Below are 359,273 nucleotides of genomic sequence, written 5' to 3'. Positions count from 1 at the left end.
GGCATGAGCGAACGCAGTGAGCGAATCATGTGCCAGCGCGCTTCGCGCATGCCGGGGCCGAGCGCCAGCGAGGTGCAGGCATGAGCGACGAGCCCGCAGACGGTAGCCTGCGTGACGATGGTGGACGCCGGAAGCGCCGCACATCGAACGGAGCTGAAAGCAGTGCCGGGACAGGGAGAAGGGTCGACCAAGTGAGTTTCACCCAGGGCGGTAACGGGAACGACGCGCACAGCGGGCGCACGGTCACCTCCATTCCGCTGACCGATGCCAACCCGATCGGTTCCGCCAGTTTCGGCACCCTGGTCCGCGACGCGGCCGAACAGATGTCGACCCTGGTGCGCGCCGAGGTCGAGCTGGCCAAGGCCGAGGTCACCGGCGAGATCAAGAAGGGCCTGCAGGGCAGCGTCTACTTCATCCTCGCGCTGACCGTCCTGCTGTTCAGCACGTTCTTCTTTTTCTTCTTCCTCGGCGAGCTGCTCGACGTGTGGCTGGCCAGGTGGGCCGCCTTCCTGATCGTGTTCCTGCTGATGGTCGCCGCGACCGCGGCACTGGCGTTCCTCGGCTATCGCCGGGTGAAGAAGCTGCGCGCCCCCGAGAAGACCATCGATTCGCTGAAGCAGGCCCGCTCTGTGCTGCCGAGCGGGTTCGGCGGCTCGCACGACGAGCACCTGGCGCTGGAGAAGCGCGTCAACTGACCGTGCGGGTCGTGGTCGCGGCGACGCACGCCGACTACTAGGCTCGGTCGGCGTGTCGTCGAACTTCCTTCCGGATCCGTCCAGCGTCCGTTACGACGGTCCGTGGACGCACCGGGACGTTCATGCCAACGGCATTCGATTCCACATCGTCGAGGCCGCGCCCGAGCGCACCGAGGCGCCGCTGGTGGTGCTGCTGCACGGATTCGCGGACTTCTGGTGGTCGTGGCGGCATCAGCTGACCGGGCTCACCGAGCTGGGTTTCCGCGCGGTCGCGGTGGATCTGCGCGGCTACGGCGACAGCGACAAGCCCCCGCGCGGCTACGACGGCTGGACTTTGGCGGGCGATATCGCCGGACTCATTCGCGCGCTCGGCCACACCGAGGCCGTCCTGGTCGGTCACGCGGAGGGCGGACTGGTCTGCTGGGCCACCGCGGTGCTGCACCCGCGGCTGGTGCGCGCCATCGCGCTGGTGGGCTCGCCGCACCCGGGCGCGCTGAAGCGCGCTGTGCTGCGCGACTCGCGCCAGCGCCGCGCCTGGCTGCCGAACTTCCTGCGTTATCAGCTGCCCCGCTATCCGGAACACCGGCTGACCACCGGCGACGGGTACGAGGTCGAGCGGCTGCTGCGGCAGCGGGTCACCGAGTCCTGGTCGGGCAGCTCCGAATTCGTCGACACAGCGCGGCGCATGCGCTCGGCCATCCAGATCCCTGGCGCCGCGCACTGTGCGCTGGAGTATCAGCGCTGGGCCTTCCGCAGCCAGTGGCGACCGGACGGCCGCCGATTCATGGCCACCGTCCGAGTGCCCATCGGCATCCCCGTGCTCGCGCTGCGCGGCGAGTTCGACGACTACCTGCTGCCGAGCACCATCCGCGGCGGCGAGCAGTGGTCGCCGCACCGCAGACTCGTCACCGTCCCGAACGCGGGACACTTCGCGCACCAGGAGAACCCGGACGTGGTGACGGCGGAACTGGCGAAGTTCCTCGACTGACGTCGGGCGGCGCCGGCACTGTGCGGTCACGGCCCGGCCGAGTGATACAGCTCGAACGCTGTCGAACGTCTCGCTGACCACCCGGCGAAAGCGCGGATCGGTCCTGCTCGATGCTCCCAGCGCAACGGCCGCCGACCGGCGAGCGGTCGACGGCCGTTGCGCGAGAGTCTCGCCCGCACTCAGCTGAGCACGCAGGCTCCCGTGTCGACCGGGAGGTGCGCACCAATCGCCTTGTCGAGGTCGGAGCGGACCTCGTCGAGGGTGAGCACGTACCCGGTGTCGTCGTCGGTCACCGCGGCGCCGAACACGACGCCGAGCACCTGGCCTTCGGTGTCCACCAGCGGGCCGCCCGAGTTGCCCGCGCGCACCAGGCCGCGGACGGTGTAGACCTCACGCTCGACCGTGCCGTTGCGGTAGATCGTCGGGCCGGTGAGGTCGAGCGTCTCGCGGACGCGGGCCGCGCTCGCCGTGTACGGTCCGCCGCCCGGGTAGCCGAGCACGATCGCGCTGTCGCCGGAGCGAGCGGGCGCGGGCGCCTGCGGCACCACCGGCGAGGTCAGGCCCGGCACCGAGAGCACCGCGATGTCCTTGGACGGATCGAACAGCACGACGGTGGCGTCCAGCGGGCCGCGCGCGGTGTCCACCGCGACGCTGGTGGTGCCCGCGACCACGTGGGCGTTGGTCATGACCCGCTCCGGCGCGATGACGAAGCCCGAACCCTCCAGCGCGCGCTGGCAACTCGGCGCCACGCCGCGAATGCGCAGCACGCTCTGCTGAAGCGACGCCGCGACGGGGCTGGCGAGGACGCTCGGATCCGGCGGCTCGACCGCGGCGATGGGCGCGCGACCGAACGGGCCGATCACGTCCGGCAGCCCGGAAGTGTTGAGCAGCTTCGAGAATTCGTTGGGGACCTTGCGCAGCCAATTCGGCGCGACGTCGTTGACGTCGGCCAGCACCCGCGACCCGTTGATCGCGGTGGCGATCGCGGGCTGGGACGAGGTCGCCAGCGGCAGCGCGAGCAGCCAGGCGGTGACCAGCACCGCCACCGCCTGCAACACCGCGCCCACCACGCTGTCCACGCTGCGGGTGAACGGATGCCGCATCCCGCTGCGCGCGGCGCGGCCGAGCACCATGCCCGCGACCTCGCCGACGATCACCAGTAGCACGATCAGCAGCACGCCGGTGAGCACCCGGGTCCGCCCCTCGTCCACGTGCACCAGGATGTGCGGCGCGATGAGAATGCCTGCCACCGCGCCGAGCACGACGCCGAGGAAGGCCAGCGCCGAGGCCACGGCGCCCTGCCGCCACCCGGACGCGGCAGCGGCCAGGGCGAGCAGCACCACGATGATGTCGAGCCAGGCCGAGGAACTCATAAAGTCATCCCCACTGCGGCGAGCGCGGTTTCCAGGTCGCGCACATCGTCGCGATCCCATTCCAGTTCCCAGCCCGCGGACTGGAAGATGCCCGCGAGTATCCCGCCGGTGAGCCCCCAGACCAGCATGCCGTCGACCTGGAAGGCCGGGCTCTGATAACCGAGGCTGCCACGGACGAGGAAACGATTGGCCGGATCGAGCATCTCGGAGAGCGGTACCCGCACCACCCGCTCGGTCTCGCTCTGGTTCACCACCCGCACCTCACCCGGCGTACGCCAGTAGGCCACCACCGGGGTCACGTCGAAGCGCGACGGCGGCACGAACAGCTTCGGCAGCACCGCGAGCGGTTCGACGTGATCGCGCAGCACGCCGGTCTCCTCGCACGCCTCGCGCAGCGCGGTGTCGATCGGGCCCTCGTCCTCGGGATCGACCGCGCCGCCGGGGAAGGCGACCTGGCCCCGATGCTGGCGCAGGGTCGAGGCACGCTGGGTGAGCAGCACGTCGGCGTCGGCGGGCAGCCCGCCCGGAGCCGTCGGATCGTCCTCCGTCGATCCGCTGAACAGCACGAGCACCGCGGCTTGGCGCGGCTCGCCGGTGACGGTCATGGCTCGGCGCAGGGCGCGCGCGATCGTCAACGTGTCGGTCGCCTCGGCGTGGCCGGGCTCGACGGCTCGGCGCAGCCAGTGCGGAATATCGGTGGGGAGCGGAATCGTCATGCCGCTCCCCCGGTGAACCTGCGCACCACCACCTCCACAACCGTTCTGTCCGCCCGCAACAGACGCTGCGAGATGTTTTGTGGTGTAGACCTTCTCACGACGCCTCCGCGGGCCGCGCACATGACCGCCGCTCCGTCACGTTCGTACGCCCAGCGCCGCGGCCACCGTATCGGCAATATCGTCGACCCCGGTAAACGTACGCACGACAACCTGCGCCAGCGAACCATCCGGGCGAATCAGTACCGAAATCGGCAGCACGGCGGGTGCGCCGACCGCGCTGCGCACCGCGGTCTCGGCGTCGAGCACGCCGGGCAGGTGCACATCCAGACCCGTCAGGCGCAGCAGCGCCTTGGCCTCGTCGGGGTCGCTGTGCACGGTCAGCACCGTGACGTCGTCACCCGCCCGCTCCGCGAACTGCCGCAGGTACGGCAACTCCTCGGCGCACGGTCCGCACCAGTAGGCCCAGAGGTTGAGCAGCACGGGTTTGCCCGCAAGCGCGGCGGCGAGGTCGACCGGCGCGCCGTCGGCCAGGCAGGTCAGCGTGATGCCGGCCAGCGGACCCGCACCCGTCGCGCCCGGCGCGGGTCGCGGGCAGGGCGCGAGCCCGGCCTCCGCACGCAGCTGCGCGGGAACCTGACGCGCGCCGGACGGGGCGCCCGCATCGGACGCGGTGTCCTCGCCACCGCGCGGCCACAGCGCGATCACCGCGGCGACCGCCACGATCAGGCCGACCAGCGCCCAGCGCACCGCGGAATGAGATCTCGCCGTGCCGGGTCGTTCTTCCCGCGACGCCTCGTCCGCGGCCCGCAATCTCACAGGCCGACCAGCCCGAGCAAGTGTTCGCGCTCCGGACCCTTCACCAACTTGGCCGCGAGCTCCGGCTCGGTCGGCCCCGCGCCGAACGAGGGGCAGTCGTCGGCGAGCACGCACGCGCCGCACGCCGGCTTCCTGGCATGGCAGACCCGCCGCCCGTGAAAGATCACGCGATGGGACAGCATCGTCCATTCCTTGCGCTCGACGAGCTCGCCGACGGCGTGTTCGACCTTGACCGGGTCTTCCTCGGCGGTCCACTTCCACCGGCGCACGAGCCTGCCGAAGTGCGTGTCGACAGTGATTCCTGGCACGTCGAAGGCGTTGCCGAGGATGACGTTGGCAGTCTTGCGCCCGATGCCGGGCAACTTCACCAGTTCCTCGAGAGTGTGAGGTAATTCACCATCGTGCTCGGTCACCAGCGCCTGCCCGAGCCCGATCAGCGAGTTCGTCTTGTTCCGGTAGAACCCCGTCGGCCGGATGTATTCCTCCAGCTCCGCGCGGTTCGCCTCGGCGTAATCGCGCGCGCTGCGGTACTTCGCGAAGACGGCAGGCGTGGTGAGATTCACCCGCTCGTCGGTGCACTGCGCGGAAAGGATTGTCGCGACGGCCAATTCGAGCGGAGTGGTGAAATCCAGCTCACAGTGCGCGTCGGGAAAAGCCTCGGCGAGGGTGCGGTTCATGCGGCGCGCCCTTCGCACCAACCCCAGCTTCGTTTCCGCCTGTCGCGTGCGGGTTTTCCGTTTCGGAACGGTCACGGCGGTGGGTAGCGGATCGGTCGCCCCGTCGACAGCGGAAGAGCCGTTCGAATCGGTCACAGACGGGGAGGCACGCACGCGTCCACCATACGGAACCGCTCCGACAAGTTGCCCGCTCAGATCCACTGCCGTGTTCCATCTGAGACCTTCACCGTGTTTACTCCTCGATATGCAAGGACTCGCTGTGGTGCTCTTCCCAGTGGTGTTGATGCTGTTCGCACTGCTGATGGAGCGGGTCGAGAATCGGCTCCGCAAACTTCTCGAACCCGATCCGGAGGTTCAGCAGTACCTGGACAGGGCAAGCAACGCCGAGGTCAAGGAGTTGACGAAAGCCGGACTGCCCGCTGCGGTGGCCCGTATGCGCAGGCGCCGTTCCCGCAACGACGACCTGAACGTCGCTCGAGCGAGCTGAATCCACTCCCCGGACGCCGCGCAATCCACTCGTTACGTGGTGTCTGTCACTACGCCGCCAGGATGCCGCGTAGACTGCGCTGTTGGCCGATTCGCTTCGGTCCAGCCCAGAGCCATTTCCCATAAGGAGCACATTCGTGGACGAGGCCCTCGCCAGAGCAGGCATCTTCCAAGGCGTAGAGCCCACCGCGGTGGCGGCACTCGCCAAACAACTGCAGCCCGTCGATTTCCCGCGCGGCCATGTCATTTTCAACGAGGGTGAACCCGGCGATCGGCTGTACATCATCACCTCGGGCAAGGTGAAGATCGGGCGGCGGTCCCCGGACGGCCGGGAGAATCTGCTGACCATCATGGGCCCGTCGGACATGTTCGGCGAGCTGTCGATCTTCGACCCGGGCCCGCGCACCTCGACCGCTACCACGGTCACCGAGGTCCGCGCCGTCACGATGGATCGCGACGCCCTGAAGTCCTGGATCGACCAGCGGCCCGAGATCGCCGAGCAGCTGCTCCGCGTGCTCGCCCGTCGTCTGCGGCGTACCAACAACAACCTCGCCGACCTGATCTTCACCGACGTCCCCGGCCGCGTTGCCAAGGCGCTGCTGCAGCTCGCGCAGCGGTTCGGCACCCAGGAAGCGGGCGCCCTCCGGGTCACCCACGACCTGACCCAGGAGGAGATCGCCCAGCTCGTCGGCGCGTCCCGCGAGACCGTCAACAAGGCGCTCGCCGACTTCGCGCACCGCGGCTGGCTGCGGCTGGAGGGCAAGAGCGTGCTCATCTCCGACTCCGAGCGGCTGGCGCGGCGCGCCCGCTGACCCGCTCCCGAATACGGCACGGCCCGCCGGATCCAGCGCTCCACTGGATCCGGCTGTCGTGTTTCCGTGACCTAACGCTCGGCGCGCAGGTACTCCAACTGGGCCTGCACCGAGCTGCGCGCGGCGGGCCAGAGCCGCTTGTCCACATCGGCGTACACCTTGCGCACCACCGCCATGGCGCCCGCGCCCGGCCCCAGCTCGTGCAGGGCGGCGCGCACCTGGTCGAGCCGCTCCTGCCGGTGCTTGATGTAGTACCGGGCGACCGGTTCCAGGTCCGGGTGGTCCGGGCCGTGCGCGGGTAGCAGCGCCTTGCCCGCGCCGACCTCGACCAGCCGGTCCAGCGAGTCGAGGTAGTCGGCGAGGGTGCCGTCGCTGGAGTCCAGCACGGTGGTCCCGCTGCCCAGGATGGTGTCGCCGGTGAGCACCGCGTCGTCGAGCACGAAGCTCACCGAATCACCGGTGTGCCCCGGCGTCGCCAGCACGCCGATCCGCAGCCCGGCCGCCTCGATCAGCTCGCCGTCGGCCAGCGGCGCGTCCGTGCCACGCAGGAACTCGGCGTCCACGGCACGCACCGGCGTGCCGGTCAGCTTCACCAGCCGATCGATGCCGCCGGTGTGGTCGTGGTGCCGGTGCGTGATCAGGGTCAGCGCGATCCTGCCCGCGGTGACCCTGGCGATCGCCTCGCTGTGCTTCTTGTCTTTCGGCCCCGGGTCGACCACGACATAGTCCGAGGCGTCCGGCGCGCGCAGGATCCAGGTGTTGGTGCCGTCCAGGGTCATCTGGCCGGGATTGTCCGCGAGCAGCACTGCCGCCGTCGGCGTCACCTGGCGCAATTGCCCGTACGCGGGATGAGTCAGCGTCATCGCATTACCTCGGTCGTTCGGAGTCGTTGTCCGACAACCTGTCTAACGCACCTCGGCGATGAGTTCGACCTCGACCGGGGTGTTCTTGGGCAATTCGGAGACGCCGACGGCCGAACGCGCGTGCACGCCCGCGTCACCGAAGACCTCACCGAGGAACTCCGAGGCGCCGTTGATCACCAGCGGCTGATCGGTGAATCCGGGCGCGGACGCGACGAAACCGACCACCTTGACGATCCGCACCACCTCGTCGAGCCCGACCAGATCGTGTACCGCGGCCAGCGCGTTGAGCGCGCACAGCCGCGCCGCCTCGGCGGCCGCCTCGAGCGACACCTCGGCGCCGACCTTGCCGGTTGCCGACAGCTCGCCCTTCACGAAAGGCAGCTGCCCCGAGGTGTAGACGAGCGAACCGGTGCGCACCGCGGGAATGTAGGCCGCGACGGGCGCGGCCACCGCGGGCACGGTCAGTCCGAGCCTCTCCAGGTTCTTCCGCCACGGAGTGGCCGCGTCGACCGCCATGGCCTACTGCCTCGGACGCTTCAGGTAGGCGACGTGCTGCTCGCCGGTCGGGCCGGGCAGCACATTCACGAGCTCCCACCCGTCGGCGCCCCACTGGTCGAGAATCTGCTTGGTCGCGTGCGTCAGCAGCGGAACGGTCGCGTACTCCCACAGGGTCAGTTCACTCATGCTGTGAGTTTATGGGCGAGCTCGCAACGCTGTGCGTTCCGGGCGTGCTTGTCGCGGACCGCGCGCAGCGAGCGGGGATGATAGCGACCGGCGAGACTGTCTGGTACAGAAGGTCCGAAAAACGGCAGTGTGACCGTATCCCTAGAGCGTGATCGCATAACGGGTTATAGGCTCGCGAGCGTGGGAGTACCAACAGCAGTGCCTATTTCGGCGGAGCCGGGGCTGGAAACGGGTTGGCCGAAGCGCGCGGAAAAGGCCCGCTTGCACTACGTCTCCGGCAAAGGGGGAACGGGCAAGTCGACGGTCGCCGGCGCGCTCGCGCTGGCACTGGCCGCGGGCGGGCGCCGGGTGCTGCTGGTCGAGGTGGAGAGCAGACAGTCCATCGCGCAGCTGTTCGATCTGCCGCCGCTGCCGCCGACCGAGACCAGGATCGCCACCGCTGACGGCGGTGGCGAGGTGGTCGCGCTGGCGCTCGACATCGAGCACGCCTTCCTCGAATACCTCGACATGTTCTACAACCTGGGCTTCGCGGGGCGCGCGATGCGCAGGATGGGCGCCATCGAGTTCGTCACCACGATCGCGCCGGGTCTGCGCGACGTCATCCTGACCGGCAAGATCAAGGAATGCGCGGTCCGCGTGGACCAGACGGGCAAGCGGGTCTACGACGAGATCGTGGTCGACGCGCCCCCGACCGGCCGGATCGCCAGCTTCCTCGACGTCACCACCGCCATGGTCGAGATCGCCAAGGGCGGGCCGATCGCCTCGCAGGCCGAAGGAGTTTCCCGGCTGCTGCATTCGGATCAGACGATGATCCACCTGGTCACCCTGCTCGAGGCGCTGCCCGTGCAGGAGACCGCGGACGCCGTCGCCGAGCTCACCGCCAACGACCTGCGCATCGGCACCGTGATCGTGAACCGCGCTGGCGAGGGCTTCCTGCCCACCGACGTGCGCAATCGCGCCGCCGCGGGCGACATCGACCGCGACGCGATCCGCGCCGGGCTCGAGCGCACCGGAATCGCCTTGTCCGAAGACAGTTTCGAGGGGTTGATCACCGAGACCTTCGAACATTCGGCCCGGCTGCAGGCCCAGGACGAGAGTTCGGCCGAGCTGAACAAGGTCGACGTATCGCAGCTGTACCTGCCGACACTGGCCGACGGCATGGACCTCGGCGGGCTGTACGAGCTAGCCGAACATCTGACCGCGCAGGGAGTGCGATGACCACGCTCGACATTTCGCAGATCATCGCCGATCCCACCGCGCGGGTCGTGGTGTGCTGCGGCTCCGGCGGCGTCGGCAAGACCACCACGGCGGCCGCGATCGCGCTGCGCGCAGCCGAACTCGGGCGCAAGGTCGTGGTACTCACGATCGACCCGGCGCGCCGACTGGCCCAGTCACTCGGCATCGCGGATCTGGACAACTACCCGCAGCGGGTGGCGCTCGGCCCGGAGGCCAAGGGCGAGCTGTACGCGATGATGCTGAACATGCGTCGCACGTTCGACGACATGGTGCTCGAGCACACCACCGCGGAGAAGGCCGAGCAGATCTTCGCCAACCCGATCTATCAGACCGTGGCGTCCTCCTTCGGTGGCACGCAGGAGTACATGGCGATGGAGAAGCTCGGTCAGCTCGCGCACAAGCGGGAGTGGGACCTGATCATCGTCGACACCCCGCCGTCGCGCAACGCGCTCGACTTCCTCGACGCGCCGAAGCGCCTCGGAAACTTCCTGAACGGCAAGATGATCCGGCTCATCATGGCGCCCGGCCGCGGCGTCGGCCGGTTCGTCACCGGCGCGATGAGCCTGGCCATGCGCGGCGTGTCCACCGTCATCGGCGGGCAGATGCTCAAGGATGCGTCCGTCTTCCTGCAGTCGCTGGAATCGCTGTTCGGTGGTTTCCAGGACCGCGCCGACCGCACCTACGCGCTGCTGTCCAAGCCAGGCACGCATTTCCTGGTGGTGGCCGCGGCGGAACCGGACGCCCTGCGCGAGGCCTCGTTCTTCGTCGACCGGCTCTCCACCGAGCAGATGCCGCTGTCGGGCCTCGTGCTCAACCGGACGCATCCGGCGCTGAGCGATCTGCCCGCCGACCACGCCCTCACCGCCGCCGACCAGCTGGTCGAATCCGACCCGCTGACCAGCGCGGTACTGCGCATTCACGCCGAACGGGTCGCGACGGCCAAGCGCGAGCAGCACCTGCTGCACCGATTCACCGGGGCGCACCCGCGGGTGGCGATGGTCTCGGTGACCGCGCTGCCGTTCGAGGTCTCCGACCTCGAGGCGCTGCGCGCAGTGGGCGATCAGCTGACCGGAACGGTTCTCTCCGCGTAGGCGCTCCTCCGGCCGCGCCCACCAGACCATAACGTTCGGTATTGAGTCGGAATAGCTATAGGCTCAAACGAAACCGAGCCCGCAATCGCGGGCTCGGTTTCTCGTTCGTTCGACTACATCGCCACCTGATGCTGGCGCTGGGCCTGGAAGAAATCGGCCCAGGAGGTCACCTCTGGATGCTGTTTCAGCAGCGCCCTCCGCTGCCGTTCGGTCATCCCTCCCCATACGCCGAATTCCACTCGATTGTCGAGGGCATCGGCTCCACACTGCATGAGCACCGGACAGTGCCTGCAGATCGTCGCCGCTTTGCGCTGCGCCGCGCCGCGGACGAACAACTGATCGGGATCTACTTCCTTGCATCGGGCCTGGGATACCCAGGCGATTCGCGCTTCGGCCTGCTCTACGTCCAATCGAGCGATGGGGGTTGTCATATGCATTTGGTGTGCCCCTTTGCAGTCCGAACACCGGGTCAACGGCGCTCCAGAATCGCGTGCCAGATCGCAGCAACCCGAACCCCGCTGCGAACTGAACCACATTCCACTTTGAGTGTTAGCTCCATCACACTGGGTTCTCAATCTAGGTAAAGGTATGGCCCGAGCGCAAGACCGTCTCGAGATTTTTTGGTACGCCCGTCCATGCAAACGTGATAGAGAACCGGGCAGTCGGGCCGATTCGCGACACGCCCGTGTGCGACACGCCAGACACGCCTCAACGACACGCCCAACAAGCCGGGAAGAGCGCCGGATCTCGCGCTCCGACAAACACACCCGAGAGGGCGAGAACGGCACCCCGTACCCTTGGGAACGTGTCGAATGTGCCGATCACACATACGCTCGCGAAGCTGGCGGGCAGCTGCGCGCTGGCCGCAGTTCTCGTCGCCGGGCTGCTCTTCCCGCTCGCCGGTGGATTCGGATTCGTCTCCAACCGTGCGGCCGACGCGGTGGACAACGTCTCCGCGGAACTCGTCGAGGGCACCGTTCCCGCGGTCTCGACGATGGTGGACAAGAACGGTTCGCCCATCGCCTGGCTCTATGAGCAGCGCAGATTCGAGGTGCCGAGCGAGCGGATATCCAACAACATGAAGTTGGCGATCATCTCCATCGAGGACCGCCGCTTCGCCGAGCACGACGGCGTCGACTGGCAGGGCACGGTGCGCGCGTTCCTCACCAACACCTCCAGCGGTGAGGTGCAGCAGGGCGCGTCCACCCTCGACCAGCAGTACGTGAAGAACTTCCAGCTGCTCGTGGTCGCCAAGACCGACGCCGAACGCCGCGCGGCGATCGAGACCACCCCGGCGCGCAAGATTCGCGAGATCCGCATGGCGCTGACCCTGGACAAGGAACTCACCAAGGACGAGATCCTCACCAGGTACCTGAACCTCGTGCCCTTCGGCAATTCGTCCTATGGCATCCAGGACGCGGCGCAGACCTACTTCGGCGTCGACGCCGCCGACCTGAACGTCCCGCAGGCGGCGATGCTCGCGGGCATGGTGCAGTCCAGCTCCAAGCTGAACCCCTACACCAACGTCCAGGGCGTGCTGGCCCGCCGGAACACCGTGCTGGACACGATGATCCAGAACATCCCGGCCCGCGCCGAGGAGTTCCGCAAGTTCAAGTCGGAGCCGCTGGGCGTGCTGCCCGAGCCCAAGGGCCTGCCGCGCGGCTGCATCGCCGCTCAGGATCGCGGCTTCTTCTGCGACTACGCGCTGCAGTACCTGGCCGAATCGGGCATCAGCCGCGAGCAGATCGACAAGGGCGGCTACCTGATCAAGACCACCCTCGATCCGGCCGTGCAGGACTCCGTCAAGCGCGCGGTCAGCGAGGCGGCCAATCCGAACCTCGACGACATCGCCGAGGTGATGTCGGTGGTCGCGCCGGGCCAGGACTCGCACGACGTGGTCGCCATGGCCAGCAGCCGCACCTACGGCCTCAACCGCGACGTCAACGAGACGGTGCAACCGCAGCCGTTCTCGATGGTCGGTGACGGCGCGGGCTCGGTCTTCAAGGTCTTCACCACCGCCGCAGCCATGGAGAAAGGCATGGGCATCAACTCCCAGCTCGACGTGCCTGGCCGCTTCGACGCGAAGGGCATGGGTAACGGCGGCGCGCGGGGCTGCCCGCCCGCCACCTACTGCGTCGAGAACGCGGGCCGCTACAAGTCGCCGATGTCGGTGACCGAGGCGCTGGCCACCTCGCCGAACACCGCGTTCGTCAAGCTGATCCAGGCCGTCGGCGTCACCCCGACCGTCGACATGGCGGTGCGGCTCGGCATGCGCTCGTTCACCAACCCGGGCAGCTCCGGGCACGGCAACCAGAGCCTGGCCGACATGATCAAGGACCAGAACCTCGGCTCGTTCACCCTCGGCCCGGTCGCGATCAACCCGCTCGAGCTCTCCAACGTCGCCGCGACGCTGTCCTCCGGCGGACGCTGGTGCCCGCCCTCCCCGATCAGGGAGGTCGTCGACCGCAGCGGCAAGCAGGTTCCGCTCACCCAGCAGGCCTGCGAGCAGGTCGTCGAGCCCGGCCTGGCCAACACGCTGGCCAACGCGATGAGCAAGGACGACACGGCGGGCACCGCGGCGGGCGCTGCCCAGGCGAGCGGCTGGAACCTGCCGATGGCCGGCAAGACGGGGACCACCGAAAGCCACCGCTCCTCGGCCTTCCTCGGCTTCACCAACTCGCTGGCCGCCGCGGTCTACGTCTACGGCGACAGCCCGACCCCCGGTGAGATCTGCTCGTTCCCGCTGCGCAACTGCGGCGACGGAAACCTGTTCGGCGGTAACGAACCCGCACGCACCTGGTTCAGCGCGATCAAGCCGGTGGTCGGCAACTTCCCGCCGCCCGGCCTGCCGCCGCTGGACGACAAGTACGTCCGCGGCGCGAACAACGCGCAGGTGCCCGACGTGGTCGGCATGTCGCAGGCTGAGGCGACCACCGCGCTGGTCGCCGCGGGCTTCCAGGTCTCGGCCGTCAACGGATCCGGCCCGCCGCCCAAGGGCAGCGTCATGAACACCGCGCCGAACGGGTCGGCGATCCCCGGCTCGGTGATCACGATCTACATCAGCGACGGCACCCAGCGCCAGGCCCCGGCGCCGTCCGCACCCGGGCCGCTGCCGCCGCCCCCGGCGCTGCCGCCCGGGTTCCCGCTGCCGCCCTGGTGGCCGCGGTAAGCGGAACCTCCGCCTTCGCTCCGGCCATGCGCGGGCTGTCGGCGGACTCCGTCCGGCAGCGCCTATCGGGCGAATAACGAAGAACCGCCGACCGGCGCTACGGCGCTCGGTCGGCGGTTCTGGTTTCGGGCAGAGTTCAGAGCCGGGCTTTCACAGCCGCGGAGATGCGCGAGCCGTCGGCCTTGCCCTCGGCGAGGGCGGTGGCGATCTTCATGACCTGGCCCATCTGGCGCATGCCGGGGCGCTCGCCCAGCTCCTCGGCGACCTGCGCGATGGCGGTGTCCGCGAGGTCGGCGATCTCGGCCTCGGTCAGCTGGGTCGGCAGGTACTCGTCGATGATCCTGGCCTCGGCGTGTTCGTTGGCGGCGAGCTCGCCGCGACCGGCCTGGGTGTAGACCTCGGCCGACTCGTTGCGCTTCTTCGCCTCCTTCTGCAGCACCGCGATCACGTCGGCGTCGGAGAGTTCACGCGCCTCCGCGCCTGCGACCTCGGCGTTCTGGATCGCGGCCAGCAGCATGCGCAACGTGGCGAGGCGCAGCGTGTCCTTGGCTTTCATCGCGGCGGTCATGTCCGTCCGCAGCCGATCTTTGAGTTCCGACATGAGGCACACGGTAGCCGGTCGCCGTCGCGGGGCCCACCACATTTCGCCGCGGCGTCGCCGCGGCGTCGCCGCGGCGAACAGGAGAAGACCGCAGCTCGCGGACCTGCTCGGACGATTCCGCGCCGCTCGGCGCGACCGCGGCGATGGCTTGTGCGGAAACACACTCGGCGTTCTGAGGCAGCCTCACCTATGCTGGGCAAATGCCCGTAATCTCGACCGCCGCCGTCCGCCGAACCGCGCTGGGAGCCACCGGGGCCGCGGTAGCCGGAATCGGCTATGCCTCGCTGATCGAGCGCAACGCGTTCGTCCTGCGCGAGGCGACCATGCCGGTGCTGCCGCCCGGTGCGTCGAGCCTACGTGTGCTGCACATCAGCGATCTGCACATGATGCCCGGTCAGAAGCTCAAGCAGCAGTGGCTGCGCGAGCTGGATCGGCTGGAGCCCGATCTGGTGGTCAACACCGGCGACAACCTCTCGCACCAGCGGTCGGTGCCCGCGGTGGTTCAGGCCCTCGGCGGATTGCTGTCCCGCCCGGGCCTTTTCGTTTTCGGCAGCAACGACTACTTCGCGCCGGTGCCGAAGAACCCGATGAAGTACTTCAAGAAGGACCACCGCCGCGTCTACGGCGCGCCGCTGCCGTGGAAGGACCTGCGAGCGGCGTTCACCGAACGCGGCTGGCTCGATCTCACCCACGTGCGCCGCGATCTCGAGGTGGCGGGCGTGCGGATCGCCACCGCCGGCGTCGACGACCCGCACCTGCAGCGCGACCGGTACGACACGGTGGCGGGCCCCCCGAACCCGCTGGCCGACCTGCGCATCGGCCTGACCCACTCGCCCGAACCCCGGGTGCTCGACCGCTTCGCCGACGATGGCTACGACCTGGTGCTCGCCGGCCATACCCACGGCGGCCAGCTGGTGCTGCCCGGCTACGGTGCGCTGGTCACCAACTGCGGCATCGACAAGTCGCGCGTGAAGGGCCCGTCGAAGTGGGGCGAGCACACCCAGCTGCATGTCTCCGCAGGCATCGGCACCTCGCCGTGGGCTCCGTACCGGTTCTGCTGCCGCCCCGAAGCCACCCTGCTGACTCTCGTCGCCGCGCCCCCGAAGCGTCCGGCCGCCGAGAACAACCACGGGCTTTCGACCTCGGAGACCGTCGCTCGCTGAGCGCCGTGATCGCGGCCTCGGCACTCCCCTAGCTCGACACGCCAACCGGCGCAAGGCTTGTCCGCCCTGACCGGGCGCGGACGGTGCATCGCCGACCCGGTAGGGTCGCGTGCCGAAACTTGAATCGGTCGACTAGGGGACGACTTTGAGCAGAGGATTCGACGAACCGCGCGCCGAACCTGCCGCCAACGGCATGTCCGGCGCATCGGTGCGTGCCGCCGCCGCTCCGGAGTTCGGCGGCACGGCCGCACCGAATCTTGCAGCCGCCGCGCAGCTTTCGCCCGACCAGCCCATGACCGGATCGGCGTATCCGGTTCAGCACGCCGCCATTGCGGGGCAGCAAAGTCCTTACGCCCGAGGTGAAGTCGCTGCGGTTCCGCAGTTCGCTACGGGCACGACGCAGGCCGCAACACAGATCGCTACGGGCACGACACAGTCCGCCACAGGCACGACACAACTCGGCTACGGAGCTGGCTCACACGCCCCGCTCGACCTGACCGGGCGCGGCACCCAGCATTTCGGTGAGGCCGCCGCGGCCGATCAGAGCGACGGCGCGCCCAACAGGTGGCCGGAGCCGATGCGGGCGGCCGGTAGCTCACCCGGGGACTTCTGGACCGAACCGCGACTGATGGACCCGCCCCGCGCGGCAGGCGGGCGGGCGTGGATCGGCATCGGAGTCGCGGCGACGGTATTGGTCGCGGGCGCGGTGGCCGTGGTGGTCGCGGGTGGCACGGACGAGGCCAGTGCGGAAGGGACGCCCTCGATGGTGAGCGCGTTGACCACCTCGGCCGGGACCAGAGCTCCCGCGCGGCGGCCTGCGGCGCAGGCGGGGCCGCCCGTGGTGCCGGGGTACCAGGTGGTCGTCGTGCCCGACAGCGGCGCGGCGTACGACGTGCCCGCCGACTGGCACATCGGCGATCCCGGAGCCTCCGGCGGCTTCGGCAAGCCGCCCAACGCCGTCGGCGGCAAGGGGTACGCCACCGAGGGCAAGGACTACTGCCCCGGATCGACGCGCACCGTGGCGTTCGTCACCGGCTCGGACAACACCGATACCGCGAGCGCCGCAACCGAACTCGGCACCAAGACCGCGAAGATCGCCTACTCCAACGCGCCCGGCGGCGGCGTTCCCGGCGCCCCACAGCCGCTGGAATCCCTCGACGGCGCCCAGCACGGCACGTTCGTGGAGACCAGGGGCGCCATCACCGACGCCAAGCCGGGCTGCGCCACCGAGTACTCGGTGTACACCTTCGCCACCTCCGCCGACATCGGCAGCTTCGTCATGGTGATCGCCGCCGACACCGGCGTCCCGAATGCGGTCGACCCGGAGGCCGCGAAGCGGATCTTCCGCAGCGTCCGCTCTCATGAAAGCTGATTGACCTGCGGGTTTAACGTCTGGACCTTCCCTGTTGTAAGCTACTCCAGGTTCGCTTCACGGGGTGTGGCGCAGCTTGGTAGCGCGCTTCGTTCGGGACGAAGAGGTCGCAGGTTCAAATCCTGTCACCCCGACTCGTGTGGTTGAGACACGACAGGGCCCCTGACCGGTCTTCCGGTCAGGGGCCCTTTCTTTTATCCGGTCGAATACACGGCCGAGTCAGTCCACTGCGGCGCGGTTCCGCTTCTCCAATGCGGCGAGCACCTCGCGCGCGGCCCGCTCTCCGGATTCCACCGCTCCATCGATGTATCCCGCCCAGCGGGTGGCGGTCTCGGTGCCCGCCCAGTGCAGCGGTCCGATGGGCGCGCGCAGCGCCGGGCCGAAACGGGTGAGGGTGGACGGCGTCGCGAAAGCGCCGTAACAGCCGCGGCTGTACTCCTCCTCGGCCCAGTCGCGTTCGAGGTAGGCGATCGGCTCGGCCGCCGCGGGGCCGAAATAGCCGACGAGATCGGACAGCACCTGGGCCCGCCGCGCCGCCGGAGTCAGCCGGGACATGGCGTCGGCGTGCTTGCCTTCGAAGAAGCCGACCAGCACGCCGGGCGCGCCGTCGGGCGGGGTGTTGTCGAAGACCGTGCCGAGCGGTCGCCGATCGCTGTTGGCCTGTCCGCTGAAGCCCTGCGCGCGCCAAAACGGTTCCGAATAGGCGACATTGATCTTGATGACGCGACCCATCGGCATCCGCTGGACGAGCTGATCGCGCCCGCCGGGGAGACCGGGCCGGTAGCGAATCCTGGACGCCAGTGGCGGCGGGATCGCGATCACCGCCCGTCGCGCCGACACCTCCGTGCGCCCGGCCGACACGTGAAGCTCGCCGTCGCTCCAGGTCAGATCCGTCACCGGAGCGTCGAGCAGAACGCGCTCGCCGAGCTGCTCGGCGAGCGCCAAGGCGATCCGCTGGGTGCCGCCGACCACGCGGTCTTGCTGCGCGCCGCCCTCGGTGTTGATCAGCGCGTCCAGTCCGCCCGCCGCGCCGACGTAGAACGCTGCCCACAGCGCGGACATGTCCTCCGGCTCGGTGGCGAACACCGCCTCGGTGACCATCCGCAGGAAGGCGCGGCCGGTGGGCGTGTAGGCATGCCGCTGCATCCAGGTGGCGAAGGTCTGCCCGTCCAGCTTGTCCGCGTGCCGCGCGAGCCACGGGTCGCGTTCGGCGACGGCGCGCGCCACCCGATCCAGCCGCAACTGCGCCTGCCCGATATCGGCGAGCGCGAGCGGGTTCAGCTTGGGGATCCGGCCGGTGTAGACCGAACGGGTCTCGCCGAATTCGCCGATGTTCTGCCCGGCGACGTGGGTCGGGAACGTGGCGAGTCCCAGTTCGGCGATCAAAGCGAGCACTCTGTCCTGTCCTGGACCGACCCACTGCCCGCCCATCTCGATCGGCACGCCTTCGAGCAGGTCTTCGCTGAGCAGCCGTCCCCCCACTCGGTCGCGCGCCTCCAGTACCAGCACCTCCTTCCCGGCGCGGACCAGCTCGCGAGCGGCCACCAACCCCGCCACACCCGCGCCGACGACAACGACGTCTGTCGATTCACTCATCTCGACCTGCTTTCATACACCGTGTATCTGAGATTCACTATGTATGTGATATCCCTGTTGCATGGAGACTGTCAAGACAGTGCGGGAAAAATACGCCGAGAACACCCGCCAGACGCTGCTCGAGACCGGGCGACGCCTGTTCGTCGAGCGCGACTACGCCAAGCTGTCGGCGGAGGAGCTGGTCCGGACCGCCGGCCTCACCCGCGGCGCGCTGTACCACCACTTCGACGGCAAGCGTGGTCTGTTCGAGGCGGTCTTCGACGAATTGGAAAGCAAAGCGGCGCAACGGATTCGCGAGGCGACGACGGCCGGCTCGGACCCGCTGGAGCAGGCCGAGCGCGGTATCGAGGAGTTTCTCGACGTGTGCGCCGACCCCGACTACCGCAAGATCGTGCTGATGGACGGCCCCATCGCGCTCGGCTGGCAGCGCTGGCGCGAGCTGGACCGGCAGCATCTCGGCGGCCTGGTCCTCGATGCCGTCCGGACGCTCCTGGCGGACGACCTGATCAAGCCCTACTCGGCCGAACTGCTCGCCAGTGCGCTGTACGGGGCTCTCACCGAACTATCACTGACACTCACCGAGGTGGACGACGGTCGCCCGCAAGCCGTGGATCTGATGCGCGATCTGCTCGAGGGGCTCACCGGGCGGTGACACGGATTTCGCCGGAATCGCTTTCGAGACAGGGGCGGCGGCCAGGCGGTATAGTTCGTGGCGTCACTTCGGTGATGTCGAGAGGGTGGAGCGCCGCTGCTGACGACGCCCCACCCGATGGGTCAGCTAGCCCGTACTCGACGGACCAGCATGAGCGCCCCGGCGGTCACGGCAGCTACCAACAGCAGTGTGCCGTAATCGACCGGGGCCTTGCTCTTCTTCCGGCGATGCTTCGCCATTCCCCACCACCTCCCGTCTGGGCGCGGTGTCTGGACCTGAGTCCACCGCCCCTCGACGCGAGGTGTGCACACACTATGCGACGCGATCGGTCAAACGTCCTGTCACACAGCGTGTCCCGACGAATGTCCGGATCGATCGGCGCGTCGCTTCGGCGAGTCTGGGCTCGGCCGAAAGCATGGGAGAGACCAGCGCACCGGCGCGGGCTGGGCCGCCATCCGCGCTGCGCTCGCGGCGGTGCGAGCGCGGGGTGAGCGGCACGTCATCGCGCTAGGCGATCCGACGTATCACCCGCGCTTCGGCTTCGTCCGAGCCTCGCGATACGACATCGGCATCGAGGTGCCCGACGAGGCGCTGACGGCGCGCGCGCTCGAACCGGCCCACCCGCTGCCGAGCGGGACCGTCCGTTACCCCGCGGCGTTCGACATCGGTTAGCGGCAGCTCACCGTCCGGCGGCTGATTCGGCACCGGCCACCAGACGGTCGCGGCGATCACCGCGAGCAGGCCGCACACCAGCGCCAGCAATGCGAAGAACACGGAGGCATCCATAGCTTCCTCCCAGCGGCAGAGGGTCTACGCCCCGGCACCGGGACCGCCGACTGAAGGCGCACACGGCCGGCATGCCGATGAGGGACAGCATCGTCCCGGTACCGAAGCTTTCCCCAGCATCTCCGCCCGATATGACGACCAACGACACCCCCGTGTAGCCCGCTGTTGCAGTCTCCTCCCACCCCACCCCCACCGGCGGTGAAGAGTGCAGGACTGCGGGCGGAGCTGGTGCGGGGCTGAGCGGAGGTAGTGTGGGGGTCGGGCGCGGTGAGGAGACGCTTACCACTTGATTACTTGCGGACACATGGTGGAAACGCGAGGTCCATAGCGTATACACGCATGTCGACACGGGTGGCCACGCTGGCCGATGCAGCGGGACGGCCGTTGCGGGACGTGGTGTATACGACGTTGCGCGATGAGCTGATGAATGGGGACATCAAGTTCGGGGAGCGGCTGACCGAGCCGAAACTGTCCGCGCGCTTCGGTATTTCGCGCACGCCGATCCGCGAGGCGCTGACTGTGCTGTGTTCGGACGGGCTGTTGCGCCGCGAAGAGTACGGCTTCAGCCCGGTGCGGCCGAGCATCCCCCTGATTCGCGACCTGTACGAGTTGCGAATCACCCTGGAACTGGGCGGGATTCAGCGCGCCATCGGCAATCCCGAAGTGCGCCACGATCACGCGCTGCTGGAGGCCGAACGCGCGAGCTGGCTCGAGTTGCAGGCCGATCCGCCGGCGCAGGAGCCGGGTTTCGTGGTGCGCGACGAGGAATTCCACGTCACGCTGCTCACCGCGGCGGGCAATGCCGAACTGGTGCGCGCACTGAAATCGGTGAACTCCCGGATCCGGCACGTGCGCATGTACGACTTCATGGTCAACAACCGGATCGAGACCACGATCACCGAGCACCTCGCGATCCTCGAGGCGGTGCTCGCCGAGGACCTGTCGCTGGCTTATCGCCTGCTGCACACCCACATCGGGGAATCTCTGGACGTCGTCTTGGAGCGGGTCACCCGCGCCATCACCGCGATGTCGCTGGCAACTGAATAGGGGACCGCACCGTGGATTTCGATACTGTCCTCGTCGCCAATCGCGGCGAGATCGCGGGCCGGGTGCTGCGAACCGCGAAGTCGCTCGGCCTGAAGACCGTCGCCGTCTACTCCGACGCGGACGCCGCGGCGCCGCACGTCGAATTCGCCGACGCCGCGGTACGGCTCGGCCCTGCGCAGGCCGCCGAGTCGTATCTGCGCGCCGACCTGGTGATCGAAGCGGCGCTGGCGACCGGAGCGGGTGCTATCCACCCCGGCTACGGATTCCTCTCGGAGAACGCCGATTTCGCGACGGCGGTGGCCGAAGCGGGCATCGCGTTCGTCGGCCCGACACCGGCGCAGCTGCGCATCTTCGGCGACAAGCACACCGCACGCGAGGCCGCGAAACGAGTCGGCGTGCCGCTGATTCCCGGGAGCGGCCTGCTGGATTCGGCCGAGCACGCGGTGGCCGAGGCGGAGCGGATCGGTTTTCCGGTGATGCTCAAGGCCGTCGGCGGCGGTGGCGGCATCGGCATGCAGAGCTGTTTCACCGCGGACGAACTCCGCGCGGCCTACCTCCGGGTGCAGCGCCTCGCCGCGACGAACTTCTCCTCGACGGGTGTCTTCCTGGAGCGTTTCGTGGCGCGCGCCAGGCACGTCGAGGTGCAGCTGTTCGGCGATGGGCACGGCCGGGTGGTCAGCCTCGGCACCAGGGACTGCTCGTTGCAGCGGCGCAACCAGAAGGTGATCGAGGAAGCGCCTGCGCCGGGGCTCGGCGAGGAGCTGACGGAACACTTGCTCACCGCGTCCAGAGAGTTGGCCGAATCGGTCGGCTACCGCTCCGCGGGCACGGTGGAATTCGTCTACGACTCCGAGCGCGGCGCGGCCTCGTTCCTCGAGATGAACACCCGGCTCCAGGTGGAACACCCGGTGACCGAGGCGATCACCGGCGTCGACCTGGTCGAATGGATGCTGCGCCTGGCGGGTGGGGACGCCACCATGCTGGACGACATGCCCGCGACCGGCCCGGCCCAGTCCGGGTGGGCCGTCGAGGCCCGGGTCTACGCCGAGGACCCCGGCCAGGACTACCGCCCGAGCGCCGGACTCGTCACCGCCGCCGAATTCGCCTTCGGCGTGCGCGTCGACACCTGGGTCGGCACCGGCACCGAGGTGAGCCCGTACTACGACCCGCTGCTGGCCAAGGTGATCGCCGCGGCCCCCACCCGCGACGCCGCGCTGGACAGCCTGGCCGACGCCCTCGCCGAGACCCGGATTCACGGCGTGCAGACGAACATCGCCCAATTGCACACCGCGGCAACGGATCCGCGGGTGCGCGATGCGGCACACGGCACCGGAACGCTGGCCGACATCCATCCTTCGGCGGCGCGCATCGACGTGCTGCGCGGCGGAACCATGACCACCATCCAGGACCTTCCTGGCCGAATCGGCTTGTGGGAGGTGGGCATTCCGCCGTCGGGCCCGATGGACGACCTCTCGTTCACCGGAGCCAATATCGCCGTCGGCAATCCGCCGGGCCTGCCCGCGCTGGAGTGCACGCTCCAGGGCCCGCGCCTGCGCTTCGCCACCACCACGGTGGTCTGCGTGACCGGCGCGGACGCGCCGATCACCGTCGATGACACGCCAGCGCCGATGTGGGAACCGATCACGATCCCCGCGGGCGCGGTGCTCGACATCGGCGCGCCGACCGACACCGGCCTGCGCACCTATCTCGCCGTGCGCGGCGGCCTCGACGCCCCGCTCTACCACGGCAGCGCGTCCACCTTCACCCTCGGCGGATTCGGCGGGACCACAGGCAAAGCCGTTGCGGCGGGCGATGTCCTGCACATCGTCACCGACGGTGCGGCGATCGGTGAACCCGCGGCGGAGCCGGGCCGATCCACGGCAACGCCGGTGCGACCCGAGTTCACCCACGAGTGGCAGCTGGCCGTCGGCATCGGCCCGCAGACCGCGCCCGCCTATTTCACCGACGCGGACATGGCACAGTTCGCGGCGCATCCGTGGCGGGTGGGCAGCCACGCCAACCGCACCGGCATCCGGCTGGAGGGCCCCAAGCCGGCCTGGTCACGGGCCGACGGCGGCGATGCCGGACTGCACCCGTCGAACCTGCACGACAACCCCTACAGCGTCGGCGCGCTCAACGTCTCCGGCGACACCCCGATCCTGCTCGGCCCGGACGGACCGAGCCTCGGCGGTTTCGCCTGCCCGCTCACCGTGATCTCGGCGCACCGGTGGAAACTCGGGCAGCTGCGCCCCGGCGACACCGTCCGGTTCGTGCCCGTCGACGACGACGAGGCCACCGAGCTGCGCCGCTCCGACGATCGGCGCGCGAAGGCGACGGTATCCCCCGCCCGCGACGCACTCGGCGATCGCGGCGTGCTCGGCACCGCGCCCGGCGATGCCGACCGGCCGCGGGTGACGTACCTGCGCGGCGGCGACGACAACATCCTCGTCGAATACGGCGAGATGGTGCTGGATCTCGGCCTGCGCATGCGGGTGCACGCGCTCGCCGAGGCGCTGGCGGCGGCGGGCCTGCCCGGCATCGTCGACGTCACCCCGGGCGTGCGCTCGCTGCACATCCACTTCGATCCGGACGTGCTCGCCCAGCACCGGCTGCTCGGCACGCTGGCCGAGTTGGAAGCGGAGCTGCCCGCGACCCACGACCTGGTGGTGCCGAGCCGGACCATCCGGCTGCCGCTCTCGTTCGACGATCCTTCCATCGCCGAGGCGATCGACCGCTACCGCAGCGGCGTGCGCGACACCGCGCCGTGGCTGCCCTCGAACACCGAATTCATCAGGCGCATCAACGGACTCGACAGCGTCGAGCAGGTGCGCGACACGGTGTTCGACGCGGAATACCTGGTGCTCGGGCTCGGTGACGTGTATCTCGGTGCGCCGCTGGCCGTTCCGCTCGATCCGCGACACCGCTTGGTGACCACGAAGTACAACCCGGCGCGCACCTGGACCCCCTCGGACGCGGTCGGCATCGGCGGCAAGTACCTCTGCGTGTACGGGATGGCCTCGCCCGGCGGTTACCAGCTGATCGGCCGCACCGTGCCGATCTGGTCCAGCTACCGGCAGTCCGCGCCCTTCGAGCCGGGCACCCCGTGGCTGTTCCGGTTCTTCGACCGCATCGTCTGGGAGCCGGTGAGCCCCGAGGAACTGCTCGAGCACCGCGCGGCGGCTGCCGCGGGCCGGTTCGACGCCGAGGTCGGCGATGGCACCTTCGCGCTGGCCGACCACCTGCGCCTGCTCGCCGAGAACGCCGCCTCCATCGCGGAATTCGAGGAGCGGCAGACGGCCGCGTTCGAGGCGGAGAAGCGCGCGTGGCACGCGGCGGGCGAGTTCGAGCGCACCACGACCGCACCGGCTCCGCAAGAACCCGTCGCCGATCCGTTGGCCGGGCTGCCCGCCGACGCCACCGTGGTGACGGCGCCGATGATCGGCAATGTGTGGCGCGTCGAGGTCGAGGAGGGGCAGCGGCTCGACGCCGGTGCGCCGGTCGCCATCCTGGAGGCCATGAAGCTGGAGCTGCCCGTGCACAGCCCGGGTGCGGGCACGGTGCTCAGGGTGCTGACCGCGCCGGGCGCCAAGGTGGCGCCGGGTACCCCGCTAGCAGTGATCGGAGTGGACTGAATGACCGCTGGCGTTCCATGCACCACCGCCCATCGGGACTCGCCCACCGCGCGGGTCGCGGCCGCCTATCGGCGCATCGCCGAGGTGGATCGCCCCGAGGTGTGGATCACGCTGCGACCCGAGCACGAGACCGTCGCCGACGCGGCCGAGGTGGAGCGACGGCTGGCCGCGGGCGAGACGCTGCCGCTGGCCGGACAGCTGGTCGCGGTCAAGGACAACATCGACGTGGCGGGCTTGCCCACCACCGCGGCCTGCCCCGAATTCGCCTATCCGGCAACGGTTACCGCGGCAGCCGTCGCACGGCTGCAAGCGGCAGGGGCGATCGTGCTCGGCAAGACGAACCTGGACCAGTTCGCCACCGGCCTGGTCGGTACCCGGAGCCCGTACGGCGCGGTCCGGCATGCCCATCGTCCCGAACTGATCTCCGGCGGCTCGTCCTCGGGTTCGGCCGTCGCGGTCGCGCTCGGACTGGTGGACATCGGCGTCGGCACCGACACCGCCGGGTCCGGGCGGGTGCCCGCGGCGCTGCACGGCATCGTCGGCCTCAAAGCCACGCTGGGGATCATTCCCGCGCACGGCCTCGTCCCGGCCTGCGCGGACTATGACGCCGTCACGGTGTTCGCGAAGGATCTCGACGGGGCGGTCGCCGCCGCGGCCGTGATGGCCGGGCCCGATGCGGGAGACCCGCGCAGCCGCGCCTGGCCCGCCGACATGCGGTTCGCCGCGCCGCGAACTCCGCGCCTCGCGGTGCCGCGCGCCGCCGACCTCGCCGTCCTGACCGACGACTACCGCGACGCCTTCACCAGAACCGTTGCCGCCGTGGCCGATTCCGGCATCGAGACGGTCGAGCTGGACATCTCGCCGCTGCTGGACGCCGCCCGCTTGCTGTACGACGGCGCGATCGTCGCGGAACGCTATGCCGCGGTGGGGGAATTCCTGGCGACCCGTCCGGCGGGCGCGGATCCCACGGTGGCGGCCATCATCGGCGCGGCCGCGTCCACCACCGGCCCAGCCTTCGCCGCCGACCTCGACGCGTTGACCCGTGCCCGTGCCGACGCGGCGCTGCTGCTGCGGGACTGCGACGCGCTGCTGCTCCCGACCACCACCGAGCACCCGAGTATCGCCGCGGTGCAGGCGGATCCGGTCGACATCAACCGGCGCATGGGCACCTACACCAACTTCTGCAACCTGCTGGACATGGCCGCCGTCGCCGTTCCCGGCGCGGCAACCGCGGCGGGCGCTCCCTTCGGCGTGATGGTGGTGACGCCCGCCTTCGGCGATCAGGTCGCGATCGATATCGCCGCCCGCGTGAGCGGCCTGGAGCAGGCGCCCCTCCTGGTCCGGGACGGCGTGCAACTGGCCGTGTTCGGCGCGCATCTGCGCGGCCAGCCGCTGCACTGGCAGCTCGAGGGGATCGGCGCCCGGTTCGCCGGGGAAATCCGCACCAGCGATGCCTATCGGCTGACCGCCCTCGACACCGTGCCCGCCAAGCCGGGGCTGGTCCGGCACGGCGCGGGACTCGGCGCGCCGATTCTCGGCGAGCTGTTCACGGTCTCGCGCGCCGGGCTCGGCGGCTTCCTCGCGGAGCTGCCCGCGCCCATGGCGCTGACCAGCATCGAACTCGACGACGGCCGGTCGGTCATCGGTTTCGCCTGCACCTACGACGCCGCGCTGGCCGCCACCGACATCACCGAATTCGGCGGTTGGAAGGCATACCTGAACGCCGCCAACTGATTCCGCGCCCGATGGCCCGGCAGCTGCCCGCTGCCGGGCCATCGTCGTCCGAACGCCCTGGTCGGCGCCGTTTCAGACATTTGTACTAGACAAACGTTCAACCCGTCTGTTAGACATTTGTCTTAGACATTCGATCTAACGAGGAACAGACCATGAGCATCTCCCACAGCCCGAACTCCCCGCGCGTGCTGATCAGCGGCGGCGGCATCGGCGGCAATGCCGTCGCGCTGCAACTGCTTCGCGCAGGCATCCAGACCACCGTCGTCGAGCGCGCCGCCGCGCCGCGTCCCGGCGGGCAGGCGGTCGATCTGCGCGGAACCAGCCGCGACGTCGCCGAGCGTATGGGCCTGATGCCCGGCATCAAGGCCAGGCAGCTGGACGAGCGCGGCATGCTCTACGTCGACGCCGCGGGCCGGGAGACGCTGCGCATGCCCGCCGAACTGTTCGAGGGCAAGGGCGGCGTCGCCGAAATCGAGATCACCAGGGGCGATCTGAACGAGGTACTGCTCGACGCGCTGGCGAAGGAGGGCGGGGTCGACTACCGCTACGGCGAGTGGATCACCGAGGTCCGGCAGGACACCGCGGGCATCGAGGTCACCTTCGCCTCAGGCGCCGTCGAGCGCTTCGACATTCTCATCGGCGCCGACGGACTGCACTCCGCCACACGGCGATTGGTGTTCGGACCGGAGCAGGACTTCGCGACCTACCTGGGCGGCTACATGTCCTTCTTCACCATGCCGACCCCGAAAGACACCGAGCCGCACTGGTTCTCGATGCACTCGCTGGTCGGCGCGACGGGCATCGGCCTGCGCCCGGACGCCGATCCGGCGACCTCCAAGGCGATCATCATGCTGCGCGCCGCCGCCGATCCCGCGCTGCGCCGCGATGTCGAAGCGCAGCAGCAGTTCATCAGGGAGCGCCTCGCGGGCGGCGGCTGGCATTCGGGCGTCATCACCGCCGCGATGACCGAAGCCGAGGACTTCTACTTCGACGAACTCGCCCGCATCGACATGCCGAGCTGGATCAGCGGCCGGGTCGCCCTGCTCGGCGACGCCGGATACTGCGGTTCGGCGCTGACCGGACAGGGCACCGCGATGGCACTGGTGGGCGCCTACGTGCTGGCCGGTGAAATCGCGACGCACGCAACGGATCCGGAGCGCGCGTTGTCTCGCTACGAGGAAGTGTTGCGCCCCTTCGTCGCCAAGGCGCAGGAGCTGCCGCCCGGCGGTCTGCGGTCGATGACCCCGAAGACCAGGTTCGGCATCCGCGTGGGCCACGCGGTGTCCCGATTGATGACGACCAAGGTGATGAAGCCGCTGATCATGCGGATGCTCACCGCGACCGAGTCCTACGAGCTGCCCGACTACTCGGCGCAGTCGGTCGGCTGAGCTCTGCGGTCATCGCCCACCGACACACCGAGTTCCGCGAGCAGGTCCTCGACCCGCCGCCCGACGTCGTCGCGGATGGGCCGCACCTGCTCGACCTCCAATCCGGCCGGGTCCTCGATGATCCACTCCAGGTAGCGCGGACCCGGCACCAGCGGGCAAGTGTCTCCACAGCCCATCGTGACGATGACGTCGGCGGCCCGAATGATCTCGTCGGTCCACGGTTTCGGGTATTCGCCCGAGATGTCGATCCCGACCTCGGCCATCGCTTCGACCGCCGCGGGATTGAGCTGCGCGCTCGGCTCCGAGCCGCCCGACCAGGCCACCGCCCGCCCGCGTGCGAAATGCGAGAAGAAGCCGAGCGCGATCTGGGAGCGGCCCGCGTTGTGCGTGCACAAAAACAAGACGATCGGACGCGGTTGCGCCACTTTGCCTTCCACCTTCGCCCTGGCTTCCAGCTGCTGGCGAGCAAATCGTTCCGCGAGCACCGGCAGGTACAGCGTCACCGTAGCGCGCGCGACGAACGCCTCGTACGACGAAAAGAGGTAACCGACAACGATTTCCGGCGCGAACATGGTGGCGAACTCGTCGAGCAACCGCTTTTCGGCAAGGCGCAACTGCGTCTCGTGATCGAGGGCCAGCAGGCGATAGGCAGGCCCGGTCGGTGTGACCGATCGTTCCATCCATCCAGCGTGACAGCCGGACGTTCGCAGCCGCAAACGAACTTACCGTGAACGCCGCTCACCGAGGTGACAACGATGGGGCGGGCCGGTTACCCCTCGTGAACCGGCCCGCCCATACCTTCGGGCGGAACTCCTGGCCTGCGACCGGACGGTTACCTTCGGCAGGGGGCGATCCTCCTTCGCCCGCCAGCTCCAGGAAGAGCCGTCGATGGCGCCGCCGGAGGGATCCGGCCGGGTCGGTCACCCCTCGTTGGACCGACCCGGCCGGGTTATCCCCGGGGCCCGAGCTGTCACCCCTCGTGGACAGCTCGCGCCCGGTTCCCACCCCCGGTGGTGGCTTGTCCCCCCTTCCCCTTGGTTACTGGCAGTACTCGAAGGTGCCGAGTACGGTGCGGCCGTCCTTGATCAGGTAGCCGGTGGCGGCGAGATCGGTACTGGCGACCGGGTTCTCCCCGTCCGGCGCCAGCCACTCGACCTGCTGCACGACCTGGTAGGCGTTCGGGTCGTTGCGCAGCACCTTGACCTCGGTGTCGTCCATCTCGGCGGGCTTGGTGTCGGTGGCCTTGCCCTTCTCCCACTCCCCCGCGCTGGCCAGCGTGTGCTGGGCGGCGTCGTAGACGACGGTGCGGTACCGGATCTGCTGGTGCTCGCCGGGGCGGTAGCCGGGCTGGGCGTAGACGACCGGGGCGGCGATCTCGATCTCGATCCGGTCGTCCTTGTGGGTGCAGGTGGCCTGGCCGGTGAGCGCGACACCGGGGACGCCGGTATCCGCCGCGGCGGCGCCCGCGCCGAACACCAGGGCGGCGGTGGTCGTCGAGAGAGCGAGGGCGGTGGTCAGCTTGCCGATCATCGTCTGTGCGTCCTTCGTGAGGTCCGTGGTTCCGGTCGATCCGGTGTTGTCACAAACAATGCGGCCTGCGTCTTGGCGCGGGCTTAAGAACACCTTGCATGGACGAATCCCCAGGTAGATCGGGATTCGCTAACACTTCCGCGCCGCGCGAGCGATGATGGAATCGGTGTGATCGATGATTGGAGCGACGATGGAAACCGTGGTGGTCTGGATCCTTGCCACAATCCTGTACTGGTGGGGTCTGCTGTAGTGAAAGTGCAACCTGGCCGCACGTTCGGCCAGGTCTCCCTCGAGTTCGATCCGCCGTATTTCGGCGAACCGAAGAGTCGCTTGGGGCTCGTTCCGCCGACCTTCCGATGACCAAAACGACCGCGCACCCGGCCTTTTCGGCCGGGGGCGTTCGTGGTTCGCTCAGCGAGCAGATTCGGCGGCCAGCGCCTCGACGGCCTCGTCCGGTTCCGCGTCCGGTGCGTCCAGCCCGCGTTCGCGCAGCAGAACCAGCGAGAGCGCGGCGGCGAGCACCGAGCAGGCGGCCACGACGAAGGTGGTCGACATCCCGGAGGTGAAGGCCGCCCGTGCGGCCTCGGCAAGGCCGCCGTCACCGGTGGCGGCGCTGATGACCAGCGCGTCGGAGATGGACTGGCGACCGGTTTCCGGAGCGCCCGCGGGCATCGCGTCGGAGCAGGTGCTCGACAGCACCGCGCCGAGCACAGCGACGCCGAGGGCGGCGCCCGCCTGCTGGATGGTGTCGTTGAGCGCCGAGCCGACGCCCGCGTACTCACCGGGCACCGCGCCCATCAGCGCGCCGATCGTGGCGGGCATCGCAAGACCGAAGCCGCCGCCCATCACGGCCATGGCGAGCGCGGGCAGCCAGAAGCCCGAATTCGGCTCCAGCAAGGTGAGCATCCCGAAGCCCGCGGCGGTGATCGTCAGGCCGACGGCGGTGATGCTGCGGTTGCCGACCTTGCTCGCCAGCGCGGCCCCGACCCCGTTGCAGGGGTCAGCGCTGCGCGACGCCGACGCGATGACGGGTGACGAGTTCGGCCAGGTCCAGCGATTCGTCGGACCACGCGACGAGGTCGAGAACCGCGCCGTGACCGATCAGCTCGCGGGCCGCGCGGATGTCCGACGGCCTGGCGATGGCGACCGCGCCGACCAGGCGACGACGGCGCAGGGCGAGGACGGTGAAGTTCGGCTCGGCGAGCGTGCCGCGCAGCACGAAGTCGTCGTCGTGCCGCATCCGGCCCGCGAACTGGAGATTGATCCCGTACTGGGTGGACCAGCCCCACGAGACATCCTGGCGGGCAACCGGTTTGCCGAGCATCGACTTCGCGGCGGCCACGCCCTGCGCCAGCGCGCTGTTCCAGTGCTCTGTGCGTTCGTGCGCGCCGAGGTCGGGATCGAACCGGTTGGCGGCGTCGCCCGCCGCGTAGACCCCTGGCGCGGAGGTGCGATAGTGCTCGTCGACGAGGACGCCGTTGTCGACGGCCAGGCCGGCCGTCTCGGCGAGCTCGGTGTCGGGAACCGAGCCGATGGCGATCAGCGCCACGCCCGCCCCCCATATCCGGCCGTCGCGCGCGGTCGCCGTGACACCGTCCTCGTGACCCTCGAGACGGGTCAGCGTCACCTCGTCCAGAATCTCGACGCCGTTGTCGGCGTGCAGCTTTCGGTAGAACGAGCCCACCGAGGGCGGGGCGACGCGGTCGAGCGGGGCCGATCCGGCATGCACGACGGTGACTTCGGCCCCGAGCGACCGGGCGGTCGCCGCGACCTCGCATCCGACCAGGCCGCCGCCGACGATCAACAGTGATTTGCCCGCGTCGATCGCCGCGCGCAGCGGCCCGATGTCGGCGGCGCCGCGCAGCGTGTGCACATGGCGCTGCGGGGCGGGCAGGCTGCGGGCGCGCGCGCCGGTCGCCAGCAGCAGGCGGTCGTAGCCGAGCTTCTCGCCGCCTGCCAGTCGCACTTGCCGCCGCTCGGTGTCGATGTCCTCCACCGTGACGCCGGTGCGCAGCTCGATGTCCTTGTCACGCCAGGACTCCGCGGTGTCGAGCAGCGTCCTTCGCTCGACCGCGGCGCCCGCCAGCATCTCCTTCGAGACCATGGGACGCCGGTACGGCAGGCCGTCTTCGGCCCCGACCAGCACGATGCGTCCCGAATACCCTTCGGCGCGAAGGGTCTTGGCCGCGGTGGCGCCCGCGACCCCCGCGCCGACGATCACGATCCGTTCGGTCATGCGCGACTGACCTCGACCATCTCGAAATCCGCTTTGGCCGCGCCGCAATCGGGGCAGGACCAGTCGTCGGGGATGTCGTCCCAGCGGGTGCCGGGCTCGATGCCGTCCTCGGGCCAGCCGAGCGCTTCGTCGTACTCGAAGCCGCACTGCACGCATTGGAAGAGTTTGTAATCGGTTTTCATAGTTCGTGTCCTGCTGTAGTGATGGAAGGGTTTTCGAAGTCGAGCTTTTCCCGGACGCCGCAGTCGGGGCAGCACCAGTCGTCGGGCACCGCGGACCACGGCGTGCCCGGCGGGAAGCCCTCGCGGGGCGCGCCCGCGACCTCGTCGTAGGTGTAATCGCAACCGGGACAGCGGTAGACGGCCATCACCGCACCTCGTACTTCGCCAGCACGCGCTCCCGCTTGCTCGGCTGGATGTTCACCCGGGTGATGTCACCGTCGTAGTGCGCGAGCACACGGTGATCCATCACCTTGCGCCACAGCGGGGGCAGATAGGCCAGCCCGATCATGCTGGCATAGCCGCTCGGTAGGTTCGGCGCGCCATCCATGCTGCGCAGGGTCTGATACCGCCGGGTCGGGTTGGCGTGATGGTCGCTGTGCCGCTGCAGGTGGTACAGGAAGATATTGGTGACGATGTGGTCGGAGTTCCAGCTGTGCTCCGGCGTGCACCGCTCGTAACGGCCCGACGCGGCCCGCTGCCGCAGCAGGCCGTAGTGCTCCAGGTAGTTCACCGTCTCCAGCAGCGAGAAACCGTAGACCGCCTGAATGATCAGGTACGGCAGCACGACCGGGCCGAACACCGCGACCAGCGCGCCCCACAGCACCACCGACATCAGCCAGGCGTTGAGCACGTCGTTGTGAATCGTCCACGGGCTCTTGCCCATTCGCTGCAGGCGGGTCTTCTCCAGCTCCCAGGACGAACGCAGGCTGCCCGACACGCTCCGCGGCAGGAAGGCCCAGAACGTCTCGGCGAAACGCGCGCTGGCCGGGTCCTCGGGTGTCGCGACACGCACGTGGTGGCCGCGGTTGTGCTCGATGTAGAAGTGGCCGTAGAACGTCTGGGCGAGGGTGATCTTGGACAGCCAGCGCTCCAGCTCGTCCTTCTTGTGGCCCAGTTCGTGCGCGGTGTTGATGCCGACGCCGCCCATCGTGCCGATGCTCAGCGCGAGGCCGATCTTCGAGATCAGCCCGAGGCCGCCGTCGATGCCGAGCCAGGACAGGTCCGTCGCCGTCCACAGATAGCAGGCGAACACCAGGCTCATCAGTTGCAGCGGAATGTAGGCGTAGGTGCAGTACCGGTAGTACTTGTCGTTCTCCAGCTGCTCCATCACCTCTTCCGGCGGGTTCTGCCCGTCGGGACCGAAGAAGCGGTCCAGGATCGGCAGCAGCACGTAGACCAGCAGCGGGCCGATCCACCACCAGACCGGCGACACCTCCTGCAGCCCGAGCTCGTTGAACACCCAGACCAGCCAGGTCGCGAGCAGCACGGTGGTGGGCGCCACCAGGCCGAACAGCCACAGATAGCGCTTGCGGTCGCGCCATTGCAGCGCCTGTGCGGGCGCATCGGTTGGGGATGTCGTCATTCTCGATCTCCTCGGGGACTTGCGCGCGGTCCGGGCAGAAGCCGGCGCCCGGACCGGGTAGGCACTCGCGCCACTGCGGTGTGGTGTCGAGCACTTTACAAACGTGCTCTCTTGTCCAATTGGAATACACCCAGTGCATAAGTGTCAATAGCTCAGACAAATCGTGCTGATGTGTACGATGGATGACGTGCCTGAAGCGTCGAGTTTTCACACCCGGATGCGCTTACTGCTCCGCGAGCGCGTTATCGAGACCGCGCGCGAACTCGTGTGCACCGAGGGCTGGGGTGCGGTGAACATGTCGCGCGTGGCCAAGGAGGTCGGCGTCAGCCGCCCGGTCCTCTACAAGGAGATCGGCACCAAACAGGACCTCGCCGACCTGGTCATCCGGCACGAGTTGGAGACCTTCCTGGTCGGCATCGACGACAGCCTGGCCGCGCATTCCGACGACGTGATCGCGGGCCTGACCGCCGCGGTCGGCTACACGCTGCGCACCGGCTCCGACAACGAACTGCTCGGGGCCGTGTTGTCCGGGCGCTCGCCCGCCAACGCCGCCTTGCTGCCGACCCTGATGACCGAGCCCGAGCCTGTCCTCGGCCGGGCGCTGGGCGCGGTCACCGGCGCGGTGCGCGCGCGGTACGCGCTCGCCGAACTGTCGGACGACGAGCTCGCGACGCGCATCGAGACCGTCATCCGGCTGACCCTCAGCCATCTCTTCCAGCCGCTCGGCCCGGTCGAACGTGCCGTCGGGCAGATCGGCTCGGCGCTCGGGGCATTGTTCACGCCGGTGCGAGCGACGGTTTCCTGACGGGCCGCAGGGCCGAGCGCGGTGGATGCGCCGGTGCGCGGACGCATCGCGCCGATCCGCTCAATTCACCGGCAGCGTCACCCGCGGCGGCACCGTCAACGGCGGCGTCATGCGCGGCGGTGTGACACCCGGCCGGGGGAAATCCGTCGGCCATGGCCGCAGCGTCGGCGGCAGATAGCGCCCCGTCGGCAGATACGGCGGGGCGATGGGCGTCGGAAGATGGCGCGTCGGCAACGGGCGCGGTGGAGCCGGCTCGGACGGCGTGCCCGCCGCGGCGAGAACCAGACGGAGCACCAGAAAGACCCCGAACGCCAACGCGGTCCAGAGCCGCCAGTTCGACCGCGGCGCCTCCGGCAGGTACCGCGCTTCCGGCGGCTGCGGCATGTACGGGGACGAAAGCTCGGGCCCGGCCGGCGATTCGGCCTGTTCCTCCACCGCGGCCAGGGTCGCGCGCACGAAGTCCGCGCGGCTCGGATCCCACTGCGCGACAAGGCGCAAGCCGCGCTCGCCCGCTTCGCGATCACCGCGGTCCAGGTCGAGCAGCGCGAGTTCCTGCGTGGCATCGACGTGCTCGGGTTGCAGCCGAAGCGCCTCGCGCAGAGCCGCTTCCGCGCCCGGCACGGAAATCCCGCCGCGGCGCAGGATCGAACCGCGGACCCGGTGCAGATCGGCGTGGTCGGGGTCGATCTCGATGGCCCGGTCGATGGTCGCCAGCGCCACGGCCGGATCCGTCGCCGACTGGACACCCGCGAGCAGGCGCAGGTTCTCGACGTACTCCGGGTCCAGTTCCGCGCTGCGGGTGGCCGCGGCCAGCGCGCGGTCGTAGTGCCGTTGCCGCTCCGCGGCATCGTCCTCGGCCAGGTGCGCCAGTTCCTGTTCGGCCAGCGCGAGCACCCGCAGCGCGGACTGGTAGTCGGGGAAGACGGCCAGCGCGGCAGCGCTGTAGCCGACGGACCTCTCGTACTCACCGGTGCGAAACCAGGCGTAGCCCATCAGCATCAGCGCGTCGGCGTTGTCGGGATCGGCGGCGAGCACCGCGCCCAGCTTCGCCCGCGCCGCGTCGATCCGGCCGAGGTCGATGAGGACCTTGGCACGGGCGACCTCGTCGTGCGCGAAAGTAGTCATGCGACCGGGCTTTTCAGCGCATCTTCATTCGCTTCATGTACAGGGCGAGCTCGTCGTAGCTGCCGTCGCCGTTGGCGAATTCGACCACGTTGCGGGCGGATTCGAACCACGCGCCCGCACTCGGCTTGATCGCGGCCATCGCGGCCTCCAGATCAGCCATACCGATGGGCCGGACAGTGCCGGTGCGGATCGATTCCGCCATGGCCAGCTGGGTGGCCGAGGTGCAGACATGGGCCAGGTCGGCGCCCGAGAACCCCTCGGTGCGCGCGGCGATCGCGCCGAGGTCGATCCCGGCCACCGGACGCTCGCGCAGGTGGTAGTGCAGGATCGCCTTGCGCGCGGCGGGATCAGGCAGCGCGACCAGGATCATCCGGTCGAAGCGCCCCGGCCTGCGCAGCGCGACGTCGATGTCCCACGGGTGGTTGGTCGCGCCGAGGATGTAGACGCCCTCGTTGTCGACGGTGGCCGAATCCATCTCGTTCAACAGCTGATTCACCACGGTGCGCATGGTCGCCGAGCTGGACATCTGGCTGCGCTTGTGGCCGAGCGCGTCCACCTCGTCAAGGAACAGCACGCACGGCGCGTTGCGACGGGCCACCTCGAACACGCTGTGCAGGTTGCGCTCGCTGGCGCCGGTGTAGATGTCGAGGATGTCGGCGATCTCGATCGGATAGAAATTCGCGCCGAGCTCGCCCGCCACCGCCGAGGCGATGAAGGTCTTGCCGCAGCCGGGCGGGCCGTACAGCAGCAGGCCGCCGCGCGCCGAGGTGCCGAATGCCTTGGCCAGCTCGGGGTTTCGCAGCGGGCCGAGCAGAGTGAGGTCGAGCTGTCGCTTGACTTCCTCCATGCCGCCGACATCGGCCAGCGTCACCTTGGCGCGGGAGAACAGGCCCGTATCAGTGGCGGCGGCGTATTCCGTTGGGCCCGAGTCGACGAAGGCCGGTGCGACGATGTCGGACACCTGGTCCTCGGCGGCCGCCCAGTCGTAGTCAGCGGCAGCCGTTTCGGGCTCCGCCTGGGGAGCGGGTTCGACGTCCGGCGCGGAGCCGTCGGGAGTCGTTGCGGCGGGCGAACTTTCGGCCTGCGGCGCGGTCGCGGCCGATGCGGCGCCGCCCGCGAGCGCGGCGGTGCACTGCTGGAGCAGTTCCACGGCCCGCGCGTTGCCCGGCTCCTGGCTCAGCGCCGCGCCGCACTGGGCGAGCGCCTCGGCGTGGCGGCCGCGCTCGGCGAGCAGTTCGATCACCCGCAACCGCAGAGCGAGCACGTCAGGGCTCCGGTCCAGCGCGGCAAGCATTTCGACCAGCACCGGATCATCGGTCACGGCAGTCCCCCGTTCGAGCACACGAATACCCCGACGATCCTAAACCGTTACCCTCCAGAAACATCGCGTCGCGCGCTCACCCGATGCCGCGCGCCGTACGTGATGCACGCCACAATCGAGCGTCGGAATAGTTCCATCCGGGAGCCCGTTGAAGGTCACTGTCGGCGTCCGGAACAGCCCCGGGCCGCACCCTTCGTCGCTTCGAGCGACCACTCGCCGAGAGGCGCTTGTGGGACGTCGACACCCGAGTCGTGACGCTGGCGTGGCGTCCGGTGACTCAGCGGCGCCGCCAGGTTACCCCCCGACCTGGCGGCGTTTCGCCTATCGAGCGCCGTTAACCTGAACGGTCCAAGATGCTGCCATGACCTCGTACGACTCGGCACTGCACCGCAGGCTCGGACTCACCGACTCGGTGCTGATCGGTCTCGGCTCGATGATCGGTGCCGGGATCTTCGCCGCGCTCGCACCGGCGGCCGAGGCCGCAGGCTCGTGGCTGCTCCTCGCGCTCGCCGTCGCCGCGTTGCTCGCGTACTGCAACGCGATGTCCTCGGCCCGGTTGGCGGCGCGCTATCCGGTCTCGGGCGGGACGTACGTGTACGGCAGGGAACGGCTCGGCCCGTTCTGGGGATATCTGGCCGGGTGGGCGTTCGTGGTGGGCAAGACGGCCTCGTGCGCCGCGATGGCGCTGACCGTCGGCCACTACGCCTGGCCCGAGCAGTCCCGCGCGGTCGCGGTCGCCGCGGTGCTGGCGATCACCGCGATCAACTACACCGGCGTGCAGAAATCCGCGCTGGCCACCCGGATCATCGTCGCGGTCGTGCTCGCGGTGCTCGCGATGGTGGCGGCGATCGGCCTGTCCGGCACGCACACCGCCGCGACAGCGCTGCCGGACCGGATCGGCCCGCGCGACGTGCTGGAAGCGGCCGGGCTGCTGTTCTTCGCCTTCGCCGGGTACGCGCGGATCGCCACCCTCGGCGAGGAAGTGCGCGAGCCGCGACGCACCATTCCGCGCGCCATCATGCTCGCGCTGGCCATCGCGCTGGTGGTCTACGTCGTGGTGGCCGCCGCCGCTCTCGCGGTGCTCGGCTCGGCCGGGCTCGCGGCGGCGACCGATCCGCTGGCCAGGGTCGTCTCGGAGGCGGGCGCTCCGGCGCTGGAGCCGGTGGTGCGGATCGGCGCGGTGGTCGCGGCGGCGGGCTCACTGCTCGCGCTCGTGCTCGGCGTGTCACGCACGACGCTGGCGATGGCCCGCGACCGGTACCTGCCGCACGCACTCGCCGCTGTACATCCTCGCTTCGGCGTGCCCCACCGGGCGGAGCTGGTCGTCGGCGCGGTGGTGGCCGTGGTCGCGGCGAGCTTCGACCTGCGTGCGGCCATTGGCTTCTCGTCGTTCACCGTGCTGGTCTACTACCTCGTCGCCAATGTCTCGGCGGGCACGCTCACCGCGGCGGAGGATCGGCCCGCCCGCTGGATTCCGGTGGTCGGAGCGCTCGGCTGCGTGATCGTCGCGGCCGCGCTGCCGCTCGCGTCGGTTCTCGTCGGAGCCGGGGTCCTCGCGCTCGGCGTCGCGCTCTACGCGGTGACCCGCCGGGCACGCTGAGCCGCCACGATTTTCGTGACGCGCGCCTCTGCCTGTTGGCCGGTCCGCGCGGGTCCGGCGCGCTAGCCTCATCCTCATGGGGCGTTTCTGTGGTTTCCTCGCTGGAATCGCTGCGGTGTCGCTTGTCGCGGGAAGTCTCGTGGGCGCGCCCGCACACGCGGCCCCTGCCGCCACCGTGAAACAGGCGCGCTGCGAGGTCAGCTCCGGCCGGGAAGCGCAGCGCGCGGCTCCGGAACAAGCCGGATTCGACGCCGAACTGCTCACCGCCGCACTGGAGTTCGCCAGTCACCGAAACCGATTCAACGTTCAGGTCTTTCGGCACAACTGCCTGGTCGGCGAGGGACCGAACAACGCGAAGACCGACAACGTCGCCTGGAATGTCTGGAGCGTGACCAAGAGTGTGGTCTCGCTGCTCGCGGGCATCGCGTGGGACCGCGGCCTGCTCGATCTGGACGCCCCGATCGACAAGTACCTGCCCCCGGGCCTCGGTGACGCGGCGCACCGCGCCATCCGGATCGAGGACCTGCTCACCGAGACCTCCGGGATGACGGTGGGCGTGCTCACCGAGGGCATCACCGGAGTCGTCCCCATCGATCCACACAGCGCGGTGCAGGCGCTCGCTGTGCCGCTGGACAATCCGCCGGGCACCGTCTTCAGCTACAGCCAGCGCAACGTCGACCTGCTGACGTTCGTCATCGAACTGGCCATCGGCGAGCCATTTCAGCAGTTCGCGCAGCGGGAGTTGTTCGACCCGCTCGGCATTCTGCGCAGCGACTACTACTGGGCCAAGGATCGCGCCGGAAATACCTACGGCTACGCGCATCTGATGATCCCGCCGAACGATCTCGCCAAGCTCGGCCTACTGGTGAGCAACGAAGGCCGCTGGGGCGCAGACCAACTCGTGTCCGAAGAGTATCTCCGAATGGCGCTGACGCCGTCCCGGCCGAACCCGTGCTACGGCTACCTCTTCTGGCTCGGCCCCGACTGCGCGGAATCGCCCTCGTTCATGCCGCCCGACATGTACATGATGGCCGGGCTCGGTTTGCAGAACGTTTTCGTGCTGCCCTCGCTCGACCTGATGGTGGTGTGGACCGGCGTCTTCGGCAACGTCAGCAGCTACGGCGTCTCCGGCATCGTGCAGAACACCGATGAACTGCCGTACGAGTTCTTCCGCATGCTCTTCGCCGCCATGCCCGAGAGTCCCGTCCCCGATCCAGGACCGTACGTCGAGCCGACGATTCGGTTGGACCCGCGCCGGCTCGTCGACGCGAACCTGCTGCTCGCGGTCTTCGGCATCGGCCCGGCCGCCTACCCGGGCTGCAATGTCTTCTCCTGCTTGAACTACCAGCTCGCGCCCCCGTTCGCGGATATCGCACCGGGCTGCTTCATCGTCGTCTGCCTCGGCCACGACCCCCGCACCCCCGGCATCCACTGACCTCTCGGGCACGAACGATCCGTCTTTCCGTACCGCGTGCGCACGTGCGGTGGCCCGGTCACCACATATCGACGAGCAGTCCCCAACGGCGGGTGTCGGCTTCGTGGACCACCTCGCCCCAGTCGCGCAGCAGGCGTTCGAAGATGGCGGGGGTGGTGATGCGGTGGCGGTTGGCGGTTTCGCGGTCGAGGTGGGGATGCAGGTCGGAGATGCGTGAGGCGATGCGGCCCCACAGGTTGGCGAGGGTGGCCAGGTGCGCCGGTGAGTGGGCGAGCCAGGTGGTGGGCCGGATGGTGTCGCTGTGCCCGCTCCACGGCTGGTGAGCGGCGGGCTCGACGGGCAGGTCGGCGCCGTAGAGGCCGCGAAGGAACAGGTCGGTGTCGGTGATCAGCTCGGCCGTCTCGGGCGGTGCGTCCCACGGCACGAAGAGGCGGGCATCGCGCCACACCGCTTCGAATTCGGAGTGCAGCGCGGCGGAACTGTAGGCGTGGAAACGGTACTCGGCGATCCATTGCTCGGTCCGGTCCAGCCAGCGCAGGCCGATCGGGTACTGCTGGCGGTGATCCTCGTCGGGCCACTCCAAGTCCGCGAACCGCCGCGGCGCCCGCTCGGACACCGTCCGCGCCAGCCGCGGCCAGTCCGCGATGTGCACGGCGACATACGAACCCACCGGCCACACCTCTCCACGCCGACCTCGCTTACCGAAGCGATTGTGCCAGCCCCCGATACGACCACCGGGCCGACCCGATCCGGTGGCGGATCGGATCGGCCCGGTGCGACGAACCGGCTCAGCGGTCGCTGAGCAGCACCTCGGCGATCTGAATGGTGTTGAGCGCCGCGCCCTTGCGCAGGTTGTCGCCGGAGACGAACAGCGCGAGACCGCGACCGTCGGGCGCGCCGGGATCCTGGCGGATGCGGCCGACGAGCGACTCGTCGGCGCCCGCGGCCTGCAACGGCGTCGGCACGTCGACCAGCTTCACGCCGGGCGCGCCGGCGAGCAGTTCCTTGGCCCGCGCCACCGACAGCGGGTTGGCGAACTCGGCGTTGATGGACAGCGAGTGGCCGGTGAAGACCGGAACCCGCACGCAGGTGCCGCTCACCAGGAGCTCGGGGATGCCGAGGATCTTGCGGCTCTCGTTGCGCAGCTTCTGGTCCTCGTCGGTCTCGCCGGACTCGTCGTCGACCAGCGAACCGGCCAGCGGGATCACGTCGAAGGCGATCGGCGCGACGTACTTGTTCGGCGCGGGGAAGGTCACGGCGCTGCCGTCGTGCACCAGCTTCTCGGCGTCGTCGATCACCGCGCGCACCTGCGAGGCCAGCTCGTCGACACCGGCCAGGCCGGAACCGGAGACCGCCTGGTAGCTGGAGACGACCAGCCTGGTCAGGCCCGCCTCGTCGTGCAGCGGCTTGAGCACCGGCATCGCGGCCATGGTGGTGCAGTTGGGGTTGGCGATGATGCCCTTGACCAGGTTGCGGGTCTGCTCCGGGTTGACCTCGCTGACCACCAGCGGGACCTCGGGGTCCTTGCGCCAGGCCGACGAGTTGTCGATGACGGTGACGCCCGCGGCGGCGAACCGCGGCGCCTGCACCCGGGACATGGTGGCGCCCGCCGAGAACAGCGCGATGTCGAGGCCGGAGGGGTCCGCCGTCTCGGCGTCCTCCACCACGATCTCGCCGCCGCGCCACGGCAGCGTCTTACCCGCCGAGCGCGCGGACGCGAAGAACCGCACCTCGTCGGCCGGGAAGTCGCGCTCCTCCAGCAGCTTCCGCATGACGGCGCCGACCTGTCCGGTCGCGCCGACGACTCCTACTCGAATACCCATGGTTTATCGCCCCGTTCCTGCATGCACCACGGCCACCTCGTCGCCGCCCAGATCGAAGGCGCGGTGCAGCACCTGCACGGCGTCGTCCAGCTCGGTGTCCTTGACCAGGACCGAGATCCGGATCTCGGAGGTGGAGATCAGGTCGATGTTGATGCCCGCGTCGGCCAGCGCCTCACAGAACGTCGCCGTGACGCCCGGGTGGCTCTTCATGCCCGCGCCGACCAGCGACACCTTGCCGATGTGGTCGTCGTAGAGCACCTGAGAGAAGCCGATCTCACCCTGGCGCTTGGTGAGCATCTCGACGGCGCGCGCGCCCTCGGTCTTGGGCAGTGTGAAAGTGATGTCGGTCTTGCCGGTCTCCACCTTGGAGATGTTCTGCAGGACCATGTCGATGTTGATCTCGGCGTCGGCGATGGCACGGAACACCTTGGCGGCGAATCCCGGCTCGTCCGACAGCCCGACCACGGTCACCTTGGCCTCGCTGCGGTCGTGCGCGACGCCAGTGAGGATTGCTTTCTCCAAGGGGATGTCCTCCATCGATCCGTAAACGTAGGTGCCCTGCTTGTCGGTGTAGGACGAGCGAACATGCACGGGCACGTTGTAGCGACGCGCGTACTCGACGCAGCGCAGCATCAGCACTTTGGAGCCGCAGGCCGCCATCTCCAGCATCTCCTCGTAGGAGACCTGCTCGAGCCGCTGCGCGTCGGAGACGATCCGCGGGTCGGCGGTGAAGACGCCGTCCACGTCGGTGTAGATCTCGCAGACGTCGGCCTCCAGCGCCGCGGCCAGCGCGACGGCGGTGGTGTCGGAGCCGCCGCGACCGAGCGTGGTGACGTCCTTGCTGTCCTGGCTCACGCCCTGGAACCCGGCGACCAGCACGATGGTGCCCTCGTCGAGCGCCTCGCGCAGGCGGCTCGGGGTGACGTCGATGATCTTCGCGTTGCCGTGCGCGCCGGTGGTGATCACACCCGCCTGCGAGCCGGTGAACGAGCGGGCCTCCGCGCCGAGCGAATGGATCGCCATGGCGACCAGCGCGTTGGAGATGCGCTCGCCGGAGGTGAGCAGCATGTCCATCTCGCGGGCGGGCGGCGCGGGCGCCACCTGCTGGGCGAGATCGAGGAGTTCGTCGGTCGTGTCGCCCATCGCCGAGCAGACGACCACCACGTCGTGGCCTTGCTTCTTGGTCTCGACGATCCGTTCAGCGACGCGCCGGATACGCTCGGCGGTAGCGACCGAGGATCCTCCGTACTTCTGAACAACGAGAGCCACGACTGGGTCCTCCAAGATCGACAATCGGCTGGTAACAGCCCCCAAGACTACCGGCCGCCGTCCATCCGATTTGTCGCTACCTCCCCGAGCTGTGCAAAAGCACACACACGCAAGCAGTCTCGAATGATCGACGACCCCGCCCCGCGAACGGGTCATGATGGGGTCATGAAGAGCTCACTGATCGCGGTCACGACGGGGCGGCGCGAGGTGGTGCACGACCTCACGCCGCAGTGCGCGGAGTTCGCCGCGGCGGCGGGCGGAGACGGGCTGCTGCACGTCTTCGTCCCGCACGCGACGGCCGGTATCGCCATCATCGAACTGGGCGCGGGCAGCGACGACGATCTGCTCGCCGCGCTCGGCGACCTGCTGCCCGCCGACGACCGGTGGCGGCACGCGCACGGCTCTCCTGGGCACGGCCGCTCGCACGTGATGCCCGCGATGATCCCGCCCTACGCCACGGTGCCGGTCATCGGCGGGAAGCTGATGCTCGGCACCTGGCAGTCGATCGCCATGGTCGACCTGAATGTGGACAACCCCGAACGACAGGTCCGGCTGTCGTTCCTCACCGACGCCGGCTGACTTTCACGCCCTGGTCAACCAGGTGACCTGGGTGCCGTTGCCGAACTCCTGGCGCCGGGTCGGGGTGAACAGCGTCGGCCGGAACGGCCCGTCGAGCGCACGGACGCCCGCACCGGCCGTGACCGGATAGCTCTTGATGACGAGTTCATCGATCTCATCGATGAGCGCGCCCGCGAGCTTGCCGCCACCGGCCAGCCAGATGTCCATGCCGTCCTCCTGCTTCAACCGGCGGACCAGATCCACCGGATCGCCGTCGACCAACTCGACGGTGGGGTCGTCGATCCGGCCGAGAGTGCCGGATACGACGTACTGCCGCATATGCGGGTAGGGGCTGGTGATGCCGATGGCCAGGGCGGGGTCGTAGGTGCCGCGGCCCATCACCAGGGTGTCGAAGTTCTTGCACGGCGCATCGGCCGCGAGACCGAAATGCGGACGCGCGTGTGTCGGAAGGGTCTCCGGATACTCGGCGGCGAGCCATTCGGAGAAGTCCGGCGCCACGGGAAAGAACTCGATGCCGCCATCCGGACCGGCGATGTAGCCGTCGAGGGACATGCCGACGAAGTAGACGAGCTTTCGCATGAAGATCCTGCTTTCTGGGGAAGTAGTACTCGGTGCGGGCGGTCGCCTCAGGCGCGGCGGTACCACGTCAGCTGGGCGTTGTTGCTGAATTCCATGCGCCTGCTCGGGGTGAACAGTGTCGGCGTGAAGGCACCGGCGAAGGCGGGGATGCCGCCGCCCGCGAGGACCGGGTAGCTCTTGATCATCAGTTCGTCGATCTCGTCGGCGAGCTGAGCCGCGAGGTTGCCGCCACCGCACAGCCAGATGTCGAGACCATCCGCTTGCTTCAGCTCCCGCACCAGGGCAACCGGGTCGCCCGCCACGACTTCGACGGCTGGATCGCCGCTCGGACCGAGGGTGCTGGAGATGACGTACTGCTTCAGGTGCGCAAAGGGGCTGGTCGCCCCGGCGGAGAGGCCGGGTTCGTAGGTGCCGCGCCCCATCAGCACTGTGTCCCAGTTCTTGTTCGGTGTATCCACCGGCATCCCCGTCTGCGCTCGGAGGTAGGTCGGCATCGGCTCCGGGTAGTGCTCATCGATCCACGCGGACATGTCGTCCGCGAGCGGATAGAAGTCGAACTCCCCGCCGGGGCCCGCGATGTATCCGTCCAGCGAGACGGCGACGTAGTAAACAAGTTTTCGCATTGGACCACCTGAGTTGTTGTACTCTGTCTGTAGTGATTTGAAATGTAGTACTACGGATGGAGTGGTGTCAAGATGCGGACGAACCCGGAGCGGCGACAGGCGCTCATCGACGCGGCGATCGAGGTTCTCGCCGACGAGGGCGCGCGTGGGCTCACCTTTCGCGCGGTGGACAAACGGGCCACCGTGCCCGCGGGAACGGCCTCGAACTACTTCTCCAGCCGCGACGACCTGCTCACCCAAGTGGGCAGCAGGTTCTACGAGCGGCTGCAACCGAGCGCCGAGACCATGGCCAAGGTGACCGACGGGCCGCGCACCCGCGCCAACATCACCGAGCTGATGAAGGAGGTCGTCGCGCGCATCGAGGCGTTCCGCACCGGCTATCTCGCGATGCTCGAACTACGCCTGGAGTCGACCCGCAGGCCGGAACTGCGCGCGGTGCTCACCGAGCGGGTGCGCGAGGACCTCGACTTCAACGTGCGCAATCATCTGGAATCCGGTCAACCCGGCGACGCCGACACCGTCCGCCTGCTCTACCTGGCGCTGAACTGGCTGATCGTCGACCGGCTGACGCTGCCGGACATCTTCCCCGAGGAACAGAGCGCACATCTGATCGAGACGGCGGTGGAAAGACTCGTCCAGAACTCTTGACTTTTCGCGAATTCGCCGGAACCTTGTGACGCCCGTCACGCCCATTCGATAATGGACCGATGGAGGCGAACGTTGGAGACCGACTGCTCGTACACGGACACGTAGTGGGGGAACATGATCGCCAGGGCGAGATCGTCGAGGTCCGCGGACCCGAAGGCTCGCCGCCCTACGTCGTCCGCTTCACCGACGGGCACGAATCCCTCGTGTATCCCGGCCCTGACGCGGTGATCGAGCACATCAAGTGATCATCCGGCGCCTCGTCTCGTCGAGGCGCCGATGCCGCGCCGCCCGCCAGAGGCGACGGGTCAGCCCGCCGAACCCGGCGGGCCGCTGAGCCGACCACCGCGCAGCCCGACGGTCGCCGATCATCCAGCCGATGCGAACGTCGTTCCCGCCCCCGCAAATGCCTACTCACCAGTAGCTTTCACACCGTAGACCTCTTTGTTGACGGATCGGAAGAGCGCTGTGCAGAATCGGCGAGTCGATCCACCGGGGGGCGGAGGTATTGCATGCGCACGAAAACCGATATCCGCTTCACCGTCGAGGCAAGTCCGACCCATGTTCTCGACGCTCTGGCGGCCATCGAATTGCTCCCGGAATGGTCGATGTACCAGGATGCGCGCGTGGCGACCCGCGACGAATCCGGCCGGCCGCACCGCGTTTACGTCACCGCCGACGTGCTCGGCAGTTCCGATTTGCAGGTGCTGGAATACGAATGGACGAAGAAACGGTCGTCCTGGACGGTGGTGGACAGCTCCCGCGGCATCGGTGGCGGCGGCTGGTTCGAGGTCAGCGAGGACACGAACGGCACCAACGTCTGGTACCACTCGGAGTTGTCTTCTCGACTCCCGCTCCCCGGCCTGCTGATGAAGCGCACCGTGCAACGCTGGAATGAAACGGTGGTGCAGAACTTCATCGAATTCGCGGAAAGCTACGGGGAATCCGAGAATTTCAATTCCATATAGCGATAGCGCATGAATTCATATAGCGATATCGCATAATTCACGGCGCCCGATGACGCTCTGAGCGAAACCCCTCGGTCGCCGCCGCTTTCCGGACCGCGCTGGACTCGCCGGGGTGCGACGATGTGAATCATGATCGGTACGAAACGGGTTCGGTTCCGACCGGTTGCCGAAGGCGCCACGGTAACTCAGCTCGAACTGTTCTTCGACCTCGTCTTGGTTTTCGCGTTCACGATGGTGACCGCCCTGGCGGCAGGCGACACCAGCGCCAAGAACATGCTGCGCGCACTGCTGGTGCTCGCGGTCATGTGGTGGGTGTGGATCGCCTACGCGTGGCTGGGCAATGTGGTCCGCGCCGACGAGGGCTTCACCAGGGTGGCGATGTTCGTCGCGATGGGCGGCGCGTTCCTCGCGGCATTGACCATTCCGGAAGCCTTCCGCGATATGGACGGCGGCTGGTTCGGCCCGCTGGTCTTCGCGATCGCCTACCTGCTGGTGCGGCTGGTGCACCTGGCGGTGTTCTACATGGCCAGCACCGAGGACGCCCAGCTGCGCGGGCAGCTCGTGAAATGGGGGCTCGGCTCCATCACCATCGGCACCACCCTGCTGGTGATCGCCGCGACGACCACCGGCGCGGTCCAGATCGGACTGTGGATCGCGGCGATCGTCGGCGACATGCTGTGGACGATGCTCGCCGGCGAGGACTGGCGCGTCAATTCGGCCGCTCACTTCGCCGAACGGCACGGGCTGATCATCATCGTCGCGCTGGGCGAATCGATCGTCTCCATCGGCATCGGCGTTGCCGGGCTGCCGATCTCCTGGCCGATCGCGCTCGCCTCGATGCTCGGGCTCGCGGTCTCCGGCCTGCTGTGGTGGGCCTACTTCGACGTCGCGGCGATCTCGGTGGAACACGAACTGAAGCGCGCCCAGGGCGAACGCCAGATCAAGATCGCCCGCACTTGCTATACGTACTGGCACTTTCCGATGGTCGTCGGCATCATCGCCCTCTCGCTCGGCATGAAGAAGGTGCTCTACTACGTCGGCGACTCCTCCCACCACACCCTGCAGGACGCGCTGTACGGCATCCCGCTCTACGCGCTCTACGGCGGCGTGGTGCTCTATCTGCTCGCTCTGGTGGGCTTCAAGCACTACGCGACTCGCACGGTCACCGTGTCGCGGGTGGTCGCGGCGGTGCTGCTGCTCGCGCTCACGCCGTTGGCGTGCGCGCTGCCCGCGCTCGCCTCACTCGCCCTGCTCTGCGCGGTGCTCGTCGGGCTGATCCTCTGGGAGACCGTCCGCTACGCGCAGCCGCGCGACGAGATCCGGCACGGCGCGCACGCCGGCTGACGCGCGCGGCCGCTCACGGCAGCGGTTTGTCGTTGGCCAGCAGATAACGCAGCGTGCGTTCGTGGGGCGTCGGGCCGTAGGCGGCAGGCTCGACGCGCACCCCGTCGCGCACGGCCTGGCGAATCTGATCCACGTTCTCCCTGATCATGTCCGACACCAGCTCGTCGGTGCGCGGGTCGGCGAGCACCTGGAAGACGATGCGGAAGCTGGTGTCGGCGATCAGCCGGATGATGTCGTCGTGGAACGGGATGTAGCGGACCTTTCCCGCCTGCGGATCCTTCTTGATCAGCTCGAGGATCATCTCGTCCATCTCCGCGCGGTTCTCCTCGAGCGCGGCGGCGATATTGCGGGTGTAATGCCCGGTGCGCAGCACATGGGCCACCTCGTCGAGCACCGCGATGGTCATCGGCCGCTTGATCACGTCGACGATGGTCATGACGAACCGGTTCACCACCGCCGCCGTGACCCGGTCGCCGAAAACGCGGTCGGCGACGCGTGCCAGCCGCACGGCGATCACCACGAGGCGCAGCAGCCGGAACCCACGGAACAGCGGGCTGGCCACCGGGATCATGCCGACGACCTCGTACCAGTAGATGAGCGGGAACGTCCACGACCAACCCGCCCGGCGCCAGCGCCACAGGAACTCCACGGCGAACACCGCGCAGATCGTGTAGTCGACCAGCACGACGACCCGATAGGTCTCGTCGGACACCGAGAAGAAGGTGATCCACACGACCAGCGCCACCGAGATGACCGCCAGCGCGAGCATCACGAAATCGATCCACAGCGCGGGCGGTTTACGCGGATAGTTCCCCGCGTCCGGCGCCTGCTCGAAGCTGGTGATGGGGGCTGTCACGGAATGCGTCCCTTCGACACCGATGGTCCCGCCGAGCGTAATCGGCTTGCTGCCCGAAAACCGCCGACCGGACGCCGTTCTCGGCAAATCCTCGCCCTCAGCGACCGGAACGGATGATCTCCTCGACGTTGCGTTCGGCCAGTGCGGTGATGGTCAGCGAGGGGTTGACCGCGCCCGCGCTGCCCGGCATGGCCGCGCCGTCCATCACGTACAGACCCGGGTAGCCGTGCACCCGGCCGTAGCCGTCGGTCGCCGTGCCGAGCACCGCGCCGCCCAAGGGGTGCGCGGTGAACAACGCGTTCGCGTCGTAGCCGAGAGCGCCGTATTCGACGAGCGCGTCGGCGCGTTCGGCGATGCGGCGATCGACGGCGCGCGCGGCGGAGACCACCTCGTCGCGATTGCGCGTCGACCAGGACAGCCCGACCGAGTTGCTGCCCCGGTCGTAGCCGAAACGGCTGCGCGCCGGATCGAGCACCATGCCGAGCGAGGCGAGCGCGCCCGTCTCGAACGGGATGCCGGGGATGTACCAGTTCTCCAGGGTGACCGGCACGGTCGATTCGTCCATGATGCGGCTGGCGCTCGGCACGCCCTGGCCGTGTCCGGCCACCGAGCTGGCGCCGCGCGCGAGCACCACGTCGCCGTTGGTGCCCCAGCCCTCGCCGACGTGTTCGTTGAGATCCGGCAGCGTTCCCGTGGCCCGTGCCCGGACCAGCAATTCGGAGGTGCCGATCGAGCCCGCGCCGAGGAAGAGCCGGTCGCAGGTGAGCGTGCGCTTGCCGAGCACCTCGCCGGTCGGCGCGAGCTTGCTGACGACGACCGTGTAGCGGCCGCCGTCCTTGCCGATGGAGTCGACCCGGTGCCCAGGGAACACCGCCGACCTTCCGGTGTCCTGCGCGTATCGCAGGTAGTTCTGGTTGAGGTCGAACTTCGCGCCGTTCGAGTTGCCCAGGTTGCTGCGCGCGACGGTGGCCGACTGCCGCATGGCGCCCGCCAGCTCGGCGCGCAGGATGTCCCAGGTGAAGATCGAATCATTGGGCTGGGGCTGGTATCCGGCCTTGCGCACCTGGTCGTCCCAGGCGCGGGAGTGCGCGAACGGCGCGGAGGCGTAGATGTCGGACGGAATCGGGTCCAGCCGCAACATCTGCCGCACCCGCGGGTAGTAGACCCGGTCGAGTTCGTCGTAGGCGACCGAGCCGCGGAAGACCTCGTCGAAGAAGCGCCGCTCCGGCGCGATCATCGCACCGGAGAAGATCACCGAGCCGCCGCCGACCGCCGCGGCTCGCCAGACGTCGATGCCGGGGTACTCGGTGCAGTCGAGCACGCCGCCGAACTTGGCGAAATGCATCGGCACCTTGGTGACGCCCGTGAAATCGGTGCGGTGCCAGAAGCCGCGGCCGTCGGGCAGGTCGTCCCCGGTGAAGATCTCTCGCCACGGGTCGTTCGGCCAGCGCGATCCGCGCTCCAGCACGGTGTTGACGACGCCCGCCTCGGCCAGCCGCAGCGCGGTGACCGCCGCGCCGAAGCCGGAGCCGATCACGATCGCGGGCGAATGCTCGGGTGGATCGGGAAGGGGCGCAAAGATTTCCGGTACCCAATCGCGGAACATCGTGTGCCAGACCGGGTCCGCGGCCGCCGGCCGCGCGTCGAGCGTCGATCCCACAGCGCCGAAAAGCGCTGCCAAACCCGCCGCCTTGAACAAGGCGCGTCTGCGCACCAGGCCACCTCCCTCATCACGCATGGCCGAGCGCAGAATAGCGCGCCTGACCGGGAGTAGGCCATCGACTGTGAAACGTCACTGTCCCCGCGAGCGACGGCGTGGGTCAGGACGCGAACGGCTGCCGATCGGCGGTGCAGGTGGCGCCCGGTGCGGGCAGTTGCAGATCGACGAGATACCGCTCGCGCAGATGCCGCACGCAGTAGCCGCCCGGATTGTGACCGTAACCGTCGGCCACCACGACCAGCCTGGCGTTGACCAACTCCTGCTGCGCGTCCTTGGCGAAGGTCGCCGGCGTCACCGGGTCGAAGCGGTTGTTGAGCAACAGCGCGGGTTTGTCCGAGCCGAGCGTCCACGGACCGGTGTGGCGCTGCGGATAGCCGTCCTCGGGGGCGGGCCACACCGTGCACGGCTGGTGCAGGGCCAGCCAGAACGGGCCGAAAAGCGGTGCGGCGGCGGCGACGTCGTGCGACAGGGCCTGCCAGTCGGCGGGCCGCCAGCCCGCGCTCTGGTCGGCGCAGGTGATCGCGGTGAAGGAGTCGAGGAAGTCGTAGTCGGGCGCGCCCGCCGCCAGGACCTGGCGCACCTTCGCCGGATCGCCCGCCGGGCCGCGCTCCAGTTCGATGAGCAGATCGGCGAGGGCGGGCCAGCCGCGCTCCGGGTCGTAGAGCATCGTCGCGTGCGTCTGCACGACCTGGCTGTAGCGCACCGACAACGCTTGTTCGCCCGCACCGACCGTGATCGGGCCCTGCCGCAGGCGCTCGAGCAGGGCGTCGTCCCTGGCGCGCAACCGATCCGCCGCGGCATCGGCGGGCTGGGTGGTGGTGGTCTGGTCGACCGGCCCGGCGCTACCCGCCTTCTCGGGCCGTTCCGGCGGCGCGGCGGGCCCGGTCAGGTCGGACCGCTCCGAGCCACCGGCGAAGGCGCACTTGGCCTTTCCTGCCACCGCGCACAACCGCAGGAATTCCGCGCGCACCTCGGCGGTGCCCGCCGCCGTGCCGACGACCTCGGCGCGGGCATCGCCGGTGTAGGTCTTCGGGTCGATCAACGAGGTCAGCTGGAGCGCGCGCACCCGCTCACCGAACAGCGCGCCGTACACCTGCCCCAGGTAGCTGGCGTAGGACCCACCCGTGTAGGTCAGCTGCTCCTCGCCGACCGCGCGGCGCAGCAGATCCAAGTCCCTCGCCGCGTCGACCGTGGTGAGGTGCCCGAGCAGCTCGCCGCTGTGCTGCGCGCAGCCCTGCGCGAGGGCCCGCGCGGCCTGCTCGGCGGCGCGTTCCTCGTCGGCGTTCGCGGGCGGGACGAGCGCGGCGTCCCAGAAACGTCGCTGCTGCTCGTCGTCGGCGAAACAGCGCACCGGAGCGCTGCCGCCGATGCCGCGCTGATCGAAGGTCACCACGTCGAAGCGCTCGCTGAGCTCGCCGGACAGCAGCTCGCCTTGGCGCGCCCAGTCGAGACCGGATCCGCCCGGTCCGCCGACCGCGGTGAACAGGGTGCCGATCCGCTGCTCGGCATCGGTGGCGGGCTGCCTGACCACCGCGAGCTCGATGGTCTTGCCCGCGGGTTCGGCGTAGTTCAGCGGCACCGCGGCGCTCGCGCAGTCGAAACCGCGCAGATCGGCGTCCGCGCACGGCTGCCACTCGAGGCGCGGCGTCGGGGCCGCGTCGGCCTGCTGGACCAGTTCGAAGACCTCCGGCGCCCGCTGGGTCCCGGTGCATCCGGTCAGCACCGGCGCCGCCAAGGCGAGCACGATCAGCACGAACTTCCACCTACGCACGCCAACCATCCTGTGCCTCCAGCCCCGCGTGCGTCGTCATCCTCAGTGAGGAATTCCCCCCTGAGATCCCCGGCCTCGCCGCCCGTCCGTGCCCGGTCATCCGGCTGTCCGCCGCGGCCTGGCCACCAGTTCACCCGAACAGTTCGGGCACACGCCGTCCATGGCGTGCCCGCACGCCACGCAGAACGTGCACTCGTAGCTACAGATCACCGCCGGGCCGTCCGCGACGAGCGCCGCGCCGCAGCGCTCGCACGCCGTCCGCATCTCCAGCGCCATGGTTCTCCTGTCGTCGGCGCCGCGTCGGCGCGGGTGTACACGGTTCAGGACGTCAGCAGGCGCACCACCGCGATGCTGCCGACCACCACGATGACGGCGCGCAGCACGTTCGGCGGCATCCGCCTGCCGACGCGCGCGCCCAGCTGCCCGCCGATGATGGAGCCGACCGCGATCATCGCCACGGCCTGCCAGTCCACCTCGGCGACCACGATGAAGATCACCGCGGAGACCGCGTTGACGATGAGCGCGAGCACGTTCTTCACGCCGTTGAGCCGCTGGATGTCATCGTGCACGAAGATGCCGAGCAAACCGATCAGCAGCACGCCCTGCGCGGCGCCGAAGTAGCCGCCGTAGATGCCCGTGGCGTACACCGCCGCGAGCAGGATCGGCCCGCCGTGCTCGGGCACGGCCGCGTCGCCGTTCTCACGTCGCCGCTTCACCCACGCCGCCAGCCGCGGCTGCACCACCACCAGGATCAGCGCGATGATGATCAACACCGGCACGATCGCCTTGAACGCGTCGGCGGGCAGGACGAGCAGCAGCACCGCGCCGGTGATGCCGCCGAGCAGCGAGGCCGTGCCGAGCTGGAGCAACCGGGCGCGCTGGCCCGACAGTTCGCGCCGATAGCCGATCACGCCGCTGATCGAACCCGGCACCAGGCCGATGGTGTTCGAGACGTTCGCGGTCACCGGAGGCAACCCGAAGGCCAGCAGGACCGGGAAAGTGATCAAGGTGCCTGAGCCGACGATGGTGTTGATCCCACCCGCGGCGATGCCCGCCCCGAAGACGGCAAGTAGTTCGAGCCAACTCATCCGATTACGTTCCTTCGACGTCCCGTCGGACCGGCTGGTCCGTACAAGCGTTCAGTTCGTCAGGCACGCTATCGGCAGCCCCGCATACCACGCGCAATCGGACCAGGCTTCCAGCGCCGCGCCGCGACACGGTAAACTCGTCGCCATCATGCAGCGGGCACTTCTTCTCGGCCGCCGCGACGGGGTCTGATCGGACCGGCTCCCGTCGCGGGGTTTCGCCTGCCGGTCGCCCCATAACTGGGAACCCCCAAACCCTGGAGAAATCGCATGTCCCCTGCTGACGCCTTCGTATCCGGCTCACGCACGATCACCGCTCCGAGCAAGGCCACGCCTGCCGACCAGCCCGCCTGGAACGCGCAGAAGAACTCCTCCATGCCGACCTTCCGGTACCGTCCGTTCGCCGAGGAGGTCGAGCCGATCACGCTGCCCGACCGTACCTGGCCGGACAAGATCATCGACCGGGCGCCCGGCTGGTGCGCCGTCGATTTGCGCGACGGCAACCAGGCACTGATCGACCCGATGAGCCCGGCACGCAAGCGCCGCATGTTCGACCTGCTGGTGCGGATGGGCTACAAGGAGATCGAGGTCGGCTTCCCGTCGGCCAGCCAGACCGACTTCGACTTCGTCCGCGAGATCATCGAGGACGGCGCGATCCCGGACGACGTCAGCATCCAGGTGCTGACCCAGTGTCGCCCCGAGCTGATCGAGCGCACCTTCGAGGCCTGCGCGGGCGCGGCCAACGTCATCGTGCACTTCTACAACTCGACCTCCATCCTGCAGCGAAGAGTGGTGTTCCGCGCCGAGCGCGACGCGGTGAAGAAGATCGCCACCGACGCGGCGAAGTTGTGCCTGGAGATCGAGCCGCGCTACCCCGACACCAACTGGCGCTACGAGTACAGCCCGGAGTCCTACACCGGCACCGAGCTGGAGTACGCGCTGGAGGTCTGCGACGCGGTCTCCGAGATCATCGCGCCGACCCCCGAGAAGCCGCTGATCATCAACCTGCCCGCCACCGTCGAGATGGCGACGCCGAACGTCTACGCCGACTCGATCGAGTGGATGAGCCGCAACCTGGCCCGTCGCGAGTCGATCGTGCTGTCGCTGCACCCGCACAACGACCGCGGCACCGCCGTGGCCGCCGCCGAGCTGGGCTACCAGGCGGGCGCCGACCGCATCGAGGGCTGCCTGTTCGGCAACGGTGAGCGGACCGGCAACGTCTGCCTGGTCACGCTGGGCATGAACATGTTCTCCCGAGGCATCGACCCGCAGATCAACTTCTCCGACATCGACGAGATCCGCCGCACCGTCGAGTACTGCAACCAGCTGCCCGTGCACGAGCGCCACCCGTACGGCGGCGACCTGGTCTACACCGCGTTCTCCGGCAGCCACCAGGACGCCATCAACAAGGGCCTGGACGCGATGAAGGCCGTGGCCGACGCACAGAACGCCGACGTCTCCGACATCGTGTGGGAGGTGCCCTACCTGCCGATCGACCCGAAGGACGTCGGGCGCACGTACGAGGCGGTCATCCGGGTCAACTCGCAGTCCGGCAAGGGCGGCGTCGCCTACATCATGAAGACCGATCACGGCCTGGCGCTGCCGCGCCGCCTGCAGATCGAGTTCTCCCAGGCGATCCAGCGGATCACCGACGGCGAGGGCGGCGAGGTCACGCCGAAGGAGATGTGGGGCGTCTTCCACGAGGAGTACCTGGCCCCGATCCGGCCGCTGGAGCGGATGCGCCAGCGGGTCACCGCGTCGGAGACCGACGGCGGCGTCGACTCCATCACCGCGACGGTGAAGGTGGACGGCGTCGAACACGAGGTCACCGGCAACGGCAACGGACCGCTCGCCGCGTTCGTGGACGCCATCTCCACCGTCGGCTACGACGTACGGGTGCTGGACTACTCCGAGCACGCCATGTCGGCGGGCGACGACGCGCAGGCCGCCGCCTACGTGGAATGCGCGGTCGGCGACAAGGTGGTCTGGGGCGTCGGCATCGCCACCTCCATCACCACCGCCTCGCTGCGCGCGGTCGTGTCCGCGGTCAACCGCGCCGCCGCGAACTGACGCGTCCGATGTGGCCGGGGTGTACGGACCCCGGCCACATCACCAGCGCCACTGGATGTGGTCTTCGAGGAAGTCCAGGGAATCAGCACCTCGGCCTGCTCGCACGACCACCGGTCCAGCGCGGCAGCTCGATTCGCTCTGTCGAGCTCGTCCGGATCGTCCGCGTGCAGCCGCGCCGTTGCCCACGGCCTCTCGTAGCCGTACCGGACGATCGTGGCGAAAGGCTCGCCGTCACAGCGCAGTAGCATCGGCGCCTCGAAGGTCATTGCGCCAGGGTAGGGCCGCCGCGGGAGCTGGGCACAGCCTGCGCGGAGGTTTGCTCACCTGCTAGCGTTGGTTTGCATTCAAGCGCCGAGCTCTCTGCTCGATCCCGAGCAGATGGGGGAACTGTGACACACAACGACCACAATCCGACCTCTCCGCCCTGGCTGCAGAGTCATTCGGTGGATACGGCCGCAGTCACTGCCGAACCCTCCGGATCGCATGTGGCGCAGGACGAAACCAACGAGCAACCCACCGAGGCTCCCGAAAAGGACACTGCGGCAGCGCAGGAAGTCCCCTCGGGCAAGGAGCCCGAAGAGCAGGCCGACACCGCGCAGGAACCGGGGCAGCCCACCGGCTTTCCAGCTGCGGCGGGGCCGAGCGACCCCACCGGCGTGTACCCGCAGCCCGTCGCCCCGCCCGGCTACGGTCCCGTCGAGGGCTTCGCGCCGCCCGCGCCGCCCGCACCGCCGGAGTCGTACGGTCCGTTCAGCACCGGCCAGTTCACGCCGCAGGGCCCCGCTCCCTACCAGGGTGGGCCGTATCAGCCCGGCCCCGAACACCTTCCGCCGCCGCCCGGCCCCGACCGGCAGGGCGCGCCGTACGGCGAGTACCGCCAGGAGATCGGCCCGGACGGCCTGGTCAGGCGCGTTCCGCAGGGCGGAGCGCCGGAAGCCGGTGCGGCACAGGATCAACCGAACGGCCCGATCTACAGCTGGGCGCCGCCGCCCATGCCGGTCCAGCCGCCGCAGCCGATGTACCAGGAGCCGCCCGCGCCCATGGGTCAGCCGCCGCTCGGCCCGACGCCGCCCGGGGTCACCGGCCCCGGACAGATTCCGCCGGGAGTCACCGGCCCTGGACAGATTCCGCCCGGGCTGACCGGTCCCGGACAGATTCCGCCCGGGCTGACCGGCCCCGGCCAGCAGTGGCAGGGCGGTCCGCCCCCGCAGCAGGCGCAGCATCAGCCGTTCCAGCCGCAGCACGTGCCGCAGCCGGGCCAGCCCGGTCACTCGGTCAACGACCTCAACCTGCTGAAGCGGGCCCGCCGGGCGCCGCGCAGCGGGTGGCGTCGCGCCGTCCACAAGGCCTCCGGCGGCATGATCAATCCGGGCGAATCCGCGGCGGACGTCGTCTTCCGCGATCTCGTCGACCGGGTGAATCAGCCGGTGCGCGGCGACTATCGGATCGCGATCCTCTCGCTCAAGGGCGGCGTCGGCAAGACCACCACCACGGTCGGTCTCGGCTCCACCTTCTCCTCGCTGCGCGGTGACCGGGTGATCGCGATCGACGCCAACCCCGACCTCGGCACGCTGGCGCATCGAGTGCCGCGGCAGACCCGCTCCACCGTCCGCAACCTGCTCGAAGACCAGCAGATCTCCAGGTACTCCGACGTCAGGGCGCACACCTCACAGGCCCCGAGCCGTCTGGAAGTGCTTGCGTCCGAACAGGACCCTGCCGTGTCCGAGGCGTTCAGCGAAGCCGATTACCGCAAGGCGATCGGCATCCTTCAGTCGTTCTACAACATCATCCTCACCGACTGCGGCACCGGTCTGATGCACTCGGCCATGGCGGGCGTGCTCGACATGGCCAGCTCGCTGGTGCTGGTGACCTCCCCCGCCATCGACGGCGCGCGCAGCGCCTCGGCCACGCTGGACTGGCTCGACCACCACGGCTACGGCAAGCTCGTCGAGCGCACCGTGGTGGTGGTCAACGCCTCGCGCCGCGGCGCCTCCACCGTCGACCTGGATCAGCTGCGCAAGCTGTTCCTCGACCGCACCCGCGCGGTACAGGTGGTGCCCTTCGACGATCACCTCGCCGAAGGCGCCGAGATCGACCTGGAGCTGGTCAGCAAGCCGACCCGGCGGGCCCTGCTCGAGCTGGCCGCGATGGTGGCCGACGATTTCGGATACATCGGCGCCCAGCAGTACCAGCACCCGGGACCGATGGGGTTTCGCTGAGCGAAAGTCGCGGCCCGGCAGTCGAACTCGCCGGGCCATGGTCGTTTCTCGGCGCGGCCTGAAGCGAACCGCACGGACGGTGACACGGTCCCGCAGACCCGCTCCCGGAGACCCGCTCGCACAGGCCCGCTCGCGCGGGCTGGCTTGCGCGGGACGGCCTGCGCGGGACGGCCTGCGCGGGACGGCCTGCGCTGCCGCGGCCACACTCCCGGCTGCTACTCCGCGGTGATTTGCTCCGCCGCGGCGCGAAAAGCCGCTAGCACGGTGGCGATCGCGGGCCGTCGCTCGGCGTGCGGACGGGTGACCAGGTCGTAGTTGCGAGCGGCCCGCACACCGGCGAGCCGCAGCACCGCGAGATCCGGGTGCGCGACCGCGAAGCGTGGCATCAGCGCGACGCCGTAGCCGGACGCCACCAGCGTCTCGATGACGCGAAAGTCGTTGAGCCGCTGCGCTATGCGCGGCTGCACCCCGGTCACGGTGGCGATCGATTCGAGCACGTCGTCCACCGGGAAGCCGCCGCGCACGCTCAGCCAGGTCTCCTCGGCGAGCTCGGCCGGGGTCACCGAGGACTGCCCGGCCAGCCGGTGCGTCGGCGCGACCACCACGTCGATGGGCTCGCGCATGAGGAAGCGTGTGGCGATGCGCGGCCCGGCGACCGATCCGGAACGCTCGTCGCGGTGGGTCAGCACGATGTCGTAGTCGGCGAGCAGGCGCGGCACGCCGCTCGGCGGCACGTCCTCGTCGCGGGCGACGACATCGACATCGCTGCCCGCCAGCGCCGGAAGCACCAGTGGCAGCAGCAAAGCGGCGCCGGACGGGAACAGCGCGACGCGCACCCGCCCGCGCGGGGAGCCGCGGTAGTGCGCCATCTCCGCCACCGCCCGGTCCACGGCGGCGAGGACCTCGTCGGCGCGAACCACCAGTGCCTGCCCGGCATCGGTGAGCCGGATGCGGCGGCCGTCCGGTTCCAGCAGCGCGACACCGGCCTCCTTGGCCAGCGTCTTCAGTTGCTGGGAGACCGCCGACGGCGTCATGGAGAGCGCCTCCGCCACGGCCGAAATGGTGCCGCGGTCGGCGAATTCGCGCAGCACCCGCAGCCGGTCCACGGACATCGGCGGACCTTGCGGCTCGATAGGCACCGGCGCACCCCTTCCCAAACATGAAGTATTTCTACATTATCAGTGCAGTTTTATTCGATTGTGCTGATGCTTTTCGGGCTCGACCATGGTGTGCGTGACCAACCGCGACCGCCTGTTCGGCCTCACCGTCGTCCTGCTCTGGGGCCTGAACTTCATCGCCATCCGGGTCGGCCTCGACCACTTCCCGCCACTGTTCTTCGCGGCCCTGCGCTTCGCGGTGCTCGCGGTGCCGGTACTGATGTTCGTGCCGCGCCCGAACGTGCCGCCGCGCTGGTTGCTGTTGTACGGGACGGGTTTCGGCGTGCTGCAGTTCGCGTTCCTGTTCACCGCCATGCGCGCGGGCATGCCGACCGGGCTCGCTTCGCTGGTGCTGCAATCCTCCGCACCGTTCACGGTGGTGCTCGGCGCGCTGCTGCTCGGCGAGCGGTTGCGTCCGATCCAGCTGAGCGGCTTGTTCGTCGCGGTGGCCGGGATCGTGGTGATCGGCGCCGACCGCATGCACGTCGCTCCGCTGCTGCCGCTGCTGCTGACCCTGGCGGGCGGACTGGGCTGGGCCTTCGGCAATATCGGCTCCCGGTTGGCCGCGGCCGAGGGCGGCGTCAACCCACTGCACCTGACGCTGTGGATGACGGTGGTGCCGCCGCTGCCGCTGTTCGCCCTGTCCGCGCTCACCGAGGGACCCGCGACAGGGTGGCGGGCGCTGGCCGACATCGCGTCGCCGACCGGGTGGCCCGCCCTGATCGGCTTGGCGTACATCGTCGCGCTGGGCACTGTCGCGGGTTCGGGGCTGTGGACATTCCTGATGAGCCGCTACCCCGCGGGTGCAGTCGCGCCGTTGTCGCTGCTGGTCCCGGTCGTCGGAATCGCCGCGGCCTGGGCATTACTGGACGAGACGCCCACCGCCTGGCAGTTGATCGGCGGTGCGATCGTGATCGCGGGCGCGTTCGTCGCCACCACCGGCGGCGGCGCGCCGAAGGCCGGGAAGGCGGTCGCGCCGGATCGGGTCGCCGAACCGGCGTTGCGCTGAGGGGCCGCCCGAGTGGGGTTCGCCCGAGTGCGAGTCTGCGAATTGCGAGTTTCGGGAAGTAGCTCGCACCGCGCGCGGGCGGCGGTACTCTCGGGGCGCTGTACTCCACGCGGCGAGATTCGATACCGGCCGCGACCGGCGGCGGCAGGGGCGGGTGGGATGGTCCCGAGCAGGCGCTTTACAGTGAGTCCGGCGGTGAAGGTAGGGTCCGAAAGCTAGGCAGCAGAGTCGCGCATGGCAGAAAAGCGATGGGCCGTCTCGCGAAGAACGATGCTTCGCGGCACGGTGGCAATGGGGGTTTCGACGGCGGGAGCGCTGTCGGCCGGTGGGCTGAGACCCGCGCCCGCCTCGGGCGCTCCGAACGGCAGGCGCGTGGCGGTGCTCGGCGGCGGGGTCGCGGGCCTCACCGCGGCACATGAGCTGGCCGAACGCGGATTCCAGGTCACCGTCTACGAGAGACGCGCGCTCGGCGGCAAGGCGCGCAGCATCCCGGTGCCAGCCACCGGATCCGGCGGACGTCCCGATCTACCCGGCGAACACGGCTTCCGCTTCTTTCCCGGCTTCTACCAACACATTCCGGACACCATGCGCCGGATTCCAGTCGCGGGCAACGCCGATGGCGTGTGGAACAACCTGATCGGAATGCCCGAGGCGCGCATGTCCCGCCGCGGCGGTGACGACTTCCGTGTTCCGCTCGGCTTCCGCGCCAAACCTGTCAGTCCCAGTCCGGAGGACTTCCGCGAGACCGTCGGCGCGGCCATCGCGACCGCGCTGAAAATGACCCCCGCCGAAGGACTTTTCTTCGCCAACCGGCTGCTGGTGTTCAACACCAGTTGCGACGCACGCCGTTTCGGCCAGTGGGAGCGGATGGCCTGGCGCGATTTCGTCGGCGCCCACGACCGTTCCCACGAATTCCGCGCGCTGATCTCGCGCACGCTGACCAGCATCATGGTCGCCGCCAAGGACAACCTCGCCAGTGTGCGCACCATCGGCAACATGGGCGAGCAGTTCCTCGGCAATCCGTTCGAGATCGGCAACGACGGCGCGCTGGACCGGGTGCTGAACGGACCGACCAATTCAGCGTGGATCGAGCCGTGGACGGCGTTGCTGCGCGAGCTCGGCGTCGAGTTCGCGGTGGGTGCGGAGGTACGCGGGCTGGAAGTACGCGATCGGCGCATCTCTGGCGCTCGCATCGTCGACGCCGGCGGCAGCCGCACCGTCGAGGCCGATTACTTCGTGGTGGCGCTGGCCGCCGAGCAGGCCCGCGCGCTGTGGTCGCCGGACGTGCTCGCGGTGCGCCCCGAGCTGGCCGCGATGGACGGGCTGTTCGTGGACTGGATGACCGGCATGCAGTTCTACCTGCGCAGACCGGCCGAGATATCCAAGGGCCACACCGCCTACATCGACGCGCCGTGGTCGCTCACCTCGATCAGCCAGAACCAGCTGTGGACGCGCAAGCTCGCCGAATTCGGCGACGGCACCGTGCAGGACTGCCTCTCGGTCGACATCTCCGACTGGAACACCCCCGGCATCCTGTACGGCAAACCCGCCAAAGAGTGCACGCACGAGGAGATCGCGCGCGAGGTGTGGGCGCAGTTGCAGGCCCATCTCAACGACCGCGGCGAAGAGCTGCGCGACGCCGATCTGCACTCCTGGTTCCTCGACCCCGCGATCGTCTGGCAGTCCGACCAGCGCCGCAACACCAACGCCGACCCGCTGCTGATCAACACCGCCGGATCGTGGGACTACCGCCCCGAACCGCACGGCGACCTGGAAAACCTGTTCCTCGCAGGCGATTACGTGCGCACCAACGTCGACCTGGCCACCATGGAGGGCGCCAACGAATCGGCGCGCGCCGCGGTGAACGCGCTACTCGACGTGGCGGGCTCGGACGCGCCGCGGTGCCGGATGTACACGCTGTACCGGGCCACGGACCTGGAACCGTTGCGGCGCATGGACGCCGACCGGTACGCGGCCGGCCAGCCGAACCTGTTCGACGTGCAGTTCTGACGGCATCCCGCGCGAGCCTGCCGGTGGGCTTCGGCGGCTGTGACGGATCTCCCTGCCGTGGTTCGATATTCCGTCGCCCACGCCCCGGCGGCGGTGCTTCAATCGAAAGATGGGCGAGACCACGGAGATCACCGACCCCGCCGACCTGCGCGCACTGCTCGGCGCGGTGATGCCGCGCGCGGCGACCAAGGAGCGCGTCGCGCTGCACCCCCGCGACCGCGAGTGGATCGCCAACTCCCCTTTCCTGGTGATGAGCACCGGCGACGCCGACGGCAACTGCGACGCCTCGCCCAAGGGCGACCCGGCGGGTTTCGTGAAGGTGCTCGACGACCACACCATCGCCATCCCGGAGCGCCCCGGCAACCGCAGAGCCGACGGCTACCTCAACATCCTGTCCAACCCGCACGTCGGCCTGCTGTTCCTGATCCCGGGCCGCCGCGAAACCCTGCGCATCAACGGCCGCGCCCGGCTGGTTCGCGACGCCGCGTACTTCGACGACATGGTGGTCAAGGGCCACCGCCCGATCCTCGCCGTCGAGGTCGCCGTCGACCAGATCTTCTTCCACTGCGCCAAGGCGTTCATCCGCAGCCACCTGTGGGAGCCGAAGGAGTGGGCCGCCGACACGTTGCCCAGCGCCGCGTGCCTGGTCAAAGAGGTGCAGGCGGATGTCACGGAGACGGTCGAGGAGTTGGAGCGGTACTACTCGCCGGAGAATTACGCGACCAAGTTGTACCGGGACTGATCCGGGCCAGCGGGCTCCCCCACGCGGTCTACCTCGCCCCACCAACACCACCACCCCCAACAGCCCCACCCCCTGACTTTTCGCACATACGCCGTGGACGCTTCACACAGGCACCGACTATGTGGGGCGCTCGAAAAGTGTGTGACATCGAAAATGGCGGTGCACTACGCGCACGCACCGCCCCACCGACCGCGCGCGAACACCGCCCGACGTGACAGCGCGCACCCCCGCCGACGCTGTCGAAGCACCGCCCGCACCTCGCACATAGACTCTCGGCGTGGCGAAGATATCGATGCGTGGGCGGATCGCCCTGCGGGCCGCGGCGGCAGCGTCGTGGGCCTCGCAGAAGGCGGGACGCGGCAAGGGTTCGATGATCGGCGGCCTGATCGCGTTGAAGATCGATCCGACGATCATGGATCAGCTCGGACGCGGCAGGCGCACGGTGCTGGTGACCGGCACCAACGGCAAGTCGACGACGACGCGGATGACCACCGCCGCGCTGAGCACCCTCGGCCAGGTCGCCACACAGGCCGACGGCGCCAACATGGACGCGGGGATCGTCGCCGCGCTGAGCACGCACCAGGGTGTGCCGCTGGCCGCCATCGAGGTGGACGAACTGCATCTGCCGCACGTCAGCGATTCGCTGAACCCGGCCGCCGTGGTGTTGCTGAACCTCAGCCGCGACCAGCTGGACCGGGTCGGCGAGATCAACATGATCGAGCGCAAGCTGCGCGCCGGGCTCGCCCGCCACCCCGACACCGTGGTGATCGCGAACTGCGACGACGTGCTGGTCACCTCGATCGCCTACGACCACCCGAACGTGGTGTGGGTCGCCGCGGGCAGCGGCTGGGCGATGGACGCGACGAGCTGTCCGCGCTCCGGTGAGCCGATCGTGTGGGAGGGCACGCACTGGCGCAGCACGGGCACGGATTTCGAACGACCGCAACCGGATTGGTGGCTCGACGGGAACGATCTCGTCGGCCCCGACGGCGAACGCCACGTGCTCGAGCTGGCGCTGCCCGGCCGGGCCAACCGGGGCAACGCCGCGCAGGCGGTGGCCGCCGCGGTCGCGCTCGGCTCGGAAGCGGCCAAGGCCGTCGCGGCCGCCGGGACGGTGCGCGAGATCGCCGGGCGCTACCGCACCGTGCAGGTCGGCGAGCACGCCGCGCGACTGCTGCTCGCCAAGAACCCCGCGGGCTGGCAGGAAGCGCTGTCGATGATCGAGCCGACCGCGGCCGGGCTGGTGATCGCGGTGAACGGGCAGGTGCCCGACGGCGAGGACCTGTCCTGGCTGTGGGACGTGCGTTTCGAGCACTTCGAGGGCGTGCAGGTGGTCGCCTCGGGCGAGCGCGCCACCGACCTCGCCGTGCGGCTCACCTATGCGGGCGTCGAGCACACCACCGTGCCGGATCCGGTGCGCGCCATCGCTTCCTGTCCGCCAGGACGAGTCGAGGTGCTCGCCAACTACACCGCGTTCCGCGACCTCAACCGCGACTTGGAGAATCATGGGTGACTCGACGGTACGGATCGGCCTGGTGCTGCCCGATGTGATGGGCACCTACGGCGACGGCGGCAACGCGCTCGTGCTGCGCCAGCGGCTGCGCATGCGCGGTTACGACGCCGAGATCGTGGAAATCAAGCTGCCCGAACCGGTTCCGAACTCGCTGGACATCTACACCCTGGGCGGCGCGGAGGATTCGGCGCAGCGGCTGGCCACCCGTCATTTGCAGCGCTACCCGGGCTTGCAGGAGGCGGCCGCGAAAGGCGCTCCGGTACTGGCCATCTGCGCCGCCATCCAGGTGCTCGGCAACTGGTACGAGACCTCGTCGGGCGAGCGCGTCGACGGCGTCGGCCTCATCGACGTGACCACCTCACCGCAAGCCAAGCGCGCCATCGGCGAGGTGACGACCAGCCCCATGCTCACGGGTCTGAAAGCGCCGCTCACCGGCTTCGAAAATCATCGCGGCGGAACGAAACTCGGCCCCGCGGCGACCGGATTGGCGCGCGTCACCCGCGGCGTCGGCAACGGAGTCGGCGACGGTCTCGAGGGCGTGGTCCAGGGCTCGGTGATCGGCACCTACATGCACGGCCCCGCCCTCGCCCGCAACCCCGAACTGGCCGACCTCCTGCTCACCCGAGCCCTCGGCGTCGACGCGCTCGAGCCGCTGAACCTCCCCGAGGTCGACCAGCTCCGCCGCGAACGCCTCCGCGCCTGAGCTACACCGCCAGAATCGGCACGTCGTACTTCTGGCAGTAAGGATCCGCGGTGACGAGCGTCAGGTTCTCGCATCGAGCCTGAGCGACCAACATCCTGTCGAACGGGTCGCGGTGAATGAGTGGCAGACGCCCAGCGGCCATGGCGTGGTCGTGGCCTATGGGCAGTTCGACGAATCCGCTGGCGCGGATGCGTTCCGGGAGTTCGTCGGGTCCGGCGAGTTCGCCGAGGGCCTGCTTGATGGCGACCTCCCAGACCGTCACCGCACTCAGGTAGACGTCCGGGTCGTGATCGAGCCGGTCCTTCAGGTCACTGGCAAGCTGCGGATCGTCGTTCAGCCACCACAGTACGACGTGCGTGTCCAGCAGCAGACTCATGGCGCAAGCCCGAAGTCGTCGCCGATCGCCGCGCTGGTCTCCTCGGAGTCCCAGTCAGCGCTCAAGACCAGCTGGCCACGCAAGGAACCACGCCCGGTGCGGTCCACCCGGCGAATGAGGGGAACCACCTTGGCGATCGGGTGGCCCGCCCGGCTGATCACGATCTCCTCGCCGTGCTCGACACGTTCGAGGATGCGCGAAAGATGCGTCTTTGCCTCATGGATGTTGAACTGCTCTGCGGCATTACCCGACATGACTCCTCCTTAGCCAAGGGGTTAGTCCACGATGGCGCTTCGTGCCATCGAAACAGATAGGCGGCGTGCATGGTGGCCGCAATACTGGCAAGCGGAGTCGCGCAGCGCGTTCACACCTCGACGGGAGCGACGTCCACCGACACGGTGATCGTGCTTTCCTTGGCCTCGGTGTAGATGATGCCGCGCAACGGCGGCACATCCGCGTAGTCGCGACCCCACGCGGCGACGACGTAGCGCTCGTCGGCGAGCTGATCGTTGGTGGGGTCGAAGCCGATCCAGCGACCCGCGCGGTCGGCCTGGCCATCCCCCGGTATCCACACCGCCGCCCAGGCGTGCGTGGCATCCGCGCCGACCATGCGCGCCTTTCCGGGCGGCGGGTCGGTGGCCAGATAGCCGGACACGTACCGCGCGGCCAGTCCGTGCGACCGCAGGCAGGCCGCACCGATCCTGGCGAAATCCTGGCAGACGCCGGTGCGCGCGGCGAACACGTCGATGACCCTGGTGGAGACGTTCGTCGAGCCGGAGCGGTAGGTGAAGTCGCGGTGGATGCGGGTGGTCAGCTCGGTCACCGCGGCGAGCAGCGGACGGCCGGGTGTGAGCGATTGCGCGGCGTACGCGGTGACCTCGTCGGTGATCTCCGGCGGATGCAGGTCCAGGGTGAATTCCACGGCCAGCGGACCGTTCCCGTGGCCGGGGCGGGCGGACTCCCAGGGCAGCAGCGCCGGGCCGTCCACAGGCTCGGCGGGCGGGTCGACCTCGACAATGGACTCGGCGCCGACGACCAGCTCCCGGTGTTCGGCCGTGACGTGGAAGTAGCAGGTGGTGTTGCCGTACACGTCGGTGCCGATGGACCGGTCCGACGGCACCGGATCGATGTGCACGTCGTGCGCGAGCAGCCGCTGCCCGGGGAACTCGCGCGGCGTGAGATAGGCCCGCCCATAGGAGCTGGTGACTTGCTCGGAGTAGGAGTACGTGGTGCGATGCGCCACCCGATACCGCCGGGCCGCACCGTCGCCGCCGATCATCCGACCACCCGGGTGGTGCCCCACAGCGGCTGAATACCCACCGGCAGCGAGAGTTTCGTCGTCTCGAAGGATTCCGCGATCTTGCGCAGCCGCAGGTGCACGCCTTCGAGCAGGTCGGCCAATTCGGTGCGCCTCCCGTTCTCGTCGGTGAACTCCAGCTCGTCCGGGTCCAGGCGACGCAGCATGCGCTGGGCGTCGGCGAGCAACCGCTGCGGCCGTGAGGATCCCGAGGCGCCGGGCAGGGCGGCGAAATCCACCTCGAGCCGTTCCAGCTGATAGGCCAGCGACCGCGGGTTGCCCCTGTCGAACAGCAGCAGTCCGGCGACCGCCGAGACCCGGACCGAATCCCGGTGCCGCCGACGGTAACTCACCGAGGACTCGGCGGCCTGCAACACCGCCTCGGTGACCACCCGCTGCGCCTCCGCGGGGTAGGTCTCGGTCAAGGCCGCGGACAGCAGCGCCGTCACGGCGAGTCCGCGCTCGACGCGTTTGCCGATATCCGTGACATACCAGCCGATGTCGCGCACCACGGACTCGGACCAGATGCCGGAGAGTGAGAGCACCGCGGCGAGGGTCTGCGAATGCACCGCGGAGAGCGCCGTCTCCTGATCGCCGCCGCTGCCCCGGTATTCGGCGAGCGCCCGGTCCACCGAGCTCAGAATCATCCAGGTGTCGTGCGAGAGCTGGTCGCGCACGGCGCGCGCCGACGAGCCGTACCGATCGATCGCGAACGCCAGCGATCCGGGCAGTTCACGGTCGATGGTCAACGATTCGAGATAGTCGTGCCCCTCGCGGGACGCACCCGCCACCGCGGCCACCCAGCCGTTGCCGTGCTCGGCACCTTCCGCCGGGGGCCCCTCGACGGGGAAACCCGTTGCCGCACCGGGTGACTCGGCGTCGGCGGCATGCGGCGGACGCACGTCGTGGACGACAGCGTCGGGTGCAGTCGTGCCGGTGGTCACGGCCAGCGCCGACATCAGCACGGTCACCGCCTCCGCGCCCTCCATCCATGGCCGGTAGCGGAAGTCCTGGTAGCGGTCGTGGGTGGCCATGAGCAGGCGCACCGCCGCCTCGGCGCGCTCGCCGTAGCGGCCCATCCAGAACAGATCGTTGAGCACGCGGGGCGAGCTGATCGCCTCGACGACGGGCGCGGTTCGCCGCTCGCGCGCCTCGTGCGGGGGTTCGGCGCTGACGGCCGTCGTCGCGGCGGGCGCGGCGCGGACCCAGACGTCCTTGGCCGCGATCTTGATCACCACCCGGTCCGGCTGGGTGCGCTGGCGCAGCTGACCGAGGCCGCCCGCCATCGCGGTGTACCCGCCGCGACGAGCCATCGAGAAGAGCCGCATGCCCACCGGCGACGCCGCCAGACCGCCGTAACCCTGCACGGCCGGGGCCACCGAGAACTGGGCCGGTTCCTGGCCGACCCAGCGCCAGCCGTCCGCCTCGATGCGCCGACGCAACTCCTCGCGCATGGTGGCTGTGAGATCCGGCCCGAACAGCGTGGCGCCGTCCACCGTCGACCGGATGATCAGCTTCTCCAGATTGGCGAGCAGATGCGAACGCTCGCTCGGGTCGCCGCCCCAATACGTGGGCGCGCTGTCCAGCAGCAGGTCCTCGCCGAGCAGCGCGCGGGAGATCCGCGGCAGAAACGCCGCCAGCGCAGGGTTTTCCAGCAATCCGCTGCCCAGCGTGTTCACCACGGTCACCGCGCCGCGGCGCAGCACCTCGACCAGCCCGACCACCCCGAGATGCGAATCCGGGCGCAGGTCCAGCGGATCGGAGAATTCCGCGTCCACCCGCCGCAGCACCACGTCCACCCGCCGCAACGTGCCGAGCGAGCGCATCCACAGCGCGCCGTCGCGCACCACCAGGTCGGCGCTCTCGACCAGCGGGAAACCCAGCGTCGACGCGAGATACGCCTGATCGAAGGCGGTTTCGGACTGCACGCCCGGGCTCAGCACCACCACCACCGGATCGTCGTCGGCCACCGGCGCGGCCTCGATCAGCAGCAGCCGCATCGCCCTGGCGAACGGCGTGAGCGGGCGCGGGCTCGAATGCTCGAACGCCTCCGGGATCGCGGTCGAGACCACGCGCCGGTCGGCCAGCGCGTAACCGGCCCCCGACGGCGCCTGCGCCCAGTCGGCGATGGCGCGGAACTCGCCGTCGCTCCACCGGCTGATGTCGCAGGCGTGCAGGAACAGCTGATGCCGTCCGGGAATCGTGATGCCGTGCGCGGCGCGCACATAGCCCGTGTTGCCGAACACGACCTCCGGTGGCAGCAGCCCCGAGGTGATGGTGCGGCGCGAACCGTAGACATCGGTGAGCACTTCGTCCAATACCCGGGAGCGCTGCACCAGACCGGCCTCCAGGCGGGTCCAGTCGTCGGCGGAGACCAGCAGCGGAATCGGGTCGAGCCGCCACGGCGTCGGAATCGCGGCCTCGCCCGCCCGCACTACCTCGGTGTAGGTGATGCCGTCGTCCTCGATCAGCCTGCGCACCCTGGTGTCCAGCCTGCCGAGCCCCGCGATGCCGATCTCCACGAAGTCGGCCGAGAGCTCCGACCACATCGGCCGCACCGTGCCTTCGGCGTCGACCAGTTCGTCGTAGTAACCGCCGGTGGGCCTGCCGCATTCGTCGTAAGCGCCGCTGTGCCCACCCTCGGCCCGATACCGCGCGAACTGCTCGGCGATCTGTTCCCGCACGTCGGCGGCCGTCGCCGCCGGGGGCACCGCATCGGCGACCATGCCGACCTCACCTCCGCTGTCAGACGTCGCGCGTCCGGCCGTGACGCACGCGCGTCCGATCCGCACCGCACCGGTCGCCGACCGGTCCCCAGACGGTGCGGGCGCGACGTGAATTGCCTGCCTGGCACGTCGAAGTCGGTCGACTGTGCTGCCATCTTCGCACGTGAATCCGCGCGATCGACCCGAGTCGCGGCGTGTCCACCCCCCTCGACACGACGATTGCGACGCGATTGCGCGGCCTTTTGGGACTCTCGCGCTTGGCGCGCAACGCCTTCAGCACACGATCTTGCGCCGTGCAGTCCGCCGACACGCCCGTCCCGCCTCCCACCATCGGCCCGAGGCGAGTGCTAAGACCGAATAACCAATTGATCTCGTCAGGAGGTCCCATGCGCGTGACATGCCCATCCTGCGAATCCGCGGTAGACCACTGCCACGGCACCCTGATCGTCCACGCGGGCCGCGGCCCCGAATGCACCGACGCCGGCTGCCTCTCCTACTGCCATACTCGCCATACCTTCGTCGTCGGCTGCGGCGACATCGCAGGCGGCTGCGCCTGCGCGACCGAAACCCCGACCCGCCGCCGCGCCTGACCCGGTGCCCGAAGAAGGCACGGTAGCTCCCCGTACGCTGGCCGGGTGAACTACGACCACGTGTTGTTGCCGTCCGGTGTTGCTGCGAACCCGACCGAGGTGGAGGCGTATCTGGTCGGGCAGCAGGGGGTGGCCGAGGCCGCGGTGGTCGCGGAGATGGCGGCGGAGATCAACGAGCGGAATCTGGAGCTGCCGGAGGAGGACAGCTTCCTCAGCGAGGAGTCGGTGGGCGGGGCGGCGAACGGCGCCGTGCTGCACGTGGCGTGCCCGTACGACGCGATCGGCTACGTGCGCGAGCTGCTCTTCGACATCGCGACGCCGCGGGGCTACGCGATCTACGACCCGCAGCTCGCCTGGGTGATCGACCCGGCGGAGCACGTGCCGGTCTCCGTCACCCACGGCGGCGCGGGCACGTTCCCTTATCTCACCGAAACGCTTGTGCGGCAGTGGGTTCCGGAGCTCGCGGCGCCCAACCCGTATCTGATCGTCGAGCGGTCCGACCACGACTACATCCAGACCTATCGCGGCAAGCCCGGCGAATACACGGTCGAATACCGCGACGGCGGACCCGATCGGCACTACGGCGCCACCGTCGAGGACCCCGCCACGGTCGCGGACCTGATCTGGGCGTGGACCACCGGCGAGCGGGACGCATTCGCGCGCGTCCAGTGGACCCGCGTGGAGTTCTGACCGCTACTGGTTCTGCACGGCCAGCCGCCCCGCGAGCGCGACGAACGACGCACCGAACACCCGCCGCATCCACGTCACCACCATCGGCCGCGCGATGACATACCTGCGCACCGCCGCCGCGCACGCGCCGTAGGCCACGAACACCACGAAGGTGGCCAGCATGAAGATGCCGCTCAGCTCGAGCATGCGGGCCAGCGCGTTCGGCGCGCCCGCGGGCACGAACTGCGGCAGGAACGCGAAGAAGAAGATCGTCAGCTTCGGATTCAGGATGTTGAGCAGCACCGCCGAGGTGATCACCTGGCGTGCGCGCGGCGCGGCGCGGCCGGTCCCGGTATCGGGGATGGCGAGCGCGCCCTTGTCCCGCACCGTGTTCCACGCCATGTACAGCAGGTAGGCGACACCGAGGTACTTCAGCGTCTGGAAGGCGACGGCACTGGCGTTCAACAGCGCCGCGAGACCGGTCACCGCCGCGATCATGTGCGGGATGATGCCGAGGGTGCAGCCGAAGGCCGCGACGACGCTGGCGCGCACACCGCGGGACAGTCCAGCCGCGAGAGTGAAGAGGACGCCGGTGCCCGGGGTGGCGACGATGACGAGCGTCGTCAGCAAGAACTCGATGCTCATCCCCCGCACTGTAATCCGCGCAGCCGGACGAAGTCCCGGGAACTTACAACGCGCGCCTGCCGGAAAGGGCTCGGCCCAGGGTCAATTCGTCGGCGAATTCCAGATCGCCGCCCATGGGCAGACCGGAGGCGAGCCGGGTCACCGCGAGACCGGGGAAATCGCGCAGCATCCGCACCAGGTAGGTGGCCGTCGCCTCGCCCTCGGTGTTCGGGTCGGTCGCGATGATCACCTCGCTGACGTCCACGCCGTCCTGTTGATTGCCGATGCGCCCCAACAGCTCCCGAATGCGCAGCTGGTCGGGCCCGACACCGCTGAGCGGGTCGAGCGCTCCGCCGAGCACGTGGTAGCGGCCACGGAATTCACGGGTGCGCTCGATCGCCTGCACATCCTTGGGCTCTTCGACCACGCAGATCATGGTGCGGTCGCGGCGAGGGTCGGCGCAGATGCGGCACAGTTCGCCGTCGGAGACGGTGCCGCACACCACGCAGAACTGCACGCCGTCGCGCACCTTCTGGAGCGCGGCCTGCAACCGGTCGATCTCCGGCGGCTCCACCTGGAGCAGGTGAAACGCGATGCGCTGCGCGCTCTTCGGACCGACGCCGGGCAGCTTGCCCAGCTCGTCGATCAGATCCTGTACCGGACCCTCGTACAACCGTCCCGTCCTCGATCAGAAATCCGGCAAACCGGGCAGCGAACCGCCGCCGGAGAGCGGTCCGAGGCGCTCGGCCGCCAGCCGCTGCGCGTTGCTCATCGCGTCGTTGACCGCGCCGATCACCAGATCCTGCAGGCCCTCGACGTCATCGGGGTCGACCACCTTCGGGTCGATGGTCAGCGACACCACCTCGCCCGTCGCCTTGATCCGCACCTGGACCAGACCCCCGCCGGCCTGTCCCTCCACCTCGGAAGCCGCGATCTCGGCCTGAGCCTGCATCACCGCCTGCTGCATCTGCTGCGCTTGGGCGAGTAGTTGCTGCATGTCGAACTGACCCTCAGGCTGCACGGCTCGTCCTCTCTGGGGGAGATTGTCACGGTTCAGACTAGTCCTCCCCCGTATGCCGAGACAGCCAGCCCCGACCCGCCTAGCCTGGAGGTGGGTCGGATACCGGTTCGTGAATTCTGGAGACAGCAATGAGCACAAACCGCGTACTTCTCGTGGGCGCCATCGCGGTTTCGGCCCTCTTTCCGACCTTGTTCCCAGCTCCGGCCGCGTCGGCAGATCCCGAGGTGACCCCCGCGGCCTCCGACTACGGCGGCGGCTGCGTGCTGTATCCCGAGGACAAGGCGGCCACCCTGGATTCGCTGCGCCTCCGTTGCTCGGCCGAGCAGCAGGACGCGATCTTCCACGACTCGCCGGCCGGTGCGGTGCCGATCGGCGTCAAGGACGGCTGGGTGGTCAGGCCCGCCTACGTTCAAGGCATCACGCCGAGCCTGTGGATCGGGAAGACCTTCTACACCGGCCCCGACGGCGGCTATCTGCTGAACCGGCTGACCGGCGCGGGCACGGAAGGCTGGCGGGCCGACGTGTATCGCGCACCCGCGATCCTGGACGGCGGCCCGGCGTGGGCGCTGGACTACGACCCGTCGCCGACCCCGCCGCTCTATGACGAGATCCGCGAGGTGACCCCCGGCGTGTGGCTCGGCTACTCGTGGTGGCGCGGCGCGCTCCAGACCACCCTGCTGCTGACTTTCGCGCTTGCCTGAACGGGTCGCTTGACTCTCCCCTCACTGGAGGGTGTTCGCTGAGCGCATGACCGCGACCGTCTCGATCGGTGAGTTCGCCAGGCTGACCTACCTGAGCGTGAAGACGCTGCGCCACTACCACGACATCGAGCTACTCGAACCGGTGTCGGTCGACCCGGGCTCCGGTTACCGGCGCTACTCCACCGAGCAGGTGGCGCAGGCCCATCTGATCCGGCGGCTGCGCCGCTTGGACATGCCGCTGCCCGAGATCAAGGCCGTACTCGCCGCGCCGGACATCACCGCCCGCGACAGCGCGCTGCGTGCGCATCTGGAGCGCATGGAGGCGGAACTCCAGCGGACGCGCGCGGTGGTGACCTCGCTGCGTTCGCTGCTGACCGAGCCCGCGCCGATCTCGGTGAGCTACCGCTCGATTCCGGCGTTTCCGGCGCTGGCCGTCACCGACTTCGTCGAGCGCGACGGGATCGATTCCTGGTGCAGTCGCTCGTTCACGCTGCTCTACGAGACCTTGGCGGCCGCGGGCGTGGCCCCCGCAGGGGTCGGCGGCGCGACCTACGCGATGGACTTCTTCGAAGACGACGCCGGCGAGGTGGTCGCGTTCGTGCCGATCACGACGCGCGAGGCCATCGAACCGCCCGAGGGACTGTCGGTGCTCGAACTTCCCGCGCGCCGCTTCGCCGTCGCCGTGCACAGCGGCGCCTTCGAGGACTTCGACCGCACCTACGGCGCGCTGGGCAGCCATGTCGCCGAACACGACACCGCGCTGCCCGAACCGGTGCGCGAGCTCTACCTGGTGGCCCCGAACGACACCGACGACCCCACCGAATACCTCACCGAAGTCTGCTGGCCCATCGGCGGACGCTGAGACAGGAGAGAACGACCATGACGCTGTCCATCGCCAACGTCACCTTCGATTGCGAGAATGCCGCTGCGCTCGCCGGATTCTGGGCGGAGCTGCTCGAACAGCGCGTCGACGAGGAGGCCAGTGAGTTCTTCGCGACCGTCGGACGGGCATCGGGACATTCGCCGTTGCTGATGTTCATCAAGGTGCCGGACAAGACGCCGGGCAAGAACGTCGTGCACCTGGACCTGCAAGCGCCGGATTGGCGCGATCACGTCGAGCGCGCGGTCGCCCTCGGCGCGAAGCACGTCGCCGATTTCGACGAGTACGGGCAGCAATGGGCCACGCTGGCCGACCCGGAGGGCAACCTGTTCGATATCGGCGCCGCTTGACGATCGCCGAACGCAGCGGCCGGGCCCTGTTCCAGGACCCGGCCGCTGCTTCGCTCGATTCGGATTCGAGCTCAAGCCAATTCGCGCCGCAGGTTCTCCAGTACCTCGGCCTGGATCTTCTTCAGCCCCAGCGGCGCGAAGATGCCCTCGAAGATGCCCGAGATGCCGCCCGCGCCCTTCCAGGTCGTGCGCAGTGTGACCTGCGCGCCGTCGCCCTCCGGCGTCACGGTCCAGGTGTTCACCATGGTGGAGTTCGAGTCGCGCTCGGTGACAATGGAATCCGACACCGAAACGACGGCGTGCACATTGCGCGAGCGCTTTTCGGTGGCCTGCAAAGTCCATTCGGCCACGGTGCCCGCGCCCTTGCCGCCCTCGACGACCTTGTAGTCGCGGTAGTGCGGAGAGAGGATGCGCGGACGCACCGTCACGTAGTCCGCGATGGCGTCGAGCGCGCGCTTCGGATCCGCGGCGACGGTGATCGAACTGCTGGCGCTGACCTGTCCCACAATGAGCTCCTTGTCCGGATGCGGTGTCTCGACCGCCCCCTATCCTGCCCTGCGCCCTTGCCGCTTCGCTCGCCAGCCCGATCTTGTTCCGATTCGTGTCCGATGACGTGACTGCCACCTCGAACACCGGGTATTCCCGATGCAACATTCCCGTGACATTTATCCCGGCTCGATCAATTCTCAGTGGCTGTAGGTCACGGTGCGTACTAGCGTCGAGGGGTGGCAGTGAGTCTGTTGGGGAAGGCCGGTCACAGTCCGGCCGCACGCGAATCAGGGTTTGCCGCGCATCGAGCGGGTGTGGATCGCCTCCTGGCGAGTTATCGCGCCATACCCGCGAACGCCAACGTGCGGCTGGCGAAGAAGACCTCGAACCTGTTCCGGGCGAGGGCCAAGAACACCGCACCCGGCCTGGACGTCTCGGGACTCACCTCGGTGATCGCGGTGGACAGCGCCGCGCGAACCGCCGACGTCGCAGGCATGACCACCTACGAGGACCTGGTGGCCGCGACCCTGCCGTACGGGCTGGCGCCGCTGGTGGTTCCGCAGCTCAAGACCATCACGCTCGGCGGCGCGGTCACCGGACTCGGCATCGAGTCCACCTCGTTCCGCAACGGCCTCCCGCACGAGTCCGTGCTGGAGATGGACGTGCTGACCGGAGCGGGCGAGTTGATCACCGCGCGGCCGGACGGCGAGCACGCGGATCTGTTCCGCGGCTTCCCCAATTCCTACGGCACGCTCGGCTACACCGTCCGGCTGAAGATCGAGCTCGAGCGGGTCGAGCCCTATGTGGCGCTGCGCCACGTGCGATTCCGCGACCTGCGGGAACTGGAGGCCGCGATCGCGCGGATCGTGGACGAGAAGTCCTACGACGGCGAGCGGGTCGACTACCTGGACGGCGTCGTCTTCACCGCCGACGAGAGCTACCTGACCCTCGGCAGGCAGACCGACGAGCCGGGCCCGGTCAGCGACTACACCGGGATGGACATCTACTACCGCTCGATCCAGCACGGATCCGCCGAACCCACGCGCGATCGCCTCACCATCCACGACTACCTGTGGCGCTGGGACACCGACTGGTTCTGGTGCTCGCGGGCATTCGGCACGCAGAACCCGAGGATCCGGCGGTTCTGGCCGAAGCGCTACCGGCGCAGCAGCTTCTACTGGAAACTGGTCGCCCTCGACCACAAGTACGACATCGGCGACAAGCTGGAGGCCCGCAAGGGCAACCCGCCGCGCGAACGGGTGGTGCAGGACATCGAGGTCCCGGTGGAGCGCACCGCGGATTTCGTCGAGTGGTTCCTGCGCGAGATCCCGATCGAGCCGATCTGGCTGTGCCCGCTGCGCTTGCGGGACACGGGCGCGCCCGCCGCGACGAGCGGACGCGCCTGGCCGCTCTACCCGATCGAGCCGAACCGGACCTACGTCAACGTGGGATTCTGGTCGGCCGTGCCCACCGTTCCCGGACAGCAGGAGGGCGCGGCCAACCGCGCCATCGAACGCACGGTGACCGAATTCGACGGGCACAAATCGCTGTACTCGGACGCTTTCTACGACGAGGACGAGTTCGCGGCGCTCTACGGCGGCGAGATTTACACCGAAGTGAAGAAACGCTACGACCCGGACCAGCGCTTGCTGGATTTGTATTCGAAGGCGGTGCAGAGGAAATGACGACTTTCAAGGACCGTTCCGACGTGTTCGCGGATCTGGGAACCAAGCTGAGCATTGCCGAGATCTTCGAGAGCCTCGTCGACGGCGAGGTCCCGATTCGCCTGACCGCCTACGACGGCAGCGCGACCGGGCCGGAGGATTCGGACTACACCCTCGACATCAAGACGCCGCGCGGCATCAACTACCTGGCCACCGCGCCCGGTGATCTCGGCATGGCGCGCGCCTACATCGCGGGCGACATGACCGCCTCCGGCGTCCACCCCGGCGACCCGTACGACCTCCTGAAGGCGATGCAGGACTTGAATTTCCGGCGTCCCTCGGCGCTCGCGCTGGTCACCATCGCACGCTCGCTCGGGTGGGAGCGGCTCAAGCCGGTCGCGCCGCCGCCGCAGGAGACGCTGCCGCGCTGGCGCCGGATCGCATTCGAGGGCCTGCGCCACTCCAAGACCCGCGACGCGGAGGCCATCCACCACCACTACGACGTCTCGAACGCCTTCTACGAGCACGTCCTCGGCTCCTCGATGACCTACACCTGCGCGGTCTACGGCGACGAGAACTGGACGCTGGAGCAGGCCCAGGAGAACAAGTACCGCTTGGTCTTCGACAAGTTGCGGCTGAAGGAAGGCGACCGGCTGCTCGACATCGGCTGCGGCTGGGGCGGCATGGTGCGCTACGCGGCGCGGCGCGGCGTGAAGGTCATCGGCGCGACGCTCTCCGCGGAACAGGCCGAATGGGCGCAGCGCAAGATCGCCGAAGAAGGGCTCGCCGATCTGGCCGAGGTGCGCCACTCGGACTACCGCGACGTGCCCGAGGGCGAGTTCGACGCGGTGTCCTCCATCGGCCTCACCGAGCACATCGGCGTGCACAACTACCCGTTCTACTTCGAATTCATCAAGAGCAAGCTGCGCGACGGCGGCCTGTTCCTGAACCACTGCATCACCCGGCCGGACAACACCCGCACCACCAAGGCGGGCGATTTCATCGACCGGTACGTGTTTCCGGACGGCGAACTGATCGGCTCCGGCCGCATCATCTCCGAGATCCAGAACATCGGGCTCGAGGTGCTGCACGAGGAGAACCTGCGCGAGCACTACGCGCTGACCCTGCACGAATGGTGCAAGAACCTGGTCGCCAACTGGGACGCCTGCGTCGAGGAAGTCGGCGAGGGCACCGCCAAGGTATGGGGTCTGTACATGGCGGGATGCCGGCTCGGCTTCCAGCGCAACGTGGTTCAGCTGCACCAGGTGCTCGGGGTCAAGCTGCCCGCCGACAGAACGTGGACGGTCCCGCTGCGCCCCTGGTGGGAGGCGTGACCCGCTGACGCTGGTTCGCGACCGGCATCGCTCGGCTCAGCCGGTCGACGTGTACCCGCCGATGCACGCGGATTCGTAGCGCTGCCCGCTTGTCAGTCCAGGAGTTCTTCCAGGAACACGGCGGGTAGCGTCACGTCCTCGAGCTGATCGGGCGCGGCGTGCATCTCGGTGAGCAGCACGCGCAGGATGGCGACCACGCCCGGTCCGGCGTCGAGCAGCGGGCGGGTCCAACCCAGTTCCGCGCAGGTGGCGGCGGCGGGAAGCAGCAGGCCCGCGGCCTCACCGACCCAGCCGGAGGCGGCGAGGCATTCGGCGAGCAGCAGGGCGGTGTCCAATTCCGCTCGGGGACGGTCCTGTTCGAGCATCCGGCCGTGCAAGGCGCGGGCGCGGCGCACGGCGGTGTCGTCCGAGTGCAGGGCCTTGCGCGCGAGCAGGCCGCGGATACCGGCGAGCTCCTCGGCTTCGGCCGTGAGCGCGGCGGAGCCGACCAAGCGGTGATGCACGACGCCGAGCGCCTCCGCCTGCCCGTCGCCGTGCGCCACGGCCTCGACCGGCAGGCCGAGCCGCAACCGTTCGGCGCGGATGTGCGCGGCCAGCCGGACCAAGCGCTGCTCGGCGGCCACGCGGGCGCCGTCGTCCAGCCGGGCCGCCGCGGTGGCGAGATCGCCGCGCACCGCCTTCACCCTGGCGCCGGTGACGAATGTCGAGATCAGGAAGTCGACCGGACCGACCCGGGTGACCAGCTGGTGGCTCTCGTCCAGCAGCCGGTCGGCGGTGTCGAGATCGCCTCGGCGATAGTTCAATTCGCCGAGCAGCGCCGAGGCCACCCGCACCGCGTCGGTACGCGGACCCGAGCGGAGCCTGGCCGTCTCCCACGCCTGCTGGAAACACTGGGTCGCGGTGGCGATATCGAGCTGCTCGTAGGCCGCCGCGCCCTGCCCGCACAGACCGAACACCGAACCGAGCGGATCCTTCGAGACGGCGTGGTATCGGGTCGCCCACTCCTGGATCGAGCGAGCGCCGTCGAAATCGAACTCGCACAGCCGCACGAACGAGATGAGGTTCGCCGCGGTGGACACGGTCCAGGCGGGCAGCTCGTCCGCATGCTCCAGGCATCCCTCGATCCGATCGAGCACGCCCTCGGTGTGGTCCCGCGCGATCTGGTCGGCGGCGGCGAGTACCGTGGCCTCCCACCGCTGCTGGACCACGTCGGCGTCGCCCGACGAGCCGCGGGCCAGCATGTTCGACAGTCTGCCGAGCGCGCTGCGCGCCGCGGTGGACTGCTGCAGATTCACGTTCGCCCGTGCCACCGCCATCAGCAGCTTGGATCGCGAAGCGACCTGCTGCACGGGCAGTTTCGACACCGTGCCGAGCAGGGTGGCCAGCCGGGAGGCGTCGATCAGATCCATGCCGCCGCCCTCGAGCAGGTCGAGCGCCATCTTCAGATCCGCCGCGGCCAGCGCGTGGTCCACCGACTTGCGTAGCAACTGATGTTCGGCGTACCAGCGGGAGGCCTTGCGATGCTGCGACTTCAGTTTGCCGGGTTGCGTCCGCTCCAACCGGGCCCGCAGATGCTCGGCGAACAGCGGCTGCATCCGGTACCACTCCGGATCGTGCTCGATGCGGCGCAGGAACAGCTCACGCTGCTCGGCTTGGGCGAGCAGCAGCTCGGCCTCGCTGTCGTCGGACAGCGCGGCGGCCAGCGGAGCCGAGACGCGCTCGGTCACCGAGATCGCGGTGAGGAAATCCAGCATTCGCGGTTCGAGCGCGTCGAGCACGTTCTCGGCGAGGTATTCGCGGATGCCGTGACTGCCCTCCGACAGCGTCGCGATCAACTGGTCGGCGTCGACGTTGCCGCGCAGCGAGAGGCTGATCAGCTGAATGGCGGCGGGCCAGCCGTCGGTCGTCTCGTGGATCTGCTCCAGCTGGGCCTCGGTGAGCGCGAAACCGTTGCGCTCCACCAGGATCTGCTTCGTCTCGGCCATGGTCAGCCGCAGCGCCGCCGAACCGATCTCGACCAGTTCGTCGTGTACTCGCATCCGGCTGGTCGGCAGCCCGGACTGTTCCCTGCTGGTCACCACGAAGCGCAGGTGGTGGCAGCCGTTGTCGAGCAGCGACTCCATCACGCGGTGCGTGCCGGGATCGCTGACGCGATGCCAGTCGTCGACCACCACCACGATGGTCTCCTCGCCCGCGTGAATCTCGTTGATGAGGGTCGTCATGACGTAGCCGACCGCATCGCCCGCGCGTTCCTCGAGCGCTCGGTCGAGACCGGCGCCGATATCGGGCCGCACCCGGTGGATGGCCTGGATGAGGTGGGCGAGGAACCAGATCTCGTTGTCGTCGTCCTGGTCGATGCCGATCCACGCGACCGGCACGCCGCCGCCCGCCAGCTCCGCGCGCCACTGCGCGGCCACCATGCTCTTGCCGAAACCGGCGGGGGCGTGGATCATCGCGAGCCTGCGACGGCCGCCGCCGCGCAGGATGTCCATCAGGCGTGGTCGCGGCACCGGTTCGAGGACCGGAGTGGGCGGGTGGAACTTCGTCGCCGCGGTGGGCGGCATGGTGGCCGAACCGCCGGGATGCCGCGACACGGCGGGGCGCAGCGTCAACGGCCAGCTGCGCCGGGTGACCGCGCGCCCGGTGCGCGTGGACGGTTGCGCTTCGACCGGGTGCTCGCCATCGGGTTCTTCGAGCGACACGGCGGTGTCCAGCAGCGCCATCTCGTCGGGCAACTGCTCGTGCTCCCGCTGCACCGAGCGCAGCAACATGCCGAATTCGAACGCCGACTCCGGTCGATCGGCCGGGTCGGGCGCCATGGCCTGCTCGATCGCGTCGGCCACATCGGGCGGGATGTCCTGTTCGCGCAGATCCGGCACCGGCTGGGTGGTGATCCGCAGGAACTGCGCCACCACCTTCTCCCCCGCCTGCCTCTCGAAGGCCGCGTGGCCGGTGAGCAGCGCGAACAGCGTCGCGCCGAGACCGTAGATGTCGGAGCGGACGGTCGGCTCCTCGCCCTTGAGCACTTCCGGCGCGGTGAACGCGGGCGAGCCGGTGATCATGCTGCTCGAGGTGCGGAAGCCGCCGGGGATCCGCGCGATGCCGAAATCGGTGAGCTGCGGTTCGCCGTAGCCGCTGAGCAGCACGTTGGCGGGCTTGACGTCGCGATGCAGGATCTGCGCCCGGTGCGCGCTCTCGATCGCACCCGCCAGCTTCACCCCGGCGCGCAGCGAATCGGCCCACGTGAGCGGGCCCCGTTCGCGGATGAGCTGTTCCAGCGAGCCGTGCGTGCAGTACGGCATCACGATGATCGGCATTCCGCTGGCGGTGACGTCCACCTGCAGGATGTCGACGATGTTGGGGTGGCCGGAGAGCCTGCCCATGGCCTGCTCCTCGCGGAGGAAGCGCTCGCGGCTCTCGACGTCGATCTCGGAGGAGAGCACCTTCACCGCGACGACCCGTTCCAGCGCGGTCTGCAGGCAGCGGTACACCACGCCGAATCCACCCCTGCCGATCTCGACCGCGCCGGAGAGACCCATCACCTCGAGCTCGTCGGCGATGCCGATCGGCTCGTTGCGCTGGGTGTCCGCGCCGCGCCGAGTTTCCCCGACGCGTTGCGTTTCCGCGGCACGCTGCGGGTCGTCCACCCCGGGCTGGGCATTCGAATCGGCCTGGGACGCTTCGGGACTCACCTTGCCCGAGCCCGCCTGTGGATTCACGTGACCACCTCGAACTCACATCGAATCGGCGTCACCGGCGATCGTGGAACATGCCGACGTCGGGCACCGGGGGTCCGGTGTCCGAATCGCCTGCGCATACTCCAACGTAGCGCGGTGTACGGCCGGTTGGGTGGAGATTGCCGCAGTGTCGTCCCCACCTGCGACGGCCGCGTGATCAGCGCTCGGCGGCCGGCCTCGTGTCGGGCGCGAAGAGGAACGAGATCCGCTCCATGACGTTGCCGCGCTTGGTGTTGTGGAAGGCCGCGATCAGCCAGCGTCCGTCCTGCTCGACCAGGGTGTAGGTCTGGGTCTTGGTCAGCTCGTCGGCGCTCTTGCGGTCGCCCTTGTAGGTGTCGCCGCGGCTGGTGACCACCGCCGTGTCGGGACCGTAGAACCGGATGCCGAGGTAGGAGTCGGCGAGCTTGGTGCCCTTCAGGAAACCGTCGAACAGCGCGCGGTGGGCTTCGACGAGATCGGTCTTGCCCTCGTAGTAGGTGCCGACGTAGGTGGTGTACGTGGCGTCCTCGGTGAAGACGCTGCCGAAGGCGTCCGCGTCGCCCGCGGCCCACGCGTCGGTGAGCCGGTCGAGAACGGCGCAGATCTCCGCGACGGCCTCCGGCGTCGCGGCCGCCCCGGACGGGACGACGGTCGCGCAGTCCGAGGTCCCCAGATTGCGGACCTCGGAGGTCTTGTCCAGCCAGAGGTATCCGCCGCCCGCGGCGAGTCCGAGAACGAGAGCCGACGCGGCGAGGATGCGGACGGCCTTGCGGCGACGCGGGTGCGCGGTGCTGGTTGTGGGCGAATCGATGGTGGTCATGACGTCCTCCGTGATAGGTTTCTGCTTAGAAGAACTTTCTTCGCCGAAGATTTCTCTTTGTTGAAGAAGAGATTAGGAGACGGAGGCAATCGTGTCAACAGGGCGATCGGATGGAACGCGACCGGACGCGCCGCAATCGGCTCCGGGGCGATCGGACGCAGCACAAACGGACACAGCACAAACGGCCCCGGCGCAATCCGGCCCAGCGCAATCGGGCCCAGCGCAATCAGGGGCAATGGCGCGCTCGGAGGCGAGTGCGATCTATAGCCGCTATCTCAGCGCGATCATGTTGCACGGACAGGCCGGAGCGCGGGCGGTCGACCTGGGCGCCACCGACCTCTACGCGCTGAATGTCCTGGAACTCAGCGGCCCCATGACGCCGGGAGAACTCGGCGCTCGCACGGGTCTCACCACCGGCCCGACCACCCGGCTGGTCGATCGGTTGGAAGAGGCCGGGTACGTGCGGCGGGTTCCTGTCCCTGGCGACCGGCGCAAGATCACCGTCGAACTGATCGAAACGCCCGCCGACCTGAATCGCGTGCTGGCCCCCGCCCGGCGCCGCGTCGGCGAGATCATCGCCGGATACGAGCCCGAGCAGCGCGAGCTACTGTTCGACTACTTCCGCCGCGCCGCCGACGCGTATTTCCAAGCGACGGAAGAACTTCGCGCCGACTGAGCTCAGTTTTCGAAAGCTCAGCGCACCGCGAGCGCGACCAGCTGGGTGATCTGACCGGCGGCGAAGTTGTCGTCGCTGACGAGCACGAGCGTCCGCTCACCCGAGGGCAGCCGTGGCCCCCAGGTCATGCTCTCGATGTTGTCGATATCCGTGAGCCCGGCCTCGGCCAGGTCGACGAGCAGCCGTTTGGCTACCGGGCGGGCGTCGCCGAGCGGGGCGTCGAGCACGTTGGTCGCGCCCGCGGTGTCGGCCTCGTAGATCCGGATCTTGTCGCCCGCGCCCTCGACGTACGCGCGCTCCAGCACCAGGAATTTCGTGGGATCGAGCGGATCGGCGGCCAGGATCGAGGCGACGCCGTTGCCGCCGCGCCCCGGCTCCGGCCGCGACTCGGCGAACACCGGCTCCATCGGATACGCGTACTGCGCGAGCAAGGGCCCGAAGCGCGCCTGGACGGTGATGCGCGAGATCGCGCCCGAGGTCACCGTCGCCTCGGGACCGTCCTGGAGCAGCGGGCCCTCGACGGCCGTCACGAACAGCGCGCCGCCCGTGGCGAAGGTCGCCGCTTCCAGTGCCGCGTTGCGGCGCGGCCCCGCGTCCGGCCGCATCCGCTCGTTGTCGGGGATCGGCAGTTCGGCGACGAACGTCCCGTCCGGCCGCGCGACGCGCACGGACGGGTCGGCGAGCACGTCGTCCGCGCGCTCGCCTTCCTGGGTCCAGGAGTAGTCGCCCGTCCACGGATCGACGCGAATCTCTTCGGGGTCCACCGATTTCGGCGCGTAGACGGTGCCCGCGGGGGTGCGCAGCAGGTATGTGCCGGTGAAAGTCACCGGGCCGACGCCGTTCGCGTCGACCGTGAAGCGGGCGGTGTAGCCGCGGGCCGGTGCGCGCTCCGAGCGGTCGTCGCTGATCAGCACGTACTCACCCGTGCTCGGCCGATAGTCGATGCCGGACAGTCCGCCGACCGTGGTGCCGTGAAAGTCCATCGCGTGCGGCAGGATCTGCTGACCCAGCAGCCGCACGGCCGGTTCGGCGTGCGCTGTGGGCGCCGCGGTCAGCGCGGCGACGCCGACCGCGAGGGCGAGCGGGAGTCCGGTTCTTCTGCGCACAAGCCACACCGTAGCGGCACCCGCGAACCGCACGGTGAACACCGTCGGAACTCCGGAACGGCGAAAGCCCGCCACCGCGAAAAGCGGTGGCGGGCTTCGCCGTTGCGCGATGACCTACGCGGCGCGATTACTTGCGCAGCGAGGCGGGAACCTCGAAGCGGTCGCCGTACTTGGCCTTCAGCTCGTCGGCGCGAGCCACGAAGCCCTCCTGGCCGCCCGGGTAGCCGACGATGAACTGGTGCACACCACCGGTCCAGGCCGGGTAACCGATGCCGAAGATCGAGCCGATGTTGGCGTCGGCGGTGGTCTCGAGCACACCCTCGTCGAAGCACTTCTGGGTCTCGATCGCCTCGATGAACAGCATCCGGTCGATCAGATCCTGGAGCGGCACGTTGAAGCCGGTGACCGACTTGAAGTGCTCACGCAGGCCGCCCCACAGGCCGGTCCGCTTGCCGTTCTCGTCGTACTCGTAGAAGCCCGCCTTCTCCAGACGACCCGGACGACCCTCGTTCACCATGTACTCGATGACGTCGATGGCCGGGTGCTTCTGCTTGCCCATGGTGGCGTCACCGCGGGCGATGGCCTCCTGGGTCTCCTTGGCGATCTTCAGCATGAGCTTCATGTTCAGCTCGTCCGACAGCTGCAGCGGCGCGGCCGGGTAGCCCGCCTGCGAGCCGGCCTGCTCGATGGTCGAAGGATCGATGCCCTCGCCCAGCATGGCGATCGCCTCGTTGACGAAGGTGCCGATCACGCGCGAGGTGAAGAAGCCGCGGCTGTCGTTGACGACGATCGGGGTCTTCTTGATCGCGAGGGTGTAGTCGAACACCCGGGCCAGCGCCTCGTCCGAGGTCTTCTCACCCTTGATGATCTCCACCAGCGGCATCTTGTCGACCGGCGAGAAGAAGTGGATGCCGATGAAGTCCTCCTGGCGCTTCACGCCGGCCGCGAGACCGGTGATCGGCAGGGTGGAGGTGTTCGATCCGAGCAGCGCGTCCGCGTCGACGATGTCCTCGATCTCCTGGAACACCTTGTGCTTGAGCTCGGTGTTCTCGAAGACGGCCTCGATCACGAAGTCGACGCCGGCGAAGTCCTTGGCGTCGGCGGACGGCGTGATCCGGTCGAGCAGCGCCTTGGACTTCTCCTCGGTGGTCTTGCCACGGGAGAGGGCCTTGGCCTCGATCTTCTCGGAGTAGTTCTTGCCGCGCTCGGCCGCCTCGATGGTGACGTCCTTCAGCACGACCTCGTAGCCCGCCTTGGCGGAGACGTACGCGATGCCCGCGCCCATCATGCCCGCGCCGAGCACGCCGATCTTCTTGATGTCCTTCTTCGGCACGTCCTTCGGACGCGAGCCGCCGTTGTTGATCGACTGCAGGTCGAAGAAGAACGCCTGAATCATGTTCTTCGCGACCGGGCCGGTCAGCAGGTGGACGAAGTAGCGCGACTCGATGAGCGAGGCGTTGTCGATGTCGACCTGCGCGCCCTCGACCGCGGCGGCCATGATGGCGCGCGGCGCGGGCATGTTGGTGCCCTTGAGCTGCTTACGCAGGTTGGCCGGGAACGCGGGCAGGTTCGCCGCGAAGGCCGGGGTGGACGGGGTGCCACCGGGGATCTTGTAGCCCTTCTTGTCCCAGGGCTGCACGCCACCCTCGGGGTTGGCCTTGATCCACGCCTTGGCGGCCGGGACCAGCTCCTCGATCGAGCCGACGACCTCGTTGATCAGGCCGATTTCCTTGGCCTTGCCCGGGCGGTACTTCTGGCCCTGCAGCAGCACCTGCATGAGCGCGCCCTGGAGGCCGAGCATGCGCACGGTGCGGGTGACACCGCCACCGGCGGGCAGCAGGCCCAGGCTGACCTCGGGCAGGCCCAGCTGCACACCCGGCACGTCGGCCGCGATGCGGTAGTGGGTCGCGAGGGTGATCTCGAGGCCGCCGCCGAGCGCGGCGCCGTTGATCGCGGAAACGACCGGCTTGCCGAGCTGCTCGAGGCGACGCAGCGCACCCTTGATGGTGCCCAGCTCGTCCATGAGGGCCTGGCCGTCTTCCGGGCCGACCTTCATCATGTTCTTCAGGTCGCCGCCCGCGAAGAAGGTCTTCTTCGCCGAGGTCAGCACCACGCCGGTGATGCTGTCCTTCTCGGCCTCGAGCCGGTCGACGGTCGCGGTCATCGACGTCTTGTACAGCTCGTTCATCGTGTTGGCGCCCTGGTTCGGGTCGTCCATCGTCAGTACGACGATGCCGTCCGAATCCTGCTCCCAACCGATCATGTTGGTTTCGCTCACAGCTCTGTGTCTCCTTGAATTCTGTGCTGTCGGTTGGGGTTAGACGCGCTCGATGATCGTCGCCACGCCCATGCCGCCACCGATGCACAGCGTGATCAGCGCGTAGCGGCCGTTGCGGCGCTCCAGCTCGTCGACCATGGTGCCGGTGATCATCGCGCCGGTGGCGCCCAGCGGGTGGCCCATCGCGATGGCGCCGCCGTTGACGTTCAGCTTCTCGTCCGGGATGTTCAGGTCCTTCTGGAACTTCAGCACCACGGAGGCGAACGCCTCGTTGATCTCGACCAGGTCGATGTCGTCGAGGGTCAGGCCCGCCTTGGCCAGCGCCTTCTTGGCGGCCGGGGTGGGACCGGTCAGCATGATGGTGGAGTCGGCGCCGCTGGTGGCGGTCGCGACGACGCGCGCACGCGGGGTCAGGCCGGAGGCCTTGCCCGCCTCTTCGGAACCGATCAGCACCAGCGCGGCGCCGTCGACGATGCCGGAGCTGTTGCCGCCGTGGTGCACGTGGTTGATCTTCTCCACGAAGTGGAACTTCTGCAGCGCCACGGCGTCGAAGCCACCCATTTCACCGATCACGGCGAAGGACGGGTTCAGCTTGGCCAGGTCCTCGGCCTTGGTGCCGGGACGCATGTGCTCGTCGTTGTCGAGGACGACGAGGCCGTTCTGGTCCTTGACCGGAACGATCGACTTGGCGAAGTAGCCGCCGGTGGTGGCCTTGGCGGCCAGGTCCTGCGAGCGCACGGCGTAGGCGTCCACGTCATCGCGGGAGAAGCCCTCGATGGTGGCGATCAGGTCGGCGGAAACACCCTGCGGCACGAAGTAGGTGTCGTAGTTGGTGGTCGGGTCCATCGCCCAGGCGCCGCCGTCGGAGCCCATCGCAACGCGGGACATGGACTCGACGCCACCGGCGATGACCAGGTCGTCGAAGCCCGAGCGCACCTTCTGCGCGGCCAGGTTCACGGCCTCGAGGCCGGAGGCGCAGAAGCGGTTGAGCTGGAAGCCGCCGACGGTGTCGGGCAGGCCGGCCACGGTCACGGCGGTGCGGGCGATGTCGGCACCCTGGTCACCCACCGGTGCGACGACACCGAGGATCAGGTCGGAGATCCGGTCCTCGTCGAGGTTCGGGAAACGGCCGCGCAGCTCCTGGATCAGACCAACAGTCAGGTCGATCGGCTTGACCGAGTGCAGCGAACCGTTCTTCTTGCCGCGTCCGCGCGGGGTGCGGATGGCCTCGTAAATGTAGGCCTCTGTGGTCATATCGGAGTGTTTCCTTCCTTGGGGTGCGCCTGCACCGCGTTGTGCGGCACGGCCGCGGGTCACCTCGCCGACCGGCCATGAGACCGACCGTCCGTATTCAGTTTGCCGTGCTCACGAGGCCCAGCGCGGTGACGCGAGGTTCCGTCTCCAGGCCCGTCGCTCGCACCGCATAACGCTGTACAAAAGTCGGCGAGCACCAGCGGACGTACGTTCCGGACACGCCCGTACGCCTGGGCATACCATAGAACGCCGCCACACCGGAGCTCACGGCCACCCGTTCATACTACCGTCGTGTGCGAACTCCGGTTAACTTAACGTCCTCGAGGCGGTGGTTGTCAACCATCCAGCCGTGTGGCACCGAGCTCACTGCGGAGCAATTCCAGGGCGACCTCGTCGGGGTCGTGACGGGCCTCGGGCGCCACCGGCTTGGCGGCCTCGGCCAGCATCTCCTGCTCCTCTTCCGGCGTCGAGGGCCCCGGCACGCCGCCAGGGGCCGATCCGGCCGAGCTGGAGAGCGATTCGTAACCGCCTGGATCGGGCGGCGGGTAGTCGCCGGGGCCGGGGTCGTCGGGTAGGTCCGGATAATCAGGCGGCGGGATGTCGTCGTCGCCGGACCGCGTGGGCGGAGCGGGCCGCTGCCCGCGAGCAGGAGCGTCGCCCGCGGCGTTCGCCCTGGCCTGGCTGGGTCGCGAGAATCGAGGCGGGCCCGTTTCGCCGCGGCCGCCTTGGCTTCCCACGCCGCGCCCGGCCGCACCCTGTCCCGTGCCCCGCGCGCCCTTCGACGGCTGGGCCGCGGGACGCGGGGTCGCGCCACCGGCCTCCCAGCGAATCTCGTGGTCGCTCCCGAGCACGGCCCGCACCGCCGCGCGCACGGCCTCGACATTGCGTGCCTCGGACAACCGCTGCGCCAGCGGCGCGTGCTGGTGCGCGAACACGATGGCCGTGCCCTCGACCCGCGCCACCGAGGCACCCGACAGCAACGCCTGCACGGTCGGTCCGAACTCCCTGACCTTGGCCCGGATCTCCGCCCACGCGCCCTCGACGGCTCGCAGCAGATCCGCGCCCTGCGCACCCACAGGCTCGTCGGGCAACGCCGCAGCCATCGATTCCGCGGACTCGACGGGCCGTTCCGCCGCCGTCGCGCCGCCGCGGCGATCGGCGGACGATTCCTCGGTCACTTGCCCGGAACGGGGGCTCGTATCGGAAACCGACTGTGCCGCTTGATATCCCGCGCGTTCGGCCGGTTCCCGGCGAGCGTCGCCCTCGGCCGGACCGGCGGTGGCGCTCCCCGAAAACGCGGCGCGTTCGGTCGGGCGACCCGTACCGGCCGCGACAGTCGACGGGGGCTCCCCAGCCCCGCTTTCCCCGTCGACGGACCCCGCGGGTCGCTCCCCCACTCGATCCGACGCGGCTTCGGCGTACGGCGCGGCGGGCCGATCGGCGCGCGGCGGAGCGGCCGATTCCTCCGAGGCGCTGGGCCGCCCCTCGGTCCGATGACCCGGCGCGTCGGCGGCCTGCGGCTCGGCTTCGCCCCGGCGGACGGGCTCGGCAGTCGATTCGACTCGATCCTCGGCGTTCCGCGCTGCTGTCCCGCCCACGTGGCCCTCGGCCACCGCGGACACGGGAGCGGCCGCGCCCGGGGCTTCGCCTCGCGGGGCTTCGTCTCGCGCTCCGGCTACGGCCGCGTCGCCGCGCTGGGCCGAGTCAGCGCTCGGCGCGACAGCACCGCGCTCGGCAGCGGCCGAGTCGCCGCTCGATTCGGTGGCGTCGCCGCGCCCTGCAGCGGCCGCCGCGATCGCGTCCTCACGCTGGTCGTCCTGTCGCGCGATGGGCGCAGCCGGGGCGGCGGCGGAAGGCTGCGGACCACCGTCGGATGCTTCCGCCTGCGCACCGGCGGGCGATTGAGCGCGGTCCGTGCGCTCGACGGAAGTGCTTCCTCCCGCGTCGCTTTCGATGCCACCCTGGGCCGAACCTCCGCCCCGAGACTTGTTCTCACGCAACGCGGCGAGCGCCTCCGCGCCCCGGCGACGCGGAGGCTCACCCGGTGCGCGGGCCGGGGCGGGTGCGGCGGTCCGGCTCGCCTCGGCGGCGGGGGCGGAGGCCGGGGCCGGGGCGATCGCACCGCCCGCGAAGCCGCGTTCGAGGCGTTCCAGGCGCTGAAGCGCGGCGGACTCCGTGCCGGAGACCGAGGGCAAGAGCATGCGGGCGCACACGACCTCGAGCAGCAGCCGGGGCGCGGTGGCGCCGCGCATCTCGCCCAGACCCTCGTGCAGCAGTTCGGCGTAGCGGGTCAGGGTGGCGGGGCCGAGGCGCTGCGCTTGGTCGCGCATGCGGTCCAGCACGTCGCCCGGCCCGGACACCAGGCCGCGGTCGGCGGCGTCGGGCACCGCGCGCAACAGGATCAGATCGCGGAAACGCTCCAGCAGGTCGACCGCGAAACGGCGCGGATCGTGCCCCGCCTCCATGACGCTGTCCACGGTGCCGAACAGCGCCGCGCCGTCGTCGGCGGCCAGCGCCTCCACCGCGTCGTCGATGAGCGCGACGTCGGTGACGCCGAGCAGCGCGACGGCACGGTTGTAGGTGACGCCGTCCGGGCCCGCGCCTGCGAGCAGCTGGTCGAGCACGCTGAGGCTGTCGCGCGGGGAACCGCCGCCCGCGCGAATCACCAACGGATACACCGCTTCCTCGACCGGAACGTTCTCCTGTTCGCAGATCTTGCCGAGCAGCCCGCGCATCGTCGCGGGCGGCAGCAGCCGGAACGGGTAGTGGTGGGTGCGCGAGCGGATGGTCGGCAGCACCTTGTCGGGCTCGGTGGTGGCGAAGATGAAGATCAGGTGGGCGGGCGGTTCCTCGACGATCTTGAGCAGCGCGTTGAAGCCCGCGGTGGTGACCATGTGGGCCTCGTCGACGATGAAGACGCGATACCGGGATTCGGCGGGCGCGTAGAAGGCGCGGTCGCGCAGCTCGCGGGTGTCGTCGACGCCGCCGTGGCTCGCGGCGTCGAGTTCGATCACGTCGAGATTGCCCGGTCCGCCCGGCCCGAGCGCCACGCAGGACGGGCAGACTCCGCACGGCCGCGACGTCGGGCCCTGCACGCAGTTCAGCGAACGCGCAAGGATGCGCGCCGACGAGGTCTTACCGCAGCCCCGCGGACCGGAGAACAGATAGGCATGACTGATCCGTCCGGTGTCGAGCGCGATGCTCAGCGGGTCGGTGACGTGCTCCTGACCCACCACCTCAGCGAACGTTGCCGGTCGGTACTTCCGGTACAGAGCCACGGCCAGAGGTTACCGGCGACCACCGACAAAGCGGTCGGCGACCGGGGTCTCACGCGGGCGAGCCGTCGCGCCGCTCACGGCGTACCGCGAGATTCCCTTCGAATGTGATGCAGATCACATGATTCCAGGAGACTCCTTCCGCCGCTTCGTTCCTCTCACAAACCGGCAACATGACAGCAATCGTGTATCTGTCGGTTATCAAAAACCGGACGAAGCAGTTCGTCCGCCTTTCTCGCCAGCGGTAATGCATACTCACGCCCCGGTTATGCCCCTTTTTGTCGATGTAACGAATAAGTCAACCCGGGTGACAGCTAGCGCGCCGCTGGCTACCGTGGCTGTTGGCAACTTCGGTAGCCAAACCTTCATCAGGTTGGTGACCCCGGCCGGTCCCTCATCCCGACCGGGGCACAACCTGAACACCTCCCGGCCCCAGTGCGACATCGCCGAACTCCCACCGCGTATATCGGAGGACCGTTCCACGTGCCGTCGTGTGACGACATCGCCGCCGCCTGGCTCTCCAATACCGACTTCGCCGGCGATCGAGCCGCCGTCGGACTGCTCAGCCGCGCCATCAGCCCCCAGGAATTCGCGATCAAACGCGATTCGCTGCCGGTGACCGCCGCCGCAGATCCCGCCACCGCCTCGGCCATTCTCGAGTTGCTCGAACGCGGTCAGGTGCCGACCATGGCCGCGATCCGAACCCTCACCGCGCAGAACGAGATGCGCCGCGAGGCAGAACGCATCGAACGGCTCGGCCGCCGCGCCCAGCGCAGCATCGACGACTTCGGCCGCGTGCTCGCCCGTCTCGCGCACGAGCACTGGATGACCCACGGCGTCGGCCCCACCCGCCGCGACATCCTCTCCTCCGAACCGGTGACGGCGCTGATCAAGGAACGCATCGGCGTCATCGCGCCCAACGCGGTCAAACACCTGTGGCTGGTCGAGCGCGCCCAGCGGGCGGGCTGGATCGCGTCCAACGCGAATCCGCAGTCGCTCTGCGCGGCAAGGCGTTTCCACGCCGCCAAATACGGGAATCGGGTCTCGCTGCGGCCGGTCAACACGATCGGGACGCTCGTCGCCGGGCATCTCTCCGCTCACCTGGACGAACACGGCCGTCCGCCGCGCTGGTCGAACCTCGCGCGCGACCTGCGCGACGACCGTGGACGCCGTGTCTTCCACGACACCGCCGACGCGCGGGCCCAGGAGCTGTGGCTCACCACCGCCGAGTGGGTCGTCGTCGAGGACGATCTGCCGATCCCCGGCCGCCGCGGCCGGCGCGCGCTGACCCGGAAGAACCGCGGCTGAGCGATGTCCCGGCCACTGCTTTCGGCCACTCGACACCCATGAGTTAACAGCGTTACGCTAACCGCGTTAACTCACGGAGGGGAGCCGCGATGCTCTATCGGATCGCACGAACGGCCACGCGGTACCCGCGCGTCATCTTGATCACCGCGCTGGCCTTGGTGATCGGGTGCGGACTCTTCGGCGCCACCGCGGCCACGCACCTGAAATCCGGCGGATTCGTCTCGGACGACGCCGAATCCTCGCAGGTCAACCGGATTATCGCGGACAACTTCGGCGGCGCTTCGCCCAACTACGTCCTGCTGGTGAGCACCGAGAGCGGCGTCGACAGCCCCGCCGCGCGCGCCGCGGGCATGCGACTCGTCGACGCGCTGCGCGCACGCCCCGACGTGACCGCCGTGCAGTCCTACTGGACCACTCCGCTGCCGTTCTCGACCGCGTTACGCAGCAACGACGGCGGGTCGAGCGCGCTGATCGCCGCCTTCATCGAAGGCGACGACACCGAGGTGCAGAAAATCGCGGGCGAACTCACCGAACAGCTCACCGGCGCCGCCGACGGCGTGACGGTACGTCAAGGCGGCATGGCCGCGATCTATCACGACGTCAACGAGCAGACCACCCTCGACCTGGCCCTCGCCGAGAGCATCGCGGTGCCGTTGTCGATGATCGTGCTCATCCTGGTGTTCGGCAGCTTGGTCGCGGCGGCCCTGCCGCTGGCCGTCGGCCTCTTCGCGATCGCGGCGACGCTGGCCATCCTGCGGTTGTTCACACTCGTCACCGACGTGTCCATCTACGCGCTGAACATGACGACCGCGCTCGGCCTGGCCCTCGCGATCGACTACAGCCTGTTCATCGTCAGCCGATACCGCGAGGAACTGGGCAACGGCCTCGACCCGACGGCGGCCACCATCCGCGCCGTGCAGACCGCGGGGCGCACGGTGCTGTTCTCCGCGCTCACCGTCGCGCTGTCGCTGGCCGCGCTCAGCGTGTTCAACCTGTACTTCCTGAGGTCCTTCGCCTACGCGGGCGTCGCGGTGGTCGCGGCAGCGGCCGCGGCGGCGATCGTGATCCTGCCCGCCGCGCTGGTGCTGCTCGGGTACCGCGTCAACTCGCTCGACCTGCGCGTTCCGCTGCGGCGGATGTTCCGGCGCCCGCCGCCCGCAGGCCCGGTGCCGCCGGCGGAGTCCGGCTGGTACCGGCTGGTCACGCGGGTGATGCGGCACGCGGTGCCGGTGACCGTGGTGATCATCGCGCTGCTGCTCGTCCTCGGCGCGCCGTTCCTGTCGGTGAGGTTCGGCTACCCCGACGACCGGGTGCTGCCCACCTCCTCGACCAGCAGGCAGGTCGGCGATGAGCTGCGGGCGCACTTCCCGCAGGCCGATCCCGGCGCGAGCACCACGATCGTGCTGGACGGCTACACCGGTGACACCGCAGGCGTCGGCACGTACGCCACGCGGCTTTCCGAACTGCCGAACGTGCCCGCCGTGCTGTCCAGCGCGGGCACCTTCGTGAACGGTGCGCGGGTCGGGGCGGCGCCGCCCGGCATGGCCAACGACACGGGGACCTACCTCACCGTCGTCAGTTACGTCGACCCCTTCTCCCCCGAGGGCGAACGTCAGCTGCGCGCGATCGAGGCGGTGCCCGCGCCCGGGCCCGCGCTGTACGGCGGCGCGGCCGCGGTCAACGCGGATTCGCTTGCCGCGCTGAGCGATCGACTGCCGTTGGCCGCCACGCTGATCGTGCTGGCCACGTTGGTGGTGCTGTTCCTGTTCACCGGAAGCGTCGTGCTGCCGATCAAGGCACTGGCGCTCAACACCCTCTCGCTCGCGGCCGCCTTCGGCGCGATGGTGTGGGTGTTCCAGGAGGGACACCTGTCGAACCTGCTCGGCTTCACCGCGGTCGGCTACATGGTGCCGACCATGCCGATCCTGATGTTCTGCCTGGCCTTCGGCTTGTCCATGGACTACGAGGTGTTCCTGCTCTCGCGGATCCGCGAGGAGTGGTTGCGCACCCACGACAACAACCGCGCGGTGGCCATCGGCGTCGCCCGCACCGGCCGGATCTTCACCGCCGCCGCGGTGCTGATGGCTATCGTGTTGGGCGCGCTGATCACCTCGAAGGTCTCGTTCATGCAGCTGATGGGTCTCGGCCTCACCTTGACCGTGCTCGTCGACGCGACGATCATCCGGGCCCTGCTCGCGCCTGCGCTGATGCGCCTGCTCGGCACGGCCAACTGGTGGGCACCGAAAACCCTTGTCCGGCTGCATGATCGGATCGGCCTCGCGGAGGACGTCGACCAGGACGCCATCGCACGGGAACCCGAGCACGTGGGACGTCCATGACCCTGCACCGTCGACCTCGATCACCGCGCGGTTCCGGCGCGCAATTGCGTACCGAGATACTCACGGCCACAGCGGAATTGCTCGCGCGCACCGGCCGGGCCGACGCGGTGTCGATCCGCGAGGTGAGCAAGCTCGTCGGGGTGAGCGCACCGTCCATCTACCGGCATTTCGCCGACAAGGACGAGCTGATCGAGGCAGCGGTGGCCAAGGCGTTCGAGGATCTGGCCGACGCCATGCGCGCGGCCACCGACCCCACGGTGTCGCCGATGACCCGGCTGCGCGATCAGGGCCTGGCCTACGTGCGCTACGCGCTGGAGCACCCGGCGCAGTACCGGGTGGCGGCCGGGCCCACCGAGAGCGGCGGCGCGGTGGACGAGGTGCTCACCAGCGGCGCGTTCCAGCATTTCGCGGCGTCGGTGCGCGAGTGCATGGCGGAGGGCACGATCGCGCCGGGCGATCCGCTGCCGGTCGTGCTCGACCTGTGGGCCGTCGTGCACGGCCTCGCTTCCCTGCTGATCGCCAAACCGCATCTGCCGTGGGGCGATCACGAGGAGATGGCGAATCGCATCATGTGCGCGGCCTGCCTCGGGCACACCGTGCTGAACATGGTCGGCGGCACGCCGAGCCCCGACGAGCTGGACGTCTGGCTCGACGAAAACCTCCCGCAGTGGCGGAAGACCTCGTGAGCGTTCGGTAACTTCTTCGCGACGCATGCCCGCAGAAGGAGTTACCCGCCATGCCACCGACCATCGATCCCGCGGCCACCGCCTGGCTGCTCGGCAGCACCGCTCTTGTGCTGCTGATGACGCCCGGCCTGGCCATCTTCTACGGCGGCATGGTGCGTTCGACCGGCGTGCTCAACATGCTGATGATGAGCTTCATCGCCATCCCGCTCGTCACGGTGACCTGGCTGTTGTTCGGCTACAGCCTGGCCTTCGGCCCCGACGCGGGAGGCGGACTGATCGGCACGCTCGAGCACGTCGGCTTGGTGGGCATCGACCCGACGACGGTGCGCGGCACGGTGCCGGAACTGCTCTACGCGACCTTCCAGCTCACCTTCGCCATTCTGACCGCGGCGCTGGTCAGCGGCGCCATCGCCGACCGGGCCAAGTTCTCCGGCTGGATGGTCTTCGTGCCGCTGTGGACGCTGGCCGTGTACGTGCCGATCGCGCACTGGGTGTGGGGACCGGACGGCTGGCTGGCGAAGTTCGGCGCGCTGGACTACGCGGGCGGCCTGGTGGTGGAGATCGCCTCCGGCGCCTCCGCGCTGGCGCTCGCGCTGGTGCTCGGCCCGCGCATCGGCTTCAAGGTGGACGCGATGCGACCGCACAACCTGCCGTTCGTGCTGCTCGGCGCGGGTCTGCTGTGGTTCGGCTGGTTCGGCTTCAACGCGGGCTCGTCGCTGAACGCCAGCGGTCTGGCCGCGGCGGTGTTCCTGAACACACTGATCGCGGGCTGCCTCGGCATGCTCGGCTGGCTCGCGGTGGAGCGCGTGCGCGACGGCCACCCGACCACCTTCGGTGCCGCGTCCGGCGTCGTCGCGGGCCTGGTGGCGATCACTCCGTCCTGCGGATACGTCGACACTCTCGGCGCGGTCGTCGTCGGGCTCGCGGCGGGCACGGTGTGTTCGTTCGCGGTCGGCTGGAAGTTCAAGGCCAACTACGACGACTCCCTCGACGTGGTCGGCGTGCACTTCGTCGGCGGCGTGGTCGGCACGGTGCTCATCGGTCTGCTCGCCAGCCAGGTGATGACCGGCGGCGTGGAAGGTCTGCTGTACGGCGGTGGGCTCACCCAGCTCGGCAAGCAGCTGCTCGGCGCGGTGGCGGTCGCGGCTTACGCCTTCGGCGTCTCGTTCGCCCTCGGCAAGGGCATCGACAGGTTCCTCGGCTTCCGGATCAGCAAGGAGGACGAAACCTCTGGCATCGACTTCGCGCTGCACGCGGAGACCGCGTACGCCGAAGGGGTGCACGGGCATTCGCCGCGCGGGCATTTCGGCATCGGCGGCGGGCACACGCCGCACGATCGGGACGAGGACTGAGCGACCGGCTAGCCGGCCCTGCAGTGCCGGGCCGGGGCCGGACCTGATCGGCCGAAGAGCTCAGGACACCGCATCGGCCGAGGCAACCCAGGAATTGCATTTCTGGACCCGGTTGTTCCGATAGCCGTACTCGTACCAGAGACCGTAGTTCTGCTTCGATCCGTGGTCGCGCGCGTCACCGGGGTTGTCGCCACGGGTGTAGTTGTCCCGCACCGTGTTCTCGCCCTGCGCCCCGGAGACCGAACCGACATAGGCCGACGAGCCGATGAACATCCCGCCGAAGCACTGCGCGCCCAGCTCCATGCGGCGCGACAACTCGAGGCCCCGCGCGCTGCGCGGCCCCGCGTTGTAGCGCTCCTCGTGCGTGCGCTTCGAAATACCACTGATCGCCTGCACGTGGTGGCCGTACTCGTGCGCGAACACCGTCAGGTAGATGACCCAGTTGTCGCCGTACAAATTGGTCTGGATCTTGTCCAGCGGCATATAGATGGTGTTGTTCATCGAGCAGTAGAACGCCGCGTAGTTGCCGCCCGCGCTGGTGCACGGCGAGACCGCGTCGACGCCGCGGGCGGGGACGCTGATGTTCGGCGGCGAGAACGGCAGGTTCTCGTAATCGAGCAGCGCTTTCCACATCTGCCCGAGGCACGTGGAGGCCGACTGGAAGAACGCTTGGGCCGCGGCCACATTCGGGGCCCAGCGCGAGAACGTGCACTGGATGTTGTTCAATCCCGTGTCCACGTGCGTGAACAGGGGATGATCGCCGAGCTTCGCCACCGGCTGCGGCCCGGCGGGTCTGGTCGGCGTGGCTGAGGTGGTGCGGACCGGACTGCTCGCCGCGGTGGTCGGACGTGCCGCCGACGTGGTCGTCGCCGCGGACGACGAAGGAATCGTCGGCGTATAGGTGTAGCTCGGCGTGTACGCCGTTGTCCTGCGGTCGTTCTCGCTCTCGCTGCTCGCCACCGCGACCGCCGCGGCGACCAGCGCGCCGACCATCAGGAAGATTCCCAGCACCCCGAACACCGCGCCCACTCCGCCGCCACCGCGCCGAGGCGGCGGATAGGGGCGCCCGTAACCAGGCGGCCCGTAAGGCGGAACGCCATAGCCCGGCGGCGGCCCGTAGGGAGCCGGCGCGTGTCCGGGGTACGGGTAACCCGGCGGCGGATATCCGGGCGGCGGCGCGTACCCGGGCGGCGGGCCGTACGGCGGCGGATAGTGTGGCTGGTGTCCGTAACCGTAAGGCGGCGTCGTCATCTCAACTCACCCTGCCTGCCGGAGCGGTGAAGGTGTTGCACTGGTTGGTGCGGTTCTTGTCCACGCCCTCTTCGAACCAGTCGCCGCTGTTCTCCGATGACCCGTGGTCGCGCGCGTCGGTCGGTCCGTCGCCTCGGCCGTGCGCGTCCCGCCGCGCCACGCCGATCTGCGTGGAGGAGAGCGAACCGCCGTCCTCGGAGGACCCGAGGTACATGCCGTTGAAGCACTGCGCCTGCAACTCGATTCGCCGCGAGAGCTCCAGTCCGCGCTGGCTGCGCGCACCGGCGTCCACCCGCTCGCTGTTGGCCTTGCGCAGGATGCCCGACATGGCCTGCACGTGGTGGCCGTACTCGTGCGCGAACACCGAGAGGTAGACCACCCAATTGTCCTTGAACAGGTCGGTCTGCAACTGGCTGATCGGCATGTAGATGGTCTTGTTCGCCGGGCAGTAGAACGCGGCGAAGTTGGTGGTGGTGCCCGTGCACGGCGTGGAGATGCCCGCGGTGGAGGCGCTGACGTTCAGCGTCGGCGGTGTGAACGGCAAATTCGCCTTCTGCAGCACCGGTTTCCACACCGACTCCAGGCAGCCCGCCGCGGTCTCGAAGAACTTGCGCGCGGTCTCGACCTGGGTGCTCCAGGGGGTGTAATCGCAGTCGGCCGGGATCAGCGTCGCGTTCGGATCGGTGAGCAGCGGGTTGTTGCCCGTCTCCGCGGCGCCCTGCGACCCGTCGGGGGTGTAGGTGAAGCTCGGCGACGGCCCCGAGGCGCGGTCGTTGCGGTCGCTGCGAATCGCGGTGCGCACCAACGCGCCCGCCACCAGGAACACCACGATGAGCAGCAGCGAGACGATCTTTCCTCCGCCCCCGCTCTTGCGCGGCGGGTACGGCGGACGGCCGGGCGGGCCGTAGGGCATAGGGGGCGGCATCGGCGGGCGGTACCCGGGCGGCTGACCGTAGCCGGGCGGCGCCGAATAGCCGGGCGGCGGAGCGTATCCCGGATGCTGCGCATAGCCCGGCGGCGGACCGTAGCCGGGCTGCGGCGGGTATCCGGGCGGGGGCCCGTAACCGGGACGGGGTCCGTAGCCAGGCGGCGGAACGGGGTGTCCACCAGGTGGAACCGGTCCATATCCGTACGGTGGTTGGGTCACTCCCCCGTACCCCCTCGCATCAGATGATCGTCGACAGCCGCTGACGAAGAATAGCAACCTGTCTAGAGTAGGCACTCATGCTGACATTTCGGGGGGCCGCCGCCGGCGTGCTGATGCTCGCCGCCGCGGGATTGGTGGCCACCGCGCCGGGTGCCAAGAGCGAACCGACGCCCGAGGGCGTGACCATCGTCGCCGATCTGAAACTCAGCCGCGAAGGCGTGCTCGAAGTCGACGAGACGGTGACCGTGCCATCCGGCGAATCGTTCAAGATGTCACTGCCGCTGCGCCTTCAGTTGCGCGACGACGTGGAACGGCGCTTCCAGGTCACCGATATCGACGCCAAGGGCGCGGGCACCGCGACGGTCGCCAACGATCAGTTCACCATCGACGCCAAACCCGGTGAGTCCAGCTACAAGTACTCGATCCACAACACCGTCAGCGACGCGCCCGGCACCCAGGTTTTCCACTGGCTAGGTGTGATGAACACCGACATCGCCTCCATCAGCGCCTCGCTGATCAGCCCGAGCTACGAAATGGCCATCGTGGACTGCAAACTCGGGCCGCCAGGCAACACGAGGCCGTGCGCCGACGTCCGGATCGAATCCGACGGCGTGCTCTGGCTGGAGCAGACCGACCTGCGCAAGGGCGACGCCATCGACCTGACCTTGCAACTGCCGCCGGGTACCGTCCCCGCGAACGCCGACATCGAGGACGCGAACGCACCCGGTCCGTTCTCGGTGACCGGTCCGGTGCTGGCCGCCTTCGGCGTGCTGCTGCTCGCGCTGGCGGGCTTGGCCGTCTTCGTGCTGCGCGCGCGTCGCGAGAACGCCGCGGCGGGAACCGGTTCCGACACCGTCGACCCGCTGCTGCGCGACGGCAACCAGGTGCAGTTCACCTCGCCCGAGGGCATTCTGCCCGGTGAGGCGGGCGTGCTGCTCGACGAGCACGCGGACGCCATCGATATCGCCGCCACCGTGGTGGATCTCGCGGTGCGCCGCTACATCTGGGTGACGCCGATCAGCGACAGCGACTGGCGCATCAATCGGGTGAACGGCGTCGACGACCAGCTACGCGACTACGAGAAGGCGGTGTACACGACGCTGCTGCCGGAAGGCGCCGACTCGGTCACCGTCGCCGAATTGCGCGCGCCGGGACGGGTGCAGGCCGAGCCGATCCGCCGGGCGATGGTCGACGACGCGGTGCGGCGTGGCGCCTTCGCCGACCGGTCCCGTATCGGCCTGCCGGTCTGGGTCGGCGGCGCGCTGATCGTCGCGGGCATTGCCGCCACGGTGGGTCTGGCCGTCACCGCGGGCTCCGCGCTGGTCGGCGTCGCGATCCTGCTCGCGGGCGTGGCGACCGTGCTGCTGCCCAAGTACCTTCCGGTGCGCACCCAGGCGGGCCGCAAGCTGACCTCGCAGGTGCGCGCCCTGCAACGCGGCCTGGATGCCACTCGGCGCGAACAGATTCCGCCGACCGATCAGGAGACGGTGTTCTCCCGCGCGTTGCCGTTCACCGTCATCGGCGGCCGCGCCGACAACTGGATCCGCGCGTTCCGCGACCTGAATCCGGCCGCCGACGCCCAGCCGGGTCTCTACTGGTTCGGCAGCTTCGAACGCGACCAGAACCTGCACCGCTTCGCCGCCCACTTCCCGTTCTTCATCACGGCGCTCGAAGGATTGTTCACCGGATCGTCGGCCCGCTGAGCGGGCACATACCGAAAGGCCGGGTTCTCCGAGGAGGACCCGGCCTTTCGGCGTTTCGGTATCAGTCGGCGAACGCGGTGCGTCGCATGGCGGCGAGCGGGTCCGCGTAGAGCGCGCTGAGCGAGGTCACCACGGCGGCGAATTCCTGGACCTTGCCGCCGAATCCGCTGATGCGAATGTCGGTCGGCGGAAGGGTGGAACTCTGCCGGAAGGCCTCGGCGACGTGCGCGATGCCCGGCCGGTAGCCGGTGAAGGCCTGCCCGCCGAGGATGACGCGATCCGGGTTGAGCATGTCGCGCACCAGCGCGACGGTGCTGCCCAGCATGGCCGCCCGCTCCGCGAGCAGTTCGCGCGCCGGGACCGAACCGGCCGTGGCCGCCCGGTACAGATCCGCGATGGTGGAACCCGCGGTCCCGTTGTGCGCCGGGATGATTCCGCGACCGACCGCCCGCGCGTGCAGCGCACGGTCACCCACGGTGACCTCCAAGCAACCCCGCCTGCCGCAGGTGCATTCGACGTCGGAGCCGGTGGGCAGATGCGCGATCGAACCGGGGCCGTTGCTCGGGGTGTGCACGCGGCCGTCGAGAGTGACCGCGATGCCCGCGGTTTCACGCACATAGAAGTACAGGCTGCTGCCGCGCTGCTGCCCCTCGGGCGGTTCCGGGGTCGGCAGCAGCAGTTCGGAGCCCGCCATCGCCTCGACGTGCGGCGCCACCGAGACCGGCAGCTCGAGCACTTCGCCGAGCACGGCGCCGATCTGGGCGCCCTTCCATTCCAATTTGGGGTGATCGACCACGCCGGTCAGCGGGTCGACGCGACCACCGATCGCGACGCCTGCCCACAGCGGTTTTCGCCGATGCCAGCGCTGCAGAAAGGCTTTCGCGCTGCGCGCCACGGTCGTGGTCGCGAACTCCTGGCCGGTTTGCGGGGTGGCGATGGCAAGCCCACCGAGAATTCGGCCGCGCAGGTCGGCTACCACGATCTTGGTCGCGGCGGCGCCGATGTGAATGCCGAGGGTCAGGTAGGTGTCGTAGTCGACCTCGAACGGCACCCGGGGGCGGCCCACCGCGCCTGACGTGGTCAGGTCCGGCCGTTCCCGCAGGAGGCCGGCGGTGAGCAGGGACGACACCTGGCGGTTGACCGTCGCGATGCTCAAACCCGTTGTGCGCGCGGCATTGTCGCGAGAGACCGGCCCGCCGGTCGCGGCGCGTAGCACGGCGGCCGCCGGATTGTCGGAGATGCGGAGTTCCGGCGCCACGACGGGACGCTGGACGCGGACACGACCGGTAGCGACCCGCGAAGCGGATCGTTCCAGGGTAGGGATCGACATATGAAGAGTCCTTGCTGAAATCCCGTCGAACGGGACGTGCCTACACGAGCGGCGACGAGGCAGCGCGCGCCGAAAGGGCGGCTCAGCTGCAACGACGGGAGCAACACAGCTCCCGCGTCAGCGGCAGCCGCAGGCCGAGCGCGGCGGTCACGTAGGTGACCCGCAAGGCGGAGAGGCTGCTGATGGACATGAAGAAAAAGGTAACACCGAATTCACCGGCGCACCAAGCTTCCGCAAATCCCGGTGCTCGAGGACACACCGTTTCGCCTGGTCGGAGCCGGACACGACGAAGCCCCGCCCATGCGAAAGGCATCGGGCGGGGCCGTTTTTCACGGCAGTGACGACCGAGGAAGCGAGAACGGGCTACTTCGCCGGAGCGGGCGCGTTGAACGGCGCGTTGACCGTCGTGAAGTACTGAATGAGCGCCCCGATGGCGACCGGCGCCGTCACGAAGATCTGGCCCGCGATGGTGCCGAGCGCGCCGACCGCGGCCGCACCGGCGACGCAGCCGACAGCCGCGGCGGGCAGGAAGGGTCCGAACAGTCCGACGATGGTGCCGCCGACCGCGGCGCCGCCGAGGATGCCGCCGACCACGCAGCCGACCGCGGCGCCGCCGAGGCCGCCGACCAGCGTGCCGATCGTGGCGCCCATGCTGATGGTGCTGGTCAACCGGGTCCAGGCGGCGACCTCACGGTCGTACTCGGTCTTCCACGGCGCCTTGTCCTCGAACGGCAGCGCGACCGGCTTGTAGGCCGCGTGGTCGAGATCGAGCTGCGGCGTCAGCGTCGCGGTGCGATCCGAGATCTGCGCCGCGATCGGGAACTCGAACTCGTCGAGCCGGAACTTCAGCGGCGTGCCCGCGACCACGGTGCCGTCCGCGGCCTTGATCTTCAGGGCGCCGTCCTCGGCGACGAGCGAGCCCGCGTCGGTGCTGATGATCGCCGCAGTCTCGGTCTGGGTGGCGGTGTAGTTGATGACGTCCCCGGCGGGGGTCTCCGGACCGGCCACCGCGGTTCCCGCGGTGACGCCGGTCGCCATGGTCACGAGTGCCGCGACCACGGCGAGCTTCCTGATTTTCATGTACTGCTATCCCTCATCCGATGGAGCGTGTTCGAGGGAAAAGCATCGAGCACCGGCCCGTCTTGTACGAGAGAAAAAAGCAGCGAGATTCGAATGGGCAATCGGGGAGCGAATGCTATTTCGCCGTGGCGGCCTTCGCCTCGGCCTTCACCCTCTTCTTGAACGCACGCACCTCTAGCAGGGACTGAGCGTCGGTGATGTCGGCGGCCGAGCGTCGCGAGTCCTTCTCCGAATAGGCGCCCGCCGCCTTTTCCCAGCCTTTCGGGCGCACCCCGAGTTGCTTGCCGAGCAGGGCCAGGAAAATACGCGCCTTCTGGTCGCCGTAGCCCGGTAATGCCTTCAGCCTGCGCAGCACTTCCTTGCCGTCCGGATCGCCGCTCGTCCATATCGCCGCGGTGTCGCCGTCGTAGTGTTCGACGACGTAACGCGCCAATTCCTGGGTGCGCCGCGCCATGGACCGCCCGTAGCGGTGGATGGCGGGCGGCGTCGCGGCGAGCTCCTCGAACGCCTCGGGATCGGCTTCGGCGATCTTGCCGATGTCGAACCCGTCCATCCGGTCGGCGATCTTCTTCGGACCGCGGAAAGCGTGTTCGAGTGGGAACTGCTGATCCAGGAGCATGCCCGTCAACAGAGCGAACGGGTCCTCCGACAGGAGCTTGTCGGCCTCCGGTTCCTGCGCGAGACACAGTGTGACGGTCACCGTCGTTCCTTTCGGCTTGTCGGCGCGTTCGTCAGTCGATCATCTCACCCGCGTCCAGCTGTGCGGCACGCCACAGCCGCGCGTAGGCTCTGGCCATGCCTCAGACGACGGCAATACCTAGGGACGGACACGCGCCCATGGACACTTACTCATTGCGCCCGGATCGCTTCGACACGGCGGGCCAGGATCAATTGGTCGATGTGCGCGACCTGCAAGCCGCCCTACCCGGCATCCGGCGACTGCGCACCTGGGCGCACGAGGCGCTCGCACTGCAACCTGGCGAACACGCCGTCGACGTCGGATCGGGCACCGGTACGGAGGTCATCGCCTTCGCCGACGCGGTCGGCCCGACCGGCGAGGCGGTCGGCGTGGAACCCGACCCGCACCTGCTCGCCTCCGCGGAGCGCCGCGCGTCGCAGCTGGGCTCGCGCGCGAAGTTCCATTCCGGCGACGCCTACGGCATCCCGTTCGGCGCCGGTACCTTCGACGCGGCGCTCTGCGAGCGCGTCTTCCAGCATCTGACGGCGCCGGGCCGCGCGGCGAACGAGATCGCCAGGGTGCTGCGCCCCGGCGGCCGCGTCGTGGTGGTCGACGTCGACTGGGACACCGCGATCGTGCACCCCGGCGACCGGCAGGTGGTCCGCCAGGTGCTGGACACGCTGGTCTCGGCCACCACCAACCCGCTCTCCGGGCGCAGGCTGCCCGGCCTGCTCACCCAGGCAGGCCTGGTGATCGACGAGGTCGGCTCGCACGCGCTCGTGCAGGACCGCAGCGTGGGTCCCGGCTCGCTGGTCACCCGCATCTCGGCCATGGCGGTGGCGCGCGGCTCGATCACCGAGGCCCAGCGCGACCGGTTGCTCGCCGATCTCGAGCGCGGCGCCGACAGCGGCGACATTCATCTGTCGGTGACGATGTTCGCGGTGCTGGCGCACAAGCCGCACTGAGCCGAGCCCTTCGGGACTGAAAAGACGACGGCCCTCCGCACCGGTGTGCGGAGGGCCGTCGTTCTCTCTGCCGGTTACTTGCCGAGCAGCTTCTCGGTGGCCGCCAGCAGGACGCAGGTGGCCAGGCCGTCCATCGCCTTCTCCAGCTCCGGCAGCTTCGGGAAGCTGGGGGCGATGCGAATGTTCTTGTCCTCCGGATCGTTCCGGTACGGGAAGGCCGAACCCGCCGCGGTCAGCGCGATGCCCGCGTCCTTGGCCAGCGCGATCACCCGGGCCGCGGTGCCCTCGAGCACGTCGAGGCTGATGAAATAACCGCCCTTCGGCTCGGTCCACGAGGCGACCTTGGACGCGCCGAGCCGGTCCTCGAGAATCTTCAGCACCAGGGCGAACTTCGGCTCCAGGATCTCGCGGTGCTTCTGCATGTGTGCGCGCACACCCTCGGCGTCCCCGAAGAAACGCAGGTGGCGCAGCTGGTTGATCTTGTCGGGGCCGATGCTCTTCTTGGACGCGTGCGAGAGGTACCAGTCCAGGTTCGCGGTGGACGCGCCGAGGAAGCTGACGCCCGCGCCCGCGAAGGTGATCTTCGAGGTGGAGGCGAAGACGATGGGCCGGTTCGGGTTTCCGGCGGCCGCGGCCAGGCCGAGCACGTCGAACACCGGCGCGGCGATGTCGGTCAGCGGGTGCACAGCATAGGCGTTGTCCCAGAACAACCGGAAGTCCGGCGCCGCGGCGGGCATCGAAACCAGTTCCCGCACAACCTCTTCGGAGAAGACGACGCCGGTCGGGTTGGAGTAGTTCGGCACCGCCCACAGACCCTTGATCTGCGGGTCGGCGGCGAGCAGCTCGGCGATACGATGCGTGTCGGGACCGTCGTGGCGCATCGGGATCGGGATCATCTCGAAGCCGAGGGCCTCGGTGATCGCGAAGTGCCGGTCGTAACCCGGTGCGGGACAGAGGAATTTCAGCGTGGGCTCGGCGGCCCAGCGACGCTCGGAATCGTTGGTGCCGTACAGCATCGCGTAGGTGATGACGTCGTGCATCAGCTCGAGGCTCGCGTTGTTGCCCGCGAGCAGGTTCTCGACCGGGATGCCGAGCAGCTCACCGAAGATGGCGCGCAGCTCCGGGAGACCGTGCAGCCCACCGTAGTTACGGCAGTCGGTGCCGGTGCCGTCCCGGTAGTCGCCGTCGCCGGGCAGGGAGAGCAGTTCCGCCGACAGGTCTAGTTGTTCCGGCGAAGGTTTTCCCCTCGTCAGGTCCAGCGTGAGCTTCTCGGTCCGGAGCGTCGCGTAGTTCGCGGTCTGGGTCTCGTGTTCGGACACGAGCTCCTCATGGCTCATCAAACCGATCTGCGTTTGCCGGGGCATCCTGAGCAGCCTTTCGAAGCAGCGAAGGGGCGTGTGACGTCCGTACCGACGACCGTCGGTGGACCGTTGACCACGTTACCCGTGTGTTGCCCGGAATTGGAGGCGTACCTTTGCCTTCGCTCCGGCCCTTCGCGGTCCGATGACGGACTTCTCCGGCCGCGCCATTCCGCGACTTCGCTTGGGACCAACGGGGAGCGCCCGAACTTCGGCAGGGCCGGAAATATAGGGGACCCCGCGCACCCGGCAGAGCCCGTTGACCCTTGCTGCCTTCCGGCCCTGGGGGAGTTCACAGGATGCGCGCCGCGCGGGATCCGTCGGCCAGTGTAGCGGGTCATCCCCGCTCCGTCCGAATGGGCCCGTTCCCGCCCCTGCGCTACGACCTCCGAACCCCGTCCGACCAGGACAAACCACCTATTCACCGGGGCAATTTGGCGTCCGACCGGGGGCAACCGGTATGCTGCTCCACGGAGGATTCGCCTAGTGGCCTATGGCGCTCGCCTGGAACGCGGGTTGGGTTAACGCCCTCAGGGGTTCAAATCCCCTATCCTCCGCCACAACGGCCCAGGTCGAAGACGGTTCTCCGTTTCTCGACCTGGGCCGTTCGTCGTTCGCCAGTCGGCATCCCGACCCCACGATGCTTCGTCGGCGAGGCCACGGGTGACGTCACCAGGCGCACTGCGCATCCGACCGGAAAATGCCTCGTTCGGATAGTGCACGGCACCACCCGCAGCCTCTTCACTTTCCTGCGGATTCATCCCCGCACCGCCCCGAAAAATCCGGGCATGCAGCGGTTTTGACTGGGCGAGCGATGTTCCGGCCGGTAGCGTCCGTGCCGTTATGTCGATATATTCCAAGCTCACCGCAGTTATCGCAGCGGGTGTGGTCGCCTGTGTGCCCGTAGCGCTGCCCACGGCGGCGCAGGCGGATGACGCCGCGCAGTACGCGCCCACCATGCTGATCCTGGACGCCTCCGGTTCGATGCAACGGCCCGACCCAGCGGGCACCATGATGGACGCGGCCAAGCACGCCGTCCGCACATTCGTGGAGTCCGCGCCCGCCGCCGCGAAGGTGGGGCTGACCACCTACGGCACCGGCACCGGGAACACCGAAGCGGAGAAGGCGGCCGGTTGCCGCGATGTCCGGGTCCTTCGCCCGCCGGACACCATCGATAGATCGGCGCTGATCAGCGCGGTCGACGGCATCGAGCCGCGCGGGTGGACCCCGATGGGCGCCGCGCTGCGGGAGGCCGCACAGGCGCTGCCGAAGTCCGGACCGCGTTCGATCGTGCTGGTCTCCGATGGCGACGACACCTGTTCGCCGCCCGATCCGTGCGACGTCGCGCGAGAGCTGAAGCAGCAGGGCCTCGATCTCGTCGTGCACACCATCGGATTCGCGGTGGACGACAAGGCCCGCGCACAACTGCGGTGCATGGCCGAATCGACCGGGGGCACCTACAACGACGCCGTCGACGGAACCGCCCTGAAAGACATCCTGCCGCGCGTGAGCACCGCCGCGCTGCGCAACTATCGCGCGAGCGGAACACCGATCACAGGCGCGGGGAACTACGCGAGCGCGCCCGTGGCCGGAGCGGGCCACTACCTGGACACCATCGGGCAGGAAGAGACTCGCTACTACGCGGTCGACGTCCCCGCCGGCGCCACCGCGTACTTCACCGGCATCGTCTCCTTCCCGAGGGTGTCGGGCGTATCGGTGACCGACGACTTCAACACTCTCCAGTCGCGGGTCTACGGCCGCGACGGCGAGGACTGCCTGTCCTTCGAAACCGACCAGGCGACGAGGTCCAGCGACGGCGTCGCCCTCACCGTCACCCAGACCTGGGACGGCGCGACCAAGCAACGCACCGGCGGCGGCAGCGACAAGTGCAAGGGTGACGGCCGGTACTACTTCACGCTGACCTGGGACCGGGTTTCGGACGGCGTGCCGCCGCGGCTGCCGCTCGAGCTGATCATCGGCGTCGAACCGGGCGTCACCGATCCCGGCCCCGCGGGCGTCACGACCAAGACGACGCTCGTCGAATCGTCGGGTCCGGGCACTCCGGTGACCGGCGCCGGATCGTTCACCGAGGCGGTGACACTCGACGGCAGCGGCCGCTACGCCGATACGCTGCGGCCGGGCGAGTACGTCTTCTACCGGGTGCGGCTGGGTTGGGGCCAGGGCCTGGCCTACCGGGTGCACTTCGAGGACAACGGGGGACGGGGCGTGGACGTCATCTCGAACATCGCGACCACCCTGTACTCGCCACTCGCCGAGGAAATCGACTCCGACACAACGGCTTACACCGGACGAGCAGGCGTGCTGCCCACCAGTGGCCCGGCGATCGCCACCGCGCCGATCCGCTACGCCAATCGCGACGCCAACGATTCCGAGGTCCGTAAGCAGTCGGTCGCGGGCTGGTACTACATCGCGGTGAAACTGGGCTCGACCTTCACCGAAGGCGCCGCCACCCCGGTCCCCATGCGACTCGACCTCACCGTCGCAGGGAACCCCGAACCAGGCCCCGCCTACTCGGCCGGGACGACCGGAGGCATCTTCGGCGAGGACGCGGGCCCGAGCGGCAAACCGATCGTGCACTCCGCCGACAGCGCCGGCGAGGATTCGTCAGCGACGAAGTGGATTGCGCTCGCCGCGGTCGGCGTCGTCGGCGGCGCTGTCCTCGCCGCGATCATCGGCTTCGCACTCGCACGCCGCCGGAGCCGGTCCTCGCGCTGAATCTGGAACTGGACTCCGCTCGACACCGGGCCGGACTCCGAGCCGACACCGGAGCCTGAACACAACCGCGCGGGCGGGTCGGTACGAAATCTCGTACCGACCCGCCCGCGCGGAAGCTTTTCAGCGGTCGGCTTCATCCGAACTCACGGGAGGGGTCCGTCGACGGACCCCTCCCGCGCGGGCATCAGCCGTTCAGCCCCATGCCCTGGGCGAGTAGCGGCCAGGAGTCGTGCAGCGCCTCTTCCCAGTACGGCCAGTAGTGCGTGCCGACCGGGTTGAACTGGTAGGTCGCCGGGATGTTCAGCGAGTCCAGCTTGTTCTTCAGGTTGGCGGTGCAGCCGTTGACGGCCGCTTCGATGATCACACCGAGGCTGAGGTTGACCGCGCCCATCGGTCCGGGTGCGGTGCTCAGGTAGTACTGGACATCCTCCATCACCGGAATGCCGCTGCCGCTGGAGACGTAGAGCAGCGTGCCGCGCAGCTTCTCCGCGTTGAGGACCGGGTCGTTCGCGGCCCACAGCGGGCTGTCGGCCGGACCGTACATGTTCACGGTGTTGCCGCCCGCCCAGGTCTCGGTGGCCAGCTTGACGAACTGCTGCCCCATCGGGTCGGCGATCTGCGCGCACCCGCTGTAGGCGGCGACCGTCTTCCACAGGCCGGGCTTGGCCTCGGCCAGCTGCAACACCGACGTGCCTGACGTCGACAGACCGGCCAACGCGTTGAGGCCCGTCGAGTTCAGCGTCTGGTCCAGCAGCGGAGGCAGCTCCTCGGTGAAGAAGGTCGTCCACTTGTTCAGCCCGAGCACCGGGTCCCGCTGCTGCCAGTCGGTGTAGTAGCTGCCGCGACCGCCGATCGGCTGAATGACGTTGACCTGCTTGTCGGCCAGCCAATCCAGCGCGTGCGTGGCGGCCCGCCAGCTGGCGGTTCCTTCACCGGCGTCCAGGCCGTTGAGCATGTAGAGGTTCGGCGCGGGCGTCGACTCGTCGGCCGGACGCTGCACGTCGACCTTGATTTCGGTGTCCATCGCCGCGGAGTACACCTTCAGGTGCCAGGTGCGCCCCTCCTTGACGACGGACGTCACGGCCGAGGGCTTCTGCGGCTCCGCCGAAGCGGCGCCCCCGACCACTGCCACCGACAATGCGGCGGTCAGCGTGAGGGCCGCGGTCCGCAGAGCGGCCACGCTGCGTAGTGCGGAAAGCTTCATCGAACAGTCGGCTCCATTCCACGGGCCATCGTCGGCCACATTGTCGTCGAAGTAGTTTCCCCCAGCGACCGATCGTCCGCGACACGTGGTCGCGCCGTGATCCCGGCCCGCGACCGGGCCGATTCACACGGTATTCGACAGGGCATCGATCACTCTCTTACTGTATTCGGACAGGCGCGTGGGCCCATCTCCCCCGAACTAAGTCTTCCGCGGAGCCAAAACCGTTACTCGACAGCGTCATTCGGCGGCTTTTTCGGGCCGCAAGAGTCGCACGAAGCGCCCCGAGTGCGCGCTCATGCCCGGTCGCTGCCGAAATACTCTGTCCCGTGGCGGTATTCCGAGGTGCCTGGCGTCGCCTGGTGCTCGCTTGTATCGCGGCGATGCGCGCGGGCGCGTGTGGCGCGCCGACGTCGGATTCACCGGCGACGACACCGTGCTCCGCTGGTGAATCGGCCGCGGCGGTGTTCTCCACCGAACGGCGTCCGGGCTGGCCCACCATCCAGGTTCCGAAGCCGCCGAGCTGGGAACAGACGAAGCCGGACGGCCCGTCTCCGGCGGGCCGGTGTACCCGATCCGGGTGAGTGGCACTGCCCGCACGACGAGTGGAACTCCCGGAAATTCGGGTGCCCGCACACTGGTGGCAACCGATAGGGCGCGCCTAGGATCGAGGAAGTCGGGGAATGTCAACCAACCGACCGACCGATCGGCGAGTTGTCCAGGCCGCATGCCGGGCTCGCCGGAAGAGGCAGAGATGAACACCAACAAGATCCGTGAGGTGGGCAGGGCGCGCCTTCTCCTGGGGTTAGCGGTAGTGGGGGCCGCGATGACAGTTCCGATGGTGGCGGCGGCCCCCGCGACGGCCGCGCCCGCATCGTCGCCCGGCATCGTGCAGACCGATTTCCCGCCGTGCGAACGCGGTTTCATGTGCAATAGCGATCGCGACTACGACCGTTGCGAACGTGGTTACGACAACTGGTGGGGCGGCGGCTACGGCGGCTACGGCGGTGGTGGTGGTTACGGCGGCTACGGCGGTGGTGGCTACGGCGGCTACGGCGGCGGTGGCTACGGCTGGAGCGATCGCGGCTACGACCGGTGCGAGCGCGGCTGGGACCAGGGTTGGGGTGGCGGATTGAACAATATGTTCCCGTTCGGATTGTTCGGTAGCAGCTGACCGAGCCTGTCCCACGAAATGCCGTAGCAATCATCGAGCGATGTGAGCGCCCGCTCGAGTGATTCGGCGTGGGCGGATGTACCGAGCCCGCGCGGAGCCATCGAACGGCGACGTGCGGGCCCGGAGTTTTGTCGCAAGGTGTCAGCGCACCGGCTTCAGCGCGCGTTGCCCACCGGAGCGGGACTCCGGAAGCGGTTCGCGTGTTCGGCGGCCCACTCCGCGAAGGTCCTCGCCGGGCGGCCGAGCACACGGGGAACGGTGTCGTCGACGATTGCCGATTCCTCGGGCGGTTCCGCGTACCAGCCGATGACGTACTCGGCGTCGGCCTGGGAGACGCCGGTCGCCACGAGCCGTTCCACGGCCTGCGCATGGGAGATCCGGTCGAAGGCGATGTCGCGACCGACCGCTTCGGACAGGATCGCGAGCCGTTGGTGCAGCGTCAGCGGCTGCGGGCCGGTGAGGTTGTACGCGCGGCCCGCGTGGCCGTCTTCGATCAGGGCGGCGGCGGCCACCGCGCCGATGTCGGCCTCGTGCACCACGGCGCTCGGGTGGTCGTAGGGTTCACGCACCACGCCCTCGGCGCGGATCGAGTCGATCCAGGTCAGCGTGTTGGACATGAATTCCTGCGGCTCGAGCCGCGTCCACTCCACGCCGGAGTCGGCCACGGCCTGTTCGACCGGGCCGACACCGCCGCCCCAGACGACCGTGATGCGCCGGACGCCCGTGTCGACGGCCCGGCGGACCAGTTCTGGACCGACCTCGGCCAGTCCGGCCGTCACGGTGATGTGCAGGCGGGTGACGCCGTCGAGCGCCTCGGCCAAGGTCTCGGGTGCGGTGTGCGTGCCCGCCGCAAGTTCCACTCCGGGCGGGAGTTTCGCGGCGGCGGGATTCCGGGTGAGTGCCCGCACGCGCTCGCCTCGACGCATCAGTTCTGCCACGACGTGGCGACCGGTGTTGCCGGTCGCGCCTGTTACCAGTGTTGTCACGCTGTTTCCTTCCACCGCGCCGACGCTAAGAGCTCGAGTCGACTCGAGGTCAAGGCCCCGAATTCTGGTGGCCCACCCTCCGGGCCCCGGAACAGCGACGATGCCGACTTATGTGCGATGACTATGACAGAATCGGTCTCGGGCGGTGTTCGGACTGGAGGGAGCGATGACACCCGAATCGTCAGCCGGGCCGACAATCGACGCGACTGCCGCGCAGCCACCGCAGGCTGCGCCGCACGGAAGGCGTCGCCGTCGCGGAGTCGGTCAGCTGGAAGTGGCCGAACGCAGCGGGCGGTACACATTGATCGCCGCACTGTGCGCCGCGCTGGTCTCGAGTTTCGTCTCGGCGGGCGCGGCCGTGTACGTGAGCATCAACGAGGCGAACCGCGATCAAGGGCTCACCTTCTCGCAGGCACTGCGCACCGACCGGCACAAGGTCTACACCGAGTTCCTGACCGCCCTGACGAACTACGAGATGTCGTTGAGCATCCTCAGCGCGGCGATGTCGGGCAACGCTCCGAGAGACCTGGTCGGCGCCAAGATGGCCGACATTGCCACGCCGGGGAAGGAGTTCCTCAACGCGCTGAACGCGGTCTGGCTCGCAGGGAGCGGCGAGGTGTACTCGGTCGCAAGCCGATTCCTGGACCTGGCGAATGCCTACTTCCGAGATACCTGGGAGCCCTTCAACGCTCGATACGCCAACTTCGAGAACCTTCCCACCATCGACGCCGAGCAGTGGAGGCAGGATTCGCACAAGTTGAGCGACGGGCTCGTCCAGTTCATCAATCGAGCCGAGGAGCTCAAGGGAGAGTTCCTGGAGAAGGCCCGCGGCGACCTCGGGTGAACCAGCGGGCTTTCCGACATCCGCGCGCAATGTCGGCGAGGCCGACGGCGGGAACGCGACGCGGCTGCGATGATTCCGGGGTGACTCAGTGGCTCCCCCTCTTCAGTTCCCTGGTCGTCGCCTTCGTCGTACTGGTCGGCGTCCTCATCACCAACCGCACGAATCGCAGGGCGATCGACGCGGCCGACGAGCGCGGCAGCATCGCGCTGGAGGCCGCGCAGCGGAACGTGGAGGCGGTCAACGCGGCGGCCGACGAGCGGAGCAGGTCCGCACTGGAAGCCGCGCAACGCAATACCGAAGCCGCCGAACAGCGCGAGCACGAGAAGTGGCGGCGCGAATCGGTGCTGGCGGCCGTCACCACCCTGCTGGAGACCTCGGCCACCGTCCGGCAGCAGCTGTCCAGCCAGGATTTCACCTACCTCGGCGAGATCGACCGCTTCGGTCTCGATCTGCACGAAAGCATTGGGCAGTGCACAGGATCGGTCACCCGGCTGCGCATCCTGTCGAGCCCGCGCATCCCCAACCGCTGTGAAGATCTGCTGCGTACGCTCACGGCGGCCGCGAACATCACCGTCCAGAAGCTGACCCTCACCCTGGACGGGGACGCGACCGTGGACGACCTCGACGACATCAGGACGTTGTGGCACAAGGCCATTGCCAGCACCGTCGAACAGGAGCTCTCGGTCATCAAGGCCGCGCGAGCCGAACTCGGCTTGGAGCCCCTTACCGCACCGGAGCGCGTCCCCGCACCGTCCGTGGCATAGCCCGAGCGCGAAAAGGACTGGCGCAGAACCGCTATTGTCCGGCTGCTCCGACCAGATCGGGCTCGACGGGCTTGCGGCGGAACGAGATGTGCCGGTGGCCGAAGAAACTGGCGACAGCGACCAGCGCCATCACCCCGATCGCCGCGGGAATGCTCGGCAGATGCAGCAGCGAGACGGCCGCTTGGAGCAGCACCATGTTCATCAACAGGCCGCCGGAGTTCACCGCGACGAAGGCGAAGAAATCGCGCATGACACGCCCGCGCACCCGGAAGACCAGGGTGCGGTGCAGTACGAATGCGATGACGATGCTGATGCTGTACGCCGCGGGGGGCGCGAGCGCGGCCGAGACGCGGCCGTCGAAGATCGCCAGCCACATCACCGTCAGGGCGATGCCCAGTCCGGTGTTCACCATGCCGACCATGGCGAACGCGATCTCCTGCCGCCGCACGATGCGCAGCAGCGGCCCGGGATCCAGTTCGGCCTGGTCGACGGTGTTCATCGGACGGCCAGCTCGGCCTCGGCGGCGGCGTCCGCGGGCGCGAGCTCGGCGGGCTCGTCGTCCCTGCGGCCGCGGCGGTACAGCCAGTGCAAGACGCCGACGCCGAGCAGTCCGACCAGGGCGCTCGCGCCGCCGATCTTCCAGCCGGGCGGTTGCCAGGCGAGCTCCAGTTCGGCGTTCCTGGTGCCGGCCGGGATATCGACGGCGACAAAGGTTTTCGCGACGGCTTCGACCGGTATCTCGCGGCCGTCGAGGGTGACGCGATAGCCGGGCCAGTTCAGCCGCGCGAAGACCACGCGACCGCCCGTCTCCGAGCTGACCCGGACCCGGCTGGTGGTGTCCGATTCGGTGATGGACGCGGCGGTCACCCCGACGGCGGCGGCGACGCGGCCGTCGACGGTGGAGAGCAAGCCGTTCTCTCGCTCGAGCACGGCGACGTACTTCTCGTGGCCGGGGTAGTCGACCCACTTCCAGCCCTGCGGGGCGGGCTGGTTGCGCGCGTCCGGGTACAGGGCGGTGTGCAGCACGACCCGGTCCACCTTCATCAGGTCGACGATGGTCTTGCCGGTGGTCGGCTCGACGGCGAAAGCCCTGCGGAAGGCGTCGGGGCAGACGCTGGTGTCCCAGCGCATGCAGAGCATCTCGCCGAACTGGAGGTGGCCGTTCGGGGTGTATCCGCTGACGTAGGTCAGCTCGAGGTCCTTGGCGTAGTTGCCGAAGACGAGCGATCCGTACGCGCCGTCGAGGGTGCGTTCGCCGGGCGGGATGAGTGCGCGGTCGCCCAGTTGCAGCGTGGTGCCGGGGAACTCCGGGAAGGCGGCCTTCATCTCCGAGCGCTGCTCCGGCAGGTTCCAGCCGAGCGGCGTCGGCTGGGCCGCCCACACCTGGAGATAGGCGATCGGGGCGATCGATACCAACACCAGCGCGCACGCCGCAGCGATGCCGCGGCCTCGCGCCAGCCACACCGCCGCCGCGCCGAGCGCAGCCACCGCGAGGGCCGAGACCACGTGCCACACGGATTCCTGCGGGGCCGCCGACACCGAACGCAGCAACAGCAGGCCGATCAATCCCGCCGCGATCACTCCGCGCCGCCGCCAGTCGGCGAAGGTCGCGAAACGGCCGAGCAGCACGCCGAACAGCACCAGCAGGCCGAGCGCCACCATCGGCAGCACGCGGGCGGGCCAGCGCAGCGGGCCGATGGCGCCGGGGCCCGCGGTCCACATCAGCACGATCGCCGTGAACAGCGCGGGCGCGGTCAGTTCGCGCGCCGAATCCAGCGCCTTGCGCCAGTCGACGAACGCCAGCGCCGGGATCACGAACCAGGCGACGTACACCACCGGCATCGGCTGCACGTAGCCCCACCACGTGGTGAACGCGGGCAAGGTACTGGGCAGACTGGCGTTCAACGACTCCGACCACGGCACCGTCAGCAGCTGCTCGTTGTTGATCTGCGCGGTGCCGCGCCAGGTGACCTTGGCCGAGAGCATGCTCGGCAGGTACGTCGCGAGCCCCGCCAGCGCCGCGCAGCCCGAGACGACGAGCAACCGCAGCGACGGTTGCCACTTGCGCTGGTAGACGAGTTCGCCGACGGCCACCGCGGCGATCATGATCCCCGCCTCGACGGCAGGGAAGATGTACTGCACCGAGATGGCCAGGTACAGGAAGACGAAGGTCGGGATCGGCCCGGAGCGCCCGCGCGCGTAGCGAACACCCGACGCCCACGCGTGCGCCAGCCAGGCGGTGCCGGTGAACGCGGTCATCCAGCTGGCCTCGTCGAAGAACAGCAGCCAGCCGCTGAACGGGATGGCGACGCCCGCCACCGCCGCCCACGGCGCCCGCGATCCGTACGCGAGGCAGATCCGGTAGACGCCGAGCCCGAGCACGATCGCGAAGATCAGCTTGACCACGGTGGCGTACAGCGCGAGGTTGTCCACCGAGGGCGCGATCAGGTCGATCAGCAGCTGCGGCGGATTCAGCAGCCCCGCCTCTTCGATGGTGTAGTTACCTGCCATCCAGTGCTCGGGCACCAGGGTCGGAAGGTCACCGTCACGCAGCCGCCTGCCCATCATCACCCACAGCGGGGCGTACTGGGACTCGGTGTCGTCGGTGTAGAAATGCCGAACGTTGGCCAGTAGAACCGCGACATACCCCGCGACCACGCCGAGCGCGGTGATGATGCCCCACTTGTACACCTCGCGCGGAGCGAGAGTTCCACTGTCCACCACGAGTCCCAGACCCTACAGGCAACCGCCCGCGACCGAACGGAAGACGATGGGTGGCGGCGCCCGAGTGGGCCGATCACGCGGCCGGTTTCACCGTCATCTCGACGTGCATGCCCGCCGCGGTCACCATGTTGACGAGCGAGTCCAGACTGAACAAGTGCACCTTGCCGCGCATGAGATCGGAGACCCGGGGTTGGGTCACGCCCAGCCGCTCGGCCGCCGCCATCTGCGTCCAGCCCTTGGCGGTGATCCGTTCGGTCAGTTCGATCATCAGCCGCGACCGCAGCCGCATGTTCTCCGCCTCCTGTGGGGTGTCCTCGATCGCATCCCACACGCTGTCGAACGTCTCGTCCGCCATCAGCGCTGTCCCTTCTCGAACTCCGCCACGACGTGCCTGAGCCGCTTGGCCGCCAGATTCAGATCCGCTGCCGGGATTCGGCCTCACACAGGCAATATACAAATTTTTGTATGTCGGCGTAGCCCGTTCGATGGATTCGAGAAACCGCCACGCAGAACCCGCTGCCCTGCGCAGAGAGGAAATGGGGTGGGGTGAGTGGGGCGGGCCTAGACTCGAGCTCTGCACGTCTTCGGTGGTGAGCGAGGCGAGATGCGTACTCGGTTCGAGTTCGACCTGCATACCGTCGCGACTCCGGAGCAGGTGGTCGAGTTGTTCACCGATTTCTCCGCGGAGCGGCCGCGGCGGTGGCCCGCGCTGTCGGCGCGGCGGTATCGGGTGCTCGAGGTGGGTGAGCACACCGCGGACGTGGTGGAGGGGCAGGACTTTCCGAGGATCTCGGCGCGCTGGCGCTACGACTGGTCGACGCCGGGGACGGTGCGAATGCGCGTGGTCGACAGCGAGTACCTGGCGCCGGGCGGCTTCCACGAGCTGACGATCCGGCAGGCCGAGGACGGTGGCAGCGATGTGCACGGGGTGTGGGACAACACCGCGGTGCATCCGTCGACCCAGGCCACATTGGCGATGATGCGGCTGGCTGGGCGGCGGTTCTTCATCGGCTATTACACGCGGGTCTTCGATCGGCTCGCCGAGGAGAACGACTGATCAGCGGCTGCGCGGGGCCACCTGTCTCGGATTCGCGAAGCAGGCGGGTTTGTTCGAGCCGACGACATCGCGGTTCAGTGGTCGCCGCCCTCGCCGAGCGCCGCGCTCACCTCACGCAACGCAGCGCGGAGCAGATTCGCGTACTCGTCGACGTCGGGGACGACCGCGGCGTCGGCGTGGACGGACACCGTGACGGTGTCGCCGAGCCCGTGCACGCCGTGGGTGAGGTGCATGACCGCGCCGAGGGCGGGGAAGCCCCCGGTGCAGCGGACAGGTCCGCCACCGAAGGACAGATCGGCGGGGCCGCGGTCCACGCTGGAGACGACCGTGTGGCCCGCGATGGAATCGGGCACCGTGTCGATGGGATAGCGGTCGACGTCGCGGCGCAGGATCGGCGCGGGGGTGACGGCGGTGACGCGGTCCTGGGCGGACAACAGCGGATGCTGGGCGCGCAGGCGGCGGTCGGCGAGCGCGGCGGCGATCCGGTCGGCCCGCACTCGCAGATCCGGTTCGTCGACGAAGAGATCTATGCCGAGGCTCCGATAGTTGTTGTGCGACAACGTCTTATCGCTCTCCGGTAGCGCCATCGGCACTTGAGCACCGAGCTGATCCGCCGGTTCACCGTGCGCCGCAAGATATTCGGCGAGTGCCACGGAGACGGCGGTGAGCACAACGACGGTGATCGTCCGACCAGGAACGCGAAGCTCGTCCGCGGTGCATACGATCATCCGCGCACGATGGTCGATAACCCCCTCGGCCCCACCTTTGTTCACCATGCTCGGCGCGAACCCGGGACCCGGCGGCGGCACCTGTCCGACCTCCGTCAGCCGAGCCAGTTCCGTCTGCGCGCGATACGCGCCATACCCGCGCACCGCGGTGTTCACCATCCCGGCCGGTATCCGAACGGCGCCACGCACCGCGTCGAGAAAAGCCGAATCCCACAGCCGCGTGATCAGCTCGGCGCCCGCACCGAAGGCCGCAGGTATTCCGATCCATCGCACGCCGCTTCCGGCTCGGCCGATCGGCTCGTCCACCCTTCGGCAGCCCCCGAGTTCCGATTCCAGCCGATCGGCCTCGTGACCCACCCCGTCCGCCTGACCGCCCTTGCGTGCGGCCGCCTCGTCCGCCTGACCGGCCCTGCGTGCGGCCGCCTCGTCCGCCTGACCGCCCTTGCCTGCGGCCGCCTCGTCCGCCTGACCACCCCCGCGTGCGGCCGCCTCGTCCGCCTGACCGGCCCCGCCGGCAACCGCCACGTCCGCGCCCCGTCCCGCTGTTCCTCCATCGACGGCAGATGAACGACCCGCGCCCGCACCGAACAACTCCCGAGCGATAACCGCCGCCCGCTTCCCGTCGGCCAGCGCATGCGACATCTGCAACACCACCACGATGGCGAGCTCCTCGTCCGACCCCCGCATGGGCGCCCCCGCGACGCCGCGAAAGACGTGCAACCGCCACGGATGGACCCTGGCATCGACGCCGGTGGCGAGCAGGTCGCCAAGCGCCGTCTCCACCGCGGCCCAGTCCGGGCCGGGCAGCCGGTGTTCGACGAACTGATCGGCACTGAATTCGCCCGGCACCCAGGACGGGTAGGCGAGGTCGGCGGGCGCCTCGCGGAGCCGGACCCGCAAGTCGGGAATCCGGGCGCTGCGTGCCGCCACGGCGGCGCGTAGGGCGTCGGTCGGCACGCCCGCGTCGGCGAAACTGTAGACAAGGAACAGATCGTTGCGGGTGCGGGCCGACAGCCAGAACATGGTCGCGTCCTGCGGTGCCATCGAACTCACGCACCGACCCTATCGGGCGCTGCCGGACGAAGTCCGTCGATAACCGCGCATGGCCGGAGCGAATGCGGTACGCCTATAGGCGCCGCCGGGCGAAGTTCGTCGTTGGCCGCGTATGGCCGCAGCGAAGACGGGGGTACGCATATGGGCAGGAATCCACCGGCCTAGCAGCCAGTGGCGGGGGGCATTGATGATCTTGAATCACAAGGGCTTTCGAAAACTATCGATTCCGCGCCGAGATATTGCTACCGTCTGTAGTAGACCCATTCCACACACGCAGGGGCGGAGTGTCGGCCATGGCGATTGAGCTCGCGCGAACAATTAGCGAACAAGCTGATGCGGCGGATCAGCGATATCGCGCCGCGGCGTTCATGAAGCGGTCGATCAACAAGGTCTTCCCGACCCATTGGTCGTTCCTGCTCGGTGAGATCGCGCTCTACAGCTTCATCATCCTGTTGCTGTCGGGTGTGTATCTGACGCTGTTCTTCGACCCGTCGATGGCCGAGGTCGTCTACAACGGCTCCTACCAGCCATTGCGCGGCGTCACGATGTCCCGGGCGTACGAGACCGCGCTGAACATCTCCTTCGAGGTGCGCGGCGGTCTGTTCGTCCGTCAGGTCCACCACTGGGCGGCGCTGTTGTTCGCGGCGTCGATCATCGTGCACCTGTTCCGTATCTTCTTCACCGGCGCGTTCCGCAAGCCGCGTGAGGCGAACTGGATACTCGGATCACTGCTGCTGATCCTGGCGATGTTCGAGGGCTTCTTCGGCTACTCGCTGCCCGACGACCTGCTCTCCGGCACCGGCCTGCGGGCCGCGTTCTCAGGCATCACCATCTCGATCCCGGTGATCGGCACCTGGATGCACTGGCTGATGTTCGGCGGCGACTTCCCCGGCGACATCATCATCCCGCGCCTCTACGTCACCCACGTGCTGCTCTTCCCCGGCATCATGCTCGCCCTCATCGCCGCGCACATCGCGCTGGTCTGGTACCAGAAGCACACCCAGTTCCCCGGCCCCGGCCGCACCGAGGACAACGTGGTCGGCGCGCGCATCGTCCCGGTGTTCGCCGCGGATCAGGGCGCGTTCTTCGCCTTCACCCTCGGCATCGTCGGCATCATGGGCGGCCTGTTCCAGATCAACCCGATCTGGAACCTCGGCCCCTACAACCCGTCCCAGGTCTCGGCGGGCTCGCAGCCGGACTTCTACATGATGTGGACCGACGGTATGGCGCGCCTGATGCCGCCGTGGGAGCTGTACCTGGGCCGCTACACGGTCCCGGCCGTGTTCTGGGTCGCGGTGATCATGAGCTTGGTGTTCGCCATGCTGCTCGCCTATCCCTGGATCGAGAAGCGCCTCACCAAGGACTACGAGGCGTACCACAATCTGCTCCAGCGTCCGCGCGATGTGCCGGTGCGCACCGCGATCGGCGCCATGGCCATCACGTTCTACGTGGTTCTCACGCTCTCCTGCGTCAACGACATCATCGCCTACAAGTTCGACATCTCGTTGAACGCGACGACCTGGATCGGCCGCATCGGCCTCCTGCTCGGGCCGCCGATCGCGTACTTCCTCGCCTACCGCCTGTGCCTCGGCCTGCAACGCAGCGACCGCGCGGTACTCGACCACGGCCTCGAGACCGGCGTGGTCAGACGTCTGCCGCACGGTGAGTACATCGAGGTGCACCAGCCGCTCGGCCCGGTCGACGACCACGGCCACCCGATCCCGCTCGAGTACCAGGGCGCGGCGGTGCCCAAGAAGATGAACAGGTTGGGTTCGGCGGGCAAGCCGGGCACGGGCGCCTTCCTGCGCGCCGATCCGGTGGCCGAGTCCAACCGCAACCTCGCCATCGAGCACGAGGAAGAGCACCGGCAGCTGGCGGTGTTGCGGCGCTATCAGGACCGCAACTCAGGAAACGGACACGGCCGCAACGAAACCGAATAGCCAGCGATCGAATTCGAATGCGCGAAGGCCCCGAGCCTGTTTCGACCCGGGGCCCGTGATAGCTCGTCGGACCCGAAATTCAGGCCCTGTCGAACTCCCCCGCCGATACTCCGCTCAGGAATGCGCCCCACTCACCAGGGGTGAATGCCAGAACCGGGCCGCTGCCCTTGTCCTTGGTATCACGGACCGCCACATTGCCGCCGCCGAGAAATGCCACTTCCACGCAGTTCCCATCGGCGCCACTGTATGAGCTCTTACGCCACACAGCCCCCGTCAAATCAACTTCCACGGCACTAGCTCCTTTGCTGCGTCGAGAACGAGAATATTTCCAACTGAGATCGTTCTAACTAGCTCCGGCATCCGACGGGAACGCCGAATGCCCGTGATGCGCCTGGTAGTAGCGCGCAATTTACTCGGTGCGCGGTATCGCACTGATAGTTCCGGGGAATGCATCCCCGGGGTTGCTCCTGCGGGCTAAACCCTAGCAGGTTCCATGAAGGATTTGCCGGTCTCTTGCCGGTTCAACCAACCCATTTGCCAAGCTTGCGAAGTCGATAAGTTGCGGAGACATTGCCAGCCTCCGGCTTTCCCGCGAATAGTGGCGGAGGGCAGACATATGTGCCGACGTGATTGGTCCGTGATCCGTCAATGAAAGCCGCCTGACGCAGACCTCCCGCGCCCGGTCTGGACACGGCGTGCATCATGGAGCTTATGGTCGAACGCCCACGCGACGAGGCAGGTCGCGCCCGCAATCCCCGCCCACGAGACCCCCTCGGCCGCCCGCTACCGATGGGTAGCGCGGGGGTGCCGAGAATTCCGGACGATCTGAATCTCCCACCCCAGCAAACACTTACCCTCGCCCAGCAACTCCTGGACGACGGTCTAGCATTCAACGCGCATGAGGTTTTGGAGGCCGCGTGGAAGAACGGACCGTTCGCCGAAAGGATGCTGTGGCAAGGGCTCGCGCAATACGCGGTCGGTCTGACACACATACAGCGCGGTAATCCGAAGGGAGCGCGCACCCTGCTCACTCGGGCGGTGGGCCGCCTGCGGGCCTACGAACCAGGCGATAGCCGCAATTCGGACGGCGATAGTCGCGACGACGGTACGGACAACTCGACGGAACTCCGGAACCGCGCATTGCCCTACGACATCGACGGCGCGGGTCTGATCGCGCGAGCCGAAACACTGCTCGCCGCGCTGAACACCGGCGCCGCGATCACCGAGGACGATCTCAAGCCGCGACTGCGCGGCTGACGGCGACGACAGCGCCGCCGCCTACCATGGCAGTCGTGCCGCCCGCCCATCCCGACCTTCTCACCCGAGGTGCGGGCCGCTATGCGCCGAGCCCGTCGGGCGACCTGCATCTGGGCAACCTGCGCACCGCCCTGCTGGCCTGGCTGTTCGCGCGATCGACCGGGCGGCGGTTCCTGCTGCGGATCGACGACCTCGATCGGGTGCGTCCCGGCGCGGCGGAGCGCCAGCTCGCCGACCTGAACGCCATCGGCTTGGACTGGGACGGCCCGGTGGTCCGCCAGTCCGAGCGGCTGCCGCACTACGACGCCGCCATCGAGCGGCTCGTCGCCGCCGGCCTGACCTACGAGTGCTATTGCACCCGAAGGGAAATCCAGCAGGCCGCGACCGCACCACACGGACCGATGGGCGCCTATCCCGGCATCTGCCGCACCCTGAGCGCCGAGGCCCGCGCACGGCGCCGCGCCGAGGGCAGGCCCGCCGCGCTGCGTCTGGTCGCCGCGGCCGCCGACTTCGAGATCATCGACCAGCTGCACGGCCGCTACCGCGGACCGGTCGACGACGTGGTGCTGCGCCGCGGCGACGGCACGCCCGCCTACAACCTCACGGTGGTGGTCGACGACGCCGAACAGGGCATCGACCAAGTGGTGCGCGGCGACGACCTGCTGCCTTCCACCCCACGCCAGGCCTACCTGGCGAGCCTGCTCGGAGTGCCCAGCCCCCACTACGCCCACGTGCCGCTGGTGCTCAACGAGAACGGCATGCGGTTGGCCAAACGCGACGGCGCGGTGACCCTCGCCGACCGGCTCGCCCTCGGCAACACGCCCGAGCAAGTGGTGGCCGTGCTCGCCGATTCGCTCGGCTACGCCGCGAGCACGCCGTCGCAGCTCCTCGAACATTTCGATCCGGCCCGACTACCCAAGGAACCTTGGATCATGGCCGCCGACGGGTTGTTGCAACCCAGCGGGTGTCCGTAACGTACGGGATCGACCACTGATCAACCGATCACCACGAGGACAGAGCATGACGAGCGGTGGGTACGACCCCAACCAGAATCCCCAGGGCGGGTACGGCCAGCCGTACCCGCAAGGCCAGCCGCAGTACGGCCAGCAGCCCCAGTACGGGCAGCAGCCGCAATACGGCCAGGACCCCTACGGGCAGCAGCAGCCGCAGTACGGGCAGCAGCCGCAGTACGGGCAGGATCCCTACGGACAGCAGCAGCCGCAGTACGGCCAGCAGCCGCAGTACAACCAGGACCCGTACGGTCAGCCGCAGTACGCGCAGCAGCAACAGGGCTACGGTGCGGGCGGTTACGGTACCGGCGCTCAGCCCGGTGAGCTGCTGCCGCGCTTCGGTGCGCGCCTGATCGACAGCGTCATCGCGGGTATTCCGGCGGGCATCGTGTACTGGGTGCTGTCGTTCATCCTGCCCGCCGGCCTGATCTCGTCGATCCTCGCGCTCGCCGTCTACTTCGCCTTGGTCACCGCCTACTTCGTCGGCATGGAGACCACGCAGGGCACCACCCTCGGCAAGAAGATCCTCGGCATGCGTGTGGTCGGCCCCGGCGGCGCGGCCAACATCGACCCGGTGACCTCGCTCAAGCGCAACCTCTTCCTCGCGGTGAACGTGGTCTATTGCCTCGGCAATCTGGCTTCGTTCGGTCTGGGGATCTACATCGCGGTGAGCATCGAGCAGGACCCGAACAAGCAGGGCTGGCACGACAAGTTCGCGGGCGGCACCCAGGTCGTCAAGGGCTGATCCACCCCGGCAAGCGTTCAGGGGCGCTCCCGCATTGCGGGGGCGCCCCTGATTCGTTTCGCGTGAGGTCGTTTCGACTCATACCCCGGCGACGATGCCGATGATGTTCAGCACCCAGTACAGGATGCCGAGCACGATGCCGCCCACACCGACCCACACGCCGGCCTGGGCCATGCCCTTGCCTTCGTAGTTACCGGACTGCTTCATCTGATTCAGCGCGACAACGCCCAGCACCAAGCCGATGATGCTCGGCAGCAGGAAGCAGCAGGACGCGACACCGGCGATGGAGACGATCATCGCGGCGATGGCCAGACCGTTGGAACCCCCGCCCTGCGGCGCGCCGTACGGCTGATAACCCTGTGGGTAACCGTAATTCGGCTGCTGCGGATAAGGCGCCGGACCCGACTGGTACGGCGACCCGGCCGCGGGCTGCTGGTAGTTCGGGTACTGCGGCTGCTGCGGTTGCGACGGCGGCGGCTGCTGCGGGTACTGCGGGGCGGAGGGGTACCCGGTCGGTTCGGAGTTCGGATACTGCGGCACCGAGCCTTGGGCGCCCGAGTCCGGCGACACGCCTTGGCCGCCGTACTGCTTCCACCACTCGTCGGAATCGCCGGGATTCGTCATGGGTACAGCGTAATGGGCGCAGGCGGACGCGGTCCGCCCAAAGCCGCGCACGACCGCGGCGAAAGCGGGGGTACGCGTATGCGCCCGGAGATGTCGACAGGCCCACGCGGCCGGGTCCGAGCTGGGAAGATGATGCCCGTGAGTGATGTGCACAAAACCGAAGAACACGAAGAGTCTGGACACCCCGCGCCGGACCACGCGGCATTCGCCCAGGTCGCGCGGGGGTACTACCCGCTGATCGTCGCGCTGTTCACCGCGACGCTGATCATCTCGAATATCTGCGCGACCAAGGGCGTCGAATTCTTCGGCGACGAATCGGTGACGGTGGGGCCGTTCCAGGTCCTACCGATCGTCACCGACGGCGCGTTCTTCCTCTTTCCTCTGGCCTACGTCCTCGGCGACGTGCTGAGCGAGGTGTACGGCTTCCGCGCCACCCGGCACGCCATCTACTACGGCTTCGGCGCCCTGCTGCTGACCGTGCTGTGCTTCGCCGTCGCGCTCCGCCTGCCCTCGGCGAGCTTCTACGAGAACCAGGAGGCGCTGCGCACCATCGTCGGCCCGGTGCCGCGGCTCGTGATCGCCGGTCTCGCCGGATATTTCGTCGGCCAGCTGCTGAATTCCGCGACGCTGGTGCTGATCAAGGAGCGCACCAAGGAGAAGCACCTGTGGGCCAGGCTGATCGGCTCCACCGTGGTCGGCGAATTCGCCGACACCCTGATCTTCTGTTCCATCGCCGCGGGGGCCATCGGCATCGAAACCTGGCAGCAGTTCGTGAATTACGTGATCGTCGGCTTCCTGTGGAAGACGCTGGTCGAGGTGCTCGTCATGCCGATCACCTACCGGGTGATCGCGCTGCTCAAGAAGCACGAACCGAGCTACGCACCGCGCTCGACCGACCCGCTGCACGCTTAGCACGTCGCCTGTCCCTCGCCACACACGCTGCCTACGCGTCACAGCGTCGGCCGAGCTGTGACACGTAGGCAGCGTGTGTGGCGAGCAGGTCAGGTGTGGCTAGGGCGTACGGATGCGACCCTGCCAGCGGCCCAGGGTCTCGGCCTTGAACTCGTCGAACCAGCCGTCGTCGATGCTGGCGCGGATGCGGTCGACCAGGCGAACGGTGAAGCGCTCGTTGTGAATCGTGCACAGCGTGGCGGCCAGCATCTCCTTGGCCTTGAAGAGATGGTGGAGGTAGGCGCGGGTGTAGTGCGCGCAGGTGTAGCAGTCACAGGTCTCGTCGATCGGGGTGAAGTCGCGACGGAACCGGCTGGTGTTGATGTTGAAACGGCCCTCGGCCACGTAGATGGCGGCATTGCGGGCCACGCGGGACGGATTCACGCAGTCGAAGGTGTCCGCGCCGTTCTCGACCGCGACGAAGACGTCCTCCGGCTCGCTGATGCCGAGCATGTGCCTCGGCTTGTCCTGCGGCAGTTCATCGCAGCACCAGCCGACGATGGCGCCGAGGTTGTGCTTCTCCAGCGCGCCGCCGATGCCGTAACCGTCGAAATCCGTTCCGCCCGCGCCACGGACCGCTTCCAGCTCGCGGCATGCCTTGCGGCGCAGGTCTTCGTACTGCGCGCCCTGGATGACGGCGAACAGCGCCTGGTACGGACGGTGCGTGCGCGCCGCCGTCAGCCGCTCGTGTTCGTCGATGCAGCGCTGCGCCCACTCGTGCGTGCGTTGCAGCGACTTCTCTTGGTAGGCACGGGTGTTCAGCAACGTGGTGAGCTCGTCGAAGGCGAACATGATGTCCGCGCCGAGCTGGTGCTGGATGCCCATCGAGACTTCCGGGGTGAACCGGTGCTTGGAGCCGTCCAGGTGCGAGCGGAATGTGACGCCGTCGTCGTCGACGGTGGCCAGGCGCTCCTTGCCCGCGGCGATCACGTCGTCGCTGCGCACGTCGACGGACTCCATGGCCAGCACTTTCTTGAACCCGACGCCGAGCGACATCACCTGGAAGCCGCCGCTGTCGGTGAAGGTGGGCCCCGGCCAGTTCATGAACGCGCCGAGCCCGCCCGCCTCGTCCACGATGTCGGCGCCCGGTTGCAGGTAGAGGTGGTAGGCGTTGGCCAGCAGCGCCTGCGCGCCCAGCTCGCTCATCGTCTCCGGGAGCACCGCCTTGACCGTCGCCTTCGTGCCGACGGGGATGAACGCGGGCGTCGCGATCGCGCCGTGCGGCGTCTGGATGACGCCCGTGCGACCGTGCCGTCCCTCCAGCCGGGCGCCGACGGTGAACGAGAACGATTCCGGAGCTGACACGCCTCTCATCCTCGCAGGCGGCCCTGTGCGTTCCGCGTCCGACCAACTCACTGGACTTAAACTCCAGTCATGAGCGCCGTCAAAGGGACGAACAAGCGGGCCCTCAAAGCCCAGGAGACGCGGCGGCGGATCCTCACCGCCGCGGGCGAGCTGTTCGTCGAACAGGGCTACGGCGCGAGCAACCTGCAGGAGATCGCCGCGCGGGCGGGCGTGGCCGTGCAGACCATCTACTTCGGGTTCGGCAACAAGCGCACCCTGCTGAAGGAACTGGTCGACGTCACGATCGCCGGCGACGACGAACCGGTGGCGACCATGGAACGGGACTGGTTCCGCGCCGCGCTGGCCACCGAGACCGCGCCGGAGCACCTGCGCGCGCACATCACCGGCACCCGGCCGGTGCTCGAACGCATCGCACCGATCCACAAGGTGATCGAGACGGCCGCGGCGACCGACCCGGAGGTCGCGGCGATGTGGCCCGCCGACCCGGCCGATCAGCGCTACACCGTGCAACTGCGCACCGCCACCGCGCTGATGAGCAAACCCGGTGCGCGCCAGGATGTCTCGGCCGACGAGGCGGCCGACCTGCTCTACGGCCTGCTCAGCACCGAACTGTTCCTGCTGCTGGTCCGCACCAGGGGCTGGTCGGCGCAGCGCTGGGAGGAGTGGGTCTACCGGACGCTGCTCCCCCAGCTCTGCGCCTGAATCAGGCCTCGGCGGCCGCGGCCGCGAACTGGGCGCTGTACAACCGGTAGTACGCCCCGCGCTCCTCGAGCAGCTGCTCGTGCGTGCCGTGCTCGACGATCCGGCCCGCCTCCATCACGACGATCAGATCGGCGTCGCGGATGGTCGAAAGCCGGTGCGCGATGACGAAACTCGTCCGGTCCTTGCGCAGCGCCGCGGTGGCGTGCTGCACCAGCAATTCGGTGCGGGTGTCCACCGAGCTGGTCGCCTCGTCCAGCACCAGGATCGACGGCTTGGCCAGGAACGCGCGGGCGATGGTGATCAGCTGCTTCTCACCGGCGCTGACGCCCGAGCCCTCCTCGTCGAGGATCGTGTCGTAGCCCTCGGGCAGCGCGTGCACGAAGCGGTCGACGTAGGCGGCGCGAGCCGCGGCGAGGATCTCCGCTTCGCTCGCGTTCGGATTGCCGTAGGCGATGTTCTCGCGGATGGTGCCGCGGAACAGCCAGGTGTCCTGCAACACCATGCCGATTCGCGAGCGCAGGTGGTCGCGGGTGATCTCGGTGATGTCGACGTCGTCGATGGTGATGGTGCCCGCGTCCAGCTCGTAGAAACGCATGAGCAGGTTCACCAGCGTGGTCTTGCCCGCGCCGGTGGGGCCGACGATCGCCACCACGTGTCCTGGCTCGGCGACCAGCGAGAGTCGCTCGATGACCGGCTTCTCCGGTTCGTACCGGAACGAGACGGCCTCGAACTCGACCCGCCCGCGATCCACCGGTCGCACGTTCTCCATGACCGGGTCCGGGCTCTGCTCCTCGGCGTCGAGGATCTCGAAGATCCGCTCGGCCGAGGCCACGCCGGACTGCAGCAGGTTCGCCATCGCGCCGATCTGGGTCAGCGGCTGACTGAACTGCCTGGAGTACTGGATGAACGCCTGCACCTCGCCGAGCGAGATGTGGCCCGTCGCCACCCGCAGGCCGCCGACCAGCGCGACCAGCACGAAGTTCACGTTCCCGAGGAACATGATCGAGGGCATGATCAGACCCGAGATGAACTGCGCCTTGAAGCTGGATTCGTAGAGCGCCTGGTTACGCTCGTCGAACTCCCGGCTCACCTCGCGGCCGCGGCCGAACGCGGTGACCACCTCGTGGCCGGTGTAGGCCTCCTCGACCTGGGCGTTGACCAGACCGGTGTACTTCCACTGGTCGACGAAGTGCGGCTTGGATCGTTTGGCGATCTGCGCGGTGACGACGATCGCGCCGGGCACGGTGAGCAGCGCGATGAGCGCCAGCAGCGGCGAGATCCAGAACATCATGATCAGGATGCCGATCACCGAGAACACCGAGACGATCAGCTGGCTCATGGTCTGCTGCAGGCTCTGCGAGACGTTGTCGACGTCGTTGGTGACCCGGCTCAGCACGTCGCCGCGCGGCTGAGAGTCGAAGTAGCGCAACGGCAGCCGGTGGATCTTGTCCTCGACCTCGCTGCGCAGCCGCTTCACCGTCCGGTTGATGACGATGTTGAGCAGGTAGCCCTGGAGCCAGCCGAACACCGAGGCGCCGGCGTAGAGCGCGAGCACGACCAGCAGCACCCGGCCCACCGCGCCGAAATCCACGCCGACGCCGGGGACGACGTTCATGGCGTTGAGCATGTCGGCCAGGGTGTCGTTGCCGCTCTCCCGCAGCCGCTCGACGGCCTGCTCCTTGGACAGACCGCGCATCGCCTCCAGATTCCTGCCGACGACGCCGTCGAAGACCAGGTTGGTCGCTTTGCCGAGCAGGTAAGGGCCGAGGGTGTTGAGCACCACCGAGACGATCGCGAGGCCGACGATGCACCAGACGTAGAACCGTTCGGGAGCCAGCCTGCGCAGCAACCGCTTCAGCGACGGCCCGAACGATTTCGCCTTGGCGTCCGGTGATCCGGGAGTGGGAGCTCCTGGCCTCATCGCGCCTCCTCCGCACTCAGCTGGGACGCCACGATCTCCTGATACTCGGGACAGTCGCGCAGTAATTGTTCATGGGTGCCGATGCCCGCCATCACGCCGTCCTCGAGTACCACGATCTGGTCGGCGTCGCGGATGGTGGCGATGCGCTGCGCGACGATGATCACCGAGGCGTTCCTGGTTTCCGGCTTCAGCGCCTCGCGCAGCCTGGCGTCGGTGGCGACGTCGAGCGCGGAGAACGAATCGTCGAACAGGTAGACGCGCGGCTTGCGCCCCAGCGCACGCGCGATGGCCAGGCGCTGGCGCTGGCCGCCGGAGACCGTGGTGCCGCCCTGGGCGACCGGCGTCTCCAGACCCTGCGGCATGTCCCGCACGAAGTCGGCGGCCTGCGCGATCTCCAGGCAGCGCCAGAGTTCTTCGTCGGTGGCGTCCGGGTTGCCGTAGCGCAGGTTGCTCGCGACCGTGCCGGAGAACAGGTACGCCTTCTGCGGCACCAGGCCGATCTGTTCGCGCAGTACTTCCAGATCGAGGTGGCGGACGTCGGTGCCGCCCAGGTACACCGCGCCGTCGGTGACGTCGATCAGCCGCGGGATCAGGTTGAGCAGCGTGGTCTTGCCGGAGCCGGTGGAGCCGACGATGGCCGTCATGGTGCCCGGCTCCACCTGGAATCGGATGGCGCGCAGCACCGGCTTCTCCGCTCCAGGGAACGCGAACTCGCAGAACTGGAAGTCGACCGTCGCCGGATCGCCCTTGAACGGCTGCGGCAGACGCGGCGGCAGCACCGAGGACTCGGTGGCGAGCACCTCGCCGATCCGGTCGGCCGACACCGCGGCGCGCGGGGCCATCATGGCGAGGAACGATGCCATCATGACCGCCATCAGGATCTGCATGATGTAGGACAACATCGCGGTGAGCGAGCCGATCTGCATCTCGCCGGAGTCGATCAGGTGCCCGCCGAACCAGATCACCCCCACCGCTGTGACATTGCTGATCAGCATGACCAGCGGGAACATCAGCGCCATCAGCTTGCCGACGCGCAACGAGGCCTCGGTGAGATCGGTGTTGGCCAGGCCGAACCGCCAGGTCTCCTGCCGCTCCCTGACGAACGCCCGCACCACTCGGATGCCGGTGATCTGCTCGCGCAGCACCCGGTTGACCCCGTCGATGCGCTCCTGCATGTCACGGAAGCCCGGGACCATCCTGGCCACGATGAACCCCATCGACAGCGCCAGCGCGGGCACCGCGATCAGCAGCAGCCAGGACAGGCTCAGGTCTTCGCGCAGCGCCATGACGATGCCGCCGACGCACATGATCGGCGCCATCACCAGGATGGTCGCCGACATCACGATGAGCAGCTGCACCTGCTGAATGTCGTTGGTGTTGCGGGTGATCAGCGAGGGCGCGCCGAACATGCCGACCTCGCGGGCGGAGAACGTGCCGACCCGGTGCACCAGAGCGCCGCGCAGATCGCGGCCCGCGCCCATGGCGGCCTGCGCGCCGAGATAGACCGAGACCGAGGACGCGACGATCTGCACGCCGGTGACCGCGAGCATCCACAGCCCGGTGGTCCAGATGTAGCCGATATCGCCCTTGGTGACGCCGCCGTCGATCAGATCGGCGTTCAAGCTCGGCAGGTAGAGCATCGCGATGACCGAAACCAGCTGGAGCGCAACGACCCCCGCCAGTTGTGCGCGGTAGGGGTACAGATGGGTCCTGAGCAGTCTGATCAACATGATGCTTGGCAGGCTACCGGCAATCGCCGACAGCTGTCGTGAAGTTTTCTCCCGGCGGAAATCCCAGCTCAGCGCCGTGCCCAGGCGCCGGGGTCACCGGTGAGCGCCTCCACGAACTCGGGCAAACCGTCGGCGACGATGTCGGCGATCGTCACGTTCTCCAGCACCGAGCGGATGTTCACGCGCAGCGCGATCCACACCCGCTGCAGCGGTTCGGCGGTACCCGGATACTTCACGTCCTCCGGCCGATGCCCGCGCACCGAGGCGAGCGGGCCCTCGACCGCGCGAATCACGTCGGCAATGGAGATCTCGGACGCGGGCCTGGCCAGCGAGTAGCCGCCGTCGGGGCCGCGCCTGCTGACGACCAGCTCGGCGCGGCGCAGCTCCCCCAGCACGGTCTCGAGCACCTTCGGCGGAATCCGCTGCGCGGTCGCGATGGCGTCCGCCTTGATCTTGGCCTCCGGTGTGGCCGAGGCGATCTCCAGCAGGGTCCGCACCGCGTAATCGACCTTCGCGGTGATGTGCACGGCTACTCCCAGGCGTGTTCGACGACGCGCTCGAATCTACGCGGTGCCGCAGGCGGTCAACACGCAGGTGGCCGAGTCGAGCAGCGTGGATTCCAGCAGCGAGTCGTCGGCGCCCGGCACCAGCTCCTTCGAGATCAGCGCCACCCCGAGCACTTCGAGCGCGGCGCAGGCTCGCACCCGCGCCTCGTCGTTCGGATTCGGGCCCGCCAGCCAATCGCGCAGCACCTGGTTGGAATCCCTCAGGTCCGGATATCGGTCGGCCATCGCGTTGACGATCGCCACCGCGTCGCGCACGCACAGCGCGCCCGCGTCGCGGTGCCGGATGAGCCCGCGCAGGTAACCGCGCAGCACCGCGCGCACGCCCTCGGCGTTGTGCGGGACCGCGTCGATGTCCTCGACGACCGAGCGCAGATGATCGATGATCGGGTCGATGATCGCCAGGAGCAGATCGAGCTTCGAGGGGTAGTGATAGTACAGCGACGCCTTTGTGATTCCGACCGCATCCGCGACCTCACGAAGGCTCGTCTGCTCGAATCCTTTGGCGCCGAATAGCTTCACAGCCGCGTCGCGAATCGCGATTTTAGTGCCACTACCTGCGATAACGCTCTCGGGTGCGTCGGGTCCGGCCATTGGATGATCCTCTCATCAATCCTGCGCAGGGCTAAGGTTGCCACCAAAATTGAGGTTGTACCTCCACTTACCCGCTCGGTAGTCTACCTACCGCACGGTAGGCAGAAGCGTATATGGAGGCGGGGACAGCAGGGAGCCCCGCGAGAGTGTTGTCTGCACGCCACGATCCAGCACGCCCCAGTCATCGCTAGGAGTACCCCTCGTGTCCGTTTACCTCTATAGATTCGGAAAGTTCGCTTTCCGCCGGAAATGGATAGTGCTTCCGGTCTGGCTTGTCCTGTTCGTGCTCCTGGGTGGCCTGGGCTCGCAGCTCAGCAAGCCGATGAGCAACGACTTCAGCATGCCCGAGCTGCCCTCGGCCCGAGCCAACGACATTCTCGACAAGCACTTCCCCGGTGCGTCCGAGGCGTTCAAGTTCGACGCCGTCACCGGAACCTACGTCATCGGCGCCCCCGAGGGGCAGAAGCTGACCGATCCCGCGAACCGTGCGGCGGTCGAGGCGTTCATCGCCAAGCTCGGCGAGCTCGGCATCGTCGACCACGAGAAGCCGATCTCGAACCCGATCGACGCCGCCGACAAGATGGGCTGCCTGGCCAATCCCGATCCCTCGCAGTGCAGCGGCGCACCGCTGAACGTGCTGAGCAAGGACGACCCGAACTCCGTCGCCGTCATCAGTGTGCCGTTCAGCATCGCGAAGTTCTCCGACGTCACCGAGGAGAACCGCAAGGCGGCCTACGACGTGGGGGCCGACGCCAGGAACTCCGGTCTCGTCGTCGAGGTGAGCGGTTCCATCGCCCAGACTCAGGAGCAGCCGAGCGGTACCGCCGAGCTGATCGGCATGGGCGTCGCGCTGGTCGTGATGATCGTGGCCTTCGGCGCCATCGTGGCGGCCTTCGTGCCGATCGTCACCGCGATAATCGGCCTCGGCGCGGCCACCTCGGTCATCATGCTCGGCACCTCGGTCATCGAGGTCCCCAGCTTCACCACGTTCCTCGCCTCGATGATCGGTATCGCGCTCTCCATCGACTACGCGCTGTTCATCGTGTCCAGGTACAAACACGAACTCGCCGTACAGGATTCGCCGGAAGAGGCGGCGGGCACCGCGCTCGGCACCGCCGGTTCCGCGGTGGTGTTCGCCGGCCTGACCGTGATCATCGCCCTGGCCGGGCTCAGCATCGTCGGCGTCGAGTTCCTGACCTTCATGGGCCTGGGCGGCGCGATCGCGGCAGGCTTCGCGGTCATCACCGCGACCACGCTGATGCCCGCGCTGCTCGGCGCGTTCGGCCGGTTCCTGTTCAAGCCCAAGCTGCCGCTGGTCGCCAAGCACGACCCGGAGAACGACGCCATCGTCACCAACGGCATGCGCTTCGGCCGCCTGATCGGCAAGGCGCCGTGGGTCGCGCTGATCCTGTCCGTCGTGGCGCTCGGCGCGCTCGCCGCCCCCGCGGCCGGACTGAACCTCGGCCTGCCCGGCGAGGACAGCATGCCCAAGACCTCCACCGTGCGTAAGGCCTACGAACTGCGCACCGAAGGCTTCGGCGAAGGCAGCAACGGCGTGCTCAACGTCGCGGTCGACCTGAGCAACGTCGCACCGGAGAAGCGCGACGAGGCGGTCAACGCCCTGCGCGATCGGCTCGCGTCCTACGACAACATGGACTACGTCACCGAACCGCAGTTCAGCGGCGAGGACAAGGCGGGCGCGCTGCTCGACGGCGTGCCGAAGTCGGGCCCGAACAACCAGGACACCAAGGACCTGGTGCGCGACGCCCGCGATGCCGAGGCGGAGCTGAAGGCGCAGTACGGGATCGAGTACGGCATCACCGGCACCACCGCCATCTACGCCGACGTCGACCACGTGCTGCTCAGCAAGATCGCGCCGTACCTGGCCATCGTGGCGGGCGCCGCGTTCATCCTGCTGATCCTGGTGTTCCGCTCGATTCTGGTTCCGCTGACCGCGGCGCTCGGCTTCCTGCTCTCCATGGCCGCGACCTTCGGCGCGACCGTGCTGATCTTCCAGGAGGGCAGGCTCGGCCTGATCGACGATCCGCAGCCGATCGTCAGCTTCCTGCCGATCATGCTCATCGGCCTCGTCTTCGGTCTCGCCATGGACTACCAGGTGTTCCTGGTGACCCGCATGCGCGAGGAATACGTGCACGGCAAGTCGCCCAAGGAAGCGGTGGTCGCCGGCTACCACCACGGCGCGCGCGTGGTGACCTCCGCTGCGATCATCATGATCTCGGTGTTCGCCTCCTTCATCCTGGAGACGGACGTGACCGCGAAGACCTTCGGTTTCGCGCTGGCGGCAGGTGTCCTGTTCGACGCCTTCATCGTCCGCATGGTCCTGATCCCGGCGCTGCTGGTGATCATGGGCAAGTGGTCCTGGTGGATGCCGAAGTGGCTGGACCGGATCGTGCCCGATATCGATGTCGAGGGCACCAAGCTGCGTGAACTGCAGCGGAAGTCCGTCGAGCTGAAGAAGGAACCGGTCGCCGTGAGCTGATCGGATTCCGCCGACCGTCGGCCCCGCACCCTGGTCTGGGTGCGGGGCCGACGTGTTTCCGGGGGTTCTTGATCTCGCGCTCGGTCCGCAGCAGACTCGGGGTGTTCGACTCTTTGCTCGGTTGACCGCCTGCGCATCGGCGCGGCGGCGGTAGTTCGTGAATGCGCGGCGGGTGAGCCCGCGCGCTTGTGCCCGAACCGGCTCGACCCGATCACCGCGAGGAGAACCCGTTGTCCGTGTATCTGTACCGGTGGGGAAAATTCGCTTTCCGCCGCAAGTGGATCGTGCTGCCGGTATGGCTCGTCCTCTTCCTGCTCCTCGCCGCGCTCGGCACGCAGTTGAAGGAACCGATGACCGACGACTTCAGCCTGCCGAATCTGCCGTCCGAGCGGGCGACGGAAATCCTCGACGAACACTTCCCCGGCATGTCCGCGGCGTTCGAGTTCGACGCCGTCACCGGGACGTATGTGATCGGCGCGCCCGAGGGGCAGAAGCTCACCGACCCGGTGAATCACGAGGCGGTCGTCGCGCTGATCGGCAGCTTGCAGCGCCTCGGCATCGTCGACCACGCCAAGCCGCTGGTCGACCCGGTCGCCGCGGCCAAGCAGATGGGCTGCCTCGTGCCGGAGCCGAACGTCTCCACCTGTAGCGGAGCGCCGCTGAACGTGCTCAACAAGACCGAGCCCGACACCGTCGCGGTCGTGAGCGTGCCGTTCACCATCAAGGAGTTCGCCGACATCACCGCCGAGGATCGGGCGGCCGCCTACGACGCCGCCGACGCCGCGCGCAACGCCGGGCTGACCGTCGAGCTCAGCGGAACCATCGCGATGGAGCAACAGGTCCCGAGCGGCAAGTCGGAGATGATCGGCATGGGCGTCGCGCTGATCGTGATGATCGTGGCCTTCGGCGCCCTCGTGGCGGCCTTCGTGCCGATCGTCACCGCGATCGTCGGCCTCGGGGCGGCGACATCGCTGATCCTGCTCGGCACCTCGGTGCTGTCCATCCCCAGCTTCACCACGTTCCTCGCCTCGATGATCGGCATCGCGCTCTCCATCGACTACGCGCTGTTCATCGTGTCCAGGTACAAACACGAACTCGCCGTACAGGATTCGGCCGAGGAAGCCGCAGGCACCGCGTTGGGCACTGCCGGGTCCGCGGTGGTGTTCGCGGGGCTGACCGTGATCATCGCGCTCGTCGGGCTCAGCGTCGTCGGCGTCAGGTTCCTGACGTTCATGGGTCTCGGCGGCGCGATCGCGGCGGCCTTCGCGGTGCTGGTCGCGCTGACGCTGATGCCCGCGCTGCTCGGCGCGCTCGGGAGGTTCCTCTTCAAGCCCGAGCTGCCGTTCATCGCCACGCACGACCCGGAGGACGACTCGATCATCACCAACGGCATGCGCGTCGCCCGGCTGATCGGCCGCGTTCCGGCCGTCACGCTGGTGCTCAGCGTCGTGGTGCTCGGCCTGCTCGCCGCGCCCGCGGCCGGACTGAACCTCGGCCTGCCCGGCGAGGACAGCATGCCCAAGACCTCCACCGTGCGTAAGGCCTACGAGCTGCGCACCGCAGGCTTCGGCGAAGGCAGCAACGGGGTGCTCAACGTCGCTGTCGACCTCACCGACGTGCCCGTGGATCGCCGGGCGGAAGCGCTGAACGCACTGCGCGACAAGCTGATCTCCTACGCCGACATGGACTACGTGACCGAGCCGACGCTGAGCCGGGACGGCAACGGAGCGCTGCTCGACGGCGTGCCGAAGTCGGGCCCGAACAACCAGTCCACCAAGGATCTGGTGCGCGACGCCCGCGAAGCCGAAGCAGGCTTGAAGGCCGAGTACGGCATCCAATACGGCATCACCGGCACCACCGCCATCTACGCCGACATCGACCACGTGCTGCTCAGCAAGATCGTGCCCTACATGGCGATCGTCGCCGGGGCGGCCTTCGTCCTGCTGATCCTGGTGTTCCGTTCGATTCTGGTGCCGCTGACCGGCGCGCTCGGGTTCCTGCTCTCCATGGCCGCGACGTTCGGCGCGACCGTGCTGATCTTCCAGGACGGCGAGCTCGGGCTGATCGACGATCCGCATCCGATCGTCAGCTTTCTGCCCATCATGCTGATCGGTCTGGTGTTCGGCCTGGCGATGGACTACCAGGTGTTCCTGGTGACCCGCATGCGCGAGGAGTACGTGCACGGCGCCTCGCCCAAGGAGGCCATGGTCAACGGCTACCACCACGGCGCGCGCGTGGTCACCGCGGCGGCGATCATCATGATCTCCGTGTTCGGTTCGTTCCTGCTGGAATCCGACCCGACCGCCAAGTCCATGGGTTTCGCGCTGGCGGCGGGCGTGCTGCTCGACGCCTTCCTGGTCAGGATGGTGCTGATCCCCTCGCTGCTGGTGCTGATGGGCGAGTGGGCGTGGTGGATGCCGAAGTGGCTGGACAAGATCGTGCCGGATATCGACGTGGAGGGCGCGCGGCTACGCGAGCTGCGAGCCCGGACGGGCGCCGCGCGGGAGTCCGTCGCGGTCAGCGACTGACCCCCGCGCGGTCGAATCGGCTCCGCACCTGTTCGGTGTGGGTCCGTTCTCGTCCCGGACGCAGCCGCCCACGGCCCAGCGATGGCCGGATCGAAGGCGAAGCTACGCCCGGCAACCGGTAGCTGACCGCCCGGCGCTACCGGGTTGCTACCGAGTCACTCACTCGGCCGCGGCACGGCACAGTTCGACACCTTGGGGTTGAGTCCCATGTAATTCAGCGGGCCGGAGACCGCGGTCAGCGCGATCGTGCCGAATCCGGCGCAGTTGATCGGCCCGCTGGTGAAGTACTGCCGCTGGCCTGCGGCGATCATGCCGATGGCCAACCACACCAGGAGCAGCAGACTGAACCACCGCATCCCGGATTCGCGCGCAGCCCGCCCGTGAGTCACTCGCTCGCGCATAGTCATCGCTTCCTTCCACACTCGCGCCGACTGGCGTAAGGGGGGAGATACCCTCATGCCCCGCGGTTACTCCCAGTGCGCTCGGCCACAGTTCGGGCGACATTTCGCAACGAAGGAAGGCGGGTGCGGCAACCGGGCAGTCAAAATTCTTTTACTTTGCACACCTAGCTTTTTGGCTCGTGGTCGTCACTTCGGTCGAACAGATACCGCTGCGCACACTCCCCCCTCTCACCACTCGAACGCCCATCGATCGGGTGCCCGCGCCACTGCTGGTGCTCGGCGCGATGGTCTCCATCCAGGTCGGCGCGGCCGTGGCCAAACAGCTGTTCCCGCTCGCGGGCGGCGCGGACGTGGTCGCCTGCCTGCGCATCGCCGTCGCCGGCGTGCTCGCCCTGCTGCTCTGGCGGCCCGCGCTGCGGGTGCCTCGCCACGCGCTGCCCGGTATCGCCGGGCTCGGAATAGCCATCGCCGCAATGAATCTCTGCTCCTACGCGGCTATCGAACGGATTCCGCTCGGCGTCGCGGTCACCATCGAATTCCTCGGCCCGCTCACCGTCGCCCTACTCGGATCACGCAAGCCGCGCGACGCGTTCTGGGTGCTCCTCGCGGGAGCGGGCGTACTGCTGCTCATGGATTCCGGCGGACCGATGTCGTGGACCGGCGTGCTGTTCGCCCTGCTCGGCGGCGCCGGGTGGGGCGCGTACATCGCCTGTAGCTCGGTGGTCGGGCGGCACACCGCGGGCCACGACGGGCTCGCGCTGGCCATGGCGTTCAGCGGCGTCATCGTGCTGCCTTTCCTTGTGGCGCAAGGCAGTTCGGCATTGCTGAACCCGCTGCTGCTGGCCGGGGTCGCCGTGATCGCGGTGTGCTCGTCGCTGGTGCCGCACGCCATCGAGCTGACCGCGCTGCGGCGGATCAACGCGTCGGTGTTCGGGGTGTGGATGAGTTTGGAACCGGCGGCCGCCGCGCTGGCCGGGTGGATGTTGCTGGGCCAGGGTCTACACGCGGCGCAGTGGGGCGGCGTCGCGATCGTGGTCGTGGCCGCCGCGGGCTCGGCCTATTTCGCGGCCGATCGAAGGCCCGTAGCAGCGCCGCACGAGGCTGGGCACACGGTGGCCGACAGCGCATCACCTGCCCCGCGACCGCGGGATCTGGCCGCGGCTGCCCGCTGAACGAATCGGCCCCGGCGGTCGAGAAGACCGGCGGGGCCATGGTTCCGTCGCCCGGCGCGCTACCCGCGCCGACTACGGACTCGGCTGCGGCACATTGCAATCCGAGACCTTCGGATTCACGCCCATGTAGTTGAGCGGACCCGCGATCACCGTGACCGCGATCGTGCCTGCACCGGCGCAATTGACCGGGCCGCTGTCGAAGTAGTCGCGCTGGACGCAGGCGGCCACTCCGATCAACAACCAGATCAAGACGATCAGACTTCCGATTCTCATGTAACTCTCGCGCATCGTTCCCACGCGGACGGCTCGGCGGCGCATTAGGCGTCACATCCCTTCCCGCTTCCATCTGTTCCGCGTATACCCGGAATTCGAGGTTCTACCGCGCGAATCGGACACCAGCCGACATCCGCCCACTCGCCCCCGCCCGCGCTGCCGGGCGGGGGCCTTTTGTCGTCCGTGGCGCCGACTACGGGACCGCTCGAGCGCCCGCCGGTACGTGCGGCACCGCGGCGCGCGGGTCGAAGCCTTTGAACGCGAGGGCGATAACGAAGCCCGCCGCTTCTTCCAGTTGCCTGGCACGGTCGAGCCCGCCGAGCACGGCGGCTTCCGCACCGGCATCGCGAACCAGGGTCTCGGTGACGCGCAAAGCATTTGGATGATCCCCGCAGATCGCGACGGTCACGGGGTGGCCGGGCAGCTCACCCCACTGCTCGGCGGGGAAGAGGTGGAACGCCTTGACCACGTTGGCACCCGGCGCGAGTTCGGCCACGCGTTGCGCACCCGACCCGCCGGGCGGCGTGGACAGCACACCGACCCCGTGATCGACGGCGTTGGTCGGGTCGATCAGCGTCGTGCCCGCGAGTGTCCCCGTGGCGGATTCGGCGCTGCGCAGGATGTCGGCCACGCCGTCCCAGGCCACCGCGAGCAGCACCGCATCGGCCCCGGCGACGGCCTCGCGTACCGTGGTCGCTCGGGCGCCGCCACCCAGACGAGCAGCCAGCGTCCGGGCTTTGTCCTGCGATCGCCCCGCGACGGTGACGTGGTGTCCCGCCCGCGTCCAGCAGCCGCCCAGCGCGGCGGCCAGCGTGCCCGTGCCGAGAATCCCGATCCGCATCATGTCTCCCTTGTCGCATCCATTCGGTCGACGGCTACGGTAGGGAAACCGATACGCACCGATCGGTGCGTGACAAGGGGCGATCATCGGGGACATGAGCGGTTACCAGGACCGACGCCGAGAGCTGGTCGCGGACTGCCGGGTGCGAGCGGCGACCGACCTGTTCGCCCACACCTGGGACCCGGTCGTGCTGGTCGCCCTGCACACCGGCCCCCGCCGCCGCAGCGACCTGCGCGCCGACATCGGCGGAGTCAGCGACAAAGCCCTCACCGAGGCGCTGCACCGCCTGCTCGGCCACGGCCTGATCGAGCGCCACCGATTCCCCGAGGCGCCACCCCGCGTCGAATACGGCCTGACCAGGTTGGGAGCGAGCCTGGTCGACGGCCCGATGAAAGCCATGGGCGAATGGATCCTCCAGAACGGCGACGACCTACTCGCCGCCCAGGACGACGCGGAGAACGAGCGCACACCGGCGTGCGATGCGCCCCCAATGCCTACTCCGGCGGACACCCTTCGGTGCCGGTTCCCGAGTTGATCCAGGAGTGCGACAGGAAAGGCAGTCGGCAGTCGCTCGATGTCACTGCGGCGGCCATGCCGCCGAGCGAGTCGATCCGCCGCCGGCTCTGTGGAGACAAGCTGGTGGTGCGTGTCACACCGCACCGATGTCAGTTTCCGGATCCCCGGATTCACCAACTCCCGGCGGCAACCATGGCCGATCCCCCGGTGGAAGTTCGCCACTTCTGACGCCGAGGTCCGCACGCGCGCATTCATAGAACTCATTCCTTCGGCGCCCCATCTCCGAGTACCGTCGGACGTACTCCGCAGGCTCGATGACATGCCCCCGAGCGGCCCAGCCGAGTTCCCAAGCCGCCCGGTTCCACGCGCGCGCCGCCGCCACAGCCTCAGGGGAGCCGAGTAGCAAGACCCCTTCCCACTTGATGGTCTTCTCCGCCTCCGCTTCGGCCAACGCCAGTAATCCGACTTCGATGTCGATGGGTAGGGCCACGGCGGGATAGCCTCGTGCTGCCGCCAGCCGATACGAGATCTGCACGTACTGCTTCAGCGCGTTTGCGTACTCGCTGTACGCTGTCAACCGTTTGTCATCCCACCGCGTATCCTGACTTCGTCGCCATTTCGCCCGCTCCGTCAAGGTAGTCGCGGCAAATGTCGATCCAGCACCCAAAACCACTGCGCTCAGCGTAAGTAGCTGCTGTACAACCGAATTCACCGTTCGATTCTGAGGCAATCCGAGTTCGGCGGCTACACCATCCGCAAAAGCCCGGGCCCCTGCCAGCGGTAACAGACGATCCTCCGATGGCAGGCGAGGTCGGTCGCACCTTGCGCGTCGCGATGAGAAAGCCCCACCCGAGTGGGTCGGGTGGGGGGTGGGCGACGCGGATGCCGCTCCTACACCATGTGCAGCCGTACCGCCGGGTCGAGAGCCTTCAAGTCGTCGGGGTCGGAGGTGAGCACCAGGGTTGCCCGCAGCGCTCGCGCCAGGACTGTCACGTGAGCGTCCACCACGTCGGCCGTACCGGTGTCGGCGAGCAATTTCCCGACCGCGTAGGCATGCGCCTCGGTGAGGTCCACCACGCGGAGGGCACGAGTCTTCAACAGCCGAGACACTGCGTGCTGCCGGGGGCTGTTGCGCCAACATTGCGCGAGAACCGTTGCGGGCACAACGATGTCGTAGTTGTTGCGCTGGGCGTACTCGAGGGCGGCCACCGCTGCGGCGCTGTGCTTCTCCAGCCCGATCAGTGCACCGGAGTCGAGAACGACGATCACGCGGCACCGCCGAGAGCGTCAGCAGCGGCGGCGTTCTCGGCGGCGGTGAATGCGGCGGCGGCCTCGGCCCGGTCGGCGTCGGTGACACCGGCCTCGGCGGCAAGTTCAGCAATGATCTCGGCGGCGGCGGCCCAATCCGGCTCGCGCTGCGCGAGCTGGGTGAAGTAGGCCGACACCGAACCCGCCAGTCCGGCGGCTACCGCGTGATTCGCCTTCTCGGCGATGTCGTCGGGAATGCTGATGGTGATCTTGGCCATGAGGCCATTCTACCCACAGGTATGACCGAGTCATACCTGTGATCAGGCCGCTGCCCGAGCAAAGGAAAAGCCCCTCACCCGAGTGAACGGGTGAGGGGCTTTGGCGGTGGCGGAGGGATTTGAACCCTCGGAGGGGGGTTACCCCTCACACGCTTTCGAGGCGTGCTCCTTAGGCCGCTCGGACACGCCACCGCCGACTAGGTTACCTGACCCGGTCCGGATCGCTAAATCGGCTGGGGGCGGTCCCGCTGCCGCGGGGGCGGTCCCGCTGCCGCGGCCCCGATAGATGGGGGCGGTCCCGCTGCCGCGGCCCCGGTAAATGGGGGCGGTCCCGCTGCCGCGGCCCCGATAGATGAGGGCGGTCCCGCTGCCGTGGCCCCGGTAAATGAGGGCGGTCCCGCTGCCACGGGCCCGGTAAGCCCCGGTAAACGGGGGCGGGCTCAGCGCTGGGTGCGGAAGAAGTTGTCGAGGAGGGCGGCGCACTCCGGTTCCAGGACGCCGGCGCGGACCTGCGGGCGGTGATTGAGCCGACGGTCGCGCACCACGTCCCACAGCGAGCCGACGGCGCCCGTCTTCGGCTCCCACGCGCCGAACACCAGCCGCCCGACCCGCGCGAGGACGAGCGCGCCCGCGCACATCGTGCACGGCTCGAGCGTGACCGCCAGGGTCGCGCCCTCCAGCCGCCAGCCGTCCCCGTGCACCGCGGCGGCGCGGCGCAGCGCGAGCACCTCGGCGTGCGCGGTCGGGTCGCCGAGCGCCTCCCTGGCGTTGGCGGCGCGGGCCAGCTCGCGACCGGACGCGTCGAAGACCACCGCACCGACGGGCACATCGCGCGGATCGGCGGCCGCGGCCGCGTCGAGCGCGGCGCGCATCATCGCGACGTCCGAGACGAGCGGGTTCTCGGGCAGCACAGTCATGCGCGCACCGCGATCACCGCGGCAGCTTGTCCAGTATCGCCGAGAGTTCGGTGGCGAAGCCGAGGCGCTGGGCGATCATGCCCAGCTGCTCGTCCGGGTACAGGTCGGTCTCGGCGAGAATCACGCTGAGCACCGGCTCGGGCAGGCCCAAGTCGGCCAGTACCGCGAGATCGCCCTCTTCCCACGGTTCGATGTCGTCGATTTCGTCGGGATCGATATCGGGGATTTCGATGTTCAGTGCCTCGAGCACATCGGCGGCGATGTCGTAATCGATCGCGGCCGTGGCGTCCGAGACCAGCAACCTGGTGCCGCTCGGCGCGGGCCGCAACACGATGAAGAACTCGTCGTCGATGTCCAGCAGACCGAAGACCGCCCCCGAGCTGCGCAATGCCTTCAGCTCGTTTTCCGCAACGGACAAATCGGTGAGCGCAGCCTGGGTCAACGGACTACACCGCCATTTGCCTTCTTCGCGGACAACCGCCACTGCGAACCCTTCCACGTCGTCGTAATCTTCCGACGCCGCCCTGTTCGTGCCCGAGCGCTGTGCTGCCATGGCCGCAACGGTAGTCGGCTCGAGCTCAAATGTTGAAGTCGTATGCGAATCTGTTCCGGTGACTCGCGACCAGAAAGCACCGGTGTGTGTCCTCGGGACGGGCCTGATCGGCGGTTCCCTGCTACGCGCCGCCGTGTCGGCGGGCTATACGGCATTCGGTTACAACAGATCGCAACCCGGGGCGGCCGCCGCACGTGCCGACGGTTTCGACGTGGACGACGACCTGCCCGGCGTGCTCGGCCGGGCCGCGCAAGCCGACGCGTTGATCGTGATCGCGGTGCCGATGCCCGCCGTCGATCACATCCTCGCCTCGGTGGCCACCTTCGCGCCGGAATGCATGCTGACCGACGTGGTGAGCGTGAAAGCCCCGGTCGCCGCCGCGGTGCGCAAGCACGGACTGGCCGGGCGCTTCGTCGGCGGGCATCCGATGGCCGGTACTTCCGAATCCGGTTGGGCGGCCACGGATCCCGAGTTGTTCCGCGACGCGGTCTGGGCGGTGGGCGTCGATGCGGGAACGCACGCGGATCCGTGGCGTCGCGTGGCGTCGCTGGCGCTGGACTGCGGATCGGTGGTGGTTCCGGTGGTCGCCGAGGAACACGATCGTGCCGTCGCGCGGATCTCGCACCTGCCGCACGTGCTCGCCGAGGCGCTGGCCGTCGCGGGCGCGGGCGGCGGGCCGCTCGCGCTCGGCTTGGCCGCGGGATCCTTCCGCGACGGCACCCGGGTCGCGGCGACCGCTCCCGAGCTGGTGCGCGCGATCTGCGAACCGAACGCCGACGCGCTGCTCGCCGTGCTGGAGGAAACGCTGACGGTGCTGAGCGCGGCCCGCGACACCCTGCGCGCGGAGGGCTCGCTCGCCGACCTGACCCAGGCGGGCCACGACGCGAGGAACGACTACGAGACCGCGCGGCGCTGGGAGATCACCGACGTGCGGCCCGGCGACCACGACTGGCTGGAGCGGCTGCGCGAGGCCGGGCGGCGCGGCGGCGTGATCACCGGGGTCTGAACTCGGATGGCCCGAACTCAGATGCGTTCGGCCAGCCCCGGGTAGTCCAGCAGGAAGCCGTCCTCGTCGACGGTGACCGTCGCGCTGGAGACCGGCGACAGCACGCTGATGCCGTCGGTGCCGCTGCTGTAGACCAGGCTGGCCTCTTGAACGAGCAGATCGGGCAGGCGCACGTACACCACAGGCACCTGCACGTCGTCCACCGCGTGCTGGAGCCCGTAGCGCCGGATCGGCAGGGTGTTGAAGAACGGGCTGAGCACCACATCCACGTCGAGCGCACCCGCGAAGGTGGAGCGGACGTGGCTGCCGCCCGCGTCGACCAGCCAGTAGTTCTCCTCGTCCCTGGCGATCGAGGCGTGCCGCTCCCCCGCCGCGGTGGTCGCGCGCAGCGACAGCCGCTTGGTCGCACCGTTCTCGTCGGTGACCAGGTCGTAGGACGCGCTGAAGGCGGGGTGGTCCTCGCACGCCCCGCCGATCATGCGACCGGCGGCGCGAATGCGATTGCCGTTCAGTGTCACGCGCACCGATTCCATCCGCGTGGCGTTGTGCGCGCGCCATGTCAGAATTGCCGGCCACCGAGGTGCCGCCGGTTTGCTGTCGGGGGCGGGGGCTGGATTGGTCACGTATCTACCGTAAGCGAAAAAACCCGGCACGCTGTATTTTTGCGTCGCTCGCGGGTCCCCGTGTGGTCACGCTGCGCTACCTCCTCCTGGCCCGTCGCGAACGCCGCGGGCATCACACCAGTGACTCGCGCCACGCGGCGTGCAGTCCGGCGAAGCGGCCGGTGCCCTCGATCAGCTCGGCGGGGGCGCCGTCCTCGACGATCCGGCCGTGTTCGAGCACCAGCACGCGGTCGGCGATCGCCACGGTGGACAGCCGGTGCGCGATGATCACGGCGGTGCGGTCCCGTAACACTGTCTCCAGCGCCCGCTGAACCAACCGTTCACCAGGGATGTCCAGGCTCGAGGTGGCCTCGTCGAGCACGATGACCGCCGGATCGGCGAGGAAGACCCTGGCGAACGCGACCAGCTGCCGCTGCCCCGCCGAGAGCCTGCCACCGCGCTTGCGCACGTCGGTGTCGAAACCCTCCGGCAGCTTCACGACGAAGTCGTGCAGCCCGACCGCGCGGGCGGCCGCGTGCACCTCGGCATCGGTGGCGTCCGGCCTGCCGAGGCGGATGTTGTCGGCGACCGACCCGGAGAACAGGTAGGACTCCTGGGTCACCATGACGACAGTGCGCCGCAGGTCGGCATCGGAGATCCGGCGCAGATCGATCCCGTCCAGCGTGACCGTGCCGCCGGACGGGTCGTAGAACCTGGTCAGCAGCTTGGCCAGGGTCGACTTGCCCGCACCGGTCGCACCGACGAGGGCGATGACCTGCCCGGCCGGGATCTCCAGCGAGAACTCGGGCAGCACCGGCCCGCGCCCCGCCGCGTCGGTCGCCTCCGGTCCGGGCTCGGCGTCGTAACCGAACCACACCTCGTCCATCCGCACCGCGCCCGCGGCCTTGCCCAGCGGCACCGGATCCTTCGGTTCCGGCACCGAGGGCTCCTCCTCCAGCACGCCGGAGATCTTCTCCAGCGCCGCGGCGGCGGACTGGTAGGAGTTGAACACCTGGGCGAGCTCGTCGAGCGGGCCGTAGAACTCGTTGAGGTACAGCAGGTACGCGGCCAGCACGCCGACGGCGAGGTTGCCCTCGATCACCTGCCACGCGCCGACCACGATGACGATCACCGTGGTGAGGTTGCCGAGCAGCCGGGTGAGTCCGGCGTAATCGCCCATGCCGCGCATGGCGGCGGTGGTCGCGGTCCGGTACTCGGCGTCCTCGACGGCGAGCACGGCCTCGTTGCGCTGCTCGCGGCGGAACGCCTGCACCGCGCGCATGCCGCCCATGGACTCGACGAACTGCACGACGACCTTGGCGATGGCGCCGCGGGTGCGCCGGTAGCCCGCCCGCTGCCTGCGCTGCGCCCACCTGGTCACCAGCGCCAGCGGCACGAAACCGACGAGCACGATGGCCGCGAGGGTCTGGTCCAGGTAGACCAGCAGCACCGCGATGGTGACCACCGAGAGGATCGCGCTCAGCGCCTGGTTCAGCGCGCTCTCCAGCAGTTCCTGGAGCGTTTCGATATCGCCGGTGAGCCGGGCGACCGCCTTGCCCGAGGTGTACTTCTCGTGGAAGCTCACGCTCAGCCGCTGCATGTGCCCGAACAGCCGCACGCGCAGGTCGAACAGCACGCTCTGGCTGAGCCTGCCCGAGACCCGCAGGAAGCTGAAGGTGGTGCACACGCTGATGCCGACCACGGCGAGGTAGCCTGCGACGGTCAGCGTCAGCGGCGTCCAATTGCCCTTGGCGCCTTCGGAAATGCCGGTATCGAGCCCGTAGGCGACGAACAGCGGCGCCGAGACGGTGGCCGCGTTGTCGACCACGATCAGCACCAGCGCCAGCACCGCGAGCCTGCGGTACGGGCGAACCAGGTCGAGCAGCAGCCGCCGGGATCGCCCGGCCAGCACCAGGTTTCCGGTCTCGGTGACCTCTTTGTCCTCGCTGGCGATGCCACGCCAGTCGGCGACCTCGTCGACCGAATCCGGCTCGCTCACCGCGTCTTTCGACACGGTCTCGGTCACGCTTCGCCTCCCATCAATTCGCGGTAGCGGGCACTGCTGCGCAGCAGTTGGTCGTGGCTGCCCTCGGCGACGATGCAGCCCTCGGCCAGCAACGCCACCCGATCGGCCAGCGCCGCGGTGGACGGCCGGTGCGCGACGAGCAGCGTGGTCGCGCCGGCCAGCACGGTGCGCAGCCGTTCCTGCACCCGCTCCTCGGTCTCCACGTCCAGCGCCGACAGCGGATCGTCGAGCACCATGATCCGGGGGCGGTCACCGGCGCTCGCGCGGCCGAGCACCGCGCGGGCCAGGGCCAGCCGTTGCCGCTGGCCGCCGGACAGGCTCAGGCCCTGCTCGCCGATCCTGGTGTCGAGGCCCCACGGCAGCTTGTCCACGAAATCCGTGGCCTGGGCGATGTCCAGCGCGCGGCGCACGTCCTCGTCGGTGGCCTCCGGGTCGCCGAGCGCGACGTTCTCGCGCACGCTGGCCGAGAACAACACCGGGTCCTCGAACGCGACCGCCACCACCGAACGTAGGTCCGACACCCGCATCGAGGCGATGTCGATGCCGTCGATGGTGATCACGCCGCCGGTCACGTCGTAGAGCCGCGGAATCAGGTTGAGCAGTGCGGTCTTTCCGCTGCCCGTCGCGCCGACCAGCGCCACCGTCTCGCCTGGCCGCACCTTCAGCGAGACGTCGCGCAACACTTCGCGTTCCGTGTCCGGCATCGGGTCCTTGCCTTCGTCCTCGCCGCGCGGGAACGCGAAACGCACACCGTCCAAGGTCAATTCGCCCGCGATACGCTCCGGCAGCCGCACCGGATCGGCGGGGTCGGTGATGTCGACCGGGGTGTCGATGATCTCCCAGTAGCGATCGGCGGCGGTGCGCGCGTCGTTCAGCTCGGCGAGCAGGAAGCCGGTCCAGATGATCGGCCACTGGAGGAAGGTCGCCAGCGTGATGGACGCGACCAGGGTGCCGAGCGTCATCGTGCCGTGCGCCACCGCGTACCCGCCGTAGCCGAGCGCGAAAGCGATGGCCAGCTGCGGAAGGCCCATCATGGCCGACCAGAGCCTGGCGTCGAGTCGCACCTTGAGCAGTTCGGTCTGCTGCAACTCGCGCGACTGGGCGGTGAATCGCGAACCGAAGAACAGACCGCGGCCGAACGCCTTCAGGACGCGCACGCCCTGCACGGATTCCTCCGCGGTGGTGGCCAGGTCGCCGGACTGATCCTGCGAGCGCCGCGAAGCCACCGCGTAGCGCCGCTCGAACCTGGTCGCGATGAACACCAGCGGAATCGAGATCAGGCCGAAGATCAGGCCGACCCGCCAGTTCAGCAGGCACAGCACGAGCAGGCCGATCGGGATCACCACGATGTGGATCACCAGGAACGGTCCGGCGAACGCGACGAATCGCCGCAGGACGGCCAGATCGTCGACGGCGCGCGAGAGCAGCTGGCCCGACTCCCAGGCGTCGTGGCGCCCGATCGCCAGCGTCTGCAACTTGCGGAAGATCTTGGCGCGCAACGTGATCTCGAACGACGTGGCCGGTTTGGAGACCAGCCAGCGCCTGCCCCAGATGCCGAACGCCTCCAGCAGGCCCAGCAGCAGTACCAGCAGGACGGGCACCACCATCCCCCCGTAGTCGCGGTGCGCGATGGGTCCGTCGATGATGCGCGCGATCAGCAGTGGTATGACGACGGCGGTCAGCGTCGCCAGCACCGCCAAGGTGGTCGCCCCGAGCAGGGCGGCCCGGTGCGGGCGCAGGTACGGCCCGAAGCGCCGCAGGGAATGCAGGCGGCCCGGCGGCGTGCCGGCGGGCCGCTCGGGTCTGTCCGCGTCCGATTCGGCCGACGGCAACTCGAGCGTGACTGACAATGCTCCCCCTCGTGGTGTGTGGATCGCGGTGTCGAGTGATCCGGCGCCCGGCGATGTTCGCAGCGGGGTCCGACATCCCAGGGTCGCACCACGTCGCGTTCCGGCCAACCGATTTTTCGCCACACCACGAGCGGGTAGCCGGTCTAAGCTGCGGTAATGCTGATCGTCGCCGGATACCTACGGGTCATCGACCGGGACGACTACCTGGCGCGGTGCCGGGAGGTCGTCGAACAGGCGCGAGTGGCCGAGGGCTGCCTCGATTTCTGTCTCGGCGCGGATCTGCTCGAACCCGATCGCGTCAATGTGTACGAGCGGTGGTCGTCCCGCGCCGACGCGGAACGCTTCCGTGGGGAAGGCCCCTCGGGCGGATTGGAGACCCGGATCGTGGGCGCGGACGTGCGCGAGTTCGACTACACCGTCGAAACCCCCCTGTAAAAAGCATCGGCGGGCGCCCGTTCGAGAACGAGCGCCCGCCGTCGAACTACTCAGTGCATGCCCGCGCCTTCCGGTTCGCACTCCAGCCCGTCCGGGAAGGACTGCTGCCGGCACCCGCCGCGCAGCGTGCCCTCCAGATACGCGGTGCGGCAGGCCCGTCGGGCAATCTTGCCGCTGGAGGTGCGCGGGATCGAGCCCGCGGGCACCAGCAGCAGATCACGAACCGTCACGCCGTGGCGGCGCGCGATGGCGGCGCGCACCGCCTCGGCGATCGGGCCCGGATCCGCCTTGGCCGCGCCGGTACCGCGCTCGGCCACGACGACCAACTGTTCGGAGGTGTCCTCGGCGTCGAATCGCGTTGCCGCGCCGCCCTGTTCGAGTGCCTCCGCGGGCAACTGATTGGCGGGCACCGAGAACGCCGCGACGAAGCCGGGGCGCAGCGCCGTGCTGGCTTCCTGCGCCGAGAACTCCAGATCCTGTGGATAGTGGTTGCGCCCGTCCACGATCACCAAGTCCTTCACCCGGCCGGTGATGTACAGCTCGCCCTCGAAATACGCGCCGAAATCGCCGGTGCGCATCCATTTCGCGTCCTCGGCGGCGCCTTCCGCGCGACTGCCTTCCGGCAGCCTGCGCAACCGGTTGTGGAAGGTCGCCACGGATTCCTCCGGCTGACCCCAGTAGCCGATGCCCATGTTGTCGCCGTGCAGCCAGATCTCGCCGACCTCGCCGTCCTGCCGCTCCACGCTGGTCTCGGGATCGACGATCGCGGCCCACTGCGACAGCGCCACATAACCGCACGACACCTGCGCGATGGCGTTGTCGGTGCCTGGCTCGACCTGAACCATCCGGCCCGCGTTGAGCTCGCCCCTGTCCACGTAGACCACCTTGGCCTCGTCCTCGGCCTTGGTCGCCGAGACGAACAGGGTCGCCTCGGCCATGCCGTAGCAGGGCTTGATCGCGGTCGTGGGCAGACCGTAGGGGGTGAACGCGTCGTTGAACTTCTTCATCGAAGCCACCGAGACCGGCTCGCTGCCGTTGATCAACCCGATGACGTTCGACAGGTCCAATTTCTCGCCCGCCTTCGGCAGCCCGCGCTCCGCGGCGTGCTCGAAGGCGAAATTCGGTGCGGCGGCGAAGGTTCCGGCTCCGTCGGAGACCGCGGCCAGCTCCTTGATCCAGCGGTAGGGCCTGCGCACGAACGCGCTCGGCGACATGATCGTGATGAATCCGCCGCCGATGGTCGGCAGGATCACGCACAGCAGGCCCATGTCGTGGAACAGCGGCAGCCAGGTGACGCCGCGCGAATTCTCGGTGACGCCGATGGCGTCGATCATCTGCAACAGATTGGTGCCGACGGCGCGGTGGGTGATCTCCACGCCCGCGGGAATCCTGGTGGAGCCCGAGGTGTATTGCAGGTAGGCGATGCTGTCGATGTCGATGTCCGGGCGCACCCAGCTCGCGCCGACCCCGTCCGGGATCGCGTCCACGGCGACGATGCGCGGGCGCTGCGTCGCGGGCAGATGACGGAAGAGGTTCCGCACGCCCGATGCCGCGGTCGAGACCGTGAGGATCACCGCGGGAGCGCAGTCGGCGAGCACCGCGTGCAGCCGGTCGGTGTGCCCCTGCTCGCCGGGATCGAACAGCGGCACCGCGATGGTGCCCGCGTAGACGGCGGCGAAGATCGAGATCACGTAGTCCAGGCCCTGCGGGGCGAGGATCGCGACTCGGTCGCGCGGCTGCGCGACCTGCTGCAACCGGGCCGCCACCGCACGCAGCCGCACGCTGAACTGGCTCCAGGTCAGGTCTCGGTACTCGCCCTCGTGTTCGCGCGAATAGTCGATGTAGCGGTACGCGAGACCGTCCGGACTCGCCGTGGTGTGCTGGTCGACGAAGTCGATCAGTGTCTTGTCACCCGGGATCGTGATGTTGCCCTGTTCGTCCAGATAGTCGTCCACGGTCTCGCGGATCATGGCTCAGTACCTCCCGAAGGCGATCGATACGTTGTGCCCGCCGAAACCGAAGGAGTTGTTGACCGCGTACTCGATGCGGCCCTGCCGCGCCCCGCCCTTGACGATGTCGAGGTCGACGTCGGGGTCCTGGTTCTCCAGGTTCAGCGTCGGCGGCACGATGCCGTCGCGCACGCTCAGCACGGTGAGCACCGACTCCAGCGCGCCGACGGCGCCGATCGAATGGCCGAGCGCCGATTTCGGGGCGTAGACCGACGCGTGCGAGCCCACCGCCTTGCCGATCGCCCGCGCCTCGGCGGTGTCGCCGATCGGAGTCGCGGTGGCATGCGCATTGATGTGCGTGACATCGCTTTTCGCCAGCCCGGCGGTCTCGATGGCCCTCGTGATCGCCCGCGCGGCGCCGGTGCCCTCCGGATCGGGGGCGACCAGGTGGAATCCGTCGGAGGTGATGCCTGCGCCGAGCACCCTGGCGTGGATGGTCGCGCCGCGGGCCTTGGCGTGCTCCTCGGTCTCGATCACCATCATCGCGCCCGCCTCACCGAAGACGAATCCGTCACGGTCCACGTCGAACGGCCGCGAAGCGCCCTTCGGATCGCCGTTGCGGGTGCTCATCGCGCGCATCATCGTGAACGCGGCGATCGGCACCGCCTGGATGGAACCCTCGACACCGCCGGTCACGACCATGTCGGCGTCGCCCATCACGATCATCTTCCAGGCGTTGGCGATCGCCTCCGAGCCGGACGAACACGCCGAGACCGGGGTACAGACGCCCGCGCGCGCACCGACTTCCATGCCGACGCACGCGGCCGGACCGTTCGGCATGATCCACTGCACCGCCAGCGGGGAAACCTTGCGGTAGCCACCGTTCTGCAGCTTGTCGCGCTGATCGATCACGGCTTCCGCGCCGCCGAGGCCGGTGCCGATGGAAACGGCCAGCCGGTCCTGGTCGACCGAGGGGCTGCCCGCATTGCGCCAGACCTCCCGGCCGAGCACGGTGGCCATCTGCTCGACGTAGGCCAGCCTGCGGACCTCTTCGGCGCTGAGGCAGGAATCAGGGGTGACCTTCAGGTGCCCGCCGATGCGCACCGGCAGCTCGAACTGGTCGATGAACGGATCGTCGAGCACACCGATGCCACTCTCGCCGTTCAGTAGGCCCTTCCAGGTGGAGTCGACATCCCCCGCGATCGACGTGGTCGCCGCGAGGCTGGTCACCACGACATCGGGGAAGTTGCCACGCTTGGTGGACGGGAGCTGCATCAGGACTCACTTTCCTGGCGATCGCATGAGTGTTCCGGGAACTGCGCGTCGACGCCGCGGCGTCGAAAGGCCAAGCGGGAGAAGCAACCGTGGTCGTGATCCGGCCGATTCGCATTATCGAGGAGCCCGAGCTAATCCGCAGCAAGACACGCGAATCCGTACCGCGCCCGCGCCGGTGCGCCGGGGGAGCCCGATACGTCGCCGGTGGTCCTCCCGGTGGTCCGCTCCTGAGGGCTCGAGTAACGTGCTGTGCGGGGCACGGAGCGCGGACGTGTTCGCGCCCGTCGTGGAATCACGAGAAGGGATGACTGTGACGGGCGGGCGGATGGTCGGGCTGTTCGCCGGGATCGGCGGACTCGAGCTCGGCCTCGCCGAGCACGGCTGGCATTCCGAGCTGCTCTGCGAGATCGACGTAGGGGCGCAGGCGGTGCTCGCGGCCCACTTCACCGACGTTCCGCTGCATTCCGACATCACCAGACTGCGCGGCATCCCGGCGGGCACCGAACTCGTCGCGGCCGGATTCCCCTGCCAGGACCTCTCGCAGGCGGGGCGCACCGCGGGCATCACCGGCCAGCGCTCGGGACTCGTCGACGAGGTGTTCCGTCTGGTGCGCCGCAAGCGCGGTCCGCGCTGGCTGCTGATCGAGAACGTCCCTTTCATGCTGCAACTGGGCCGCGGCGCGGCCATGCGGCACATCACCGAGGCGTTGGACGAGCTCGGCTACACCTGGGCATACCGCGTCGTCGACGCGCGGGCGTTCGGCCTGCCGCAGCGCCGCCAGCGCGTGCTCATGCTGGCCTCGCGCACCGAGGACCCGCGCCGCGTGCTCTTCGGCGAGGACGCGGGCCCGCTCGAGCTCGGCGACGCCGACAGCGACCCCTGCGGGTTCTACTGGACCGAGGGCGTGCGCGGGCTCGGGTGGGCGGTGAACGCGGTACCGACCCTGAAAGGCGGGTCGGCGCTGGGCATCGCGAGCCCGCCCGCCGTGCGGCTGCCGTCCGGCGAGATCGTGACGCCGGGCTTGGTCGACGGAGAACGGCTGCAAGGCTTCGCCCCCGACTGGACCGCGCCTGCCACCACGGTGCGCGGCATCCGGCAGGGACACCGCTGGAAGCTGATCGGCAACGCGGTGAGCGTGCGGATGGCGGCCTGGGTAGGCGGCAGGCTGGCCGCGCCGCTGGATCCGATACCGCACGATCAGGTCCTGCTGCCCGGTCAGCCGTGGCCGATGGCGGCGTGGGGCCGCGCCGGGACCGCCTATCGGGTGCCGGTGTCCAGCTGGCCGGTGCACGAACCCTACGAGGACCTGAAGGACTTCCTCATCGACTCGCGATTGCTCTCCGCGCGGGCCACCGCCGGATTCCTGCGCCGGGCCGGGATGGGCACGCTGCGCTTCCCCGACGGGTTCCTCACCGACATGGAGAACCACCTGGACCGCATGGGCGGCTGGGCGGCCTGAGCCGATGATCGAGCGCCCACGCACCGACGCCGCGACCAGTGCCAGGCTGGCCAAGCAGCGGCGCAGCGGAACCGCGCCGGAATTGGCACTGCGCCGCGAACTACACCGGCGCGGCCTGCGCTATTTCGTGGACCGCGCGCCACTGCGGGGTCAGCGCCGCCGCGCCGACGTGATCTTTCCGCGGCGCAAGGTCGCGGTGTACGTCGACGGGTGCTTCTGGCACAGCTGCCCCGAGCACGCCACCTCGCCGAAGAACAACGCCGAATGGTGGGCCGCCAAGCTCGCGGGCAATGTGGCGCGCGACCGCGCCACCGACGCGACGCTGCACGACGCGGGCTGGCAGGTGGTGCGGATCTGGGAACACGAGGACCCGGCCGCCGCGGCCGATCGGGTGCAGGCAGCGCTGGGCCGGGACCCCGGCTGACTCGGGCGCGCCGCTAGCGGTTGCGCCTCCGGACCAGGGTGCGCGGTGCGTGCGCGGCGAGATAACCCGACACCACCATGGTGGCCATCATCGCCAAACCGGCGACGGCTGTCGCATATCCGATCATGGAAACCTCCTCACTCGCTTCCACTCCAGACTTGCCGGACAAGCTGACAGTAGCCTGTGCACCAGGTGGTAATGCCGTACGAACCGCTGGCAACACGCTTGTTCTTCCTCGGACTCCACACCCAGCGGTTCGGGACAATGGGCAGAGTGACCGACGACGGGAACAAGATCGCCGAACGACGCGCACCGATCGCGTCCTGGTTGATCGCCGCGGCGATCGCGGTCGCCGCGCTCTGCTATTCGTCCTGGGTGCTGGAGTTCGTGCTGCCCATCGACTCCAATCCCGTGAACGAGTTCCTCAGCGAGCTCGACGCGGAAGGCAAGCCGTACCGCGAGGTATTCGGGACGGGCGACAAGATCGTCGGGGCGCTGCTCGTCCCGGCCGCGCTCGGCGGGCTGCTGATCTTCCCCCGGCGCAGGCTCACGACCGTCGGCTGGGTGGCGCTGGCCTGCTTCGGCGCGTCGACCATCGCCGACGCGCTACTCCCGCTGCGCGACTGCACCCCGGGCGAGCCGGGCTGCGGCGGGCCGAGCGAGCTGTTTCCGCAGCTGCACCAGCCGCACGCGCTGACGAGCACGCTCGCGGTCACCTCGATCGCGATCGCGGTCTTCGCGTTCAGCCTCGCGGCGTTCCGCTACCACCGCTGGCGGATTCTGCGCGAGTTCGGGGTTGTCGTGCTGGTGCTCGGGTCGGCGGCGACGGTGTGGCTGCTGGTGGCCGACAACCTGCCCGGCGAGTACGCGCTCGGCATCGCCCAGCGCATCCAGGTCGGGTCCATGTCGCTGTGGCTGCTGACGCTGGCCGTGGCGGTGGTCGTCGAGGGCAGGGAATGGACCGAACCGATCAGCCGACCTTGACGTGCACCCGGTGGGTTTCGGTGGCGGCGGGCAGCTTCGCGGTGTCGACGACGAGGATCTCGCCGGTGTCCTGGCGCCCGTCGGGCAGCGTCTTGGGCTTCAGCCGGAACGGCGGCTGCTCGCCCTCGCTCGCCGCCAGGCCGAAGTCGCTGTCGTTGGCGATGTAGATCGTCTTGCCGCCGTCGGTGCTCGCGATGCCCTCGACCTTGTCGTGGCCGAAGAAACGGCCCTGCGCGTCGAGACCCGCCACCAGTGCGGTCAGATCCAGGTTGCGCTGCTTGGCGACCGGCGTGATGCCCGCCTTGCCAAGCGCCACCACCGCGTCGTCGGTCGAGACCGGGCCGACCAGCGTCTCCAGCGGTTTGCCGTCCACGAGCAGGCCGCCGCGCTCCGGGTCGTACTGCGCGCCGGGCACCTTCGACTCGGGGCCGACGTCGGTCGCGCCGGAGGTGTCGATGGTCCAGATCTTCTTGTCCGACTTCGGGGCCAGGTTGCCGTCGCGCTCGTCCACCAGGAAGGTGGTGGCGCTCAGCGCGGTGATCTCGGAGACCGCGACCTTGGTCTGCTTCGGATTCGCCAGCGGGTAGACGAATTCGCGCTGCGCCTTGGTCTTCAGGTCGACGGTGACGATGCGGGTCATCGGCACGTCCTTGGCCGACCCGTCCAGAGCGGGTGTCTTCAAACCGCTTTGGACGACGCCGACCAGGGTGTTGCCGTCCGGAGTGACGGTCAGTCCCTCCATGCCCTGGTTCGGGGTGCGCAGCGCGAGTTCCTTCGGCAGACCCGCGCCGGGGGCGAGGCGCTCGATCTCCTTGCCGGTGGCATCGAAGTGCACCAGGAACGGGCCGTATTCGTCGGAGACCCAGAAGGTTCCGTCGGGCAGTGCGACCAAGCCCTCCGGGTCGAGGCCGTGATCGGTGGCGGGCAGCACCGCGCCGTCGAGGTCCTTGATGGTCTCGCCGGTGTTCGCGGCCACGTCGACCTGGCCGTTGAACGGGGTGCCGTCGGCGCGGCGCAGCTCGATGGTGGACTGGAGCACCGCGCGGGCGCCGTCCAGCTCGAACCGGCCGATCTTGGGAACGAATCGGGGTGTCGGCGCCAGCTTTTCGTTCTTGCCGGGACCGTCCACGTTCGGGCCGCGGTCGGTGAGGCCGTAGAACTCGTCGGCGCGCCCGGGCACCGGGGTCCACGCGGAACCGAAACCGCTGCCCTGCACGGTGATTCCGCCGAACTCGCCGAGCGGCGGAATGTCGGTGGCGTACAGGCGGACCGCGTCGCTCGTGGTGACGGTGAAACCGTCCGTTCCGCGGTACCCGGCGGCCGGGGTGTATTCGAACGCGCCGTCGGCGCGGCGGACGACCGTGCCGTGCTCCGGCTCCGCCGTCACCGCGATCGGGGTGCGTCCGCCGGTCGCGGCCTGCAACTGGTCGAGCGTGATCACCACCGAACGGTCTTGTGCGGTACCGAAATCGGCGCCGTCGCCCTCGGCGGCGCACCCCGCGGCCGTGGTGGCCACGCAGACGATCGCGGAGCAGGTGAGCAGGAGACCGGGTCTGGCAATCACCCGGCATGCCTATCGCGCCGACCCATCGCGGAGTCGACGCCGGGGTCAATTGTTGGTCACGGCGGACACCGGCGGCCATGCTGTCGCCATGACCAAGCGTGTGAACATCTCCTCCGAATCCGAGTTCGAAGACGTCGTCGGCTACTCGCGAGCCGTGCGCGTCGGCGACTTCGTCGCGGTCAGCGGGACCACGGCCGCGGCGCCGGGCGGTACCGCCGTCGGCGGGGACGACATCAGCGAGCAGACCAGGGAAGCCCTGCGCCGCATCGCGGCCGCGCTCGACGAAGCCGGTGCGCGCATGGCCGACGTCGTCCGCACCCGGATCTTCGTCACCGACATCGGCCGGTGGCCCGAGGTCGCCGCCGCGCACGCCGAGGTGTTCGGGTCGATCCGGCCCGCCGCGTCGATGTACGAGGTGAAAGCGCTCATCACGCCCGCATTGCTGGTGGAGATCGAGGCCGACGCGGTCGTCGCCGATGAGCGCTTGGATCAGCTCGTCGCTGGGTAGGCGTCCACGCCGGCCGCGCGCGCGCGTTTTCGACGGCTGCGTCCGGCTGCGCCCATTAGGGTCGACACCGTGACCAGCGACGCGCAGGATCCCACACCGCACGATCTGCTCGACCAGGTCGCCGACGCGACCGCCCGGTTGCTCGAGACCGTGAGCGGTCTGCGCGACGGTGACGTCATCGAACCCTCGCTGCTGCCAGGCTGGACCCGCGGGCACGTGCTCGCCCACCTCGCCCGCAACGCCGACAGCCTGGTCAACCTGCTGATCTGGGCGCGGACCGGCATCGAGACCCCGCAGTACGCCAGCTCCTTCGTGCGCGAATTCGACATCGACGCGGGCTCGCCGCGACCGGTCGCCGAACAACTCCGCGACATCGAGGCCGCCGCCAACCGCTGGTCCGCGCTCGCGAGCACCGCGTCGCGGGAGAACTGGAGCGCTACGGTCCGCACCCGCGCGGGCCGCGCCATCCCCGCGGCCGAGATCGCCTGGATGCGCCTGCTCGAAGTCGAAATCCACCACGTCGACCTCGCCGCCTCCTACACCCCCGCCGACTGGCCTGCCTCCTTCGTCGCCCGCGCGCTCCCCCGCGTCACCGCCGACCTCGCCAAAGTTCTCGACCCCGACACCCCGCCCTTCGACGTCCGAGCCGCCGACCTCGACTTCGCCGCCTCGCTCGCCCCCGGCGACCCGGCGCACACCGTCCTCGGCCCGGCTCCCTCTCTCCTCGCCTGGCTCATCGGCCGCTCCCCCGGCCGAGATCTGTCCGGTCCGTTGCCCGACCTTCCCGCGTGGCGCTGAGCCGCCGTCAGCGATCCGGTTGGGCGAAGAATTCGACGCCATCGGTGATGGTCTTGACCAGCGTGCCGCCCGCGACCAGATTGTCGACCAAGGCGATGGCCTGATCCGATCTGGCGGCCGTCTTGGCGAGTACCTGTGGCAGGTCGAGCCTGCCCGATCCGATCGTTTCGACGATGTCTTGTTTGCGCAGCCTGTCCAGCGCGGCCGCCACATTCAGCCGTCGCACCACGCGCCCGTCCGCGAGCTGCTTCTGTTCGGCGGTCTCCAGCAGCAGGGCTCGGACGTGGGCGGCGTCGAGCGTGCGATCGGTGGCCCAGACGATGAGCGCCGCGATGGCCGCTTCGTACGCCGCCGACGTGCCGGGCAGCGTCCGGGCGGCGACGACATCGATAGGCCCGGCACGGTCCTCGATGGTGCCCGCGATCAATACGCGCCCACGCGCCGCGCCCGGGACTTCCCCGAGCCCCGAGTCCGCGGTACAGACGACGAGATGGTCCGAGCCGTCGAGCATCGCGGCGTCCGGGACATCGTCCGCCACGACGATGTCGGCGCCCGCCTGCTGGACGAGCCGATCTCGATCCGCCACACCCTCGAGGGAGATCACTTCGGCGAACACGGCGGCGCTGTCGCCGGTTCCGAAGGGCACCGCCCGTCCGGCTACGCCGTGTTCTCCGGCGAACTGGGTGATCGTGCGCGCGAGCTCACCGGCGTCCGACATCGGCCCTGCGAGGGCGAGCCGCAGCGGGCGCTCCCTCCTGCCCAGGTCCGTCGCGGCGGTGAACAGATCCTGAGCGTTCACCGGTGCGGCGACTTCCTCGATGTCCTGGCGCGCGAGGTTCGCGAGCGATTCCGCCGTCGGGGGTGTCGGACAGGCCCGCACTCGGTCGGCGAGCTGGTCCCACTGTTCGAGGTGCGGCAGATCGGCGTACAGGCGCGAAAGGGCGGTCGGTCCGAACCGGATGAGGACCGGCTGATTACGGCGGATCCACTGCCACACCTCGGGCCAGGCCAGCAGGTCCAACCGTATTTCCCTGGTCCGCGACGGCATGTCGGCGCGGTCGGTCAACCCGGCGACGCCGTTGGTCGAGGTGATCGCGACCCGTGCGGGCAGGCGCCGATCCAGCATTTCCGCCAGCGCGCGCAGCGTAGCGGCACCTCTCGTGTCGTCGGCGAGCAGCTCCGCCTCGTCGACAGCGAGTACGAAGCGCGTGTGCTCGAGTTTGCCGAGCAGGTTCCGCCAGAGATCGGTCGGGTCCTTCGCCAGGCGGTCGCGCGGCACCCGCAGGCCGCTTTCGGCCATCGCGGCGGCTACGGCGTCATGCAGTATCCCGACCGGATTCTGATCCTGACGTTTGCGTTCCGCCTCTTCGAGCAACCAGCGCGCGCCGACGAACACCCGGACGACGTCGTCGTCGAGATCATCGAGCACGCGGTCCATGAACGCCGACTTGCCGCTGCCCGCAACTCCTTTGACGTGCAGCAGCCGAGCCTGCGCGGTTCCCGCCAGTACGTCGATGGCCTGCCGCAGCTCGATCAGTCGCGAGATGAACCTGCGGTCGCCCTGCACGATGCCGAACGGGCGGTAGACGCGCGGCGGCAGGTCGATCGGCTTGCCCGCGCTGCGCTTGTCGATCAGCGCGCCTGGCTCGTTGGCGCCGACGTGCAGCGTCGGCACCACCCAGTTCAGCTTGGTTCCACCGGCGGACTCGTCGGCCGCGATCTCCTGCCTGGCCATGCGCAGCGCCGTCACGACGGAGTGCCCTGCGGTGATCGCTTCGTAGAACGAGCTGGTGAAGATCTTCTCGGTGTCGAACGGCAGCACCGTCTGCATGCCGATGACCATCGGGCACACGGCGCGCACGAAGTGGTCGGCGGTGGACATCTGACCGCGCCAGTCGTCGCCTGCGACAGCGGCGGGGGCCCGCGCGGTCTCGCACCCCGCGAAGACCGCCAGCCGCAAGTCGGGTAGTTCGGAGAGAATGTCACAGAGTTCCCGGTTGTGGACGAAACGGCCACGGCCGCCCGCGTCTTCGAGCTTGAAGCCGTTCGGCGCGGCATGCCCGAGATAATGGAATATCTGGAATCCATCGGACTGGCAGCGAATGGTCCGACGGATTCGTTCGGTCGACGGCCGGTCCTCTACGACGACGTTGAGCTTGCCCTGCCGCACGAGGGGGCGCAGCCCGTCGAGCAGCGATCGCTTCGCCTCGTACAGGTCGAACAGCGCCTCCTGGTTCTGCTCGCCGACCTTCGGCATCGGGCTGGACATGACGATCAGGACGTTCAAGGGCGCCTTGATCGGGTCTTGGGCCTGCTGAACCGGATAGGTGCGGAAGCGCCCGAGCCGCAGAATGTGGGTGTCACGAGCGCAGGCGAGGAGGTCGACCCCTCTGGCGATGCCACTCTCCGGGTCGAGCAAGAGCTCCCACGGCCAGGCGTTGACGTGCTGGGGCGCCGATTGGACGCGTACGAGCACCTGCGCCCCGATGTGGCGGGCGGCGCCGCGTGTTCGCGCGAACAGATTGCGGATCTCGGGTACGTCGAACACCAGTCGCGTCAAGATACGTCCGACCTCGACGGCGGCCGGTTCGGCGCCGGAACAGGCGTTGCGCACGACCGCGTTGAGCCACTCGGACGGCGTTTCGAAGCCGTGGGACAGAGCCCAGGTGGGCGGCGTCCGCGGCACGGCGTACACCGCTCCCTGGGGCGAGGATGCCGAGACCCACACGCGCCCACCGGCATCCAGCACACTGATGTCGAATCGGTGGAAGGCTTGCGTGGGCTCCGGCGGCATCGTTATCCCGGCCCTTCCGCGCTGCGGGCTAGCTCATCGAGATCTATTACGCTCACCAGATCGGTCACCGGGTGGACGGTGTCGGCGGCCACGGTCACCCGGTAGTCACCGGGGAGCAGGTTCGCCAGGGTCACCTGCCGCCAACCGTCGGACGCCTCGGTCAGCGGATGCACGCTGGACACGCCGCGGCCGAGATCCTCCACCGTCGCGACCAAGGCCGCCTCGCGGGCGGCGGTCTTCGCGCGGACGACCATCGGTTCGGCGGTGGTGACGTCCTCCACCTCGAGCGCGACCGGGTCCTGCACTGCGGGAAAGACATCGACGCCACCGAACTCGGCGGTACGCAGCACGCCGCCGACGTGGTCGAGCACCGGATCGTCGTTCTGCAGCGAGCCGTGCTTCTGGCTCACGAACGAGGCGTTACGCCAGCCGTCCATCAACTCGTGCGGGATGGCGGACACCTTCGGGACCGTGCCGTCGCCGCCGTCCTCGCCCGCGGCCTTGCGCGCCCACAGCACCTCGATCCGGTCGTCGGCGAATCGCGCGGCCCACCTTGTCGGCTGGAAGTCGCCGATGACCGGCCGGATCTCGTAACCGGGTCCGGTTTCGGCGATCCGGTCGTCGACCTGCTTGCGCAGGCCGCGATGCAGCTCGACGGCGGCCCGCAGACGGTCGGCGTCCACGCCGGTCCTGCTCCAGTCCAGGCTGGGGTCGTCGAGATTCAGCCACGTACCGTCGGGCCCTGCCACACAGCGGTACGACGGCAACAGCTGATACGCCGAGGTGAACGAGCGCAGCAGGTCGGAGAGGTCGACGTCGAACGGCCCCCAGTTCTTGCGGAAACCGTTCGCGAGGAATTCGAGCGCGTTGATCGACCCGGAATAGGGCGTCCCGAAGGTGATCAACGTGCGGGTGTCCTTCCATCCGTCGAACTGCTCCAGGTAGAGCCGCGAGACGATACCGCCCATCGAGTGCCCGATCAGGACCAGTTTCGCGTCGGCGTTGCCGGACTTCTCCCGCCAGTTCCGCAACCAGTCGTGCGCCGACCTGGCGAGCTTCACCGCGGCGACCCGGTTGTCGCGCCGCCAGTCGTAGGGAAACTCGAAATAGTTCTCGCCCGCGACCGCCCCGAACCGCTCGACCAGTTGTTTGCGGCACCGGGTGTAGCCGTCGATCTTCCAATCCAGACCGGGCACTATGTGCAGATCCGGCACCACCCGCGTCGCGACGACGCCGTCCACGTCGTCGACGGCGGGATCGTCGCCGTCCAGCCGCAGCCGCTTGATGCTGCGGCCGAGAGACAACACACCGCGCAGGACCGCGCCCGGCGTGGGAGCCCACAGCTCCTTGCCATCGCGTGCCAGCACGGAGCCGCCGATCCCCGGGATCAACACGACCACGTCACGCATGTCCGGCCTCCGTCCGTTCGTGTGTGATCTCCACGCTCTCGCGTTCTGTGGCCGGAATCACGAGTACTCGGGTACTCGAAAGACCTGGTCAGGCCTGCGCGCGGCGAGGCCGCGATGATCGAGACCGGAGGCCGTCACCAGGCGATTCGTCGGGCGAACCGCCCGACTTGCCGAGCGCCGGCGAGAAATGCGTGTACGCAACGACTTCCGGACCCGGCCGGCACGATCGGTCCGCCTCCGCCCCGAGATTCCCCCATCCCCGCCCGCACCGCATGCGTACCCCGCTACCCACGTTCCCCAATGGTCACTACGCATACCGGCCGGTCGGCCTCCCCGACCATTCGCACTCGCATGACAAAGGCCCCTCCCGAGTGCGGGAGGGGCCTTTCGACAAAGTGCGCCCGAAGGGATTCGAACCCCTAACCTTCTGATCCGTAGTCAGATGCTCTATCCGTTGAGCTACGGGCGCATTACCTTTTCAGTTGTCACCCGGCGAACCGGGTGTGGCGGAGGCGAGAGGATTTGAACCTCCGGTCCCCGTGAAGGGACAACTCATTAGCAGTGAGTCCCATTCGGCCGCTCTGGCACGCCTCCTGGAGCCTTCTCTTCGAGGGCACCGGTCCTTTCGAACCGCCGAGCATGAAGGTTACATGACCCAACGTCCGGATAACAAAACGCCTGGTTATCAGCGTAAGTTGCTGTCGAACCAGTCGAAGATCCGGGTTTGGGAGTCGATGGCGGAGTTGCCGTCCTCGTCCTCGGCGTCCGGGGTGTCCGCGCGGTGGTGCAGACCGGGGTAGGTGACCACGAGGCTGGCGACGCTGGCCTGGGCGGCGGCGTCGCGCAGACGGTCGACGTCACCGGGCGGGGTGGCCGGATCGTCGGAGCCGAACAGGCCGAGCCAGGGGGCCTGGAGGTCGGGGGCGACGCGCACGAGCGCCTCGGCCTCGTCGGTGAGCGGTTCGGTGATGCCGGAGGCGGCGATGCTGACCGCGGCGCCGATGGGCCGGTTGGTGGCGACGAGGAAGGCGGCGGTGCCCGCGTGGTCGAAGCCGAGCACGCCGATGCAGTCGGGGAAGACGCCGCGCCGGGTCAGCCAGTCGAAGCAGGCGTCGAAGTCGTCGAAGAGCTCCTCGCCGAAGACCTCGTGCGCGGGATCGCCGTTCGCCCGATGGAACAGGTTGGGCGCGACGACGGTCCATCCCTCGGTGGCGAGCGCGCGCATGAACTCGAGCAGTGCGCCGGTGAAGTCCCGTGATTCGTGCAACACCACGATTCCGCCGCGCGAATTACCCTCCGGTTCGATCACGGTGATGGGCACCCGGCGGCCTTCGATGGGGCGCTGCTCGAGGTCTTCGCCACCACGTAGCGGGGCGATATCGTCATAAATGCCCGACATGGAACCAGCCTAGGGCGAGCCGCTGTTCTTCGCGAGAAATTGCACGTGAGCGGCCATTACCCGCAACATTTCCGGAATGGAAGCCGCGATTCCGGCGCCTTCGGACGACGCCCGTCGCCGGCCCGCGGGTGGCCGCGGCCGAGGCGGAGGTACGCCGGGGCGCGGCTCGCCCCGGGCCATTTAGGGTGGAGGGGTGACAGCGCGCATCCGGCCCGACCTCTCCGCCATCCCGGCCTACACGCCCGGGCGCAGCCATCCGGGCGCGGTCAAACTGGCCAGCAACGAGACCACCCTGCCCCCGCTGCCCGCCGCGGCGAAGGCGATCGCGGAGGCGGCCGAGCTCGCCCACCGGTACCCGGACAACCAGGCGAACGAGCTGCGCGCCGCGCTGGCCGAGTTCCTCGGGGTCACCACCGAGCACGTCGCGGTCGGCTGCGGCAGCGTCGCGCTGTGCCAGGAGCTGGTCCAGATCACCTGCGCCGCACCGGCCGACGAGGTGCTGTTCGCCTGGCGCTCGTTCGAGGCGTACCCGATCGTCACCCAGGTGGGCAACGCGACGGCCGTGCAGGTCCCGCTGACGCCGGAGCTGACGCACGACCTGGACGCGATGGCCGCCGCGGTGACCGACAACACCCGGCTGATCTTCGTCTGCAACCCGAACAACCCGACCGGCACCGCGCTGGGCCGCGAGGCGCTGATCCGTTTCCTGGACGCCGTCCCCTCGCACGTGCTCGTCGTGCTGGACGAGGCGTACTACGAGTACCTGCGGCTCACTCCGCAGGATCGGCCGGACGGCGTCGAGCTGGCCCGCACCCGGCCGAATGTGATTGTGCTGCGCACTTTCTCGAAGGCCTACGGGCTCGCGGGCCTGCGCGTCGGCTACGCGGTCGGCGATCCGGAGGTGATCGCGGCGCTGATGAAGGTGCACATCCCGTTCAGCGTGAACCGGGTGGCCCAGGCCGCGGCGATCGCCTCGCTGGAGGCGCGCCACGAGCTGCTGGAGCGCACCGACGCGGTGATCGTGGAGCGCGATCGGATGCGCGCGGCGCTGCGCGCGGCCGGTTACGCGGTGCCGTCGAGCGAGACCAATTTCGTCTGGCTGCCGCTGGGCGCGCGCAGCGCGGAGTTCGGCGAGGCGAGCGCGGAAGCCGGTGTGCTGGTGCGGCCGTACGGGACGGATGGCGTCCGCGTGACGGTCGGCGATCCGCACGAGAACGACCGGTTCCTCGACTTCGCCACCGATCCCGGCGTGCTGGCGCGCTTCGCCTGAGATCGGGCGCGACCCCGGTCGGCGTCCGAGCGAGGTCGCCGGGTACGACCACGCCCCGCGGCGTCAGCGGATCGCGGGGTACACCGTCGGCCACGAGGCGGCGAGTTCGTCACCCCAGTACGGCCACGAATGCGTGCCCGTGGCACGGAAATTCGCGGTGACCGGAATGCGGAGCGAGGTGAAGCGGTCGACCAGCCTGCGGGTGCACGCGTTCGTCGCGGCCTCCAGCGGTCCGCCGAATCCGATGGTGCTGACCACGTCCGTCTTGCCGGGCACGTCGTACTTCCCGGGGATACCGCTGCCGACGGACAGATAGATCGCCTTGCCGCGCAGCGCGTCCGCGTGCAGCACCACGTCGTGGGCGAGCCAGTCCGGATGCCCCTCGGAGCCGAACATGTTGTCCGGCTCCCCCTGATAGGTGGCCACCACGGCACGGGCCTGCGCCTGGCCCATATCGGTTCCCGTGGAGAAGCATCCGCTGTGCGCGGCCACCGCACGGTAGAGCTCCGGCCTGCGGAAGGCGAGCATCATCGCCGCCTCCGCACCCATCGAGACGCCCATGATCGCGTTGCGGCCGTTGCCCTGGAATTCCGCGTCGATGAGCGGCGGAAGTTCCTTGGTCAGGAAGGTTTCCCAGCGGTTGGTGCCGAGCACGGGATCGGGGCGCTGCCAGTCGGTGTAGAAGCTGGCCGGACCTCCGACGGTGAACACCACGTTCACGTCTTTGTCTTCGTAGAAGCGGTCGGCGTGACCGAGTTCGATCCAGTTGTTGCTGTCGGCTTCGGCGCTGCGCCCGTCCAGCATGTAGACGGTGGGCCTGCTGTGGTTCTGGTCGCGCGGCAGCAGCACCTGCACCTGCACGGTGCGGCTCATCGCGGGCGATTTCACGAACACGCGGACTCTGCGATCGGTGATCGGTTCGACGCGCTCGATCGAGGGCGTGTCGGCAGGCGCGGTGGTCGGCTCGGCGGCGCCGGGGCCGTCGGAAGACCCGGTGCTCGGCTTGTCGGGCGCGGCCACCGTGGGAGGTGCTCCGACCCCAGCCGCACCCGTGAGCAGTGCGGCGCTCATGGCGACGACCGCGAGCCGTCGCCGCATCCAACGCCGAGACAGCATGCCTGCCATGGTGCCAGATGGCGTGCGGCCCACTCGACCCGCGATACGGGATTCGAATGATTTGTGACGAGCGCCACTTTCGCGGTGCGGCGCCCGGCGAGGCGAAGTGCGAATACTCCGAATTCGGGCACACCGCCAGCACACTCGCCTTACGCTGCGTCTCGGGCGCTTCTTGGCACGTCGATGGGGACCGCCATGACCGGACACAGCCACGACCCTGACAGAGGTCGGCATTCGGCACGCCCGCGTCCGCACCGTCCGACCGGTTTTTCGGCAACGCGAGGGCTAATCCGCCCGGTTCTGCTAACACACACCCGAGCACCACCGAACAGATCGGTGTGCCGGCCGCGCCGCGCGCGCGACTTCTCTGCTCGATCGATGTCTGTTTGCCGCAGTACCTGATGCCCGACCGGAGAAAAGACCGTGAACCACGTGTTGCCCGTTCCACCGTTCGAAACCGCCACCGACACCCAGCCTTTCGACCCCGGGCTGGCCCGCCGCCTGCGCGAGTGCGACGACTTCTTCCGACAACCGGAACTCGCCCACCTGAACGCCCATCGCCGCCGCAACGCGCTGGACCAGCTGCGCCAGACCGGCGCTTATGTGCAGACCGCCGAGGAGATCCTGATCGGCGCTCGCTTGGCCTGGCGCAACCATGCCCGCTGCGTCGGCCGAAAGCATTGGCGCTCACTGAAACTGCTCGACGCGCGGCGCGTCCGCTCGGCGCGCGACCTGGCCGAGGTGTGCTGGCAGCATCTGCACATGGCGACCAATGGCGGCGCGGTGCAGTCCATGATCACCGTCGGTCCGCCGCGCCAGGGTGACGGGCGCGAGTACCGCATCGTCAGCCCGCAGTTGCTGCGCTACGCGGGGTATCGCAACGGCGACGGGACAGTCACCGGCGACGCGGCCAATGTCGCGCTCACCGAGTTCGCCAGGAAGCTCGGCTGGCGCGGCGCGGGCACGCCGTTCGATCTCCTTCCGGTGCTGATCAGCACGCCCGACGAGCCGATAAGGTGGTTCGAGGTGCCGCGCGAGCTGGCCAGGGAGGTGGAGATCGAGCATCCCGATTTCGACTGGTTCGCCAAGCTCGGCCTGAAATGGCATGCGGTGCCCGCGGTTTCCAATATGAATCTGGAGATCGGCGGCGTCACCTATCCGTTCGCGCCGTTCAACGGCTGGTACGTGGGCACCGAGATCGGCGCGCGCAATCTCAGCGACACGAACCGCTACAACATGCTGCCGCTGATCGCCGACATGATGGGCCTCGACACCTCGCATCCCCGCACCCTCTGGCGCGACCAGGCGTCGATCGAACTGAATCGCGCTGTCCTGCACAGCTATCGCAAGGCAGGCGTGCACATCGTCGACCACCACACCGTGGCGAAACAGTTCTGCGAGCACGCCGAGAAGGAGAAGGCCGCAGGCCGCGCCTGTCCCACCGATTGGAGCTGGATCAACCCGCCGATCTCCTCGGGCCTGACCCCGACCTTCCACCGCTACTTCGACCCGCCGGACGACGATATCCGCCCCAACTTCGTCCGGCGCTGAGTCCGTTCGCTTCGCCTGCCCCGCGGGTCCCTCCCTTCGGACCCGTGTCGGCCCTTGCTGTCTCTCGGGTCACACACGGGCTTGCCGACGAGCCGATGCTGTTACGGTAAACGGAGAATGCACCTCCGGTTAAACATTTCGGCGGATCTGTTCAATGGCGAAGGAGGCCACGGGCGATGGTGGCTGTCGGATTTCCCGGTCCGCATCTGGAATTCGGCCTCCCGGCCACCGGAGCGCTCGACCGTGTGCGGTCGGCGGTGCACGGCCGCGGCGGCGAGGCGGTTCGACAGCTGGCTCTGATCACCGTGCTGTATCTCGGGTACCGCGCCGGTCGGCTGATCACCGCCGACGACACCGAGCGCGCCCTGGGCAACGCGCACGCGCTGCTCGATGTCGAAGACCGGCTGGGATTCCTCGCGGAGACCACCGTGCAGAGGCCGTTCCTGCACTGGGATTTTCTCGCCGTCCCGGCGAATTTCTATTACGCGACGGCGCATTTCACTGTCGCCGTCGCGGTGATCGTATGGCTCTGGGTCTTCCGCCCACGGCACTACCGCATGACCCGCAACCTCATGGTCGGCCTGACCGGCGCCGGGTTGCTGCTGCACGTGCTGTTGCCGCTCGCGCCGCCACGCATGCTGCCGGAACGCGGTTTCGTCGACGTGGCCGCGCTGCACGGCCAGTCCGTCTACGGCCCTTCGGAATCCGGCGGTCTGTCGAACCAGTTCGCGGCGATGCCGTCGCTCCACGTCGGCTGGGCGCTGCTGCTCGCTGTCGCCGTGGTGGCCGCGACACGCACCAGCTGGCGCTGGCTCGCCCTCGCCCACCCCACGCTCACCACGGTCATCGTGATCGGAACCGGCAACCACTACTGGCTGGACGCCATCGTCGCCGTCCTCCTGCTGGCCGGAGCAGCGGTGCTGCACCGGCTGCTCGTCCCCGCCGCCGCCACGCTGTGGGACACGAACGAAGCTGCCGCACAGCCCCTATGGTCAGCCCGACCATAGACCCGAGTCCCATGGTCGGCCCAACCATGGATGGGTTGGGGGTCCGGGGGCAAAGCCCGCCGGGCGGGGTGTGGGGGTTGCACCCGCACAAACATTGCGAAACGAGCCCGGCTCATGCCCTCCATGAGCATGAGCCAACGACGAGTGGGGCGGAGACGGAGGGATTTGAACCCCCGGTCGCTCTCGCGACGCTCGCTTTCAAGGCGAGTGCATTCGGCCGCTCTGCCACGTCTCCAGGCCCACGATCCTAACGGACGGTTCAGTCGGCTCGCTCGCCGATTATCTTGTCGACGCGGTCGAACACTTCGCCGATCACGGCGAGCTGTTCGGGGACGAGCAGATCGATGAAGTCGTTGCGGACGGCTTCGACGTGGCCGGGGGCGGCGGCTTCGAGTCGGCGCATGCCCTCGTCGGTGAGTTCGGCGACGACGCCGCGGCCGTCCTCTTCGCAGGTGTTGCGGCGCACCATGTCCTGCGCCTCCATGCGCCGGATCTGATGGGTGAGCCTGCTGCGGGAGGAGAGCACACCGTCCGCGAGTTCGCTCATGCGCAGCGAGCGGCCCGGCGCCTCGGACAGCAGCACCAGGATTCGGTACTCGGCGAGGCTGAGGTCGCTGTCGCGCTGCAACTGCCGGTTCAGCGCCGTCATCAGCCGCTGATGACCGTCCATGTAGGCGCGCCACGCGCGCTGCTGCGTCGGGCTCAGCCAGCGAGGTTCGGGCGTGCGACCGCTTGGTTCGGGATCCACCGCCCTATTCTAAACAGCCCTGAACTGGGCAAACCCCGATTCGTTCACCGAGCGGCGGCGATCATGCCGCGGTTCAGATCGGCCACCTTCGCGCATCCGGAGAGCCCGAGCACCGAGTCCAGATCGGCGAGCAGCAGCCGCAGCGCGTGCCGCGCGCCGTCGCGGCCCGCGATGCCGAGACCGTAGGCGTACGGCCGCCCGTACAGCACGGCCTTGGCGCCGAGCGCCAGCGCGATCAGCACGTCGGAGCCGCTGCGCACGCCGGAGTCGAACAGCACGTCGGCACGGTCACCGACGGACGCGACGACCGCGGGCAGCGCGTCGAGCGCCGCGATGGACCCGTCCACCTGGCGGCCGCCGTGGTTGCTGACCACCACCGCGTCGGCGCCCGCGTCCACCATGAGGCGAGCGTCGTCCGGGTGCAGCACGCCCTTCACCGCGATCGGCAGATCGGTCCATTCGCGCAGGTGAGCGAGGTCGGCGGGGCGTAGGTTGTGGTTGCCGAAGAGCCCGACCCAGGTGAGGATCGCCACCCGCATGGCGTCCTCGCTCTCCTCGGGCGGCGTCGGCAGCTTCGCCAGGAACACCGGGTCGGACAGGTAGTTGGCGATGCCCTTGCCGTGCAGGAACGGCAGGTGCGCGAGCTGGAGATCCTGCGGCCGCCAGCCGAGGGTGGGGGTGTCGACCGTGACCACGATCGCCTTGGCGCCCGCGCGCTCGGCCCGCTGCACGAACGAGCGCGCCAGCTCCGGATCGTTGGGCCAGTAGAGCTGATACCACCATTCACCCGCGGCCGCGCCGACCTCCTCGATGGTGGACGACGCCGCGGTGGACAGCACCGACCCGATCCCGAGTTCCTTGGTGACCTCGCCGACGATCACCTCGCCGCCCTCGTGCATCAGTTCGAGCACCCCGATCGGCGCGGTCAGCACCGGCGCCGCCAGCCGGGTGCCGAGCACCTCCACCGAGAGATCGCGCGCGCCGGGCCCGGTGGTGCCGCGCAGCATGCGCGGAACGATCCGGTATCTGTCGAAGGCGGCGCGGTTGGCCGCCGCGGTGCGCTCGGCCGACGCGCTGCCCGCGACGTAGGCGTATTCGGCAGGCCCTAGGACTTCCTTGGCACGCTGTTCCAACCCGGCGGCCGTCATGGGCAGCTCGGGCACGATGCCGCCCAATCCGCCCAGGTAGATCTCGTTTTGGAAGTCAATGAAGCTGCTCACGCGGGGAACGCTAGTCCGTTGTGTCCGTTCCCGCAGGACGCTGAGCGAATCCACGGCTTTCACCGACCGGGCAAGTCCACGGCGCTCGCCGACCGGGCAAGTCCACGGCGCTCGCCGACCGGGCAAGTCCACGGCGCTCGCCGACCGAGCAAGTCCACGGCGCTCGCCGACCGGGCGAACCCACGGCGAGCGGGTCGCACGGATGCCGCGGTGAGCGGCGGGGCACTATGGGCTGATGCGTGCGATCGAGCTGAAAGAATACGGCGGACCCGAGGTGCTCACGTGGGGCGAGGCCGCCGATCCGGCGCCGGGCCACGGCGAGGTGTCGATCGATGTGGTCGCCGCGGGCGTGAACCGCGCGGACCTGCTCCAGCGCCGAGGTTTCTACGCACCGCCCGCGGGCGCCAGCGAGATCATCGGTCTGGAGTGCTCGGGCGTCATCGCCGAGGTCGGCGAGGGCGTGCGGGACTGGCGGGTCGGCGACCGGGTGTGCGCGCTGCTGTCCGGCGGCGGGTACGCCGAGCGGGTGGTCGTCCCCGCGGGCCAGGTGCTCCCGGTGCCGGAAGGCCTGGATCTCGCTGCGGCGGCGGCGCTCCCGGAGGTGGCGGCCACGGTGTGGTCGAACCTGGTGATGACCGCCGGTCTGCGCGCGGGCCAGCTGGTGCTGATCCACGGCGGCGGCAGCGGCATCGGCACGCACGCCATCCAGCTCGCGGTGCACAAAGGCGCGCGGGTGGCGGTCACCGCGGGCTCGGCCGAGAAGCTGGCGCGCTGTGCCGAACTCGGCGCGAGCGTGCTGATCAACTATCGCGAGGACGATTTCGTCGCCGCGGTCCGCGCCGAGCAGTCCGGCGCGAACGGCCCCGGCGCCGACATCATCCTCGACAACATGGGTGCCGCCTACTTGTCCCGCAATGTCGAGGCATTGGCCGAGCACGGTCACCTGGTGGTGATCGGCATGCAGGGCGGGGTGAAGGCCGAGCTCGACCTCGGTGCGCTGCTGTCGAAGTGGGGTTCGGTGCACGCGACCAACGTGCGCAACCGCCCGGCCACCGGCACGGGAAGCAAGGCCGAGATCATCGCCGAGGTGCGCAGGCACGTCTGGCCGCTGATCGCCGACGGCACCATCGTCCCGGTGATCCACGCCGAGCTGCCGATCGCCGAGGCCGCCGAGGCGCACCGGATGCTGGATGCCGCGGACACCTTCGGCAAGGTCGTGCTGCGCGTGCGCGAGGACGGGAACTGACCTTCGCGGGCTGATACGTCTCGAGAGCCGGACGCGGCCTCGAGACCCCGGCTCATTCCAGCGCGGCGAGCGCGCGGCCGAGCTGGTCGATCTCGAATCTGGTTGTGTAGGGCGCGAGTCCGACGGTCACGGCGCCGCCCTCGTCGTTGACGCCGAGCGCGTCGAGCAGCCTGCTCCCGCCGTGCACGCCGCTGAGCGTGCCGATGCGGGCGTCGGCCAGCTTGGCGGCGATCTTCTCCGCCTGCATGCCCGCCATGGTGAAACTGACGGTCGGGATCCGCGTCGAGGCACGGCCGATCACGGTCAGGCCGGGGATCTTGTCCAGCACGTCCATCAGGTGCTCGAAGAGCTGGTCGTGGTAGTCCTGCAGCGAGGTGATGGAGATTTCCAGCCGCTCGCGGCGGGTGCCGGTGGCCCGCTCGTCCAAGCCCGCGAGGAAGTCGATGGAGGTGGTGAGCCCGGCCAGCAACGCGTACTGGTGCCCGCCGACCTCGAGCCGTTCGGCGCCCTTCGCGTACGGGTTCAACGACATCGAGGGGATCCGGTCCAGGAACGCGGGATCGCGGAAGACCAGCGCGCCGATCTGCGGCCCGCCCCACGCGGGTGCGCTCAGCGCGACCACGTCGGCATTGAGCTCGTCGATATCGATGAGCGCGTAGGGCGCCGCGCCGAACGCGTCGGCGACAAGCAGACCGCCCACCTCGTGCACCCGGTCGGCGGCGACCCGCACGTTGGGCGCGGAGCCGACGATGGGTGAGGCCGCGGTCAATGCCACCAGTCGGGCCGTCGGCCCGATCAGCTCCTCGAACTGCCAGGACGGCATCTCGCAGGTCTCGATCTCGACCTCGGCCCAGCGCACGTGCGCGCCGTAGCGGTTGGCGATGCGCAGCCACGGCGCGACGTTGGCCTCGTCGTCCAGGCGGGACAGCACGATCCCGGTGCCGAGACCGAGCCGGGAACTCAGCGATTCCGCGAGCCAGGCCAGCAGCACCGCCCGATCCGGGCCGAGCACGACGCCCGCCGGATCACCGCCGACCAGATCGGCGACGGCCTCGCGGGCGGCGTCCAGGATGGCCGCGCTGCGCACCGCTGCGCCGTTGCGGCCGATGTGCGAGAACGACGACGTGCGGAAACCCGTTGACACGGCACGAGATACCGAATCCGGGACAAGCATGCCCGCCTGTGGATCGAGATGGATCCAGCCGTCGCCCAGGGACGGTATCAGGCCCCGAACCCTCGCGACGTCGTAAGTCATGCTGGCCACTCTAAGGGCAGCGGGCAAGCCTGCGTAACCGCCTTCCCCTCCTGGCCTGCTCGCGAAGGAGGCGGAACGGCACGCCGCGCGGACCGGACGACGGACGGCCGCTGCGGGCTCGACACCGACCTCGACCTGGGATTTCGCCCCGGGCTCCGCCGGTATGGGCGCGGCCGCGCGAGGCAGGGCCGAGAGAGAGGGGACCGCTCCGTGCACAGTCGCTCGGAACCGGACCGTTCAGGACTGGGCGCCGATGCGCGGCGACGCAGCGACCCGGGAATCAGCATGGCAACCGACTTTCAGCAAATCCGAACCACACGGACCCGAACAGAATAGTCGGCGTCGTCCAGCCGCGGCACCGGCCCGGCCACCTTCCACCCGGACGTGCCCGTTTAGCGCGTCCGCCGACAACGCGACATGATAGGGAACATGACGCACTCGGATGAGTCACCCGATTCCATCGTCGTGGTCGGACCCGACGGGCGGCCGCTGGTCATCCCGGCCGACGCGGGCACCCCGCTGACCGGACAGGTGGTCACCGACGGCGACGAGAAGGCCGACGACGAGAGCGACCACGACGACGCCGGCGAATCGCTCGCCGACATGGTCGAGCAGCCCGCCAAGGTCATGCGCATCGGCACCATGATCAAGCAGCTGCTCGAGGAGGTGCGGGCGGCTCCGCTCGACGACGCGAGCCGCAGCCGGCTCAAGGAGATCCACAAGTCCTCGGTACGTGAGCTCGAGCAGGGCCTCGCCCCGGAGCTTCGCGACGAACTCGAGCGGCTGACCTTGCCGTTCACCGACGACGCCATTCCCTCCGACGCCGAGCTGCGCATCGCGCAAGCCCAGCTGGTCGGCTGGCTGGAGGGCCTGTTCCACGGCATCCAGACCGCACTGTTCGCCCAGCAGATGGCCGCTCGCGCGCAGCTCGAGCAGATGCGCCAAGGCGCGCTGCCGCCCGGTATCCACACGGTGGACCCGCGCGGCGGGCGCGGCGACCAGGTGACGGGCGGTTCCGGACAGTACCTGTAACCCAGCTTGGTGGGTGACGAGTTTCCCCGGTCCAGCGTGTGCCAGCGGACCCGGTGCGAGGATGCAGGGGTAGGGTCGAGCACCGTGCCCGCCGCTGCCGCTCGCCCCGACTCCGATGAGAGTACGGCGCGTCCTGAAGAGAGCCCAGTGCGTTCAGATGACAGCTTGCGTTCCGACAGTCCCTCGACCGCCGAAGAGCATCCGGTGAGTGCCGAGAGCACCGCGCCGGAGCAGCCGAGCGAGACCGAGGCGATGACGCCGCTGGTCTCCGACTCGCAGACCTTCCGGCGCGCGATCAAGGACATGCGCGACGGCTTCGGCCAGCGCGAACTATGGCTGTCGCTCGGCTGGCAGGACATCAAACAGCGCTACCGGCGCTCGGTGCTCGGCCCGTTCTGGATCACCATCGCGACCGGCGTGCAGGCCGCGGCGATGGGAATCCTCTACGCGACGCTGCTCGGTCAGCCGCTGCGCGAATACCTGCCCTACGTGACCGTCGGGTTGATCGTCTGGAATGTGATCCAGGCGAGCATTCTCGAGGGCTCGGAGGTGTTCATCGCCAACGAGGGCCTGATCAAACAGCTTCCGTCCGCGCTGAGCGTGCACGTGTACCGGCTGGTGTGGCGGCAACTGTTGTTCTTCGCCCACAACATGGTCATCTACCTGGTGCTGCTGGCGGCGTTCGGGATATGGGAGAACCTGCGCTGGTCGAGCCTGCTGGCGATACCGGCGATCGTTTTGATCTTCCTCAATTCCATGTGGGTGTCGATCGTGTTCGGCATCTTCAGCACCCGGTACCGCGATATCGCGCCGATTCTCAGCAGCACCACGCTGATGCTGTTCGTGCTGACGCCGGTGATGTGGACGACCAAGACCTTGGAAAGCCAGATCGGCGCGGCGAGCGAACGAGCCAGGCTGGTGGAGATCATCCCGACCTTCCACTATCTGGAAATCGTGCGCGCTCCCCTGCTCGGTGAACCGCAGGAACTGCGGCACTGGGTGATCGTCGGCGCGATCACGGTGGTGGGCTGGATCGTCGCGGCCTTGGCCATGAAGAAGTACCGTTCGCGCGTACCGTACTGGGTATAGGAGCCGCAGCGATGAGCCGTGTGAGTATCGAAACCCGTCAGGCGTGGGTCGAGTTCCCGATCTTCGACGCCAAATCGCGGTCTCTGAAAAAGGCGTTCCTCGGCAAGGCGGGCGGCGCGATCGGTCGCAACCAATCCGACGTCGTGGTGGTCGAAGCGCTGCGCGACATCACGCTGTCGCTGAAGGAAGGCGACCGGGTCGGCCTGGTCGGCCACAACGGCGCGGGGAAATCCACGCTGCTGCGGCTGCTTTCGGGCATCTACGAACCGTCCCGAGGCAGTGCGCGCATTCGCGGGCGGGTGGCGCCGGTGTTCGACCTCGGCGTCGGCATGGACCCGGAGATCTCCGGCTACGAGAACATCATCATTCGCGGGCTCTTCCTCGGCCAGACCCGCAAGCAGATGCTCGCCAAGATCGATGAGATCGCCGAGTTCACCGAGCTCGGCGAATACTTGCAGATGCCGTTGCGCACCTATTCGACCGGTATGCGGGTGCGGCTGGCGATGGGTGTCGTCACCTCCATCGACCCGGAAATCCTGCTGCTGGACGAGGGTATCGGCGCGGTCGACGCGGAATTCATGAAGAAGGCCCGGCTGCGTTTACAGGAACTCGTCGCGCGTTCTGGCATTCTGGTATTCGCCAGCCATTCCAACGAATTCCTCGCTCAGCTCTGCGATTCCGCGCTGTGGATCGATCACGGACAGATCCGGTTGCGCGGCGGCATCGAAGAGGTGGTGCGCGCGTACGAGGGTCCGGACGCCGGAAACCACGTCGCGACCGTGCTGAAGGAAATGGCAGCGGAGCGGGCGGCGACCGAAGAGTCCGAGGACAGCGCACGAGAACTGGAGCGAAACAACGCATGAACGAGCCGACCGGGCAAGACGCCCCGATCACCGCTGGGGCGCAGGCCCCGGTCGACTCGACCGCACCGGAGCGGGTGTACACGCCGACCGACACCGGTCCCGGCGCCCGCATCATCGCCGTCGTGGTCACCCACAAGCGTCGTGACCTGCTCGCCGAATCGCTGAAGGTCGTCACCTCTCAGTCCCGGCCGGTCGATCACCTCATCGTGGTGGACAACGGCAACGAGCCCGAGGTCGCCGAACTGGTCGAGCAGCAGCCGATCGAGTCCACCTACCTGGGCTCGGCGCACAACCTCGGCGGCGCGGGCGGCTTCGCGCTCGGCATCCTGCACGCGCTGACCCAGGGCGCGGACTGGGTGTGGCTGGCCGACGACGACGGACGACCGGAGGGCGCCGAGGTGCTGGCGACCCTGCTCGACTGCGCGAACCGGCACGGGCTCGCCGAGGTCTCCCCGGTGGTCTGTGATATCGACGACCCGGACCGGCTGGCCTTCCCGCTGCGCCGCGGCGTGGTGTGGCGGCGGCTGCGTTCCGAGCTCGGCGACGAGGACTTCCTGCCCGGCATCGCGTCGCTGTTCAATGGCGCGCTCGTCTCCGCGAAGGCGGTCGACCTGATCGGCGTGCCCGACCTACGCCTGTTCGTGCGCGGCGACGAGGTCGAGGTGCACCGCAGGCTGGTCCGCTCGGGCCTACCCTTCGGCACCTGCCTACAGACGGCCTACCTGCATCCCAACGGCGCCGCCGAATTCAAGCCGATCCTGGGCGGCCGGATGCACACCCAGTACCCCGACGATCCGGTGAAGCGCTACTTCACCTACCGCAACCGCGGCTATCTGATGGCCCAGCCCGGTATGCGCAAACTGTTGCCGCAGGAGTGGATTCGCTTCTCCTGGTTCTTCCTCGTCACCCGCCGCGACCCCGCAGGCCTGCGCGAATGGTTCCACCTGCGCTCGCTCGGACGCAACGAACAGTTCGGCAAGCCGGACAAGTAAGCGGTCCATCGCCGGGGGTCGATAAATCGCTTGCGGGGGCTATCGGGGTCTGGCAAGGTTCGGGGAGTTCCCGGTTCGAGCCGGGTGAGATCAGAAGGGAGGAGGTGGAGATCGTGACGACGAACGTTCGGGTTGTCGTGCCCGTGCGCGCCGCGCTGCCGCGTGCCGCCGCACCGCACTCCACCTCTATTACCCCTCGCTGAACCTCGGTCGGGTTCGGCGCCCGACGAATGGATTCTTCCCATCATGGTCGACTACGACCTGCTCGTCCCTTACGGCTGGACGGAAGCCGTAGCCAACGAATACGCCGCGCTCATCGATGACGGTTGCGTGCCCGCCAGGGTGATCCGGATGGATCGCAGCGAATGCGAGGTCGCGACGCCGGACGGCTCGACGCGGGCCCGCTGCCCGCGCGCGGATGCCGAGCCGAACGGATTGTGCACCGGCGACTGGGTGACCATCGACGCGCAGCGCAATGTGCGCGCGTTGCTGCCGCGCCGCTCGGCGATCGTGCGTTCCACGGCCTCACGCCGGTCCGAGGGCCAAGTGCTGGCCACCAATGTCGACACCGTGCTGATCTGCGCCCCCGCCGACGGCGACGTGGACCTCGGCCGGATCGAACGGCTGCTCACCCTGGCCTGGGAGAGCAACGCGCAACCGGTCGTCGTGCTCACCAAAGCCGATGCGGCGGAGGATGTTCCGATCGAGGGGGTGCAGGCCGTCGCGCCGGGCGCCACGGTGCTCGCGGTCAGCGCGGCCAGCGGGTACGGCATCGACGTGCTCACCGCCGTGCTGGACGGGACGGTCGCGCTGCTCGGCCCCTCCGGCGCGGGCAAGTCGACGCTGGCCAACGCGCTGCTCGGCGCGGAAGTGTTCGCCACCAACGCCGTTCGCTCGGTGGACAAGAAGGGCAGGCACACCACCGTGCACCGGGAGTTGCGCCCGTTGCCCAACGGCGGGACGCTGATCGACACCCCCGGGCTGCGCGGCATCGGCCTGTGGGACGCCAGCGAAGGGCTCGAGAAGACCTTCAGCGACATCGAATCGCTCGCCGCCGCATGCCGTTTCGACGACTGCTCGCACGAGAGCGAACCCGGCTGCGCGGTGCGCGATGCCCTCGAAACGGGGGCGCTCTCCCAGCGCCGCTTCGACAGTTATCGCAAGCTCGCCAAGGAGAACGCCTGGATGGCGGCCAGGGTCGACAAGCGGTTGCAAGCCGAGCGCGATCGCGCCTGGCGCGGCATCAGAAAACAGCAGCGCCAGATATATCGGGAGCGGGGGTCGCGACGCTGAGCGTCGTGCTTCGCCGCATGCCCGGGAACGAGTGATTCGACGGCCACCCCTCAGCCCCCTATGCAACTGGTTGCATAGGGGGCTGAGTTACGCTTAGCGTGCAAGGCGTGGCGTCGCGGGCGCACCTCGTCCGCGGCACGAACGACAGGAGCAGGCCATGACGGAACCGGGTTCGAAGCCGCTGGCGGGCAAGACGATGATCATGTCGGGCGGCAGCCGCGGCATCGGTCTGGAGATCGCCAAGCGCGCCGCGGCCGACGGCGCCAACATCACGTTGATCGCCAAGACCGATCAGCCGCATCCCAAGCTCCCCGGCACGATCCACACCGCGGCCGCGGAACTCGAGGAGGCGGGCGGGCAGGTGCTGCCGTTCGTCGGCGACGTGCGCATCGACGACTCGGTAGCCGAGGCGGTGCGCCGGACCGTGGAACGCTTCGGCGGCATCGACATCGTCGTGAACAACGCTTCGGCGATCGATCTGTCGAACACCGACGCGCTGTCGATGAAGAAGTACGACCTCATGCAGGACATCAACTGCCGGGGCAGCTTCCTGCTGGCCAAGCTGAGCCTGCCGCACCTACGCGAATCGGCGAAGGCCGGGCGCAATCCGCACATCCTCACCCTCTCTCCGCCGCTGAACCTGGACCCGAAGTGGGCGGGCGGCTCGCTCGGCTACACCATCGCCAAGTACGGCATGTCGCTGACGACGCTCGGTCTCGCCGAAGAGCTGAAGGGCGACGGCATCGGGGTGAACTCGCTCTGGCCGCGCACCACCATCGCCACCGCCGCGGTGCGCAACCTGCTCGGCGGCGAGCAGATGGTCGCCACCTCGCGCACCCCCGACATCTACGCCGACTCCGCCTACCTGGTGCTCACCTCGCCCGCCGAGAAGACCACCGGCAATTTCTTCATCGATGACGAGGTGCTCGCCGCGCACGGCATCACCGAACTGGACAAATACCGCGTGGTCCCCGGCGACGCCGAACTCACCACCGACCTTTTCCTCTGATCCTGGGTCGGCACACAACTTTCGTGCGCGTCACAGGGCCGCCGCGCCGGTGAGGCGCACGAAACGTCTGTGCGGCGGGGCGGTCCTATTGCCTCGGAGAGGCGGGGGGAGAAGTGTGATAGGCACCGGTGGCGCCACCGGGGCGCTGCCCCGAGCACAGAGGAGGTGGACCGTGTTCGCACGTTCTACCACTATTCACGCGCGATCCTCCTCGATAGACGCCGGGATTGCGCACGTGCGCGACGAAACCATGCCCGCGTTGGAGGGCATACCAGGCTGTATCGGGCTGTCGTTGCTCGTCGACCGGCAGTCCGGGAAATGCATCGCGACGACGGCGTGGGAAACCGAGCAGGCGATGCACGACAGCGCGGTCCGGGTCCGTCCGATCCGCGAGCGCGTAGCCGAAATGTTCGGCGGCAACGCGGAAGTCGAGGAGTGGGAGATCGCCGTTCTGCACCGCGACCACCGCTCGCGAGAAGGTGCCTGCGTGCGCGCGATCTGGGTGGAAGGCGACCCGAATCGCGTGGATACCGCGATCGACACCTACAAGTCCCGCGCGCTGCCCGGGATGGAAACCCTGGAGGGCTTCTGCAGCGCGAGCCTGATGGTCGACCGGGCCTCCGGGCGCGGCGTCTCCAGCGTCACCTTCGACAGCTCGGAGGCGATGGCCCGCAACCGCGAGCAGGCCGCAGCGATGCGCGAGACCAACACCAAGCACGCGGGCATCCGAGTGACCGAAGTCCGCGAATTCGAGCTGGCGCTCGCACACCTGCGCGTACCCGAATTGGTGTGACCGCCGGGGCGGCGCCGTCGGGACGACGACGCCGCGGCCCAGCTCAGTCGCTGATGCCGTAGAGGCGCTCCCAGTTCGCGCGGCTGGTGAGTTCGGGCATGGCGGCGCGGTACTGCTCTTGCAGGGTGGGCAGTTCCTTGCGCAGGCGGCGCAAGACGTGGAACGTGCGCCGCAGCAGCGCGCGGGCGCGGGCCTTGTCGCGCTGCCTGACCCGGACGCCGGACTGCGAGGCGTCGGTGACCACGACGTGATCGAACAGCGAGACGTGCCACCAGTACGCGTCCTCGCGGGTGACCCCGATCAGGCCGTGCTGGGTGCGGCCGAACCACTGGTTGATCGCGCGCTTGACCAGCACCAGCACCTCCCGGCTCGGCTCGCCGTGCGCCCGGCGCAACTGGATGTCGGCCGCGCGCACCGGCGGCGTCGCGGCCGGGTGCTTGATCGTCTCGCCGTAGTCGGCGCGGCTGGTACGGGCCGCGGCCAGCGCGGCGATACCGCCGTCGCGCAGCACCTTCGGGCCCTCGAGGAAGTCCTCGATGCCCTGCAAGGTCGTGTGCACCAGCCCGTACTGCATGGCGACCAGGTGCTCGGCGATATTGCGGAACAGCTGCTTGGTGATCTTCTTGCCGTCCAGCTCGGCGTGCATGGCTCCGACGATGAGCGAGTTGCGCGTGCTGAAGTAGCGCGCCCAGTCGTCGTAGTCCTTCCAGTAGAAGTCCGCGTGCCAGACCGCCGCGTTGGGCAGCGTGACGGTGACGAACCCGTGCTCCCGCGCGCGCACGCCGTACTCCACGTCGTCCCACTGGAAGAAGATCGGAATCGGCAGGCCGATCCGCGCGACGACCTCGGCCGGGATCAGGCAGGTCCACCAGGCGTTGTAGCCCGCGTCGACGCGGCGCTCCTGGTTCTTCTTCAGCATGCTGGTGTTGCGCAGCGCCTTGGGCACCTTCTGGCCGTGCCGCAGGTCGTGCAGGTGCACTTCCTCGGCGCCGACGTTGAGGTAGTCGGGGTTGAGCAGGAACAGCATCTGCGCGCCGACCAGCGTCGGTTCCACCGTCATGTTGGCGAAGGCGTTGAGCCGCAGCACCGTTTCCGGTTCGCAGAGGATGTCGTCGTCCATCAGGATGACGTCGGCGTGCTCGTTGACCGCGGAGACCTCGTAGAGCCCGCGCGTGAAGCCGCCCGCGCCGCCCAGGTTCGGCTGACGGATGTAGCGCAGCTTGTCACCGAAGACGGGCTGCACCTCCTGGTACCTCGGCCGGTCCTGCACCAGGTCGGTGCCCTGGTCCACCACGTAGATCGCGTCGATGGCGGCGAGCACGGTGGCGTCGGAGGCCAGCGCGGCCACCGTCTCGGCGCAGTCCGCGGCGCGGTTGAAGGTGCAGATCGCGATGGCCACCGGGCGAATGCGCTCGGGAGCGACGGAGGACCAGGTGAGTTCGGAGATGCCGAGCTCACCGCCGTCGGCGTCGAACTCCAGCCACATCGCGCCGCCGTCGACGTACTGGTCCAGCGGCGCGGTCATGGTGAGCGGACCGCTCGCGTCGACCGTCGCGGTGTCGATGATCCTGCGGTGGCCCGCGATGTCCGAGGCGACCAGCCTGATCCTGGCCTTCTTCGTGACGTCGAGCACCATCGTGGCGCGGACCTCGGTGACGATGGTCCAGCGCTGCCAGTAGCTGGCCGCGAACCGGCCGAAGTAGGTGTTGGTGTGGGCGGTGGCGCCCTTCTCCAGGTGCAACGCGAGTCGTTCGCGCGTCGAGCGCCCCTTGACCACCGCGTAGAGTTCGTCGCTCACCTTGGCCGAGGGACCGGTGAAGATGCCACGCTGCAGGACCAACCTGTCCGGGGCCCGGTGATCGGCACGCAGCGAAGCGGGCGCGGCAGCGGGCGTGGCGTGATCGTTCGATTCGGTAACGGCCTGGGTAGCCGACTGCTCCATGAAGTCCTCGAAATCCTCATTTATTGCCGACGGGACAGACACGTCCCTGGATACCGTGCGCGGCGGGAGCGAGGATATCAACCGACGTCGGACGCCGCCCGTCCAGCAACCAGGGGTACCTCACCCGCTATTGTTGCTGATCGTTTGCTGATTCGCCGGTAAAGACGAACTTGTCATAGGCCCAATACCGGAAGACCACCGCGACGATCTGGCCGACGAGCGTTCCCGAGATGTTGTCCGACAGCGGGCTCGACAGGTCGAGCACGTAGCGGGAGAAGCCGAGGCAGCCCAGTTGCAGGCCGATGGCGACCACGTTGAACACCGCGTAGAGCAGATACTCCCGCGCCGGATTTCCGGTCTGCTGATGACCGAAGGTCCACCACTTGTTTCCGAAGTAGGTCACCACCGTCGCGACCGCGATCGCGATGATCTTGGCCGGCAGCGGCGCGTGGTACAGCACGCCTTCGCCGCCCCAGAACACCAGCGCGTTGTAGGTGCCCGCGTCGACGAGGAACCCGATCGCGCCGACCACCAGGAAGGCCGCGCCCTTGCGCAGCGCCCCGACCACCTTCGCGGTCAGCGGCTCGCCCGCGGCGGCGGTGACGGCGGACTCGGGCGCGGACTGCGCGGGTTCGTCCTGCGCGGATCGAGTGGAGCGCTCGGGAGCGGACACGGGCTGCTCGGGGGAAGACACCGGGCGACGGTACCCCAGCACCCGAATGCCTCGGGTGCGCGCCGGAGGCCGCAAGCCATGTACCCTCCCGGTGTTCCCCATTACGCCGACATCGAGGAATGACCCCGGGTGGACTCCACCGAGCTTCGTATTGCCGCCGTGGTCCCGTGCCACAACGAAGAGGCCTCGGTGGCCAAGGTTGTCGCCGACCTCCAGGCCGCCGTGCCGGGAATCGTCGTCTACGTTTACGACAACCTGAGCACCGACCGGACCTCCGAACTCGCCCGCGAGGCAGGCGCGATCGTCCGCCAGGAACACACCAAGGGCAAGGGCAACGTGGTGCGGCGGGCCTTCGCCGACATCGAGGCCGACGTCTACCTGATGATCGACGGCGATGACACCTACGAGGCGGGCGACGCCCCGCGGATGATCAAGACGCTGCTCGACGGCCCCTACGATCACGTGCTCGGCGTGCGCAAGCAGGACGCCACCGGCACCGCGTACCGCGCGGGCCACGAGACCGGCAACCGGGTGCTCAACGGCGTGGTCGGCAAGGTGTTCGGCGAGAACGTCGAAGACATGCTCAGCGGTTTCCGGGTGTTCTCGCGCCGCTTCGTCAAGAGCTTCCCCGCGGTCTCCCGCGAGTTCGAGATCGAGACCGAACTGACCGTGCACTCGCTGCACCTGCGGGTGCCGCAGACCGCCGTGCCGGTCGGCTTCCGCGATCGCCCGGCGGGCAGCGAATCCAAGCTGCGCACCTATCACGACGGTTTCAAGATCCTCGCGCTGATCGTCGGCCTGGCCAGGCACGAGCGACCCGTCGCGTTCTACGGGCTGTTCGGCACGCTGAGCTGGCTGATCTCCATCGTGCTCACGATCCCGATCGTCATCGAATTCACCAGGACGCACGAGGTCCCCCGCTTCCCCACCCTGTTCCTCGGCTTCACCCTGCTGCTGCTCGGCAGCCTGGCCTGGACCGCGGGACTGATCCTCGACGGCATTCGCCGTTCCCGGCACGAGGCCGCGCGCCTGGTCTACCTGCGGTACTCGGCTGTCGCCGCGGACGACGACCCGTTCCGAAACGGCGGTGACGCGCAGACCCGTGGGAACGCGCGGTGACCACGTCCGCCGATCGCGGCACCACCGAGAAGACCGAAGCAGGCACGGCGGCGCCCAACGGGGCGGGCCCCGAGGACGGCGCGGCGAGCCCGGCCGACCGGACTGAAGCGACGCCCGCACCCGAGGGCGAAGCCGTTGCGCGCGAACAGGATTCGGCCGCCGCTCCGAAGTCGGCCGGCGCGGTCCGAAAGGCCGGGCGCGCCATCGTGACTCGCTTCGGCGCGGCGACTGTCGCTTTCGCCGTGCTCATCACGCTCTTCGGCACGTTGTTCGCTGTGCTCACCCCGCCGTTCTGGGGCCACGACGAGATCACCCAGTTCGGCCGCGCCTATCAGGTCGCCTACGGCGGGTTCCTGCCGCAGCGGATCCAGGACGATCGCGGCCTGGCCTACGGCGGCGACGTGCCCGCGAGCATCGACGAACTGATGGGCTACTCGTTCCGCGACTACCAGGACAACCCGGAAGAGCCGGGCGCGATGGTGTCCGATCCTGGCGTGTACGACCGGCTGAAGAGCGCCCAGGTCGATTCGCCGATGGAGCCGGTCTGGTTCACCAACACCGCCGCCTACTCCCCCGTGCCGTATGTGCCCGCCGCCGTCGGCATCCGGGCCGCCGCGCTGTTCGACCTCGACGTGGGCGCGATGGTGACCCTGACCAGGCTCGCGGGTCTGCTCGGCTATCTGGTCGTGGTCGGTTTCGGCCTGTACGCGCTGCGCGCCCACCGGGTGCAGTGGCTCGCGTTCACCGTCGCCGTGCTGCCGATCGCGGTATTCCAGGCGGGCACGGTCACCGCCGACACCCTCACCAACGCCTTGGCGATCATGGTGTCCGCGCTGCTGATCAAGGCGCTGTTCCTCGGCAACGGACTGACCCGCACCGAGACGGTCGCCCTGCTCGGCGCGACGGTGCTGCTTCCGGTCAGCAAGCCGACCTACGTGCTGCTCGCCATGCTGGTGGTGCTGGTTCCGGTGGACCGGTTCGCGTTCTTCGGCGCCGCGGCGGGTTCCGGCTTCACCTGGCGACGACTCGTGCCGTGGGCGTTCGCCGGCGCGGGCGGGCTCGCCTTCGCGGTCTGGATGAAGATCGCCGCGCCGACCGGCGACGGCATGAGCCTGATGCGCCCGCGTCACCAGTGGTACACCGTCAAGCCCGGTGAACAACTCGGCGAGATCCTCGGCGATCCGCTGCACTTCCTGAACGTCTTCGGCGACAGCATCTTCTACCGCGATCAGCGCTGGTTCACCCAGTTCTTCGGCGAACTCGGCTTCGCCTACATCGACGTACCCGCCATCGCGGTGCTGGCCTGCCTGCTCGCCTTCGCGTTGAGCATCGGCATCGCGGACCGGATGAACCCGCGCACCGCCACGTTCGTGCGCACGCTGATCGTCGCGCTCACCGTGGCGGCCAGCGTCGCGATGATCTACGTGACGCTGTACATGTCGTTCACGCCGGTCGGCTACTACATCATCGACGGCGTGCAGGGCCGCTACTTCGTGCCGCTGGCGCTGATCGCCTTCGCGGCGCTGCTGCGCTGGATGCCGTTGCGGCTCACCGACGCCCGGGGAAAGACCCCGGCGTGGGGCGCGGCCGTCACGATCGTCGCCGCGAGCTCGGTCGCGCTGATCGCCTCGGTCGCGAAGTACAGCACGATCGTCTGGGGCTGATCCCCGCCCGCTCGCGCCCCGCACCGTTGCGCTGAATTTCTGCGCGGCAGCGCTCGACTGTTTCCGCACCGCGGCGCTGAATTCCCGCCTACGCGGCGGCGTACTGCGCGGCCGGTCGGTTCACACCGAGCCCAGGGTCCGCTCGCCCGCCGCCGCGTAGGCGTGTTCGGTCGCGGCTTTGTCCGGGCGCCACCAGGATTCGTTGTCGCGGTACCACTGGATGGTGGCCGCCAGACCCGCGCGGAAGTCGGCGTAGCGCGGCTCCCAGCCGAGTTCGGTGCGCAGCAGCGTGGCGTCGATCGCGTAGCGCTGGTCGTGGCCGGGACGGTCGGTGACGTGGTCGAAATCGTCGGGATCGCGATCGAACGCCTCGAGCAACATTCGCACCACGGTCTTGTTGTCGAGTTCGCCGTTCGCGCCGATCAGGTAGGTCTGGCCGACGCGGCCGCGGTCGAGGATGTCCCAGACCGCCCGGTTGTGGTCGTCGACGTGGATCCAGTCGCGGATCTGATGACCCGCGCCGTAGAGCCGGGGACGCACGCCGTCGATCAGATTGGTGATCTGGCGCGGGATGAACTTCTCCACGTGCTGGTACGGCCCGTAGTTGTTGCTGCAGTTGGACAGCGTCGCGCGTACGCCGAAGGAGCGGGCCCAGGCCCGGACCAGCAGATCGCTGGACGCCTTCGTCGCGGAGTACGGGCTGGACGGGTTGTACGGGGTGCGCTCGGTGAAGGCGGGCTCGTCGGGGGTGAGGTCGCCGTACACCTCGTCGGTGGAGACGTGGTGGTAGCGCACGTCGTGGCGGCGCACGGCCTGCAGAAGGGCGTAGGTGCCGACGATATTGGTCTGCACGAACGGCCACGGCTCGGTCAGCGAGTTGTCGTTGTGCGATTCGGCGGCGAAATGGACCACCGCGTCGACCCCGCTGACCAGTTCGTCGACCAGGTCGAGATCGGCGATATCGCCGTGCACGAAATCGATTCGGTCGGCGACCGGTTCGAGCGACGCCTTGTTACCCGCGTAGGTCAGGGCGTCCAACACGGTTACGGTCGCGTCGGGTCGCTCGGCCACGGTCTGGTGGACGAAATTCGCACCGATGAAGCCGGCACCGCCGGTTACGAGCAATCGCACCCCACGACTTTACGTGGATCGGGTCGCGAGCTCTATGACGGTGGGCTATGAAAGGTATGAGCGATCTTGACAGCACGCCTGTGACCTTCGTCTCACTACTTTTCGGTAGAAAGTGACGACCGGTTTGGTTCGCCGCCGAAAACCCTGTTCCGCGTGTACGTTTCCGGAAACGCACAGTGCTGTGAGTCGCGATGGTGAACAAAATTTGAATTAACGGTCACAACCGGTTCACCACGCGTTAGCTGGTCTAGATTTCGATCGTCTAGTCCCCTCCGAACGCTTCACATCGAGGTTCCAAACAAAATGCTGATGAGGAAATTCGCCGCCACGTCGGCGCTGCTGATCGCCGCGCTCGGCGTCACCGCGGGCACCGTCAACGCGGCCCCCGAGGCCCCGGCCGCGCCCGGCGCCATCAACTTCACCGCCAAGTCCACCGACACCCAGTCGATCATCACCCTCGACTCGGGCTCGCTCGTCGTCGAAGACGCCGCGCTGAAGGTCAAGGCTGCCGATGGCACAGTTGTCGCCGGAACCCCGCTGACGTTCCGCGTCGACGAGTTCGAGTTCCCGATCGCCGCGGAGATCTCCGACCGCACCGCGACCTTGACCCCGCAGCTCGATGTCGACAAGGCCGTGTACAAGCCGGTCGCCCTGCCCTACGAGGACAAGGCGCCGTGGAAGAACGAGTACGACCGTGAGCTCGCCGCGTTCAACCGCATGAAGGACACCATCGGCATGGGCGCCACCATCGGCACCCTGGTCGGCGGCCTCGGCGGCGGCGCCGTCGGCTGTGTCCTCGGCGGCATCGCTGGCGCGACCGTCGCGTCGGCCACCATCGTCGGCCTGTTCGGTCCGTTCATCCCGGCCGCTGCCCTCGGCTGCATCGGCGGCATCCTGGCCGTGGGCGCCCTGGGTGCTCTCGCGGGTCAGATCTTCGTCACCGCCCCGGTGGCCATCGGTGCTGCGATCCAGTACTTCACCACCATCAACCAGCCGTTCGTGGCTCCGGCGCCGGCCAAGTAATTCCGAACGGCTTGCCGCACAACTGAACACGCGCGACTGAGTCGCGAAACAGAAAGCCCCGCCCGGTTCGACCGGGCGGGGCTTTCGCGTGCCTGGCGGCGTTACCCGCACGCAGACATGCCACGACGCACACTTCCCGCAACCCGCTCGACGCCAGACACGCTCCGAGCCACCGCGCGCTTGACCTGAACAAAAGTTCAGGTTCTAACGTCGACGTGGAGCCGGAGACCAAACGGCCTCGAACAGGGAATTGCTCGAGCGGACCAGTGACCGAGTGAACACAATCTTAACATTACCGATTCGCAAGGTTACCAATTGTTTTCGACTTCCCCGCGAAATTCCCGGCACACTGCGAATAAGGGATACGGACAAATGCTGATGAGGAAATTCGCCGCAACCGCCTGGCTGCTGGTCGCCGTCGTGGCGAGCACCGCGGGCACCGCCGCCGCGACCGATCACCCCGGGGCAGGGCAGGTGGGTTTCACGGCGAGCGCCACTCCCGACGCCGCCGTAATCGACCTCGACGCAGGGGCATTCGCGATCGCCGGCGACGTCCTCCAGATCAGGGCCGACGACGGCGCGGTCCTCGCGGGCACGCCGCTGAAGTTCCGCGTCGACGATTTCGAGTTCCCCATCGCCGCCGAGATCGCCGGCCGCACCGCGACTCTGACCCCGCAGCTGTCCATGGACAAGGCCGTCTACGAGCCGGTCGCCCTGCCCTTCGAGGACAAGGCCCCGTGGAAGTCCGAGTACGAGCGCGAGCAGGCCGCCTGGTCGCGGATGACGAGCACGATCGGCCTGGGGGTGAGCATGGGCGCGCTGCTCGGTGGCCTGGGCGGCGCGGCGGTCGGCTGCGTGCTCGGCGGCATCGTCGGCGCGACCGTGGCCGCGGCCACCCTCGCGGGACTGTTCGGGCCGTTCCTGCCCGCGGCCGTGGTCGGCTGCCTCGGCGGCGTCGCCACGGTCGGCCCGCTCGGCGCGGTCGCCGGTCAGCTGTTCGTGACCGCGCCCGTCGCGATCGCGGCGGTCGCCCAGTACTTCACCACGATCAACGCGCCGTTCCCCGCGAGGTGAGCGCGCGCCGGTCACGCAGGAACCGGCGCGCGCCGATCGTCGCGTAGCCGCCGGTGAGACCGACGAACGCGGCGACGACGCCGCGAGGGATGTCGCCGCGGACCAGGTGCGCCGACCCGCTCGTCGTATCGAGCACGTCGACCATCAGGGCGAGGCGCTGCCAGCGCGGCCGGTCGCCGGGCGCGGCGGTCAGGTATCCGAGGCCGAGCGCGATGGCTCGGGCGCCGAAGATCCGGGTCATGTAACGGAGTTCGGGAGTCGGCCGGGTGAGCGCGAGGCGCGCCGCCGTGTCCGGAGCGGCGAGCGCGGTAGCGCCCAGCGCGATGCGGCCGTAGGCGAGCGCCGAAAGCGCTCGGTCGAGTGTCGTGCGGCGCGGGGTCGTCTCGAAAGCCACCATGGCCTCAGCCTGCCGAAACACCGCGCCGGAGTCGATTATCCGAGGGGTAATGCGCCGAGTATCCCGCCCCGGGCGCGACCCGGGGCGGGATGCGACTCGTCCGGCCGACCGTGATCAGGCCGTCCGAGCCTGCTCCAACTGCTCGAACCTGGTGCGCACGAAGCGCGCGACCCGGCCGAGCGCCGCCCGGGATTCGGGCAGGTTCGGGGCGATGCTCATGAACGCGTGCACCTGGCCGCGCCACAGCTCCACCGCGTGCGGCACGCCCGCCGCGGTGAGCCGCCGCGCCATCAGCTCGCAGTCGTAGCGCAGCACCTCGTCCTCGGCGGCGATCATCAGCACCGGGGGCAGTCCGGTGAGCGCGCCGTTGACCGGCGAGAGCAGCGGATCGAGCGCGCCGTCGATCTCCGCGCCGAGTTTCACGACCGCCTCCAGCGCCGACAGCGGGATGTACGGGTCGCGCGCGACGTTGACGTAGTCGCGTTTGGCCGCGTAGTCCAGGTCGAGCAGCGGGCTCAGTCCGATCAGTCCGGCGGGCGCGGGCAGTCCGGCCGATATCGCGCGCAGCGCGGTCGCGAAGCTCAGGTAGCCGCCCGCGGAATCCCCGGCGAAGACGATCCGCGCTGGATCGGCGCCGTGCCGAAGCAGCCATCGGTAGGCGGTGAGGCAGTCCTCGATCGATTGGCCGATGCTGCCCGCGGGCAGCTGGCGATAGTCGACATTGACCACCGGCAGACCGATGCGCCTGGCCAAGCTGGCCGCGACCGGCCGGTGCGTCTCCAGCCCGCACACCGCGAAGCCGCCGCCGTGCATGTACAGCACCGCGCCGTGCCGCAGGGCCCGCGCCGCGCCGGACGGGCGCACGATCTCCATCCGGAAACCGCCGAGACGGACCTGCTCGCGGTCGATGCCGTGCGGGGCGGGACGCAACCGGGCCAGCCCGTCGATGGCGAACGCGCCGACCGGGATGGTGGCCCGGGTGATCGGGGCGACCCGCAGCATCGGCCGCACCACGCCGCGGCAGGTCGCCAGCAGCAGCCGCGCCGCGGCGCTGGGGCCGTCCGGATTCATCACGACGGCGGAGCCGTCGACCGTGGTCGCCGTCATCGCGCACCTACCTCACCCTGGCGCGCCGAACCCGACCTGGCGGAACCGAGCCTGATCAGCGGGGGCCGCGGGCGAGAGTCAGCGCTGACATCTCACGCTGCGCGCATTCGCGACGCTCCCGGGACTCTGCGTGGTCACGCAGGCTACCGCCTCCGAGCCCGTCGCTCACGTCGCAGCGTGTTTCAGAAGACCACGAAAAGTGTGATCCCTGCAACATCAATCGCCCGGCGCGCCGGGCGGCGAAACGTTCGTGATCAATTCGTGCGCTAGTCGGAACCTCCCCGAATCCCGGAGCGGCCGAACTGGCAGACTCCAGGGCATGCGCGGAATCATCTTGGCGGGCGGCACCGGTTCCCGGCTTCACCCGATCACGCGCGGAGTGAGCAAGCAGCTGGTGCCGGTCTACGACAAACCGATGGTCTATTACCCGCTGTCCACGCTGATGCTCGCCGGCATCAAGGACATCCTGGTGATCACCACACCGGAGGACGCCGAGGCGTTCGCCCGGCTGCTCGGCGACGGCTCCCAGTTCGGCATCTCGATCAGCTACGTGGTGCAACCCGAGCCGGACGGTCTCGCGCGCGCCTTCGTGCTCGGCGCGGATCACATCGGCACCGAGTGCGCGGCGCTCGTGCTCGGCGACAACATCTTCCACGGGCCCGGCCTCGGCACCAGCCTGAACCGGTTCGCCGGGATCGACGGCGGCGCGGTCTTCGCCTACTGGGTGTCGGACCCGAGCGCCTACGGCGTCGTCGAGTTCACCGGCGGACGCGCGGTGTCGATCGAGGAGAAGCCCAAGGTCCCGCGCTCGAACTACGCCATCCCCGGGCTGTATTTCTACGACAACGACGTGGTGGAGATCGCCCGCGGGCTGCGGCCTTCGGCGCGCGGCGAGTACGAGATCACCGACATCAACCGCGCCTACCTGGAACAGGACCGGCTGCGCGTCGACGTGCTCGCCCGCGGCACCGCCTGGCTGGACACCGGCACCTTCGACTCGCTGCTGGACGCCGCCAACTACGTGCGCACCATCGAGGAGCGGCAGGGTCTGAAGATCGGCGTGCCCGAGGAGGTCGCCTGGCGGATGGGGTACATCGACGACGAGCAGTTGCGCACCCGCGCCGAGCCGCTCGTCCGGTCCGGCTACGGCGGCTACCTGCTCGATCTGCTGGAACGCGGACGGGATTGGTGAGATGGAGATTCGGGAGCTCGCGGTGCCAGGCGCCTGGGTCGTCACCCCGCGCCGGTTCCAGGACGAGCGCGGCACGTTCGTCGAGTCGTTCAAGGCCTCCGAGTTCGAGAAGGCGACCGGACGGCCGTTCGAGCTGCACCAGGTGAACTGCTCGGTCTCGGCCGCGGGCGTGCTGCGCGGGATCCACTACACCGAGGACCCGCCCGGCCAGGCGAAATACGTGACCTGCGTGCGCGGCGCCTTCATGGACGTGGTCGTCGATCTGCGCCCCGGTTCGCCGACCTACGGCCGCTGGGACAGCGTGCTGCTCGACGACGTGGACCGGCGTTCGGTGTTCCTGTCCGAGGGGCTCGGCCACGCCATCCTCTCGCTGGAGGACGAGTCGACGGTCACCTACCTGTGCTCCATCGAGTACACCCCCGAATTCGACAGGGACCTGGACGCTTTCGATCCCCGGCTGGGCATCGAATGGCCGAAGGTCGGCCGCGACGGCGCACCGCTGACCTATCTGCGCTCCCCCAAAGACGCCGCAGCGCCGCCGTTCCCCTGAGTTCTCCGACATGCCGGAAGCCACGTCCGGCGGCGCGTGCCGCCGGACGTGGCTTCCGATTGTCGTCGACCGCTGCGGATCAGCCGACGAGTTCGAGCTCCGGTTCGGCGACCTGCTCCCGCTTGCCGCGCTTCGGCACGAAGGCGAGCAGGGCGACCAGCGCGCCGACGATGGCGACGCCTGCGGCGAATTCCAAACCGGGACGGTAGGTGTCGAGCATGTCCGCGGGCGAAGCGCTGTGGCCGCCCGAGGAGATGATCGCGGTGGTCACCGCGAGCACGATGGCCGCGCCGACCTGCATGGACGTCTGCAGCACGCCTGCGGCCAACCCCTGCTCCTCGTCATCGATGCCGTTGGTGGCCTGGATGTTGATAGCGGGGAAGCCGATCCAGCCGATGCCGATCAGCAGGACCGCGGGCAGGATCACCGTCAGGTAGGACGGGTCGGTGTTCAGCCGCAGGAACAGCAGGTAGCCGACGGCCATCACGACCATGGTGACGGCGATGATCGGGCCGGTGCCGAAGCGATCGACCAGCTTGTCGGAGAACACCGCGGAGAGCGAGACGAGCAGGCCCACCGGCAGCAGCGCGAGCGCCAGCTTCAGCGGCGACCAGTCGAGCGTGTCCTGCATGTACAGGGTCACGATGAACTGCCAGCTGAAGTACGAACCCGCGACCGCGACGATGGCGAGGCTGGCGCGGATCAGCGACGACTTGCGCAGGATGCCGAGGCGGACCAGCGGGTGCGCGACCCGCCGCTCGACGGCGAGGAAGGCGGCGAACAGCGCGATCACCGCGACGAACGAACCGATGGTGCGCGCCGAGACCCAACCCGCCTCGGGTGCGGTGACCACCGTGTAGACCAGCAGCAGCATGGCGGCGGTGGAGAACACGGCGCCGAGGATGTCGTGGCCGCCCTCTTCGGCCGGCTTGTCCTTGGGCACCAGCACCCACGCGGCGGCGAGCGCGGCGATCGCGATCGGCACCGGGAGCAGGAAGGTCCAGCGCCAGCCGACGCCGGTCATCAGGCCGCCGAACAGCAGGCCGGACGAGTAACCGCCCGCGCCGAACACGGTGTAGATGGACAGCGCCTTGTTACGGGCGGGGCCCTCGGCGAAGTTGGTGGTGATGATCGACAGACCGGTCGGCGCGGTGAACGCGGCGGCCAGGCCCTTGACGAAACGGGTCAGGATCAGCAGCGGGCCGGAGCTGACCAGCGCGCCCGCGAGGGAGGCGAGGGCGAAGACCGCCAGCGCGATCAGGAAGACCTTGCGCCGCCCGAGCAGGTCGGCGGTGCGGCCGCCCAGCAGCAGCAGGCCGCCGTAACCGAGCACGTAACCGCTCACCAGCCACTGGAGGGTCGAGGTGGACAGATCAAGTTCGGCGCCGATGGACGGCAGCGCGACACCGATCATCGAGACGTCGAGACCGTCGAGGAACAACACGATGCAGAGAGTGATCAGCATGCCCCAGAGCCGGGCGGACCATCTGGTCGGATCGATCGCCGTGGCGGCGGCCGAAAGCGTTGCTGGTGAAGTCATGTGGAGGACATTACATGCGCACGCATTAAATGCCAACACATTAAATGTGGTTGCATGCATCGACCCGCACCACTAAGATGGGGCCATGTCGAAGCCGACCACTGAGACCGCTCGGCGCACCATCGCGCCCACCGAGCTGGTTGGCGAATGGCGCGAGCTCCTCGACCGGCACGCCACCGTCAGCTGCGCGCTGGAGAAAGAGCTGCAGGGCAGGCACAAGATGGGGCTCAGCGAGTTCGAGACGCTGGACCGGCTGGTCGATGCCGATTGCGGCAATTACCGAATGAGCGATCTGGCCAACGACATCTACCTGAGCCAGAGTGCGCTGTCCCGCGCCGTGGCGCGGCTGGAGCGCGACGGACTCGTCGAGCGCAGCATGTGCTCCGACGACCGGCGCGCGGTCTTCGTCTGCCTGACAGAGAAGGGCAGGCGGGTCTACAACCAAGCGCTACCGACGCACCGCGAAGTGCTGGGCCGCACCTGGCAGTAGCCGGGCCGCACCTCGCAGTAGGCAGCCCGCGGCCCGCGAAACACTCCGGCCGCGCGGAACTCGTCCGATCAGGCGAGCGCGGCCCGCGCCTCGTCGAGGACTTGGCGCGCGTCCACCGCGACCGACTTGATGTCGGCGAAAGCCTTCCGGTACCGGTCGATTTCGCTGTCCTTGTCCAGGTAGACCGGTCCGGTGAAGGCCTCGACGTAGATCACCGGGGGCTCGGGCTCCTCACCCATGCGCCCCTCGGGGAATTCGAGCATCACGAACCGGCCCGACTCCATCCCGGCGTGGTACCCGGATTCCGGCGGCACCGTCTTGATCCGCACGTTCGGCAATTCGCTCATGCGCCGCAGGTGCTCGAGCTGGTCCGCCGTCACATCCGCGCCACCGACGCGCCGCCACAGCACCGCCTCGCTGATCACCACGTCCAGCTGCACCGGCGATTCGCCACGCGTGACCAATGCCTGCCTGGCCAGCCGCAACTGGACCCTTCGCTCGATCTCGGTGGGCGAGGCGTCCGGTCGCGCCGCGCTCAGCAGCGCCCTCGCGTAGGCCTCGGTCTGCAAAAGCCCTGGCACCAGCTCGTTCTCGTAGGTCGACAGCTGACGCGCCGCCTCCTCCAGACCGATGTAGATCTCGAAACCCTCGCCGAGCACATCGCTGTAGGCGGTCCACCAGCCCCTGGCCTTGGTCTCCTTGGCCAGCGCGGTGAGCGGGCCGACGAGATCGCCGGGGGCGCCGTAGATCTTGCACATCGCCTCGACGTCCAGGCTGCGCAGGGAGGTCTGCCCGGTTTCGATCCGCCAGATCTTCGCCTCCGACCACTCCAGCTGCTGGGCAGCCATTCTGGTGGTCATCCTGGCGCGGTTGCGGAGGTCGCGGAGGTGTCGGCCGAGTTGCCGACGCGGCATGGTCGATCCGGTTGTTCCCTGCGGTAAAGCCATGCTTTCCCCCTCGCGCCATGCGTCGAGGTGACACGACGAAGACCCCTCGTGCCGCCGATACCGACGCTCCCTACCGAGCATCCGGAACCTTCCCCAACGCTCGAACAGCATTGTTTCACAGCAAAACTGACATAGCGCAGGATTGCTGGCTCAGGCAGGCCAATGGCTCGAGAGAGACAATCAGGTTCGACGTGGTCATCCCATGGCAACCCTGTCGGATTGCCTACTTGCGCGAACCCCGCCTGCCGAAGCGCCAGAACTGCACCGCGCGCACGTCCTCGGAGAGCTGGTTCACCGGCTCGGCGACATCCGAAAGCGCTTGGAACAGATCGTCGGCCAGCTCGCTGATGTGCTCCACCCGCGTGGCCAGCCGCGAGGCATTGACCAGGAATTCCAGCACCAGGCGCACGGCGGCGGCGATCGAGAGACCCAGCGGCACCGCGACCAGGCCCGCCAGCACGCCGAGCACCGCCGAAACCTGCCACATCCACACCGTCACGCTGATCGGGACCGCGAAGGCGAAGATCAGGCCGAGCATGTAGGCCAGCGGCAGCAGCGTGGTGGTCGCGGTCCGGTGGAACTGCACGTCGATCAGGGCGCGGGCGGTCTCCGCGCTCCACTGCCGGAAGGCGCGCGGGCTGCGGAACGGCTCGGCGGGCTCCTCGTCGCGCTCGGCCGCTTTGGCGAAGCGCCTGGTGGCCGACGCTTTCCAAGCGATCCAACGAGATTCGGTCTCGTACTCCTCCGGATCGGGCAGCGCGATCCCGCTCGACTCATCGGTCATGCGCCGAATCCTCCCCGCATTTCGCGTCCCGAACCAGCCCCCAGGAACCTCACAGCGGCGACACAGCGCCCCGACAGCCACGTGCTCGAAAGTTGGCCCTGTCAGCGACCCGAACGACCCCGACCGGACCCCTGCCGGATGAGACGTAGTCCACAGTTCAAGAAACTTTCGCGAATCGCGTAACGCCGGGGCCACCGCCCCTCGATACGACCCATGAACGCAGGACCCAGATCTACCGGGGAATGGAGAAAAACAGTGCGCACCTCGTTTCCGACTTCCGTCTCCGCGGCCGACATCGATGCCGCGGCGCAGGACTACATCCAGCGTGGATGGACGGTTGCCGAAACGGCCAACGGGATCTGCTTGATCACCGATGACGAGATTTCCGGCATCGAGGTCAGCGGCGAGCTGGCCGGTGCGGTCCGCCGCTTCCTGCGCGCCAACAACCTGTCCGGCCCGGTGATCGAGTTCCCCGGCGCCGACCGTCGCGAGATCCACCTCGTCACCGGTCTGCGCAAGGCCGCCATGGCGCTGGAGGCGCTGCGCGAGGCGGGCGCCACCGTCTACACCGACGGCGCGGGCATCCCGCTGCCGCCGAGCAAGCTCTCGGCCGGGTCGGCCTGCTGGGGCGTCGCCCCGCACGAGGCCCGCTGGGTGCCGCCGGTGGTCGCGATCAGCGCCGCCGTGCGCTCGGCCGCTACGGCCACCACCCGGCGCCGCACGCAGCTGACCAGCGTCGCCTGCTGAAACGACTCCCCGGAGGAGGGGACGGCCCGCACTACCGGCCCTGAACGACCGGCATCCGTTGGACGGATGCCGGTCGTCCTCGTCTCTCCGGCACCGCTCGCGACTATGGGACATCTTCCAAAAATGTCGCAAATTTGCCTTCCCTCCGGCCGACCGCCGGGTCAAGATGGGATATGGCTCCGATCACAGACCTCTCTCGCAACCTGTTGCGCACCTGTCCGCTGTGCGAAGCGGTGTGCGGGTTGGAGATCACCCTCGACCGCGACGACCACGTCACCTCGATCCGCGGCGACAAGCAAGACCCCTTCAGCAAGGGCTTCCTCTGCCCCAAAGGCGCCAGCCTCGGCCACCTCGACGAGGACCCGGACCGGGTCACCGAACCGCTGATCCGCGATCGAGCGACCGACACGTGGCGCACGGCGGGCTGGGACGAGGCCTTCGATTACATCGCCGAACGTTTCCCGCCGATCCTCGCCGAGCACGGGAACCAGGCGGCCGCACTCTATCTGGGCAATCCGAACGCGCACACCGTGGCGGGCGCGCTGTACCTGCCCGTGCTGATGCGCGCGCTCGGCACCAAGAATCTGTTCTCCGCGAGCACCGCCGACCAGATGCCCAAGCAGGTGGCCAGCGGGCTGATGTTCGGCGATCCGCTCACCGTGCCGGTGCCGGATCTGGATCGCACCGACTACCTGCTGATGCTCGGAGCCAATCCGCTGGAGTCCAACGGATCGCTGTGCACCGCGCCGGATTTCCCCGGTCGGTTGAAGGCGCTGCGCCGCCGCGGCGGCCGGTTCGTCGTGGTGGATCCGCGCCTGACGCGCACCGCCAAACTGGCCGACGAGCACCTGTTCGTCCGGCCGGGCACCGACGCCTACCTGCTGTTCGGCATCGTGCACACGCTCTTCGCCGAAGGACTGACCGAGGTGCGGGTCGAGGTGGCGGGGCTGGACGAGTTGCGCGCGGCCGCCGCCGATTTCACACCGGAGGTCGTCGCGGCCCGCACCGGAGTGGCCGCCGAGACCGTCGTCCGCATCGCTCGCGAGCTGGCCGCGGCCCCGACGGCGGCCGTGTACGCCAGGATCGGCACCTGCACCGCCGAATTCGGCACCCTGACCCAGTGGCTCGTCGACGTGCTCAACGTGCTCACCGGCAATCTGGACTCGCCGGGCGGCGCCATGTTCGCCACCGCCGCCGCGGGCGGCATCTCGCGCACCAAACCGTTCCGCACCGGCCGCTGGACCAGCCGGGTGCGCGGGCTGCCCGAGTCGATGGGCGAGCTGCCCGTCGCCACGCTCGCCGACGAGATCCGCACGCCGGGCCAGGGGCAGGTACGCGCGATGGTGACGGTCGCGGGCAACCCGGTGCTTTCCGCGCCGAGCGGCGCGCGGCTGGACGCGGCGTTGGCCGGGCTGGAGTTCATGGTGAGCGTGGACCGCTACGTCAACGAGACGACGCGGCACGCCGACGTCATCCTGCCGCCGCCGCGCCCGTTGCAGTCCCCGCACTACGATTTCGCGCTGCTCCAGTTCGCGGTGCGCAACTACACCCGCTATTCGCGCCCGCTGGTGCCGCTCGGCGACCGCCCGTCGGAGGCGGGTGTGCTGGCCCGGCTCGGCGCGGCGCTCACCGGCAGGCCGCACAACGGCACCGGCGACCAGGACCCGCTGACCATGGTGGACGAGCTGGTCATCGCGGGCATGCTGCACAAGGCGGGCATTCCCGAGCGCAGGCCGGAACTGCACGGTGAGACCAGCACCGAGCAGCGCATCGACCTGATGCTGCGGCTCGGGCCCTACGGCGAGTGGAACGGTGGCACCCTGAATCTGCAAGAGCTGCTGGACAACCCGCACGGCATCGATCTCGGCCCGTTGCGACCCCGGCTGCCGGAGGCGCTGCGCACCGCGTCGAAAAGGGTGGAGCTCGCGCCCGCACCGCTGCTCGCCGACGTGGCGCGGCTGCGCGCCAAACTGGCCGAGGACGCGCCCGATTTCGTGTTGATCGGGCGGCGGCACCTGCGCTCCAACAACAGCTGGATGCACAATGTCGCGACCCTGGTGAGCGGTACCAACCGGTGCACGTTGCAGATCCACCCCGACGACGTGAACCGGCTCGGCCTCGGCGACCAGGCCGTGGTGAAATCGGCCGCCGGCATGTTGACCGTGCCGCTCGAGCCGACCGAGGCGATCATGCCGGGCGTGGTGAGCCTGCCGCACGGATGGGGCCACGACGGCAGCTCGCAGACGGTGGCCAAGGCCAATGCCGGGGTGAATGCCAATGCGCTGACCGATGATTCGGTGGTCGACGTGCCCTCGGGGAACGCGGTGTTCAACGGCGTGCCGGTGACGCTGACGCCCGCGTGAGACGACACCCTGCCGACCGGCCGGAAATCATTCCGGCCGGTCGGAATTCAGCAAACTCACGGAAACCCTTGCGCTAACGCCACATTCGGTGCATCCTCAATGGCGGTTTCGTAGATCTGCCATGCCCGAACCCATTAAAATGGACAGGATTTCGGTCAAGTCGCGGTTCAACGTGGAGTCGCGCGGTACCCCGGATTCCGGCGACCAGAGGGGGCGCGATGCCCGGTACACGTTGTGGCAGTGATGGCGAGCGCGAACTACAGGAAAGGTACGGCACAGAGGGCAGGGCCGATCGTTTTTACGCAGATCAGATGCGAGATCGGCTGAACTCGACCATGATCGAGTTCATCGGCAGGATGGACATGGCGTTCGTCGCCACCGCCGACAAACACGGCGAATGCGACAACAGCTTCCGTGCCGGTCCCCCCGGATTTCTGCACGTGATCGACGAGCGAACGGTCGCCTATCCCGAATACCGCGGCAACGGCGTGATGGCGAGTCTCGGCAACATTCTGGAGAATCCCCACGTAGGCATCCTGCTAATCGATTTCGTGCGCGACCTCATCGGCCTGCACATCAACGGGTCCGCCCGCATCGTGGAGGACGCGACGCTGCGGCGCAGCGTTCCCGAGCTACCCGAGAACGTCAAGGGAAGGGCCGCGGAACTCTGGGTCGTGGTCGACGTCGAGGAGGCCTACATCCACTGCCGCAAACACATTCCGCACCTCGTCCCCGCGGAACGTGAGCAGCGGGACTGGGGCACGGACAATACGCGGGCGAAGGGCGGCGACTACTTCGGCGTGAAGGCGGAGGCCCGCGCCGAACTCGCGGACGTGCCCGGCTCGGCCCCCGCGCTGGCCAGATGAGCGGCGTGCGGCGCCTCAGTGGATCTTGAAGATCACCAGGCGCTGCACGACGAAGTTGATGACGGTCGCGGTGCCCTGCGCGACGACGAACGCCAGCGGCACCCGCCACCACTGCTCGCCGATCGCGTAGTACAGCACCTGGTTGATGCCGACCTGCACCGCGAAGGTCGTGGCGTACAGCGCGACGACGGCGGCGAAGCGGGCGCGGCTCGGCGGCGCCTTGAAGGTCCACCTGCGGTTGATCAGGTAGGCCGTGGTGGTGCCCGCGATGAACCCGATGGACTTGGCGACCGAGACGGGCAGGCCGAGCACGTTCAGCAGCAGGACGTACAACCCGAAGTCCACGATCGCCGACAGGCCGCCGGTCAGTGTGAACCGGATGATCTGCGTCTTGAGGTCGACTTCGGTGCTGTCGTCGACTCGGCGCTCTCGGGGCCCTTCGTGGTTACGCAGGCTGCCTCCTTCGGGCCCGTCGTTCGCGCCGACGGGCTCGTCGACGAGCGGCAATTCGGCCGGGAGCGGCAGGTGGGGTTCGGCTTGCACGCGCACGAGCGTAACGGGCGCGACCCGACCCCGCCCCTCCTCGGCCCGCGCAGGGTCGGCGCGCAGGGGAGGTGCCTCAACTCGCGCACCCGGACGCATCGCGCACGACCCGGAGTGAAGGCGGAGACCGGCGCGGCCGGGTGAGGGGCGCGGGTCCGCGGGGCGGTAGTGACCGTCTCCATACTGGTGAGTACGGAGACAACAACCCCTCCGGCCGTCATGCCTGTAGCCTCTATGCCGATGTCAACGAAAGCTTCGACCGCCACCGTCGCGAACGGTGACAGCGGGACCGCAGGTAGCACCGACAACGGCGCTGCGAGCGCCAACGGCTTCGCGTTGCCGACCGAGACCCGGGCACTGACCGGGTGGGGTCGCACCGCACCGACCTCCGCCGAAGTGCTCTCGACCAGCGATCCGGAAGTGATCGCCAAGGCCGTGGCCATGGTCGCCGAGGACAACGACGGCAAGCCGGCCCACCTACGTCGCGGCGTGATCGCCCGCGGCCTCGGCCGTTCCTACGGGGACAACGCCCAGAACGCGGGTGGCCTCGTCGTCGACATGACCGCGCTGAACAAGATCCACCGCATCGACCGCGACACTCGCCTGGTCGACGTGGACGCGGGCGTGAACCTGGACCAGCTGATGAAGGCCGCGCTGCCGTTCGGCCTGTGGGTCCCGGTGCTGCCCGGCACGCGACAGGTCACCATCGGCGGTGCGATCGGCTCCGATATCCACGGCAAGAACCACCACAGCGCGGGCAGCTTCGGCAACCACGTGCGTTCGATGGAACTGCTCACCGCCGACGGCACCGTGCAGCACATCACGCCGAAGAAGAACGCCAAGCTGTTCTGGGCCACCATCGGCGGCTGCGGCCTGACGGGCATCATCCTGCGCGCCACCATCGAGATGACGCCGACGGAGACCGCGTACTTCATCGCCGACGGTGACGTGACGCCGACCCTGGACGACACCATCGCCTTCCACAGCGACGGCTCGGAGGACCGCTACGAGTACAGCTCGGCGTGGTTCGACGCGATCAGCCCGGAACCCAAGCTGGGCCGCGCCGCCATCTCCCGCGGCAACCTGGCCAAGCTGGATCAGCTGCCCAAGAAGCTGCAGAAGGATCCGCTACGGTTCAACGGCAAGACGTTCTTCACGTTGCCGGACGTGTTCCCGAACGGGTTGGCCAACAAGTACACCTTCACCCCGATCGGCGAGCTCTGGTACCGCAAGTCGGGCACCTACCGCGGTAAGGTGCAGAACCTGACGCAGTTCTATCACCCGCTCGACATGCTGGGCGAGTGGAACCGCGGCTACGGCTCCAACGGCTTCCTGCAGTACCAGTTCGTGGTGCCGCCGGAGTCGGTGGAGGAGTTCAAGCGGATCATCATCGACATCCAGCGGTCCGGGTTCTACTCGTTCCTCAATGTTTTCAAGCTCTTCGGACCGGGTAACCAAGCGCCGCTGAGCTTCCCGATGCCCGGGTGGAACATCTGCGTCGACTTCCCGATCTCGGCGGGCCTCAACGAGTTCGTCACCGATCTGGACCGCCGGGTGCTCGAATTCGGCGGGCGGCTCTACACCGGAAAGGACTCGCGCACCACGGCCGAGACCTTCCACAAGATGTACCCGCGGATCGACGAGTGGATCAAGGTCCGCCGGAGTGTCGATCCCACAGGCGTTTTCATGTCCGACATGGCGAGAAGGCTGGAGCTTCAGTGATCAATGCCGTAGGCAACCCGCAGACCATCCTGCTGCTGGGCGGTACCTCGGAGATCGGACTGGCGATCTGCGCCGAGTACCTGAAGAAGGGGCCGGCGCGGATCGTTCTGGCCACCCTCCCCAACGATCCGCTGCGCGAGGGCGCGGTGGCCCAGATGGAGGCCGCGGGCGCGAACAAGGTGGAGGTCGTCGACTTCGACGCGCTCGACACCGACTCGCACCCGAAGGTGATCGACGCGGCGTGGTCCGGCGGTGACGTCGACGTCGCCATCGTGGCCTTCGGTGTGCTCGGCGACGCCGAGCAGCTGTGGCAGGACCAGCGCAAGGCCGTGCAGGTCGCCGGGATCAACTACACCGCGGCGGTTTCCGTCGGCGTGCTGGTCGGCGAGAAGATGAAGGCGCAGGGCTACGGGCGCATCATCGCCATGTCCTCGGTGGCGGGCGAGCGGGTGCGCCGCTCCAACTTCGTCTACGGCTCCACCAAGGCCGGCCTGGACGGCTTCTACCTCGGCCTCGGCGAGGCGCTGCGCCCGTTCGGCCCGCGCGTCCTCGTCATCCGCCCCGGCCAGGTGCGCACCACGACCACCCTGGACCACTGGAAGGCCACCGGCGCCAAGGAAGCCCCGTTCACCGTCGACAAGGAAGACGTGGCGGCGCTCGCGGTCTCGGCCTCCGAAAAGGGCAAGGACCTCATCTGGGCCCCCGGCCCCGTGCGCTTCCTCATGTCCATCCTGCGCCACATCCCCCGCCCGATCTTCCGCAAGCTCCCCCTCTGAGCATTGCCTCGAACCCAGAACTGCCGCGCCATCCCCGATGCCGCGGCAGTTCTCGTTATATCCCGATCACCAGGGGTGAATGTACAATTTCAGCGAGCAGGCGCGGACTTTATGTACAGGAGGCGCACATGTCCCTCACCCATATCGAGATCGATGACGAAGCTCTGGAACAAGCCAAGAGACTCGGCGGGCACCGGACAAAGACGGCGGCCGTCGCCGCCGCGCTAACCGAATACAACAAGCGGATGTCCCGCGCCGCGGCGTACGACCACTACTTCGAGCTGGCTCGCGGCTGGGATATCGAAGGGGCCGAGGCCGCCCACCGAGCGGAGAAGGAGCCACCTGCCAGGTGATCGGATACCTGCTCGATTCCTCGGCGCTGTGGCGCATCCTGCGAGACGAGGCTGTCCACGAACTCTGGCGGACACCGACGACGGACGGGGAGTTGCGGTCCTGCTACCCGCAGCGGGCCGAATTCCTCCGGTCGGCGCGCAATCTGAAGGAGTACTCCGCGTTCCGCGGCATGTATGACGCTTTGTACAGCGATGCCGCGGTGCCGAAATCGGCCGGAACGTGGATCGCCGGTTTGCAGGATCGCGCGGCCGAACGCGGGAACCACGGCTGTCTGTCCAGTGTCGACCTGCAGATCTGCGCTACCGCCGCATACCACGGTCTGGTGGTCGTTCATGACGACGCCGACTTCGTCACCGCCGCGCGACTGGCGACCGAACTTCGGCAGGTGAACGTGCACGAAGGACCGAATCCAGAGTCGGTCTGACGGTGACCTACGGCGACGATGCGGATTCTCGGCCGTGGAAACTGCGACTTCGCGCGGACGATCTGCCCGCAGCGCCAGGGGCCGTTGCCAACAACGTAGATCTCTTCGCGCCGGAGTCGGGTGAGCACTGCGGCCGCCGTCTGTCATTTGCCGGAAAATCGACGCTCCGCCGGATTTCGCGTCCACCTCGCAAGATGTTCTCCGGCGCGAGCTCGGCGGTCACGAGTGATCGCGTGCGATACCGGGCTGCACGCGATCCCGGCGAGGCCCGCTCGCGCGGCGGCGGTGAGACCCAGTCTCCTGCCTGTGTGCGGGGAGTTTGTTAGCGTGCGGTGCGAATCAGGGGCGGCGGTCGGTGGGTGCCGAGCGCAGAGCCGACGACTGGAACCGGAGGCGCTATGAGCACCACTGTCACGGAACAGAGCACCGCGACCCCACCGGGGCGGATGTCGCTGTTCCTGCGGCAGGTGGGAGCCGGACTCGGTGAGGGTCTGCTCGCCGCGCTGGTGGCCGCGGTCGTCGCCGCGGTTGGGCTGGTGGCCTTTTCGCTGGTGTCCTGGCCTGCGTTCAACTCCTCCAATGTGACTCGGGCGTTGACGACGGCGGGGCAGGTCGCGGCGGCCGCGATGCTGATCGCCGCGGTCTGGCTGTTACGGGCGCACAAGTGGCCTCGGGTGGCGAAAGTGCTGTCCTGGGCCGGGATTTCGGCGTTCGTGACGGTGACGCTCGGGATGCCGCTTGCGGCGACGAAGCTGTACCTGTTCGGCGTGTCGGTCGATCAGGAGTTCCGCACCGAGTACTTGACGCGGCTCACCGACAGCGCGTCGCTGCGCGATATGACGTACATGGATCTGCCGCCGTTCTATCCGGCCGGGTGGTTCTGGGTCGGCGGACGCGTGGCGAATGTGCTGGGGATAGACGGCTGGGAGGCGTTCAAGCCGTACGCGATCGGTTCGCTCGCGGTGGCGGCGGTGCTCGCGCTCGTGCTGTGGACCCAGCTGATCCGGGCCGACTGGGCCGTGGCGGTCACGGCGGCGACGACCGCGGTGGCGCTGACCTACGCCTCGCCCGAGCCGTACAGCTGCGTGATCGTGCTCCTGCTTCCGCCCGCGCTGGTGCTGGCTTGGGGCGCGTTGTATCGACCGCTGGAGGACGGGGCATCGCCCGGCCCGCAGGCGGGAGGGATCAGGACGGCCGGGGGCTGGGGCGCGGTGATCGGCACCGGCCTGTTCCTCGGCATCGCCGCGACCTTCTACACCTTGCACTTCCTCGTCGCCGCCTTCGCGATCGCGCTGATGGGTCTGCTGGCCGCCGGGCTCGAGATCCGGCAGCGGCGGACGTGGCGGGCCGCGGTGCCGCCGCTGGTGCGCCTGCTGGCGATCGCCGCGATCTCCGGGCTGATCGCATTGGTGTGCTGGGGTCCGTACCTGGTGAAGTCGCTCACCACCAAGACACCGGGCTCCGGCACGGCACTGCACTACCTGCCGAAGTCGGGCGCGGAGCTTCCGCTGCCGATGGCCGAGTTCACGCTGCTCGGCGGACTGTGCCTGATCGGAACCGTGTGGCTGGTGGTGCGCGCGGGTTCGTCGCGGCGCGCGCAGGCGCTCGGCATCGGTGTGGTGGCGATCTACCTGTGGACGCTGCTGTCCATGCTGGCGACGGCGGCGGGTACCACCCTGCTGTCGTTCCGGCTGGAGGCGCCGCTGCTCGTGCTGCTCTCCGCCGCGGGCGCGTTCAGTCTCGTCGAGGGCACCCGCGCCGTGTACCAGGCGTTCGGCGAGCCCCCACGATTCCGGCCCGCCGTGGTCGCGATCGCGATCGTCGGCGCACTGGCCTTCGTCCAGGACATCCCGCACGTGCTGACCCCGGAGATCACCACCGCCTACACCGACACCGACGGCGACGGCAACCGCGCCGACAAGCGCCCGGCCTCGGCGGTCTCGTACTACCGCGAGATCGACGCCGCGCTACTCGCCCAGACCGGCCGCCCGCGCGACGAGACGGTCGTCCTCACCGCCGACACCAGCTTCCTCTCCTTCTACCCGTACTGGGGTTTCCAGGCGCTCACCTCGCACTACGCGAACCAGCTCGCCGATTTCCCCGGCCGGGCGGCCACCATCAAGGACTGGAGCGCGCTGGATTCGCCCGCGCAGCTGCTGGACGCGATGGCGCACAGCCCGTGGCGCGCGCCCGACGCCTTCCTGTTCCGCCGCGGCGACGACGCGTACAGCCTGCGCCTGGCCGAGGACGTCTACCCGAACGACCCGAACGTGCGGCGCTATACGGTGAGCTTCCCGAAGCAGCTGTTCGACGACCCCGCCTTCACAAAAACCGACATCGGACCCTTCACCCTCGTCACCGTCCGTCGCTGACACCGGCAAAACCCCAGGTCACCGACCCGGCCGCGAAACAGATGTGTCGGCGGGGCCGTTTCTGGATAACCGACGCACTGGGCGTACCTCCGGCCGCGCGCGCACTGTGGACGGACTCCGTTCGGCAGCGCCGTCCGGCGCACAGGCTCGGTGGGCGCCCGCTCTCAGCCGCCATCGCTATATCGTGGGCGGCTGATTTCCGGCAGGGCAGAGGGAGAGTTCGCGCGTGCAGTTGGACAGCGCCGATCGGGAGACGACACAGCGATCGGCGGGAGGTATCACGGCCACCCGGCCGGGACTGCTCCAGCGCCCCGCGATCGCACGGTTGCGCGTCCACCGGGCGGACCTGCTCGTCGGCTGTGCCTACCTGGCGCTGGCCACCGCCGTGCTCTCCAGGCAATGGCGCGACACCGGCAGTGGCTACCTGATCAAGAGTGGTCAGGACCAGACCATGTGGGAGTGGTTCTTCGCGGTGACCGCGCATTCGGTCGCGCACCTGGAGAACCCGCTCGGGACGAACCTGCAGAACTTCCCCGCCGGGGTGAACATGATGGCCAATACGGCCATGTTCGGCGTCGGCGTCCCGTTCACCCCGATCACCCTGCTCTTCGGGCCGACGGTCACCTTCGTGCTCGCTCTCACCCTCGGCCTGGCCGCGACCGCCTACGCCTGGTACCGGCTGTTCGCGCGCGAGCTGGTGACGTCGCGGGCGGCCGCGGCGATCGGCGGACTGTTCTGCGGCTTCGCCCCCGCGATGATCTCGCACGCCAACGCGCACCCGAACTTCGTCGCGCTGGCGCTGCTCCCGATCATCGCCGGACTGCTGATCCGGATGGCGCGCGCGGCCCTCGACGCGCAGGCCGCGCCGCGCAACCGGCTGCGGGACGCGATCGTGCTCGCCGTGCTCGTCGCGTCGCAGATCGCGCTCGGCGAGGAGCCGCTGCTGATCTTCGCGCTCGCCTTCGGGTTGTTCGCGGTGGTCTACCACCTGCACCAGCCGCGGCAGGGCGTGCGTGCGCTGCGCGCGCTGGCCCCCACGATCGCCGCGGCCGCGGGCCTCACGTTGCTGCTCACCGCGGTCCCGCTGTGGTGGCAGTTCTTCGGGCCGCAGAGCTATCACTCCATCGACCACGGTCCGATGGGCAACGACCTGAAGACCCTCGTGCAGTTCCCGTCCGAATCCCTGGGCGGCGCGTGGGCCCCCGGCCAATACGTGGCCATCAACGACACCGAACAGAACGCCTACTTCGGCTGGCCGCTGTTGCTGGTGCTCACCGCCACCGTGGCGCTGCTCTGGCGCGACCGGGTGGTGCGCGCCGCGGCGGCGGTGATCGCGGTGTTCGGCGTGCTCTCGCTCGGTGCGGTGGCCACGGTCGGCAAGCGACCCACCGGCATCGAACTGCCGTGGGCGCTGGCCGAGAAGATTCCCTTGCTGAATTCGGTGCTGGAGACCCGGCTGACGATGGCCGCCGTCCCGGCCATCGCCGCGGTGCTCGCGCTGGCCTCCAATCGCGCCGCGGCCTCGTGGAAGCAGTCGGCGACGGACTGGAAGCCGCTGGCCTGGTTCGCGGCGCTGACCTTCGCGCTGCTGCCGTTGGCGCCGACGGTCCTGCCCGTGACCGAGCGCGCGCCCACGCCGCGATTCTTCGCCGACGGGACGGTGCGAGAGTACGTGCGCGACGGTTCGGTGGTCATGATTCCGCCGCCCCGGCCTCCGGATGCCCGAGCGCTGCGCTGGCAGGCCGACGCGGACTTCTCCTTCCCGCTGGCGGGCGGATATTTCGTCGGGCCGACGGGCGTCGAGAAGAAGGGCAGCTACGGTCCGGAGGCGCGGCAGACCGCGGCGCTGCTGGTGAAGGCGCAGGACACCGGAACGGTGCCGGCGATCGGTGACGACGAACGCGCCGCGGCGCTGGCGGATCTGCGGTTCTGGCGGGCGGACGTCCTGGTACTCCCGTTCACGAAGCACTCCGACGTGCTGACCAGCACCGTTACCCAATTGCTCGGCTTCGCCCCGACGCGCGTCGACGACGTGTGGGTCTGGGACGTGCGCGCCGTGCGCTGAACCCGCCGGGCTCCGCCGCCACGGCGCGCGGGCCACCGCACCCTCGGTGCCGAGAGTCACGATCGCGGGGTGGATAGCATGAACGACCGTGCGACCGGACCGATCTTCTCGAGCGTTCACCAGATACCGCCTGATCGCCCTCGTCTCCGGACTTCTCGGATTCGTGCTGGCGCTGCTCACACCGCTGCTGCCGGTGCGGCAGGACCAGGCGACGCTGGACTGGCCCCAGCCGAGCGCCGCCGAGGTCGAGGCGCCGCTGGTGTCGTACGTCCCGCTGCGGCTGGACGCCACGCTGCCGTGCTCGACCCTGCAATCCGGCGCGAGCACGCTGCTGTCCACCATCCCGGTCGCCTCCGGCCAGGCCAGCCCCAAGGGCCTGGTGGTCTCGGTCGCCGGCGGCACGCTCTCGGTGCTGCAACGCGACATTCCGCTGCTGTCCGCGCCGGTGGTCGAGATCGGATCCTGCGGAGGCATCGAGATCTCCTCGACCGCGGCCGCGACCACCGTCGAATTCACCGGAGTCCGACGCGAAGACGGCACCGCCTTCCGCAACACGATCGACCGCGACATCCGCCCGCAGTTGGTCGGCGTGTTCACCGACCTGTCCGCCGAGCAGCTGGGCGGCGCCTGGCTGCACGCCGACATCGACTCGCGGTTCTCCTCCACGCCGAGCGCGCTGAAGCTGGCCGCGATGATCGCGGCCGCGGTCTGCACGATCATCGCGCTCGTCGCACTGCACCTGCTCGACACCGGTGACGGCAGGCGGGCCCGCCGCTTCCTGCCCGCGCACTGGTGGCGGTTCACCCCCGCCGACGGCGTCGTCCTCGGCACCCTGGTGGTCTGGCACGTCATCGGCGCGAACACCTCCGACGACGGATACATCCTCAATATGGCCAGGGCCTCGGAGCATTCGGGCTACATGGCCAACTACTACCGCTGGTTCGCGGTGCCGGAGGCGCCGTTCGGCTGGTCCTACGAGGTGCTGGCCTGGATGACCAAGATCTCCGACGCCAGCCCGTGGATGCGCCTGCCCACGCTGCTCGCCGGAATCGTCTGCTGGCTGGTGATCAGCCGAGAGGTGCTGCCGCGCCTCGGCGCTCGGGTACGCCGCGACCAGGTCGCGCTGTGGACCGCGGGACTGGTCTTCCTCGCCTTCTGGCTCCCCTACGACAACGGACTGCGCCCGGAACCGCTGATCGCCGCGGGCGCGCTGCTCACCTGGTGCTCCATCGAGCGCGCGATCGCCACCGGCAGGCTGCTGCCCGCCGCCGTCGCGGTGCTCATCGCGGCCTTCTCGCTGGCCGCCGGTCCGACCGGCCTGATCTGCGTCGCCGCGCTGATCGCCGGATCGCGGCCGGTGCTGGAGATCATCGTCAAGCGGGCGCGCGGCACGGACACGGACACCGTGCGCGCCAAGGTGTTCCGCTGGTCGGCGTTGCTGTTTCCCGGTCTCGCGGCCGGAACCCTGGTGCTGATCGCGGTTTTCGCCGATCAGACCCTGGCGACCGTGATGGAAGCGACCCGGGTGCGCACCATCGTCGGCCCGAACGTGGCCTGGTTCGACGAGCGCACCCGCTGGGATTCGCTGCTGATGCTCGCGCCGGACGGTTCGCTGTCCCGGCGCTTCGGCGTGCTGATCATGCTGTTGTGCCTGCTGGTCTGTGTGCTCCAAGTGCTGCGCAAGGGCCGCATCCCCGGCACCTCGCGCGGTCCTTCGGTGCGCATCCTCGGCATCGTGTTCGCGTCGCTGTTCCTGATGATGTTCACGCCGACCAAGTGGACCCACCACTTCGGCGTGTACGCGGGTCTGGCCGGATCGCTGGCGGCGCTGGCCGCTGTCGCGGTGGGCACCGCGGCGATTCGCTCCGCGCGCAACCGCGCGCTGTTCGCCGCCGCCGTGCTGTTCCTGCTCGCGATCACCTTCACCGGCTCCAACGGGTGGTGGTACGTGTCCAGCTACGGCGTGCCGTGGTGGGACAAGGCGCCGCTGGTGGCGGGCAAGGGCATCTCGACGCTGTTCCTCGGCCTGACCGGCGTCGCGCTGCTGCTCGCGCTCTGGTTCCACTACCGCGAGCCCTATCGGCGCGAAAGGACGACGCCCGTCAATGGTTTCGACCGGCTGGCCTCCGCGCCGCTGACCGTCGCCGCCGCGCTGCTCGTGCTGTTCGAGTTCGCCTCGCTCGGCAAGGCCGCGGCCACCCAGTACCCGGCGTACTCGATCGCCAAGTCGAATGTCGAGTCGCTGCGCGGCAATCCGTGCGCGCTGGCCGACGAGGTGCTCGTCGAGACCGACACCGCCGATTCGCTGCTGCTGCCCTACGAGGGCGCGCCCGCCGACGGCTTGAACGCCGAGTCGAAGGGCTTCTCCCCCAACGGCGTCGCGAGCGATCTCACCGCCGACGCGGAGGAGACCACGACGGGCGGCGCGAACACGGTGGACAAGGACTCGAAGAACAAGACGACCAACACCACCGGCGCGGGCACCGGCGGCGGCTCCACACAGCAGGCGGGCATCAACGGCAGCTCCGTGGCGCTGCCGTTCGGACTCGACCCCGCGCGCACCCCCGTCATGGGCTCCTACCGGGAGGGCGAGCAGCAGCAGTCCTCGCTGACCTCGCAGTGGTACCGCCTCGACCTCACCGACAGCATGCGAAACGACCCCGCCTACCGGGTGCTGGCCATCACCGCGGCGGGCCGGATCAGGACGGTGGACGCCGACGGCGTGGTGACCTACGGCCAGGACCTGAAGCTGGAGTACGGCACCCGCGGCCCCGAGGGGGCGGTGACCACGCTCGGCTCGGTGCAACCGCTCGACATCGGCCCGGCCCCCTCCTGGCGCAACCTCCGTGTGCCGCTGGATCAGCTGCCCGTCGAAGCGAACGCGGTGCGCTTGGTCGCCGTCGACAACGACATCACCTCCAAGCAGTGGCTCGCTGTCACCCCGCCCCGCCTGCCCCGGTTGTCGACCCTCAACTCGGTTGTCGGACAGACAGATCCGGTACTGCTGGACTGGCACGTCGGGCTGGCGTTCCCGTGCCAGCGGCCGTTCGACCACCACGACGGCGTCGCCGAGACGCCCAAGTGGCGCATCCTGCCCGACCGGGTCGGCTCCGACGCCTCCAACGCCTGGCAGGACGACATCGGCGGCGGCCCACTCGGCTGGACCGGACTGCTGACGAAGGCCGAGACAGTGCCCAGCTATCTGGACCACGACTGGGCCCGTGATTGGGGTTCGCTGGAACAGTTCACGCCCTACGCCCCGGACGCCGTGCCCGCCCAGATCGGCGTCACCGAGGTGACGCGCGGCGGGCTCGCGCAGGACGACCCGATCCGGGTGCGCTGAACCCGGCCGGGAATCCGCCGCGATAACGGCGAGCCGGACGCCGAACGGGTCGCGGGTCGCCTACCGAAGGGGGAGGCTGGACGGTCGGTTTCGAACCGCCGTCCTGCCGCGACCCCTCGTCTCGGGGCGCCCGCGAAACCCGCTGACGCACTGTCGGTTTCGGCGAGGTGACACCTCCGTAACCGATGATTCGAATACGAGACGCGGGCGCGTTCGGACCGTAATCTTGTGAGCATGACAGCAGCCTTCGATGACATGGATCTGCGCGATCTCGTCGATCTGCTCACCGACGAGGAAAAGCGCGAAATACGCCCTGCGGTGCAGCGGGTGCTCGGCCGCCTCCCTTCCCAGGAGGTCCTGCGCCGCGAACTCGGGCGCCGCATGCTCGAGGTCTGAGCCGAACCCACCTACCCCCACGGCAACGCGGCTGACGCCGAAAAGCCGTGTTCAGCAGACTGCCCGGAAAACCTTCGCTACCGAGACTCCTGGAACACTCCCCCCCATACATCACAGGGCCGTGATGTCGGTTGTTCACCGACGCCACGGCCCTGCTTACTGTTCGGGTCCGGTCAGAACACTCGCATGTCTCCCGGCGACCACATGCCGGACCGGTTCGCGGTGCCCGTCTCGAGGCGGGCGGGCTTCGCGTTCGGGTCGTACTGGTCGTAGCGCTCCAGCGAACCCCAGTCGCGCGCCCAGTCGTCCTTCATGTAGGTCGGCATGGTGGTCGACTTGGCCAGCATTTGCGCGAAGCCGAGCGGACCGCCGAATTCCTCGGCCTGCCAGGTGTTGGTGGAGCTGATGGCCAGCGGACGGTCCGGCAGGATGCGGAACTTCGGCACCTCGGCCACGCCGTTCTCGTGGTAGAACGGCCGCTGGCACGGGAACTGCAGGCCGACGGCCCAGTCCAGCAGGATCGGCTGCTGCGAACCGAGGAAGTCGTTGAGCGACTTCAGCTTCGGCATCCGCGGCGGGGTGAACGCCAGCCACTGGTCACCGATCAGAATCCGGTCCTCGGCGACGATGCGCACGGTATCGGCCTCCGGCGCGATCTCGTCCAGCGGCACCCGCAGGTTGCGCCAGGACGGGAACGGGCCGATATCGCGCGGCAGGTACGTGCCGAGCTTCTCCACCGAGCCGTCGGGCAGGCGGCGACCGTAGTCCACGGTCAGCGACTGGCCGTACTTCATCGCGCCGGTGTCGTCGAAGGACATGATGCGTCCGGCGGCCGAGATCACCACCAGCGGGCGGTCGGCCGATCGCGCGGGCAGTTCGTACCAGCTCGAGGTCAGTGCGGCCGGTTGCTGCATGCCTTCCTGGTAGCTGCCCATGATCGGGGTCGTCGAGGGGTCGAGGCCGAACGGCAGCGCGACGGTGCTGCCGTTCACGCCACGCACACCCTGGCCGCCGCCGGTGCCCGCGCTCTCGCCCTCGGCGAAGGCCGCGCCGACCGACTGGGTGGAGGTGTTGCCGGTGCCCGGCTTCACCTCGACGCTGTCGGCGGACAGGTCGTCCGGCACGCCGTTGGGATCGAAGCCCACCGGCTTGCCGCCGCCAAGCGCGTCGTCGTTGGCGGGCGGGTTGGCCGGATCGATGATCGGCGTCAGCCTGCCCCCGTTCGGGTCGGTCTCCACCAGCACGTCGTTGGCCAGGCCGCACATATTGCCGCCCAGGGCGTCGAAGTTGGAGCGGGCCAGCGAGTACGCCGGGTACTGCGAGTAGGCGCCCTTGGCCAGCGACGCCACCTCCAGCAACACCATCAGCGCGGCGACGACGGTCAGCGGGACCGCGGCGAACTTGCGGATTCGCCTGCCGCGCACGGTTCTCGCCGACGGCTGCGGCTTGGTGTAGTCCTCACGCAGCGCGAACCAGGCGACCAGTGCGAGCGCGAGACCGAAAAGAACAAGCATCAGCGTGTTCGACGAGTAGCCGCTCAGCGAGATCTGCTTGTCGAACCACGGCACGCCGAAGCTGGAGACGTACCAGTAGCCGTTGATGCCGGAGAACGCGATCGCCAGCACGAACAGCAGACCCGCGAGGAAGATGGCCCGGTTCTTACGGGCCCGCAACGCGCTGGCCGAGACCGCGACCGCGGTGACCGCGGCCAGCGAACCGGCGATGCCCGCGTACGCGCCGAAGTGGTGGGTCCACTTCGTCGGGTTGAACATCATGAAGAAGATCGTGCCGAGGACGATGCCCATCAGCCGCCACGTCGGGCCGCTCGCGATGCCGGGCACCCGCCTGCGCCGCAGCAGTACCAGCATGGTGGTGAACAGGCACAGCAGCATGACGAGGAAGGCGAAGCGGCGGGAGAGCGAGCCGTCCACCGTCTCCACGAACAGGTAGTAGTAGCGCAGGTAGTCCTCGTACCAGGCCAGGTTCGGGCCGGTGGCCTGACGGACCCGGTTCGCTTCCTGGATGCCCGCGAAGGTCTGATCGCTGTAGACCGCCGTCAACACCAGCAGGCCCGCCGCCGCGATCGGCGCGAGCAACGGCAGCGCGCCGTGTTCGCGGTGACGGCGCACCACGACCCGCACCAGCGGCCGGATACCGGCGAGCAGCGCGGCGATACACATCAGACCGGTCGGCGCCGCCGCCAGCGTGAAGGCGGCGATCAGCACCGCCGCCGCGGCGGGCAGCAGGCGGCTGGTCGCGATGGCGCGCTCGATCGAAACCCAGGTCAGCAGGGCGCCGAGCGCGACGATCGGCTCCGAGCGCAAACCGTTGTCGAACGGCAGCCAGAAGGCGAGGAACACCAGGCCGCCGGTCCACAGCGCCACCTTGTTGGTGCGCACGCCGCGCCCGAGGCGGGGCACCACCTCGCGGCTGATCACCATCCAGCAGAGGATGGCGCAGCACAGCGCGGGCAGGCGCACCCACGGGCTGGCCGTGGAGATCTCCGCGAACACCTGGATCACGTAGTAGTACCAGCCGAACGGCGCCTCGGGGACGCCGTACCAGCGGAAGTAGTTGGCCATGTAGCCCGCGTCCGGGGCCACCCGCACCATGCTCAGGATGTAGCCGTCGTCGGAGGTGTTGGCCCCGACGAAGTGCCACAGCAGCAGGGTGCCGATCACGGCGCCGTCGGCCCAGGTCGGCTTCAGCCAGTGCGCGGGCAGGAAACGGCGGTGGCCGCGGCCATCGCTGCCGTCGAGGCGGGCCAGCGCGGCGAGGGCGACGAGCGTACAGAGCACCGCGGCAATCATCGCGATCAGCTTGACGAGCGTCGGGCTGGTGCTGAACCGGGTGTCGACGGTCATGTCGAAGGACAGACCGGCGGGCACCGCGCCCTTCAGATCCGAGAAGACGCCGACCACCTGCGGCCGGAAATCACCGGGCATCTGGCCCTCGGCGGGCACCTGCACCGTCTCGGTCTGCCCGGGCGCGCCGCCCTCGACGGGACGGTCGACCTTCAGCATCATGCCCTGGAACGCGGCGAAGGTGCGGTGGTGATCCGACGTGATGACGATCGAGGAGCACTCGCCCATCCGTGCCCGCTCGGCCGAGGCCACCACCGCGTTGCGGTTCACCACGTCGACGGACGTATCGGAGACCCGGACGAAGATCGCCTCCAGCGCCGCGCGGTCGCCCTGCGGCGGCGCGGTCGCCAGCAGCATGCCGCCCTGCTCGGGCAGTGCCGCCACCGACGAACACGGGATGCTCGCCCGCAGGTCGGTCGGCACCTGCGACATCAGCGGCGCCTGCACGTTGCCGAGCGTGCCGCCCTGCGGCCATTTCAGCACCGCCGTGGTCTGCTCGACGGGCAGGAACGGCGTGGCCAGCGCCAGCAGCGCCCCGAGCACACCGGCCACCAGCGCGACTATTCGCGCCGCCCGAAAATCCTTCGGTCGGACTTCGGGTGCGGCGGGAGGCTTCGTCAAGACAGCAGTAGCGACGTCGGGCACGGTTCGCAATGCTAGCGGGTAACGGGACGACGACGGGTCCCGGAAGCGCGCGACGAGTTCATCGAATTTCGGGCCGAGGGTACTTTTCGCCCCGAAAGTGGACCCGACTTGGTGACCCAATACCCGGTGAATGGAAAGGTGTGGGTATGACCAAGGTGAATCTCGAGACGAATTTCGGAGCGATCGTCCTGGAGTTGGACGCGGAGAAGGCGCCCAAGACGGTGCAGAACTTCGTGGACTACGTGAACGCCGGCCACTACGACGGCACGATTTTCCACCGCGTGATCCCGAACTTCATGATCCAGGGCGGCGGTTTCCAGCCCGACATGCGCCAGAAGGGCACCAACGCCCCCATCCAGAACGAGGCGAACAACGGCCTCAAGAACAACAAGTACACGGTCGCGATGGCCCGCACCAACGACCCGCACTCGGCCACCGCTCAGTTCTTCATCAACGTCGCGAACAACGACTTCCTGAACCACTCGGCTCCCACCCCGTCCGGCTGGGGCTACACGGTGTTCGGCTCCGTCGTCGAGGGCACCGAGGTGGTCGACAAGATCGCCGGCGTGGCCACCGGCTCGGCGGGTATGCACCAGGACGTGCCGCTCGACTCGGTTGTCATCACGTCCGCGAAGATCGGCTGACGACCGTAGGAAACGCGAATCGGGCCGTCTCCCCAGGGAGTACGGCCCGATTCCAGTTCACCACGAATTACAGCGGCAGCAGATGGTGCTTGCGCGGGTTGCGCGCGAGCTGCTTGTCCCGCAGCAGATGCAACGCCCTGCGTAGCTCCAGCCGGGTGCTGGACGGCTCGATGACGGCATCGATGTATCCGCGCTCGGCGGCCACCCACGGCGTCGCCACGGTCGCGTTGTAGAAGTCGATCATCTGCTTGCGCACCGCGGCGCGCTGCGCCTCCGGCGCGGCCTCGATCTGTTTCGCCCCGATCAGGCTCACGGCGCTCTCCGCGCCCATCACCGCGATGCGGGCCGTCGGCCAGGCCAGGTTCACGTCGGCGCCGAGCTGCTTGGAGCCCATCACCGCGTAGCCGCCGCCATAGGACTTGCGAATCACCACCGTGACCTTGGGCACGGTCGCCTCCACGAAGGAGAACAGGAAGCGTCCGCCGCGCTTGATGACGCCGATCTTCTCCTGCTCCACGCCGGGCAGGAACCCGGGCGTGTCGACCACGAAGACGAGCGGGAGCTCGAAGGCGTCGCAGAGCCGGACGAAGTGCGCCGCCTTGTCCGAGGCGCGGGCGTCGAGCGCACCGGCGTACACCATCGGCTGATTGGCGACGACGCCGACGCTGCGGCCGTCCACCCGGGCGAAGCCGGTGATGATATTGCGCCCCGCGCTCGCGCCGACCTCGTGAAAATCGCCGTCGTCGAAGATGCGCAGCAGGATCTCGTGCATGTCGTAGCCCGCGTTGTCGGAGTCCGGCACGAGCGAGTCCAGCTCGCGATCGGTGTCGGTGGGCTCCGGCTCCAGGCCGGGATTCACGATCGGGGCCAGCTCCTGGCAGCTCGTCGGCAGGAAGCCGAGGTACTCGCGCACCCACTGGAACGCGGCCGTCTCGTCCTTGGCGACGTGATGGATGTTGCCGTACTCGGCCTGGCTCTGCGCGCCGCCCAGCTCCTCGAGGCTCACGTCCTCGCCGGTGACCTCGCGGATCACCTTCGGTCCGGTGACGAACATGTACGCCTCTTCGGTCGCCACCACCACATCGGTGTTGATCGGGGCGTACACCGCGCCGCCCGCGCACTTGCCGAGGATCATCGAGATCTGCGGCACCAGGCCGGACAGCGGCTCCTGGCGCCGACCGAGTTCCGCGTACCAGGCCAGCGAGGTGACGGCCTCCTGGACGCGCGCGCCGCCGGAGTCGTTGATGCCGACGACCGGGCAGCCGACCTTGGCGGCGTACTCCAGGATGTAGGCGACCTTGCGGCCGAACATCTCGCCGACCGACCCGCCGTACACGGTCTGGTCGTGGGAGAACACCGCCACCGGTCTACCGTCCACCAGGCCGTGTCCGGTGACGACGCCGTCGCCGTACAGCGCGGCGGGATCACCCGGCTTGCGCACCAGCGCGCCGAGTTCCACGAAGGTTCCCGGATCGATCAGCATGTTGATCCGGTCGCGGGCGCTGGGAATACCTTTCTTGGCCCGCTTCGCGACTCCCGCTTCCCCCGCCGGTTCCTGCGCCAGTTCGAGACGTTTACGCAGGTCGGCGAGTTTTTCGGCAGTAGTGCTCACTATGCGCCTTTCGCCTCGATTTCCCCGAGCTTCGCGGTCAGGTCGGTACCGATCCTGCCGATCCGCGGCTCGTCGACGATCTGCAAATGATCACCGGGAATGTGCACGATCTCGAGGCTCTCGATGTACTCGTCCCAGCCGCCGTTCGGGCGCCGGTCCGCGTAGCGGGGCTCCAGCTCGATGGCGCCGTCGTGGTAGCGATCGGCGAGGTAGAGCACGACGTCGCCGTCGTAGCGACTCGGCTGGATCTGTTGCAGCGCCCGCTGTTCGATCCAGGAGGTGCGCTGGTGTTCGAGTACGCCGCCCGGAATCTTCGCACCGCTCATCTTGATGAGGTCGGTGATCATCTTGTACTGCTCTTCGTCACTGGCGGCGGCCAGTTCTTCGATCTGCCCGCGATCCAGCTCGCCGGGGACGTTGTAGGTCTTCCTGGCGAAGACCTGGAAACGCTCGATCCGGCGCACCCGCTCGGCGGGGCTGTTGTCCTCGTTCTGGACCGGGATCGCCAGGTCGATCAGGCCGACCAGCCGCACGTCCGCGCCCTCGGCCCGCAGCAGCTGCGCGACCTGCAGCGCCAGGACCGCGCCAAGCGACCAGCCGTACAGCACGTACGGTCCGTTGCCCTGCAACTTGCGCAGCTCGGGCAGGTACTGGCGGGCCCGCTCCTCGATGGAGCCGTCGACTCGCTCGAAGCCGTACATCGGCGTGTCGGCGGGCAGCCGCTTGAGCAGCGGCTCGTACACCAGGGTGTTGCCACCGGCGGGGTGGAACACGAAGACCGGCACCGCGTTCGACCCCTCGGCGCGCGCACGCAGCGGCCGGACGAAACCGTCCACGTCGGCGCCGCTGTCCTGGAGCTGGCGCACCACGTCGGCCAGCTGTTCGATCGTCTCGCAGTCGAGCACGTCGTCGAGGGTGACCTCGGCACCGACCCGCTCGGTGAGGCGAGCCGCCAGCTTCTCGGCGACCTCTTCCTCCAGGATCGGCAGGGTGTTGAAGATGCCGCCCGCCGACTTGCCGGTGACGACCGCCCAGCTGGCGAAGGTCAACCGCTCGGCGGCGTCGCGCGGCGGCACATCGTCGTCGGCGGCGGAGCTCTCCGTCTGGCCGCCGAACACCGCGGCCGCCTCGGCAGGAGCGACGGCCGGGGTCGCCTGCTGCGCCGCGGCGGCAGGAGCGGCCTGCGGCGCCGCGGCGGCCGATTCGGCTTCGGCGACGATCTTCTCCGCCTCGGCCTGGACCGTGGTGTTCTCGGCGTCCAGCCCGGGCACCGGCGCGCCCGCGGCCTTCACCGCCGCGGCCGGGTCAACGCCCGACTCCAGCGCCGAACGCGCCGCCGCGAGAACATTGCCGTCGACGGCGATCTCCTCACCCGCGGCCTGCTTGTCGGCGATGGCCTGCACCTCGTCGCGGTGCTCGATGGCGTAGCGCAGCACCTTGCCGACCTCGTTGAGGTTGGCGTCGCGCACGGCCTGGATCTGCAACTGCGGGATGTCGAATTCGTACTCGACGCGGTTCTTGATGCGCATGGCCATCAGCGAGTCCAGACCCAGCTCCATGAGCGGGATCTCCATCGGCAGGTCCTCGACGGCGTAGCCCATGGACTCGGCGACGATGATCGCCAGCCGATCCTCGATGGTCTGGCTGCCGTGGGGATCCCAGCGGTCGCCGAAGGTCTCCACGACCTCGGCCTCCGCCACGGTCGCCACAGCGGTCTCGGTGACCGGTTGCGCCACAGCGGTTTCCGGCAGCGCGGCGCCGGAGGTGACAACGGCCTCGAACAGCAGGCGGAAGGCGTTGCCCTCCTTGGCGTGTACCTGCGCCGACGCGCCGCCGAGGTGCGGGGTCAGCGTGGTGGTCAGCGTTCCGGCGGCGGGCAGCGCGGCGTGGGTGATCGAAGCACCCACCGCGACATCGCTGAGCACCTGCGCCGCGGCGGAATTCACCAGCGCGGCCAGATCGGTGACGACGCCCGCCTGCACCTCCCAGACGTGGCGGCCGTCCGGCAGCGCGACGTGCGCACCGGGAACCCTGGTGTTGCCGCTGCCGCTGGACATCCGGCTCTGCGGCCAGAACTCCTTGCGCACGAACACCGTTCGCGGCACATCGGCGTACTCGCCCGCGGGCAGCAGCGAGGACAGGTCGACGGCGTGGCCGTGCACGTAGAGCTGGGCCAGCGCGGAGATCACGCCCGCAGGCTCGTCTTCCTTGCGCTTGAGCGTCGGGATGAGCTGCGCGTCGTGCAGCCCGGCCGCGAAGGTGGTGCCGAGAACCTGCATCAGCGCAACGGAATTGGGCGCGAGCTCCAGGAACGTGGTGTGCCCGGAGTCCACCGCGAGCTTCACCGCGTTGGTGAAGTACACGCTGTGGCGCATGTTCTTGACCCAGTAGTCCTCGTCGTGGATCGGGTCGTGGCCGGGACGGTAGAACTGCTCCTTGTTCACCGTCGAGTACAGGCCCGCCTTCATGCGGGTCGGCTCGATGCCCGCCAGTTCCGCGGCCAGCTCGCCGAGCAGCGGATCCATCTGCGAGGTGTGGCCCGCGCCGCGGGTCTGGAGCACGCGGGCGAACTTGCCCGCCTCCTCGACCTTGGCGACGATCGCCTGCACCTGGTCGGTCGGGCCGCCGATCACCGTGTTGGTCGGCGCGGCGTACACCGCGACCTCCACGTCCGGGTACTCCGGCAGCATGGCCTCGATGTCCGCGGCGCTCAGTTCGACGAGCGCCATGTTGCGCACGTCAGCGTCGGTGATCATCGCCTCGCCCTCGCCCATCAGGCGCGAACGGGCGCAGATCACCCGCACCGCGTCCTCGAGCGCGAGGCCGCCCGCGATGTACGCGCCCGCGACCTCACCCATCGAGTGGCCGACGACGGCGGTGGGCTCGGCGCCGTGCGCGCGCAGCAGCGCGGCGAGACCGATCTGGATGGTGAAGATGCCGACCTGCGAGGTGCCGACGTTGTAGTCCTGGGCGTCGTCCAGGATCAGCTCGCGCACCGAGTAACCGGCCTCGTCCTGCACCAGCTCGTCGACCTCGTCGACGGTGGCGCGGAAGATCGCGTTCTCCAGGTAGAGCTGCTTGCCCATCTTGCGGTGCTGCGCGCCGAAACCGGCGAGCACCCAGACCGGGCCCTGCGCGGCGGGAGCGTCGGCGGTGAACACGCCGGTACCCGGCTTGCCCGCGGCGATGGCGCGCAGACCGGCGATCGCCTCCTCGTGCGTCTTGGCGAGCACGACGCCGCGCGAACGCCAGTGGCTGCGCTTGGCCAGCGAACGGGCCACGTCGGCGAGCGGGACGTCGCGACCCGCGCCGGACTCCAGCCAGTCGGCCAGCACGGCGGCGGCGCGCTTGCGCCGGGAGGGCAGGTAGCCGGACACCGCGAGGATCACCGGCAGCGGCTCTTCGCGGTCCGTCGACCACTCGGCGGGCGCCTCCGCGGCTTCCGCCCCGGCCTCGGCGACGATCTCGGTGGCCTCCGCGACCACGTCGGTGGTCTCGTCGTCCAGGTTCTGCTCAGCAGAAAGCTCGGAGGACGCAGCCTCAGCGGGCGCGGCAGCGGCCGCCACGTCCTCCTGAAGTGCGGGCGCGGCAGCGGCCGCCACGTATTCCTGAAGCACGACGTGCGCGTTGGTGCCGCCGAAACCGAAGCCGGAGATGCCGACGGTGGCGACGCCGCTGTAGCGCGGGAACTCGGTCGGCGCGTCGACCACCTTCAGGTGCGCCTGCTCGAACGGGATGTACGGGTTCGGGCCCGCGTAGTTGAGGTTCGGCGGAATGACGTTGTGCTGGAACGCCATCACCACCTTCGCCAGGGCGGGCACGCCCGCGCCGGACTCGAGGTGGCCGAAGTTGGTCTTGGCCGAACCGAGCAGCGCGGGCTTGTCGGCGTCGCGGCCGCGGCCGACCACCCGGCCGAGCGCGTCCGCCTCGATCGGGTCGCCGATCAGGGTGCCGGTGCCGTGCGCCTCGATGTAGTCGACGGTGGAGGGCTTGATGCCCGCGTCGCGGTAGGCGGCGCGCAGCACGTCGGCCTGGGCGTCCGGGTTCGGCGCGAACAGACCGTTGGAACGGCCGTCGTTGTTCACCGCGGAACCCTTGATGACCGCGTAGATCTTGTCGCCGTCCCGTTCGGCGTCGGCCACGCGCTTGAGCACCACGAGGCCGGCGCCCTCGGAGCGGACGAAGCCGTCGGCGTCGGCGGAGAAAGCCTTGATCCGGCCGTTCGCGGCGATCGCGCCGTTCTTCTCGAAGCCGAGCGTGGCCACCGGAGCCAGGATCATGTTCACGCCACCGGCCAGCGCCAGGTCGGCGTCGCCGTCGCGCAGCGCGCGCACAGCCTGGTGCACGGCGACGATCGTGGACGAGCACGCCGTGTCGACGGTGACCGAGGGGCCGCGGAAGTCGAAGAAGTAAGAGACGCGGTTGGCGATGATGCCCGTCGACGCGCCGAGCAGCGCGTAGGCCTCCGCCGAGATGGGCAGGTTCGGGTCACGATCGCCGAGACCGAGCGCGGCGATCAACTGGAAGTCCTGGGTGGACGAGCCGACGAACATGCCGACCGACTCGCCCTTGAGCTCGCTGGCCGGAATCCTGGCGTGCTCGAGCGCCTCCCAGGTGAGCTCCATCATCAGGCGCTGCTGCGGGTCGACCCGCTCGACCTCGATCGGCGACATCGCGAAGAACTCCGCGTCGAAGCCCTTGACCACGTCCTGATCCAGGTAGCCGCCGAGGGTGTTGCTCCCCTCGACGATCTGCTTCATGTTCGGGTCGGCGGTGAACTCTTCCCAGCGACCTTCCGGCAGCTCCCGGATCGCGTCGCCGCGATTGATCAGGAACTCCCAGGTCGACTCCGGGGTGTCGCCCGCGCCGGGCAGCCTGGTGGACAGACCGACGATCGCGATGTCGTGCGCCTCGCCGGGGGTGTAGCCGGCGGTGTAGAAAGAGTCGTCGGCCGACTCCTCGGGCGCCTCGGGCTCACCGTTGACGATGACCTCGGCCAGCGACGCGATGGTCGGGTGCTGGTAGACGACGGTCGCCGTGAGCACCACACCGGTGAGTTCCTCGATGTCGCCGCCGAGGGCGAGGGCGTCGCGCGAGGCGAGCCCGAATTCCTCCATCGGCCGATCCACCGTGATCTGCTCGATCGGCTGGCCGGTCGCGTCGGCGACCCAGCGGCGCAACCACTCTCGCAGTTCGTTCACCGACATGTCGGCGGTGGCGGGCGCGGCCGTGCCTTCCGTGGCGGCGGACGCGGTTTCGGTCGTCTGGGTGGGCGTGCCCTCGTTGTCAGCCATCAATTCCTCAAGCTACCTGTCTGCGTACCGGGCGCGCCGTGGATTGACGCTCGGCGTGGATGAGATCCGCGCCGAGCGTCGATGATCGGCCTCTAACTCACCCTGGGCAATTACTCTTCCGGTGCATCGGGGAAAGCCTGCTGGGTGTAACCGCCCCGCAAGGTTCCCTCCAGATAAGCAGTCTTGCAGGCGCGCCGGGCGATCTTGCCGCTGGAGGTGCGCGGGATCGAGCCCGCGGGCACCAGCAGCACGTCGCGCACGGTGACGCCGTGGCGCTGCGAGACCGCCGCGCGCACCGCGTCGGCGATCGGCAGCGGATCGGCCTTGCCCGCGCCAGGCCCGCGCTCGCCGACGATGACGAGCTGCTCGGAGGCGTCGTCGGCGTCGAAGGACTTCAGGCCCGAGTGGCTGCCCTGCTCGAAGACCTCGGCGGGCAGCTGGTTGGCGGGCACCGCGAACGCGGCGACGAAGCCGGGGCGCAGCGCCTTGCTGGCTTCCTGCGCCGAGTACTCGAGGTCCTGCGGGTAGTGGTTGCGGCCGTCCACGATCACCAGGTCCTTCACGCGGCCGGTGATGTACAGCTCGCCCTCGAAGTACACGCCGTAGTCGCCGGTGCGCATCCAGTGCGCGTCGGACTCGGCGCCCTCGGTGTGGCTGCCCTCGACGAGCGGCTCGGTGATCTTGTTCTGGAAGGTCTTCGCGGTTTCCTCGGGCCTGCCCCAGTAGCCGATGCCCATGTTGTTGCCGTGCAGCCAGATCTCGCCGACCCGGCCGTCGGGCAGCTCGTGGCCGCCGCCGTCGTTCTCGACGGTCTCCGGGTCCACGATCACGGCCCACTGCGACCGGGCCACGTAACCGCAGGACACCTGCGCGATGGCGGCCTCGGCGTCCTGCTCGACCTTCACCATCCGGCCGGCATTGAGCTCGTTGCGGTCCACGTAGACGACCTTGGCCTCGTCCTCGGCCTTGGTCGCCGAGACGAACAGGGTCGCCTCGGCCATGCCGTAGCAGGGCTTGATGGCGGTCTTGGGCAGGCCGAACGGCGCGAAGGCCTCGTTGAACTTCCGCATCGAGGAGGTGGTGACCGGCTCGCTGCCGTTGATCAGGCCGATGACGTTCGACAGATCCAGCGACTCGCCCGGCTTCGGCAGACCGCGCGCCGCGGCGTGCTCGAAGGCGAAGTTCGGTGCGGCGGCGAAGGTTCCGGCGCCGTCGGAGACCGCGGCCAGTTCCTTGATCCAGCGGTACGGGCGGCGCACGAACGCGCTCGGCGACATGATGGTGATGTACTTGCCGCCCACCGCGGGCAGGATCACCGTCAGCAGGCCCATGTCGTGGAACAGCGGCAGCCAGGTGACGCCGCGCGAGTTCCAGTCCAGATTGATGGAGTGGACCATCTGCAGCAGGTTGGTGCCGACGGCGCGGTGGGTGATCTCCACGCCGGCCGGTACCCGGGTCGAGCCCGAGGTGTACTGCAGGTAGGCGATGTCGTCGATCTTGATGTCCGGGCGCACCCAGGTCTCGCCGACGCTGTCGGGGATCGCGTCGACGGCGATGATGCGCGGGCGCTGCGCGGCGGGTAGCGCGCGGAAGAACTGACGCACCCCGGCCGCGGAGGAGCTCGCGGTCAGGATGGCGGAGGGCTCACAGTCGCCGAGCACGGCGTGCAGGCGGTCGGTGTGGCCGGGCTCGTCCGGGTCGAACAGCGGCACCGAGATGGTGCCCGCGTAGATGGCGGCGAAGAAGGAGACCACGTAGTCGAGGCCCTGCGGAGCCAGGATCGCGACACGGTCGCCCCGCTTGGTCACCTGCTGCAGTCGGGCGGCCACCGCGCGCAGCCGGACACCGAATTGCTGCCACGTCAGCTCGTGTACCTCACCATCGCGTTCCCGCGAGTAGTCGATGTAGCGGTACGCGAGCGTGTTCGCGTCGTTGCGGGTGTGCTTCTCGACGTGATCGACCAGGGTGTGATCCTCGGGAATACGGATGTTCCCGGTCTCGTCCAGGTAGTCGTCGAAAGTCTCGTCCATTCCTTCTTCTCCTCCGAGGCACACGCAGCAAGACGGCGGCACCGCCGCCCGTCACCTACCTGTGAGGCCCCGACTCGCTTTCGCCCGCGGGTGCTCTTCGTCTTAGAGCCGAACCTGCAGATTTTCACGCGGTCTGCGCGGTGACCGCTATCGGCTAAATGTTCTCAAACCAGAGTCATGTTACAGAGAAGACCGGGTCACTCGTCCCGCAGCAGGGGGATAACCGGTGCGAACGCGTCCATCTGGGTGGGGAACACCCCGACATACGACATCGAAGTGAGTTGTCGCACACGACGGATCTGTTCGGCGATCTCCTCGAACGTTCCGATCGCCACGTAAGGCGAATTCAGAATGTCCTCGACCGAGAGCTTGGTGTCCACCTCGAGATCGGGGTGCAGACCGCGCTCGATGGCCGAGAGCGCCATCTCGGCGGTCTTCTCCCGATCGTCGGTGATGACGATCGCGGTGATGGCCCAGTTCAGCTCGATCTGATCGAACCGCTCGCCCGCGGCCTCCTTGATCAGATTCACCTTCTCGATGGTCTTCTCCATGGTGATGCCGGAGAGCAGACCCTTGCCGTTCTTGGTGGTGACCGGAACGACGGAGATGATGTCGGCGTGCTTGGCGGCCAGGCGCAGCATCTTCGGTCCGCCGCCGCCGGTGCAGATCGGCGGGCGCGGGCCCTGCCGCGGACGCGGGGTGCCCTTGATGCCGTTGACCTGGTAGTACTTGCCCTCGAAGGTGCATTCCTGACCGCGCAGCAGCACATCCAGAATGGTCAGCGCCTCGTCGAGCTTGGCGAGACGCACGCCCGGGGAGTCGTAGACCAAGCCCGCGGCCTGGTACTCGTCCTGCTTCCAGCCCGCGCCGAGGCCCACCTCGAGACGGCCCTTCGACAGCACGTCGATGGTGGCCAGATCCTTGGCGAGCACCACGGGGTGCCGGAAACCGTTGGCGAGCACCGAGGTTCCGAGGCGGATCTTCTCGGTGGCCTGGGTCAGTGCGCCGAGCGCGGCGATCGGACCGATCTGGTCACCGAGGTGATCCGGCACGACGAAGGTGTCGTAGCCGTACTCCTCGGCCTGCTGCGCCGTCTGAACGAACTTGCGGGCTCCGCCCTCTTGCTTGTTCCCCTCGCCCGCAGCCGCGAAGCGAAAAGGACGCAACGGGGTGCCCAATGCGGTCAGCTCACCGGCCGTGGCGGCGGCTTGTGTCATGAACTCATGCTCCTGGCTGTAAGGAAATGCGGCGCGAATCCCGCCCCCGATACTGGGGGGTAGTCGCGATCATCAGCGCACTTTACAACGTACCGACGAACTCCCGTGCGTTTGCGGCGGCACGGACTGGCCGAACACACGCCTGCGTCCGCGTGGTTTGTGCCATCTCACGAATGCGGCGGTCGAGGGGCTCCCTCGATCAGACCGCTCGCCCAGCCCGCCGTCCACTGCGTCGCCGTGGTGCCGTTTCCGTCCACCACGAATCCGTTGTAGAGAGCGTGCACCGGATTCCCGACCGCGCGCACCAGCGTGACCACACTGGGAATCCAGTTCACCGGATTCAGCGCTTGCTGCGGTGAATCACAGATCAAATCGCCTGGGGCGCAGATGGTGTATGTGCGGTCGGCGAGCGCGCCGAAACCGCCCCGCGGACCAGTCATCGTGATGCCCGGTACCTTCAGGCCCGCCAGCGCGACCTCGGCGCCGACGCCGGGCGGCGGCGTACCGACCGGGATGGCCCCACCGGGTTCGGCGCCGGCGACGCGGCGACCGTCGGCGATCAGCGTGACGCCGAGCACCCGATCGGCCGGAACCGGACCCTTGCCCGCCCCGATCTGCGCGGCGATATCGCCCGCGATCACCGCACCCTGCGAGAACCCGGCGATCACGTAGGTGGTCAAGGGGCATTCACGGGCCCGCTCGGTCATCGCGTCGACCATCCGCTGGGCGCCCTCGGAGCGGCTGTTGTTGTAGGACTGCTGGCCGTCCGGCGGGATCGCCACCGGGTTCGAGAACTGCGCCACGTACGGCACGGTGTAGACGTCGACCCGCTCGGCGGGGAACTGCTGCTGCACCGGACCGGAGATGTTGAGCATCAGCGACAGCGGATTGGCCGCCGGGTTGTGCGGGTCGTCCGTGCTGTTCGACTCCCACGTGCCCGGCACCGAGATCATCTGCACGTCCGGACAGGTGGCGGGCTGTGACGTGGGCGGCGTCGGCGGCTCGGGTCCCGGTTTCGGCACCCGCAGCCGTCCGGCCAGCAGGAACCACAGCAGGATCACCACGACGACGATCAACGCGATGACCGCGAGTAACACCAGGCACCCCGCCGGCCCTATCCGGCGGGGTCTCGAACCGCGACGCGCACTCACTGGCAGTAGTTCTGCTTGGCCGTCTGGATGTAGATCTGCCCGGCCTGCTCCACCGACATCTTGGCCGGGTCGAAGGACGGATCGGAACCGGCCATGGCATTGACGAACGTGGTCAGATCAGCCTCGGAAGCGCCCGCGGCGACACCCTGGCAGACATAGCTGCCGATGCTCAGCGCGATGTCCGGGCTGGACGGTGTCACGCCCTGCGCCTTCAGCGCGTCGAGAAACTTGCGGTCCTTTTCGGTGAGGTTGGAGGTGTCCGCGGGCGGCACCTCGTTGGTCGGCACCGGCTGCGGGCGCTCCGGCGCGGCGGTGTCGGCGGGCGGCGGTGCCTGCTCGGGGGCGGGGGCCGGCGTGCTCTGGTGGCCCTCGTGGCTGCCCTCGGCGGGACTGGTCGTCGCGGCGGCAGGCTGCGACGCAGTCGTGGTCGGCGTCAGCCTCGGCGTGCTCGTCGCGGTCGAGTCGTTGTCACCGCAAGCGGCGAGCAGGCCGGTAGCGGCGATCGCCACGGCAACGCCCAGTACCTTTCCACGGGTCCGATGCATGAATTTCTGTCCTCGATCTGTCGGCAAGGGGGATCGGTCGCCCCCAGGGTAATGGCAACGACCGGCCAGCCGCCGTCAGTCACCCGACAGACCGGTCGGAATCAAAGGCCGTGAACCTCCGATTTGCCATCACGCACCGTGATGAACCCGACTTGGAAGTTCTGCCGCACCCCGCCGGGAATCGCGAATTCGTCGCTGATCGGATAGCCGAGTTTGCCGTGCTCGAAGCCGACGCCTTGCCAGGCGTCCAGCACGGGTCCGTTGCGCACCGCCCACGCGCCGGAGAGCGGACTCCAGTAGACGTTGCCGCCCTCGAATCGGCTGTAGCGACCGAGATCCTTCAGCGGAAGTTCCTCTTCCGCAGGGAAACCCAGCCAGCTGTTCTCGTAACCCAGCTCGGCGTACTTGGCGAGGATCAGGCCCTGCACTCGGTGCACGCCGGTCTTGGCGCTGTAGTAGAACGGGCCGGCTTCGAACGCCTGCACCGCGCCGTCCTTGTTCGGCGTCTTGACCTCGGGCGCGGTCGGATAGCCCGCCGGTCCGCGCTCGAAGCCCTGTCTGCCCCATTCGTCGAGGATCGCGCCGCGCACCACTTGGGCGCCGGTCTGTGGCGTCCAATACAGCGAGCCGTGCTGGAACGGCTGGAACCGTCCGCGGCCGTCGGGCAGCGCGCGTTCGGCGCCGGTCGGCAGCCCGAGCGGGCCCGCGGGTCCGTGCGCGGCCTGGTAACCGCCGCCGATCATGCCCGCGACCGCGTGTGCCCCGGTCTCCGGCGAGAAGAACATGCGGCCACCGCGGAACTCCTGCGCGACGCCACCCGGCACCTGGTACTCCGCGGTGAGGCACTCGCCCAGCCAGCCGTTCGCGGCCAGCGCGGCGCCGATCGGTTCCGCGGGCGCGCACGCGGGCTTGCTCGCTTCCACCCCGAGCGCGGACGCCGCCTGCGTCCAGGACTGGCGCATCTCGAAATCCCAGTACGGCCACGTGTGGGTACCCGAGGCGCGGTAGTTGACCTGCGCCGGAATGGACAGCTGGGCCAGCTTGGCGACGAAGTTCTCCGAGGTGAGCCGGGACAGGACCTCCAGGCCCATACCCGCGTAGTTGGTGCTCACGCCGGGGATGATGCCCGCGGCCTGATCGAACGGCCCGGTCGTGCCGCTGCCGCTGGAGACGTAGAGGCTGATGCCCTTCAACCGGTCGGCCAGCGTGTACGGGTCGTGGTTCTGCCACTCCTGGCTGGTCGGCGGGCCCCACATCGCGGCCGAGTCGAAACCGCCCGCGTCGCGCATGGCGTACTCGATGGCCTGTGGCATGCCGAGCGTGGTCGTGGTGAGGAAGCCCGAGTACGAGGCGGCGTATTTGGCGAAACCCGGATTGCGCCCGGCGAGGAACATCGCCGCCGTGCCGCCCATCGAAAGACCTTGCATGCCACGCACATCCGTGGCTCGCCACTGGCTCTCCAGCAGCGGCGGCAGCTCCTTGGTCAGGAACGTCTCCCACTTGTAGTTCCTGCCGTTGTCCGGCTGCAGCCAGTCGGAGTAGAAGCTGGACTGGCCGCCGATCGGCAGCACCACCGTGACGTTCTTGTCGGTGAAGAAGTCGACGGCGCCCGCGTCCTTGGTCCAGCCGCTCTCGTCCTCGGTGGCGCGCAGGCCGTCGAGCATGAACAGCACGGGGAACCTGGCGTCCGGCCGAGCGTTCCATTCCCTGGCCAGCAGCAGCTGCACCTGCACCGGCGCGCCCATGGACGGCGAGTTCACCCACAGCGCCACCCGGCGGTCACCGAGCCAGATCACGTTCTGCACCGAGGCCGCGGCGGGCACGGTCGCGGGCTGGGCCGCGGCGGGCGCGGTCAGCGGGGTGGTTCCGGCGGCGAGTGGTAGCACCAGGGCGGTGGCGAGCAGGGCGAATCGGCCGCGCGTCGTGCGTCCGCCGCGACGACGTGCCTTCCCCCATTTACCACACGCAACTTCAGCCACGAGAGGTGTTTCTACTCCGGCAAACCCCCAGTTCCCGGTAGACGCGCCCGTAGCAAACCGGGGTGTCTGATTTCTCCGGTTGCCTTACGGCGTGTCGGGCGGCCCGGCGAAAACGACGGCGCCGCCGCTTCCACGAGGAAGCGGCGGCGCCGTGCCGTTGTTCAGTGCGCGGAGATCACCAGGCGCCGGTGGCGTCCAGGATGCCCTTGCGGGAGTTCCACAGCTGGCCCTCCCAGTACTTCCACGAGTGGGTACCCGCGGCCGGGAAGTCGAAGAAGGCCGGGATGCCGAGCGAGCCGAGGCGAACCTGGAACGCGCGGGTGTTGACCAGCGACAGGGCCTCGAGCGCCATCGCGTTACCGGTGTTGAACAGGCCGACCGGCGAGTTCGGCCGGTCGAACTGACCGGGCAGACCCGACGCCGCCGAGATGTACATCGGCAGGCCCTTCAGCTGCGGCGCGAACACGAACGGGTCCATCCGCAGCCACTGCGGGCTCCACGGCGCGGCCATCGAGTCGACGTTGTAGCGGCCCGCGTCCAGCATCGCGATGCGGATCGCCTCGCGCATGCCCGGCGCCGAGATGTTCAGGTAGCCGGAGTAGGAGCCGGCGAACTTGAACTGGTCGCGGTGGTAGGCGGCCAGGGCCAGCGCGGCGCTACCGCCCATGGACAGGCCGATGACCGCGTTGTTGTTCTTGGAGACGCCGTAGCCCGCGAGGAAGTTCGGCAGCTCGTTGGTCAGGAAGCTTTCCCACTTGTAGGTGGTCTTCTGACCGTTGGTGTTGCTGGGCGCGTACCAGTCGGTGTAGAAGCTCGACTGGCCGCCGACCGGCATCACCAGGGTGATGTTGTCGTTCTTGAACTGGTCCATCGCGTTCGTCTCGAACGACCAGGCATTGCGGTCGTCACGAGCGCGCAGGCCGTCGAGCATGTACAGCGCCGCGTTGCCGCCGCGCGATGCCCACTGCACCTGGACCTTGATCGGACCCATCTGGGACGGGACCATCAGCTCTTCGTAGCCACCCGCGGGCGCGCGCAGCACCGGCGCGTGCACGGGAGCCGCGGTGGCGACGGTCGGGGAAGCCAATCCGGCGGCGATCGGAAGCGCCAGTGCAGCCGCACCGACACCCAGAATTCGATGACGCCAACCACGAGGTGCGCCTTGCCGACCCGACTTGACACTCGGCGCGGCGGCCCTGCCGAAACGCATGAATCCTGCTCACTTTCTGCTGTTGCGGTGTCGCCATGCCGATCCGGCGAGACGACACCCGTGCTGCCAACGACGCGCGTCACACCCATGCCGGTTCCCGACATTCCGGCATCAATCGACGGCGCTACAACGATCTGGTCACACTTGCGCTCGCAGGAGGATATTCGACGTCCGAATCCTTAGCAAGGCTGCGGTCGGCCGGGTGGCCGAAATCCGCCCGCGCACAATCTGTGATCGTGCGGTGACCCTACCGCGTTCCAGCAGTGATGTCGTCCCCGACCGTCGATTTTGTTACGTAATCCAGAAGTGATCGATATCGTCCGTCACCGAAGGATTACCCGCGCGGGCGGAAATGGGCCGACAGAACGCCGCCGTACGGCGTGCGATCCGGCAGCATTGCCGGGCGCATCGCTTCGCGCACGCCGGGCCTCGAGAGATCGAGCACACCCGAGAACGATCCGGCGAACTCGAACCGACCGCGATGCGGCGCGGCGAGCGACAGCGCGGCGCTGCCGCTCGCCGAGAGCCCGCCGCCCGCCCGGCGCACGCGGTACCGGGGCATGCACCGGAGCGGCGGTGGCGACCGTCGGGGGTCGCCCCCCGACGTCGCATTTGTTACGTCATCCAATATGCGCGCTCATATCGGGCAACATCGCGAGCACCTGATCGTTCCAGTAAGGCCAGCTGTGCACGCCGATCTCCGGGTAGTTGTAGATCACGTTCGCACCGCCCAGGCTGTCCATCTTGGACTGGAAAGCGCGGGTGTTGGCCAGCGCGAGCGTCTCCAGCGCCCTGGCGTTGTTGAGGTGATACAGGTCGATCGGAGCATTGATCACGTCACGCGGGCCGCTCATGCCGCTTCCCGCCGAGATCCAGAGCCGAGTTCCGTGCTGCCGCAACAGTTGTGCGAACATGAACGGGTCGTGGCGCAGCCAGCGCGGATCCCACGGCGGCCCCCACATGGCGTCGATGTTGAAACCGCCCGCGTCGAGGAGCGCCAGCCGCAATGCCTCGCGCATGCCGGGCGCCGAAATGTTCAGATATCCGGAATACGAACCCGCGTAACGGAATTGGTCGGGGTGATAGGCGGCCAAGGCGAGCGCGGCGCTGCCGCCCATGGACAGACCGAAGACGCCGTTGCCGTTCGGGTTGAAACCGAGCCGGTCGCGCAGCGCCCAGCGCAGATTCTCGGTGAGGAACGTTTCCCAGGCGTAGGTGATCGCCTGGCCGTTGGTGTTGCTCGGCGCGATCCAGTCCGAATAGAAACTGGACTGGCCGCCGATCGGCATCACCACGTTGATGTTCCACTGCGTGAGGACGCGGGAGATGTCGGTGTCGATCTCCCAGCCGCTCAGGTCGTTGCGGGCGCGCAACCCGTCCAGCGCGTAGACGACGCGCTGGGTGTTGCCGTCGGCGGCGCGGAAGATCCGGTTCTTGATCGGGCCCATGCTGGAGTCGACCCAGAAATCGAAGCCCGCCGGATCGAAACTCGCCGCGGCCGGGGCGCTCAGCCCCGCGCTGGCCGCGCCGAACGGCACCGCGAGGGCGAGTGCCAGACCGGCGACCGAGCGCCGTAACCACCGTTGTGAAGTCCGTACCCCGGCAACCGCACCGCTCATGCCTGCGCCTCGCTGACGCTCGGCTCCAGCATGCGCGCGGCCCGCCGGTACATGATTCGCTCACTGCATTCACTCATCGCGTCAACTCGCATCGACCAGACCTTTCGCCCGCGCGGTCACCGTTGACCGCAACCGTCGTGCATGAGGATCGCCACTCGGCGCCGAGAACCGGAGGAGCGCAGGTTTCGGCGGTACTGCTCTTCTATATGCGGGTATTCGAAGCAGAGGCCCCCGAGACGCGCTGCGATATCGGATCGTGACCAAAACCGGACATCGGCCCGTTCGCCCCCGCAGGGGACGCTTACGGGTGCGGGAGTCGGTAGACGTTCATCCGCTGGCGACCGCTCAGCCAACGCGGAAAACAAAAGGACCGCCCGGAGCCAGGTGGCTCCGAGCGGTCCTCTGCGTAGCGCTCAGCCGATGTTCGCGGACAGGTCGGGAAGCATGCGGTTCGCCTCTTCGGCCCAGTTGTTCCAGGCGTGAATGCCGTACGCCGGGAAGGAGTAGACGGCGTTGCCGCCACCGAGCGTCGCCATGCGCGCCTGGAAGGCCCGGGTGTTGACCAGCGCGAGCGCCTCGAGCCCCATGCCGTTGAGGGTGTTGAAGCTCGGCGAATCGGTGGCCGAGGGCAGGCCGCTGGCCGCCGCCACCCACAGGCGGGTGCCGTTGCGAATCAGGTTGGGCGCGAACACGAACGGGTCCATCCGCAGCCACTGCGGGCCCCACGGCGGCGCCATCGAGTCCACGTTGTAGCCGCCAGCGTCGAGCATGGCCACGCGGATCGCCTCGCGCATGCCGGGGGCGGAGTTGTTCAGGTACCCGGAGAAGGAACCGGCGAAGCTGAACTGATCCGGGTGGTAAGCCGCCAGGGTCAGCGCGGCGCTGCCGCCCATCGACAGACCGAACACACCGTTGCGGTTCGGATTGAAGCCGAGCCGGTCGCGCAGCGCCGAGCGCAGGTTCTGGGTCAGGAAGGTTTCCCACTGGTAGCGGTAGCTCTTACCGGGACCGCCCGCGAGCGCGTTCATCGCGCCGGAGCCGGAGCTGGAGCCGGAACCCGCGGGGATGCCGAGGAATTCGCTCGGCGCGTTCCAGTCCGCGTAGAAGCTGGACATGCCGCCGACCGGCATCACGACATTGATGTTCCAGCTGGCCAGGAGCGCGGGGACGCCGGTCTCGATCTCCCAGCCGTTGAGGCTCTCGGGAGCCCGCATACCGTCGAGGATGTAGACCACCCGGTTGGTGTTGCCGTCCGCGGCGCGCACGACGCGGGACTTGATCGGGCCCATGCCCGAATCGACCCAGAAGTCGAAGGCCGCCGGATCGAAGGCCGCCGAGGCCGTCGCCCCGGTGCCCGCTACGGAAACCCCCAGGGGCGCCAACATCGCGACCGCGATTCCGAGTGCCCACTTCCGCGTCCACGATCCGGACGACGTTCTACGGGCGCGTTTCCAGCGGACATTACGCATTCGACTAGACCTTTCCCTCGACGACCGGACGAGGGCAAACAGCAAGCAACTCGACCGGCCCCCTCATCAGGCACCAAGATCACCCGTCCGCGCTGAAAACGGATGCTTCGACCTCTGTGCATGCTCTCTGTGTATCAATCGACAACGGATGCTTCTATGTTGCTGGAAAGTGATACAAGCCACAAGGATTCGTGATTTCCCCGCTGCCGATTCGTTGTCGACCCCGCTTGCGGCCCGCTCGGCGCACGAAAAAAACCGCCCGGCGCGGTGGCGCCGGGCGGCTTCGGGTCGAACGTCGAATCAGCCGATGTTGGCCGAGAGGTCCGGAATCATCCGGTAGACCTCGGACTCCCAGTTGCGCCAGTTGTGGATGCCGACGGGCGGGAAGCTGTAGGTCACATTGCTTGCGCCCAGTGTCGCCATCCGTACCTGGAACGCCCTGGTGTTCACCAGCGCCAGCGCTTCGAGCGGCACGCCTTGGACGACGTCCAGCGGCGTGTTCACGTCACCCGCGGCGGGCAGGCCGCTACCCGCGGCGATCCACAGGCGGGTGTTGTTGGCCTTGAGCTGCGGCGCGAACACGAACGGGTCCATCCGCAGCCACTGCGGGCCCCACGGCGGCGCCATCGCGTCGATGTTGTAACCACCGGCGCTCAGCATCGCCGCGCGCAGCGCCTCGCGCATGCCGGGTGCGGAGACGTTCAGGTAGCCGGAGTAGGAACCGGCGAAGCTGAACTGATCCGGGTGGTAGGCCGACAACGTCAACGCGGCGCTGCCGCCCATCGACAGACCGAACACACCGTTGCGGTTCGGGCTGAAACCGAGCCGGTCGCGCAGGGCCCAGCGCAGGTTCTCGGTCAGGAAGGTCTCCCACTTGTAGGTGTTGACCTTGCCGAGGGTCTCGTTCCAGCCGGACGAACCGGTCATCGAGGAGCCCGCGGACGAGCCGGTGGGGCCCGAGCCGGTCGGGATGCCGAGGAAGGTGCTCGGCGCGTTCCAGTCCGCGTAGAAACTCGACGGGCCGCCGACCGGCATGACCACGTTGATGTTCCACTTGCTGAGCTCGCGGGCGACCTCGGTGTCGATCTCCCAGCCGTTCAGGTCACCGCGGGCGCGCATACCGTCCAGCGCGTACACCACGCGATTGGTGTTGCCGTCGGCCGCGCGGAAGATGCGCGACTTGATGGGGCCCATGCTGGAGTCGACCCAGAAGTCGAATCCTTCCGGGTTGAACGCCGCGGATGCGGTGGCGCCCCCACCTGCCACCGACGCCCCGAGCGGTAGCACGATGGCCATCGAGACCAATACCGACTTCTTGAGCCATCCACCGGCTCTTCGAGCACGCGGGCGACCAGCCCGCGTGTTGCGCCCGATCACGCCTCGCATCTTGTATTCGGCCTTTCCCTGTATATGCGACCGAAGAGGGCCGCGACTCGACGGAGACCGCCGGTCTTCGTCCACGACGAGTGGACACCCCGGCGGGCGTACCGGATGAGCCTAACCCGCCATCGATGCCAGGGCGTTATCAAAAAGAGATAGAGCGTTGTACGCCACGTTGATGAGAACTTGACCAGAAAGCACTGGGCCCACGGTCATCCGTGGGCCCAGTGTGGCTCTAGAGATCGGTGTGACTCCCCAGCGCGGTGTGACTCGCGAGCTCAGTTCGGTGGCTGCGGGAAAGGATCGACCAGCCCACAGCGCTCGATCTCGTACTTCGGCACCCGATCGATCCGGTACTTGGCGAACGACAGCGCGTTGCGCAGGTTGTGCCGGAAGCGCTCGAACGTCAGCGGATCGCGCGAGGACACCAGCAGCGCCTGGGTCTCCGGGCAGGACATCGCCGTGCGAGCCTGGGTGACCCACTTCTCGTCCAGGTACCAGGGCATCCACGGCTTCCTGTCGACCATGCCCGCGTCCACGACGACCCAGTCCGGGTACAGGCTCTTGTCGTGGCCGATGCGGCCGTCCACCAGGCGCTCGGTGTGCGCGGCCAGCGGATAGGCCAGGCCCATCTGGTCGATGACGCGCACGTCGAGCGGGACGTTCATGCTGGTCATGCCGAGATTCAGGAAGTACACCGTGTGCCCGGTCCCGCCGTCGGGGATGGGCTGCGGCGGCGGCGCGATGTACCAGAACATGAAGGACGGCGAGTTCAGCAGCAGGCCGCCGTTCGGCGTCTCCTGGATGTTGTTCACCATGGCCCGGATGCGCGGATAGTCGAGATAGTCCGAGGCCCGGATCGGGTGGTCGTGGCCGGTGTTGAGCACGTAGTAGACGCGCTCGTCGACGATGCCGGACGCGCTGATCTTGGTGCCTGTCTTGATGGCCGTGGTGCCTGAGGCGAACAGCGCCCAGCCGAGCGTGCCGAGCCAGGCGATCAGGATCACCGCGAACGACCAGTTCACCGCGCTGAGCCCGCCCTCGGGCAGCCGCAACGGGATCACCGCGACCGGAAGCAGCAGCAGGAACAGCTGCGGAAGCAGCATCCGCCCGTGCATGAAGTCGCCGCCGACCCGCAGCGCGTAGACGGTCAGCAGGAACCCGCTGACCAGCACCAGGGTGACCACCGCGGCGGGCGAGCGCAGCCACGCGCTGAACCGGCTCAGCCGCCCCTGCGCCGCGGCCGACGCACCGCTCGCCGGCGGCGCATCCGTCGCGCGCGCCGCGACGACGCCGACGATCAACAGCACGAGCAGCGGAATCCACAGGAAGTACGGGCCTACCAGGTCCCAGAGATAGGTGAAGCCCTGGCTCCACTTCGCCCCGCCCGCGTCCTTCGCGACAGCGGTGTTCGGGTAGGGCAGGCCGTAGTAGCCCATTCGCCAGATCTGGTAGCCCAGCGGCACCAGGCCCGCCACGGCGACGATGCCCGCGCGCAGCACGATCGGGCGGAACCGGGTCTCGGGCAGCGGCGCGAAGAAGATCATCAGCAGCGCCAGCGCGCCGACCAGCGTCATCTCCGGCCGGATCAGCGGAGCCAGTCCGGCGAAGAACACCAGGCCGAACAGCCCGGCGAGCCGCACCCGCTCGGCCTGCGCCCAGCGCAGCATCAACCACCACAGCGCGCCGAGCCAGCAGATGACGAGGCCGCTCTCCAGACCGGAGGTGGCGTAGTCGCGGGCGGGCGGCACCGCGATGTAGACCAGCACGCCCGCGGGCAGCAGCAGCGCCGACTTCGTGCCGCCCCACAGGCGGGCCGTGCCGAGCATGGCGAACACCATCGCGGCCACCGAGAGCGTCAGCGCGATGCCGAGCACCACGTACTCGAGGCGCGCCTGGGTCAGCCAGCTGAAGAACCAGACGATGTAGGTCCACGCCGTGCTGGTGTTGGTCTCCACCCGCTCGTCCATGTTGAACACCGGGCCGTAGCCCGCCATCAGGTTGCGCACGGTACGCAGCACGATCAGGCCGTCGTCGGCGATCCAGCGCCGCTGCCAGCCGCCGACCGCGAAGAGCGCCGCGGTGAGCGCGATCCCACCGACGAACGTGGCTCGGGATAGGCGGTCGAACGACGAGGCGGAGCTCGCCTGCGCGTTGGCAGGGCGTTCCGCCTCGTCTTCAGTTCGCTCCGCTCCCTCTACCAACATCTCGTCAGGTGAGATAGACAGCGACACCTACCGCTCCGATCCAGGCGATTGCGAGGAACTGGAGGACGCGATCCCCCAGCGCGATCTCTTCGGGTTCTCCGGCCTCGCCACCGTCGACGTCGACCGCGTAACGCAGGATTGCGATGGTAAACGGGATCATCGAGATGGCGAACCAGGTGGTGTCGTTTGCTCGATCCTGCTCGAAGGCCCACAGCCCGTAGAACACCACGACGGCGGTGGCCGCCAGCGTCCAGATGAAGCGCAGGTAGGTGGGCGTGTAGTACTCGAGCGACTTGCGGATCTTGGCGCCGGTGGCGAGCGCGATCTGCAGTTCGGCGTAGCGCTTGCCCGCTGCCATGACCAGCGAACCGAACGCCATGACCAGCAGGAACCACTGCGAGAGCGGGATGTCCGCTGCCACGCCACCCGCGACGGCGCGCAGTAGGAAGCCGCTCGACACGATGCAGATGTCCAGCACCGCTTGGTGCTTGAGCCCGAAGCAGTAGGCCAGCTGGATGGCGATGTAGACCGCCATCACCACCGCCAGCTGCCAGGCCGCGAGGAACGAGCCGACGATCGAGCCGATCAGCAGGACCGCGGACAGGCCGTAGGCCAGGTTCACCGGGACGACGCCCGCCGCGATGGGGCGGAACCGTTTGGTCGGGTGGGCCCGGTCGGCCTCCACGTCCAGCGCGTCGTTGACCAGGTAGATGCCCGAGGCCGCCATGCAGAACACCACGAAGGCGACTCCGACATGGGCGAGCACGTCGATCTCGGTCACCGAGCCCGCGGCGAGCGGGGCGGCGAGCACGAGGACGTTCTTGACCCACTGACGCGGCCGGCAAGCCTTGATAAGACCGCCCGCCAGCGTCTTCGGCGGACCCTTGACAACGGCCTCGGCCAGATCGGCGCCGGTCGGCTCTTCACTCATGTCAACCAAGGCCTTTTCGTGTGCGGTCACTATCAAGTCTCTTTTCGGCGGCTAGCAAGGCAGCGGCGGACGCGGCACCGAGCGCGGATCCGGCGAGCACGTCGGAGGGATAGTGCACCCCGAGTACGACTCGGGAGAGCAACATCGGTGGTACGAGCACCGCAGGCAAGGGTAGCCCGGTGAGTCTGCCGAGCAACACCGCAGCCGCCGTCGTGGAGGTGGCGTGCGAGGAGGGGAAGCTCAGCTTGCTCGGCGTCCCGACGTTGACCTGCACCGACGGATCGTTCGGGCGCGGGCGCCTGACCACGCGCTTGATCACGATGGAGGCCGCGTGCGCGCCGACCGCGCCCACCGCGACCCCGGCCCACTGCCGCCGCCGCGGCTTGTCGAGCAACCAGCCGGCGGCCGCGATGCCGACCCAGCCGAGCGCGTGCTCGCCGAAGTGCGACATGCCGCGCGCGGCCGAGACGACCGTCGGGTTGGTGCCGATGCTCGCCTGCACGGCATTGATGATCGCGACCTCCGGTGGCCTGCCGGCCGAATCCTGGAGGCTGGGGTTGACCGCACTCACTACTTGGTTCCGTCCTGCTCGATGCCGAATGCGCTCTCCCACGCCGCGGTGCTGGTGAGCCGCGGGTGCGCGGCGCGGTAGCGCTGCTGCATCTCGGGGAAGCGGGCCGCGAGCTCCTTGCGCAGCCGCATGGCCTCCTTGAACAGGGCCAAGGCCTGGCGCGGGTCGCGCTTGCGGTAGACGACGCCGCGGCCGTCGGCCGTGGTGACGGTGACGCCGTCGACCTGCGAGAGCAGGAACCAGCGCGCGTCCAGCGTCGGTACGTTCAGCTGCGGGGTCTCGTGGTGTTCGGTGTGTGCCGGGCGCAGGCTGTGCACCACGCCCTTGACCAGCCGGACGACCTTCGCGATCGGATTCGGCGGCTCGCCCACCGCGCCGACGCCGATGTGGCTGGCCAGCGGGAGGTCGGTGGAGGAGGGCAGGATCACCGCGTCCGGGTACTGCTTGCGCAGCGCGTGCACCGCGCCGAGCGCGCTCGGCAGCAGCTGGAACAGCCGCTCCGGGCCCGCGAGGAAGTCGCGGATGGCGAGGTTCTGGATCGCCACCGTCGAGTACTCCAGGCAGAGCAGGTGCTTGAGCGTGGCCTTGACGGTGTTGACGATCATGCCGCGCCCGTCGCCAGGCATGTGCAGTGAGGCGACCACCAGGCGGTTGCGCAGGTGGAAGTACGCCTGCCAGTCGATGGCGTCGTCCTTGTCGCTCCACGCCATGTGCCAGACCGCGGCGCCGGGCAGGGTGACGGTCGGGTAGCCGGCGGCGCGGGCGCGCAGGCCGTACTCGGCATCGTCCCACTTGAGGAACAGCGGCAGCGGCTGGCCGATCTCCTCGGCGACCTGGCGCGGGATCACGCAGGTCCACCAGCCGTTGAAGTCGACGTCGATGCGCCGGTGCAACAGCTTGGAGTTGTCGCGGTCGCGCAGCGGGTACTTGGAGAAATCGTGGTCGTACTCGACGTTCGGGGCCGCCGTCCACATGAAGATGCTCCGGTCGACCACCTCGCCCATGACGTGCAGGTGCGAGCGCTCCTGGAGGTTGAGCATCTGCCCGCCGACCAGCACAGGAGACTTGGCGAACCGGGAGAAGGCCAGCGCGCGCAGGATCGAGTCGGGCTCGATCTCGATGTCGTCGTCCATGTAGACGATGTACTGGGCGTCGGTGGTCTTCAGCGCCTCGTACATGACCCGGCTGTAGCCGCCGGAGCCGCCGAGGTTGGGCTGGTCGTGGATGGCGAGGCGATCGCCGAGCACGGCGGCGGCCTCGGCGAAACCGGGCTCGTCGACGACCTTCTCGGTGCCCTGATCCGGGATGATGACGGCCTTGATCTTCTCCAGCACCAGCGGGTCGGAGCCGAGGGCGCCGAGGGTCTTCACCGCGTCGGTGGGCCGGTTGAAGGTGGGCATGCCGACCGCGATACTGCCGTCGCCCGGCGCCTCGACCGGGGCGTACCAGCCGCCGGAGAGCAGCGTGACCGCCGTGTCGGTGGTGATGTCGAACCAGATCCAGCCGCCGTCCTCGAACGGCGCCAGGTCGGTCTCGAACTCCACCGTCGTCGAGTCGGCGCCCGACGCGACCGCGAACTCGCTGCCCTGCACGTGGATTCTCGAGCCGTCGGCCTTGGAGCGGTACATGTCCACCCGGCCGTGTCCGGCCAGCTCCAGCCGCAGCACCACCGAGGTCAGCACGCTCCAGCGGCGCCAGTAGCTGGCGGGCAGCGCGTTGAAGTAGGTACAGAAGGAGACCTCGGACTCCGCGCCGATGGACAGCGAGGTGCGGGTGGTCGCGTGCGCGCGCTTGGCGTTGGTCGCCGATTCCTCCAGGTAGAGGGTGCGCACGTCGAGGGGCTCACCCGGCCGGGGCAGGATGATGCGCTGCAGCAGCGATTTCGCGCGGGTCTCGGTCGTCATGTCTTCCAACATCGGTGAAGAGGTCATTCTGCACTTTCCGCGTCCGTGCGGGACACCCGCACCCGGTCGGCTTCGATGAGCAGGGCTTCGCGAGTGTGGCTCACCTACGCCTCCTGATCCACGAGAGGCGCGCCCGACTCCAGGTGCGGTCGCAGCACATTGTCGAACATGCTCAGCGCGGCGCCGATGGCCATGTGCATGTCCAGGTACTGGTAGGTGCCGAGGCGGCCGCCGAAAAGCACCTTCGCCGAGGCGGTCTCCTGCTTGGCGCGCTCGCGGTAGGCGAGCAGCTTGGCGCGGTCCTCCGGCGTGTTGATCGGGTAGTACGGCTCGTCGCCGGTCTGCGCGAAGCGGGAGTACTCGCGCATGATCACCGTCTTGTCGGTGGGGTACTCGCGCTCGGGGTGGAAGTGGCGCGGCTCGATGATGCGGGTGTACGGCACGTCCGCGTCGTTGTAGTTCATCACCGAGGTGCCCTGGAAGTCACCGGATTCGAGCACTTCGGTCTCGAAGTCGATGGTGCGCCAGCCGAGTTCGCCCTCGCTGTAGTCGAAGTAGCGGTCCAGCGGGCCGGTGTAGACCACGGGGGCGTCGGGGCTCTGGGCGCGCACCTCGTCGCGCACCGCGAACCAGTCGGTGTCCAGCCGGACCTCGATGAGCTCGGAGGCGGCCATGTTCTCCAGCCACTTCGTGTACCCCTGGGTGGGCAGGCCCTCGAAGGTGTCGTTGAAGTAGCGGTTGTCGAAGTTGTAGCGCACCGGAAGGCGGGTGATGTTGCCCGCGGGCAGTTCCTTGGGATCGGTCTGCCACTGCTTGGCGGTGTAGTCGCGGACGAACGCCTCGTAGAGCGGGCGGCCGATCAGCGAGATGGCCTTCTCCTCGAGGTTCTGCGCGTCCTTGGTCTCGACCTCGGCGGCCTGCTCGGCGATCAGCGCGCGCGCCTCGTCGGGGGTGAAGTAGCGACCGAAGAACTGCGAGATCAGGCCGAGGCCCATCGGGAACTGGTAGGCCTGCCCCTTGTGCATCGCGAACACGCGGTGCTGGTAGCCGGTGAACTCGGTGAACTGGGTGACGTAGTCCCAGACCTTCTTGTTCGAGGTGTGGAACAGGTGCGCACCGTATTTGTGGATCTCGATCCCGGTTTCCGGTTCCGGCTCCGAGTAGGCATTGCCGCCGATGTGATAGCGGCGATCTAGCACCAGGACGCGTTTGCCCAGGATATTGGCGGCGCGTTCGGCAATGGTCAGCCCGAAGAAGCCGGAGCCGACGACGATCAGATCGAACTGTGCGGAGGGGTTGGCGGAGTTACCGGGGGACGATGCGACGGTCACGGGAGCCCAGCGTATCGGAAGTCGGTCCGCGGTCAGGGGGGAAGGCGGCCGGGGACCGCCCTGGTGCGCGCCGACGGCACCTGCACCCCGCTGGCCGAGCTCACCACCGCCGCGCTCGTCGAACGCACCAGGACCTACCTCGACACCGCCGACCTGCCGCTCGACCGGCCCGTCATGCACGCCGCCGACGCCGTGCGGTCGTTCCTGAACGAGAACCGGGTCGCCGAACTGGCGCTGCCGCGTCGCACCGAGGAGCTCGGCCCGCTGGTGCACGCCATCGACTACGGGCCGCCGACCTTCCTCACCAACCTCGGCTTCAGCGTCTACGAGGGCCGCGCGCTGAACACCGTGCCGCTCGCCGAGGTGCGCGTCGATCACGCGTTCGACCTGGCCACCCTCACCTTCGACGTCACAAGCCTGCTGCTCACCGCGGGCAACATGACCCTCGGCTTCACCGGCGTGGCCTCCAGCGTGACCACACCGCTCTCGATCATCCAAACGCTGGCCTTCTCCCCTGCCACGTACGGCGCGCCGATCCTCAAAGGGAGTCATGCAGTCCATGTGCGCCGCCTGAGCGGTCTCTTCGCGGACTCCTCGCAGAAGTTGCGGCCGCTGCGAGGAGTAGCGAAGGACTGCAAGATCAGGACGGGAAGCCGACATCGAGTTCGTCGTGGGTGCGCTCGGTGTACATGCGCCAGTAGTGTTCGCCCAGTTCGGCGTTGGTCATGCGCGGGATTTCGACGCCGGGCGGCGCGAGCTCGGGGTTTTCCGCGAGGAGACGTTCGGCCTTGCTGTCGCCGATCAGCGCGCCGATGTTGAGCAGGCCGACGTAGACGCCGGTGCCGCGCAGCTCGGCGTGCAGCTGACGGATGTAGGTGCGCTGCGCGGCGAGGGCGACGCCGAAGTTGGCCAGGTAGGGCAGCAGGTGGTGTTCGGAGGAGCCCGAGGAGAACAGCAGCGTGCCTTCGCCGCGCTCGAGCATCGCGGGGAGCAGCGCGCGGTGCCGACGCCCCCGCCGCACACCCCCTCCCGGTCCCCCCGATCACCGAAGCCCAACTGATGCGGGCACTTCGGAAGTAGCGGGCTCCTCCTCCGTCGGCAGAATCACTCGCTACCGCAATCCGGTAGCGAGTGATTGCGAAACCACGCGGCCATCCTCGCATCGGCGGTCGGGTTGAAGTCGACCGTGCACGGTGGCGCGCCGTTTCAGTGGCTCAGCCGTTCAAGCGGATGATCGAAAAGTACGCGCCCTGTGGGTCTCCCAGCACTGCGAAGCGTCCGACCGGGATGTCGGTCGGGGGAACCGAGACCGTCCCGCCCAGCTGGGATGTTCGGTTCGCGGACGCGTCGCAATCGGACACCGCGAAATAGACCATCCAATGCGGCGGTACTTCGGCGGGCCACTGCTCGTTCATCTCGACCATGCCCGCGATGGACCGGCCACCGACCTTCCATTCGGTGTAGGTGGTATCGCCGAACTCGCTTGTCTCGCCCTCCCAACCGAACACCTCGCCGTAAAAGGACTTGGCGGCAGAGATATCGCGGCAGTTGAGTTCACTCCAGCAGTAGGTGTTCGGTTCGTTCACGTACCCCGCGCCTTGGAACGCGCGCGGCTGCCAGACACTGATCATCGCGCCGAGCGGGTCGGCGAAGACAGCCATCCGGCCCTGATCTGGGATGTCCGTGGGCTCCATGACGACCTGCCCACCCGCGGATTGCACAGCTTTGGCGGTAGCGTCGGCGTCGGTGACGCTGACGTAGCTGTTCCACGCGGGCGGCTGCGCCTCCGCCGATGTCGGCATCGCGGCGGAGACCTCGTGGCCTTCGGCGCCCTCCAGCGTGAACATGGTGTAGCCGCCGTACTGCGGATCCGGCGAGGTTTGTGCGTGCCAGCCGAACAAGTCTCCGTAGAAGGCTTTGGCGGCTTCCAGGTCGGTCGTGGCGAGATCGACCCAGCAAGGTACCCCTGGTTCGTACGAGCTCAACTGCGGCATGACGCGGCTCCTCTCGAGGATCGACGGTGACCGACTCCCGGCCGACGGAATCGGCACCGCAAAGCCTACGTATCCCGCGGGCCGTCATTGGGTAATCCGGAACCCGCGTCGTTCGATCGTCCGGCGATCCACTCGGGAATCGCTCGATGACCGAATCCGGTTCGCGCTCAGTAGTACGGGTACGGCGGGTGGCCGTAGGGCGGATACGCGGGCGGGTAGGCCGGTTGGCGGCGGGCGGCGATCCATCGGCCCGTGGGGCTGGCGACGGCGAGGCCGAAGATGGTGGCGGACAGGACGAGTGGCAGTCCGCCCGCGATGCCGCCGAGGGCGACCAGCACGAGCGCGCCGAGCAGGGCGATCGAGGACATCCCGATGACGATGACGCGCCCCGCCGTCTGCCGCATGAACAGCAGCAGCGCACCGAGCAGCCAGAGCAGCGCCACCAGCGCGCCGACACCGATGCCGATGAACGCGGCGGGCTCCACGTCGTTGCTCGCATCGAGCGCCTCGACGAGGCCGATGGCCACGCCGACCATGCCGAGCAGGCCGACGAGCGTCGACAGCACCCCGGCCGTGATCGCGGTGCCGCCGCTGGGCGCGGGCGGCGGAAAGCCGTACCCCGGTGGGCCGTACGGATAGTTCATTGGGCTTCCCCTCCCCGAAGGCTTGCGACGCCCTCTCAGCCGTGAACTCTACCGCTCCAACGCTGGGATGCTCGACCGCAATTCAGCCCACCGAACACCGCCGCGACGTTGGGCGGTTGTCGCCTCACGTCACGACCACGCGCCGCGACCCCGCAGTCACGATCACCGAAATCGACGCTGCGGGTGGTATATCCACTGCCGCAGAAAGACCGTGGGGCAAGCTCAATCAGAGCGACGCGCCGACAGCGCGGCGAGGACCGAAATGGTCACTGGCAGCGCGAGACCCGTGAGATTCGCCAGCCACTCGCCGTGCACCATCGCCGTCACGGTGCCGACCAGGCCCGCGGTCGACGTGGCGATGTCCACCGCGACACCGCCTTGCTCGGCCCAGTGGATGCCGTACTCGGATTCGTAGCCGAACAGCGCGGCGATCAGTCCCGCGATGCCGACGACCGTCCACACGCCCGCGGCGACGAGCACCGTGAAGCGCCCGTCCTCGTCGCCGCGGATGATCAGAACCGCGCCGTAGCCGAGCGCGAAGGCCAGCAGCAGCGCGCCGAGTGCGGTCGAGACCGCGAGCGAGTTGTCGTAGTGCCCCGGGTCGCCGAAGAAGCCGAAGGCGAGTACGAGCAGCCCGACCAGGTTCGCCGCCGCGCCGATCGCGGCGAACAGCGCGACCGCGGTCGCGAGCGTCCCGGGCTCAGCCTGCCGAGTGCCCGAACTCTCCTGGCTGTAGAGCATGCGTGTACGTCCCTCCGAGTCGATCGGTCGAACCCATAAATTATGCGCACGGATTGCCCCGCGCGCGCCGATCGGTCAGCGCGGCGCCCCGCCCGCCGCGATCCACTCCCGTGTCGCGTCGAGAGAAGCCAGAGTCAGGATCGCGACCTGGAAGAACCCGCGAATCAGCGCGTCCCGTTGACCGCTCCCCGGACCGAAACCCGCGGCCACGAAACCGGCCAGCGCGAGCAGCGCAGCCACCCCGATCATGATGATCCGCCCGGCCGTCGACTCTTCCGACCGGCTTCCTGCTCGTGCACGCGCCATTCCTCCCGCTTCGAGCGAACCCATGATCATGCACGCGAAAGCGCCCGCACGCGAATCCGCGTGCGGGCGCTGGCTTTACACCTGGTCGGTGCACGCCGCCGGGCAGAGTTCGTCGGCGAGCTCGTGCCCGGCGGGAGCGGAGGCGAAGGTACGCCTACCGCAGGTTGGCCTCCGCGTAGACCTTCATCGCGTCGCGCACGAACGCGGCGGTGCCCGCGGCGTGCACGTCGTAGTTGACTGCGAATCGCGGGTCGTCGACGTACAACTGGCCGATTCCGATGAAGGCGTCGGCCGTCACCGGCTTGCCACCCCAGCCGTCGCCGATCCAGGCGCGGTGCCGGGCGGTGATGGCTTGGACCTCGTCGCTGTCCACCGGAAGCCCGGCGGCGTGCGCGCGACCGAAGTCGGCGGCGATGTCCAGCTGGGTCTGCTGGAAGTCCTGCTTCTGCTGATCGCTGAGCGAACGCCACCAGCGGTCACTGCTGTCGTAGGCTTCCTTGCCCCAGCGTTCGATGACCTCGTCCTTGTATTGCGTGTGGTCGAACCCGTCGAAAACCTCTGCTGCCATGAGTTTTTCACCTCTTTCCGTCTTTTGCAGCGTGGTGTGCACCGAGTCGATCTGGCGTCGGATCCGATCCTGTTCCTGCCGAAGCAGGTCCAGGTGCGTACGCAGTGCGGCGGCGGTGTCCTGTTCGCCCGCGAGTACGTCGGCGATGACCGGGAGGCCGAGGCCGAGTTCCCGCAGCAGCAGGATGCGTTGCAGCCGCACGAGGGAGTCCTGGTCGTAGTAGCGGTACCCGTTGGCGCCGATCCGGCTGGGCGGCAACAGCCCGAGCTGCCCGTAGTGGCGCAGCGTGCGGCTGGTGGTACCGGCCGCCTTCGCCAGATCCTGGATGGACCATTCACCGGTCCGGGTGCCCGCGGTCACGACCGGGCGCTCCTTCCTTTTCTCGTCGGTGAACCCAGTCTGCAAGTTGACGCTACGTCAAGGTCAACCCGCTTTTGCGCTGGTTCTTCGCCCCCGCCCCCACCAGCATGCGCGCCGCATCCGTGGGCCGCTCCCTATTTTCGAGCTCGGCGCCCCCGCCGACCGCTTCGGCCTCATCGACCTTCTCGACTTCGCCGACCTTCGGCCGCGCGGTGGTCTGCCCGAGCAACGTGCCGCCCAGCGCGATCACCATGCCGAGCACCTGCAACGGAGTCAGCGCCTGCCCCAAGGCGACCCAGCCGATGACCGCCGCCGACACCGGGCTGAGCAGTCCGAGGAACGCGACCGACGTGGCGGGCACCTTCGCGATACCGCGGAACCACAACCAGTAGGCCAGCGCGGTGCCGATCACGCCCAGGTAGAGGTAGCCGCCGACGGCTTGGGCATCCAGCGCGGGCGGTGCGCCCTCGATCAGCGCGGCGAGCGGGAGGATGAACAGGCCGCCCGCGGTGAGCTGCCAGCCCGTCATGGCCAGCGGGCCGACGCCGTCGGGTCGCCCCCACTTCTTCGTCAGCACCGTGCCGAGCGCCATCGATCCCGCGCCCGCCAGTCCGGCGAACACGCCGACGGTGTCGAGCTGAGCGGTGGCCCGTAGCACCACGAGCGAGACGCCGAACACGCCGATCACTCCGGCGAGAACCTTACGGCCGGTGGGCCTTTCGTTCAGCACTCCGGCGGCGAAGAGCAGCGCGAACATCGGCGCGACCGCGCCGAGGACGCCCGCGACGCCGCCGGGCAGCCGGTAAGCGGCGAGGAACAGCAGCGGGAAGAACGCGCCGATATTGAGCACACCGAGCGCCGCGGCGCGGCCGATCCACAGACCTTTCGGCAACGTGCGAGTGAGCGCGAGCAGCACGAGCCCGGCGGGCAGCGCGCGCATCAGCGCGGTGAACAGCGGCCGGTCCGGCGGCAGGAACTCGGTGGTGACGGCGTAGGTGGACCCCCACACGATCGGCGTGAGGGCGGTGAGCGCGAGGGTGCCCGCGTAGGGGTTCCGTGCCGCGGTGGTGATGGACATGTCGGTCGCTCCTCATTGATAATCTCAACGTTGAAATATCTACTCCAAGCGGTGTCTCATCGTCAAGTAGATGAATGTTGAGATTCTTAGAACAGAGAGGAGTCCGCGATGGGCGACGCCGTCGACCTGATCACGGAGCACTGGCGCCGCGAGCGTCCGGACGTGGACGTCTCGCCGATGCACGTCATCGGCCGGATCACCCGCTTGTCCCGGGTGCTCGAGCAGGACCTGAAGCGCTTCTTCGCCGGACACGGCCTGGAGTTCTGGGAGTTCGACGTGCTCGCGACCCTGCGCCGCTCCGGCGGCGCGAAAGGGCTCACCGCGGGCGCGCTGAACCGGGCCGCGATGGTCACCTCCGGCGCCATCACCAACCGCATCGACCGATTGGCGGCCAAAGGCCTGGTCGAAAGGGTGCCGAGCGCCGAGGACCGACGCTCCATCCGCGTCCGCCTCACCGCCGAGGGCAGGAACCTCGTCGACGAGCTACTGCCGCTGCACGTCGCCAACGAACAGCGCCTGCTCGAGGCCCTCGGCGCCGAGGACCGCGAAGAACTGAGCGCCCTGCTGCGCCGACTGGCCGAATCGTTGGGCGACACCAAACTGGACTGACAGCACACGAGCCGGAAACCCTTGCGGCGCTCCGCCGATCAGCGGCGCCCGAACACCTCCTCGAGCGACGGTATGGCGAACCCCGGGTTCGGCGCCTGCTCATGCGGCACACCCGACGGCGCAGGCGCACCGGTCGCCGGGCCGCTTCCCGCCGCGGTACCCGCCGACGCCGCGGCACCGGGCAGCGCTCCGCCACCGCCCGACGCCCCCGCACCGGGCGCAACCCGCTCACCGGGCTGCACACCGCCACCCACAGACGCCGCCGCACCGGGCGCAACCTGTCCACCGGGCTGCACACCGCCACCCACAGACGCACCCGCACCGGGCGCAACCCGCTCACCGGGCTGCACACCGCCACCCACAGACGCCCCTACACCGGGCAGCGCGTGTCCGCCGGGCAGAACCTCCCGACCCGAGGGCACCGCAGCCCCCGAAGCCGGCGCGGAGTTCGACCCCGGCGTCCCACCAGGCCGCTCCGGCGAACCCGTCGGCGCGGCCCCCACGCCGCCCGGATCGGGTACGAGCTGCAACAGCGTCGTGAAGTCCACCACCTGCGCACCGAGCGTCGGCGTGACGATGATGACGCCGTTGGTGAACATCCGGTAGGTGCCCGCCCGCTGCGGCAGCAGCATCTCCGGCCCGAGCGGCGCGCCCAGCGAGCCCGCCTCGCCGCCGCGGCGCTGATATTCGAGGTCGATCGGCGACTGCGTGGTCGCGGCACGTGTGCGCGGATCCGGCCGCGGGTCCGTCGGCGGACGACCCACCGAGAGTTCGGCGGGCGTGGGGCCCACGTCGAAGGCGTAGATGTCGGCGGGTTCGCCGCCGTCCGGCGCGGAGGAATACTCCGAACGCAGGATGCGACCGTCGCGCAGCAGCACGGTGCCCGCGGTGGACGCGATGGTCGCGGCGGTGCGCGGATCTTCCTTCACCGTCCCGGGATACACCTGGCAGTCGGTGGTGTCGCAAGTCTGCGCGTACGGATACCTGCGCTCGGCGAGCACATACGACCGGGCCGCGATGGCCTGCGCGCGCAGCGCCTCACCCGCGCCCTTGTCGACCCAGTTCGCCTGGACTTCGGCCGGAACGACGCCGAGCAGGTAGTCCTCCACGTCGACGCGGTTGATCGTGCGCGGCTCCCCGTTCTCGGTGGCGAGGCCGAGCGAGCCGCGGTAGGCGGTTCCGCCGCACAAGGTGAGATGTTCGGACGCGGGCCGGTTCGGCTTGGGGTCGAGGGGATAGATCCACGGATCGGAAGTGACTGTCTGCCAGAGGACTTCGCCGTCGCATCCGACGGTGACGACCACGTTCGCGCCGCCGTCCGGCAGCGGAGTGAGGTGAGCGACCTGGCCCGCCGCCACTTCCCGGCCCGCCACCCGGAATCCGGCTTCGGCGTAGGCGTCGAGGGTGGAACCGTCCTGTTCCACGAGCCGCACGGCCAGGTTGGTCGGCGGGCTGGTCCCGAGTGTCGCGCCCGGGTAGTAGTGCTCGAGTATGCGTTCGGCGAGCCAACCCTGCTGGGCGCTGTCGAAGGCGCCGACCTGGCTCATGCCCCGGCCGTGGCCGGCAAGCGGCCGGATGGGCGTGTCGCCCGGCCAGCCCCAGAGCGCGACGGCAGTGCCCGCCAGGACGGCGGCGCATCCGGTGACAAGCACGGGCCGCGCCGATATCGGGGCGGGCCGCATTCTGTTCCGCACTCTGAAGCGCCTGGTGTGCTGCGCTCTTTCGATCCCCCACGCGCTCGGACGGTGCTGCTGGCTGCGTCGCATTCGAATCTCCCACGGTTCCAGGACCGGATCAGTCGGATACCTGTCGGCATGTCGTTCCGTCCGGTCGCATTCCGAGAGCTACATTCGAGCAATTACGTGATCCTAACTCTCAACAAAAGGTTTAGAGATGTGACAGATGTGAACTAGTGTGATTGTTGATGCATCAGGAAGCAAACCTGATTTCCGCACCTGATCACCGGTTCGACCTGATTGGAGATGCTCGTGCCGTACCGCAAACCGAAACGTTCGTACGTGCTCCCCATGGTGACCACGCTTGCGGTAGCGGCTCCGCTCGCGACACTCATGCAGGGCGATTCGACCGACTACCGCTCGGCCAACGAGACCGAGCTGGCCGCGGTGCCCGCGCGTCTGGCCGAAGTGCTGCTCGCGCAGACTCCCGAGATCACCCTCCCGCTGCGCGAACTCACCGGCCTCGACCTCCCCGACCTGCGACTATCCGACTTGCGGACGCTGCCGATCCCGCGCTCCATCCCGATACCGGATGGCCTGCCGCTGCCGCCGGGCGTCCAGCTGCCGAAGGAGATCCCGCTCCCCCGGCTGGCCCCGGGCCAGGCCGCGCCCGGCTTCACGGCGCCGACCACCAGCCCCGCGGTACCGGGCCAATCCATGCAGGCCATCCCCGGACAACCCGCCTCCGGTCCCGCCGCCGCGGGCCCCGCGCATCCTCTGCCAGTACAAACCGTCCCCAAACCCATCCCAGGCCAGTCCATTCCCGCCCCCGCGACGCCGAGCCCGGTGCCCAAGCCAGCCGCTCGCTTCATCTCCGACCCGGCGGCCCTGCCGGAGGGAACCACCCCCGACACGCCCGCACTGGCCCCCGGCGCACTCCCGCACGAGCTCCTCGACCAGGTAGGCGCGCAGGTCAAGGAGCTGTCGCGGGAGACGCCGTTCAGCGTCGTCGCCCTCACCGCGCGCGATCTCGCCGACACGCGCGCCATGGTGCGTGCCCGCCAACCGGACGGCACCTGGGGCCCTTGGTACGAGTCCGAACCGATCGACACCCGGCGCGACGACCGCACACCGGCCGGTGGCACCGCAGGCACCGAGCCGATCTACGTCGGGAACACCAACGCGGTCCAGATTCTGGTCACCCGCAAATCCACTGCTACGGAACCGCAAACTCCTAGTACCGCACCGGCATCCGGTCCGCTGCAACCCGTGCCCGCCGCCGCGCCGCACACCGGCGATCCGGCCCAGTTCACCCCGCCGTCGCTCACCGCGGTCCTGATCGATCCCGGCCGCGGCGCGATCGACGGCGCGCTCACCGACGTCGCAGGCGCGCTGCCCGGCGGCGGACCGCACGTGATCACCCGATCGCAGTGGGGCGCGGACGAATCCATTCGCTGCGACGAACCCACCTACGACGACAGCCTCGGCGGCGTCACCGTGCACCACACGGCGGGCCGCAACGACTACAGCAAGGCCGAATCGGCGGGCATCGTCCGCGCGATCTACACCTATCACGCCCAAACCCTCGGCTGGTGCGACATCGGGTACAACGCCCTCGTCGACAAGTACGGCCAGATCTTCGAGGGGCGCTACGGCGGGCTGGACCGCCCGGTGCAGGGCGCACACGCGGGCGGGTTCAACGAGAACACCGCGGGCGTGGCCTTGATGGGCAATCACGAGTCCGAGTCGCCGTCGGACCAGGCGGTGACCGCCGTCGGCAAGTTCATCGGCTGGCGGACCAGGCTCGCGGGCCTGGATCCCAAGGGCCACACCACGATGTACTCCGAGGGCACCGAATACACCCCGTACGCCCAAGGCGAGGCCGTCGACCTGCCGATCGTGTTCGCGCACCGCGACGTCGGCAACACCACCTGCCCCGGCGACGCCGCCTACGACCTGATGGACCGGATTCGCGATATCGCCGCGGGCGCGGCGGGCGGCCCCGCGCCGCAACAGAATCCGCGGCTGCCGCAGCTGCCGGAGCGCACCGAGTCCGATCTGGCGACGCTCGCCGCGCTGACGGCACGGCTGCTGAGCTTGGTGGACGAGAACATCATCGCCAAGCACTACTCGGCCAAGGGCGGTCCGGACGGTCCGCTGGGCCAGGCGATGTCCGAGCCGATGCCCGCCGCGCAGGGCCAGCAGTACGCCAAGTTCGCCAACGGCTACGTCTACACGACGCCCGACAACCGCGTCATCGAGGTGACGGGCGTGATCCTGGAGCGCTTCCTTCAGCTCGGCGCCGACTTGGGCATGCTCGGTCTGCCGCTCGCCGACGCCTACCTGGTGCCGGACGGCCTCAGGTCGGACTTCCAGTACGGCTCGCTGATCCTCAACAAGATCACGGGGATCGTCACGACGGTCTGGCGGACCTACAACCAGATCTACCAGCAGGAGTCGCGCCGTAACCAGGGCGACGCGGTCGCCGCGCCGGTTCCGCCCGGACCGGCTCCCGTACCGGCCGCAGCGCCTGCCGTTCCCACCGAGCCGGTGACTTCGGAGGAGACGCAGGCGGACGACGTCGCTCCGGATCCAGCGCCGGTCGGCTGAAAGTCGTTCAGACCCACCAGCGTTCGAGCACCTGTGCGACACCGTCGTCGGCGTTGGTCGCGGTCACCTCGTCGGCCGCGGCCAACGCCTCCGGGTGCGCGTTGGCCATGGCGACGCCGTGCCCGGCCATTTCCAGCATCGGAACGTCGTTGGGCATGTCGCCGAAGGCGATGATCGCCGAGTGCTGCACCCCGAGCCGCTGCGCGACGGTGGCCAGCCCGGACGCCTTGGTGACGCCGGGCGCGGACAGCTCGATCAAACCGTGGTCGGTGGAGTAGGTGATGTCGGCGCGATCGCCGATGAGCGGTGCGAGCACCGCACGCATGTCGCCGCTGAGCGCACCGCGCAACCGAATGAGCATCTTGATCGCGGGCGCATCGATCACCTCGTGCCGGGCGACCGCCGTGTCGTCGGGGTTCAGCCAGGCGTGCTCGTACTCGGGCGAGCTGACGAACTGCGGCGTCGCGGCGTCGTGCGCGCTGGCGCCGACGCGTTCGGCGGCCAGACCGCAGCCGGGTAGCGCGCGCTCGGCCAGGTCGGCGATCCAGCTCAGCGTCTCGACGTCCACCGTCCGGCTCGCGAGCACCTTGTCCGCGGCGCTGTCGTAGATCACCGCCCCGTTGCCGCAGACGCACAGCGGCGCGAAGCCGAGGCCGTCGACCACAGGTTCGATCCAGCGCGGCGGCCTGCCCGTGGCCAGCACGAACGGCACCCCGTCGGCGATCAGGGCGGCGACCGCGGCCTTGGTGCGGCCGGTCACTCGTTCGTCGTGATCGATCAGGGTGCCGTCCACATCGGTGGCCACCATCTTCGGTTTGGGCAGGTGCAGGCGCGTCACCTCTTCCATCCTGCCGGAAAACCGTCGCGGGGCGGTCGCGAGCGGTACGGGTCCGCTGGACATGCCCGGGCAGATGTGTGGCACGCGCGTTCGCGGCGTCGTCCTTATGATCAGGGGCTAACACTCGAACACCGGCCCGGCCGGCCGGAGAACCAGAGGACTGATGACCGGCTTCCTGCTACGACGCGCGCTCAATTATGTCGTGCTGTTGCTGCTGGCTTCGTTCCTGACGTTCAGCCTCGCGTCGCTGACATTTCGGCCGCTGGACAGTCTCGAACAGCGCAACCCCCGCCCGCCGCAGGCGGTGATCGATGCCAAGGCCGAGGAATTGCACCTCGACGATCCGATTCCGGAGCGCTATATCACCTGGCTGAAGGGCATCCCCAGCGGCGATTTCGGCACCACCCTTGCGGGCCAGCCGGTGAGCGAGGAATTGCCGCGCCGGGTCGCGGTGAGCCTGCGGCTGTTGATCGTCGGTTCGATCGTCGGCACGGTGCTCGGTGTGCTGATCGGCGCGGCAGGCGCGATTAGGCAATACAAATTCAGCGATTACTTCACGACCGTCGTCTCGCTGTTGATTCTCAGTACCCCGATATTCCTGCTGGCCACGCTGCTGAAATACGGGGCGCTGGAGATCAATTCGGCGACCGGCTCGCAGATATTCCTCTACACCGGCGAGACGTCGGCCAGCGCCATCGAGGGGTTCTGGCCGCAGCTGGTCGACCGGCTCCAGCACCTGGTGCTGCCGACCGCGGCGCTCGCGCTCGGCGGCATGGCGGGCTACAGCCGCTACCAGCGCAACGCGATGCTCGACGTGCTGCAGAGCGATTTCATCCGCACCGCCCGCGCCAAGGGCCTGACCAGGAACAAGGCGCTCTACAAGCACGGACTGCGCACCGCGCTCATCCCGATGGCCACGCTGTTCGCCTACAGCCTCGGCGGCCTGATCACCGGCGCGACGTTCACCGAGAAGATCTTCGGCTGGCATGGCGTCGGCGAGTGGCTGGTCGATTCGATCAACGCCCAAGACCTCTACGTGGTGGTGACGGTGACCGCGTTCGCCGGTCTCGTCGTGCTGGTGTCGGGCCTGCTCTCCGACATCGTCTACGCGATTCTCGACCCCAGGGTGCGTGTGGGATGACCACTGATCGAATCGGCCCCGCGAATCCCGTCAGGGGGGCAGCAGCATGACCGAAGCCGAGATCATCGTCCAAGGCGCGCCCGAAGTCGCCGCGGCTGGGCGGCGCAAGCTGGTGCTGCGGCGTTTCCTGCGCAACAAGCCCGCGATCGCCGGGGCCGTGGTGCTGGTGCTGCTGTTCGTCGCGAGTTTCGCGCTGCCGCCCTTCCTGCCGTACGACTACCAGCAGATGGACTACACCGCGCTGCTGAAACCGCCCAGCGCCGACCATCCCTTCGGCACCACCCAGATCGGCCAGGACGTGCTCGCGCAGACCCTGCGTGGCTTGCAGAAATCGCTGATCATCGGCCTGTGCGTGGCGCTCATCTCGACCACCATCGCGGCGACCACGGGCGCGCTCGCCGGGCTGCTCGGCGGCTGGACCGACCGGGCCATCATGTGGTTCGTCGACCTGCTGCTCGTGGTGCCCAGCTTCATCATCATCGCGCTGTTCGCACCGCGCACGAAGGGCAGCGGTTCGATCGCGCTGCTGATCGTGCTGCTCGCGGTGTTCGGCTGGATGATCAGCGCGCGCATCGTGCGCGGTCTGACGCTGAGCCTGCGTGATCGCGAATTCGTCAAGGCCGCACGGTATATGGGCGCGCCGACGCGGACCGTCATCGTCAGCCACATCGTGCCCAACATCGCGTCGATCCTGATCATCGACACCACGCTCACCGTCGGCGCGGCGATCATGGCCGAGACCGGCCTGAGCTTCCTCGGTTTCGGCGTGCAGCCGCCCGATGTCTCGCTCGGCTCGCTGATCGCGGCGGGCACCAAGTCCGCGCTGACCTACCCGTGGCTGTTCCTGTTCTCCGGCGGCCTGCTGATCACCACCGTGCTGTGCGCGAACCTGGTCGGTGACGGCTTGCGCGACGCGTTCGACCCGAGCGCCAAGCGGGCTCGGGCGCGCAAGAAGGCAAAGAAGGCTGACGCATGACCGCCAATTCCACCGCGCCCCTCTTGGAAGTCGCCGATCTGCGGGTCTCCTTCCCCAGCGAGGAGGGCCGCATCGACGCCGTGCGCGGGGTGACCTACAGCGTCGCCGACGGCGAGGTGCTCGCCATCGTCGGCGAATCGGGTTCGGGCAAGTCGGTGTCGTCGCTGGCGGTGATGGGTTTGCTGCCCGAGCAGGCCCGGGTCAACGGGTCCATCCGGCTGCGCGGGCGGGAGCTGCTCGGCTTGGGCGATCGGGAGATGTCGCGATTGCGCGGCAGCTCGATCAGCATGGTGTTCCAGGACCCGCTCTCCGCGCTGACCCCGGTGTACCGGGTAGGCGATCAGATCGCCGAGGCGCTGCTCGCGCACGGCGCGCATAGCAGGAAGGAAGCCGCCGAGAAGGCGGTCGAGCTGCTGGAACTGGTCGGCATCGATGACGCGAAGACGCGCGCCAAGGCTTTCCCGCACGAGTTCTCCGGCGGTATGCGCCAGCGCGTGGTGATCGCGATGGCCATCGCCAACGATCCGGCGCTGATCATCTGCGACGAGCCGACCACCGCGCTGGACGTCACCGTGCAGAAGCAGATCCTGAATCTGCTGCGCAAGGCGCGCGACATCACCGGCGCGGGCGTCATCATGATCACCCACGACATGGGTATCGCCGCGACGCTGGCCGACCGGGTCGCGGTGATGTACGCGGGTCGCATCGTCGAAACCGCGACGGCGAGCGAACTGTTCAACGCGCCGCGGATGCCGTATACGGTCGGGCTGCTCGGCTCGATCCCGCGCATGGACGGTCCCGCGCGCAGGCCGCTCATCCCGATCGTCGGCGCGCCGCCCGCCATGCACGCGCTGCCGCCGGGCTGCTCGTTCGCGCCGCGCTGCCCGATCTCGATCGAGCAGTGCCGCGCCGCCGAGCCGCCGCTGGAGAGGACCGAACCCGGCCACGCCGCCGCCTGCATCCGTACCGGAGAGGTCGGCACGGACGGGCTGTTCGAGGCCTACCGTTCCGAGATCGAGGAGCCGAAGGCCGAGTCCGAGACCGGCAAGGGCGTGGTGCTTCGGGTCACCGACCTGGTCAAGACCTTCCCGATCACCTCGGGCGTGGTGTTCCAGCGCCGCAAGGGCGAGGTGCGCGCGGTCGACGGCATCAGCTTCGAGGTGCTCGCCGGACGAACGCTGGCGCTGGTCGGCGAGTCGGGTTCCGGAAAATCCACCACGCTCACCCAGATTCTCGACCTGGTGCAGCCGCAGTCGGGCACCATCGAGATCATGGGCCGCGACGTGTCCACCCTGACCAAGGCCGAGCGGCGCGAGATCCGGCGCACGATGCAGATCGTCTTCCAGGATCCGACCGCATCGCTGGACCCGCGCCTGCCGATCTTCGACGCGCTGGCCCAACCGCTGCGCATCGACGGCCGCTCGCGCGCCGAGATCGCCCGCCGCGTGCCGGAACTGCTCGAGCAGGTCGGCCTGCGTCCCGAACACGCCGACCGCTACCCGGCGGATTTCTCGGGCGGCCAGAAGCAGCGCATCAGCATCGCGCGCGCCCTCGCACTGGACCCCGAACTGCTCGTGCTCGACGAGCCGGTGTCCTCGCTGGACGTCTCCATCCAGGCCGGTGTGCTGAACCTGCTGCGCGATCTACAGACCGAGCGCGGGCTGTCGTATCTGTTCGTCTCGCACGATCTGTCGGTGGTGCGCAACCTGGCCCATCACATCGCGGTGATGTACCGAGGCAAGATCGTCGAATCCGGCCCGGCCGAGCAGATTTTCGCCAGCCCTTCGCACGAGTACACCCGCAGGCTGATCGACGCGGTACCCATGCCGGTGGTCGGCGGATAGTCAGGAGGGCAGCATGCGGATCCGTTCGAGGGGAATGCGCTGGGTCGCGGGCGCGGTGGCGGTCGGGCTGATCGCCGCCGGGTGCGGCGCGGGCGACGACGACTCGGCCGCAGGCCTGTCCGACGCGCTGGGCACCACCAGCGACATCAATCCCACACCCCGCGAGGAGGTCCGCGAGGGAGGCAACCTCCGGCTGGCGACCACCGCGTATCCGGCGAACTGGAACACCCTGTCCAACGACGGGAACGAGGCCGACATCGCCGATATCGAGCGCCCGATGATGCCGCGCGCGTTCGACACCGATGCCGCGGGCGAACTGTCGATCAACCACGACTATTTCACCGACGTCGCGCTGACCGGCACCGATCCGCAACAGGTCACCTACACCATCAACCCGAAGGCCGTCTGGTCCGACGGCGCCCCGATCACCTGGGAGGACATCCGTTTCCAGGCGAACGCGCTGAGCGGCAAGGACAAGCGGTTCCTGATCGCCATCACCAACGGTTTCGAGTTCGTGGAGAAGGTCGAGCGCGGCGTCGACGACCGCCAGGCCGTCCTCACGTTCAACCACCCCTACGCCGAATGGCGCGGCCAGTTCGCGGGCAACGCCGCGCTGTTCCCGAAATCGGTGACGCAGGATCCCGATGCGTTCAACCACAGCCTGGCCGATGCGATGGGACCGTCGGCGGGGCCCTTCCAGGTGCAGTCCACCGACCGTGGGCAGGGCCGGATCATCTTGGGCCGCAACCCCAACTGGTGGGGCGAGCGTCCCAAGCTGGACACCATCACCTACTCGGTGCTCGATCGCAGCGCCTGGGTCGCCGCGCTGCAGAACAACGAGATCGACGCGGTGGTGCTCAATTCCATCGACGACGTGAAGAACGTGCGGGGCACCGGCGGCCTCGAGGTCCGCAGGGCGCCGGGCAACCGCTGGCGGCACATCACCTTCAACGGCGCGCCCGGCTCGATCCTCGCCGATCCCGCGGTGCGCGTAGCCATTTCGAAGGCGATCGATCGCCAGGGCATCGCCACTGCCATCCAGAACGGCCTGGTGGAGAACCCGAAGCCGCTCAACAACCACGTCTACCTGCAAGGACAGCGTGGCTATCAGGACAACAGCCTGCCGTTCGATCCCGCCGCGGCGGCGCGCGAACTCGACGCGCTCGGCTGGAAGCTCAACGGCGACGTCCGCGAGAAGGACGGCCGCAAGCTGATCATCCGCGATGTGATGTACAACGACGCGCTGTGGGTGCAGATCGCGCAGATCATCCAGCAGAATCTGGCGCAGATCGGCGTCGGGCTCGTCATCGACACCAAACCGGGCGCGGGCTACTTCACCGACGTCATCCAGCCGGGTGATTTCGACGCCGCCCAGTTCGTGTTCCAGGGCGACGCCTTCCCGCTCAGCAGCATTCGGCAGATCTACTACTACGACCCCAACGACTTGCAGGGCAACTTCGGCCGCATCGGCTCGCCGGAACTGAACGCGCTCATCGAGCGCACCCTGCGCGAGCTGGATCCCGCGAAGGCCTTCGAGCTGGCCAACGAGGTGGACCGCAAAGTGTTCGAAGAGGGGCACTCGCTGCCGCTCACCCAGTCGGACGGCAGCTGGGGCGTACGCGCCGAAGTGGCCAACTTCGGCTCTCCCGGCCTGGCGTCCTACGACTACACCAAGATCGGATTCGTGAAATGACCGCAGCCCTCTCTTCTCGTCGTCGGCTCGGCCTCGGGGTCGCCGCGCCCGCGCTGGCCGTCGCGCTGCTGCTGGCGGGCTGTGGCGCGGACGCCTCCGTGCAGTCCGGCTCGAGCTCGATCGGCACCAGCAACGACATCAATCCCCGCGATCCCGGCGAGTTGCGCGACGGCGGCAATCTGCGCCTGGCGCTGACCAGCTTCCCGGAGACCTTCAACTCCTCGCACGTGGACGCCTCGGGCGACGTCGGGGACGTCGTCGAGTGGACGCTGCCCGGCACGGTGAGTTCCGACGCGGCGGGTGAGCTCACGACCGATGCCAACTACTTCACCCGCATCGAGCTCACCAACACCAATCCGCAGCAGATCACCTACACCATCAACCCCAAAGCCGTCTGGTCCGACGGCAGCCCGATCACCTGGGAGGACCTGCGCTCCCAGGCGAACGCGCTGAGCGGGCGGAACACGGCGTACCAGGTGCGCGCGACCCAGGGCTACAGCCGGGTCGACAAGGTCGAGCGTGGCGTCGACGACCGGCAGGCGATCGTCACCTTCGGGCAGCACTACGCCGAATGGCAGGGCCTGTTCAACCCGCTGTACCCGACGGTGTCGACCGGATCGCCGGAGTCGTTCGAGAACTGGGCGCGCAACAGCCTGCCGATCTCGTCCGGTCCGTTCCTGATCGACTCGATCGACCGCGCTCAGCAGCGCATCGTGCTGAAGCGCAACCCGAAGTGGTGGGGTGACACCCCGAAGCTCGACACCATCACCTTCAGCGTGCTCGACTACTCCGCGCGCATCTCCGCGCTGCAGAACAACGAGCTCGACTACGCCTCCGTATCCGGCATCGACGAGGTGAAGACCGCGACCAACTCGCCGGGCATCAAGGTGCGTCGCGCCGCCGCGCCGCGGTTCTCGCACTTCACCTTCAACGGTGCGCCGGGCTCGCTGCTGGAGGACCCGCAGCTGCGGATCGCCATCTCCAAGGCCATCGACCGGCAGGGCATCGCCACCGCGACGCAGAACGGCATCGTCGACGACCCGAAGCCGCTGAACAACCACGTCTACCTCAACGGCCAGAAGGGCTACCAGGACAACGCCGCCGCCGTCGCCTACGACCCCGAGGGCGCCGCGCGGATGCTCGACGAACTGGGCTGGAAGCTCAACGGCGACGTCCGCGAGAAGAACGGCCGCAAGCTGGAACTGCGCAATGTGATGTACCAGCAGGACACGTGGATTCAGATGGCGCAGATCGCCCAGCAGAACCTGGCCAAGGTGGGCGTGAAGATGATCATCCAAACCTACCCGGGCAACGGCCTTTTCACCGACGTGATCGATCCGGGCAACTTCGAGATCTGCCAGTTCACCTGGTCCGGCGGCATCCTCCCGCTCGGCGCGCTGCCGCAGATCTACGCCTACGACCCGAACAACCGGCTGAGCAACAAGGGTCGCATCGGCAGCCCCGAACTGAACGCGCTGATCGAGGAGACGATCTCCGAGCTCGACCCGAACAAGGCCATCGAGCTGGCCAACCGCGCCGACAAGATGATCTTCGACATCGGCCACTCGGTGCCGATCGTGCAGTCGGCGGGCACCGTCGCGGTGCGCGAGAACCTGGCCAATTACGGCGCGTTCGGGCTGGCCTCCTTCGACGCAACTAAAGTCGGCTTCGTGAAGTGATGTGATGCCGCGGCGACATGACGCGGCGACACCGATCAGGCGTCGACAGATGTGGAAGGACCAGCTCTATGCGGACACGCTCCTTGACCACCCGATTGGCGGCGCCACTCGCCGCGCTCGGCCTGATCCTGACCGGTTGTTCGGACAGCGGGAGCATCACGCCCGGCACCAGCACGATCGGCAGCACCAACGACATCAATCCGGTGGACCCGAGCCAGTTGCGCGAAGGCGGGAATCTACGCCTGGTGCTGAGTTCGTTCCCGGAGAACTTCAACGTGCTCCAGGTGGACGGCAATACCGAGAGCGGCGGGCTGGTGGCGGGCCCGACCATGCCCGCGCCGTTCGTCAGCAACGCGGCGGGCGAGCTCTCGGTGGACCACAACTTCTTCACCGATGTGCAGCTCACCAACACCAGCCCGCAGCAGGTCACCTACACCATCAACCCGAAAGCCGTGTGGTCCGACGGCAGCCCCATCACCTGGGAGGACCTGCGCTCCCAGGCCAACGCGCTCAGCGGTAAGGACAACGCGTACCTGATCGCGGGGCTCAGCGGCTTCGACCGGGTGGCGAAGGTCGAGCGCGGCGCGGACGACCGGCAGGCGATCGTCACGTTCGACCAGCCCTACGGCGAATGGCGCGGCCAGTTCAGCCCGCTCTACCCGAAGTCGGTCACCGGGTCTCCCGAAGCGTTCAACACCGCGAACCGGGACGGTCTGACGCTGAGCGCGGGCCCGTTCGTGATCACGAACATCGACCGTGCGCAGCAGCGCATCACCCTGAGCCGCAATCCGAAGTGGTGGGGCGACACCCCCAAGCTGGACACCATCACTTTCAGCGTGCTCGACCACAGCGCATGGCTGCCCGCGATCCAGAACAACGAGCTCGACATCGCCTACATGTCGGGCATCGAGAACGTGACGGCGGCGCGCAACGCGGCGAACGTCGTCATCCGGCGCGCGCCGGAACCGGCCTGGTCGCACCTGACCTTCAACGGCGCGCCCGGCTCGCTGCTGGAGGACCCGCAGCTGCGGATCGCCATTTCCAAGGCCATCGACCGGCAGGGCATCGTCACCGCGTCGCAGAACGGCGTGGTGGACAACCCGAAGCCGCTGAACAACCACATTTTCATGGCCGGCCAGAAGGGCTACCAGGACAACGCCGCGCCGATCTCCTACGACCCCGCCGAGGCGGCGCGGATGCTGGATCAGCTCGGCTGGAAGCTCAACGGCGACGTGCGCGAGAAGGACGGCCGGAGGCTGGAGATCCGCGACGTGATGTACCAGCAGGACGCCTGGGTGCAGACCGCGCAGATCGTGCAGCAGAACCTGGCCGCCGTCGGCGTGAAGCTGACCATCCAGACCGTGCCGGGCACCGGCCTGTTCAAGGACGTCATCGATCCGGGCAACTTCGACATCGCCCAGTTCAGCTGGCAAGGCAGCGCGCTGCCGCTCGGTGCGCTGCAGCAGATCTACTACTACGACCCGAACAACCTGATGGGCAACAAGGCCCGCATCGGGTCGCCGGAGCTCAACGCCCTGATCGACAAGACCATCGCGGAGCTGGACCCCGACAAGGCGATCGAGCTAGCCAACCAGAGCGATCAGATGATCTTCGTCGAGGGCTATTCGATTCCGCTGAACCAGGCTTCGGGCACCTACGCGGTGCGCGACAACCTCGCCAACTACGGCGCGTTCGGCCTCGCCACGCCGGACTACACCAAAGTCGGCTTCCTGAAGTGAGTTTCGGAGGCCATCCGGTGGCCTATCCGATCGGCGTGACGCTCGGCGCCCTCGCGGTCTGTGCCGCGTGGGCGCCGTTCGCCACCGTGGACCAGTTGGCGGCGCTGACGACGGTGGCACTGGCGATCCTGGGCTACACCGGGATTCGGCTTTCGATGGCCTTCGGCATGCTGCCTTGTGGACTGCCGGATTCGGGAGCCTTTCGGGTCGCTCGGATTCGGCAGCAGCACCGGTTGGTGAGCAGGTCCTGGTTGGAGGTCACCGACTCGGGTGGTTCGCGCCGCTGGCTGCCGGTGTACTTCGATCCGGCGCTGCTGACCATGACGGAGACCGAGGCGCGGGGCGGACGCATCATCCGCACCGCGGACCTGCGCCTCTACCCGTCGGGCCGGGCGCGCGACACCGAGCCGCCCGGCCGCCTCGTCGACAACCCGACCCGACCCGACCCCGACGCACCCCTGCTCGCCGCGACCGCCACCCGCCTGACCCGCCGCCTGTTGTTCGACGCCCAATCCGCCATCGCGGCCCCCTTCGCCGCTCTGCTCTGGATCTACATCGACGGCGGCGCCCTCCTCACCTTCACCGGCGCGCTCTGCGTCGCCGCCGCCACCACCACCTGGCTCGCCGCCATCCGCGGCTCCGACCCGAGCTAGTCAGCTCCGCTCCCACACACGGTGTGGACGCCGCACAGCGTCACCGCCTGTGTGCCGCGTGTGGTGGATGTGTGGCGAGCTCAGGTGAGCAGGCCGAGGGCGTCGGCGTGCGCGAGGGTCTCGCGGACGTGCCAGGGTAGTGGGACGCGGGTGGCTTCGGCGTAGGTCATCCATTCGAAATCGTCGTGCGCTCGGAGTTCGAGTTCCGGGCGGATCTCGTTCTCGAAGCAGCCGAACGTGATGGTGTGGACGTCGTCGTCGACGAAGCGCGTCAGCTCGTCGGCGACGAGGACGTCGAGACCGGTTTCCGCGGAGACCTCGCGGCGGACGGTCTGCGCCCAGGTCTCGTCCGGGGCGACGGCGCCGCCGGGGATTTCCCAGATGTCGGGCTCGGCGGTGTTCGAAACTCGGTGCAGCAGTAGCACTCTGCCCGCCCGGATCAGTAGTGCGTAAGCCCGCCTTCGCTGTTCTGCCATGCTTTCTCCCTCCCGGGTTCCAGTCTGCCACGGGTTCGTCGAAGGGTGCGTCGGTGCGCTCGGCGATCGGTCGCCGTCGGCATCGGTTTGGCACGAATTGGTCTGACCACTTGACCAGCTGACCATCAGGGCGCAGAGTAGACGCATGGCGTTGCAACCTGTTGTCAAAAGGTCGGTGTCGGCGGAGGTGTTCGAACAGATCGCCGCGGACGTGCTCAGCGGTGAACTCGCGCCCGGCTCGACGCTGCCGAGCGAACGTCAGCTGGCCGAAGCGCTCGGGGTCTCGCGGCCCGCGGTGCGCGAGGCGCTGCAACGCCTGGCGGCGGCGGGACTCGTGGCGGTGCGCCAGGGCGACGCCACCACAGTGCTCGACTATCGGCGCGGCGCCGGTCTGGAGGTGCTGCCCCGGCTGCTGGTGCGGGAGGGCATGCTCGAACCCGCCGTCGCGCGCAGCATCCTCGAAGTCCGCATGCACAACGGGCCGAAGGTGGCCGAGCTAGCGGCCGCGCGGATGGCCGCGACAGGCGCACCGAAGGCAGCGGCGGACGGCGCCGCCGATCGGGACCTGGTGCGCGCCCATCTCGAGCGCAGCGTGACGGCGCTGACCGCCGAAACCGATCCGATCGCGCTGCAACGGCACGCGCTGGAGTTCTGGGATCACGTGGTCGACGCGGCCGACTCGATCGTGTTCCGCCTGATGTTCAACATGCTGCGTGCCGCCTACGAACCCGCGCTCGCGGCGCTGGCCCCCGTCATGTCCGCCGAGGTGGGCAATGCCGATGGCTACCGCGAACTGGCCGCCGCCATCGTGGCGGGTCGGCCGAAGAAGGCCGCCGACAAGGCTCGGGCCCTGCTCGAACCGGCGACCACCGCCCTGATCGAGGCCCTCGGCGGGCATTGATCACGCAACACCCGAGGTGACAACGATGTCCAAAACCCAACTGCGCCGCGGCCTGACGCTCGGCGATGCCTTCCGCGAATTCGTTCGCCACCCCTCGCCGTGGATGATCGGCACGGCACTGGCGCTGGCCCTGATCGCGCGAATCCTGGTGGGCGACTGGCAGATCAGCGACGCGGTGCTGCCGCTGGCGATGCTCGCGGTGTTCCCCGCGTTCGAGTGGGTCGTGCACGTCATGGTGCTGCACTGGCGGCCGAAGCGCGTGGGCCCGATCTCCCTGGACAGCGAGCTGGCCCGCAAACACCGCCAGCACCACGTGGATCCGCGCAACATCCCGCTGATCTTCATTCCGACCCGTTCGCTGGTGGTGGTCATCGTCGCCCTGCTCGCGATCACCGCCCTGGCTTTCCCGCGCCTCGGCCTGGGGCTGACGTTCCTGCTCACCATCACGGTGCTGGGGCTGGGCTACGAGTGGACGCACTACCTGATCCATACCGACTACAAGCCGAAAAGGGCGTTGTACAAGGCGGTTTGGCGCAATCACCGGCATCACCATTACAAGAACGAGCATTTCTGGTTCACCGTGACCAGTTCGGGGACCGCGGACCGGATCTTCGGTACGTATCCGGACCCGGCTGAGGTGGCTACTTCGCCTACGGCGCGGAATTTGCATGGGGCGCAGGTGGGGTGACCGGGTCTCCGGGGCGGCCGTGGTCGGCTTGCCCCGGATTCCTTTCGGTCGGGCATGTGCGGTGAGGGGCGTTGCGGACGTCGGCACTTGGGTGTACCTGCCGTTCACGCGCGGACGGCCGGGCTAGCCTGCGCGCCACCGCAAGGCAGGGTCCTCGGGCATCGCGGCGTCGACGCCGAGCAGGTGCCCCGAGAGCCAGGCGGCCATGACCGCGCTGGTGATCGCCGCGCCGCGATTCGGGTCGATGGTGCCGCAGAGGTCGGTGGCGCAGCCGAAGGTCGGCATGTCGGTGCCGGTGTAGTGCCCGGCGCCTTCGAGGGTGACGATCGACGCGTCGGTGGCCGTCCATGAGGCGTGGACCATCGCGCCCATGGCCAGCAGCAGCACCGGCCGGTCGGTGTCCGGGGCTGCTTCGACCCCATCCCACACAGCGGGGCCGTCGAGGACGAGGCTGGTGCGGATCCGCGGTTCGACCGCCATGGTCGCCATCGCGGTCTGTCCGCCGTAGCTGTGGCCCGCCATCGCCATCCGGTCGAGGTCGCCGCGTGCGCCGACGACCGGCAGCGTGTGCAACTGGGAGAGGACGAGGCGGGTGTCGCGGATGCGCATGTCGAGCGCGGCTTGCATGAACGCGTGATCGGCTGCGTCCGGCGGGTTTCCGACCTGCACGCGTCCGCCGACCTCCACGGCCGGGGACTCCCCGGTGTGGTCGATCGCGACCACGACATACCCGCGCGAGGCCAGCTCCATCAACAGGCCGGAGGCGATCCAGCGCGGCGTGCCGAGGGCAGGCGACCAGATCACCACCGGCAGCAGCCCGCCCTCGGCGACCGGCGCGTCGACGGAGATCGGAAGGACCGTCGCGGACATCGCGGGCGCGGCGGCGGGTGTGTGCAGCCACAGCGCCGCCTTGGAGGCCATCTGCGCGGCGGCGGCCAGGGAGCTCGCCGGGATGTAGGGAGCGGCTCCGGGCTTGGTGGTGGTCGGATACCAGATCGACAGCGGGATCGTGCGCGCGCCCGCGGTGAGGGCGGCTTCGGTGCGGGCCACCGGGTGCGGCCCGCTCGGCGCAGGCACCGCGGCAGCCGGGCCGGTGATCCAGGTCGCGCCCGCCAGGAGCAAGACAGCGACCGCGGCGATCGTCCGCCGCCGGATCGGTTGCTTACCAGTTGCCCGTCCGCGCCGATGTAGCCACGCCACGTGCGCACCCCCCTCGTGCCCCTTTGTATTACCGGTTGTTGACAATAGCCGCCTCGTCCGACGAGCGCGCTTCGTGGGGTGTGGGATATGTCGCTGAAAAGTGCTGGGAGACAGCAGAATCGCACGTATCGGGGTCTCGCGGTGCAACCCTTCACTTCTGCGGTTCGGGAGGTACCCGGGGTCTGAGTGCGCCGGTCGATGACGTCGCCGACGCGGTAGAAGATCGCGCCGCCGAAGGCGTAGCGGTGCAGGTGCCCGCGCTCGCCCGCCTTCCGTATCGCGTCCTCGATGACGGCGGCACCGGCGAAATGTGGCAGCAGCCGCGCCGACTGGTTTGCGGTGCCGAACTGGTTGCGCGCCCTCGCGAAAAGGGCCACAGCTCAGTTCAACAACCGACCCGCGATCACCCCCGCACGGCGAGCCGCATCCGACGTCCCCTCCCGGACCGCGGTGACGATCGCACCATCCACCAGCAGCGCGAACTCGCCGGCCAGTTCCTCGGCATCGGCCCGCCCTGCCGCCGTGAGCAATTCGCCGAGGTACTCGATGACCCGGCGCTTGTGCCGATCCGCCACTCGGTGCGCGGCGGAGTCGCGGTCGGCCACCTCGATCATCGTGTTGATGAACGCGCAGCCGCGGAAGTCTTTGCGGGCGAAGCGTTCCGCGAGGGCGTCGAAGACGGCGAGTGGGGCGTCTTCGGGCGTGGCGGCGCGTGCTTCGACGGACTCGCGCAGCCAGTCCAGCCAGCGGCGGTCGCGGTCTTCGAGCACGGCGACGACCAGGTCGTCCTTGCTCGCGAAGTGGCGGTAGAAGGAGGCACGGCCGACGCCGGATTCCTGGAGCAGGCGGTCGACGCCGACGGCGCGGACGCCCTCGGCATAGAAGAGTTCTTCGGCGGTGGTGAGCAGACGCTGCCTGGCCTGGGTTGCCATACGTCCACCGTAGCAGAACGGAACTGATCGGTACCGATCTACTTGACGAAAACGGAACCAGTCAGTACCGTCAGCATTCAGTACCGATTGGTTCCGTTACGGTTCGAGCACTGGAGATCCGATGTCCCGACTCCCGACCCTCACCCCCGACAGCGCGGATGCCGAGCAGGCCGAACTGCTCGGCGAGGTGCGACGCCAGCTCGGCCGGGTGCCGAATCTCTATGCCGCCCTGGCAAACAGCCCCGCTACGCTGCGCGGCTACCTGTCCCTGCGCGACGCGCTGACCGGCGGCAAGCTGGACGCCCGCACCCGCGAACAGCTGGCGCTGCTGATCGCGGCCGAGAACGGCTGCGACTACTGCGTCGCCGCGCACACCATGCGGGCCGGGCGAATGGGCTTCAGCGAGAACGAGATCGAGGCAACCCGCGCGGCAACGGCGACCGACCCGCACGCCGACGCGGTGCTGCGTTTCGCGCGCGCCGTGCTGCGTTCGCGCGGACGTGTCGACGACGCACTGCTCGCCGAGGTCCGCACGCACGGCGTGACCGACGCCGAGCTGGCCGAGGCCGTCGGCCACATCGCGCTGAATGTGCTGTCCAACTACTTCAACCACGTGGCGAAGCCGGAGCTGGACTTCCCCGCCGCCACCCCCACCGCACCGGAAGGAACCACCATGACCACCACTTGGCGCACCGCGACCAGCGTCGAACTCGTCGAGGGCTACGCACTTCTGGACCGAACCGGCCAACCGGTGCGGCAGATCGAGGACGTGCAGATCCGCATCGAGGGCGGCTTCCTGCACATTCGCACGTCACCCGACGCCGAGATCCAGGTGGTGTCCGCCCCGGCCGTGGCCCGGGTCGCCTACCGCCTCGAATCCTGAACCGATCCCGCCGCTGGACCTCCTCCGCCATCCGGGATTTCGCGACACTTCCGTCTCGACACTTCATACCTTAGGGGGGTATGGTACCGCCGCAGCGACAGTCTCGCTCCGGAAAGGATGGAAATGCCATGACTACCCAGACCGCGCCCACCACCCGCAGGTGGTGGGCGCTGGCGGTGATCGCCGCCGCGCAATTCATGGTCATCATGGACACCTCTATCATCGGCATCGCGCTGCCGAAGATGCAGGCCGAACTCGGTTTCTCCCAAGAGAATCTGACCTGGGTGTTCAACGCGTACGTGGTCGCGTTCGGCGGCCTGCTGCTGCTCGGCGGGCGGCTGTCGGATCTGCTCGGCGCGCGCCGGGTGTTCGCGGCGGGCTGGCTGACGCTGCTCGTCGGCTCGGTGATCGCCGGCGCGGCGGGCAATGCCGCCACCGAGCTGATCGGGCGGGCCATCCAGGGCGGCGGCGCAGCCCTCATCGCCCCCTCGGCGCTGACGCTGCTGATGATGCTCTTCGGTTCCTCGCCGCAGGAGCTGACCAAGGCGCTGGCCGTCTACGGCGCCGCGGCGCCCGCGGGCGGCACGGCGGGCGTCTTCCTCGGCGGCGTCATCACCGAATATGTCAGCTGGCCTTGGGTTTTCTACATCAACATCCCGATCGCGCTGCTCGCGCTCGTCGCCGTGCCCGCGCTGATGCCGAGCGCCCCAGCCCGGTCGGGTTCGGTCGATCTGCTCGGCGCCGCCACGGTGACCGCCGGTCTCGCCGCCGCCGTCTACGGCATCGTCCGGGCGCCCGACGCGGGATGGGCGTCCGGCGAGACCTGGGGCGTGCTCGCGATCGCGGCCGTACTCCTCGCCGGTTTCGTCGTCATCCAGTCCCGTCGCCGCGAGCCGCTGATGCGTCTCGCCATCTTCCGCGCGCCGAATCTGGCCGCCGCCAATATCGCTCAGCTGCTGCTCGGCGCGGCGTGGGTGCCTATGTGGTTCTTCTTGAACCTGTACCTACAGCAGGTGCTCGGCTACAGCGCGTTCCCGTCCGGCGCGGCGCTGCTCCCGATGACCACGCTGATCATGCTCGGCATGATCGCGCTCGCTCCGCGCGCCATGCAGCGCTTCGGCGCCAAGCCGATGATCGTCACCGGCCTGCTCGTGCTCGCGCTCGGCTTGGCCATCATGTCGCTGGTGCGGCCCACCGGGAATTTCTGGGTCGACGTGCTGCCCGCCTCGCTGGTGGCCGCGGGCGGCATGTCGCTGGCCTTCATACCCTCGTTGGGTACTGCCATCGCGGCGGCTCGCCCGGAGGAGGGCGGCCTCGCCTCGGGCATCGTCAACGTCAGCTACCAGGTCGGCTCGGCCGTCGGCCTGGCCGCGATGACGGCCGTCGCCGCGGCGTTCGGCGCCGACCAGGTCACCGATATCCCTGAGCTGACCAGTGGTTTCTCGGCGGCCTTCCTGGGCGCGGCGGTGATCGCGCTCGCCGGAGCGGGCATCGCCGCGGTGACCATGCGGGCGCAGGCGACGGAATCCGTACCGGAACGGGTTTGACAAAATACCCTAGGGGGGTATGGTAAAGCCCGAGCACAACGACAACCCGGAAACGGAGCCACGATGAACGCGACAACCAAGTTCGCCGGCTTCGCCCTCGGACTCGCGGCGGTCTTCGGGATCGCGCTCGCGACCGGAGCGGCACTCGGCCCGGAGCCCACCGACACCCCCGCGCACGACACCCACGCGACCGGGCCCGCCACCGACGGCGGGTCCGGCGCGGCGGAACTGCCCGGCGGACTGCTGGTCACCTCCGGCGGCTACACCCTGAGCCTGGACACCCCGCAGACCACCGCGGCCCCCAACACACCGCTGCGGTTCCGCATCCTGGATCGGCAAGGCGCACCGGTCACCCGCTACGTCCGCAGCCACGACAAGGACCTGCATCTGATCGTGGTGCGCCGTGACATGACCGCCTTCCAGCACGTACACCCGGTGCTGGACGGCAACGGAACCTGGAGCGTCCCGCTCGACCTCACCCGCGCGGGCGACTACCGCGTGTTCGCCGACTTCACCCCCGACGGCGGCGAGAACCTGACGCTCGGCGCCGACCTGCGCGTCGCGGGCGCCTACGACCCGCGGCCGCTGCCGGTCGCCGCGAGCACCGCCGCGGTGAACGGCTACACCGTCACCCTGGACGGCGCGATCACGCAGGGCCGGTCCTCGCAGGTGACGCTGTCGGTGAGCAAAGACGGCAAGCCCGTCACAAATCTCCAGCCCTACCTCGGCGCCTACGGCCACCTGGTCGCGCTGCGCGCCGCCGACCTCGCCTACCTGCACGTTCACCCGGAGGGCCACCCCGGTGACGGCATCACGCCCGCGGGTCCCGGCATCACCTTCTCCGTGACTGCTCCGAGCGCGGGCGACTACCGCCTGTTCCTCGATTTCCAGCACGAAGGGGTGGTGCGCACCGCCGAGTTCACGGTCTCGGTACCGTCGGGCAACGCGCGGCCCGCCGAGCCGACCGGGCACGGCGGAAACACCGAGCCGGGCCACGGCCACTGATCACCCCCGTGCCGCAGAGAAAGGAATTCCGATGACGACCGCGACACAATCACCGGCCACCGGCCAGGTCGAATTGGTGATCGGCGGCATGACCTGCGCGTCGTGCGCCAACCGCATCGAGAAGAAGCTCAACAAGCTGGACGGCGTCATCGCCACCGTCAACTACGCGACCGAAAAGGCGCGAGTGGACTTCACCGGTGACGTCTCCCCGGAGGATCTGATCGCCACCGTCGAGCAGGCCGGCTACACCGCCGCGCTGCCCGCGCCGCAGACTCCGGCCGCGGACACCACCGAAGACGCTGCCGCCGAGGCGGATCCGACCGCGGCCCTGCGGACCCGGCTGCTCGTCTCGCTGGTGCTGACCGTTCCGGTGATCGCCATGGCGATGATCCCCGCCTTGCAGTTCACCAACTGGCAGTGGCTCTCGCTGACGCTGGCCGCCCCGGTCGTGGTCTGGGGCGCGCTGCCGTTCCACCGCGCGGCGTGGACCAACCTGCGGCACGGCACCGCCACCATGGACACCCTGGTGTCGATGGGCACCCTCGCCGCGCTCGGCTGGTCGCTGTACGCGCTGTTCTGGGGCACCGCGGGCACGCCGGGCATGACCCACCCGTTCGAGTTCACGATTTCCCGAATGGACGGCACCGGCAACATCTACCTGGAGGCCGCGGCGGGCGTCACCACGTTCATCCTGGCCGGGCGCTTCTTCGAGGCCAGGTCCAAGCGGCGGGCGGGTGCGGCGCTGCGCGCCCTACTGGAGCTCGGCGCGAAGGAAGTATCGGTACTTCGTGACGGTGTCGAGCAGCGGATTCCGATCGAACAGCTCGGTGTCGGAGACGAATTCGTGGTCCGTCCCGGCGAGAAGATCGCTACCGACGGCGTGATCGCGGAAGGTTCCTCCGCGGTCGACGCCTCGATGCTGACCGGCGAATCGGTGCCGGTCGAGGTGGGCAAGGACGACGCCGTGGTCGGCGCGACGGTCAACGTCGGCGGCCGGCTCGTGGTGCGCGCCACCAGGATCGGGGCCGATACGCAGCTCGCGCAGATGGCCGCTCTCGTCGAGGACGCGCAGACCGGCAAGGCGCAGGCGCAGCGGCTGGCCGACAAGATCTCCGGGATCTTCGTGCCGGTGGTGATCGCGCTCGCGGTCGCGACGCTCGGATTCTGGCTCGGTACCGGCGGTTCCGTGGCGGCGGCGTTCACCGCGGCGGTCGCGGTGCTGATCATCGCCTGCCCGTGCGCCCTCGGCCTGGCCACCCCGACCGCGCTGATGGTCGGCACCGGACGCGGCGCGCAGCTCGGCATCCTGATCAAGGGCCCCGAAGTGCTGGAGTCGACCCGCCGGGTGGACACCGTGGTGCTGGACAAGACCGGCACCGTCACCACCGGCAAGATGACCCTGCTCGACGTGATCGCCGCCGACGGCGAGGACGTGGGCGAGGTCCTGGCTCTGGCCGGGGCGCTGGAGGATTCGTCGGAGCACCCGATCGCGCAGGCGATCGCCAAGGGCGCCCGCGAGAAGGTCGGCGAGCTCGCGCCGGTCGAGGAGTTCGCCAATATCGAGGGCCTCGGTGTGCAGGGTGTGGTCGACGGGCACGCGGTGATCGTCGGCCGGGCCCGGCTGCTGGCCGACTGGTCGCAGCGCCTGGACGCCGAGCTGGAGCGGGCCATGCACGCGGCCGAGTCCGAGGGCAAGACCGCGGTCGCGGTCGGCTGGGACGGCAAGGCGCGCGGCGTGCTGGTGGTGGCCGACGCGGTGAAATCGACCTCGGCCGAGGCGATCTCGCAGCTGAAGGCGCTCGGCATGACCCCGATCATGCTGACCGGCGACAACAAGGCGGCGGCCAGGGCCATCGCCGATCAGGTCGGCATCGACGAGGTGATCGCCGAGGTGCTGCCGCAGGACAAGGTCGCGACCGTCGAGCGGTTGCAGGCCGAGGGCAAGGTGGTCGCGATGGTCGGCGACGGCGTCAACGACGCCGCGGCGCTGGCCAAGGCCGATCTCGGTCTGGCCATGGGCACCGGCACCGACGTCGCCATCGAGGCCAGCGATCTGACCCTGGTGCGCGGCGACCTGCGCGCCGCCGCGGACGCGATCCGGTTGTCCCGCAAGACACTCGGCACCATCAAGGGCAATCTGTTCTGGGCCTTCGCCTACAACGTGGCCGCGATCCCGCTGGCCATGGCGGGCCTGCTGAACCCGATGCTCGCCGGTGCGGCGATGGCGTTCTCCTCGGTGTTCGTCGTCAGCAACAGCCTGCGACTGCGCGGCTTCCGCTCCACCGCACGGTAGCGCGAAAACTCGATCGGCGGTTGCGCGAAACCCGAACGGCAGCCAGGCGAAATCGATCGGGCGGGACGGCACCCCACACGGCCGTCCCGCCCATTTCGTGTGTGCCGGATCAGTCGAAGGAAGGGCGAACCACGCTGTGGGCGGTGACCTTGTAGGTCGCCAGGATCACGCCGTTGTCCAGGACTTCCGAGGCGGCCAGCTCCATGGTGTCCTCGGCGTCGACGGCGTCGAACAGCCGCTGGCCCTTGCCGAGCAGCACCGGGTAGATCACCAGCCGGTATTCGTCGACGAGCTGGTTGGCACGCAGCGTGTTGATCAGGCTGCCGCTGCCGAAGACCAGCAGATTCTGCTCGGCGCGCAGCTTGGCCACGCCCTCGGCGACATCGCCCTCGATGCGGTCGGCATTCCATTCCAGCTCGGTGAGCGAGGTGGTGGCGACGTGCTTGGGCATGCTGTTCATCCGGACCTTGTAGTCGCCCTCCTCCGGGTGCTCGGGCCAGGACGCGGCGAAGCCCTCGTAGGTCGTGCGGCCGAGCAGCAGCGCGTCGGCGTCGAACACCTCGCGGCTCTTGAAGTTCGCGATGCTGTCGTTCCAGAACGGGAACGTCCAGGAGGGATTCTCGATGATCCCGTCGGCGGAAACGAATTCGGAGACGACGACCTTGCCCATTGTGACCTCGCTTGTGTGGGTGTGCCCGGAGCTTCCGGAGCATCTCACACATGCAGACGGGACAGGCTCGGGAAACTCATCGCCGCGAAAATCGCTCGCGGTATCACCCGTCGCGGCCGTACCGTGCTTCTCATGTTCCGGCTCGCCATCGCCCTGGAGTCCGCTGTCGCGGGCGCGATGGCGGCTGCCCTGGCAGCGGCGGCAGTGGCCGCGCTGCTCGACGGCGCCCGACGCTGACCTTCCCCGGGATGTCCCGGGACCTCCGACGGGGAAGGTGCCCCCGTCGGAGAGGTCCCCCATGACATTCGGGCGCTCGCCCGGTAACCGAGGAACACACATGTCGAAGCACACCTACGCCCGCACCAAGCCGCACCTGAACATCGGCACGATGGGGCACGTCGACCACGGCAAGACCACGCTGACCGCCGCGATCACCAAGGTGCTCGCCGAGCGGGGCGGCGGCGCGTTCGTGCCGTTCGACCGGATCGACCGCGCTCCCGAAGAGGCCATGCGCGGCATCACGATCAACATCGCGCACGTCGAATACGAGACGGCCACACGGCATTACGCGCACGTCGACATGCCGGGCCACGCCGACTTCGTGAAGAACATGATCACCGGCGCGTCCCAGCTGGACGGCGCGATCCTGGTGGTCTCCGCGCAGGACGGCGTGATGCCGCAGACGGCCGAGCACGTGCTGCTCGCCAGGCAGGTCGGCGTCGAGCACATCGTGGTGGCGCTCAACAAGGCCGACGCGGGCGACCCGGAGCTGCTCGAACTGATCGAACTGGAGATCCGCGAACTGCTCACCGCCCAGGGCTATTCGGGCGACACCACGCCGATCGTGCGGGTCTCCGGGCTGCGCGCGCTGGCGGGCGACGAGCGCTGGACGGCGGCGCTGCTCGAACTGCTCGACGCGGTGGACGTGCACGTGCCGATACCGGTGCGCTACACCGATGCGCCGTTCCTGCTTCCGGTGGAGAACGTCCTCACCATCACCGGGCGCGGAACGGTCGTCACCGGGGCGATCGAACGCGGCCGGGTCCGGCTCGGCGACCGGGTCGAGTTGCTCGGTCTCGGCGCGGACGAACTCACGACCGTGGTCACCGGCGTCGAAACCTTCGGCAAGACCATGGAATTCGCCGAGGCGGGCGACAATGTCGCGCTGCTGCTGCGCGGCGTGCAGCGCGGTCAGGTTCGCCGCGGCCAAGTGGTCGCCGCGCCGGGCAGCATCGCGGTGCGCACCCGCTTCACCGCCCGCGTGTACCTGCTGGGGGCCGCCGAGGGCGGCAGGCGCACCCCGATCACCAGCGGCTACCGGCCGCAGTTCTACGTGCGCACCGGCGACGTGGTCGGCGACGTCACCCTGCCCGCGGGCACGGCGCTCGCCCTCCCCGGCGAGACGGTCGAGCTGACCGTCGACCTGGGCCGCCCGGTCCCGCTGGAGCCGAACCTCGGCTTCGCCATCCGCGAAGGCGGGCGGACGGTAGGCGCGGGCACGGTCCTCACCGTCGCCTGAAACCGGTCCCGTCTCGATCGCCCACCCCCGACCGAGACGGGACCCAACCGCGCGCCTCGGCGGGACGGTCCCACATACCGCGTGCACGCCTCACACAGTCGGCGGTTGTGTGAGGCGTATACACGCTCTGTGCGGCGGGCGTGCTCGAGCGGCGAGCACCCGGCTGACCGACCGGTGCCACACAGCAAGTGGTCGCCTCACACAGGCGGTGCCCATGTGAGGCGTGCACGCGGGCTGTGAGATCGGGGCGGGGTTCGCATTGCCTTGTGACGCGTCGCGGAGGGTGTAGAGGTCGGGAGGGAGTGGCGGCGGGCTGCGGGGCGTTTTCGCACTGGTCGGTCGGGTAACCAGCAAGCACCATGGGCTTCCACGGTCCGAGGAGCTGCGGGCATGGAGTGGTTCACGGCGCCCGAATACTGGCAGGCCAGGCTGGTGTTCCAGCGTGGCCTGGCCGTTGTGTACCTGCTCGCCTTTCTCGGGGCGGCGCTGCAATTCCGCGCGCTGATCGGTGAGCACGGCATGCTGCCCGCGCCGCGGTTCCTGCGGCGGGTTTCGCCGCGGCGGTCACCTAGCTTGTTCCACCTGCACTATTCGGACCGGTTCTTCGCGGGCGTCGCGTGGGCGGGGGTGGCGCTGGCGGCGGCGCTGGTCGCGGGAATCGGGGATCTGGTGCCGCTGTGGGCGGCCATGGCGCTGTGGGCGGTGCTGTGGGGGCTGTACCTCTCGATCGTCAACATCGGCCAGGTGTGGTACTCGTTCGGCTGGGAATCGCTGCTGCTGGAGACCGGTTTTCTCGCGATCTTCCTCGGCAACGACACCGTGGCGCCGCCGCTGCTCGTGCTGCTGCTCGCCCGGTGGCTGGTGTTCCGGGTGGAGTTCGGCGCCGGGCTGATCAAGATGCGCGGCGACCCGTGCTGGCGCGATCTGACCTGCCTGTACTACCACCACGAGACCCAGCCGATGCCGGGCCCGCTCAGCTGGTTCTTCCACCATCTGCCTCGGCCGCTGCACCGGATGGAGGTTGCGGCCAATCATGTCGCCCAGCTCGTGGTGCCGTTCGGGTTGTTCGCGCCGCAACCGGTGGCGAGCATCGCCGCGATTCTGATCATCGTCACCCAGCTGTGGCTGGTGCTCTCCGGCAACTTCGCCTGGCTGAACTGGCTGACGATCCTGCTCGCGTTCACCGCGCTGGAGGCTTGGGTCTTCGGCCCGCTGCCCATCCCCGAGGCGGGGACGCTGCCCGAGCCGCCCCTGTGGTTCGCCGGCGCGGTGCTCATCCTGACCGTGGCCACCGTCGGCCTCAGTTATTGGCCGGTGCGCAACATGTGCTCCAGAAACCAGCGAATGAACACCTCGTTCAACCCGTACCACCTCGTCAACACCTACGGCGCCTTCGGAAGCATCGACCGGGTGCGCAACGAGGTGGTCATCGAAGGCACCGCCGACGCCCGGATCTCCGACGAAACCGTGTGGCGGGAATACGAATTCAAGGGCAAACCGGGTGACCCGCACCGCTGGCCGCGCCAGTTCGCGCCCTACCACCTGCGACTGGACTGGTTGATGTGGTTCGCCGCCATCTCACCCCGCTACGCGGCGTCCTGGCTGCTCCCCTTCGTCGTCCGGCTGCTCCAGAACGACCCCGCCACCCTGCGCCTGCTGCGCCACTGCCCGTTCCCCGACGCCCCGCCCCGCTACATCCGCGCCCGCCTCTACGAGTACCACTACACCTCCCCGCACGAACTCCGCCGCGACCGCACCTGCTGGCGCCGCGAACTCGTCGACGACTACCTCCCGCCGCTCACCCTGCACCAGGCCCGCGGCTTCGCGTAGTGCCTGGCGCGGCGTTTGCTGGGCCGAGAGCGGCAGTGGGCGTTTCCGATCGGGGGCACGGATCATGGCCGATCGACGAGTCGCGTGAGGGATTGGTGAAAGGTGTCGCGCACGAGCGACATGAAGGGAATCGAAGAGCGGATGACGGGATTCGAACCCGCGACCCTCACCTTGGCAAGGTGATGCGCTACCAGCTGCGCTACATCCGCATGCACCGCGTGGCGTCCCGGGGGCGCGTTGCCGTGCGATGGGCAACTTTAGTCGGCCGGTGCGGGTGATTCAAAATCGGCCGCTGCTCACATAGGTTGAGCGGCATGGGTGAGGTGGTGATCGAGGTCGCCGAGAAGGCGACGGAGCAATTGGCGGAAGCGGTTTCGGCCTTGAATCGGCAGCTCTCCAGCAGGCCGAGGGTGCTGAGCGTCGACGAGCTGACCGAGCTGGTCGAGTCGGAGGCCACCCGATTGTTGGTCGCCTACCTGGACGGCGCACCGGTCGGCATGCTCACGCTGGTGACCTATGCCATTCCGACCGGGGTACGCGCCAGGATCGAGGACGTGGTGGTCGACGAGGCGGCCCGGGGTCGCGGCGTGGCGTTCGAGCTGACCGAGGCCGCCGTGGAGCTGGCCCGCCGAGCCGGCGCCCGCACCGTGGACCTGACCTCCCGGCCCGAGCGTGCGGCGGCCAACCGGCTGTACCGGCGCGCTGGGTTCGAGGTCCGCGAGTCGGTCAGTTATCGGCGAACGTTCGACTGATCAGGCCTGCTTTTCGACGCGGGCGAGGCCGGGGGCCACTGGTTCCGGCACCACGCGGAACGCATCCGCATTGGTCGCGGCCCAGTCCGCGTAAGTACGGGGCGTGCGGCCGAGGACCCCTTGCACGTCATCGGTACGCACGGCGTTGCCGCCTGCGCGCACGTAAGCCTGACTGGCGAGCGCGCCGTCGATGTACTCGGCCGACATACCCGCCGCCAGCATGTGCTGCCGTGCCAGTTCCTCGGGGATGTCGGCGACCTCGATCGGGTGGCCGAGCACCGCGGCGAGTGCGCCTGCCTGGTCGGCGGCGGTGAGCAGTTCGGACCCTGTGAGGGTGTAAGTGCGGCCCGCGTGGGCAGCGGAGAGCAGGGCTTCGACCGCGACGGCGGCGACATCGCGCGGGTCGATGACGCCCTGTGCGCCATCCCCGGTGAGGTTGGGCACGGGCTGACCGGCGCGGATGGGGTCGGCCCAGCTGAGGGTGTTGGAGGCGAAGCTGCTTGGGCGCAGGACGGTCCACTCGAGTCCGCTCGCCCTGGCGGCCTGCTCGCCGGGCAGATGCCAGGTGCCGACGCGGCCGAGGTCCGGTTCCCCGGTGCCGATGGCGGAGAGCTTCACGATGCGCCGCACGCCCGCCGCGCGGGCCGTGGCGATGAGGGCGCGGTCGGTCTCGACGTCATCGGGTCCGAGTACGCCGACCAGGAACACCGCTTCGGCGCCCGTCATCGCCGCCGCCATCGACGCGGCGTCGCCGTAGTCGCCGCGCACCACCTCGACGCCCTCGGGCGCCTGCGCCCGTGCCGGGTCACGCGTCACCGCGCGAACCGGTATCTCGCGCGCGGCCAGTTGTCGGACGATCTCACTGCCGACGGTGCCCGTGGCACCGGTGATCAGAATCATGGCTACGACGGTGCCGTGCTCAGGCCGTCGCTTATAGGAAGTTTCGGCACAACCGCCGGGCGCGAAAGTGCCTAGAGTCGATGCGGTGCAGACCACGCCCGTCCGAACCGCCGAGCGCCTCGAGTCCACCGAGCGCGCACCGGAATCGCTGCGCCCGTGGCTCACCGAGCTGGGCCGGATTCCCTTGGTGCGGGACCTGTCCGAACCGTTCGCACACATCCCGCACACCGCGACCACCATCGTGCTGCGCACCGAGCAAGCCGGACGACGCGAGGCGCTGGTACTCGGCCCGCGCACCAGGGCAACGTATTCGGCCGCGAAAGCGCCCGCGAGCTGTGTCCGGCTGCGCCTGGCTCCCGGCGCGGCCCACCCGATGCTCGGCGTCGCCGCGAGCGAACTCACCGACCGGGCCGTGCGGCTCGCCGACCTGCCTGGCCCCGCGGCCGAACTCGCGGACGCGCTCGCCGACCTACCCCACGACGACATCCTCGCCTTCCTGGAAGACGAACTACCGCAGCGCCTTTCCGAAGACGCCACGCAACGCGCACACCGCGACCTGCTGGCCAAGGCCGCCGTCGCCCTCGCCGAACCGGCCGGACGACCGATCCCGGCGCTGGCCGCCGACCTCGCGGTCAGCGAGCGCCAGTTGCGCAACCTGTTCAGCAGCGGGATCGGGTTGTCGCCCAAGCATTTCGCCCGCATAGACCGGGTCCGTCAGGTCCTCGCCCACGCGGGAATCAGCCCGTGGTCGCGGATCGCGGCCGACAACGGTTACTACGACCAGTCCCACCTGACCGCCGATTTCCGCACCCTGATGGGCGTGTCGCCGGGCAAGTTCTTCCGCGGCCACCTGCCGGCCGCCACACCGTGCCAGGTGACGGCCTGACGACCGCACGCAAAAGCCATCGGGCACAGCGACCCCAATGACCTGTTGAGGATCAGTCGGCGCGACTGGCCCGGCGGGCCGCCTTCTCGGCCGCTTCGGCGGCGTCCATGGCGTCGGCCTGTTCGAGCGTCGGGGCGCCGCCGCCGAGGCGGGCGGGCACCCAGTAGGCGCCTGGCTCGTGCGTGTATCCGTCCTGCACCTCGAGCAGCATCCGCTGCATGGTGGCGCGTAGCTCGGCGGTCAGGTCGGCGGCGGGCTCGTACGGCTGGATGGGCTTGCCGACCAGAATCGAGATCGGAGTGTTGGTGCGACCCAACCGCTTCGGGAAGCCCTTGGTCCACACTCGCTGCGCGCCCCAGATGACGATCGGGATGATCGGCACGTCTGCCTCGATGGCCATCCGCGCGGCACCGGACTTGAAGTCCTTGATCTCGAAGCTGCGGCTGATGGTGGCCTCCGGGTACACGCCGACCAGTTCGCCGCGCCGCAGGTAGTCCACCGCGGCCTTGTAGGAGTCGGCGCCCGCCCCACGGTCCACCGGAATGTGCTTGAGCGACCGCATGATCGGGCCGGAGATGTTGTTGTCGAAGACTTCCTTCTTCGCCATGAACCGCACGTAGCGCTTGGGCGTGCGCACCGGCAGACCGGCGTAGGTGAAGTCCATGTAGCCGGTGTGATTGACCGCGACGACGGCGCCACCGGTCGCGGGGATGTGTTCATCGCCCTTGACGGTGAACTTCAGACCTTGCACGAAGAAGACGGTTCGGGCCAGCCCGATGATCGTCCGGTAGACGGGTTCCACAATTCCGCTAGCGTAGTCGCAGACTTTCCCATCCGGCAGTGGCGAAACGCCCACCGGATCCGGGATCCGCCCCGATCGGCTCAGAAAGAGGATCGTCGAAGTGGAACGCGCCCGACTGCTGGCGTATAGCGACCGGACTATCAGGAACGCAGGCGACCCCACCGCATCGAGCAAGAGTTCCGCGGCGCCGCCTGGCCCGGCTCTCCGGCGCGGGTATCGCGGGGCACTGATCGGCATGGCGCTCGGCGGCGCACTCCTGCTGACCGGTTGCGACTCGGTCTCGGGCATCCCGGGCGACGACCCCGCGCCCGCCAAGGCAGCGACGACGCCGCCCGCTGCGATTCCCTCGGCGCCGCCCGCTACCGCGGCCACCAGCACGCTCGCGGCGCCGCCCGCCGACGCGCCCGAGGTCGGCGCGGTGCCCGGCGTGCCGGAGGCCGCGGTAGCGCTGCGGCACTGGGCCGCCGACCTGAAGTCGGACACCATCGCGGAACTACAGGACAAGTGCTGGGCCATGGCTCCCGGCAACGTCGCCGAGATGTACGAGGACAAGCAGACCATCCTCGCCACCATCGCCCAGCCCGGCACGGCGACCGCGAGCACCGTCACCTGGAAGAGCCGCAGCGCGACCGTCACCGTGGAGCGCGACGCGATCGCGACCGGTTACACCTGTCCGCGGGTCTTCCCGGCGGGCACGGAGATCGGCTACAACGACGCCGACGCCCGCCACACCGTGCGCCGCTACCTCGCCCGCTTCGTCGGCGAACCGCTCGACCCGGCCGACAAGGAAGGCGACTACCCACTGATCTGCAAGGCCAGCCCGGCCGAGTGGGACCCGAAGGGCACCGGAAGCCCGACCCCGCCGCCGCTGGCGAACAACCCCGGCAAGCTGACCGGCGCGACCGACTTCGCAGGTCAGCAGATCAGCTCCGACCGCATCGGCGACGGCTACCTCACCGTGGAGGTGCCGGTCACCAACTCCTCCGGCGTCACGCAGGTTCGCACGTTCACGCTGACCGAGAGCGACGAGGGGTACTGCATCGGCGATGTCTCGCCGTAGCGGGCACCGTGAGCATCGTCATGTGAACGCAGCTACTAACCTGGTTGCCTGATAACGCCCATCTGGCGCGGCGCACGGTCGGAGCGCAGCCGGAGGTACGCCCGATGGTGCCGCCGGACGAAGTCCGTCCATCGCTCAGCGCACCGCCGGAGCGCAGGCGGAGGTACGCGTAGGAGGAACAGCTCGTGCAGATCACCAGCGTCGGACACGCCGGATTCCACATTCGAACCGCAGCCGGAACGATCCTTTGCGATCCCTGGGTCAACCCCGCGTACTTCGCCTCGTGGGTCCCGTTCCCCGACAACACCCAGCTGGACTGGGACGAGCTGGGCAACTGCGATTTCCTCTACGTCTCGCACCTGCATCGCGACCACTTCGACGCGGAGCACCTGGCGAAGCACGTCAGCAAGGACGCGACCGTGCTGCTGCCGGACTACCCGGTGCCGGATCTGCGCCGCGAGCTGGAGAAGCTCGGCTTCCACAAGTTCGTCGAGACCGAGGACTCGGTCAAGCACACCGTGACCGGTCCCGGCGGCGAGCTGGACGTCATGATCATCGCCCTGCGCGCGCCCGCCGACGGGCCGATCGGCGACTCGGGTCTGGTGGTCTCCGACGGTGAGACCGTCTGTTTCAACATGAACGACGCCCGCCCGGTGGACATGGACGTGCTGCACGACGCGTTCGGCCACGTCGACATCCATCTGCTCCAGTACTCGGGCGCCATCTGGTACCCGATGGTCTACGACATCCCGGCGCGCACCAAGTCCAACTTCGGCAAGCAGAAGCGTCAGCGCGGCATGGACCGGGCGCGCAGCTACATCGAGCAGGTCGGCGCGACCTGGGTGGTGCCCTCGGCGGGTCCGCCGGTGTTCCTCGACTCGGAGCTGCGTTACCTCAACGACGACCGCGGCGACGAGGGCAACATCTTCCCGGACCAGATGGTGTTCCTGGAGCAGATGGAGATCCACGGCAACGAGGGCGGGATCCTGATGATCCCCGGCTCGGTCGCCGACGTGCGCGGCAAGGAACTGTCGCTGACGCACCCGTTCGATCCGGCCGAGATCTACGCCGACAAGGCGGGGTACATCGAGCGGATGGCCGAGCGGTTCGCCCCGGCGCTGGAGGCCGAGAAAGCCTCGTGGGCGAAGGGCGACGGCCCGCTGCTCGAGCCGCTGCGGAAGCTGTTCGAGCCGATCATGGCGCAGAGCGATCTGATCTGCGACGGCATCGGCTACCCCGTCGGCCTGGTGCTCGGCGAGGAGACCGTGGTGCTCGACTTCCCGAAGCGGACGGTGCGCGCGCCCATCGAGGGCGAGGGCAAGTACCGCTACGGGTTCCGCGTCGCGCCGGAGCTGGTGCAGACGGTGCTGCGCGACAACGAGCCGGACTGGGTGAACACCATCTTCCTGTCCACCCGATTCCAGGCGTGGCGGATCGGCGGCTACAACGAGTTTCTCTACACGTTCTTCAAGTGCCTCACCGACGAGCGCATCGCCTACGCCGACGGCTGGTTCTCCGAGGCGCACGACGATTCGGCCTCGACCGAGATCGCGGGCTGGGAGGTGCAGCGCAGGTGCCCGCACCTGAAGGCCGATCTGTCCAAGTTCGGCGTGGTGGAGGGCAACAACCTCACCTGCAACCTGCACGGCTGGCAGTGGGATCTGGAGTCGGGCCGGTGCAAGACCTCGAAGGGGCACGAGCTGCGCTCGCGCAAGCTCTGAGTTCGACGAACCCCGGCCGGCGCGCACGGCCGGGGTCTGCCGCGGTGGTGCCGTCGATCAGCGGATTTCCCTGGTGAGCCTGGACGACCACGGGCACCAGAAACAACCGGGCAGGAAGGCGCCGCACGCCTCGTCGAGGTGATCCTCGACGTAGTAGATGGCCGAGTCACAGACCTCGATCGCCATGGTGAAGAAGGTGATCGTGTCGGGATCGAGGTGGAAGCTCCAGCCCGGGTTGTAGTCGACTGGCTGCTTCCTGATTCGGCCCATGACGTGGACCGACATCTTTTCCTCGCCGGACAGGATCCGGCGCGCCTCTTCGATGCGCTGCTCGTTGGTCAGCCGGATGATGAATTCCTTGCCGGAGTAATCGGTGAATGCAAAGTCCGCCATGACATCTCCCCTGCTGAAAGTAGTGGATGGGTCGCGCGCGGTTGCTACATCGATGCTTCACGATCCTAGCTACCAATAGGCAACTATGTCACGAAATGCTCTGCGCGCCAATCGATTTGAACCACAGGTTGGTTTTTCCCCGAGGAAACCAGGCCGACCGGTCAGCGCGGGCCGCGCATGGCAGCCTGATGACCGTTGCTTCGAGAGGAAAGCTGAGTTCGGACGGATTTTCTGGCGAGAATCAGCTCGCGGATCGCGATAGCGCCCCGCGCGACGGGCGCGGCGACCCGTCCGTCGGCGTCGATCAGCACGGCCGACGGTGTACCGCGGACGCGGTAGCGCAGCGCTGCCTCGTTGCCCTGCTGAACCAGCGAAGGGATGTCGCCGAGCTCCTGTTCGACGCCCCAGGCGGCCTGCTCCGCGGCGTCCCCGTTCCCGACGGCCACCATGGTCAGATCGACGCGCGACCGCCATCGCGGCAACTCCCGCGCCAGCGCGGCACACAGCTCGCAACCCGGATGCACAAACACCAGCAGCACGGCTCGGCCCGCCGCGAGCAGGTCGGCCAGGCTGGTGCGCGTGTTCGCGACGTCGAGCAGATCGAACTCCGGCGCGACCGAACCCACCGGCAAGCCCTCGGCGCCCAGCGTCGAGAGCGCCTGCTCGTCGAGCCTGCGACGCAGCGCGCCGACCTGGCCGATCAGCCACGCCAGCACCCCGCACAGCACCGCGACGAGCGCGAGTCCGGTGGCGGTGTCGGCGGGCAATCCGGCGGGAACCGAAGGACGGGCGAACGCGCCCCACAGGACCAGGGCCGCGAGCAGCATCAGCACACCGTTGCGCGCGATGCTGCGCGCACCGATCGGCGTCGCGCTCGCCGCACCGAAGCACGAGCACGCCGGATGCTTTCCGCGCCGCATCAACCGGACCATCACCGCCGTGAAGACCGTCAGCAGGAGCAGCACGCCGATCGCCGCGGCCGCCACCGTCCACGGCAGGACCACACCCACCGCGAGCACCGCCTCGACGACCGGAAGCCCCCACGCCACGGCAGGCACCCACCGCACCGGCACCTCGAAATCCCCCACCGCCTGCCGCGTCCCCGCACGATCGGCCAGCTTTCCCCAGGCCGACAATCCGAACACCACGGCGAGCGCCAGCCGCGTCACCCACACCCCGTATTCGATCAGCATGGGCCGCACCCTCCCACATCTGCGGTTATTCGAAATCGGAATCGCCGGAAGAGTATTCGAGGTGTTGCGAAGAACTGTTCGGTTCGGGGCGAACGACGACGCTCACGCCCGGGCACGAACAGCCCGTTGCGCGGCGGCTGCGCAGCCCGACGAGGTCATTACCCGAACGGGCGGATCTGTGGGCGTGCGCACCGTCGGCGGGAAGCCGAGGGTCATTGGTCCCCAATCCGGGAATCGGCCGACGTGGATGCGATGCCGGGACGCTGCTTGGCGGCCAGCCCGACCGCGACGAAGGTCAGCAGGCAGCCCAGCACGGACCACGGTGACAGGGCGGGGCCGGTCGGGATGAGCAGGTCGAGGGCGATGGCGGTGGCGAGCTGGCCCGCGACGGAGGTGAGGCCGAGCAGCAGGACTCCGATCCAGCGGACGGTGAGCGCGGCGAGGGCGATGAACGCGACGCCGATCGCGCCGCCCAGGTAGAGCCAGGGTTCGGCGGGGAATTCGCCGAGTCCGCCCGTGCCGGTCAGCAGGGCGGCTTCGATCAGCAGCAAAGCGACGAGCCCGACGGCGAAGTTCACCAGGGCGGCCGAGAACGATCCGCCGACCGCACCGACACGTCCGTTCACGGCCTGCTGCCAGGCCAGGCCGATGCCCGCCAGCGCGGGCAGCGCGATGAGCAGCGCGGACGGGACCGAGCGCAGCGATTCGGGGAGCGCGAGCGCGCCCGGTGCGGCGCCGGAGCGGTCGGCGACGGCGAGGAAGACCGCGCCGACGGCGAGCGCCGCGCCGCCCATCCGCAACGCGGTGATCGGGGTCGAGCCGCTCGGTGCCAGACCGAGCCGGTCGACGACCAGGCTGCTGGACAGCTGCCCCGCGACGACGGCGACGGTGAACGCGGTGACGCCGATCGCCGCGACGGTCAGACCCTGGCAGGCGACGAAGAACGCGCCGAACAACCCGCCCAGCATCTGCCACCGGTGCAGCGTCCGCTCACCGAGCGCCCTGCGCACCGCGCCGAGTCCATCGCGCAGCCGCCCGCTGAGCGCAAAGGCGATCGCGAGCAGGAGCAGCCCGGTCCCGAAACTCACGGTGGCGGCGGCGATGCCATCCTGCAACCGGACACCGAGCGCACCGTTGATCCGGGCCTGCACCGCCACACCCGCGCCGATGCAGAACCCGCACAACAACCCCACCCTCGCCCGCCCGGTCATTTCCGCACCGTACCCGCGGGGCGATCAGCGCCGCCGCTCACGCCTGTCCGGCGACCTCGGCTCGCACCACGTGCCGCGGCAACCAGGCCGGGGTCAGGGCGGCGATGGCGAGCATGACCAGGCCGAGCAGCGCCAAGGTCGCGGCCATCGAGAGCCAGAGCGTCGCCAGCGCGACGAATCCGAAGATCACCAGCGACACCACCTCCGAGAGCAGGCCGGACACCGAGGTGACCGTCGCGCGGGCCGGGCCCTCGATGGCGTCCTGCAACCGGGATTCGGCGACCACCTCGGCATTGAGCACGACACCGTAGCCGAGGCCGATCGCCGTGAAACCGACGCCGGTCAGCAGATACACCGCGTCCGGACGATCGGTGGCCAGACCCGCGATCAACGCGCCGCCGATGAACAGCACACCGCCCACGGCGACGGCCGCCGCGATGACGCGTGCGGACAACCGCGCCGTGCGGCCCGCGAGCAGCGAACCGGTGAGCGAGCCGACGACGGTGAGACCGACGAGCAGCGGCACCACCACGGTCGGCGCGCCCGCCGATTGCGCGAGCAGCGCGAAGTACTCGTCGTAGGCCGTGATACCGAACAGCAGTGCGCCGAGCAGCACACCGTTACGCACCCGGCGCACCCGGATCGCCTCGCCGACGCCGGTGCGCAGCATCGTCACGTATCGGGTGAGCACGCCGGACCGATCGGCGGCCGCGGCCCGAGCCCGTGCGTCGCCGGGCACGACGGGGTGACCCGGTACCGCCGCGACGGCGGCGGGCGCGTCGTCGGTCAGGTCGTCGACCGATGCCGCCTTCGGCGCGCTCGGCAGCGACACCGCGACGAGCACGTGCAACGCCGCGATCGCCACGCTCGACCAGCCGACCAGGGCATACCCACCCCAGGCGTACAGCGGCGTCGCGGCGAGGATCGCCACGACAACGGCGCCCTCCGCGGCCGCGCGGGCGTAGCCCATGATGCGCGGATAGGCGACGGGTTCACCCTTGGCGACCAAGTCGTCATAGATCAGCGCCTCGAAGGTGCCCGACTCCAGGGCGCTCGACACGCCCCACAGCACGAAGCCGATCGCGAATCCGAGATAGGACGGCGCGACGGTCCACCACGTGAAGGCCGCGAGCACCAGCGCACCGCTGACGATGAGCAGGTTGCGCCGGGACACCGTGTCGGCCCAGGCGCCCGACGGCACCTCGAGCACGAACGCGGTCACCGACCACAGGGCGAGCAGCGAGGAGATCTGCGCGGTGTTCAGGCCGTGTTCGGCGAACAGCAGCGCGTACAGCGCGTAGAGCGGGATGAGATCGCGCGAGCCCCTGAACAGCACCGCACGTACGGTGAGACCACGGACGCCGTGATCACGACCCCGTCGCGTGGAGGGTGCGCGGGAAGCTCAATAGCCATTGATGATCAAGCGCATGCCCTTCAGCTTCGACGCACGGGCGCGGCCTCGTCAAGCGATTTTCCGCGCCCGCGGGCGAGTCAGCCGAGCGGCAGCCAACCGTTGGCCGCGGGCATGGAGTCGTCGCCGATCTCCCGGTCGGACAGCCCGGCTCCGATACGGCCCTGCCCGTCGTTCAGGTCGTTGATCAGATCCGATACCGGATGCGAATCGCTGTAGTGGTAGCCCTGGGCGAGCGCGAAACCGAGTTCGGTCAGCACCGCCGCCTGGTACTCGGTCTCCACGCCCTCGGCGATGACCTGCAGGTCGAGCGCGCTGCTGAGGGCGGCGATCACGCCGAGTAGCGGCGGCGCGGGCGAATCCGAGCGGATGGCGGCCACGAAGGACTGGTCGACCTTCAGGATGTCGCTCGGCAGGGTGGCCAAGCGGCTGAGTGAGGAGTAGCCGGTGCCGAAGTCGTCGATGGCGATGCGCACGCCCCGGTCGCGCAGCGTGTGCAGATTCGCGATCGCGGTCTGCGATTCGGCGGCCAGCTCGCTCTCGGTGACCTCGAGGACCAGCTGGTCGGCGGGCCACCCGGTGCTCGCCAGAATGTCGGACACCCGATCGGCGTAACCGGACTCGGCCAGTTCCAGCCCGCTGACATTGACGTTGAGCGTCAGGTCCAGCTGCGCGAAGGTCTCCTGCAACCGGGCCGCGTCGGCGCAGGCGCGGCGCAGCACCAGTTCGTCCAGATCGGAGATGAGGTCGTATTCCTCCGCGACCCGGATGAGCCCCTCGGTGGTGACGTCCGGCTGCGCGCTCGACGACCAGCGCAGCAGCGCTTCTACGCCGACCGCCTTGCCGCCGCCCTCGCTCAGGCTGACGATCGGCTGGTAGTGCACGTCCAGCGCGCCGCGATCGATGGCCTCGCGCAGTTCGACGGCCAGCGGCAGCTGCCGGGAGGACTCGAGCACCGTCCGGTTGCGACCGGCCTGCTTCGCGCGGTACAGACCGACGTCGGCGCGGCTCACCAGCAGCGAACCGGACTCGCCCGGCTGCCATGAGGTGACGCCCGCCGAACAACCGGTGGTGACGGCCGCCCGCAGCTGCTCGGTGAGCAGGATCGCGGCCTGTTCGGTGGTGTTCGGCAGCAGCAGGGCGAAGGCGTCGCCGCCGTAGCGGGCCAGCCGCTGCTCGGGGGCGAGCAGCTTGGACCAGGTGTCGGCCACCCGCTGCAGGACCGCGTCGCCCGCACGGTGGCCGAGGTGATCGTTGATCTTCTGGAAGCGGTCGAGATCGACAAGCACCAGCGACAGACCCTGCCCGGCGCGGGTGGCCTGCTCGATCGCGGTGTTCAGCGCGCGGTCGAAACCGCGGCGGTTCAACAAGCCGGTGAGCACGTCGATATCGGCTTCCGAGGCCATCCTGGTCAGGATGCCGACGACGACGCCGACGCCGAACGTCACGCCCGCCGGGATCAGACCCGACCACCAGGGCAGGTCGCGCGCGGGCAGCGCCCACAGACACAGCGCCATGGCGAAGGCGATGTGTGCCATCGCTTGCGGCCAGCGGAAGAACAGGGCCGCATCGCAGGCGATGAAGACATAGAACGAGGCCAGGCTGATGCCGCCGACGGTGTTCGGGAACGAGTGCACCGCGATCGTCACCAGCACGGTCGCGATCGCGACGTAGCCGTGGTGGATGGAATGCGGCAGTCGCGGACCCCACGCGAGCAGCGTCAGACCCAGCGCCAGCGCGATCGCCGCCGCTGTGCCGACCAGTGGTCGATTACCCTCGTCACCCGGTGCGATGGCCGTGATCACCAGACCAAGCACACCACCCATGACGTAGAACGCCCCGGTGGTCCGAGCCATGACCATTGCCGTCGCCAGCGCCGATGCCGCCCGCACCCGGGTTCGGGTATCGCCGCGCGCCCCGATTCCTCGCACGGGGAACAGCCTAGACACAACGCATCTCACTGGTTGCCACATCCCCGGAATCCGGGCATGGCGAACCAGTGGCTATCGCCCTGGTCAGCGCGCGGGTCGCAGTACCTCGGTACCGACGAACGGGACGAGCGCCTCGGGCACCCGCACCGAACCGTCGGCCTGCTGGTGGTTCTCCAGCAGCGCGACGATCCACCTGGTGGTCGCGAGTGTGCCGTTCAGAGTGGCTGCGATCTGCGGTTTTCCGTTCTCGTCGCGGTAGCGCACGGCGAGACGGCGGGCCTGGAAAGTGGTGCAGTTGGAGGTCGAGGTGAGTTCACGGTAGGTCCGCTGGCTCGGCACCCAGCCCTCGCAGTCGAACTTGCGCGCCGCCGAGCTGCCCAGATCACCCGCCGCGACATCGATGATGCGGTAGGGCACCTCGATGGCCGCGAGCATCTCCCGCTCCCAGGCGAGCAGGCGCCGGTGCTCGGCGTCGGCCTCCTGCGGCGTGGTGTAGACGAACATCTCGACCTTGTCGAACTGGTGCACCCGGATGATGCCGCGGGTGTCCTTGCCGTAGCTGCCCGCCTCGCGACGGAAGCACGACGACCAGCCCACATACCGCTTGGCGCCGTCACCGAGATCGAGGATCTCCCCTGAGTGGTAGCCGGCCAGCGGCACCTCCGAGGTGCCGACCAGGTACAGGTCGTCGTCGGCCAGGTGGTAGACCTCCGCCGAGTGCTGGCCGAGGAAGCCGGTGCCCGCCATGATCTCCGGGCGCACCAGCACCGGCGGAATCATCATGGTGAAGCCGTTGGCGACGGCCTTCTGCGCGGCCAGCTGGAGCAGGCCGAGCTGCAACAGCGCTCCGTAGCCGGTGAGGAAGTAGAACCGCGCGCCCGACACCTTGGCGCCGCGCTCCATGTCGATCACGCCGAGCGCCTCGCCGAGCTCCAGGTGGTCCTTCGGCTCGAAGTCGAATTCGGGTGGCGTTCCGACCGTTTCGAGGACGACGTAATCGTCCTCGCCGCCCGCGGGCGCGCCGTCCTGCACGACGTTCGAGATCGCGCGGTGCGCGGCGTCCAGATCGGCGTCGGCGGCGTGCTGGGCCGCCTCGGCCTCCTTGACCTTCACCGACATCTCCTGCGCCTGCGCGAGCAGCGTCGGGCGCTCCTCCCTGGACGCCTTGCCGACCAGCTTGCCCATCGCCTTGTGCTCGGCGCGCAGGTTGTCGGCGGTGGCGACCGCGGCGCGGCGCGCGGCGTCCGCCTCCAAGAGGGCGTCGACGAGGGCGGGGTCTTCGCCGCGGGCGCGCTGCGAGGCGCGTACCGCGTCGGGGTCTTCCCGCAGGAGTCGGAGGTCGATCATGGGCTATCAGCCTAGTCGGCGGGCCGTCGGCGTTTCACCCCGATATCGGTCTGCCGGTCCCGGCGGCCGGATCGGGCGCGCGTGCCCGCCCCTGCTGACCCGTTTGCGCCGATCTGTCCAGTTCCTGGCCGCGCGGGGCATGGTGCGCGCATAGTTGGCTTGTGGGCACGACTTTCGACGAGACGACCATCGACAACGCCCTTGCCGACCTGTCCGCGGGCGAGAAGACCTGGGCCGCGACTCCGCTGCGCAAGCGCAGGGAACTGCTCGACGAGATCCACAAACGCACCGGCCGCTTCGCCGGTGACTGGGTGCGGGCCGCGCGCACCGTCAAGGACCTCGACGCGGACTCCCCGCTGGTCGGCGAGGAGTGGATGTCGGGCCCGATGGCGCTCCTGCAGGCCACCGCCGCCCTCTCGGCCACCCTGGCGAAGCTGGAGGCTGGGCGCAGCCCGCTGGACGGCGTCCGGCTGGGCACCGCGCTCGGCGACCGGGTCACTGTGCCGATCCTGCCTTCGGACGCCTACGACCGGCTGCTGCTGAGCGGTTTCCGCGGCGAGGTCTGGCTGCGGCCCGGAGTCGACGCCGACACCGCCCGCCGCCGCGCCGGACTGGGCCAGCTGGACCCCGCCGCGACCGGCGGCATCGGCGTGGTGCTCGGCGCGGGCAACATCACCTCGATCCCGCCGCTGGACGCGCTCTACGAGCTGTACGCGCACAACCGCGTCGTCGCGCTCAAGCTCAACCCGATCACCGATCCGCTGTTCACGGTGTTCGAGATGGTCTTCGCGCCGTTCATCGAGCTCGGCGTGCTGCGGATCCTGCTCGGCGGCGCGGAGGCGGGCGGCTACCTGGTACGCCATCCCGACGTCGCGCACGTGCACATGACCGGCAGCGCCAACACCCACGACGCGATCGTCTGGGGGCGGGGCGCCGAGGGCACGGCGAACCGGCGCGCGGGCACGCCGCTGCTGGACAAGCCGATCACCAGCGAGCTCGGCGGCGTCTCCCCCACCATCGTGGTCCCCGGCAACTGGTCCGACGCGGACCTGAGCTTCCAGGCCGAGCACCTCGCGACCCAGCGGCTGCACAACGGCGGCTACAACTGCGTGGCCGCGCAGGCCGTGGTGCTCGGCGCGGACTGGCCGCAGAAGGACCGCTTCCTCGACGAGCTGCGCACCGCGCTCGAGCTGGCGCCGCAGCGCGCGGCCTACTACCCGGGCAGCGACGCCCGCGTCGCCGACGCGCTCGCCTCGTACCCGGAGGCGGAGCGGCTCGGCCAGGGCCGGGTGCTGATCGACGGTCTGCCGTCCGCCGAAACGCCGCTGTTGCGCACCGAGTACTTCTCTCCGGTGCTCGGCGTGGTCGAGCTGCCCGGGCGCGGCGGCGAATTCCTCCAGCGCGCGGTGGATTTCGCCAACGCCGAACTGACCGGAACGCTCGGCGCGAACGTGCTCGCCGATCCCACGACCATCGGCAGGCTCGGTATCTCCTTCGAACGCGCGGTGGAGCGCCTGCGCTACGGCACCGTCGCCGTGAACACGTGGACCGGCCTGGCCTTCCTGTCGCCGCGCGCGACATGGGGCGCGTTCCCCGGCCACACCCTCGACGACGTGCAGAGCGGAATCGGCGTGGTGCACAACGCCTTCCTGCTCGACGAGGTGGAGCGCACGGTGGTGCGCGGGCCGTTCCGTCCCGCGCCGCGTTCGCTGCTCGGCGGCGAGCTCGCCCTCTCCCCCAAGCCGCCGTGGTTCGTCGGCAACGACACCGCCGCCGTGACGGGCCGCAAGCTCACCGAGTTCTACGCCGATCGCAATCCGGCACGGCTGCCCGGCCTGTTCCTGTCCGCGTTCCGCGGGTGAACGCGCGGATTCGGGCAGGTCGTGGCACCGGAGGGCGGACAGCTGCCATGATGGATCGCGATGTCCTCCGATGATGTGTCTCAGACTCCGCACTCCGAGCAGTCGCCGACGGGTGCATCGGCGCGCTCGGGTTCGTTCCCTCGATCCCTCACGTCCGCGCGCGGCGCGCTCGCCGAGGGCGGCGGGCTGCACCTGTCGGCGCCGACGCTGCGCTGGGGTCTGCTCGCCGTCGCCGCGGGCGCCGTCGTCGCGGCCCTGGTCACCTTGTTCGTGACCGGCTTCGACAACGAGGCGGGCCTCGAGGCGCACAACCCCGGCGCGCCCGCGCAAACGGTGCTGGACAAGGAGTTCGGCACCGCGGCCGAGGGCGACTGCCTGAGCTGGACCAAGCCCGACCGCAGCGACCTGGTGAAGGTGTCCTGCGGTAACCGGCACATGTTCGAGGTCGCCGCCGACATCGACATGAGCAGATACCCCGGCGTGGAATTCGGACCAGGCTCGCGCTTCCCTGATTCGCTGCGGCTCACCGAGCTCAAGGAAGAGCACTGCGTGCCCTCGGTGCAGCAGTACATGAACGGGAAGTTCGATCCGCGCGGGCGCTACGTCGTCGGCCTGATGTACCCGAGCCCGGAGGGCTGGAAGAACGGCGACCGCACCCTGCGCTGCGGCCTCCAGTTCTCGGGCAGCACCGGAACGCCGCTGCCTTCGCAGGGCAGCGCGGCGGAACACGACCAGTCCAGGGTTTTCCAGGCGGGCACCTGCCTCGGCATCAACCAGAACCTGCCGACCGATCCGGTGGACTGCGCGCAGGCGCACGCGGTGGAGATCATCGCGACCGTCGATCTCGGCGCCCATTTCAACGGCGTCCCGCCCGGCAAGGACGAGCAGGACAAGTACGTCGAGGAGGAGTGCGCCAGGGCGGCCACCGACTATCTCGGCTCCCCCGAGGCGATCCGCGACAAGACGCTCACGCTGTTCTTCGACTACGTCGACGCCCGCAGCTGGCTGGCGGGCAGCCGCAAACTGGACTGCATGATCGGGAAGGGCACCGACCGTGAGGGTTTCGCGCCCATCACCGGTACGGCCAGGGGCGAGATCTTGATCAACGGCCAAGCCCCTGTGCCGCCGCCGAATTCGGGTCGCTCCACGCCCACACCGCTGCCCGGCGCTGCTCCGCTGCCGCCGCAGCCCCAGCCGCGGCCCAGGTAGGTCGCGCTCGCCCATGACGGTCTCCATGTCCGAGGACCGGTTCGAGGAACTGGTCTCCGACGCGCTCGATCTGATTCCTGCCGAGCTCGCGCGCGCCATCGATAATGTGGTCGTGCTGATCGAAGCACGCAATATGGAAGACCCGCATTTGCTCGGGCTCTATCACGGAATCGCGTTGACCGAGCGCGACAGTCAATACGGCGGCGCGCTGCCCGACACGGTGACCATCTATCGCGATGCGATTCTGGAGATCTGCGCCGACGAGGAAGAGGTGGTCGAAGAGGTCGCGATCACCGTGATCCACGAGATCGCACACTATTTCGGCATTGACGAAGACCGGTTGCATCAGCTGGGATGGGGCTAGTCTTGACCAAGTCGTCGGTGCGAGCCGCGTCATCCAGAAGGACACGGTACGCAGGGGAGCGCAGGCGGCTGGCAAGATCGCAAAAGAAGTAGGGGATTCGATGGAACCGATCGCGTGGCTGTCGCGTCCTATCACTCGTAGGGGGAATTCTCGTGGTTCCGCCCCATAGCCGCCACTAGAAGGAGTCGAGTAATGGTTGGCCACGTTTCGATCTCGCCCGAGATCATCCTTGCCGCCGCTGCCGAACTGGACTTGCTGGCCGAACGATTGGCCGCCGCCGCGGCGGTCACCGGCCCGGGTACGCACGTCCTTCCGTCCGGCGCGGACGAGGTGTCGCTGCTCGCCGCCCATCACTTCAACAAGGCCGCCGCGACGCACGACGGCTCCGTCGCCCAGGGCATTCTCGAACTGCACCATGCCGCAGCCGTTCTGCGCATGCAGCTCGCCACCCACGTCGCCGAGGACGTGGTGAAGGCAGGAGTGATGCAGGGCGTCGCGGGCACCATCGGCGCCTGATCGCGGACATCGAGACACAAGGGGAGAAACAAGCATGACCGCAGGAATCACCGGGGTGTTCTGGCTGCCCCGCATGGCCGAAACGAATTCCGCGCTGCTCCACTCGGGCGCGCACGCCATCCCGATCTCGGCCGCCGCGACCGCGTGGGGCGGGCTCACCGCGGCGTGGGTCGACGCGACCGCGACCGTCACCCGGGTGATGGCCGAGCTCGGCGTCGGCATGCAGGGCGTGAACGGCATCGCGGCCCTGTCGCGGCTGGTCGGATTCACCGGCTGGGCCGAGCAGCAGGGCGTGATGGCCGCCGCCATGGGATCGAAGGCCGCGGCGAACGCCACCGCCTACACCGTCGCCGCGCTCACGATGCCGAGCCCGCCCGAGATCGTCGCCACCGTCGGCGCCGTCGTCGCCTCGGCGAACCCGCCCGGCGCGGTGTCCGGCGCGCTGGAAGCGGCCGAGGTCGCCAAGCACGCGATGGACATTCGCGCCGCGCTGGTCATGGAGACCTACGAGGCCGCGACCTCGGTGACCGTGTCCACCCCCGGCGAGTTCTACAACCCGCCGCCGATCGCCAACGGCGCGGGCAGTGCCGACCCGGGCGCCGCCGAGTCGTCGTTCCAGGGTGATCCGGTGCAGTCGGCCATCGCGACCGCCGTCTCGGTGGTGAACAACCCGGCCGTGGTCAGCGCCGCGACCCAGGCCGCCAACGTGGCGGGCACCGTCGCCACCGGCGGTGTCAGCACTGTCGGCAACATCGGCGCCAACGCGATCGCGGCGGTCACCAGCGTGGGCGCGCCGAGCGTCGCGCCCGCGGCTCCGGTGACGATGATGGCGGGCGGCATGGCCGGCGTCGGGGCGACCACCGCGGCCACCCGATCGGCGACCTTCGGGTCCGGCGCCGCCGTCAACCTGAACAACGGCTCGCTGAAGCTGCCGGAAGGCTGGGGTTCGGGTCTGCCGAACAACGCGCCCGCCGCGGCTCCGGTGGCCGAGGTCGTCGCCCGGGTCGATGCCGCGCCGGTCCGTCCGGCCACCGGCAACCCGTCCGGAAGCCCGCTGCTCGGGAACACCCGCGGCGCCGAGGACGACGAGTCGGTGCACAAGGGCACGGACTACCTGCGTGGCGATCACTTCACCGACGGCCGTTTCTCCGCCGACGGCGTCATCGGCGCCGACCCCGCCGGGACGGCTAAGTGACGATTCTGGGAGCGGGCCGCGGCCCGTCGATGCTCGAGGGCGTCGTGTTGTCGCTCGACGAGATGCAGTTTCTCCTGGAGAGACTGGAGATCGACGAGCTTCCCGTCGTGCTGCAAGCGATGGGACGCTACGACAACCAGGCCGACCACGACGCCGCGATGGACGTGGCCGCCCAGACGCTCGCCGATCGGGACTTCCTGATCGACGGCATCGTCCACGGGGAGCTCGAGGATCGGCTGCGGACGCTGTACCGGCCGCACTGGGTGCTCGCCCTGCGGTGGGTCGTCGAGGGACAGATCAGCCGGATGTGTCTCGCGAAGGGTGACGACATGGTGGTCGTCGCCCTCCGCGGGCCGGAGTCCTACGTCATCGACGAGGTCGAAGAGGATCTTCCCGGGCCGATCGTCGCGGCGCTCGGCCCGGCCGAGCCGCTCGAGCTGGAGAGCATGAACGCCCAGACCGAGTTGCTCGCCCCGATCTTCGGCGAAACCGGCGACGCCGCGGCGACGGCCAACCGGCTGGCGAAGGTGTGCAACCCGAACCGCGACGTGCAGGTGCTGGCCTCCGCACTGGTCGAAATCCATTCGCACGCGCAGATTTCCGGTGTGGTGTACGGCGACGGCACCCGGGACGTCTCGGACAACCACATCGCGATCTTCAACACTCGCGGCGGCCGGTTCCTGATCACCGCCAGCGTCGCCGACGACGACACCAAGTGGTCGTCGATCAGCTCCGGCACCACGGCGCGACTGCGCACCGCGCTGCTGGACCTGATCAATTCGCTGCCGGAACGGCAGGACTTCCCCCGGTCCGCGGCCAAGCATTCCTGAGGCTCGCAGCACGCTCACACGCCTCGCACAGGCTCTGACCTCTACGAGGCGGTGAAACGGTCTGCGCCGCCTAACCCATCGGATCGTCGGCGGTGGGTGAGACCTCGTAGCCGAAGGGTGGGACGAAGCGGCCCCACCGGATGCAGTCCCAGCCGCCGTCGGGGCGGGGGACCAGCTCGATGGTTTCGGTGTTGTCGAGGTGGTTGTTCGTGGTGAAGGGCGGTGTCACCCCGCTCAGCGTGCGCGCTACGAGTCGCATCGCGGCGCCGTGGTTCACCAGCAGCACATCGCCGCCGCCCGCCTCGGGCAGCAGGAAGGACGTGCGCAGCTTCTCGATGACCGGCAGGAATCGGGCGAGGACGTCCTCGCCGGATTCGCCGCCCGGCACCCGCGGGGACAGATCGCCCTCGTGCCACGCGCGGTAGATGCGCTGGAAGAACCGGTGCGATTCGGGGTCGTTCAGTCCTTCCAGTTCACCGACCTGGACCTCGTGCACGTCATCGAGGACGTCGGCGGTGACGCCCGTCGCCGCCTCGATGTATCCCGCCGTCTGTCTGGCCCGCAGTGCTGCCGAGGAGAGCAGCGCGCGCGGCGGCACGAGCAGGTTCGATCCGAACGTCTTCGCTTGGGCCGCACCGCGTTCGGTCAGCGGCAGCCCGGGAACCTTGGTGTCGAGAATCTTGGCGACGTTGCCTTCGGTCTCCCCGTGCCGGACCAGGATCAGCTTGCCCGCGATCTCGTTCATGTGTCCGCCACCCCCTTTCGTAACTGAGTCAGCCATTCCGCGGCCGCCTCGTCGGACGGCGGCGGCGTACCCGTCGCCGACGTCGCGGGCCAGGAACCGAGGAAGCGGATCCTGGCCGTGCGGTGCAGCGCCTTGAGCGCCTCGGCGACCGCGGTGTCATCGATATGCCCGACGCAGTCCAGATAGAACCGGTAAGTGCCCATACCCGTTCGGGTGGGCCGGGATTCGATCCTGGTCAGGTCGATGCCGCGCGTCGCGAACTCGGCGAACGCGCGCATCAGCGAGCCGGGCTCGTTCGCCAGTTCCAACACGATCGAGGTGCGGTCCGCGCCGGTCGGCGACGGCGCCACGCGGGGCCGGGTGACCAGCACGAAACGGGTGATCGCCTGCTCGTGATCAGCCACTCCGGTGGCCAGGGCGATCAGCCCGAGCCGCTCCCCCGCCAGCGCGGTCGAGACGGCGGCATCGGCGCGACCGGCCGCGACATCCTCGGCGGCGGCGGCGTTCGAGGCCGACGTGTAGATCTCGGCCTCGGCCATCCGGCGCGCGACCCACATCCGCACCTGCGCGGCGGCCACCGGGTACGCGGCCAGCGTGCGCACGTCGGCCAGCTCGGTGCCCGCCCGCGCCAGGATGGTGAAGCTGACCTCCAACTCGGTCTCCGCGACGATCTGCAATCGCGGCCCGATGGCCAGCGAATCCAGCGTGGCCGAGATCGAACCCTCCACGGAACTCTCGATCGGCACGACAGCGCCATCCACGTCACCGGACCGAACCAGATCCAGCGCCGCCCCCTGACTGGGCGCGGCGACCCGCTCGACGGGTCCGTCGAAGACGGCCGAGGACTCGAGCTTGGCGAGGGCCATCTCGGTGAAGGTTCCGGACGGTCCGAAATACGCGATACGCGGCACCCCTACGACATTACAAGCGCCGGGATGCCAGCAAACCGCTTCGTGCGACGCGCGTCCTTCGGGTTCGGCTGCTGGGCCTCGGCGGGGGCCGACGTGGGGCCCGGATCGGGTGGGGTGTGCAACCCTTCGGCATGGTGGGGACCGGGCCGAACCCTGCGCAAGATCCGCGCACCCCGCCACAAGGTCGACCGACCTCGGCGCGCACGATCACCCGACGAGACCTCGCGCCTCAACGGCGGAGCACCGCGAGAACCTCACCGACACGATCCGGCGCGACCGTCTCCACCGCGAGCAGAACACCGCGAACCGCCTCCACCGCAGGCGGTTTCAGACCGACTAGAAATTCGACATCCGGCTGGACGAGCGCGCCGCGAATGTCCTCGCCGCACAAAGCGGCAGCGGTCGCCGCGACGACAGCGAGTGCGCGCTCACCGTCGTCCGTGCGCGCAACGAACCCGGTGTCGGCATGGACGACACCGGCGAGGAAGTCGGCGATCTCGGCGTCGGACGCGTCGGCGGCGAGGATGGGGGCGTTGGGGACCGAGCCGGGCGGGCCGATCAAGCCGTCGACCAGGCTGCGGCGGGCGGGGGCGGACAACGAGACCAGTACCGGTTCGCTCGCGCCGTGACCTGCCGTCGGTGTCGCTTCTCCCACGAGGATCACCGTAGCGGGCCCTGATTCTGGAATCAGCCGGAAGGTAACGCTTGCAGATCGAGGGCGGCTCACTTAGCTTAGGTTTACCTAATTATCGCCGCCGCCATCACCACGGAGGTCCGCATGCCGAATCCGACCGTCGCGCCCACCACCGCCGAGCGGGTACGCAGCGCGTGCGCTCACGCGGAGCAGGCGGTCCTCGCCCTGCCGGGGATCGACCCGACGCCGACCTCGGTGCATCACGTGCGGCAGTGCGGCGACGTGGTGATCGCAGTGCCGACCGGCTCGATGGCGGCGGTGCTGACCGGCAACTCCGGCCCGGGCGGAGCGGCGGCGGTGCTCGAACTCACCGATCACGCGCCGCTGCCGCTGCGCGAGCCGGTCCGCGCCCTCGTCTGGTTGCGCGGCACCGTGCGCGCCGTGCCCGCCCAGGCGCAGCGCGTACTCGCGGGCGAGGTCGCCAAGGACAACCCGGATCCCGCGCTGTTGGACGTCGGATACAGCTCGACCCTGCTGCGCCTGGTGATCAACAGCGCCGTGATGGCGGATTCGACCGGCGCCGAATCGGTCTGCGTCGAGGAGCTGCGACTGGCCGAGCCGGACCCGTTCTGCGCGCTGGAATCGGCCTGGTTGCAGCACATGGACGCCGATCACGCCGACGTCATCGCCCAGCTCGCGCGCCATCTGCCGCCGCGCCTGCAGACCGGCACCGTGCACCCGCTCGCCATCGACCGGTACGGCGTCACCTTGCGGATCGAAGGCCACGACGGCGACCACGACTTCCGCCTTCCCTTCGGCGCTCCGGTCGACGACGTCGAATCCCTCAGCCGCGCCGTGCGCACCCTGGCGGGCTGCCCCTTCCTCAACGGCCTGCGCCGGATGTGACCGCACCCAGCCCGAACCTGCGCAGCTGGCTAGATTCGACGGCATGCGTGCTGAGTCGGATGCCCCCGGCGAATCCGAGCTGACGGAGCGGGAGCGGCTGGCGATCCGGATCGAGATCGCGGTCGTGTTGACCGTCACGTTCGGGCTGAGCGGGATCAGCGCCGCGCTGTCACTGCTGGACAGCGCGCTGGGGCCGGGCGGGATCGGCGGGCGCACGATCGCGCTGAACGCCTCGCGCTCCGAGCAGTCGCTGATCGACCTGCTGTTCCAGTTGCTCGGGGTGTTGCGGCTGGCCGGATGGGCGGCGCTGGGCCTGTACCTGTTGTGGCGCAGCGGCATCGGGCCGCGCCTGATCGGGCTCGGACGGTTCCGGTCGCGCGCGGATGGGGTGCCGGGACTGGCGCTGGCGGCGATCATCGGCCTGCCGGGGCTCGGGTTGTATCTGATCGCGCACGCCATGGGCTTCAGCGTGACGATCGTGCCGAGTTCGCTGGAGGAGCACTGGTGGCGGCTGCCCGTCCTCATCCTGTCCGCCTGCGCGAACTCGTTCGCCGAGGAAATCCTCGTTGTGGCGTACCTCATCACGCGGCTGCGTCAACTGGGCTGGACGGAGAATTCGTCGCTGCTCGCCTCGGCGCTGCTGCGCGGCAGCTACCACCTCTACCAGGGCCTCGGCGGCGGTCTGGGAAACCTGGTGATGGGCTTGATCTTCGGCCGCTACTGGCAGCGCACCAACCGGCTGTGGCCGCTGATACTGGCGCACGCCACCATCGATGCGGTCGCCTACATCGGCTACACGGCACTGCGCGGACACGTTTCCTGGCTGCCGTAACGGAAACAGGCCGCCGGGTGATTATCGGAGAAACCCCCTGCCGCCCCGATAAGTAAAGTCAGTGTGATGAACGGCGACGACCCCCGCAACGCGCGGACGCGCCGGGTGCCGCCGCCGCAGGGCCGCCCCGGCGTGCCGCAACCACCCCCGCCGCCCGGTGGCGCAGCCGTTCCGCCTTCGTCACCCGGCATCCCGTCGGGCGGCGCGGTCCCCCCGTCGCAGCGCCGTGCCACCCCACCGCCCGGACAGGGTCGTGAGCCGCTGCCTCCGCAGCGTCACGCGGCCCCGCCGCCACGACAGGGCGGCGGACCTGGACGAGTCCCCCCGCCGCACGCACCGCAGGGCGCCGATCCGAGGTCGCGCCGCCCGGGCCCGCCGCCGCAGGGGCACGGCGCCGCGCCCCCTCCTCCCGCGCAGGGTCGTACCGCCGTGCCGCCACACGGTGCGGCCGCCCCGCCGGCACGACAGGGCCGCGAAGGCCACCCGCCGCCTGTCGAACGGACCAAAGTGCTGCGCCGCGACGGCGCCGATCCGCACGCACAGCCGCTCGCGTATTCGAAGGTCCCGCAGGAGGCGCCGCCGCGGCTCCACAAAGCGGAACCGGAGTACGCGCCGACGCAGCAGCCGGAGCCGTTCCACGAGCCCGTCCCGCGCACCCACGCCCCGAGCCCGCGCGGACGCCGCGGCACACCACCGCCACCACCGCCTGCCGCGCCGCCGCGCGCCGACCGTGCCCCGCGCCCGCGACGCAAACGGCATCCGTTCCGGTGGTTCCTGGTGTTCCTGCTGGTTCTCGTCGTCGCCTCGGTCGCCGCGGTGATCAACCTCGACGGCAAGCTGTCCCGCATCGACGCCCTGGCCGGATACGCCGACCGGGTCGGCAACACGCCGGGCACCAACTGGCTGCTCGTCGGCTCCGACGGGCGCGGCGGGCTCTCCAGCGAACAGGAGCAGGAGCTGGCCACCGGCGGCGACGTCGGTCCGGAGCGCACCGACACGATCATGCTGGTGCACATCCCGAAGTCGGGTCGCACCACCTTGGTCAGCCTGCCGCGCGACTCGTACGTGAGCATCCCCGGCCACGGCAAGGACAAGCTCAACGCCGCCTTCGCCTTCGGCGGCCCGCAGTTGCTCGTACAAACCGTGGAAGGCGCGACCGGCCTGCGCATCGACCACTACGCGCAGATCGGGTTCGCCGGCTTCGCGGGCATCGTCGACACGCTGGGCGGCATCGACGTCTGCGTGCCCAAACCCATCGACGACCCGCTCGCGGGCATCAATCTGGAGGCGGGCTGCCAGAAGCTGAACGGACCGGAGTCGCTCGGTTTCGTGCGCAGCAGGGCGACCGCACTCGCCGACATCGACCGGATGAACAACCAGCGCCTCTTCATGGCCGCGCTGCTGAAGAAGGCGACCAGCGGCGCCACCGTGGCCAATCCGTTCACACTCTGGCCGTTGGCGGCCGACACCGCGGGCTCGCTGAAGGTCGACGAGGACGATCACATCTGGGATCTCGGCCGCCTCGGCTGGGCGATGCGCGGCGACACGGTGGCGACGACGGTGCCGGTCGGCGGTTTCGACGACGTCGACGGCAGCGGCAACGTGCTGCTGTGGGACAAGACGAAGGCGAGCGCGTTCTTCGAAGCACTCGCGAACGACAGATCCATCCCGGAAGAACTGCTCACGCGGTAGCGTCGAGGCATGTCCGACACCGATGGCGCCCAGTCCTTCCCGGCCCTGCTGCGCGATCAGATCCGGCACGGCTTCACCGTCGCGCAGCAGTATCTCGCCGCCGCGGTCTACTTCGACTCGCTGCGGCTTCCACAACTGGCCCGACATTGCTACACCCGCTCGGAGGAGCATCGTGCGCACGCGATGCGCATGGTGCAGTACCTGCTCGACAGGGATCTGGAGGTCCGGGTCGGCGGCCTGGACTCGATCCGCTCGGACTTCGAATCTCCGCGCGCGGCAACGGCATTCCTGCTGGAGGCCGAGCGCAACTGCACCTCGCAGGTGACGGCGCTCGCGAAGGCGGCGCGGGAGAGCGGCGACTATCTCGGCGAGCGGTTCATCCAGTGGTTCCTGAAAGAGCAGGTGGACAACGTCGCCGGGATGACGACGCTGCTCACCGTGATCGATCGGGAAGGCAACCTGTTCGACGTCGAGCAGTTCGTGGCGCGCGAGGTGCGCGCGCCCGCGAAGCCAGGCAATTCGGCGCCGAAAATGGCTGGCGCAGCAAACATTTAATTAGGCAACACTAGCCTCAATAAGGGTGCACTTGGATGACACGCGCCCTGACCAGCGATAATGTGGCGGCATGTCCAGCCATTCGGAGTCCCCGCGCAGCAAATTCCACAGCCTGCTCCACGACCAGATCCGGCACGAATTCAATGCCGAACACCAATACATCGCGATCGCGGTGTGGTTCGACAATACGGATCTGCCTCAGCTGGCCAAGCGGTTCTACGCACAGGCCGTGGAAGAACGCAATCACGCGATGATGATCGTGCAGTACTTCCTCGACCGGGATATCAGCGTCGAGCTTTCCGGCATCGATCCGGCGAAGTCGCATTTCGACGGTGTCCGGGAACCGATCGCCCTGGCCCTCAATCAGGAGAAGACCGTCACCGACCAGATCATCCGGCTGGCGAGCACGGCCCGCGAGGAGGGCGATTACCTCGGCGAGCAGTTCATGCAATGGTTCCTGAAGGAGCAGGTCGAGGAGGTCGCGAATATGACGACCTTGCTCAACATCGCCGACCGCGCCGGCTCGAACCTGTTCGATCTGGAGAATTTCATCGCGCGGGAGATGAGTTCTCCGGCCGATGCCTCCGGCGCACCCTCGACAGCGGGCGGTTCGCTATAGAAGAGGTTATTCCGGAAAACAGGCCCAGCTCTTCGCGACGAGCTGGGCCTGTTTCGACCGAGATGGTTGCCTCAGCTGGCGCTCAACGAGCTGAGCAGCGTCTTGAGCAGCGCAAGAATGGCTTCCATGGTGTTCCTACTTTCCTCATCTGTGCGGTAAGGCAATCCTCACCATCACCAGTAACGGTGATGTTCAGAACCTAACCCGCCACAGAGTCTGAAAGAGGCGTTTTTCACAAAATTCCCTCCGGGAAATTTCGGAGTCAGCGCAAGGTCACCTGACGCGACCGCAGACCGTCGCGCGAACGGCGCTCCTCGGAAGTGAGCGGCGCGTCCGTGGCCAGCGCGGCGAGCAGGCGGGCGCCGAACTCGGCGGCGGGCGCGGTCCACTCGCTGGAGTGGCGCTCCGGGTCCAGGTCGAACACCGGCACCAGCAGTCCGTGCGTGCGGAACGAACCGGCGAAACGCGAACCCTCGCCCATGTGCAGCCCACCCGAGGCGTGCAGCCTGGCCAGCGCCAGCATCAGGTCGTCCTCGTTCTCCGGACGCACCCAGCGCACGTGCGCCTTCTCGCCCGCGTCCACCCACCACGCCGCGCCTACGGAATCGGCGCCGAGTTCCAGCCGCGCCGACGGCATGATCGCCTGCTTGGCCTGTTCGATGGTCGCGGCCACCTGCGGATCGGGCGTCACGCCCTCCGGCACCCACCAGTCGAAGTCCTGGTGCACGACGAGTTCCAGGTCGCCGCCCGGATCGATCACGTCGGCCAGGCGCGGACCGCCCGCGATGCTCTCGACGGAGGTGAGCGAGTCGCCAGGCTCGGCGGACTGGGTCCACAGGATCGCCGCGGCGAGGTCGGCGGCCGGATCGGGTCCATGGAACTGCATCTGGGTGCCGACGTAACCGGTCGGCTGATCGCCCGCGCGCACCAGCGCGGCCACCGCGCCGGGCAGCACCGTGGCGAGCACGACGGAACGCTCGGCGGCCACCTCGGGCGACAGCTTCAGCGTCGCGGTCGCCGACGGCACGAACTCCCGCAGTGCGACCAGATCGCATTCCGCGGCCAGCCCCTCGAACGGGCGGGTGACGGCCTGAGCCGCCTGGTCCAGCGCCACCTTTCGCTCGGCGAGACGCTGCGCCCGGTTCCCTCCGGGCTTCGGACTGTTGCGCTTGCTCTTACCCACGAGGGGTCAAACTACATGGTGCTGTGACCGTCGCAGCAATGCGCCACGGCGCGGCCCCCGAGGAATGTCGAACCACTCCTCGGACGCGACTCAGGCGGCGGCGAGCAGGGTCTTCGTGCGACCGGGGTGGTTGGTCGCGACCCAGCTGACGCCGAGGTCGGCGCACAGGCGTACGTCCTCGGGTTCGTCCACCGTCCAGCAGTACGTGGCGCGGCCCGCCGCCGCGGCCTTGTCCACCAGATCCGGGTGCTCGCGCAGCGTCTTCACCGAAGGGCCGACGGCCGTGGCGCCGACGGTGGTCGCGGCCCCGCCGCCGAGGTAGATCGAGGACTCGCCGAGCAGCACCGTGGGCAGCAACGGCGCCGCGCGACGGATACGCCACACCGCGAGCGCCGCGAACGACATGACCACGGCGCGCGAATGATCCGCCGAGGCGGGCGTGGCGATGCCGAAGCGCTGGAGTTCGGCGAGCAGTTTGTTCTCCACCAGCCCGCCGTAGCGGACCGGGTGCTTGGTCTCGATGAACAGCTTGGTCGGCCTGCTGCGCCAGTCGAGGACCAGCTCGATGAGTTCGCTGAGGGTGAGCACCGAGGCGGGCTCGCCGTCGGCGCCGAAATCCAGCGCACGCAACTCGTCGAGCGTCATCTCGCTGACCAGCCCGGAGCCCGAGGACGTGCGGTCGACCGTGCGGTCGTGCACGCAGACCAGATGTCCGTCCCTGGTCAGCCGGACGTCGCACTCCACGCCGTCGGCGCCCTCCTGGAGCGCGAGATCGTATGCGGCGAGCGTGTGCTCGGGACGCGCCGCCGAGGCGCCACGGTGCGCGACGACGAACGGTGCGCGACTGCTCTGGCTCACTTGGCCATGACCTCCTCGTGCTGAACAGCACCGTTGTCGGTATCCCGATCATCGGGGATCTCGGCGTCGGCCGCATCCGGCGCCTCGGTGCGCGCCGCGCCGCCCGGATGAACCGGCTCGATGACCGGCACCGCCGGGTCGACCGCGACCACCCAGCGGCGGGCCAGCCGGACCCGGCCGAACAGATCGTGTCCGTCGAGCAGCCGCACCACCCAGAGCGTCAGCACCGTCAGCGCGACGGCGACCGCGTCCGTCCACGCCGTGAACAGGACGCCGTCCGCCTTGACCTGCAGCGAGTCCGCGGCCCGCCAGAACAGCGCGGCCGCGGCCATCAGCCCGCCGAGAATCCAGGCGCACCACCAGATCCGGATCGCGCGCAGCGCCCTCGGGTCGCCGCGTTCCGCGGCGACCTCGGTGAGGAAGACCCCCGGATACACCAGGTTGGCCACCGGGACGAGGCAGCCGAGCACGAGCAGCGGCACAGGACGGGAATCGCGGCGACCCGCCCGCGCGAACACCGCGCTTCGGGTCTCGATCAACCAACCGAGCACAGCGACGCCGCTACCGAGCGCGAGCGCGAGGGCCAGCAGGGACGACCCGGTGAGGAGCCAGTCCGAGAACCGCAACGCCAGCGGGTCGATGAGACGTGTCCGGTTGACCAGCAGGATCACGTAGCGCACCAGCTCGGCGACCGCGGCCAGCGCGAACATCCCCGCGGTGACCAGCAGCAGCGGCGTGACCCAGCTCGCGAGCGCGGCGGCGCGGCCGCGCGGCGCGGCCAGGGCCGAGGCGGGCAGCTCGTCGCGCAGGCCCCAGCGCGGGATCTGCGGGTAGCGCGGGGTCGGCGCGGTCGGCCTGCGCCGCGCCGCCGTGACGGGTCTGCCGTTCCGGTGATCCGGGCGGCGCGCCACCCACCGATAGTTGCGCCGATCGGCGGGGGCGTCGATGGGCGCGGGCGAGAGCAGCACGCCGTGGCAGCGCGGGCACCAGTGCATCGGGGTGCCGTGCACGGCCCACCGCGCGCCGCAGCGGGCACAGGGCTGCAGCACGCTACTCACAGCGTGTCCTTCGCTCGCCCGGCGTTGTCCCACGGGCTGCCGCTTCCGGCCTGACGCTCATTGCCTGGGCACCTCGCTCTTCCGTCAGTAGATCTTCGCCGGATGGTCACCCTCGGCGACCAGCGGGCGACCCATCCGCTGCCAGGCCACCATGCCGCCGTCGACCTGCACCGCTTCGAAACCGATATAGGCCAGGTACTTCGCCACCTCGATGGACCGGCCGCCCTGCCTGCAGACGACATAGACCTCGGCGTCGTAGTCCAGCTCGTCGGTGCGCGCGGGCACATCGACCATCGGGATGTGGATCGCGCCGGGGGCGTGCCCGAGCTGCCACTCGTCGACTTCGCGCACGTCGAGCAGGATCGCCCGGACCGGGTCCGGCCGCTCGCCGTGGTCGAATTCGCCGGGCAGGTCTTCCACCGGCACCGACGGAATCTCGGGGCTCGTCACGACTCGATCCTGCCATGATCGCCGCAGCGCCGGGGATCAGGCGTACTTCCGCATCCGGTCCGATCGCGCGCGGGTTTTCGGGCGGACCGCCGCCCACAACCACCCCGGCGGCGACGATGTCCGTATCGCCAGGTGGTTGCGGGGTCGGTACCCGTCCGCAAATTTCGTACCCCGAGTCCGTTTCCGCCGCCGTTAACCCATTCCCGCCCCGCTCCGCGACCACCTGTGCATATCTTCGTGGGAGTTATCCACAGAATCCACAACCTGATCCACAGGCCCCGCCTATCACCGTCGGGGACAGTCACAGGGCGCGGCTATAAGCAAACTTCACGCGAATCCAATCTCGCCCCAGCGGACCGGGATCGGGACCCACACGGCCCTGTCCAGCTCATCCTCGGCGAAGCGGGGGTCACGAACGACCGATCCGGGACTCCCCTCCTTGTCCATCCCGGAGCGGTCGTTCGCCGCTGCCTCGGAACCGCGGCCGAGCGGGTCCCGACATCTACTTGGACGGAACGGCGAACGATTCGGTTCCAGAAAAAACGAGAACACTAGCGAAAAACTGAAATACCGGGCTCCAGCTGGCGCTGTCGGTAGCCTGAGGGCATGGATGTGCGCAGGGGGCTATTCGACGGATTGGACTCGACCGGACTCAACACCGCGATCTCGGAGGCGACCTGCCTCGGGCTCGAGGTGGATACGAAGGCGGCCACGCTGCGCCTCGATCTGACAGTCATGACGGTGCCCGCCGACGGCGCGCCGCCACAGGACCATCAGGTCCGGCTGGACTTCACCGGCGTCAGCCGAGTCGCGGCCTCACTGCGGATCCAGCGCTGGGACGACATCGCGGCCAAGATACTTCCGCTCACGCTCGACGGCCTCGACCACGCGATCCGCAGCTTCGGCGGCGGCCGCCTGCACGGCTGGGAATTCATCGACGTCGACGACAGCGGCTGGGCGCTGTGGCGCGAACTGCTCAGCTTCGACACCGAGATCGACGATCACACCCCCTCGCACGTGCTGGAGTTCTCCCAGGAGGAGGGCATCGACCCGCGCGAACTCGATGTGCGCGTGTGGTTCGACAACGTCACGGTGTACGACGCCAAGGGCAAGGAGATCGCGCCCGCCGACTTCATCGCGGGCGGCGTGCGCTGGTGGAAGGCCCATGACGCGGCCGATCCGCGCACCCTTCGCCCCGGCGTCGTGCCGCCGCTGTAACCGAGCCCCGCGACTGCCGCGCGTCCGATCACTTCGGATGCGCGGCGGTTCGCCGTTCGCGCAAGGTCTTTCAGGCCCCCAGCCCGACCGGGCAGGTCACCCCGGTGGCGTGCACCGGGCAGTAGCCGCCCGGATTCTTCGCGAGGTACTGCTGGTGATAGCCCTCGGCGTAATAGAACCCGGACAGATTCGGCGCCGGACCTGCTTCCGGAGTCGGCAGCGGCGCGATCTCGGTGGTGATGGACCCGTACCCCGCCTCGGCGAGCCGCTTGCCGTAGGTCTCCGCGCTGCTTCCGGCCAGGGCGGCTTGTTCGTCGCTCAGCGCGAAGATCGCCGAGCGATACTGCGTGCCACGATCGTTGCCCTGGCGCATGCCCTGGGTCGGATCGTGGTCCTCCCAGAAGTGTTTCAGCACGGTGGCGTAATCCAGCACCGCGGGATCGAAGACGACGAGCACCGCCTCGGTGTGCCCGGTGCGGCCGCTGCACACTTCCTCGTAGGTCGGATTCGGCGTGTACCCGCCCGCGTACCCGACCGCGGTCGTGTAGACGCCGTCGAGCTCCCAGAAGCCCTTCTCCGCACCCCAGAAACAACCCATCCCGACGACCGCGACCCGCATGCCGTCAGGAAATGGCGGACGGAGGGGATTGCCGTTCACGAAATGGGTATCCGGCACCAGGATTGGCTCCTCCCGGCCGGGGAGCGCCTGCTCGGGCGTCACCATCGCCGGCTCCGGGAGACGGATCCGTCCGACCAGCTCGTCGAAGAACGACATGGTTCCGATGCTACTCACGAATGCTCTTGCTCGAACCGCCCTTCCGCTCACGCCGGTACCAACCACTGCGTTATCGACGAATCTCCGATGGAATGAGGGGGCACACGGCCCGGTTGGAACCGAGCGGGTGTACGAATGATGGTTGGAAGCGCTCGAATCTCCGAGCGTCACAGCCCGACAACTGAGAAAGGGACATCGTGGCTGAGTACACGCTGCCAGATCTGGATTACGACTACAGCGCCCTGGAGCCCCACATCTCCGGGCAGATCAACGAGCTGCATCATTCCAAGCACCACGCGGCCTACGTTGCGGGCGCGAACACCGCACTCGAGAAGCTCGAGGCGGCTCGCGAATCCGGCGATCACGGCGCGATCTTCCTCTACGAGAAGAACCTCGCGTTCCACCTCGGTGGCCACGTGAACCACTCCATCTGGTGGAAGAACCTCTCCCCGAACGGCGGTGACAAGCCGGTCGGCGAGCTGGCCGCCGCGATCGACGACCAGTTCGGTTCGTTCGACAAGTTCCGCGCGCAGTTCACCGCGGCCGCCAACGGTCTGCAGGGCTCCGGCTGGGCGGTGCTCGGCTACGACACCCTCGGCGGGAAGCTGCTCACCTTCCAGCTCTACGACCAGCAGGCCAACGTCCCGCTGGGCATCATCCCGCTGCTGCAGGTCGACATGTGGGAGCACGCCTTCTACCTGCAGTACAAGAACGTCAAGGCCGACTACGTGACCGCGTTCTGGAACGTCGTCAACTGGGAGGACGTGCAGGAGCGCTTCGCTCGCGCCGTCACCCAGGGCAAGGGCCTGATCTTCGGGTGAATCTCCGCGCGCCGAGGCGCGCGGCTGGAAGCCCGCCGGGTAGTGGAATCGCCCGGCGGGCTTTTTCGTGTCCGCCGCCCGATCTGCGCGTCCACTGCCCGATTAGCACTCATTGGTACTTGTGTGCCAGTTGATTCGTGGGTCATCCTCTGAATCCATACAGTTCGAGGACGGGCAAGGCCGCCCCCGGTTTCATTTCGGGAGGCACGATGCGAACCAACGGGCCGATCGGCGTCACGCCGTTCCACTCGCGCGGGTCGCTGCGCGGGTTCGTCATTTCCGGTCGCTGGCCGGACACCACCAAGGAATGGGCGCAGGTTCTGGTGCTCGCCGTGCGCGTGGCGAGCCTGCCTGGGCTGCTGTCCACGTCGACCGTCTTCGGCGTCCGCGAGGACCTGCCCGACGATCCGGAGCCGGGCACGGTCGGGCTGGTGCTGGCCGAGGGCACGGTGCTTGGCGAGCAGGCGCTGGAGCCGGGGCGGTTCGCCGATCACGTGCCGCCCGCGCTGCTCATGCTGCACCCGCCGTCGGAGACTCGCCCGACGCTGCCCGAATGCGTTGGCGCGGCCTCCGGCTGCGTGCTGCTGCCGGGCGTGCCGCACCTGGGATTGGAACACCGCGCGGCGTGGGCCGAGGCGGAATCCGACGGCACCGTCACCTCGCTGGTCAGCCGGGTCGGGCTGGATCCGATCAGCGATCCGGATACCGCCGTGCTCGCGATGCTGCTCGCGGCCTGAGCGGTGCCGCCCCGATGCTCGGCGAATGCGGACGCCTGCGCTTCGCCGCGGCCTCGAACGCATTCGTGCACAGCCGTATTCGCGTGAGTTGGTGGTTTGCGAGGGTGCTGCACAGTTAGCCTGTCACGGTCGAAAGGATCGTGGAAGATGTCCGGTAATCCCCTCGCCTCCGCCGAACCATGGGATCTGGTCGCCGACGGCTACGCCGAATCCGCGCTCGCGATCATGGCGCCGTTCTCCGATCGCGCCCTCGAACTCGCCGATCTGCCCGCCGACGCGCATGTCATCGATGTCGCGGCGGGGCCGGGCACGCTGAGTCTGCCCGCCGCCGCGCGGGTCGGCCGGGTGCAGGCCGTCGATTTCGCCGAGCACATGCTCGAACGCCTCCGGAATGCCGCGCGAGACGCCGGAATCACCAATGTCGACGTGCGGGTGGGTGACGGTCAGGCGCTGCCGTTCGATGACGACAGCTTCGACGCGGGCTTCTCGATGTTCGGCCTGATGTTCTTCCCGGATCGGATCAAAGGCTTCGCCGAGCTGTTCCGGGTGTTGCGCCCCGGCGGGGTCGCGGTGGTGTCGAGCTGGGCGCCGGTGGCCGAGTCCCCGCTGATGCGAATGATGTTCGGCGCGTTGGCGGCGGGCGATCCGGCCATCCAGGAGCCGCAGCCCAACTTCCTGAGCTTGGAGAATCCGGAGGTCTTCGCCACCGAGCTGCGGGGAGCTGGGTTCGCCGGGGTGTCCATCCAGCGGCACACCACCTCGGTGGCCTACCCGGACGCGGACCGGCTGTGGGAGGAAATGTCGCGCAGCAGCGCGCCGATGATGCTGCTGCGGCGCTCGATCGGCGAGGACGCGTGGGCCGCCCGCTCGGAGTCCATGCGGGCCCATCTCGCCGAGAACTACCGGCCCAACACCCCACTGGCCACCACGGCGTTCCTCGGCATCGGTCACAAGCCCCTGCCCTGATCACCTGGCCGAAAAAGGCCGCCCCCGAAGCGAATCGGAGGCGGCCTTCGCGTGGTACGCCGAATTACCGCGGCGCCATGCGCAGCGCGCCGTCCATGCGGATGGTCTCGCCGTTCAGGTAGTCGTGCTCGACGATGTACTGCGACAGCTGCGCGTACTCGTCCGGGCGGCCGAGACGCGACGGGAAGGGCACGCCCGCCTCGAGGCCCTTGCGGTACTCCTCGGTGACGCCGGCCAGCATCGGGGTGTCGATGATGCCGGGGGCGATGGTGTTCACGCGAATGCCGAACTGCGCCAGGTCGCGCGCGGCAGGCACGGTCATGCCGTGCACGCCGCCCTTGGAGGCCGAGTAGGCGATCTGGCCGACCTGGCCCTCGAACGCCGCGACCGAGGCGGTGTTGATGACGACGCCGCGCTGGCCGTACTCGTCGACGGGATCGGTCTTGGCGATCGCGTCGGCGGCCAGCCGCATGACGTTGAAGGTGCCGAGCAGGTTCACGGTGATGACGGTGCGGAACAGCTCCAGATCGTGCGGGCCGTTCTTGGACAGGATGCGACCGGCCCAGCCGACGCCGGCGCAGTTGACCACGATGCGCAGCGGCGCGCCCGACTCGACCACCTTCGCGACGGCGGCCGAGACCTCGTCGTTGCTGGTCACGTCGGCCGGAATGAGGGTGACCCCGGCAGGCACGTTGTCACCGGCGCGCTCGATCGACTGCGGCACGTCCAGGCCGAAGACGGTGGCGCCCAGCTCGGCGAAACGCTTGGCGGTGGCGGCGCCGAGGCCGGATGCGCCTCCGGTGACGATGGCGGCGGAACCCGAAATCTCCACGATGGTCCTCTCGTTCGTGACAGCCAGTTGGCCTTGTGTCAATTGCACACTAATAGATGCTGTGGAGCGAAGTCCGCCCCCGACCCGGGCGTACCCGGCGAGGCCTCGTGAGAGACAATGCATGACATTCTCTCACGCCGCGCGCGAGGCGAACATATTTGCGAACATTGCTGTTCATCGGTGGTATCGTCGCCGCATGAAGCTGTTCTCCGGCCCAGTCGTCGCCGGTAGAAGGGTGTTGATCACCGGGGCGGCGCGAGGCATCGGGGCCGCGCTGGCCAAGCAGCTGCACGCGCACGGGGCGTCGGTCGCGCTGCTCGGACTCGAACCCGACCTGCTGGCGGAGGTGGCGCGCGAATGCGGCGACGCCCCGTGGCGCTACTGCGACGTCGGCGACCATGCCCAAGTGGAGCGGGTGGTGACCACGCTGGCGAGCGAGCTCGGCGGCTTGGACGTGGTGGTCGCGAACGCCGGTGTGGCCAAGCAGCTGGCGCTGATCGGCGGAGATCCTTCGGTGATGGAGGAGACGCTGGCGGTGAACGTGCTCGGCGTCTACTACACGCTGCGCGCCGCGGGCCCGCACATCTGTCACGCACAGGGCTACGCGCTCATCGTCTCGTCGCTGGCCGCCGCCGTGAATCTGCCGCTGGCGGGCGCGTACAGCGCGTCGAAGGCCGGCGTCGAGGCGCTCGGCCACACCCTGCGCCACGAGATCAGGCACACCGGCGCCAAGGTCGGCATCGCGTACTTCGCCGAACTGGACACCGACATGACCGCTCGCGGTTTCGGCACGGCAGCGGCGCGCGCCATCCTCGGCCGCGCCACCGTCTCCGGCGTGGCGCCGCTCGGACCCGCCATCGACGCCACCGAACGGGCCATCGCGCGCCGCCACCGCCAGATCGTCTCGCCCTGGTGGGTGGCGGTGGCGCTGCCGTTCCGCCCGCTCGCCCAGCGCCTCGTGGACGCCACGCTGCGCCGCGGAGTGGCCGAGGCGCTGGAGATCGCCCGCGCCGAGGACGCGCCCTTCACCACCGATCAACCCAGCAGACCACGCAGAATGGAGCGACCCGCCCGAGGGGCGTGACGCCGGTCGCCCGGCGCCGCGCTCGCCGAACACCTGCCCCACCGAACCGTCCGGAGCCACCGCATGACCGACACCCAAGGCACCGCCCGCCAACTCCCCAGGGGCAGGCACGGTTTACCTCGGGAGCAGGTGATCGCGTCGCAGCGGGATCGGATCCTGGACGCGATGGCCGAGACCATGGCGGTCACCGGCTACGTCGGCACCTCCGTCGCGGCGGTCCTCAAACTGGCGGGCGTCTCCCGGGAGACCTTCTACGAGCAATTCCGTTCCAAGGAGGACTGTTTCACCGCCGCCTACGAGCGGGCCGTCGAGCGGCTGGTCGTCCGGATCGCGGAGGCATCCGGACCGCTGGAGGACGAAAACGGCACGAGCGAAACGAATCTCGACCGGATGGGACGTCTGCTCGACGCGTATTTCGAAGGGCTGATCGAGGACCCCGCCTACGCCAGGCTCTACTTGGTCGAGGTCTACGCGGTGGGTTCCGACGCGCTGGCGCGCCGCGCCCAACTCCAGGACTCGTTCGTCGCGGTGATCGCCGAGGTGCTCGACGCCCGCAGCGAGGAACAGCGGTTCGCCTGTCAGACCTTCGCCGCCGCGGTGAGCGCGATGGTCACCGCGCGGATCGCTGCGGCTGACCTGGAAGGACTGCGGGGCCTGTGCGCGCCGCTGCTGGATATGGTGCGGCGGAGTGGGGATCTGTACGGGTCGGCGATAGTCGATGAGGTGCGGGCCTGAGGTCTCAGCGGTATCGCGCCAACTCCGTGGTGGCGCGAATCGCAAGGATCACCCAAGAAACAACGTCCGCCAACGCGACAACCCGCCGACCGGACGAGCCCCCGACCGAACCCGGGGCGGGGCCCTCACCCCTGCGGGCGCACACCCTCCGCGACAACTCCCTCAACCTGGCCACTGAGCCTCTCCCCGCGCGAACGCCCCCGCCGCACGAGCAGCACGACACCCACTACCACCGGCGTGATCGCAGCAAGCCCCGCTCCCGCCAGTACACCCATCGACGGCACCGCCGCACCGAGCAACGTCGCACTTCCGAAGTACAGGAACAGCAGCCCGGAGCAGATGCCGATCAGTCGTTCGGGCAGATGCTTGCCGACCGCGATGCCGACGGCGATGGCGAGGGCGTCGGCGGCGACCATGCCGATGGTGGAGCCGAGCCACACGCCGAACCAGCTGTTGTCGGTGGCGAGGGCGGCGGTGGCGAACATGGTGCGGTCGCCGAGTTCGGCGAGGAGGAAGGCGGAGAGGACCACGAGGAACGGGGCGGCGGTGGAGCGGGGTGGCCGCGGCTCGGCGTCATCGTCGGGAGCGCCGAGGTGTTCGCGCAAGGTCCACAGGCCGACGGCCAAGAAGGTGAGGGCGGCGACCAGTGAGATGGCCCGGGTGGGCAGGGCCGCGCCGAGGAAGTAGCCCACGGCGACCGAGATCAGGTGCACGCCCGCTGTGGCGGTCGCGATGCCGCCGAGAACCACCCACCAGCGATAGCGCAACGCGAACGTCAACGCCATGAGCTGGGACTTGTCTCCGAGTTCGGCAAGGAAGACGATGCCGATGCTCAGCAGGATGGTGGCGATCATGTGTGGCGCACTCCCGGTCTCCGGCCTGCCTGCCGGAGATCTGGGTACGCCTCCGGCCGACAACGTGTGGTTGTTCAGGCCGAAGGTCTCGCCCACCGGATGAAAACCCGGTTCACACAACCGGACCCGAGCCTCGGGGAGGCAGCGGGCCAGTATGTCGACTGCGTGATTGGGGGCTACTCCCCTTCGCTGTCTCCGACCCTACCCCAGCAACCTTCCGCACGCCAACCCGCTGTAAGCCAAATCGCAATGCGCACAATAAGTTTGGAGCACCTGTCAGCGAGTTTCGGTAACCCTTACGAACCCTTCAGCAAACCCTTATCGCCGATGCAGGGACGCTGGACGAAGACATCCGGGTACCCCGTCCGGGACCCACCGCGAACAAGGCAGGCACCGGCCCACGGTCGCCGCCCTGGCGACGTCGCCACACCCTTCCCATACGCCGCACACAGCCGCCGCCTCTGTGCGGCGTATGCGGCATGTGTGGGAGGGGCCCATGGGAAACGACGAAGGCCCCCTCCCGATGCGGGAGGGGGCCTTCGCGGAGTGCGTTTACAGCGTGCGAGTGAGGCGGTCGGTGAGGATGTGAGCGAAGCGCGCCGGGTCCTTCAGCTCGCCGCCCTCGGCGAGCACCGCGGTGCCGTAGAGGAGCTCGGCGGTTTCGGTGAGTTCCGGGACCTTACCCTCGTCCGCGTCCTGCTTGCGGGTGTCGTACGCGTCGCGCAAGCCGGTGACCAGCGGATGGGTCGGGTTGAGCTCGAGGATGCGCTTGGTCTCCGGGAGGATCTGGCCCGAGGCCCGGTACATCCGCTCCAGCATCGGCGTGAAGTCGAAGACGTCACCGACCAGGCAGGCGGGCGAGGTGGTGAGCCGGTTGGAGAGGCGCACCTCCTTGACGCTCTCGTCGAGGGTCTTGCCCAGCCAGGTCAGCAGCTCGGCGAAGTCCTTGTCCTGCTGCTCGCGCAGCGCCTCGGACTCCTTCTTCTCCTCCTCGGTCTCCAGATCCACCTCGCCCTTGGCGATGGACTGGAACCGCTTGCCGTCGAACTCCGGCACCGAACCGACCCACATCTCGTCGACGGGATCGGTCAGGATGAGCACCTCGAGACCCTTGGCCGCGAGCGCCTCCATGTGCGGGGAGCTCACCACCTGCTGGCGGGACTCGCCGGTCATGTAGTAGATCGCGTCCTGGCCGTCCTTCATCCGCTCGACGTACTGCGCGAGCGTGGTCAGCTCGGCCTCGGAGTGCGTCGAGGAGAACGAGGAGACCTGCAGGATGGTCTCGCGGTTGTCGAAGTCCGAGAGCAGGCCCTCCTTGAGGACGCGGCCGAACTCCGTCCAGAAGGTCTGGTACTTCTCCTGATCCTCGGCGCCCTGCAGCTCCTTCACCGTCGAGAGCACCTTCTTCACCAGGCGCTTGCGGATCATCTGGATCTGCCGGTCCTGCTGCAGGATCTCGCGGGAGACGTTGAGCGAGAGATCCTGCGCGTCCACCACACCCTTGACGAAGCGCAGGTACTCCGGCATCAGCTCTTCGCAGTTGTCCATGATGAACACCCGCTTGACGTAGAGCTGCACGCCGCGCTTGTGCTCGCGGGTGAACAGGTCGAACGGCGCGTGCGACGGAATGAACAGCAGCGCCTGGTATTCGAACGTGCCCTCGGCCTTGAGCGGAACGATCTCCAGCGGGTCGTCCCACGCGTGGCTGACGTGCTTGTAGAACTCCTTGTACTCCTCTTCGGAGACCTCGCTCTTCGGACGCGTCCACAGCGCTTTCTGCGAGTTGAGGGTCTGCTCCTCGAGGACCGTCTTCTCCTGCTTGTCCTCGCCCTCGCCCTCGGTGACCGTCCGCTCCACCTGCATGCGGATCGGCCAGGCGATGAAGTCGGAGTACTTCTTGACGATCTCCCTGAGCTTCCACTCCAGGGTGTAGTCGAAGAGGTGATCCTCCTCGTCGGCGGGCTTGAGCTCCAACGTCACCGCGGTGCCCTGCGGCGCGTCGTCGACGGCCTCGATGGTGTAGATCGAGCTGCCCGCGCCCGCCTCCCAGCGGGTGCCCTCGGTCTCGCCCGCCTTGCGGGTGGTCAGGGTGACCTTGTCGGCCACCATGAAGGTCGAGTAGAAGCCGATGCCGAACTGGCCGATCAGCTCTTCGGCCGCCGCGTCGGTCTTCGCGTCCTTCAGCTGCTTGCGCAGCTCCGCGGTACCCGACTTGGCGAGGGTGCCGATCAGGTCGACCACCTCGGCGCGGGACATGCCGATGCCGTTGTCTCGGACGGTGAGTACCCGGTTGTCCTTGTCGACCTCCAGCTCGATGTGCAGGTCGGACGTGTCGACGTGCAGGTCCTTGTCCTGGAAAGACGCCAGCCGCAGCTTGTCCAGCGCGTCGGAGGCGTTCGAGATCAGCTCCCGCAGGAACGTGTCCTTGTTGGAGTAGACGGAATGGATCATCAGCTCGAGCAGCTGATGGGTCTCTGCCTGGAACTCGAGTTGTTCGACGTGCTGAGTCACGTCGCGATGGTACCGCCGCGGGCCGACGGCACGGACGCACGCCCGATCAGGCGCCGCGGCCGAAGGAAGACGCCGCGCCGCGGCCACCGGCGGGCAACTCCGGCGCACGCCCGAAGTCGGCCAGGGCGGGCACCTCCAACTCGGCGCAGTGCGGGTTCGGCACCAGCGGCGACATCCATTCGCGCAGCACCTGGGTGGCCCGCACGTCGTCCTCGTTGTATTCGAGCAACCGGGTGCGCTGGGTCGGATCGGGTGCACCGTCGTAGCCGACGGCTTGGCGGTACCAGCTCATCGACGCCTCGCCGCCCGCCTCGGGATCGCGCCAGGAGAAACCGGCCACCGGCGCGATCTTCTTGAGCCCCTTGCCGTTCGGGCAGATGAACTGGTCGGTCACGGCCTGGAACATGTCGACCCACTCGGGTCCGTCCACGAACGCGCGCACCTGGTCCACCGTCGGCACCCCGGGACGCCCGGCGAACCGGCGCGCCGACTCGTACAGCCACTTGTCCTCTGCGGTGCGCGAATAGCAGTAGGCGGCAAAGGTCTTCCCTGCCGTCGCGGCCTCGGCGCGCACCGTCATCAGCCAGGTCCAGAACTCGCCGAAGGAGCGGCCCTCGTCCTCGGTCGGCAGCGGGTCCCAGGTGACGAACGGGCGGTAGCGCCCGTCGAGCAGGGTGCCCCACAGGTACGCGCCGTGCTCCTGGAAGCTCTCCAGGTCCACGTCCACCTCGACGTCGGCGCGGCGCACCTGCACCCGGTCGTAGCGGCGCACCAGCGGCGCGCCCGCGAGCCAGGCGCGCGCGGTGACCACGGCCTCGTCGAAGGGGCCGTGCTGCCAGTCCTCCGGGTCGTCGCCGGTCCACGCCGCCAGGTCGTCGATCGTCTCCACACCGTGGCCGCGCAGCACGTCGGCCCGCGAGCCCGGCGCGACCAGGCTGACGTCGCGGTGCTCGGCCAGCCAGCCCTCGCAGCTCGCTCCCTCGACTCCCCGTGTCCACCAAGGGCATTGCCTGCATTCGGGCACCTTGGACGGCACCGTCGGCAGCTCGCCGCGCACCACCGCGATGCGGTCGGCGTAGCGGCGGTCGTATTCGTCGAGCAGCGGGCCGAGATCGTGGACGAGGATGCGGTCGAAGTGGTAGCCGATGACACCGCCGACCAGCGACGGACTGGCCAGCCCGTGACGTTGCAGCATCCGGTAGAGGTGGGCGAGGCGCTGCTGGTCGCGCGGCTGCTGACGCAGCTTGCGGGCCGGATCCGGGCGCGGGTCCCAGCGATACGGGTCCGAGGTGGTCGGATGGAACTCGGCCGGTTCGGGTTTGCGTGGATCGGTCACCTTGTGGTTGACCACGATGACCGGGATGTAGCCGCCGCGATCGCGGTCGCGCAGCAGGATCTCCGAGCCGCCGCGTCTGCCGGTGTCCGGTTCCTGTGGCAGCAGCCCGCCCCAGATGTTCTGCGCCCCAGCGGCGCACGCGCTCATGGTGGCCGCGGCGCGATCCGACGCCCGCAGCGTGGGGTCGATGATCAGCCAGTTGTCCGGATCGGCGGCGACGAGCGCGTCGCGGACCCGATTGCGATGCGCGGTCGCGGCCTCCCGCCGCTGGCGCACACCCGGATCCTCGAGTACGCCCGTGAGCATCTGCGGGTGGGCCGCGTCAAGGTGCAGCCGGTGCCTGCATCCGATCAACGCGCGCGCATCGATGAACGCGACCTGCGCGTTCACGATCGGACCGCTCTCGATCGGCGCGTTTTCGACCGGCTCGTTCTCGATCGGCGCGTCCTCGATCGGCGCGGCGGCGAGCTCGCCCGACCGGTCCGCGGCCGAGCCGTCCACCTTGCGACCCTCGCGGTCACCGCTGCCCGAATACACGTATGCAGTATGGTCCAGACCCCCGACAGGACATGGCGTGCCCTCGCTGCCGCCGCCGTCGACCGGATAAGGTGGGCGCAAACCGCGTGGTAGACGGCAGACGGCCTCGCGCCGACAGCGCTGCCCTGGCACACAGCATTGACGGAGGGCCTTCCGATGGGGTTGTTCACGAAGCGCAAGCGGCGTCCGAGTCGCCGGGCCGAGGCCAAAGCCCTCAAGCACAAGGCGGCGATGGAAGCCAAGCTGTTCGCGAAGAACGATCGCAAGGCCAAGCGCGCCGAGGCCCGCACTCAGGCCAAGGTCGCCAAGCAGCAGATCGCCACCCTGCAGGCCGAGGAGAAGGCCGCGCTGAAGGTGGCCGCCAAGGCCGAGCGTGACGTGTTCAGCGCGGGCCAGGTGCGCAAGTACCTCGGCGTGGCCCGTGTGCTCGTTCCGGTGCTCGCGCCGCTGGCCTACCGCGGCGCCACCTTCGTCCGCGGCCAGCTCGACACCCGTCGCGCGCAGCAACTCGGCATCGGCATCGACCAGCTCGGCGATTACACCGGGCACGGCGCGAAGCTCCAGGCCCGCCTCGCCAACGCCGAGGCCGCGCTCGGCAAGATCGACGACAAGGGCGACGGGCAGAAGTTCGTCATCGCCACCCGCGCCCGGCTCGACAGTCTCGGCGCCGCGGTCCGCACCGCCGAACAGATGCCCGCCGCGCGCAGGCGCGCCGTGCACACCTCCATCTCGCACGAGCTGTCCGGCATCGAGGCCGACGTGCTCGCCCGGCTCGGCGTGAGCTGAATGCCGTCTCCGCGATGAACCCCGGCCCGAGTACCGGCTGGCCGCGCGGCGGCCTGGTCGGCGCGCTGGTCGGTCTGCTCAGCGTTGCCGCGCACGGCGCCGCGGGCGGGGGCTATCCGGATTCGCCGGAATCGGCCCTGCTGCTGACGGTTTCGGCGTTGGCGGGGTGCGCGGCGACGAGTTTCTCGCGGAGCTCCGACCGATCCCGCAGCACGATCGGCCGCGGTCGGCTCGGGCTCCGACGCGGTGATTGGCACGGCGATCGGCTCAGCACCCGACGCGGCGATCAGCACAGTGCCCAGCTCAGCACCCGACGCGGCGAATGGCTCGAGGGTGCTCGACGCCGTGCGGGACAGGCGCACGCCGCCGCGCCCGTGTTGGGTGCGCTCGCGGCCGGACAACTCGCCGGGCACGCGGTACTGACCGGCCTGCTCGGGCACGCGCACGGCGAGCGCGTCTCGCACATCGCGCGCGACGACGCACCGCTGGCGGGTTTCCTGCCGACCGGCTGGATGCTGTGCGCGCATCTTCTCGCGACCCTCGCCTGCGCGGTCGCGATCCTGGCCGCCGAACGTCTCTACGGGATCGTCTCCGGCGCGGCCCGAGCCATCCTCGGCGAACCTCGGCATCTCCCGGTCGCGAGAGCGGGCCGCTGGGCCGATCACCGGACACCGACCTACCGCTTTCCGCCGCGGGGACCGATCGGGCCGCGCGCGCCACCGGCGTTCGCCTGATCCGCGCACCCCAATTCCTTTCGGACAGAAAGCCTCCCCATGCGAAGTTCTCTTTCACATGCCTGCGGTGCGGTGGCGACCGTTGGTTTCGTGCTGCTCTCCGGCGGTATCGCCGCCGCGCACGTGACGGTCGACGCGCCCGGCGCTCAGCAAGGCAAGTACTCCGTCGTCACCTTCCGCGTACCGACCGAATCGGACACCGCGTCGACGACCGCGCTCACCGTCACGCTGCCCAACGTGCGCAGCGCGCGCACCGAACCCATGTCGGGCTGGACCGCCCGGGTGGAACGCAACGACAAATCCGAGGCCGTCGCGGTGACCTGGACCGCCGACCCCGGCGCGCCCGGCGTGGGCCCCGGCCAGTTCCAGCGTTTCGTCGTCTCGCTCGGCCCGCTGCCCGCCGCGGAGATGGTGAGCTTCCCGGCCAAGCAGACCTACAGCGACGGCAAGGTGGTCGACTGGAATCAGCCCGTCGGCCCGGACGGCGCGGAACCGGAGCACCCGGCGCCCACGCTGACCCTCGCGGCGGGCTCGGGCGATCACGCCGACGGCCACAGCGTCGACAACGGCGCGGCCGCGCAGGACGACAGCACCGACAACGCGGCGCGCTGGCTCGGCGGCATCGGCGTTGCCCTCGGCGCGCTCGGTGTCGCATTCGGACTCGGCAGCCTGATCGGGAGGCGCTCATGAGGACCATCCGACGTCTCGGCGCCGCGCTGGTCGCCGTACTGCTGCTGTTCGGTGTCGGGCTGGCCACCGCTGCCGTCGCCGCCGCGCATTCCGGCGCCGTCGGCAGCGTGCCGGAGGACGGCTCGACTGTGGACACCAGCCCGGGGCGGATCAGCGTCACCTTCAACGAGGAGTTACAGCCGAACTTCCCGTCGCTGACGCTCACGGGTCCGGACGGCAACCTCTGGTCCAAGGGCGAGCCGGTCGTCGACGGCAAGACGGTGAGCATCGAGGTCGGCGAGCTCGGCCCGGTGGGTGACTACGTCATCGCCTACCGCGTGACGTCCGCCGACGGTCACCCGGTCAGCGGCAAGCGGACGTTCACGCTGAGCCAGCCCGGCAAGGGCACGCCGGGCCCGCGTGCGGACGCCAAGGGCAGGGCCACCGAGGATGACGGCTCCGACGGAATCCCGGTGTGGATCTTCGTGATCGGCGCGGTCGTGCTGTTCGGCGGCGGTCTCGCACTCGCGCTGATCGGCTTCCGCGGCGGGCAGCGCCGATGAGCACGCGGTGAGCAGCGGGGCGACCGGCGTCCGCGACACGGGAGCGCTGCTGCTGATCGTCCCGGCCGGGCTGCTCGGTGTCGGGTTGGCTTGGCTGCTCACCACGGGATCGGCGCCCGCCGAAGGCGCCGTGCGGGTCATCGCGGACGGTCTGGGCGCGACGGTGCTCGGACTCGCCGCGCTTCCCCGTGTGCACGAACGGCTGGCGCCGCCGTGGCGCATGCTCGCCGCGCTGGCCGGCGCCTGGTGCGTGACCGAGTTCGCGGTGCTCGTCTTCGAGGCGGCCGAGGTGGTCGGCGTTCCCGTGCGACGGCTGGCGGCAGGCCAGTTCGGCACCTTTCTCACCGAGATCAGCGGCGGTCAGGTCGGCATCGCCATCCTGATCGCGACCGCCGCGGTGGCCGGCTATTCGACGCTGGCCTTCCGCGGCGCGGGCACGGCCTCGACCGACCTGGTACTGGTATTCGCCGCCGTGGCGGTGGCGCTGCGCCCGATCACCGGGCACATGTCGCAGCAGGCGTTCGGCTCGGTCCTGGCCGCCGTGCACGCCCTCGCGGCCGGGGCCTGGTTCGGACTGCTGGTCGCGCTGGCGCTGGTGGTCCGCACGCGCGGCGAATGGGCGGCGACACTGCCGCGGTACTCGGCGGTGGCTTTTCCGCTGATCGGCGTGGTCGCGGCGACGGGCGTGGTGAACGGACTCGTCCGGCTCGGCGGTCTGGGCCCGCTGTTCGACACCGGGTACGGCCGCATCCTGCTGGCCAAGACCACGGTGCTCGCGGTGCTGCTCGCGCTCGGCTGGTGGTGGCGGCGCACCTGGGTGCGCCGCGCCGCCGACCATCGGATGGACGCGGCGAGCTCGCTGCGCCGCGCCGTGCTCGAGGTGACCGTCATGGCCGTGGCCTTCGGTTTGGCGGCGACCCTGGCCGTCACAGCGTGATCCGCTACCGCAGGGGAAACCCGTTACAGTGGCCCGCATGACCGAAGTGAAGATCGTCGAAAACTGTGCCGCGACGGCCGAATCCGCGTTCCAGTACGTCAACGATTACCGGAACCTGCCGAGCTTCCTGCATGGCATTCAGTCCTTCACGCCGGTCGGCGAGCAGACCGAGGGCGTCGGCGCCGTCTTCGACGGGCACATGAAGCTCGGTCCGGCCTCGCTGCACTCGCGCGTCGAGGTGATCCGCTGGGAGCAGAACTACGCCATCGGCATCAAGTCGATCAAGGGCTTCGAGATCGTGTCGACCTTCCTGTTCCACCCCAAGAGCGACGCGCTGTGCACCGTCGATGCCATCATCGACTTCCGGGTGCCCGGTGGTCTGGCGGGCAAGGCGCTCGGCAAGACCATCGAGCCGTTCGTGAAGATCGCGGTCAAGCACACGACGGACAATCTCGTGAAGGAGATCGCCGCGTACCACGCCGCCCGCGCCTGACCTCGCGCCGGGCGAAGGGCGGGAAAACCGCGCGGCCAATGGGATGCTGAAACCATGAGCGAGCGCACCACCCCGACCTTCGCCCAGCGGATCGGCTACATCTGGGGCCGCACGCTGCCCCCGGCGATGTCGGAGTGGGTGCGCGCGGACCTGACCGGCCCCGGGGCCACCCGCCGCTACCTGGTGCGCATCCTGGTGCCGATCATCCCGGTGCTGAGCCTGTTCCTGCTCGTCCCCGGCCCGCTGTGGATGGGCTTGGCGATGATGGCGCTGCTCTATCTGCCGCTGATCTATTTCACGGTGGCGCTGATGTACGTCTACCGGCGGCACCGCCTGATCAAACACGGACTCGACCCCGCGCTGGCCGACGCCGACGCCAGGGAGCGGTCCGCCGCGGACCGGCTGGCCTACGAGCGCAAGCACGGCCGCGCCTGACGCCCGCTCGGCGGCCGGAAAACGCATGGTCGGACGGCGGTCGACCGCCGCCGCGACGCTGGCGGTGACTCATCTCACGGGCATAGCCTGTAGACATGAAGAAACCCACATTCGGGCAACGGATCGCCTACGATCTGGGCCGCGAGCTCCCGGAGGAGCTGCACGAGTGGGTCGTCCACGACCTCGTCGGACACGGGGCATCGGAGCGGTACCTCGTCCGCTTCCTCGTGCCGATCATCCCGTTCTTCGCGCTGGTGCTGCTGTTCCCCGGACCGATGCCGCTCAAGATCGGCATGATCGTGATGATGATCGTGCCGCTGATCGTCTTCACGGTGGCGCTGACCTACGTGTGGCGCCGCTTCCGCTTGATCCAGCACGGCCTGAGCCCGGACCTGTTGGACCACGGCCGGATCTCCGACATCGATCGCGAGAAGTACGAACTGCGCTACCGACACCATTGACGCCGGACATCATCCGAACACCGGTGACCGCCCCGGCAAGCCGCCGAGAGCGACAGCGACCGAGCTCACATCGAGCAACCGGCCGCGGCCACCCTTCGGCGCGCCACCCCTAAGCTGACACCGTGACCGAATCAGTGAACATTGCCACCGCCGATCTGGCCGACGAGATCGGCCCCGAGATCCGCAGCTGCGACACGCAGTTCATTCAGTTCGGCGGCCGCGAGGTGTTCTCCGGACGCATCACCACCATCCGCTGCTTCCAGGACAACCTGCTGGTCAAGCAGACGCTGAGCGAACCGGGCAACGGCGCGGTGCTGGTCGTCGACGGCGGCGCGAGCGTGCACACCGCGCTGGTGGGCGACATCATCGCGGGCCGCGGCGTCGACAACGGCTGGGCAGGCGTGATCGTCAACGGCGCCGTCCGCGATTCGGCGATCCTGCGCACCCTCGACATCGGCATCAAGGCGCTGGGCACCAACCCGCGCAAGAGCACCCAGACCGGCAGCGGTGAGCGCGACGTGACGGTCGAGTTCGGCGGCGTCACCTTCGTGCCCGGCGAGGTGCTCTACAGCGACCACGACGGCATCGTGGTGCGCGCCGAATCCTGAACGGCCCCGGCTAGTCCGGGGCGACCCGCGCCTTGTGTCCGGCGAGGGCGACGACGTCGCCGACGTGCAACTGCCGTCCGCGCCGTAGTTCGACCTCGTCGTTCACCCGGACCAGGCCCGCGGCGATCACCGTCTTGGCCTCCGAACCGGAATCGATCAGATTCGCCAATTTCAGGAACTGACCGAGCCGAATGACGTCGTCATCAATCGGCACATCGACTGGATCCGACATGGCGTACATCCTCGCGCCAGGAACCCCGGATCGGCAAACCGCCTGCCAGCACGCACTTAGGCGGAGGCATGCGCCAACCTGAGCCGGGAGAATTCTCGACCACCTCGAGGGCGAGTCTTACGAGCCCGTTCGCTGCCCGTCTCGCGTCCCAGCGGTCGAAGCGCATGCGACATAGTCGCGAGTCTCGGCCGCTGGGACGCGATATATCAGGGGGCCGCGAACACGCCGCGCGAAGGCTCGGCAAACAAACCCGGAAGCGTCCACACTGGATTGGTGACTTTCACGCAAGCCGGTGAGCGTATCGATATCGAGCCACTGGCGGACAGACCGATTCCCCCGGTCCCGCACCGCGGGCACGGCCGGTTCGCCCAGGTCCCGCATATCGCGGGCACTGTGCTCGGCGTCTTCGCGGTGTCGTGCTTTCTGTGGAGCCTCTCGCCGGCGCTGCGATTCCTGACCGAGGTGCCGCGCCGTTACCTCGACGACTACTACTTCGACGCGCCGGACACCAACCTGATGTGGGCGCTGATCGTCGGCCTCTTGGCCGGCGCGATCGCCAGCCGCAAACGGATCGCCTGGTGGTTGCTCGTCGGCTATCTCGCGCTGTTCGCGCTGACCAACGCCGTGGAATTCGTGACCGAAGGCAATATCGACGCGCTCGTCGCGATGATCGTGCAGCTCGGCGTTATCGGCGTGCTGATCGCCTCGTGGCGGGAGTTCTACACCAAGGTGCGCCGCGGTGCGGCCTGGAAGGCGCTCGGCGTCCTGGCAGGCGGGCTGGCGGTGGGCTGTCTGCTCGGCTGGGCCCTGGTCGAGCTGTTCCCCGGCACGCTGCCGCCCGGCGTGCAGCGGCCCGCCTGGGCGGTCTACCGGGTGACCGCGGCGATCCTGGTGGACAACGAGCATTTCGACGGTCACCCGCGTCCGTTCGTCAACTTCCTGCTCGGCCTGTTCGGCGCGATCGCGCTGCTGGCCGCGGTGATCACGCTGCTGCGCTCGCAGCGCGCGGAGAACGCCATGACCGGCCTGGACGAGTCGGCGATCCGAGGGCTGCTCGAGGGCTCGGACGTGGACGATTCGCTCGGCTACTTCGCCACCCGCCGCGACAAGGCGGTGGTCTTCGCGCCGAGCGCGAAGGCCGCCGTCACCTATCGCGTGGAGCTGGGCGTCTGCCTGGCCAGCGGTGATCCGATCGGCATCCGCGAGGCTTGGCCGCAGGCGATCGACGCCTGGCTACGGCTGGCCGACCGATTCGGCTGGACGCCCGCCGTCATGGGGGCCAGCGAACTCGGAGCGACCGCCTACCGCAGGGCCGGGCTCTCCGCGCTGCGCCTCGGCGACGAAGCCATTCTCGACACCAGGAGTTTCTCGCTGGCGGGGCCGGAGCTGAAGCAGGTCCGCCAGGCCGCGAACCGCCTGCGCAAGCACGGCATCTCGGTGCGTATCCGCAGGCACGGTGACATCCCTGCCGAGGAGTTCCCGCAGGTCATCGCCAGGGCCGACGCCTGGCGCGACACCGAGACCGAGCGCGGCTTCTCCATGGCCCTCGGCAGGCTGGGCGATCCGCTGGACGGCGACTGCTTGCTCGTCGAGGCGGTGAATCAGCAGGACCGGGTGCTCAGCATGCTGTCGCTGGTGCCGTGGGGCCGCACGGGGGCGTCGCTGGAGTTGATGCGCCGCGACCCGCAGAGCCCCAACGGCGTGATGGAGCTGATGATCTCGCAGCTGGCGCTGACCTCCGAGCAGCACGCCATCACCAGGGTGTCGCTGAACTTCGCGGTGTTCCGGTCGGTGTTCGAGGAGGGCGGGCGGATCGGCGCGGGCCCGGTGCTGCGGCTCTGGCGCGGAGTACTGCTGTTCTTCTCGCGGTGGTGGCAGCTCGAGGCGCTGTACCGGTCCAATGTGAAATACCAGCCGCACTGGGTGCCGCGCTTCTTCCTGTTCGAGGAGCGCAGGCAGTTGCCGCGGGTCGCGATGGCCAGCGGCTTGGCCGAAGGCTTCCTGCCGCGCTTCGGCAAAGAACCCGAGACCGCGGTGCACACCGGTCTGCACAGCGCGGTGCCCGACACCATCACCGGCCTGCACGCCGACGGCAGCGCGCCGGACATACCGGAAGTCGGTGTCGCCGAACTCCTCGCGCGCCGCCCCGAGCAGGTCCGGGTGCGGATGGACAAGCTGGACCGGCTGGCCGCGGCGGGCATCGACCCGTACCCGATCGCCTATCCCCCGACGCACACCGTGGCCGCGGCCCGGCGCTCACCGCGCGGCACCACGGTCCGGGTGTGCGGCAGGCTGCTGCGCATCCGCGACTACGGCGGGGTGATCTTCGCGGTGCTGCGCGACTGGTCCGACGACATCCAGCTGGTCATCGACCGCGAACGGGTCGGCGCCGAGCGCAGCGCCGAGTTCGGCGAGTACTTCGACCTCGGCGATCTGATCGAGGTGAGCGGCCAGATCGGGCACAGCCGACGCGGCGAACTCTCCCTGCTGGCGGCCGACTGGCGGATGAACGGCAAATGCCTGCACCCGCTGCCGGACAAGTGGAAGGGCCTCGCCGATCCCGAGGCCAAGGTGCGCCAGCGCTACGTCGACATGGCCATCAACCAGGAGACCCGCGAGGTGCTCGCCAGGCGCAGCGCGGTGGTGCGCTCGCTGCGCGACTCGTTGAACTCCTGGGGCTACCTCGAGGTCGAGACGCCGATCCTGCAGCAGGTGCACGGCGGCGCCAACGCGACGCCGTTCATCACCCACATCAATGCCTACGATCTGGACCTCTACCTGCGCATCGCACCCGAGCTATACCTGAAACGACTATGCGTCGGCGGCATGGAGAAGGTGTTCGAGCTGGGCCGCACCTTCCGTAACGAAGGCGTCGACTTCAGCCACAACCCGGAATTCACCATCCTCGAGGCGTACGAGGCGCACAGCGACTACGAGCGCATGATGCACACCGCCCGCCACTTGATCCAGGACGCCGCGATGGCCGCCAACGGCGCCATGGTCGCGATGCGGCCCACCGACGAAGGCGAGTTCGAGGCCGTCGACATCTCCGGCGAGTGGCCGGTGAAGACGGTGCACGGCGCGGTGTCGGAGGCCATCGGGTCCACTATCACCCCGCAGACGTCCGTGGAAGAACTGCGGACGCTGTGCGATGGGGCCGCCATCCCGTACCAGCACGGTTGGGACGCGGGGCAGGTGGTGCTGGAAATGTATGAGCACCTGGTGGAATCGCAGACCCAGGAACCCACCTTCTACATCGACTTCCCCACCTCGGTGTCGCCGCTGACCCGCGCGCACCGCAGCATCCCGGGTGTCACCGAGCGCTGGGATCTGGTGGCGTGGGGTGTCGAACTCGGCACCGCCTACAGCGAACTCACCGATCCGGTCGAGCAGCGGCGCAGGCTCACCGAGCAATCCATGCTCGCGGCGAACGGCGATCCGGAGGCCATGGAGCTGGACGAGGACTTCCTGCAGGCGCTCGAACACGCCATGCCGCCCACCGGAGGTCTCGGCATGGGCGTCGACCGGATCGTCATGCTGATCACGGGCCGCAGCATCCGCGAGACGCTGCCGTTCCCATTGGTGAAGCCGCGCTGAGGATCTCACTATGAGAGATTGCATCGTCGAAGGATTAACGATGATCGAAACCGCCCGATAACCTTTGAGACTCGGCTCCGGGAGGAGGCCGACACCTTCGACGATCGGGATGGGACATATGTACGTTGACCTGTTGACCAATGCCAGCCTGCTGGATCCGTCCGTGTGGGCGAGCCCGGACACCTGGACAACGGCCATGGAATACGCGGCCAAGAAAAAGAAGAAGAGCAACAACGGTCTGCTCTTCGGCGGCCTCTGCTGCCTGCTCGTGGTCGTCGCCATCGGAGTGGGTATCTACCTGCTGCTGAACAAGAAGAAGAAAGACCAGCAGCCGCCGAACGGCCAGCCGCCCTACGGCGCACCGGGTCAGCCGCCGTACGGCCAGCCGGGCCAGCCCCCTTACGGCCAGCCGGGCCAGCCGCCGTACGGCCAGCACTGATCGAGCTCTGACGCGAAAAGCCCGGGCCGCGTACGCGACCCGGGCTTTCGTGTGCTGCGGAATCGGCTCGGTACGCCGTAGGGCGGCGAGTGGGTTCGCCCGCGGACTACATCCGATCAGATCCCGGTCAGGTCGATGTCGATAGGGAACGGAACGCTCAGGCGCAGGCGGTCGTGGTGGATGCCGGTGAGCGCGTATGCCTTTGTCGCGGGGTCGAGTTCGTACACGTAGACGACCGGGTGCCCGTCGCTGTTCTCCACTCGCCAGAAGTGTGCGATACCGGCCTTGGCGTACAGCTGAGGTTTCCGCTCGCGATCCCGGGTTCGGGTTTCGATCGACACGACCTCCACGGCCAGCACGACTTCCTCGGGCCAATAGGTCGTCCTTTCCCTACCGCCCTCGGTGTGCGCACGCACCACCAGCACATCCGGTTCGGGCCGCTGGTCCCGGCCGAGCGTGACCGTCATCGCGTGGCGAACCCGCATGCCGGCAGGCGCGAAGCGACCGAGCATCGATTCGAGCAAGGCGATGACCTGCACGTGAAACTTCGCCTGCGGGCACGCGAAGACGAAGCTCCCGTCGATCAACTCGGTGTGCGGCGGCAGGTCCGGCAGGCGGTCCAGGTCCTCGGCGACGAACCCGCCGGGCGGCGGACGCAACCACTGTGGGAACGGTTCGGCGGTCACGGCGACGAGTATGTCACCGCACTTCGACGCGATGTATCCGAAAAGCACTGCCTGAAGTGAACAACAGAGATGCAGAGCGAAAACCCCGGTCGTCGCCCGCGACCCGGAGCCTTTTCCGCCCGACAACGCCACCTGAACCGGACCTCCGCGGGAGCATGCGGCACAGTGGGTGGGTGCAGTTGATTCTCGTTCGCCATGCTCAGCCGTTTCGGATGCTGAACGCGTCCGGTCCCGCCGATCCCGAGCTGTCCGAGGTGGGGCGGGAGCAGGCGGAGCGCGTGCCGGGGGCGTTGAGCCACCATCGGATCACGCGGGTGCTGAGCAGTCCGCAGCGGCGGGCGCGGGAGACCGCGGCGCCGACGGCGGCCAAGCTGGGGCTGCCGGTGGAGATCGTGGACGATCTGGCCGAATACGATCGCGACCTACCCGCCTACATTCCGATCGAGGACGCCAAGCTGGAGTTCCGCGACGCCTACGAACGGATCAAGGCGGGGTATCTGCCCGAGCAGATCGACGGTCCCGCGTTCGTGCACCGGGTGCGCGAGGCCGCGACGGAGATCGCCGCGAGCACCGATCCCGCCGAGACCGTGGTCGCCTTCGCCCACGGCGGCGTGATCAACGTGCTGCTCCAGGAGGTGCTCGGCCTGCCGCGGCCGCTGACTTTCCCGATCGACTACTGCTCGGTGACCCGAATCCTGTTCTCCCGCACCGGCCGCCGCACCGCCGCGACCGTGAACGAGAACGGGCACGTGTGGGACCTGTTGCCCCGTAACATCGGCCGCTGATCGCGGGAGAGCCCGCCGCCGTTAACATCGGCCGCGGATTCACAGCGAAGCCCGCCGCTCACAGCGGACTACCAGAATCGTCGCACCCCAGTCACAGCGCCGCGCCCTTCGATGGGAGTTCGTGAGTCACCGCGACTCACGCTCTGAGAGAAGGGAGTTCCGAATGTTTTCCAAGACTAAGAACATCCGCCGAGGTGCCCTCCTGGCCGCCGTGGCGGGCGCGATGGTGACGATTCCGCTGGCGGCGACGGCCAGTGCGGAAGCGCCCGCTGCCGACACCGCTCAGCAGGGGACGGAGGGCCTCGTGCTGACCGATGTCAGCTATCCACATCCGGGTGGGAACCACGGGTACCCGGGCCGACCGGGCAACGACAGAACGGATTCCCACGACTCGGACTACTACACCTCGCCGGGTGCCGGGCCACGCGTCCACCAGGAGGGTATCCCGCCGACCACGTCCGGCAACTGATCGGGAGACGACGAAGGCCACCTCCCGCGCCGGAAAGGTGGCCTTCGCTGTGTCTACGAACCGATCAGGCCATGCCCGCGATCCAGTTGTGCATCCAGGAGACCGCGGTCTGCCCGCCGCCGACCGAGTAGCTGCCGTACACGGTGTGCGCCTGCGAGCGGTAGAAACGCTCCAGGTCCTTGGCGCGCTGCTGGTTCGCCGCGTCGGTCAGCTGCGACTGCAGGAGCGGCACGCCGCCGAAGGCCATCAGATCGTTGATGATCGCGCCCGCCTCGATCTGGTAGCGCCAGATGTTGGCCGGGTTGGCGTCCGAGCTCTGGGCGAGGAAGCCGGCGAAACGGGTGACGAAGTCGTCGGTCGCGGTCGCGCAGTACAGGTCGTCGACCGCGCAGATGGTGCGGGTGCGGTCGCTCACCCAGCCGAAGCCGCCGACCCGCGCGCCGCCCGCGCCCGCGCCGGGCGCCACCGGACCGACCTGAGTGTCGGTCGGCGAGCGGCGCGGGTCGGAGATCAGGCCGACGCCCGCGACGCGATCGGGGGAGACCACACTGAGGCCGGTGCCGATCTCGGCCGCGAGATCACCGGCGGCGTCCGCGCCCTGGCTGTAGCCGACCAGCGCGATCTTCGTCGCGCCGCAACGCTGGGCCACGTCGCCGATCAACCCGCGCGCGGCGGTGACCGCCTCTTTCTTCGAGTTGCCGTAGATCTCGCCCTCCCAGGGGAAGGCGGTCGCCGCGTAGGTCACGTAGTCGACGTCGACCGAGCCGGGCAGGCCGCGGGTGACGCCGGCCAGCATGCCGGGCTGCGGCTTCTTGTCGTGACCGGTCTCCCAGGTACCGGGGATGGCCACCACATAGAGGCTGGGGCAGTTGTCCGCCGCCGCGGTCCCACTGCCGAACACCAAGCCCGAGGCGATCGTCGCGGACGCGCCGAGGGCCGCGACAAGCTTCTTCAACTGCATACTGCTCCAGTTCAAACCTGGCCCCGGTGGTGGGGCGCTCCCCGTCGAGTTGCCGCTCACATGCTGAACGCGGCGGATGTCGTTCTCGTGGACGCGAAGTCAACCCGAGCCACCCACCGCGTTAACGCCTGTACGACGTGTACGACGAGCCCGCAGGTCCGCCGCACACCGTTGATCACAATAGGGGTCGCGCGTCCCATTCGCCATTCGGGCTCCGCGAATGTCCGATTTCCGACAGCGAACACACGAAAGCGCCCGTGGACGAGTTGTCCACGGGCGCCTCGTGTTTGCTCAGGCGACGCTCAGCGCTGGGCGACCATCGTCGGGGTGACCGGTGCGGGAAGCGCCGTCTCGCCCTCGAGGAACTGGTCGACCGCGGAGGCCGCGGCGCGGCCTTCGGCGATGGCCCAGACGATCAGCGACTGGCCGCGGCCGATGTCACCGGCGACGAAAACGCCGGGAATGTTGGTGGCCCAGTTCTTGTCGCGCTGGACGTTGCCGCGCTGGTCGTAGCCGACACCGAGATCGGTGAGCAGGCCCGGCTTCTCGGGTCCGACGAAGCCCATGGCCAGCAGCACCAGATCGGCCTCGAGGGTGAAGTCGGTGCCGTCGACCTTCTCGAAGCGGCCGTTGACCATCTTGACCTCGTGCGCCTCCAGGCCGGTGACCTTGCCGTCCTTGCCGACGAAGCGCTCGGTGTTCACGGAGAACACCCGCTCGCCGCCCTCTTCGTGCGCCGAGGAAACCCGGTACATCAGCGGGTAGGTCGGCCACGGGGTGGACGCGGCGCGCTCCTCCGGCGGACGCGGCATGATCTCGAACTGGTGCACCGACTCCGCGCCCTGGCGGTGCGAGGTGCCGAGGCAGTCCGCGCCGGTGTCGCCGCCACCGATGATGACGACCTTCTTGCCCTTGGCGTGGATCGGCGGCAGGCCATCGGCGTCGGTGACGTCGTCGCCGAGCTGCACCCGGTTGGCCCAGGGCAGGAACTCCATCGCCTGGTGGATGCCGTCCAGCTCACGACCCGGGATCGGCAGGTCGCGGGCCAGGGTGGCGCCACCGGCGAGCACGACCGCGTCGTACCGCTCACGCAGCTCCTCGGCGGTGATGTCGACGCCCACGTTCACGCCGGTCTTGAAGATGGTGCCCTCGGCCTCCATCTGCGCGAGACGGCGGTCGATGAAGCGCTTCTCCATCTTGAATTCCGGGATGCCGTAGCGCAGCAGGCCGCCGATGCGATCGGCGCGCTCGAACACGGTCACGGTGTGGCCCGCGCGGGTCAGCTGCTGGGCGGCGGCCAGACCGGCCGGGCCCGAACCGACGACGGCGACCTTCTTGCCGGTGATGCGGGTCGGGTAGACCGGGGTCACCCAGCCCTCGTCGAAGGCGTTCTCGATGAGCTCGACCTCGACCTGCTTGATCGTCACCGGGTCCTGGTTGATGCCGAGGACGCAGGACGCCTCACACGGCGCGGGGCACAGGCGACCGGTGAACTCCGGGAAGTTGTTGGTCGCGTGCAGGCGGTCGATGCCCTCCCGCCACTGGCCCTTGTACACCAGGTCGTTCCACTCGGGAATCAGGTTCCCGAGCGGACAGCCGTTGTGACAGAACGGGATACCGCAGTCCATGCACCGGCTGGCCTGGGTCTTCAGAGTGTCCTGGGAGAACTTCTCCTCGTAGACCTCTTTCCAGTCCATCAGGCGCAGCGGAACCGGACGCCGCTTGGGCAGTTCCCGCGAGGTGTGCTTCAGAAATCCCTGTGGGTCAGCCACGTGCCGCCTCCGTATTCTCGCCTATCGAAGTCGGACTCGGCTTCTGCAAGCGTCGCGCGTTATCCACGTGCGGCCTCCATGATCGCTTCGTCCACGTCCTTGCCGCTCTTCTCAGCTTCGGAGATGGCGAGCAAAACCTTCTTGTATTCGCGCGGCATGACCTTGACGAAGTGGTTCACCTGCTGCGACCAATCGCTCAGGATGCGATCGGCGACAGCCGAACCCGTCTGGTCACGGTGCTCGGTCACGATGTCGTGCAGCCAGGTGAAGTCGTCACCCGCGAGCTGCTCGATCGCGTCGGTCTGTTCCGGGTTGACCCGCGCGGCGAACGTGCCTTCCGGGTCGTAGACGAACGCGACACCGCCGGACATACCGGCGCCGAAGTTGCGTCCGGTCTCGCCGAGGATGACCACCCGGCCACCGGTCATGTACTCGAGGCCGTGGTCGCCCACGCCCTCGACCACCGCGGTGGCGCCCGAGTTGCGCACGGCGAAACGCTCGCCGACCACGCCGCTGATGAACGCCTTGCCGCTGGTGGCGCCGAACAGGATCACGTTGCCCGCGATGATGTTCTGGTCGGCGACGAAGTCCGACGGCGCGCTCTGCGACGGGCGCACGACGATGTGACCGCCCGAAAGGCCCTTGCCGACATAGTCGTTCGCGTCACCCTGCACCCGCAGCGTGATGCCCGCCGGCACGAAGGCGCCGAAGCTGTTGCCCGCGGAACCGGTGAACGTGATGTCGATGGTGTCGTCCGGCAGGCCGGTGCCGCCGTACAGCTTGGTCACCTCGTGGCCGAGCATGGTCCCGACCGTGCGGTTCACGTTCGTGATCTTGGTCTCGAACTTCACCGCCTGGCCGCGCTCCAGCGCGTCCCGGCTCTGCGTGATCAGCTGCTGGTCCAGCGCCTTGTCCAGGCCGTGGTCCTGCGACTTGGTGCAGCGGCGGTCCTGGTACATGAACGCCGTCTCGACGTCGTCCAGGATCGGCGACAGGTCGAGCTTGCTGGCCTTCCAGTGCTCCTTGGCCTTGGCGGTGTCGAGCATGTCGACCCGGCCGATGGCCTCGTCCAGCGTGCGGAAGCCGAGCGACGCCAGCAGTTCGCGGACCTCTTCGGCGATGAACAGGAAGAAGTTCTCGACGAATTCCGCCTTGCCGGTGAAGCGTTCGCGCAGCACCGGGTTCTGCGTGGCGACACCGACGGGGCAGGTGTCGAGGTGGCAGACGCGCATCATGATGCAGCCCGAGACCACCAGCGGAGCGGTCGCGAAGCCGTACTCCTCGGCGCCGAGCAGCGCGGCGATCACGACGTCGCGGCCGGTCTTCATCTGACCGTCGACCTGCACCACGATGCGATCGCGCAGACCGTTCAGCAGCAGCGTCTGCTGGGTCTCGGCGAGGCCGAGCTCCCAGGGACCGCCCGCGTGCTTGAGCGAGGTCAGCGGGGACGCGCCGGTGCCGCCGTCGTGGCCGGAGATCAGCACGACGTCCGCGTGCGCCTTCGACACACCCGCGGCGACGGTGCCGACGCCGGGCTCCGCGACAAGTTTCACGTGAATCCGCGCCTGCGGGTTCGCGTTCTTCAGGTCGTGGATCAGCTGCGCCAGGTCCTCGATCGAGTAGATGTCGTGGTGCGGCGGCGGCGAGATCAGGCCGACGCCCGGCGTCGAGTGCCGCACCTCGGCGACCCACGGGTACACCTTGTGCGCGGGCAGCTGGCCGCCCTCGCCCGGCTTGGCGCCCTGGGCCATCTTGATCTGGATGTCGGTGCAGTTGGTCAGGTAGTGCGCGGTGACGCCGAAGCGACCCGAGGCCACCTGCTTGATCGCCGAACGACGCCAGTCGCCGTTCTCCTCGACCTCGAAGCGGGCCGGGTGCTCGCCGCCCTCACCGGAGTTCGAGCGGCCGCCGAGCCGGTTCATCGCGATCGCGAGGGTCTCGTGCGCCTCGGCCGAGATGGAGCCGTAGCTCATCGCGCCGGTGGAGAACCGCTTCACGATCTCCGAGGCGGGCTCGACCTCGTCGATCGAGATCGGCGCGCGCTGACCGGACTTGAACTTGAACAGGCCGCGCAGCGAGGCCAGTCGCTCGGACTGGTCGTCGACCAGCTTGGTGTACTCCTTGAAGATCGAGTACTGGCCCGAGCGGGTCGCGTGCTGCAGCTTGAAGACGGTGTCCGGGTTGAACAGGTGGTATTCGCCCTCGCGACGCCACTGGTACTCGCCGCCCACCTCGAGCTCGCGGTGCGCGCGCTCGTTGCGGTTCTCCAGGAACGCCACCCGGTGCCGCGCCGCCACGTCGTCGGCGATCTCGTCCAGGCCGATGCCGTCCAGGTGCGAGCGCAGGCCGGTGAAGTACTCGTTCACCAGTTCCTGCGACAGGCCGATCACCTGGAACAGCTGCGCGCCGTTGTAGGAGGCCAGGGTGGAGATGCCCATCTTGGACATCACCTTCAGCACGCCCTTGCCCGCCGCCTTGTTGTAGTTGGCGACGGCCTTGCGGTAGTCGGCCTCCAGGCTGCCGGTGCCGAGGTCGAGCGCGCCGCGCTCCAGCATGTCCTCGATCGTCTCGAAGGCCATGTACGGGTTGATCGCGGCCGCGCCGAAGCCGACCAGCATGGCCATGTGGTGCACCTCGCGGGCGTCACCGGCCTCCACGATCAGGCCGACCTTGGTGCGGGTGCGCTCGCGCACCAGGTGGTGGTGCACCGAGGAGGTCAGCAGCAGCGACGGGATCGGCGCCAGCTTCTCGTTGGATTCGCGGTCGGAGAGCACGATGATCCGCGCTCCACCGTCGATGGCCGCCGAGACCTGGGTGTTGATGGCTTCGAGCGCCTTGCGCAGGCCCTTGCCACCCTTCTTCACCGGGTACAGACCGCGCACGACCACCGAACGCAGCTCGGGACGCGAGCCGTCGTCGTTGATGTGCACGAGCTTGGCCAGCTCGTCGTTGTCCAGGATCGGCTGCTCGATGGCGATCTGCTTGCACGACTCGGGGCCGGGGTGCATCAGATCGGCCTCGGGACCGATGTTGCGCTTGAGGCTGGTGACGACCTCTTCCCGGATCGCGTCCAGCGGCGGGTTGGTCACCTGCGCGAACAGCTGCGAGAAGTAGTCGAACAGCAGGCGCGGGCGCGCCGAGAGCACCGCGATCGGGGTGTCGGTGCCCATCGAGCCGAGCGCCTCGAGGCCGGACTTGGCCATCGGCGAGATCAGCAGGTTCAGCTCTTCGTTGGTGTATCCGAAGATCTGCTGACGGATCAGCACGCGGTCGTGCGACATGTGCACGTGCGGACGGTCCGGCAGATCCGCCAGGCGGGTCACGCCCTCGTCCAGCCACTGCTGGTACGGGTGCTCGGCGGCGAGCTCGGTCTTGAACTCGTCGTCGGTGACGATGCGGCCCTTGGAGGTGTCCACCAGGAACATGCGGCCCGGCTGCAGGCGGGCCTTCTTGACGACCTTGGACTGGTCGATGTCGAGCACGCCGACCTCGGAGGCCATCACGACGAGGCCGTCCTCGGTGACCCAGATCCGGCTCGGACGCAGGCCGTTGCGGTCGAGTACGGCGCCGATCACGGTGCCGTCGGTGAAGCACACCGATGCGGGGCCGTCCCACGGCTCCATCAGCATCGAGTGGTACTCGTAGAACGCCCGCCGCTGCGGGTCCATGTTCTCGTTGCGTTCCCAGGCCTCGGGAATCATCATCAGCACGGCGTGGGGCAGGCTGCGGCCGCCGAGGTGCAGCAGTTCCAGCACCTCGTCGAAGCGGGCCGTGTCGCTCGCCCCCGGGGTACAGACGGGGAAGATCTTCTCCAAGCGGTTCTTGCCCGCGGAGTCGGTCCCGAACACGTCGCTGTTCAGCAGCGCCTCACGGGCGCGCATCCAGTTCTCGTTGCCGGTGACGGTGTTGATCTCACCGTTGTGCGCCACCCGGCGGAACGGGTGCGCGAGCGGCCACGACGGGAAGGTGTTCGTGGAGAACCGGGAGTGCACGATGCCGAGGGAGGACTCCACCCGGCCGTCCTGCAGGTCCAGATAGAAGGCGCGCAGCTGGGGCGTGGTGAACATGCCCTTGTAGACGAAGGTCTGGCCGGACAGGCTCGGGAAGTACACCGACTCCTTGCCGACGGCGCCCTGGCCCGCGCCCGCCGAGCCGAGCTCGTGCTCGACGCGCTTGCGGATGACGTAGGCGCGACGCTCCAGGTCCATGCCGGACAGCTGCTCGGCGGCGCCCTGCGGGGACGCGATGAAGATCTGACGGAAGGTCGGCATGGCGTCGCGCGACAGCGCGCCGAGCGACGACTCGTCGATCGGCACCTCGCGCCAGCCGAGAACCTCGAGGCCCTCTTCCTTGACGATCTTCTCCACGCCGTAGGCGGCGCGCGCGGCCTCGCGGCGAGCCTGCGGCAGGAAGGCGATGCCGGACGCGTAGGACCCTTCGGCGGGCAGCTCGAAGTCCACGATCGCGCGGAAGAAACGGTCCGGGATCTGGATCAGGATGCCCGCGCCGTCGCCGGAGTTCGGCTCGGCGCCCGCAGCACCACGGTGCTCCAGGTTCAACAGTGCCGTAATAGCCTTGTCCACGATGTCGCGGCTGCGGCGGCCGTGCATATCGACGACGAATGCGACGCCGCAAGCGTCGTGTTCGTTCGCCGGGTCGTAGAGACCGATGGGTCCAGGTGACCTGTGGCCAGGAAGTTGCGTCATGCCTCTGCCTTCAAGAAAGTGGCCTTCGATGAAAAACGGCCTTTCGTCGAACGCCTCCGTCAAGACTGCGCCCGTACGTTCCGAAGCCAGCCGCGCTGATGGTCTTCGGCGTGCAGTCACGTCTCCAGTTGTCCACCCGCGATGGATAAGTGGGTGCTCGTAGGTAACGGAACGCTTACGTGTTCCTTACCTCCGCGCGGGTGTTCACCCGCTACTCTGGGCACCTGCTTGGTGAGCCCGAGCGGGCGATGGTTGCCGAGCTTTTCGTGTTCGGCGTAAGAGCAAACGATAAGTCAGGTCCGGGGCCCAACCAACTTAGGTAGCACTAATAACCTGGTCTAGCTGGGCTTCTTCATACGGTCCTCCACGTGTGCGCGTCGTCCAGTGTAAAGCAGCGAATGGACCTGGATCGATCCCCCGGCACCCGGTGCCGAGTGGTGGACACGGCCCACCGCGCGACCGCCCCGCGAGGCCGAACAACCCCGAGAACAGGCGCTCACCTGCATCGAAGATGATTTCCCCTGCCCGGAGGACGGCAAACCACTTGTGCTGCGGCTAACTCGCGCGCGACCTCGATGAGATATTTACGACAGGGGTGTGACAAGCCTCAGGAGGTATCCGACCGTCCGGATTCTTTTGCGCTTTGTGCTTTACAGCACATTTTCAGCAAACAAGATCAGTGGTCTTGAACACACCGCGCCGGACGCTCGGCGACCGTCGCTCAGCACAGTGCGGAAGCGGCCCGGATCAGCGCCAGCCGATGCAGCGGATCCATGGCCTCGAGCAGGGCGAACACGCCGTGCGACAGCCGTTCCATGCAGTCCGGCGCGGCCAGTTCGGCCCGGTGCTCGGCAAGTTGGTCGATGATCGCCGCGTTCAGCCGATCGATCGTCGGACGCACGTCGGTCAGATCCGGTGGCGTACTCGGGGCGCCCGCGGGGTCGAACCGCCAGCGCGTGATCAGGCCGTATTGCACCGTCTTACTGGCCTCGATCTGGCCGAAAAACACCCGCCTGACCCAGTTTTCGGGCAGCCCCTTGGCCACGCCGAGGCGCGCCATCGCGTCGTAGACCTCCGCCTCGCGGGCCGGGTCGTCGATGGTCGGCGCCGATCCGTCGCGCGCGGCGTCGGCCCACTTGGCGGCGGCGACGGCGTCGGCGGTGTCGAGACGCTCGGCGATCAGGACGACGAGCCGGTCGAGTGACCTGTCCATCGGCTCGCCGGGAACCGGCCGAGCGCTACCCGCGGCCCACACGAGCAGCACCGCCGACAGCAGTGCCGCCGCGAGTGCGCGCATACTCCCGCCCGTTCGCTGGACAACGAATCACCCAGTCAGGTTAGGCGAAACCGCCGCCTTCGCTGTGAGCCTTGCCACATCCACTGGGCCGTACTCGGTGTGTCGGGCTACTGCCTGTCACGCTGGGACAACGAATCTGTGACAGTTTCGCCAAGCTGCCATACGACTGGGACGTAGAGGATGTGAGATCCCATGACCGTCACCGGCTTGTTCACCTGGCTCGGCGGAGGTCAGACCGGTGAACTCACCGAACGCCACGAACGCGCCAGCTACGCCGTCACCGGTGCGGCGGTCGCACTGTTCGCGCTGGTAGCGGGGGTCGTGACGACCCTGGCGCTGGCTGTGACCGACGGCTGGCCGCTGTTCGCCATCGTGCCGGTCGCGCTGATCGTCGCGCTGCTCGCGGGCACCGTCGGCCGCGCGCTCGCCACCGCGCGGCCCGGCCGCATGCCCGACCGGCTCGGGTTGGCCGGGCGCATCGCGGTGGCGATCCTCGCGGGCGTGCTGCTGGGCGAACTGGCGAGCACGGCGTTGTTCGGCGGTTCGGTGAACCGCGTACTCGACGAAAAGGCCCACGCCGCCGTCGAATCCGCACCCGCGGTGGCCGCCGCCCGCGCCGACCTCGACCGGGCGCGCGCCGACCGCACCGCGCTGGATCAGACCATCGCCGCCGCGCAGGCGGATATCGACCGCGCACTGGTGATCGCGCGGTGCGAATTCAATCCGACCCCGGAATGCCCGCAGACCCGGATCACCGGCGTGCCAGGCCGGGGACCGGAATCCCAGACCGCCAACGAGATGCTCGACGACGCCCGCCACCGGCTCGCTGCGGCGCAGGACCGGGCGGCCGCGCTGGACCAGCGCCTGCCCGAGGCCGAAAGGGCAACGGCCGCAGCCCGATCCGCCGCCTTCACGGACGGTGATCGGGGGCTGGGCGCGCGCTGGGTCGCGATGAACGACCACACCGCGGCGACCGGCGGCGCGCTGCTGCTGCGGCTGGCGAGCCTGATCTCCTTCGTGCTGCTCGCCCTGCTGCCGCTGCTGCTGCGCTGGTGGCGCGGAGAGACCTCGTTCGACCGGCACGCCGCCGCCCGCGCCGTGGTCGACCGCGCCGAACGCGAAGCCGACGCGGCCATCGCGGTCAAGCAGGCCGAGGTGCGCGCGGAGGCCGAGCAGATGCGCGCCGAACAGCAGCTCACCGCCGCCCGGCTCGCCGTGGAGGCCGACACCGCCATCGACAGGGAGCGCCAGCGCACCCGGATCATCGCGGCCATCGGCGGGCTGGAGATCGGCATCTCCGAACCGCGTGGCCTCGACAAGCCGAGGCACCCCGAACTGCCAGCCGCACCGGCTGCCGATCGAAAGGACAGTTCCGTGTCTCAGGACGGGATCGTGACACCGAACCTGCCCGCGACCGTCGGCGCGGCTCCGCTCGCACCGATCACGGGCGCGGGCGCGCTCGCCCCGGTCGCGCCGAGAACCGAGGAGCCCAAGGGCGGCGGCCTGGAATTGCCGATCATCGGCACCGTGCCGTTCACCGATACCGCGGCACGCTGGATCCGGCCGCTGGTGCCCTCATTCGTCGCCAACGCGATCGACACCGCGACGCACCCGCTGCGCACCGCGCGGCAGGCGTTCGAGGAGGTGGAGGAGATCACCTTCACGCTGCGCCGCACCAGGAAGGTGACGGTGGACTCGCAGGATTCGCACGCACCGGCCCAGCCGCAGGCGGTCACGCCGCAGGCCGGCTACCAGCTGCCGCCCGGCTCGCCGGAGGCCTGGCACGCGCACCGCATCGCCTCGACCGTGGTCGACGCGCCGCACCCGGCGGCGCACGATCCGCGGTACGCCGCGCTCCACCAGGGATACGGGCCGTACTACGGACTGCCGCCCGTGGCGCACCACGACGAGCTGACCGCGCGCGAGCAGCGGGAACTGCCGGGCTCCGGCCGACGGGAGCTTCCTCCCGGCCGCTGATCGAGCGATCGGCCGCGCGGTCCGGGCGATGTCGCGCCGTTCGTGCGGAGACCCGATCCTGCCGAGCGCGCACTGGCCTGCATCCCGTCCGCCAGAGATCTCCGAGTGGGTTCGCGCGCGGCGTTCTACTCTGCACGCATGCCGGTGGTGGGTGAGGTGTCGACGCGGACCGCGCCGTGGGGTTCGCGGCTGCTCGGGTCAGCGCAGGAATCCTCGCGGATGCGCCGGCTGCGAATTCAGCTGCTGCTGACGGTGCCGCTGCTCCTCGCCAACGTCACAGGCATGGTCGTCTCGATCGCGCTCGGCGGGTTCGTGCTGCCCGGCCCCTCGGTGTTCACCCGCGACCTGCTGCTGCTCGACGTGATCGCCGCACCCGTCTACGCCGGGCTGGCGATGGCCTTCGGCATGGGGTGGGGCACGACGCGCGGACTGCGCGCCCTGCGCTGGGCGACCGATCTCGATCACGTCCCCACCGAGGCCGAACAGGCGGCCGCGGCCGCCGTGCCCCGGTCGCTGGTGGTGCAGCAGGGTCTGCTGTGGTTCGGCGGGCTCGTCCTGCTCACGACGCTGTACGGATTGGCGGATCCGGAACTGATCCCGAAGGTCGCGTTCGCCGTCGGCATCAGCGCGATCGTGGTGTGCGCGAACAGCTATCTGATCATCGAGTTCGCGCTGCGACCGGTGACGACGCGGGTGCTCGAGGCCGCGCCCGCCCATCGCCGCCGCGGCATCGGCGTCTTCGGGCGCTCGCTGCTGGCCTGGATGCTCGGCTCCGGCGTGCCGGTGGCCGGACTGATGGTGATCGCCGTGCTCGCGCTGGGCCGTTCGGACGTGAGCGCCGAGCGCTTGGCCGTGTGCGTGCTCGCGCTCGGCGGCGCCACGCTGGTGTTCGGCCTGCTGCTGATGACCCAGACCCTGGCCGCCACCGTGGCGCCGATCCGCGGGGTGCGCCAGGCGATGCGCCAGGTGGAGAAGGGCGATCTGGACATCCGGCTCGCGGTGTACGACGGCACCGAATTGGGCGAGCTGCAAAGCGGTTTCAACCACATGGTGCAGGGGTTGCGGGAGCGCGAACAGATCCGCGACCTGTTCGGCAGGCACGTCGGCCAGGACGTCGCGGACGCCGCGCTGGCCGCCGAGCCGGAGCTGGGCGGCGTGGAAACCGACGCGGCGGCACTGTTCATCGACATCATCGGCTCGACGACGATCACCGCGACCCGATCCGCCACCGAGACCGTCGCGCTACTGAACCGCTTCTTCGGGCTCGTGGTGGACGAGGTCGAGCGCTGCGGCGGGCTGCTCAACAAGTTCGAGGGCGACGCGGCGCTCGCGGTCTTCGGCACCCCCACTCCCCTGCCCGACGCGGCGGGCGCGGCCCTGTCCTGCGCCCGCGCCATCCGCGTGCGTCTCGGCGAAATCCCGGAGCTCACCGCGAGTCTCGGCGTGGCGGCGGGACGCGTGGTCGCGGGCAATGTCGGCGCGCACCAGCGCTACGAATTCACCGTCATCGGCGACGCGGTCAACGAGGCCGCGCGGCTGTGCGAACTCGCCAAACAGGATTCGGGGCTGCTGCTGGCGTCCGGGTCGACCGTCGCCGCCGCGGACGCGGGCGAGGGCGAGCACTGGCAGCTGGGCGAGTCGGTCACCCTGCGCGGCCGCATCGCACCGACCACCCTGGCACGGCCACGCTGAAACCGACGGCGCCACAGCGCTTCCTGATCGGAACTCGGGAAGACGCGCCGCCTCGTGACGCCGACCACCCACCCGCACTGAAGGCCGGGTCTCCCTGTCGCACCGAGCACGGCCCTGCTGAAGTGATCACACGACGAACGCGACGGACTCGCACCCACCAGGGGTGCGAGTCCTCGCTGCATCACGAACGCGCCGCGCGCAGGCGGAACGCCACCCAGGCGGCGATCAGCAGCACCGACGCGGTGCCGAGCGCGGCCAGGTGGATGCCGGAGACGAAGGCCTCGTGCACCGAGACCAGGAAGGTCTCGGCCGCGGCCTCCGGGAGCTGACGGGCGAATTCGGTGGCGGCGCCGAGGGATTCGGACGCGGGACCAGCCGACTCCGCGGGCAACTCGGACACGTCGAGACCGTTGCGGAAGATCGCCATGACCACGCTGCCGAGCAGCGCGACGCCGAGCGCGATGCCGGTCTCGTAGGCGGTCTCGGAGACCGCCGCCGCCGCGCCCGCTCGCTCCGCCGGGGCGGAGCTGATCACCAGGTCCGACGACACCGTCAGCGCCACACCGACGCCCGCGCCGATGCCGAGGAACCCGAGGACGAACAGCACCGTGCTGGTCGCGGCGTCGGGGCTGAGCCAGCGGAACAGCACCGCGCCGAGGGCCGCCGTCACCAGCGCGCCCGCCAGCACCGCGCCCGGCCGCCAGCGCCGCAGCAGCCAGGCGGCCGCGAGCGAGGCGGCCACGCTGGCCACCAGCCCCGGCAGCAACAGCAGACCGGCCTGCATCGGTGACCTGCCGAGCACCAGCTGCAGATACTGCGAGCCGAAGAACAGCACGCCCGCCAACGCGAACACCGCGAGCAGGTTGGTCACCACCGCGGTGCGGAACCTGGGCAGCGCGAACAGCTTCAGGTCCAGCATCGGGTGCGCGAGCCTGCGCTGCCTGCGCACGAAAAGCACGCCCGCGAGCACACCCACCGCGCCGACGGCGACCAGCGCCGCGCTCGGACCGTGCGCCGCGGCTTCCTTCACCGCGTACACGAGCGGCACGAGGGCCAGCATCGACAGCACCGCGCTCGGCAGATCGAAGCGGCCCGGATTCGGGTCGCGTGATTCCGGGATCAGCACCGGACCCAGCGCTACGAGCACCAGCATGACCGGCAGGTTCACCAGGAACACCGAACCCCACCAGTAGTGCTCGAGCAGCCAGCCGCCGAGCAGCGGACCGGCCGCCGCGCCGCCACCGGCCATCGCGCTCCACACCGCGATCGCGACGGTGCGCTGACGCGGATCGAGGAACATCGACCGGATCAGGCCGAGGGTCGCGGGCATCAACGTCGCGCCGGCGACGCCTTGCAGCACGCGCGCCGCGATGAGCATGTGCGGCGAGACCGCCCATGCCGCGACAGCGGAGGCGAGGCCGAAGCCGACCGCGCCGATGAGCAGCAACCTGCGCCGCCCGATCCGGTCGCCGAGATTGCCCATCACCACGAGCAGACCGGCGAGCACGAACGAGTACACGTCGATGATCCACAGCAGCTGCGGGGTGGTCGGTGCGAGGTCGGCGCTGATGGCGGGCACCGCGAGGTCCAGAACGGTGGCGTCTACCGCGAGCAGCAGCAGGGCGAGGGCGAGTACGGCGAGGCCCGCCCACTCGCGCGCGGTGGCGCGCGGCGGGGCGGGCGTGGTTGTCGACGCGGCGGTGGCCGCGGTTGAGGTCTGGGCGTTCATCGACTTTCTCGACTTTCGTCGTCAGGTTCATTTACCGTCCAGACGGTACAGTACAGCACCTTACCGTCCAGCCGGTATAGTTCCTCGCGTGACGGCAAACACCCGCGACCGGATCCTGGACGCACTGGAGACGTTGCTGCTGGACAAAGGCATGTCCCAGGTGACGCTGGAGAACGTGGCCGCCGCGGCGGGCGTCTCCAAAGGCGGGCTGCTCTATCACTTCAAGAGCAAGGACTCGCTGCTCGCGGGCTTGGTCCGCCGAGTCGGCGAACGGGCCACCCAGCAGCTCACCGACGCGCGAGCCAAAGGCATTTCCGCGACGGAGTGGTATCTCCAAACCCCCAACCAGGACAACGCCGCTGATGCCGTGGAACTCGAGCTCTACCGCTCGCTGCTCGCCACCATGCGCACCATCGACGCCAATTCCGGTCCCGACCTCGACAATGTCCAGCGGGCGCTGACCGAACTCATGACCTCCTGGTCCGACAGCCTGGACGCCGAGATCGACGACCCGGTGCGCGCCGACATCATCCGGCTCGTCGGCGACGGGGTGTACCTGCGGGCGCTGCTCGGCATCCCGCCGATCGACCCGGAGCGCTACCGCCATGTGGTCGCTCGTCTGCTGGAACGCTGACGCGAACCTGATAGCGGGCTCGGTGCCGCTGTACCCAATGGTGTGACAGCCTCGGGGCCTGCGTGATTACGCTGCGCTGCCTCCTCCAGCCCTGACGCCCGGCCGCGGTGCCCATTAGACTCGGCCGCGTGTTACCAGCCGCTGACCCGGCCGGTGCCGTTGGGGCGGGGAGCGATCCGGTACCAGGGTCCCCTGGAACGACGGTGCCGATCCGGCCGCTGACCTTCCGCGAACTGCTCGACCTGCCGTTCGCCCTGATTCAGGCCAACATCGCCACGCTGGCCGGTACGGCGGCGGCCGGACTGGTGGTGGCCGAGGTCGTCGTCGTGGTGATCACCGCGAGCGTCTCCGAGGCGACCGACGGGTCCGACGCGGGCACCGCGTGGGCGGCGATCCTGTCGACCGTGGTCGGCGCGTGGTTCCTCCGCCTGCTGCTGCGCGGCGTGACGGTGCCGGTCGGGTTGGCGAGCATCGCGGGCGAGCGTATCGGATGGCGGGCCGCGCTGGTCCGGCTGCGCGGGACCGCACCCGCGCTGCTGATCGGGCAGCTGCTGTTCACCCTCGTCGGTATCGGCGTCCTGTCCGTCGGCGCGATTCTGATCATCACCTTTCCGTTCGCGGTGATCTGGCTCGGCTACCTGCGCGCCAAGCGGTTCCTGGTCGCGCCGGTGCTGTTCGCCGAGCACGGCTCGCACGGCAACGCGGTGCGCCGCACGAAACTCCTTGTCGGCGGCTCGGAATGGTCGCTGACCGGGCTGTGGTTGAGTCAGCGTCTGTTGTTCACGCTGCTCGCCGTTCCGCTGCTGGCGATTCCGTGGTTCGTCTCGGACTTCTCCGGCACCCACCGCTGGCCGGTGATCGTGCTGCTCACCTCGGCGGCGCTGCTGCTCGTCGCCTTCGGCGAGATCGTCGAGGCCAGCACGCGGGTGGCGTCCTACATCGATCTGCGGTGCCGCCGCGAAGGTCTGGACATCCGGATCCCGTCCGGAGGCGCGCGGTGACGCATCCCGAGACCCCGCCGCCCCCGCGCCTCGGTCCGGCCGCCGACCACCGCGCCGCCGCCGAGGAAGCCGCCCAGCGCCGCGACTACGACCGCGCGCTGCGCGAGCGCTTCCGCGCCGTGCTGCGCGGCATGGAACAACGCGGTGTGCTCGAAGTGCGCCGCTCCCGGACCGCCGACGAGACGGTCGACGACGTCTCGTCGGTGCTGCCGCTGGAGGTCACCACCGAACTCCAGCCCGCCGCACGCAGTTTCGACGAGGTGGTCTACGGCGGCCGCACGGCCACCGAGGACGAGTACCGCAGGCTCGAATACGCCGACCGCTTCTCGGCCGAGGCCCCGCCTCCCGTCGCCGAACCCACCGAGCTGACGCCGGTGGAGACCGCGCCACGCACCCGCCGCAAGCTGCCGCCGCTGCCTGCACTATTGCGCGATCCGAAGTTCTGGGCCGCGCTCGCCGCGGTGGCCGTGCTCCTGCTGATCGTCTACGGCGCGATGCAATCCTGCGGCGCGCCCACCGCGCCGAAACCGCCGCCCGACATCCCGCCCCCGCAGCCGCCGCCCTCCAACGGCGATATCGACCGGCCGGACATCGGCCCCGGCCAGGACTCGATCTTCGCCCGGCTGCCCGCGCCGCTCGCCTTCGGCGGCTTGCAGTTTCTGATCGCCGCCGCGCTGCTGGTGTGGTGGCGGGCCCGGCGGCGTGGCGCGCTGGTCGGCGAACCGCGCCCGGTGGAGGTCGCCGCGAACGAACTGCTCGCGGGCCAGGCCGCGCTGTATCGCCGCTCCCGCGACCACGAGTACGTCGCGGCGAAACTGCGCGCGGCCACGCTACGCAGGCTGCGGCCGCTGCTCGGGATGGGCGCCGACGCGCCGCCCGACCTGCTCGTCGCGGCCGTCACGGCACGCATCGGCGCGGACCGGCAGCTGGTCGGGAACGCGTTCTTCGGCCCGGTGCCGGACGCGGGCGCGCTGCACATCGTCGCCGCACAACTGGAATGGATCGAGACGGAGATCGGATGAGCGAACGAAGTGAGCGAATCATGTGCCAGCGCGCGGCGCGCATGCCGCAGCGGAGCGCCAGCGAGGCGGAGGCATGAGCGACTATCGCCTCGCGCTCACCCGGCCGACGAGACGCGGGAACGCCCGCCGAGTACAGGAGGTCGGATGACCACGGACATCACGAAGGCCGCCACCGCCGAGCAGGCCGGCGCGGCGTTCGGCGCGCTGCGCGCGGAGATCGGCAAGGCGGTGGTCGGCAACGACAACGCGGTCATGTACCTCGTGCTCGCCTTGCTGTGCCGCGGTCACGTGCTACTGGAAGGCGTACCGGGCGTGGCGAAGACGCTGCTCGTCCGCGCGCTGGCCACCGCGCTCGATCTGGAGTACGCGCGGGTGCAATTCACGCCCGACCTGATGCCCGGCGATGTCACGGGATCGCAGATCTACGACCCGCATTCGGCCGAGTTCACCTTCCGGCACGGCCCGGTGTTCACCAATCTGCTGCTCGCCGACGAGATCAACCGCACGCCGCCCAAAACCCAGTCCGCGCTGCTGGAATCGATGGAGGAGCGGCAGGTCTCGGTCGACGGCAAGCCGCAGCCGCTGCCCGACCCGTTCGTCGTGATCGCCACGCAGAACCCGATCGAACAAGAGGGCACCTATCCGCTGCCGGAGGCGCAGCTGGACCGGTTCCTGTTCAAGGTCGACATCCAATTGCCCGGGCGCGACGACGAATTCCGCGTCCTGCAACGGCACGCGGCCGGTTTCGACCCGCGCGATCTCGCGGCGGCCGGGTTGCGGCCGGTGGCCGGGCCCGCGCACATCGCCGCCGCGCGTGCCGCCATCGCCACCGTGACGATCAGTCCCGAGGTGCTGGCCTACACCGTCGACCTGTGCCGGGCCACCCGCACCGCGCCCGCCGTGCAGCACGGCGCGTCGACACGCGGCGCGACCGCGCTGATGGCGGCCTCGCGGGCGTTCGCGTGGTTGAACGGGCGCGGCTTCGTCACGCCCGACGACGTGAAGTTCGTCGCGGTGGCGGTGCTGCGGCACCGGCTGCACTTGCGGCCGGAGGCGGAGCTGGACGGTGTCACCACCGAGGGCGTCATGTCCTCGCTGCTCGGCTCGGTCCCGGTTCCGGTCTAGCCGTGGTCGTCACCGGTCGTCTGGTCACCGTCGCGGCGGTGCTCGGGTTGTTCGTGGCTGTCGTGCTGCCGTCCTGGTACGGCGTCGCGCTGGCGTGCGCCGCGCTGGCGATCGCGGTGCTCGTCGACCTGGTCGCGGCGGGCGCGGCGGGCGACCTGACGCTGACCAGGCCGGAGCTGACCGCCGTGCGGCAGGGCCGCGCCACCGAGGTGGAGCTCACCGTCGTGAACACCGGCGCACACACGGTGCGTGGCCTGCTCTGGGACGACTGGCCGCGCAGCGCGCGCACCGAAAACCGCAGGCACACCCTGGAACTCGCGCCCAACACCAAGGTGCGGCTGCGTACCTCGCTGCGGCCGGTGCACCGCGGCGACCGCGTCGCGGGTCCGGTGACATTGCGGCTGCTCGGCCCGCTCGGCCTGGCGGGCAGGCAGACCAGGCGCACCGTGCCCGCCCGGGTGCGGGCGCTGCCCGCGTTCCGCAGCGAGCGGCTGATGCGCTCGAAAGTGAAGCGGCTGCAACACCTCGAGGGCCGCAACGTCGCCAACACCCGCGGCCAGGGCAGCGAATTCGATTCGTTCCGCGAGTACGTCGCGGGCGACGATGTGCGCTCCATCGACTGGCGCGCCACCGCACGCGCCACCGACGTGCTGGTGCGCACCTGGCGCCCCGAGCGCAACCGGCACGTGCTGATGCTGCTGGACACCGGGCGGGTCAGCGCGGGCCGGGTCGGCGAAGGCACCCGTCTCGACGCCGCGATCGAAGCCGCGTTGCTGCTCGGCGGGCTGGCCGCGGCGGCGGGCGACGGCGTCGATCTGCTCGCCTACGACCGCACCGTCCGCACCGAGGTGCGCGGCGTGCGCGGCAACCGCCTGCAACTCCAGCTCATGCACGCGCTGGCGGGCCTGACCCCCGCGCTCGTCGACACCGACAGCGCGGGGCTGGTGCGCGCCACCATCGAACGGGCTCGCCGCCGCAGCCTGGTGGTGTGGTTCACCAGCCTGGACGGCGCGGCCGTCGAGGAGAACCTGTTGCCGGTGCTGCCCGTCCTCGCGCACCGCCACCGCGTCCTCATCGTCTCGGTGATCGACCCCGACGTCGCCGCGGCCGCCACCACCCGCGACGACATCTACGCCGCGGCCGCCGCGGAAACGATCCTCGCCGAACGCGCCCTGGTACAGGAATCCCTGCGCCGCAAGGGCATTGCGGTCGTCTCCGCACCCCCGGACCGCCTCCCCGAGGCGCTGGCCGACGAATACCTCGAACTCAAACAGTCCGGCTCCCTCTGAACCACCCGCCGTCCCCGGCTGGATTCACACACCTTCGTACGCCTCACATAGGCATCAGCCTTGTGAGGCGTGAGAACGGTCTGTGGGAAAGCGGCTACGCCACGCGGACGAGGCCGGGAGCCTGTGGGGCGAGGGCGCGGCGTTGGCGTTCGGCGACGATGGCGCCGAGGATCTGGATCGGCGGGTAGCCCTGTGGAACGGGCACGCGCAGGTGGGCGCAGAGGGCGGTGACCAGAGCCTGGCCGAGGGTCGCCTGGGCCGCCGGGGTGAGGGTGCGCAGGCGGGTCAGGTACTGGCGAATGGCCAGGGCGAGATCCTCCGGTATGCCGGAGAGGTCGAGGCGTGCGGCCCAGCCCACGAGCCAGGGCGGCGCGAAGGCGAGGGCGGGCGCGGGCAGTCCGCGCTGGGCGTGCACGACGACCGTGCCCGCGAGCACGTCGCCGACGCGCCGGGCGTTCGGGGAGCACATCGAGGTGATCACGGCGATGGCGCCGAAACCGCCGAGCATCCAGAAGTCGACGATGACGCCGGCCAGACCGCGCGTCATGGCGTGGCGGAAATCGATGGGCCCGCCGTCGGTGCGGACGACCCGCAGCCCGAGCGCCAGCTTGCCGAGCGACCGGCCGCGGCTGAGCGTCTCCCACGCCACCGGATAGCCGACCAGCACCGCGACGACGGTCGTCAGCATGATCGCGTCACCCCACGCCGGGTCGGCGCCGCTGCGCACCACCAGGAGGCCCGCGACGGCCACGCACAGCACGCCCAGCGTCAGTTGCACCACCAGGTCGATGAGGAACGCGGTGGCGCGTGTCGGTATCCGCGCGATCGGAAGCTCGAGGGCGACCGCTTCGCCGGTGGTGAACTCAGCCATCTCGATAGCATTCTTGCGACCGGCGGTAGTGGGAGGCAACCGATATGGACGTAGACGCATACAGTTACGCGCACCGGCGGTCCTGGGACCGGCTGGATCAGCTGTCGCGCAGGCGCAAGCTGAGCGGGGCGGAGTCCGACGAACTCGTCGCGCTGTACCGGCGGACGTCACAGCAGCTGGCCAGGCTGCAATCGCATAGTCCCGATCCGGAACTCATCGCCGGGCTCAGCGCCCTGCTGGCCAGGGCGCGCGGACGGGTGCTCGGCACCCGCGCCGACACCTGGGGTGAGATCGGTCACTTCTTCACCCACCGCTTCCCTGCCGCGGTCTACCGGGCGTGGCCGTGGTGGGCGTCGGTGGCCGCGCTGTTCGTCGCGGTCTCGGCATGGCTGGCGATCTGGATCGAGGGATCGGGCCGGGCTCGCGAGCTGTTCGGCATTCCCGCCGACAACTCCGCGGTCACCGCGCCGGGCGGCGCGTTCGAGACCTACTACACCGAGCACCCGAACGACGCGTTCGCCGCGCAGGTGTGGACCAACAACGCGTGGGTGGCGGCGATCGCGCTGTTCACCGGCGTGCTGATCCTGCCCGCGGTGTATCTGCTGTTCATGAACGCGATGAACGTCGGCATCACCGCCGGGCTGATGGCCGAGGCGGACCGGCTCGATTCGTTCTTCGGCTTCATCCTTCCGCACGGAACCCTGGAGCTGACCGCGGTGTTCGTGGCGGGTGGCGCGGGACTGAAGCTGGGCTGGACCCTCGTCGACCCCGGTCGGCTGAGCCGCATCGAGGCGGTCGCCCGGCAGGGCAGGGCGACGGCGACGATCGCGCTCGGTTTGGTCGGGGTGCTGTTCGTGTCGGGCCTGCTGGAGGGTTTCGTGACGCCGAGTCCGCTTCCCGCCCCGGTGCGAATCGGTATCGGCTTCGCGGCCGAGGCACTTTTCCTCGCCTACGTGTTCGGCGCGGGACGAAGGGCGGCGCTGGCGCAGGACGCGGCGGCGGCTTTACCGGTCGAAGAAGCGGAGAGTTGGCAGACAACCTCGGGCACACGCTGATCGGCGCGGCCTCGGACAATCGGCAGCAACGCCATGTATCAGATCGGTTGCGATATCCCCCATTTGAGTTCCGCTGGCCGCAGCGAGTCGCTGCTCAGCTGCGGCCAGCGTTACCGTCGACTCTACACAATCGTTATGCCCGCGCAACCCTCCACGCCGGTGGCGAGCGTATAAAGCAGCGCGCCAGCAAACCCCTCTGACCACACAGTTTTTCATACTGGCAGCTAACTCGTAGCTGACGCTCGATCGCCCGAATTTCGACCCTCCGAAACCCGCCCGAAGGGCACTCGAAAACCATTCGATCAGCCCTTCCACGCACCGAACAATGGGCTATGGAATGGTTAGCCAAGGCATTTTTCGGGCACCGGTATGTATCTACAACAACGCATCTACCTGCGGTTTTGTCAACTCTATTTTTGGTAACTACATGTTCCGGGAGTGAAAAAAGACCCGAAGTTTGTTTACCGCCGACCAAACAAGATCGACACCCGGTCGCAATGGCATTCGACGTACTCGCATCAGGCGGAAGTGGATGGTTGCCAGGCGCGGAATTGCGCGCCCGCACCCGAGTACCGAGCGGTACCCCAGCACCGAAACCGCAATCGAAAGCGGCCGTGTGACCTTCGCCTCACCGTCTCGCTCAGTGGGTCAAAAGGCCAGGGCCGAGCCGGTTTCGGGTACTGAAACGACGGCGTCCGGCCGAGCGTGAAAACCCGGCCGGACGCATTCAGGTGTGTTGACGATCACGCCTCCGCGAGACCGATTCGCGCGTGCACCAACCGCAGTGGGCGCGGCGCGAACCAGGCCGCCGGGCCGAGCAGCCGCATCGCCACCGGAACGAGCACACCGCGCACCAGCGTCGCGTCGATCAGAATGGCCAGCCCCGCGCCGAGTCCGAAGAACTGGATGAACCGCACGTCGCTCGTGACGAAGGCGAGGAAGCTGATCGAGATCAACGCCGCCGCCGTGGTCACCAACCTGCCGGTGCGAGCCAGCCCCTCGACGACGGCGTCGTGCGTGGACGCGCCCCTGTCGTGCATCTCCTTGATCCGGCTGATCACGAAAACCTCGTAGTCCATGGACAACCCGAATGTGATGCAGAACAACAACAGCAGCATCGACACGTCCAGCGGCGCGGGCGTGAATCCGAGCAGACCGGACAGGTGCCCGTCCTGGAAGACGAAGACCATCAACCCGAGCGTGGCCGCCAGGCTCAACACGTTCGACAGCAGCGCGCGCAACGGCTGCACGATGCTGCCGGTGAACAGGAACAACAGCACGAAGGTGGTGAGCACGATCCACGCCACAGCCACCGGCAATCTCGATCCGATCGAAGCCAGGCTGTCGCGCAGCTCGGCGACCTGCCCGCCGACGAGAGCCGTTGCCGGAGCGGGCACATCGCGTACCCGGTCGACGAGATCGCGCGCCTCGGCCGAGTTTCGGTCGAGATCGGTGAGCACAGTGAGGCGTTGGGCGTCCGGCCTGGCGAACCGGGCGTCCGCGGGAGAACTCGCGGTGCGCTCGCCGCGGACGAAAGTGCCCGCGCTGGAATCGACCTGAGTGACGTGCGTCACTCGCGAGACCGCGGCCGCGTATTCGGCGAGCGGACCCGCCTCGACCCCCGAGGCCGTGACGACGGACAGCGCGTTGGCGTCACCGCCGCCGAAATCATCGCGCAGCGCGTCGCCGACCTGGCGCACGTCGGTACTGGTCGGCAGCACGCGATCGTCCGGCGTACCGAACTGGACGTTCAGCAGCGGCGCCGCGGCCAGCAGCAGCGCCGCCACCACCGGGATGCCGGTGACCAGCGGACGCCGCATCGCGAAGCTCGCCACCCCCGCCCAGAACGGCGCCGCGTCGCCGCGGATACCGCGCACGCCCGGGATCTTCCACGCGTCGGACTTGGCGCCGAGCGCGACGAGCAGCGCGGGCAGCGTGATCACGGCGGCCGTGGCCGAGATAGCGACCACACCGATGCCCGCGTAGGCGAACGAGCGCAGGAAGTACTGCGGGAAGATCACCAGCGAGGAGAGCGCCGCCGCGACGGTGGCCGCGCTGAACACGATGGTGCGCCCGGCCGTCGACACCGCGCCGACCACCGCGTCGTCGGGTGACGCGCCCGCCGCTCGCCGTTCACGGAAGCGGCTGACCATGAGCAGCCCGTAGTCCACGGCGAGGCCGAGACCCAGCGCGGTCGTCAGGTTCACCGCGTACACCGACACGTCGGTCATCGATCCGAGGATCGACAGCTCGGTGAAGGTGCCGAGGATCGCGACGCCGCCGACCACCATGGTGAGCAGCGCGGCGACCACATTGCCGAAGGCCAGCACCAGCAGCGCGAGGATCAGCGGCACCGCGATGCCCTCGGCCAGGCCGAGATCCGCGCCGATCTGTTCGGTGATGGCGTGGAAGATCGCGTTGGTGCCGCCGATCCTGACGTCGGCGATCGGGCCGTCGAAGCGGTATTCGGCGACGATCTGCTCGGCGATCTCGGTCTCCCTGGTGGGATCCTGATCGGCCCCGCCGGCCAGGATGACCGCGGCCGTGCTGTCGCCGGAGCGCATCGCGGGAGAGCCGGTGTCCCAGTACGACACCACGTTGACGAGCCGATCGTCGGCCGCCAGCCTGCGCGCGAGTTCCCTGCCGAATCCGGCGATCGCCTCGGCGTCGACGCTGCCCTGCTCGGCGCGGATCAGGAAGACGTAATCGGTGTCGGCGCCGAACTCGTCGGCCAGTTGCGCGGTGGCGGTGCTGGATTCCGCGTTCGGATCCTCCTGACCGCCGGGTTGCATCTTGCTGAACGCGGTGACGCCGAGCGCGCCGCCCGCGATCAGGGCGAGCACGCTCGCCACGAGTATCCAGCGAGCATGTCCGGCCACGTAGCGGCCGAGTCGTTCGAACATGTCGAGCCTCCAGTCGGGCATGTGTGCATGCGTAAACTTTGTGGGTGTTAACTTGCCACCGATGTGTGCGAGTGTCAACATCGAAGAGGTGACGACATCGGAATCAGCGACCGAACAGGCAGCGCGGCGCCCACACCGCGAAGGCCCCTATCACCACGGGGACCTGCGCAATGCCCTGGTGCACGCGGCCGCGGAACTCGCCGAGACCGGCGGACCCGAGGCGGTCACCGTCCGCGCCGCCGCCCGCCGCGTCGGCGTCACACCCACCGCCGCCTACCGGCACTTCACCAATCACGAGCAGCTGCTCGGCGCCGCGCAGGAGCAAGCGCAGCAGACCCTGTTCGATGCCATGGCCGAGACCATCAAGACGTTCCCGCCCGACGCCGACGCGGTGACCCGCCTGTTCGCGGTCGGGCGCGGATACATCGTCTTCGCCCTGCGCGAGCCCGGTCTCTTCCGCACCGCGTTCTGCAACCGCGAACAGGACGGCCCGGAGGACTGGGACTCCCCCGCCTTCGACCTGCTCTCGGATCTGCTGGACGAGCTCGTCGAGATCGGCTTCACCGATCCCGCGCACCGGCCGGACGCCGAGTTCGCGGCGTGGTCCGCGGTGCACGGCATGGCCTCGCTGCTCATCGAGCGGGCGATGCCCGACCAGGGGCCGGAGGCGAGGGATCTGGCCATCGCGCGCACCCTCGCGATGATCGAGCGCGGATTGGCGACCGGGCCGAACGCCGCGGATTTCCACAGCAGTGCGCGGCGCGCAGCTATGCCTGACCAGGCGAACTGATCACCGCGGTGCGCACATCCTGTGGATAAACGGGCTGATGTCGGTGTGAGCGGGGCGCGGTTCCGTGTCCCCTGCGCGGCGCCGATCACGTATGCACAGGCCGGACGATGTGTCAGCACTTCATGAATAGGCGTTCTACCAGCGGAAACAATGCCTGGAACCAACGCGGCTCCGGCACTCACGCTGGTGCGCAAGGAGTTTCACGGACCATCGGGCGAGTTGTGCACAACCAGGCGCACATTCCCTGCGCCGCACACGTTTTCCACAGAAATGCCCGGGATATCCACAGGCTTGTGCGTGGTGGTCAGCCGACCCGCAAAACGCCGGTAACCGTGCCCTGCAACACCCGCCCGCTCGCGGTGACGAGCGGGGACATCTGAAGCGGATCGTCCACGATGGTGCCGGGCAGCGGCGTGTTCGAGACCACTGCTCCGGTGCCCGGATCGATGACGGTGAACGCGTAGCCGTCCAGTGGTGTGGTGACGTCGAGACCGCGCCTGGTCACCGTGTAGAGGTATCCGTCCGCGGTGGACAGGTGCGGCACGGCCGCGCTGCGGACGGTGTTCTCCCAGACCGTGCGGCAGCCGCCCGCGTCATCGATGTCGACCCGGGTCATCCCGCCCGCGAACGGCGCGCTCGGCGGCACGGCCGGGCCCGCGTCCTCCGGCACCGCGGGATACGGATAGCCGTAGGTGCTCGCCACGAACACCGACCCGCCGATGCCGATCGGCGAATTCTCGCTGCCCGCGCCGCCCTCGGTCAGCACCGGCTGTGAGCACACCGGCTGCCCGGTGCCCGAGGCGTAGACGAGCACCCGCACTTGTCCGTCGGCGTTGTCCACGATGGTGAGGTAATCGGCGCCGGTGCGCGGGCCGAAGTAGGTCGGGGTGGAGCCGGTGCCCCAGCTGAGCTGTCCCGGTTTACGCGCGGAGCCGCGGTCGTAGGCCGCGCGCCAGATCACCTCGGGCCGTCCGGACGCGTCGGCGTGGAGTTCGTAGAGGGCGTGCGTGGTCGCCACGGCGATCCGCCCGCTCGGCGCCGCCGAGATGCTGTTGGCCACCAGTTCACCGGCGGGCAGCGCCACCGTCGTCGCCACGCCCGCCGAAGTGACCAGGCCGACGAGTCCCTTGCCGGTGGCGAACCAGACGTTGCCCGACCAATCGGGCACCAACCCGGTCACGTTGTCGTCGGCGGGAATCGCGCCGGAGAGATCGGTGCGCGTGTCGACGCGCAGCTGCCAGCTGCCCCCGGAGCTCTTGGCGTGCGCGACACGCAACAGCGCACGGTCGCCGTCCACCACGACGAGACGGTCGGCGTTGTCCAGATAGACGTACACGCCGCCGAGCAGGCTGCCCTTGGACAGTTCCAGCGAGGCGAGCGAGCGGCCGACCGGCCCGGCGCCCGGATCGAGCAGGTGCACCGTCGGCGACCGCCCCACGATGGCGGTGCACAACGCGACGACGAGCCCGTCGGAGCCTTGAAGCAGCGTCGGGCACGCGGCGGCCAGCGGATAGGCGCCGACCCCGCGCAGACCGGGCCCCGCCAACGGCGTCGCGTCCGAAGCCCCCGCGTCGCCGTGCATGGTCGACGTGCCGTTCGGACCGAGGTGCGGATTCGGCGGCGCCAGCGGCCCCCACTGCTCGGCGGCCTGCGCCTGACCCGGCGCACCCAGCGCCAGCAGGCAGGCGGCGAACAGCGAGAGCGACCGTGCGTGCCGCGGCGGCACGCCAGAGGTGTTACCCATGGGAGTTACGTAATCAGACTGCGCGTCCGGGCGTCGCGAGGAGAACCTCGGCGGCCCTCACATCAACGCGCCGCCGTCGATGCGGATCTCGGTGCCGGTCATGTAGCGGCCGTCGTCGGAAGCGACCATCGCGACCACGCCCGCGATGTCCTCCGGCGTGCCGAGCGCGCCACCGTTGAGCCAGCCCGTCAGCCGCGCGAACAGGCTGTAGTCCACGCCCTCGGGCTGATCGAGGATCGACTTGGTGGTGATCCCACTGGTGATGCCCGCGGGCACGATGTTCACCGCGCGCAAACCCTGCTTGGCGTATTCCAGCGCGATCGAATGAGTGAACGAGCTGACCCCGCCCTTCGACGCGGCGTACGCGGCGAGATACGGCGCGGCGCTGTAGGCCGCGGTCGAGGACAGATTGACCACCACGCCGTGCCCCGAGTCCAGCAAGGCGGGCAGCGCGCTCTGCGTCATGAGGAAGGTTCCGGTCAGGTTGACCGCGATGACCTGGTTCCACGCGTCCAGCGGCATCTCGTGCGTCCGCGCGGGCTTCAGAATCCCCGCCGCGTTCACCAGCACATCCAGCCCGCCGAGAAACTCGAGCGCCGCGGTGGTCCCCGCCCGCACCGACTCCGCATCGGCGATGTTCACCTCGACCGCGCGAAACCGCTCACCCGCGTCCCCCGCCTTCTCCGCGGTGACATCCAACCCCGCCCGATCGATGTCGACCCCCACCAACTGCGCCCCCTCGTCGAGCAGCCGCAGGGCGATCCCCTGCCCGATCCCCGACCCAGCTCCGGTGACGACAACCCGACGACCCTCGTATCTACGCATGCCCAAAATTAGAACAGGTTCCTCCAAGGAATCAACCCGTTCCGGCACCACATTTCCCATTTCCCCACCTGAAACCAGTTCCAGAACCGCCCCACCCCACACCCCCGCGCAGCGCACACATATAGATAAGGCCCCCACACCCAGCCGCCCCACGAACGCCTCCCACCGAACCGCACCGACAACCCACTTCCCCCAACCCGCAGAACAGCCGCAACCCCCCATCGAAAGCGCCTAGTCGGACCCCACCAACCACCGCAGACGACACAAAGCATCCACTCGACGCCGACCGAACAGCCGCTCGCTACCAAGCCCCCTTCGGCACCCGCCAGATAGCGCGCCGCGCCGCCAACGCCCCCACCAGGCACCTATCGAACAGCACGCATCGGCACCCACCAAAAGTGCCCACTGGCACCTACCAAATAGCGCCCACTCGGTACCTACCAAGCGGGGGGCTAGGGGGCAGAGCCCCCAGGCGGGGCGGGGGGGGGGGGGGGGGGAAAAAGAAAAAAA

Annotated in this window: 311 protein-coding genes, 7 tRNA genes and 1 other RNA gene; 157 read left to right on the top strand and 162 right to left on the bottom strand. The window is 68.9% G+C overall.

Annotated features, from left to right (window positions below; all coding sequences use genetic code 11):
- The first annotated feature begins 191 nt into the window (after positions 1 to 191).
- Both ACRWNM_RS12480 and ACRWNM_RS12475 read left to right on the top strand, forming a co-directional pair.
- On the top strand, positions 192 to 695 hold the full coding sequence (locus ACRWNM_RS12480; RefSeq protein WP_431966767.1) for a phage holin family protein: 504 nt from the start codon (positions 192 to 194) through the stop codon (positions 693 to 695).
- A gap of 52 nt (positions 696 to 747) precedes the next feature.
- On the top strand, positions 748 to 1,683 hold the full coding sequence (locus ACRWNM_RS12475) for an alpha/beta fold hydrolase (RefSeq protein ID WP_431966765.1): 936 nt from the start codon (positions 748 to 750) through the stop codon (positions 1,681 to 1,683).
- 179 nt (positions 1,684 to 1,862) lie between these two features.
- On the opposite strand, the gene ACRWNM_RS12470 is transcribed toward ACRWNM_RS12475, so the two are convergent.
- From ACRWNM_RS12470 to nth, 4 genes are all read right to left on the bottom strand, one after another.
- A complete protein-coding gene (locus tag ACRWNM_RS12470; protein ID WP_431966763.1) occupies positions 1,863 to 3,056 on the bottom strand; it encodes a MarP family serine protease in 1,194 nt (397 codons plus the stop codon).
- Positions 3,053 to 3,772: an NUDIX hydrolase gene (locus ACRWNM_RS12465; protein ID WP_431966761.1), complete on the bottom strand. Its 720-nt coding sequence runs from the start codon at positions 3,770 to 3,772 to the stop codon at positions 3,053 to 3,055. Before ACRWNM_RS12465 ends, ACRWNM_RS12470 begins: the two co-directional genes overlap by 4 nt.
- Positions 3,773 to 3,907: 135 nt before the next feature.
- Positions 3,908 to 4,519, bottom strand: a complete 612-nt coding sequence (locus ACRWNM_RS12460; RefSeq protein WP_431966759.1) for a redoxin family protein — start codon at positions 4,517 to 4,519, stop codon at positions 3,908 to 3,910.
- 65 nt (positions 4,520 to 4,584) lie between these two features.
- Positions 4,585 to 5,265, bottom strand: coding sequence for an endonuclease III (gene nth, locus ACRWNM_RS12455; protein WP_431966757.1), 681 nt, complete (start codon positions 5,263 to 5,265; stop codon positions 4,585 to 4,587).
- A 244-nt stretch (positions 5,266 to 5,509) separates the two neighbouring features.
- Here nth and ACRWNM_RS12450 point away from each other — a divergent pair, with 244 nt between their 5' ends.
- Positions 5,510 to 5,752, top strand: coding sequence for a hypothetical protein (locus tag ACRWNM_RS12450; protein WP_431966755.1), 243 nt, complete (start codon positions 5,510 to 5,512; stop codon positions 5,750 to 5,752).
- A 136-nt stretch (positions 5,753 to 5,888) separates the two neighbouring features.
- Positions 5,889 to 6,563, top strand: a complete 675-nt coding sequence (locus tag ACRWNM_RS12445) for a Crp/Fnr family transcriptional regulator (protein ID WP_011206875.1) — start codon at positions 5,889 to 5,891, stop codon at positions 6,561 to 6,563.
- Between the two features lie 71 nt (positions 6,564 to 6,634).
- On the opposite strand, the gene ACRWNM_RS12440 is transcribed toward ACRWNM_RS12445, so the two are convergent.
- The 3 genes from ACRWNM_RS12440 to ACRWNM_RS12430 are packed head-to-tail and all read right to left on the bottom strand — an operon-like array spanning position 6,635 to position 8,110.
- Entirely contained in the window at positions 6,635 to 7,426 is a 792-nt protein-coding gene (locus tag ACRWNM_RS12440; RefSeq protein WP_431966753.1) for an MBL fold metallo-hydrolase, read from the bottom strand.
- Between the two features lie 42 nt (positions 7,427 to 7,468).
- On the bottom strand, positions 7,469 to 7,942 hold the full coding sequence (locus tag ACRWNM_RS12435) for a RidA family protein (protein ID WP_431966751.1): 474 nt from the start codon (positions 7,940 to 7,942) through the stop codon (positions 7,469 to 7,471).
- A 3-nt stretch (positions 7,943 to 7,945) separates the two neighbouring features.
- Positions 7,946 to 8,110 (bottom strand): hypothetical protein, encoded by a 165-nt coding sequence (locus tag ACRWNM_RS12430; RefSeq protein ID WP_431966749.1) that lies wholly within the window; start codon positions 8,108 to 8,110, stop codon positions 7,946 to 7,948.
- Positions 8,111 to 8,308: 198 nt separating this feature from the next.
- Between ACRWNM_RS12430 and ACRWNM_RS12425 the strand changes: the two genes are divergently transcribed.
- Both ACRWNM_RS12425 and ACRWNM_RS12420 read left to right on the top strand, forming a co-directional pair.
- Complete coding sequence (locus ACRWNM_RS12425; protein ID WP_431966805.1) at positions 8,309 to 9,328, top strand: ArsA-related P-loop ATPase; 1,020 nt, start codon at positions 8,309 to 8,311, stop codon at positions 9,326 to 9,328.
- Positions 9,325 to 10,437: an ArsA family ATPase gene (locus tag ACRWNM_RS12420; protein ID WP_431966747.1), complete on the top strand. Its 1,113-nt coding sequence runs from the start codon at positions 9,325 to 9,327 to the stop codon at positions 10,435 to 10,437. Before ACRWNM_RS12425 ends, ACRWNM_RS12420 begins: the two co-directional genes overlap by 4 nt.
- A gap of 113 nt (positions 10,438 to 10,550) precedes the next feature.
- Here the strand turns inward: ACRWNM_RS12420 and ACRWNM_RS12415 are convergent, their stop codons facing one another.
- Complete coding sequence (locus ACRWNM_RS12415) at positions 10,551 to 10,874, bottom strand: WhiB family transcriptional regulator (protein ID WP_011206869.1); 324 nt, start codon at positions 10,872 to 10,874, stop codon at positions 10,551 to 10,553.
- Positions 10,875 to 11,251: 377 nt separating this feature from the next.
- Here ACRWNM_RS12415 and ACRWNM_RS12410 point away from each other — a divergent pair, with 377 nt between their 5' ends.
- Positions 11,252 to 13,606, top strand: a complete 2,355-nt coding sequence (locus ACRWNM_RS12410; protein ID WP_431966803.1) for a penicillin-binding protein — start codon at positions 11,252 to 11,254, stop codon at positions 13,604 to 13,606.
- Positions 13,607 to 13,742: 136 nt separating this feature from the next.
- Here the strand turns inward: ACRWNM_RS12410 and ACRWNM_RS12405 are convergent, their stop codons facing one another.
- The gene (locus ACRWNM_RS12405; RefSeq protein WP_068063102.1) at positions 13,743 to 14,207 is read right to left on the bottom strand and encodes a GatB/YqeY domain-containing protein; all 465 of its coding nucleotides are present in this window, start codon (positions 14,205 to 14,207) and stop codon (positions 13,743 to 13,745) included.
- A 200-nt stretch (positions 14,208 to 14,407) separates the two neighbouring features.
- Here ACRWNM_RS12405 and ACRWNM_RS12400 point away from each other — a divergent pair, with 200 nt between their 5' ends.
- The 3 genes from ACRWNM_RS12400 (at position 14,408) to ACRWNM_RS12390 (ending at position 16,876) form a co-directional block, all read left to right on the top strand.
- Entirely contained in the window at positions 14,408 to 15,370 is a 963-nt protein-coding gene (locus ACRWNM_RS12400) for a metallophosphoesterase (RefSeq protein WP_431966744.1), read from the top strand.
- A 145-nt stretch (positions 15,371 to 15,515) separates the two neighbouring features.
- Complete coding sequence (locus tag ACRWNM_RS12395) at positions 15,516 to 16,742, top strand: hypothetical protein (RefSeq protein ID WP_431966742.1); 1,227 nt, start codon at positions 15,516 to 15,518, stop codon at positions 16,740 to 16,742.
- A 60-nt stretch (positions 16,743 to 16,802) separates the two neighbouring features.
- A tRNA-Pro gene (locus ACRWNM_RS12390) sits at positions 16,803 to 16,876 on the top strand.
- Positions 16,877 to 16,961: 85 nt separating this feature from the next.
- Here the strand turns inward: ACRWNM_RS12390 and ACRWNM_RS12385 are convergent.
- Positions 16,962 to 18,338 carry a flavin monoamine oxidase family protein gene (locus tag ACRWNM_RS12385; RefSeq protein WP_431966740.1) on the bottom strand — a complete coding sequence of 459 codons (1,377 nt, stop codon included), beginning with the start codon at positions 18,336 to 18,338 and terminating at the stop codon, positions 16,962 to 16,964.
- A gap of 61 nt (positions 18,339 to 18,399) precedes the next feature.
- On the opposite strand from ACRWNM_RS12385, the gene ACRWNM_RS12380 reads away from it, so the two are divergent.
- The gene (locus ACRWNM_RS12380; RefSeq protein WP_431966738.1) at positions 18,400 to 18,990 is read left to right on the top strand and encodes a TetR/AcrR family transcriptional regulator; all 591 of its coding nucleotides are present in this window, start codon (positions 18,400 to 18,402) and stop codon (positions 18,988 to 18,990) included.
- A 507-nt stretch (positions 18,991 to 19,497) separates the two neighbouring features.
- On the opposite strand, the gene ACRWNM_RS12375 is transcribed toward ACRWNM_RS12380, so the two are convergent.
- The gene (locus ACRWNM_RS12375; protein ID WP_431966736.1) at positions 19,498 to 19,776 is read right to left on the bottom strand and encodes a hypothetical protein; all 279 of its coding nucleotides are present in this window, start codon (positions 19,774 to 19,776) and stop codon (positions 19,498 to 19,500) included.
- Between the two features lie 339 nt (positions 19,777 to 20,115).
- Here ACRWNM_RS12375 and ACRWNM_RS12370 point away from each other — a divergent pair, with 339 nt between their 5' ends.
- The 4 genes from ACRWNM_RS12370 (at position 20,116) to ACRWNM_RS12355 (ending at position 27,577) form a co-directional block, all read left to right on the top strand.
- A complete protein-coding gene (locus ACRWNM_RS12370) occupies positions 20,116 to 20,823 on the top strand; it encodes a GntR family transcriptional regulator (protein ID WP_431966734.1) in 708 nt (235 codons plus the stop codon).
- Positions 20,824 to 20,834: 11 nt separating this feature from the next.
- Complete coding sequence (uca, locus tag ACRWNM_RS12365) at positions 20,835 to 24,455, top strand: urea carboxylase (protein ID WP_431966732.1); 3,621 nt, start codon at positions 20,835 to 20,837, stop codon at positions 24,453 to 24,455.
- Entirely contained in the window at positions 24,456 to 26,189 is a 1,734-nt protein-coding gene (gene atzF, locus ACRWNM_RS12360; protein ID WP_431966730.1) for an allophanate hydrolase, read from the top strand.
- A gap of 152 nt (positions 26,190 to 26,341) precedes the next feature.
- Positions 26,342 to 27,577, top strand: coding sequence for an FAD-dependent monooxygenase (locus ACRWNM_RS12355; RefSeq protein WP_431966728.1), 1,236 nt, complete (start codon positions 26,342 to 26,344; stop codon positions 27,575 to 27,577).
- Here ACRWNM_RS12355 and ACRWNM_RS12350 read toward each other — a convergent pair.
- The 7 genes from ACRWNM_RS12350 to ACRWNM_RS12320 form a co-directional block, all read right to left on the bottom strand.
- On the bottom strand, positions 27,553 to 28,257 hold the full coding sequence (locus ACRWNM_RS12350) for an arsenate reductase ArsC (RefSeq protein ID WP_431966726.1): 705 nt from the start codon (positions 28,255 to 28,257) through the stop codon (positions 27,553 to 27,555). The two genes, ACRWNM_RS12355 and ACRWNM_RS12350, sit on opposite strands and share 25 nt — an antisense overlap.
- Before the next feature lie 358 nt (positions 28,258 to 28,615).
- Positions 28,616 to 29,107 (bottom strand): hypothetical protein, encoded by a 492-nt coding sequence (locus ACRWNM_RS12345; RefSeq protein WP_431966724.1) that lies wholly within the window; start codon positions 29,105 to 29,107, stop codon positions 28,616 to 28,618.
- Positions 29,108 to 29,518: 411 nt separating this feature from the next.
- A complete protein-coding gene (locus tag ACRWNM_RS12340) occupies positions 29,519 to 30,040 on the bottom strand; it encodes a hypothetical protein (RefSeq protein WP_431966801.1) in 522 nt (173 codons plus the stop codon).
- Positions 30,041 to 30,107: 67 nt separating this feature from the next.
- Positions 30,108 to 31,343 (bottom strand): NAD(P)/FAD-dependent oxidoreductase, encoded by a 1,236-nt coding sequence (locus ACRWNM_RS12335; protein WP_431966722.1) that lies wholly within the window; start codon positions 31,341 to 31,343, stop codon positions 30,108 to 30,110.
- Positions 31,340 to 31,525 (bottom strand): rubredoxin, encoded by a 186-nt coding sequence (locus tag ACRWNM_RS12330; protein ID WP_431966720.1) that lies wholly within the window; start codon positions 31,523 to 31,525, stop codon positions 31,340 to 31,342. Before ACRWNM_RS12330 ends, ACRWNM_RS12335 begins: the two co-directional genes overlap by 4 nt.
- A complete protein-coding gene (locus ACRWNM_RS12325) occupies positions 31,522 to 31,710 on the bottom strand; it encodes a rubredoxin (protein ID WP_431966718.1) in 189 nt (62 codons plus the stop codon). Before ACRWNM_RS12325 ends, ACRWNM_RS12330 begins: the two co-directional genes overlap by 4 nt.
- Complete coding sequence (locus ACRWNM_RS12320; protein ID WP_431966716.1) at positions 31,710 to 32,927, bottom strand: alkane 1-monooxygenase; 1,218 nt, start codon at positions 32,925 to 32,927, stop codon at positions 31,710 to 31,712. Before ACRWNM_RS12320 ends, ACRWNM_RS12325 begins: the two co-directional genes overlap by 1 nt.
- A gap of 187 nt (positions 32,928 to 33,114) precedes the next feature.
- On the opposite strand from ACRWNM_RS12320, the gene ACRWNM_RS12315 reads away from it, so the two are divergent.
- On the top strand, positions 33,115 to 33,732 hold the full coding sequence (locus ACRWNM_RS12315; protein ID WP_431966714.1) for a TetR family transcriptional regulator: 618 nt from the start codon (positions 33,115 to 33,117) through the stop codon (positions 33,730 to 33,732).
- 60 nt (positions 33,733 to 33,792) lie between these two features.
- Here the strand turns inward: ACRWNM_RS12315 and ACRWNM_RS12310 are convergent, their stop codons facing one another.
- On the bottom strand, positions 33,793 to 34,857 hold the full coding sequence (locus tag ACRWNM_RS12310; RefSeq protein WP_431966712.1) for a tetratricopeptide repeat protein: 1,065 nt from the start codon (positions 34,855 to 34,857) through the stop codon (positions 33,793 to 33,795).
- A gap of 13 nt (positions 34,858 to 34,870) precedes the next feature.
- On the bottom strand, positions 34,871 to 36,178 hold the full coding sequence (locus tag ACRWNM_RS12305) for an ATP-binding protein (RefSeq protein WP_431966710.1): 1,308 nt from the start codon (positions 36,176 to 36,178) through the stop codon (positions 34,871 to 34,873).
- A gap of 361 nt (positions 36,179 to 36,539) precedes the next feature.
- Here ACRWNM_RS12305 and ACRWNM_RS12300 point away from each other — a divergent pair, with 361 nt between their 5' ends.
- Together ACRWNM_RS12300 and ACRWNM_RS12295 are read left to right on the top strand one after the other, a co-directional pair.
- Entirely contained in the window at positions 36,540 to 37,778 is a 1,239-nt protein-coding gene (locus ACRWNM_RS12300) for an APC family permease (RefSeq protein WP_431966708.1), read from the top strand.
- A 139-nt stretch (positions 37,779 to 37,917) separates the two neighbouring features.
- Positions 37,918 to 39,213 (top strand): serine hydrolase domain-containing protein, encoded by a 1,296-nt coding sequence (locus ACRWNM_RS12295; RefSeq protein WP_431966706.1) that lies wholly within the window; start codon positions 37,918 to 37,920, stop codon positions 39,211 to 39,213.
- A gap of 58 nt (positions 39,214 to 39,271) precedes the next feature.
- Here the strand turns inward: ACRWNM_RS12295 and ACRWNM_RS12290 are convergent, their stop codons facing one another.
- The 3 genes from ACRWNM_RS12290 to ACRWNM_RS12280 form a co-directional block, all read right to left on the bottom strand.
- On the bottom strand, positions 39,272 to 39,883 hold the full coding sequence (locus tag ACRWNM_RS12290) for a hypothetical protein (protein ID WP_431966704.1): 612 nt from the start codon (positions 39,881 to 39,883) through the stop codon (positions 39,272 to 39,274).
- Between the two features lie 118 nt (positions 39,884 to 40,001).
- Positions 40,002 to 41,036 (bottom strand): aspartate-semialdehyde dehydrogenase, encoded by a 1,035-nt coding sequence (locus ACRWNM_RS12285; RefSeq protein WP_431966702.1) that lies wholly within the window; start codon positions 41,034 to 41,036, stop codon positions 40,002 to 40,004.
- 3 nt (positions 41,037 to 41,039) lie between these two features.
- On the bottom strand, positions 41,040 to 42,305 hold the full coding sequence (locus ACRWNM_RS12280; protein ID WP_431966700.1) for an aspartate kinase: 1,266 nt from the start codon (positions 42,303 to 42,305) through the stop codon (positions 41,040 to 41,042).
- 165 nt (positions 42,306 to 42,470) lie between these two features.
- On the opposite strand from ACRWNM_RS12280, the gene ACRWNM_RS12275 reads away from it, so the two are divergent.
- Positions 42,471 to 42,884 (top strand): YjbQ family protein, encoded by a 414-nt coding sequence (locus ACRWNM_RS12275; RefSeq protein ID WP_431966698.1) that lies wholly within the window; start codon positions 42,471 to 42,473, stop codon positions 42,882 to 42,884.
- A gap of 3 nt (positions 42,885 to 42,887) precedes the next feature.
- Here ACRWNM_RS12275 and ACRWNM_RS12270 read toward each other — a convergent pair whose 3' ends face one another.
- Positions 42,888 to 43,463 (bottom strand): dihydrofolate reductase family protein, encoded by a 576-nt coding sequence (locus tag ACRWNM_RS12270; protein ID WP_431966696.1) that lies wholly within the window; start codon positions 43,461 to 43,463, stop codon positions 42,888 to 42,890.
- A gap of 47 nt (positions 43,464 to 43,510) precedes the next feature.
- Positions 43,511 to 44,086, bottom strand: coding sequence for a dihydrofolate reductase family protein (locus ACRWNM_RS12265; RefSeq protein WP_431966694.1), 576 nt, complete (start codon positions 44,084 to 44,086; stop codon positions 43,511 to 43,513).
- Between the two features lie 72 nt (positions 44,087 to 44,158).
- Between ACRWNM_RS12265 and ACRWNM_RS12260 the strand changes: the two genes are divergently transcribed.
- From ACRWNM_RS12260 to ACRWNM_RS12245, 4 genes are all read left to right on the top strand, one after another.
- Positions 44,159 to 44,734 (top strand): TetR/AcrR family transcriptional regulator, encoded by a 576-nt coding sequence (locus ACRWNM_RS12260; protein ID WP_431966692.1) that lies wholly within the window; start codon positions 44,159 to 44,161, stop codon positions 44,732 to 44,734.
- Between the two features lie 59 nt (positions 44,735 to 44,793).
- The gene (locus ACRWNM_RS12255; protein WP_431966690.1) at positions 44,794 to 44,979 is read left to right on the top strand and encodes a DUF1918 domain-containing protein; all 186 of its coding nucleotides are present in this window, start codon (positions 44,794 to 44,796) and stop codon (positions 44,977 to 44,979) included.
- Positions 44,980 to 45,243: 264 nt separating this feature from the next.
- Complete coding sequence (locus ACRWNM_RS12250) at positions 45,244 to 45,699, top strand: SRPBCC family protein (RefSeq protein ID WP_431966688.1); 456 nt, start codon at positions 45,244 to 45,246, stop codon at positions 45,697 to 45,699.
- A gap of 129 nt (positions 45,700 to 45,828) precedes the next feature.
- A complete protein-coding gene (locus ACRWNM_RS12245; protein WP_431966686.1) occupies positions 45,829 to 47,043 on the top strand; it encodes a low temperature requirement protein A in 1,215 nt (404 codons plus the stop codon).
- Between the two features lie 13 nt (positions 47,044 to 47,056).
- Here the strand turns inward: ACRWNM_RS12245 and ACRWNM_RS12240 are convergent, their stop codons facing one another.
- From ACRWNM_RS12240 to ACRWNM_RS12220, 5 genes are all read right to left on the bottom strand, one after another.
- Positions 47,057 to 47,899 carry an ion transporter gene (locus ACRWNM_RS12240; RefSeq protein WP_431966684.1) on the bottom strand — a complete coding sequence of 281 codons (843 nt, stop codon included), beginning with the start codon at positions 47,897 to 47,899 and terminating at the stop codon, positions 47,057 to 47,059.
- A gap of 97 nt (positions 47,900 to 47,996) precedes the next feature.
- Positions 47,997 to 49,637: a GMC oxidoreductase gene (locus tag ACRWNM_RS12235; protein ID WP_431966682.1), complete on the bottom strand. Its 1,641-nt coding sequence runs from the start codon at positions 49,635 to 49,637 to the stop codon at positions 47,997 to 47,999.
- Positions 49,638 to 49,719: 82 nt separating this feature from the next.
- The gene (locus tag ACRWNM_RS12230; protein ID WP_431966680.1) at positions 49,720 to 51,390 is read right to left on the bottom strand and encodes an alpha/beta hydrolase; all 1,671 of its coding nucleotides are present in this window, start codon (positions 51,388 to 51,390) and stop codon (positions 49,720 to 49,722) included.
- 96 nt (positions 51,391 to 51,486) lie between these two features.
- Positions 51,487 to 51,666, bottom strand: coding sequence for a DUF1272 domain-containing protein (locus ACRWNM_RS12225; protein ID WP_431966678.1), 180 nt, complete (start codon positions 51,664 to 51,666; stop codon positions 51,487 to 51,489).
- A gap of 44 nt (positions 51,667 to 51,710) precedes the next feature.
- Complete coding sequence (locus ACRWNM_RS12220; RefSeq protein WP_431966676.1) at positions 51,711 to 52,478, bottom strand: sulfite exporter TauE/SafE family protein; 768 nt, start codon at positions 52,476 to 52,478, stop codon at positions 51,711 to 51,713.
- Between the two features lie 267 nt (positions 52,479 to 52,745).
- Between ACRWNM_RS12220 and leuA the strand changes: the two genes are divergently transcribed.
- Both leuA and ACRWNM_RS12210 read left to right on the top strand, forming a co-directional pair.
- Positions 52,746 to 54,545 carry a 2-isopropylmalate synthase gene (gene leuA / locus ACRWNM_RS12215; protein WP_431966674.1) on the top strand — a complete coding sequence of 600 codons (1,800 nt, stop codon included), beginning with the start codon at positions 52,746 to 52,748 and terminating at the stop codon, positions 54,543 to 54,545.
- Between the two features lie 443 nt (positions 54,546 to 54,988).
- Positions 54,989 to 56,764 (top strand): AAA family ATPase, encoded by a 1,776-nt coding sequence (locus ACRWNM_RS12210; RefSeq protein ID WP_431966672.1) that lies wholly within the window; start codon positions 54,989 to 54,991, stop codon positions 56,762 to 56,764.
- Positions 56,765 to 56,979: 215 nt separating this feature from the next.
- Here the strand turns inward: ACRWNM_RS12210 and ACRWNM_RS12205 are convergent, their stop codons facing one another.
- On the bottom strand, positions 56,980 to 57,876 hold the full coding sequence (locus tag ACRWNM_RS12205; protein ID WP_431966670.1) for a LysR family transcriptional regulator: 897 nt from the start codon (positions 57,874 to 57,876) through the stop codon (positions 56,980 to 56,982).
- 121 nt (positions 57,877 to 57,997) lie between these two features.
- Here ACRWNM_RS12205 and ACRWNM_RS12200 point away from each other — a divergent pair, with 121 nt between their 5' ends.
- The 5 genes from ACRWNM_RS12200 (at position 57,998) to ACRWNM_RS12180 (ending at position 63,898) form a co-directional block, all read left to right on the top strand.
- Entirely contained in the window at positions 57,998 to 58,930 is a 933-nt protein-coding gene (locus ACRWNM_RS12200; RefSeq protein ID WP_431966668.1) for an EamA family transporter, read from the top strand.
- 291 nt (positions 58,931 to 59,221) lie between these two features.
- Positions 59,222 to 60,940 carry a hydroxysqualene dehydroxylase gene (locus ACRWNM_RS12195; protein WP_431966666.1) on the top strand — a complete coding sequence of 573 codons (1,719 nt, stop codon included), beginning with the start codon at positions 59,222 to 59,224 and terminating at the stop codon, positions 60,938 to 60,940.
- A 109-nt stretch (positions 60,941 to 61,049) separates the two neighbouring features.
- Positions 61,050 to 61,682 (top strand): pyridoxamine 5'-phosphate oxidase family protein, encoded by a 633-nt coding sequence (locus tag ACRWNM_RS12190; RefSeq protein WP_431966664.1) that lies wholly within the window; start codon positions 61,050 to 61,052, stop codon positions 61,680 to 61,682.
- Between the two features lie 292 nt (positions 61,683 to 61,974).
- On the top strand, positions 61,975 to 63,195 hold the full coding sequence (locus ACRWNM_RS12185) for a MurT ligase domain-containing protein (protein WP_431966799.1): 1,221 nt from the start codon (positions 61,975 to 61,977) through the stop codon (positions 63,193 to 63,195).
- Positions 63,188 to 63,898, top strand: coding sequence for a type 1 glutamine amidotransferase (locus ACRWNM_RS12180; RefSeq protein WP_431966662.1), 711 nt, complete (start codon positions 63,188 to 63,190; stop codon positions 63,896 to 63,898). The genes ACRWNM_RS12185 and ACRWNM_RS12180 overlap by 8 nt, the downstream gene beginning before the upstream one ends.
- A gap of 1 nt (position 63,899) precedes the next feature.
- On the opposite strand, the gene ACRWNM_RS12175 is transcribed toward ACRWNM_RS12180, so the two are convergent.
- The 4 genes from ACRWNM_RS12175 to ACRWNM_RS12160 form a co-directional block, all read right to left on the bottom strand.
- Entirely contained in the window at positions 63,900 to 64,274 is a 375-nt protein-coding gene (locus tag ACRWNM_RS12175; protein ID WP_431966660.1) for a type II toxin-antitoxin system VapC family toxin, read from the bottom strand.
- Positions 64,271 to 64,528: a type II toxin-antitoxin system Phd/YefM family antitoxin gene (locus ACRWNM_RS12170; protein ID WP_431966658.1), complete on the bottom strand. Its 258-nt coding sequence runs from the start codon at positions 64,526 to 64,528 to the stop codon at positions 64,271 to 64,273. The genes ACRWNM_RS12175 and ACRWNM_RS12170 overlap by 4 nt, the downstream gene beginning before the upstream one ends.
- A 110-nt stretch (positions 64,529 to 64,638) precedes the next feature.
- Positions 64,639 to 65,553, bottom strand: coding sequence for a transglutaminase family protein (locus tag ACRWNM_RS12165; RefSeq protein WP_431966655.1), 915 nt, complete (start codon positions 65,551 to 65,553; stop codon positions 64,639 to 64,641).
- On the bottom strand, positions 65,550 to 68,297 hold the full coding sequence (locus tag ACRWNM_RS12160) for a circularly permuted type 2 ATP-grasp protein (RefSeq protein ID WP_431966653.1): 2,748 nt from the start codon (positions 68,295 to 68,297) through the stop codon (positions 65,550 to 65,552). Before ACRWNM_RS12160 ends, ACRWNM_RS12165 begins: the two co-directional genes overlap by 4 nt.
- Positions 68,298 to 68,683: 386 nt before the next feature.
- Here ACRWNM_RS12160 and ACRWNM_RS12155 point away from each other — a divergent pair, with 386 nt between their 5' ends.
- Together ACRWNM_RS12155 and ACRWNM_RS12150 are read left to right on the top strand one after the other, a co-directional pair.
- Positions 68,684 to 68,887 carry a hypothetical protein gene (locus tag ACRWNM_RS12155; protein WP_431966651.1) on the top strand — a complete coding sequence of 68 codons (204 nt, stop codon included), beginning with the start codon at positions 68,684 to 68,686 and terminating at the stop codon, positions 68,885 to 68,887.
- A gap of 45 nt (positions 68,888 to 68,932) precedes the next feature.
- On the top strand, positions 68,933 to 69,577 hold the full coding sequence (locus ACRWNM_RS12150) for a hypothetical protein (protein ID WP_431966649.1): 645 nt from the start codon (positions 68,933 to 68,935) through the stop codon (positions 69,575 to 69,577).
- Positions 69,578 to 69,580: 3 nt separating this feature from the next.
- On the opposite strand, the gene ACRWNM_RS12145 is transcribed toward ACRWNM_RS12150, so the two are convergent.
- From ACRWNM_RS12145 to ACRWNM_RS12135, 3 genes are read right to left on the bottom strand one after another with little or no spacing between them, the layout of a single operon-like run.
- Entirely contained in the window at positions 69,581 to 70,201 is a 621-nt protein-coding gene (locus ACRWNM_RS12145) for a LysE family translocator (RefSeq protein ID WP_431966647.1), read from the bottom strand.
- Between the two features lie 43 nt (positions 70,202 to 70,244).
- Complete coding sequence (gene recR, locus ACRWNM_RS12140) at positions 70,245 to 70,853, bottom strand: recombination mediator RecR (protein WP_431966645.1); 609 nt, start codon at positions 70,851 to 70,853, stop codon at positions 70,245 to 70,247.
- Between the two features lie 15 nt (positions 70,854 to 70,868).
- Positions 70,869 to 71,201, bottom strand: a complete 333-nt coding sequence (locus tag ACRWNM_RS12135) for a YbaB/EbfC family nucleoid-associated protein (protein WP_431966643.1) — start codon at positions 71,199 to 71,201, stop codon at positions 70,869 to 70,871.
- 128 nt (positions 71,202 to 71,329) lie between these two features.
- On the opposite strand from ACRWNM_RS12135, the gene ACRWNM_RS12130 reads away from it, so the two are divergent.
- From ACRWNM_RS12130 to ACRWNM_RS12120, 3 genes are read left to right on the top strand one after another with little or no spacing between them, the layout of a single operon-like run.
- The gene (locus tag ACRWNM_RS12130) at positions 71,330 to 71,902 is read left to right on the top strand and encodes a hypothetical protein (protein WP_431966641.1); all 573 of its coding nucleotides are present in this window, start codon (positions 71,330 to 71,332) and stop codon (positions 71,900 to 71,902) included.
- A 46-nt stretch (positions 71,903 to 71,948) separates the two neighbouring features.
- Positions 71,949 to 72,764, top strand: coding sequence for a MerR family transcriptional regulator (locus ACRWNM_RS12125; RefSeq protein ID WP_431966639.1), 816 nt, complete (start codon positions 71,949 to 71,951; stop codon positions 72,762 to 72,764).
- Between the two features lie 17 nt (positions 72,765 to 72,781).
- The gene (locus tag ACRWNM_RS12120) at positions 72,782 to 73,132 is read left to right on the top strand and encodes a VOC family protein (protein ID WP_431966637.1); all 351 of its coding nucleotides are present in this window, start codon (positions 72,782 to 72,784) and stop codon (positions 73,130 to 73,132) included.
- Between the two features lie 71 nt (positions 73,133 to 73,203).
- Here the strand turns inward: ACRWNM_RS12120 and ACRWNM_RS12115 are convergent, their stop codons facing one another.
- The gene (locus tag ACRWNM_RS12115) at positions 73,204 to 73,638 is read right to left on the bottom strand and encodes an SRPBCC family protein (protein ID WP_431966635.1); all 435 of its coding nucleotides are present in this window, start codon (positions 73,636 to 73,638) and stop codon (positions 73,204 to 73,206) included.
- Positions 73,639 to 73,863: 225 nt separating this feature from the next.
- Here ACRWNM_RS12115 and ACRWNM_RS12110 point away from each other — a divergent pair, with 225 nt between their 5' ends.
- Together ACRWNM_RS12110 and ACRWNM_RS12105 are read left to right on the top strand one after the other, a co-directional pair.
- Complete coding sequence (locus ACRWNM_RS12110; RefSeq protein ID WP_431966797.1) at positions 73,864 to 75,306, top strand: FAD-binding oxidoreductase; 1,443 nt, start codon at positions 73,864 to 73,866, stop codon at positions 75,304 to 75,306.
- Positions 75,303 to 76,619 (top strand): class I SAM-dependent methyltransferase, encoded by a 1,317-nt coding sequence (locus ACRWNM_RS12105; protein WP_431966633.1) that lies wholly within the window; start codon positions 75,303 to 75,305, stop codon positions 76,617 to 76,619. Before ACRWNM_RS12110 ends, ACRWNM_RS12105 begins: the two co-directional genes overlap by 4 nt.
- A 92-nt stretch (positions 76,620 to 76,711) precedes the next feature.
- On the opposite strand, the gene ACRWNM_RS12100 is transcribed toward ACRWNM_RS12105, so the two are convergent.
- Positions 76,712 to 80,338: a protein kinase domain-containing protein gene (locus ACRWNM_RS12100; protein ID WP_431966631.1), complete on the bottom strand. Its 3,627-nt coding sequence runs from the start codon at positions 80,336 to 80,338 to the stop codon at positions 76,712 to 76,714.
- Positions 80,339 to 80,513: 175 nt separating this feature from the next.
- The gene (locus tag ACRWNM_RS12095) at positions 80,514 to 81,155 is read right to left on the bottom strand and encodes an SgcJ/EcaC family oxidoreductase (protein ID WP_431966629.1); all 642 of its coding nucleotides are present in this window, start codon (positions 81,153 to 81,155) and stop codon (positions 80,514 to 80,516) included.
- A 235-nt stretch (positions 81,156 to 81,390) separates the two neighbouring features.
- Here ACRWNM_RS12095 and ACRWNM_RS12090 point away from each other — a divergent pair, with 235 nt between their 5' ends.
- Positions 81,391 to 81,831, top strand: coding sequence for a MarR family winged helix-turn-helix transcriptional regulator (locus tag ACRWNM_RS12090; protein WP_431966627.1), 441 nt, complete (start codon positions 81,391 to 81,393; stop codon positions 81,829 to 81,831).
- A 17-nt stretch (positions 81,832 to 81,848) separates the two neighbouring features.
- On the opposite strand, the gene ACRWNM_RS12085 is transcribed toward ACRWNM_RS12090, so the two are convergent.
- The 4 genes from ACRWNM_RS12085 to ACRWNM_RS12070 all read right to left on the bottom strand — a co-directional run bounded on the left by ACRWNM_RS12085 (position 81,849) and on the right by ACRWNM_RS12070 (position 89,747).
- Complete coding sequence (locus ACRWNM_RS12085) at positions 81,849 to 82,937, bottom strand: esterase-like activity of phytase family protein (protein WP_431966625.1); 1,089 nt, start codon at positions 82,935 to 82,937, stop codon at positions 81,849 to 81,851.
- A gap of 127 nt (positions 82,938 to 83,064) precedes the next feature.
- Positions 83,065 to 85,215, bottom strand: a complete 2,151-nt coding sequence (locus ACRWNM_RS12080; protein WP_431966623.1) for a 3-hydroxyacyl-CoA dehydrogenase NAD-binding domain-containing protein — start codon at positions 85,213 to 85,215, stop codon at positions 83,065 to 83,067.
- A 39-nt stretch (positions 85,216 to 85,254) separates the two neighbouring features.
- On the bottom strand, positions 85,255 to 86,469 hold the full coding sequence (locus ACRWNM_RS12075) for an acetyl-CoA C-acetyltransferase (protein ID WP_431966621.1): 1,215 nt from the start codon (positions 86,467 to 86,469) through the stop codon (positions 85,255 to 85,257).
- A 335-nt stretch (positions 86,470 to 86,804) separates the two neighbouring features.
- On the bottom strand, positions 86,805 to 89,747 hold the full coding sequence (locus ACRWNM_RS12070; protein WP_431966619.1) for a DNA polymerase III subunit gamma and tau: 2,943 nt from the start codon (positions 89,745 to 89,747) through the stop codon (positions 86,805 to 86,807).
- 480 nt (positions 89,748 to 90,227) lie between these two features.
- On the opposite strand from ACRWNM_RS12070, the gene ACRWNM_RS12065 reads away from it, so the two are divergent.
- From ACRWNM_RS12065 to ACRWNM_RS12050, 4 genes are all read left to right on the top strand, one after another.
- Positions 90,228 to 91,052 carry a hypothetical protein gene (locus ACRWNM_RS12065; RefSeq protein ID WP_431966617.1) on the top strand — a complete coding sequence of 275 codons (825 nt, stop codon included), beginning with the start codon at positions 90,228 to 90,230 and terminating at the stop codon, positions 91,050 to 91,052.
- Between the two features lie 89 nt (positions 91,053 to 91,141).
- Positions 91,142 to 93,391 (top strand): MMPL family transporter, encoded by a 2,250-nt coding sequence (locus tag ACRWNM_RS12060; RefSeq protein WP_431966615.1) that lies wholly within the window; start codon positions 91,142 to 91,144, stop codon positions 93,389 to 93,391.
- Positions 93,392 to 93,435: 44 nt separating this feature from the next.
- A complete protein-coding gene (locus tag ACRWNM_RS12055; RefSeq protein WP_431966613.1) occupies positions 93,436 to 94,077 on the top strand; it encodes a WHG domain-containing protein in 642 nt (213 codons plus the stop codon).
- A gap of 50 nt (positions 94,078 to 94,127) precedes the next feature.
- Positions 94,128 to 95,429 (top strand): ammonium transporter, encoded by a 1,302-nt coding sequence (locus ACRWNM_RS12050; RefSeq protein ID WP_431966611.1) that lies wholly within the window; start codon positions 94,128 to 94,130, stop codon positions 95,427 to 95,429.
- A gap of 60 nt (positions 95,430 to 95,489) precedes the next feature.
- Here ACRWNM_RS12050 and ACRWNM_RS12045 read toward each other — a convergent pair whose 3' ends face one another.
- Together ACRWNM_RS12045 and ACRWNM_RS12040 are read right to left on the bottom strand one after the other, a co-directional pair.
- Positions 95,490 to 96,680: a neutral zinc metallopeptidase gene (locus tag ACRWNM_RS12045; protein ID WP_431966609.1), complete on the bottom strand. Its 1,191-nt coding sequence runs from the start codon at positions 96,678 to 96,680 to the stop codon at positions 95,490 to 95,492.
- A 1-nt stretch (position 96,681) separates the two neighbouring features.
- The gene (locus ACRWNM_RS12040) at positions 96,682 to 97,605 is read right to left on the bottom strand and encodes a neutral zinc metallopeptidase (RefSeq protein WP_431966607.1); all 924 of its coding nucleotides are present in this window, start codon (positions 97,603 to 97,605) and stop codon (positions 96,682 to 96,684) included.
- Between the two features lie 299 nt (positions 97,606 to 97,904).
- On the opposite strand from ACRWNM_RS12040, the gene ACRWNM_RS12035 reads away from it, so the two are divergent.
- A complete protein-coding gene (locus ACRWNM_RS12035) occupies positions 97,905 to 99,530 on the top strand; it encodes a DUF2207 family protein (protein WP_431966605.1) in 1,626 nt (541 codons plus the stop codon).
- Positions 99,531 to 99,591: 61 nt separating this feature from the next.
- Here ACRWNM_RS12035 and ACRWNM_RS12030 read toward each other — a convergent pair whose 3' ends face one another.
- From ACRWNM_RS12030 to ACRWNM_RS12020, 3 genes are all read right to left on the bottom strand, one after another.
- Positions 99,592 to 100,860, bottom strand: coding sequence for an ROK family protein (locus tag ACRWNM_RS12030; RefSeq protein WP_431966603.1), 1,269 nt, complete (start codon positions 100,858 to 100,860; stop codon positions 99,592 to 99,594).
- A 363-nt stretch (positions 100,861 to 101,223) separates the two neighbouring features.
- Positions 101,224 to 101,940: a hypothetical protein gene (locus ACRWNM_RS12025; protein WP_431966601.1), complete on the bottom strand. Its 717-nt coding sequence runs from the start codon at positions 101,938 to 101,940 to the stop codon at positions 101,224 to 101,226.
- A gap of 115 nt (positions 101,941 to 102,055) precedes the next feature.
- The gene (locus ACRWNM_RS12020; RefSeq protein ID WP_431966599.1) at positions 102,056 to 102,640 is read right to left on the bottom strand and encodes an HhH-GPD-type base excision DNA repair protein; all 585 of its coding nucleotides are present in this window, start codon (positions 102,638 to 102,640) and stop codon (positions 102,056 to 102,058) included.
- Positions 102,641 to 102,777: 137 nt separating this feature from the next.
- Here ACRWNM_RS12020 and ACRWNM_RS12015 point away from each other — a divergent pair, with 137 nt between their 5' ends.
- The gene (locus ACRWNM_RS12015) at positions 102,778 to 103,584 is read left to right on the top strand and encodes a methyltransferase domain-containing protein (protein ID WP_431966597.1); all 807 of its coding nucleotides are present in this window, start codon (positions 102,778 to 102,780) and stop codon (positions 103,582 to 103,584) included.
- A 74-nt stretch (positions 103,585 to 103,658) separates the two neighbouring features.
- On the opposite strand, the gene ACRWNM_RS12010 is transcribed toward ACRWNM_RS12015, so the two are convergent.
- Entirely contained in the window at positions 103,659 to 104,948 is a 1,290-nt protein-coding gene (locus tag ACRWNM_RS12010) for an aminotransferase class I/II-fold pyridoxal phosphate-dependent enzyme (RefSeq protein ID WP_431966595.1), read from the bottom strand.
- Positions 104,949 to 105,169: 221 nt separating this feature from the next.
- Positions 105,170 to 105,264, bottom strand: an RNA gene (gene ffs / locus ACRWNM_RS12005) — signal recognition particle sRNA small type.
- Between the two features lie 150 nt (positions 105,265 to 105,414).
- Between ffs and ACRWNM_RS12000 the strand changes: the two genes are divergently transcribed.
- Positions 105,415 to 105,502: transfer RNA gene (locus tag ACRWNM_RS12000), tRNA-Ser, on the top strand.
- Between the two features lie 283 nt (positions 105,503 to 105,785).
- Entirely contained in the window at positions 105,786 to 107,678 is a 1,893-nt protein-coding gene (locus ACRWNM_RS11995; protein WP_431966593.1) for a vWA domain-containing protein, read from the top strand.
- Between the two features lie 184 nt (positions 107,679 to 107,862).
- Here the strand turns inward: ACRWNM_RS11995 and ACRWNM_RS11990 are convergent, their stop codons facing one another.
- Complete coding sequence (locus ACRWNM_RS11990; protein ID WP_431966591.1) at positions 107,863 to 108,882, bottom strand: alpha/beta hydrolase; 1,020 nt, start codon at positions 108,880 to 108,882, stop codon at positions 107,863 to 107,865.
- A gap of 751 nt (positions 108,883 to 109,633) precedes the next feature.
- Here ACRWNM_RS11990 and ACRWNM_RS11985 point away from each other — a divergent pair.
- A complete protein-coding gene (locus tag ACRWNM_RS11985; protein WP_431966589.1) occupies positions 109,634 to 110,053 on the top strand; it encodes a hypothetical protein in 420 nt (139 codons plus the stop codon).
- Between the two features lie 155 nt (positions 110,054 to 110,208).
- Here the strand turns inward: ACRWNM_RS11985 and ACRWNM_RS11980 are convergent, their stop codons facing one another.
- Complete coding sequence (locus ACRWNM_RS11980) at positions 110,209 to 111,039, bottom strand: NAD(P)H-binding protein (RefSeq protein WP_431966587.1); 831 nt, start codon at positions 111,037 to 111,039, stop codon at positions 110,209 to 110,211.
- Between the two features lie 166 nt (positions 111,040 to 111,205).
- Between ACRWNM_RS11980 and ACRWNM_RS11975 the strand changes: the two genes are divergently transcribed.
- Together ACRWNM_RS11975 and ACRWNM_RS11970 are read left to right on the top strand one after the other, a co-directional pair.
- A complete protein-coding gene (locus ACRWNM_RS11975) occupies positions 111,206 to 111,883 on the top strand; it encodes a hypothetical protein (RefSeq protein WP_431966585.1) in 678 nt (225 codons plus the stop codon).
- Between the two features lie 80 nt (positions 111,884 to 111,963).
- On the top strand, positions 111,964 to 112,647 hold the full coding sequence (locus ACRWNM_RS11970) for a hypothetical protein (protein ID WP_431966583.1): 684 nt from the start codon (positions 111,964 to 111,966) through the stop codon (positions 112,645 to 112,647).
- Between the two features lie 31 nt (positions 112,648 to 112,678).
- Here the strand turns inward: ACRWNM_RS11970 and ACRWNM_RS11965 are convergent, their stop codons facing one another.
- The 3 genes from ACRWNM_RS11965 to ACRWNM_RS11955 form a co-directional block, all read right to left on the bottom strand.
- A complete protein-coding gene (locus ACRWNM_RS11965) occupies positions 112,679 to 113,146 on the bottom strand; it encodes a GtrA family protein (RefSeq protein WP_431966581.1) in 468 nt (155 codons plus the stop codon).
- A complete protein-coding gene (locus ACRWNM_RS11960; protein ID WP_431966795.1) occupies positions 113,143 to 115,368 on the bottom strand; it encodes a hypothetical protein in 2,226 nt (741 codons plus the stop codon). The genes ACRWNM_RS11965 and ACRWNM_RS11960 overlap by 4 nt, the downstream gene beginning before the upstream one ends.
- A gap of 76 nt (positions 115,369 to 115,444) precedes the next feature.
- Positions 115,445 to 115,726: a helix-turn-helix domain-containing protein gene (locus ACRWNM_RS11955; protein ID WP_431966579.1), complete on the bottom strand. Its 282-nt coding sequence runs from the start codon at positions 115,724 to 115,726 to the stop codon at positions 115,445 to 115,447.
- Between the two features lie 249 nt (positions 115,727 to 115,975).
- On the opposite strand from ACRWNM_RS11955, the gene ACRWNM_RS11950 reads away from it, so the two are divergent.
- Complete coding sequence (locus ACRWNM_RS11950) at positions 115,976 to 116,428, top strand: hypothetical protein (RefSeq protein ID WP_431966577.1); 453 nt, start codon at positions 115,976 to 115,978, stop codon at positions 116,426 to 116,428.
- A gap of 74 nt (positions 116,429 to 116,502) precedes the next feature.
- Here ACRWNM_RS11950 and ACRWNM_RS11945 read toward each other — a convergent pair whose 3' ends face one another.
- Positions 116,503 to 118,200: a wax ester/triacylglycerol synthase domain-containing protein gene (locus tag ACRWNM_RS11945; protein WP_431966793.1), complete on the bottom strand. Its 1,698-nt coding sequence runs from the start codon at positions 118,198 to 118,200 to the stop codon at positions 116,503 to 116,505.
- A gap of 302 nt (positions 118,201 to 118,502) precedes the next feature.
- Here ACRWNM_RS11945 and qcrB point away from each other — a divergent pair, with 302 nt between their 5' ends.
- Complete coding sequence (qcrB, locus tag ACRWNM_RS11940; protein ID WP_431966575.1) at positions 118,503 to 120,149, top strand: cytochrome bc1 complex cytochrome b subunit; 1,647 nt, start codon at positions 118,503 to 118,505, stop codon at positions 120,147 to 120,149.
- A gap of 79 nt (positions 120,150 to 120,228) precedes the next feature.
- On the opposite strand, the gene ACRWNM_RS11935 is transcribed toward qcrB, so the two are convergent.
- Positions 120,229 to 120,438, bottom strand: a complete 210-nt coding sequence (locus ACRWNM_RS11935) for a DUF397 domain-containing protein (RefSeq protein WP_431966573.1) — start codon at positions 120,436 to 120,438, stop codon at positions 120,229 to 120,231.
- A gap of 422 nt (positions 120,439 to 120,860) precedes the next feature.
- Here ACRWNM_RS11935 and ACRWNM_RS11930 point away from each other — a divergent pair, with 422 nt between their 5' ends.
- The 3 genes from ACRWNM_RS11930 to ACRWNM_RS11920 are packed head-to-tail and all read left to right on the top strand — an operon-like array spanning position 120,861 to position 123,161.
- Positions 120,861 to 121,406, top strand: a complete 546-nt coding sequence (locus ACRWNM_RS11930) for a DUF309 domain-containing protein (protein WP_431966571.1) — start codon at positions 120,861 to 120,863, stop codon at positions 121,404 to 121,406.
- A 26-nt stretch (positions 121,407 to 121,432) separates the two neighbouring features.
- Positions 121,433 to 122,380 carry a tRNA glutamyl-Q(34) synthetase GluQRS gene (gene gluQRS, locus ACRWNM_RS11925; RefSeq protein ID WP_431966569.1) on the top strand — a complete coding sequence of 316 codons (948 nt, stop codon included), beginning with the start codon at positions 121,433 to 121,435 and terminating at the stop codon, positions 122,378 to 122,380.
- Positions 122,381 to 122,426: 46 nt separating this feature from the next.
- Positions 122,427 to 123,161 (top strand): RDD family protein, encoded by a 735-nt coding sequence (locus ACRWNM_RS11920; protein WP_431966567.1) that lies wholly within the window; start codon positions 122,427 to 122,429, stop codon positions 123,159 to 123,161.
- A 78-nt stretch (positions 123,162 to 123,239) separates the two neighbouring features.
- Here ACRWNM_RS11920 and ACRWNM_RS11915 read toward each other — a convergent pair whose 3' ends face one another.
- The gene (locus ACRWNM_RS11915; protein WP_431966565.1) at positions 123,240 to 123,785 is read right to left on the bottom strand and encodes a DUF4190 domain-containing protein; all 546 of its coding nucleotides are present in this window, start codon (positions 123,783 to 123,785) and stop codon (positions 123,240 to 123,242) included.
- Between the two features lie 129 nt (positions 123,786 to 123,914).
- Here ACRWNM_RS11915 and ACRWNM_RS11910 point away from each other — a divergent pair, with 129 nt between their 5' ends.
- Positions 123,915 to 124,697, top strand: coding sequence for a queuosine precursor transporter (locus tag ACRWNM_RS11910; RefSeq protein WP_431966563.1), 783 nt, complete (start codon positions 123,915 to 123,917; stop codon positions 124,695 to 124,697).
- Positions 124,698 to 124,796: 99 nt separating this feature from the next.
- Here the strand turns inward: ACRWNM_RS11910 and tgt are convergent, their stop codons facing one another.
- Positions 124,797 to 126,050, bottom strand: a complete 1,254-nt coding sequence (gene tgt, locus ACRWNM_RS11905) for a tRNA guanosine(34) transglycosylase Tgt (protein WP_431966561.1) — start codon at positions 126,048 to 126,050, stop codon at positions 124,797 to 124,799.
- 60 nt (positions 126,051 to 126,110) lie between these two features.
- Between tgt and ACRWNM_RS11900 the strand changes: the two genes are divergently transcribed.
- On the top strand, positions 126,111 to 126,743 hold the full coding sequence (locus ACRWNM_RS11900) for a TetR/AcrR family transcriptional regulator (protein WP_431966559.1): 633 nt from the start codon (positions 126,111 to 126,113) through the stop codon (positions 126,741 to 126,743).
- 1 nt (position 126,744) lies between these two features.
- On the opposite strand, the gene ACRWNM_RS11895 is transcribed toward ACRWNM_RS11900, so the two are convergent.
- The 4 genes from ACRWNM_RS11895 to ACRWNM_RS11880 all read right to left on the bottom strand — a co-directional run bounded on the left by ACRWNM_RS11895 (position 126,745) and on the right by ACRWNM_RS11880 (position 131,551).
- Positions 126,745 to 128,664 (bottom strand): ABC transporter ATP-binding protein, encoded by a 1,920-nt coding sequence (locus ACRWNM_RS11895; RefSeq protein ID WP_431966557.1) that lies wholly within the window; start codon positions 128,662 to 128,664, stop codon positions 126,745 to 126,747.
- Positions 128,661 to 130,394, bottom strand: coding sequence for an ABC transporter ATP-binding protein (locus ACRWNM_RS11890; protein WP_431966555.1), 1,734 nt, complete (start codon positions 130,392 to 130,394; stop codon positions 128,661 to 128,663). The genes ACRWNM_RS11895 and ACRWNM_RS11890 overlap by 4 nt, the downstream gene beginning before the upstream one ends.
- Before the next feature lie 68 nt (positions 130,395 to 130,462).
- Positions 130,463 to 130,921 (bottom strand): RrF2 family transcriptional regulator, encoded by a 459-nt coding sequence (locus ACRWNM_RS11885; protein ID WP_431966553.1) that lies wholly within the window; start codon positions 130,919 to 130,921, stop codon positions 130,463 to 130,465.
- A 36-nt stretch (positions 130,922 to 130,957) separates the two neighbouring features.
- A complete protein-coding gene (locus ACRWNM_RS11880; protein WP_431966552.1) occupies positions 130,958 to 131,551 on the bottom strand; it encodes a TetR/AcrR family transcriptional regulator in 594 nt (197 codons plus the stop codon).
- 202 nt (positions 131,552 to 131,753) lie between these two features.
- Between ACRWNM_RS11880 and ACRWNM_RS11875 the strand changes: the two genes are divergently transcribed.
- Together ACRWNM_RS11875 and ACRWNM_RS11870 are read left to right on the top strand one after the other, a co-directional pair.
- Positions 131,754 to 134,051, top strand: a complete 2,298-nt coding sequence (locus tag ACRWNM_RS11875) for an MMPL family transporter (RefSeq protein ID WP_431966550.1) — start codon at positions 131,754 to 131,756, stop codon at positions 134,049 to 134,051.
- Positions 134,052 to 134,281: 230 nt separating this feature from the next.
- Positions 134,282 to 136,579 (top strand): MMPL family transporter, encoded by a 2,298-nt coding sequence (locus tag ACRWNM_RS11870; protein ID WP_431966548.1) that lies wholly within the window; start codon positions 134,282 to 134,284, stop codon positions 136,577 to 136,579.
- Between the two features lie 155 nt (positions 136,580 to 136,734).
- Here the strand turns inward: ACRWNM_RS11870 and ACRWNM_RS11865 are convergent, their stop codons facing one another.
- Positions 136,735 to 136,935 (bottom strand): hypothetical protein, encoded by a 201-nt coding sequence (locus tag ACRWNM_RS11865; protein WP_431966791.1) that lies wholly within the window; start codon positions 136,933 to 136,935, stop codon positions 136,735 to 136,737.
- Between the two features lie 224 nt (positions 136,936 to 137,159).
- Between ACRWNM_RS11865 and ACRWNM_RS11860 the strand changes: the two genes are divergently transcribed.
- Positions 137,160 to 138,152 (top strand): EamA family transporter, encoded by a 993-nt coding sequence (locus tag ACRWNM_RS11860; RefSeq protein ID WP_431966546.1) that lies wholly within the window; start codon positions 137,160 to 137,162, stop codon positions 138,150 to 138,152.
- Between the two features lie 72 nt (positions 138,153 to 138,224).
- Here ACRWNM_RS11860 and ACRWNM_RS11855 read toward each other — a convergent pair whose 3' ends face one another.
- Both ACRWNM_RS11855 and ACRWNM_RS11850 read right to left on the bottom strand, forming a co-directional pair.
- The gene (locus tag ACRWNM_RS11855; protein ID WP_431966544.1) at positions 138,225 to 138,425 is read right to left on the bottom strand and encodes a hypothetical protein; all 201 of its coding nucleotides are present in this window, start codon (positions 138,423 to 138,425) and stop codon (positions 138,225 to 138,227) included.
- Between the two features lie 193 nt (positions 138,426 to 138,618).
- Entirely contained in the window at positions 138,619 to 139,266 is a 648-nt protein-coding gene (locus ACRWNM_RS11850; RefSeq protein WP_431966542.1) for an NADPH-dependent F420 reductase, read from the bottom strand.
- Positions 139,267 to 139,360: 94 nt separating this feature from the next.
- Here ACRWNM_RS11850 and ACRWNM_RS11845 point away from each other — a divergent pair, with 94 nt between their 5' ends.
- Positions 139,361 to 139,801, top strand: coding sequence for a winged helix-turn-helix transcriptional regulator (locus tag ACRWNM_RS11845; RefSeq protein ID WP_431966540.1), 441 nt, complete (start codon positions 139,361 to 139,363; stop codon positions 139,799 to 139,801).
- A gap of 114 nt (positions 139,802 to 139,915) precedes the next feature.
- Here ACRWNM_RS11845 and ACRWNM_RS11840 read toward each other — a convergent pair whose 3' ends face one another.
- The 6 genes from ACRWNM_RS11840 to ACRWNM_RS11815 all read right to left on the bottom strand — a co-directional run bounded on the left by ACRWNM_RS11840 (position 139,916) and on the right by ACRWNM_RS11815 (position 142,778).
- Positions 139,916 to 140,494 (bottom strand): hypothetical protein, encoded by a 579-nt coding sequence (locus tag ACRWNM_RS11840; protein WP_431966538.1) that lies wholly within the window; start codon positions 140,492 to 140,494, stop codon positions 139,916 to 139,918.
- Positions 140,495 to 140,673: 179 nt separating this feature from the next.
- A complete protein-coding gene (locus ACRWNM_RS11835) occupies positions 140,674 to 141,051 on the bottom strand; it encodes a PIN domain-containing protein (RefSeq protein ID WP_431966536.1) in 378 nt (125 codons plus the stop codon).
- Positions 141,048 to 141,308, bottom strand: a complete 261-nt coding sequence (locus ACRWNM_RS11830; RefSeq protein ID WP_431966534.1) for a hypothetical protein — start codon at positions 141,306 to 141,308, stop codon at positions 141,048 to 141,050. Before ACRWNM_RS11830 ends, ACRWNM_RS11835 begins: the two co-directional genes overlap by 4 nt.
- Before the next feature lie 101 nt (positions 141,309 to 141,409).
- Positions 141,410 to 141,500 (bottom strand) — tRNA-Ser (locus ACRWNM_RS11825).
- Between the two features lie 248 nt (positions 141,501 to 141,748).
- Positions 141,749 to 142,225: a nucleoside deaminase gene (locus tag ACRWNM_RS11820; protein ID WP_431966532.1), complete on the bottom strand. Its 477-nt coding sequence runs from the start codon at positions 142,223 to 142,225 to the stop codon at positions 141,749 to 141,751.
- Positions 142,226 to 142,238: 13 nt separating this feature from the next.
- Entirely contained in the window at positions 142,239 to 142,778 is a 540-nt protein-coding gene (locus tag ACRWNM_RS11815) for a tRNA adenosine deaminase-associated protein (protein WP_431966530.1), read from the bottom strand.
- 58 nt (positions 142,779 to 142,836) lie between these two features.
- Between ACRWNM_RS11815 and ACRWNM_RS11810 the strand changes: the two genes are divergently transcribed.
- A complete protein-coding gene (locus ACRWNM_RS11810; protein WP_431966528.1) occupies positions 142,837 to 143,784 on the top strand; it encodes a prephenate dehydrogenase in 948 nt (315 codons plus the stop codon).
- 17 nt (positions 143,785 to 143,801) lie between these two features.
- Here the strand turns inward: ACRWNM_RS11810 and ACRWNM_RS11805 are convergent, their stop codons facing one another.
- The 3 genes from ACRWNM_RS11805 to ACRWNM_RS11795 form a co-directional block, all read right to left on the bottom strand.
- Positions 143,802 to 144,407 (bottom strand): putative glycolipid-binding domain-containing protein, encoded by a 606-nt coding sequence (locus tag ACRWNM_RS11805; protein WP_431966526.1) that lies wholly within the window; start codon positions 144,405 to 144,407, stop codon positions 143,802 to 143,804.
- A 112-nt stretch (positions 144,408 to 144,519) separates the two neighbouring features.
- Positions 144,520 to 146,412, bottom strand: a complete 1,893-nt coding sequence (locus ACRWNM_RS11800) for an ABC transporter ATP-binding protein (RefSeq protein WP_431966524.1) — start codon at positions 146,410 to 146,412, stop codon at positions 144,520 to 144,522.
- Positions 146,409 to 148,262 carry an ABC transporter ATP-binding protein gene (locus ACRWNM_RS11795; RefSeq protein WP_431966522.1) on the bottom strand — a complete coding sequence of 618 codons (1,854 nt, stop codon included), beginning with the start codon at positions 148,260 to 148,262 and terminating at the stop codon, positions 146,409 to 146,411. The genes ACRWNM_RS11800 and ACRWNM_RS11795 overlap by 4 nt, the downstream gene beginning before the upstream one ends.
- A gap of 156 nt (positions 148,263 to 148,418) precedes the next feature.
- On the opposite strand from ACRWNM_RS11795, the gene ACRWNM_RS11790 reads away from it, so the two are divergent.
- Complete coding sequence (locus ACRWNM_RS11790; protein ID WP_431966520.1) at positions 148,419 to 148,697, top strand: putative quinol monooxygenase; 279 nt, start codon at positions 148,419 to 148,421, stop codon at positions 148,695 to 148,697.
- A gap of 50 nt (positions 148,698 to 148,747) precedes the next feature.
- On the opposite strand, the gene fadD32 (ACRWNM_RS11785) is transcribed toward ACRWNM_RS11790, so the two are convergent.
- Both fadD32 (ACRWNM_RS11785) and ACRWNM_RS11780 read right to left on the bottom strand, forming a co-directional pair.
- Positions 148,748 to 150,667 carry a long-chain-fatty-acid--AMP ligase FadD32 gene (gene fadD32 / locus ACRWNM_RS11785; RefSeq protein ID WP_431966518.1) on the bottom strand — a complete coding sequence of 640 codons (1,920 nt, stop codon included), beginning with the start codon at positions 150,665 to 150,667 and terminating at the stop codon, positions 148,748 to 148,750.
- 3 nt (positions 150,668 to 150,670) lie between these two features.
- Positions 150,671 to 151,921, bottom strand: a complete 1,251-nt coding sequence (locus ACRWNM_RS11780; protein ID WP_431966516.1) for a KasA/KasB family beta-ketoacyl-ACP synthase — start codon at positions 151,919 to 151,921, stop codon at positions 150,671 to 150,673.
- 304 nt (positions 151,922 to 152,225) lie between these two features.
- On the opposite strand from ACRWNM_RS11780, the gene ACRWNM_RS11775 reads away from it, so the two are divergent.
- The 3 genes from ACRWNM_RS11775 (at position 152,226) to ACRWNM_RS11765 (ending at position 154,788) form a co-directional block, all read left to right on the top strand.
- The gene (locus ACRWNM_RS11775) at positions 152,226 to 153,380 is read left to right on the top strand and encodes a DNA cytosine methyltransferase (protein WP_431966514.1); all 1,155 of its coding nucleotides are present in this window, start codon (positions 152,226 to 152,228) and stop codon (positions 153,378 to 153,380) included.
- 4 nt (positions 153,381 to 153,384) lie between these two features.
- A complete protein-coding gene (locus ACRWNM_RS11770) occupies positions 153,385 to 153,804 on the top strand; it encodes a very short patch repair endonuclease (RefSeq protein WP_431966512.1) in 420 nt (139 codons plus the stop codon).
- A gap of 273 nt (positions 153,805 to 154,077) precedes the next feature.
- Positions 154,078 to 154,788, top strand: a complete 711-nt coding sequence (locus ACRWNM_RS11765) for a DUF998 domain-containing protein (protein ID WP_431966510.1) — start codon at positions 154,078 to 154,080, stop codon at positions 154,786 to 154,788.
- On the opposite strand, the gene ACRWNM_RS11760 is transcribed toward ACRWNM_RS11765, so the two are convergent.
- Positions 154,775 to 156,352: an esterase-like activity of phytase family protein gene (locus ACRWNM_RS11760; RefSeq protein WP_431966508.1), complete on the bottom strand. Its 1,578-nt coding sequence runs from the start codon at positions 156,350 to 156,352 to the stop codon at positions 154,775 to 154,777. The genes ACRWNM_RS11765 and ACRWNM_RS11760 overlap by 14 nt on opposite strands.
- A gap of 88 nt (positions 156,353 to 156,440) precedes the next feature.
- On the opposite strand from ACRWNM_RS11760, the gene ACRWNM_RS11755 reads away from it, so the two are divergent.
- The gene (locus ACRWNM_RS11755; RefSeq protein WP_431966506.1) at positions 156,441 to 156,860 is read left to right on the top strand and encodes a RidA family protein; all 420 of its coding nucleotides are present in this window, start codon (positions 156,441 to 156,443) and stop codon (positions 156,858 to 156,860) included.
- A 69-nt stretch (positions 156,861 to 156,929) separates the two neighbouring features.
- Positions 156,930 to 157,658, top strand: coding sequence for a maleylpyruvate isomerase family mycothiol-dependent enzyme (locus ACRWNM_RS11750; RefSeq protein WP_431966504.1), 729 nt, complete (start codon positions 156,930 to 156,932; stop codon positions 157,656 to 157,658).
- A 7-nt stretch (positions 157,659 to 157,665) separates the two neighbouring features.
- On the opposite strand, the gene ACRWNM_RS11745 is transcribed toward ACRWNM_RS11750, so the two are convergent.
- The 5 genes from ACRWNM_RS11745 to ACRWNM_RS11725 form a co-directional block, all read right to left on the bottom strand.
- Positions 157,666 to 160,452, bottom strand: a complete 2,787-nt coding sequence (locus ACRWNM_RS11745; RefSeq protein ID WP_431966502.1) for a CHAT domain-containing protein — start codon at positions 160,450 to 160,452, stop codon at positions 157,666 to 157,668.
- 2 nt (positions 160,453 to 160,454) lie between these two features.
- Entirely contained in the window at positions 160,455 to 161,861 is a 1,407-nt protein-coding gene (locus ACRWNM_RS11740) for a lipase/acyltransferase domain-containing protein (protein WP_431966500.1), read from the bottom strand.
- Positions 161,862 to 162,257: 396 nt separating this feature from the next.
- A tRNA-Arg gene (locus ACRWNM_RS11735) sits at positions 162,258 to 162,330 on the bottom strand.
- 35 nt (positions 162,331 to 162,365) lie between these two features.
- Positions 162,366 to 162,455 (bottom strand) — tRNA-Ser (locus ACRWNM_RS11730).
- A 91-nt stretch (positions 162,456 to 162,546) separates the two neighbouring features.
- Complete coding sequence (locus ACRWNM_RS11725) at positions 162,547 to 163,260, bottom strand: dienelactone hydrolase family protein (protein WP_431966498.1); 714 nt, start codon at positions 163,258 to 163,260, stop codon at positions 162,547 to 162,549.
- Positions 163,261 to 163,453: 193 nt separating this feature from the next.
- Between ACRWNM_RS11725 and hisC the strand changes: the two genes are divergently transcribed.
- Entirely contained in the window at positions 163,454 to 164,530 is a 1,077-nt protein-coding gene (hisC, locus tag ACRWNM_RS11720; RefSeq protein ID WP_431966496.1) for a histidinol-phosphate transaminase, read from the top strand.
- 63 nt (positions 164,531 to 164,593) lie between these two features.
- Here the strand turns inward: hisC and ACRWNM_RS11715 are convergent, their stop codons facing one another.
- Positions 164,594 to 165,646: an alpha/beta hydrolase gene (locus ACRWNM_RS11715; RefSeq protein ID WP_431966494.1), complete on the bottom strand. Its 1,053-nt coding sequence runs from the start codon at positions 165,644 to 165,646 to the stop codon at positions 164,594 to 164,596.
- 432 nt (positions 165,647 to 166,078) lie between these two features.
- On the opposite strand from ACRWNM_RS11715, the gene ACRWNM_RS11710 reads away from it, so the two are divergent.
- Positions 166,079 to 167,197 (top strand): nitric oxide synthase oxygenase, encoded by a 1,119-nt coding sequence (locus tag ACRWNM_RS11710; protein ID WP_431966789.1) that lies wholly within the window; start codon positions 166,079 to 166,081, stop codon positions 167,195 to 167,197.
- A gap of 176 nt (positions 167,198 to 167,373) precedes the next feature.
- A complete protein-coding gene (locus ACRWNM_RS11705) occupies positions 167,374 to 168,204 on the top strand; it encodes a phosphatase PAP2 family protein (protein ID WP_431966492.1) in 831 nt (276 codons plus the stop codon).
- 150 nt (positions 168,205 to 168,354) lie between these two features.
- Here ACRWNM_RS11705 and ACRWNM_RS11700 read toward each other — a convergent pair.
- The 3 genes from ACRWNM_RS11700 to ACRWNM_RS11690 all read right to left on the bottom strand — a co-directional run bounded on the left by ACRWNM_RS11700 (position 168,355) and on the right by ACRWNM_RS11690 (position 170,172).
- Positions 168,355 to 168,439: transfer RNA gene (locus ACRWNM_RS11700), tRNA-Ser, on the bottom strand.
- A gap of 24 nt (positions 168,440 to 168,463) precedes the next feature.
- Entirely contained in the window at positions 168,464 to 168,874 is a 411-nt protein-coding gene (locus ACRWNM_RS11695) for a MarR family winged helix-turn-helix transcriptional regulator (protein ID WP_431966787.1), read from the bottom strand.
- A 122-nt stretch (positions 168,875 to 168,996) separates the two neighbouring features.
- Positions 168,997 to 170,172, bottom strand: a complete 1,176-nt coding sequence (locus ACRWNM_RS11690; protein WP_431966490.1) for an alpha-hydroxy-acid oxidizing protein — start codon at positions 170,170 to 170,172, stop codon at positions 168,997 to 168,999.
- A 235-nt stretch (positions 170,173 to 170,407) separates the two neighbouring features.
- Between ACRWNM_RS11690 and ACRWNM_RS11685 the strand changes: the two genes are divergently transcribed.
- Positions 170,408 to 171,418 (top strand): NAD(P)H-quinone oxidoreductase, encoded by a 1,011-nt coding sequence (locus ACRWNM_RS11685; protein ID WP_431966488.1) that lies wholly within the window; start codon positions 170,408 to 170,410, stop codon positions 171,416 to 171,418.
- A gap of 52 nt (positions 171,419 to 171,470) precedes the next feature.
- On the opposite strand, the gene ACRWNM_RS11680 is transcribed toward ACRWNM_RS11685, so the two are convergent.
- Entirely contained in the window at positions 171,471 to 172,673 is a 1,203-nt protein-coding gene (locus ACRWNM_RS11680; protein ID WP_431966486.1) for a cysteine desulfurase-like protein, read from the bottom strand.
- 429 nt (positions 172,674 to 173,102) lie between these two features.
- Between ACRWNM_RS11680 and ACRWNM_RS11675 the strand changes: the two genes are divergently transcribed.
- From ACRWNM_RS11675 to ACRWNM_RS11645, 7 genes are all read left to right on the top strand, one after another.
- Positions 173,103 to 173,705 (top strand): bacterial proteasome activator family protein, encoded by a 603-nt coding sequence (locus ACRWNM_RS11675; RefSeq protein ID WP_431966484.1) that lies wholly within the window; start codon positions 173,103 to 173,105, stop codon positions 173,703 to 173,705.
- 252 nt (positions 173,706 to 173,957) lie between these two features.
- The gene (wzm, locus tag ACRWNM_RS11670) at positions 173,958 to 174,794 is read left to right on the top strand and encodes a galactan export ABC transporter permease subunit Wzm/RfbD (protein ID WP_431966785.1); all 837 of its coding nucleotides are present in this window, start codon (positions 173,958 to 173,960) and stop codon (positions 174,792 to 174,794) included.
- A gap of 11 nt (positions 174,795 to 174,805) precedes the next feature.
- On the top strand, positions 174,806 to 175,657 hold the full coding sequence (wzt, locus tag ACRWNM_RS11665; RefSeq protein ID WP_431966482.1) for a galactan export ABC transporter ATP-binding subunit Wzt/RfbE: 852 nt from the start codon (positions 174,806 to 174,808) through the stop codon (positions 175,655 to 175,657).
- Complete coding sequence (gene glfT1, locus ACRWNM_RS11660; RefSeq protein ID WP_431966480.1) at positions 175,654 to 176,649, top strand: galactofuranosyltransferase GlfT1; 996 nt, start codon at positions 175,654 to 175,656, stop codon at positions 176,647 to 176,649. The genes wzt and glfT1 overlap by 4 nt, the downstream gene beginning before the upstream one ends.
- Positions 176,650 to 176,895: 246 nt before the next feature.
- Positions 176,896 to 177,942: a ribosome small subunit-dependent GTPase A gene (gene rsgA, locus ACRWNM_RS11655; protein ID WP_431966478.1), complete on the top strand. Its 1,047-nt coding sequence runs from the start codon at positions 176,896 to 176,898 to the stop codon at positions 177,940 to 177,942.
- 157 nt (positions 177,943 to 178,099) lie between these two features.
- Positions 178,100 to 178,951 (top strand): SDR family oxidoreductase, encoded by an 852-nt coding sequence (locus ACRWNM_RS11650; protein ID WP_431966476.1) that lies wholly within the window; start codon positions 178,100 to 178,102, stop codon positions 178,949 to 178,951.
- A gap of 172 nt (positions 178,952 to 179,123) precedes the next feature.
- Complete coding sequence (locus tag ACRWNM_RS11645) at positions 179,124 to 179,744, top strand: hypothetical protein (protein ID WP_431966474.1); 621 nt, start codon at positions 179,124 to 179,126, stop codon at positions 179,742 to 179,744.
- Between the two features lie 43 nt (positions 179,745 to 179,787).
- Here the strand turns inward: ACRWNM_RS11645 and ACRWNM_RS11640 are convergent, their stop codons facing one another.
- Complete coding sequence (locus ACRWNM_RS11640) at positions 179,788 to 181,686, bottom strand: glycosyltransferase (protein ID WP_431966472.1); 1,899 nt, start codon at positions 181,684 to 181,686, stop codon at positions 179,788 to 179,790.
- 127 nt (positions 181,687 to 181,813) lie between these two features.
- The gene (locus tag ACRWNM_RS11635) at positions 181,814 to 182,380 is read right to left on the bottom strand and encodes a GtrA family protein (protein WP_431966470.1); all 567 of its coding nucleotides are present in this window, start codon (positions 182,378 to 182,380) and stop codon (positions 181,814 to 181,816) included.
- A 108-nt stretch (positions 182,381 to 182,488) separates the two neighbouring features.
- On the opposite strand from ACRWNM_RS11635, the gene ACRWNM_RS11630 reads away from it, so the two are divergent.
- The gene (locus ACRWNM_RS11630; protein ID WP_431966468.1) at positions 182,489 to 183,478 is read left to right on the top strand and encodes a glycosyltransferase; all 990 of its coding nucleotides are present in this window, start codon (positions 182,489 to 182,491) and stop codon (positions 183,476 to 183,478) included.
- Positions 183,475 to 185,142 (top strand): DUF2142 domain-containing protein, encoded by a 1,668-nt coding sequence (locus tag ACRWNM_RS11625; RefSeq protein ID WP_431966466.1) that lies wholly within the window; start codon positions 183,475 to 183,477, stop codon positions 185,140 to 185,142. Before ACRWNM_RS11630 ends, ACRWNM_RS11625 begins: the two co-directional genes overlap by 4 nt.
- Positions 185,143 to 185,262: 120 nt before the next feature.
- Here ACRWNM_RS11625 and rfbB read toward each other — a convergent pair whose 3' ends face one another.
- Complete coding sequence (gene rfbB / locus ACRWNM_RS11620) at positions 185,263 to 186,273, bottom strand: dTDP-glucose 4,6-dehydratase (RefSeq protein WP_431966464.1); 1,011 nt, start codon at positions 186,271 to 186,273, stop codon at positions 185,263 to 185,265.
- Between the two features lie 303 nt (positions 186,274 to 186,576).
- On the opposite strand from rfbB, the gene ACRWNM_RS11615 reads away from it, so the two are divergent.
- Both ACRWNM_RS11615 and ACRWNM_RS11610 read left to right on the top strand, forming a co-directional pair.
- Positions 186,577 to 187,296, top strand: coding sequence for a hypothetical protein (locus tag ACRWNM_RS11615; RefSeq protein WP_431966462.1), 720 nt, complete (start codon positions 186,577 to 186,579; stop codon positions 187,294 to 187,296).
- A 372-nt stretch (positions 187,297 to 187,668) separates the two neighbouring features.
- Complete coding sequence (locus ACRWNM_RS11610) at positions 187,669 to 188,370, top strand: hypothetical protein (RefSeq protein ID WP_431966460.1); 702 nt, start codon at positions 187,669 to 187,671, stop codon at positions 188,368 to 188,370.
- Here the strand turns inward: ACRWNM_RS11610 and ACRWNM_RS11605 are convergent.
- A complete protein-coding gene (locus tag ACRWNM_RS11605; protein WP_431966458.1) occupies positions 188,345 to 188,767 on the bottom strand; it encodes a hypothetical protein in 423 nt (140 codons plus the stop codon). The two genes, ACRWNM_RS11610 and ACRWNM_RS11605, sit on opposite strands and share 26 nt — an antisense overlap.
- Positions 188,768 to 188,881: 114 nt before the next feature.
- Positions 188,882 to 189,874 carry an alpha/beta hydrolase gene (locus ACRWNM_RS11600; RefSeq protein WP_431966456.1) on the bottom strand — a complete coding sequence of 331 codons (993 nt, stop codon included), beginning with the start codon at positions 189,872 to 189,874 and terminating at the stop codon, positions 188,882 to 188,884.
- Between the two features lie 319 nt (positions 189,875 to 190,193).
- On the opposite strand from ACRWNM_RS11600, the gene rfbA reads away from it, so the two are divergent.
- On the top strand, positions 190,194 to 191,066 hold the full coding sequence (gene rfbA / locus ACRWNM_RS11595; RefSeq protein WP_431966454.1) for a glucose-1-phosphate thymidylyltransferase RfbA: 873 nt from the start codon (positions 190,194 to 190,196) through the stop codon (positions 191,064 to 191,066).
- A 1-nt stretch (position 191,067) separates the two neighbouring features.
- Entirely contained in the window at positions 191,068 to 191,616 is a 549-nt protein-coding gene (locus ACRWNM_RS11590) for a dTDP-4-dehydrorhamnose 3,5-epimerase family protein (RefSeq protein ID WP_431966452.1), read from the top strand.
- 79 nt (positions 191,617 to 191,695) lie between these two features.
- Here ACRWNM_RS11590 and ACRWNM_RS11585 read toward each other — a convergent pair whose 3' ends face one another.
- The gene (locus ACRWNM_RS11585; RefSeq protein ID WP_431966450.1) at positions 191,696 to 193,156 is read right to left on the bottom strand and encodes an MFS transporter; all 1,461 of its coding nucleotides are present in this window, start codon (positions 193,154 to 193,156) and stop codon (positions 191,696 to 191,698) included.
- An 85-nt stretch (positions 193,157 to 193,241) separates the two neighbouring features.
- Between ACRWNM_RS11585 and ACRWNM_RS11580 the strand changes: the two genes are divergently transcribed.
- On the top strand, positions 193,242 to 193,646 hold the full coding sequence (locus ACRWNM_RS11580; RefSeq protein ID WP_431966448.1) for a MarR family winged helix-turn-helix transcriptional regulator: 405 nt from the start codon (positions 193,242 to 193,244) through the stop codon (positions 193,644 to 193,646).
- A 68-nt stretch (positions 193,647 to 193,714) separates the two neighbouring features.
- On the opposite strand, the gene ACRWNM_RS11575 is transcribed toward ACRWNM_RS11580, so the two are convergent.
- A complete protein-coding gene (locus ACRWNM_RS11575) occupies positions 193,715 to 194,560 on the bottom strand; it encodes a helix-turn-helix domain-containing protein (protein ID WP_431966783.1) in 846 nt (281 codons plus the stop codon).
- A gap of 256 nt (positions 194,561 to 194,816) precedes the next feature.
- On the bottom strand, positions 194,817 to 195,377 hold the full coding sequence (locus ACRWNM_RS11570; protein WP_431966447.1) for a DUF4282 domain-containing protein: 561 nt from the start codon (positions 195,375 to 195,377) through the stop codon (positions 194,817 to 194,819).
- Positions 195,378 to 195,632: 255 nt separating this feature from the next.
- On the opposite strand from ACRWNM_RS11570, the gene ACRWNM_RS11565 reads away from it, so the two are divergent.
- The 3 genes from ACRWNM_RS11565 to ACRWNM_RS11555 all read left to right on the top strand — a co-directional run bounded on the left by ACRWNM_RS11565 (position 195,633) and on the right by ACRWNM_RS11555 (position 199,353).
- Positions 195,633 to 196,124 (top strand): hypothetical protein, encoded by a 492-nt coding sequence (locus tag ACRWNM_RS11565; RefSeq protein WP_431966445.1) that lies wholly within the window; start codon positions 195,633 to 195,635, stop codon positions 196,122 to 196,124.
- A 173-nt stretch (positions 196,125 to 196,297) separates the two neighbouring features.
- Positions 196,298 to 198,487, top strand: a complete 2,190-nt coding sequence (locus ACRWNM_RS11560; protein ID WP_431966443.1) for a molybdopterin oxidoreductase family protein — start codon at positions 196,298 to 196,300, stop codon at positions 198,485 to 198,487.
- Between the two features lie 218 nt (positions 198,488 to 198,705).
- Positions 198,706 to 199,353: a pyridoxamine 5'-phosphate oxidase family protein gene (locus ACRWNM_RS11555; RefSeq protein WP_431966441.1), complete on the top strand. Its 648-nt coding sequence runs from the start codon at positions 198,706 to 198,708 to the stop codon at positions 199,351 to 199,353.
- A gap of 15 nt (positions 199,354 to 199,368) precedes the next feature.
- Here the strand turns inward: ACRWNM_RS11555 and ACRWNM_RS11550 are convergent, their stop codons facing one another.
- Positions 199,369 to 199,896, bottom strand: coding sequence for a GtrA family protein (locus tag ACRWNM_RS11550; protein WP_431966439.1), 528 nt, complete (start codon positions 199,894 to 199,896; stop codon positions 199,369 to 199,371).
- A 234-nt stretch (positions 199,897 to 200,130) separates the two neighbouring features.
- Between ACRWNM_RS11550 and ACRWNM_RS11545 the strand changes: the two genes are divergently transcribed.
- The 8 genes from ACRWNM_RS11545 to ACRWNM_RS11510 all read left to right on the top strand — a co-directional run bounded on the left by ACRWNM_RS11545 (position 200,131) and on the right by ACRWNM_RS11510 (position 211,348).
- The gene (locus ACRWNM_RS11545; protein WP_431966437.1) at positions 200,131 to 201,618 is read left to right on the top strand and encodes an FAD-binding protein; all 1,488 of its coding nucleotides are present in this window, start codon (positions 200,131 to 200,133) and stop codon (positions 201,616 to 201,618) included.
- Positions 201,615 to 202,394: a decaprenylphospho-beta-D-erythro-pentofuranosid-2-ulose 2-reductase gene (locus tag ACRWNM_RS11540; RefSeq protein ID WP_431966435.1), complete on the top strand. Its 780-nt coding sequence runs from the start codon at positions 201,615 to 201,617 to the stop codon at positions 202,392 to 202,394. The genes ACRWNM_RS11545 and ACRWNM_RS11540 overlap by 4 nt, the downstream gene beginning before the upstream one ends.
- A gap of 128 nt (positions 202,395 to 202,522) precedes the next feature.
- Positions 202,523 to 202,747, top strand: coding sequence for a type II toxin-antitoxin system VapB family antitoxin (locus ACRWNM_RS11535; RefSeq protein ID WP_431966433.1), 225 nt, complete (start codon positions 202,523 to 202,525; stop codon positions 202,745 to 202,747).
- Complete coding sequence (locus ACRWNM_RS11530; RefSeq protein ID WP_431966431.1) at positions 202,744 to 203,172, top strand: PIN domain-containing protein; 429 nt, start codon at positions 202,744 to 202,746, stop codon at positions 203,170 to 203,172. The genes ACRWNM_RS11535 and ACRWNM_RS11530 overlap by 4 nt, the downstream gene beginning before the upstream one ends.
- A 446-nt stretch (positions 203,173 to 203,618) precedes the next feature.
- Positions 203,619 to 205,544 (top strand): galactan 5-O-arabinofuranosyltransferase, encoded by a 1,926-nt coding sequence (locus ACRWNM_RS11525; protein ID WP_431966781.1) that lies wholly within the window; start codon positions 203,619 to 203,621, stop codon positions 205,542 to 205,544.
- A gap of 226 nt (positions 205,545 to 205,770) precedes the next feature.
- Complete coding sequence (locus tag ACRWNM_RS11520) at positions 205,771 to 207,609, top strand: glycosyl transferase (RefSeq protein ID WP_431966429.1); 1,839 nt, start codon at positions 205,771 to 205,773, stop codon at positions 207,607 to 207,609.
- An 88-nt stretch (positions 207,610 to 207,697) separates the two neighbouring features.
- Positions 207,698 to 210,952 carry an arabinosyltransferase domain-containing protein gene (locus tag ACRWNM_RS11515; RefSeq protein WP_431966427.1) on the top strand — a complete coding sequence of 1,085 codons (3,255 nt, stop codon included), beginning with the start codon at positions 207,698 to 207,700 and terminating at the stop codon, positions 210,950 to 210,952.
- A 234-nt stretch (positions 210,953 to 211,186) separates the two neighbouring features.
- A complete protein-coding gene (locus ACRWNM_RS11510) occupies positions 211,187 to 211,348 on the top strand; it encodes a hypothetical protein (RefSeq protein WP_169810867.1) in 162 nt (53 codons plus the stop codon).
- Between the two features lie 173 nt (positions 211,349 to 211,521).
- Here the strand turns inward: ACRWNM_RS11510 and ACRWNM_RS11505 are convergent, their stop codons facing one another.
- Complete coding sequence (locus tag ACRWNM_RS11505) at positions 211,522 to 214,857, bottom strand: arabinosyltransferase domain-containing protein (RefSeq protein WP_431966425.1); 3,336 nt, start codon at positions 214,855 to 214,857, stop codon at positions 211,522 to 211,524.
- A 146-nt stretch (positions 214,858 to 215,003) separates the two neighbouring features.
- Here ACRWNM_RS11505 and ACRWNM_RS11500 point away from each other — a divergent pair, with 146 nt between their 5' ends.
- Positions 215,004 to 215,501, top strand: a complete 498-nt coding sequence (locus ACRWNM_RS11500; protein WP_431966423.1) for a peptidylprolyl isomerase — start codon at positions 215,004 to 215,006, stop codon at positions 215,499 to 215,501.
- A 67-nt stretch (positions 215,502 to 215,568) separates the two neighbouring features.
- Here ACRWNM_RS11500 and ACRWNM_RS11495 read toward each other — a convergent pair whose 3' ends face one another.
- The 24 genes from ACRWNM_RS11495 to ACRWNM_RS11380 all read right to left on the bottom strand — a co-directional run bounded on the left by ACRWNM_RS11495 (position 215,569) and on the right by ACRWNM_RS11380 (position 247,642).
- Positions 215,569 to 217,116, bottom strand: coding sequence for an acyl-CoA carboxylase subunit beta (locus ACRWNM_RS11495; RefSeq protein WP_431966779.1), 1,548 nt, complete (start codon positions 217,114 to 217,116; stop codon positions 215,569 to 215,571).
- Entirely contained in the window at positions 217,113 to 222,407 is a 5,295-nt protein-coding gene (gene pks13, locus ACRWNM_RS11490) for a polyketide synthase Pks13 (protein ID WP_431966421.1), read from the bottom strand. Before pks13 ends, ACRWNM_RS11495 begins: the two co-directional genes overlap by 4 nt.
- 110 nt (positions 222,408 to 222,517) lie before the next feature.
- Positions 222,518 to 224,437, bottom strand: a complete 1,920-nt coding sequence (fadD32, locus tag ACRWNM_RS11485; RefSeq protein WP_431966419.1) for a long-chain-fatty-acid--AMP ligase FadD32 — start codon at positions 224,435 to 224,437, stop codon at positions 222,518 to 222,520.
- A gap of 197 nt (positions 224,438 to 224,634) precedes the next feature.
- Positions 224,635 to 225,654: an LLM class F420-dependent oxidoreductase gene (locus ACRWNM_RS11480; protein WP_431966417.1), complete on the bottom strand. Its 1,020-nt coding sequence runs from the start codon at positions 225,652 to 225,654 to the stop codon at positions 224,635 to 224,637.
- A gap of 167 nt (positions 225,655 to 225,821) precedes the next feature.
- Positions 225,822 to 226,805 carry a cutinase family protein gene (locus tag ACRWNM_RS11475; RefSeq protein ID WP_431966415.1) on the bottom strand — a complete coding sequence of 328 codons (984 nt, stop codon included), beginning with the start codon at positions 226,803 to 226,805 and terminating at the stop codon, positions 225,822 to 225,824.
- On the bottom strand, positions 226,802 to 227,350 hold the full coding sequence (locus tag ACRWNM_RS11470) for a DUF732 domain-containing protein (protein ID WP_431966413.1): 549 nt from the start codon (positions 227,348 to 227,350) through the stop codon (positions 226,802 to 226,804). Before ACRWNM_RS11470 ends, ACRWNM_RS11475 begins: the two co-directional genes overlap by 4 nt.
- Positions 227,351 to 227,451: 101 nt before the next feature.
- Positions 227,452 to 229,329 carry an alpha/beta hydrolase-fold protein gene (locus ACRWNM_RS11465; RefSeq protein WP_431966411.1) on the bottom strand — a complete coding sequence of 626 codons (1,878 nt, stop codon included), beginning with the start codon at positions 229,327 to 229,329 and terminating at the stop codon, positions 227,452 to 227,454.
- 175 nt (positions 229,330 to 229,504) lie between these two features.
- Complete coding sequence (locus tag ACRWNM_RS11460) at positions 229,505 to 230,539, bottom strand: alpha/beta hydrolase (RefSeq protein ID WP_431966409.1); 1,035 nt, start codon at positions 230,537 to 230,539, stop codon at positions 229,505 to 229,507.
- A gap of 334 nt (positions 230,540 to 230,873) precedes the next feature.
- Complete coding sequence (locus tag ACRWNM_RS11455) at positions 230,874 to 231,101, bottom strand: alpha/beta hydrolase-fold protein (protein ID WP_431966407.1); 228 nt, start codon at positions 231,099 to 231,101, stop codon at positions 230,874 to 230,876.
- Between the two features lie 58 nt (positions 231,102 to 231,159).
- The gene (locus ACRWNM_RS11450; protein ID WP_431966405.1) at positions 231,160 to 232,158 is read right to left on the bottom strand and encodes an alpha/beta hydrolase; all 999 of its coding nucleotides are present in this window, start codon (positions 232,156 to 232,158) and stop codon (positions 231,160 to 231,162) included.
- 413 nt (positions 232,159 to 232,571) lie between these two features.
- Complete coding sequence (locus tag ACRWNM_RS11445; protein WP_431966403.1) at positions 232,572 to 233,627, bottom strand: alpha/beta hydrolase; 1,056 nt, start codon at positions 233,625 to 233,627, stop codon at positions 232,572 to 232,574.
- 300 nt (positions 233,628 to 233,927) lie between these two features.
- On the bottom strand, positions 233,928 to 235,013 hold the full coding sequence (locus ACRWNM_RS11440) for an alpha/beta hydrolase (RefSeq protein WP_431966401.1): 1,086 nt from the start codon (positions 235,011 to 235,013) through the stop codon (positions 233,928 to 233,930).
- A gap of 272 nt (positions 235,014 to 235,285) precedes the next feature.
- Positions 235,286 to 237,214 (bottom strand): flagellar motor control protein ZomB, encoded by a 1,929-nt coding sequence (gene zomB / locus ACRWNM_RS11435; protein WP_431966399.1) that lies wholly within the window; start codon positions 237,212 to 237,214, stop codon positions 235,286 to 235,288.
- A gap of 4 nt (positions 237,215 to 237,218) precedes the next feature.
- The gene (locus ACRWNM_RS11430; protein WP_431966397.1) at positions 237,219 to 238,145 is read right to left on the bottom strand and encodes a decaprenyl-phosphate phosphoribosyltransferase; all 927 of its coding nucleotides are present in this window, start codon (positions 238,143 to 238,145) and stop codon (positions 237,219 to 237,221) included.
- Position 238,146: 1 nt separating this feature from the next.
- Complete coding sequence (locus ACRWNM_RS11425; RefSeq protein ID WP_431966777.1) at positions 238,147 to 238,659, bottom strand: phosphatase PAP2 family protein; 513 nt, start codon at positions 238,657 to 238,659, stop codon at positions 238,147 to 238,149.
- 56 nt (positions 238,660 to 238,715) lie between these two features.
- Complete coding sequence (locus ACRWNM_RS11420; protein WP_431966395.1) at positions 238,716 to 240,647, bottom strand: glycosyltransferase; 1,932 nt, start codon at positions 240,645 to 240,647, stop codon at positions 238,716 to 238,718.
- Positions 240,648 to 240,724: 77 nt separating this feature from the next.
- On the bottom strand, positions 240,725 to 241,951 hold the full coding sequence (glf, locus tag ACRWNM_RS11415; RefSeq protein ID WP_431966393.1) for a UDP-galactopyranose mutase: 1,227 nt from the start codon (positions 241,949 to 241,951) through the stop codon (positions 240,725 to 240,727).
- Positions 241,952 to 242,591: 640 nt separating this feature from the next.
- Positions 242,592 to 242,972 carry a hypothetical protein gene (locus ACRWNM_RS11410; protein ID WP_431966391.1) on the bottom strand — a complete coding sequence of 127 codons (381 nt, stop codon included), beginning with the start codon at positions 242,970 to 242,972 and terminating at the stop codon, positions 242,592 to 242,594.
- Positions 242,973 to 243,165: 193 nt separating this feature from the next.
- Positions 243,166 to 243,945, bottom strand: coding sequence for a VOC family protein (locus ACRWNM_RS11405; RefSeq protein WP_431966389.1), 780 nt, complete (start codon positions 243,943 to 243,945; stop codon positions 243,166 to 243,168).
- A gap of 167 nt (positions 243,946 to 244,112) precedes the next feature.
- Positions 244,113 to 244,589: a hypothetical protein gene (locus tag ACRWNM_RS11400; RefSeq protein ID WP_431966387.1), complete on the bottom strand. Its 477-nt coding sequence runs from the start codon at positions 244,587 to 244,589 to the stop codon at positions 244,113 to 244,115.
- A 222-nt stretch (positions 244,590 to 244,811) separates the two neighbouring features.
- Positions 244,812 to 245,330 (bottom strand): hypothetical protein, encoded by a 519-nt coding sequence (locus ACRWNM_RS11395; RefSeq protein WP_431966385.1) that lies wholly within the window; start codon positions 245,328 to 245,330, stop codon positions 244,812 to 244,814.
- Positions 245,331 to 245,405: 75 nt separating this feature from the next.
- Positions 245,406 to 245,579 (bottom strand): hypothetical protein, encoded by a 174-nt coding sequence (locus ACRWNM_RS11390; RefSeq protein WP_431966383.1) that lies wholly within the window; start codon positions 245,577 to 245,579, stop codon positions 245,406 to 245,408.
- A 211-nt stretch (positions 245,580 to 245,790) separates the two neighbouring features.
- Positions 245,791 to 246,564: a MerR family transcriptional regulator gene (locus ACRWNM_RS11385; RefSeq protein ID WP_431966381.1), complete on the bottom strand. Its 774-nt coding sequence runs from the start codon at positions 246,562 to 246,564 to the stop codon at positions 245,791 to 245,793.
- 52 nt (positions 246,565 to 246,616) lie between these two features.
- Positions 246,617 to 247,642, bottom strand: a complete 1,026-nt coding sequence (locus tag ACRWNM_RS11380; protein ID WP_431966379.1) for an EamA family transporter — start codon at positions 247,640 to 247,642, stop codon at positions 246,617 to 246,619.
- Between the two features lie 108 nt (positions 247,643 to 247,750).
- Here ACRWNM_RS11380 and ACRWNM_RS11375 point away from each other — a divergent pair, with 108 nt between their 5' ends.
- On the top strand, positions 247,751 to 248,251 hold the full coding sequence (locus tag ACRWNM_RS11375) for a MarR family winged helix-turn-helix transcriptional regulator (protein WP_431966377.1): 501 nt from the start codon (positions 247,751 to 247,753) through the stop codon (positions 248,249 to 248,251).
- A gap of 38 nt (positions 248,252 to 248,289) precedes the next feature.
- Here the strand turns inward: ACRWNM_RS11375 and ACRWNM_RS11370 are convergent, their stop codons facing one another.
- Complete coding sequence (locus ACRWNM_RS11370; protein WP_431966375.1) at positions 248,290 to 249,903, bottom strand: SpoIID/LytB domain-containing protein; 1,614 nt, start codon at positions 249,901 to 249,903, stop codon at positions 248,290 to 248,292.
- A 375-nt stretch (positions 249,904 to 250,278) separates the two neighbouring features.
- On the opposite strand from ACRWNM_RS11370, the gene ACRWNM_RS11365 reads away from it, so the two are divergent.
- The gene (locus tag ACRWNM_RS11365) at positions 250,279 to 252,537 is read left to right on the top strand and encodes an N-acetylmuramoyl-L-alanine amidase (protein WP_431966373.1); all 2,259 of its coding nucleotides are present in this window, start codon (positions 250,279 to 250,281) and stop codon (positions 252,535 to 252,537) included.
- A gap of 7 nt (positions 252,538 to 252,544) precedes the next feature.
- Here the strand turns inward: ACRWNM_RS11365 and ACRWNM_RS11360 are convergent, their stop codons facing one another.
- Entirely contained in the window at positions 252,545 to 253,384 is an 840-nt protein-coding gene (locus ACRWNM_RS11360) for an HAD family hydrolase (protein ID WP_431966371.1), read from the bottom strand.
- A 154-nt stretch (positions 253,385 to 253,538) separates the two neighbouring features.
- On the opposite strand from ACRWNM_RS11360, the gene ACRWNM_RS11355 reads away from it, so the two are divergent.
- The 7 genes from ACRWNM_RS11355 to ACRWNM_RS11325 all read left to right on the top strand — a co-directional run bounded on the left by ACRWNM_RS11355 (position 253,539) and on the right by ACRWNM_RS11325 (position 263,100).
- Positions 253,539 to 254,516: an ABC transporter permease gene (locus tag ACRWNM_RS11355; protein WP_431966369.1), complete on the top strand. Its 978-nt coding sequence runs from the start codon at positions 253,539 to 253,541 to the stop codon at positions 254,514 to 254,516.
- A gap of 46 nt (positions 254,517 to 254,562) precedes the next feature.
- A complete protein-coding gene (locus ACRWNM_RS11350; protein ID WP_431966367.1) occupies positions 254,563 to 255,492 on the top strand; it encodes an ABC transporter permease in 930 nt (309 codons plus the stop codon).
- Positions 255,489 to 257,336 carry an ABC transporter ATP-binding protein gene (locus tag ACRWNM_RS11345; protein ID WP_431966365.1) on the top strand — a complete coding sequence of 616 codons (1,848 nt, stop codon included), beginning with the start codon at positions 255,489 to 255,491 and terminating at the stop codon, positions 257,334 to 257,336. The genes ACRWNM_RS11350 and ACRWNM_RS11345 overlap by 4 nt, the downstream gene beginning before the upstream one ends.
- A gap of 13 nt (positions 257,337 to 257,349) precedes the next feature.
- A complete protein-coding gene (locus tag ACRWNM_RS11340) occupies positions 257,350 to 259,029 on the top strand; it encodes an ABC transporter family substrate-binding protein (protein WP_431966363.1) in 1,680 nt (559 codons plus the stop codon).
- Positions 259,026 to 260,708 carry an ABC transporter family substrate-binding protein gene (locus tag ACRWNM_RS11335; protein ID WP_431966361.1) on the top strand — a complete coding sequence of 561 codons (1,683 nt, stop codon included), beginning with the start codon at positions 259,026 to 259,028 and terminating at the stop codon, positions 260,706 to 260,708. Before ACRWNM_RS11340 ends, ACRWNM_RS11335 begins: the two co-directional genes overlap by 4 nt.
- 68 nt (positions 260,709 to 260,776) lie before the next feature.
- Positions 260,777 to 262,447 (top strand): ABC transporter family substrate-binding protein, encoded by a 1,671-nt coding sequence (locus ACRWNM_RS11330; protein WP_431966359.1) that lies wholly within the window; start codon positions 260,777 to 260,779, stop codon positions 262,445 to 262,447.
- Positions 262,444 to 263,100: a hypothetical protein gene (locus tag ACRWNM_RS11325; RefSeq protein ID WP_431966357.1), complete on the top strand. Its 657-nt coding sequence runs from the start codon at positions 262,444 to 262,446 to the stop codon at positions 263,098 to 263,100. Before ACRWNM_RS11330 ends, ACRWNM_RS11325 begins: the two co-directional genes overlap by 4 nt.
- An 80-nt stretch (positions 263,101 to 263,180) precedes the next feature.
- Here ACRWNM_RS11325 and ACRWNM_RS11320 read toward each other — a convergent pair whose 3' ends face one another.
- Complete coding sequence (locus ACRWNM_RS11320; protein ID WP_431966355.1) at positions 263,181 to 263,576, bottom strand: NUDIX domain-containing protein; 396 nt, start codon at positions 263,574 to 263,576, stop codon at positions 263,181 to 263,183.
- A 145-nt stretch (positions 263,577 to 263,721) separates the two neighbouring features.
- On the opposite strand from ACRWNM_RS11320, the gene ACRWNM_RS11315 reads away from it, so the two are divergent.
- Both ACRWNM_RS11315 and ACRWNM_RS11310 read left to right on the top strand, forming a co-directional pair.
- Entirely contained in the window at positions 263,722 to 264,477 is a 756-nt protein-coding gene (locus tag ACRWNM_RS11315) for a FadR/GntR family transcriptional regulator (RefSeq protein ID WP_431966353.1), read from the top strand.
- Between the two features lie 25 nt (positions 264,478 to 264,502).
- Positions 264,503 to 265,165 carry a sterol desaturase family protein gene (locus ACRWNM_RS11310; RefSeq protein ID WP_431966351.1) on the top strand — a complete coding sequence of 221 codons (663 nt, stop codon included), beginning with the start codon at positions 264,503 to 264,505 and terminating at the stop codon, positions 265,163 to 265,165.
- Positions 265,166 to 265,288: 123 nt separating this feature from the next.
- Here the strand turns inward: ACRWNM_RS11310 and ACRWNM_RS11305 are convergent, their stop codons facing one another.
- Complete coding sequence (locus ACRWNM_RS11305) at positions 265,289 to 266,365, bottom strand: alpha/beta hydrolase family protein (protein WP_431966349.1); 1,077 nt, start codon at positions 266,363 to 266,365, stop codon at positions 265,289 to 265,291.
- 380 nt (positions 266,366 to 266,745) lie between these two features.
- On the bottom strand, positions 266,746 to 267,297 hold the full coding sequence (locus tag ACRWNM_RS11300; protein WP_431966347.1) for a TetR/AcrR family transcriptional regulator: 552 nt from the start codon (positions 267,295 to 267,297) through the stop codon (positions 266,746 to 266,748).
- A gap of 121 nt (positions 267,298 to 267,418) precedes the next feature.
- On the opposite strand from ACRWNM_RS11300, the gene ACRWNM_RS11295 reads away from it, so the two are divergent.
- The 4 genes from ACRWNM_RS11295 (at position 267,419) to ACRWNM_RS11280 (ending at position 273,025) form a co-directional block, all read left to right on the top strand.
- The gene (locus tag ACRWNM_RS11295) at positions 267,419 to 268,180 is read left to right on the top strand and encodes a carboxymuconolactone decarboxylase family protein (RefSeq protein ID WP_431966345.1); all 762 of its coding nucleotides are present in this window, start codon (positions 267,419 to 267,421) and stop codon (positions 268,178 to 268,180) included.
- A 128-nt stretch (positions 268,181 to 268,308) separates the two neighbouring features.
- Positions 268,309 to 269,727 carry an MFS transporter gene (locus ACRWNM_RS11290; RefSeq protein ID WP_431966343.1) on the top strand — a complete coding sequence of 473 codons (1,419 nt, stop codon included), beginning with the start codon at positions 268,309 to 268,311 and terminating at the stop codon, positions 269,725 to 269,727.
- A gap of 63 nt (positions 269,728 to 269,790) precedes the next feature.
- Positions 269,791 to 270,732 carry a hypothetical protein gene (locus ACRWNM_RS11285; RefSeq protein WP_431966341.1) on the top strand — a complete coding sequence of 314 codons (942 nt, stop codon included), beginning with the start codon at positions 269,791 to 269,793 and terminating at the stop codon, positions 270,730 to 270,732.
- Between the two features lie 31 nt (positions 270,733 to 270,763).
- Positions 270,764 to 273,025 (top strand): heavy metal translocating P-type ATPase, encoded by a 2,262-nt coding sequence (locus ACRWNM_RS11280; protein WP_431966339.1) that lies wholly within the window; start codon positions 270,764 to 270,766, stop codon positions 273,023 to 273,025.
- Between the two features lie 109 nt (positions 273,026 to 273,134).
- Here ACRWNM_RS11280 and ACRWNM_RS11275 read toward each other — a convergent pair whose 3' ends face one another.
- A complete protein-coding gene (locus tag ACRWNM_RS11275) occupies positions 273,135 to 273,695 on the bottom strand; it encodes a dihydrofolate reductase family protein (protein WP_431966337.1) in 561 nt (186 codons plus the stop codon).
- 337 nt (positions 273,696 to 274,032) lie between these two features.
- Between ACRWNM_RS11275 and tuf the strand changes: the two genes are divergently transcribed.
- Positions 274,033 to 275,214, top strand: a complete 1,182-nt coding sequence (tuf, locus tag ACRWNM_RS11270; RefSeq protein WP_431966335.1) for an elongation factor Tu — start codon at positions 274,033 to 274,035, stop codon at positions 275,212 to 275,214.
- A 390-nt stretch (positions 275,215 to 275,604) separates the two neighbouring features.
- The gene (locus ACRWNM_RS11265; protein WP_431966333.1) at positions 275,605 to 277,044 is read left to right on the top strand and encodes a lipase maturation factor family protein; all 1,440 of its coding nucleotides are present in this window, start codon (positions 275,605 to 275,607) and stop codon (positions 277,042 to 277,044) included.
- 136 nt (positions 277,045 to 277,180) lie between these two features.
- Here ACRWNM_RS11265 and ACRWNM_RS11260 read toward each other — a convergent pair.
- Positions 277,181 to 277,253 (bottom strand) — tRNA-Gly (locus ACRWNM_RS11260).
- 75 nt (positions 277,254 to 277,328) lie between these two features.
- On the opposite strand from ACRWNM_RS11260, the gene ACRWNM_RS11255 reads away from it, so the two are divergent.
- The gene (locus ACRWNM_RS11255; RefSeq protein WP_431966775.1) at positions 277,329 to 277,796 is read left to right on the top strand and encodes a GNAT family N-acetyltransferase; all 468 of its coding nucleotides are present in this window, start codon (positions 277,329 to 277,331) and stop codon (positions 277,794 to 277,796) included.
- Here ACRWNM_RS11255 and ACRWNM_RS11250 read toward each other — a convergent pair whose 3' ends face one another.
- On the bottom strand, positions 277,797 to 278,696 hold the full coding sequence (locus ACRWNM_RS11250) for an NAD(P)H-binding protein (protein ID WP_431966331.1): 900 nt from the start codon (positions 278,694 to 278,696) through the stop codon (positions 277,797 to 277,799). It abuts the gene before it with no gap.
- 85 nt (positions 278,697 to 278,781) lie between these two features.
- On the opposite strand from ACRWNM_RS11250, the gene ACRWNM_RS11245 reads away from it, so the two are divergent.
- Positions 278,782 to 279,582: a helix-turn-helix domain-containing protein gene (locus tag ACRWNM_RS11245; protein ID WP_431966329.1), complete on the top strand. Its 801-nt coding sequence runs from the start codon at positions 278,782 to 278,784 to the stop codon at positions 279,580 to 279,582.
- Between the two features lie 52 nt (positions 279,583 to 279,634).
- Here ACRWNM_RS11245 and ACRWNM_RS11240 read toward each other — a convergent pair whose 3' ends face one another.
- Positions 279,635 to 280,384: a lysophospholipid acyltransferase family protein gene (locus ACRWNM_RS11240; protein WP_431966327.1), complete on the bottom strand. Its 750-nt coding sequence runs from the start codon at positions 280,382 to 280,384 to the stop codon at positions 279,635 to 279,637.
- 100 nt (positions 280,385 to 280,484) lie between these two features.
- Here ACRWNM_RS11240 and ACRWNM_RS11235 point away from each other — a divergent pair, with 100 nt between their 5' ends.
- Positions 280,485 to 281,444, top strand: coding sequence for a hypothetical protein (locus ACRWNM_RS11235; protein WP_431966325.1), 960 nt, complete (start codon positions 280,485 to 280,487; stop codon positions 281,442 to 281,444).
- 185 nt (positions 281,445 to 281,629) lie between these two features.
- Positions 281,630 to 283,165, top strand: coding sequence for a Rieske 2Fe-2S domain-containing protein (locus ACRWNM_RS11230; protein WP_431966323.1), 1,536 nt, complete (start codon positions 281,630 to 281,632; stop codon positions 283,163 to 283,165).
- 57 nt (positions 283,166 to 283,222) lie between these two features.
- Here the strand turns inward: ACRWNM_RS11230 and ACRWNM_RS11225 are convergent, their stop codons facing one another.
- The 6 genes from ACRWNM_RS11225 to serS all read right to left on the bottom strand — a co-directional run bounded on the left by ACRWNM_RS11225 (position 283,223) and on the right by serS (position 290,651).
- On the bottom strand, positions 283,223 to 283,558 hold the full coding sequence (locus ACRWNM_RS11225) for a calmodulin (protein WP_431966321.1): 336 nt from the start codon (positions 283,556 to 283,558) through the stop codon (positions 283,223 to 283,225).
- Positions 283,559 to 283,719: 161 nt separating this feature from the next.
- Entirely contained in the window at positions 283,720 to 284,751 is a 1,032-nt protein-coding gene (locus tag ACRWNM_RS11220; protein WP_431966319.1) for a MauE/DoxX family redox-associated membrane protein, read from the bottom strand.
- A 212-nt stretch (positions 284,752 to 284,963) separates the two neighbouring features.
- A complete protein-coding gene (locus ACRWNM_RS11215) occupies positions 284,964 to 285,962 on the bottom strand; it encodes a DMT family transporter (RefSeq protein WP_431966317.1) in 999 nt (332 codons plus the stop codon).
- Positions 285,963 to 285,999: 37 nt separating this feature from the next.
- The gene (locus tag ACRWNM_RS11210) at positions 286,000 to 287,298 is read right to left on the bottom strand and encodes an MFS transporter (protein ID WP_431966312.1); all 1,299 of its coding nucleotides are present in this window, start codon (positions 287,296 to 287,298) and stop codon (positions 286,000 to 286,002) included.
- Between the two features lie 155 nt (positions 287,299 to 287,453).
- Positions 287,454 to 289,304, bottom strand: a complete 1,851-nt coding sequence (locus ACRWNM_RS11205) for a putative bifunctional diguanylate cyclase/phosphodiesterase (protein ID WP_431966310.1) — start codon at positions 289,302 to 289,304, stop codon at positions 287,454 to 287,456.
- 84 nt (positions 289,305 to 289,388) lie between these two features.
- On the bottom strand, positions 289,389 to 290,651 hold the full coding sequence (gene serS / locus ACRWNM_RS11200) for a serine--tRNA ligase (protein ID WP_431966308.1): 1,263 nt from the start codon (positions 290,649 to 290,651) through the stop codon (positions 289,389 to 289,391).
- A 161-nt stretch (positions 290,652 to 290,812) separates the two neighbouring features.
- On the opposite strand from serS, the gene ACRWNM_RS11195 reads away from it, so the two are divergent.
- The 6 genes from ACRWNM_RS11195 (at position 290,813) to ACRWNM_RS11170 (ending at position 296,627) form a co-directional block, all read left to right on the top strand.
- Positions 290,813 to 292,513 carry an aldehyde dehydrogenase family protein gene (locus ACRWNM_RS11195; RefSeq protein WP_431966306.1) on the top strand — a complete coding sequence of 567 codons (1,701 nt, stop codon included), beginning with the start codon at positions 290,813 to 290,815 and terminating at the stop codon, positions 292,511 to 292,513.
- 60 nt (positions 292,514 to 292,573) lie between these two features.
- Complete coding sequence (locus tag ACRWNM_RS11190) at positions 292,574 to 293,722, top strand: septum formation family protein (RefSeq protein WP_431966304.1); 1,149 nt, start codon at positions 292,574 to 292,576, stop codon at positions 293,720 to 293,722.
- A 13-nt stretch (positions 293,723 to 293,735) separates the two neighbouring features.
- Positions 293,736 to 294,086, top strand: a complete 351-nt coding sequence (locus ACRWNM_RS11185; protein WP_431966302.1) for a metallopeptidase family protein — start codon at positions 293,736 to 293,738, stop codon at positions 294,084 to 294,086.
- A gap of 192 nt (positions 294,087 to 294,278) precedes the next feature.
- Complete coding sequence (locus ACRWNM_RS11180) at positions 294,279 to 294,602, top strand: PE family protein (protein WP_431966300.1); 324 nt, start codon at positions 294,279 to 294,281, stop codon at positions 294,600 to 294,602.
- 34 nt (positions 294,603 to 294,636) lie between these two features.
- Positions 294,637 to 295,797: a PPE domain-containing protein gene (locus ACRWNM_RS11175; RefSeq protein ID WP_431966298.1), complete on the top strand. Its 1,161-nt coding sequence runs from the start codon at positions 294,637 to 294,639 to the stop codon at positions 295,795 to 295,797.
- Positions 295,794 to 296,627 carry an ESX secretion-associated protein EspG gene (locus tag ACRWNM_RS11170; RefSeq protein WP_431966296.1) on the top strand — a complete coding sequence of 278 codons (834 nt, stop codon included), beginning with the start codon at positions 295,794 to 295,796 and terminating at the stop codon, positions 296,625 to 296,627. Before ACRWNM_RS11175 ends, ACRWNM_RS11170 begins: the two co-directional genes overlap by 4 nt.
- 70 nt (positions 296,628 to 296,697) lie before the next feature.
- Here ACRWNM_RS11170 and ACRWNM_RS11165 read toward each other — a convergent pair whose 3' ends face one another.
- The 3 genes from ACRWNM_RS11165 to ACRWNM_RS11155 form a co-directional block, all read right to left on the bottom strand.
- On the bottom strand, positions 296,698 to 297,363 hold the full coding sequence (locus tag ACRWNM_RS11165; RefSeq protein ID WP_431966773.1) for a histidine phosphatase family protein: 666 nt from the start codon (positions 297,361 to 297,363) through the stop codon (positions 296,698 to 296,700).
- A 5-nt stretch (positions 297,364 to 297,368) separates the two neighbouring features.
- Positions 297,369 to 298,283: a prephenate dehydratase gene (gene pheA, locus ACRWNM_RS11160; RefSeq protein ID WP_431966294.1), complete on the bottom strand. Its 915-nt coding sequence runs from the start codon at positions 298,281 to 298,283 to the stop codon at positions 297,369 to 297,371.
- A gap of 229 nt (positions 298,284 to 298,512) precedes the next feature.
- Positions 298,513 to 298,938 carry a hypothetical protein gene (locus ACRWNM_RS11155; protein WP_431966292.1) on the bottom strand — a complete coding sequence of 142 codons (426 nt, stop codon included), beginning with the start codon at positions 298,936 to 298,938 and terminating at the stop codon, positions 298,513 to 298,515.
- 123 nt (positions 298,939 to 299,061) lie between these two features.
- Between ACRWNM_RS11155 and ACRWNM_RS11150 the strand changes: the two genes are divergently transcribed.
- The 5 genes from ACRWNM_RS11150 (at position 299,062) to ACRWNM_RS11130 (ending at position 303,521) form a co-directional block, all read left to right on the top strand.
- On the top strand, positions 299,062 to 299,823 hold the full coding sequence (locus ACRWNM_RS11150; protein ID WP_431966290.1) for a DUF2470 domain-containing protein: 762 nt from the start codon (positions 299,062 to 299,064) through the stop codon (positions 299,821 to 299,823).
- Between the two features lie 43 nt (positions 299,824 to 299,866).
- Positions 299,867 to 300,655 (top strand): CPBP family intramembrane glutamic endopeptidase, encoded by a 789-nt coding sequence (locus ACRWNM_RS11145; protein WP_431966288.1) that lies wholly within the window; start codon positions 299,867 to 299,869, stop codon positions 300,653 to 300,655.
- Between the two features lie 507 nt (positions 300,656 to 301,162).
- Positions 301,163 to 302,347, top strand: a complete 1,185-nt coding sequence (locus tag ACRWNM_RS11140) for an LCP family protein (protein WP_431966286.1) — start codon at positions 301,163 to 301,165, stop codon at positions 302,345 to 302,347.
- 9 nt (positions 302,348 to 302,356) lie between these two features.
- A complete protein-coding gene (locus ACRWNM_RS11135; RefSeq protein WP_431966284.1) occupies positions 302,357 to 302,902 on the top strand; it encodes a ferritin in 546 nt (181 codons plus the stop codon).
- A 70-nt stretch (positions 302,903 to 302,972) separates the two neighbouring features.
- Positions 302,973 to 303,521, top strand: a complete 549-nt coding sequence (locus ACRWNM_RS11130) for a ferritin (RefSeq protein ID WP_431966282.1) — start codon at positions 302,973 to 302,975, stop codon at positions 303,519 to 303,521.
- Between the two features lie 262 nt (positions 303,522 to 303,783).
- On the opposite strand, the gene ACRWNM_RS11125 is transcribed toward ACRWNM_RS11130, so the two are convergent.
- The 4 genes from ACRWNM_RS11125 to ACRWNM_RS11110 form a co-directional block, all read right to left on the bottom strand.
- Positions 303,784 to 304,704, bottom strand: coding sequence for a DUF5926 family protein (locus ACRWNM_RS11125; RefSeq protein WP_431966280.1), 921 nt, complete (start codon positions 304,702 to 304,704; stop codon positions 303,784 to 303,786).
- A gap of 90 nt (positions 304,705 to 304,794) precedes the next feature.
- The gene (locus ACRWNM_RS11120; RefSeq protein ID WP_431966278.1) at positions 304,795 to 305,562 is read right to left on the bottom strand and encodes a glycerophosphodiester phosphodiesterase; all 768 of its coding nucleotides are present in this window, start codon (positions 305,560 to 305,562) and stop codon (positions 304,795 to 304,797) included.
- Positions 305,559 to 306,620, bottom strand: a complete 1,062-nt coding sequence (locus ACRWNM_RS11115; RefSeq protein WP_431966276.1) for a DUF4328 domain-containing protein — start codon at positions 306,618 to 306,620, stop codon at positions 305,559 to 305,561. The genes ACRWNM_RS11120 and ACRWNM_RS11115 overlap by 4 nt, the downstream gene beginning before the upstream one ends.
- Positions 306,621 to 306,704: 84 nt before the next feature.
- Positions 306,705 to 307,070, bottom strand: a complete 366-nt coding sequence (locus ACRWNM_RS11110) for a rhodanese-like domain-containing protein (RefSeq protein WP_431966274.1) — start codon at positions 307,068 to 307,070, stop codon at positions 306,705 to 306,707.
- Positions 307,071 to 307,676: 606 nt separating this feature from the next.
- Between ACRWNM_RS11110 and ACRWNM_RS11105 the strand changes: the two genes are divergently transcribed.
- Entirely contained in the window at positions 307,677 to 308,288 is a 612-nt protein-coding gene (locus ACRWNM_RS11105) for a hypothetical protein (RefSeq protein WP_431966272.1), read from the top strand.
- 70 nt (positions 308,289 to 308,358) lie between these two features.
- On the opposite strand, the gene msrA is transcribed toward ACRWNM_RS11105, so the two are convergent.
- The gene (gene msrA, locus ACRWNM_RS11100) at positions 308,359 to 309,063 is read right to left on the bottom strand and encodes a peptide-methionine (S)-S-oxide reductase MsrA (RefSeq protein WP_431966771.1); all 705 of its coding nucleotides are present in this window, start codon (positions 309,061 to 309,063) and stop codon (positions 308,359 to 308,361) included.
- A gap of 197 nt (positions 309,064 to 309,260) precedes the next feature.
- Here msrA and ACRWNM_RS11095 point away from each other — a divergent pair, with 197 nt between their 5' ends.
- The 3 genes from ACRWNM_RS11095 (at position 309,261) to ACRWNM_RS11085 (ending at position 311,587) form a co-directional block, all read left to right on the top strand.
- Positions 309,261 to 309,884, top strand: coding sequence for a superoxide dismutase (locus ACRWNM_RS11095; RefSeq protein ID WP_067844217.1), 624 nt, complete (start codon positions 309,261 to 309,263; stop codon positions 309,882 to 309,884).
- A gap of 209 nt (positions 309,885 to 310,093) precedes the next feature.
- Complete coding sequence (locus ACRWNM_RS11090) at positions 310,094 to 310,621, top strand: peptidase (protein WP_431966270.1); 528 nt, start codon at positions 310,094 to 310,096, stop codon at positions 310,619 to 310,621.
- 147 nt (positions 310,622 to 310,768) lie between these two features.
- Positions 310,769 to 311,587, top strand: a complete 819-nt coding sequence (locus tag ACRWNM_RS11085) for a class I SAM-dependent methyltransferase (protein ID WP_431966268.1) — start codon at positions 310,769 to 310,771, stop codon at positions 311,585 to 311,587.
- A gap of 64 nt (positions 311,588 to 311,651) precedes the next feature.
- Here ACRWNM_RS11085 and ACRWNM_RS11080 read toward each other — a convergent pair whose 3' ends face one another.
- On the bottom strand, positions 311,652 to 312,419 hold the full coding sequence (locus ACRWNM_RS11080; protein ID WP_357448794.1) for an SDR family NAD(P)-dependent oxidoreductase: 768 nt from the start codon (positions 312,417 to 312,419) through the stop codon (positions 311,652 to 311,654).
- Positions 312,420 to 312,615: 196 nt separating this feature from the next.
- Here ACRWNM_RS11080 and ACRWNM_RS11075 point away from each other — a divergent pair, with 196 nt between their 5' ends.
- Entirely contained in the window at positions 312,616 to 313,503 is an 888-nt protein-coding gene (locus tag ACRWNM_RS11075) for an SDR family NAD(P)-dependent oxidoreductase (protein WP_431966266.1), read from the top strand.
- Positions 313,504 to 313,566: 63 nt separating this feature from the next.
- Complete coding sequence (locus ACRWNM_RS11070; protein ID WP_431966264.1) at positions 313,567 to 314,238, top strand: TetR/AcrR family transcriptional regulator; 672 nt, start codon at positions 313,567 to 313,569, stop codon at positions 314,236 to 314,238.
- Between the two features lie 125 nt (positions 314,239 to 314,363).
- Here ACRWNM_RS11070 and ACRWNM_RS11065 read toward each other — a convergent pair whose 3' ends face one another.
- From ACRWNM_RS11065 to ACRWNM_RS11055, 3 genes are all read right to left on the bottom strand, one after another.
- Entirely contained in the window at positions 314,364 to 315,092 is a 729-nt protein-coding gene (locus tag ACRWNM_RS11065; protein WP_431966262.1) for a TMEM165/GDT1 family protein, read from the bottom strand.
- A gap of 552 nt (positions 315,093 to 315,644) precedes the next feature.
- Complete coding sequence (gene htpG / locus ACRWNM_RS11060; protein ID WP_431966260.1) at positions 315,645 to 317,603, bottom strand: molecular chaperone HtpG; 1,959 nt, start codon at positions 317,601 to 317,603, stop codon at positions 315,645 to 315,647.
- 46 nt (positions 317,604 to 317,649) lie between these two features.
- Entirely contained in the window at positions 317,650 to 319,329 is a 1,680-nt protein-coding gene (locus tag ACRWNM_RS11055; protein WP_431966769.1) for a TM0106 family RecB-like putative nuclease, read from the bottom strand.
- A gap of 303 nt (positions 319,330 to 319,632) precedes the next feature.
- Here ACRWNM_RS11055 and ACRWNM_RS11050 point away from each other — a divergent pair, with 303 nt between their 5' ends.
- The 9 genes from ACRWNM_RS11050 to rraA all read left to right on the top strand — a co-directional run bounded on the left by ACRWNM_RS11050 (position 319,633) and on the right by rraA (position 325,162).
- Complete coding sequence (locus ACRWNM_RS11050) at positions 319,633 to 320,262, top strand: DUF6474 family protein (protein WP_431966258.1); 630 nt, start codon at positions 319,633 to 319,635, stop codon at positions 320,260 to 320,262.
- Positions 320,263 to 320,276: 14 nt separating this feature from the next.
- Positions 320,277 to 320,996 carry a hypothetical protein gene (locus tag ACRWNM_RS11045; protein ID WP_431966256.1) on the top strand — a complete coding sequence of 240 codons (720 nt, stop codon included), beginning with the start codon at positions 320,277 to 320,279 and terminating at the stop codon, positions 320,994 to 320,996.
- Positions 320,997 to 321,035: 39 nt separating this feature from the next.
- Positions 321,036 to 321,686, top strand: a complete 651-nt coding sequence (locus tag ACRWNM_RS11040; protein ID WP_431966254.1) for a YcnI family copper-binding membrane protein — start codon at positions 321,036 to 321,038, stop codon at positions 321,684 to 321,686.
- Complete coding sequence (locus tag ACRWNM_RS11035; RefSeq protein WP_431966252.1) at positions 321,683 to 322,228, top strand: copper resistance CopC family protein; 546 nt, start codon at positions 321,683 to 321,685, stop codon at positions 322,226 to 322,228. Before ACRWNM_RS11040 ends, ACRWNM_RS11035 begins: the two co-directional genes overlap by 4 nt.
- A 7-nt stretch (positions 322,229 to 322,235) precedes the next feature.
- On the top strand, positions 322,236 to 323,165 hold the full coding sequence (locus ACRWNM_RS11030; RefSeq protein WP_431966250.1) for a CopD family protein: 930 nt from the start codon (positions 322,236 to 322,238) through the stop codon (positions 323,163 to 323,165).
- Between the two features lie 37 nt (positions 323,166 to 323,202).
- Positions 323,203 to 323,658, top strand: coding sequence for an SRPBCC family protein (locus ACRWNM_RS11025; RefSeq protein WP_431966248.1), 456 nt, complete (start codon positions 323,203 to 323,205; stop codon positions 323,656 to 323,658).
- Positions 323,659 to 323,712: 54 nt separating this feature from the next.
- Positions 323,713 to 324,093 (top strand): DUF5313 family protein, encoded by a 381-nt coding sequence (locus tag ACRWNM_RS11020; protein WP_431966246.1) that lies wholly within the window; start codon positions 323,713 to 323,715, stop codon positions 324,091 to 324,093.
- Positions 324,094 to 324,188: 95 nt separating this feature from the next.
- Positions 324,189 to 324,554, top strand: a complete 366-nt coding sequence (locus tag ACRWNM_RS11015) for a DUF5313 family protein (RefSeq protein ID WP_431966244.1) — start codon at positions 324,189 to 324,191, stop codon at positions 324,552 to 324,554.
- 122 nt (positions 324,555 to 324,676) lie between these two features.
- Entirely contained in the window at positions 324,677 to 325,162 is a 486-nt protein-coding gene (gene rraA, locus ACRWNM_RS11010) for a ribonuclease E activity regulator RraA (RefSeq protein ID WP_431966242.1), read from the top strand.
- A 10-nt stretch (positions 325,163 to 325,172) separates the two neighbouring features.
- Here rraA and ACRWNM_RS11005 read toward each other — a convergent pair whose 3' ends face one another.
- Positions 325,173 to 325,394, bottom strand: coding sequence for an RNA-binding S4 domain-containing protein (locus ACRWNM_RS11005; protein ID WP_068066219.1), 222 nt, complete (start codon positions 325,392 to 325,394; stop codon positions 325,173 to 325,175).
- A gap of 273 nt (positions 325,395 to 325,667) precedes the next feature.
- Between ACRWNM_RS11005 and lysX the strand changes: the two genes are divergently transcribed.
- Positions 325,668 to 328,991, top strand: coding sequence for a bifunctional lysylphosphatidylglycerol synthetase/lysine--tRNA ligase LysX (gene lysX / locus ACRWNM_RS11000; RefSeq protein WP_431966240.1), 3,324 nt, complete (start codon positions 325,668 to 325,670; stop codon positions 328,989 to 328,991).
- A 133-nt stretch (positions 328,992 to 329,124) separates the two neighbouring features.
- Positions 329,125 to 329,430, top strand: coding sequence for a hypothetical protein (locus ACRWNM_RS10995; RefSeq protein ID WP_431966238.1), 306 nt, complete (start codon positions 329,125 to 329,127; stop codon positions 329,428 to 329,430).
- Between the two features lie 116 nt (positions 329,431 to 329,546).
- Here the strand turns inward: ACRWNM_RS10995 and ACRWNM_RS10990 are convergent, their stop codons facing one another.
- Positions 329,547 to 330,116, bottom strand: coding sequence for a Uma2 family endonuclease (locus ACRWNM_RS10990; RefSeq protein ID WP_431966236.1), 570 nt, complete (start codon positions 330,114 to 330,116; stop codon positions 329,547 to 329,549).
- Between the two features lie 173 nt (positions 330,117 to 330,289).
- On the opposite strand from ACRWNM_RS10990, the gene ACRWNM_RS10985 reads away from it, so the two are divergent.
- Together ACRWNM_RS10985 and ACRWNM_RS10980 are read left to right on the top strand one after the other, a co-directional pair.
- Positions 330,290 to 330,901: a histidine phosphatase family protein gene (locus ACRWNM_RS10985; RefSeq protein ID WP_431966234.1), complete on the top strand. Its 612-nt coding sequence runs from the start codon at positions 330,290 to 330,292 to the stop codon at positions 330,899 to 330,901.
- A 163-nt stretch (positions 330,902 to 331,064) separates the two neighbouring features.
- Positions 331,065 to 331,370, top strand: a complete 306-nt coding sequence (locus ACRWNM_RS10980; protein ID WP_431966232.1) for a hypothetical protein — start codon at positions 331,065 to 331,067, stop codon at positions 331,368 to 331,370.
- A 64-nt stretch (positions 331,371 to 331,434) separates the two neighbouring features.
- Here the strand turns inward: ACRWNM_RS10980 and ACRWNM_RS10975 are convergent, their stop codons facing one another.
- The 4 genes from ACRWNM_RS10975 to aroQ form a co-directional block, all read right to left on the bottom strand.
- The gene (locus tag ACRWNM_RS10975; protein WP_431966230.1) at positions 331,435 to 332,331 is read right to left on the bottom strand and encodes a cutinase family protein; all 897 of its coding nucleotides are present in this window, start codon (positions 332,329 to 332,331) and stop codon (positions 331,435 to 331,437) included.
- Between the two features lie 302 nt (positions 332,332 to 332,633).
- Complete coding sequence (locus ACRWNM_RS10970; RefSeq protein ID WP_431966228.1) at positions 332,634 to 334,103, bottom strand: glutamate synthase subunit beta; 1,470 nt, start codon at positions 334,101 to 334,103, stop codon at positions 332,634 to 332,636.
- 59 nt (positions 334,104 to 334,162) lie between these two features.
- Complete coding sequence (gene gltB / locus ACRWNM_RS10965; protein ID WP_431966226.1) at positions 334,163 to 338,809, bottom strand: glutamate synthase large subunit; 4,647 nt, start codon at positions 338,807 to 338,809, stop codon at positions 334,163 to 334,165.
- A 721-nt stretch (positions 338,810 to 339,530) separates the two neighbouring features.
- Complete coding sequence (gene aroQ, locus ACRWNM_RS10960) at positions 339,531 to 340,106, bottom strand: gamma subclass chorismate mutase AroQ (protein ID WP_431966224.1); 576 nt, start codon at positions 340,104 to 340,106, stop codon at positions 339,531 to 339,533.
- A 192-nt stretch (positions 340,107 to 340,298) separates the two neighbouring features.
- On the opposite strand from aroQ, the gene ACRWNM_RS10955 reads away from it, so the two are divergent.
- Both ACRWNM_RS10955 and ACRWNM_RS10950 read left to right on the top strand, forming a co-directional pair.
- A complete protein-coding gene (locus tag ACRWNM_RS10955; protein ID WP_431966222.1) occupies positions 340,299 to 342,083 on the top strand; it encodes a DUF4407 domain-containing protein in 1,785 nt (594 codons plus the stop codon).
- A gap of 138 nt (positions 342,084 to 342,221) precedes the next feature.
- The gene (locus ACRWNM_RS10950) at positions 342,222 to 343,775 is read left to right on the top strand and encodes an adenylate/guanylate cyclase domain-containing protein (protein WP_431966220.1); all 1,554 of its coding nucleotides are present in this window, start codon (positions 342,222 to 342,224) and stop codon (positions 343,773 to 343,775) included.
- Positions 343,776 to 343,956: 181 nt separating this feature from the next.
- On the opposite strand, the gene ACRWNM_RS10945 is transcribed toward ACRWNM_RS10950, so the two are convergent.
- Complete coding sequence (locus ACRWNM_RS10945) at positions 343,957 to 345,504, bottom strand: MFS transporter (RefSeq protein WP_431966218.1); 1,548 nt, start codon at positions 345,502 to 345,504, stop codon at positions 343,957 to 343,959.
- 88 nt (positions 345,505 to 345,592) lie between these two features.
- Between ACRWNM_RS10945 and ACRWNM_RS10940 the strand changes: the two genes are divergently transcribed.
- The 5 genes from ACRWNM_RS10940 to ACRWNM_RS10920 all read left to right on the top strand — a co-directional run bounded on the left by ACRWNM_RS10940 (position 345,593) and on the right by ACRWNM_RS10920 (position 350,575).
- Positions 345,593 to 346,138, top strand: a complete 546-nt coding sequence (locus ACRWNM_RS10940; protein WP_431966216.1) for a TetR/AcrR family transcriptional regulator — start codon at positions 345,593 to 345,595, stop codon at positions 346,136 to 346,138.
- Positions 346,139 to 346,341: 203 nt separating this feature from the next.
- Positions 346,342 to 347,139, top strand: coding sequence for a hypothetical protein (locus tag ACRWNM_RS10935; protein ID WP_431966214.1), 798 nt, complete (start codon positions 346,342 to 346,344; stop codon positions 347,137 to 347,139).
- Positions 347,136 to 348,161, top strand: coding sequence for a DUF4129 domain-containing protein (locus ACRWNM_RS10930; protein ID WP_431966212.1), 1,026 nt, complete (start codon positions 347,136 to 347,138; stop codon positions 348,159 to 348,161). The genes ACRWNM_RS10935 and ACRWNM_RS10930 overlap by 4 nt, the downstream gene beginning before the upstream one ends.
- Positions 348,162 to 348,305: 144 nt before the next feature.
- Entirely contained in the window at positions 348,306 to 349,286 is a 981-nt protein-coding gene (locus ACRWNM_RS10925; RefSeq protein ID WP_431966210.1) for an AAA family ATPase, read from the top strand.
- A gap of 2 nt (positions 349,287 to 349,288) precedes the next feature.
- On the top strand, positions 349,289 to 350,575 hold the full coding sequence (locus ACRWNM_RS10920; RefSeq protein ID WP_431966208.1) for a DUF58 domain-containing protein: 1,287 nt from the start codon (positions 349,289 to 349,291) through the stop codon (positions 350,573 to 350,575).
- A gap of 94 nt (positions 350,576 to 350,669) precedes the next feature.
- Here the strand turns inward: ACRWNM_RS10920 and ACRWNM_RS10915 are convergent, their stop codons facing one another.
- Positions 350,670 to 351,446, bottom strand: coding sequence for an RDD family protein (locus tag ACRWNM_RS10915; RefSeq protein WP_431966206.1), 777 nt, complete (start codon positions 351,444 to 351,446; stop codon positions 350,670 to 350,672).
- 44 nt (positions 351,447 to 351,490) lie between these two features.
- On the opposite strand from ACRWNM_RS10915, the gene ACRWNM_RS10910 reads away from it, so the two are divergent.
- Positions 351,491 to 352,501 carry a stage II sporulation protein M gene (locus tag ACRWNM_RS10910; RefSeq protein ID WP_431966204.1) on the top strand — a complete coding sequence of 337 codons (1,011 nt, stop codon included), beginning with the start codon at positions 351,491 to 351,493 and terminating at the stop codon, positions 352,499 to 352,501.
- Between the two features lie 743 nt (positions 352,502 to 353,244).
- Here the strand turns inward: ACRWNM_RS10910 and ACRWNM_RS10905 are convergent.
- The gene (locus tag ACRWNM_RS10905; protein WP_431966202.1) at positions 353,245 to 355,425 is read right to left on the bottom strand and encodes an MMPL family transporter; all 2,181 of its coding nucleotides are present in this window, start codon (positions 355,423 to 355,425) and stop codon (positions 353,245 to 353,247) included.
- A 67-nt stretch (positions 355,426 to 355,492) separates the two neighbouring features.
- On the opposite strand from ACRWNM_RS10905, the gene ACRWNM_RS10900 reads away from it, so the two are divergent.
- Complete coding sequence (locus ACRWNM_RS10900) at positions 355,493 to 356,194, top strand: TetR/AcrR family transcriptional regulator (RefSeq protein WP_431966199.1); 702 nt, start codon at positions 355,493 to 355,495, stop codon at positions 356,192 to 356,194.
- Positions 356,195 to 356,498: 304 nt separating this feature from the next.
- Here ACRWNM_RS10900 and ACRWNM_RS10895 read toward each other — a convergent pair whose 3' ends face one another.
- Positions 356,499 to 357,938, bottom strand: a complete 1,440-nt coding sequence (locus tag ACRWNM_RS10895) for a hypothetical protein (RefSeq protein WP_431966197.1) — start codon at positions 357,936 to 357,938, stop codon at positions 356,499 to 356,501.
- Between the two features lie 57 nt (positions 357,939 to 357,995).
- The gene (locus ACRWNM_RS10890; RefSeq protein WP_431966195.1) at positions 357,996 to 358,763 is read right to left on the bottom strand and encodes an SDR family NAD(P)-dependent oxidoreductase; all 768 of its coding nucleotides are present in this window, start codon (positions 358,761 to 358,763) and stop codon (positions 357,996 to 357,998) included.
- Positions 358,764 to 359,273: the final 510 nt, after the last annotated feature.

It is taken from the genome of Nocardia sp. bgisy134 (assembly GCF_965341865.1).
In the GTDB taxonomy this organism is placed as follows: domain Bacteria; phylum Actinomycetota; class Actinomycetes; order Mycobacteriales; family Mycobacteriaceae; genus Nocardia.
The sequence above is the reverse complement of the archived record's forward strand: the minus strand, read 5'-3'. Positions and strand labels throughout refer to the sequence as shown.

Excerpts from the sequence above, each read along its gene's own strand:
- ACRWNM_RS11965 (WP_431966581.1), bottom strand. The coding sequence starts at position 113,146 with ATGAACACCGTCGACCAGGCCGAACTGGATCCCGGGCCGCTGCTGCGC.
- ACRWNM_RS11220 (WP_431966319.1), bottom strand. The coding sequence starts at position 284,751 with ATGCTGATCGAATACGGGGTGTGGGTGACGCGGCTGGCGCTCGCCGTG.
- rfbA (WP_431966454.1), top strand. The coding sequence starts at position 190,194 with ATGCGCGGAATCATCTTGGCGGGCGGCACCGGTTCCCGGCTTCACCCG.
- ACRWNM_RS11310 (WP_431966351.1), top strand. The coding sequence starts at position 264,503 with ATGTCCAAAACCCAACTGCGCCGCGGCCTGACGCTCGGCGATGCCTTC.
- fadD32 (WP_431966518.1), bottom strand. The coding sequence starts at position 150,667 with ATGATCCGCGAGACCGTGGACGACTATCTGGACGAACAGGGCAACATC.
- ACRWNM_RS12330 (WP_431966720.1), bottom strand. The coding sequence starts at position 31,525 with ATGAAAACCGATTACAAACTCTTCCAATGCGTGCAGTGCGGCTTCGAG.
- ACRWNM_RS11330 (WP_431966359.1), top strand. The coding sequence starts at position 260,777 with ATGCGGACACGCTCCTTGACCACCCGATTGGCGGCGCCACTCGCCGCG.
- ACRWNM_RS12275 (WP_431966698.1), top strand. The coding sequence starts at position 42,471 with ATGAAGAGCTCACTGATCGCGGTCACGACGGGGCGGCGCGAGGTGGTG.
- ACRWNM_RS11360 (WP_431966371.1), bottom strand. The coding sequence starts at position 253,384 with ATGGAAGAGGTGACGCGCCTGCACCTGCCCAAACCGAAGATGGTGGCC.
- ACRWNM_RS11820 (WP_431966532.1), bottom strand. The coding sequence starts at position 142,225 with ATGACTGTGCTGCCCGAGAACCCGCTCGTCTCGGACGTCGCGATGATG.
- ACRWNM_RS10895 (WP_431966197.1), bottom strand. The coding sequence starts at position 357,938 with ATGGGTAACACCTCTGGCGTGCCGCCGCGGCACGCACGGTCGCTCTCG.
- tgt (WP_431966561.1), bottom strand. The coding sequence starts at position 126,050 with ATGAGAGGCGTGTCAGCTCCGGAATCGTTCTCGTTCACCGTCGGCGCC.
- ACRWNM_RS10945 (WP_431966218.1), bottom strand. The coding sequence starts at position 345,504 with ATGAACGCCCAGACCTCAACCGCGGCCACCGCCGCGTCGACAACCACG.
- leuA (WP_431966674.1), top strand. The coding sequence starts at position 52,746 with ATGTCCCCTGCTGACGCCTTCGTATCCGGCTCACGCACGATCACCGCT.
- ACRWNM_RS11775 (WP_431966514.1), top strand. The coding sequence starts at position 152,226 with ATGACTGTGACGGGCGGGCGGATGGTCGGGCTGTTCGCCGGGATCGGC.
- ACRWNM_RS12470 (WP_431966763.1), bottom strand. The coding sequence starts at position 3,056 with ATGAGTTCCTCGGCCTGGCTCGACATCATCGTGGTGCTGCTCGCCCTG.
- ACRWNM_RS11470 (WP_431966413.1), bottom strand. The coding sequence starts at position 227,350 with ATGCATCGGACCCGTGGAAAGGTACTGGGCGTTGCCGTGGCGATCGCC.
- ACRWNM_RS11185 (WP_431966302.1), top strand. The coding sequence starts at position 293,736 with ATGACGGTCTCCATGTCCGAGGACCGGTTCGAGGAACTGGTCTCCGAC.
- ACRWNM_RS11480 (WP_431966417.1), bottom strand. The coding sequence starts at position 225,654 with ATGACACAAGCCGCCGCCACGGCCGGTGAGCTGACCGCATTGGGCACC.
- ACRWNM_RS12030 (WP_431966603.1), bottom strand. The coding sequence starts at position 100,860 with ATGTCGATCCCTACCCTGGAACGATCCGCTTCGCGGGTCGCTACCGGT.
- ACRWNM_RS11675 (WP_431966484.1), top strand. The coding sequence starts at position 173,103 with ATGACGCACTCGGATGAGTCACCCGATTCCATCGTCGTGGTCGGACCC.
- msrA (WP_431966771.1), bottom strand. The coding sequence starts at position 309,063 with ATGTCGTTCTTCGACGAGCTGGTCGGACGGATCCGTCTCCCGGAGCCG.
- ACRWNM_RS12400 (WP_431966744.1), top strand. The coding sequence starts at position 14,408 with ATGCCCGTAATCTCGACCGCCGCCGTCCGCCGAACCGCGCTGGGAGCC.
- ACRWNM_RS11090 (WP_431966270.1), top strand. The coding sequence starts at position 310,094 with ATGCGAACCAACGGGCCGATCGGCGTCACGCCGTTCCACTCGCGCGGG.
- ACRWNM_RS11985 (WP_431966589.1), top strand. The coding sequence starts at position 109,634 with ATGAACACCAACAAGATCCGTGAGGTGGGCAGGGCGCGCCTTCTCCTG.
- ACRWNM_RS12120 (WP_431966637.1), top strand. The coding sequence starts at position 72,782 with ATGACGCTGTCCATCGCCAACGTCACCTTCGATTGCGAGAATGCCGCT.
- ACRWNM_RS11830 (WP_431966534.1), bottom strand. The coding sequence starts at position 141,308 with ATGGCCAAGATCACCATCAGCATTCCCGACGACATCGCCGAGAAGGCG.
- ACRWNM_RS12045 (WP_431966609.1), bottom strand. The coding sequence starts at position 96,680 with ATGACGACGCCGCCTTACGGTTACGGACACCAGCCACACTATCCGCCG.
- ACRWNM_RS11715 (WP_431966494.1), bottom strand. The coding sequence starts at position 165,646 with ATGCTGTCTCGGCGTTGGATGCGGCGACGGCTCGCGGTCGTCGCCATG.
- ACRWNM_RS12430 (WP_431966749.1), bottom strand. The coding sequence starts at position 8,110 with ATGAGTGAACTGACCCTGTGGGAGTACGCGACCGTTCCGCTGCTGACG.
- wzm (WP_431966785.1), top strand. The coding sequence starts at position 173,958 with ATGACGCCGCTGGTCTCCGACTCGCAGACCTTCCGGCGCGCGATCAAG.
- ACRWNM_RS12095 (WP_431966629.1), bottom strand. The coding sequence starts at position 81,155 with ATGACCACCATCGATTCGCCCACAACCAGCACCGCGCACCCGCGTCGC.
- ACRWNM_RS11145 (WP_431966288.1), top strand. The coding sequence starts at position 299,867 with ATGCGTGCTGAGTCGGATGCCCCCGGCGAATCCGAGCTGACGGAGCGG.
- ACRWNM_RS11275 (WP_431966337.1), bottom strand. The coding sequence starts at position 273,695 with ATGGGCAAGGTCGTCGTCTCCGAATTCGTTTCCGCCGACGGGATCATC.
- ACRWNM_RS11725 (WP_431966498.1), bottom strand. The coding sequence starts at position 163,260 with ATGTCGGGCATTTATGACGATATCGCCCCGCTACGTGGTGGCGAAGAC.
- ACRWNM_RS11605 (WP_431966458.1), bottom strand. The coding sequence starts at position 188,767 with ATGGTGGCTTTCGAGACGACCCCGCGCCGCACGACACTCGACCGAGCG.
- ACRWNM_RS12335 (WP_431966722.1), bottom strand. The coding sequence starts at position 31,343 with ATGACCGAACGGATCGTGATCGTCGGCGCGGGGGTCGCGGGCGCCACC.
- ACRWNM_RS11290 (WP_431966343.1), top strand. The coding sequence starts at position 268,309 with ATGACTACCCAGACCGCGCCCACCACCCGCAGGTGGTGGGCGCTGGCG.
- ACRWNM_RS11895 (WP_431966557.1), bottom strand. The coding sequence starts at position 128,664 with ATGAGGCCAGGAGCTCCCACTCCCGGATCACCGGACGCCAAGGCGAAA.
- ACRWNM_RS12170 (WP_431966658.1), bottom strand. The coding sequence starts at position 64,528 with ATGTCGGGTAATGCCGCAGAGCAGTTCAACATCCATGAGGCAAAGACG.
- ACRWNM_RS10910 (WP_431966204.1), top strand. The coding sequence starts at position 351,491 with ATGGACGTAGACGCATACAGTTACGCGCACCGGCGGTCCTGGGACCGG.
- ACRWNM_RS11430 (WP_431966397.1), bottom strand. The coding sequence starts at position 238,145 with ATGAGTGAAGAGCCGACCGGCGCCGATCTGGCCGAGGCCGTTGTCAAG.
- ACRWNM_RS11545 (WP_431966437.1), top strand. The coding sequence starts at position 200,131 with ATGCCGATGTCAACGAAAGCTTCGACCGCCACCGTCGCGAACGGTGAC.
- ACRWNM_RS10950 (WP_431966220.1), top strand. The coding sequence starts at position 342,222 with ATGCCGGTGGTGGGTGAGGTGTCGACGCGGACCGCGCCGTGGGGTTCG.
- ACRWNM_RS11560 (WP_431966443.1), top strand. The coding sequence starts at position 196,298 with ATGGCTCCGATCACAGACCTCTCTCGCAACCTGTTGCGCACCTGTCCG.
- ACRWNM_RS11930 (WP_431966571.1), top strand. The coding sequence starts at position 120,861 with ATGGTCGAACGCCCACGCGACGAGGCAGGTCGCGCCCGCAATCCCCGC.
- ACRWNM_RS10925 (WP_431966210.1), top strand. The coding sequence starts at position 348,306 with ATGACCACGGACATCACGAAGGCCGCCACCGCCGAGCAGGCCGGCGCG.
- ACRWNM_RS12440 (WP_431966753.1), bottom strand. The coding sequence starts at position 7,426 with ATGACGCTGACTCATCCCGCGTACGGGCAATTGCGCCAGGTGACGCCG.
- ACRWNM_RS11695 (WP_431966787.1), bottom strand. The coding sequence starts at position 168,874 with ATGGACGGTCATCAGCGGCTGATGACGGCGCTGAACCGGCAGTTGCAG.
- ACRWNM_RS11420 (WP_431966395.1), bottom strand. The coding sequence starts at position 240,647 with ATGACCTCTTCACCGATGTTGGAAGACATGACGACCGAGACCCGCGCG.
- ACRWNM_RS12450 (WP_431966755.1), top strand. The coding sequence starts at position 5,510 with ATGCAAGGACTCGCTGTGGTGCTCTTCCCAGTGGTGTTGATGCTGTTC.
- ACRWNM_RS12310 (WP_431966712.1), bottom strand. The coding sequence starts at position 34,857 with ATGACTACTTTCGCGCACGACGAGGTCGCCCGTGCCAAGGTCCTCATC.
- ACRWNM_RS12320 (WP_431966716.1), bottom strand. The coding sequence starts at position 32,927 with ATGACGACATCCCCAACCGATGCGCCCGCACAGGCGCTGCAATGGCGC.
- ACRWNM_RS12180 (WP_431966662.1), top strand. The coding sequence starts at position 63,188 with ATGGGTGACTCGACGGTACGGATCGGCCTGGTGCTGCCCGATGTGATG.
- ACRWNM_RS11045 (WP_431966256.1), top strand. The coding sequence starts at position 320,277 with ATGAACCCCGGCCCGAGTACCGGCTGGCCGCGCGGCGGCCTGGTCGGC.
- ACRWNM_RS10955 (WP_431966222.1), top strand. The coding sequence starts at position 340,299 with ATGACCGTCACCGGCTTGTTCACCTGGCTCGGCGGAGGTCAGACCGGT.
- ACRWNM_RS11945 (WP_431966793.1), bottom strand. The coding sequence starts at position 118,200 with ATGGCACCGCAGGACGCGACCATGTTCTGGCTGTCGGCCCGCACCCGC.
- ACRWNM_RS12040 (WP_431966607.1), bottom strand. The coding sequence starts at position 97,605 with ATGCCGCCCCCTATGCCCTACGGCCCGCCCGGCCGTCCGCCGTACCCG.
- ACRWNM_RS12300 (WP_431966708.1), top strand. The coding sequence starts at position 36,540 with ATGACCTCGTACGACTCGGCACTGCACCGCAGGCTCGGACTCACCGAC.
- gltB (WP_431966226.1), bottom strand. The coding sequence starts at position 338,809 with ATGACGCAACTTCCTGGCCACAGGTCACCTGGACCCATCGGTCTCTAC.
- ACRWNM_RS12205 (WP_431966670.1), bottom strand. The coding sequence starts at position 57,876 with ATGTCCGTGGACCGGCTGCGGGTGCTGCGCGAATTCGCCGACCGCGGC.
- ACRWNM_RS11705 (WP_431966492.1), top strand. The coding sequence starts at position 167,374 with ATGGTGGCTGTCGGATTTCCCGGTCCGCATCTGGAATTCGGCCTCCCG.
- ACRWNM_RS11280 (WP_431966339.1), top strand. The coding sequence starts at position 270,764 with ATGACGACCGCGACACAATCACCGGCCACCGGCCAGGTCGAATTGGTG.
- ACRWNM_RS12285 (WP_431966702.1), bottom strand. The coding sequence starts at position 41,036 with ATGGGTATTCGAGTAGGAGTCGTCGGCGCGACCGGACAGGTCGGCGCC.
- ACRWNM_RS11600 (WP_431966456.1), bottom strand. The coding sequence starts at position 189,874 with ATGACGGCGACCACGGTCGACGGCTCCGCCGTCGTGATGAATCCGGAC.
- ACRWNM_RS11590 (WP_431966452.1), top strand. The coding sequence starts at position 191,068 with ATGGAGATTCGGGAGCTCGCGGTGCCAGGCGCCTGGGTCGTCACCCCG.
- ACRWNM_RS12035 (WP_431966605.1), top strand. The coding sequence starts at position 97,905 with ATGCTGACATTTCGGGGGGCCGCCGCCGGCGTGCTGATGCTCGCCGCC.
- ACRWNM_RS11025 (WP_431966248.1), top strand. The coding sequence starts at position 323,203 with ATGACCGAAGTGAAGATCGTCGAAAACTGTGCCGCGACGGCCGAATCC.
- ACRWNM_RS11525 (WP_431966781.1), top strand. The coding sequence starts at position 203,619 with ATGTCGCTGTTCCTGCGGCAGGTGGGAGCCGGACTCGGTGAGGGTCTG.
- ACRWNM_RS10905 (WP_431966202.1), bottom strand. The coding sequence starts at position 355,425 with ATGCCCGACTGGAGGCTCGACATGTTCGAACGACTCGGCCGCTACGTG.
- ACRWNM_RS11865 (WP_431966791.1), bottom strand. The coding sequence starts at position 136,935 with ATGCGGTGGTTCAGTCTGCTGCTCCTGGTGTGGTTGGCCATCGGCATG.
- ACRWNM_RS11035 (WP_431966252.1), top strand. The coding sequence starts at position 321,683 with ATGAGGACCATCCGACGTCTCGGCGCCGCGCTGGTCGCCGTACTGCTG.
- ACRWNM_RS11085 (WP_431966268.1), top strand. The coding sequence starts at position 310,769 with ATGTCCGGTAATCCCCTCGCCTCCGCCGAACCATGGGATCTGGTCGCC.
- zomB (WP_431966399.1), bottom strand. The coding sequence starts at position 237,214 with ATGTTGGTAGAGGGAGCGGAGCGAACTGAAGACGAGGCGGAACGCCCT.
- ACRWNM_RS12345 (WP_431966724.1), bottom strand. The coding sequence starts at position 29,107 with ATGATCGGCAAGCTGACCACCGCCCTCGCTCTCTCGACGACCACCGCC.
- ACRWNM_RS12350 (WP_431966726.1), bottom strand. The coding sequence starts at position 28,257 with ATGGAACGATCGGTCACACCGACCGGGCCTGCCTATCGCCTGCTGGCC.
- ACRWNM_RS11955 (WP_431966579.1), bottom strand. The coding sequence starts at position 115,726 with ATGGCGGACGAGACGTTCGACAGCGTGTGGGATGCGATCGAGGACACC.
- ACRWNM_RS12015 (WP_431966597.1), top strand. The coding sequence starts at position 102,778 with ATGGACACTTACTCATTGCGCCCGGATCGCTTCGACACGGCGGGCCAG.
- ACRWNM_RS11910 (WP_431966563.1), top strand. The coding sequence starts at position 123,915 with ATGATGCCCGTGAGTGATGTGCACAAAACCGAAGAACACGAAGAGTCT.
- ACRWNM_RS12130 (WP_431966641.1), top strand. The coding sequence starts at position 71,330 with ATGAGCACAAACCGCGTACTTCTCGTGGGCGCCATCGCGGTTTCGGCC.
- ACRWNM_RS11350 (WP_431966367.1), top strand. The coding sequence starts at position 254,563 with ATGACCGAAGCCGAGATCATCGTCCAAGGCGCGCCCGAAGTCGCCGCG.
- ACRWNM_RS12385 (WP_431966740.1), bottom strand. The coding sequence starts at position 18,338 with ATGAGTGAATCGACAGACGTCGTTGTCGTCGGCGCGGGTGTGGCGGGG.
- glfT1 (WP_431966480.1), top strand. The coding sequence starts at position 175,654 with ATGAACGAGCCGACCGGGCAAGACGCCCCGATCACCGCTGGGGCGCAG.
- ACRWNM_RS12265 (WP_431966694.1), bottom strand. The coding sequence starts at position 44,086 with ATGCGAAAACTTGTTTACTACGTCGCCGTCTCGCTGGACGGATACATC.
- ACRWNM_RS11440 (WP_431966401.1), bottom strand. The coding sequence starts at position 235,013 with ATGCGAGGCGTGATCGGGCGCAACACGCGGGCTGGTCGCCCGCGTGCT.
- ACRWNM_RS11445 (WP_431966403.1), bottom strand. The coding sequence starts at position 233,627 with ATGCGTAATGTCCGCTGGAAACGCGCCCGTAGAACGTCGTCCGGATCG.
- ACRWNM_RS11640 (WP_431966472.1), bottom strand. The coding sequence starts at position 181,686 with ATGGAGCAGTCGGCTACCCAGGCCGTTACCGAATCGAACGATCACGCC.
- ACRWNM_RS11400 (WP_431966387.1), bottom strand. The coding sequence starts at position 244,589 with ATGAACTATCCGTACGGCCCACCGGGGTACGGCTTTCCGCCGCCCGCG.
- nth (WP_431966757.1), bottom strand. The coding sequence starts at position 5,265 with ATGAACCGCACCCTCGCCGAGGCTTTTCCCGACGCGCACTGTGAGCTG.
- ACRWNM_RS12175 (WP_431966660.1), bottom strand. The coding sequence starts at position 64,274 with ATGAGTCTGCTGCTGGACACGCACGTCGTACTGTGGTGGCTGAACGAC.
- ACRWNM_RS11395 (WP_431966385.1), bottom strand. The coding sequence starts at position 245,330 with ATGCTCTACAGCCAGGAGAGTTCGGGCACTCGGCAGGCTGAGCCCGGG.
- gluQRS (WP_431966569.1), top strand. The coding sequence starts at position 121,433 with ATGGCAGTCGTGCCGCCCGCCCATCCCGACCTTCTCACCCGAGGTGCG.
- ACRWNM_RS11285 (WP_431966341.1), top strand. The coding sequence starts at position 269,791 with ATGAACGCGACAACCAAGTTCGCCGGCTTCGCCCTCGGACTCGCGGCG.
- ACRWNM_RS11070 (WP_431966264.1), top strand. The coding sequence starts at position 313,567 with ATGACCGACACCCAAGGCACCGCCCGCCAACTCCCCAGGGGCAGGCAC.
- ACRWNM_RS12325 (WP_431966718.1), bottom strand. The coding sequence starts at position 31,710 with ATGGCCGTCTACCGCTGTCCCGGTTGCGATTACACCTACGACGAGGTC.
- ACRWNM_RS12375 (WP_431966736.1), bottom strand. The coding sequence starts at position 19,776 with ATGGATGCCTCCGTGTTCTTCGCATTGCTGGCGCTGGTGTGCGGCCTG.
- ACRWNM_RS12225 (WP_431966678.1), bottom strand. The coding sequence starts at position 51,666 with ATGGCGCTGGAGATGCGGACGGCGTGCGAGCGCTGCGGCGCGGCGCTC.
- ACRWNM_RS11105 (WP_431966272.1), top strand. The coding sequence starts at position 307,677 with ATGGATGTGCGCAGGGGGCTATTCGACGGATTGGACTCGACCGGACTC.
- ACRWNM_RS11650 (WP_431966476.1), top strand. The coding sequence starts at position 178,100 with ATGACGGAACCGGGTTCGAAGCCGCTGGCGGGCAAGACGATGATCATG.
- ACRWNM_RS11755 (WP_431966506.1), top strand. The coding sequence starts at position 156,441 with ATGACCAAGCGTGTGAACATCTCCTCCGAATCCGAGTTCGAAGACGTC.
- ACRWNM_RS11610 (WP_431966460.1), top strand. The coding sequence starts at position 187,669 with ATGCTGATGAGGAAATTCGCCGCAACCGCCTGGCTGCTGGTCGCCGTC.
- ACRWNM_RS11215 (WP_431966317.1), bottom strand. The coding sequence starts at position 285,962 with ATGACCGGGCGGGCGAGGGTGGGGTTGTTGTGCGGGTTCTGCATCGGC.
- ACRWNM_RS11920 (WP_431966567.1), top strand. The coding sequence starts at position 122,427 with ATGACGAGCGGTGGGTACGACCCCAACCAGAATCCCCAGGGCGGGTAC.
- ACRWNM_RS12435 (WP_431966751.1), bottom strand. The coding sequence starts at position 7,942 with ATGGCGGTCGACGCGGCCACTCCGTGGCGGAAGAACCTGGAGAGGCTC.
- ACRWNM_RS11570 (WP_431966447.1), bottom strand. The coding sequence starts at position 195,377 with ATGACCGATGAGTCGAGCGGGATCGCGCTGCCCGATCCGGAGGAGTAC.
- ACRWNM_RS11975 (WP_431966585.1), top strand. The coding sequence starts at position 111,206 with ATGACACCCGAATCGTCAGCCGGGCCGACAATCGACGCGACTGCCGCG.
- ACRWNM_RS12380 (WP_431966738.1), top strand. The coding sequence starts at position 18,400 with ATGGAGACTGTCAAGACAGTGCGGGAAAAATACGCCGAGAACACCCGC.
- ACRWNM_RS11890 (WP_431966555.1), bottom strand. The coding sequence starts at position 130,394 with ATGTTGATCAGACTGCTCAGGACCCATCTGTACCCCTACCGCGCACAA.
- ACRWNM_RS10915 (WP_431966206.1), bottom strand. The coding sequence starts at position 351,446 with ATGGCTGAGTTCACCACCGGCGAAGCGGTCGCCCTCGAGCTTCCGATC.
- ACRWNM_RS12125 (WP_431966639.1), top strand. The coding sequence starts at position 71,949 with ATGACCGCGACCGTCTCGATCGGTGAGTTCGCCAGGCTGACCTACCTG.
- ACRWNM_RS12025 (WP_431966601.1), bottom strand. The coding sequence starts at position 101,940 with ATGAAAATCAGGAAGCTCGCCGTGGTCGCGGCACTCGTGACCATGGCG.
- ACRWNM_RS11075 (WP_431966266.1), top strand. The coding sequence starts at position 312,616 with ATGAAGCTGTTCTCCGGCCCAGTCGTCGCCGGTAGAAGGGTGTTGATC.
- ACRWNM_RS11575 (WP_431966783.1), bottom strand. The coding sequence starts at position 194,560 with ATGCCGCGTCGGCAACTCGGCCGACACCTCCGCGACCTCCGCAACCGC.
- ACRWNM_RS12185 (WP_431966799.1), top strand. The coding sequence starts at position 61,975 with ATGCGTGGGCGGATCGCCCTGCGGGCCGCGGCGGCAGCGTCGTGGGCC.
- ACRWNM_RS11130 (WP_431966282.1), top strand. The coding sequence starts at position 302,973 with ATGTCCAGCCATTCGGAGTCCCCGCGCAGCAAATTCCACAGCCTGCTC.
- ACRWNM_RS11335 (WP_431966361.1), top strand. The coding sequence starts at position 259,026 with ATGACCGCAGCCCTCTCTTCTCGTCGTCGGCTCGGCCTCGGGGTCGCC.
- rsgA (WP_431966478.1), top strand. The coding sequence starts at position 176,896 with ATGGTCGACTACGACCTGCTCGTCCCTTACGGCTGGACGGAAGCCGTA.
- ACRWNM_RS11015 (WP_431966244.1), top strand. The coding sequence starts at position 324,189 with ATGAAGAAACCCACATTCGGGCAACGGATCGCCTACGATCTGGGCCGC.
- ACRWNM_RS11065 (WP_431966262.1), bottom strand. The coding sequence starts at position 315,092 with ATGATCGCCACCATCCTGCTGAGCATCGGCATCGTCTTCCTTGCCGAA.
- ACRWNM_RS11150 (WP_431966290.1), top strand. The coding sequence starts at position 299,062 with ATGCCGAATCCGACCGTCGCGCCCACCACCGCCGAGCGGGTACGCAGC.
- ACRWNM_RS11685 (WP_431966488.1), top strand. The coding sequence starts at position 170,408 with ATGCGTGCGATCGAGCTGAAAGAATACGGCGGACCCGAGGTGCTCACG.
- ACRWNM_RS12245 (WP_431966686.1), top strand. The coding sequence starts at position 45,829 with ATGATCGGTACGAAACGGGTTCGGTTCCGACCGGTTGCCGAAGGCGCC.
- ACRWNM_RS11500 (WP_431966423.1), top strand. The coding sequence starts at position 215,004 with ATGACCAAGGTGAATCTCGAGACGAATTTCGGAGCGATCGTCCTGGAG.
- ACRWNM_RS11345 (WP_431966365.1), top strand. The coding sequence starts at position 255,489 with ATGACCGCCAATTCCACCGCGCCCCTCTTGGAAGTCGCCGATCTGCGG.
- ACRWNM_RS11995 (WP_431966593.1), top strand. The coding sequence starts at position 105,786 with ATGTCGATATATTCCAAGCTCACCGCAGTTATCGCAGCGGGTGTGGTC.
- ACRWNM_RS11510 (WP_169810867.1), top strand. The coding sequence starts at position 211,187 with ATGACAGCAGCCTTCGATGACATGGATCTGCGCGATCTCGTCGATCTG.
- ACRWNM_RS12420 (WP_431966747.1), top strand. The coding sequence starts at position 9,325 with ATGACCACGCTCGACATTTCGCAGATCATCGCCGATCCCACCGCGCGG.
- ACRWNM_RS12165 (WP_431966655.1), bottom strand. The coding sequence starts at position 65,553 with ATGATCGGCGGCGACGGTGCGGCCCGGCGGTATCGGGTGGCGCATCGC.
- ACRWNM_RS11295 (WP_431966345.1), top strand. The coding sequence starts at position 267,419 with ATGTCCCGACTCCCGACCCTCACCCCCGACAGCGCGGATGCCGAGCAG.
- ACRWNM_RS11405 (WP_431966389.1), bottom strand. The coding sequence starts at position 243,945 with ATGCCGCAGTTGAGCTCGTACGAACCAGGGGTACCTTGCTGGGTCGAT.
- ACRWNM_RS10890 (WP_431966195.1), bottom strand. The coding sequence starts at position 358,763 with ATGCGTAGATACGAGGGTCGTCGGGTTGTCGTCACCGGAGCTGGGTCG.
- ACRWNM_RS11380 (WP_431966379.1), bottom strand. The coding sequence starts at position 247,642 with ATGTCCATCACCACCGCGGCACGGAACCCCTACGCGGGCACCCTCGCG.
- ACRWNM_RS12415 (WP_011206869.1), bottom strand. The coding sequence starts at position 10,874 with ATGCATATGACAACCCCCATCGCTCGATTGGACGTAGAGCAGGCCGAA.
- ACRWNM_RS11780 (WP_431966516.1), bottom strand. The coding sequence starts at position 151,921 with ATGCAGCTCCCGTCCACCAAGCGTGGCAACTTCCCCGATGTCGTGGTG.
- ACRWNM_RS11365 (WP_431966373.1), top strand. The coding sequence starts at position 250,279 with ATGGTGACCACGCTTGCGGTAGCGGCTCCGCTCGCGACACTCATGCAG.
- ACRWNM_RS12220 (WP_431966676.1), bottom strand. The coding sequence starts at position 52,478 with ATGAGTTGGCTCGAACTACTTGCCGTCTTCGGGGCGGGCATCGCCGCG.
- ACRWNM_RS12370 (WP_431966734.1), top strand. The coding sequence starts at position 20,116 with ATGTCGACACGGGTGGCCACGCTGGCCGATGCAGCGGGACGGCCGTTG.
- ACRWNM_RS11880 (WP_431966552.1), bottom strand. The coding sequence starts at position 131,551 with ATGGCCGGACCCGACGCACCCGAGAGCGTTATCGCAGGTAGTGGCACT.
- ACRWNM_RS11190 (WP_431966304.1), top strand. The coding sequence starts at position 292,574 with ATGTCCTCCGATGATGTGTCTCAGACTCCGCACTCCGAGCAGTCGCCG.
- ACRWNM_RS12105 (WP_431966633.1), top strand. The coding sequence starts at position 75,303 with ATGACGACTTTCAAGGACCGTTCCGACGTGTTCGCGGATCTGGGAACC.
- ACRWNM_RS11850 (WP_431966542.1), bottom strand. The coding sequence starts at position 139,266 with ATGCGGATCGGGATTCTCGGCACGGGCACGCTGGCCGCCGCGCTGGGC.
- atzF (WP_431966730.1), top strand. The coding sequence starts at position 24,456 with ATGACCGCTGGCGTTCCATGCACCACCGCCCATCGGGACTCGCCCACC.
- ACRWNM_RS11250 (WP_431966331.1), bottom strand. The coding sequence starts at position 278,696 with ATGATTCTGATCACCGGTGCCACGGGCACCGTCGGCAGTGAGATCGTC.
- pks13 (WP_431966421.1), bottom strand. The coding sequence starts at position 222,407 with ATGGCTGACAACGAGGGCACGCCCACCCAGACGACCGAAACCGCGTCC.
- ACRWNM_RS11005 (WP_068066219.1), bottom strand. The coding sequence starts at position 325,394 with ATGTCGGATCCAGTCGATGTGCCGATTGATGACGACGTCATTCGGCTC.
- ACRWNM_RS11390 (WP_431966383.1), bottom strand. The coding sequence starts at position 245,579 with ATGATCGGGGTGGCTGCGCTGCTCGCGCTGGCCGGTTTCGTGGCCGCG.
- ACRWNM_RS12090 (WP_431966627.1), top strand. The coding sequence starts at position 81,391 with ATGGCGCGCTCGGAGGCGAGTGCGATCTATAGCCGCTATCTCAGCGCG.
- ACRWNM_RS11460 (WP_431966409.1), bottom strand. The coding sequence starts at position 230,539 with ATGCGTTTCGGCAGGGCCGCCGCGCCGAGTGTCAAGTCGGGTCGGCAA.
- ACRWNM_RS11790 (WP_431966520.1), top strand. The coding sequence starts at position 148,419 with ATGCTGATCGTCGCCGGATACCTACGGGTCATCGACCGGGACGACTAC.
- ACRWNM_RS11580 (WP_431966448.1), top strand. The coding sequence starts at position 193,242 with ATGTCGAAGCCGACCACTGAGACCGCTCGGCGCACCATCGCGCCCACC.
- ACRWNM_RS11180 (WP_431966300.1), top strand. The coding sequence starts at position 294,279 with ATGGTTGGCCACGTTTCGATCTCGCCCGAGATCATCCTTGCCGCCGCT.
- ACRWNM_RS12250 (WP_431966688.1), top strand. The coding sequence starts at position 45,244 with ATGCGCACGAAAACCGATATCCGCTTCACCGTCGAGGCAAGTCCGACC.
- ACRWNM_RS11555 (WP_431966441.1), top strand. The coding sequence starts at position 198,706 with ATGCCCGGTACACGTTGTGGCAGTGATGGCGAGCGCGAACTACAGGAA.
- ACRWNM_RS11740 (WP_431966500.1), bottom strand. The coding sequence starts at position 161,861 with ATGCGTGACGTGGTCGTGTTGATCCCGGGGATCGGCGGCTCCGTGCTG.
- ACRWNM_RS11300 (WP_431966347.1), bottom strand. The coding sequence starts at position 267,297 with ATGGCAACCCAGGCCAGGCAGCGTCTGCTCACCACCGCCGAAGAACTC.
- ACRWNM_RS12075 (WP_431966621.1), bottom strand. The coding sequence starts at position 86,469 with ATGACCACAGAGGCCTACATTTACGAGGCCATCCGCACCCCGCGCGGA.
- aroQ (WP_431966224.1), bottom strand. The coding sequence starts at position 340,106 with ATGCGCGCACTCGCGGCGGCACTGCTGTCGGCGGTGCTGCTCGTGTGG.
- ACRWNM_RS12405 (WP_068063102.1), bottom strand. The coding sequence starts at position 14,207 with ATGTCGGAACTCAAAGATCGGCTGCGGACGGACATGACCGCCGCGATG.
- ACRWNM_RS12465 (WP_431966761.1), bottom strand. The coding sequence starts at position 3,772 with ATGACGATTCCGCTCCCCACCGATATTCCGCACTGGCTGCGCCGAGCC.
- ACRWNM_RS11450 (WP_431966405.1), bottom strand. The coding sequence starts at position 232,158 with ATGAGCGGTGCGGTTGCCGGGGTACGGACTTCACAACGGTGGTTACGG.
- ACRWNM_RS11320 (WP_431966355.1), bottom strand. The coding sequence starts at position 263,576 with ATGGCAGAACAGCGAAGGCGGGCTTACGCACTACTGATCCGGGCGGGC.
- ACRWNM_RS11355 (WP_431966369.1), top strand. The coding sequence starts at position 253,539 with ATGACCGGCTTCCTGCTACGACGCGCGCTCAATTATGTCGTGCTGTTG.
- ACRWNM_RS11990 (WP_431966591.1), bottom strand. The coding sequence starts at position 108,882 with ATGAAGCTTTCCGCACTACGCAGCGTGGCCGCTCTGCGGACCGCGGCC.
- ACRWNM_RS12195 (WP_431966666.1), top strand. The coding sequence starts at position 59,222 with ATGGGGGTTTCGACGGCGGGAGCGCTGTCGGCCGGTGGGCTGAGACCC.
- ACRWNM_RS11585 (WP_431966450.1), bottom strand. The coding sequence starts at position 193,156 with ATGACTTCACCAGCAACGCTTTCGGCCGCCGCCACGGCGATCGATCCG.
- qcrB (WP_431966575.1), top strand. The coding sequence starts at position 118,503 with ATGGCGATTGAGCTCGCGCGAACAATTAGCGAACAAGCTGATGCGGCG.
- ACRWNM_RS12145 (WP_431966647.1), bottom strand. The coding sequence starts at position 70,201 with ATGAGCATCGAGTTCTTGCTGACGACGCTCGTCATCGTCGCCACCCCG.
- ACRWNM_RS12270 (WP_431966696.1), bottom strand. The coding sequence starts at position 43,463 with ATGCGAAAGCTCGTCTACTTCGTCGGCATGTCCCTCGACGGCTACATC.
- ACRWNM_RS12010 (WP_431966595.1), bottom strand. The coding sequence starts at position 104,948 with ATGCCCCGGCAAACGCAGATCGGTTTGATGAGCCATGAGGAGCTCGTG.
- ACRWNM_RS11535 (WP_431966433.1), top strand. The coding sequence starts at position 202,523 with ATGTCCCTCACCCATATCGAGATCGATGACGAAGCTCTGGAACAAGCC.
- ACRWNM_RS11265 (WP_431966333.1), top strand. The coding sequence starts at position 275,605 with ATGGAGTGGTTCACGGCGCCCGAATACTGGCAGGCCAGGCTGGTGTTC.
- ACRWNM_RS10980 (WP_431966232.1), top strand. The coding sequence starts at position 331,065 with ATGTTTTCCAAGACTAAGAACATCCGCCGAGGTGCCCTCCTGGCCGCC.
- ACRWNM_RS11815 (WP_431966530.1), bottom strand. The coding sequence starts at position 142,778 with ATGGCAGCACAGCGCTCGGGCACGAACAGGGCGGCGTCGGAAGATTAC.
- tuf (WP_431966335.1), top strand. The coding sequence starts at position 274,033 with ATGTCGAAGCACACCTACGCCCGCACCAAGCCGCACCTGAACATCGGC.
- ACRWNM_RS10975 (WP_431966230.1), bottom strand. The coding sequence starts at position 332,331 with ATGCAGTTGAAGAAGCTTGTCGCGGCCCTCGGCGCGTCCGCGACGATC.
- serS (WP_431966308.1), bottom strand. The coding sequence starts at position 290,651 with ATGATCGACCTCCGACTCCTGCGGGAAGACCCCGACGCGGTACGCGCC.
- ACRWNM_RS12050 (WP_431966611.1), top strand. The coding sequence starts at position 94,128 with ATGCCACCGACCATCGATCCCGCGGCCACCGCCTGGCTGCTCGGCAGC.
- ACRWNM_RS12160 (WP_431966653.1), bottom strand. The coding sequence starts at position 68,297 with ATGGTCGCCGATGCGGTGCCCCCGGCGGCGACGGCCGCCGACGTGCGG.
- ACRWNM_RS11340 (WP_431966363.1), top strand. The coding sequence starts at position 257,350 with ATGCGGATCCGTTCGAGGGGAATGCGCTGGGTCGCGGGCGCGGTGGCG.
- ACRWNM_RS11745 (WP_431966502.1), bottom strand. The coding sequence starts at position 160,452 with ATGCCGCCGGAGCCCACGCAAGCCTTCCACCGATTCGACATCAGTGTG.
- ACRWNM_RS11770 (WP_431966512.1), top strand. The coding sequence starts at position 153,385 with ATGATCGAGCGCCCACGCACCGACGCCGCGACCAGTGCCAGGCTGGCC.
- ACRWNM_RS12235 (WP_431966682.1), bottom strand. The coding sequence starts at position 49,637 with ATGCGTGATGAGGGAGGTGGCCTGGTGCGCAGACGCGCCTTGTTCAAG.
- ACRWNM_RS12260 (WP_431966692.1), top strand. The coding sequence starts at position 44,159 with ATGCGGACGAACCCGGAGCGGCGACAGGCGCTCATCGACGCGGCGATC.
- fadD32 (WP_431966419.1), bottom strand. The coding sequence starts at position 224,437 with ATGGACGAGACTTTCGACGACTACCTGGACGAGACCGGGAACATCCGT.
- ACRWNM_RS11680 (WP_431966486.1), bottom strand. The coding sequence starts at position 172,673 with ATGACTTACGACGTCGCGAGGGTTCGGGGCCTGATACCGTCCCTGGGC.
- ACRWNM_RS11455 (WP_431966407.1), bottom strand. The coding sequence starts at position 231,101 with ATGCCCCGGTACCGCGTGCGCCGGGCGGGCGGCGGGCTCTCGGCGAGC.
- ACRWNM_RS12190 (WP_431966664.1), top strand. The coding sequence starts at position 61,050 with ATGGGCGAGACCACGGAGATCACCGACCCCGCCGACCTGCGCGCACTG.
- ACRWNM_RS11315 (WP_431966353.1), top strand. The coding sequence starts at position 263,722 with ATGGCGTTGCAACCTGTTGTCAAAAGGTCGGTGTCGGCGGAGGTGTTC.
- ACRWNM_RS12155 (WP_431966651.1), top strand. The coding sequence starts at position 68,684 with ATGCGCGTGACATGCCCATCCTGCGAATCCGCGGTAGACCACTGCCAC.
- ACRWNM_RS11900 (WP_431966559.1), top strand. The coding sequence starts at position 126,111 with ATGAGCGCCGTCAAAGGGACGAACAAGCGGGCCCTCAAAGCCCAGGAG.
- ACRWNM_RS11225 (WP_431966321.1), bottom strand. The coding sequence starts at position 283,558 with ATGGCGGACTTTGCATTCACCGATTACTCCGGCAAGGAATTCATCATC.
- ACRWNM_RS11950 (WP_431966577.1), top strand. The coding sequence starts at position 115,976 with ATGCGTACTCGGTTCGAGTTCGACCTGCATACCGTCGCGACTCCGGAG.
- ACRWNM_RS11175 (WP_431966298.1), top strand. The coding sequence starts at position 294,637 with ATGACCGCAGGAATCACCGGGGTGTTCTGGCTGCCCCGCATGGCCGAA.
- ACRWNM_RS12255 (WP_431966690.1), top strand. The coding sequence starts at position 44,794 with ATGGAGGCGAACGTTGGAGACCGACTGCTCGTACACGGACACGTAGTG.
- ACRWNM_RS11040 (WP_431966254.1), top strand. The coding sequence starts at position 321,036 with ATGCGAAGTTCTCTTTCACATGCCTGCGGTGCGGTGGCGACCGTTGGT.
- ACRWNM_RS11615 (WP_431966462.1), top strand. The coding sequence starts at position 186,577 with ATGCTGATGAGGAAATTCGCCGCCACGTCGGCGCTGCTGATCGCCGCG.
- wzt (WP_431966482.1), top strand. The coding sequence starts at position 174,806 with ATGAGCCGTGTGAGTATCGAAACCCGTCAGGCGTGGGTCGAGTTCCCG.
- ACRWNM_RS11135 (WP_431966284.1), top strand. The coding sequence starts at position 302,357 with ATGTCCGACACCGATGGCGCCCAGTCCTTCCCGGCCCTGCTGCGCGAT.
- ACRWNM_RS11050 (WP_431966258.1), top strand. The coding sequence starts at position 319,633 with ATGGGGTTGTTCACGAAGCGCAAGCGGCGTCCGAGTCGCCGGGCCGAG.
- ACRWNM_RS11855 (WP_431966544.1), bottom strand. The coding sequence starts at position 138,425 with ATGAGAATCGGAAGTCTGATCGTCTTGATCTGGTTGTTGATCGGAGTG.
- ACRWNM_RS12355 (WP_431966728.1), top strand. The coding sequence starts at position 26,342 with ATGAGCATCTCCCACAGCCCGAACTCCCCGCGCGTGCTGATCAGCGGC.
- ACRWNM_RS11845 (WP_431966540.1), top strand. The coding sequence starts at position 139,361 with ATGAGCGGTTACCAGGACCGACGCCGAGAGCTGGTCGCGGACTGCCGG.
- ACRWNM_RS11020 (WP_431966246.1), top strand. The coding sequence starts at position 323,713 with ATGAGCGAGCGCACCACCCCGACCTTCGCCCAGCGGATCGGCTACATC.
- ACRWNM_RS11915 (WP_431966565.1), bottom strand. The coding sequence starts at position 123,785 with ATGACGAATCCCGGCGATTCCGACGAGTGGTGGAAGCAGTACGGCGGC.
- ACRWNM_RS12060 (WP_431966615.1), top strand. The coding sequence starts at position 91,142 with ATGCTCTATCGGATCGCACGAACGGCCACGCGGTACCCGCGCGTCATC.
- ACRWNM_RS11375 (WP_431966377.1), top strand. The coding sequence starts at position 247,751 with ATGGGCGACGCCGTCGACCTGATCACGGAGCACTGGCGCCGCGAGCGT.